The organism is Duganella alba (genome assembly GCF_009674495.1).
Classification (GTDB): domain Bacteria; phylum Pseudomonadota; class Gammaproteobacteria; order Burkholderiales; family Burkholderiaceae_D; genus Rugamonas; species Rugamonas alba.
This window is the reverse complement of sequence record NZ_WKJN01000001.1, coordinates 1-428,942: the sequence shown is the minus strand read 5'-3', so window position 1 is coordinate 428,942 and position 428,942 is coordinate 1. Positions and strand designations below refer to the sequence as shown.

The 428,942-nt window shown below is 64.1% G+C and carries 369 protein-coding genes, 4 tRNA genes and 2 pseudogenes; 189 read left to right on the top strand and 186 right to left on the bottom strand.

Features of this window, described 5'->3' with window-relative positions:
- Window positions 1-31 precede the first annotated feature (31 nt).
- The 8 genes from GJ695_RS01865 to GJ695_RS01830 form a co-directional block, all read right to left on the bottom strand.
- Complete coding sequence (locus GJ695_RS01865; protein WP_229260275.1) at window positions 32-772, bottom strand: Crp/Fnr family transcriptional regulator; 741 nt, start codon at window positions 770-772, stop codon at window positions 32-34.
- A 2-nt stretch (window positions 773-774) separates the two neighbouring features.
- Window positions 775-1,473: a Crp/Fnr family transcriptional regulator gene (locus tag GJ695_RS01860; protein ID WP_154361896.1), complete on the bottom strand. Its 699-nt coding sequence runs from the start codon at window positions 1,471-1,473 to the stop codon at window positions 775-777.
- 11 nt (window positions 1,474-1,484) lie between these two features.
- Window positions 1,485-2,327 (bottom strand): universal stress protein, encoded by an 843-nt coding sequence (locus GJ695_RS01855; protein ID WP_154361895.1) that lies wholly within the window; start codon window positions 2,325-2,327, stop codon window positions 1,485-1,487.
- A 112-nt stretch (window positions 2,328-2,439) separates the two neighbouring features.
- Complete coding sequence (locus GJ695_RS01850; protein WP_154361894.1) at window positions 2,440-3,753, bottom strand: Nramp family divalent metal transporter; 1,314 nt, start codon at window positions 3,751-3,753, stop codon at window positions 2,440-2,442.
- Window positions 3,754-3,865: 112 nt separating this feature from the next.
- Window positions 3,866-4,585 (bottom strand): glycosyltransferase family 2 protein, encoded by a 720-nt coding sequence (locus GJ695_RS01845; RefSeq protein WP_154361893.1) that lies wholly within the window; start codon window positions 4,583-4,585, stop codon window positions 3,866-3,868.
- Complete coding sequence (locus tag GJ695_RS01840; RefSeq protein ID WP_154361892.1) at window positions 4,582-5,184, bottom strand: class I SAM-dependent methyltransferase; 603 nt, start codon at window positions 5,182-5,184, stop codon at window positions 4,582-4,584. The genes GJ695_RS01845 and GJ695_RS01840 overlap by 4 nt, the downstream gene beginning before the upstream one ends.
- The gene (locus tag GJ695_RS01835; protein ID WP_229260274.1) at window positions 5,181-6,005 is read right to left on the bottom strand and encodes a PIG-L deacetylase family protein; all 825 of its coding nucleotides are present in this window, start codon (window positions 6,003-6,005) and stop codon (window positions 5,181-5,183) included. Before GJ695_RS01835 ends, GJ695_RS01840 begins: the two co-directional genes overlap by 4 nt.
- On the bottom strand, window positions 5,993-7,021 hold the full coding sequence (locus GJ695_RS01830) for an acyl-CoA dehydrogenase middle domain-containing protein (RefSeq protein ID WP_208023341.1): 1,029 nt from the start codon (window positions 7,019-7,021) through the stop codon (window positions 5,993-5,995). Before GJ695_RS01830 ends, GJ695_RS01835 begins: the two co-directional genes overlap by 13 nt.
- Before the next feature lie 160 nt (window positions 7,022-7,181).
- Here GJ695_RS01830 and GJ695_RS30340 point away from each other — a divergent pair, with 160 nt between their 5' ends.
- The 4 genes from GJ695_RS30340 (at window position 7,182) to GJ695_RS01815 (ending at window position 11,144) form a co-directional block, all read left to right on the top strand.
- On the top strand, window positions 7,182-7,316 hold the full coding sequence (locus tag GJ695_RS30340) for a hypothetical protein (RefSeq protein WP_267874234.1): 135 nt from the start codon (window positions 7,182-7,184) through the stop codon (window positions 7,314-7,316).
- Window positions 7,313-7,837 (top strand): (2Fe-2S)-binding protein, encoded by a 525-nt coding sequence (locus tag GJ695_RS01825; protein WP_154361891.1) that lies wholly within the window; start codon window positions 7,313-7,315, stop codon window positions 7,835-7,837. Before GJ695_RS30340 ends, GJ695_RS01825 begins: the two co-directional genes overlap by 4 nt.
- On the top strand, window positions 7,834-8,844 hold the full coding sequence (locus tag GJ695_RS01820) for an FAD binding domain-containing protein (RefSeq protein WP_154361890.1): 1,011 nt from the start codon (window positions 7,834-7,836) through the stop codon (window positions 8,842-8,844). The genes GJ695_RS01825 and GJ695_RS01820 overlap by 4 nt, the downstream gene beginning before the upstream one ends.
- A 65-nt stretch (window positions 8,845-8,909) precedes the next feature.
- A complete protein-coding gene (locus GJ695_RS01815; protein ID WP_208023350.1) occupies window positions 8,910-11,144 on the top strand; it encodes a xanthine dehydrogenase family protein molybdopterin-binding subunit in 2,235 nt (744 codons plus the stop codon).
- On the opposite strand, the gene GJ695_RS01810 is transcribed toward GJ695_RS01815, so the two are convergent.
- Complete coding sequence (locus tag GJ695_RS01810; RefSeq protein WP_166454992.1) at window positions 11,116-12,012, bottom strand: LysR substrate-binding domain-containing protein; 897 nt, start codon at window positions 12,010-12,012, stop codon at window positions 11,116-11,118. The two genes, GJ695_RS01815 and GJ695_RS01810, sit on opposite strands and share 29 nt — an antisense overlap.
- An 87-nt stretch (window positions 12,013-12,099) precedes the next feature.
- On the opposite strand from GJ695_RS01810, the gene GJ695_RS01805 reads away from it, so the two are divergent.
- A complete protein-coding gene (locus tag GJ695_RS01805) occupies window positions 12,100-13,161 on the top strand; it encodes a tartrate dehydrogenase (protein ID WP_154361889.1) in 1,062 nt (353 codons plus the stop codon).
- Here the strand turns inward: GJ695_RS01805 and GJ695_RS01800 are convergent.
- Both GJ695_RS01800 and GJ695_RS01795 read right to left on the bottom strand, forming a co-directional pair.
- A complete protein-coding gene (locus GJ695_RS01800) occupies window positions 13,154-14,449 on the bottom strand; it encodes a cation:proton antiporter (RefSeq protein ID WP_154361888.1) in 1,296 nt (431 codons plus the stop codon). The two genes, GJ695_RS01805 and GJ695_RS01800, sit on opposite strands and share 8 nt — an antisense overlap.
- A 27-nt stretch (window positions 14,450-14,476) precedes the next feature.
- Window positions 14,477-15,037 (bottom strand): flavin reductase family protein, encoded by a 561-nt coding sequence (locus tag GJ695_RS01795; protein WP_308491936.1) that lies wholly within the window; start codon window positions 15,035-15,037, stop codon window positions 14,477-14,479.
- 157 nt (window positions 15,038-15,194) lie between these two features.
- Here GJ695_RS01795 and GJ695_RS01790 point away from each other — a divergent pair, with 157 nt between their 5' ends.
- Together GJ695_RS01790 and GJ695_RS01785 are read left to right on the top strand one after the other, a co-directional pair.
- Complete coding sequence (locus tag GJ695_RS01790; protein ID WP_166454991.1) at window positions 15,195-15,548, top strand: nuclear transport factor 2 family protein; 354 nt, start codon at window positions 15,195-15,197, stop codon at window positions 15,546-15,548.
- Window positions 15,548-16,234 (top strand): pentapeptide repeat-containing protein, encoded by a 687-nt coding sequence (locus tag GJ695_RS01785; RefSeq protein ID WP_154361886.1) that lies wholly within the window; start codon window positions 15,548-15,550, stop codon window positions 16,232-16,234. Before GJ695_RS01790 ends, GJ695_RS01785 begins: the two co-directional genes overlap by 1 nt.
- Here GJ695_RS01785 and GJ695_RS01780 read toward each other — a convergent pair.
- Window positions 16,231-16,776, bottom strand: a complete 546-nt coding sequence (locus tag GJ695_RS01780) for a thioesterase family protein (RefSeq protein ID WP_154361885.1) — start codon at window positions 16,774-16,776, stop codon at window positions 16,231-16,233. The genes GJ695_RS01785 and GJ695_RS01780 overlap by 4 nt on opposite strands.
- A gap of 102 nt (window positions 16,777-16,878) precedes the next feature.
- Between GJ695_RS01780 and GJ695_RS01775 the strand changes: the two genes are divergently transcribed.
- Entirely contained in the window at window positions 16,879-17,838 is a 960-nt protein-coding gene (locus GJ695_RS01775; protein ID WP_154361884.1) for a GlxA family transcriptional regulator, read from the top strand.
- A gap of 5 nt (window positions 17,839-17,843) precedes the next feature.
- On the opposite strand, the gene bcaP is transcribed toward GJ695_RS01775, so the two are convergent.
- Both bcaP and GJ695_RS01765 read right to left on the bottom strand, forming a co-directional pair.
- Window positions 17,844-19,235 (bottom strand): branched-chain amino acid transporter BcaP, encoded by a 1,392-nt coding sequence (bcaP, locus tag GJ695_RS01770; protein ID WP_154361883.1) that lies wholly within the window; start codon window positions 19,233-19,235, stop codon window positions 17,844-17,846.
- Between the two features lie 144 nt (window positions 19,236-19,379).
- Entirely contained in the window at window positions 19,380-20,477 is a 1,098-nt protein-coding gene (locus tag GJ695_RS01765) for a sugar diacid recognition domain-containing protein (protein ID WP_154361882.1), read from the bottom strand.
- 129 nt (window positions 20,478-20,606) lie between these two features.
- Here GJ695_RS01765 and GJ695_RS01760 point away from each other — a divergent pair, with 129 nt between their 5' ends.
- Both GJ695_RS01760 and GJ695_RS01755 read left to right on the top strand, forming a co-directional pair.
- Window positions 20,607-21,932, top strand: a complete 1,326-nt coding sequence (locus tag GJ695_RS01760) for an MFS transporter (protein WP_154361881.1) — start codon at window positions 20,607-20,609, stop codon at window positions 21,930-21,932.
- 9 nt (window positions 21,933-21,941) lie between these two features.
- The gene (locus GJ695_RS01755) at window positions 21,942-23,087 is read left to right on the top strand and encodes a glycerate kinase (RefSeq protein WP_154361880.1); all 1,146 of its coding nucleotides are present in this window, start codon (window positions 21,942-21,944) and stop codon (window positions 23,085-23,087) included.
- On the opposite strand, the gene GJ695_RS01750 is transcribed toward GJ695_RS01755, so the two are convergent.
- The 4 genes from GJ695_RS01750 to GJ695_RS01735 all read right to left on the bottom strand — a co-directional run bounded on the left by GJ695_RS01750 (window position 23,058) and on the right by GJ695_RS01735 (window position 29,875).
- Window positions 23,058-24,005, bottom strand: coding sequence for a diguanylate cyclase (locus GJ695_RS01750; protein ID WP_154361879.1), 948 nt, complete (start codon window positions 24,003-24,005; stop codon window positions 23,058-23,060). The genes GJ695_RS01755 and GJ695_RS01750 overlap by 30 nt on opposite strands.
- Window positions 24,002-27,067 (bottom strand): hybrid sensor histidine kinase/response regulator, encoded by a 3,066-nt coding sequence (locus GJ695_RS01745; RefSeq protein WP_154361878.1) that lies wholly within the window; start codon window positions 27,065-27,067, stop codon window positions 24,002-24,004. Before GJ695_RS01745 ends, GJ695_RS01750 begins: the two co-directional genes overlap by 4 nt.
- A gap of 4 nt (window positions 27,068-27,071) precedes the next feature.
- Window positions 27,072-29,291 carry a TonB-dependent receptor gene (locus GJ695_RS01740; protein WP_154361877.1) on the bottom strand — a complete coding sequence of 740 codons (2,220 nt, stop codon included), beginning with the start codon at window positions 29,289-29,291 and terminating at the stop codon, window positions 27,072-27,074.
- Between the two features lie 83 nt (window positions 29,292-29,374).
- Window positions 29,375-29,875 (bottom strand): TspO/MBR family protein, encoded by a 501-nt coding sequence (locus tag GJ695_RS01735; RefSeq protein ID WP_154361876.1) that lies wholly within the window; start codon window positions 29,873-29,875, stop codon window positions 29,375-29,377.
- Between the two features lie 123 nt (window positions 29,876-29,998).
- On the opposite strand from GJ695_RS01735, the gene GJ695_RS01730 reads away from it, so the two are divergent.
- The 3 genes from GJ695_RS01730 to GJ695_RS01720 all read left to right on the top strand — a co-directional run bounded on the left by GJ695_RS01730 (window position 29,999) and on the right by GJ695_RS01720 (window position 32,013).
- Window positions 29,999-30,217 (top strand): hypothetical protein, encoded by a 219-nt coding sequence (locus GJ695_RS01730; RefSeq protein ID WP_154361875.1) that lies wholly within the window; start codon window positions 29,999-30,001, stop codon window positions 30,215-30,217.
- 105 nt (window positions 30,218-30,322) lie between these two features.
- Window positions 30,323-31,018 (top strand): SDR family oxidoreductase, encoded by a 696-nt coding sequence (locus tag GJ695_RS01725; RefSeq protein ID WP_166454990.1) that lies wholly within the window; start codon window positions 30,323-30,325, stop codon window positions 31,016-31,018.
- Window positions 31,015-32,013 carry a polysaccharide deacetylase family protein gene (locus GJ695_RS01720; protein ID WP_154361874.1) on the top strand — a complete coding sequence of 333 codons (999 nt, stop codon included), beginning with the start codon at window positions 31,015-31,017 and terminating at the stop codon, window positions 32,011-32,013. Before GJ695_RS01725 ends, GJ695_RS01720 begins: the two co-directional genes overlap by 4 nt.
- On the opposite strand, the gene GJ695_RS01715 is transcribed toward GJ695_RS01720, so the two are convergent.
- On the bottom strand, window positions 32,014-33,345 hold the full coding sequence (locus GJ695_RS01715) for an amino acid permease (RefSeq protein ID WP_154361873.1): 1,332 nt from the start codon (window positions 33,343-33,345) through the stop codon (window positions 32,014-32,016).
- 130 nt (window positions 33,346-33,475) lie between these two features.
- Between GJ695_RS01715 and GJ695_RS01710 the strand changes: the two genes are divergently transcribed.
- The 4 genes from GJ695_RS01710 (at window position 33,476) to GJ695_RS01695 (ending at window position 41,151) form a co-directional block, all read left to right on the top strand.
- A complete protein-coding gene (locus GJ695_RS01710; protein ID WP_229260273.1) occupies window positions 33,476-34,696 on the top strand; it encodes a cyanophycinase in 1,221 nt (406 codons plus the stop codon).
- 79 nt (window positions 34,697-34,775) lie between these two features.
- Window positions 34,776-35,675, top strand: a complete 900-nt coding sequence (locus GJ695_RS01705) for a MurR/RpiR family transcriptional regulator (protein WP_229260272.1) — start codon at window positions 34,776-34,778, stop codon at window positions 35,673-35,675.
- 96 nt (window positions 35,676-35,771) lie between these two features.
- Window positions 35,772-38,096: a GH92 family glycosyl hydrolase gene (locus GJ695_RS01700; RefSeq protein ID WP_154361872.1), complete on the top strand. Its 2,325-nt coding sequence runs from the start codon at window positions 35,772-35,774 to the stop codon at window positions 38,094-38,096.
- Window positions 38,097-38,205: 109 nt separating this feature from the next.
- Window positions 38,206-41,151: a sensor histidine kinase gene (locus tag GJ695_RS01695; RefSeq protein WP_166454989.1), complete on the top strand. Its 2,946-nt coding sequence runs from the start codon at window positions 38,206-38,208 to the stop codon at window positions 41,149-41,151.
- Window positions 41,152-41,157: 6 nt separating this feature from the next.
- On the opposite strand, the gene GJ695_RS01690 is transcribed toward GJ695_RS01695, so the two are convergent.
- The 7 genes from GJ695_RS01690 to GJ695_RS29945 all read right to left on the bottom strand — a co-directional run bounded on the left by GJ695_RS01690 (window position 41,158) and on the right by GJ695_RS29945 (window position 48,029).
- Window positions 41,158-41,634: a VOC family protein gene (locus GJ695_RS01690; protein ID WP_154361870.1), complete on the bottom strand. Its 477-nt coding sequence runs from the start codon at window positions 41,632-41,634 to the stop codon at window positions 41,158-41,160.
- A 287-nt stretch (window positions 41,635-41,921) separates the two neighbouring features.
- On the bottom strand, window positions 41,922-42,104 hold the full coding sequence (locus GJ695_RS01685; protein WP_154361869.1) for a hypothetical protein: 183 nt from the start codon (window positions 42,102-42,104) through the stop codon (window positions 41,922-41,924).
- Window positions 42,101-42,478, bottom strand: a complete 378-nt coding sequence (locus tag GJ695_RS01680) for a glyoxalase superfamily protein (protein ID WP_154361868.1) — start codon at window positions 42,476-42,478, stop codon at window positions 42,101-42,103. The genes GJ695_RS01685 and GJ695_RS01680 overlap by 4 nt, the downstream gene beginning before the upstream one ends.
- 15 nt (window positions 42,479-42,493) lie before the next feature.
- Window positions 42,494-43,153, bottom strand: coding sequence for a hypothetical protein (locus tag GJ695_RS01675; protein WP_154361867.1), 660 nt, complete (start codon window positions 43,151-43,153; stop codon window positions 42,494-42,496).
- Window positions 43,150-44,184 carry a DUF5700 domain-containing putative Zn-dependent protease gene (locus GJ695_RS01670; RefSeq protein WP_166455389.1) on the bottom strand — a complete coding sequence of 345 codons (1,035 nt, stop codon included), beginning with the start codon at window positions 44,182-44,184 and terminating at the stop codon, window positions 43,150-43,152. The genes GJ695_RS01675 and GJ695_RS01670 overlap by 4 nt, the downstream gene beginning before the upstream one ends.
- Before the next feature lie 73 nt (window positions 44,185-44,257).
- Window positions 44,258-45,103, bottom strand: a complete 846-nt coding sequence (gene ppk2 / locus GJ695_RS01665) for a polyphosphate kinase 2 (RefSeq protein ID WP_371866470.1) — start codon at window positions 45,101-45,103, stop codon at window positions 44,258-44,260.
- A 118-nt stretch (window positions 45,104-45,221) separates the two neighbouring features.
- The gene (locus GJ695_RS29945; protein ID WP_229260271.1) at window positions 45,222-48,029 is read right to left on the bottom strand and encodes an SDR family oxidoreductase; all 2,808 of its coding nucleotides are present in this window, start codon (window positions 48,027-48,029) and stop codon (window positions 45,222-45,224) included.
- 302 nt (window positions 48,030-48,331) lie between these two features.
- Here GJ695_RS29945 and GJ695_RS30440 point away from each other — a divergent pair, with 302 nt between their 5' ends.
- Entirely contained in the window at window positions 48,332-49,930 is a 1,599-nt protein-coding gene (locus GJ695_RS30440; protein WP_154361865.1) for a methyl-accepting chemotaxis protein, read from the top strand.
- A gap of 96 nt (window positions 49,931-50,026) precedes the next feature.
- Here GJ695_RS30440 and GJ695_RS01645 read toward each other — a convergent pair whose 3' ends face one another.
- Window positions 50,027-51,373: an MFS transporter gene (locus GJ695_RS01645; RefSeq protein WP_154361864.1), complete on the bottom strand. Its 1,347-nt coding sequence runs from the start codon at window positions 51,371-51,373 to the stop codon at window positions 50,027-50,029.
- 133 nt (window positions 51,374-51,506) lie between these two features.
- Here GJ695_RS01645 and cyoA point away from each other — a divergent pair, with 133 nt between their 5' ends.
- The 8 genes from cyoA to GJ695_RS01605 are packed head-to-tail and all read left to right on the top strand — an operon-like array spanning window position 51,507 to window position 58,817.
- Complete coding sequence (gene cyoA / locus GJ695_RS01640) at window positions 51,507-52,505, top strand: ubiquinol oxidase subunit II (RefSeq protein ID WP_154361863.1); 999 nt, start codon at window positions 51,507-51,509, stop codon at window positions 52,503-52,505.
- The gene (gene cyoB, locus GJ695_RS01635; protein ID WP_371866468.1) at window positions 52,502-54,508 is read left to right on the top strand and encodes a cytochrome o ubiquinol oxidase subunit I; all 2,007 of its coding nucleotides are present in this window, start codon (window positions 52,502-52,504) and stop codon (window positions 54,506-54,508) included. The genes cyoA and cyoB overlap by 4 nt, the downstream gene beginning before the upstream one ends.
- Entirely contained in the window at window positions 54,501-55,130 is a 630-nt protein-coding gene (gene cyoC / locus GJ695_RS01630; protein ID WP_154355833.1) for a cytochrome o ubiquinol oxidase subunit III, read from the top strand. Before cyoB ends, cyoC begins: the two co-directional genes overlap by 8 nt.
- Window positions 55,127-55,537 carry a cytochrome o ubiquinol oxidase subunit IV gene (gene cyoD / locus GJ695_RS01625; protein ID WP_154355834.1) on the top strand — a complete coding sequence of 137 codons (411 nt, stop codon included), beginning with the start codon at window positions 55,127-55,129 and terminating at the stop codon, window positions 55,535-55,537. Before cyoC ends, cyoD begins: the two co-directional genes overlap by 4 nt.
- Window positions 55,534-56,319, top strand: coding sequence for an SURF1 family protein (locus GJ695_RS01620; protein WP_154361861.1), 786 nt, complete (start codon window positions 55,534-55,536; stop codon window positions 56,317-56,319). The genes cyoD and GJ695_RS01620 overlap by 4 nt, the downstream gene beginning before the upstream one ends.
- Window positions 56,300-57,691, top strand: a complete 1,392-nt coding sequence (locus GJ695_RS01615; protein ID WP_154361860.1) for an ATP-binding protein — start codon at window positions 56,300-56,302, stop codon at window positions 57,689-57,691. The genes GJ695_RS01620 and GJ695_RS01615 overlap by 20 nt, the downstream gene beginning before the upstream one ends.
- Window positions 57,692-57,693: 2 nt before the next feature.
- Complete coding sequence (locus GJ695_RS01610) at window positions 57,694-58,227, top strand: response regulator transcription factor (RefSeq protein WP_154361859.1); 534 nt, start codon at window positions 57,694-57,696, stop codon at window positions 58,225-58,227.
- Window positions 58,224-58,817: a 2'-5' RNA ligase family protein gene (locus GJ695_RS01605; RefSeq protein WP_154361858.1), complete on the top strand. Its 594-nt coding sequence runs from the start codon at window positions 58,224-58,226 to the stop codon at window positions 58,815-58,817. The genes GJ695_RS01610 and GJ695_RS01605 overlap by 4 nt, the downstream gene beginning before the upstream one ends.
- Here the strand turns inward: GJ695_RS01605 and GJ695_RS01600 are convergent.
- Entirely contained in the window at window positions 58,798-59,286 is a 489-nt protein-coding gene (locus tag GJ695_RS01600; protein ID WP_154355839.1) for a hypothetical protein, read from the bottom strand. The genes GJ695_RS01605 and GJ695_RS01600 overlap by 20 nt on opposite strands.
- A gap of 56 nt (window positions 59,287-59,342) precedes the next feature.
- Here GJ695_RS01600 and GJ695_RS01595 point away from each other — a divergent pair, with 56 nt between their 5' ends.
- The 4 genes from GJ695_RS01595 to GJ695_RS01580 all read left to right on the top strand — a co-directional run bounded on the left by GJ695_RS01595 (window position 59,343) and on the right by GJ695_RS01580 (window position 65,627).
- The gene (locus tag GJ695_RS01595; RefSeq protein WP_154361857.1) at window positions 59,343-60,581 is read left to right on the top strand and encodes a hypothetical protein; all 1,239 of its coding nucleotides are present in this window, start codon (window positions 59,343-59,345) and stop codon (window positions 60,579-60,581) included.
- 166 nt (window positions 60,582-60,747) lie between these two features.
- Window positions 60,748-62,409: a methyl-accepting chemotaxis protein gene (locus GJ695_RS01590; RefSeq protein ID WP_154361856.1), complete on the top strand. Its 1,662-nt coding sequence runs from the start codon at window positions 60,748-60,750 to the stop codon at window positions 62,407-62,409.
- A gap of 2 nt (window positions 62,410-62,411) precedes the next feature.
- Window positions 62,412-64,202, top strand: a complete 1,791-nt coding sequence (locus tag GJ695_RS01585; RefSeq protein ID WP_154361855.1) for a sensor domain-containing phosphodiesterase — start codon at window positions 62,412-62,414, stop codon at window positions 64,200-64,202.
- 51 nt (window positions 64,203-64,253) lie between these two features.
- Window positions 64,254-65,627 carry a DUF2799 domain-containing protein gene (locus tag GJ695_RS01580; protein WP_154361854.1) on the top strand — a complete coding sequence of 458 codons (1,374 nt, stop codon included), beginning with the start codon at window positions 64,254-64,256 and terminating at the stop codon, window positions 65,625-65,627.
- Window positions 65,628-65,712: 85 nt separating this feature from the next.
- Here the strand turns inward: GJ695_RS01580 and GJ695_RS01575 are convergent, their stop codons facing one another.
- Window positions 65,713-67,914, bottom strand: a complete 2,202-nt coding sequence (locus GJ695_RS01575) for a TonB-dependent receptor (protein WP_154361853.1) — start codon at window positions 67,912-67,914, stop codon at window positions 65,713-65,715.
- Between the two features lie 122 nt (window positions 67,915-68,036).
- Here GJ695_RS01575 and GJ695_RS01570 point away from each other — a divergent pair, with 122 nt between their 5' ends.
- From GJ695_RS01570 to GJ695_RS01545, 6 genes are read left to right on the top strand one after another with little or no spacing between them, the layout of a single operon-like run.
- Entirely contained in the window at window positions 68,037-69,209 is a 1,173-nt protein-coding gene (locus GJ695_RS01570; protein WP_154361852.1) for a PepSY-associated TM helix domain-containing protein, read from the top strand.
- A complete protein-coding gene (locus GJ695_RS01565; protein ID WP_154361851.1) occupies window positions 69,206-69,388 on the top strand; it encodes a hypothetical protein in 183 nt (60 codons plus the stop codon). The genes GJ695_RS01570 and GJ695_RS01565 overlap by 4 nt, the downstream gene beginning before the upstream one ends.
- A 51-nt stretch (window positions 69,389-69,439) precedes the next feature.
- The gene (locus GJ695_RS01560; RefSeq protein WP_154361850.1) at window positions 69,440-70,381 is read left to right on the top strand and encodes a phosphate acetyltransferase; all 942 of its coding nucleotides are present in this window, start codon (window positions 69,440-69,442) and stop codon (window positions 70,379-70,381) included.
- A 4-nt stretch (window positions 70,382-70,385) separates the two neighbouring features.
- On the top strand, window positions 70,386-71,579 hold the full coding sequence (locus GJ695_RS01555) for an acetate/propionate family kinase (protein WP_154361849.1): 1,194 nt from the start codon (window positions 70,386-70,388) through the stop codon (window positions 71,577-71,579).
- The gene (fabI, locus tag GJ695_RS01550) at window positions 71,576-72,352 is read left to right on the top strand and encodes an enoyl-ACP reductase FabI (protein WP_154361848.1); all 777 of its coding nucleotides are present in this window, start codon (window positions 71,576-71,578) and stop codon (window positions 72,350-72,352) included. The genes GJ695_RS01555 and fabI overlap by 4 nt, the downstream gene beginning before the upstream one ends.
- A gap of 12 nt (window positions 72,353-72,364) precedes the next feature.
- Window positions 72,365-72,652, top strand: coding sequence for an RNA-binding protein (locus tag GJ695_RS01545; RefSeq protein ID WP_154355850.1), 288 nt, complete (start codon window positions 72,365-72,367; stop codon window positions 72,650-72,652).
- A 14-nt stretch (window positions 72,653-72,666) separates the two neighbouring features.
- On the opposite strand, the gene GJ695_RS01540 is transcribed toward GJ695_RS01545, so the two are convergent.
- A complete protein-coding gene (locus GJ695_RS01540) occupies window positions 72,667-74,331 on the bottom strand; it encodes an FAD-dependent oxidoreductase (protein WP_154361847.1) in 1,665 nt (554 codons plus the stop codon).
- A gap of 54 nt (window positions 74,332-74,385) precedes the next feature.
- Window positions 74,386-75,294: an alpha/beta hydrolase gene (locus GJ695_RS01535; RefSeq protein WP_154361846.1), complete on the bottom strand. Its 909-nt coding sequence runs from the start codon at window positions 75,292-75,294 to the stop codon at window positions 74,386-74,388.
- A 45-nt stretch (window positions 75,295-75,339) separates the two neighbouring features.
- Between GJ695_RS01535 and GJ695_RS01530 the strand changes: the two genes are divergently transcribed.
- Window positions 75,340-75,936 (top strand): 3-keto-disaccharide hydrolase, encoded by a 597-nt coding sequence (locus tag GJ695_RS01530; RefSeq protein ID WP_166454988.1) that lies wholly within the window; start codon window positions 75,340-75,342, stop codon window positions 75,934-75,936.
- A gap of 159 nt (window positions 75,937-76,095) precedes the next feature.
- Here GJ695_RS01530 and GJ695_RS01525 read toward each other — a convergent pair whose 3' ends face one another.
- A complete protein-coding gene (locus GJ695_RS01525) occupies window positions 76,096-79,290 on the bottom strand; it encodes a di-heme oxidoredictase family protein (RefSeq protein ID WP_154361844.1) in 3,195 nt (1,064 codons plus the stop codon).
- A gap of 314 nt (window positions 79,291-79,604) precedes the next feature.
- Window positions 79,605-81,575 (bottom strand): peptidase U32 family protein, encoded by a 1,971-nt coding sequence (locus GJ695_RS01520; protein ID WP_154361843.1) that lies wholly within the window; start codon window positions 81,573-81,575, stop codon window positions 79,605-79,607.
- 245 nt (window positions 81,576-81,820) lie between these two features.
- Between GJ695_RS01520 and GJ695_RS01515 the strand changes: the two genes are divergently transcribed.
- Genes GJ695_RS01515 through GJ695_RS01495 form a run of 5 tightly spaced genes read left to right on the top strand, consistent with a single transcriptional unit; the run spans window position 81,821 to window position 90,250 of the window.
- Entirely contained in the window at window positions 81,821-83,188 is a 1,368-nt protein-coding gene (locus GJ695_RS01515; protein WP_154361842.1) for a hypothetical protein, read from the top strand.
- The gene (locus GJ695_RS01510) at window positions 83,185-83,847 is read left to right on the top strand and encodes a chromosome partition protein MukE (RefSeq protein WP_154361841.1); all 663 of its coding nucleotides are present in this window, start codon (window positions 83,185-83,187) and stop codon (window positions 83,845-83,847) included. The genes GJ695_RS01515 and GJ695_RS01510 overlap by 4 nt, the downstream gene beginning before the upstream one ends.
- 1 nt (window position 83,848) lies before the next feature.
- A complete protein-coding gene (locus tag GJ695_RS01505) occupies window positions 83,849-88,252 on the top strand; it encodes an SbcC/MukB-like Walker B domain-containing protein (RefSeq protein ID WP_154361840.1) in 4,404 nt (1,467 codons plus the stop codon).
- Window positions 88,249-89,247, top strand: a complete 999-nt coding sequence (locus tag GJ695_RS01500) for a hypothetical protein (RefSeq protein ID WP_154361839.1) — start codon at window positions 88,249-88,251, stop codon at window positions 89,245-89,247. Before GJ695_RS01505 ends, GJ695_RS01500 begins: the two co-directional genes overlap by 4 nt.
- Before the next feature lie 4 nt (window positions 89,248-89,251).
- Complete coding sequence (locus GJ695_RS01495) at window positions 89,252-90,250, top strand: LacI family DNA-binding transcriptional regulator (protein WP_154361838.1); 999 nt, start codon at window positions 89,252-89,254, stop codon at window positions 90,248-90,250.
- Here the strand turns inward: GJ695_RS01495 and GJ695_RS01490 are convergent.
- The 7 genes from GJ695_RS01490 to GJ695_RS01460 all read right to left on the bottom strand — a co-directional run bounded on the left by GJ695_RS01490 (window position 90,240) and on the right by GJ695_RS01460 (window position 95,757).
- Window positions 90,240-91,025 carry a substrate-binding periplasmic protein gene (locus GJ695_RS01490; protein WP_154361837.1) on the bottom strand — a complete coding sequence of 262 codons (786 nt, stop codon included), beginning with the start codon at window positions 91,023-91,025 and terminating at the stop codon, window positions 90,240-90,242. The two genes, GJ695_RS01495 and GJ695_RS01490, sit on opposite strands and share 11 nt — an antisense overlap.
- Before the next feature lie 11 nt (window positions 91,026-91,036).
- Entirely contained in the window at window positions 91,037-91,963 is a 927-nt protein-coding gene (locus GJ695_RS01485) for a glycosylasparaginase (RefSeq protein WP_154361836.1), read from the bottom strand.
- Window positions 91,964-91,976: 13 nt separating this feature from the next.
- Entirely contained in the window at window positions 91,977-92,708 is a 732-nt protein-coding gene (locus GJ695_RS01480; RefSeq protein ID WP_154361835.1) for an amino acid ABC transporter ATP-binding protein, read from the bottom strand.
- Window position 92,709: 1 nt separating this feature from the next.
- Entirely contained in the window at window positions 92,710-93,381 is a 672-nt protein-coding gene (locus GJ695_RS01475) for an amino acid ABC transporter permease (protein WP_154361834.1), read from the bottom strand.
- On the bottom strand, window positions 93,381-94,040 hold the full coding sequence (locus GJ695_RS01470) for an amino acid ABC transporter permease (protein ID WP_154361833.1): 660 nt from the start codon (window positions 94,038-94,040) through the stop codon (window positions 93,381-93,383). The genes GJ695_RS01475 and GJ695_RS01470 overlap by 1 nt, the downstream gene beginning before the upstream one ends.
- A 75-nt stretch (window positions 94,041-94,115) precedes the next feature.
- Window positions 94,116-94,847: a copper homeostasis protein CutC gene (locus GJ695_RS01465; RefSeq protein ID WP_154361832.1), complete on the bottom strand. Its 732-nt coding sequence runs from the start codon at window positions 94,845-94,847 to the stop codon at window positions 94,116-94,118.
- A complete protein-coding gene (locus GJ695_RS01460) occupies window positions 94,840-95,757 on the bottom strand; it encodes an ROK family protein (RefSeq protein WP_154361831.1) in 918 nt (305 codons plus the stop codon). The genes GJ695_RS01465 and GJ695_RS01460 overlap by 8 nt, the downstream gene beginning before the upstream one ends.
- A gap of 138 nt (window positions 95,758-95,895) precedes the next feature.
- Between GJ695_RS01460 and GJ695_RS01455 the strand changes: the two genes are divergently transcribed.
- Both GJ695_RS01455 and GJ695_RS01450 read left to right on the top strand, forming a co-directional pair.
- Entirely contained in the window at window positions 95,896-97,071 is a 1,176-nt protein-coding gene (locus GJ695_RS01455; protein ID WP_166454987.1) for a tyrosine-type recombinase/integrase, read from the top strand.
- Window positions 97,072-97,785: 714 nt separating this feature from the next.
- Entirely contained in the window at window positions 97,786-98,367 is a 582-nt protein-coding gene (locus GJ695_RS01450; RefSeq protein ID WP_154361829.1) for a hypothetical protein, read from the top strand.
- A 28-nt stretch (window positions 98,368-98,395) separates the two neighbouring features.
- Here GJ695_RS01450 and GJ695_RS01445 read toward each other — a convergent pair whose 3' ends face one another.
- From GJ695_RS01445 to GJ695_RS01395, 11 genes are all read right to left on the bottom strand, one after another.
- Window positions 98,396-99,649, bottom strand: a complete 1,254-nt coding sequence (locus GJ695_RS01445; protein ID WP_154361828.1) for a type II secretion system protein GspD — start codon at window positions 99,647-99,649, stop codon at window positions 98,396-98,398.
- Window positions 99,646-100,794, bottom strand: a complete 1,149-nt coding sequence (locus GJ695_RS01440; RefSeq protein WP_154361827.1) for a zonular occludens toxin domain-containing protein — start codon at window positions 100,792-100,794, stop codon at window positions 99,646-99,648. The genes GJ695_RS01445 and GJ695_RS01440 overlap by 4 nt, the downstream gene beginning before the upstream one ends.
- A complete protein-coding gene (locus GJ695_RS01435) occupies window positions 100,769-100,948 on the bottom strand; it encodes a hypothetical protein (RefSeq protein WP_154361826.1) in 180 nt (59 codons plus the stop codon). Before GJ695_RS01435 ends, GJ695_RS01440 begins: the two co-directional genes overlap by 26 nt.
- Window positions 100,945-101,274: a DUF5455 family protein gene (locus tag GJ695_RS01430; protein ID WP_154361825.1), complete on the bottom strand. Its 330-nt coding sequence runs from the start codon at window positions 101,272-101,274 to the stop codon at window positions 100,945-100,947. The genes GJ695_RS01435 and GJ695_RS01430 overlap by 4 nt, the downstream gene beginning before the upstream one ends.
- Before the next feature lie 11 nt (window positions 101,275-101,285).
- Entirely contained in the window at window positions 101,286-101,564 is a 279-nt protein-coding gene (locus GJ695_RS01425; protein ID WP_154361824.1) for a hypothetical protein, read from the bottom strand.
- Window positions 101,564-101,818 (bottom strand): hypothetical protein, encoded by a 255-nt coding sequence (locus GJ695_RS01420; RefSeq protein ID WP_154361823.1) that lies wholly within the window; start codon window positions 101,816-101,818, stop codon window positions 101,564-101,566. The genes GJ695_RS01425 and GJ695_RS01420 overlap by 1 nt, the downstream gene beginning before the upstream one ends.
- Before the next feature lie 692 nt (window positions 101,819-102,510).
- Window positions 102,511-102,729, bottom strand: coding sequence for a major coat protein (locus tag GJ695_RS01415; protein WP_154361822.1), 219 nt, complete (start codon window positions 102,727-102,729; stop codon window positions 102,511-102,513).
- Window positions 102,730-103,294: 565 nt separating this feature from the next.
- Window positions 103,295-103,603 carry a hypothetical protein gene (locus GJ695_RS01410; RefSeq protein WP_154361821.1) on the bottom strand — a complete coding sequence of 103 codons (309 nt, stop codon included), beginning with the start codon at window positions 103,601-103,603 and terminating at the stop codon, window positions 103,295-103,297.
- Window positions 103,604-103,607: 4 nt separating this feature from the next.
- Window positions 103,608-104,501, bottom strand: coding sequence for a replication initiation factor domain-containing protein (locus GJ695_RS01405; protein WP_166454986.1), 894 nt, complete (start codon window positions 104,499-104,501; stop codon window positions 103,608-103,610).
- 253 nt (window positions 104,502-104,754) lie between these two features.
- Window positions 104,755-104,898 (bottom strand): hypothetical protein, encoded by a 144-nt coding sequence (locus tag GJ695_RS01400; protein WP_154361819.1) that lies wholly within the window; start codon window positions 104,896-104,898, stop codon window positions 104,755-104,757.
- The gene (locus GJ695_RS01395) at window positions 104,895-105,113 is read right to left on the bottom strand and encodes a hypothetical protein (protein WP_154361818.1); all 219 of its coding nucleotides are present in this window, start codon (window positions 105,111-105,113) and stop codon (window positions 104,895-104,897) included. The genes GJ695_RS01400 and GJ695_RS01395 overlap by 4 nt, the downstream gene beginning before the upstream one ends.
- On the opposite strand from GJ695_RS01395, the gene GJ695_RS01390 reads away from it, so the two are divergent.
- The 5 genes from GJ695_RS01390 (at window position 105,112) to mqo (ending at window position 110,196) form a co-directional block, all read left to right on the top strand.
- Window positions 105,112-105,303: a hypothetical protein gene (locus GJ695_RS01390; RefSeq protein ID WP_154361817.1), complete on the top strand. Its 192-nt coding sequence runs from the start codon at window positions 105,112-105,114 to the stop codon at window positions 105,301-105,303. The two genes, GJ695_RS01395 and GJ695_RS01390, sit on opposite strands and share 2 nt — an antisense overlap.
- A 126-nt stretch (window positions 105,304-105,429) precedes the next feature.
- Window positions 105,430-105,825 (top strand): Cro/Cl family transcriptional regulator, encoded by a 396-nt coding sequence (locus GJ695_RS01385; RefSeq protein ID WP_154361816.1) that lies wholly within the window; start codon window positions 105,430-105,432, stop codon window positions 105,823-105,825.
- A gap of 142 nt (window positions 105,826-105,967) precedes the next feature.
- Complete coding sequence (locus GJ695_RS01380; protein ID WP_154361815.1) at window positions 105,968-107,626, top strand: hypothetical protein; 1,659 nt, start codon at window positions 105,968-105,970, stop codon at window positions 107,624-107,626.
- Between the two features lie 282 nt (window positions 107,627-107,908).
- The gene (locus tag GJ695_RS01375; protein WP_154361814.1) at window positions 107,909-108,346 is read left to right on the top strand and encodes a MarR family winged helix-turn-helix transcriptional regulator; all 438 of its coding nucleotides are present in this window, start codon (window positions 107,909-107,911) and stop codon (window positions 108,344-108,346) included.
- A 137-nt stretch (window positions 108,347-108,483) separates the two neighbouring features.
- Window positions 108,484-110,196, top strand: a complete 1,713-nt coding sequence (mqo, locus tag GJ695_RS01370; protein WP_154361813.1) for a malate dehydrogenase (quinone) — start codon at window positions 108,484-108,486, stop codon at window positions 110,194-110,196.
- Between the two features lie 17 nt (window positions 110,197-110,213).
- On the opposite strand, the gene GJ695_RS01365 is transcribed toward mqo, so the two are convergent.
- The 3 genes from GJ695_RS01365 to GJ695_RS01355 form a co-directional block, all read right to left on the bottom strand.
- Window positions 110,214-111,047 carry an HpcH/HpaI aldolase/citrate lyase family protein gene (locus GJ695_RS01365; protein WP_154361812.1) on the bottom strand — a complete coding sequence of 278 codons (834 nt, stop codon included), beginning with the start codon at window positions 111,045-111,047 and terminating at the stop codon, window positions 110,214-110,216.
- Window positions 111,044-112,633 (bottom strand): methyl-accepting chemotaxis protein, encoded by a 1,590-nt coding sequence (locus GJ695_RS30435; RefSeq protein ID WP_154361811.1) that lies wholly within the window; start codon window positions 112,631-112,633, stop codon window positions 111,044-111,046. The genes GJ695_RS01365 and GJ695_RS30435 overlap by 4 nt, the downstream gene beginning before the upstream one ends.
- Window positions 112,634-112,822: 189 nt before the next feature.
- A complete protein-coding gene (locus GJ695_RS01355) occupies window positions 112,823-113,929 on the bottom strand; it encodes an S-(hydroxymethyl)glutathione dehydrogenase/class III alcohol dehydrogenase (RefSeq protein WP_154361810.1) in 1,107 nt (368 codons plus the stop codon).
- 139 nt (window positions 113,930-114,068) lie between these two features.
- On the opposite strand from GJ695_RS01355, the gene GJ695_RS01350 reads away from it, so the two are divergent.
- Together GJ695_RS01350 and GJ695_RS01345 are read left to right on the top strand one after the other, a co-directional pair.
- On the top strand, window positions 114,069-115,079 hold the full coding sequence (locus tag GJ695_RS01350; protein ID WP_154361809.1) for a GlxA family transcriptional regulator: 1,011 nt from the start codon (window positions 114,069-114,071) through the stop codon (window positions 115,077-115,079).
- A gap of 64 nt (window positions 115,080-115,143) precedes the next feature.
- Window positions 115,144-117,546, top strand: a complete 2,403-nt coding sequence (locus tag GJ695_RS01345) for an acyl-CoA dehydrogenase (protein ID WP_154361808.1) — start codon at window positions 115,144-115,146, stop codon at window positions 117,544-117,546.
- On the opposite strand, the gene GJ695_RS01340 is transcribed toward GJ695_RS01345, so the two are convergent.
- Entirely contained in the window at window positions 117,506-118,312 is an 807-nt protein-coding gene (locus tag GJ695_RS01340; RefSeq protein WP_154361807.1) for a ferritin-like domain-containing protein, read from the bottom strand. The genes GJ695_RS01345 and GJ695_RS01340 overlap by 41 nt on opposite strands.
- A 178-nt stretch (window positions 118,313-118,490) precedes the next feature.
- Between GJ695_RS01340 and GJ695_RS01335 the strand changes: the two genes are divergently transcribed.
- The 12 genes from GJ695_RS01335 to GJ695_RS01280 all read left to right on the top strand — a co-directional run bounded on the left by GJ695_RS01335 (window position 118,491) and on the right by GJ695_RS01280 (window position 130,777).
- Window positions 118,491-119,009 (top strand): PRC-barrel domain-containing protein, encoded by a 519-nt coding sequence (locus tag GJ695_RS01335; protein WP_154361806.1) that lies wholly within the window; start codon window positions 118,491-118,493, stop codon window positions 119,007-119,009.
- Window positions 119,010-119,109: 100 nt separating this feature from the next.
- A complete protein-coding gene (locus GJ695_RS01330) occupies window positions 119,110-119,853 on the top strand; it encodes a transporter substrate-binding domain-containing protein (protein WP_154361805.1) in 744 nt (247 codons plus the stop codon).
- Between the two features lie 61 nt (window positions 119,854-119,914).
- On the top strand, window positions 119,915-121,345 hold the full coding sequence (locus GJ695_RS01325; RefSeq protein WP_154361804.1) for a circularly permuted type 2 ATP-grasp protein: 1,431 nt from the start codon (window positions 119,915-119,917) through the stop codon (window positions 121,343-121,345).
- Window positions 121,346-121,354: 9 nt separating this feature from the next.
- Window positions 121,355-122,308, top strand: coding sequence for an alpha-E domain-containing protein (locus GJ695_RS01320; protein ID WP_154361803.1), 954 nt, complete (start codon window positions 121,355-121,357; stop codon window positions 122,306-122,308).
- Between the two features lie 14 nt (window positions 122,309-122,322).
- Window positions 122,323-123,126, top strand: coding sequence for a transglutaminase family protein (locus tag GJ695_RS01315; protein WP_154361802.1), 804 nt, complete (start codon window positions 122,323-122,325; stop codon window positions 123,124-123,126).
- A 41-nt stretch (window positions 123,127-123,167) separates the two neighbouring features.
- On the top strand, window positions 123,168-124,043 hold the full coding sequence (locus GJ695_RS01310; RefSeq protein ID WP_154361801.1) for a proteasome-type protease: 876 nt from the start codon (window positions 123,168-123,170) through the stop codon (window positions 124,041-124,043).
- Window positions 124,044-124,104: 61 nt separating this feature from the next.
- Entirely contained in the window at window positions 124,105-124,494 is a 390-nt protein-coding gene (locus tag GJ695_RS01305) for an Hpt domain-containing protein (RefSeq protein ID WP_154361800.1), read from the top strand.
- 487 nt (window positions 124,495-124,981) lie between these two features.
- On the top strand, window positions 124,982-125,284 hold the full coding sequence (locus tag GJ695_RS01300; RefSeq protein WP_229260270.1) for a hypothetical protein: 303 nt from the start codon (window positions 124,982-124,984) through the stop codon (window positions 125,282-125,284).
- Between the two features lie 69 nt (window positions 125,285-125,353).
- Window positions 125,354-126,265: a LysR family transcriptional regulator gene (locus GJ695_RS01295; protein WP_154361798.1), complete on the top strand. Its 912-nt coding sequence runs from the start codon at window positions 125,354-125,356 to the stop codon at window positions 126,263-126,265.
- 132 nt (window positions 126,266-126,397) lie between these two features.
- The gene (locus tag GJ695_RS01290; RefSeq protein ID WP_229260269.1) at window positions 126,398-128,275 is read left to right on the top strand and encodes a serine protein kinase; all 1,878 of its coding nucleotides are present in this window, start codon (window positions 126,398-126,400) and stop codon (window positions 128,273-128,275) included.
- 1 nt (window position 128,276) lies between these two features.
- Entirely contained in the window at window positions 128,277-129,398 is a 1,122-nt protein-coding gene (locus GJ695_RS01285) for a DUF444 family protein (protein ID WP_154361796.1), read from the top strand.
- A complete protein-coding gene (locus GJ695_RS01280) occupies window positions 129,395-130,777 on the top strand; it encodes a SpoVR family protein (protein ID WP_154361795.1) in 1,383 nt (460 codons plus the stop codon). Before GJ695_RS01285 ends, GJ695_RS01280 begins: the two co-directional genes overlap by 4 nt.
- Here the strand turns inward: GJ695_RS01280 and GJ695_RS01275 are convergent.
- The gene (locus tag GJ695_RS01275) at window positions 130,734-131,795 is read right to left on the bottom strand and encodes an SDR family oxidoreductase (RefSeq protein WP_154361924.1); all 1,062 of its coding nucleotides are present in this window, start codon (window positions 131,793-131,795) and stop codon (window positions 130,734-130,736) included. The genes GJ695_RS01280 and GJ695_RS01275 overlap by 44 nt on opposite strands.
- A complete protein-coding gene (locus tag GJ695_RS01270) occupies window positions 131,795-133,075 on the bottom strand; it encodes a nucleotide sugar dehydrogenase (protein WP_154361794.1) in 1,281 nt (426 codons plus the stop codon). The genes GJ695_RS01275 and GJ695_RS01270 overlap by 1 nt, the downstream gene beginning before the upstream one ends.
- Before the next feature lie 133 nt (window positions 133,076-133,208).
- Between GJ695_RS01270 and prsT the strand changes: the two genes are divergently transcribed.
- From prsT to GJ695_RS01255, 3 genes are read left to right on the top strand one after another with little or no spacing between them, the layout of a single operon-like run.
- The gene (prsT, locus tag GJ695_RS01265; protein WP_166454985.1) at window positions 133,209-135,758 is read left to right on the top strand and encodes an XrtA/PEP-CTERM system TPR-repeat protein PrsT; all 2,550 of its coding nucleotides are present in this window, start codon (window positions 133,209-133,211) and stop codon (window positions 135,756-135,758) included.
- Between the two features lie 5 nt (window positions 135,759-135,763).
- On the top strand, window positions 135,764-137,719 hold the full coding sequence (locus GJ695_RS01260) for a hypothetical protein (RefSeq protein WP_154361792.1): 1,956 nt from the start codon (window positions 135,764-135,766) through the stop codon (window positions 137,717-137,719).
- Window positions 137,716-138,477 (top strand): S1 family peptidase, encoded by a 762-nt coding sequence (locus tag GJ695_RS01255; protein WP_154361791.1) that lies wholly within the window; start codon window positions 137,716-137,718, stop codon window positions 138,475-138,477. The genes GJ695_RS01260 and GJ695_RS01255 overlap by 4 nt, the downstream gene beginning before the upstream one ends.
- Here the strand turns inward: GJ695_RS01255 and GJ695_RS01250 are convergent.
- Window positions 138,446-139,189, bottom strand: a complete 744-nt coding sequence (locus tag GJ695_RS01250; RefSeq protein WP_371866467.1) for an N-acyl amino acid synthase FeeM domain-containing protein — start codon at window positions 139,187-139,189, stop codon at window positions 138,446-138,448. The two genes, GJ695_RS01255 and GJ695_RS01250, sit on opposite strands and share 32 nt — an antisense overlap.
- Before the next feature lie 88 nt (window positions 139,190-139,277).
- Entirely contained in the window at window positions 139,278-139,874 is a 597-nt protein-coding gene (locus GJ695_RS01245) for an XrtA/PEP-CTERM system exopolysaccharide export protein (protein ID WP_154361790.1), read from the bottom strand.
- Window positions 139,875-140,000: 126 nt separating this feature from the next.
- Between GJ695_RS01245 and GJ695_RS01240 the strand changes: the two genes are divergently transcribed.
- From GJ695_RS01240 to GJ695_RS01180, 13 genes are read left to right on the top strand one after another with little or no spacing between them, the layout of a single operon-like run.
- A complete protein-coding gene (locus GJ695_RS01240) occupies window positions 140,001-141,524 on the top strand; it encodes an XrtA system polysaccharide chain length determinant (protein WP_154361789.1) in 1,524 nt (507 codons plus the stop codon).
- 10 nt (window positions 141,525-141,534) lie between these two features.
- The gene (locus GJ695_RS01235; RefSeq protein ID WP_154361788.1) at window positions 141,535-142,275 is read left to right on the top strand and encodes an XrtA-associated tyrosine autokinase; all 741 of its coding nucleotides are present in this window, start codon (window positions 141,535-141,537) and stop codon (window positions 142,273-142,275) included.
- Complete coding sequence (locus GJ695_RS01230; RefSeq protein WP_166454983.1) at window positions 142,259-143,788, top strand: TIGR03016 family PEP-CTERM system-associated outer membrane protein; 1,530 nt, start codon at window positions 142,259-142,261, stop codon at window positions 143,786-143,788. Before GJ695_RS01235 ends, GJ695_RS01230 begins: the two co-directional genes overlap by 17 nt.
- Before the next feature lie 12 nt (window positions 143,789-143,800).
- Window positions 143,801-144,946, top strand: coding sequence for a non-hydrolyzing UDP-N-acetylglucosamine 2-epimerase (wecB, locus tag GJ695_RS01225; protein WP_154361786.1), 1,146 nt, complete (start codon window positions 143,801-143,803; stop codon window positions 144,944-144,946).
- A complete protein-coding gene (locus GJ695_RS01220; RefSeq protein ID WP_154361785.1) occupies window positions 144,943-145,773 on the top strand; it encodes an XrtA system polysaccharide deacetylase in 831 nt (276 codons plus the stop codon). Before wecB ends, GJ695_RS01220 begins: the two co-directional genes overlap by 4 nt.
- On the top strand, window positions 145,770-146,807 hold the full coding sequence (locus tag GJ695_RS01215) for a FemAB family XrtA/PEP-CTERM system-associated protein (protein WP_154361784.1): 1,038 nt from the start codon (window positions 145,770-145,772) through the stop codon (window positions 146,805-146,807). Before GJ695_RS01220 ends, GJ695_RS01215 begins: the two co-directional genes overlap by 4 nt.
- A gap of 5 nt (window positions 146,808-146,812) precedes the next feature.
- Window positions 146,813-148,054: a TIGR03087 family PEP-CTERM/XrtA system glycosyltransferase gene (locus GJ695_RS01210; RefSeq protein WP_154361783.1), complete on the top strand. Its 1,242-nt coding sequence runs from the start codon at window positions 146,813-146,815 to the stop codon at window positions 148,052-148,054.
- Window positions 148,051-149,619 carry an exosortase A gene (gene xrtA, locus GJ695_RS01205; protein WP_154361782.1) on the top strand — a complete coding sequence of 523 codons (1,569 nt, stop codon included), beginning with the start codon at window positions 148,051-148,053 and terminating at the stop codon, window positions 149,617-149,619. Before GJ695_RS01210 ends, xrtA begins: the two co-directional genes overlap by 4 nt.
- Window positions 149,606-150,769: a TIGR03088 family PEP-CTERM/XrtA system glycosyltransferase gene (locus GJ695_RS01200; protein ID WP_154361781.1), complete on the top strand. Its 1,164-nt coding sequence runs from the start codon at window positions 149,606-149,608 to the stop codon at window positions 150,767-150,769. Before xrtA ends, GJ695_RS01200 begins: the two co-directional genes overlap by 14 nt.
- A 2-nt stretch (window positions 150,770-150,771) precedes the next feature.
- Complete coding sequence (locus GJ695_RS01195) at window positions 150,772-152,697, top strand: XrtA/PEP-CTERM system amidotransferase (protein WP_154361780.1); 1,926 nt, start codon at window positions 150,772-150,774, stop codon at window positions 152,695-152,697.
- Window positions 152,697-153,905, top strand: coding sequence for a TIGR04063 family PEP-CTERM/XrtA system glycosyltransferase (locus GJ695_RS01190; protein WP_154361779.1), 1,209 nt, complete (start codon window positions 152,697-152,699; stop codon window positions 153,903-153,905). Before GJ695_RS01195 ends, GJ695_RS01190 begins: the two co-directional genes overlap by 1 nt.
- Window positions 153,902-156,325, top strand: a complete 2,424-nt coding sequence (locus tag GJ695_RS01185) for a glycosyltransferase (protein WP_208023339.1) — start codon at window positions 153,902-153,904, stop codon at window positions 156,323-156,325. Before GJ695_RS01190 ends, GJ695_RS01185 begins: the two co-directional genes overlap by 4 nt.
- 12 nt (window positions 156,326-156,337) lie before the next feature.
- Window positions 156,338-157,078, top strand: coding sequence for a class I SAM-dependent methyltransferase (locus GJ695_RS01180; protein ID WP_154361778.1), 741 nt, complete (start codon window positions 156,338-156,340; stop codon window positions 157,076-157,078).
- Here the strand turns inward: GJ695_RS01180 and GJ695_RS01175 are convergent.
- The 5 genes from GJ695_RS01175 to GJ695_RS01155 are packed head-to-tail and all read right to left on the bottom strand — an operon-like array spanning window position 157,065 to window position 164,194.
- Complete coding sequence (locus GJ695_RS01175; protein WP_154361777.1) at window positions 157,065-158,225, bottom strand: hypothetical protein; 1,161 nt, start codon at window positions 158,223-158,225, stop codon at window positions 157,065-157,067. The two genes, GJ695_RS01180 and GJ695_RS01175, sit on opposite strands and share 14 nt — an antisense overlap.
- Before the next feature lie 2 nt (window positions 158,226-158,227).
- Window positions 158,228-159,619: an MBOAT family O-acyltransferase gene (locus GJ695_RS01170; RefSeq protein WP_154361776.1), complete on the bottom strand. Its 1,392-nt coding sequence runs from the start codon at window positions 159,617-159,619 to the stop codon at window positions 158,228-158,230.
- Window positions 159,609-160,676, bottom strand: a complete 1,068-nt coding sequence (locus tag GJ695_RS01165; RefSeq protein ID WP_166454982.1) for a glycosyltransferase family 4 protein — start codon at window positions 160,674-160,676, stop codon at window positions 159,609-159,611. Before GJ695_RS01165 ends, GJ695_RS01170 begins: the two co-directional genes overlap by 11 nt.
- A 9-nt stretch (window positions 160,677-160,685) precedes the next feature.
- Window positions 160,686-162,125, bottom strand: a complete 1,440-nt coding sequence (locus tag GJ695_RS01160) for a lipopolysaccharide biosynthesis protein (protein ID WP_154361775.1) — start codon at window positions 162,123-162,125, stop codon at window positions 160,686-160,688.
- Complete coding sequence (locus tag GJ695_RS01155) at window positions 162,122-164,194, bottom strand: glycosyltransferase (RefSeq protein WP_154361774.1); 2,073 nt, start codon at window positions 164,192-164,194, stop codon at window positions 162,122-162,124. The genes GJ695_RS01160 and GJ695_RS01155 overlap by 4 nt, the downstream gene beginning before the upstream one ends.
- A 106-nt stretch (window positions 164,195-164,300) precedes the next feature.
- On the opposite strand from GJ695_RS01155, the gene GJ695_RS01150 reads away from it, so the two are divergent.
- Both GJ695_RS01150 and GJ695_RS01145 read left to right on the top strand, forming a co-directional pair.
- The gene (locus tag GJ695_RS01150; protein ID WP_154361773.1) at window positions 164,301-165,560 is read left to right on the top strand and encodes a putative O-glycosylation ligase, exosortase A system-associated; all 1,260 of its coding nucleotides are present in this window, start codon (window positions 164,301-164,303) and stop codon (window positions 165,558-165,560) included.
- Entirely contained in the window at window positions 165,557-166,396 is an 840-nt protein-coding gene (locus GJ695_RS01145; RefSeq protein WP_154361772.1) for a polysaccharide deacetylase family protein, read from the top strand. Before GJ695_RS01150 ends, GJ695_RS01145 begins: the two co-directional genes overlap by 4 nt.
- On the opposite strand, the gene GJ695_RS01140 is transcribed toward GJ695_RS01145, so the two are convergent.
- Genes GJ695_RS01140 through GJ695_RS01130 form a run of 3 tightly spaced genes read right to left on the bottom strand, consistent with a single transcriptional unit; the run spans window position 166,326 to window position 170,970 of the window.
- Window positions 166,326-168,188: an asparagine synthetase B family protein gene (locus tag GJ695_RS01140; RefSeq protein WP_154361771.1), complete on the bottom strand. Its 1,863-nt coding sequence runs from the start codon at window positions 168,186-168,188 to the stop codon at window positions 166,326-166,328. The two genes, GJ695_RS01145 and GJ695_RS01140, sit on opposite strands and share 71 nt — an antisense overlap.
- Window positions 168,185-169,411, bottom strand: coding sequence for a pyridoxal-dependent decarboxylase, exosortase A system-associated (locus tag GJ695_RS01135; protein WP_154361770.1), 1,227 nt, complete (start codon window positions 169,409-169,411; stop codon window positions 168,185-168,187). Before GJ695_RS01135 ends, GJ695_RS01140 begins: the two co-directional genes overlap by 4 nt.
- Entirely contained in the window at window positions 169,408-170,970 is a 1,563-nt protein-coding gene (locus GJ695_RS01130; RefSeq protein ID WP_154361769.1) for an acyl-CoA ligase (AMP-forming), exosortase A system-associated, read from the bottom strand. The genes GJ695_RS01135 and GJ695_RS01130 overlap by 4 nt, the downstream gene beginning before the upstream one ends.
- Window positions 170,971-171,129: 159 nt before the next feature.
- On the opposite strand from GJ695_RS01130, the gene GJ695_RS01125 reads away from it, so the two are divergent.
- Genes GJ695_RS01125 through GJ695_RS01100 form a run of 6 tightly spaced genes read left to right on the top strand, consistent with a single transcriptional unit; the run spans window position 171,130 to window position 175,597 of the window.
- Window positions 171,130-171,873 (top strand): GNAT family N-acetyltransferase, encoded by a 744-nt coding sequence (locus GJ695_RS01125; protein ID WP_154361768.1) that lies wholly within the window; start codon window positions 171,130-171,132, stop codon window positions 171,871-171,873.
- Window positions 171,840-172,082 carry an acyl carrier protein gene (locus GJ695_RS01120; protein ID WP_154361767.1) on the top strand — a complete coding sequence of 81 codons (243 nt, stop codon included), beginning with the start codon at window positions 171,840-171,842 and terminating at the stop codon, window positions 172,080-172,082. The genes GJ695_RS01125 and GJ695_RS01120 overlap by 34 nt, the downstream gene beginning before the upstream one ends.
- 2 nt (window positions 172,083-172,084) lie before the next feature.
- Window positions 172,085-172,924, top strand: coding sequence for a hydrolase 2, exosortase A system-associated (locus GJ695_RS01115; protein WP_229260268.1), 840 nt, complete (start codon window positions 172,085-172,087; stop codon window positions 172,922-172,924).
- On the top strand, window positions 172,924-173,751 hold the full coding sequence (locus tag GJ695_RS01110) for a hydrolase 1, exosortase A system-associated (protein ID WP_154361766.1): 828 nt from the start codon (window positions 172,924-172,926) through the stop codon (window positions 173,749-173,751). Before GJ695_RS01115 ends, GJ695_RS01110 begins: the two co-directional genes overlap by 1 nt.
- Complete coding sequence (locus GJ695_RS01105; RefSeq protein ID WP_154361765.1) at window positions 173,745-174,992, top strand: glycosyltransferase; 1,248 nt, start codon at window positions 173,745-173,747, stop codon at window positions 174,990-174,992. The genes GJ695_RS01110 and GJ695_RS01105 overlap by 7 nt, the downstream gene beginning before the upstream one ends.
- Window positions 174,989-175,597 (top strand): tetratricopeptide repeat protein, encoded by a 609-nt coding sequence (locus GJ695_RS01100; RefSeq protein ID WP_154361764.1) that lies wholly within the window; start codon window positions 174,989-174,991, stop codon window positions 175,595-175,597. Before GJ695_RS01105 ends, GJ695_RS01100 begins: the two co-directional genes overlap by 4 nt.
- Here GJ695_RS01100 and prsR read toward each other — a convergent pair whose 3' ends face one another.
- Genes prsR through GJ695_RS01085 form a run of 3 tightly spaced genes read right to left on the bottom strand, consistent with a single transcriptional unit; the run spans window position 175,598 to window position 180,301 of the window.
- The gene (gene prsR, locus GJ695_RS01095) at window positions 175,598-176,938 is read right to left on the bottom strand and encodes a PEP-CTERM-box response regulator transcription factor (protein WP_154361763.1); all 1,341 of its coding nucleotides are present in this window, start codon (window positions 176,936-176,938) and stop codon (window positions 175,598-175,600) included.
- Window positions 176,925-178,970 carry an XrtA/PEP-CTERM system histidine kinase PrsK gene (gene prsK / locus GJ695_RS01090; protein WP_154361762.1) on the bottom strand — a complete coding sequence of 682 codons (2,046 nt, stop codon included), beginning with the start codon at window positions 178,968-178,970 and terminating at the stop codon, window positions 176,925-176,927. Before prsK ends, prsR begins: the two co-directional genes overlap by 14 nt.
- Window positions 178,970-180,301 (bottom strand): TIGR03013 family XrtA/PEP-CTERM system glycosyltransferase, encoded by a 1,332-nt coding sequence (locus GJ695_RS01085; protein WP_154361761.1) that lies wholly within the window; start codon window positions 180,299-180,301, stop codon window positions 178,970-178,972. The genes prsK and GJ695_RS01085 overlap by 1 nt, the downstream gene beginning before the upstream one ends.
- A gap of 208 nt (window positions 180,302-180,509) precedes the next feature.
- Here GJ695_RS01085 and nadB point away from each other — a divergent pair, with 208 nt between their 5' ends.
- Both nadB and GJ695_RS01075 read left to right on the top strand, forming a co-directional pair.
- The gene (gene nadB / locus GJ695_RS01080) at window positions 180,510-182,126 is read left to right on the top strand and encodes an L-aspartate oxidase (RefSeq protein WP_154361760.1); all 1,617 of its coding nucleotides are present in this window, start codon (window positions 180,510-180,512) and stop codon (window positions 182,124-182,126) included.
- Window positions 182,123-182,662: a GNAT family N-acetyltransferase gene (locus tag GJ695_RS01075; protein WP_154361759.1), complete on the top strand. Its 540-nt coding sequence runs from the start codon at window positions 182,123-182,125 to the stop codon at window positions 182,660-182,662. The genes nadB and GJ695_RS01075 overlap by 4 nt, the downstream gene beginning before the upstream one ends.
- Here the strand turns inward: GJ695_RS01075 and GJ695_RS01070 are convergent.
- The 4 genes from GJ695_RS01070 to GJ695_RS01055 form a co-directional block, all read right to left on the bottom strand.
- Window positions 182,649-183,404: a substrate-binding periplasmic protein gene (locus GJ695_RS01070; protein ID WP_154361758.1), complete on the bottom strand. Its 756-nt coding sequence runs from the start codon at window positions 183,402-183,404 to the stop codon at window positions 182,649-182,651. The genes GJ695_RS01075 and GJ695_RS01070 overlap by 14 nt on opposite strands.
- Window positions 183,405-183,482: 78 nt before the next feature.
- A complete protein-coding gene (gene nadC / locus GJ695_RS01065) occupies window positions 183,483-184,349 on the bottom strand; it encodes a carboxylating nicotinate-nucleotide diphosphorylase (protein WP_154361919.1) in 867 nt (288 codons plus the stop codon).
- Window positions 184,349-185,503 (bottom strand): quinolinate synthase NadA, encoded by a 1,155-nt coding sequence (gene nadA / locus GJ695_RS01060; RefSeq protein ID WP_154361757.1) that lies wholly within the window; start codon window positions 185,501-185,503, stop codon window positions 184,349-184,351. Before nadA ends, nadC begins: the two co-directional genes overlap by 1 nt.
- Before the next feature lie 5 nt (window positions 185,504-185,508).
- Window positions 185,509-187,110: an ABC-F family ATPase gene (locus GJ695_RS01055; RefSeq protein WP_154355994.1), complete on the bottom strand. Its 1,602-nt coding sequence runs from the start codon at window positions 187,108-187,110 to the stop codon at window positions 185,509-185,511.
- 169 nt (window positions 187,111-187,279) lie between these two features.
- On the opposite strand from GJ695_RS01055, the gene GJ695_RS01050 reads away from it, so the two are divergent.
- Window positions 187,280-187,639, top strand: a complete 360-nt coding sequence (locus tag GJ695_RS01050) for a CCDC90 family protein (protein ID WP_154361756.1) — start codon at window positions 187,280-187,282, stop codon at window positions 187,637-187,639.
- Here GJ695_RS01050 and ldcA read toward each other — a convergent pair.
- The 5 genes from ldcA to queE are packed head-to-tail and all read right to left on the bottom strand — an operon-like array spanning window position 187,614 to window position 191,091.
- Window positions 187,614-188,537, bottom strand: a complete 924-nt coding sequence (ldcA, locus tag GJ695_RS01045; RefSeq protein ID WP_154361755.1) for a muramoyltetrapeptide carboxypeptidase — start codon at window positions 188,535-188,537, stop codon at window positions 187,614-187,616. The genes GJ695_RS01050 and ldcA overlap by 26 nt on opposite strands.
- 10 nt (window positions 188,538-188,547) lie before the next feature.
- A complete protein-coding gene (locus GJ695_RS01040) occupies window positions 188,548-189,489 on the bottom strand; it encodes an alpha/beta fold hydrolase (RefSeq protein ID WP_154361754.1) in 942 nt (313 codons plus the stop codon).
- Window positions 189,490-189,530: 41 nt separating this feature from the next.
- Window positions 189,531-190,013: a tRNA adenosine(34) deaminase TadA gene (gene tadA, locus GJ695_RS01035; protein WP_229260267.1), complete on the bottom strand. Its 483-nt coding sequence runs from the start codon at window positions 190,011-190,013 to the stop codon at window positions 189,531-189,533.
- Window positions 190,003-190,452, bottom strand: coding sequence for a 6-carboxytetrahydropterin synthase QueD (gene queD, locus GJ695_RS01030; RefSeq protein ID WP_154361753.1), 450 nt, complete (start codon window positions 190,450-190,452; stop codon window positions 190,003-190,005). The genes tadA and queD overlap by 11 nt, the downstream gene beginning before the upstream one ends.
- 3 nt (window positions 190,453-190,455) lie before the next feature.
- A complete protein-coding gene (gene queE / locus GJ695_RS01025; RefSeq protein WP_166454980.1) occupies window positions 190,456-191,091 on the bottom strand; it encodes a 7-carboxy-7-deazaguanine synthase in 636 nt (211 codons plus the stop codon).
- 142 nt (window positions 191,092-191,233) lie between these two features.
- Between queE and GJ695_RS01020 the strand changes: the two genes are divergently transcribed.
- Window positions 191,234-192,007, top strand: coding sequence for a sensor histidine kinase (locus tag GJ695_RS01020; RefSeq protein WP_154361752.1), 774 nt, complete (start codon window positions 191,234-191,236; stop codon window positions 192,005-192,007).
- Window positions 192,008-192,022: 15 nt separating this feature from the next.
- Entirely contained in the window at window positions 192,023-193,021 is a 999-nt protein-coding gene (locus GJ695_RS01015; RefSeq protein WP_229260266.1) for a sensor domain-containing diguanylate cyclase, read from the top strand.
- Here the strand turns inward: GJ695_RS01015 and GJ695_RS01010 are convergent.
- The 3 genes from GJ695_RS01010 to GJ695_RS01000 all read right to left on the bottom strand — a co-directional run bounded on the left by GJ695_RS01010 (window position 193,009) and on the right by GJ695_RS01000 (window position 195,856).
- On the bottom strand, window positions 193,009-194,724 hold the full coding sequence (locus GJ695_RS01010) for a DUF4214 domain-containing protein (RefSeq protein WP_154361751.1): 1,716 nt from the start codon (window positions 194,722-194,724) through the stop codon (window positions 193,009-193,011). The two genes, GJ695_RS01015 and GJ695_RS01010, sit on opposite strands and share 13 nt — an antisense overlap.
- 98 nt (window positions 194,725-194,822) lie before the next feature.
- On the bottom strand, window positions 194,823-195,071 hold the full coding sequence (locus GJ695_RS01005) for a hypothetical protein (protein ID WP_154361750.1): 249 nt from the start codon (window positions 195,069-195,071) through the stop codon (window positions 194,823-194,825).
- Window positions 195,071-195,856, bottom strand: a complete 786-nt coding sequence (locus GJ695_RS01000; RefSeq protein ID WP_154361749.1) for a DNA/RNA non-specific endonuclease — start codon at window positions 195,854-195,856, stop codon at window positions 195,071-195,073. The genes GJ695_RS01005 and GJ695_RS01000 overlap by 1 nt, the downstream gene beginning before the upstream one ends.
- A gap of 292 nt (window positions 195,857-196,148) precedes the next feature.
- On the opposite strand from GJ695_RS01000, the gene GJ695_RS00995 reads away from it, so the two are divergent.
- Window positions 196,149-197,753 carry a methyl-accepting chemotaxis protein gene (locus tag GJ695_RS00995; protein ID WP_154361748.1) on the top strand — a complete coding sequence of 535 codons (1,605 nt, stop codon included), beginning with the start codon at window positions 196,149-196,151 and terminating at the stop codon, window positions 197,751-197,753.
- Here GJ695_RS00995 and GJ695_RS00990 read toward each other — a convergent pair.
- Together GJ695_RS00990 and GJ695_RS00985 are read right to left on the bottom strand one after the other, a co-directional pair.
- Entirely contained in the window at window positions 197,722-198,906 is a 1,185-nt protein-coding gene (locus GJ695_RS00990; RefSeq protein ID WP_154361747.1) for a glycosyltransferase, read from the bottom strand. The genes GJ695_RS00995 and GJ695_RS00990 overlap by 32 nt on opposite strands.
- 1 nt (window position 198,907) lies before the next feature.
- Window positions 198,908-199,561 (bottom strand): HAD family hydrolase, encoded by a 654-nt coding sequence (locus GJ695_RS00985; protein WP_154361746.1) that lies wholly within the window; start codon window positions 199,559-199,561, stop codon window positions 198,908-198,910.
- Window positions 199,562-199,684: 123 nt separating this feature from the next.
- Between GJ695_RS00985 and GJ695_RS00980 the strand changes: the two genes are divergently transcribed.
- A complete protein-coding gene (locus GJ695_RS00980) occupies window positions 199,685-202,033 on the top strand; it encodes a diguanylate cyclase domain-containing protein (protein ID WP_229260265.1) in 2,349 nt (782 codons plus the stop codon).
- Here the strand turns inward: GJ695_RS00980 and GJ695_RS00975 are convergent.
- Window positions 202,030-202,668, bottom strand: a complete 639-nt coding sequence (locus tag GJ695_RS00975) for an FABP family protein (RefSeq protein ID WP_154361745.1) — start codon at window positions 202,666-202,668, stop codon at window positions 202,030-202,032. The genes GJ695_RS00980 and GJ695_RS00975 overlap by 4 nt on opposite strands.
- A 50-nt stretch (window positions 202,669-202,718) precedes the next feature.
- Complete coding sequence (locus tag GJ695_RS00970) at window positions 202,719-203,687, bottom strand: MBL fold metallo-hydrolase (RefSeq protein ID WP_154361744.1); 969 nt, start codon at window positions 203,685-203,687, stop codon at window positions 202,719-202,721.
- Window positions 203,688-203,818: 131 nt separating this feature from the next.
- On the opposite strand from GJ695_RS00970, the gene GJ695_RS00965 reads away from it, so the two are divergent.
- Window positions 203,819-205,117 (top strand): NCS2 family permease, encoded by a 1,299-nt coding sequence (locus GJ695_RS00965; RefSeq protein WP_154361743.1) that lies wholly within the window; start codon window positions 203,819-203,821, stop codon window positions 205,115-205,117.
- Here the strand turns inward: GJ695_RS00965 and GJ695_RS00960 are convergent.
- Window positions 205,107-205,355, bottom strand: coding sequence for a hypothetical protein (locus tag GJ695_RS00960; RefSeq protein WP_154361742.1), 249 nt, complete (start codon window positions 205,353-205,355; stop codon window positions 205,107-205,109). The genes GJ695_RS00965 and GJ695_RS00960 overlap by 11 nt on opposite strands.
- Before the next feature lie 126 nt (window positions 205,356-205,481).
- On the opposite strand from GJ695_RS00960, the gene GJ695_RS00955 reads away from it, so the two are divergent.
- The 8 genes from GJ695_RS00955 to GJ695_RS00920 all read left to right on the top strand — a co-directional run bounded on the left by GJ695_RS00955 (window position 205,482) and on the right by GJ695_RS00920 (window position 213,094).
- Complete coding sequence (locus GJ695_RS00955) at window positions 205,482-205,940, top strand: Lrp/AsnC family transcriptional regulator (protein WP_154361741.1); 459 nt, start codon at window positions 205,482-205,484, stop codon at window positions 205,938-205,940.
- 73 nt (window positions 205,941-206,013) lie between these two features.
- Window positions 206,014-206,814, top strand: coding sequence for a beta/gamma crystallin-related protein (locus GJ695_RS30430; RefSeq protein ID WP_154361740.1), 801 nt, complete (start codon window positions 206,014-206,016; stop codon window positions 206,812-206,814).
- Between the two features lie 78 nt (window positions 206,815-206,892).
- Window positions 206,893-207,402, top strand: coding sequence for a sigma-70 family RNA polymerase sigma factor (locus GJ695_RS00945; protein WP_154361739.1), 510 nt, complete (start codon window positions 206,893-206,895; stop codon window positions 207,400-207,402).
- A complete protein-coding gene (locus GJ695_RS00940; protein ID WP_229260264.1) occupies window positions 207,399-208,352 on the top strand; it encodes a FecR domain-containing protein in 954 nt (317 codons plus the stop codon). Before GJ695_RS00945 ends, GJ695_RS00940 begins: the two co-directional genes overlap by 4 nt.
- 90 nt (window positions 208,353-208,442) lie before the next feature.
- Window positions 208,443-210,896 carry a TonB-dependent siderophore receptor gene (locus GJ695_RS00935; RefSeq protein WP_154361737.1) on the top strand — a complete coding sequence of 818 codons (2,454 nt, stop codon included), beginning with the start codon at window positions 208,443-208,445 and terminating at the stop codon, window positions 210,894-210,896.
- 13 nt (window positions 210,897-210,909) lie between these two features.
- Entirely contained in the window at window positions 210,910-211,158 is a 249-nt protein-coding gene (locus GJ695_RS00930; protein WP_154361736.1) for a DUF3649 domain-containing protein, read from the top strand.
- On the top strand, window positions 211,155-212,747 hold the full coding sequence (locus tag GJ695_RS00925) for a PepSY-associated TM helix domain-containing protein (RefSeq protein ID WP_154361735.1): 1,593 nt from the start codon (window positions 211,155-211,157) through the stop codon (window positions 212,745-212,747). The genes GJ695_RS00930 and GJ695_RS00925 overlap by 4 nt, the downstream gene beginning before the upstream one ends.
- Window positions 212,744-213,094 (top strand): DUF3325 domain-containing protein, encoded by a 351-nt coding sequence (locus GJ695_RS00920; RefSeq protein ID WP_154361734.1) that lies wholly within the window; start codon window positions 212,744-212,746, stop codon window positions 213,092-213,094. Before GJ695_RS00925 ends, GJ695_RS00920 begins: the two co-directional genes overlap by 4 nt.
- On the opposite strand, the gene GJ695_RS00915 is transcribed toward GJ695_RS00920, so the two are convergent.
- The gene (locus GJ695_RS00915) at window positions 213,091-214,068 is read right to left on the bottom strand and encodes an SDR family NAD(P)-dependent oxidoreductase (protein WP_154361733.1); all 978 of its coding nucleotides are present in this window, start codon (window positions 214,066-214,068) and stop codon (window positions 213,091-213,093) included. The genes GJ695_RS00920 and GJ695_RS00915 overlap by 4 nt on opposite strands.
- Window positions 214,069-214,160: 92 nt before the next feature.
- On the opposite strand from GJ695_RS00915, the gene GJ695_RS00910 reads away from it, so the two are divergent.
- Complete coding sequence (locus GJ695_RS00910; protein WP_154361732.1) at window positions 214,161-215,069, top strand: LysR family transcriptional regulator; 909 nt, start codon at window positions 214,161-214,163, stop codon at window positions 215,067-215,069.
- Here GJ695_RS00910 and GJ695_RS00905 read toward each other — a convergent pair.
- Window positions 215,056-215,388 (bottom strand): DUF4124 domain-containing protein, encoded by a 333-nt coding sequence (locus tag GJ695_RS00905; protein ID WP_229260263.1) that lies wholly within the window; start codon window positions 215,386-215,388, stop codon window positions 215,056-215,058. The genes GJ695_RS00910 and GJ695_RS00905 overlap by 14 nt on opposite strands.
- 237 nt (window positions 215,389-215,625) lie before the next feature.
- Here GJ695_RS00905 and GJ695_RS00900 point away from each other — a divergent pair, with 237 nt between their 5' ends.
- Together GJ695_RS00900 and purT are read left to right on the top strand one after the other, a co-directional pair.
- Window positions 215,626-216,315: a DUF481 domain-containing protein gene (locus GJ695_RS00900; protein WP_371866465.1), complete on the top strand. Its 690-nt coding sequence runs from the start codon at window positions 215,626-215,628 to the stop codon at window positions 216,313-216,315.
- 14 nt (window positions 216,316-216,329) lie between these two features.
- Window positions 216,330-217,538 carry a formate-dependent phosphoribosylglycinamide formyltransferase gene (gene purT / locus GJ695_RS00895; protein ID WP_154356023.1) on the top strand — a complete coding sequence of 403 codons (1,209 nt, stop codon included), beginning with the start codon at window positions 216,330-216,332 and terminating at the stop codon, window positions 217,536-217,538.
- On the opposite strand, the gene GJ695_RS00890 is transcribed toward purT, so the two are convergent.
- Genes GJ695_RS00890 through GJ695_RS00870 form a run of 5 tightly spaced genes read right to left on the bottom strand, consistent with a single transcriptional unit; the run spans window position 217,539 to window position 223,080 of the window.
- Window positions 217,539-218,291, bottom strand: coding sequence for a LytR/AlgR family response regulator transcription factor (locus GJ695_RS00890; RefSeq protein WP_229260283.1), 753 nt, complete (start codon window positions 218,289-218,291; stop codon window positions 217,539-217,541). It lies immediately after the preceding gene.
- Window positions 218,292-218,311: 20 nt separating this feature from the next.
- Entirely contained in the window at window positions 218,312-219,478 is a 1,167-nt protein-coding gene (locus GJ695_RS00885; RefSeq protein WP_154361729.1) for a sensor histidine kinase, read from the bottom strand.
- A complete protein-coding gene (locus GJ695_RS00880; RefSeq protein WP_154361728.1) occupies window positions 219,475-220,941 on the bottom strand; it encodes a carotenoid oxygenase family protein in 1,467 nt (488 codons plus the stop codon). The genes GJ695_RS00885 and GJ695_RS00880 overlap by 4 nt, the downstream gene beginning before the upstream one ends.
- A gap of 12 nt (window positions 220,942-220,953) precedes the next feature.
- Complete coding sequence (locus tag GJ695_RS00875; protein WP_154361727.1) at window positions 220,954-221,364, bottom strand: DUF2141 domain-containing protein; 411 nt, start codon at window positions 221,362-221,364, stop codon at window positions 220,954-220,956.
- A gap of 27 nt (window positions 221,365-221,391) precedes the next feature.
- On the bottom strand, window positions 221,392-223,080 hold the full coding sequence (locus tag GJ695_RS00870; RefSeq protein ID WP_154361726.1) for an ATP-binding protein: 1,689 nt from the start codon (window positions 223,078-223,080) through the stop codon (window positions 221,392-221,394).
- Window positions 223,081-223,197: 117 nt separating this feature from the next.
- On the opposite strand from GJ695_RS00870, the gene GJ695_RS00865 reads away from it, so the two are divergent.
- The 3 genes from GJ695_RS00865 to GJ695_RS00855 all read left to right on the top strand — a co-directional run bounded on the left by GJ695_RS00865 (window position 223,198) and on the right by GJ695_RS00855 (window position 227,518).
- Window positions 223,198-226,731 (top strand): CHASE domain-containing protein, encoded by a 3,534-nt coding sequence (locus GJ695_RS00865; RefSeq protein ID WP_154361725.1) that lies wholly within the window; start codon window positions 223,198-223,200, stop codon window positions 226,729-226,731.
- 75 nt (window positions 226,732-226,806) lie between these two features.
- Window positions 226,807-227,088: a TehB family protein gene (locus GJ695_RS00860; RefSeq protein WP_154361724.1), complete on the top strand. Its 282-nt coding sequence runs from the start codon at window positions 226,807-226,809 to the stop codon at window positions 227,086-227,088.
- Window positions 227,089-227,107: 19 nt separating this feature from the next.
- Window positions 227,108-227,518 (top strand): hemerythrin domain-containing protein, encoded by a 411-nt coding sequence (locus GJ695_RS00855; protein WP_154361723.1) that lies wholly within the window; start codon window positions 227,108-227,110, stop codon window positions 227,516-227,518.
- Here the strand turns inward: GJ695_RS00855 and GJ695_RS00850 are convergent.
- The 7 genes from GJ695_RS00850 to GJ695_RS00825 all read right to left on the bottom strand — a co-directional run bounded on the left by GJ695_RS00850 (window position 227,515) and on the right by GJ695_RS00825 (window position 233,499).
- The gene (locus GJ695_RS00850; protein WP_154361722.1) at window positions 227,515-228,897 is read right to left on the bottom strand and encodes an MATE family efflux transporter; all 1,383 of its coding nucleotides are present in this window, start codon (window positions 228,895-228,897) and stop codon (window positions 227,515-227,517) included. The genes GJ695_RS00855 and GJ695_RS00850 overlap by 4 nt on opposite strands.
- A 77-nt stretch (window positions 228,898-228,974) precedes the next feature.
- Window positions 228,975-229,127: a hypothetical protein gene (locus GJ695_RS29555; protein WP_166454979.1), complete on the bottom strand. Its 153-nt coding sequence runs from the start codon at window positions 229,125-229,127 to the stop codon at window positions 228,975-228,977.
- An 85-nt stretch (window positions 229,128-229,212) separates the two neighbouring features.
- Window positions 229,213-229,545, bottom strand: coding sequence for a hypothetical protein (locus GJ695_RS00845; protein WP_154361721.1), 333 nt, complete (start codon window positions 229,543-229,545; stop codon window positions 229,213-229,215).
- 144 nt (window positions 229,546-229,689) lie between these two features.
- A complete protein-coding gene (locus tag GJ695_RS00840) occupies window positions 229,690-230,055 on the bottom strand; it encodes a GNAT family N-acetyltransferase (RefSeq protein WP_154361720.1) in 366 nt (121 codons plus the stop codon).
- A gap of 2 nt (window positions 230,056-230,057) precedes the next feature.
- Entirely contained in the window at window positions 230,058-231,236 is a 1,179-nt protein-coding gene (locus GJ695_RS00835; RefSeq protein WP_154361719.1) for a hypothetical protein, read from the bottom strand.
- A 4-nt stretch (window positions 231,237-231,240) separates the two neighbouring features.
- Entirely contained in the window at window positions 231,241-231,819 is a 579-nt protein-coding gene (gene lptA, locus GJ695_RS00830) for a lipopolysaccharide transport periplasmic protein LptA (RefSeq protein WP_154361718.1), read from the bottom strand.
- Between the two features lie 54 nt (window positions 231,820-231,873).
- Complete coding sequence (locus tag GJ695_RS00825; protein ID WP_154361717.1) at window positions 231,874-233,499, bottom strand: methyl-accepting chemotaxis protein; 1,626 nt, start codon at window positions 233,497-233,499, stop codon at window positions 231,874-231,876.
- 204 nt (window positions 233,500-233,703) lie between these two features.
- Between GJ695_RS00825 and GJ695_RS00820 the strand changes: the two genes are divergently transcribed.
- The 4 genes from GJ695_RS00820 to GJ695_RS00805 are packed head-to-tail and all read left to right on the top strand — an operon-like array spanning window position 233,704 to window position 236,661.
- Window positions 233,704-234,906, top strand: a complete 1,203-nt coding sequence (locus GJ695_RS00820) for a SpoIIE family protein phosphatase (protein WP_154361716.1) — start codon at window positions 233,704-233,706, stop codon at window positions 234,904-234,906.
- 12 nt (window positions 234,907-234,918) lie between these two features.
- Window positions 234,919-235,476: a SiaB family protein kinase gene (locus GJ695_RS00815; protein ID WP_154361715.1), complete on the top strand. Its 558-nt coding sequence runs from the start codon at window positions 234,919-234,921 to the stop codon at window positions 235,474-235,476.
- A gap of 19 nt (window positions 235,477-235,495) precedes the next feature.
- Window positions 235,496-235,882 carry a DUF1987 domain-containing protein gene (locus tag GJ695_RS00810; protein WP_154361714.1) on the top strand — a complete coding sequence of 129 codons (387 nt, stop codon included), beginning with the start codon at window positions 235,496-235,498 and terminating at the stop codon, window positions 235,880-235,882.
- Window positions 235,882-236,661, top strand: coding sequence for a GGDEF domain-containing protein (locus tag GJ695_RS00805; RefSeq protein WP_154361713.1), 780 nt, complete (start codon window positions 235,882-235,884; stop codon window positions 236,659-236,661). Before GJ695_RS00810 ends, GJ695_RS00805 begins: the two co-directional genes overlap by 1 nt.
- Here the strand turns inward: GJ695_RS00805 and yjjJ are convergent.
- Window positions 236,618-237,991, bottom strand: a complete 1,374-nt coding sequence (gene yjjJ, locus GJ695_RS00800) for a type II toxin-antitoxin system HipA family toxin YjjJ (RefSeq protein WP_154361712.1) — start codon at window positions 237,989-237,991, stop codon at window positions 236,618-236,620. The genes GJ695_RS00805 and yjjJ overlap by 44 nt on opposite strands.
- 86 nt (window positions 237,992-238,077) lie before the next feature.
- Window positions 238,078-239,028, bottom strand: a complete 951-nt coding sequence (locus GJ695_RS00795) for a 2-hydroxyacid dehydrogenase (protein WP_154361711.1) — start codon at window positions 239,026-239,028, stop codon at window positions 238,078-238,080.
- 127 nt (window positions 239,029-239,155) lie between these two features.
- Here GJ695_RS00795 and GJ695_RS00790 point away from each other — a divergent pair, with 127 nt between their 5' ends.
- On the top strand, window positions 239,156-244,189 hold the full coding sequence (locus GJ695_RS00790; RefSeq protein WP_229260262.1) for a hybrid sensor histidine kinase/response regulator: 5,034 nt from the start codon (window positions 239,156-239,158) through the stop codon (window positions 244,187-244,189).
- Window positions 244,190-244,198: 9 nt separating this feature from the next.
- Here the strand turns inward: GJ695_RS00790 and fusA are convergent, their stop codons facing one another.
- Window positions 244,199-246,307 (bottom strand): elongation factor G, encoded by a 2,109-nt coding sequence (fusA, locus tag GJ695_RS00785; RefSeq protein ID WP_154357782.1) that lies wholly within the window; start codon window positions 246,305-246,307, stop codon window positions 244,199-244,201.
- Window positions 246,308-246,498: 191 nt separating this feature from the next.
- Between fusA and GJ695_RS00780 the strand changes: the two genes are divergently transcribed.
- On the top strand, window positions 246,499-247,578 hold the full coding sequence (locus tag GJ695_RS00780) for a phospholipase A (RefSeq protein ID WP_154361710.1): 1,080 nt from the start codon (window positions 246,499-246,501) through the stop codon (window positions 247,576-247,578).
- Here the strand turns inward: GJ695_RS00780 and GJ695_RS00775 are convergent.
- Complete coding sequence (locus tag GJ695_RS00775; protein WP_154361709.1) at window positions 247,575-247,772, bottom strand: hypothetical protein; 198 nt, start codon at window positions 247,770-247,772, stop codon at window positions 247,575-247,577. The genes GJ695_RS00780 and GJ695_RS00775 overlap by 4 nt on opposite strands.
- 173 nt (window positions 247,773-247,945) lie before the next feature.
- Between GJ695_RS00775 and GJ695_RS00770 the strand changes: the two genes are divergently transcribed.
- A complete protein-coding gene (locus GJ695_RS00770) occupies window positions 247,946-250,951 on the top strand; it encodes a sensor histidine kinase (RefSeq protein ID WP_154361708.1) in 3,006 nt (1,001 codons plus the stop codon).
- On the opposite strand, the gene GJ695_RS00765 is transcribed toward GJ695_RS00770, so the two are convergent.
- Window positions 250,926-251,555 carry a response regulator transcription factor gene (locus GJ695_RS00765; protein WP_154361707.1) on the bottom strand — a complete coding sequence of 210 codons (630 nt, stop codon included), beginning with the start codon at window positions 251,553-251,555 and terminating at the stop codon, window positions 250,926-250,928. The genes GJ695_RS00770 and GJ695_RS00765 overlap by 26 nt on opposite strands.
- A gap of 119 nt (window positions 251,556-251,674) precedes the next feature.
- Here GJ695_RS00765 and GJ695_RS00760 point away from each other — a divergent pair, with 119 nt between their 5' ends.
- Window positions 251,675-252,619, top strand: coding sequence for an alpha/beta fold hydrolase (locus GJ695_RS00760; protein ID WP_154361706.1), 945 nt, complete (start codon window positions 251,675-251,677; stop codon window positions 252,617-252,619).
- On the opposite strand, the gene GJ695_RS00755 is transcribed toward GJ695_RS00760, so the two are convergent.
- Window positions 252,620-252,868: a hypothetical protein gene (locus GJ695_RS00755; protein WP_154361705.1), complete on the bottom strand. Its 249-nt coding sequence runs from the start codon at window positions 252,866-252,868 to the stop codon at window positions 252,620-252,622.
- Window positions 252,869-252,927: 59 nt separating this feature from the next.
- Complete coding sequence (locus GJ695_RS00750) at window positions 252,928-253,851, bottom strand: class I SAM-dependent methyltransferase (RefSeq protein ID WP_154361704.1); 924 nt, start codon at window positions 253,849-253,851, stop codon at window positions 252,928-252,930.
- A gap of 163 nt (window positions 253,852-254,014) precedes the next feature.
- Between GJ695_RS00750 and GJ695_RS00745 the strand changes: the two genes are divergently transcribed.
- Window positions 254,015-254,818, top strand: coding sequence for an alpha/beta fold hydrolase (locus GJ695_RS00745; protein ID WP_154361703.1), 804 nt, complete (start codon window positions 254,015-254,017; stop codon window positions 254,816-254,818).
- Window positions 254,819-254,869: 51 nt separating this feature from the next.
- Window positions 254,870-255,271: a Fic/DOC family N-terminal domain-containing protein gene (locus GJ695_RS00740; protein WP_208023338.1), complete on the top strand. Its 402-nt coding sequence runs from the start codon at window positions 254,870-254,872 to the stop codon at window positions 255,269-255,271.
- A gap of 61 nt (window positions 255,272-255,332) precedes the next feature.
- Here the strand turns inward: GJ695_RS00740 and GJ695_RS00735 are convergent, their stop codons facing one another.
- Both GJ695_RS00735 and GJ695_RS00730 read right to left on the bottom strand, forming a co-directional pair.
- A complete protein-coding gene (locus GJ695_RS00735) occupies window positions 255,333-255,998 on the bottom strand; it encodes an ankyrin repeat domain-containing protein (RefSeq protein ID WP_154361702.1) in 666 nt (221 codons plus the stop codon).
- Entirely contained in the window at window positions 255,998-256,777 is a 780-nt protein-coding gene (locus tag GJ695_RS00730; RefSeq protein WP_154361701.1) for a TatD family hydrolase, read from the bottom strand. Before GJ695_RS00730 ends, GJ695_RS00735 begins: the two co-directional genes overlap by 1 nt.
- Before the next feature lie 145 nt (window positions 256,778-256,922).
- Between GJ695_RS00730 and GJ695_RS00725 the strand changes: the two genes are divergently transcribed.
- Both GJ695_RS00725 and GJ695_RS00720 read left to right on the top strand, forming a co-directional pair.
- Window positions 256,923-258,131, top strand: coding sequence for a cation:proton antiporter (locus GJ695_RS00725; protein WP_154361700.1), 1,209 nt, complete (start codon window positions 256,923-256,925; stop codon window positions 258,129-258,131).
- 9 nt (window positions 258,132-258,140) lie between these two features.
- Window positions 258,141-258,692 carry a DNA-binding protein gene (locus tag GJ695_RS00720; RefSeq protein WP_154361699.1) on the top strand — a complete coding sequence of 184 codons (552 nt, stop codon included), beginning with the start codon at window positions 258,141-258,143 and terminating at the stop codon, window positions 258,690-258,692.
- Here GJ695_RS00720 and GJ695_RS00715 read toward each other — a convergent pair.
- Genes GJ695_RS00715 through mltG form a run of 5 tightly spaced genes read right to left on the bottom strand, consistent with a single transcriptional unit; the run spans window position 258,667 to window position 262,225 of the window.
- Window positions 258,667-259,167, bottom strand: a complete 501-nt coding sequence (locus GJ695_RS00715; RefSeq protein ID WP_154361698.1) for a GNAT family N-acetyltransferase — start codon at window positions 259,165-259,167, stop codon at window positions 258,667-258,669. The genes GJ695_RS00720 and GJ695_RS00715 overlap by 26 nt on opposite strands.
- Before the next feature lie 17 nt (window positions 259,168-259,184).
- Window positions 259,185-259,568 (bottom strand): PilZ domain-containing protein, encoded by a 384-nt coding sequence (locus GJ695_RS00710; RefSeq protein ID WP_154357770.1) that lies wholly within the window; start codon window positions 259,566-259,568, stop codon window positions 259,185-259,187.
- A gap of 10 nt (window positions 259,569-259,578) precedes the next feature.
- On the bottom strand, window positions 259,579-260,607 hold the full coding sequence (locus tag GJ695_RS00705; protein WP_154361697.1) for a DNA polymerase III subunit delta': 1,029 nt from the start codon (window positions 260,605-260,607) through the stop codon (window positions 259,579-259,581).
- A gap of 16 nt (window positions 260,608-260,623) precedes the next feature.
- Window positions 260,624-261,229: a dTMP kinase gene (tmk, locus tag GJ695_RS00700; protein ID WP_154361696.1), complete on the bottom strand. Its 606-nt coding sequence runs from the start codon at window positions 261,227-261,229 to the stop codon at window positions 260,624-260,626.
- Window positions 261,230-261,235: 6 nt separating this feature from the next.
- A complete protein-coding gene (mltG, locus tag GJ695_RS00695) occupies window positions 261,236-262,225 on the bottom strand; it encodes an endolytic transglycosylase MltG (RefSeq protein ID WP_154361695.1) in 990 nt (329 codons plus the stop codon).
- 156 nt (window positions 262,226-262,381) lie between these two features.
- Here mltG and ygfZ point away from each other — a divergent pair, with 156 nt between their 5' ends.
- From ygfZ to GJ695_RS00680, 3 genes are read left to right on the top strand one after another with little or no spacing between them, the layout of a single operon-like run.
- Window positions 262,382-263,398, top strand: a complete 1,017-nt coding sequence (gene ygfZ, locus GJ695_RS00690; RefSeq protein ID WP_154361694.1) for a CAF17-like 4Fe-4S cluster assembly/insertion protein YgfZ — start codon at window positions 262,382-262,384, stop codon at window positions 263,396-263,398.
- Between the two features lies 1 nt (window position 263,399).
- A complete protein-coding gene (locus GJ695_RS00685; protein ID WP_154361693.1) occupies window positions 263,400-263,687 on the top strand; it encodes a DUF4936 family protein in 288 nt (95 codons plus the stop codon).
- The gene (locus GJ695_RS00680; RefSeq protein ID WP_154361692.1) at window positions 263,678-264,421 is read left to right on the top strand and encodes an NRDE family protein; all 744 of its coding nucleotides are present in this window, start codon (window positions 263,678-263,680) and stop codon (window positions 264,419-264,421) included. The genes GJ695_RS00685 and GJ695_RS00680 overlap by 10 nt, the downstream gene beginning before the upstream one ends.
- Here the strand turns inward: GJ695_RS00680 and GJ695_RS00675 are convergent.
- Window positions 264,418-265,647 carry an ATP-grasp domain-containing protein gene (locus GJ695_RS00675; RefSeq protein WP_154361691.1) on the bottom strand — a complete coding sequence of 410 codons (1,230 nt, stop codon included), beginning with the start codon at window positions 265,645-265,647 and terminating at the stop codon, window positions 264,418-264,420. The two genes, GJ695_RS00680 and GJ695_RS00675, sit on opposite strands and share 4 nt — an antisense overlap.
- The gene (locus tag GJ695_RS00670) at window positions 265,644-267,116 is read right to left on the bottom strand and encodes a pyridoxal phosphate-dependent decarboxylase family protein (RefSeq protein ID WP_229260261.1); all 1,473 of its coding nucleotides are present in this window, start codon (window positions 267,114-267,116) and stop codon (window positions 265,644-265,646) included. The genes GJ695_RS00675 and GJ695_RS00670 overlap by 4 nt, the downstream gene beginning before the upstream one ends.
- Before the next feature lie 95 nt (window positions 267,117-267,211).
- Here GJ695_RS00670 and GJ695_RS00665 point away from each other — a divergent pair, with 95 nt between their 5' ends.
- Together GJ695_RS00665 and GJ695_RS00660 are read left to right on the top strand one after the other, a co-directional pair.
- On the top strand, window positions 267,212-267,586 hold the full coding sequence (locus GJ695_RS00665) for a flagellar protein FlaG (protein WP_154357762.1): 375 nt from the start codon (window positions 267,212-267,214) through the stop codon (window positions 267,584-267,586).
- A gap of 9 nt (window positions 267,587-267,595) precedes the next feature.
- Window positions 267,596-268,909 carry a hypothetical protein gene (locus GJ695_RS00660; protein ID WP_154361690.1) on the top strand — a complete coding sequence of 438 codons (1,314 nt, stop codon included), beginning with the start codon at window positions 267,596-267,598 and terminating at the stop codon, window positions 268,907-268,909.
- Here the strand turns inward: GJ695_RS00660 and GJ695_RS00655 are convergent.
- From GJ695_RS00655 to GJ695_RS00630, 6 genes are all read right to left on the bottom strand, one after another.
- Window positions 268,902-269,330 (bottom strand): GNAT family N-acetyltransferase, encoded by a 429-nt coding sequence (locus GJ695_RS00655; RefSeq protein ID WP_371865252.1) that lies wholly within the window; start codon window positions 269,328-269,330, stop codon window positions 268,902-268,904. The two genes, GJ695_RS00660 and GJ695_RS00655, sit on opposite strands and share 8 nt — an antisense overlap.
- A 39-nt stretch (window positions 269,331-269,369) precedes the next feature.
- Complete coding sequence (locus GJ695_RS00650; protein WP_154361689.1) at window positions 269,370-270,290, bottom strand: SDR family oxidoreductase; 921 nt, start codon at window positions 270,288-270,290, stop codon at window positions 269,370-269,372.
- Window positions 270,291-270,292: 2 nt separating this feature from the next.
- Window positions 270,293-271,291, bottom strand: a complete 999-nt coding sequence (locus tag GJ695_RS00645; protein WP_503826178.1) for an NADP-dependent oxidoreductase — start codon at window positions 271,289-271,291, stop codon at window positions 270,293-270,295.
- 2 nt (window positions 271,292-271,293) lie between these two features.
- Window positions 271,294-272,073 (bottom strand): SDR family oxidoreductase, encoded by a 780-nt coding sequence (locus GJ695_RS00640; protein WP_154361687.1) that lies wholly within the window; start codon window positions 272,071-272,073, stop codon window positions 271,294-271,296.
- A 61-nt stretch (window positions 272,074-272,134) separates the two neighbouring features.
- Entirely contained in the window at window positions 272,135-273,976 is a 1,842-nt protein-coding gene (locus tag GJ695_RS00635; protein WP_154361686.1) for an acyl-CoA dehydrogenase, read from the bottom strand.
- A gap of 5 nt (window positions 273,977-273,981) precedes the next feature.
- Window positions 273,982-275,160, bottom strand: a complete 1,179-nt coding sequence (locus tag GJ695_RS00630; RefSeq protein WP_154361685.1) for an acetyl-CoA C-acyltransferase — start codon at window positions 275,158-275,160, stop codon at window positions 273,982-273,984.
- A gap of 212 nt (window positions 275,161-275,372) precedes the next feature.
- Here GJ695_RS00630 and GJ695_RS00625 point away from each other — a divergent pair, with 212 nt between their 5' ends.
- Window positions 275,373-277,070: an MFS transporter gene (locus GJ695_RS00625; RefSeq protein WP_154361684.1), complete on the top strand. Its 1,698-nt coding sequence runs from the start codon at window positions 275,373-275,375 to the stop codon at window positions 277,068-277,070.
- 41 nt (window positions 277,071-277,111) lie between these two features.
- On the opposite strand, the gene GJ695_RS00620 is transcribed toward GJ695_RS00625, so the two are convergent.
- The 4 genes from GJ695_RS00620 to GJ695_RS00605 all read right to left on the bottom strand — a co-directional run bounded on the left by GJ695_RS00620 (window position 277,112) and on the right by GJ695_RS00605 (window position 281,513).
- A complete protein-coding gene (locus GJ695_RS00620; RefSeq protein ID WP_154361683.1) occupies window positions 277,112-277,537 on the bottom strand; it encodes a helix-turn-helix domain-containing protein in 426 nt (141 codons plus the stop codon).
- A 245-nt stretch (window positions 277,538-277,782) separates the two neighbouring features.
- Window positions 277,783-278,448 carry an FxDxF family PEP-CTERM protein gene (locus tag GJ695_RS00615; RefSeq protein WP_154361682.1) on the bottom strand — a complete coding sequence of 222 codons (666 nt, stop codon included), beginning with the start codon at window positions 278,446-278,448 and terminating at the stop codon, window positions 277,783-277,785.
- Between the two features lie 186 nt (window positions 278,449-278,634).
- On the bottom strand, window positions 278,635-279,276 hold the full coding sequence (locus tag GJ695_RS00610; protein WP_154361681.1) for a PEP-CTERM sorting domain-containing protein: 642 nt from the start codon (window positions 279,274-279,276) through the stop codon (window positions 278,635-278,637).
- A 155-nt stretch (window positions 279,277-279,431) separates the two neighbouring features.
- Window positions 279,432-281,513, bottom strand: coding sequence for a 3-hydroxyacyl-CoA dehydrogenase NAD-binding domain-containing protein (locus GJ695_RS00605; RefSeq protein ID WP_154361680.1), 2,082 nt, complete (start codon window positions 281,511-281,513; stop codon window positions 279,432-279,434).
- Between the two features lie 347 nt (window positions 281,514-281,860).
- On the opposite strand from GJ695_RS00605, the gene GJ695_RS00600 reads away from it, so the two are divergent.
- From GJ695_RS00600 to GJ695_RS00565, 9 genes and pseudogenes are all read left to right on the top strand, one after another.
- Complete coding sequence (locus GJ695_RS00600; RefSeq protein ID WP_154361679.1) at window positions 281,861-283,558, top strand: methyl-accepting chemotaxis protein; 1,698 nt, start codon at window positions 281,861-281,863, stop codon at window positions 283,556-283,558.
- A 2-nt stretch (window positions 283,559-283,560) separates the two neighbouring features.
- Entirely contained in the window at window positions 283,561-284,376 is an 816-nt protein-coding gene (locus GJ695_RS00595) for a CheR family methyltransferase (protein ID WP_154361678.1), read from the top strand.
- 10 nt (window positions 284,377-284,386) lie between these two features.
- Window positions 284,387-284,959 carry a chemotaxis protein CheD gene (locus tag GJ695_RS00590; RefSeq protein WP_154361677.1) on the top strand — a complete coding sequence of 191 codons (573 nt, stop codon included), beginning with the start codon at window positions 284,387-284,389 and terminating at the stop codon, window positions 284,957-284,959.
- A pseudogene (locus tag GJ695_RS30585) lies at window positions 284,952-285,893 on the top strand (chemotaxis protein CheW); the annotation flags it as partial. The gene GJ695_RS00590 and the pseudogene GJ695_RS30585, both read left to right, overlap by 8 nt.
- Window positions 285,894-285,938: 45 nt before the next feature.
- Window positions 285,939-286,481 (top strand): chemotaxis protein CheW, encoded by a 543-nt coding sequence (locus tag GJ695_RS30580; protein WP_371866469.1) that lies wholly within the window; start codon window positions 285,939-285,941, stop codon window positions 286,479-286,481.
- A 55-nt stretch (window positions 286,482-286,536) separates the two neighbouring features.
- On the top strand, window positions 286,537-287,229 hold the full coding sequence (locus GJ695_RS00580; RefSeq protein WP_154361911.1) for a DUF4197 domain-containing protein: 693 nt from the start codon (window positions 286,537-286,539) through the stop codon (window positions 287,227-287,229).
- Between the two features lie 102 nt (window positions 287,230-287,331).
- Window positions 287,332-287,775: a MarR family winged helix-turn-helix transcriptional regulator gene (locus GJ695_RS00575; protein ID WP_154361675.1), complete on the top strand. Its 444-nt coding sequence runs from the start codon at window positions 287,332-287,334 to the stop codon at window positions 287,773-287,775.
- Window positions 287,772-289,178: an MDR family MFS transporter gene (locus tag GJ695_RS00570; RefSeq protein ID WP_154361674.1), complete on the top strand. Its 1,407-nt coding sequence runs from the start codon at window positions 287,772-287,774 to the stop codon at window positions 289,176-289,178. Before GJ695_RS00575 ends, GJ695_RS00570 begins: the two co-directional genes overlap by 4 nt.
- Before the next feature lie 9 nt (window positions 289,179-289,187).
- On the top strand, window positions 289,188-289,484 hold the full coding sequence (locus GJ695_RS00565) for a hypothetical protein (protein WP_154361673.1): 297 nt from the start codon (window positions 289,188-289,190) through the stop codon (window positions 289,482-289,484).
- Between the two features lie 18 nt (window positions 289,485-289,502).
- Here GJ695_RS00565 and GJ695_RS00560 read toward each other — a convergent pair whose 3' ends face one another.
- Window positions 289,503-291,113, bottom strand: coding sequence for a methyl-accepting chemotaxis protein (locus tag GJ695_RS00560; protein WP_154361672.1), 1,611 nt, complete (start codon window positions 291,111-291,113; stop codon window positions 289,503-289,505).
- A 245-nt stretch (window positions 291,114-291,358) separates the two neighbouring features.
- A complete protein-coding gene (locus GJ695_RS00555) occupies window positions 291,359-293,005 on the bottom strand; it encodes a 3-(methylthio)propionyl-CoA ligase (RefSeq protein WP_154361671.1) in 1,647 nt (548 codons plus the stop codon).
- Between GJ695_RS00555 and GJ695_RS00550 the strand changes: the two genes are divergently transcribed.
- The 7 genes from GJ695_RS00550 to GJ695_RS00520 all read left to right on the top strand — a co-directional run bounded on the left by GJ695_RS00550 (window position 293,004) and on the right by GJ695_RS00520 (window position 298,416).
- A complete protein-coding gene (locus GJ695_RS00550) occupies window positions 293,004-294,596 on the top strand; it encodes a protein adenylyltransferase SelO (RefSeq protein WP_208023337.1) in 1,593 nt (530 codons plus the stop codon). The two genes, GJ695_RS00555 and GJ695_RS00550, sit on opposite strands and share 2 nt — an antisense overlap.
- A 14-nt stretch (window positions 294,597-294,610) precedes the next feature.
- Window positions 294,611-295,009 carry a peptide-methionine (R)-S-oxide reductase MsrB gene (gene msrB, locus GJ695_RS00545; RefSeq protein ID WP_154357743.1) on the top strand — a complete coding sequence of 133 codons (399 nt, stop codon included), beginning with the start codon at window positions 294,611-294,613 and terminating at the stop codon, window positions 295,007-295,009.
- Window positions 295,010-295,018: 9 nt separating this feature from the next.
- The gene (locus tag GJ695_RS00540) at window positions 295,019-295,648 is read left to right on the top strand and encodes a septation protein A (protein ID WP_154361670.1); all 630 of its coding nucleotides are present in this window, start codon (window positions 295,019-295,021) and stop codon (window positions 295,646-295,648) included.
- Window positions 295,645-295,926 (top strand): BolA family protein, encoded by a 282-nt coding sequence (locus GJ695_RS00535; RefSeq protein WP_154357741.1) that lies wholly within the window; start codon window positions 295,645-295,647, stop codon window positions 295,924-295,926. The genes GJ695_RS00540 and GJ695_RS00535 overlap by 4 nt, the downstream gene beginning before the upstream one ends.
- Before the next feature lie 123 nt (window positions 295,927-296,049).
- Window positions 296,050-296,826 carry a peptidylprolyl isomerase gene (locus GJ695_RS00530; protein WP_154357740.1) on the top strand — a complete coding sequence of 259 codons (777 nt, stop codon included), beginning with the start codon at window positions 296,050-296,052 and terminating at the stop codon, window positions 296,824-296,826.
- 92 nt (window positions 296,827-296,918) lie between these two features.
- Window positions 296,919-297,695, top strand: coding sequence for a peptidylprolyl isomerase (locus GJ695_RS00525; RefSeq protein WP_154361669.1), 777 nt, complete (start codon window positions 296,919-296,921; stop codon window positions 297,693-297,695).
- Window positions 297,696-297,756: 61 nt separating this feature from the next.
- The gene (locus tag GJ695_RS00520) at window positions 297,757-298,416 is read left to right on the top strand and encodes a DNA alkylation repair protein (protein WP_154361909.1); all 660 of its coding nucleotides are present in this window, start codon (window positions 297,757-297,759) and stop codon (window positions 298,414-298,416) included.
- Window positions 298,417-298,419: 3 nt separating this feature from the next.
- Here GJ695_RS00520 and purL read toward each other — a convergent pair whose 3' ends face one another.
- Window positions 298,420-302,475, bottom strand: a complete 4,056-nt coding sequence (gene purL / locus GJ695_RS00515; protein WP_154361668.1) for a phosphoribosylformylglycinamidine synthase — start codon at window positions 302,473-302,475, stop codon at window positions 298,420-298,422.
- A gap of 228 nt (window positions 302,476-302,703) precedes the next feature.
- Between purL and GJ695_RS00510 the strand changes: the two genes are divergently transcribed.
- A complete protein-coding gene (locus GJ695_RS00510; RefSeq protein WP_154361667.1) occupies window positions 302,704-304,344 on the top strand; it encodes a response regulator in 1,641 nt (546 codons plus the stop codon).
- Between the two features lie 2 nt (window positions 304,345-304,346).
- Here GJ695_RS00510 and GJ695_RS00505 read toward each other — a convergent pair whose 3' ends face one another.
- Window positions 304,347-305,363, bottom strand: a complete 1,017-nt coding sequence (locus tag GJ695_RS00505) for a TraB/GumN family protein (RefSeq protein WP_154361666.1) — start codon at window positions 305,361-305,363, stop codon at window positions 304,347-304,349.
- Between the two features lie 263 nt (window positions 305,364-305,626).
- Window positions 305,627-309,232 (bottom strand): hydantoinase B/oxoprolinase family protein, encoded by a 3,606-nt coding sequence (locus GJ695_RS00500; protein WP_154361665.1) that lies wholly within the window; start codon window positions 309,230-309,232, stop codon window positions 305,627-305,629.
- A gap of 95 nt (window positions 309,233-309,327) precedes the next feature.
- On the opposite strand from GJ695_RS00500, the gene GJ695_RS00495 reads away from it, so the two are divergent.
- On the top strand, window positions 309,328-310,839 hold the full coding sequence (locus GJ695_RS00495; protein WP_154361664.1) for an NAD(P)H-hydrate dehydratase: 1,512 nt from the start codon (window positions 309,328-309,330) through the stop codon (window positions 310,837-310,839).
- An 83-nt stretch (window positions 310,840-310,922) separates the two neighbouring features.
- On the opposite strand, the gene GJ695_RS00490 is transcribed toward GJ695_RS00495, so the two are convergent.
- A complete protein-coding gene (locus tag GJ695_RS00490; protein WP_154361908.1) occupies window positions 310,923-311,639 on the bottom strand; it encodes an ABC transporter ATP-binding protein in 717 nt (238 codons plus the stop codon).
- A 40-nt stretch (window positions 311,640-311,679) separates the two neighbouring features.
- On the opposite strand from GJ695_RS00490, the gene GJ695_RS00485 reads away from it, so the two are divergent.
- The 3 genes from GJ695_RS00485 (at window position 311,680) to GJ695_RS00475 (ending at window position 316,096) form a co-directional block, all read left to right on the top strand.
- Entirely contained in the window at window positions 311,680-312,309 is a 630-nt protein-coding gene (locus GJ695_RS00485) for an arylesterase (protein WP_166455000.1), read from the top strand.
- The gene (gene mnmH, locus GJ695_RS00480; RefSeq protein ID WP_154361662.1) at window positions 312,306-313,367 is read left to right on the top strand and encodes a tRNA 2-selenouridine(34) synthase MnmH; all 1,062 of its coding nucleotides are present in this window, start codon (window positions 312,306-312,308) and stop codon (window positions 313,365-313,367) included. The genes GJ695_RS00485 and mnmH overlap by 4 nt, the downstream gene beginning before the upstream one ends.
- 260 nt (window positions 313,368-313,627) lie before the next feature.
- A complete protein-coding gene (locus GJ695_RS00475) occupies window positions 313,628-316,096 on the top strand; it encodes a TonB-dependent receptor plug domain-containing protein (RefSeq protein ID WP_229260258.1) in 2,469 nt (822 codons plus the stop codon).
- On the opposite strand, the gene yddG is transcribed toward GJ695_RS00475, so the two are convergent.
- From yddG to GJ695_RS00410, 13 genes are all read right to left on the bottom strand, one after another.
- Window positions 316,093-316,980 carry an aromatic amino acid DMT transporter YddG gene (gene yddG / locus GJ695_RS00470; protein WP_154361661.1) on the bottom strand — a complete coding sequence of 296 codons (888 nt, stop codon included), beginning with the start codon at window positions 316,978-316,980 and terminating at the stop codon, window positions 316,093-316,095. The two genes, GJ695_RS00475 and yddG, sit on opposite strands and share 4 nt — an antisense overlap.
- 35 nt (window positions 316,981-317,015) lie before the next feature.
- On the bottom strand, window positions 317,016-318,929 hold the full coding sequence (locus tag GJ695_RS00465) for a SurA N-terminal domain-containing protein (protein ID WP_154361660.1): 1,914 nt from the start codon (window positions 318,927-318,929) through the stop codon (window positions 317,016-317,018).
- A gap of 171 nt (window positions 318,930-319,100) precedes the next feature.
- Window positions 319,101-319,177: transfer RNA gene (locus GJ695_RS00460), tRNA-Asp, on the bottom strand.
- 27 nt (window positions 319,178-319,204) lie between these two features.
- A tRNA-Asp gene (locus GJ695_RS00455) sits at window positions 319,205-319,281 on the bottom strand.
- A 68-nt stretch (window positions 319,282-319,349) separates the two neighbouring features.
- A tRNA-Val gene (locus tag GJ695_RS00450) sits at window positions 319,350-319,425 on the bottom strand.
- Window positions 319,426-319,475: 50 nt separating this feature from the next.
- Complete coding sequence (gene hbs, locus GJ695_RS00445; RefSeq protein ID WP_154357728.1) at window positions 319,476-319,748, bottom strand: non-specific DNA-binding protein Hbs; 273 nt, start codon at window positions 319,746-319,748, stop codon at window positions 319,476-319,478.
- A gap of 183 nt (window positions 319,749-319,931) precedes the next feature.
- Window positions 319,932-322,343 carry an endopeptidase La gene (gene lon / locus GJ695_RS00440; RefSeq protein ID WP_154357727.1) on the bottom strand — a complete coding sequence of 804 codons (2,412 nt, stop codon included), beginning with the start codon at window positions 322,341-322,343 and terminating at the stop codon, window positions 319,932-319,934.
- Window positions 322,344-322,619: 276 nt separating this feature from the next.
- Entirely contained in the window at window positions 322,620-323,888 is a 1,269-nt protein-coding gene (gene clpX / locus GJ695_RS00435) for an ATP-dependent Clp protease ATP-binding subunit ClpX (RefSeq protein ID WP_154357726.1), read from the bottom strand.
- 160 nt (window positions 323,889-324,048) lie between these two features.
- Entirely contained in the window at window positions 324,049-324,666 is a 618-nt protein-coding gene (gene clpP, locus GJ695_RS00430; RefSeq protein ID WP_371866049.1) for an ATP-dependent Clp endopeptidase proteolytic subunit ClpP, read from the bottom strand.
- 78 nt (window positions 324,667-324,744) lie between these two features.
- Entirely contained in the window at window positions 324,745-326,085 is a 1,341-nt protein-coding gene (gene tig, locus GJ695_RS00425) for a trigger factor (RefSeq protein WP_154361659.1), read from the bottom strand.
- A gap of 32 nt (window positions 326,086-326,117) precedes the next feature.
- Window positions 326,118-326,204: transfer RNA gene (locus tag GJ695_RS00420), tRNA-Leu, on the bottom strand.
- Window positions 326,205-326,364: 160 nt separating this feature from the next.
- On the bottom strand, window positions 326,365-329,466 hold the full coding sequence (locus tag GJ695_RS00415; protein WP_154361658.1) for an efflux RND transporter permease subunit: 3,102 nt from the start codon (window positions 329,464-329,466) through the stop codon (window positions 326,365-326,367).
- Window positions 329,463-330,533 (bottom strand): efflux RND transporter periplasmic adaptor subunit, encoded by a 1,071-nt coding sequence (locus GJ695_RS00410; protein ID WP_154361906.1) that lies wholly within the window; start codon window positions 330,531-330,533, stop codon window positions 329,463-329,465. Before GJ695_RS00410 ends, GJ695_RS00415 begins: the two co-directional genes overlap by 4 nt.
- 187 nt (window positions 330,534-330,720) lie before the next feature.
- Between GJ695_RS00410 and hpnC the strand changes: the two genes are divergently transcribed.
- Window positions 330,721-331,563, top strand: a complete 843-nt coding sequence (gene hpnC, locus GJ695_RS00405) for a squalene synthase HpnC (RefSeq protein ID WP_154361657.1) — start codon at window positions 330,721-330,723, stop codon at window positions 331,561-331,563.
- 224 nt (window positions 331,564-331,787) lie between these two features.
- On the opposite strand, the gene GJ695_RS00400 is transcribed toward hpnC, so the two are convergent.
- A complete protein-coding gene (locus tag GJ695_RS00400) occupies window positions 331,788-332,114 on the bottom strand; it encodes a hypothetical protein (RefSeq protein WP_154361656.1) in 327 nt (108 codons plus the stop codon).
- Window positions 332,115-332,316: 202 nt separating this feature from the next.
- On the opposite strand from GJ695_RS00400, the gene hpnD reads away from it, so the two are divergent.
- The 4 genes from hpnD (at window position 332,317) to GJ695_RS00380 (ending at window position 336,317) form a co-directional block, all read left to right on the top strand.
- Window positions 332,317-333,150 (top strand): presqualene diphosphate synthase HpnD, encoded by an 834-nt coding sequence (hpnD, locus tag GJ695_RS00395; RefSeq protein WP_154361655.1) that lies wholly within the window; start codon window positions 332,317-332,319, stop codon window positions 333,148-333,150.
- Window positions 333,143-334,570, top strand: coding sequence for a hydroxysqualene dehydroxylase HpnE (gene hpnE / locus GJ695_RS00390; RefSeq protein WP_371866462.1), 1,428 nt, complete (start codon window positions 333,143-333,145; stop codon window positions 334,568-334,570). The genes hpnD and hpnE overlap by 8 nt, the downstream gene beginning before the upstream one ends.
- Before the next feature lie 138 nt (window positions 334,571-334,708).
- Window positions 334,709-335,503 (top strand): DUF1700 domain-containing protein, encoded by a 795-nt coding sequence (locus tag GJ695_RS00385; RefSeq protein ID WP_154361654.1) that lies wholly within the window; start codon window positions 334,709-334,711, stop codon window positions 335,501-335,503.
- Window positions 335,504-335,522: 19 nt separating this feature from the next.
- Window positions 335,523-336,317 (top strand): head GIN domain-containing protein, encoded by a 795-nt coding sequence (locus GJ695_RS00380; protein WP_229260256.1) that lies wholly within the window; start codon window positions 335,523-335,525, stop codon window positions 336,315-336,317.
- On the opposite strand, the gene GJ695_RS00375 is transcribed toward GJ695_RS00380, so the two are convergent.
- Window positions 336,304-337,545 carry a TIGR03862 family flavoprotein gene (locus GJ695_RS00375; protein ID WP_154361652.1) on the bottom strand — a complete coding sequence of 414 codons (1,242 nt, stop codon included), beginning with the start codon at window positions 337,543-337,545 and terminating at the stop codon, window positions 336,304-336,306. The two genes, GJ695_RS00380 and GJ695_RS00375, sit on opposite strands and share 14 nt — an antisense overlap.
- Before the next feature lie 33 nt (window positions 337,546-337,578).
- Here GJ695_RS00375 and GJ695_RS00370 point away from each other — a divergent pair, with 33 nt between their 5' ends.
- A complete protein-coding gene (locus GJ695_RS00370; protein WP_154357715.1) occupies window positions 337,579-337,821 on the top strand; it encodes a hypothetical protein in 243 nt (80 codons plus the stop codon).
- Here the strand turns inward: GJ695_RS00370 and moaD are convergent.
- The 3 genes from moaD to thrC are packed head-to-tail and all read right to left on the bottom strand — an operon-like array spanning window position 337,818 to window position 340,767.
- Window positions 337,818-338,072 (bottom strand): molybdopterin converting factor subunit 1, encoded by a 255-nt coding sequence (gene moaD / locus GJ695_RS00365; RefSeq protein ID WP_154361651.1) that lies wholly within the window; start codon window positions 338,070-338,072, stop codon window positions 337,818-337,820. The genes GJ695_RS00370 and moaD overlap by 4 nt on opposite strands.
- Before the next feature lie 8 nt (window positions 338,073-338,080).
- Window positions 338,081-339,292, bottom strand: a complete 1,212-nt coding sequence (locus tag GJ695_RS00360; protein WP_229260255.1) for a molybdopterin molybdotransferase MoeA — start codon at window positions 339,290-339,292, stop codon at window positions 338,081-338,083.
- On the bottom strand, window positions 339,292-340,767 hold the full coding sequence (gene thrC, locus GJ695_RS00355; protein ID WP_154361650.1) for a threonine synthase: 1,476 nt from the start codon (window positions 340,765-340,767) through the stop codon (window positions 339,292-339,294). Before thrC ends, GJ695_RS00360 begins: the two co-directional genes overlap by 1 nt.
- Window positions 340,768-340,918: 151 nt before the next feature.
- On the opposite strand from thrC, the gene GJ695_RS00350 reads away from it, so the two are divergent.
- A complete protein-coding gene (locus GJ695_RS00350) occupies window positions 340,919-343,678 on the top strand; it encodes a putative bifunctional diguanylate cyclase/phosphodiesterase (protein ID WP_371866460.1) in 2,760 nt (919 codons plus the stop codon).
- Here GJ695_RS00350 and GJ695_RS00345 read toward each other — a convergent pair.
- From GJ695_RS00345 to kbl, 4 genes are all read right to left on the bottom strand, one after another.
- Complete coding sequence (locus GJ695_RS00345; protein ID WP_154361649.1) at window positions 343,675-345,606, bottom strand: cytochrome c/FTR1 family iron permease; 1,932 nt, start codon at window positions 345,604-345,606, stop codon at window positions 343,675-343,677. The genes GJ695_RS00350 and GJ695_RS00345 overlap by 4 nt on opposite strands.
- 94 nt (window positions 345,607-345,700) lie before the next feature.
- A complete protein-coding gene (locus GJ695_RS00340; RefSeq protein ID WP_154361648.1) occupies window positions 345,701-347,071 on the bottom strand; it encodes an L-serine ammonia-lyase in 1,371 nt (456 codons plus the stop codon).
- Window positions 347,072-347,106: 35 nt separating this feature from the next.
- Entirely contained in the window at window positions 347,107-348,075 is a 969-nt protein-coding gene (locus GJ695_RS00335; RefSeq protein ID WP_154361647.1) for an NAD-dependent epimerase/dehydratase family protein, read from the bottom strand.
- Window positions 348,076-348,100: 25 nt separating this feature from the next.
- Window positions 348,101-349,306: a glycine C-acetyltransferase gene (gene kbl, locus GJ695_RS00330; protein WP_154361646.1), complete on the bottom strand. Its 1,206-nt coding sequence runs from the start codon at window positions 349,304-349,306 to the stop codon at window positions 348,101-348,103.
- A gap of 113 nt (window positions 349,307-349,419) precedes the next feature.
- Between kbl and GJ695_RS00325 the strand changes: the two genes are divergently transcribed.
- Window positions 349,420-349,995 (top strand): helix-turn-helix domain-containing protein, encoded by a 576-nt coding sequence (locus GJ695_RS00325; RefSeq protein ID WP_154357706.1) that lies wholly within the window; start codon window positions 349,420-349,422, stop codon window positions 349,993-349,995.
- Window positions 349,996-349,998: 3 nt separating this feature from the next.
- On the opposite strand, the gene GJ695_RS00320 is transcribed toward GJ695_RS00325, so the two are convergent.
- From GJ695_RS00320 to GJ695_RS00300, 5 genes are all read right to left on the bottom strand, one after another.
- Complete coding sequence (locus GJ695_RS00320) at window positions 349,999-351,201, bottom strand: ammonium transporter (protein ID WP_154361645.1); 1,203 nt, start codon at window positions 351,199-351,201, stop codon at window positions 349,999-350,001.
- A gap of 156 nt (window positions 351,202-351,357) precedes the next feature.
- Window positions 351,358-351,972 (bottom strand): PEP-CTERM sorting domain-containing protein, encoded by a 615-nt coding sequence (locus GJ695_RS29910; RefSeq protein ID WP_371866459.1) that lies wholly within the window; start codon window positions 351,970-351,972, stop codon window positions 351,358-351,360.
- 321 nt (window positions 351,973-352,293) lie between these two features.
- Window positions 352,294-354,429 carry a prolyl oligopeptidase family serine peptidase gene (locus tag GJ695_RS00310; RefSeq protein ID WP_208023336.1) on the bottom strand — a complete coding sequence of 712 codons (2,136 nt, stop codon included), beginning with the start codon at window positions 354,427-354,429 and terminating at the stop codon, window positions 352,294-352,296.
- 82 nt (window positions 354,430-354,511) lie between these two features.
- Window positions 354,512-356,941: a putative bifunctional diguanylate cyclase/phosphodiesterase gene (locus tag GJ695_RS00305; RefSeq protein WP_154361644.1), complete on the bottom strand. Its 2,430-nt coding sequence runs from the start codon at window positions 356,939-356,941 to the stop codon at window positions 354,512-354,514.
- Window positions 356,942-356,956: 15 nt separating this feature from the next.
- On the bottom strand, window positions 356,957-357,580 hold the full coding sequence (locus GJ695_RS00300; protein ID WP_154361643.1) for a methylamine utilization protein: 624 nt from the start codon (window positions 357,578-357,580) through the stop codon (window positions 356,957-356,959).
- Window positions 357,581-357,800: 220 nt separating this feature from the next.
- Between GJ695_RS00300 and GJ695_RS00295 the strand changes: the two are divergent.
- A pseudogene (locus GJ695_RS00295) lies at window positions 357,801-358,873 on the top strand (EAL domain-containing protein); the annotation flags it as partial.
- Between the two features lie 13 nt (window positions 358,874-358,886).
- Here GJ695_RS00295 and GJ695_RS00290 read toward each other — a convergent pair.
- The 3 genes from GJ695_RS00290 to GJ695_RS00280 form a co-directional block, all read right to left on the bottom strand.
- Window positions 358,887-360,290 carry a tetratricopeptide repeat protein gene (locus tag GJ695_RS00290; RefSeq protein ID WP_166454977.1) on the bottom strand — a complete coding sequence of 468 codons (1,404 nt, stop codon included), beginning with the start codon at window positions 360,288-360,290 and terminating at the stop codon, window positions 358,887-358,889.
- Window positions 360,291-360,365: 75 nt separating this feature from the next.
- Window positions 360,366-360,989 (bottom strand): 3'-5' exonuclease, encoded by a 624-nt coding sequence (locus GJ695_RS00285; protein ID WP_154361642.1) that lies wholly within the window; start codon window positions 360,987-360,989, stop codon window positions 360,366-360,368.
- A 4-nt stretch (window positions 360,990-360,993) separates the two neighbouring features.
- Complete coding sequence (locus GJ695_RS00280) at window positions 360,994-362,244, bottom strand: Hsp70 family protein (RefSeq protein ID WP_154361641.1); 1,251 nt, start codon at window positions 362,242-362,244, stop codon at window positions 360,994-360,996.
- A gap of 211 nt (window positions 362,245-362,455) precedes the next feature.
- Between GJ695_RS00280 and GJ695_RS00275 the strand changes: the two genes are divergently transcribed.
- The 7 genes from GJ695_RS00275 to GJ695_RS00245 all read left to right on the top strand — a co-directional run bounded on the left by GJ695_RS00275 (window position 362,456) and on the right by GJ695_RS00245 (window position 371,581).
- Window positions 362,456-363,580, top strand: a complete 1,125-nt coding sequence (locus GJ695_RS00275; RefSeq protein ID WP_154361640.1) for a LacI family DNA-binding transcriptional regulator — start codon at window positions 362,456-362,458, stop codon at window positions 363,578-363,580.
- 3 nt (window positions 363,581-363,583) lie between these two features.
- Window positions 363,584-365,758, top strand: coding sequence for a 3'-5' exonuclease (locus GJ695_RS00270; RefSeq protein ID WP_154361639.1), 2,175 nt, complete (start codon window positions 363,584-363,586; stop codon window positions 365,756-365,758).
- A 123-nt stretch (window positions 365,759-365,881) separates the two neighbouring features.
- Window positions 365,882-366,409 (top strand): OmpA family protein, encoded by a 528-nt coding sequence (locus GJ695_RS00265; protein ID WP_154361638.1) that lies wholly within the window; start codon window positions 365,882-365,884, stop codon window positions 366,407-366,409.
- Between the two features lie 131 nt (window positions 366,410-366,540).
- Window positions 366,541-367,980: a catalase gene (locus GJ695_RS00260; protein WP_154361637.1), complete on the top strand. Its 1,440-nt coding sequence runs from the start codon at window positions 366,541-366,543 to the stop codon at window positions 367,978-367,980.
- Window positions 367,981-368,021: 41 nt separating this feature from the next.
- Entirely contained in the window at window positions 368,022-368,735 is a 714-nt protein-coding gene (locus GJ695_RS00255) for a hypothetical protein (protein ID WP_154361636.1), read from the top strand.
- On the top strand, window positions 368,732-371,071 hold the full coding sequence (locus GJ695_RS00250; protein WP_154361635.1) for a hypothetical protein: 2,340 nt from the start codon (window positions 368,732-368,734) through the stop codon (window positions 371,069-371,071). Before GJ695_RS00255 ends, GJ695_RS00250 begins: the two co-directional genes overlap by 4 nt.
- A gap of 57 nt (window positions 371,072-371,128) precedes the next feature.
- A complete protein-coding gene (locus GJ695_RS00245; RefSeq protein ID WP_154361634.1) occupies window positions 371,129-371,581 on the top strand; it encodes a DUF29 domain-containing protein in 453 nt (150 codons plus the stop codon).
- Here the strand turns inward: GJ695_RS00245 and GJ695_RS00240 are convergent.
- Window positions 371,571-373,016: a SulP family inorganic anion transporter gene (locus GJ695_RS00240; RefSeq protein ID WP_154361633.1), complete on the bottom strand. Its 1,446-nt coding sequence runs from the start codon at window positions 373,014-373,016 to the stop codon at window positions 371,571-371,573. The genes GJ695_RS00245 and GJ695_RS00240 overlap by 11 nt on opposite strands.
- A 169-nt stretch (window positions 373,017-373,185) precedes the next feature.
- Here GJ695_RS00240 and GJ695_RS00235 point away from each other — a divergent pair, with 169 nt between their 5' ends.
- Entirely contained in the window at window positions 373,186-373,413 is a 228-nt protein-coding gene (locus GJ695_RS00235) for a hypothetical protein (RefSeq protein ID WP_154361632.1), read from the top strand.
- Between the two features lie 9 nt (window positions 373,414-373,422).
- Here the strand turns inward: GJ695_RS00235 and GJ695_RS00230 are convergent, their stop codons facing one another.
- Complete coding sequence (locus tag GJ695_RS00230; RefSeq protein WP_154361631.1) at window positions 373,423-374,172, bottom strand: Crp/Fnr family transcriptional regulator; 750 nt, start codon at window positions 374,170-374,172, stop codon at window positions 373,423-373,425.
- Between the two features lie 214 nt (window positions 374,173-374,386).
- On the opposite strand from GJ695_RS00230, the gene GJ695_RS00225 reads away from it, so the two are divergent.
- Window positions 374,387-375,220: a transposase gene (locus GJ695_RS00225; RefSeq protein ID WP_154361630.1), complete on the top strand. Its 834-nt coding sequence runs from the start codon at window positions 374,387-374,389 to the stop codon at window positions 375,218-375,220.
- A gap of 42 nt (window positions 375,221-375,262) precedes the next feature.
- On the opposite strand, the gene GJ695_RS00220 is transcribed toward GJ695_RS00225, so the two are convergent.
- Complete coding sequence (locus GJ695_RS00220) at window positions 375,263-377,341, bottom strand: TonB-dependent receptor family protein (RefSeq protein ID WP_154361629.1); 2,079 nt, start codon at window positions 377,339-377,341, stop codon at window positions 375,263-375,265.
- A 92-nt stretch (window positions 377,342-377,433) separates the two neighbouring features.
- Here GJ695_RS00220 and GJ695_RS00215 point away from each other — a divergent pair, with 92 nt between their 5' ends.
- The 6 genes from GJ695_RS00215 to GJ695_RS00190 all read left to right on the top strand — a co-directional run bounded on the left by GJ695_RS00215 (window position 377,434) and on the right by GJ695_RS00190 (window position 384,159).
- The gene (locus tag GJ695_RS00215; protein ID WP_154361628.1) at window positions 377,434-377,793 is read left to right on the top strand and encodes a DUF2946 domain-containing protein; all 360 of its coding nucleotides are present in this window, start codon (window positions 377,434-377,436) and stop codon (window positions 377,791-377,793) included.
- Between the two features lie 66 nt (window positions 377,794-377,859).
- A complete protein-coding gene (locus GJ695_RS00210) occupies window positions 377,860-380,136 on the top strand; it encodes a TonB-dependent receptor (RefSeq protein ID WP_154361627.1) in 2,277 nt (758 codons plus the stop codon).
- Between the two features lie 100 nt (window positions 380,137-380,236).
- Window positions 380,237-381,418 carry an NO-inducible flavohemoprotein gene (hmpA, locus tag GJ695_RS00205; protein ID WP_154361626.1) on the top strand — a complete coding sequence of 394 codons (1,182 nt, stop codon included), beginning with the start codon at window positions 380,237-380,239 and terminating at the stop codon, window positions 381,416-381,418.
- A 94-nt stretch (window positions 381,419-381,512) separates the two neighbouring features.
- On the top strand, window positions 381,513-382,499 hold the full coding sequence (locus GJ695_RS00200) for an aliphatic sulfonate ABC transporter substrate-binding protein (RefSeq protein ID WP_154361625.1): 987 nt from the start codon (window positions 381,513-381,515) through the stop codon (window positions 382,497-382,499).
- A gap of 11 nt (window positions 382,500-382,510) precedes the next feature.
- A complete protein-coding gene (locus GJ695_RS00195; protein ID WP_154361624.1) occupies window positions 382,511-383,455 on the top strand; it encodes an ABC transporter permease in 945 nt (314 codons plus the stop codon).
- The gene (locus GJ695_RS00190) at window positions 383,434-384,159 is read left to right on the top strand and encodes an ABC transporter ATP-binding protein (RefSeq protein ID WP_229260253.1); all 726 of its coding nucleotides are present in this window, start codon (window positions 383,434-383,436) and stop codon (window positions 384,157-384,159) included. Before GJ695_RS00195 ends, GJ695_RS00190 begins: the two co-directional genes overlap by 22 nt.
- Before the next feature lie 4 nt (window positions 384,160-384,163).
- Here GJ695_RS00190 and GJ695_RS00185 read toward each other — a convergent pair whose 3' ends face one another.
- Both GJ695_RS00185 and GJ695_RS00180 read right to left on the bottom strand, forming a co-directional pair.
- A complete protein-coding gene (locus GJ695_RS00185) occupies window positions 384,164-386,149 on the bottom strand; it encodes a TonB-dependent receptor (RefSeq protein ID WP_154361623.1) in 1,986 nt (661 codons plus the stop codon).
- A gap of 114 nt (window positions 386,150-386,263) precedes the next feature.
- Window positions 386,264-386,581 carry a hypothetical protein gene (locus GJ695_RS00180; RefSeq protein ID WP_154361622.1) on the bottom strand — a complete coding sequence of 106 codons (318 nt, stop codon included), beginning with the start codon at window positions 386,579-386,581 and terminating at the stop codon, window positions 386,264-386,266.
- Window positions 386,582-386,649: 68 nt separating this feature from the next.
- Between GJ695_RS00180 and GJ695_RS00175 the strand changes: the two genes are divergently transcribed.
- The 3 genes from GJ695_RS00175 to GJ695_RS00165 all read left to right on the top strand — a co-directional run bounded on the left by GJ695_RS00175 (window position 386,650) and on the right by GJ695_RS00165 (window position 389,460).
- Window positions 386,650-387,078, top strand: a complete 429-nt coding sequence (locus GJ695_RS00175; RefSeq protein ID WP_154361621.1) for a Fur family transcriptional regulator — start codon at window positions 386,650-386,652, stop codon at window positions 387,076-387,078.
- A gap of 85 nt (window positions 387,079-387,163) precedes the next feature.
- On the top strand, window positions 387,164-388,312 hold the full coding sequence (locus GJ695_RS00170; protein ID WP_154361620.1) for a GTP-binding protein: 1,149 nt from the start codon (window positions 387,164-387,166) through the stop codon (window positions 388,310-388,312).
- A gap of 17 nt (window positions 388,313-388,329) precedes the next feature.
- Window positions 388,330-389,460 (top strand): esterase-like activity of phytase family protein, encoded by a 1,131-nt coding sequence (locus GJ695_RS00165; RefSeq protein WP_154361619.1) that lies wholly within the window; start codon window positions 388,330-388,332, stop codon window positions 389,458-389,460.
- Here GJ695_RS00165 and GJ695_RS00160 read toward each other — a convergent pair.
- A complete protein-coding gene (locus tag GJ695_RS00160; RefSeq protein ID WP_154361618.1) occupies window positions 389,365-390,693 on the bottom strand; it encodes a RecQ family ATP-dependent DNA helicase in 1,329 nt (442 codons plus the stop codon). The genes GJ695_RS00165 and GJ695_RS00160 overlap by 96 nt on opposite strands.
- Before the next feature lie 112 nt (window positions 390,694-390,805).
- Between GJ695_RS00160 and GJ695_RS00155 the strand changes: the two genes are divergently transcribed.
- Window positions 390,806-391,138, top strand: a complete 333-nt coding sequence (locus GJ695_RS00155) for a PilZ domain-containing protein (protein WP_154361617.1) — start codon at window positions 390,806-390,808, stop codon at window positions 391,136-391,138.
- Window positions 391,139-391,142: 4 nt separating this feature from the next.
- On the opposite strand, the gene GJ695_RS00150 is transcribed toward GJ695_RS00155, so the two are convergent.
- The 3 genes from GJ695_RS00150 to GJ695_RS00140 all read right to left on the bottom strand — a co-directional run bounded on the left by GJ695_RS00150 (window position 391,143) and on the right by GJ695_RS00140 (window position 394,073).
- Window positions 391,143-392,546, bottom strand: a complete 1,404-nt coding sequence (locus tag GJ695_RS00150) for a PA domain-containing protein (protein WP_154361616.1) — start codon at window positions 392,544-392,546, stop codon at window positions 391,143-391,145.
- A complete protein-coding gene (locus tag GJ695_RS00145) occupies window positions 392,543-393,583 on the bottom strand; it encodes a choice-of-anchor J domain-containing protein (protein WP_154361615.1) in 1,041 nt (346 codons plus the stop codon). The genes GJ695_RS00150 and GJ695_RS00145 overlap by 4 nt, the downstream gene beginning before the upstream one ends.
- A 100-nt stretch (window positions 393,584-393,683) precedes the next feature.
- Window positions 393,684-394,073, bottom strand: a complete 390-nt coding sequence (locus tag GJ695_RS00140) for an OsmC family protein (protein ID WP_154361614.1) — start codon at window positions 394,071-394,073, stop codon at window positions 393,684-393,686.
- A 115-nt stretch (window positions 394,074-394,188) separates the two neighbouring features.
- Between GJ695_RS00140 and GJ695_RS00135 the strand changes: the two genes are divergently transcribed.
- Window positions 394,189-396,456: an outer membrane beta-barrel family protein gene (locus tag GJ695_RS00135; protein ID WP_154361613.1), complete on the top strand. Its 2,268-nt coding sequence runs from the start codon at window positions 394,189-394,191 to the stop codon at window positions 396,454-396,456.
- A 110-nt stretch (window positions 396,457-396,566) separates the two neighbouring features.
- Here the strand turns inward: GJ695_RS00135 and GJ695_RS00130 are convergent, their stop codons facing one another.
- From GJ695_RS00130 to GJ695_RS00120, 3 genes are read right to left on the bottom strand one after another with little or no spacing between them, the layout of a single operon-like run.
- Window positions 396,567-397,850, bottom strand: a complete 1,284-nt coding sequence (locus GJ695_RS00130) for an ATP-binding protein (RefSeq protein ID WP_154361612.1) — start codon at window positions 397,848-397,850, stop codon at window positions 396,567-396,569.
- Window positions 397,847-398,509 carry a response regulator transcription factor gene (locus GJ695_RS00125; RefSeq protein WP_166454976.1) on the bottom strand — a complete coding sequence of 221 codons (663 nt, stop codon included), beginning with the start codon at window positions 398,507-398,509 and terminating at the stop codon, window positions 397,847-397,849. The genes GJ695_RS00130 and GJ695_RS00125 overlap by 4 nt, the downstream gene beginning before the upstream one ends.
- A gap of 41 nt (window positions 398,510-398,550) precedes the next feature.
- The gene (locus tag GJ695_RS00120; RefSeq protein ID WP_166454975.1) at window positions 398,551-399,591 is read right to left on the bottom strand and encodes a bifunctional UDP-4-keto-pentose/UDP-xylose synthase; all 1,041 of its coding nucleotides are present in this window, start codon (window positions 399,589-399,591) and stop codon (window positions 398,551-398,553) included.
- A gap of 141 nt (window positions 399,592-399,732) precedes the next feature.
- On the opposite strand from GJ695_RS00120, the gene GJ695_RS00115 reads away from it, so the two are divergent.
- On the top strand, window positions 399,733-400,413 hold the full coding sequence (locus tag GJ695_RS00115; protein WP_154361611.1) for a Fe2+-dependent dioxygenase: 681 nt from the start codon (window positions 399,733-399,735) through the stop codon (window positions 400,411-400,413).
- Between the two features lie 4 nt (window positions 400,414-400,417).
- Here the strand turns inward: GJ695_RS00115 and GJ695_RS00110 are convergent, their stop codons facing one another.
- The 7 genes from GJ695_RS00110 to GJ695_RS00080 form a co-directional block, all read right to left on the bottom strand.
- Entirely contained in the window at window positions 400,418-400,828 is a 411-nt protein-coding gene (locus tag GJ695_RS00110; protein ID WP_166454974.1) for a Fur family transcriptional regulator, read from the bottom strand.
- A 117-nt stretch (window positions 400,829-400,945) separates the two neighbouring features.
- Window positions 400,946-402,571 carry a glycosyltransferase family 39 protein gene (locus tag GJ695_RS00105; protein WP_154361609.1) on the bottom strand — a complete coding sequence of 542 codons (1,626 nt, stop codon included), beginning with the start codon at window positions 402,569-402,571 and terminating at the stop codon, window positions 400,946-400,948.
- Window positions 402,572-402,695: 124 nt separating this feature from the next.
- Complete coding sequence (locus GJ695_RS00100; protein WP_154361608.1) at window positions 402,696-405,011, bottom strand: TonB-dependent receptor; 2,316 nt, start codon at window positions 405,009-405,011, stop codon at window positions 402,696-402,698.
- Between the two features lie 74 nt (window positions 405,012-405,085).
- Window positions 405,086-405,559, bottom strand: a complete 474-nt coding sequence (locus GJ695_RS00095; RefSeq protein ID WP_154361607.1) for a Fur family transcriptional regulator — start codon at window positions 405,557-405,559, stop codon at window positions 405,086-405,088.
- Window positions 405,560-405,658: 99 nt separating this feature from the next.
- Complete coding sequence (locus GJ695_RS00090) at window positions 405,659-407,998, bottom strand: TonB-dependent siderophore receptor (RefSeq protein ID WP_154361606.1); 2,340 nt, start codon at window positions 407,996-407,998, stop codon at window positions 405,659-405,661.
- Between the two features lie 2 nt (window positions 407,999-408,000).
- The gene (locus GJ695_RS00085; RefSeq protein WP_166454973.1) at window positions 408,001-408,960 is read right to left on the bottom strand and encodes a DUF4880 domain-containing protein; all 960 of its coding nucleotides are present in this window, start codon (window positions 408,958-408,960) and stop codon (window positions 408,001-408,003) included.
- Window positions 408,960-409,466, bottom strand: a complete 507-nt coding sequence (locus GJ695_RS00080) for a sigma-70 family RNA polymerase sigma factor (protein ID WP_371866457.1) — start codon at window positions 409,464-409,466, stop codon at window positions 408,960-408,962. Before GJ695_RS00080 ends, GJ695_RS00085 begins: the two co-directional genes overlap by 1 nt.
- A 122-nt stretch (window positions 409,467-409,588) precedes the next feature.
- On the opposite strand from GJ695_RS00080, the gene GJ695_RS00075 reads away from it, so the two are divergent.
- Window positions 409,589-409,843, top strand: a complete 255-nt coding sequence (locus GJ695_RS00075; RefSeq protein WP_154361603.1) for a hypothetical protein — start codon at window positions 409,589-409,591, stop codon at window positions 409,841-409,843.
- A 3-nt stretch (window positions 409,844-409,846) separates the two neighbouring features.
- Here the strand turns inward: GJ695_RS00075 and GJ695_RS00070 are convergent, their stop codons facing one another.
- Complete coding sequence (locus tag GJ695_RS00070; RefSeq protein ID WP_154361602.1) at window positions 409,847-411,010, bottom strand: branched-chain amino acid ABC transporter substrate-binding protein; 1,164 nt, start codon at window positions 411,008-411,010, stop codon at window positions 409,847-409,849.
- Window positions 411,011-411,128: 118 nt separating this feature from the next.
- On the opposite strand from GJ695_RS00070, the gene GJ695_RS00065 reads away from it, so the two are divergent.
- Genes GJ695_RS00065 through GJ695_RS00055 form a run of 3 tightly spaced genes read left to right on the top strand, consistent with a single transcriptional unit; the run spans window position 411,129 to window position 415,800 of the window.
- A complete protein-coding gene (locus GJ695_RS00065) occupies window positions 411,129-412,292 on the top strand; it encodes a pyridoxal phosphate-dependent aminotransferase (RefSeq protein ID WP_154361601.1) in 1,164 nt (387 codons plus the stop codon).
- 7 nt (window positions 412,293-412,299) lie between these two features.
- Complete coding sequence (locus GJ695_RS00060) at window positions 412,300-414,507, top strand: hybrid sensor histidine kinase/response regulator (RefSeq protein WP_154361600.1); 2,208 nt, start codon at window positions 412,300-412,302, stop codon at window positions 414,505-414,507.
- A 9-nt stretch (window positions 414,508-414,516) separates the two neighbouring features.
- A complete protein-coding gene (locus GJ695_RS00055) occupies window positions 414,517-415,800 on the top strand; it encodes a M20/M25/M40 family metallo-hydrolase (RefSeq protein WP_154361599.1) in 1,284 nt (427 codons plus the stop codon).
- On the opposite strand, the gene GJ695_RS00050 is transcribed toward GJ695_RS00055, so the two are convergent.
- Window positions 415,739-416,272, bottom strand: a complete 534-nt coding sequence (locus tag GJ695_RS00050) for an NAD(P)-binding protein (protein WP_154361598.1) — start codon at window positions 416,270-416,272, stop codon at window positions 415,739-415,741. The genes GJ695_RS00055 and GJ695_RS00050 overlap by 62 nt on opposite strands.
- A 93-nt stretch (window positions 416,273-416,365) precedes the next feature.
- Between GJ695_RS00050 and GJ695_RS00045 the strand changes: the two genes are divergently transcribed.
- Window positions 416,366-417,295 carry a MerR family transcriptional regulator gene (locus GJ695_RS00045; protein WP_154361597.1) on the top strand — a complete coding sequence of 310 codons (930 nt, stop codon included), beginning with the start codon at window positions 416,366-416,368 and terminating at the stop codon, window positions 417,293-417,295.
- Window positions 417,292-418,833, top strand: a complete 1,542-nt coding sequence (locus GJ695_RS00040; protein WP_154361596.1) for a cryptochrome/photolyase family protein — start codon at window positions 417,292-417,294, stop codon at window positions 418,831-418,833. Before GJ695_RS00045 ends, GJ695_RS00040 begins: the two co-directional genes overlap by 4 nt.
- On the opposite strand, the gene GJ695_RS00035 is transcribed toward GJ695_RS00040, so the two are convergent.
- A complete protein-coding gene (locus GJ695_RS00035) occupies window positions 418,830-419,834 on the bottom strand; it encodes a LacI family DNA-binding transcriptional regulator (protein ID WP_154361595.1) in 1,005 nt (334 codons plus the stop codon). The genes GJ695_RS00040 and GJ695_RS00035 overlap by 4 nt on opposite strands.
- Window positions 419,835-419,950: 116 nt before the next feature.
- Between GJ695_RS00035 and galB the strand changes: the two genes are divergently transcribed.
- Both galB and GJ695_RS00025 read left to right on the top strand, forming a co-directional pair.
- A complete protein-coding gene (gene galB / locus GJ695_RS00030) occupies window positions 419,951-422,620 on the top strand; it encodes a beta-galactosidase GalB (RefSeq protein ID WP_154361594.1) in 2,670 nt (889 codons plus the stop codon).
- Between the two features lie 15 nt (window positions 422,621-422,635).
- Window positions 422,636-424,666, top strand: coding sequence for a glycoside hydrolase family 43 protein (locus GJ695_RS00025; RefSeq protein WP_208023334.1), 2,031 nt, complete (start codon window positions 422,636-422,638; stop codon window positions 424,664-424,666).
- Here the strand turns inward: GJ695_RS00025 and GJ695_RS00020 are convergent.
- Window positions 424,659-426,797 carry a hybrid sensor histidine kinase/response regulator gene (locus tag GJ695_RS00020; protein ID WP_229260251.1) on the bottom strand — a complete coding sequence of 713 codons (2,139 nt, stop codon included), beginning with the start codon at window positions 426,795-426,797 and terminating at the stop codon, window positions 424,659-424,661. The genes GJ695_RS00025 and GJ695_RS00020 overlap by 8 nt on opposite strands.
- Before the next feature lie 201 nt (window positions 426,798-426,998).
- On the opposite strand from GJ695_RS00020, the gene GJ695_RS00015 reads away from it, so the two are divergent.
- The 3 genes from GJ695_RS00015 to GJ695_RS00005 form a co-directional block, all read left to right on the top strand.
- Window positions 426,999-427,268 carry a hypothetical protein gene (locus tag GJ695_RS00015; RefSeq protein ID WP_154361592.1) on the top strand — a complete coding sequence of 90 codons (270 nt, stop codon included), beginning with the start codon at window positions 426,999-427,001 and terminating at the stop codon, window positions 427,266-427,268.
- A 124-nt stretch (window positions 427,269-427,392) separates the two neighbouring features.
- On the top strand, window positions 427,393-427,854 hold the full coding sequence (locus GJ695_RS00010) for a TadE/TadG family type IV pilus assembly protein (protein WP_154361591.1): 462 nt from the start codon (window positions 427,393-427,395) through the stop codon (window positions 427,852-427,854).
- Between the two features lie 180 nt (window positions 427,855-428,034).
- On the top strand, window positions 428,035-428,942 hold a 908-nt coding region (locus GJ695_RS00005; protein ID WP_154361590.1), incomplete at its 3' end, for a serine/threonine-protein kinase.

Below are 428,942 nucleotides of genomic sequence, written 5' to 3'. Positions count from 1 at the left end.
GGCCGGCGCGCCGCCGTCCCGCCGTCGTCAACTAGCAGTCGAGCGCCAGCGGCGCGCCGGCCGCCACCATCTCGACATCCTGCAGGCCGGGCAGCGTGTAGGCGCGCTGGCCCATCGCCAGCCAGCCGCGCCGGCGCAGCGCGCTGAGGCAGCGGCTGACGGTGGAGGAGGTCAATCCCAGATAATCCGCGATATCCTGGCGCGACATCGGCAGCGTCGCCCGCACCGCGCCTTGCGCCTGTTCCAGCCGGTGCAGCAGGAACTGCGCCACGCGCTGCACCGCCGAGGTGCTGCGCAACATGGCGGCGTGCTGCTGGTGGCGGGCGATGGTGCCGCTCAACAGCTGGCCGAAGGCTTCGGCGCTGCGCGGGTGGCGGTCCAGCACCGCCGTCAGCAACGTGTACGGCACGGTGGCGATCTCGCAATCGGTCAGCGCCACCGCGCCGGCATGGCGTTCCTGCTCGTTCAGCGATTCCAGTCCCACCCACGCGCCGGGGCCGAGGAACTCGATGATGTGCTGGCCGCCATCGCGGCAGTGCTGGTACAGCTTGATGTCGCCGCTGCGGATGATGTGCAGGTGCTGGTCCACCGCGTCCGACACGCGGAACAGGTGGTCGCCGCAACGCAGCTGGATGCAGCGCTGCTCCATGCAGGCCTGCTCCTCGCGGTCGGGCGGGCCGTCGTCCAGGCACAGCACGTTGAGCGGGCAGCTCTGGCAGCGGCGGCCGCTGTCCGTTGCGGAAGGCGTTGACAGGCTAAGTCGAGTGGTCATGATCAGCTTTCCACGCCGGCCGCCGTGCGCTGCAGCGCGGCCGGATCGAGCAGGGTGAGGTCGCGCCGCTGCAGCTGCACCAGGCCCTGGCGGCGGAACTGGTCCAGCAGCCGGCTGACGCATTCGGCGCTGACGCCGATGTAGCTGGCGATATCGCAGCGCGACATCGGCAGCCGGAAGCGCACCGCCGAATAGCCGTTGCTGCGGTGCGCCTGCGACAGGTTCAGCATCAGGTCGGCCATGCGCTGGCGCGAATGGGTGTGGTGCAGCAGCAGCGTGGCCTGCTGGGCGCGGCGGATTTCGCCGGCCAGCAGGGCGTGCAGGCCCAGGCGCTGCATCGGCTGGCGGCGGCCGCGGAAGGCCTGGCGGTCCCAGTCGATGACGCACACTTCGCTGTCTTCCAGCGCCACGGCGCTGGCGACGTGGCCGGTGGCGCCCAGGGTGTTCAGGCCGAGGAACTCGGGCGCCATGGCGAAGCCGATCACCTGGTCTTCGCCGCCGGGACGCGCCATCACCATCTTGAAACTGCCGGAGCGGATGCAGTAAATGCGATTCCCCGGCGATTCGCCGGCACGGTACAGGCTGTCGTGCCGGCGCACGCGCAGGCGGTGACCGGCGATCTGGTCATTGTCCGCCGTTCCCTCGCACAGGGGAAAATGGACGCAACGTTCGCAATTGCTGCGGTAGGTATCAATACGCATTTCCACTCCGTTCAATGCGCCATCAGGACGGGCAGCGTCATCGACTGCAGCACGCGGCGCGTCACGCCGCCCAGCACGATCTCGCGCCAGCGTTGATGGCCGTAGGCGCCCATCACCAGCAGGTCGGCGCCGATGTCGGCGGCCAGCGACAGCAGGGCGTTGCCGATGTCGAGGCCGGGCGGCGTGGTTTGCTGCGTCACCTCGACCGTCACGCCGTGGCGCGCCAGGTACAGGGCGATGTCGGCGCCGGGCTGCTCGCCGTGGGCGCCGTACTGGGTGTGGGCGTTGAACACCGCCAGCGTCACGCGCCTGGTCTTGCGCAGCAGCGGCAGCGCGTCGGTGACGGCGCGGGTGGCGGCGCGGCCGCCGTCCCAGGCCACCAGCGCGTGCTGGTCGATGTGGGCGTAGCGGCCGGCGTAGGGCACCAGCAGCACCGGACGGCCGCTGTGCAGCGCCAGGTGTTCGGGCAGCTTGCGCAGCAGTTCGGGACCGGTCAGTTCGGGATCGCTCTGGCTGGCGATGAGCAGGTCGGTGTAGCGGGCCTGCATCACCAGGCCGGTTTCGGCGTCGTCGTCGCTGAGGCGGCGCTCGTAGCTGGCGCCGGAGATGGCGGCGATGTCGACAAAGGAGGTCAGCGCTTCCTCGGCGCTGTCGCGGATCGACTGGACGTCGGTCGCGGCCAGCATGCCGCCGTAGGCGAAGGCGGCGTTACGGTAGATTTCCACGTCCAGGCCGGTAAAGGCCGCGCCCACCAGGTGGGCTTCGTGGCTGAGGGCGACCTGGCTGGCCAGCGCATAGCGCGGGGCGGCGTGCACGGACAGGTCGGCATGAACCAGTATATTTTTGTACGACATGATGGGCTCCTTCGTGATTGCTGTTATCAGGCTATCAAAGCTCATCGACAAATTTTATGATCTGGATCAAATTTCCCCGGATAAATTATTGCGCTGACCGGTTGACACCCATTTAGAGCCGCGATAACAAAATGCCATTTAAAGCGACGATGGCGATCATCATGGTCCACGCCAGCCAGGCCACGGGGCGCGGTGTGGCGAAGCGGCCCATGATGCCGCGCGAGCTGGTGTAGCGGATCAGCGGCCACATGGCGAACGGCAGTTGCAGGCTGAGGATCACCTGGCTCAGGATCAGCAGGCTGGTGACGCCATGGTCGCCGTAGACGATGGTGACGAACAGCGCCGGCACGATGGCGACCGCGCGCGTGATCAGGCGCCGCGCCCACGGCGGCAGTTTCATGTTGATGAATCCTTCCATGACGATCTGCCCGGCCAGCGTGGCCGTGACCGAGGAACTGAGGCCGGCCGCCAGCAGCGCCACGCCGAACAGGATGCTGGCCAGCGCGGTGCCGGTCAGCGGGCCAAGCAGCTTGTAGGCCTCCTCCAGGTCGGCCACCTGGGCGTGGCCGCTGGTATGGAACACCGCCGCCGAGGTAATCAGGATGGCGGCATTGACCAGAAAGGCCAGGCCCAGCGCCACCACCACATCGGCCGCCGCGAACGTGAGCGCCTTGCGCGTGCCGTCGTCGCTGGTGCTGAAGCGGCGGCTTTGCACGGTGGACGAATGCAGGTAGAGGTTGTGCGGCATGACCGTGGCGCCGATGATGCCGATGGCCAGATACAGCATGCCGGGATCGGTCACCGTTTGCGAGGTCGGGATAAAGCCTGCCGCCACTGCGCGCCACTCGGGCTGCGCCAGCGCCAGGTTGACGGCGAAGCAAATGAAGATCACACCCAGCAGCGCCATGACGAAGGCTTCCAGGTAGCGGAAGCCGCGCTGCTGCAGCCACAGGATGGCCAGCACGTCGAGCGCGGTGAGGATCACGCCATAGGTCAGCGGTATGCCGAACAGCAGCTTGAGGGCGATGGCGGTGCCGATCACTTCGGCCAGGTCGCAGGCGCAGATGGCTACTTCGCACAGCAGCCACTGCGCGATTGCCGAGCGGCGCGAGGAATGGCGGCGGCACAGCTGCGCCAGGTCCGCCTGCGCCACGATGCCCAGCCGCGCGGACAGGATCTGCAACAGCATCGCCATGCAGCTCGACAGGCCGATGATCCAGAGCAGGGAATACCCGTAGGCGGCGCCGCCGCCAAGGTCGGTGGCCCAGTTGCCCGGGTCCATATAGCCGACCGCCACCAGGTAGCCGGGGCCGGCGAAGCTGAGGAAGCGCCGCCACCAGGGGCCGTGACCGCGCACGCTGACGCTGCGCTGGCCGTTGGCGCCGGCCGGCGCTTCCAGTGGTGCGGTGATGACAGGTGGCGTCATGAGGACTCCTTTGCGGCCGCCGTCGGCCTGTGATGCAAGCGGGGATTGCGTGGCGGCGGCTGGCTGGCTACGTCCTGAACTGCAATGGTACGATATTTTGTGGCGTGCGGTCTTAAATTCCCGTTGCCGTCGCCGCTGCAATGCGCGCGCTTTCGGCGTAGCGCAGCAGGGTGTCGCCGAAGCCGCCGCGCGCCTTGGCGTCGCAACGCGCGCTGGTGGTCACGCGCGGCGCGGCGCTCCAGGCGAAGCGGGCGCCGTTGCGCCGCAGCGCCTCGACCAGCGCCACGTCCTCGCTGCAGGCCAGCGGTTCGAAGCCGCCGGCGCGCAGGTAGGCGGCGGCCGAAACGCCCAGGTTGGCGCCGTGGATGTGGCGGTGCCCATCGGCGTCGGTATAGCTGTTGTGGAAATGGCGGCGCAGCAGTTCGGCGTTGTCGCGGTGCGGCGACCAGTCGTCGACCGCCACCGTGCCGCACACCACATCCACGTTCAGGCTCAATTGCTGCGCCAGCCAGTTGGGCGATACCTGGGTGTCGGCGTCGGTGAAAGCCAGCCAGCGCGCGCCGTATCCCAGCATGTGGCGGGCGCCGGCGGCGCGGGTGACGCCGACGTTGCGCGCGCCGACGCACAGGTAGTCGACGGTGCAGCCGTGGTCCGACTGCGCGGCGTGGCGCGCGACGATGGCCAGCGAGTCGTCGGTGCAGCTGTCCAGTGCGACGGTGATGCGCACCGCTTCGCCGTGCAGGGCCGGATCGGCGGCGGCCACGCGGGCGGCGCGCAGGCAGGCGTCCAGGTACAGTTCTTCGTTGTGGGCGGGGATGACGATACCGATCATGGCGATACTCCTTCTCGTTGCGCCACCGAGCGCGGGCTGCGCGACCAGACGTCGAGCAGGAAGTCGCTTTCGTCGTGGCGGGCGATGCGGTGCAGGTCCGGGCAGTCGTCGAAGACGCCGTGGATGGATTCCGTGGACTGCTGGCGGTCGGCGAACGGGTGGCGCCAGTGGCACAGCAGCAGTGCGCCGTCCATGGCCAGCGTATCGATGCAGCGCTGGCGCAGCTGCTCAAGTTCGGCGGCGTTCAGGTAATAGGCCATTTCGCTGATGACGATCAGGTCGAACAGCGCGTCTGCGGGCCACTGGTGCGGAATGCGCTGGCATGCGACCGAGACGCGGCCCGGTGCGGCGCCGGCCAGGCGGTCGCGGGTCAGCTGGACGGCGGCTGGCGAAAGGTCGGTGGCGGTGATGCGGTCGGCCTGGCGCGCCAGCGCGGCGGTCAGCTCGCCGTTGCCGCAGGCCGGTTCGAAAATGTGGCGCATGTGCGGCGCAGGCAGGGAGGCCAGCAGCACGGCGCGCTTGCGCTGTTCGTACCAGCGCTGGCGCACTTGCCATGGATCGTCGCTTTGTTCGTACAACTGCTGGAAGTGGTCGGTCATGTGAAGTAGATTTCGTATGGGTGGAGCAGGCGGGCCAGCACGTGCGGCGGCAGGATCGCTTGCTGCCCGGTGGAGGGGTCGTCGTTCAATTGGGTCTGGAAGCACTGGATGGCCTGCTGCTTGCGGTGCAGCTCTTCGGCGCCGAGGTCCAGCCGGCAGGCGCGGTGCCATGGCACACGGCGGTCGCCCGGCGCGGCCCAGTGCCAGCTCCATACCGGCATTTCGATCAGCGTGGCGCGGCAGGCGCGCGCGGCCAGCGAGGCGGCCAGGCCGCAGGCTTCGTGGTCGGGATGGCCGTCCTGGCGCCAGGTGACGAACACCACGTCGCCGGAGCGCAGCAGCTGGACCAGCAGTGTGTGCAGCTGGTCCATGCTGGCGCGGACCTGGCCGTCGATCAGGCGGGCGCGCAGAATTTGCGGCGCCAGCCCCAGTGTTTGCAGGGCCGCTGCGCTTTCCTGCGGGCGCAGGCGCGCCAGGTCCGATGGCGTCAGGTTGGCCGAGCCGGGATGGCTGGAAGTACCGTCGGTGGCTGCCACCAGCACCGTTTGCGTGCCTTGCGCGTGCAGTTGTTGCAGCAGGCCGCCGCAGGCCAGCACTTCGTCGTCCGGATGCGGCGCGACGATGATGGCGCGACGGTATGGCGGCACCAGTTCGGCGACGGTGACAGGCGGCAGGGCCGCCAAGCCGCCCCACGCCTGCCAGTCGGCGTCCGGCGTGCCGCGTCCGGCGATCAGACGGTCGGACGTCTGTGGCGCCGCCTGGGCTCGGGACGTCGACTGCATGCGCGCGGTGGGGGCCTGCGGTTCGATCATAATGCCCATGGCGCTTCCTCCTGTTGTGTGAGCAGACCGCCCAGCGTGGCCAGATCGCGCTCGGCGTGGCTCTGGCGCAGGAAGACCGGCAGGTCGGCCGCCAGCCGCGCAAAGCGGGCGTCGCGGCATAGCGGTCCGGCGCCAAGTGCGCGTGTGACGTGGGTGAGAACCGTGGTTGCCGCCGCTTCCGCCGCGAGCCGCGCACGCATCGCCATCCTGCCGGCATAGGCGCCGGGCGAACGGTCGATGGAGGCGGCGGTGGCGCGCAGCAAAGCAGCAGCGGCGCCCAAGGCCACGTCCACCTCGCCCAGATGCGCCAACCGATGCGGATCGGGCTGCACCTGACCGCGCGCAGCGGCATGCAGATAAGCGGCCAGTGCCTGCGCCGCACCATACCAGCACGCCGCGATGCCGGCGCCGCCGTACCAGAATCCAGGCCGGCTGAGGTAAGCGCCGGCGTCGCCCACCGGAATCGCCGGCGCCTCGTCAAAGACGACATCCACGCTGCCGCTGGCGGCCATGCCTACCGCATGCCAGCCTTCATCCGTGACGGTGACGCCGGGGCCGCGCAGCGCCACGGCCGCCAGATGGCGTTCGCCGTCGGCGTCCTTGCAACTGACCAGCGCATGGGTGAGCGCCGAAGCGCCCGAACACCATTGCTTGCGTCCGGAGATCACCTGTTCACCTGCGCCGTTATGGCGCAACACCACGGCCGCATCCGGCGACTCCGCGCACCACACCCCCCATGCGGCGCCCGGCCGCGACGGACCATCCAGCTCCGCCAGGATCGCCAGCGCGTCGGTGTGGCCTTCATACAGCTTGACCAGCGCCAGATCATGCTGCGCGGCCAGCGCCAGGCACTGCCAGCGTTGCAGCATGGCGCCGCGCGCGGGCAGGGGAAGCTGGTCCTGGCCGGAGGCGATCAGCTGCGCCAGCTGCTCGCCCGGCGACTGCTGCGGGTCCAGTTGCGCCAGCGCCTGGGCCAGCGTATGCGCCGATGCGTAAGGGAGACGGTCGATTTCCATGCGGTTTCCTGATTGTTTGGGCCATCATGGGCCGACGTGGCTGACGCTGTCTGTTAAGCCACGCACGCACTGGCGCGGCGGCCCGGTGGTGCAATGCCGCACATACGCTCTATGGGGCATGCGGCATGCTGGCATCTCACAACAGGAAGGATGTCCGCCCATGAGCGACTGGCTCGATTTGCTGCAATGGCCCGCCATGGTCATCACCGTACTGGCGGGACTGCTGGTGGGCTCCAGGTCGCCGCTGCGCGTGACCAATGTGCGGGGCATCCTGAAAAACGAACAAGGAGCATGATGAATTCCACCTACCCAGTGCGCCTGCAGCTCAACGGCGAATCCCGGCAATTTGAAGTTGAAGCGTGGGTCTCGCTGCTGGACCTGCTGCGCGAACGCGCCGGCCTGACCGGCACCAAGAAGGGCTGCGACCACGGCCAGTGCGGCGCCTGCACGGTGCTGGTCGGCGGCAAACGCATCAACGCCTGCCTGACGCTGGCGGTGATGCAGGACGGCCGCGAGGTCACCACCGTCGAAGGGCTGGCGGACGGCCAGCAGCTGCATCCGCTGCAGCAGGCCTTCATCACGCACGACGCCTTCCAGTGCGGCTACTGTACGCCGGGCCAGCTGTGTTCCGCCGTCGGCTTGATGAACGAAGGCCAGGCGCGGACGGTGGCCGAGGTACGCGAGCTAATGAGCGGGAATATCTGCCGCTGCGGCGCTTATCCGGGCATCGTCGCCGCCGTCACCGAGGTGATGGGCCTGGCGCAGCGCGAGGACGATCCGGATCGCCCCTATCAGCCTGGGACGGTGCCGGCATGAATCCGATCACCTATTTCCGCCCGGCCGACGCCAGCGAGGCCCTGGCCCACGCCGACGTCGGCGCCCGCTTCATCGCCGGCGGCACCAATCTTGTCGACCTGATGAAGGAATTCGTCATGCGGCCGGCCGCCCTGATCGACATCAACGGGCTGCCGCTGGATGCGATTGCGCCAGGCGCCAACGGCGGCCTGCTGCTGGGCGCCACGGCCCGCAACGCCGACACGGCCTACCATCCGCTGGTGCGTACCGGTTATCCGCTGCTGACCGCCGCCCTCCTGGCCGGCGCCTCGCCGCAGATACGCAACATGGCCAGCAACGGCGGCAACCTGCTGCAACGCACGCGCTGCCATTACTTCTACGACGTCGCCACACAGTGCAATAAACGCCAACCGGGCAGCGGCTGTTCGGCCATCGGCGGACTGACGCGCCAGCACGCCATCCTCGGCGCCAGCGAGCATTGTATCGCCGTGCATCCGTCGGACATGTGCGTGGCGCTGGCGGCGCTGGGCGCGATAGTCCACGTGCGCTCGGCTTCCGGCGAAAGGCAGATCGATTTCGCCGACTTCCACCGCCTGCCGGGCGACCAGCCGGAGCGTGACACCACGCTGGCTGCCGGCGAACTGATTACACACATCGAACTGCCGCCCGCCGCGCAATTCGCCGCACATTCGGCCTACCTGAAGATACGCGACCGCGCATCGTATGCGTTTGCGCTGGTGTCGGTGGCCGCGATGCTGGACATCGGCGACGACGGCGTCGTGCGCGATGCGCGTCTGGCATTGGGCGGCGTGGCGCACAAGCCGTGGCGCGTCCCAGCGGCCGAAGCGCTGCTGGTCGGCCATCCGGCGACCGCGGAGCACTTCGCCCGCGCCGCCGATGCCTTGCTGGCGGGCGCACAAGGACAGGGCGAGAACGATTTCAAGATAACGCTGGCGCACCGCGCCGTGGTGCGCGCGCTGGAGCAGGCCGCCGCCGGCACGCATGACAACACAGGGAGCAACACGTGACCGATCTGATTGAAGAACTCCGCACGCCGTCCGCGGACCTGGGAACTGGCGCGGTCAGCATCGGCATGGCCGTTTCGCGCGTGGATGGCCGCGATAAGGTGACCGGGCAGGCGCGCTACGCTGCCGAGTATCCGGCCGACGACCTGCTGTACGGCGTCGTTGTCAGCGGCACGATACCGAAAGGCCGCATCCGGTCCATCCGCACCGACGAGGCGCTGGCGGTGCCTGGCGTGGTGGAGGTCATCACGCACCTGAACCGGCCGCGCATCCGGTCGTTCGACATCTTCTACAAGGACATGACGGCGCCGGGCGGCTCGCCGTTCCGGCCGCTGTACGACGAGCAGATCGTCTACAGCGGCCAGCCGGTGGCGCTGGTGGTGGCGGAGTCGTTCGAGGCGGCGCGCTATGCGGCGCGGCTGGTGGCGGTGGACTACGCCGCCGAGCCGCATGCCACCTCGCTGACCGAGAATCGTGGCCGCGCCTACAAGCCCAGTCGCATGAAGGCCGGCTTCTCGCCGCCGCCGTCCCCCAAAGGCCATGCCGACGAGATGTGGGACAGGGCCGACATCAAGATCGAGGGCGAATATTACAGCGGCGTGGAACACCATAATCCGATGGAGCTGTTCGCCAGCACCGTGATCCGCGGCGCCGACGGCCACCTGACCATCTACGACAAGACGCAAAGCTCGCAGAACAGCCGCTGGTACGTGTCGCACGTGTTCGGACTGGCCAAGGACAAGGTCACGGTGCGCAATCCGTATGTGGGCGGCGCCTTCGGCTCCGGCCTGCGCCCGCAGTACCAGCTACCGCTGGCGGTGATGGCGGCCTTGCAGCTGGAACGCTCGGTGCGCGTGGTGCTGACGCGGCAGCAGATGTTTACCTTCGGGCACCGGCCCGAGACCTTGCAGCGCGTGCGCCTGGCCGCAGATCCTGATGGTACGCTGACATCCATCATCCATGAGGCGGTGGCGGAAACCTCGCGTATCGAAGATTACGTCGAGGTGGTGGTCAACTGGTCCGGCGAACTGTATAAGTGCGAGCATGTGCGGCTTGGCTATCAGCTGGTCGATCTCGATCACGCCAGCCCGATGGACATGCGGGCGCCCGGCGCCGCACACGGCGTGCATGCGCTGGAAGTGGCGATGGACGAATTGTCGTATGCGCTGAAAATGGACCCGCTGGCGCTGCGCCTGAAAAACTACGCGGAGATGGATCCGTCCCGTGGCCTGCCATATTCCACCAAGGAGCTGCGCGCCTGCTATGAACAGGGGGCGGCGCGCTTTGGCTGGGAAAAACGGCCGCTGGAACCCGGCACGATGCGTGAAGGCCGGGAGCTGATCGGCTGGGGCATGGCGACCGGCATGTGGGATGCGATGCAGATGTTCGCGCGCGCCAGCGCCGTGCTGCATGCGGACGGCACGCTGGTGGTCAGCAGCGCAGCCACCGACATCGGCACCGGGACCTATACGGCGATGAGCATCATCGCGGCCGACGCGATGGGGCTGCCGCTGGAGAATGTGCGCTTCCAGCTCGGCGATTCGACCTTGCCGGTGGCGCCGATCGAGGGCGGCTCGTCGCACGTGGCGACGGTGGGGTCGGCGGTGCAGGGCGTGTGCGAAAAGCTGCAGAAGAAGCTGTTCAAGCTGGCGCAAAAGCTGCCCGATTCGCCGCTGGCGAAAGCGCGCTTTGCCGACATCGAGTTTTCCGGCGGCGCGCTGCGGGTGTCGTCGCAGCCGGGAGTTGAGGTTGCACTGGCCGACATCATGGCTGGTAGCGGCAACCAGCGACTCGAAGAAAAGTACCTGATGCTGCCGAATATGCTCAAGCAGATGAAGTACCAGCGCTCCACCCACTCGGCGGTGTTCTGCGAAGTCCGCGTCGATCCGGAATTGGGCACGGTGCGCGTGACGCGCGTGGTCAGCGCCATCGCGGCCGGCCGCATCATCAACGCCAAGACGGCGCGCAGCCAGATCATCGGCGGCGTGGTGTGGGGCATCAGCCAGGCGCTGCACGAGGAGACGCATTGCGATCACAGGCTGGGGCGTTTCATGAACCACAACCTGGGCGAGTACCACGTCTCTGTCAATGCCGACGTCCACGATATCGATGTGCTGTTCGTGCAGGAGGATGACCGCATCGTCAGCCGCATCGGCGCCAAAGGCGTGGGCGAGATTGGCCTGGTCGGCGTATCGGCGGCCATCTGCAACGCGATTTACCACGCCACCGGCCGCAGGGTGCGCAGTACGCCGATCACGCCGGACAAGGTGATGGCTATCTCCGCGCCAGCTGCTGCTCCATGAACTCCACGCAGACGCGCACCTTGGCGGAACCGGCAAGCCGTTGCGGGTAGACCGCCCAGACATTGGCGCTCTGCGTGTACTGCGGCAGCACCTGCACCAGCTCTCCGCTGTCCAGGTGCGGCTGCGCGTCCCAGTGCGACCGCAGCACGATGCCGGCGCCGGCCACCGCCCATTGCAGCGCGATCTCGCCGTGGTTGGAGGACAGTGATCCGGTGACTTTCACGGTTTCCTCCGTGCTGCCGCTGCGCAGTGGCCAGACGCCGAAGGGCAGGTCGCGCTCCTTGATCGCCAAGCAGTTGTGGCCCGCAAGTTCCTGCAGGCTGCGCGGTATTCCGTGCCGCTTCAGATACGCCGGCGAGGCGCACAGGATGCGGTGGTTCGCCATCAGTTTGCGGGCGATCAGGTGCGGCGCGATCTCGTCGCCAACGCGGATGTCGAGGTCAAAGCCTTCGGCCACGATATCGACCAGGCGGTCGAACACTTCGAAGCGCACTTGCAGCGAGGGATGTTCTGCGACCAGCCGCGCCACCACCGGCGCCACCACGTTGCGGCCGAAGCCGAAGCTGCTGCTGATGCGCAGCAGGCCGCGCGGCACGTCGCGCCGTTCGGCCACTTCGTGCAGCAGGCTGTCGAGATTTTCCAGAATGGTCATCGCGTGGGCGTAGACACGTTCGCCGTCCTCGCTGACCACGACGCGGCGCGTGGTGCGGTGGAACAGGCGCACGCCCAGCATCTGTTCCAGGATGGCGATGCGCTTGCTGACGTAGGCCGGCGACATGCCCAGCTCCTCGGCCGCCGCCGCAAAGCTGGCCTTGCGCGCTGCGGTCGCAAACACGCGCAGGTCTTCGTTGTCGATATGATTATCCACGCTTCGTGTTCCATCGCTTTACATTTCAGGTGATTATAAACGACGTAAATCGGTTTATGCTGTGGTTTTCCAGGAAGGGGAGCGGACATGAAAGTACATAAAATCGCAGTGCTGGCAGGCGATGGCATCGGCAAGGAGGTCATGCCGGAGGGGATACGCGCAGTGGAGGCGGCGGCAAAGCGCTTCAATATCGGCATCGAATGGACCACATTCGAATGGCCGAGCTGCGAATATTATCTGGAGCACGGCAAGATGATGCCGGATGACTGGAAGGAGCAGCTGAATGGCTACGACGCTCTGTTCTTCGGCGCGGTCGGCTGGCCGGATACGGTGCCGGACCACGTGTCGCTGTGGGGATCGCTGCTGAAGTTCCGCCGCCAGTTCGATCAGTACATCAATCTGCGCCCGGTGCGCCTGCTGCCCGGCGTGCCTTGCCCGCTTGCGAACAAGAAGCCCGGCGACATCGATATGTACATCGTCCGCGAGAACACGGAAGGCGAATATTCCAGCGTCGGCGGCCGCATGTTCGAAGGCACGGACCGCGAGTTCGTGCTGCAGGAAGCCATCTTCACCCGCACCGGCGTGGACCGCGTGCTGAAGTTTGCGTTTGAACTGGCGCAGAAGCGGCCGAAGAAGCATCTGACCTCGGCCACCAAGTCCAACGGCATTTCGATCAGCATGCCGTACTGGGACGAGCGCGTCGATGCGATGGGGCTGAACTATCCGGAAATCAAACATGACAAGTACCACATCGATATCCTGGCCGCGCGCTTCGTGCTGTCGCCGGAGCGCTTCGATGTGGTGGTGGCGTCCAACCTGTTTGGCGACATCCTGTCCGACCTGGGACCGGCGTGTGCGGGCACCATCGGCATTGCGCCGTCGGCCAACCTGAATCCGGAGCGTCGCTTCCCGTCGCTGTTCGAACCGGTGCACGGCTCGGCGCCGGACATCTACGGCCAGAATATCGCCAATCCGATCGCCATGATCTGGTGCGGCGCGATGATGCTGGACTTCCTTGGCTATACCGAGGCGCACGATGCCATGGTGTCCGCCGTGGAGCGCTGCCTGGTCGACGGTCCGCGCACGCCGGACATGGGCGGCACGGCCAGCACCACGGAAGTGGGCATGGCCATCGCGGCGATCATTTAGTATCGATCAGCGGCTTGACGCTAAAGCCGTGCACCAGTATCGAGAGCATGATGACGCCCAGCGCGATGCCGGTCAGCTGCCTGGCGATGTTGGGCGGCAGGCCGGCTTCAATCGCATAGACCAGGTAGAAGATGGAGCCGATGCCGCGCACGCCGAACCAGCCGATCATCGCCCGCATGCGCTTGCCGACGCCGCTGCCCATCAGGCCAACGTAGACCGACAGCGGCCGCGCCACCACGAACAGGAAGGCGGCGACGCCAATGGTTTCGTAGGGCAGGTCGCGCAGCGAAATCATGCCGCCCAGGAGCAGCACCAGCGTCAGTTCGGACAGGCGTTCCAGGTGCTCCTTGAACACCAGCGACTCGTTACTGACCACCAGCGGCACGCCTTCGGTTTCGTCGGATTTTGCGGCCTCGGACTTGGCCATGTCCGGCTCGCGCAGGCCTTGCTTGTCTTTCGGTGCGCCGGCCAGTTTCAATTCCGTCTGGCGCAACGCCACGGCGGCGAAGAACACGGCCAGGAAGCCGGAAGCCTTCATCAGGCTGGCCAGGGCGAACACCACCGCGATCAGGCCCAGGGCCACCAGGTCGTCCATGATGTCGTGGCGGGGCGTCATCACGCGCAGGCGCCAGCTCAGGCGCGCCAGTCCCGCGCCGGCAGCCACGCCGACCAGCAGCGCGCCTGCCGTGGCCCACAGCACATCGACCAGCAGCCAATGGATCAGGTGTTCGTTGACGTTGCCGGCTTCGCTCATGTGCAGCATGGCGAGACCCAGCAGCACGAACGGGAAGGCGCTGCCGTCGTTCATGCCGGCCTCGCAGGTCAGGTTGAAGCGCAACTGGTCCTTGTCGCCGGCATGGCGCACCTGGACATCGGTGGCCAGCACCGGATCGGTCGGGGCGAGTATGCCGCCCAGCAGAACGGCGGCGCCGGCCGGCAGGTGCAGCACATAGTAGGCGAACAGCGCCACCAGTCCCACCGTCAGCGCCATCGACAGCCAGGCCAGGCGCAACGGCGCGCTCCAGCGTTCCAGCGTGAACGGCACCGGCATCTTGACGCCGGCGGAGAACAGGGAAATCAGCAGCGCCACCTGGGCCAGCATTTCCAGCGGTCCGGATTCCTTGGTCGGGTCGAAGCTGAACAGATTGAGCGCGCTTGGTCCCAGCAGCATGCCGACCGCCAGATAGACGATGGCGGAGGTGAACGGCGAGCGTGAAATCGTCGCCGCCGCCAGGCCGCGCGCCAGCATCAGTGCGCCGATCAGCAGGAACCATTCGTTGGTGTTCATGCTGTCTCCTCGGCCGCAGTGCGGGCTTTAGCGGCGCTGGTTGGGATAGCGCTCAAGCGTGGCGATTTCGCGGCCGGAAACCATGAATTCACCATCGCCCCGGTAGTGCAGCGTTTTCGGCAGCCTGGGCGTGGTGGCGACGTGGGCGCGCACCACTTCCCAGACGAACAGCGGGTGATTGGGGTTCGGCTTGGCGTCCGCCAGCCGGCATTCGAAGCTGGCGTAGCATTCGGCGATCAGCGGTGCGGCGACTTCTTCGCCCGGCAGGGCGGTCAGGCCGAACAGCGAGAATTTGTCGGTGTTGGCGCCGCTGCAGTTGCCAATGCCGATGACCTGTTCCAGCAGGTCGGCGGTGGGCAGGTTGATCACGCATTCGCCGCTGCTGACCACCATGTCGTAACTATGGTTGCTTTCGTCGATGTAGCAGCCGAACAGCGCCGGCGTAAAGCCGATCATCATGTGCCAGCCCATGGTCATGATGTTGGTCCTGCCCTGCCATGCTGAACTGACCAGCACCACCGGGCCTGGCTCCAGCAGGCGGCGGATGTTGGCCACGTCGTAAGGCTGCTTGCGATATTTTTTCATCATGCGGTTCAGAATAAGAGGATTTCTTCAAGAAGTCTGTGGGATAGGGCACGGTGGAGCGGTTATACTCTTCGGCACCATGAAAAAAATCCTGTTTCTCCTCTGCGGCGCGCTCCCATTACTGGCTTCGGCAGCGCCTCGCCTGCCCGCCGAGGCGCTGATGGCGCGTGACGCGCAGTACGAAGAAGCGCTGCGCGTCGGCGACCTGCCTTTCCTGCGCACGCTGCTGGCGGATGACTATGTGTGGGTGCATACCCTCGGCTCCGAAATCGAAACGCGCACCAGCCTGTTGGCACGGCTGGAAAAGCCGGTGATCTACAAGTCCCGCACCACCAGCGACGTGCATGCGCACGTGCAGGGCGACACGGTCGTGCTGCGCGGCGTGAGCACCACCGAGCAGTGGAACGCGGATGGCAAGACTTCGCGCAGCAACCGCTACCAGTTTATGCGCACCTATGTGAACGTGGCCGGCGAGTGCAAGCTGCTGTCGGTACAAACGATGAATCTGAAGTGATGGAACAATCGAATACGAACGCCGTCTCCGGCGTGGCGCTGTCGCGCGCCGAACTGGAAGAGCACCTGGCGCAGGGCGTGCGCCGCTTTGAGGGATGCGCCTTCGACGATGAGGATCTGTCGCGCCTCGACCTGCAAGGCTGCACTTTCGAGCGCTGCACCTTTGCCGGCGCCACGCTGTTCGCCTGCAAGCTGGCGCGCTCGCACTGGCTGCGTTGCCGCGCCGGCGGCATCGATCTGGAATCGGTTGATGCGGTCGATGCGCGCTTTGAGGGCTGCGACCTGAATAACGCCAAATGGCGCCGCGCCAAGCTGGCGTCCGCCGCTTTCCACGGCTGCAAACTGACCGGCGCATCGTTCGAGGAGGTGGCGCACCTGGGCATCCATTTCGAGGAATGTCTGCTGGTGGGCGCCGACATGCGCGGCTTCTCGTTCCGCAAGGCGACCTTGAAGGAGCTGGATTTTTCGGACGCCTATCTGTCCGGCTGCGATTTCCGCGATGCGGTGTTCGAAGGCGGCAGCCTGCGCAACGCGGTGCTCAAGCTGGCCAAGTTGCAGGGCGCGGATCTGCGCGGCGCCAACATCGAAGGCATCAAGTTGACCGAGGGCGGCCTGTTCAAGGGCGCCATCATCTCGCACGCGCAGGCGGCCAGCTTCCTGCGCGAACTGGATCTGGTGGTGGTTTAGTTTTTCGCTTCTTCCTCGCGCAGCTGCTGGCTCATGCCGTCGCAGCTGTCCGACCAGGTTGACAGCCAATCGGGCAGCGGCGGCGACTGCTCGGGCACGCCGAGGTCACGCACGATGTCGGCGGGCCGCACCGTGCCTTTGGATGAGCGGAACACGCCGCGCATCACCACCACGCCGGCCACGCGGCCATCCTTGACGAAGCGGTGTTCGAGGAAGCTCCATTTTTCATCCCATCCCAGCATGCGGGTGTGGAGTTCGAACGTTTCGAACACCTTCAGCTCGCGGCGGAACTTGCCCCAGGCGTCGCCGACGATGGGCACGGCCTTGTGGCGCAGCGCGGTGCGGAAGGCGCCGGTCTTCAGCACGTAGTCCATGCGGCCGATGTCGGCCAGCGTGAAGTAGCGGCCGTTGGTGACGTGGCGGTTCAGATCCAGGTCCAGCGGCCAGACGCGCATGCGCACCACGGTGGTGGAAAATGGATCGGCGCTTTTGCGCCACGGACGCTTCAACAGCATCCAGAACAGTCGAAACCAGAGATTCATAGTGTACAGGTGAGTAGATCGAGTAGAGGACAGCCACCACTATAGGGGATGCGGTTCTGGTAAGGTAGGTGCGGAAATGACTTTTTTCATGCGAAATCCGCCATGCACATCACCTTGCTGTTTGCCGACCAGTGTTCGGCCGCCAGCGCCACCACGGCGCTGGAATTGCTCACCGCCGCCAACCTGTTTGCCGCGGAGCCGGTGTTTGAGGTCCTCACGGCCTCGCTGGACGGCAGACCGGTCGCCACGCTGCGCGGCCAGACCTTGCAGGCTGAAGCCGCGCTGGACAACATCGATCACACCGATCTGGTGCTGATCCCCGGTTTTCTGTTCACGTTGCGCGAAGCTTTGCCCGGCTTCGCGCGCTATGCGGACTGGCTGCGCAAACAACATGCGCAAGGCGCGGTGCTGGCGACGATGTGCACCGCTACCTTCATGCTGGCCGAAACCGGGCTGCTGTCCGGCGCGCGCGCCACTACCCACTGGGCCTTCGCGGACCTGTTCCGCAAACGCTATCCCGATGTGCGCATGGACGAGCGCGAAACGCTGTGCGAAGACAACCGCTTCATCACCAGCGGCGGCGCCAGCGCGGCCATGGATCTGCTGCTGCATCTGATACGGCGTTACGGTTCATTGGATCTGGCGCAGAAGTGCAGCCGCTATCTGCTGATCGATAACGCGCGCAGCGCGCAGTCGGTGTATGTGTTGTGGTCCATGCCCAAGAGCCATGGCGATGCCGAGATCCTGCGGGTGCAGAACTGGCTGGAGGAGCATTACGATCAGCCGCTGTCTATTGATGAACTGGCGCCGCGTTTCGGTTTCGGCGTGCGCAATTTCACGCGGCGATTTAAGGAAGCCACCGGCTACACGCCGCTGGCCTACCTGCAGACGCTGCGCCTGGAGAAGGCCAAGCATCTGCTGGAGTCCACCCGCATGAGCCTTGACAGCATCACCTTCAAGGTGGGCTATGAGGACAGCAATTCATTCCGCCGCCTGTTCCAGCAGCGGGTGGGACTGCTGCCCGCGTCGTACCGGAAGAAATTCCAGCTGCGGGCAGCGTAGGGGACTTACTTGTTGAGCAGCGAGTGCTTGCGGGCGTAGCCGAAATAGACCGCCAGGCCGATCACCAGCCAGATGCCGAAGGCAACCCAGGTGACCCAGCTCAGGTAGCACATCAGCGTGACGCAGAAGATCACCGCCAGCGCAGGCACCACCGGCACGCCCGGGCAACGGAAGGCGCGTTTCAGGTCAGGGCGTTTCTTGCGCAGGATAACGACGGCGATCGACACCAGCGAGAAGGCCGCCAGCGTGCCGATGTTAACCAGTTCGCTCAACACGTTCAGCGGCACCACGGCGGCCATCAGGCCGAAGACGATACCGACGATCCAGGTGGCGAGGAACGGCGTCTGGAAGCGCGGGTGCACTTTCGACAGGCGTTTCGGCAGCAGGCCGTCGCGCGACATGGCGAAGATGATGCGGGTCTGGCCGTAGGCCATCACCAGGATCACGGTGGTCATGCCAAGGATCGCGCCCAGGTCGACGAAGCCGGCGAACCAGTTTTCACCCGCCTTTTGCAGCGCCAGCGTGACCGGGTGGTCGATGCCGAGGAACTCTTTATAGGGCACGATGCCGGTCATGATGGCCGAGACGATCACGTACAGAATCGTGCAGCCTGCCAGCGAACCGATGATGCCGATCGGCAGATCGCGTTCCGGACGTTTGACTTCTTCCGCCGCCGAGGTCACGGCGTCGAAGCCGATGAAGGCGAAGAACACCAGCGCCGAGGCGCCCAGCATGCCGTTGACGCCATACGGCATGAACGGGTGCCAGTTGGCCGGCGTGACGTGACGCGCGCCGACGAAGATAAACAGCAGCACCACGCTGATCTTGATGACCACCATGATGTTGTTGACGCGCGCCGATTCACGCACGCCGATGCTCAACATGGCGGTCAGCAGCAGCATGATGCACAACGCCGGCAGGTTGATCAGCGTATGCACGCCGGGCAGGGCGCCGGGCGCCGCGGTGAGTTCCACCGGCAGGTGGATGCCGAAACCGGAGATCAGCGACTGGAAGTAGCCCGACCAGCCGACCGACACGGCCGACGTGGCCAGGCCGTATTCCAGCAGCAGGTCCCAGCCGATCATCCACGCGGCCAGTTCGCCCAGCGTGGCATAGGAGTAGGTGTAGATGGAGCCGGCCACCGGAACGGTGGAGGCGAATTCCGCGTAGCACAGCGCGGCGAAACCACAGGCGATGGCGGCCACCACGAACGACAAGGTCAGCGCCGGGCCGGCGGTGACAGCGCCCGTACCGGTCAGCACGAAGATGCCAGTGCCGACGATGGCGCCGATGCCCATCAAGATCAGGTCGAAAGGACCCAGTACCTTTGCCAGGCCACCGGGCTTGCCGGCGTTGGCGATCATTTCATCCAGATTCTTCGTTCTAAAAATACTCAAAATAGCTCCAGTGCTTTTTGTGTTTTATCGTGTGGCCCAAGGCCGGCCTTGTGGGCTGCTATTTGGGCAAGCGGGAATAATACAGCAAGTTTTACGCATTTCCGAGCCTGTTGTTTTATGTGTATAAGATGGCTTCATTCAGTTTCATTGACTGGACAAGAGCACGGAAATGTAGAGCAGAAAACGGTCTTCCAGCCGCGCCAGATCGAGGCCCGTGATATCGCCGATGCGGCGCAGGCGGTAGTCCAGCGTGTTGCGGTGGATGTGCAGCGCTTCGGCGGTGGCGGCCGGGTGGCCGTCGTGGGCGAACCAGGCTTCCAGTGTGCGCTGCAACATATCCTTGTTCTTGCCGAGCTTTTCGATCGGCGCGCGCAGCTGCGCCGACTGCCATCCGGTGTTCAGGCCGGCGAGCAGCACAGGCAGCGAGTGGTCGTAGTAACTGTGCAGGCGGCGCTGCGGATGGCGGCTGCGACCGATGCGCGCCGCCGTCTTGGCGCTTTGGTAGGAAGTGGCCACGCCGCCGATGCCCTGCAGCGCGATGCCCATGGTGAGCGTGTGCGGCTGCGGGCAGATTTCGCGCAGGATGGCGGCCAGCGCGTGCAGCTGCCGGTCATGGCCGGCGCCGTCGAGAAAATCGAGGATCGCCAGTTCGTGCGGGCCTGCCGCCGCCGTCAGCGCCGACGGCACGCGGGTTTGCAGGCGCAGTTGCAGCGCCTGCAGGTCGGCCTCGTCGACTTCCAGCAGATAGACGGCGTGGCTGCGTTCGAAGTTGACGCCGAGGCGGTGCGCCCATGCGCCGAGGTCCGCCGTGCTGGCGTGTTCACCGTTGATCAGGTTGAGGACGAAGGCTTCGCGGTAGCGCGAATCGCGCTGCAGTTCGCCCGTTAACTGGGCCTGTTCGAGGATCATTTCGGCGGTCAAGCGTACCAGTTCGCCGAACTGGCGCACGTCGTCCGGTGCGCCACTGAGGCCTACCGCGCCGCACAATTGTCCGTGCACCGTCAGCGGCAAATTGATGCCCGGCTGGGCGCCGTGCAGGTTTTTGGCGCTGGCGTCGTCGATTTCCACCGTCAGTTTCTTGGCCAGCGCCAGCAGGGCGCCGGCATGCAGCTCGCCGATGCGGGCCGGATTGCCGCTGGCGATGATGCTGCCGTTGGCGTCCATGACGTTGACGTTATAGGGGATGATGCGCATGGTGCGGGTAACGATATCCTGCGCCAGCTCCGTGCTGAGTATGTCCATGGCGCCTATTTTAGTGCATCCGCCCAATAATTGAGGAGGCGATGCGGCCAGATTCGGGCGTTGGTCCAATGCTTTTTTGTGATCGATTCCAGATAATCGCGGTATCATTAAAATAGATCGGAGACCTGCATGAGCAATTCCAACACCTCGGCGCAAGCGTGGCCGGCGGCGTCCGTCCTGGACGGCGCCTATAAAAAGGCCAGCTGGCACCTGATTCCGTTCATCTTTGTCTGCTACCTGTTCAATTACCTGGACCGCGTCAACGTCGGCTTTGCGAAGCTGGAAATGCTGGACGCGCTCAAATTGAGCAATACTGTTTACGGCCTGGGCGCCGGCATCTTCTTCATCGGCTATGTGCTGAGCGGCGTGCCGAGTAACCTGATCCTGCATAAAATCGGCGCGCGGCGCTGGATTTCGGTGATGATGATCGCGTGGGGCGGCCTGTCCGCCTGCATGCTGTTCGTGCATTCGCCCACCTCGTTCTATGTGCTGCGCTTCTTCACCGGCGTCGCCGAAGCGGGCTTCTTCCCTGGCATGGTGCTGTACTTCACCCACTGGTTCCCGACGCAGAAGCGCGGCCAGGTGATGGCGCTGTTCATGTCGGCGATTCCGATTTCGGGCCTGATCGGCGGTCCGGTGTCCGGCTGGATGCTGTCGCACTTCTCCGCCGGCCAGGGCGGCATGGCCGGCTGGCAGTGGCTGTTCCTGCTGCAGGGCGTGCCGACCGTGCTGCTGGGTGTCGGCGTCTACCTGTACCTGAACGACGGCATCGCCCAGGCCAAGTGGTTGAGCGCCGAAGAAAAATCCGCCATGCAGGCCGCGCTTGCCGCCGATGAGCAGGAGCGCGCCGCCGCCAGCAACGTGGGCCAGACCTTTGGCGCGGTGATCGGCAACGGCAGCGTATGGATGCTGGGCGTGATCTACTTCTGCATCCAGATGGGCGTCTACGCGATTAACTTCTGGCTGCCGTCGATTATCAAGTCGCTCGGCTTCGAGAGCGCGGTGACGGTGGGCTGGCTGAGTGCCATCCCGTACCTGGCGGCTGCCGTGTTCATGGTGTGGAGCGGCCGTTCGGCCGACAAGCACCGCGAACGCCGCCTGCACGTGTCGCTGCCGATGGTCATGGGCCTGGTCGGCCTGCTGATGGCGGCCAACTTCTCCAGCAATGCGCTGATCGTCATGATCGGCTTAAGCATGGCGACCATGGGCGCACTGGCGGCGCTGGCGCAGTTCTGGTCCCTGCCGGCGGCCTTCCTGGGCAGCGCCGCGGCGGCGGGCGGCCTGGCGCTGATCAATTCGCTGGGCCAGATCGCCGGTTTCGTCAGCCCGTTCCTGGTGGGCTGGATCAAGGATGCGACCAACAGCACCGACTCGGCGCTGTATATTCTGTCGAGCGTGCTGCTGATCGGCGCGATACTGGTGCTGCGCGTGCCGGCAAAACTGGTCAACCGCTAAGAGTTTTACATGAAAATAGTGATAGCACCGGATTCGTTCAAGGAGAGCCTGACGGCGATGGCGGTGGCCAACGAGATCGAAGCCGGTTTCCGCGAAATCTTCCCCGACGCCGAATACCACAAGCTGCCCGTGGCGGACGGCGGCGAAGGCACGGTACAGGCCATGATCGACGCCAGCGGCGGCAAGCTGGTGGCCTTGCAGGTCACCGGGCCGCTGGGGCAGCCGGTATCGGCTTTCTATGGCTTGATGGGCGACGGCCAGACGGCGGTGATTGAAATGGCCGCCGCCAGCGGCCTGGAACTGGTGCTGCCGTCGCAGCGCAATCCGCTGCGCACCACCAGCTTCGGCACCGGTCAGCTGATATTGAACGCGCTGAACGCCGGCGCGCGCCGCTTCGTGCTGGGCATCGGCGGCAGCGCCACCAACGACGGCGGCGCCGGCATGCTGCAGGCGCTGGGTGGCCGGCTGCTCGACGGCTGCGGCGCCGACCTGGCGCCGGGCGGCGGCGCGCTGAATATGCTGGACCACATCGACTTGTCCGGCCTCGATGCGCGCATCAAGGAATGCGTGTTCGACGTCGCCTGCGATGTCAGCAACCCGCTGGTGGGGCCACAGGGCGCTTCCGCCATCTTCGGCCCGCAAAAGGGCGCGACGCTGGAAATGGTGGCGCGGCTGGACGACAACCTGCGTCATTATGCGGCAGTGATCGCGCGCGACCTGGGGCAGGACGTGGCCAACGTGCCGGGCGCCGGCGCCGGCGGCGGCATTGGCGCGGCCATGCTGGCGTTCCTGGGCGGCAGCCTGCGTCCCGGCAGCGAAATCGTTACCGATGCGGTGGGCCTGGATGCGGCGGTGGCCGATGCGGACCTTGTCATTACCGGCGAAGGCCGCATCGACGGCCAGACTATCCACGGCAAGACGCCGGTCGGCGTGGCGCGCGTGGCGCAGCGCCATGGCAAGCCGGTGATCGCGATTGCCGGCGGCCTGGGCGCCGGCGCGGCGGCGGTGCATGAACACGGCATCAACGCGGTGTTCGGCTCGGTCAGCCGTCCGTGCACGGTGGAGGAGGCGATGGCCGCCGCCGCCGCCAACGTGCGCAGCGCGGCGCGCAATATCGCCGAGACCTTACGGCTGGGCGCCGGACTGCGGCGGTAAATCGGCCGCCGCCGCGCGCCACAGCACGCGGTTGCGGCCTGCCTTCTTTGCCTGGTAGAGCAGGGTGTCGGCGGCGCAAAACAGGTCGCTGCAACTCTCCTCTGCCGTGCCATTCAGCGTGGCGCCGCCGGCGCTCACCGTCAGCATTGGCGCGACCGACGAGGCCTCGTGCTGGATCTGCAGGGCCGCGATCGCGGCGCAGATGGCGCTGACCACCTGCTGCGCCTGCGCCGCCTCGGTGTCCGGCATCAGCAGCACCACTTCCTCACCACCGTAGCGCGCCGCCAGGTCGGCCGGGCGGCGCAGGCCGGACGAGACGGCGCGGGCCACGGCGCGCAGGGCGCGGTCGCCGGCCGGATGGCCGTAATGGTCGTTGTACTGCTTGAAGGAGTCGATGTCGAGTAGCGCCAGCGACAGCGGCCGGCCGTTGCGGCGGCTGCGCTGCCACTCGGTTTCGTATACCTCGTCGAAGCGGCGGCGATTCGCCAGCTCGGTCAGCCCATCGACGTGGGCCAGGTGCTCCAGCATGCGGCGCTGGCGCACCATCTGCAACTGCATCGCCACGCGCGCCATCACCACGGTCTCGTTGAACGGCTTGGCGATGTAGTCGGCGGCGCCCATCTTCAGGCCGATGGCCTCGTCCTCCGGCCGGCCCAGGCCGGAAATGAAGATCACCGCGATGTTGGCGGTCTGCTCGTCGGCGCGCAGGCTGCGCAGCACCTGGTAGCCGTCCATGTCCGGCATCATCACGTCGAGCAGGATCAGGTCGGGCAGGTGGCGCGCGGCGCGTTCCAGCGCCTGTTCGCCGTTCTTCGCCAGCAGCACGGTATATTCCGGCTTGAGCAGCTCCGCCAATACCTGGCGATTCACCGTGTCGTCGTCCGCGACGAGTACCTTTTGCGTCCCCACCAGATTCATGCGTCTTCTTCCAGTTCGTTTTGCAGCGTTCGCGCCAACGCGTCGAGCGGCGCCAGTGCAGTGTGGTATTCGATGTCATCCACCGCGCGCCGGATCGCCGCCAGATGGTGCGTATGGCGTATGACCTGCGGCAGTGCGGCCAGTTCCCTCAACACGTCTTCGGCGCGGGCATCGTCGCCGCGCAGGCAGGCTTCCAGCCGCGCGATCAGCAGCGTCGCGTCGCCGTTGCGATAGCGCGGCGATGCGGGCGGCTCGCCCATCTGCAGCAGGCCCGCCAGCACCAGGTCCAGTCCATCGGCCAGTTCGGCCGCCAGCGCGGCCACGCCATCGCCGCGTTCACTGCGCAAGGCCTGTTCCAGCGCCTGCGCCTGCGCCGCCAGATGGAAGGCGCCAATGTAGGCCGCGGTCGATTTCAAATTGTGTGTGACGTCGTGCAGTTGCTCGTAGCGGCCGCCGGCGGCCGCCTCGCGCACCGTTTGCGCGGCGGCGTGGTATTCGTTGACGAAGCCGCGCAGGCGCTTGTCGAGGCGCTCGCGCTCGCGGTCCACGCTTTCCAGCGCAAGTTGCCAGTCTACGCCGGGAATGATCGGCAGCGGCGCACCGGTGGCCACGCCGGCGCGGCGGGCCGCGGCGACATGCTGGACGGCGGCGCTGGCCTGGGCACGGCGTTCAGCCAGTTGTTCCGCCGGCAGCCACTTGATCAGGGTACGGAACAGCTGTTCCGGCACGATAGGCTTGGTGACGTGGTCGTTCATGCCGGCGGCAAGGCTCTTGTCACGGTCGCCGGCCATGGCGTAGGCGGTCATGGCGACGATGGGCAGGTGCGCGTGGCGCGGCATGGCGCGGATCTGGCGCGTGGCGGTCAGGCCGTCCATCTCGCGCATCTGCACGTCCATCAGCACCAGGTCGTAGTCGGTGTGGTCCACCATGCGCAGCGCTTCGGCGCCGTGTTCGGCGACGTCGATCCGCATGCGGGCGGCGGACAGGAAGTCCAGCGCCACTTCGCGGTTGTTGGCGTTGTCCTCCACCAGCAGGATGCGCGCGCCGTCCAGCGCCGACAGGTCGCGCATGGCGAAGCCGGCGCCGGACTGGCGGTGCGGCGTGTGCGGCGGCTGTTGCGGCGCCAGCGGCCAGTCCACCGGCGCGGCCGCGTCGTCGGCAATGCCGAGGCGGATGATGAAGCTGAACTGGCTGCCGACGCCCGGCGCGCTGCTGACCTGGATGGCGCCGCCCATCAGCTCCACCAGCTGGCGCGAGATGCTCAGGCCAAGGCCGGTGCCGCCGTATTGGCGCGTGGTGGTCACGCCGGCCTGGTTGAACGACTGGAACAGGCCCGCCACCTGCGACGGCCGCATGCCGATGCCGGTATCCTTGACCGAGAAGCGCAGCGCCACGGTGTCGTCGGCCCGCTCCACCAGCTCTACGCCGACGTTGATCTCGCCGCGTTCAGTGAACTTGACGGCGTTGCTGGTCAGGTTGATCAGCACCTGGCTGAGTCGCAGCGGATCGCCGACCAGGCGCGGCGGCACGCTGTCGTCAACGCGCATTTTCAGTTCCACGCGCGCGGCGTCGGATTTGATGATGGTCAGGCTGGCCAGGTGGTCCAGCATTTCCTGCAATGCGAACGGCGCGGACTCCAGTCCCAGCTTGCCGGCTTCGATCTTGGAAAAGTCGAGGATATCGTTGATGACGGCCAGCAGATGTTCGCCGGCGCCGAGAATCTTACCGAGGTAGTTCTGCAGCTTGGCGTTCGGCTCGGTCATCAGCGCCAGACGGCTCATGCCGATGATGGCGTTCATCGGCGTGCGGATCTCGTGGCTCATGTGGGCCAGGAATTCCGACTTGGTGCGCGTGGCTTCCTCGGCGCGCAGCATGGCGGTCTGCATGGCCTTGGTGCGCAGGCCGAGGATGCGGGTGAACACCAGCATGTCGAACATATTCCCGAACTGTAGCGAATGCATGGTCCAGAAGTTGGCCTCGACCTTGCCGCCGATGACCTGGCTCAGTATCGCCGAGGCGGAAAAGCTGACGCCCCAGCCAACCAGGAAGTAGATGCCGACCGAGTCGCCGCGCCGCGCGCGGAAGTAGGCGCCCGGCAGGCCAAGCAGCATCGGCATCACGCCCAGCGTGCTGACGATGATGACCAGCGTCTCCACGCTCATGATGTCGGTGATGTAGGCGAGGGCGCTGAGCACGCACAGTGCGGCGCCGCCTTTCATCAGGCGGCTGAAGATGCGGTCCATGCCCTGCCGGGCCAGCGCCTGTTCGACGAACAGGTAGGCGCCGCAGGCGGCCATCAGCGCGAACAGGCCGCCCGAATGGATGTTCATCCAGACGTTGTCCTTCCACAGGTATTGATTCCCCAGTCCGAAGAATTCGATCGAAAACAGCGTGGTTCCCGCCACCAGCAGCGCGAACTTGCCGTACAGCGGTTCGCGCAGCGTGATCCATTGCGCAAGGCCGTACAGCAGCAGGCACAGACTCAGGCCGGTCAGCACGCCTTGCAGCATCTGCTCGCCCAGCGCGTCGCCGTGGAAGATGGCGGGACGCGACAGCGAGATGGGCAGAATCATGGTGCCGATGTTCTCGACGCGCAGCAGCAGCACCTGTTCGGCGCCCGGCGTCAGGTGCAGCACGACGGCCGGCACGCGGCTGCGCGGCGCGCCGGGCGGTTCCGGTTGCAGATTGCCGACCACCTGGTGGCCGGTGATGCGGCCGGCGCTGGCCACGTAGACATCGACGCGGTTGAGCACCGCGTAATCGATGCTGAGTACCCATTCGCTGTCGACGGCGGCCGGCGCCCATACCGGGATGCGCAGCCAGACCACGTCTTTTTGCACGCCCAGCGTGGCGTAGGCGGAATCCGGCGCGGCGTAGCCCTGTTCGGCGGCCAGCGCCTGCGCTGGCGTCAGCTTGCCGCCGGCGTCGGTCATCACCTTGACGAAGGGCCAGGCTTCCAGCTGGCTACGCTGCCCGTCCAGCACCAGCGCAGCTCCGGCCGCGCTGCTTGTCAGCGTCAGGGCAAAGATCAGGAACAGGTAGCGGGCCAGGGAGTTCAGCATGAGGTCAGAAGCGATAGTCGATCCGCACATCCACCGTGCGTGGATCGCTTGGCACGGTCATGCCGAAACTGTCGATGGCAAGCGGGCGGACTTTGTTTTCAAGGTTTTTCACACGCGCCAGCACGCTCCATTGCGCCCTGCGCGGGCGGTAGTGCAGCGTGGCGTCGCTTTCGGTGTAGGCGGGAATCCGGTATTGCAGCAGCTGCGTCGGCACGGCGATGATGGCAGAGGCGCTCCTGCGGGAATGGAGGCCGGCCGCCAGATCGCCATCCGGCAGCGCGAAGCTGTGCTCATAGCCCAGCGTCAGCGTATGCGCGGGGGAGCGGTCCAGTTTATTGCCGGCCCAGTCGTGCACGCTGTCGGGACTATAGCGGACATAGTGCGCATCCAGCAGCGCCAGCGCGTAGCTGACGCGGTCCTGCGCCGACAGCGCGACCTGGCCTTCGGCCTCCAGCCCCTTGACGCTGGCTTCGCCCGCATTGGCGGTGACGAAGCGCGGCGCGCCGGCGACGATGGCGACGCCGGACAGTTGCAGGTTGCGGTAATCGTAGTGGAAGGCCGACAGATTCAGGCTGGCGCGCCGGTCCCAGAAGCGGGTCTTGACGCCGCCTTCGTAGGAGCGCACGGTTTCCGGCTGGTAGATCAGCGTATTCGCCGGCACCGCCAGCGCCGCCGGGCAGCTCAGGCCCAGTTGCACCGCGCCGGCCAGGCAGCCGTCGTTAAAGCCGCCGGCCTTGTAGCCGGTGGCGACGGCTGCGTACAGCAGCGCGGCCGGCGCCAGATCGTAATCGGCGCCGAGCCGCCACGTGGTCTGGTGTGTGCCCATGCTGGCGGCGTTCAGCAACGCGAAGTCGGTGGCCGGATTGAATACCGCGCCTTGCTGGAAGTTGGTGGAACCGACGCGCGATTTCTTGTCGTCGGTATAGCGCGCGCCGGCGGTGGCGCGCAGCTTGCCGGTCAGGCGATACGTGGCCTGGCCGAATACGGCCTTGCTGGTGGCGATGGTCGGGCCGTGCGGGAAGACGTAATACGGCACCAGGCCAAGCAGCTCAAGATCGCGGAACACATAGGTCTGCGACGACTGTTCGCGGAAGTAGTAAAGGCCGGCCTGCGCGCTGAGCGGGCCGTCGCCATTGGTGGCGAGGCGCAGTTCGTGCGAATTCTGCGTGTATTCGCCGCTGAAGTTCTGGCGCACGCCCAGCGCCAGCGTCGGTGCCACGCGGTAGTAGAAATTGGCCAGCGCGTCGTGGTCGTAGCTGCGGTGCGAACCGGTGTAGTTCAGCGTCGCCGGGCCCAGATCCCAGGCCAGGTCGGCGCTGATGCCGGAGGTGGTCTTGTGGGCGTAGCCCTGTTCCGGCACGGCGTTGGGCGGCACGAAGCCGTTGGTCAGTTGTGCGCCGGCGCTGCCGCCATGCCAGGTCGGCTTGCCGCCGGCCACACCGGCGTAGAAATTGGTGTCGGGGACAAAGCTGTCGTTGTTGTCGTCCACCCGGCTGTGGTCATAGCGCAGCAGCAGCGTGGCGTCGCGGTTGATCTTGAGCTTTGCGGAGAGGCGCGCCGACAGGTCGTCGCGGTCCTTGCCCAGCGTGTGCGTGGTGTGCTGGCCGTTGGTCAGGTAGCTGTCGTGCCGGTTCCAGGCCATGGCGGCGCGCAGCGACAACATGTCGCTGACCGGCACATTGAGCATGGCGCTGATTTTGCGGCTGTCGTAGTTGCCGATTTCCGTGGCGAGCCAGGCTTCAAACCGGTTGACCGGCGCCTTCGAGATGACATTGACCACGCCCGCCGTGCTGTTACGGCCGTACAGCGTGCCTTGCGGGCCGCGCAGCACCTCCACGCGTTCCAGGTCATAGAAGCTGAGATTCTGGATTTGCGGGCGTGCGATGTAGATCCCGTCGAGCAGGAAGGCGGCCGAGGGATCGCCTTTTTCCGTGGTGTCGGCGTTGGAGACGCCGCGCATCGTGATGCGCAGGCCGTCGGCAAGGTTATCCAGCTCCACATTCGGCAGGCGCGCGCCGATGCCGGACGGACTATCGATGCCGGCTTCGGTCAACTGGTCGGCCGACAGGGTGCTCATCGCCACCGGTGTTTTCGATTCCAGCGCTGGCGCGCGCTGCGCCGTGACGCTGACTTCCGGAATTTGCGCGCGCGCTGCTACCGCCAACATGATCGACAGGGACAGTATCAGGAGTTTAGGCGCGGCCGGCCCTTGTACATTCGTCATTGCTATTGCGTTTGAGCTGCAAAGCCTGAGAGTGTAGCAGGTTGGCTTGCCATTTCGTAGTCACTAATGCAACTATATTTATTTTAGAGCACGACTAAATTGCGTTGCCAGATGCTGTAGCAGAGGCAGGTGGCGAAACTGACCCAGGCAATGTAGGGAATCAACAACAATCCCGCCCAGCGGTCGCGGCGGCCGAAGGCGACGATGGTGGCGGCGATCAGCACCCACAGCAGCAAAATCTCGACAAATGCCCACGCGCCCTTGTGCCACGCGAAGAACAGCCAGGTCCACAAGGCGTTGGCGGCCAGCTGCACCATGTACAGCGTGAACTCGGGACGGGCGCCGCCAGGGGCGCTGGCACGCTGCACGCGCCAGGCGGCGATTGCCATCAGCAGGTAAAGGGCGCTCCACGCGGGGCCGAACAGCCAGGCCGGCGGCGCCCAGCCGGGGCGGTCCAGCTGCAGGTAAAAGTCCGCCGCTTGCGCCGATGCGTAGGCGCCGACGGCGGCAAATGCAAACGTCAGGACCAGCCAGCCGGCCAGCGCGGGCAGCTGCAATGGTCGATGTTGGGCGAAAGTGGACATGGCGTATCCTCCAGAACAGGTTTGCCGACATGGTGGCGGGAGAGGGCGGCAGGGTCTGTGCGCGTGCCAACCGATAAACCATTTACCTGCCATACTATTGAGACTCAACAGAAGGAGATTGCTATGCCGTTTTACAAAGTCTGGTACAAGGATAACGAAGAACCGCTGGAGTTTTCAACCGCTGGCCGCTACAGCGAAGAGCAGATCGTCGAGCACCTTTTCGCCCATGAACAGATTGCGGCGCCAGCGCCGGGGTCGACCTTGAAGGAGCGTATCGCCGGCAGCGGCCTGGCGCCGGTGCGCTACACCGAGGACGAGAGCGAGATCAGCATCATCGGCTAGCCGCCATCTTCAAGCTGGCGTTGAAGGTCATTCAAGAGCCGGACCAATTATCGGCACGCTGAAGAGCGCGCAGAATGGATGCACTACTTTTAACAGGAGTGCATCGTGAAGAATCAGCTTGTGGTGGTAATTGGAGGCTTGTCCGGCATCGGGCAGGCAGTGGCGGAGCAGGCCGCGGCGGCCGGCGCACGCGTGATCGCAGCTGGCCGCCGCAAGGCGCCTGCCGGCCTGTCGCCGCAGGTTCAGTCGGCGCAGCTGGATCTGACCGATGACGCGGCCGTCCGCCGCTTCTTCGAGGAAGTTGGCGCGTTCGACCATCTGGTGGTGACGTCCGGCCCCGTGATCTCGTCCAGCCGTCTGGCGGATCTGGACCCGGAAGCTGCGATGGCGGCTTTCAACGTCAAGGTGTTTGGCCAGCTGCGCGCCGTCAAGCACGCGGCGCGTTATCTGAAGGCGGGCGGCTCGGTCACCCTGACTTCCGGCCTGCTGGCGCGCAAGGCCGTGCCGGGCGCGCTGGTGAAAGCGGCGATGAACGCCGCCGTTGAATCCATAGGCAAGACGCTGGCCAAGGAACTGGCGCCGCTGCGCGTCAACGTGGTCAGCCCGGGCATGGTGGAAACCGGCATGTGGGGCGAGATGAGCGACGCCGAGCGCGGCGCGATGGCGCAGCGTGTCGGCGCCGGCCTGCCGGTGGGGCGCGTCGGCCAGCCGGACGATCTGGCGCAAGCCTACCTGATGCTGATGCAGAACGGCTTCGTGACCGGCGCCGTGCTGGACGTCGACGGCGGAGGTCTGTTATGAGCGCCGATCTGACGCCACGCCGGCGTTTCCTGGCGCAGGCTGCCACCGGTGCGGTTGCCGGTGCGGCGGCCCTGGCGGTCGGTGCCGCCGGTGCGGCCGATGCTTTGGCCGGTGCGCAGGCGCAGACTGCCACGGCGCCCGGCGCCTTCTGGCCGGATGGCGCGCGCATGGTGATTTCCATCTCGATGCAGTTCGAAGCCGGCGGCCAGCCGCCCAAAGGCGCGGATTCGCCTTTCCCTAAAATCGATTTCCCGGCCAGCATAAAATCCGATCCGGTGGCCAATACCTGGTTCGCCTACGGCTACCGTGAAGGCGTGCCGCGCATGCTGGATTTGTGGGACAAGCACGGCGTCAAGGTCACCTCGCACATGATCGGCGAAGCGGCGCAGCGCCATCCCGAACTGGCGCGCGAGATCGTGAAACGCGGCCATGAAGCGTCCGGCCACGGCCCGCGCTGGAGCTCGCAGTACGCGATGAACCGCAACGACGAACGCGCCTTCCTGATCGCCGGCCGCGACATGGTGCAGGCGGCTACCGGCGAACGCACGGTCGGCTACAACTGCAACTGGCTGCGGCGTGGCCCGAATACGCTGTCGCTGCTGCAGGAGTTGGGCTTCGCCTACCACATCGATGACGTCAGCCGCGACGAACCGTTCATCGAACAGGTGAACGGCAAGGATTTCGTGGTGGTGCCGTACACGCTGCGTAACAACGACATCGTGCTGATCGAAGGCCGCAACTATTCGCCGCAGCAGTTCCTCGACCAGATCAAGGGCGAGTTCGACCAGCTGTACGAGGAGGCGGGCAAGCGCCGCCGCATGATGTCGATCAGCGCCCACGATCGCATCAGCGGCACGCCGCAGATGGTGCGCGTGTGGGATGAATTCCTCACCTACGCCCGCAGCAAGGCCGGCGTGGCCTTCATGCGCAAGGACGACATCGCCCGCTACGCGCTGGCCAGTCCGCTGACCTTGCGCGAGCAGGAAACCATCTGATCAGCCCTGGCGGCGCAGCTTGTAGCCGATGGCCAGCGCCGCCAGCCAGGCCGGAATCAGATAGACGGACAGTCGCAGGTCCGGTGTCATATACATCACCACCAGGATCGCGGCCAGGAAGGCCAGGCACAGGTAGTTGGTGAACGGGTAGCCAAGGCTCTGGAACTGCGTCAGCTGGCCGGCGGCCTTTTTCTGTGCGCGGAAGCGCAGGTGGATCCAGCTGATCAGGCCCCAGTTGATGATCAGCGCCGACACCACAAGCCCCATCAGGAAGCCGAAGGCCTTGGCCGGCATGAAGTAGTTGACCGCCACGCACACGCCGGTGGCCAGCGCCGACACGCCCAGCGCCGTCAGCGGCACGCCGCGTGGACTGACCTTCAGCAACGCCTTTGGCGCGTTGCCCTGTCTGGCCAGGCCGTACAGCATGCGGGTGTTGGCGTAGACGCCGCTGTTATACACCGACAGCGCGGCCGTCAGCACCACCACGTTCAGTACATGGGCCACGGCGTTGCTGTTCAAGGCATGGAAGATCAGCACGAACGGGCTGCCGCTGCTGACCACCTTCTGCCACGGGTATAGCGACAGCAGGATCGCCAGCGCGCCGATGTAGAAGATCAGGATGCGGTAGATGGCCTGGTTGGTGGCCTTGGGGATGGTGTGCGATGGATTGTCCGCTTCGGCGGCGGTGATGCCGATCAGTTCCAGCCCGCCGAAGGAGAACATGATGACCGCCATGGCCATCACCAGGCCGCCGATCCCGTTGGGGAAGAAGCCGCCGTGCTGCCACAGGTTGGCCACCGTCGCCTGCGGGCCGGCGTCACCGGAGATCAGCAGGTAGGCGCCGAAGCCGATCATGCCGACGATCGCCAGCACCTTGATGATGGCGAACCAGAATTCCATCTCGCCGAACGCCTTCACGTTGAACAGGCTGATGGCGTTGATGATGACGAAGAAGGCCAGCGCCGACACCCAGGTTGGCAGCTCCGGCCACCAGTATTGAACGTAGATGCCGACCGCCGACAGCTCGGCCATGCTGACCAGTACATACAATACCCAGTAGTTCCAGCCCGCCATGAAGCCGGCCCAGTGGCCGCAGTATTTGTCGGCGAAGTAGCTGAAGGAGCCGGCGACCGGCTCGTCGACCACCATTTCGCCCAGCTGGCGCATGATGAAGAAGGCGATCAGACCGGCCACGCCGTAGCCCAGCAATACGGACGGACCGGCCATCTGGATGGTCTGCGCAATGCCGAGGAACAGGCCGGTGCCGATGGCGCCGCCCAGCGCGATCAACTGAATATGCCGGCTTTTCAGGCCGCGCTTAAGTTCACTCATCTGCTTTCCTGTGCGAAATTAAAGGTTGATTCTCGCACAAGCCGGCTCTCCTGGACGTAATTCGCCTTTCAGCACGACAGATTATAATTGCGTGGTATACCAAGACGAATACCAAGACGAGGAATATCGTATGACGAGTTTTGTGAAGGCGGTACGCGTGATGTGCGTGTCGTTGCTGGCGCTGTGCGTGCAGGTGTCCCATGCGGCCGATGCGGCGCCCAAGGGCAATCTGCTGATCGCCGGCGGCGCGGTGCGCGGCGATAACGGCGAGGTCTGGACCCGCCTGGTGGAACTGGCGGGCGGCAAGGGCGCGCGCATCGCGGTGATGCCCAGCGCCGCCGGCAATCCGCTGCGCTCCGGCACCAACCTGGTCGCCACGCTGAATAAATACGGCGCCTCGGCCTTCGCGGTGCCGGTGGGCGTGCGCTTCAAGGATCGTGACTATACGAAGGACGCCGAAGACCCGGCGCTGGCCAACGCCATCCGCGAGGCGGGCGGCGTCTACTTCGCCGGCGGCGACCAGGGGCTGATCACCAAGGCGCTGGTGCGTCCGGACGGCAGCCGCACCGCCGTGCTGCAGGCGATCTGGGACGTCTACCAAAAGGGAGGGGTGATCGGCGGCAGCAGCGCCGGCGCGGCCATCATGAGCGCCACCATGTACTACGAAGCCCGGACCGTGCTGGGCACCCTGAGCGTGGGCGTCAACGACGGCCAGGAGCTGGCGCCGGGCCTGGGCTTCGTCGGCAAGGACTTGTTCGTCGACCAGCACCTGCTGGCGCGTGGCCGCTTTGCCCGCATGCTGCCGGCGATGCTGAAAAAGGGCTACAAGCAGGGCCTGGGCATCGATGAAAACACGGCCGTCATCATCAATAGCAAGCGCGAAGTGGAAGTGATCGGCTACCAGGGCGCACTGCTGCTGGACCTGGCGCAGGCCACCACCAACGGCGGCGAGAAGGATTTCAACCTGTCGAACGCCCGCATCAGCTACCTGGATCGCGGCGACCGCTACAACCTGCTGACGCGCGAATACACGCCGTCGACCGACAAAAAGGACGGCAAGCTCGATCCGGCCAATCCGTACCTGGACGAGCAGGTGTATTCGGCCGATATGCTCGGTCATAACACCGTGCTGGTGATGATGGAAAAACTGATCAACAATTCGCGCAGCGAAGCGATCGGCATCGCCACGGCGGCGCCGGGCGATCCGCGCCAGGACCTGGGCTTCGAGTTCAAGCTGACGAAGGAGGCCGGCAGCGTCGGCTATGAGTCGGCCACGTCGGACGCCTACACCATCCTGAATCTGCGCATGGACGTGCGTCCGCTGAAGATTACGCAGCCCTGGTATCGGTAATTCGCTTACGGGTAATTACTAAGTTCACAGCGGTGGGAAATGTACGTATGCTTGCGTTTTCTAAAAATACGAGACATGCATGACATCAGGTGATTCGGTTTCGGCCGACATGGCGTTCGTCCAATCGGCGCTGGGACGCGTCTTGGCCGGGGTGCTGGCCGAAGGTTCCGCTTCCCACCGCAGCATCGCGGACTACCTGATGCGCAACCCCATGCGCGGCACCGCGCTCAAGATCGAGGAGATGGCCGAAGGCTGCCAGGTCTCCACCGCCACCATCAGCCGTTTCGCCCGCGACATCGGCTTCGCCAGCTATGGCGCCATGCGCAGCGCGCTGGCCGAAACGCTGCATTCGGCCATGCAGCCGGTCGAAAAACTCCGTTCCTCCATCGCCCGCCGCAACAGCGCTTTGTCGCCGGGCCAGGCGAGCATGGAATACGCCGGCGCCAACCTGGCCACCACGCATGGCGGCCTGACGCAACAGGCGCTGGACGATGTGGCCCGCAGGATCAGCGGCGCGCGCACCGTGTACGTGCTGGGGCTGGGCATGTCGTCGTGCTTCGCCTCGATGCTGGCGCTGCACCTGCAGCCGTTTTGCCAGCATGTGGTGGAAATGGCCGGGCCGGGCGGCACCGAGATCGCCGCCGGCCACCTGGTGCATATCGGCCCCGGCGACGTGCTGCTGGCGTTTTCCTTCCCGCGCTATGCCGCCGATGTGATGCGGCTGGCGCAGTTCGCGCGCAAGCACAAGGCCGGCGTGGTGGCGATTACCGACACGCCGTCGGCGCCGATGGTGGCGCTGTCCGACCACGTGCTGTACGCCAGCGCCGCCCATGGCGTGCTGCCCAGCAGCGGCGTGGCCACGGTGGCGGTGATCGAGGCGCTGGTGGTGTCGCTGATGGTGTCCAACAAGGCCAACGTCAAGAAGGCGGCGCGGCTCAGCGAGGCGCTCGCCGGCTATCTGCTTGGCTCGACTGTTTAGCTGATTTACTAAACATTTGCCCCTTGAGCGGTCTGGCGATTGACCGCCGCGTGGGCAAGCGCTATAAAGTCGGATCGTCTTTAGAGCGGATGCTGAATGAACACGACCAAACTCCTTCTTCCTGCCGGCGCCCTGGCGCTGGTTCTTGCCCTTCCTGCGGTTTCCTTTGCCCAGACCACGCCAGCGGCGGCGGTCGATGTCTTCATCGGCACCGGCGGCGACGGCCATACCTTCCCCGGCGCCACCCGGCCGTTCGGCATGATCCAGTTGAGCCCCGACACCCAGGTGCGGCCGTTCCGCCAGAGCTACCCTTGGGCGGCCGGCTATCGCTACGAGGACGACAGCATCCTCGGCTTCTCGCACACGCACTTCTCCGGCGCCGGCCACTCCGACCTGGGCGACGTGCTGCTGATGCCATACAGCGCCGAGACCAAATGGGAGCCGGGCTATCCGGAGCGGCCGTTCAGCGGCTACCGTTCGCGCTTCAGCCACAAGGACGAGCAGGCGTCGCCGGGCTATTACGCCGTCAAGCTGCTGGATAACGACGTCGACGTCGAACTGACCGCCAGCGAGCGCGTGGGCCTGCACCGCTATCGTTACCAGAAGGGCGCGGAAGCCAAGGTGATGCTCGATCTGCGCAACAGCATCTACGATTACGCCGGCAAGAATTTGTGGTCGCGCATCCGCGTGCGCGGCGACAATATGATCACCGGCATGCGCGAAACGCGCGGCTGGGCGCCGGGCCGCCAGCTGTACTTCGCGATCCAGTTCTCGCATCCGCTGGTGTCGCGCGACATCCGCAATTTTGAGCGCGACGTCGAATACAAGGGCTTTGCCGGCCCGGGCAAGGGCACCGGCGACAAGGCCGTGACCGAGGGTAAAGCTCTGGCGGCCGCGCTGGATTTCGGCGTGCCGGCCGACGGCCAGCTTGAAGTCAAGGTGGCGATTTCCGCCGTCAGCGAGGACGGCGCCGTCGCCAATCTGAACGAGATGAAGGGCTGGGACTTCGACGCCGAACGCGCCAAGGCCACCGCCGCCTGGAACGAGGCACTGGGCACGGTCAGCATCGAGGCCGAGCCGGACACCCGCAAGATGGTGTACACCGCGCTGTACCACTCGATGCTGGCGCCCAGCCTGTTCATGGACAGCGACGGCCAGTATCGCGGCCCGGACAACGCCGTGCATCAGGCCAAGGGCTTCCGCTTCCATTCCACCTTCTCGCTGTGGGACACCTACCGCGCGCTGCATCCGCTGATGACCATCCTGCAGCCGGAGCGCGATGTCGACTTCGTGCGCTCGCTGATCGAGTCGCAGAAGGTCAGCCCGTATGGCATCCTGCCGGTATGGCAGTTCGCCGGGCAGGAAACCTGGTGCATGATCGGCTACCACGCGGTGCCGGTGATCGCCGACGCCTACATGAAGGGCCTGAAGGGCTTTGACGCCGAAGAAGCGCTGAAAGCCATGACCAGCAGCGCCGAATATGGTCCTTACGGCGGCCTGCAGCACTACATGAAGTACGGTTACGTGCCGATCGACCTGGAGCCGGAAGCGGCGTCCAAGACCGTGGAATATGCGTTCGACGACTGGACCATCGCCCGCATGGCCGAGAAGATGGGCAAGAAGGACATCGCCGCCAAGTACTACCAGCGTGCCCAGAACTACCGCAATTCCTTCGACGTGAAGACCGGCTTCCTGCGCGCCCGCAAGTCCGACGGCCAGTTCCGCGAGCCGTTCAATCCGGTGCAGTCCAACTTCGGCAGCGATTACACCGAAGGCAGCGCGTGGCAGTATTCGTGGTACATGCCGCACGATAACGCCGGCCTGATCAAGTTGCTGGGCGGCGACGTCGCCCTGCAGAACAAGATCGACATGGAGTTCGACGCCAAGGTGGACGACACCGTGTACTCGCACATGGAGGATATCTCCGGCCTGATCGGCCACTACGCGCACGGCAACGAGCCGTCGCACCACGTGGCTTACCTGTACAACTACGCCGGCGCGCCGTGGAAGACGCAGCAGCGCCTGACACAGGTGGTGGCATCGCAGTACAACACCACGCCGCAAGGCCTTTCGGGCAACGACGACCTGGGGCAGATGTCGGCCTGGCTGGCGTTCACCGCGTTCGGTTTCTATCCGGTGGCGCCGGGCAGCAATGAGTACGTCATCGGTCGTCCGTTCCTCGACAAGGCGGTGCTGAATCTGCCGGGCGGCAAGCACTTCACGGTGCGCGCGATTGGCCTGAGCAAGGAGAATGCCTACGTCGCCAGCGTCACGCTGAACGGCAAGCCGCTGGCGCAGAGCTTCATCCGCCACGACCAGATCACGGCGGGCGGCGAGCTGGTATTCACCATGTCCAGCACCCCGAACAAGGAGTGGGGCACGGCGAAAAACGTCCGGCCGTACACGCAGACCGCGTACTGATCTTCTTTCCTGCCGGATGAAACGGGCTGCTTTGGCAGCCCGTTTTTACTTTAGAATAAGCCCTTCCTTGCCAACCGGGCTTTACCTTATGTCTTGTCGCAGATTCTTCATGGCGGTTGGCCTGGTCATTGCGCTGGCGTGCAACCAGGCCCTGGCGCTGAACCCGTCCATCCGGCTGGGGGATCTCAACCATGCCTCCTGGAGCGAGAAAGATGGCGTCCCCGCCGACATCAACGGCATGGCGCAGACTCGCGACGGCTGGCTTTGGCTGGCAACCACCGACGGCCTGTATCGTTTCGATGGCGTGCGTTTCGAACGGTTTCCTTTGCCGCATAGCCGGGTGTATAACCTGCACGCGCTCGGCAACGGCGATTTGTTGATCAGCTATCGGCTGGGAGGCATGTCATCGCTGCACCCTGACGGCACGGTCACGGAACTGCTGGCGCCGGACACCCATAACATCGAATATATCGCCTCGATGGGGATGGACCATGAAGGCGCGATCTGGGCGGCAGGCGGCGCGGGACTGTACCGCTACGCACATGAAAAGTGGGAGGTCATGGCCGACGGCCAGGAATGGAATGGCCGCACGTACAGCGTGCTGGTCGACCAGTACGGCAGGGTATGGGCGTCGAACGATCACGCGCTGTATCTGTACGACCGCAGTGTCGGCAAGCTGCAACGGATCGAGGGCAAGGATTTGCACGGCAGCTTGATCCAGTCTCCCGACGGCCGCGTATGGGTAGGCAGCCTCGACTCGGTACGTCCGGTTCCCGCACCACCCATGAGCCAGCAATTGCCGCGCGCGCCGGACGCCAATCAGGCCGAGTCGCGCTGGGCTGGTCAGTTCGACCGCGACGGCAACCTGTGGGCGCTCAAGTGTCCTTATGGTATCTGCCGCGTCACCGGCGCAGGCAATTTGAGCAGTATGCCCATCGTGCCGTCCGTGCAAGCAAAGGAAAAACTGGATCAGCACTGGCAACTGAGCGCCTTGTCGACCAATGTGCTGCTGGAGGACAGGGAAGGGAATATCTGGGTTTCCACCCAGTCCGGACTGGACCGCTTCCGCGAAAACAAGCTGATACCGGCCCGGATTCCCGGCCCGAACGGCATCTACAGCGTCGCCAGCGATAGCGATGGCATCCTGTGGGTGGTCGAGACGACGAATGGCGCCATATGGCGGATCGGCGCCGACGGCATACCGGCCCCGGTCCTGCATCGCAGCGCCAGCCTGGTGACCAACGACAGGGATGGCGCGATTCTGTGGGCGGGAAAGCGGGACATCGAACGCATTTATCAGGGGCAATCGAGCAAGATCCCCCTGCCGCCGCCGGCCGGAAAGGACATGACCGATCTGGATGTACTGGGCCTGCTCGATGACGGTAAAGTGCTGTGGATGTTCTCGGTGAAGACCGGGCTGATGGGATTGCTGGATGGCCGCTGGATACCGTATACCCAGTTCAATCTGCCGAAGCGGATTTTCATGATGGCGCCGGGCGACCGCGGCCAGATGTGGCTGAGTAACAATGATGGCAAGCTCAGATTCTATGACAATGACAGGCTGACGGAGTACGACATCGGCATGATCGGCGTCGAGTCCGGTATTTTCCCGGGTCCGCAACTCATCATCGGCGGCGAGCGCGGCTTGGCGGTATTAAAAGGGCAGCAATTCGTCGCCCTCGCACCGCAAAATTCCGATGCGTTGCGCAATGTGACGGGGATGGCCACCACGCCCGATGGTGACCGCTGGCTGAACGGCAGCAAGGGCGTGGTGCATATCCGCCGCGACGACTGGGAGGCGTCGATTCGCCAACCGGAGACGCCGCTGGTCTACGAAGTGATCAACGTGCTGGAAGGCTACCCCGGGCGCGCGGCCATCGACAACAAGCGGCAGACCGTACACAATCTGGGCAACGGCTTGCTGTGGTTCCGCGCGACAGGCGGACTGGTGCGGCTCGATACAACAACGTTGCGTCCGAATACCGTCAAGCCGGCGATACAGCTGCTCACTGTCAATGCGGGCAGCGACAGCTATCCCGCCGGCTATCTGCTCAAGCTGCCGCCGGACTCCCGCAGCTTCAATATTCAATACACGGCGCCAGGCTTGCGCAAGCCGGAAGGCATGCGTTTTCAATATCGGCTCGATGGCGTTGATGCGAGCTGGCAGGATGCGGGGACGCGCCGGGCGGCCTACTACACCAACGTCGGCCCGGGCCGGTACACTTTCAATGTGCGTGCGGTCAACGAGGATGGCATCGCCAGCGACGCCGTCGCCAGCATGCGGATCGAGGTGGCGCCGACCATCACGCAGACGTGGTGGTTCCGTTTGCTGTGCGCGCTGGCCACTCTGCTGGCTGTCTACGGCCTGTATCAGCTCCGCCTACGAGCGGCGACCCGCAAAATCGCCCATCAATTGCAGGTGCGGACCGATGAACGGGAACGCATCGCGCGCACGCTGCACGACACTTTCCTGCAAAGTGTGCAGGCGCTGACCTTGCGCGTGTTTTCCGTGCTGACGAAAATGCCGGAGGGGAGCGAGCAACGCATCAAGCTCGAAGCCATTCTCGATGACGCTGACCGCACGCTGGTGGAAGGGCGAGACCAGGTGCACCAGCTCAGGACCGGTCACGATGTGGAGCAGAGCCTGAACAGCATGGGCGAGTCGCTGGCGCTGACGCACACCGGCGTTTCGTTCGAGTTTCATGTCGAGGGGACGCGCCGGCCATTGCTGCCGCTGGTGCAAGAGGAGTTGACACAGATTGGACACGAGGCATTACGAAATGCCTTCCAACATGCGCGGGCCAGCGTGATCAAGCTGGAGATTGAGTACGGCTCCATGGCTTACCTCGTGCGTGTCAGCGACAACGGGCGCGGCCTGGACGAGGCGGAAGTGCAAAGCCGTCTCAAGGAGAAGCACTGGGGCATGGCGGGAATGCGCGAACGCGCCCAGCGCGTGGGCGGCGTTTTTGCGATGCACAGCACGGTCAATCAGGGCACCACGGTGGAGGTCCGGACGCCGGCTGCGCTGGCTTACGACAGTCGTGCCAAAACCTGATACCGTTTAGCCGCGAACGGCGGCCTCGATTTTCGCGACGTCTATTTTCCCCATTTGCATCATGGCCTGGAAGGCGCGCTGGGCGACCTCGCCGCCCTGGGCCATGGCGTCAGTCAGCACGCGCGGCGTGATCTGCCACGACAAGCCCCATTTGTCCTTGCACCAGCCGCAGGCGCTTTCCGTTCCGCCGTTGTTGACGATGGCGTTCCAGTAGCGGTCCGTTTCCTCCTGGTCGTCGGTGGCGATCTGGAACGAGAACGCTTCGCTTTGTTTGAAGGCGGTGCCGCCGTTGAGGCCCAGGCATGGAATGCCGCAGACGGTGAATTCAACCGTCAGGACCGCATCGGCCTTACCGCCGGGGAAGTCGGACGGCGCGCGATGGACGGCGCCGACCGCGCTGTCCGGAAAAACACTGGCGTAAAAATGCGCTGCGGCCTCGGCGTCATGTTCATACCAGAGGCAGATGGTGTTCTTGCTCTTCATGGTTGTCTCCTCCAAAAAATGTACATCAGCAGGGAGAAGCTTGCCATTTTTCCGTCGGCTTGTGCAATCGTGCTCGCGTCAGTTGGCCAAATTTGCCTTCTCCGTCCGGGCCTTCTCGAAAAATTTGATCATGTCGGCCTCCTTCAGCTTGGCCTCGGCGAGCGTCGGGACGTCCAGTTCCTTGCGCAGGGCGTCGGAGACGGTCGGGTCGATGGGCGCCAGGCGCGGCGGGCGGGTGCTTGTCCCTCTGAATTGCGTGCCGTATCGTTGCGGGCGCGCGATGCTGATCAGGTAGCGGTCCAGACTGGCGGCGGCCAGTCGATCTTTGCGCCTGGGCCGCCGTTCCTGTCGGCCCGGTCCTCGGTATAGAGCCTGGCCAGTTCCTCGCTGCTGGTCAGCGGCACGCTGTCGGCGGCGAATGCGCTGGCGCAGCCGAGCAAAATTACGGCGGCGACGTGGCGCGGTTTCATGACGAAATTTCCGGCGAGTTGCTGAAGAAGGTGAGGCGGTTGCCGGATGGATCCTTGATCGACATTTCGCGGCTGCCCCACGGCATGTCTTCGACGCCAGGCCGGGAGTGTTTGTACTGCTTGGCGATCAGTTCGGCCTGGTAGGCATCGACGTCGCTGGCGACGATGCGGACCGCGGCGCCGGGCGAGCAATCGCCGAAGTGCTCGGTGATGTGCAGCACGCAGCCATCCTTGGAGACCTGCATGTATAGCGGCGTGCCTTCTTCGAAGCGGTGCTCCCAGTCGACCTTGAAGCCGAGGAAGCCGACATAGAACTCGCGCGTCTTGGCTTCGTCAAAACTGCGCGGGATAGGGGTGATGGTGCCGAGGCTCATGGCGTCTCCTTCTCGTCAGTGGGGCAGTATTGCATACAGCGCACCGGACGCACCCAGTATGATCGCGTAAAAGACGGCGGGCAAGATCATGAACCAGATTCTGGCCTGGGTTTTCTTCAGCGTGTAGACCGTGGTGGCGGCGCAGTAGCCGGTCCAGCAGGACCAGAAGATGAAGATCATGATCAGCACCGAGGAGGTGGTTGATTCCCGCCATGCTTCGATATAGTTGGGATAGCTGAAGGTCTGCACCAGCGCCATCGCCATCATGGGCAGCACCCAGACCAGGTCCTGCAGCACGCTGAGGCTGCGCGCGTCGTCCGGCGCGACCTGGCCGGCGCCCGACCATTCCAGGCGCTTGCGGAAAAACCAGCCGCTGATGTACCAGCTGACCACTGCGCTCAACAGCCCGATGAGCAGCACCATGATCCAGTAATGCCACCACGATGAGGTGGACCAGCTGGTGAATCCATCTGCTGCCTGCTGTTGACGCAGGTCGGCCTTGCTGAGATTCTGGTCGAGCCGTCCCATCGCGTTGCTGACGCCGACCAGCGCCGCCGCGATGATGATGCCCAGCCTGTCGCGCATCAGGTCCGCATGCGAGAAGAAAGCGCGCGGCGTGAGCAGCAGCGACACCAGCCGGTGCGGTCCGAAGACCAGCGAAGCGCGCGGCTTCATGGCAGCGCCTCGACTGCCTTGACGAAGTCCGCGCTGAACAGCGGCAGCTTGCCTTGCTTCTGCGCGATGGCCTGGTAGCGCAGCACGAACTGTTTCGGCGGCTGCTTGAGCAGCCCGGCCACGGCCGCCTTGCCATCCTGTGCGACGATGGTGGAGATCATCAGCCATCCCAGGTCGTAGGCCGTTTCGTCGAAGTCGGTGTAGAACATGATGCCGTAGATCTGGTCATAGGCGTCCTCGTTCTCGGGCGGCACCAGCAGCATGCGCCAGCCCAGCGTTTCGAACAGCGTGCGGATGCCGCCGATGCGCTTGGCGTTGCGCTCAATGCCCAGCTTCTTGCTGGCGGAGAAGGGCGTGGATGGACGGTCGGCGATGGGATGCGTGAACAGTTCGGCCGTCCCCTCGCGCACCAGTTGGTCCAGCAGGTGATTCAGCCACAGAGGACCGGTGATTTCCTTCGCGCCGGCCGCCGTGGGCAAGGTCTCGGGACGCATCAGGTGATTCTGCACCGCGTGGAACAGTTCATGCGCCACCGTTTCGGCCAGTTCCTGCGTGGTGGCGTCGGTGAAGCGCATCATGTCGACGTAGACGTCGTCCGGCACGTCGTCGAACGCAAAGCCGCCCGACTGGCTGCCGAAGATGAAGTGCACCTTGAGTTGCGCGCGCAGGTCGGGCGGGACGTATTCCTTCAATTGGCGCGATACTTCGGCCGCCAGCGGCGCATATTTGCCGAAGCCGGGCCGGGACAGTTCGGGCGCCAGCACGGTGGCCGCTTCCAGCCACTGCTTGTTCTCGCGCAGGGCCTTGAAGCGTGCGATCAGCGCTTCGCAGTCCTTGAAACGCATCTTCCGGATCAGCGCCCTGGCGTCGGCGCCGGCGCAGAAACCGGCCGGGAGATTGAAATCGCCCGTGCTGACGGCGGCGCTGACTATCCTTGCCGTCTCAAAATCGAAGTCGAAGCGCAATTGGTCGGCGCGGGCGCCGCAGGAAAACAGCCACAACAGAACCAGCAAGGGACGGCACCAGCGCATTCATCCTCCACGATGCGGATCGCGCAGCGACGCCCGAAATCCGCCGAAATATAAAAACCGCAACTTTAGCAGCTTAATATACTTCTGGCACGATAATTTCGGTCGGCACAGGGCGGCGCACGTAGTCGTCGTGGTATTCGCGCTCCGGCAGCTGGATTTCCGGATGGGTCACTTCTTCATACGGCATCTGCGACAGCAGGTGATGGATGCAGTTCAGGCGCGCCTTCTTCTTGTCGACGCCTTGTACTACCCACCATGGCGCCTCCGGGATGTGGGTACGCTCCAGCATCACTTCCTTGGCGCGCGTGTATTCCTCCCAGCGGCGGCGCGATTCCAGGTCCATCGGGCTGAGTTTCCACTGCTTGAGCGGATCATGGATGCGGCCGAGGAAGCGGGCGTTCTGCTCTTCGTCGGAAATCGAGAACCAGTATTTGATCAGCTGAATGCCGGAACGGGCCAGCATGCGTTCGAACTCCGGCACGGTCTGGAAGAATTCCTCGTACTGGTCGTCGGTGCAGAAGCCCATCACGCGTTCGACGCCGGCGCGGTTGTACCAGCTGCGGTCGAACAGCACGATCTCGCCGGCGGCCGGCAGGTGCGACACATAGCGCTGGAAGTACCACTGCGTGCGTTCGCGGTTGTTCGGCGCCGGCAGCGCGGCCACGCGGCACACGCGCGGATTCAGGCGCTGGACGATGCGCTTGATGACGCCGCCCTTGCCGGCGGCGTCGCGGCCTTCGAACAGGATCACGACCTTGTGGCCGGTGTGGACCACCCAGTCCTGCAGCTTGACCAGTTCCGCCTGAAGACGGAACAACTCGCGGAAGTAGACGCGGCGCGCTTCCTTGGCTTCGGCGCTGCGCTCATGCTCGACGACCTGCTTGGTGACCGGATCGATCTCGCGGTCTTCCAGTTCCATTTCCAGCTCTTCGTCGTAGCTGTCGGTCAGTTCGCGGCTGACGCGATCCAGCAGTTCCTGCTCGTTCAAGTTCACGCAATACTCCTCATTGTGGAATGGGGAGCAGCATACGCGCCGATTATGACGTTGTGATGACCATGCCCGGCAGCGCCGGTTCGGCGGCGGGCTGCGGCGCCGTTTCGCCCTGCGTGGCCAGTTCCAGCTCTTCGAAGGCGCCATAGGTCAGCTGCATCAGGCGGTCCGGATCGGGCACCAGGTCGGTGTCCACGAACAGCGCCAGCTGGATCTGGCCCGCGTAGGAGATGAAGGCCAGGCCCACGCCCAGCCTGCCGGCCTGCGGCACCCAGCAGATCAGGTCCGTCAGGCGCGAGCCGGCCAGGTAGCGGCGGCTGGCCGGTCCCTCGATATTGGTCAGCACCACCGAGCCCTTGGAGGTGAACAGGTTCAGCGCGAAGTGCTGCAAGGCGGTTGGCAGGCAGCCGGCGATGGACAGGAAGGCCATGGTGGCGCGCGGCTGGTGCGAACGCTTGATGGCGGTCATGCGGTGGCTGGACTGGCGCAGCCGCACGCAGGGATCGTCCACATTGGTCGGCAGGTCGACGGCGACCAGGCCGAATTCATTCCCGAGCTGGAAGGCGTTGGCCTTTTCGCGCAGGTTGAAGGTGACGGCGGCGCGCAGGGCGCGGCCATCCAGGCTTTGTCCGCGCTCGCCCAGGTACTGGCGCAGCGCGCCGGAGACGGCAGCCACCCAGACGTCGTTGAGCGTGACGCCCATGCGCTTGGACATGGCGCGCACGCGCTCCATTTGCAGCGGCGGCAACCAGACCAGCTGCTTGGCGCCGGTCATCGGCGCCTTGAACTGCGTCGGCGCATCGGGCCACAGCACCGACAGGCGCGCCACGTGGGCGGCAATCTTCAGCCACGACAGGCCGCGCACCACGGCCGAACACACGGGATTGTGCGCCACGGCGCGGTGCGGATGGCCGACCGGGGAGGGCGTCTTGCCGTGCAGGCCGTTGTCGTCGGTCAGGTGGTTCAGCACGTGCACCAGTCCCAGGCCGTCGGTGATGCAGTGGTGGACGCGGAATACGATCGCATGGCCGCCGTTGACGCGGTCCAGCACCGTCATGTGCCAGCGCGGCCGGTCGGCGGGCAGCGGCAGGTGGGCCAGGCGCGTCAGGTGCGCTTGCAGTTCCTCGCGCGGCACGTCGTGCGCCATCTGTTCCAGCTCGATGTGGCGGGTGATGTCGAACTGCTCGTCCTCCACCCAGCGCCGGCGCACCACCTTCTGCGTGAAGCGCGGGTAGTTGGGCAGGCGGTAGGCGATGGTGGAAATCAGCCGTTCCATGTCCACCGCGCCTTCGAACAGCAGGATGCTGTTGATGACCATCAGGTTCTTGTCGGTGTCCATCCGGTGCCAGGCATAGTCGCGGCGCGTCATGGCGGCCGGCGCGGGCGGCGTGGCGCTGCGCGGACGCAGGGCGTAGCGGTTCAGCCCGGCCATGTGCACGCGGCACAGGTAGTCCTGCCAGTCGATGGCGCGGGTGTCGACGCTGTAGCGCGCCTGGTCTTCGCTGCCGAAGCGCTGCGCCAGCGCTTGCAGGCGGTCGCTGTGGAACACGTAGCGCGGCGCGGTGTAGAACGAGAAGGTCAGGGCCAGCAGCTGCGTGGTGCGCAGCGCTTCCAGTTTCGGCGATTCGCTCGCGCCGAGCAGCTTGCGCACGCCGCTCCAGCCGGCGGCGGCGATGCGCATGGCGCGCAGCATCAGCAGGAAGACCGGGCGGCCAACCACGCGGAATTCATGCCTGGGCTGCTGGTAGAACAGGCGCTCGTACTGGCGCCAGTTGCGCTGCGACTCGGCCTGTATCAGTTCAATGACGCGGCCGACGGTGACGGGATTGGTGGCGCCGGTGCAGGCCTGGTAAATGCGCGTGGCCGGCGCCGTTTGCAGCGCTTCGGCGGCGGCCAGGATGATGCTGTTGGCCACCAGGTCGGCCGGCACGATGTCGACCACCGCTTCCGGCCGCGCCGGGAACAGGTTGGTCTTGCCGCGCGCGTAGGCGAGGATGATGGCATCGGCCACCTTGACGCCTTCGATCCAGCCGGGCGCCGGCTCCTGCAAGGTGCTTTCGATGATGGACGGGCGCACGATGGTCAGCGCGCGGCCGCGCATGGCGGCCATGGCCAGTTGCTCGCCTATCCATTTGGTGAAGGTGTAGGTGTCGTTCCAGCCGTGGTAATTGGCTTCGGCGATGCCCAGCGCCGTCAGGCGGCGCGCCAGTTCGTCGGCATCGCTGACTTCCGCGCGCAGCAGGGCGATGCGGTGTTGCAGGTGCTGGAGCAGACCGTATAAATCGTAATGGCCGTCGGCGTGGCGCGGAATGGCGGCGCGCGCGGGCGATACCGTTTCCTCGTGCATGGCGCCGCGATGGTAGCCGTTGACGTAGCAGGTCGATACCTGGATCAGCGGCGCGTGGCCAGCGCGCGCCAGCTCGGCGATGTGCCGCACGCTGAGGGCGTTGATCGACAGCGCCTCGTCCAGCGCCTCGCGGAAGTTGACGCTGGCGGCGGCGTTGATCACCAGGTCGATGCGGCGCGCCAGTGCGTTGAAGGCGGCGATGGGCAGGCCGAAGCAGGGCGCCGTGACCTCGCCGCTGATGCATTCGATTTTCTCGGCGAAAAAGCCGGGCAGGAAATCCGGACGCTCGGCGCGCAGGCGGTCGAAGATGGAGGATGTGGCGATTTCGCGCTCGAAGCGTTCGCGGGCGTCGCCGCGGATCAGCAGCACGATGCGGCCGATGTCCGGCACCGAGCGGATCAGCTTTTCCAGCACCACCTTGGCGAGGAAGCCGGTGCTGCCGGTGATCAGTACACGCTTGCCGGCAAGCGCCGTGTGGACATTCAATGCTGGTGTCGCTGTTGTCATAGGTTGCTCTGAAACGATGTCATAGCTGCAATGGGCCGATCTTAGAGCGAATCGGCAGCGTCGCTAGCGACTTTGCACTGGCTTGGGAAGCCAAACGCATGGCGCGGCGAGTCAGCGCCCATGGCGGGCCGCGCCGCCGCTGCGGCATTTGCGCAACGATGGCATTACTTGCCAAAAAGAAATATTTAAACTACACTGACGCACGTTGTGCATGCCCCAACCTCCGCGCCATGCATCCGATCGCCAGATCGCCTCTTCGGCCCAGCCCCGCCGGATTTTCCCGTCCCCTCCGAGAACTGACTATGAATAATCTGAAAATCGGCGCGCGCCTGAACCTGGCGTTCGGCGCCGTGCTGGTGCTGTTGCTATTGATCGCCTACATCGGCTGGTCGGCGCTGTCCGACACCAAGGCGCGCATGGACATTGTGGTCAATGAGAACAACACCAAGATCGCGCTGTCGAACAGTATGCTGACCGAGCTGAACCTGATCGCCCGTTCGGCGCGCAACTACATCCTCTACACCGACGATGCCATGCACACCAAGATGCAGGGTCGCATCGACGGTGCGCAGAAGACCTTCTCCGCCAGTTTTGAACGCCTGGGCACGCTGGTGCGCGGCGAGCGCGGCAAGAAGGTGTATGCCGAACTCCAGACGCAGGCGCCGGAGACGCTGCGCCTGCTGGCGCAGGTGGTCAGGATCGTCAACGACGGCAAGGCGGCCGAGGCGCCGGCTTTCCTGCTGAATTCGGTGCAGCAGCACCAGGACAAAACCTTCGCGTTGATCAACGAGATGATCGGTTTCCAGGAAAAGCAGAACCAGGAGTTGATCGACGAGATCCACAGCGAATACCTGTTTGCGGTGCGCTTCCTGATCGGCGCGACGTCGCTGGCGTTTATCGCGGCGGTGGCGCTGGCGGTATCGATCACGCGTTCGATCACGCAGCCGATCAACAGGGCGGTGCACGCGGCGCAGACTGTCGCGGCGGGCGATCTGACCCACAGCATTCAGATCCAGGGCCGCGACGAAGTCAGCCAGCTGCTGACTGCCTTGCAGGCGATGACCGGCAGCCTGGCCAGCATCGTCGGCGAAGTGCGCGCCGGCACCGAGACCATCAGCACGGCCTCGCGCCAGATCGCCACCGGCAATCAGGATCTGTCGTCGCGCACCGAGGAGCAGGCCAGTTCGCTGGAAGAGACCGCATCGTCGATGGAAGAGCTGACTTCGACCGTCAGGCAGAGCGCGGACAATGCGCGCCAGGCCAATCTGCTGGCGAATTCAGCGTCGGAAGTGGCGGTGCGCGGCGGGCAGGTGGTGTCGCAGGTGGTCGACACCATGGGCTCGATCAATGCATCGTCGCGCCGGATTGTCGACATTATCGGTGTCATCGACGGGATTGCGTTCCAGACCAATATCCTGGCGTTGAACGCGGCCGTGGAAGCGGCACGCGCAGGCGAGCAGGGACGTGGCTTTGCCGTGGTGGCGTCGGAAGTGCGCACGCTGGCGCAGCGCTCGGCGGCGGCGGCCAAGGAAATCAAGGCGCTGATCGATGATTCGGTCGGCAAGGTGGATGCCGGCGCGCGGCTGGTGGATCAGGCCGGCGCGACCATGGACGAGATTGTCAGCAGCGTCAGGCGCGTGACCGACATCATGGCCGACATCGCCCTGGCCAGCCAGGAGCAGAACGTCGGCATCGACCAGATCAACCAGGCGATTACGCAGATGGACCAGGTGACGCAGCAGAATGCGGCGCTGGTGGAGGAAGCCGCGGCAGCGGCGGAGTCCATGCAGGAGCAGGCCGTGCATCTGGCGCAGGCCGTGGACGTGTTCAAACTGGCCGCAGGGCAGGTTGCCAGACCGAAACTGGCCCTGGTCGCGCGGCCCCGTTTGCCGGCTGGCTGACAAAAAAATGATGCACCTGCACAATGTTTAATGCAGGTGCATCGGGTGCCCGTCAAGCCCTGTTGTCACCATGCTACAAGTGACAACAATAATGGCTTAATTGTCGCGGATGCTCCAGGCGCGGTTGATGCTCAGCGCGGCCAGCGAGCTGACGGCGCCCGACAGCAGGTAGACGCCGGCGTACGCCAGACCGAAATGCGAGGACAGGCCCAGGGCCACCAGCGGCGCGAAGCCCGCGCCGACCAGCCAGGCCAGATCGCTGGTCAGCGCCGCGCCGGTATAGCGGAAGCGCTGCGGGAAGTTGGACGTCACCGCACCGGAAGCCTGGCCATAAGACAGACCCAGCAGCGAGAAACCGATCAGGATGAAGGCGTCCTGCCCGGTTTCGCCGCTGCCGATCAGGAACGGCACGAACAGGCTGAAGATACCGATCATGGTGGCCAGCGTGCCCAGCGTGCGGCGGCGGCCGACGCGGTCGGCGATGAAGCCGGAGATGATGATGCCCACCGCCATCAGCGCCACGCCGAACATCTGCACCTGCAGGAAGCCGGCAATCGAGCGCTGCGAGGTCAGCGAGATCCATGACAGCGGGAACACCGTCACCAGGTGGAACAGCGCGTAGCTGGCCAGCGCGGCCAGCGCGCCGATGATGACGTTGCGTGACTGCGAGCTCAACAGCTCACCGACCGGCACCGGATCGAGCTGGTGTTCGTCCAGCAGATGCGAGTATTCATGCGTGGTCACCAGGCGCAGGCGGGCGAACAGCGCCACCACGTTGATGGCAAACGCCACATAGAAGGGATAGCGCCAGCCGAATTCGAGGAAGTCCAGCGAACTGAGGTTGGACATCAGGTAGGAGAACAGGCCGGCCGCGATGACGAAGCCGATCGGCGCGCCCAGCTGGCCCAGCATGGCGTACCAGCCGCGCTTGTGCTCGGGCGCGTTGAGCGCCAGCAGCGAGGGCAAACCGTCCCACGAGCCGCCCTGAGCGATGCCCTGGCCGATGCGCAACAGCGCCAGGAAGACCAGGGAGGTGGTCCCCAAACTGGCATAGTCCGGAAGGAAGGCGATACCGGCCGTGGAAACCCCCATAATCAATAGCGCCAGGGTAAGTTTGGTTTCACGGGTGAAGTGATGTTGAACTGCCATAAAAGCGACAGTTCCTATCGGCCGGGCAATAAATGCAAGCGCGAAAATCGCAAAAGCGTATAGTGTCCCGTCAAGCCTGCTGTCATACGGAAAGAACACCGACGGAAACACCAGCGCTGATGCGATGGCGTAGACGAAGAAGTCGAAATATTCGGATGCGCGCCCGATGACCACGCCGATCGCAATTTCCCCGGGAGAGATATGTCCGTCCCTGGCGTTGATACTGCGTGCTCCAGGGCTGGTTTGATGATGGACGTCAGCCTGGACGTCACTGATAGAAGTCGTAGTAGCCATAGTCTCTTTGTCTCGTGTTAAGTAATTGTTATCACGGCGAGCCCGAGCATGTAGGACAAAGTGTCCAATTGCAAGAACAACCCGTCGTGAGTACAGTAGCATGATCCCAACCATCTGTAATCTAAATTACCGCATGATTCCTCCTATCGTTCGTCGTGGATTGCTCCTCGCACCGTTATTGTGGCTCGCTGGCTGCGATACGGTCGTGCTGAATCCGTCCGGGGATATCGCAGCGCAGCAGGCACACCTTGTAGTTGTGTCAACCTTGCTGATGCTGTTGATCATCGTACCTGTCATGTTTCTCATCTGTCTGTTCGCTTGGCGCTATAGGAAGTCAAATACTTCCGCCGAGTACAAGCCGGACTGGGACCACTCCACCAAGCTCGAACTGCTGATCTGGGGCGCTCCGCTGCTGATCATCATCGTGCTGGGCCTGATCACGTGGATCTACACCCACTTGCTCGATCCGTATCGTCCGCTGAGCCGTCTGGATGAAAACCGCCCGATCGCCGCCGGCGTCAAGCCGCTGGAAGTGCAGGTGGTGGCCATGGACTGGAAATGGATGTTCATTTACCCAGAGCAAGGCATCGCCACGGTCAACGAGCTGGTCACGCCGATCGACGTGCCGGTACGTTTCCACATGACCTCGACGTCGGTGATGAACGCGTTCTACATTCCTGCGCTGGCCGGTATGGTCTACACCATGCCTGGCATGGAAACGCAGCTGAATGCGGTGATGAACAAGGCAGGCGTGTACGACGGCTTCTCGGCCAACTACAGCGGCGCCGGCTTCTCCGACATGCGCTTCAAGTACCACGGCGTATCGCAGGCTGACTTCGACGCCTGGGTAGAGAAAACTAAGGCCAGCAGCACCGCGCTGAACCGCGCCGAAGTCGTGGCCCTGGACAAGCCGACCATCAAGCATCCGATCATGCACTTCGGTACCGTGGACAAGGGTATTTACGACCTGATCCTGAACCGTTGCGTGACCGAAGGCTCGGTCTGCATCAATACCCAGATGCACCAGGATGCGACGCGCATCAAGGCAGCGGCCGTGGTCAAGAACCTGCCGAAAGACGTGTGCGAACCTGCCACCGTCGCCGCCACTGCTCAACCTACCCGTAAAGAATGACCATGTCTGATCTCAACCTGACCAATCTGATCTTTGGGCGGCTGTCGCTGGAAGCAATTCCATACCACGAGCCCATCCTGATCGGCACCTTCGCCATGGTGGCAATCGGCGGTCTCGCCTTCCTTGCCGCGATGTTCAAATTCCGTTTGTGGGGCCCGTTCTGGCGTGACTGGATCACCTCGATCGACCACAAACGCATCGGCATCATGTACATGGTGCTCGGTATCATCATGCTGCTGCGCGGCTTTGCCGATGCACTGATGATGCGCGCCCAGCAGGCCATGGCCTTCGGGGACAACCCGGGCTTCCTGCCGCCGCACCACTTCGACCAGGTGTTCACCGCCCACGGCACGATCATGATTTTCTTCGTCGCCATGCCGCTGGTTACCGGTCTGATGAACTACGTGGTGCCGCTGCAGATCGGCGCGCGCGACGTGTCGTTCCCGTTCCTGAACAACTTCTCGTTCTGGATGACCACCTTCGGCGCCATGCTGACCATGGTGTCGCTGTTCGTCGGTGAATTCGGCAAGACCGGCTGGCTGGCGTTCCCGCCGCTGTCGGGCATTGCCGCCTCGCCGGACGTCGGGGTCGACTACTACATCTGGTCATTGCAGGTGGCCGGTGTCGGCACCACGCTGTCCGGGGTCAACCTGATCGCCACCATCGTCAAGATGCGCGCGCCAGGCATGTCGATGATGAAAATGCCGGTCTTCACCTGGACCGCGCTGTGCACCAATGCGCTGATCGTCGCCACCTTCCCGATCCTGACCATCACCCTGGCCATGCTCTCGCTGGACCGTATCGCCGGCTTCAACTTCTTCACCAACGAATTGGGTGGTAACCCAATGCTGTACGTGAACCTGATCTGGATCTGGGGTCACCCGGAGGTCTACATCCTGATCCTGCCGGTGTTCGGCGTGTTCTCGGAAATCGTCTCGACCTTCTCCGGCAAGCGTCTGTTCGGCTACACCTCGATGGTGTATGCCACCGTCGTGATCACCGTGCTGTCCTACCTGGTATGGCTGCACCACTTCTTCACCATGGGTTCCGGCGCCAGCGTCAACTCGTTCTTCGGCATCACCACGATGATTATCTCGATCCCGACGGGCGCGAAGATCTTCAACTGGCTGTTCACCATGTACAAGGGCCGTATCCGCTTCACCGTGCCGATGATGTGGACCGTGGGCTTCATGCTGACCTTCGTCATCGGCGGTATGACCGGCGTGATGCTGGCCGTGCCACCAGCCGACTTCGTGCTGCACAACTCGCTGTTCCTGATCGCCCACTTCCACAACGTGATTATCGGCGGCGTGGTGTTCGGTCTGTTCGCCGGCATCAACTACTGGTTCCCGAAAGCCTTCGGCTTCACGCTGGACGAGTTCTGGGGCAAGGTATCGTTCTGGTGCTGGCTGGTCGGCTTCTGGGTCGCCTTCACGCCGCTGTACATCATGGGCTTCATGGGCGTTACCCGCCGCATGAATCACTTCGATGATCCATCGCTGCAGATCTACTTCATCGTTGCCGCCATCGGCGCGCTGATCATCGCTGCCGGCATCGGCGCCTTCCTGGTGCAGATCGGCGTCAGTGTCCTGAACCGCAAGAAACTGCGCGACGTGACCGGCGACCCATGGAATGGCCGTACCCTGGAGTGGGCGACCTCGTCGCCACCGCCGGACTACAACTTCGCCTTCACGCCCGTGGTGCATGACAGCGACAGCTGGTCCGACATGAAAGCCAACCAGTATCAGCGTCCGCTGAAGGGCTTCGTCGACATCCACATGCCGAAAAACACCGGCGCCGGCTTCATCATCTCGGCACTGGCGTTCGCCTTCGGCTTCGCCATGGTCTGGTCGATGTGGTTGCCTGCGGTAGCGGCCTTCGTGGCCATGCTGGCGGCGATCGTCATCCACACCTTTAACTACAAGCGCGATTACTACATCAAAGCCGATGAAGTGAATCGTACCGAAGAAGCGCATACTCGTCTGCTGGAAAGCCATGTCTGAAATTAACGCTAACGGCGCCCTGAGCGCAGATCCAAGCGCGCGTTACTACGTGCGTGACCACCATCCTGAGAACGGCACGCTGCTGGGCTTCTGGATTTACCTGATGAGCGACTGCCTGCTGTTCGCCGGCCTGTTCGCGGCTTACGCAGTGCTGGGCCGCAACTACGCCGGCGGCCCGAGCGGCGCCGAACTGTTCGACCTGCCGACCGTGGCGCTGAACACCGCGTTCCTGCTGCTGTCGTCGATCACCTATGGCTTCGCCATGATCGCCTCGCAGCGCAAGAACCTGAAGGCGACCATCGTCTGGCTGCTGATCACCGGCGCCTTCGGCCTGTGCTTCCTGTACCTGGAGCTGGACGAGTTCCTGCACCTGATCCATGAAGGCGCGGGTCCGCAGCGCAGCGCGTTCCTGAGCTCGTTCTTCGCGCTGGTCGGCACCCACGGCCTGCACGTGACCTTCGGTTCGATCTGGCTGGTGACCCTGTGCTTCCAGCTGGCCAAGCACGGCCTGACGCCGGAAAACAACCGTCGCCTGATGTGCCTGTCGATGTTCTGGCACTTCCTGGACGTGATCTGGATCGGCGTCTTTACCTTTGTCTATCTGATGGGAGTTCTGCCATGAGCGCACCACACAACCACTCTGAGCACAACCACCACGGCCACGATGACCACGGTCACGGCGGCGACGGCCACCACGGCAGCCTGAAGGACTACGCGATCGGTTTCATCCTGTCGGTGATCCTGACCGCGATTCCGTTCTACCTGGTGATGACCAAGGCGTTCGACAAGTCGAGCACCACCGCCATCGTGATTCTGGCGTTCGCCGCGATCCAGGTGGTGGTCCACATGGTCTACTTCCTGCACATGAGCGGCAAGGCGGAAGGCGGCTGGTCGATGCTGGCCACCATCTTCACGCTGGTGCTGCTGGTGATCGTGCTGGCTGGCTCGATCTGGGTCATGTACCACATGAACATCAACATGATGCCTTCGATGGGTAACGACGTTCACAACATGCAAGACATGCAATGATGGCGGGCGCATCCAAGCGCCAACGTTCCCGCGCCCTGCGCGTCATCCTGGTCCTCGCGGCCGGGGTGATGTTTGCAGGGTTTTTTGCTTTAGGGACGTGGCAGGTATTCAGGCTTCAATGGAAACTGGCGCTGATCGAGCGCGTCGACCAGCGCGTGCACGCCGCGCCGGCGCCGGCGCCTTCGATGGCGCAATGGCCGCGACTGAACGCCGAGGCGGACGACTATCGCCGCGTGCGGCTCAGCGGCGTGCTGCTGGACGGCGCCACCACCCAGGTGCTGGCGTCGCTGGAGCGCGGCATCGGCTACTGGGCGCTGACGCCGCTGTGCACGGCGGACGGCGGCATCGTCATGGTCAACCGCGGCTTCATTCCGGCTGGCGTCGGCGGTTGGAAACCTCAGCCGGCGCCGCCGATGGCGACCGCCGATGCGTGCAAGGCGGCGCAAGGCCCGGTGGTATCGTTCAGCGGCCTGCTGCGCCTGACCGAGGTGGCGGGGCGCCTGCGCCAGAATGAGCCGGCGCGCAACTACTGGTACACTCGCGACGTGCAGGCGATTGCGCAGGCACGCGGACTGCCGGCCGTGGCGCCGTACTTTGTCGATGCCGATGCGGCGTCGGCCAGGGCGGCCGGCGCGGTGGCGGGCGAACAGCCTGTCGGCGGTCTGACAGTTATTTCCTTCGTCAACAACCACTTGGTTTATGCTATCACCTGGTACGCACTGGCCCTGATGGTGGCTGCGGCGACGGTATGGGTAATCCGAGATGCGCGCAAACAAAAATAGAAATCCTTACGACGGCGGTCCGCGCCGGCCATGGCATGGGTCCCGTCTTCCCGTCGTAGAGCCGCTGGCGTCGGCCAACGCTTCCGCCAGCACCATCACCCACGCGGCCGGCCACAAGAACATGCAGCAGCTGATCCAGTTGCGCTGGATCGCCGTGATCGGCCAGATCACCACCATCACCACCGCCTCGATCCTGCTGGGCGTGCAGCTGCCGATGCCGGCCATGCTGAATGTGCTGGCCTGCCTGATCGCCTTCAACGTCGCCAGCATCTTGCGCTGGCAGGAAAACCAGGTGGTCTCCAACAGCGAACTGCTGCTGGCGCTGACCGTGGACGTGGCCAGCCTGACGGCGCAGCTGTACCTGAGCGGCGGCGCCACCAATCCCTTCGTGTTCCTGTACCTGCTGCACGTGATCCTGGGCGCGGTGCTGCTGGAGACGTGGTCGACCTGGACCATCGTTATCGTCACCGGCGCCTGCATCGCCGGACTGGCGCTGTTCTCCGAACCGCTGCCGCTGCCGCAGGACCACGCGCTGGGCATCTTCAGCCTGTACGTGCAGGGCATGCTGCTGTGCTTCATCCTGGATGCGGCGCTGCTGGTGATCTTCATCACGCGCATCATGCAGAACATGCGCAGCAGCGCGGCGGACGTGTCGGACCTGCGCCAGCGCGCGGCCGAGGAAGAGCACATCGTGCGTATGGGCCTGCTGGCGTCCGGCGCCGCGCATGAACTGGGCACGCCGCTGGCGACGCTGGCGGTGATCCTAGGCGACTGGAAGCATATGCCGGAATTCAAAGGCAATCCTGTGCTGCAGGAAGAGATCAGCGAGATGCAGACGCAGCTCAAGCGCTGCAAGTCCATCGTCAGCGGCATCCTGATGTCGGCCGGCGAGGCGCGCGGCGAGTCGTCGGCCGCCACCACCATCAATACCTTCCTCGACGAAGTGGTGGCCGAGTGGCGCATCGGCCGTCCGGTGAGCGAATTCGTGTTCGAGAACCGCATCGAGCTGGACCTGCCGGTGGTGTCCGACTCCACCCTCAAGCAAATGATCTGCAATGTGCTGGATAATGCGCTGGAGGCCTCGCCGCAGTGGCTGCGCATGGAAGCCAGCATCGAAGGCGGCGTACTGGTGCTGCTGGTGACCGATAACGGTCCGGGCTTCGCACCGTCCATACTGGCGCAGTTCGGCAAGCCGTACAATTCCAGCAAGGGCCGTCCCGGCGGCGGGCTGGGACTGTTCCTGGTGCTGAACGTGGCGCGTACGCTGGGCGGCGAGGTGACGGCGACCAACCGCGAGCAGGGCGGGGCGATGGTGCGCCTGACGCTGCCCTTGTCCGCCATTGAAATCAAATCGGAACAACAAACGACATGACTATGGAAGATCGCGTACTGCTGCTGGTGGAAGATGATGCGGCGTTCGCCCGTACCTTGGGCCGTTCCTTCGAGCGGCGCGGCTACACCGTGCTGCTGGCGGAAAACGTCGACGAGGCCAGCGCGCTGCTGGTCGAGAACTCGCCCGGCTACGCGGTGGTGGACCTGAAATTGAAGGGCAATTCCTCCGGCCTGGCCTGCGTGCAGATGCTGCACGAGCATGACGAGGAAATGCTGATCGTGGTGCTGACCGGCTTTGCCAGCATCAACACGGCGGTGGAAGCGATCAAGCTTGGCGCCTGCCAGTACCTGGCCAAGCCGTCCAACACCGACGATATCGAAGCCGCCTTCGAGCACGTGGCCGGCACGGCGGAGCTGGAACTGAGCACGCGCACCACCTCGGTCAAGACGCTGGAGTGGGAGCACATCCACACGGTGCTGGCGGAGACCGACTTCAATATCTCCGAAGCGGCGCGCCGCCTTGGCATGCACCGGCGCACGCTGGCGCGCAAACTTGAAAAGCAGCGGGTCAAATGAGCCAGCAAGCCTCCCTGTTCGACTTTGAGCCGCCGCCGAAACTGACGGACCGGATCTTCTTCGCCATCGCGCCGGACGCGGAAGCCATCGCCAGCATCGGCGCACTGACGGCTGAGCTGAAGACGCACCACGGCATGCAGGGCCGCCCGATCGCCGACGCCAAGCTGCACTGCACCTTGTGCAATCTGGGCGACTTCGCCGGCATTCCGGAGGCGCTGATCGCGCGTGCCTCGGCGGCCGCGTCGCAGGTGGCTGCCGCCACGCCGCCGTTCACGGTCAGCTTCAATGCCGCGAAAACCTTCATCAACGGCGCCCGCAATCGTCCTTTCGTGCTGACCGGCGACGATGGCGTGGTGGGCGTGACGGCGCTGTACCGCAACCTGGCCAGCGCGCTGCTGAAGGCCGGCATCGCAGGCAATCCGCACAGCTACACGCCGCACGTGACCATGCTTTATGACGATGTGACGGCGGCGCCGCAGGACGTGCGGCCGGTGGAATGGACTGTGCGCGAGCTGGTGCTGCTGCACAGTCACATCGGCCAGGCACGTCCTTACAACGTGCTGGCCAGCTTCAGAATGCCTTCAGCTTGAGCTGAATCGACAGCGCGCCGTACAGGCGGTCCTTGTACGACGGCACGATGGCGACGTTGACGCCAACGCGTTCGTATTCGTAGCTGAGGGTAGGGATGGCGGCGGGGAACCAGCCGCCATCGCGCATTTTAGGATAGCCGCTAAAGCCGCCGACCACCGCGCCGATGCGTACCGGGCCGATCTTCCACGGCTGGTAATACACGCCGGCGTAGTTCGAGTACGCGCGGTCGCTGTTGTAGAAGCGACCGACGGTGGCCGAGGCCACGGTGGAAAAACGCCATTCGGCGCCCAGGCCGGGATTGCTGTCGTTGAGGCCCTTGTCGCGCTGGAAGTGGTAGGAGTAGAAACCGCCGTTGATCCAGACTTCCTTCAGCGGCGCCGATTCGATGGTCTCGAAACCGTCGGCCATGGCCGCGCCGGACACGCAGGCCAGCAACGCCAGTCCGGCAATACGCAAACTTTTAATCATCCGAAGCTTTCTTCGTCACGTTGAGGACTAGGATTATAGCCGTGTATCATGCAGCCATGACATTCCCATCGCGCTCTTTCCATCCCGCCGGCTGGCTGGCCCTGGCCCTCGCCGCCGGCAGCGCGCAAGCGGTGGAGTGGCGCGGCCTGCTCGACGTGCGCGCCGTCGATTCCGACGCCAGCCGCAGCTTTCTCGACAGCGGCATGGGCAAGACCCGCTACGATGCCGGCTCGCCGCGCCTGAGCATCGGCCAGGCCGTGCTGCGCGGCGATGCCGACATCAGCGACAGCATCGGCGCCACCCTCGAACTGAGCGCCGATCAGCAGCACCGCGGCGTGGTCGATGTGCGCGAAGCCTTCCTGGCGTGGAGTCCCGTGCCGTCCGGGGCCTGGAAGATGCGCGTCAAGGCCGGTTTCTTCTTCCCGCCGACCAGCGTGGAAATCGATTATGACAGCGTCGGCTGGGTGCCGAAGCACACCATCTCCAGCTCCGCCATCAACAGCTGGATCGGCGAGGAGCTGCGCACCAACGGCGTCGAATGGAGCGCGCGCCGGCTGGGGCGCTACATCGACGCGCCCTATGATGTGGGCGTGGTGGCCGCCGTCTTCAACGGTAATGATCCCACCGGCACCTTGCTGGCCTGGCGCGGCTGGTCGATCAGCGACCGCATCGCCGGCCGCTTCGACACCGTGAAGCTGCCCGACCTGCCGGTGTACCGCGCCGATGGGCCGATTCCGAGGCAATGGCGCGACATCCATCCCTACCGCGAAGTCGACGGCAAGCCGGGTTACTACGCCGGCGCCAACCTGAACCTCGGCACGCGGCTGGAACTGGCGGCGCTGCATTACGATAACCTGGGCGATCCGCTGACGGTGAAGGACTGGCAGTACAGCTGGCGCACGCGCTTCGACCATGTCAGCGCCGTCTGGCGGCCGCAGGGCCGGTGGGAGCTGGCGATGCAGGCCATGCGCGGCGATACGCTGATGGGACCTAACGCGGTGGCGCTGGATTTCCAGTCGTGGTACGCGCTGGCCAGCCATCCGCTCGGTCCCGGCACGGCGGCGCTGCGCTACGACCGCTTCCGCACCCGCGAGCACGACATTCTGCCCGCCGATCCCAACAACGAAAACGGCTACGGCGTCGCGCTGGCCTATGACTGGCCCCTGTCCGACAGCCTGTCGCTGATGACCGAAGCGCTGCTGGTGCGCAGCGACCGCCCGGCGCGGCGGCTGATCGCCGAGCAGCCATCGCAGACCGAGCGCAGCCTGACCATGTCGCTGCGCTGGCGGTTCTGATCCTATCTCGTTCGGGAGGTGTTTTCCCTGCCCGGGAGTAGTAAAGTTGTTATCGAATCATTGTAAATAGGAAATATCTATTGAGTTCATTTAATCAATGAATTTAACTTTATTTCCAGAATAAAATATGATGCGACTGTCTCGTATGCGATCTAAGGAACTAGCAATGGAAACCAATAAAAACGAAATCAGTGTGTCCGCCCGCCTGAGCATCGGCTTCGGCATCGTCCTTGCCATGATGCTGGCGCTGTCGGTGCTCAGTGTCCTCAAAGTCAACGCCATCGACAACAGTCTGCAGCACATCAGCGAAGTCAATAACGTCAAGCAGCGTTACGCCATCAACTTCCGTGGCAGCGTCCATGACCGCGCGATCGCACTGCGCGACGTGACGCTGGTCGGCGACGGCGAAATGTCGGCGGTGACCGCGCAGATCGAGAAACTGGACGCCGACTATCAGCACGCCGCGCTGCCGATGGACGCCTTGTTCACCGACGCCAAAGCCAAGGTCACGGCCGACGAGCGCGAATGGCTGAACAAGATCAAGCAGAGCGAGGCCCGCGCCACGCCGCTGATCAAGAAAATCATCGACACCCGCCGCGCCGGCGATATCGATGGCGCGCGCAAGATCATGCTGGAGCAGGGCAAGCCTGCCTTCACCGACTGGCTGGCCAGCATCAACGGCTTTATCGATCAGGAAGAGAAAATGACCGAGGCCGAATCGGACCTGGCGCGCAAAGGCGCGCACAACTTCCAGTCGCTGGCCCTGCTGGCCGCGGCGATTGCCATCGCCATCGGCGTGGTGGTGGCCTGGCGCGTGACGCAGTACCTGATGCGCGCCCTCGGCGCCGAACCGGCCGAAGTGAAGGCGCTGGCCAATGCGGTCGATCGCGGCGAGCTGTATCACGACGTCGAATTGCGCGGCCAGGACAAGGACAGCATCATGGCCGTGCTGGTGAAAATGAGCCGCAACCTGCGCGCCACCGTCACCGAAGTACATGAAGCGTCGGTTGCGGTCAGCAGCATCAGCGAGCAGATCTCCGAACAGAACCAGCACCTGTCGGGCCGTACCGAAGACCAGGCCAGCTCGCTGGAGGAAACCGCTTCGGCGATGGAAGAACTGACCGCCACCGTCAAGCAGAACGCCGACAGCGCCCGCGACGCCAACAGTCTGGCGCAAAACGCCTCCGACATCGCCAGCAAGGGCGGCGAAATCGTCGACGAAGTGGTGCAGACCATGAACGCCATCGACGTCTCGTCGCGCAAGATCGAAGAGATCATCAGCGTCATCGACGGCATCGCCTTCCAGACCAATATCCTGGCGCTGAACGCCGCCGTGGAAGCGGCGCGCGCCGGTGAACAGGGCCGCGGCTTTGCCGTGGTGGCGACCGAAGTGCGCAACCTGGCGCAGCGCAGCTCCACCGCCGCGCGTGAAGTGAAAACGCTGATCGACGAATCGGTGGCCAAGATCCACGCCGGCACGGAGCTGGTGGAGCATGCCGGCAGCACCATGCGCGACATCGTCCACAGCGTCAAGCAGGTGAGCGACATGGTCGGCGCGATTACCCTGGCCAGCAACGAGCAAAGCGTGGGCATCGAGGAAGTCAACCGCGCCATCTCGCAGATGGACCAGGTGACGCAGCAGAACGCCGCGCTGGTGGAACACGCCGCCGGCGAGGTGGAAGTGCTGCAGGAGCAGGCGGCGCATCTGAACCATGCCGTCGGCGTCTTCAAGACCCAGCGCGAAGGCGCGCGCAGCCAGCCGCCGCGCGCCCAGGCCAGGGCGGACGCGACGTCGCGCAGCCTGCTGCCGTCGCCAGTGGGAGCGTAAGGATGCAGGAGATCCTGCTCAAGCACTCCGAGCCGGAGCGCCTCGCGGCGCTCCACCAGTTGGGCATCCTGAACACCAACACCAGCGAGTATTTCGATTCCATCACCAGGCTGGCGATGGAGATGTACGGCGTCGGCGGCGCCTATATCTCGCTGCTGGACAGCGACCGCCAGTGGCTCAAGTCCACGGTCGGCTTCTGCCCGCCGGATTCGCAGCGTGACCAGACCTTCTGCAACTACACGATCCAGAAGGCCAGCGTGCTGGTGATCGAAGACACGCTGCTGGATGCGCGGTTCGCGGAAAATCCGATGGTGACGGGGCCGCTGTCGGTACGTTTCTACGCCGGCGCGCCGCTGATCACGCCGGAAGGCTATGCCATCGGCGCGCTGTGCATCATCGACACCAGGCCGCGCAGCCTGACCGCCGCCGAAAAGGACACGCTGGCCAACCTGGCTTCGCTGGTGATGTCGCACATCACGCTGGGCCGGGCGGTGGGCCACGTCGACGCGGTGAGCGGCATCCCGAACAAGTACCAGATGTTCGAAGACCTGACCACGCAGGCGCGCTTGTATCCCGGCCAGTACCGCGTGCTGGCCGATATCGCCATGCCGGATGCGGCCAAGTCCTTCGAGATCATCCGCGTGCTGGGCGCGACGGTGTACGACGCGCTGGTGCGCGAAGTCGGCGCGCGCCTGATGCGGCTGTTCGAGGGCAGGGCGCAGGTCTATCACCTGAACGACGCGCGCTTCGCCATCCTGTCGCGCGACGAGGACACCGACGGTTTCACCGCCTACCTGCATAGCCTGGACGAGGAACTGGAAGCGCCGCTGAACGGCCTGAATATCCCCATGACGCTGGCCAGCTTCGGCGGCATCGTGGTGTTCGACCTGTGCGGCAATTCCGCCAAGGATGCGCCGCGCAAGGCCGCCGCCGCCATCAACCAGGCCATGGTGCGGCAGCAGCGCTGGAGCCACTACAGCAATGCCGAAGACGAGCAGCAGCAGCGCGCCTTCCGCCTGCTGAACGACGTGCGCCACGCCATCGCCGAAAACCAGTTCGAATTGTTCTATCAGCCCAAGCATGAATTGAGCAACGGCGCCTGCCTGGCCGCTGAAGCCCTGCTGCGCTGGAACCATGCGGAACTGGGTCCGGTGTCGCCGGCCGAATTCATTCCGCTGATCGAGAAAACCGCGCTGATCGGCCCCTTGAGCCATTGGGTGATCCGCACCGCCATCAAGCAGATGGGCGAGTGGCATGCGGCCGGCAATCCGATCAGGGTGGCGATCAACCTGTCGGCCTACAACTTCGAAGAGCCGGACATCGTCGAGCGCCTGGCCGCGACCTGCCGCGAATTCAACGTCGATCCGCGCCATGTGGAAATCGAATGCACCGAGGGCATCTGGATGGAAAGCCCCGGCATCCTGGACGCGCTGCACGGCATCCGCGACCTGGGCATGACCCTGGCGCTGGACGATTTCGGCACCGGCTACAGCAACTTCGCGTATCTGCAGAAGGTGCCGGCCACCGTGGTCAAGGTCGACCAGTCGCTGATCCGCAATGTGCATACCAATCCGCGCGACCAGCGCATCGTGCGGTCGCTGATCGCGCTGGCGCGCGAGCTTGACTACAAGGTGGTGGCGGAGGGCGTGGAGACCGAGCACTCGCTGCACCTGATCCGCGAATGGGGCGCGGACATCGCCCAGGGCTACCATTTCTCGCGGCCGCTCAACGCCACGGCCTTCCTCAGCCACGCCATCCAGCATCGGGACAGCCACATGGCGATCGCCGCCTGACGCCCTGCAAATACTGGCCCGGATTATCAAGTTGGCATTATAATCCGGGCCATGAAAATCACCCTCGGCCTCATCTCACTGCTGCTTCTGCTGGCTGGCTGCCAGTCCACCCAACAACGCATCGCCGACTGCAAGGCCGGCGACTGGCAGGCCATCGGTCATAAGGACGGCCTGGCGGGCGAGCCGGCCAGCTATGCCGACCGCAAGGACTTCTGCGACGATCACGCCGACAAGCCTGCCGCCGCCGATGCCGCCGCGCGCTACACCGCCGGCTGGACGCAGGGCAACCGGGACGCCTGGTACGCGCTGGGCAGCAATGACGGCGTGCAGGGACAGCCGCCGCAATTCGAACTGCGCGCCAACAACGAGGAAGTCCGCAAACATAAAACGCCGCTGAACCGTCCGGCGTATGACGATGGCTGGGTCGCCGGCAATTCCACCTACTGGCGCAATCTCGGCCAGCGCGAAGGCGCGGCCGGCCAGCCGCTGACGCAAAAGGACGGCAACCGCGCCAACGCCGCCGTCGCGCAGCTGCGTTTCGACGATGCCGCCTACACCGACGGCTGGCGCGCCGGCAACCGCACCTTCTGGTCGGACGCCGGCTATTCCGACGCGCGCAGCGGCATCCCGGACAGCGAATTCCGCAACCGCGCCGCGGCCGCGCGCCGCGCCGGCGTCGATGTGCAGGAGGATTCGTACCGCGCCGCCTGGAACGGGGAGATCGTCAACTACTGGCGCAATCTTGGCACGCAGGACGCCACCAGCGGCAAGGAATTCGGCACGCGTGGACGCGAGGCCAGGGCCAAAGGCTTGAAGGTGTATGAACAGGAATATCGCGAGGCGTGGGAAACCCGGCTGATGGCCTACTGGCGCGACACCGGCGCCGCCGACGGCTATGGTCAGCCCTTCCTGCTGGAAGACCGCATCGCCAACGCCGGCCGCAACGGCGTGTTCGCCATTCCCGGCACGCGCGACGCCTACACCAACGCCTGGCGCCAGGAGAATGCGCGCTACTGCGTGCCGGACAACGCCTTTGTACGCGGCCGCGCCAGCACCGGCATGGCGGTGGAAGTGTGCGCGCCGGCGCTGCAGAACCAGTTGAAGCACGCCTATGTCAGCGGACAGGATTACGAAATCACCGGCGCCAAGTATCGTCAAGCGGTGGCGGAAGCGAATGATGTGGGGAACCGCTTGCGCGATGCGCGCGGCAGGCTCGGGAAACTGGAGCGCGAGATCCGCGCCAATCAGGAAGCGAAGGACCGTCCCGTCAACGACGACACGGCCAAGCAGGATCGCCGCCGCGAACAGGAGCGACGCGAGTTAAGCGACTACGTGCAGCGGCTGGAGCGTCAGCTGGACGATGCCCGACGTTGGGTCGAGCGTCATGACCAGCAGATGCAGCGCCTGCGCCGCGAGATTTACTAACGTATGCGGCACCCGCGAGACCCGCACACCGCTGCGGCCAGGGTCTGACCCCGTACGGGGTCAGACCCTTTCGGTCGGGTGGAATTTAGAAGCCGACCGTCGCCGAGATTGATACGGTGCGCGGCGCGCCCAGGATCAGGTAGCCCGAACCTGGGTAGCCGCCGGCCGAAGCCCAGTAGCTCTTGTCGGTGACATTGTCCACGCGCGCACGGAAGGTGACGTTGCGGTCCAGGATATGGGTGGCGTAGCTGGCGCCCAGATCGAGGCGGGTCCACGACGGCAGCTCCTGGGTGTTGGCGCCGTCAGCGTATTGCGACGAGGTGTAGACCGTGCGCGCATTCACGCTCAGGCCATGCACGCCCGGCACATCCCAGTCGGCGCCGATGTTCAGCTGCGTGCCCGGCACGCCGATCACGTCCTTGCCCTGGTTTTTGCCGTCCTGCGTGGTGCGCTGCGTCGCGTCCAGCAGGGTCAGGCCGCCGAGCAGGCGCAGGCCGCGCATCGGCATGCCGTACACGGTCATTTCCAGACCCTGGTTGCGCTGCTCGCCGAACACGCCGAAGTGGCCGTTCTCCACGTATGCGGAAGGCTGGTTGGTGCGGAACAGCGCGGCGGTCGCGCCCAGCGTGCCGACTTCGTACTTCACGCCCACTTCCTTCTGCTTCGAGACATAGGGCGCGAAGATCGCGGTCGGGTTGTCGATGTTGGCGCCGGAAGCGGACGGACCCTGCTGCAGGCCTTCGACATAGTTGGCGTACAGCGACACGGCTTTCACCGGACGGTAGACGATGGCGGCCATCGGCGTGACCTTGCTCTCGTTGTAGTGCGCGTTGCTGATGCCGGTGTTGTAGTCGTAGCCGTCGGTCTTGATGGTCTGGTCACGGGCGCCGATGGTCAGCAGCACTTTATCGTCCAGCATCGACAGCGTATCGGCCAGCGCATAGCTGCTGAAGATGGTCTTGGCGGTCAGGCCCGGATTGCTCAACACGCCGCCGGTGAAGAAGGTGGCGGCCGGCGCGCTGACGTCGATCGGCGTGTAGATATTGGTGGCGATGCCGCCGAAGGTGCTGAAGGCGTAGGCGTTCTTCGATTCCAGCCAGTAGCTCGACGCGCTGGCGCTGATGCTGTGGCCAATGCTGCCGGTGCGCAGCTTGGTGCGCACGCCGATTTCACCGGTGCGCACGTTGTCGTGGCGGGTGTTGTCGAAGCGGTAGGCGTTGGCGGTGCCGTTGGTGGCGGTCACGGTCGGTTCGGACAGGCTGTTGTTCTCGTCGCCGCTGCGCGCGCCGAAGGCGGCCCAGGCCACCGAGTCGGTGCCCAGGTCCCATTCGCCACGCACGGTGCCGAAGGTGTCGCGTTCATTCGAGTGGGTCCAGTTCTGCGCCCAGTTGCTGCCGCTATCCGGCGCGGTAGGCAGTGCAATGCCGCCGGCGACGGTGACGGCTGGACGTGGGGCGGTCAGCTTGTTGTCCTGGTAGCCCAGGTCGGCCGACAGGCGGAAGCCACGGCCCTGGTAGTCCAGGCCGACCGAGGCGACGTTCAGTTCGCGGTGTTCTTTATCGACGCCGGTATCGCCGTCGCGGCGGGCAACGTTGACGCGGATGCCGGCGCGGTCCTCGGGGCCGAAGCGGCGGCCGATGTCGGCGGCGGCATAGCCCTGGCCGCCGGTTTCGACGCCGACCGTCACTTCGGTCAGCGGCGCGTTGCCGGCACGTTTAGGCAGCAGGTTGATCGAACCGCCGATGCCGCCGCCGCCCGGCGCGGCGCCGTTCAGGAAGGAGTTCGCGCCACGGAAGACTTCCACGCGCTCCAGCAGTTCGGAAGCGACGAACTGGCGCGGCAGCACGCCGTACAAGCCGTTGTAGGCCAGGTCGTCCGAGCTGACCGCGAAGCCGCGGATCACATACAGTTCCTGGAAATTGCCGAAGCCGCGCGCCACACGCACCGATGGATCGTTCTGCAGCACGTCCGCGACGCTGCGCGCCTGCTGGTCCTGGATCAGGGCGGAGGTGTAGTTCAGCGAGTTGAACGGCGTGTCCATCATGTCGACATTGCCCAGCAGGCCGACGCGGCCGCCGCGTGCGATCTGGCCGCCGGCGAAATTCTTCGTCAGGCCGGCCGCCGATGCGTCAGCCGAAGCGCTGATCACGACCGACGGCACTTTTTCATCACCGCCGGTGGCGGCGGCAGTGGCGGCGTCGGTTTGCGTCTGCGCGTGCGCGGTCGCGGCGACCAGCAGCATGGCGGCAAGGGCGAATGGGGACAATTTCAGATTCAGGGTTTGCATGGCGTTTTTTATAAGTAAATGAGATTGATTCTCAATTATAAACCTTGCCGGGATTTTTTGCTCCTAAATGAGATTAGTTTGCATTATCATTGCGGTTTGGAAGAGCAACCTGGAATGACAAGATGACACCGATCGCCGTCCGCCGCTGGGCATGGATACACAAATGGAGCAGCCTGGTCTGCACCGTGTTCATGCTGCTGCTTTGCCTGACCGGCCTGCCGCTGATCTATCACCACGAAATCGACCACGCGCTGGGCAACGCCATCGAGGCGCCGGCCATGGCCGCCAACACGCCCAAGGCCAGCCTGGACGACGTGATCGCCGCCGGCAAGGCGCTGTATCCGGGCAAGGTCGCGATGTATCTGTCGCAGGAGGCGGACGACCCGAGCATCTGGTTCCTGACCATGGGCGACAATCCGACCGACGAGAAGTTCAAGTCGATCGCGGTCGATGCGCGCACCGCCAAAGTGCTGGGCGAACCCAGTTTCGAAGGCTCCTTCCTCGGCGTGATGTTCCACCTGCACGTGGACCTGTACGCCGGCCTGTGGGGCAAGCTGTTCCTCGGTTTCATGGGCCTGCTGCTGGTGATCGCCATCATTTCCGGCGTGGTGCTGTACGCGCCGTTCATGCGCAAGCTGGAATTCGGCGAAGTGCGGCGCGAGCGCGGCCCGCGCGTCAAGTGGCTGGACCTGCACAATATGCTGGGCATCGTCACGCTGACCTGGGCGCTGGTGGTGGGCGCGACCGGCATGATCAACACCTGGGCCGACCTGCTGCTGAAATACTGGCAGGCGACCGAGATGGCGGAAATGATCGCGCCCTACAAAGGCCTGCCGCCGCCGACGCAACTGGGTTCGATGCAGACATCGCTGGAGCACGCGGTGGCCGCGGAGCCAGGCATGAAGATCGGCTTTGTCGCCTTCCCCGGCACGCCGTTCACCAGTCCTCACCACTACGGCATCTTCATGCGCGGCGACGAGGCGCTGACCTCGCGCCTGTACAAGCCGGTGCTGATCGATGCGCAAACGACCGAGATCACCGACCGCCGCAACCTGCCGTGGTATCTGACCGGCCTGCTGATTTCGCAGCCGCTGCACTTCGGCGACTACGGCGGCGCATGGATGCAGTTCCTGTGGGCGGCGCTGGATGTGATCACCATCTTTGTGCTGGGTAGCGGCCTGTATCTGTGGCTGAAGCGTGGTGCGCCGGCGCCGGCGCGCGCGGCGTCCGCTCCGGCGGCCAAACAGGAGGAGCAGGGCATGCCGGCCCTGGCCACCGAAGGAGAGGCGCGATGAAACGTCCTTTCCTGCGCATGTGGGGCGCGCCGATCGCATTGGCGCTGCTGACCATCATCGGCTTGATTTCAGCACTGGTCGGCGACGGCGTGTGGGACCATGTGTCCGCCGTGGCGCTGGGCATGCCGGTGCTGCTGTGCCTCTGGTTTGGTTTGCGGCGTCGCACAAAAACCACTTGATTAATTTGCACTTGTTGTATCATCTCCATGCAGCCTTACAGAGGAGATGGCATGGAAAGACCGCACCCGCACTACGATAGACTGATTGCCGCAGCGCGTCATGCCGGGCCGGCGACAGTGGCTGTCGCTCACCCGTGTGACCGCAATTCGCTGGAAGGCGCGCTGGACGCCGCCCGCATGGGATTGATCAATCCGATCCTGGTCGGCCCCGCCGCGCGCATCCGCGAGGTGGCCGATGAAGCCCGGCTGGACATCTCGGCGCTGCCGATTGTCGATACCGAACACAGTCACGCTTCCGCCGCGCGCGCGGTGCAACTGGTGCACGAAGGCCAGGCCAGCGCGCTGATGAAGGGCAGCCTGCATACCGATGAACTGATGGGCGCCGTGGTGGCCACCGCCACCGGCCTGCGCACCGCGCGCCGCCTCAGTCACTGCTTCGTGATGGACGTGCCGGACCGCGCCGAGCCGCTGATCATCACCGACGCCGCCGTCAACATCGTTCCCACGCTGGCCGACAAGGTCGACATCGTGCAGAACGCCATCGACCTGGCCCATGTACTGCGCTTTAACCCGGTCAAGGTGGCGATCCTGGCGGCCGTGGAAACGGTCAGCTCCAAGATGCCGTCCACCATCGACGCCGCCGCGCTGTGCAAGATGGCCGACCGCGGCCAGATCACCGGTGCGCTGCTCGACGGTCCGCTGGCGATGGACAACGCCATCGATCCGGAAGCGGCAGCCATCAAGCATCTGGTGTCGCCGGTCGCCGGCCAGGCCAATGTGCTGCTGGCGCCGGACCTGGAAGCCGGCAACATGCTGGCCAAGAGCCTGACCTTCATGGCCGGCGCCAGTGCGGCCGGCATCGTGCTCGGCGCGCGTGTGCCGGTGATTCTCACCAGCCGGGCCGATACTGTGCAGGCACGGCTGGCGTCGTGTGCGGTGGCTGTGCTGGTGGCGCACAGCAAACTGTCCGGCGCGCGTATCCTGGGGAGCTGACGCCATGCTGGCCAACGATAGCGTGATTGTCATCAACGCTGGCTCGTCCAGCATCAAATTCTCGATGTACAGCGGTCCCGCGCTGGACCTGACCATGCGCGGCAAGATCGAAAACCTGTACAGCGGCGTGGCCCATTTCATCGCGCAGGATGCGGGCGACAGCGTGGTCGGCGAACGCCATTGGCGCGACGGCCCGCTGGACCACGAAGGCGGCATGCGCTTCCTGATCGATTTCGCGCAGACGCACCTGGACGGGCATCGGGTGGTGGCGGTCGGCCACCGTATCGTGCACGGCGGCGTGAAGCACAGCCGGCCGCAGTTGCTGAACGCGGCGGTGCTCGACGAACTGGAAAAACTGATCCCGCTAGCGCCGCTGCACTTGCCGCACAACCTGGCGCCGGTGCGCTCGGTGCTGGCGATGGCGCCGCATGTGCCGCAGATCGGCTGCTTCGACACCGCCTTCCACGTCGGCCAGCCGGCCGAGGCGCAGGAGTTCGCGCTGCCGTCGCATATCACCGACCTGGGCGTGCGCCGCTACGGCTTCCACGGCCTCTCCTACGAATACATCGCCAGCGTGCTGCCGCAGGCCGAGCCGGGCCTGGCGCATGCGCGCGTGGTGGCGGCGCACCTGGGCAATGGCGCCAGCATGTGCGCCATGGATGCGGGCCGCAGCATGGCCAGCACCATGGGCTTCACCGCCGTCGACGGCCTGCCGATGGGCACCCGCTGCGGCGCGCTCGATCCGGGCGTGGTGCTGTACCTGATGCAGGAACTGGACATGGACGTGGCGGCGGTGCAGAAGCTGATGTACCAGCAATCCGGCCTGCTGGGCGTGTCCGGCATTTCGTCCGACATGCGCACGCTGGAGCAGAGCGACGATCCGCGCGCCAGAACCGCCATCGACCTGATGGTGTACCGTATCGGCCGCGAACTGGGTTCGCTGGCGGCGGCCCTGGGCGGACTGGATGCGCTGGTGTTCTCCGGCGGGATCGGCGAGAACAGCGTGGCCCTGCGCGCCGCCGTTTGCCAGGACGCGGCGTGGCTCGGCGTGCAGCTGGACGCGGACGCCAACGCCGCCAACCCGCGCGGCATCGCCCGCATCAGCAAGGCGGACAGCAAGGTCGCCGTGTGGGTGGTGCCGGCCAACGAGGAACTGATGATCGCGCGTCACGCGCTGGAAGTCGTGGAGGCTGCATGAACACGGAAACCGTCTATCCCATCCTGACCGGCAAGCGCGCGCTGGTGGTCGGCGTGGCCAACGAGCAGTCGATCGCGTGGGGCTGCGCGCTGGCCTTCCGCAAGCTGGGCGCCGAGGTGGTGCTCACCTATCTGAACGAGAAGGCGCTGCCGCATGTGGCGCCGCTGGCGCGGCAGATCGACGCGCAGCTGCTGCCGCTGGACGTGACGCAGGCGGGCCAGCTGGAGGCGGTGTTCGCCACGCTGGCGCAGCAGGGCAAGCTCGATATCGTGGTGCATTCGATCGCCTTCGCGCCGAAAGCGGATTTGCAGGGCGGCCTGCTCGATTGTTCGCTGGACGGTTTTTTGCAGGCGATGGACGTGTCCTGCCATTCCTTCGTGCGGATGGCGAAACTTGCGGTTCCCTTGATGTCGGAGGGGGGCAGCCTGTTTGCCATGAGCTATCATGGCGCGGATAAGGTGGTCCCCAACTACAACGTCATGGGACCGGTGAAGGCGGCGCTGGAGGCGGCTTGCCGCTATCTGGCCTACGAACTGGGACCGCGCGACATCCGCGTCCACGCCATTTCGCCCGGACCGCTGCAAACGCGCGCCGCTTCGGGCCTGAAGGATTTCGATCATCTGCTCAGTGAGGCCGTGGCGCGGGCGCCGCTCGGTGAGCTGGTCGACATCGTCGATGTCGGCAACACCTGCGCCTATCTGGCGTCGCCATTTGCGAAACGGCTGACCGGCAGCACGGTCTATGTCGATGGCGGCTTGAATATCATCGCTTGAGAGGAGCGCGAGATGCAAATCATCTTATCCGGCTTGCACTGCGACGCTTGCGAGGAAAGCGTCGCGGAAGGACTGAAGCAGTTTTTTCACGTGAAGCACGTCACCATGGTGCGGCAGGGGATCGAGGACAATCCGTGGGCGCTGATCGAGGTGCACGACTCGTATGAGCGCGTGTGGAATGTGTGCAACCAGCTGCGCGGTGTTTTCCATCGCGGCAAAAAGCTGCACTTCTATATTCCGCTGCACCAGGAGGACGTGTTCCACGACCTGGAGCCGCACCAGCGCATCAATATCGTCTAGCGGGTGTAGTTGATCTAGCGGCTGCGGCTGGCCAGGAAGCCGTGGATCTGCGACACCACGGCGGCGCCTTCGCCGACGGCGGCGGCCACGCGCTTGGTCGATTTGGCACGCACGTCGCCGATGGCGAACACGCCCGGCACGCTGGTTTCCAGCCCCGCGCGTGCACTGGCCGGCGCGCCGGGCACGTCGAAGCCGGTCAGGATGAAGCCCTTGTCGTCCACCTGTACACCGCAGTCGCTCAGCCAGCCGGTGTTCGGGTCGGCGCCGATGAACAGGAACACGTGGCGGATGTTGTAGGTGGTTTCTTCCTGGTTGCGCTGGTTGCGCACCACGACTTTTTCCAGGCCTTCCTCATCGCAGCCTTCCAGCGCAACGATTTCCGATTCCGTGTGCAGCGCGATATTCGGCGTGGCGGCGATGCGGTCGATCAGGTAGCTGGACATGGTCGACGCCAGGCTGTCCTTGCGGATCAGGACATGCACCTTGGCGGCATGGCCGGACAGGTACACGGCCGCCTGGCCCGCCGAATTGCCGCCGCCGACCAGGATCACTTCATCATTGGCGCACAGCCCGGCCTCCAGCGGCGAGGCCCAGTAGTATACACCCTTGCTTTCGAACTGCTTGAGATTGGCCAGCGAAGGGCGGCGATAGCGCGCGCCGCAGGACAGGACCACGGTGCGGCCCTGCAGGTGCGTGAGGCTGCCGCACATCTCCACCTGCAGCGGATAGGTGTCGCACAGCAGGCGGCCGGCCGGCGCCGGGATCGCCATCTTGACGCCGAACTTCTGCGACTGCACGAAGGCGCGGCCGGCCAGGGCGCCGCCCGATATGCCGGTGGGGAAGCCGAGATAGTTCTCGATGCGCGCGCTGTTGGCGGCCTGGCCGCCGTAGGCGCGGGTTTCCAGCACCAGCACCGACAGGCCTTCGGACGCCGCATACACCGCCGTGGCCAGGCCTGCGGGGCCGGCGCCGACGACGATCACGTCCCAGATATCGTCGGGATTCAGCGGCGGCAGGGTGCCAAGGCAGCGGCCCAGATCGACCACGCTCGGGTTTTTCTTGACGCCGCCGTCCGGGCACACGGCCAGCGGCCAGTCCTCGGCTTGCGGCTGATAGCGCTCGACCAGCGCGCGCGCCTGCGCATCGCTGCGCGGATCGAGCACGCGGTGCGGCAGGCCGTTGCTGTTCAACCAGCCCTGCAGCGCATGCATGCGCGCGTGGCCGGGTGTGGCGACCAGCACCACGCCGCCGTCCTTGTTGTCCAGTTGTTCGACGCGGCGCAGGATGAAGGCGCGCACGATGCGTTCGCCCAGTTCCGCTTCGGCGATCAGCAGGGCGCGCAGCGATTCGGTGGTCAGCGCCAGCACTTCGACGTCGTCCACCGCGTGGCCGTTGACCAGCGACGGCGCGCCGGCCAGCTGGCTGATTTCGCCGGCGAATTCGCCCACGCCGTGTTCCGTGATGACCGAGCTATTGCCCAGGCCATCGTAACGGCTGATGCGGATCGCGCCCTTCAGCACCACGTACATGCCGAAGCTGGTGCGTCCGGCTTCGAACATGCATTCGCCGTCGCGGAAGCAGATCAGGGTGCCGAAGCGCTGGATGCGGCGGATTTCGGCCGGCGCCAGTTTCGGGAGCGCCTGCGCGGAACGGGTTTTGAAGGTGTCGTAGATGGCCATGGGCGTAGTCTAGCGCGGTTTTCCGGTTTGTCGCCAGATTCTAAAGGCAGACATTTATTGCACCGGGACAGGTGTCAGCAGGCCGCGCTCGCGCAGCCATTCCTCGGCGCGGCGCGGCCACAGCGACGAGGTGCCCAGGCCCGCGCGCATGCCCATGCCATGGCCGCCATGCTCCAGCAGGTACATCTCGGCCGGGACATGGGCTTTGGTCAGCGCCTGATAGAACAGGATGCTGTTTTCGACCGGGACCGAGGCGTCGGCCTGGGTGTGGATCAGCAGTGTTGGCGGGGTGGCGGCGGTGACCTGTTTTTCCAGTGACATCAGGGTCAGGTTTTCCGGCGACGGCGTCTTGCCCAGCAGCGCCTTGCGCGAGCCGGCGTGCGCGGACGGGGCCTGCATGGTGATCACCGGGTACATCAGCATCAGAAAGTCCGGCCTGGCGCTGACGGCGTCCAGCGGTGCGCCGGTACGGCCCAGCGGGTTGTCGAACAGTGTACCGGCGCTGGCCGCCAGGTGGCCGCCGGCCGAGCTGCCCATGACGCCGATGCGGTCGGGGCGGATGCCGAATTCGGCGGCGCGGGAACGCAGCAGGCGCACGGCGCGCAGCACGTCCTGCAAAGGCGCTGGATGTCCAAACTCCTGCATGCGATACTTCAGGATAAAGCTGGTCACGCCCAGGGTGCTGAGCCACGTCGCATACTGATCGCCTTCGCGGGCGGTGGCCATGCGCACGTAGCCGCCGCCAGGGCAGATGATGATGGCGGTGCCGCTGGGGTGGTCGACCGCCGGTCCGATCATGGTCAGGGTTGGCACGCTGACGTTGGCGGTGTAGCCGTCGCCGGTTTTCTCCGGGCCGATGTCACGCTGGCCCGGCACGCCTTCAGGCCACAGCGGGATGTCGGTGGGGGCGGCGCTGGTCATTCCCGCAGCGGCGAGCAGCAATATAAAAAGAATTTTTTTCATGGAGGAGACACAGTGAGCAAGTTGTTGAGTGCTGCAATCATAGCCTTGTCCGCGCAGACTGCGGGCGCGGTTGATCTGTTTAATGGCCGCGATTTCAGCGGCTGGACCTTGCAAACCACGCCGGCGGCGTCGATCGCCGATACCTTCCACATGCTGCCCGATGGCGTGATCGCGTCGGCCGGCAAGCCTGCCGGCTTCTTCGCCACCACCGAGAGTTACCGCAACTACAAGCTGCACGTGGAGTGGCGCTGGACCGGCAAGCCTGGCAACGGCGGCGTGCTGCTGCACATCAGCCCGGGGACGTTCGACCGCGTGTGGCCGGTCAGCCTGCAGGTGCAGACCAAGAACGGCAGCGCCGGCGACCTGCTGCCGATGGCGGCGGGCAGCTTCGCCGAGCCGCTCACCAGCAAGCCGGGCGCGGAAACGCGCATCAAGGCGCATACGGCTGCGGATAGCGAAAAACCGGTGGGGGAATGGAACGAGTGCGACATCGTCAGCCGCGATGGCACGGTGGAGGTGACGCTGAACGGCGTGCTGCAAAACCGCGTGACGCAGGTATCGCCGGCATCCGGGCAGATCGGCTTCCAGCTGGAAGGCACACCATACGAACTGCGCCACGTTTCGCTGACGCCGCTGGATTAAACGAGAAAGCCCTACCGGCGGCGGAGACGAGGAAGGCGCCGCCGGCAGGGAAGGAGTGCAGGCCTAGTATCGTGAATTGGTGACATCGTGTCAACTGTGCGAAAAAAAATGCCGGGCACCTTGCGGCGCCCGGCATGAAAAGAACTACTAAGGATTAGCTTACAGCGACTTGAGGAACGCCAGCAGGGCGTCGCGGTCGGCCGCGGTCAGGTTCTCGAAGCGCTGACGCGATTTGGTCGCCTCGCCGCCGTGCCACATGATCGCTTCCGTCAGGTTGCGTGCGCGGCCATCGTGCAGGTAGCCAGCCTTGCCGGCGGTGCCCATGACGGTGTCCGAGTAGCCGATACCCCACAGCGGAGCGGTACGCCACATATTGCCCTTGGCTTGGCCTTCGACGAACTTGTCGGCCAGGCCGTCGCCCATGTCGTGCAGCAGCAGGTCGGTGTACGGCTTGATGCTCTGGTTACGCAGTTCGGCGTACAGGCTGCCGGCGCCGGTCTTCTGGTCCACCGTGTGGCAGGCCGCGCAGCGCATGCCCTGGAACACCGTGCCGCCCTTGGCGATCTTGGCCGGATCAACATCCAGATCCTTCAGCGGCGAGACGCCTTTCGGGAAACCGCTGGTCAGTGCGCGCTGGGCCGGCACCGCCACCAGCGACAGGTACTGGGTGATCAGCGTCAGTTCGGCTTCGCTCACGCCGTTCTGCGCCGGCGCCGACTTGCAGTTGGCCGGATCGGTCAGGCAGCTGCGGTTCGGGTACAGCGACGAGGTCACCGACATATCCTGCACCAGCGCGGCGGCGGCCTGATGACGCAACGTGGCCTTGGCGGCCTTCCAGCCGAAGCGGCCCAGACGCACGGCGCCGGTTTCCGGATCGTAGACGTAGTTGGCCACGCCCTTGACGCCGTCGTCGTCCGCCGTGGTCCGCACGCGGGCCAGGATGTCCGCTTCCGGAATCGCTTCAAGCAGGCCGACGCCCAGCATCGGCTGCGCCATGCGCAGCGAGACGGTGTCCGGGGTCGGACCTTCGAAGGCGATGGTCGGCTTGCGCAGTTCGACCGAGGTGCCGTCGACCAGCTTGGCGATGCGCGACTCGAAGCCGGCGACGCGCACACCCATGCCCCAGTTCTGCGCCGCGCCGTTGGCCGCGACCGCGTTCATCTGCACGGCGGTGCCGTACTGCGGATGCGGCGCCTGCTTGCCGGTGGCGTCGGTCACCGCGACGCGCACGGTCATGTTGTCCAGACGCTGGTTGGCGGCGATCGGCGCCGGGCTGCGGCCGTTGTTCACGTGGCAGCCGATACAGGCGGACTGGCCGTAATGCTGGCCCTGCAAGCCCACTGCCGGATCGTAGCGGTCGTTGCCCGGCTCGTTGTGCATGCCGGTGGTGAAGTTGGTGTGCACCAGGCGGCGGCCTTCAACAAAGCGCTGCATGTTCTGCATGCCGATGTTGTTCTGCGGCTGCTGGAACATGTGGTCGCCGTTGTCGGCGTAGTCGTACGAGACCGAACCGGTGCCGCCCTGCAGGTACTGGTCGGGAATCGGCGTCGAGTTCAGGCGCGGCTGGATGCCGTACCATGGACGCAGGCCCTGGCCCACCACGTAGGTCCATTCGTTGGCGTAGTAGCGGAAGCCGCCGTTGTCGCCCTTGGCCTTCATGGCGGCCTCGACCGCGAACATCGACGGACCGGCTTCGATCACGTCGCCAACCTTCAGCGGACGCGCGTCGGCGGTGGTGCCGTCAGGGAAACCTGCGGAGTTCAGGTTGCCGTGGCGCGGGTACTCCTTGATCAGCAGCGTGCAACCGTTGTTGATGCCGGTGGCGTTGTTGAGCTTGAAGTTGGCCGGGTAGGCGACCGGATCGCACGGCTGGTTGTTGTCCTGCACGATCTCGCGGCCCACCATCCAGCCATAGCCGGTGCTGCCCGGATCGTCGAAGCGGCGGAAGAACACGGTGTTGCCGCGCAGGCCCTGGGTCTGGTGGTACTCGTTGAAGATCAGGGTCGGCTTGGTGACGCCCGCCACGCGGCTGTTGTCGATCATCTCCAGGCCCCAGGTGCGGTTCTTGAAGTAGTTGGCGACGAAGATCAGGTAAGCGCCCGGTCCCTTGTCGACCGGCGCGCCGGTGACCGGGTCGACGGTGTCGTTCGGGCCGTAGCCGATTTCGTTCCAGTCCTCGCCGCGCTCGCGGCCGTGACGGCCGACGCCGCGCGCGCCCCAGCGGGTGACGATGGTGCCGTCCGCCAGCGTGAACGAGGTCGACTCCAGCGGCTGCGCATAGCTCGGCAGCGGCGTCAGGCCGGAACCGCTGGCCGGGAACGGCAGGGCCGAGGTCACGGTGCTGGTCGACAGGCTGTTGTCGCTGCCCGGCGTCTTGAACTCGACTTCGAACAGTGAGTAGCCGTACTGGGTGGCGCGCTGCACGCCTTGCAGCTGGATGTAGCGGGCGTTGACGCCGAGGTTGAAGAATTCCTCGGTGCCGCCCTGGCCGTTGCTGACCGCGCGGATCTGGGTCCAGGTCTGGCCGTCATCCGACACCAGCAGGTTGTACTGCTTGCCGTAGGCGTTTTCCCAGGTCAGCTTCATGTAGCCGACCTGCGTCTTGGCGCCGAAGTCGAACTGAATCCAGGCGCCGTTGTCGGCCAGGCTGCTCCAGCGGGTGTTGAGCTTGCCGTCGATGGTCAGGTCGGCCGTGTTGCCGCCTTCCACCGCCGACGAGGTCACCTTGACCGGCTTGATCGCCACGCCCGGCTTGGTGATGTCGACCGGCTGCTGCGGCTGGGTCGGTTGGGTTGGATCTTCCGGTGGCGGCGTCGCCACGTCGCCGCCGGTGTAGGCGACGATCTCGAAGATCGAGTAGCCGTAGCCGGTCGAGCGCTTGATGCCCTGCATGCGCAGGTAGCGGCCCTGGCCGTTCAGGCCGGTCAGATCCTCGACGCCGCCGGCGCTGCCGGTGACGTGCTTGAGCGCGGTCCAGGTCTTGTTGTCGTCCGAGACTTGCAACTCGTATTCGGTGGCGTGGGCGTTTTCCCACTTGATATTGACGCGGTTGATGGTTTGCGACTGGCCGAAGTCCAGCGTCAACCATTCGTTGTCGCTGAAACCGCTGCCCCAACGGGTGTTGTCGTTGGCATCGATGGCGGCCGCCGCGTTCAGGTCGCCGCGTTCGGACGAACTGGCGGTGGCGCCGACCGGCGTCAGCGCGACCTGCGAGAGCGCGCCGCCTTGCTTCAGCATGCCCATGGTGCGCGCGCTGCTGGCCGGCGATGAATCACTGCCGCCGCCACACGCGGCAAGCGCCAGACTCAGCGCGATTGGCAGAGCTGTCCTTGTAAACTTGTGAAAGCTTTCCATAGATCGCTTTCTTTGTGGCTGGTTTGTCATAATATCCCCTTGGCTTTCGGCTGAAATGGAAAGATTGCCAACGGCACATCGCCGAGGCGACGCGCATTTTGCTACAGAAAAAGTTTTCACCGCGCACGAATGGTTCAAGTACATGAACTTGTGAAAACTTGCCGCATGGCAACGAGCGTGAAGATAGCTTTCGTTTTGTTGGCTGTCAAGCTAGATGTACAACAAATTAAAGTATCTTTAGGGGTATATGAAAAACAAATATAAAAAGCCCGGCATAAAACCGGGCTTAATATAACGAACTGCCTGAAAAATACTCAGGCGCGCGGGCGCTGGCGGTGGAAGACCAGCGGGCTGTACGGAATGGCCGATGGCGGCGCGGATTTCAGGATGCCCGGCTTCATGGCGCCCACCACGTGCATTTCGCACGGTTTGCAGTCGAATTTCAGCGTGTAGGTCTCGTCGCCGCTGACCAGGGTCATCGGCTCGGCCTTCACCTGGCCCTGGACGCCTTGCACGCCCTTGGCCTGTTTCGGGCACAGGTTGAACGAGAAGCGCAGGCAGTGCTTGGTGATCATCAACGGCACTTCGCCGGCTTCCTCGTGCGCCTCGTAGGCGGCGGCGATCAGCTGCACGCCGTGCTTGTGATAGAAGGCGCGGGCTTTTTCGTTGTAGACATTGGCCAGGTAGCTCAGCTGGGTGTCCGGGTAGATCGCCGGCGGCTCGGCGGCGGCCTTGCGCAGCGGACGGTCCCAGGCCGCCAGGCGCACGGCTTCATGCGCTTCGATGGCATCGCGGCGCAGGGCGTTGATGGCGGCCGACGGCACGAACCAGGGCTGCGACAGCTTCAGGTCGACGCTGTCGGCGCGGAACATGGTCGCGCCCAGCTTGCCGAGACTGGCGCGCAGCGCCGCGTCGGCCTGCTCGGCCTGGGTGGCCGGCTGCAGGGCGATGGCGGCGTCGGTGACGCTGAGGTAGCCGTCCTCGTCGCGCAGCGACAGGCGCAGGCCGCCGTCCTGTTCGCTCAACGTCAGGTGCAGGCCGACCTTGCGGTCCGACGATTTCTTGTTCAGCGCCGACTCCCACTGGCGATCGCCGTTGCGGTTGACCGACAGGCCGACTTTCAGGCCCACCAGGCTGCTGACGGTCTCGTTGGGGAATACGCGCCACAGCTGGCCGTCGTCGCTTTCGCTGAGCTTTTTCGCGGTGTTGGCCTGGATGCCGAAGGTCTCGCGCTTGTGCATGTAGTTCAGGCCGTCGCCGTTGGACATCGGCGCGTTGGTCAGCAGGTCGAAGTGGTCGGTGGCGATGCGGGTGATCGTGCCCAGCTCGACGCCGACGTATTTCGGACTGTCGAAGGCGCCGATTTCATCCTGGCGGCCGTTGGCGAAGTAATCCGTGTGGCCGCGGTGGAAGTTCTTGTCGATGTCCGGCGTGAACAGGATGCTGGTCTGGCCGCTGGCGGCGCGGGTGAACTCGGTGCGGCGCTCCAGGATGTCGTCCAGCAGCAGGCGGTAGTGGGCGGTGATGTTCTTCACATACCCCATGTCCTTGTAGCGGCCTTCGATCTTGAAGGAGCGGATGCCGGCGTCGACCAATGCTTCCAGGTTGCGGCTCTGGTCGTTGTCCTTCATCGACAGCAGGTGTTTTTCATAGGCCACCACGCGCCCCTTGTTGTCGCTCAGCGTGTACGGCAGGCGGCAGGCCTGCGAGCAGTCGCCGCGGTTGGCGCTGCGGCCGGTGTCGGCGTGCGAAATGTAGCACTGGCCGGAATAGGCCACGCACAGCGCGCCGTGGATGAAGTATTCCAGCGGCGTGTCGACGTCGGCGTGGATTTTTTTAATTTGTTCAATCGTCAGCTCGCGTGCCAGCACCAGCTGCGAGAAGCCGACGTCGCCGAGGAACCTGGCCTTTTCCATGGTGCGGATGTCGCACTGGGTGCTGGCGTGCAGCTGGATCGGCGGCAGGTCCATTTCCAGCAGGCCCATGTCCTGCACGATCAGTGCATCGACGCCGGCCTCGTACAGTTGCCAGATCTGCTTGCGGGCCGCGTCCAGTTCGGCGTCATGCAGAATCGTGTTGAGCGTGACGAAAATGCGCGAGCGGTAGCGGTGCGCGAACTCCACCAGGCTGGAGATTTCCTCGATCGAATTGCTGGCGTTATGGCGCGCGCCGAACGCCGGGCCGCCGATGTAGACGGCGTCGGCGCCATGCAGGATCGCTTCACGGCCGATTTCGGCGGTCTTGGCGGGCGACAGCAGTTCAAGCTGGTGGGCTAGCAGAGTCATGACTTGATTCCTTACGGTGAAGGCGGGAATTATAGCGAAATCAAGGCCTTAATACGACAATTAGCTATCTCATCATGCTATATTCGACCATTCCTTGCGGTCGTGATTTTCCAGTAACGAATAGTTTGTTGCAACCCCGACATCCTGAGCCCGTTTGCGTTGCATCAAACTGGCGTTCAATGACTGAGCAGAGACTTTAGCTTGGTGCAAAGTAGTGCAAGCGTTTTGGCATATCGGAGATATGTATGGAACAGCATGGCGAGCAGCCATCGGTCGCCGGCGTGGTCGCCGAAGTCTGGTTCAGCGGCTTGGCGTTGCAATTGGGCCGGGAAGAGACTGCGTTTATCGCGGGGATACACGCCTACTTGCAACATACTACCATCCTCAGCCTCGATGAACAGGTGCTGCGCCAGATCTATGCATTGGTATTTGAGCTGGCCAACGCCGGCACAGACACCGAAACGCAGCGCGCCACATTCATCATCGCCCGTCTTCATACGCAAGGCATGCTGCTGCGCATCGACTCCGGCGGCTGGTCCTACGAAGGCGAGTATGCGCTTTCACCGCTGGGGATGGCGCTGGCGGAAGGCATGCAGAATGAACGTACGCTGACGCGGCGCAGCCTGGAATTCATGCTGATGCGCATGCGCACTGAACTAGCCCAGGTGCTGGCCGCAGCTGCCGAAGGCGGCACGCCTGCGCACTGGGAAATGAAGGTCATCTTTCCGATGCGCGACGTGATGCTGGAAATGATGGCCGCTGTTGAGAAGCGGCAACTGGGATTGGACGCCGCCCATAAACATCTGCGTCAGCAGATTACCGCGTTATTCGACCGGGAATGGCTGGCGGCGGCAGACAGTTGTAAGGAAATGGTGGGCAGCGTCGACCGCACGCTGACTGAGCTGAATGCGGTATTGTGCGAGCATGTGGAGTCGCTGCAACGGCAACTGTTGAGTTTGTCCGAGCTCGCGGTAGAGCGTCCTGAGCTGGCGGTGGTGGTGGAGCGAGCGCAGAACCAGTTGCTGCGACTGGCCGCCTGGGGCGCGCGGCGCCACGAAGACTGGGCCCAATATTATGTCAACGTCCAGATCTACATCCGTTATTTTGTCCAGACTGATCCGGATAACCGGCTGCGCGGACGGCTGGTGGAGCAAATTCGCCAGTTCCAGGGGCGCCCCTTCGGCTTGGTGCTGGTGGAGCCAGAACCGTTCCGTCACCTGCGCGAAGTATTAAAGCCGGAACCCGCCGTCGCGCTGGCGGTGCCGCACGAGATCCTGCTTGCCCAGGGCCTGCTGGAAGGGGCCGAAGCGGAACCAGATCGCGTGGAATTGGCGGTGACAGCGTTGGTGCAGCGGCTGTGCAGCGAAGGCGAGATCGACATCGTGGCGGCGGTCCGGGACATCGCTCCCGACTACACCGACGAAGAGTGCTTCACGTTGCTGGCGCATGCCACGTCCGAGTTGTTGAAGCACGGCATTGCACCGGAGGACCGCGCGCTGCAACCTTGGATCGTGCTGTCGCCGCGATTGCAGGCGCAGACGCTGAAGCTGCAGTTGCTGGTTCAGCGCCTGACACAGGGCGCGCCACCATTCACCATCAAGGAGCCCAAATGATCTATCACACCCTGGAGGAAGTGATCGAGGACCCGATGTTCGCCCGCGCCGACCTTGCCTTGCGCCGCGGGCGGCATATCGGCCCCGACTACGACACCGGCCTGTTTGATTTTCTAACCAGCACGAGCAAGCTGATGGAGCGATTTTATGGCCGATTCAGCGTCGCGCTGCTGCAGGGCAGCGAAGGATATTTCTATCTGCTGCCGGACCGGCTGGCTGTGCCGCCACCGCTGGGCTTGCGCAAATTATCCGTCATGGAAATGCTGACCGGACAAACCTTGGCCCTGATGCGGCTGGATCACAAGTGGTTGGAAACCAATTACCGAATACCCGATCTCGCCATCTTCGGCCTGATGGAGCAATTGCTGGGCGAGCCCGGCCTGACAAGGCTGGCAGGCCGGCGGCGTGGCAAGGACGCTGGCCAGGATGCCCGCAAATTGCGCGAAACATTTGCCGTCGCGCTGCGGACGCTGGAGCGCTTGGGATTTGTGCGGCGCGAAGGCCGGGGCGAACTTGGCGTGGTGATCCCGCTCGCCGCCGTGATGCGCTTTGCCGACCCGGTACGTGGCGCCGAAGCGCTCGATCTGGCGCTGGAACGCCTGATCGCCGAGGGACAAATCAAGGAAGACGACGAAGACGCCGACCCTGACGGAGGTTGAAATGAAATTGTATCGCACGTATGCAAGACGGCTCGTCATTGCCAACTGGAAGGGCATCGTGTTCCATTGTTTTGATCTGGACCGCCACGTGACCGGTCTCGAAGGCCAGAATGGCTCAGGCAAGACCACGGTCATGGCGGCGTTTGTTACCGCCATTTTGCCAAACCTGGGCCTGCTGGAGTTCAAGAATATCAACGGCGCAGCCGCCCCCACGCGCGGCGACCGCGGCCTGTGGGGGCGGCTGGGCGAGCAAGGCATCAGCTATGCCGTGATCGAGTGGATCACGCCGCGCGGCAAGAGCATATGGGCTGGCGTAGCGCTGCTGCGGGGCGCCATGCCATCGATCGACATCAGGAGTTTCATCATTGAAGATGCGCCGGCGGAGGCCAGTCCGTACGAATTATTGCTGGTGCGGGATGGCGAACGCAGCGTGATCCCGCAGTTGAACGCATTGCGCGATCACGTCAACTTTCGGGGCGGACGAATGACTGTGTGCAAGACTCTCAACGAGTACATGAAATCGCTGTTCGATCTCGGCATCACGCCTTTGCCGATGGCCACGCATGAGGAGCAGGAACGCTATTACCGCGTGTTGTCGACATCCATGCAGGGCTCGGCGCTGGCCAGCCTGATCCAGACCGGCTTGCGCGACTATCTGCTGCTGGAAGACGCCACGCTTGAACGTCGTACCGTGTTGATGCGGGATGCGCTGCAACAATGCCGCATCACCCGTGGGCAACTGGACGAGGCCGAGAAAGCGCATGGCGAAATCAGTGGATTGTTCGATGCTGCCTGGAAAATGACATCGTTTGCGCTGTTCGGTGCACTGGGCCGGTACGAACAGGAGCTGGGCAATTGGCGTCAGCAGGCAACGCTTGCCAAGACATTGCGCAGCCGCCATGCCCGCGATGTCCAGGCGGTTGCCGGATTGCAGGAGTTGGTGGCTTCGCTAACCCAGCAGCTCAGCACGGCGCAGGAACAGGGGGAGATGGCAAATGCCGACCTGCGCGACAAGGAACAGGCGCATGACTTACGCAGGCAACTGGAGGCTGCCACCGAGGACCACGCCGAACTGACGAAGTCTGCCGAGAAGGCGCAACTTGAATGCGAACAGTATGAACATGCGGAGCGGCAGGCCATGGCTGTGCAACAGCATGCGGAGGATGAGCACACACGGTTGGCCGAAGAGCTGGGCAATACCCAGCAAGCCTATGAAGGGCTGATACGGCGTGTAACGGCATTGCGGATCGCACGCGACCGCTGGGCTGAAGCGCAGGCAGTAATGGTGCCGTTGCGCGTAGACCGCCACACCGCGGCGGCCATCAAGCTCGGGGTGGATGCGCAGTATGAGGCAGCGACCGTGAGCCAGACCGATGCCCAGGCCCGCTTCGATGCGTTCGACCGGCAACGCGTGCGATTCGAGAGTTTGCACAGCCAAATCGGGATGCTGGCGCGCGCGCAATCGCAAACCCCTCCCGCCGCGCATCGCGCCCATGCCTATGCAGTAGCGCTGGAGGTAAAACTGCGCAACCAGCAGGCCGCCGCCGAGGCCATCGCCACGCTGGAGCATGATCTGGCGTTCGCCCGTCATGCGGCCACCGAACAACGCGCGGTCCGCGCACAAGCGGAAGAACTGGGCATACAAAATGGCGCAGAACTGAGCAGCGCACAGGATGTGGTGCACGCGGAACTGGCCCAATACGAAGCGGAGCAGAATACGCTGGGCATTGAACTGGCGGCGCGCCAACAACGGTTGCTGGAAGCGCAAGGCAAGCTGCCCGCGCTGCAGGAAGCGCTGCGTTGCTATCAGCTGGCATGCAACTTCCACGCGGAGCTGGCAGCACTTGAACCAGTCTGGTCGGCCCTGGCATCAGCCGACGACGTCCAGCGCATGGCGGAGCTCAAGCGGCATGAGCAGACCGCCGTGCAGGAACACCGCGCTGCGGCAGAGAGGGATTTGCAACTGCTGCGTAAGCGGCTAGGTCAGCTGGAAAGTAACACTGGCGCACTGGACCCGCGCATCGCCACGGTAGCCGCCCACGTCGATGGCGCATTGCTGGCGCAGCGCTACGATGATCTGGCCGCAGCGGAGGCGGCCACGACGGAAGCGCGGCTTGGCATCTTGGCGGATGCCATTGTGGTTGACCAGCCCGCACATGCGGCACGTCTGGCGTCCGAGCTGGGTGACCGTCCGGATACCCTGCTTTTCATATCAGAGCAATTGGCCAGGCAAGCTGCGGATGCCGTCAGCCTGGATGACAGCGAGCTGGTCACCGAAGGCAGGGCGACGCAGCTCCTTGCCCGGCTGACGCGCCGGCCGGAGCGGCCGGTACTGGGGCGCCGCGCGCGTCAACTGGAGATTGCGCGGCTGACCAATGAGGTTGCTACGCTCGAAGTGGCATTGGCGGGACTGCATGGGCAGGCCAGGATGCTACAGCGAAGCCTCGGCCTCGCATCGGACTGGATGGCGCTAGGCAACTCCGCCTGGGAGGCTGACCCCGAGCCGGCGTATCACGCTTTGCAGGTAGAGGTGCGGGCGCAGGGCCAGGCCATCGCCGGGTTGCAGGCGCGGGGGGACAGTTTGCGTGAGCGGGCCGCCCGCGCCAATCACCGGCGTGGACGCCTGGGCGAGCTGGCATCGCGACGGAACCTGCTGGATCCGCCGCTGTTTGCGCAGACGGTGGTGCAACTTGAACGCGAGCTACAGACAGCCCAGAGCGCGCGCGTCTGGCTGCGGCAGCATGGCGCTGCGGTACAGCTGATCCTGGCGGAATTGCCGCTTCTGGCGGTCGTGCCGGAGCCCGGCCAGCAGCAGGTTCTGGCGCAGCAGATGGCGCGCCTCATGTCCAGCCGTGCTTATCTCGCGCGGCAACGTGATGCGCTGCAGGGTTTATTGAGTGTGATCGACCATTTGGACCGGGACGAGGATGAACGGCAGTACCATCAACAGGGCAGTGTGATTGAGGCCCTCAAACGCCAACTGGCGCCGGCAAAGGCACAACTGGACGCCAGCCGGAAGCAACTGAAAGAGGCGCAGGACCTTGCGCGTGCAGCCCAACAAGCCCAGCTGCTTCAGCAAGCAGATCTGCGGCAGAAACAGACGCAATGCCAGTCGCTGCAGTTAAGCCTGGCTGCCACCGGCGCCACCGGTACCGACGAGGAGCTGGCCTTGGCCCGCAGCAGTCTGGAACGCATCCGTGAACAGCAGGCGCGGTTGGCGCCGGCCCGCGAAGCCGCCAACAAACGGCATATCGAGGCGGCCACCTTGCTCGGCAGGCTGGGCGGCGAGATGGCGGAACAGAACAAGGCGGCAAGCCAGCAATTATCGGTGTTGCGTGGTGAGCGGCAGGCCAGGCGCGAGTTGCGGCACGCTGTGGCCGAATTGGGACTGCATGGAAAAATTGACACGCCGGCCAATCGCCAGAAGTATTTGCCGCCAGGAAGTCCGATCAACGCCTTTCACGCATCGCAGGAACAGCAGGGGGTGTTGCTGGAGCGTCTGAAGCCGTACCCTGAGGTACTGGAGAAAGTCAAACGCATCGAGGGATTTTCCGAAGATGCCGGCAAGCGGAGGGCGATCCAGACGCTGCATGCCTGGGAGCGCGTAAGACTGCATATCGAGCAGCGGATACCGCGCACCATCGCCACCGCTGACGATCCTCAACTGGCGCTGGCGCAGATGACCGAGAAGCTGGGCGAGTTGCGCCGCACCTTGCTGACCCAGGAGCAGGACATGCGCAATCGTTCGTCGGGACTGGCGGACGGCATCAGCGTACGGCTGCGTTCGGCCAGGGCGCTGGTCAACCGGCTGAGCCATGAGCTGGAACAGGTCAGTTTCGGATCAATCCAGGGACTGAGTATCAAATCCAGCCAGCCGGAAGACATGGAAAGCATGCTGAATTGCCTGAGGCAGCATAATCAGCTGTCGCTGTTCGATTCCGGCTTGCCGCTGGAAGAAACCCTGGCGCACATGTACCACCGCGAAACGGGCGGGACGATCAAGGGCACGAAGCTGCTCGATTATCGCAACTACCTGCGCCTTCATCTGGAAGTGCGGCGCCTGAACGGCAGATGGGAAGCGACTGACGGCTTGTCGACTGGGGAGGCAATCGGCGTTGGCGCAGCGGTACTGATCATGATACTGCGCACGTGGAATGATGAAGCGAACCGCCTGTCGGGCGCTGCCGGCTACGCCATGCAGCAGATTTTGCTGGACGAAGCCAACCGGCTGGACCAGGCCGCGCTGGACACGCTGACGGAATTTTGCCAACGCATGGATGTGCAGGCGCTGGTGGCCGCTCCCGGCCTGGACAAGCCTCGGCGATCGACTGTGTTCCAGCTGCAGCGCAGTCTGCGGGGCAAGGAAGAATATGTCACTATCCGCGGCACCCGCATGAGCGCATGAACTGGTTCAACGATCCTCTGCGTGCGGCGGCCTTACGGCTGTTGCTTACACGCCGGTTGAAGATCAGCAAGGCGTCCGCGCCATGGCTGCTGCAATTGGAGCAGCTTGGCCTGATCGGGCCAACGCGCCATGTCGGGGAGTATCAGCTCTACGCAGAGAAGGTGGACGCCCTGCGTGCGTATCTTCTGGAGCGATGGCCGCAGCTGCCGGAAGCGGAAGAGGCGTTTCTGGCTCGCCCCGAGGCTGTCACGGTGGCAGCGTTGCGCGGGTTGCGCCGGTCGCCGCTGGTCCTGCCGGCGCGCGTGAGCCTGCTGAATCGCAAGACCTGGTCGGCTTGGGCCGGCGCGCACTCCAAATCGGGTCTGCGAGCACCGCCAGAGGGCGTCTTGCTAACGACCGATGAGGTGCTGCGCTTGCGTACCAATCCAGGCCTCGAGATGGTGGACGAGAAAGGAACCCGGCTCGCGCTGGATGGCTATATGGCGCTGCTGGGAGAAGTCCCGATACCGGAGCGTGCGCTAGCGGGGGGCTGGCAATTGGCCGGCATCATGCCGCGATTAATCCTGACAGTGGAAAACATCGGCGCCTTTGTGGACTTTCCGATGTTGCCATCCGTACTGATATTGCATGCACCGGGCTGGAACACGCTGCTGGCAACGCAGTTCATCGGCCGCCTGCCCGACCATATCCCGTGGTTGCACTTCGCCGATCTCGACCCGAATGGCTTGCGCATCGGCTTGTCCTTGCGTTGCGCTGCCAACGGGAAGCAAGCTATGCCGTGGATTCCGCGCGCAGCAAGTGTGTTGATTGAAACCCACGCATTACCGCTACCACAGCCATGGCCAATGCTGGATTTACCGACGCAATTGCTGTCCGAGCCGGTATTGCATGAACTAATCCGGACGCAGCGGTGGATGGAACATGAACCGCTGGTGTTACTTTCCGACTTTGCGCAAGAGCTATCCGAGCGAGCAAACATAGGTGGGTATAATTGATGGCATGAACGACGCCTTGAAACCCGCTCCGGAACCAACGCTGTCTGATGTTGCCGCGCTGGCGGGCGTGTCGCGGGCGATCGCGTCGCGGGCCTTGTCGGCGCAGCCGCGGCCCGTATCCGCCGACAAGCGCGAACGCGTGCTGCGCGCGGCCGAGACGCTCGGCTTCCGGCCCAACTCGCTGGCGCGCGGACTGGCCAACAAGACCGTCAACCTGGTCGCCATCCTGGTCAACCACATCCACGACCTGTCGGACCTCGACCTGTTCGACCTGCTGCTGGCGGAGATCCAGGCCATCGGCAAGCAGGTCATTTTCATCCGTGTCGGCGCCGGCCAGCACGCCGAATCCTTCCTGCGCGACGGCGTGGCCTATCACGTCGACGCGGCGCTGGTGTTTTCCGATTTCGCCGATGCCGCCACGGTGCGCCGCATGTTCCGCAACAATGCGGTGCTGATGCTGAACGGCCATCACGATGCGGGCGTGCCGTCGGTGACGATGGATGAAGATCAGGGCATCGGCGAATGCGTGGCCGATGCGGCGGGCAAGGGCGTGCGCAGCGCGCTGCTGCTGACCGGGCGCACCATGTCGCTGGTGGAGCAGGCGCGCATCGCTTCCTACCGCGCGGCGCTGGCGCGGCACGGCGTCACGCTGCTGGGGGAATTGGCGGGGGATTATTCCTACGCCAGCGGCCGCGCGCTGGCGCAGCAGATCGATGTCGACGCCACCGGCGCGGTGTTCTGCACCTCCGATGCGATGGCGATGGGGGTGCTCGACGCGCATCGCCAGCATTTTCCGCGGCATGTGCCGACGCGCTTCCGGTTGTACGGCTTCGACAACATCTCGCTGACGCAGTTCGACGCCTATCCGATTTCATCCATCGGTTCGGACAGGCGCGAATACGTGGCGCAGATTGTCCGCATCTTGAGCCAGCCGGCGGACCTGGCGCAGAACGGCGGCCAGGTGCTGGTCGCCACCCGTTTCGTTCCCCGCCTTACGGGGTAAGCGTCGGCGGCACGGCTTTGCCGCCCCACCATTTCTTGTAGTTGGCCGCGTAGGCGCCGGACTTGATGTAGTCCGATACGAAGCCGTTCACAAACGTCAGCAGCGCCGGATCGCCCTTGGCCATGGCGATGCCGATGGGCGTGTTGCCGTACATCGTAGGCAGGGTCTCCAGCTGCTCGTTCTTGCTGGCCAGGTAGTCCAGCAGCGACGAATCCTCGATGCCGGCGTCGGCGCGCTTTTGCTGCAGCAGCAGGACGCCGTCCGGCGCAAAATTGTCGGTGTAGATGAAGATCGCCTGCGGCGCCGACTGGCGCAGGAAGGTGTCCGCCGTGGTGCCGCGGCCAACCACGACGCGCTTGCCGTTCAGGTCAGCCAGCGTCTTGATATGCACGCTCTTCTGCGCGATCACGCGCAGGCCGGCCAGGTTGTAGGGAATCGAGAAGTCCACCACGCGCGCGCGTTGCGGCGTGATCGAGACGTTGGCCACCACCAGATCGAGCTGCTTCGACATCAGCATCGAGATGCGGGCATCGCTGGAGACGTCGGAAAAGCGCACCGGCACGCCGAGCTTCGCCGCCAGCTGCCGCGCCACATCGACGTCATAGCCGACCGGCTCATTGCTGGCGTTGCGAAAGCCAACCGGCTCACCGCCCAGCGAAACGCCGATGCGCACATAGCCGCGCGCCTTGATTTCCTCGATGCGGCCGGCCAGCGCCGACGTTGCCGCCAGCATCAATGCCACGACGGCGGCGGTGCGTTTGAAACGATGCTGCATGCTGAACCCTTTCAAAGTTTGACGGCGGCGGCGATGCGCAATTCCGGCGCGGCCATGCGTTCGTCCCAGTACCAGTAACGTATCTCTTCGTCGCAGCGGTAGTTGACCACCTGATGGTTGCCCTTGGCGTCGATGGCGTGGATCACCACGCCGGCCAGGAAGCCGGTCTTCAATTCCGACAGTTCTTCCACCGCGAGCTGGATCGCATCCTCCAGTGTATAGCCAAGCCGCATCGCCAGCACGATGCTGCGCGACGTCCCGCAGCGCATGGTCATCTCGCCGGTGTGGGTGCAGGCGGCCGCGCCGTAGCGGCTGTCCGCGTAGAAGCCGGCGCCGGGAATCGGCGAATCTCCAAGACGGCCCGGATACTTCCAGGCCCAGCCCGAGGTCGAGGTGACCACGCCGATGTTGTCGCCGGTGTCCCGGCCCAGGAACACCGTGGTGTCGCGCACGCGTTCGGGATCGGTGATGGTGTTGCTGAGCGGCGCCAGCGCGATATCGGGGAAGGCCGCCTGCTGCGCCGGCGACATCTCCTGCTGCAGCCGCTCCCACCAGACCCGCTTGCTGTCCGGGTGCAGCACGTCGTCCACGGCGAAACCGCGCTCGGTGGCGAAGCGGCGCGCACCGGCGCCGGTCAGCATGACGTGCGGCAGGTGCTTCATCACTTCGTGCGCCAGTGCGGAGACGGGCAGGGTGGCCGGCACCGCGCCGACCGCGCCGACGTCGCGCGAGGTGCCGTCCATGACGCCGGCGTCGAACTCCATCTCGCCCAGCATGTTCGGCCAGCCGCCGTAGCCGACGCTGCGCACCTTGGCCTCGCGTTCGACCTTGGCGATGCCGCTGACCATGGCGTCGATACTGGCGCCGCCCTGTTTCAGCAGGTCGACCGTGGTTTCAAAGCCGGGCCATGCCTCGGCGTTCGCAAGCAGCATTTTCATGAGAGGTCTTTCATTACTTCGTCATCTTCGAGAGGAATTGGGCGATGCGCGGCTGCGCCAGGCCGCCGTCGGCGGCGAAAAACTGCGCGGTCGGCAAATCGGCCAGCAGACGGCCCTGGTCGAGAAACACCACACGGTTGGAAATCTGGCGGGCGAATGCGATTTCGTGCGTCACGAACAGCATGGTGGTGCCGCTTGCCGCCAGCCTGGCCAGAATATCCAGCACTTCGGACGTCATTTCAGGATCGAGCGCGCTGGTGACTTCGTCCAGCAGCAGGTAGCGCGGCTTCATCGCCAGTGCGCGACAGATGCCGACGCGCTGGCGCTGGCCACCTGACAGCTGGGCGGGATAGGCGTCCGCCCGGTCTGCCAGGCCCACTGAGGCCAGCAATTCACGCGCCTCGTCTTCGGCCTGGCGGCGCGGCGCGTTCAGCACCTCGACGGGCGCCAGTGTCACGTTTTGCAGCGCCGTCAGGTGCGGATACAGATTAAACAGCTGGAACACGGTGCCGGAACAGCGGCGCGCCAGTTGCAGCTGCTTCGGATCGTCGACGCGATGCCCGTCGACGGAAATCGTGCCGCCGTCGAGCTTTTCCAGGCCGTTGATGCAGCGGATCAGCGTCGATTTGCCGGAGCCGCTGGCGCCAAGGATGGACACCACTTCGCCCGGCGCGATGCGCAGGTTGACGCCATCGAGCACCGTGTTGGCGCCGAAGCGTTTGACCACGCCTTCGATATCTATCATGCTACAAACCTTTCCATTGACTATGCGCGCGCAAGCGCGTCTCGGCGCGGGCGCAGACCCTGGCGATCAGCCGGGCCATCAGGTAATACAGCACGCCGATCACGGTCCAGACGATGAAGGGCTTGAGCGTGCGCAGGTTCAGGATCGCGCCAACCTTGGTCAGGTCGACCACGCCGATCACGGAAATGAGCGAGGTCACCTGCAACTGGTTGACCAGCAGCCCGGCCAGCGGCCCGAGGCCGAAAGCCGCCGCCTGCGGCGCGACGATGCGGCGCAGCGTTTGCCAGCGGCTCAAGCCAAACACGCGCGCCGTTTCCAGTTGGTCGCGGCCGACCGACTCGATGGCCGACACCGCAATCACATAAATGAAGGCCGCTGTATTGCCGGACAGTGTGATCAGCGCCGCCTGTACCGGCGTCAGATCTGTCTCCAACAGTACCGGCAAGCCGAAAAACACCAGGAACAACTGTACCAGTACAGGGGAATTCTTCAGCAGCTCGGCCAGCGCCGCGGCCAATGGCGCCAGCAGCGGCGTGCGGTAGTAGCGCAGCAGCGCCCAGGCCAGCCCGATCAGCAGGCCGATGGCGGTGGTGGCGGCGAACAGGGCGACGGAAACGCCCAGCCCTTGCAGCAGCAGAAGCAGGTCATGCGGCGTGAAATCGGTATAGCGCATCAGCCGTGATCCCGGTTCAAACGACGGTGCAGGGCGCCGGCCGACAGCGACACCAGCCAGGTCATCACGGCATACAGCAGCAGGAGCAGGACATACACTTCGAACGGCTGGAAGGTGTCGGCGGCAACGATCTTGGCGCTGCCGGTCAATTCATTGAGCGTGATCGCCGACAGGATGGACGACGTCAGGATCAGGTTGACGAACACCGATCCCAGCGGCCGCACGGAACTGCGCAACGCCATCGGCAGCACGATGTGGCGATAGATGGCGAACCGCGACAGGCCGCTGACCTGGGCCGCCTCCAGCACACCCGGTTCCACTGCCAGGATGCCGGAACGGATCACGTCGGATGTGAAGGCGCCGCCGGCCAGCGACAAGGCCAGCACGCCGGTGCCGAAGGCGCTTAACTCCACGCCGATTTCAGGCAGTCCGTAAAACAGGAAGAACAGCTGGACGATGAAAGGGACGTTGCGGAAGATGTCGACATAGATTTCCGCCACACGGCGGGCCAGCGGCGACGCGGCGGTGCGCATCAGCGCCGCCACGATGCCCAGCACCAGGCCGCCGGCCAGGGCCAGCGCGCAGGCGAGGGCGGTCAGCCGCGCACCGGCTGCCAGGTCGCCGAAATACGGTGCAAGGGTGGTCGGATCGAACGTCAAACAGGCTGCTCCCGCGAAAAGTGAAACCGGTTTCACTGCTATTTCAAACGAGTGTCACACAAACGGCGGTGAATTTCAAGACAGCAGCGCGGCTTTCACGGCGGCCACTTTGTCGCGGCTGGTCCGGCGGCGGCCGCCGGCATCGAAACCGAAGGCCAGCACCTGCGGCGATGCCGGCGTCACCGGCTCCGAGCAGGACGCGTGGACATCGGTCAGCGGCAGCCGCGCGCGCAACAAGTGAACATTGTCGGCGTTGATGCCGGCGCCGGGCATGATGGCGATGCGTCCGGCGCCAGCGCCAAAGCAGCGCCGCAAGCCGGCCAGCCCCTCGGGCGCGCCCTTGGCGCCGCCGGAAGTCAGGATGCGTTCGAAACCAAGGTCCACGGCTTGGGCGGTGGCCTGCGCCAGATCCGGGCACAAATCGACGGCCCGGTGCAGCGTGCAGCGCAGCCCGTGGCCGCCGGCGCGGCGCACCAGTCGTTCCAGCGTGCGTTGATCCAGCTGGCCGTCCGGCAGCGAGGCGCCAAGCACCACGCCTTGCAGGCCGGCGGCGGCAACGGCGTCGATTTCATGCAGCATCAACTGCGTTTCCGCCTCGTCAAAACAGAAGTCGCCGCCGCGCGGACGTATCATGGCCACCACGGGCGCCGGGCTGGCCGTGGCCAGACGCAGCAGACCGGACGTCGGCGTCAGGCCGCCGATTTCCAGCGCGCTACACAGTTCGATGCGGTCGGCGCCGCCGGCCAGCGCAGCGGCCAGTCCATCGGCGCTGTCGACGCAAACTTCCAGCGTGATCGTTTCAGCCATGCCTGTTTTCCAATTTTTGCAGGCCCAGCCACGCCGCGCCGATCAGACCCGGCTCGGCGCCGGACTGGCCGGGCACGATGATGGGCGCGTCCGTCTTGCGCAAGATGGACTCGCGCACCGCCTGGTCAAGCCGCGCGATCAGCGCCGCGCTGTTGGCCAGGCCGCCGCCGACCGGCAGGATGGACGCCCCCAGCGTGTTGACCAGCATGGCCAGCGGCCCGCTCAACAGATCGATAAAGCAGGAGATGGTCTGCGCGGCATCCGCATCGCCCGCTTGCCAGGCCGCGATGATGGCCCGGCTATCCAGCGCCGTCTGATGCAACGTCAGATGCAGCCGCTCCAGGCCACGCGCGCCGCCGACCGTATCCAGGCAACCGGTCTGGCCGCAGCCGCAGCGGAAGCGGGGGATGGCTTGTGGCGGCGTGCCGGCAAACTGCGCGGCCACAGGTCCGTGGCCCCATTCGCCAGCAAAGCCGCCAGGTCCGCCGATCAGCCGGCCGCCAATGACCAGGCCGCCGCCAACGCCGGTGCCCAGGATCAGGCCGAACACATTGGCATGACCGCGCGCCGCACCGGCCTGGGCCTCGGCGAGGGCGAAGCTGTCAGCGTCGTTGATGATCCAGACGGGGAGGCCGAAGACCTCAGCCAGATCGGCGGCCAGCACACGGCCATCGATGCAGGGGATGTTGGCGCACTTGATGCGGCCATCGGCCGGATCGATCACGCCGGCGATCGAGATGGCGACGCCGCGCGCAGGGCCGCCGGCAACGATCAGCGCCTGCATGGCGGCGGTGAAGGCGGCGAAGTCATGGGCGGGTGTCGGCACGCGTTGGAGGTCGCCGATCTGGCCGTCGGCCGTGGCGACGGCACATTTGATGGCGCTGCCACCGATATCGAAACAGGTAATCATGGCGCAAATCATAAGGGCAAAAGCGACGAAATGCCAATTTGATTAACTCGACATTACTACCTATATTGTCGATTAAAATAACTGTATGAAATACTGTATAATCGACCAGCTATCCATACAGTATTTTTGCCCGCACCAATGCCAGAAAAGAAATTCGACGTCATCAATCTGGACCCATTTCCCGCCCACAGCGGCGGCGCGGCCGAACGCCGGCAGCGCGATGCAGACGCCCTGCGCACCATTGCCGAAGACGCCATCACCGACGCCCGCACCGATAGTGAAATTGCAAGGGAGTTCATCAGCCACGGCGAATTGGGCGAAAAATCGATCGCCAACACCCAAAAAGAGCTGTTCCGGTTCTTGACCTGGTGCCGGGAAGAGGCGGGCAAAACCCTGCGCCAGCTGACCGTGGCGGACCTCAACGGCTACAAGGAATTCCTCAAGGCGCCGCCGCAGGACTGGATTTCGACCACCAAATGGCCGCGCAGCGACCCGCGTTATCGGCCGTTCAGCGGGCCGTTGTCGGACGCCAGCCGGCGCCAGGCCATGATCGCCGTCAAAGGCCTGTTCGCATACGCCACCCAGACCGGTTATCTGCGGCGCGATCCGGCGGCGCTGGTCAAGCACGTCAAAACCGCCAGCGCCAGCCGCATCACGCGCTACCTGACGCCGGACGCGCTGGAACTGGCGCTCACCGTGGTCGCCACGCGCGAGGCCTTGACGCCGGCGTCCATCCGCCGGCGCGAACGCGATCGCTTCCTGTTGACGACCTACATCCACACCGGCGCGCGGCTGAGCGAAATCGTCGGCGCCAACATGGGCGCTTTCTACACCGAAGGCAACGGCCGCTGGTGGCTGGACGTGCTCGGCAAAGGCAACAAGCCGCGTCGTTTGCCGGTGCCGCCGGAAATGCTGGCCGCATTCCGCCAATACCGCGCCGCATTCGATTTGCTGCCGCACACCGCGCGCAGCGACGACACGCCGCTGGTCTTGTCGAGCCGTGGCGAATCCCTGGTGCGCATCACGGACGAAGCCGCATCCGACGCGCTGAAAGCCATCTTTGCCGCCGCAGCGGTGGCCGCGGATCGATTGGGCGACGCCGACATGGCCGCGACATTCCGGCAGGCGTCCGCGCACTGGCTGCGCCACAGCATGCTGACCAACCACGCCAACAACGGCGTCCAGCTCAAAACGCTGCAGGAGACCGCCGGCCACGCCAGCATCGCCACCACGGCAGCGTATCTTCACAAGACGGACAACGAACGGCATGACGAGATTCTTGCGTCTGCCAGCCTCGGCAAGGAATTTCCGTAATTTCGCATAATTTACGTTATGTCAAATTGCCGTCGTCGTCGGCACGCCCTACGTCGGGCAATATCGGCATGGTTTGAACGGGTGTTTGGTACGGCTGCACTGCCCGCGACAGCAAGCTAGCAAGTCCAGTATTTCACGCTTTGACACGCCTGCCATGCGCAGGCGTTTTTTTTGGATGGCCACAATTCGATACTCTTTGCGCGCCCTTGCCTGACCCCATTTCGCAGCCCGGGCGTTGCGGATGTGCCAGTAGTGATTACGGATGAACCGGACTATCGCGCCAAGCTCGGAGTCGCTTAGCCGGTCAAAGGGAAAAAGCTCCAATTGCATTTCAGCAATATAGCAATTTGTGCTGGACAGTGCCAACTTACGAACGGCAGTCTTCAGGATGGTGCCTGTGGCCGACGTGCACCAGCTGGGCCTTCACACAGCCAACGGACTGCCCGCTAAAACTTCGGAACCTTGTCGCTCCTCGCTCCGCCACGCACAGGCCCCAGCTGGTGCGACTTCAAAAGCCACAGCCGATTCCTGGAACCCCCGAAGATTTTGCCCTTCGGGCCGCTTGTGCTCAGCAAGGATATTTGCGTTACGCGTAACACTATTGCCGATCGGTCTGCGATCGCAAAATACAATTACCGTTACGCATAACGAGTATCAGATTACCGTAACGCGTAACGTATAATACTAATTATCGTAACGCATAACGGAAACGACATGAAACAGCCAGCCGACACCCTCACCATAGAACTGCCCTTGCCAGGTGCAAAACGAAAACCTGGTCGCCCAGCCACCGGAAGCGCTATGACGAACGCAGAGCGCCAAAAGGCATTCAGGGACCGCCAGCGTGCAAACGGCGCGCCAAGGGCCGCTAGAACAGCTCACGAAGCCAAGTTTGAAATGGACTACACCAGGCCGACATGGGAGGAAATGGAGAAGGTGCAAGATGCCTTGGTAGAGATGCAGAACAAGCTCGAGGCAGCCAACAAGACGATCAGCCACCTAGAAAAGGAAAACGCGCTGATGATCCAAGAACGAGCCAACGCGTTCAAAGCGGCAGACCAGGCCAAAGCAGATCTGGAGCGCGTGAAGCACGCTACCACCAACAACGGCAAGCTGGCCAGCGAAGTACTGAGACTGGAAAACGTGCTGCACCAGGTGAACGCCGACAACAGGCGGCTAGAAGTCGACGCAGAGAACTTGGAAAAGAAAGTATATGAGTACCAAGCTCTGATAGACGACCTACAAGCGAAGCTGAATAAACGTAACGCGTCACGAAAATCACCCAAAGCAGATTAACGTAACGCGTAACAAGAAACACAAAGCGTCATTCAGTCTTAACGACCTTAGCGCTCAATACCAGCACGAGATCAGTACGCGAACTGGACGAGGACTTAGCTGCCCAGGAAGGCAAAAACGAGAACGCGGAGGAGTTATTCGACGCGGTATTGTCGTTCAACCCACCAATCAACAGCACCTCACCATCCGGCACCGTGACCTTGGTCTTGACCTGGCGCTTGATCAGCGTAGGCGAATTGGTAACGCCGGTCGACGTGGCTTTAAAATTACTGATCTGGCCGTCTACAACCAGCTGAATGCGACCACTGCCAAGTACCTTCGGCAACACGTCCACGATGACACCAGACGGCCTATAAACGATGTTCTGGACGGTGTTACCGGAATTATCCTTGCCGGTGCTGGAAATGGTGGGCGTCTCGTCACCGACCGTCAGCACGAGCTTTTCATACTCGTCACCAACCACCCTACTATTCGAAACCTGCTTAAATCGGCCATCCGTCTTAAGGGCATCCACGACCAGCTCAAACCGCGAACCCTTCAAACTGATCGCAGAACCAGAACTGACGGCACCAAGAGACACACCCAGCTTCGCGCCGAGAACAGTAGCCAGGACCGAAATACCACGCCCGTCCGACTCGTTGCCAGTCACCTCGATCCAGGAGGCCGAGACATCGACCAGCCGCGGAATGGAATCGACCGAGTCCAGCACCTTGCGCATCTTGTCGACATCGTCCTGGCTGCCAGTAAGCAGCAGATCAGCACCGGCAGCCACGGCCGCACGTGGCCCAAATGACGCGCCAACCAAAGCGACCAGAAAATCGCTCGGACGATTCTTAGGCGTGTACAGCTCGGAAACATCGTCTTTCTGGCGTCGCCCTACCATCGCATCCAGGGCCCCAGCGTGATCCGAACCATCGGCAGAGACAGCAGAAGGGACCAGCACAGGCTTTGCCGCCGCGACGATGCCCTCAGTATCGCCAACAGCCTTCACAAGCGGCACGAGGTAGTACACGCCGTCACGTACATCCACGCCGACGCCCTGCTGCTTCAAAATGCCCTGGACGAAGTCCAGCGTCTTACCCTCATCGATGCCAGCGACGCTCAACGTTATCTTGCGATCCATCGCCAGCACTTCAGGCGACACAACGTAGTCCACGTGCAGCAAGTTCTTGAACACGGACTGACTAAACGACACCAGCGGCACCGCGTTGAAATTGAACGACACGGGAGCGCCAAACGCCATCAAAGGTGCCAACAACACCACGATCAAAAGCCGCTTCATAACACCCCCTTGACCCACTCGCCTGGCGATACCTCAGCCTCCCAAGCACCACCACCAAGCATCACCATATTCACTGGCTCGACTACGCGTCCATCAGACAACGTCACAAGAAAATGCCGGTTCGGCAGCCGAACATACCCGACACCTTTCACCTTATCGGACACAACACGTTCGACCTTAGCAGCACCAGCCACCACAACCGGAGGCGCAAACACCCGAACGGCGAAGCCGCCCAACACGACACCAAGCAGCATCGAGAACATGAGAAATTTGGTCATATGCTTATGAGGAGGTTTAGGTGGAGGCGTGCGCCCCCGAAGAAGATCTACACCAGCTGGGCCAGCAAGACGGGGACCGACGAAAGAAGGATCTACGCCAACGCGAGCAGACAAATGCCAGGACGACAGCAGACAATGCGTGCCGTGAGGATATGACTCTGAAAACACCTGCGTCGTGTTGTAAGCGTCATTGAGGTCATCGCCCCTAAACACCCACCGGTCAGCTACCAGGCCGTCAGGCTGCGACCCAAGCCGAACCACCCCGATATGCACGCGAGGGAGGTTACCTTCAGTGGCACCAGCTGTAAGCGCCTTCAGCAAGCCGCTGACGACCGGCACCTTCATGCGGTCAAGCCGGTTTAGTCGGACAACATACTCAAGCAAGCTATCACGAAGCTGCTTATCTACCTGCGCGATATTCTGCATGATGAAGAAAATATCCCAGCCATACTTACGGCCATGAATCGCCCACTCCAGCAGCTCAGCACGCCCCTTGTCCTGAAAGTTGCGAGTGTTCAGCCAAGACCCGCACTCATCCAAAACCAACGCGCCATTATGAGATTCATCGAACCCGGCCAACAACTTCGGCGTAGGAGCCAAAGCCTCCAGGCCATTTTTACCAGACGTGATGATCGGCTCAAAATCCACAAACCTGTTACCGCTGCCGATCATGTACAAGTCAACAGAAGAAGGCTTATCAGGAATGCGGGTGACAACGGACTTATTCGTATCAGCCATCAGATGTTCAAGGAACACATCGCAGTTTGTAGCAACGCGCTTACCGGCACGAAGATAGCGCCGGATCTGGTCAATACCGGCCTTCCCCTTACCGCTGCCGAGCTTACCTGTTATCGCGTACACCGCCATGCTCGGCCTCCTCCAGCTTTTTCTGTTTAACGCGCTTGTAAGCCTGCGACAACACGTCATCAGGAAGGTCAGCAACAACGTGCTTAACGACAAACCACACGATGGCAAAAAACACCGCGATCAGGACCAGATGGTCAACGAGAAATCGCATCATATAGTCCTCGACCACAGCTGCATGATTGTGAACTTCCACTTGTACAACTCGCACAACGACCACATAGCAATGTAACCCGTAATGCACTGCTGCGTAGCAGGTGAAATCACCATCGCCAGCCCAGCGGCAAACATCGGGTGGACGGAACCCAAGCCGGCGATAGCCGAGCTCATAGCCACACGCACAGCCGCATACAAGGCCAGCAGCAGCGCACTGATAACGGCGACAATCGCAATGGTCACAGCGGTCTTCTGCGTGAGATATTTCGCCAGCCAGGCCACCAAGCTGGTGATGATGGTGACGATCAAATTTCCAAGTAAAGGCATAAACCCTCCTATCAGCTTTTAGACGTGGTACGCGCAATCAGCGAGATGACGGCGAATACAAAGGCGAACCCAAAAAACGCGGTGAACAGCGGCCGTAACGTATCGAGGTAAGTGCACACCGGCACAACGAAAGTGCGAGCTATGAAGGGAAACTCCACGACAGGGTCACTGCAAGAACCAGCAGGCAAATCAATGCCGCTGAACGGAATCGAAGTGTCTTTCCCATCGTTGGCCTTGCCATCATCAAGGCCCTTTTGACGATCAGTGCCGATCCCGTCGACCAGCTTCATCAATTCATCAAACAAGCCAGACCCAGTGGGCGTACCGGTTTCATCGATCTTGCATGCAGGCTGCCCAGGTGCACCGCAATTCTGCTGCGTATCACCCGTACCACCTCCACCTGTTCCGTCACCCCCAGTACCATCGCCGCCAGTACCGCCCCCACCTGTTCCACCACCGCCTGTACCGCCACCACCGGTGCCACCGCCGCCTGTCCCGCCAGAACCGTCGCCACCAGTTCCGCCGCCACCTGTGCCAGTACCATCACCTCCTGTACCACCGCCACCCGAGCCACCAGTGCCGGAATACGCAGGAGCGTCAGAAGGCGGCGGATTATCAGCACCACCGATGGCTCCCGTCTCTTTGAAATAAATCGTGCACTCCTTCAATCGAGCGCCGTTAGCGGGCTCATGGATAAAGCAGCCACCCTGCTCGGAAAATGCGACGACACAACCCTTGATAGTCGCAGTAATCGAACCAGCATCGCGAATTTTCTGAAGTACTAGGTCGGGATTGTCTGGACTAACGTAAGACAATGGAATGAAGTCAACAGAACCAGCGTCGGTCCCCGCTTTGCAAGAGCCAAGAGAATGCACATACGACGTAAAAGGCCCGTTGTGAGCGTTTAACGTAAACTCAGCAGGCGCACTCGGATCCGCAGCCTTCACAGCTTCATCAAGTCCTAAGCACTCAGGTGTAGGAGTTTGAGCTGGACCCAACCACTTGATAATAGTGGCACACGAAGCCGGAGCGAACTCAGGAAGAGTACCGATGCGACGCACTTCAACCGACAGAGAACGAGCGGCATTAACACTAAGTGACACAAGTGACAGAACCAACGACAAGCAAAGCCAGACAAACACACGATTAGCCATTGAACCACCTGCAAGCCGCCACATGCGGCAACAATAAAAAAGGGGCGCACTAGTCGCCCCTACAACCGGACACTGCCAGGGCTTAACCAGCGCGGGAGAAGGCCTTCTTCATGAAGGAGATGCCCCAGAAGCCACCGGCAACAACGACGGCCACGGCAGCGGCAGCGGTAATGTACGAGGTGGCGCGAGCGGTCAGGCCGTTGATAGCGTCCAGACCAGGATCGGCATCAGCAGCCATCGCAACACCGCTCAGAATCAGCGCACCAACAGCAACCAGACCACGTTGAATATTTTTGTTCATAACAAACTCCAAAAAGTTAGGCCTACTTAGGAGAGCTGTGCGGCCAGCGCAGCTCAACACAACGAAATTAATCTAACGTCTCGACAGCACGCCGAGCAATGCGAACCAACGATCCGCCGCCGTAGCCAACACCGAACGCAGTGAAGCACAGCGCAATAATCTGCAAGTAGGTAAAAGAGCTCATTTGCCCCCCAAGAAGCGACGCAAGATATACCGCACTAAATACATGCCGCACACGAACAGGACGGCCAGAAACACGACAGGCCACAATGCACTGAACAGATGGCTCACCGCTGGCCTCCTGCGATCCAACCGAGCGCGAAGCACAGCACAAGCAAAGCTCCAATGAAAATATCTGCGCTGACGTTCACGGCCGTACTACCTCCTGAAGAACTGCCGCCACTACTGACGACAATAGGCTGGTCCGACAAGTAGACATCCCTGTAGGTAATGATTCCCTGTGTACCATCAGGTGCAGAACAACGAACATTGGTACTCCCGACATACAGACCACCACCACTGCCAGGAACACACACTAGAACCCTCGTAAGCACCTGGGCCACAATTAGGCCTTCGCAGCAGCCTTGATTGCTTGCATAGGACGCACAGCCAGGACGACCTGTTCCATGCCCTTGGAGCCGCTCACCACATCGATGTCCAGTTCAGCAATGAACGGGAAAGTCGTATGCTTGATCGACTCAACCACCGACGAGTCTTTGCACTTCATCGCTTCGGTGCACATCCCGAACGCGTTATCGCTTTCCTTCAACACCATTTCGACAAACAGTTTGCCGCTGTCGATCTTCTTGCCGTCATCCATCTGACCTTTGAACATTTTTGCGCCGCGAACGGTCGCTTCAGCTTTTACCAACATGAGACTACTCCTCAGAATGGGCAGGATCGTGCGCCCGGTTCACGCCGTCGGCCACAACGGATTTTTCTAAACGGGCAGGTACACCAGGTACTCTCAGCAGCTCGTAAAGGGCCTTGTAATCCATCTTCAGCTCGTGCGCGAGCTGGTATAAAGTCTTGCCATAGGAAGCGGTCAGATAATGCGTCAGGCGCTTCAGCACAATGGTCCGCTCCTCGCTGACGATGTCGCGCTGTTCGGTCTTGATCTTGGTCTTGATCGTGTCCACCAGCGTCTCCAGGGCAATGAAGCCACCAGCGAAGTACGTTGTCGGATCGAGTACGATGTCATGAGGAATAACACGGTCACGATTGCCGAAGCGAATCTCTACACGCAGCCATTCGCTGGTGGAGTCTCCCAACTGCTTGCCCTTCTCATAGATGCAAAGCTCTTTACCGTTGGCCTTCTTCCCGAGGTACATCGTCCGACCATTGGCGTGCAAATCACCGCTGTGACCGCCCTCCATGTAACGCCGAGTCGGAATGCGACCACCGCAGTTGAACTCCCCTGCCCTGTACAGATCGTCGAACTGATCGAGCGTGAAGCCCTCCATGAGATCGAGCGCGGTGTCAGCACGGGTGATACGCGCATCGAGATCCTGCATGGTGGCGTAGACGGCCTGCCAGTCACTCACCAACGAACAGCCCTTGCCGGACAGGTCCACCATCATCGTGTTGCCGGTACTGGTCCCGCCCATGCCGACGATGGCCACGCGAATCAGTTGCGCATCCTTCCAGACCATCACGTCATAGGTTTGCTTGTAGCCGTACAGCCCCTTCTCAGCAGGGATGAAATTCACCGGCAGCGGAAACCAGAGCGCGAAGTACCGCTTGAGCTGCTCCATCGTATCGAGCGCGGACATCGAAGGCAGGAAGGTAAAACGGAGCCAGTCGATGATCGCCAGCCGCTGACTGTGGTCACTTTCCCCCCGTATTACAGTACGGGGGGAGCCTGCGGCACTACCCGCGCGCGCGGCTGCGCCGCACGCACGTGCAGCACCTCCGGCCCTCATTTATCACCTCGGTTCTGGATCGCCCAAACCAGCGACAAAAACACAACGCAGCAAGTACGAACCACGTCACACACCGAACCAATACGCTCAAGCTGTTCAGCACTCACACGACACCCCGCAAGCGCAGTTGTTCTTCAGCCCAGGCAATCTGACGATTGACGTAGTGGATGCCCAGCTGGGCCACCTTGGAGGCGACGAGTACCATGTACTCTTCCAGCTGCAAATCGGTCATGTTCGGAGTGGTCATGCTCCGGCCCTCACCAGGGCGGAGCGGTAGACGGTCGAGGAATCGCTGGAGTTCAAGCGCTTCACATCGGCGGCATTTTCGGAAGCCGGCGCCGGCACCGAGCTGAAGGAATACCAATCCTGGGAGCCAACGGCACGCGCCTCAATGACGTACAGGTCGGCGTCAGCCGCCCCTGTGGCATACTGCGACTGATCTTTTCCAACGGGCAATTTCATGGATATTTTCTTCATCAAGGCGCACATGCTGGCTGCGATGGACATGCTGATGACCAACATGCTGATAGATTTTTTGGTAACACTATTTATTGCTGTGTTAGCGTTCAACGCGGGCCGCAAATACGAGCGAAGCAAACGCATCGAAGCCGAGCACGAAAACGACTGGGAACCCAAAGAACCAACACTGTGACAATTCGAGAGAATTGGCTGTTGACCAACACTGGGTAAACCAATAGGATTCGTCATAGCTTTACACCTGAAAACTTTACAGGCGTAAAGTACTTTACGGATGTAAAGATTGTCAAGGAGCCAGAACATGAAAAGCGTGAAATATTTAGAAGCTGTGCGCGAAAAATACGGTCTGAAGACCAACGCAGCACTGGCACTGAAGCTCGGCAAGAGCGAACCTGCGGTGCACCAGTACCTGAAAGGTGGGCGCGTCATGGACAACGAAACCTGCTTGGCCGTGTCGATGGCGCTGGAATTCGACGAGCATCAAACGATGCAAGTGATCATGGCTGCGGACATTGACCGCGCTGAGAAAGCCGGTCAGGAATCGCTATGGACGGTTTTTTCGAAACGGATGGCCGCGACGGCGGCTAGCGCCCTGCTGGTGGCCGGTGTCAGTTTATTTTTGACACCTGAAAATGCGGAAGCCCGTACCTACAGTCCTACTTCGACGGTAGCGTCACAAGCAATTTACGTTATGTAAAATTGAATTTGGCATCATCCTCTTTTTTACACGCCCGTTTTCATCCTGTGCCACTGCAAACCGGTGCATCTGCCCTGTTATTATCATTGCCGCACAATGCAACATGCAACGCATCGTCCAAAACGCACCTCGGCCAACACACATGAATGCAACCGAAAAAAATATACTGCAAGTTTTTGAAGGCGCATTCGACGCCGCGATACAGAACTTGAAAATCAAGTCGCTCCCAGTGAAGATTCCATTTCTCCATTTGTGTGGATTACTCAATGCAGCGTGTAGTAAGGTTGACGCCGCCCCGCACGGGAACGTTGGGCCTTCTTTGGTTTCGCGCTTTTCCTATCTGTTGAAGACCTTTTCCAACTGCCCATCTGACGATACTACAAATGATCAGGTCGACATCGGCGAGGATCACCAGATGATGATGCACGAAATAAAACTGCTATTAGACTACGCGCATTTTTGCGAAATTGCTCCCTTTGCTTGGCGAGGCTTTTATAGCATTCAAAAGGATAACGATTCAATCACGTTGCTGTGGAAAACGGTGACCATTCAGCAGGCGGAGCAAAAAGACATCATCATCAGTCGCCTGGCGCTGCCGATCACAATCGACATTCAGCATCCCTATTGCGCGTTTTATGACCAGTGCGTAGCCACTGGACAAGAACCTTCACTCGATGTCGTAAGGCAGATGACGTATAAATGTGCGGAGTCGTTCGTCCGTTTAGCGCTGGAGTGTTCGCCATTGTCCGATGCCGCAATGTTGCTTGCACTGGGTGTCAGCACCGAGCAATTCCGGCGTTTTCGCGCTTTTTGGCACGGCTTCGCGTCGGTTCATATTGGCATGTCCAACGCCATTAGGCGGCATCTTGAAAAATTTCCAGAGAGGGAGGACCAGATGCAGATCAACCCTTATGATTGGGTCGCGCCTTATCTTGAAGAGGATGCCTTGGCACGCTCCGTGATGGAGTACGCGGACCTCAATACTGATCAGTACGGCGCCCTGATGGACGTGTATGCCATTTCACCGCCCAACATCGACAATGGTGGCGAAGGATTTTTCCCACCCATTTGCCGTGTCGGCACGCGACTGCTGGTCAACCCGTGGGCTTTGCGTGGAATGATGTCGTCTCGGAACATTCTGTACGCAGTACTGAACACCGATCAACGAAAATTCGACGAGCACGTTTCGCCTTTGCTGGAACCGCAACTGACGGAGATGGCAGTCCGGATATTTAACCATTTAACCGACGTGCAAGTTGTTCAAAATTATTCTTGGGGAAAAGGCGAGTTCGACTTATTGGTCTACCGGCAGTCAGAGAACTGTATTTTACACGTCCAGATCAAGGCCGCCATTGCGCCGGATGGCGCCCGCATGACAACGCGCGTTGAAGTGCGTGTCAAAGAAGGACTCAAGCAACTGCAAAACTTCAGGAAACTCGACAAGGAACAGCAGAACAGTATCTTGGCCGCCGCATTGGGGCATTTTGTCGAGGATGTTCAAGTGGTGGACGTCGTGCTTTGCTGGGCCGGATTTGGCACGGACAACATCTGGCCGTCATTGTCCGCCGTAGCACCGCTCAACCTCGCCCTCCTCGCCCATCTGGTGCAAGAAAATTCGACACGGGCGCTACGAACATTCGCTTCCGACAGCCACGCGCTGATAGACCGTATCGTCACCGAGGCCAAACCACAATGGGGACAGGTGACGCTACAGCTTGGCTCCGAAACCATCAGTTTCCCAAACATGGATTGCGACTGGGGCAGTCTGGTCAAGTACCAGTTGGCGGTACACAGCATGTAACAAGATGGACTTCAACTGGATGACACGCCCGCAGGCTTGTTGTAGATTACTTTACAGTTCGTGATCACTCTTTCTGGGAAGTGCCGAATAAATCAGATGCTGCAATCCCCTCCCCCTTCCAAATTTCCGTTGAAATGACGGGCGCAAGTGAGATTGATTGATCCATCATCGTCATTATTGCCAACCTTGACTAGGGAAAACACGTAGGGGAAAACACTTGTGAACTATTGCCTAGGTAAATATAATTCAGACTGATCATCGCATCGAGTGTCGCTTGAACTTATGCAAACAGTTGAAGAATTGCAAAATGGGCAGTTTGGCTTTCTGATCAGCCAGGCCCGCAATGCGGTCTTCGCCGCGCTCGATAAAGAAATGCTCCCGTTGGGCCTGACAGCGTCGCAGTTTGTCGTGGTCGTCGGTGCGATGCGTGACCGGGCACGAACGGTCAATGAATTTTGCCAGCTGGCCGGGATCGAACCCGGTCCGATGTCGCGCTTGCTGGACCGGATGGAGCTCAAAGGCATCGTCCGCAGGGAGCGCGACAGCGACGACCGGCGCCAGGTCAATATTACCCTGACCGAAAAAGGCGCCGCGCTTTACCCACAGATCAACGCCGCGATCCACAAGGTCTACGGCCAGTTGCTGAAGGGGTTCAGCGAACCGGAGGCGCTGGCCTTCAAAAGTGCGCTGGAAAAAATTCTGCTCAACGCGAGACAGTAGTCTGCAAGAACACGGCATACAACCAGCGCTATGCCGCTTGCAGCAAAGTAAATTCTCGAATTCACCCGTTTGCGCCCGCGCTACCGTTTGCTTGACGGCGGCCGCCGCATGCAATCTTTACTAGAGGGGTCTCTCCCATGAGCGAAGCACATAACAACAATACAGCAGCGCCTGCCAGCGGCACGCGTTTCTCCCGTCGCAAATTCATTGGGGCCGCTGTCGGCGCCGCCGCCGTCTGGGGCGGTTACTCGGTGTTCTTCGGCGGCCAGTTCCGCGCCGACAAGGCAGACCGCTCGGTCGACGTGCTGCTGATCGGCGGCGGCATCATGAGCGCCACGCTCGGCGTCTATCTGACCGAGCTGGAACCAGGCTGGACCTTCGAAGTGTTCGAGCGCCTCGACAAGGTGGCGGAAGAAAGCTCCAACGGCTGGAACAACGCCGGCACCGGCCACTCCGCGCTGTGCGAATTGAACTACACGCCGATGGACGACAAGGGCGTCGTGCACATCACCCAAGCCATCGGCATCAACGAGAATTTCCAGATTTCGCGCCAGTTCTGGTCGCACCAGGTGCGCAAGGGCGTGCTGGGCAATCCGCGCGAATTCATCAACTCGACGCCGCACATGAATCTGGTGTTCGGTCCGGAGAACCGCGAGTTCATCCGCAAGCGCGTCGCCGCCCTGAAGGCCTCGCCGCTGTTCGCCGGCATGGAAATGACCACCGATCCGGCCAAGATCAAGGAATGGGTGCCGATCATGATGGAAGGCCGCAAGCCGGACGAAATGGTCACCGCCACCCGTTCGCCGCTCGGCACCGACGTCAACCTGGGTTCGATCACCCGCCAGTTCTACCAGCATCTGAGCCAGAAGAGCAAGATTTCGACCGGCCATGAAGTGCGCTCGATCACCCGCAACAACGATGGCTCGTGGCGCGTCTCGGCCTTCGACATCAAGGACAAATCCAAGGTCCAGACCATCGATGCGCGCCACATCTTCATCGGCGCAGGCGGCGCCGCCCTGCCGCTGCTGCAGTTGTCGGGCATTCCTGAAGCGAAGCAATACGGCGGCTTCCCGGTCGGCGGCGAATTCCTGGTGACCGACAATCCGGCCATCACCTCGCGCCACCTGGCCAAGGTCTACGGCCTGGCCGATACCGGTTCGCCGCCGATGTCGGTGCCGCACCTGGATACCCGCGTGCTGGATGGTAAAACCGTGCTGCTGTTCGGACCGTTCGCCACCTGGTCGACCAAGTTCCTCAAGAACGGCTCGTATTTCGATATCGCCAAGGCCACCACGCCGTCCAATATCATTCCGCAGTTGCAGGTCGGCGCCCACGAGTTCGCACTGGTCAAATATCTGGCGCAGCAGCTGGAACTGTCGCGCGAAGACAAGATGGCGGCGCTGCGCCACTACATGCCTGAAGCCAAGGACGAAGATTGGCGCCTGTGGCAAGCGGGCCAGCGCGTGCAGATCATCAAGAACATGCCTGACAAAGGCGGCGTCCTGAAGCTGGGCACCGAAGTCGTGGTGTCCGAAGACCGCTCGGTGTCGGCATTGCTGGGCGCCTCGCCAGGTGGCTCGACTTCGCCGGCGATCATGCTGTCGCTGCTGGAGAAAGTCTTCCCGGATCGGATGAAGACCGATGCGTGGCAGGCGAAAATCCACGAGATCGTGCCATCGTACGGCAAAAAGCTGAACGAGAACCCGCAGTTGCTGGCGACCACCTGGGCCGCCACCGCTGAAACGCTGCAGCTGACGATCGCCTCGCCAAGCCTGGACAGCTTCGTCCCGGGCCTGACGCCTGTCGAGCAGCCTGGCCAGGTGAAAAAAGTGCCGGATATCGCGCTGTAAGACGCGACGGTCAAACGCTACATCGGCCCGCGACGCCGGGAGTCCTCGATGATGCGTTTGGCCGTCAGCACCATCGGCCGGTCAATCAGCCGGCCATCGAGCGCCACTGCGCCGCCGCGCGATGCTTCCGCGGCGGCCAGGATGCGGTTCGCCCATTTCAGCTCGTCGGCGGACGGCACGAAGGTGCGGTTGACGATCGGCACCTGGTTCGGGTGGATGCACAACTTGCCGCCGAAACCCAGGCGCTTGGTGTACGCCGCGTCGTCCGCGATTTTCTCCAGGTCGTCGATCTCGGTGGTGACGCCGTCCACCGGACTCAGTATGCCGGCGATCTTGGAGGCGAGCACGACCTGCGAACGGAAGAACAGCAGCTCATCGCGATCCCCATCAATTCCCATGTCGTGCTTGAAGTCGATCGCGCCGAACAACAGGCGCTGTACGCGCGGCGCCCGTGCCAGGTCGTTGACGCGCGAGAACCCCAGCGCCGTCTCGACCAGCGGATAGACGGGAGCGCCCGCCGACGCGCTGGCGATATCATCGACCCGCTCGGCCTTCGGCAGCACCAGGCCGGCGACGTCGGGCCGGCGGCAGGCCCGCAGGTCCTCGCCAAAACACCCGGAGTTGACACAGTTCACCTTGACCAGGATCGGCACGGCGCTTTCGCGCGCCTCGGCGCTGTCCAGCCAGTTGGTCAGGCTGTTGCGGCCTTCGGACTTGTCCTGGGCGCCGACCGAGTCTTCCAGGTCGATGATGACGGCATTGGCGCCAGACTGGATAGCTTTGGAAAAACGCTCCGGCCGGTTGGCGGGAACAAACAGGTAGGAATGTACAAAGGGCGACGCTGTGGTCATGACACGCTCCTGAGGGTTAAGGCTTGAGTTATTCTACTCCCTTCGCTCAAACGGAAGACGCCAACAGCTTCCGACAGGCAAGTTGCCTGCTCGCGCATGCTTTGCGCCGCTGCCGCCGCCTGCTCGACCAGCGCCGCGTTTTGCTGGGTGACGTCGTCCATCTGGATAATCGCTTCGTTGATCTGGGCGATGCCGTGGTTTTGCTCCGCGCTGGCATGGCCGATATCGCCGAGGATGCTTGCCACGCGCTGCACGCTCTCGACCACCTCGTCCATCGTACTGCCGGCTTGGGCCACAAGTTGAGCGCCGTTCGCCACCTGTTCCACGGAGTTGCCAATCAATTCCTTGATTTCCCTGGCTGCGGCCGCCGAACGCTGGGCCAGATTGCGGACCTCGGAGGCCACCACGGCGAAGCCGCGCCCCTGTTCGCCGGCCCGCGCCGCTTCGACGGCGGCGTTCAGCGCCAGAATATTGGTCTGAAACGCAATGCCGTCGATCACGCCGATAATGTCGACGATCTTGCGCGATGCGGCGTTGATGCCGCCCATCGTGTCCACCACCTGGCCGACCACCCTCTTCCCCTTGACGGCCACCTCGGCCGCATTCTGCGCCAGCTGGATGCTGTGCTGGGCGTTGTGCGAGTTTTGCTGCACCGTGCTGGTCAGCTCTTCCATCGACGAGGCGGTTTCTTCCAGCGCGCTGGCCTGGCGCTCGGTGCGCGCCGACAGGTCGAGATTGCCGGTGGCGATTTGCACCGAGGCCGTCACCATGGTGTCGGTGCCGCTGCGCACCTGGCTGACGATTCTGGTCAGGCTGTCGGTCATCTCCTGCAGCGCGCGCATCAACTGCCCGGTTTCATTGGCCGACCTGACTTCGATACGGGCCGACAAATCGCCTTCGGCGACGCGGCGCGCCATGCCGACCGCTTCCGTCAGCGGCACGGTGATGCTGCGGCTGGCGCGCCAGGCGATCAGCAGCGTCAGGATAACGGTCAGCGCGGCGATGCCCAGCATGACGCCGCGTGCCTGGCCAAAGCTTTCGCGCGTGAGATGCGCCTCGGCGTTCATGCGCTCCAGTTGCAGGTTGGTCATTTGATTCAGCAGTTCGACGTAGCGCTTTTCGGAGGCGGCGATATCGCCGGCCAGCAGTGCCCGTGCCTGTTCCGGCTGCTGTTCAGCCAGCAGTTTGAGCAGCGCCCGCTGATTTTCCAGGTCGCGTCCGCGCGCCGTCATAATGGAGGTGAAAAGTTCCCGCGCCTGCGGCACGTTGATGACCTTGTCGAATTTGTCGAGCAGATCCTTGTTGGCGGCACGCAACGCGTTCATCGCCGCCGTTTCGCTCTGCACCGCGGCCGGTCCAGTGGCGATCGCCGCATTGCGCATATGCTTGTGGATGACGGCAACATTGTATTTGACCGTCGTGGCCAGCTCGATCTTGTAGTAGCGGTCATCGATCATGTTGCGCATGCGCTGCTCGGCCATCGCCATGCGTTCCAGCGCGACCGCCACAACCAGCAGCAACAGCACCACCACCAGCCCAAACGCCAGACCGAGCCTGGCGCCAATTTTCAGGTTTGCGAAGTTCATGAAGTTCCCTTTGACGACGTGGCGGAGGAGAACGGAGGTGAAACTGGTGGAATGCTTGATGGAAAATATACTGGAGTTTCGGCTAAAAATCGACCAAGACTCATGTCTCTTGAAAATTTGCCCTGGCTATTGTAGGGATTTCAACAAAACCTGCGCCGGCCGCGTTGCACGGCCGGCGCAGTTCACTGATTAATACAGTACAACCGAGCGGATCGACTCGCCGCTCTTCATCAGGTCGAAACCTTCGTTGATGCGTTCTAGCGGCAGGCGGTGGGTGATCAGGTCGTCGATGTTCAGCTTGCCTTCCATGTACCAGTCGACGATCTTCGGCACGTCCGTACGGCCGCGCGCGCCGCCGAAGGCCGAGCCTTTCCATTCGCGGCCGGTCACCAGCTGGAACGGACGGGTGGAGATTTCCTGGCCGGCCGCCGCCACGCCGATGATGAACGACTGGCCCCAGCCTTTGTGCGTGCATTCCAGCGCCTGGCGCATCAGCGTGGTGTTGCCAACGCATTCAAAGCTGTAGTCGGCGCCGCCGTCGGTCAGCTGGACGATCTGGTCGACCACGTTTTCGACCTGGTTCGGATTGATGAAGTGGGTCATGCCAAACTTGCGCGCCATGTCTTCGCGCGCCGGGTTGATATCGACGCCGATGATCTTGTCCGCGCCCACCATTTTCGCCGCCTGGATCACGTTCAGGCCGATGCCGCCCAGACCGAACACCACCACATTGGCGCCCGCCTCGACCTTGGCCGAGAACAGCACCGCGCCAACGCCGGTGGTAACGCCGCAACCGATGTAGCACACCTTGTCGAACGGCGCATCTTCGCGGATCTTGGCCAGCGCGATCTCCGGCACCACGATGTAATTCGAGAAGGTGGACGTGCCCATGTAGTGGAACAGCGGTTTGCCGTCCAGCGAGAAGCGGCTGGTGGCGTCCGGCATCAGACCGCGGCCCTGGGTCGAACGGATCGCCTGGCACAGGTTGGTCTTGCGCGACAGGCAGAATTTGCACTGGCGGCATTCCGGCGTGTACAGCGGAATGACGTGGTCGTCCTTCTTCAGCGTGGTGACGCCCGGTCCCACGTCCACCACCACGCCGGCGCCCTCGTGGCCCAGGATGGCCGGGAACAGGCCTTCCGGATCGGCGCCGGACAGGGTGTAGTAATCGGTATGGCAGATGCCGGTGGCTTTCAGCTCCACCAGCACTTCGCCGGCGCGCGGGCCTTGCAGGTCGACTTCTTCGATGGTCAGTGGCGCTCCGGCGCGCCATGCAACGGCTGCTTTGGTTTTCATGAATCTACTCTCATATGGTTGGAAATCTGGCGGGAGGATTGTGCCGGCCGCCACGCCGCAAGAACAGGCAGGCGCATGAAAATGGCAGGAATTGGTGCAATAATGACCGGATTTTCCATGCAGCCTCCAGCAACAACTTATGAATGACTCCCCAACGAAGCTGGCGATCACGGTCGATATCGTGGTCTATCCCGGCTTTAAGGCGATGGAAGCGATCGGCCCCATGTCCGTGTTCGAATACGCCAACCTGCATTTGCAGCGGCGCGGCAAGGGGCCGGGATACGATGTCCGCGTCGCCTCGCACCAGCCCGGCCCGGTGCGCTCCGATACGCTGATGTCGCTCGACGCCACCAAAACGCTCAGTCCGCTGGCCTTGCCGGACAACGCCATCATCGTCGGTTCCCGCCACATCCAGGAGGCGCTGGTGAACAGCGCCGCCATCACCGACTGGATCGCCGCCGTCGCACCGCGCATCCAGCGCCTGACGGCCTTGTGCTCGGGCGCCTTCTTCCTGGCCGCCGCCGGTGTGTTGAACGGCAAGCGCGCCACCACCCACTGGAGCGTGGCCGATCGGCTGAAGGCGGAATATCCGGCGATCGAAGTCGATGCCGACGCCATTTTCATCCGCTCCGACAATGTCTGGACCTCGGCCGGCGTCACGGCCGGCATCGACCTGGCGCTGGCGCTGGTGGAGGAAGACTACGGTCGCGACCTGGCGCTGGAAGTGGCGACCGAGATGGTGGTGTACCTGAAGCGTCCCGGCGGCCAGTCGCAGTTCAGCTCGCATTTGCTGAGCGAACGCACCACGCGGCCCAATATCCGCGCGCTGCAGAACTGGATACTCGATAACCTGCACGAACGCCTGTCGGTCTCGCAGCTGGCGCAGAAGGCCATGATGAGCGAGCGCCATTTCGCCCGCGTATTCCAGCAGGAAGTCGGCCTGAGCACGCAGGAATTCATCGAGATGTGCCGCTTCGAGCGCGCCACGCAGCTGCTGGCCGAACTGGCGCTGCCGCTGAAGACCGTCGCCGCCCGCGCCTGCTTCAGCGACGAGGCCCACATGCGTCGCGTGTTCATGAAAAAGCTTGGCATCACGCCCAAGGTCTACCGCGAGCGCTTCGCCACCACCGGCATCGATACGCTTTTATGAGCGCTAGCGTACAGTAGCGGGGCAAGGCAGGGGTTATCTTCCGGCTAACTGGAAGGAGATCATCATGATCCTATGGATAGCCTTGGCCTTGCTGGCCGCAATCGTTGTCGTTCTCGCCTATGCGCCGCTGCGCCGCAGCCTGATTACGCCTCATATTTATGCGCTATTCAAGCGCATCCTGCCGCCGATGTCCGACACCGAGCGCGATGCGCTGGAAGCCGGCACCACCTGGTGGGACGCCGACCTGTTCTCCGGCCGCCCGGACTGGAACAAGTTCATGCAGATCCGCCGCCCCACGCTGACCGACGAGGAACAATCCTTCCTCGACAATGAGGTACGCCAGCTGTGCGAGATGGTCGACGACTGGGAAGCCACGCAGGTGTGGCAAGGCCTGCCGGCCGCCGCCTGGCAGTTCGCCCGCGACAAGGGCTTCCTCGGCATGATCATCCCCAAGCTTTACGGTGGCAAGGCTTTCTCCGCCTACATGCACTCGCAGGTGGTGATGCAACTGTCGACGCGCTGCTCGGCGCTGGCGGTGCAGGTGATGGTGCCCAATTCGCTGGGCCCGGCCGAACTGCTGCTGCATTACGGCACCGATCAGCAGAAAGATTATTACCTGCCGCGCCTGGCCAGGGGCGAGGAAATCCCCTGCTTCGCGCTGACTAGCCCGTATGCCGGCTCGGACGCCGCCGCCATCCCCGACACCGGCGTGGTCTGCATGGGCCAGCACGACGGCCGCGAGACGCTGGGCCTGCGCATCACCTGGAACAAGCGCTACATCACGCTGGGGCCGATCGCCACCCTGCTGGGCCTGGCCTTCCGCGTCACCGATCCGGACAAGCTGCTGCCGCCGGACGCCACGCCCGGCATCACCTGCGCGCTGATCCCGACCGATCATCCGGGCGTGGTGATCGGCCGCCGCCACTGGCCGCTGAACGCCGTGTTCCAGAACGGCCCGACCAGCGGCAAGGACGTGTTCATTCCGATGGAATGGATCATCGGCGGCCCGCGGCAGATCGGCAAAGGCTGGCGCATGCTGATGGAATGCCTGGCGGCCGGCCGCGCGATTTCGCTGCCGTCGGCCAGCGTCGGCACGGCCAAGCTGGCGGTGCGCGGCACCAGCGCCTATTGCGCGATCCGCCGCCAGTTCAATACCGCCATCGGCAAGTTCGAGGGCGTGCAGGAAGCGCTGGCGCGCATGGGCGCCAATCTGTACATGATGGATGCGGCGCGCAAGCTGTCGGCGCTGGCGGTGGATCTGGGCGAGAAGCCGGCGGTGATTTCCGCCATCGCCAAATACCATGTAACCGAGCGCGGCCGCGCGGTGGTGAATGACGGCATGGATATTTTGGGCGGCAAAGGCATTTGCATGGGCCCGTCCAACTTCCTGGCGCGCGCCTACCAGCAGATTCCGATCGCCATCACGGTGGAAGGCGCCAACATCCTGACGCGCTGCCTGATCATCTTCGGCCAGGGCGCGATCCGGGCCCATCCCTACGTGCTGAAGGAAATGCGCTCGACCGCCGATGCCGACCAGCGCAAGGGGCTGGTGGACTTCGACGCCGCCTTCTTCGGCCACATGCGCTTTACCTGCGCCAACGCCTTCCGCTCGCTGTGGTACAGCCTGACCGGCGGCCTGACGGCGCCGGTGCCGGAGCGCGCCGACGAAGACATGGCGCCGTACTACCGCGCAGTTGGCCGCCTGTCGACCGTGTTTGCGCTGATGACCGACCTGTCGATGTTCACGCTCGGCGGCGACCTGAAACGCCGTGAACGCATTTCGTCGCGCCTGGGTGATGCGCTGTCGATGATGTACCTGATCAGCGCGACGCTGAAACGCTACGAGGACGACGGCCGCCACGAAGAAGATGCGCCCTACGTCCACTGGTCGGTGCAGGATGCGCTGCACAAGGCGCAGACCGCATTGGACGGTGTGCTGGAAAACTTCCCGAGCCGCCCCGCCGCCTGGCTGGCGCGTCTGCTGGCCTTCCCGTTCGGCCTGCCGTATGCGCCGCCGTCGGACAAGATCGGCGCCCAGGTCGCAGTCGCCCTGCAAACCCACGGCGACGCCCGCGAACGCCTGCTGGCCGACAGCTTCCTGGCCGACGACCTGCGCGATCCGGTGGCCTGCGGCGAGCTCGCCTTCGGCTTGCTGTACATGGTGGACGGCATCGAGCACCGCCTCAAGCCTGCCATCAAATCCGGTGAACTGGCGCCGATTCCGCAGAGCCTGCCGGAGATGGAACACTGGATCGCCCGCGCCGCCGCGCAAGGCCTGATGACGCCGGAGGAACGCCGCGCCATGTCCGATTTCGCCCGCTACACCGACCTGTCGGTGCATGTTGACGACTTCCCGCAGGATCTGAACGCGGCCGTGGATGCGGACAAGCGCCGCCGCATGGCCGCGCGCGATTCCGGCGAAACGGCTAGCCCTGCTGTGTCAACGCCAGCAGTTCCGCTTCGCTGAAGCCGGCCTGCCGTCGGGCCTCCAGATTGAACGGTCCGCGCGGCGTTGGCGCGTTGTACTGGCGCGCCAGGTCGGCGTAGGCTGGAATCAGCTCCAGCCCGCGCTGGCGGCACAGGTAGCCGTACCAGCGGTTGCCGATCTCCACGTGACCGATTTCGTCACGCAAGATGATGTCCAGGATGGCGGCGGCTTCCTTGTCGCCGGCCTGGGCCAGCTTGGCGCGCAGAGGCGGATTGGCATCCAGGCCGCGCGCCTCCAGCGTGCGCGGCACCAGCGCCATGCGCGCCAGCACGTCGTCGCTGGTTTTGGCCACCATCTCCCATAAGCTGTCATGCGCCAGATAGTCGCCATAACCGTGGCCGAGACGCTGCAAATGCTCTTCCAGCAATGAAAAATGGTAAGCCTCTTCGCGCGCCACCTGCAGCCAGTCGGTGTAGTACTCGGGCGGCATGCCGGCGAAACGCCAGATGGCGTCCAGGGCGAGGTTGATCGCGTTGAATTCGATATGCGCCAGCGCGTGGATCAACATGGCGCGGCCCTCCGGCGTATTCATGGCGCGGCGGCCGACTTGCAGCGGCGGCACCAGTTCCGGCCGCTGCGGGCGGCCCGGAATCTCGGCCGACGACGTCATCTCCGTATGCGGATCGGGCACGCACATGCCCTGCTGCGCCGCGTCAGCCAATGCGTACACCGCCGCCACCTTGGCCATCGGATCAGGTTCGATCAGGCAATGCAGCGCGCCGGCGCGAAGTTTGGGAGCGGTCATTCGTAGCCTTCCATTTTTGCAAGGGCGATAGTTTAGCACTTTGGTTCTTGAAGAACTAATCTCTGTCCTACATCCACACTGCGCGCGCACCGATAGCTCAACTGTCGCCGGAGCCGCATGATGGTGCATGTCACTGCGTCGCTCGACGCGGGACCTTACCAACCATCTGGAGACCACCATGAGCTACCTAGACCGCGACACCTATGGCATTTACCGCAGCGATGACGAAGCAGGCCCAGGCCCGCGTCTGATGGGCGCCGACACGCTGATCGGTGAAGATGTCTACAATCGCCAGGACGAAGACCTGGGCGACATCAAGGAAATCATGCTCGACATGCGCAGTGGCCAGGTCGCCTACGCCGTGCTGTCCTTCGGCGGCTGGCTGGGCATGGGCGACAAGCTGTTCGCCGTGCCGTGGCAAGCGCTGCAACTGGACACCGACAACAAGCGCTTCCTGCTGGACGTATCCAAGGAACACCTGAAAAACGCCCCAGGCTTTGACAAGGACGATTGGCCGGACATGGCCAGCGCCGATTTCAATACCCAGATGCACAGCTTCTACGGCACCCAGCAGAACATCGCCGGCGGCGTCACCTCGACCGGCAGCGTGATGGGCACCGGTACCGGCAGCCTGCAAAGCGATCCGGGCTACAGCCGCAGCAGCAGCACGCCGGGTTCGGGCAGCGGCAACATCTAAGTCATCCGGATTTCGTCGTAGTCAGGGCCTGTCGCCATCCGGGGACAGGCCCTTGCTGTTTGCTATACTCGGGTCCTTATCGATTCGCACGGGAGCCGCGATGCGGCGCAGGGCTTTTGTCACCGGCATCACTGTCTCGGCGCTGGCTGGCCCGCAGGCATGGGGCGCTGAGGCGCACCATCTCATCATGGCCAGCGTGGTCACCGATAACGATGGCTTTGCCGCACGCTGGCTCGCATTGATCTATCACGACGCCTTTGGCCAACTGGGCGTGACGCTGGAAATCCGCGGCTTCCCCGCCGCCCGCGCCGCCGCGGAAGCCGCCGCCGGCAATGTCGACGGCGAACTGGCGCGCAGTTACGACTACGCTGCTGTCCAGCCAACCCTGATCCGCGTAACCGAACCGACACTCTTTGCGGACACCGTGGCCTACGTCAAGCGCGCGGATGTGCGCCTGGCGCCCGGCTGGGAAGGCCTGCGCGACACCCGCTACCGCGTCGAGTACCGGCTTGGCTATCCCGTCATGGCCAGAAAACTGGCGCTGGTGGTGCCGGCGGGCGGCCTGACCGACGTGCGCAACGCGGAAACCGGGCTGCGCAAGCTGGTGCGCGGGCGCTCCGACATCTACGTGGATGTGGCCTACACCGTCGATTCCCTGCTGGAACGGAGCGAATTCCGCGGCGTCGGCATCCGCCGCGCGGCGGTGCTGGAACACGGCACCATTCACGCCTTCCTCAACCGGCGGCATGCCAATCTGGCGCGCCGCCTGTCCGCCGTACTGAAAAAGATGCACGACAGCGGCCAGATCGAACGCTATCGCCAGCAGGCCTTGCACCAAAATTGAGCATTCCCACTGGCACGTTTCTTGATAGAAGAATAAACGTGCTCAACTGGGAACGTTCAATATGGCAAAATTCTTCAACGAAATGACTGCTGATGGCCTGGCGCACAACGCCAGCGCCGAGGTCCGTGAACATTACCGCGAGTTCTGCGGCTGGCTGCAGCGCCAGTCGGCGGAAACCATCGAACGCAAGCGCGCCGAGGCGGATCTGACCTTCCGCCGCGTCGGCATCACGTTTGCCGTGTATGGCGACGACGCCGGCACCGAGCGGCTGATTCCCTTCGATACCATCCCGCGCATCATTCCGGCGGCCGAATGGAAGCAGCTGCAGACCGGGCTGGTCCAGCGCGTCAAGGCGCTCAACATGTTCGTTCACGATATCTATCACGATCAGAACATCATCAAGGCCGGCATTATTCCTGCCGAGCAAATCTACAAGAACGCGCAGTACCGGCCGGAGATGCAGGGCATCAACGTCGCCTCCGACATCTACGCCCACATCGCCGGCGTCGACATCGTGCGCGCCGGCCAGGGCGAATTCTACGTGCTGGAAGATAACCTGCGCGTGCCGTCCGGCGTCTCCTACATGCTGGAAGACCGCAAGATGATGATGCGGCTGTTCCCGGAACTGTTCGCCCGCAACAAGATCGCCCCGGTCGACCATTACCCGGACATGCTGCTGGATAACCTGCGCTCGGTGGCGCCGATGGGTATCAACGACCCGACCGTGGTGGTGATGACGCCCGGCATGTACAACTCCGCCTACTTCGAGCACGCCTTCCTGGCCCAGCAAATGGGCGTGGAACTGGTCGAGGGCAAGGATTTGTTCGTCAGCGACAACACGGTGTTCATGCGCACCACGCGCGGACCGAAACGGGTGGACGTGATCTACCGCCGCCTGGACGACGATTTCCTCGATCCGCTGGCCTTCCGTCCGGATTCCTCGCTCGGCGTGCCGGGCCTGCTGTCGGTCTACCGCGCCGGCCGCGTAACGCTGGCCAACGCCATCGGCACCGGCGTGGCCGACGACAAGTCCATCTATCCCTATGTGCCGGACATGATCAAGTTCTACCTGTCGGAAGAGCCGGTGCTCAACAACGTGCCGACATATCAATGCCGGAAAAAGGAAGATCTGGCCTACACGCTGGCCAACCTGGCGGAACTGGTGGTCAAGGAAGTGCACGGCGCCGGCGGCTACGGCATGCTGGTCGGTCCGGCCTCGACCAAGGCGCAGATCGAAGACTTCCGCCAGCGCCTGCTGGCCAAGCCGGACGGCTACATCGCCCAGCCGACGCTGGCGCTGTCCGCCTGCCCGACCTATGTGGAAAGCGGCATCGCGCCGCGCCACATCGATTTGCGGCCGTTTGTCCTGTCCGGCAAGACGATTTCCATGGTGCCGGGCGGCCTGACCCGCGTGGCGCTGCAGGAAGGCTCGCTGGTGGTGAACTCGTCGCAAGGCGGCGGCACCAAGGACACCTGGATACTGGAACGATAAGGAGACATCATGCTGAGCCGTACCGCCGATCACCTGTTCTGGATGGCCCGCTATACCGAGCGCGCCGAGAACACCGCGCGCATGCTGGACGTCAATGTGCAAACGTCGATGCTGCCGCAGTCCGACGAGGAAAACACCAAGGGCTGGCGCGCCCTGCTCGGCATCTCCGAGCTGCAACACGCGTTCAACCAGAAATACCAGTCGCTCGAGGGGCGCGAAGTCATCGACTTCATGGTGCGCGATCCCGGCAATTCGTCGTCGATCGTGGCCTGCCTGACGGCGGCGCGCGAAAACGCCCGCGCCGTGCGCGGCACGCTGACCACCGAGGTGTGGGAAATCCAGAACCAGACCTGGCTCGACATGCAGTTCCGCCTGAAAAGCGATCTGCTGGAAACCGATCCCAGCAAGTTCTTCGAATGGGTCAAGTACCGCTCCCACCTGTCGCGCGGCGTCACGCTGGGCACCATGCTGCGCGACGAGGCGGTGCACTTCATCCGCCTCGGCACCTTCCTGGAGCGGGCCGACAACACCGCGCGCATCCTGGACGTCAAATACCATGGCGGCGGCGTCGAAACCGGCAATGGCGAAGGCATGAGCCAGCGCGATTTCTATTACTGGGCGGCCATGCTGCGCTCGGTGTCCGGCTTCGAGATCTACCGCAAGGTGTACCGCGACGTCATCACGCCGGCGCGCATCGCCGAGCTGCTGATCCTGCGTGGCGACATGCCGCGCTCGCTGCTGGCCTGCATGGACGAGGTGGTGCAGAACCTGCACGAAGTGCGCAACGACGTTTCGGCCGACACCGAACGCTTCGCCGGCCGCCTGCGTGCCCAGCTGCAATTCGGCAAAATCGACGACATCCTGGCCGATGGCCTGCACGACACGCTGACCCGCTTCCTGGCGGACATCTACGAACTGGGCAATCGCGTCAGCCGCGATTTCCTGGTGCCGCTGGCGGCATAAGCGAAAGGTACCCCATGCAACTGACCATCCGGCACGAAACGCGCTACACCTACACCCTGCCGCTGGCCTACACCATCCAGCAGCTGCACCTGACGCCGCGCGCGGAACCGCAGCAGCACGTGCTGTCGTGGAGCCTGTCCACGCCGGGCCATGTGCACGCCTACACGGATGCCTACGGCAACCTGTCGCACATGATGACCATGGACGCGCCGCACAACGCCCTGTGCATCGTCGCCAGCGGTTCGATCGCCACCACGGCGCCGGACCGCGGCCGGGTGCCGAACGGCGACCACCTGTCGCCGCTGATTTTCACCGTGCCGACGCGGCTGACGGCGGCCACGCCCGGCATCCTGGAGCTGGCCGCCTCGTGCTTGCCGGATGGCAAGGCGCAGTCGAAGGACCTGATGTGCCTGGCGGAGCACATCTTTGGTGCGGTCCGGTATCAAAGCGGTGCGACGGCGGTGTCCACCACCGCCAGCGATGCATTGGCCCTTGGCCAGGGCGTGTGCCAGGACCATGCCCACCTGTTCCTGGCCTGCTGCCATGCGCACGGCATTCCGGCGCGCTACGTGTCCGGCTACATCGATCCCGGCAACACCGGCCATGCGGCCAGCCACGCCTGGGTCGATGCCTGGGTCGACGACAAGGATTACAGCGGCTGGATCAGCATCGACGTCACCCACGCCCGGCTGATGACGGACGCCTATTGCCGCCTCGCCATCGGCCGCGATTATGACGGTGCGGCGCCGGTGCGCGGCGTGCGGCGCGGCGGCGGCACCGAGTCTTTGAGCGTCGACGTACAGATCGTGCCGCAATGAGCGGTGTAAAATAACGATACTTTCAATCAATACTTTCTACGATGACTTATTGTGTGGGCATGCGCCTCGATGCCGGGCTGGTGTTTTTGTCGGATTCGCGGACCAACGCGGGCGTGGATCAGGTCGGCACGTTCCGCAAGATGAGCGTGTTCGAAATCCCCGGCGACCGCATGATGGTCATGATGACGGCCGGGAACTTGTCGATCTCGCAATCGATCCGCCAGCTGGTGTCGGAACTCAAGACCGAGGACGGCCACAGCATCTGGAACGCGCCGACCATGTACGAGGCGGCGCGCCTGCTGGGCGAGGCGGTGCGCCAGGTGCATGAGCGGGACGCCAAGTCGCTGTCCGACTTCGGCATCGAATTCAACGTCAGCATGATTTTCGGCGGCCAGATCAAGGGCGAGCGTTGCCGTTTGTTCCAGATCTACTCGGCCGGCAATTTCATCGAATCGCACGACGAAAACACCTATTTCCAGATCGGCGAAGCCAAGTATGGCAAGCCCATCATCGACCGCGTGGTGACGCCGGCCACCTCGCTGGACGACGCCGCCAAGTGCGCGCTGATTTCCATGGATTCCACGCTGCGCTCCAACGTCTCGGTCGGCCTGCCGCTGGACATGCTGGTGTACGAGAGCGGCAAGCTGGCCGTGACGCACTTTGTAACAATTGATGAACGCAACGAGTATTTCCAGATGATCCGCAACACCTGGGGCGACCAGCTCAAGAGCGTGTTCGAAGGCCTGGAAGCGCCGGTGTGGAACGCCGCCCCGGAAACGCCCGGCAAAGTGTTGCATGCGGCCAACGCCATCGGCAAGCCGGTGCGGATCGCGCCGCCGGCCGGCGTGGTGGCGCCGTCCGTCTCCAGCGCGCCGCTGCAGACGCTGTCCCAGCAATTTTACGACGGGCAGCAGTAATGAAGCTGGCCTCCACGGCGGCGTATGATAGGATAAAAACAACCTATCCCGGAGCACCCGCATGACTGAAGCCATGAACCCCGAACTGAGCATTTTCTCGGTCGATACGTTGTTGAAGTACATGGGGAATGACGACAAAGCGCTGACCATCGTCTCCAAGATCGTCCGCGACGCCTGCGCCCCCGGCATGGCGCCGTTCGAACAGGCCGGCGCCGCCCTGCGCGAGGAGCGCCTGACCGACGCCAACAAGATCTTCCACAGCCTGCGCGGCTCGATCGGCGCGCTGGGCGCCAAGCGGCTGGTGGCGGCTTCGCTGGCGCTGGAAAAATCGATCGCCGAACGCCAGCACGACGCCATTCCGGCCCTGTTTGCCGCGCTGGAATCCGAATACCAGCTGGTGCTGCGCGACGCCGACGCGTGGCTCAAAGGCAACGCCTTGCCGGGTATCTGAGCACCACCATCGTTCACGATTTATGAATTCCGGGTCATGCTGCACTGCACAGCAGATCCGTGCTCGGCTGTAACATTTTAGCCATTAACGAATGGTTACAATTGTTACCCGTGTTTGTCATGTGCAGTCGGGTTGTGCAAATTCTTCATGCTAATATCCCCAGCACTTGCACTTCGGATGCTTGCGCAAATGCGAATGCCGAGCGTGCGCCATGATTTACGACAACTTTGTAGAATCTGGGTACGATTATTTCATTTTGCAAGTTATTGCGTAAGAGACAATTTGCTCAAACGCAAGTATAATGGTGCGGCGCATCGAGTTTTCTTTGAGACGCACGCGACAGCTTTAAACAAGGGTTTAATTTATGGAATTATTCAACAAGTCTGGTGTATTGATATCTGCAGTGCTGCTGCTCGTTGGCGCTTTGATAGCCTGCCAGGCTCAGGAGGATGCGATTCCATCATCGACTGTGATTGAAGCTGCCGCCATGCAAATCGGCCCTGCGGGTCAGCCCGCCGCCGAACGCCGGCTGCAGGAGTGGGCGGACCAGGGTTCCCCGGTCGCCCAGCGCGAACTGGCGCTGCGCTACCTGTCCAACCCGGACAAGCGCCACGAAGCCATGCAACTGTTTGAACGCGCCGCCAGCGCCGGCGACGCCCAGGCCGCGGTCGGCCTGGTGGGCATGGCCCATGAAGCCAGCGCGGGTTCCCGCGGCGGCAGTGCCGGCGCCGCGCTGAACGCCAGCCGCGTCATCAAGGAAGCGGCCACCACCAATTACCTCGCGCATTAAATCGAGCCTGGCGCAAGCGACATAGCCGCCCACCTTCCGGTGCCGCGGCTTTTTTTTCGGGAGTGATGCATGGACCGCTTGCGAGCGCTGGAAGTTTTTGTCGAAGTCGTCAAGCGCGACGGCTTTGCCCGTGCGGCCGAGGCGCTCGATACCTCCCCTGCCAATGTCACCCGTTACATCAGCGACCTGGAAGCCCATCTGCAGACCCGGCTGCTGAACCGCAGCTCGCGCAAGATGTCGCTGACGTCCAGCGGCGAAGCGCTGTTCGAGCGCGCCAAGTCGATTCTGGATGATGTGGCCGAGGCCGAGGCGATCGTCTCGTCGGCCGCGCTGCAGCCGCATGGCGTGCTGCGCATCAATGCCCCGCTCAGCTTCGGCGTGCTGCACCTGGCGCCGCTGTGGGCCAGATTCATGCGGCTGTATCCGGAGGTGCAACTGGACGTGGCCCTGATCGACCGCGTGGTCGATATCGTCGAGGAAGGCTACGACATGGCGGTGCGCATCTCGCGCGCCGGTTCCGCCTCGAACGTGGCGCGCAAGCTGGCGACGTCGCAGAACGTGCTGTGCGCGTCGCCGGAATACATCGAGCAGCGCGGCATGCCGCGGACGCCGGCCGAGCTGTTGCAGCACGACGGCATCGGCTACAGCTACGCCGCCACCGCCGACGAATGGCATATGCTGGACGCCGCCGGCCAGCCGCACAGCGTCAAGATGCCGTGCGTGATGCACACCAATAACGGCGACACCGCGCGCGCCGCCGCCCTCGGCGGTCTCGGCGTGATCTGGCAGCCGACCTTCCTGGTGGGCGCCGACCTGCGCGCAGGTCGCCTGCAACGGGTGCTGCCGGACTATCACATGCCGGACATGGACGTGCTGGCGGTCTATCCCAGCCGCCGCCACCTGAGCGCCAAGGTGCGCGTGATGATCGATTTCCTGGTCCAGGAGTTGTCCGGCACGCCGCCGTGGGACCGTACCGCCTGAAAGTTCCCTTTTTCCGTTTGAGGCAGATCATCCGGGATGCCGCCCCCAGCGCCGATACTCCAAGCTTGCGGAGGAAAGGCGGCGATGGACAAAGCGGAGCATCAACAATCCCGGCAACAGTTTCGCGACCAGTTGCGGGCATTCACACAGCAGCATCGCGCCGGCCACTGGAGCGGCAGCCTTGCCGATTTCATGGAGCACGTGCTGCCGGCTGCGCCGTCGCAGTTGGCGCGCACTTCGCATCAATACATCTGGGACATGCTGCGCTGGAGCGGCAAGGAGCGCTGCGCCCTGTTCGCCGACGAACTGTTCGGCATTGACGACGCGCTGAACCGCGTGGCCGACTATTTCAAGGCGGCCGCCGCCGGCTCCGAAGTCGGCCGGCGCCTGCTCTTGCTGCTGGGACCGCCATCGGGCGGCAAGTCGACGCTGGTGATACGCCTCAAGCGCGGATTGGAGGAGTACAGCTACACCGAGGCCGGCGCCCTGTACGGCATCGCCGGCTGCCCGGTGCACGAATCGCCGCTGCATCTGGTGCCGCACACCTTGCGCGGCGGTTTCCGCGACAGCTACGGCGTCGATGTCAGCGGCGAACTGTGCCCGCATTGCCGCGTGCGCCTGGAGCACGAGCTGGGCGGCGACTTCCTGCGCATGCCGGTGGAACGCATCTTCATTTCCGAGGCTGGCCGCAGCGCCATCGGCACCTATGCGCCGCACGATCCGAATACCGCCGATATCGCCGACCTGGTCGGCTCGGTTGACCTGTCGCGCGTGGCGGAATACGGCGACGAGGGCGATCCGCGCGCTTGGTCATGGTCCGGCACGGTGTACGCGGCCAGCCGCGGCCTGCTGGAAATGATCGAGATCCTGAAGGTGAAGCGCGAGTTTCTCTACCTGCTGCTGACGCTGACGCAGGAGAAAAACGTCAAGGTCGCGCGCTTCCCGCTGATTTACCTGGACGAGACCATCCTGGCCCACACCAACCTGGCCGAATTCCGCAAGTTTTTGCAGGAAAGCGAGAATGAAGGCCTGCTCGACCGCATGGTCATCGTGCAAGTGCCCTACACCCTCAACTACCGCGAGGAGGCGCGGATTTATCGCAAGCTGATCCTGTCGGCGCCGGCGTTCCGCGACGTCCACATGGACCCGCATGTGCTGCACGCCGCAGCCGTGTTCGCCGTTCTGAGCCGGCTGCACGAAGGCGAGGAGCGCGACGCCGACCTCGCCAAGCGCGTGCGCATCCACGCGGGCGAGGACGTGGACGGCGTGCATCACAACGAAGCGCTGCGCGTGCGCAACAAGGAAAAATCGCCGGAGGAAGGCTTGTCCGGCGTATCGCCGCGCTTTGTCATCAACGGCCTGTCGCACGCCATCATCCAGTCCGAGCGCCACAGCATCAGCACCATGGACCTGCTGCTGGCGCTGAAGGACGCCATCGAAAGCGACGCCCGCATCGAATCCGCGCGCAAGCGGCGCTGGGTCGATTATCTGGTGTTGACGCGCAAGGAGTTCTACAACCGCTGGGTCAAGGAAGACGTGCACAAGGCCCTGTTCGTGTCGTTCGAGCAGGAGGTTGCCGACCTGCTCGACAAATACCTGGACGAGGTCGAGGCGATGCTGGACAACCGCCAGGTCAAGGACCCCATCACCAACGAGGAGCGGCGCCCGGACGAGCGTTTCCTGCGCGCGGTGGAGGAAAAAATCCATATTTCCGACTCCGGCAAGCAATCGTTCCGGCAGGAGGTGGTGCGCAAGGCCATGGGCGCCTACAAGCGCGGCGAACGGTTCGGCCTGACCAGCCATGCGCCGTTGCGCGACGCCTTGCAGCAATACCTGTTCGAACAGCGGCGCGACGTGCTGCGGCTGGTCAGTTCCTCCAAGCGCCCGGACGACGAGGTGCGCGCCAAGATTTCCGCCGTCGAGCAGCGGCTGGTGGACGAGTACGGCTACGACAGCCACTGCGCGCGTGAAGCGCTGAACTACGTCACCACGCTGCTGGCACAGGAGTGATATGCGCAACGACTGGTACGACCTCTTTTCACGCGGCGCACGCGACTGGCTGCGGCACAACGACAAGGTGCGCGAGGCGGTGCGGCAGCATCTGCCCGAAGCCATCGCGGGCGCCGACCTGATGACAGGCAGCGGCGACCACGGCGTGCAGGTGCCGCTCAAGCTGCTGGAGCACGCGCGCTTCCGCTTGTCCGGCGAATACAGCACCACCGGCGCCGGCCAGGGGCCGGGCCAGCCGGGCGATGTTCTGCGCTCGCCCTACTTCGATGACGACGACAACGGCGCCGGCAACGAGGGCGGCGACATCACGCTGCTGATGGAATTCTCCATCGATGACATCATGGACTGGCTGTGGGAGGACTTGCAGCTGCCGCAGCTGGAACCACGCGGCAACGCCACGCTCGACGACGCCGACGTGGTGCGCGAAGGCTGGGACAAGCGCGGCGCCCGCTCACGCCTGGATCGTCGCCGTACCGTCAAGGAGGCCGTGAAACGCCGCGCCGTGCAGACCGACCCGCCGCCGTTCAGCAATGACGACCTGCGCTTTCGCCAGCTTGTGCCGCATCCACGCCCCACGTCCAGCGCCGTGCTGTTCTTCATGCTCGACGTGTCGAGCAGCATGACGGTGGCCGAGCGGCGTCTGGCCAAGACTTTCTTCTTCCTTGCGCTGCAAGGACTGCGCCGCAAGTATCACAAGATCGAAACGCGCTTCCTGGCCCACGCGGCGCAGGCATGGGAATTCAACGAGGCCGATTTCTTCGAGGCCAGCGGCATGGGCGGCACCATGGCGTCCACCGGTTTCAGGCTGGCGCGGGAGCTGCTTCAGCGTCGCTACGACAAGGCCGGCTGGAACAGCTACCTGTTCTACGCCTCGGACGGCGACAATTTCGCCGAAGACCGCGCCGCCGCCAGCGTCGCCTTGGCCGCGCTGGCCAGGCAGATGAATTACATGGCTTACGTGGAAACGCTGCCCGGCATGCCGCGCATGCAGGACACCGAAATCGGACGTCTCTGGAAGGAATGCGAGCGGCGCGGCTTGCCGCTGTCCAGCGCCATGCTATCCAGTCCCGACGACGTGTTCACGGCCATCCGCCAGTTCCTGGTCCAGCAGGCGGCGACATGAAGCTCGACGATTACAACACCAGGCTGCAAGCGCTTGCCGCCGAACTCGGCCTGGATTACTACCCGGTTGATTTCGAGCTGGTGCCGCAGAACTTCATGCTGGAAATCGCCGTCTATGGCGTGCCGGTGCGCATGCATCACTGGTCGTTCGGCTTGCGCTACATTCACCAGCTGCTGCACCAGCACATGGGTCATTCGCGCATTTTCGAAGTGATGTTCCCTGGCGACCCCTGCCGGGCCTACATGATGGACCGCAATTCGCTGGCGGAAAACACGCTGGTGACGGCGCACGTCATCGGCCACGCCGATTTCGTCAAGCGCAACGCCCTGTTCACCCGTTTCATGAGCATGGCGGGTGGCCACATCCTTGAGCAGAGCGCCGCCCGCGCCCACAATCTGGAAGATGCGCTGCTGCGCCATGGCCAGCAGGCGGTGGAGTCGGTGCTGGACGCCGCGCTGGCGCTGGAGCCGCATATCGACATCAACCAGCCGCTGTACCGGCAGCCTTACGCCGAGCCGGCCATCGACGCTGCGGCGCCGGACGCCTTCCGCCAGCGCTTCCAGGCCCTGCCCGGCGAATCCCGCCCGGCGCCGGCGCCGCCGGGCCGCCCCAAAATACCGCCGCATCCGGAACAGGATCTGTTGTGGTTCATTGCCCGCCACGCGCCGGAGCTGAAGGATTGGGAACGCGATATCTTCCTGGCGGTGCGCGAGGAAGCGTTCTATTTCTTTCCCGTCCACGCCTGCCAGATCATGAACGAAGGCTGGGCCTCCTACTGGCACGCGCGCCTGCTGCGCGAAGCGGACTTCCTGCCCCACGACCTGTACCTGCAGGCGCTGCGCGCGCATTCGGACGTGGTCCGGCCCTACGGCAACGAGCAGCAACTGGCGCTGGCCATCAATCCCTACCACCTGGGATTCGCCCTCTGGGAAGACATCATCGACCGCGAAGGCATCGACGCCGCACGCCGCATCTGCGCCGAAGAAGACGATTCCGGCTTCATCCGCCACCACCTGCATGCGAAACTGGCCGAAAAGCTGGACCTGTTCAGCTACCAGGCCCGCAGCGACGGCGAAGCGCGCGTGGTCAGCCGCGATATTCACGACGTCCACGAAGCCATCCTCGGCCCGAAGTACAACTATGGCGCCCCGTTCATCCAGGTCGAGCGCATGAACGACGATTTCAGCCTGGTCCTGCGCCACGACCACACGCGCGACGGCCGCGGCCTCGACCTGGCGCAGGCCGAGCAGGTGATGCAATACGTGGTCCGCGTCTGGCGGCGGCCGCTGACCTTGCACACGGTCGACTTTCGCGGCACGCCGCGCACCGTGCAGGTCACGCCGCCAGATTCTGCTCGTACCAGCGCAAGGCTTGTCTGAGGCCGCGCCGCAGGTCGTGGGTGGGCGCGTAGCCCAGCAGGCTGGCAGCCTTGGTGATGTCGGCCTGCGAATGGCGCACGTCGCCGGCGCGGAACGGCGCATACTGCGGCTGGTAGTCGCGCAGATGGGCATGCCGCTCCACCAGCAGTTCGTGCAACAGCAGATACAGCTCGTTCAAGCTGGTACGCGCGTTCAGCGCCACGTTGTAGACCTGATTGACGGCCGCCCGGTTGTCCGTCAGCGCCGCCAGCAGATTGGCCTGTACGGCGTTGGCCACGTAGCAGAAATCGCGGCTGCTTTCGCCGTCGCCGTTGATGATGAGCTGGCGCTTGCCTATCATCGCCGCCACCCACTGCGGAATCACGGCCGCGTAGGCGCCCGCCGCATCCTGGCGCGGGCCGAACACGTTGAAATAGCGCAGGCCGATGGTTTCCAGCCCGTAGCAGCGGGCATAGACGCCGGCATACAGTTCGTTGACATACTTGGTCAGCGCATACGGCGACAAGGCGCTGCCGATATGCTGTTCCACTTTCGGCAGGCCCGGATGATCGCCATAGCTGGCGCTGGAAGCGGCATACACCACGCGCTTGACGCCGGCATGGCGTGCGGCATCAAGGATATTCAGCTGCCCGGTGATATTGATATCGTTACACAGCAACGGGTCGGCCAGCGAACGGCCGACCGAACCGAGCGCCGCCTGGTGCAGCAGGTAGTCCGCGCGATCGCAGGCCTGGCGGCAGACGGCCAGATCCCGCACGTCGCCTTCAATCAACTCAAAGCAGCGCCAGGCGACCGGCCCCACCAGCTCCCGCACCTGGTCCAGATTGTGGCGATAGCCGGTCAGGAAATTATCCACGCCGACCACGCGCTGGCCGAGCTCCAGCAGCGATTGCAGCAGGTTGGAGCCGATGAAGCCGGCAACGCCGGTGACCACCCAGCGGTATTGCCCGCCCTGCAGGCGCTCGCGCGCGCTCTGATAGGCCGTGGTGGCTGGCGTACCATTTTCGTAGTCGCTCATCATAGCCTCCATACGCTGAGACCGCTGCTGCGCAGCGGATCGGGATCGAATTGGGACTTGAGGTCGATGAAGCAGCCGCTGGGTGCGATCTTGTCCAGCATCTGGCGCAGCGGTCGCGCGGCCAGCTCGCGATGGGCGACCGCGCTGATGACGGCCTCGGCGGCCGGCAAGTCGTCCCACGCTTCCAGCCGCACGCCGTATTCATGCATGGCTTCCTCGGCATCCGCCACCGGATCGTGCACATGGACGTGCAGGCCATAGGATTGCAGCTCGCGGATCAGATCGGCGACCTTGGAGTTGCGCAGATCCGGGCAATTCTCCTTGAACGTCAGGCCCAGTACGTTGACATGACAGCCCTTGAGCTTGAAGCCGGCGCGCACCATTTCCTTGACCGTTTTCTCGGCCACAAACTTGGCCATGCTGTCGTTGATGCGGCGCCCGGCCAGGATCACGTCCGGGTGATAGCCCAGCATCACCGCCTTGTGCGTCAGATAGTAGGGATCGACGCCGATGCAGTGTCCGCCCACCAGTCCGGGCCGGAACGGCAGGAAATTCCACTTGGTGCCGGCCGCCTGCAACACCTCCAGCGTATCGATATTGAGCCGGTCGAAGATGATGGCCAGCTCATTCATCAGTGCGATGTTGAGGTCGCGCTGGGTGTTCTCGATGACCTTGGCCGCCTCCGCCACCTTGATGCTCGATGCGCGATGAACGCCGGCCTCGACCACGTCCTCGTACAGCGCCGCCACGCGTTCCAGCGTGACGGCGTCATCGCCGGACACCACTTTGCGGATGGTCGCCAGCCGGTGCTCCTGGTCGCCGGGATTGATGCGCTCCGGCGAAAAGCCGACATGAAAATCGCGTTGCCAGCGCAGCCCCGAGCACTGCTCCAGTATCGGGATGCACACTTCCTCGGTGGCGCCGGGATAGACGGTGGACTCGTAAATCACCACCGCGCCCGCCTTCATATGCCGCCCGACCATCTGACTGGCGCCGGACAGGGCGGTAAAATCCGGATTGTGCGCGTCATCAACCGGTGTCGGCACCGCCACCACGATGTAGTCGGCCTGCGCCAGCGCGGCCGGATCGCAGCCCATTTCCAGCCAGCGCGCATCGGCAAATTGCGCCGCGCTCACCTCGCCTGCCGGATCGACGCCGCGCCGGTAGCTCGCCACCTTGCGCGCCGACAGATCCACACCGATGGTGCGGCGGCGCGCGCCGAACGCCACCGCCAGCGACAAGCCCACATATCCCAGCCCCACCACGGCGACCACTTCCATATCTGCACCTCTTCAAAGAGCGTTGAATGCCTGCGTCAGCCGATTCTACGAGCGCCTTTTGCTCTGCCATTTGAGGGCGATCAACGAGTGCCGCGCCGATCGTTCCTACTCTAGGGTTTTCTGGGAGATCGTCATGGCGCTGTTGCGTGTCTTGTGGATATTGCTTGTGCTGGCCGGCTGCAGCCGCACGCACAGCGAAACCGATCTGATGGCGGAGGCGGCGAAATACACGGCGCGTGGCGAGGCCAAGGCCGCCATCATCCAGTTGAAGAACGTCTTGCAGCAGGCGCCGTCCAACGGCCAGGCGCGCCTGATGCTGGGCCAGCTTTATCTGGACACCGGCGACGTGCAGTCGGCCGACAAGGAACTGCGCCGCGCGCTGGAGCTCGGCGTCAATCCCGGCGACGTGCTGCCATCGCTGGGCAAAGCGCTGTTGCAGCAGGGCCAATATCAAAAGGTGCTGGATGAAATTCCGGCAAACGAACAGCAGCCGCAGTTGCAGGCGTTGCGCGGCCACGCGCTGCTGGGCCTGAACCGCGTTGAGGAAGGCCGCGCCGCCTTCGCGCAAATCATGTTGCGCCATCCGGACAGTCCGCCGGCACTGCTGGGCCAGGCCCGGCTTGCGCTGATGGACGGCAATCAGAACGATGCGCTGGCCCTGGTGCACAACGCGCTGGCGCAGCAGGCGGACAATCTGGAAGCCTTACGCCTCAAGGGCGACGTCCTGCGCCTGCTCAACCAGAACGACGAGGCGCTGGCCGCCTACCGGCGCATGCTGCAACTGCGTCCGGTGCTGTTGCAGCCGCACGTCGACATGGCCAATTTGTACATCCAGTCCGGCAAGCTGGCCGAGGCGCGCAAGGAGCTGGTGATCGCCCGCCAGGCCGCGCCCAACAGCCTGCTGCTGATCTACACGCTGGCCCTGCTGGAATATCGCGAAGACAAAATCCCGGCCGCGCAGGATCATCTGGCGATGGTGCTGCGCGCGGCGCCGGAACATCTGCCCAGCAATCTTCTGATGGGCGCGGTGTTGCGCAAGAAAGGAGACTACACGCAAGCCGAGCAACATCTGCGCAAATTCCTCGAAGCCAATCCGGGCAATCCCTACGCCAGCAAGCTCCTCGCCTCGACACTGATGAGCAGCGGTTCGCCCGAGCAGGCCCTGGCGATTGTCGAGCCGCTGTTCGACAGCCAGCAGCAGGATCTGGAAATGATGTCGCTGGCCGGCGAACTCTATATGCGCCTGCGCGAGTACGGCAAATCCACCGCGTATTTCGAACGCGCCAGCAAGCTGGCGCCGCGGACGCCGATGCTGCACGCGGCGCTGGCCATGAGCCACATGGGCCAGGGCGACAATGACCGCGCGGTGGCGGAGATGGAAAACGCCGCCGGCCTGGACACCAAATCGTCGCGCGTGGCGACCTTGCTGGTGCTGACGCAACTGCGCAACCGCCAGTACGACAAAGCGCTCGCATCCGCCCGACGGCTGGAAGCCCAGTCGCCGCAGAACCCCATGGTGCAAAACCTGAAAGGCGGCGTGTTGCTGATGAAAGGCGATGTGGCGGCGGCCCGCGCCGCATTCGAACGCGCGCTGGCGATCGATCCGCTATACGTCCCGGCCATGGACAACCTGACCAGGCTGGATGTGACAGACAACAAGCCCGAGGCGGCGCGCAAGCGCATGGAAGCCGCGCTTGCCAAAGACAGCAACAACGTCGATATCATGACGGAGCTGGCCAATCTGGCGATCAACCAGGGCCAGTTGAAACCGGCAGCCGCCTGGCTGGAGCGCGCGGTGCAGGCGAAGCCCGACCTGCTGGAGCCGTCGCTGCGGCTGGCGCACTTCTACTCGCGTAACAACGAGGCGCCGAAAGCGCTGCTGCTGGCGCAGAAGATGCTCGCCACCAATCCGTCCAATCCGCAGGTGGTGGCGCTGGTGGCCGCGTTGCAGTCGCGCATAGGCCAGGACGATGCCGCGCTGGACAACTGGAGCAAGCTGGCGGCGCTGCAGCCGAATTCCGCCGTGATCCAGCACCAGTTGGCCGGCGCGCGCGCCGAGGCCAACGACAAGGAAGGCGCCACGCAAGCACTCGGCAAGGCCCTCACGCTGTACCAGGAAGCCTTTGACAGGCAGCCGTCCGGTCCCGCCTTGCTGGCACTGTACGGCGCCCTGATTCAGGCAGGTAAGGTCAGCGAAGCCCGCGCGCGCGCGCAGCAGTGGCTGGCCACGCACAGCAGCGATGTGAATACGCGCGTCTATTTTGCCAGCAGCCTGCTGGCGCAAAAGGACTATCCCGCCGCCACCGCGCAGTTCGAACTGGTCATCAAGCAGGCGCCGACCCAGGTGATCGCATTGAATAACCTGGCGTGGCTGTACCAGCAGCAGCGCGATCCACGCGCGCTCGACTATGCTGAAAAGGCACACAAGCTGGCGCCCGGCAGCGCAACCGTCACCGACACGCTGGCCTGGGTGCTGGTGGAACAGGGCAAACTAGAACGTGCGCTGCCGTTGCTCAAGCAAGCGGCGACACAAGTCCCTGCAAACAATGAGATCCGCTATCACTACGGCGTCGCCTTGTCCAAGTCCGGCGACAAGCCCGGCGCCCGCGCGCAGCTGGAGCCGCTGCTGGCAGCCAAGGGCTTCGACCGCCGCGACGCCGTCCAGGCGCTGTTGGCGCAATAACGCCCATGCCGATGCGCGCGACCTGGCCGAAACTGGTGGCGGTAGCGTTTTTCGCCGGCCTGGGCTGGTCGCTCATGGTCTATCCGCTGGCCGGCAATTGGCTGGGGTTCATCTTGGCGGCCTATGCGGCACTGCTCTGGTGGCGTCCTGACTTGTGGCTATTCGCCCTGCCGGCGCTGCTGCCGGTGCTGGACCTGGCGCCACGCACCGGCTGGTTTTTTCTTGAAGAACTCGATCTGCTGCTGATGCTGACGGCCGGCATGGTCTACTGGCGCTGGCCGCAGGCGGCGACGGACCTGCCGCAATGGCCGCGGCTGTTTCGCCTCGGACTGTTGGTTATGGCGCTCGCCGTCGTCATCGGACTGTGGCGCGGCTTGCGGCCCTTGCAGACCATCGACGTCAACACCTTCAACAATTATCTGAGTCCCGCCAACGCGCTGCGGATCGCCAAAGGCTGGCTCTGGACGCTGGTGCTGCTGCCGCCGTTAAGGCACGCCGCCGGACCGCAATTGCAGGGGCTGCGTCAATATCTGCTGCCCGGAATGATGCTGGGTCTGCTGCTGGTCACCGCAGCCGCGATCCGGGAGCGCATGCAATTTCCCGGCCTGCTCAATTTTTCCAGCGACTACCGCATCAGCGCGCCGTTCTCGGCGATGCACACCGGTGGCGCGGCGCTGGATGGCTATCTGGCGCTGGCCACGCCGCTGCTTGCGCTCTGGCTGTTCGACCGCCACTCGCCGCTGCGCAACATTGCAGCCGTCCTGTTGCTGCCGATCGCATGCTATGCCGGCCTGGCGACGTTTTCACGGGGCCTGTACCTTGGCCTGGCAATCGCCGTCACCACCGTCGCCGCGGCAACCGTGCTGCGCCGCCCGGCGGTGCTGGCCACAGGACTGGGCGTCCTTGCCGCGCTGGACATCTGCTTTCGCATCGGCGGCTATCGCGCTTACGGCGCCGCCTTGCTCGGGCTTGGCGTACTGGCGGTGGCCATGAACCGGCGCCACGCCGTGCCGGCCCTGGCCGGTGTGCTGGTGCTGAGCGCCGCGGTGCCGATTTATCACGGCTACTACGTCAACGAGCGCTTCAGTACTGTCGGCAGCGACTGGTCGGCACGTGTGCGCCACTGGCGCCAGGCGCTCGGCATGATGGACGATGGCGCCGTCACCGCCTTCCTCGGCATGGGAACAGGCGCTTTCCCGGCAACCTACTACTGGCGCAACCCGCTGCGCGAGGTTCCTCCCAGCTACCAGTTCGTGGACCAGGGTGGCAACCGCCATTTGCGGCTGGCCGCCGGCGAATACGCGGCCGGCTACGGCGAACTGCTGCGCATCCTGCAAGCGGTCGATGTTGCGCCACACCGTCAATATGTGCTGGGCGTCGATGTCTGGAATGGCGGCAGGCCGGGCTTCCTGCACCTGAATCTGTGCCAGCGCCAGTTGCTCTACCCGCAAACCTGCGTGGCGGCGCCGCTGCGTCAGATTCCCGCCGGCCAGGCTAGTCAGCATTATCTGTACACCATCGATTCCGGCCTGCTCGGCAGCGACGGCTTGCCGGTCAAGCTGGAAATCGCCGCGGAGGGCCAGCAGGTGGTGCTTGACGTCGACAACGTCAGCCTGCGCACGGTGCCGGACGGGCGCGAGCTGCTGCACAACGGCAGTTTTTCGGCGGCCAACGATTACTGGTTCTTCAGCAGCGACCGCAGCCACCTGCCCTGGCACATCAAGAATCTCGGCCTGAATCTGTATTTCGACATGGGCTGGCTGGGTCTGTGCGGCTACGCACTTCTCATCCTGGGCGCGGCGACGGCGCTGCTGCGGCGCGGTGACACCGCCTGGCTCGCCGCGCTGCTCGCCTTCCAGGCGGTCGGCCTGTTCGACAGCCTGATCGACGTGCCCCGCATTACCTTGCTGTCCACCCTGCTGATGTGCGCGGCAGCCTTGCAAACGAGGAATTCACTATGAACATACTGTTGCGCATTGCCCTGCTCTGTTGCCTCCTGCAATCCGCCCGGGCACAGGAGCTGATGCAGGTGATCGAGGAGGTCAAACCTTCCGTGGTCGGCGTCGGCAGCCTGCAACAGACACGCGGCCCTGCCGTCAGCTTCATCGGCACCGGTTTTGTCATCGGCGACGGCTTGACTGTCGTCACCGCCGCGCACGTCGTCAACGATCTGGTCAACAAGGGCCAGACCGCCACGCTCGGCGTGCTGGTGCGCGCCGGCGAAAGCACCCATTTCCGCGCCGCCACGCTGATTGGCATGGACAAGGACCACGACCTGGCCCGCCTGCGCATCAGCAAAGGCAGCGCCCTGCCCGCACTGCGCCTCGGCGATTCCAGCAAGGTACGCGAAGGCAAGGCGTTGGCCTTCATGGGCTTCCCGCTCGGCATGGTGCTGGGGCTGAACCACGTGACGCACCGCTGCATCGTTTCCGCCATCACGCCATTGGCAACGCCCGCTGTCACCGCCCGTCAACTGGACGGCAAGACCGCGCGCCAACTGCAAAAGCCGGCGTACTCGGTGTTCCAGCTCGACGGCACCGCCTATCCGGGCAGCAGCGGCAGCCCGCTGTTCGATCCCGCCACCGGCGAGGTGGTCGGCGTCGTCAACATGGTGTTCGTCAAGGGCGTCAAGGAATCAGCGATCACCGCGCCCAGCGGCATTACCTACGCGATTCCGGCCAACTATCTCAAGTCGCCCCCGTCAACAGACGGCCAGTGATACCGGGTTCATCCCAGGTCGGGAAGAAATACGGATAGAAGGAGCGCTCATTGCCATGCTGTTCCATCAAGCCGCCGAACTTGCGGATCTGCTCGCCCATGTATTCCAGGTCCAGCCTGAGCAGAACCGCCGGCGCGCCCACGCGGGTACAGTTGCGCTCCGCGCCAAAGTCCCGAAATCCCAGCATGCGCTTGTAGAACATCACATGGCGCGGATTGACCTCGATCACATAATCGGTGTACCCGTGGATATTGCGGGCGTAAATGTAGGAAATATGGATCAATGCCGCGAATACCCGCTTGGCGACGCCTTTGTCGATGGCCAGCCGGGATGGTTCGCACAGGCGGCGGTGCTGGGCGCGCAGTTCGTCCAGCTTGTCGCGGAAGTTTTCGTCGGCCGGCAGGCCGATTTCGTCGTTATCCAGACACAGCGACATGGTGCCGACGACTTCGCCGCCGGTTTCGGCAAACAGCGTGATCTTGTTGGGGGAATGCACAACGCTGGGATCGACTGAATAGCCGCGCCAACCGTACATTTTCCTTAACAGCAGACTGGCTGCCTCGCGTCGCCCCTGGGAATTGGCCATACGGATATGAAAAATCTGCTGATCCAGGGGGTGGTCCAACGCGGCTTCGGCCTTGCCTTCGCCGACAACGAGGTCGCGCATATCGCTGTCGACCTCGAAAGAAACAATAGCATCGTCATGGTGCACGGTTGGCTTCCTATCAGGTGTACATATTCATGAGACACACGGCTCAGATAGAAAGTTCCAACAAAATTGAAAAATAATTCTCCCACGACTAGAACCAGCCTTCCGGTATCACCAGGATATCGCCCGGAAGTACCGCCACGTTGGCTGAAATATCGCCATCGCGCAACAAATCCTGCAGCCGCACGGGCACCATTTGCCGCTGACCGTCGACCGTGCGGATGATGTTGGCTTTGTTGCCGGCGGCAAAATCAGTGATGCCGCCCACGGCGATCAGCACGTCCATCAGCGACATGCCCTGCCGGTACGCCAGCGCCTGCGGCCGCGCCGCCTGGCCGATCACCCGGATCTGCTGGCCGTAGGGGCCGACGAAGCTGGTCACGATCACCGTCACCAGCGGCTGCTGGATGTATTTGCTCAACGCCTTTTCAATGTCGCGCGCCAGCTCGGTGGAGGTCTTGCCGGCCGCCTGCAGATCCTCCACCAGCGGCGTGGTGATCTTGCCGTCCGGCCGCACCGGCACGCTGAGCGAGACCTCGGGATTGCGCCACACATTGATGTTGACGACGTCGCCCGCGCCGATCTGGTAATCGCCTTGCAAGGGCGCGGCCGGCGTGTCCGACAGGCTGACGCGGTGGGCACAGCCCCCCAGCAGCGCCATCAGGATGAAGCAGATGAATGCACGCATGATGTTTCCTCCTCGATGCAATGATTCAGAAAACTCGCCAGTCTCTGCTTGATATGCCTCAACGACTGCCCAGTTGAGAAAAATATAATCGGAATCTCCTGCCGCCAGCCCTTGGAGATAAACAACATGGAGGAGCTCATCAGTCAGCTGATATCCAGCCTGAAAGGGATATGGAAATATCGCTGGCCCGCCGTCTCCGTCGCCTGGCTGGTGGCCGTGCTGGGCTGGACCAAGGTCGCCCTGCTGCCGGACGACTACCAGACCACGGCGCGCGTGTTCGTCGACACGCAGAGCATCCTCAAGCCGCTGCTGGCGGGCATGACCAGCATGCCGAACATCGAACAGCAGGTGTCCATCATGAGCCGCACCCTGCTGAGCCGGCCCAATGTCGAGCGCGTCATGCGCATGGTCGACCTCGACATCGGCGCCCGCACGCCGCGCGAACAGCAGCAGCAATTGGACGAGCTGATGAACAAGATCCGCATCAACGGCACCGGCAACCTCGACATCTACACCATCACCTACAACAACAGCAATCCGCGCATCGTCCGCGACGTCGTGCAATCGCTGCTGACCATCTTTGTCGAAGGCAGTTTCAAGGGCAAGAGCGGCGAGACGCGCAAGGCGGTGCAATTCATCGACGAGCAGATCAAGGCTTACGAGGACAAATTGACGGCCGCCGAAAACAACGTCAAGGATTTCCGGCTGAAAAACACCGGCCTGCTGCCGCGCCAGGGCGGCGACTACAGCAGCCAGCTGATGCAATCGTCCGACGCGCTCAATGCCGCCCGCCTCGAACTGGCCGAAGCCGAGCAGGCGCGCAACGCGATCGCCAACCAGATCACTGGAGACGAACCCATCCTTGGCGCCGACATGAACCCGGCCGTCATCGACAATCCCGAACTCGACGGGCGTATTTCCGCGCTGAACAAAAGCCTGGATGCGCTGCGCATGCAATACACCGAGCTGCATCCCGACATCATCGCCGCCAAGCGCCTGGTGGCGCAACTGGAGCAGCGCAAGGTCGAGGAAAGCAAGCTCAAGCAGACCAGCGATCCCGGCAAGAACTACAGCCCCATGCTGCAGCAACTGAAAGTCGCGCAGACCGAGGCGGAGGCCCGCGTTGCCGCCATCACCGCCCGCGTGCAGGAATACACCTTGCGCCACCAGCGTCTGCTGGCCCAGGCCGGCGCCGTGCCCGAGGTCGAGATGGAACTGGCCCAGCTTAACCGCGACTATCAGGTCAACAAGGACAACTACGAAAAGCTGATCAGCCGGCGCGAAGCCGCCCGCCTGTCGGGCGACCTCAGCTCTACGACGGAAATGATGTCGTTCAAGATCATCGACCCGCCCACCGTGCCGCTGACGCCGATCGGTCCCAACCGGGTGCTGCTGTACTCCATCACGCTGGGCGGCGCGCTGCTGACCGGCGTGGCGGCGGCGTTGCTGATCAGCCAGGTCCGGCCCACCTTTCTGAGTCCGCAGGAATTGCGCGACCGCACCGGCCTGCCGGTGCTCGGCACCATCGCCATGAACTGGACGCCGACCGAGAAAGCCAAGCGCCGGCGCGGCAAATACCTGTTCGGCATCGCGCTGTCCGGCCTGATGCTGGCGTATGGCGGCGTGCTGGCCTCCACCATCCTGCGCTGAGGAAATCACGATGCCCACCGCCATCGCCCCGCGTCATATCGACATCAACCTGGCCCGCCTGCACCAGCTCGGCATGGTGACGCAGGAAGGCGGCCGCACCACCGTGGCCGAAGACTTCCGCACCATCAAGCGGCCGCTGCTGCGCAACGCGCGCGGCGACGGCGACGTGCCCGCCATCCGTCATGGCAACCTGATCGTGGTCACCAGCGCCGTACCGGGCGAAGGCAAGACTTATTGCGCGGTCAACCTGGCGATGAGCATCGCCATGGAAATGGACATCACGGTGCTGCTGGTGGACGCCGACGTCGCCCGGCCGTCGGTGCTCAAGGTGTTGGGCCTGCCGCCCGAGCCCGGCCTGATGGACATCCTGCTGCGCGACAAGACCAGCCTGGCCGACGTCATCCTGAAAACCAATGTGCCGACACTGAGCATCCTGCCCGCCGGCCGCGCCAACAAGCACGCCACCGAACTGCTGGCCAGCCGCAGCATGAGCCGCCTGCTGACGGAAATCGCCGAACGCTACGCCGACCGCATCGTGATCTTCGATTCGCCGCCCCTGCTGATGACCACCGAAGCCAGCGTGCTGGCCTCGCAGATGGGCCAGGTGCTGCTGGTGGTGGAGTCGGAGCGCACCACCCAGCACGCCGTCAAGGAAGCGCTGCGGCATATCGAGCAATGTCCCAATGTCAACCTGGTCTACAACAAGAGCACCGCCTTTCCCGGCAGCGAATACTATGGTTATTATGATTAGCGTGACGCAGCGTGGTGCGCCCGGCGGCTGGACGGTGCTGGTATTGCTGATGCTGCCAGCCATGGCCAGGCCGGCCGACTGGACCGTGACGCCCACCGTGCGCCTGCGTGAAAGCTACACCGACAATATGAACCTGGCGCCGCCGGAACAGGCGCGCGGGCAGTTCATCACCGAAGTGTCGCCCGGCGTGCTGGTCTCGACCGACGGACCGCGATTGCAACTGGCGCTGTCCTACACCTTGCAGAAAGTGGCGTACACGCGCCAGCCGGACCGCACCGCCCAGCAACTGGACGCCAACGGCCACGCCGAACTGCTGCCAGACTGGCTGTTTCTGGACGCCCGCGCCGGCATCAGCGAGCGCAACGTGTCGGCCTTCGGCCCGCAACTGATCGATCCCGCCCTCACCAACAGCAACAGCACCACCGTGCGCACCCAGGCCTTCAGCCCGTACCTGCGGCATTACTTCCGCGGCTTCGCCACCGCCCTGCTGCGCTACGACTACCAGCACGCCGGCAGCGGCGGCCTGCTGGACGTGCGCAGCACCGGCGAAACGCTGCAACTGACCGGCGACAACGGCGGACGCGGCTGGAACTGGGACTTGAGCCTGCAACGCACGCAACTGGACGATGCCGCGCTGGCCCCGGTCACCATGAGCAACGCGGCGCTGACGCTGAGCTATCCGGTCAACAGCAACATCTCGGTGTTCGGCACCGCCGGCTACGAGAAGCAGGATTACCACTCCGCCAGCGCCCAGCCGCAAGGCAGGTTTGGCACCATCGGCGGGGTCTGGACGCCCTCGCCGCACACGCGCCTGTCGGCCAGCATCGGCCACCGCTTTTTCGGCAAGACTTACAGCCTGGACGCCAGCTACCGTCTGCGCAGCATGTTCTGGACGCTCACCTACAACGAAGACATCACCACCACCCACGGCGAATTCTTCAGCGTCCGGCCCGAGGGCCTGACCGATTTCCTGTGGGATCTGTGGGCCACCCGCATTCCCGATCCACAACTGCGCATGCAGACCATCAAAGTTTTCCTGGCCATTTCGCAGATGCTGGGCACGGACGGCAACGTCAACTTCTTCAGCCATCGCTACTATCTGCAGAAACAAGGGCGGCTGTCGGGCGTCTACAGCACGCCGCGCAGCGCGCTGGCCGTGCACCTGGCCACCACCGGCCGCAGCGGCCAGACCAGCAACGCCATCGACAGCGTCATCCTCGGCCCGGACGAACTGACGCTCACCGACCGCACGCGCCAGACGAGCCTTCAGGCCGGCTGGAACTGGCGCATGTCCGCGCGCGGCAGCCTGACCCTGGGCGCCAGCCACAGCCGCGCCAAGTCCCTCACCACCGGCCGCGAAGACCACAACAGCGCGCTGACCCTGAGCCTGACGCGCCAGCTGTCGTCCCGCATCAGCGCCAGCGCCGACCTGCGCCACGTCCGCCACACCAGCAACAAGGGCGGCAACTACCGTGAGAACGGCGTCGGCGCGACCGTGATCGTGGCGTTTTAACGGAGCCCTGCCATGTCCCGTCCCTATCGCCTCGCCTGCGTGGTTGCCGCCCGGCCCAATCTGATGAAGATGGCGCCGCTGCTGCGCGCCTTCAGTCCGTCCGAAACCCAGGTCGAAACCGTGCTGGTCCACACCGGCCAGCACTACGACGCCGACATGGACGCGCAATTTTTCAACACGCTGGAAATGACGCCGCCGGATTTCCGCCTGGACGTGGGCTCGGCCAGCCACGCCGTCCAGACCGCCGAAGTGATGCGCCGCTTCGAGCCGGTGCTCGAACATGTCGCGCCGACGGCGGTGCTGGTGGTCGGCGACGTCAACTCCACGCTCGGCTGCGCGCTGACGGCGGCCAAGAAAAACATCCCGGTGCTGCACGTGGAAGCCGGCCTGCGCAGCTTCGACCGCGCCATGCCGGAAGAAGTCAACCGCGTGCTGACCGACCAGATCTCGGAGTTGCTGTTCACCAGCGAAGCCAGCGGCACCAGCAACCTGCTGCGCGAAGGCATTTCCCCGCACCGCATCCATTTCGTCGGCAACGTGATGATCGATACGCTGCTGCGCCAGCAAGGCAAGGCGCCCAGCGCCGCCGAGGTGCTGCGCCAGGCCAATCTGGCCGGCTTTGTGCGCGACGGCGGTCCGTATGCGCTGCTGACGCTGCATCGTCCGTCCAACGTCGACGATCCGCAGCGGCTGCGCGCGCTGATGACCGCCATGGTCAGGCTCAGCGACGACCTGCCGGTGCTGTTCCCGCTGCACCCGCGCACGCGCGCCATGCTGCAGCGCTACGAACTGAGCGCGATGCTGGACGCGCCACACATCGCCTGCCTGCCGCCGCTATCCTATCTCCACATGCTCGGCCTGATGAAACACGCCTGCGTGGTGCTGACCGATTCCGGCGGCGTACAGGAAGAAACCACCGCCCTGCGCGTCCCCTGCCTGACCTTGCGCGACAACACCGAGCGCCCGATCACCGTCTCCGAGGGCAGCAACGCCATCGCCGGCCGCGACCCGGCGGTGATCCTGGCCTTGTGCCGCGACATCCTGCGCTACGGCGGCAAATCCGGCCGCGTGCCGCAATACTGGGACGGCCGCGCCGCCGAACGCGTGGCGACCGCCACCGTCAACTGGCTGCAAAGCCGGCGGGAGCGGCGGCCATGAACGCGCTGACGGTGGACGTTGAAGACTATTTCCAGGTCTCCGCCTTCGCGCCCCACATCGACCGCGCGGACTGGCCAAGGCTGCCGTGCCGGGTGGAGCGCAATGTCGACCTCATCCTCGGCCTGCTGGACGCACACCAGGCCCAGGCCACCTTCTTCACGCTGGGCTGGATCGCCGAACGGTATCCGGCGCTGGTGCGCCGCATCGTCGATGCAGGCCACGAACTGGCCAGCCACGGCTACGCCCACCTGCGCGCCAGCGAGCAGACGCCGGACGAATTCCGCCACGACATCACATTGAGCAAAAACCTGCTGGAACAACTGGGCGGCCAGGCCGTGCGCGGCTACCGGGCCCCGAGCTTCTCGATCGGCCAGGCCAACCTCTGGGCGCTGGATTGTTTACAGCAGGCGGGCTACCGCTACAGTTCCAGCATCTACCCGATCCGCCACGACCACTACGGCATGCCGGATGCGCCACGCTTCGCCTGGCGCCCGCTGGGCAGCGACGGCCTGCTGGAATTGCCCGTCAGCACCGTGCGTGTGCTGGGCCACAACCTGCCGGCCGGCGGCGGCGGTTATTTCCGCCTGCTGCCCTATGCCACTTCGCGCTGGGCTTTGCGACGCATCAACTCGCAAGATGGGCAAGCTGGCATATTTTACTTTCACCCTTGGGAACTTGACCCCGGCCAGCCTGTGCTGCCCGGCATCGGTTTGAAGACCCGGATGCGCCACTACCTCAATCTGCACCGCATGGAGGCGCGCATCCACCGGCTGCTGACCGATTTCCGCTGGGGCCGCGTCGATGACATTTTTCTGGGAAGCGCATGATGTCGCACTACACCGTCGGGCTGATGGCATCGCAGGACCGCGCACGCTGGGACGATTTCGTGCTGCGCTGCCCGAACGCGACCTTCTTCCACCGCGCCGGCTGGCAGCGCATCATGGAAGAAAGCCTTGGCCACCGCACCTGGTTCATGTACGCGGCCGACGACGGCGGCGAACTGCATGCCGTGCTGCCGCTGGCGCAGGTCAACAGCCGGCTGTTCGGCAACACGTTGTGCTCGCTGCCGTTCTGCGTCTATGGCGGCATCGCGGCCACCGACGCTCACGCGGCCCAGGCCGTTGACGCCGCCGCGCAACAGCTGGCGGCCCGGCTCCAGGTCGATCACCTGGAATACCGCCATCGGCAGCCGCACCACGCCGACTGGCTGCACCAGGATACCTACGCGACCTTTCGCAAACGCCTGCACGCCGATCCCCAGGAAAACATGCTGGCGATTCCGCGCAAGCAGCGCGCCATGGTGCGCAAAGGCATAACGGCCGAACTCGCCAGCACGGTGGAAACCGATACCGGCCGCTTCTTCGACTGCTACGCCCGCAGCATGCATCACCTCGGCACGCCGATGTTCAGCCGCCGCCACTTCCAACTGCTGCGGGAAGTCTTCGCCGAGGACTGCCAAGTGCTGTGCGTCCAGCAGGCGTCGCGCCCGGTGTGCGCCGTCATGAGCTTCCGCTTCCGCGACCAGATCCTGCCGTACTACGGCGGCGGCGGCGCGCAGGCGCGCGTCCTTGCCGGAAACGACTTCATGTACTGGGAGGTGATGCGCCGCGCCTGCCTGGCCGGCTGCACGCTGTTTGACTTTGGCCGCAGCAAATACGGCACCGGCTCATTCGCGTTCAAGAAAAACTGGGGCTTCGAGCCGGAACCGCTGCATTACGACTACCAACTGCACCGCAGCAAGCAGTTGAAGCAGGTCCAGCCGCTCAATCCGCGCTACCAGATGCTGATCAAGGCGTGGCGCCTGCTGCCGCTGTCCGTGGCCAACCTGATCGGGCCGCACATCGTGCGCCAACTGGGATAGCGGCCATGCGCGATCTGCTCTTTTTATGCCACCGACTGCCCTATCCGCCCAACAAGGGGGAGAAGATCCGTTCCTATCACGCCTTGCAATATCTGCGGCAGCACTTCCGCATCCATCTCGGCACCTTCCTGGACAGCGACGACGACGACGCCTACGCGCAACACCTGGCCGGACTGTGCGCCAGCAGCTGCTTCGTGCGCATGCCGCCGCATTGGGCACGGCTGTCCGGCTTGTCCGCCTTGCTGCGCGATGAAGCGCTCAGCCTGCCGTATTTCCGTCACGCCGTCCTGCAACGCTGGGTCGACAAAACGCTGGAGGAGCGCCATATCAGCACTTGCCTGGCCTACTCCGGGCCGATGGCGCAATACCTGCCGTGCGGCACCTCGCACGGCCCGCTGTGGCGCGTGCTGGACCTGGTCGACGTCGATTCCGAAAAGTGGCATAGCTACGCGGACAACAAGCCCTGGCCGCTTTCCGGCCTGTACCGGCGCGAAGGCCGGCTGCTGCTGGAGTTCGAACGCAAGGCCGCCGCCGAATTCGACCGCGTGCTGCTGGTATCCCCCGCCGAAGCCGAACTGTTCAAGCGCCGCGCGCCCGAATCGGCGGACAAGGTGGATTATTACTGCAACGGCGTGGACAGCGGCTACTTCTCGCCCCAGCAGCTGCATCCGTCACCGTTTGGCGCCGCGCGCGCCATCGTCTTCACCGGCGCCATGGACTACGAACCGAATATCGACGCCGTCAGCTGGTTTGCCGAGCGCGTGATGCCCACGCTGCTATCCCAGCACAAGGACCTGGAATTCCACATCGTCGGCTCACGCCCGGCGACGCAGGTACGCGACTTGCTGCGGCTGCCCGGCATCCAGGTCAGCGGCACCGTGCCGGATGTGCGGCCCTATCTCCAGCACGCCGCGCTGGTGGTCGCGCCGCTGCGCGTCGCCCGGGGCGTCCAGAACAAGGTGCTGGAGGCCATGGCGATGCAGAAAATTGTGATCGCCTCGCCGCAAGCGCTGGAAGGCATCTCCGTCACGCCAGCCACCGAAGTCATTTGCGCCGACGGCGGCGCCGAATTCATCAGTGCCGCCTGCCGCCAGTTGCACGCGCCGGATACGCGCATGGGCGCCGCCGCGCGCCAGCGCATCCTCGCCGACTACCGCTGGGAACACAACCTGCAACGGCTGGGCCGCATGCTGGGCGTTGAAACGCATCTGCTCGACACCCTGGCCGAAATGGAGCGTGCGCCATGAAAACCGGCCGCGCCGCCCTGCTGTCGCCACCGCATGCCACGCCCGTGCAGCCCGGCGCCTCGCTGCAGCCGGCACACATCTGCCTGGCGTTGACGCTGGCTGCCGTGCTCATCATCCACCTGCCCACGGTCAGCGCCATCGTGACCCTGTGGATACGCTCGGCCACCTTCACCCACGGATTCCTGATCCTGCCGGTCGCGGGCTGGCTGATCTGGCGCCGCCGCGCGCAGCTGGCAACCGTCGCGCGGCGTCCATGGCCGCCCGGCCTGCCGCTGATCGCCGCCCTGGGCGCGGTCTGGATGCTGTCCGCCGTCGCCAGCGTGCAGGTGCTGCAACAATATTGCCTGGTACTGACCGGTATTGCCGCTGTCGCCACCGTGCTGGGACGCGCGCTGGCGACAGCGATCGCCTTTCCCTTGGCCTACACCCTGCTGACGGTGCCGTTTGGCGAAGTGCTGATGCCGGCGCTGATCGACTTTACCGCCCGCTTCACCGTGGCCTTGCTACAACTGATTGGCATCCCGGTCTTCCATGACAATAATTTCATCGCCCTGCCCACAGGCAACTGGGCCGTGGCCGACGCCTGCAGCGGCCTGCGCTACCTGATCGCGTCGCTCGCGCTGGGCATGCTGTATGCGGGCGTCAACTACCACAGCGCTGGCAAGCGGCTGATATTCATCACCATTTCGCTGCTGCTGCCCATCCTGGCAAACGGCCTGCGCGCCTGCATGGTCGTGCTGATTGGCCACTGGAGCAATATGAAACTGGCCTCCGGCGTCGATCACCTGATCTATGGCTGGGTGTTTTTTGGCGTGGTGATGGCCATGCTGTTCTGGTTCGGCGCCTACTGGCGCGATGCCGAACCAGCAGCGCAGGCGTCGGCCACCGGCGTGGCACCGCCGCAGGTCGCCCCGACCGCGCAATTCATCCGTGTCGCCGTCGCCATCGTTGCCTTGAGCGCCATCTGGCCGCTGCTCGCCGCGCTGGTGCTGCGCGCGCCGTCGGACGCCACGGCGGAACCGCCGTTGACGCTGGCCGCGCCGCCCGCGCCGTGGCGCGCCAGCCCGATGCGCGCCGGCGACTGGCACATGCTGCACAAAGGCCGGCCACAACGCGTCTCGCAACGTTACAGCGACGGCCAGCGCACCGTTACGCTGCAACTGACCTGGTATCGCCATCAATCCGAAGGCGCGGAACTGCTGGCGCAGGTGCAGCGCACGGTGGTTTCCGGCGCGCCGCAATGGGAGGAAGTCAGCGCCGCGCAACGCACCGTCAGCGTGGCGGGCCGTCGCCTGGCGATCCGCCAATCGGTCCAGCAGGCCGCCAACTACAAGCTGCTGGTCTGGCGCTGGTACAGGCAGGGCGGCGTCGAAACCGCCAGCCCGCAGCTGCTCAAGCTGCTGCTGGCCAAAGCCAAGCTGTCCGGCGGCAACGACGGCGGCGCCGAAATCGTCGTTGCCGCCGCCTACGACGACCAGCCCGCCAACGCCGAAGCCGCCATGCGCGATCTGCTGGCCGCCATGCTGCCCGCCATCGACCAGGGACTGCGCCATGTCGACCGCTGAAGCCGCGCCGCTGATCGTCCACCTGATCCACCGCCTCGACGTCGGCGGGCTGGAAAACGGCCTGGTCAACCTGATCAACCACCTGCCGCCGGAGCGCTACCGCCATGCCATCGTCTGCCTGGAGGATGCCAGCGACTTCCGCCTGCGCATCCAGCGGCCGGGTGTCGAGATCGTCAGCATCAACAAGCGCCACGGCAAGGACTGGTCGCACTATCTGCGCCTGTTCCATACCCTCAAGCGCCTACAGCCGCAGCTGATCCACACGCGCAACCTGGCCGGCATCGAAGCCCAGCTGCTGGCCGCCGCCGCCGGCGTGCGGCTGCGCGTGCACGGCGAACACGGCCGTGACATCAACGATCTCGACGGCAGCAAGCGCCGCTACCGCCTGCTGCGGCAAATGCTGCGGCCGCTGATCGGCCATTTCATCGCCGTCAGCAAGGATCTGGAAGACTGGCTGGTCGACACCATTGGCGCCCGGCCGCAGCGCGTCACCCACATCAGCAACGGCGTCGACAGCGTGCAGTTCCATCCCCGGCTGGGACCGCCGGCCGCCATCGGCCCGGAGGGTTTCATGACCGAACAGGCCTTCGTCATCGGCAGCGTGGGCCGCATGGCCGAAGTCAAGGACCACATCACGCTGGTGCATGCCTTCCTGACGCTGCTGGCGCAAGGCGGCCTGGCCGCCAGCCGCATGCGCCTGGTGATCATCGGCGACGGGCCATGCCGCCAACCGTGCCTCGACGTGCTGCGCGCTTCCGGCACCTCGGCCCTGGCCTGGCTGCCCGGCGCGCGCGACGACATCGCCCGCCTGATGCGCGCCTTCACCGTCTTCGTGCAGCCGTCGCTGGCCGAAGGCGCCTCCAATACCGTGCTCGAAGCCATGGCCAGCGGCCTGCCGGTGGTGGCGACGGCGGTTGGCGGCAATCCCGAACTGGTGCAGCCGGGCTGGACCGGAAAACTGGTGGCGCCGCGCGATCCCGGCCAGCTGGCCGCCGCCATCGCCGACTACTACTGCGCGCCCGGTCTGGCCGCCCAGCACGGCGCCCGCGCCCGCCGCCGCGTGCTGACCGAGTTCAGCCTGAGCGCCATGGCCGCCGCCTATTTGGCCGTCTACGACCGCCTTACCCACCAGCCATCGACGAAAGGATAGCCATGTGCGCGATCGCCGGAATCTTTGACCTCTACCAGCAGGCCGACATCGACATTGGCCTGCTGCAACGCATGACCGATATCCAGCGCCACCGCGGCCCGGACCAGGGCGGCCTGCACCGCGAGCCGGGCCTGGGACTGGGCCATCGACGGTTGTCGATCATCGACGTGGCCAGCGGCCAGCAGCCGCTGTTCAACGAAGACGACAGCGTGGCGGTCGTCTACAACGGCGAAATCTACAACTTTCCCGCGCTGATGCGCGAATTGCAGCAATTCGGCCACACCTTCCGCACCCATTGCGACACCGAAGTCATCGTCCACGCCTGGGAGCAATGGGGCGCGCGCTGCGTCGAGCACTTTCGCGGCATGTTCGCGTTTGCGCTGTGGGACCGCCGCCAGCGCAGCCTGTTCCTGGCGCGCGACCGGCTCGGCGTCAAGCCGCTGCACTACGCCGTGCTGGACCACGGACAGCTGATCTTCGCCTCGGAAATCAAGGCGCTGCTGGCGCACGACCAACTGCGCCGCGATCTCGATCCGCTCGCCATCGAAGACTATTTCGCCTACGGCTACATTCCCGAACCGCGCACCGTGTTCCGCCAGATCCGCAAGCTGGAACCCGGCCACACGCTGCTGCTGCGCCACGGTAGCGCGCCGGGCCAGCCGCGCCGCTACTGGGATGCGCCGTTCAAGCGCCAGAACCTCGTCAGCCAGCCGCAGCTCGAAGACGAACTGATCGCCCGCCTGCAGGAAGCGGTGCGCATCCGCATGGTGGCCGAGGTGCCGCTGGGCGCCTTCCTGTCCGGCGGCGTCGATTCCAGCGCGGTGGTGGCGATGATGGCGCAGCAGTCGGCCGCGCCGGTCAACACCTGCTCCATCGCCTTCGCCGACGCGCAGTTCGACGAATCGCACTACGCCAGCATGGTGGCCGAGCGCTACCAGACCCGCCACCACAGCCAGCAGGTGCAACAACACGACGCCGCACTCATCGATCAGCTCGCCACGCTGTACGACGAACCCTTTGCCGACAGCTCCGCCCTGCCCACCTACCGCGTCTGCCAGCTGGCGCGCCAGCGCGTGACGGTCGCCCTGTCCGGCGACGGCGGCGACGAGAATCTGGCCGGCTACCGCCGCTACCGCTGGCACCTGCACGAAGAGCGCTGGCGCGCGCTGCTGCCGCTGGGCCTGCGCAAGCCCGTGTTCGGCGCCCTCGGCCGGCTGTATCCCAAGGCCGATTGGGCGCCGCGTCCACTTCGCGCCAAGAGCACGCTGCAAGCCCTGGCGCGGGACTCCGTCGCCGCCTACTTCCATGGCGTCAGCATCATGAAAGACGACATGCGCGCACAACTTTTCAGTCCGGCGCTGAAGCGCGACCTGGGCCACTATCACGCCGTCGACGCCCTGCGCCGCCACGCTGAACATTGTCCCGCCAACGACGCGCTGTCATTGGTGCAATACCTGGACCTGAAAACCTACCTGCCGGGCGACATTCTCACCAAGGTCGACCGCGCCAGCATGGCGCACGGCCTGGAAGTGCGCGTGCCGCTGCTCGATCACCCGCTGGTCGAATGGATCTCCGGCCTGCCGCCGGCGTTGAAGCTGCATGGCGGCACCGGCAAATACCTGTTCAAGCAGGCGCTGGCGCCCTACCTGCCCGATGAACTGCTGCATCGGCGGAAAATGGGCTTCTCCGTGCCGCTGGCCGACTGGTTCCGAGGCCCATTGCGCACGCGCCTGCAACGCAGCCTGAGCAGCCCTGTCCTGTCCGGCTGCGACATGTTCAACATGGATTATGTGCAGCTGTTGATGCAGCAGCACCAGTCCGGCCTGCGCGACCACAGCGCGCCGCTGTGGTCGTTGCTGATGTTCGAATCCTTCCTGCGCCAGATGCTGGAAACGCCAGGCCGGCACCTCGAACGGCAGGCCGCATAATGCGCATCCTGCACATCCTCGACCACTCCGCGCCGCTGCACAGCGGCTACACCTTTCGCACCCTGGCCATCCTCGGCCAGCAGCGCAGGATGGGCTGGGACACCATCCACCTGACCAGCGCCAAGCAGGGCGAGACCCCGGCCGAGCAGGAGGTCGATGGCTGGCACTTCTTCCGCACGCCGCCGGCACGCCGCTGGTGGGCGCGGCTGCCGCTCCTGGCACAGATCGCGGTGGTCACCGGCCTGGCGCGCCGCCTGCGCCAGGTCGCCTCGGCGGCGCGGCCGCACGTGCTGCACGCCCACTCGCCCTCGCTGAACGCCATCGCCGCCTTGCACGTGGGCCGCGCGCTGGATATTCCCGTGGTCTACGAAATCCGCGCCTTCTGGGAAGACGCCGCGGCCGACCACGGGACCAGCCGTCCCGGCGGCCTGCGCTACCGGCTCACGCGCGCGCTGGAAACCTACGCCTTGCGCCGGGTGGACGCCATCACCACCATTTGCGAAGGCCTGCGCGACGACATCATTCAACGCGGCATCCCGGCGCCGCGCATCACCGTCATCCCCAACGCGGTCGACAGCAGTCGCTTTCGCGCCGCGCCGCCGCCCAACCGCATGCTGGCGCGGCGCCTGGGATTGAGCGGAAAACTGGTGATCGGCTTCATCGGCTCCTTCTACGCCTATGAAGGGCTGGCCTTGCTGCTGCAGGCCCTGCCACGGCTGCTGACGACCACGCCGGCGCTGCAACTGCTGCTGGTCGGCGGCGGCCCCCAGGAGCAGGCACTGCGCGCGCTGACGGACCAGCTCGGCCTGCAACACCAGGTCATTTTCGCCGGCCGCGCGGCGCACGACCAGATCGCCGAGTATTACAGCCTGATCGACATCCTGATCTACCCGCGCCTGCCGATGCGGCTGACCGAGCTGGTCACGCCGCTCAAGCCGCTGGAAGCCATGGCGCAAGGCCGGCTGATCGTCGCCTCCGACGTCGGCGGCCACCGGGAAATGATCGAGCACGGCAAAACCGGCCTGCTGTTCAAAGCCGGCGACGCCGAAGCGCTTGCCGGCCAGGTCCGGCATCTGATCCGTCACATGGAACTCTGGCCCGTGCTCCGCAGCCAGGCCCGCGCCTACGTCGAAAGCGAACGCAGCTGGAAATCCAGCGTCGCCCGCTACGGCGACATCTACCAGCGCCTGCTGGCGCCCGCGCCATGAACGGCCTGCGCATCGCCCTGATCGGGCCGCTGCCACCGCCGGCCGGCGGCATGGCCAATCAGACCGTGCAATTGGCCGCCTTGCTGCGCGAGGCCGGCGCGCACGTGGAACTGGTCCAGGTCAACCCGCCGTGGCGGCCCGTCTGGGCGGCACGGATACGCGGCCTGCGCGCTGCGCTGCGCTTGCCGCCCTACCTCTGGCATCTGTGGCGCGCCAGCGGCCGCGCGCAACTGCTGCATGTGATGGCCAACTCGGGCTGGTCCTGGCATTTGCATGCGGCCCCGGCGATCTGGATCGGCCGCCTGCGCGGCAAAGGCGTGGTGCTCAACTATCGCGGCGGCGAAGCGCCGGCCTTTCTGGCGCGCAGCGCGGCAAGCGTCTGCTTCAGCCTGCGCCGCGCCCACGCCGTCATCGTGCCGTCCGCCTATCTCGCACGGGTATTTCGACAACACGGCATCGCCACGCACATTGTGCCCAACATCGTCAATCTGCAGCGCTTTATCCCCGCGCCGCAACGTCCGGGCCGCGCCGGCATTCTCATCGCCCGCCATCTGGAACCGCTGTACGACCATGCCACGGCGCTGCGCGCATTCGCCTTGGTGCGCAAGCAACTGCCGCACGCCAGCCTGACGATCTGTGGCGAAGGACCGGAGCTGCCGCGCCTGCAAATGCTGGCCGAGGCCTTGCAGCTCCAGACCACCGTCCACTTCGCCGGCAAAACCGACAACGCCGCCATGCCGGACTATTACCGCCAGGCCGATCTGGCGCTCAATCCCAGTCTGGCCGACAACATGCCGATCTCGGTACTGGAAGCCTGGGCCAGCGCCGTGCCGGTGGTCAGCACCAACGTCGGCGGCGTGCCGGACCTGATCCGCGACGATGTCGATGGTTTGCTGATACCGCCCGGCGATCCGCACGCCATGGCCCGCGCCATCCTCGCCATCCTGACCGATGCGCCGACGGCGCGCCGCTTGGCGGCGGCCGGCCAGGCTGCGGCGCGTCGCTTCAGCTGGCCTGGCGTCGCGCCGCTGTTGTTTGCGCAATACCGCCGCGTTCTGATCCGGCCGCGCCGGCTGGGCTACACAGCATTGGTGTCGGGCGCGCTGTTCCCGCTGCACGAATGGTTCAAACGCCACCGCAGTCCGATGCTGCGACGGCGGATGGAAGCCAGTCAATGGTGGCCGCGCGAACAGATCGAAACACTGCAACTCCAGCGCCTGCGCGCGCTGCTGTTGCACGCGTCCGAACACGTTCCCTACTACCGCCAGCTCTATGCGCGCACCGGCTTCGACGCCACGCGCGTGCACGACCTACGCGACCTGCGCCTGCTGCCCATTCTGCGCAAGCCCCACATCAACGACCATCGCGACGATTTTTGCGCCGATGACGCCGGCGACATGAAACGCTTCACCACCGGCGGCTCCAGCGGCGAACCGTTGATCTTCTATCTCGGCAAGCAGCGCATCAGCCACGATGTGGCCGCAAAATGGCGCGCCACGCGCTGGTGGGGCGTCGACATCGGCGACCGCGAGGCGGTGATGTGGGGCTCGCCGATCGAACTGCACGCCCAGGACCTGTGGCGCGCCCGGCGCGACCGCGTGATGCGCAGTGACCTGCTGCCGGCCTTCGACCTGTCGCCGGCCCGGCTCGACGAATACCTGGCCCGCCTGCGGAAGCAGCGACCGGCCATGCTGTTCGGCTATCCCTCGGTGATGTGTCTGCTGGTGCAGCATGCCCAGTCGCGCGGCGTCGCGCTGGACAGGCTCGGTGTGCGCGTTGTCTTCGTCACCGCCGAACGGCTGTACGAGGACCAGCGCGCCTTGCTGAGCGCCGCCTTCGCCGCGCCGGTCGCCAACGGCTACGGCGGCCGCGACGCCGGTTTCATCGCCCACGAATGCCCGGAAGGCGGCCTGCACATCACGGCCGAAGACGTCATCGTCGAGATCCTTGACGCCAGCGGCCAGCCGGTGCCGGCGGGCGAAAGCGGCGCCATCGTCATCACCCATCTTGCCAGCTACGACTTTCCCTTCATCCGCTACGCCACCGGCGACGTCGGCGCGCTCGATCCATCGCCCTGCCCTTGCGGACGCGGTTTGCCATTGCTGCAACGGGTGGAAGGCCGTGTCACCGATTTTGTCGTCGCGCGCGACGGCACGGTCATGCACGGTCTGGCGCTGATCTACATCCTGCGCGACCTGCCGCAGGTGCGCGCCTTCAAGATCATCCAGGAAACGCTGGATTGCACGCGCGTGCTGCTGGTCAGCGTCGATGGCCTGCCGCCTTCGCTGCGGCTGAGCATCGTCACGCAATTCCGCGCCCGGCTGGGCGAAACGGTGGACATCGTGATTGAGGAAGTGACGGCGATTCCGGCCGAAGCATCCGGCAAGCATCGCTACGTCATCAGCAAAGTCAGTCGCTAAGGAAATATCGCCATGCCCTTGCTCCTCAATTCCTTGACGTTCCTGCTGTTGCTGTATAGCCTGTACAAACTGCGCAATGCCCACCTGCTGCTGTTCGACATGCGCGATCAGGCACGATCGGACAACGCCAGCCTGTTCCGTCAGCTCGAAGCGCTGCAAGGCCTGTATGCCGAACTCGACCTCAAATCCAGCCTGCCGCCCACGCGCGACTGGGCCGCGTCGCCGGATTTTCTGCTGGAAGTGGCGCGACACGCCCGCAGCGCGCGGCCGGCATGCGTGGTCGAATGCAGCAGCGGCGTCTCCACGCTGGTGCTGGCGCGGTGCATGCAGTTGAACGGCGCGGGCAGCGTCATCAGCCTGGAACATGATCCGCACTACGCCGAGAAAACGCGGCTACAGCTAAGGCTCCACGGCCTGCAGGATTGGGCGCAGGTGCTCGACGCGCCCTTGCGGCCGCACACCTTGTCGGGTGAAAGCTGGCCGTGGTACACGATTGCCGCGCTGCCGGCCGAGCTGTCCATCGACCTGCTGGTGATCGACGGCCCACCACAGGCAACCCGCGCCCAGGCGCGCTATCCCGCAGGGCCGCTGCTGTTCCCGCGCCTGGCGCCGGAAGCCCGGATCTTCCTCGACGACGCGGCACGCAGCGACGAACTGGCCATCGTGCAACGCTGGCAGCAGGAATTTCCAGCGCTACAACTGTCATCGCGCGTGTGCGAGAAAGGCTGTGCGGTGCTGCTCAACGCTTCCTGATCAGTGCGGTTTCCACTGGATGCCCGGTATGGTAACGATCCCGTGCCAGCCGCTGCGCCGCCTGATGCTGCGCCATGGTCGCCGGAGTCAGTTCAACGCCGAAATCGCCGCCGGCCTGCCCGAACATGCGTGCCAGCACCATGGCGCCGACACGCTCGCGGTAGTGCGAGGTCTCCCAATAATTCCGCATTTCCCGTAGGCCGCTGACCTGCGGCGGCGCCTCGCTCGTCACGCTGTTGAAGCCGGAAAAGTCGAACACGCGCACATCGCAGCCATGCCGGCGATGGCGGTCCGCCAATTCGGCCAGCTGCGCCTGCCAGGCCTCCATTGCCGGCCATTTGCCGGCCCAGTACAGCGCATCGCTGGTCATCGCATGCGTGGGATTGACATAAAGCCGCAACCGCGTGCCCTGCAGGCAAAGACTGGCGACACTCACGTTCAGCTCCTGCATCGCATCCGCCGTCGGCCCGGCGCCACGCTCGAAATCCCGCACGCGCGGCAAGATGGCGGCGCTGGCGCCGCCCAGACTATCGATACGGTCCCGCACGCAACGCCCGTCACGTTGCCCATACAAGGCAAGGCTGGACTGGCAGATCTGGCCAAACGTGCCGCGCAGCACGCGAATCGAATCCAGCGTCATATCGATGCTGATGGCCCGCTTCAGGTTAATCAAGCCGCGCCGCAGAAAATAATGGCGATCGGCCGCCACCAGCGCACGGTCGAAGTCCGTATTGCCAATTTCCATGGAAAACGATGGCGCATCGATGCCCCACACCACGGTCTCCACCCTGCTGACCGCTGCGGCATGCCGCACCATCGCCGCCGCATCGCCCAGCGACGCGCCAGACAGGGCCGCATTGAACACGCGCCGCTCGCCGAACAGCGCGGTCCGTACCGGCAGGCCCAGCTCGGTGCGCGAATTGCCGACATACAGCACCTGCGGCTGGAACCGCGCCAGCGCGTAGGTCTTGCCCCAGGGGCTAAGTTTTTCCCGCCCCGGCAGCAGGCGCTGGAGGTGCGGCGTATCCCACTGGTGAGTCAGATACGGATCGACCCGGTAATTCAGCGTGGCCACCGCGCCGGTCACCAGCAGGCCAATGCCGCAGAACACGGTGACGTAGCGGCGCCATTCAGCTTGTGTGTACATGGTCAGAACTGAAAATAGAGAAATTCGCTCACCCGGTTCATATTGAACAGGCAGCCCAGGAACACCGTCGCCATCAGCGCACTGCGCCACAAGGCAGGCGTCCACCGCATGGAGCCGTCGAACCACTCCTGCGTATTCGGCGCATACAAGGCCAGCGCCATCGCCAGCAGCAGCGCGGGAAGCGCCGGCCCGCTCACGTCTATCCAGCGGATGCCGTCAAATGCCGGATGCCAGCCCAGCGCACCCAGCGGCGCCATCCCGCGCGGCAACGAAACCCCGTTGAGGCCGGCCAGTCCCCGCAGCACATCGCCGGCCGTCGCCATGTCCGGCGCGCGAAACAGCACCCACGCCACCATCACCGCCAGCAGCGTCAGCCAGCGCCCCCACCAGCGCGGCGTTGACCAACCCGACAGCGCCTGCCAGCCATGATGGATGACCAGGTACACGCCGTGCAGCGCGCCCCACGCCACGAAGGTCCAGCCGGCGCCATGCCACAGTCCGCCCAGGAGCATGGTCGCCATCAGATTACGATAGCGGCTCACGCTTCCATGCCGGTTTCCGCCCAACGGCACGTACAGATAATCCCGCAAAAAGCGCGACAACGTCATATGCCAGCGCCGCCAGAACTCGCTGATGTTGACCGCCTTGTATGGCGAATTGAAATTCAGCGGCAAGCGCACGCCAAACAGCCGCGACAAGCCAATCGCCATGTCCGAGTATCCCGAAAAATCGAAATACAGCTGGAACGTGTACGCCAGCGTGCCGATCCAGGCCTCCACCAGCTGCGGCTGGGCATGCGGCGCAAACACCGGCGCCACCAGCACCGATATCGGGTCGGCCAGCAACACCTTCTTGGCCAGCCCCACGACGAATATCGACAGGCCGATCGCAATATTCGCCATATCGAACCGCGCCGGCCGGTCGAACTGCGGCATCATCTCCTTGTGATGCAGGACCGGCCCGGCGATCAAATGCGGAAAATAGCTGACGAACAGCGTGTAATGCACCAACCGGTATTCGCCCGTGCCACCGCGATGGCAGTCCACCAGATAGGCAATCTGCGTAAAAGTGAAAAACGAAATCCCCACGGGCAGAATGATGTCCCAGCCCTGCCCCGGCAGGAAGAAGTTCGCGTATTTGTAGTACGCCAGCAAGGCCAGGTTTGCCACCACGCCAAATCCCAGCAGCCGCCGATGCTGCGCGCACCAGTAATTGAAGACGATGGAACCTATGAGCAACGGCAGATACCGCGCGTCCCAGTATCCATAGAAAAACAGCGAAGCCAGGGCCAGCCAGCCTGCGATCCACGCCGGCCGCCAGCGCAACAGCAGGAAGTATCCCGCCAAGACCACCGGCAGATACAGGAACAGGAAGCTGAAGGAATTAAACAGCATCAGGCTTCCCCCGCGTGCCGCGCTCGTGCAGCATGTGATAGCAGTTGACGATCTTCTGCGCCACGCGTTGCCAGGTAAAGGCTTGCACCAGCGCGCTGACGTCCGCGCGCGGCGGCGGTGCGGCCACAAACGCCTGGATTGCGCGACACAGCGCCTGCGTATCATCCCAGCGCAGTTGCTTCAGCGCGAAGCCGCTGTGGGGCAGACTAAGTGCGCTTTCATCGGTCATGACCACGGGCGTGCCGGCCGCGAGGGCTTCCAGCACCGCCAGCGGAAACACCTCGCCCTGGCTGGGCAAGGCCAGCACCGAGGCTGCCGCATAGGCACTGGCCAGCAACGCATCGTGATGCTCCAGCTGACCTAGCCAGCGTACCTTGGGCGAATCCAGCAGCTGCTGCAAATACGCTTGATGCTGATGCTGCGCGCGGCCGATCAGCACCACCGGCAAATCCAGTTGCGCCAGCGCGCGCACCAGCCCATGCTGATTCTTGTACGGCGAAATCGCCCCGACCATCAGCACAAACGGCCCCTCCAGACCGGTCTGGCGGCGAAAGATGGCGCTGTCCGCATGAAAGAACTGTTCGCCTATGCCATTGGGCAGCACCTGGATGCGTGCCGGTTCCAGCTTGAAGCCCTCGATCAGCGCCTGCTTCTCGGCCGCGCCGAGCGCCACGACCATCTGCGCCAGTTGCAGCGCCCGCTTGATCTGCGCATAGCTGGTCTGCACCTGCCACTTTGTGAGACGTCCGGTCAGGCGGTCGGCGATGTCGGCTCGCCACGTCGCCTGGCGGCTCCATCCCGGCGACAGCACCGCCGACAACAGCACCGGCACGCCCATTTCGGTCGCCACCTCCAGCACGCGGTAGTTGCCGTTAATGGCGGAAAAAACGTGGATCACATCATAATGATCCAGGCGCTGATGATTGGGATCGACCAGCTCAATCTCCAGGCCGGGCGCCGCCAGTTGGCGCAAGGCTTCGATGGTCGACCGCACCTGCACCTGCAAGCCGCCGTCGCGCTGGAACAGCATGGGATAGGACAGGACGCCAACGCGCATGGGAACTCCTTATCGTTGCAGCAACGCCAGTGCCTTGCGGGCGGCCAGCGTGCATTCGTTCGCCAACGCGTGACGGACGTAATGGATGGCCGCAAACCAAAGCAGCGCGCAAACCACCGCTGCCACGGCCAGTTGCGGCAACGCCTGCGCGGCCGGCTGCCAGATTCGCACCGCCGCCACGCCGCACAGACATAGCCCGGCAACCGCACCACTGCGCCGCGATGCCGCCAGCAACTGCCTCCAACGCATGCCGACCAGGCGACGCAGGTAGAAGAACGTCAGGCCGCTGCGGAAGACAGCGCCCAGCAGCACCGCCCAGCCCACCCATTCCAGTCCGAACGGCGCCGCCGCCAGCACCGCGATCACGCGCACCGGCACCGCCATCACATCCAGCCGCGCCTGCGCCTGGACCTCGCCCATCGCCACGAACAGATAGCGCGCCATGCTGAACATGCTATACAGCGCCGAAGCGATGCAGATGATGCGTATCAACGGCACGGCGGCATCCCACTGATCGCCATACAGCACCCGCACCAGCGCCGGCGCCATCAGCGCGACAAAACCGAAGAACGGCCAGGCCAGCGCCGTCATGTAGCTCACCGTCGTTAGATAGGCCTGGCGCAGATCATGTCCTTCGCGCGCCTGCAGGGAAAACAGGGGAAAGATCACCGGCGACACCGCCGCAGTCACCAACTGGTTGAAGACGTTGATGACGCCCATGGCCTTGCTGTAAATACCGACTTCCGCCAGCCCGGTCATCTTGCCGATAATCAGATCGGGCGCCGCCACGCCGGCCTCGTCAATCAGGGTTCCGGCCGTCGAGACGCTGCCGAACGACAGAATCTTGCGGATGCCCTGCCGTCCAGGCAGCCACGGCAGTCCGGATGGGCGCCACCACATCGTCGCCAGCAACGTCCCCACCGCGCCGGCCACCGCACCCCACGCCAGGCTCAGGTAGCCCCACCCCAGCTTGGCCAGCACAATCGAACACAACATCTGCGCCGCGCATTGGCTGGTATTGATGGCAAAAATGGCCGAAAACCGCATTTGCCGGCGCAGATACGGCAAGGCCACGGCGCTGAACGGGATCAGCGCAAAGTTAATCGCCAGCAACTGCAACACCGTCCGCAGCCGGCCATCCTGATAAAACCACGCCGCCGGCACGCTGATCGCCAGCACCAGCAGCGCCAGCGTCCACGCAACCAGGATGCTGACGCCCAGCGCCGCCCGCAACTGCTGCCGGTCCAGTTCCCTGGCGTGGATGACATAGGCGCCGACGCCGAAATCGCGCAACGCCTGCACCATCCCGATCATCACCGCGCCGACCGCGTAGACGCCGACGTCGGCCGGCGTCAGCAAGCGCGCCAGCACCATGGCGCCGATGGTGTTCAGCACCAGCAGCGTGTATTTCTCGGAAAACGAGAACAGAAAGGACCGATGCGGTTTCATAGCAAACCGTCGTAGAACGCCCGCACCTGCTTGCCCACCACGACGCTGCTGTAGCGCGCCACCGCTTCCGCCCGCCCATGACGGCCCATTGCCGTCCGCCGCGCCGGATCGGCCAGCAGATCGCCGACCGCCGCAGCCGCCGCGGCCAGATCATTGGCCGGGATCAGCATGCCGCCCCGGCTGCCACGCAGGATATCGGCGCTGCCGGGAACATCGGTGGCCACAGCCGGTACGCCGCATGCCATCGCCTCGATGGTGGCGATGCCAAACCCTTCGTTGCGGCTCATCAGCAAATGCATATCCAGCGCCGGCATCAGCTCCTGCACATGTTCAACGAAGCCGGTAAAAATCACCCACGGCAACAGGCCGAGCCGGGCGACTTGCGCGCGCAACGCCCCTTCCAGCGGTCCGCCGCCGGCCAGGACCAGATACAGATCAGGGAACCGCCCACGCAGCACCGCCAGCATGTCGACCGCCATATCCGGCCGCTTCTGCTCGGACAGCCGCGCCACCACGCCCATCAACAATGCCTGTTGCGGCACCTGCAGCCGCTTGCGCGCTTGCAACTGCACCGCCGGCGAGGGGCGGAACAACGCGATATCCACGGGATTCGGAATCACCGCCAACCGCGCGGACGGGGGGATAAACGGCCGGTAAATTTCCAGAAAATGCGCCAGCGCCGAGTCCGACACTGCATAAATACCGCGCACATTGCTGAAAGCCTGCCGTAACAGCCGCGCGTGCCAGGACGTGAAGCGGATGGCCGGGAATGCGTTGTGCACACTGATCACCGTCGGCAACCGGCAACGCTGCGCCAGCCACAGCAGGGACGCACCGTAAGTGGTCCAGCAGAACGCCACGTGCACCAGACTGGCCTTGAACGCCAGCAACCGCCCGGCGGCAAACCACTGCGCGCGCCAGCGCCGCAGATTGCGCCAACGCCATGTACCCTCGAAGAATGCCGGCGGACTGAATTCCGCCACCGTAATCTGCTCCCTGGCCAGCCGCTGCCTCCAGCCGGTGACGCCGTCGAACTGCGGCACCGCCAGCATGCCGGCATAGCCCGCCGCTTGCAGATAGCGCACTTCCTGCGCCATGCGCAGTTCCATGCCGCCAAGCTCGCCGGAATAGCTGCTGACCAGCACCGTTTTCTGGCGGCGCGGCGCGCCATGCCAGGCCTCATGAAAATAGCCGCGCAAATACGCCAGTTCCCAGCGATGGCTGAACTTTCGGCCGGCGTCGCCAGCCAGCATCGCCCTTCCCAACGCCGCCACTTCCAGCAGATAGCGCAACCACATCCAGCGCGGCACGTCCAGTAGTTCCACAAACCGGCCCGGCGGCTCTTGCCGGTACTTTCCCCGCCCAAAACGCCACGCCTTCCGCAGGATGTAATCGATTCCCGCCTGGTGCGGGCGAATATGATGCGCCACCCGCGCCGCGCCGCAGAACCAGGCGCGGTGGCCGGTCATCGCCAGCCTGCGCGTGAACTCCGTCTCGCTGCCCATGGCGTACTCGGCGCCGTTCGGCCCGACGCCCACGTCGAAGCGATGCCCGGCTGCGAACACCGCGCGCCGCACCGCCATGTTGGCGCCCCACACCAGGCCGGGAAACACGGGCCCGTCCGCCAGGTCGGGCGATGTCAGGCCATACGTCAATCCCGTGGGAATCAGCGGCAGCAGCCACGCCGGCGGCGGCGCGGCCCAGTCCGGCAAGATGGCGCCGCCAAACACGCTGTGATCCGGATGCGCGCTGGCGCACGCCTGCCATTGCAGCAACCAGTCGGCATCCGGCGTTGCATCGTCGTCGGTGAAGATGCAGAGCGCATCGTCGGCATCCGGCTGCGCCAGCACATCGTCCAGCGCACGGTTCAGCGCGCGGTTCTTGCCGGCGACCGCTTCATGCAGGCGACGCATCGGCAGGCGATCGGCGTAACTGGCCAGCAGCGCCGCCGTGTCGTCCTTGCTGCCGTTGTCGACGATGAGCAGGCGCCAGCCATCCGGCGGCGCGGCCAGGCGACAGTAGGCGTCGAGCACTTGCGGCAAAGTCGCGGCGCCATCGCGGGTTGCCATGAGTACGGTCAACAAGGCCCGATCTCCCCTGTCCTATGATTGCTAGAGCAAAAAGCCAGTGTACCGACCGCCTCAATCGCATCGTTGAGCCACATCAATAACTGCCATGCGCGACATACTCGTCACCCTCATTGTGTTTGCCAGCCTGCCCTGGATAATCAGGAATCCCGTCAACGGCGTGCTGATGTGGATCTGGATCAGCGTGATGAATCCGCACACGCAAAGCTGGGGCTTCGCCACCACGTTCCCGTTCGCCCAGATCATCGCCGTCATCACCCTGTTCAGCCTGTCCACCTCGCGCGCGCCGAAGACGCTGCCGGCCAGCGGCATCACCTTCGCCCTGCTGGCCATGCTGCTGTGGATGAACGTGACGACCTTGTTCGCCATCTTCCCGGCGGCATCCCAGGTGCAGTTGGCCAAGGTGATGAAGATCATGCTGATGAGTCTGGTCACCATGGTGGTCATCCGCAGCCGCCAGGATGTGCACCGGATGATCTGGGTGCTGGCGTTTTCGCTGGGCTACTACGGCGTCAAGGGCGGCATCTTCACGGTGCGCGAGGGCGGCAACTTCCGTGTCTGGGGACCGATCGGCACCTTCATCGGCGGCAACAACGAAATCGCGCTGGCCCTGATCATCGTCATACCGCTGATGCGCTATTTGCAGCTCAGTACGGACAAGCGCTGGATCAAGCACGGCCTGACGGCCGCTATGCTGCTATCCGGCATGGCCGCGCTGGGAACCTATTCGCGCGGCGCCCTGCTGGCCATCGCCGCCATGATCGCGCTGATGTGGCTGAAAAGCCAAAAGAAACTGCTGGGCGGAATGCTGATCCTGATGTGCGTGCCGCCCGCGCTGTTGTTCATGCCGGCGCGCTGGGCCGAGCGCATGGACAGCATCGGCGATTATCAGGCGGACACCTCCGCCATGGGCCGCATCAACGCCTGGCACATGGCCTACAACCTGGCCAAGGACCGTTTTTTCGGCGGCGGCTTCGAGATTGCCGAGCCGTCCGTGTTCTATCTGTACGCGCCGAATCCTGCCGCCGTGCACGCGGCGCACAGCATCTACTTCCAGGCGCTCGGCGAACACGGCTTTATCGGCCTGGCCCTGTATCTGCTGCTGGGAGCATTGACCTGGCGCTCCGCCGCCTGGGTCGTGCGCCACAGCCGCGATGAGACGGAGTTGCAATGGGCCGGCGACCTCGCCAGGATGATCCAGGCCAGCCTGATCGGCTTCGCCGTCGGCGGCGCCTTCCTGAGCCTGCTGTATTTCGACGTGCCCTATTATCTGATGGCCGCCATTGTCGCCCTGCGCGCGTTGACGGAGCAACATCTGGCGGCCAGAAAAGCGGAGGTGATCCGATGACTTCCCAACGCCTGTCCATCCTGATCTATCACCGGGTGCTGGCCCGGCGCGATCCCCTGCTGCCCAGTCTGCCCGATATCCGGCGTTTCGACGGACAGATGGCGATGCTCAAGCGCGCCTTCAACGTCCTGCCGCTGGGTCTTGCCGTGCGTTTGCTGCAACGGCAGGCCCTGCCGCCGCGCGCGGCCTGCATCACCTTCGACGACGGCTATGCCGACAACGCCGAATACGCGCTGCCGATTTTGCAGCGGCACGGCTTGAAAGCGACATTTTTCATCGCCAGCGGCTATCTCAACGGCGGGCAGATGTGGAATGACGATGTCATCGAGCACGCGCGCCAGGTCGGGCTGCGGCCGCACGAACTCGATCAGTTGCTGCAACGGCTCAAATACCTTCCCTTCGACGAGCGCGAGCGCGCGGCAAGCGCCCTGGCGCCGCCGCGCAGCCATGCCTTGATGATGCGCGCCGACCAGGTACAGGCGCTGCACGCCGCCGGCATGGACATCGGCGCGCACACGCACCGCCATCCGATTCTCGCCAATCTGCCGGATGCGGAGGCGCTGGCCGACATCCGCCTCGGCAAAGCCGCACTGGAAAACATCACGCAAGCGCCGGTCACGCTGTTTGCCTATCCCAACGGCAAGCCGGGCGTGGATTACAACCAGCGGCATGTGCAAATGGTGCTGGAGCTGGGCTTTGAAGCGGCATGCAGCACCGTCGCCGGCGTCGCCTACGACGGCAGCGACATGCTGCAACTGCCGCGCTTCACGCCCTGGGAGCCGGATCGGCTGCGGTTTTTTCTGCGTCTGCTGGCACAGCGGCGCATCGCGGTGTAGCGTGCTGTTGCAACCATTGTTCCAGCATCATCAACACCCAGACCATCGTGCCGTGGTAGGCCGGATGTTCGTGCACCAGCGTGCGCGTCAGGCGATCAATAAAATCGGTACGGACGATGCGGCGCGGCTTCAGGTCATGCAGGCTGTCGAAGGCCAGCTCGCGCAGACGCGCATCGCTCAACAGCCACTGCCCGAACGGCATGCCGAAGCCGTGTTTTTTCTTGCGCAGGATGTCACGCGGCAAATGCTCGCGCAGCGCATGCTTGAAAAAGTAGCGCAGCCTGACGCCATTCAGCTTATCCCGGGGCGGCAAGCGCGCCGAGAACGCCAGCATCTGGTCGTCAAGGAAGGGAAACGCCGCTTCCACGCCAGCCAGCTCGCATGCCAGGCTGACCTTGCGCAGATCGTTGTCGGCCAGCGTATAGCGCAGGTCCAGCGCCTGCATGCGATTGATCTGGCTGAGTCCGTGCGATTCCCAGTAGCAGGCGTTCAGCTGATCCAGCGGTGCGCCCGCATCCACGGCGGCCAGAAAATCGGCGTGCAGCACTTCGCCAGGCCCATAGCGTTGCAGCAGATTGTAGGTTTCCAGCCGCGCCGGCATCGGCACCAGCGCCTGATCGATGTAGCTGCGCGCCTTGCGCGGCAGTGGCGCCTGCCAGCGGCCCAGCAGGCCGAACAGTAGCGGCTCCAGCAGCAATTGGCGCAGCGCCGACGGCAATTGCTCATAGCGGGCAAACACCGCCTGACGCGCATACCGCTCGTTGCCGCCGAACAGCTCGTCGCCGCCGTCGCCGCCGATCAGCCGCGTTACGCCGTCGGCCCGCGCCATTTGCGCGCAGAAATACGCCGGCACGATCGAGGAATTGCCGAACGGCTGCGGACTGGCTGCCGCAATGCGCGGAATCGCGTCCGCCACGTCGCCGGCGGTCAGGTAGTATTCGTGGTGATCGGTCTGGAAGTGTTTGGCGGCGATGCGGGCGTAGGCCATTTCATCGTAGCCATCGACATCGAAGCCGATGGAATACGTGCGTGCCGGCTTTTCCAGCAGCCCGGCCAGCGTGGAACTGTCGGTGCCGCCGCTGAGGAAGGCGCCGATCCTGTCCGCGCCCTCGGTCGCCTGCCGTACCGAATCCTGCAACACACCAAGAAACTGCCGTTTCATCACGACAAACGGCGCCGCCTGTTTTTCCCGAAAGCGCATGCGCCAGTAAGCGCCGCGCTCCATGCGGCCCTGGCGATACAGAAGATACTCTCCCGGCTGCAACCGCTGCTGGTTGCGATACACGCTGCGCGGCGCCGGAATCATGTGAAAGTACAGGTAATTGAACAGCGACTGGGCATCCAGCTCACCGGCGGGCATGGCGGCAACCGAGGTTGCAAACAGCAATCCCTGCGGTCCGCCCTGGTAATGCATGGTGTGCTCGCCGCTGCGGCCAACCGCCAGCAGCACATGCCCCGTGTTGCCGTCCATGATGCAGGCGGCAAACGGGCCGGCCAGTTCCGCGCAAGCCTGCGGGCCGCGCGTGCGCCACAGCGTGACCAGCCGTTGGGCCAGCTGCGCCTTGCCGGCATCCAGGCTGGCGCGGCCCCACACCGCCGCCAGCAGCCCCGGTTCCTGATGCACGCTGACACTGTCCGCGCATGCCGCGATGCCCAGCCCGCACGGCTCGTCCGTCAATATCCTGACCGGGACGGCATCGAAACGTGCCAGGCTTGCGGTACTGGCCGCCAGCGGCAGCGGCCCGCACCGCGCGTCGCGCCCCAGGTTCAGATAGCCGCACAGTCCGCTCATACCAGCACCTCCAGCGGCGGCGGATGGCCAAGAAACGCGGTCGGACTGGCGGTCAAACCATATGCGCCGGACTGGAACACCACCACATAATCGCCCGGTTCCGCGCGCGCGAGTTCCATGCTGTCTGCCAGCAGATCGAGCGGCGTGCACAACGGACCGACCACGGTGGCCACTTCGCGCGGCCCCGCCTGCATGCGGTTGCCGATCGCCACCGGGTAATTCTTGCGGATCACCTGGCCGAAATTGCCAGAGGCCGCCAGGTGGTGATGCAGCCCGCCGTCCGTGATCACAAAAACCTGCCCATGCGACAACTTGCGTTCCAGCACGCGGCAAACGTAGATGCCGCCTTCGGCCACCAGATAGCGTCCAAGCTCCAGCACCAGCTGTGTTTCCGGCGCAGCGGCGCACAGCGTTTGCATGGTCGCGCGCAGTCCGTCGGCCACCGCGCGCAGGTCCAGCGCCCGCTCGCCGGGAAAGTACGGCACGCCGAAGCCGCCGCCGATGTTCAGCAGCCGCAGCGGCGCCGGTGCATGGTGCGCCAGCCGCAGTCCGAGCTCCACGCATAGCCGCTGCGCTTCGCCAATCGCCTTGGCGGACAGATTCTGCGCACCGCAAAACAGGTGGAAGCCGAAAAAGTCCAGCTCCAGCCGGCCCAGCTTGCGCAACATGGCCGGCACCCGCTCGGCATCAACGCCGAATTGGCGCGCGCCGCCGGCCATCTTCATGCCGGCGTATTTCAGTTCGAATTCCGGGTTCACGCGCACCGCGACGCGCGGCGCAATGCCCAGCAGCTCGCCGACGCGTGCCGCGCGCTCCATTTCGTCTTCCGATTCGAGGTGCAGCACCACGCCGGCCGCCACCGCGCTGCGCAACTCCGCATTGCTCTTGCCCGGCCCGGCGAAACTGATCCGCGCAGGCGGCATGCCGGTATCGAGCGCCGTTTTCAGCTCGCCTCCGGAGGCCACGTCAAAGCCATCCACCATCGGCGCCATCATCTGCACCAGCGCCGGCATCGGATTGGCCTTGATGGCGTAGTGCAGATGCAGCCCTGGCGGCAATAGCTCGCGCAGCAGCGCAATCCTGGACTGGATATGCTGCCGTTCATAGGCATAAAACGGCGTGCGGCCGACGCGCTCCGCCAGCCTGGTCAGCGTGATGCCGCCTAGCTGCAGGCAATCATCCAGCACCGGAAACTGCCGCAACTCGGCGTGAGATGGCGTCATGACCGCGCCTCCAGTTCCTGCGCCAGCAATCGCCGGTCGATCTTGCCGTTGGGATTGCGCGGCAGCGGCTGGCCACGGACATCGATGCGCGCCGGCACCATGTAAGCTGGCAGCGAACGCTTGCAGGCCGCCAGCAGCGCAGGGCTGTTCAGTTCGTCGCCAACGGCGACCAGGGCGATCACCTGCCCCAGCATCGGATGGGCGACGCCGAAGGCGGCGGCTTCGGAGACCAGCCCGGTGGCATACACCACCTCCTCCACCTCCGCCGGGCTGACGCGGTAGCCGGAAGTCTTGATCATGTCGTCGCCGCGCCCGATGAAGTACAGATAACCCTCCTCGTCCGCCCACACCGTGTCGCCCGACCACACCGCCAGCTCCGGTATCGGCCGGCCGCCGCTGCGGTCCGGCACCGGGCGGAAACGCTCGGCGGTGCGCGCCGCATCGTTCCAGTAACCCATCGACACCAGCGCGCCGCGATGCACCAGTTCGCCCGGCTCATTCGGGCCGCATGGCGAGCCATCGCCGCGCAGCACCAGGATTTCCGCGTTGGGGATGGCCTTGCCGATGGAATCGGGCCGCAGATCCAGTTGCTCCGGCGCCAGATAGGTCGACCGGAACGCTTCGGTCAGGCCGTACATCAGATACATCTGCACATGCGGCAGCGCCTTGCGCAGCGCCTTGATGGTGTGCTGCGGCATGACGCCGCCGGAATTGGTGATGTAGCGCATGCGCCGCGCGTGATGCCAGCTCAACTCCGACAACTGTATCCACAACGGCGGCACGCCCGCCAGACCGGTGATGCGGTCGCGGTCGATGGCATCGATCACGTCGCGCAGCAACAGATGATTGAGCAGCACCGCGCAGGCGCCGACGGCAAAGGCGGTGGTCAGCTGGCTCAGGCCATAGTCAAAACTCAACGGCAGCACGCACAGGATGCGGTCCTCCGCCGTATTGTTCAGGTAGCTGGACACACTGAGCGCGCCGGCGACCAGGTTGCGGTGCGACAGGATCACGCCCTTGGGCTTGCCGGTGCTGCCCGACGTGTACAGAATCGCCGCCATGTCGCAATCGATGCAGGGATGCGGCGGCCGGGCCTGCGCCGACAACATGCTTTCGCGCCAAGAATGCAGCCGCACGCCCGGCGGCGGCTGCAATCCTTCCATCGAACCGATCACGATCACCGTCTGCAAATCGGGACAAGCGCCCAACACGTCGCAGAGCTGACTGAAGCGCTCGCGCGAGGTTACCAGAATGCGCACATTGCAATCCGCGAGAATGTACGCCACCTGCTCTGCCTTCAGCACCGGATTCACCGGCACGAACACCGCGCCGGCCGCCGCCGCGCCAAACATCGCCACGACATTTTCCTCGCGCTTTTCCAGGTAGACAGCCAGACGCTCGCCGCGCCCCAGGCCGTGATGCAGCCAGGCGTGCGCCGCCACCGTGACCATCTGCGCCAGCGCGCCATAGTTCAGGCCCACGCCCTGGTACGACAGGGCCTGGCGTTCCGGCATCTGCCGCGCCGACTGGAAAATGAATTCGTGGATGAGCTGCGGCATGACGGTCAGCCTTCGCGATGGAGGGTTCTCCATGATCCGGACAAACAGCTCTGCCGTTCTTGATGCGCATCAAACGCCGCGCGCGCTTGTTCTGGCGCAAACCGCGCGCGGCGCGGCCATAGTCTAATCAGAACCCCGCTCTCCATCGGATGCACCGCCATGAGCACACGCCTGCGTCACACCCTTGCACAACTGGGCTGGCTGAATACCGCCCTGTATCTGCTGGCGCGCGTGCTGCAATCGGCCAGCGGCGGACGCTGGGCCCTGTTCCGCTACCTGTTCGTGGCGCAGTACGTCGGCGATACGCCGCTCACGCCGATGCGCGGCGCCGACATTCAACTCCACGCGCCCACCGTCCGCGATCCGCTGCCGCCGGGCTATCCGCGTCCCGCCCACGTCGTGCACGGCCGCTACGCGCAAGGCGCGCAAACGCTGACGGCGTGGCGCAACGGCCGGCTGGCGGGATTTGTGTGGCTGATACTCGACGCCTACCAGGAAGACGAGGTGCGCGCCCGCTACCGCCTGGCGTCATCGCGCGCCAGCTGGGATTTCGACGTCTGGGTGCATCCGGAAGAACGCCTGGGCTGGGTGTTCCGCCGCCTGTGGGAGTCGGCCCGCGTGCAGTTGCGCCGGCACGGCGTGCGCTGGACGTGCAGCCGCATCTCCGCCTTCAACGCCGCCTCGCTGCGCGCGCACGCGCAGATCGGCGTCGTGCGCCTGGGTCATGCCGTGTTCCTGCGCTGCGGCGGCTGGCAGTGGATGTTCGCCAGCCTGCATCCCTACATTCACCTGTCGCGCAATCCTGCGTGCTTTCCCCAACTGATGTTCGACACCAGCACGCTGGCCGACATCGCCGCCAAGGAACCGCCATGCCCCACTTTTCGCAAGTCTGCCAGATCCTGAGAACCACGCTGGGCCTGGGCCGTATGCCGCTGACCGAGGACACGCAACTGCTCGGCAGCCTGCCGGAACTGGATTCGATGGCGGTGGCGAATCTGATCCTGGCGCTGGAACAGCAATTCGGCATCGAGGTGCGGGACGACGAAATCAGCGCCCGCCACTTCGCCACGGTCGGCTCGCTGGCGGGCTTCGTCGAATCCAAACTGGCCTGATCATGCATATGCCGCCGTTCGCCGCTCTGCCGTTCTTCCTCAACGCCGACGAGGGCGAGCGCTTCTGCCTGTATCACGAGCCGGAAGCCGGGATGCCGCCGCGCGGCGCCATCCTTCACGTCCACCCGTTTGCCGAGGAGTTGAACAAGAGCCGGCGCATGGTGGCCTTGCAGGCGCGCGCCTATGCGCAAGCCGGCTTCGGCGTGCTGCAGATCGACTTGTTCGGCTGTGGCGATAGCAGCGGAGAGTTTGCGCAGGCGCGCTGGGATATCTGGCTGAACGACCTGGCGCGCGCGTGGCAATGGATGAGGAAGCGGCACACCGGTCCTGGCTATCTCTGGGGCCTGCGTCTGGGCGCCTTGCTGGCGCTGGACTTTGCCACGCGCGCGCAGCCGGACGGCCTGATACTGTGGCAGCCTGCCTTGAGCGGCCGCGCCTATCTGAACCAGTTCGCGCGCCTGCAAAGCGCGGCGCGCCTGTTTTCCGGCGCGCCCGCGGTCGAGCAGGATAACGAGATCGCCGGCTATGCGATGTCGCCTGCGCTGGCGGACACCATCGGCCAGCTGGACGTGCAGGCGCTGGCGCCGCGCTGTCCCGTGCAGTGGCTGGAACTGAGCTCGCCGCCACAGGACGCCGCCGCTGAATACGCGGCCGCCGCCGGCAATGTCCGCGCGGCCCTGCAGCCTGCCTCCGCGCTGGTGATCGATCGTTGGCGCCAGTCCGGCGCACGGGTCCAGGCCATTCCGGTCCACGGCCAGGCCTTCTGGGCCAGCAACGAAATCGGCATCGTGCCCGAACTGCTGGCCGCCACCACGGCCGCCGCGCCGGGAGGGGCGACATAATGCCCAGCCAACGCGTCCTCCATTTCACCTGCCACGACTGCTGGCTGTTCGGCATCCTGCATGTGCCGGACGAGCCGTTGACGCGCGGTGTGCTGATCGTCACCGGCGGACCGCAATACCGCATCGGCAGCCATCGCCAGTTTGTGCTGCTGGCGCGGCATCTGGCCGAGCATAGCGTGCCGGTGATGCGCTTCGACTATCGCGGCATGGGCGACAGCGAAGGCGAGATGCGCGATTTCGAATCGATACAGGACGACCTGGAAGCGGCCATCTGCGAATTCTTCAGCGCCATGCCGTCGTTGAAGGAACTGGTACTGTGGGGACTGTGCGACGGCGCCACCGCGGCCGCCTTCCACGCGCCGGCCGATCCGCGCGTCGCCGGACTGGTGATGCTCAATCCCTGGGTGCGCACCACGCAAGGCGAGGCGCGCACCACCTTGCGGCACTACTATCTGCAACGCATGCGCGACCGCGAGTTCTGGCGCAAGCTGGCACATGGCCGATTTGGATGGCGGCGCGCATTGACGTCGTTTGGCCAGGTGGCGCTGGCCGCGCGCCAGCCGTCGGCCCAGGTGCAGCCGCTGCCGGAGCGGCTCTACCAGTCGTTGCAACGTTTCCGTGGCCAGGTCCTCATCATCCTGAGCGGTGCGGATCTCGGCGCGCGCGAATTCATGGCGCTGGCGCGACAACATGCGCACTGGCGCGGCCTGCTGGCGTCACCACGCGTGCGCCAGGCCGTCATCCCCCACGCCAACCATACCTTCGCCCGCAAAGCCTGGCGCGACGAGGTGGCGGAGATCTGCACCCGGTGGATACAAGCATGGTAAAGCGCGTGCTCATGATCGCCTACCACTATCCGCCGCTGCGTGGCGGCAGCGGCATTCATCGCACGCTGTCGTTCACCGAATACCTGCCGCAACTGGGCTGGGAGCCGACGGTGCTGTCGGTCAGCCACAACGCCTATCCGGACTGCGGCCTCGCCGAGGCGGCGCCGCAGGTGCCGGTGCATCGCAGCTTCGCGCTGGACGCGGCGCGCCAGTTGGCCATCCATGGCCGCTATCCCGCGCTGCTGGCGCAGCCGGACCGCTGGATCTCCTGGTGGCTGAGCGCCGTGCCGGCGGGACTGCGCCTGATACGTGCGCATGAACCGCAATTCATCTGGTCCAGCTACCCGATCGCCACCGCCCATCTGATCGCGCTCACGCTGCATCGCCTGACCGGCATTCCCTGGATCGCCGATCAGCGCGACCCCATGATCGACACCGGCTATCCGCCCGATCCGCGCCGCCGCCGCATTCATGGCTGGATCGAACGGCAGGCCGTGACGCGCGGCGCGGCCATCGTTTGCACCACGCCCGGCGCGGTGCGCGACCTGAACCAGCGCTTTCCGCAAGCCGACACCAGCCGCATCGCACTGATCGAGAACGGCTACGACGAGGTGAGCTTCATCGGCGCCGAAATCGCCCCGCCGGCGCCGCGCGCGGACGCGCCGTTCCGGCTGCTGCACAGTGGCGTCATCTATCCGTCCGAGCGCGATCCTACCGCGTTGTTCGCCGCGCTGGCGCGCCTGCTCGCGGCGGGAACCATCACTCCGGCCAACTTCCGCCTGGTGCTGCGCGCCACCGGGCACGATCAGTATCTGCGGAATCTGATCGCACGACACCAGGGGCTATCGCACATCATCGAACTCGCGCCGCCGCTGACCTACCGCGAAGCGCTCGGCGAAATGCTGAACGCCGATGGCCTGCTGCTGCTGCAAGCCGCCAATTGCAACGGCCAGATCCCGGCAAAACTGTATGAATACCTGCGCGCCCGCCGCCCGCTGCTGGCCCTGACCCATCCGGACGGCGATTCCGCCGGCCTGCTGCGCCGCGCCGGCATCGACACCATGGCGCGCCTCGATTCCGCCGACGATATCGCCGGCGCGCTGCCGCACTTCCTGCGCCTCTGCCGCGACCAGCAAGCGCCAATCGCACCGCCGGCCCTGATCGCCCGCCACTCACGCGCCGCAAGGGCGCGCGAGCTGGCCGCGCTGCTGGAACGCATCCACTGCAAGGAGCAACCATGAAAAGCCGCGCCATCGCCCTGTTGTTCGCCTGCGCGAGCGCCGCGGCCGCGGACGACTGCCCGGACTACATCAAGCACGATCCCGGCGGCGACTATGTCAATGCCGACGACCGCAAGGGTCTGAGCGTGGTGGAGAATTACCACTTCACACCGAATGTCGAACGGCTGGTGCGCGGCGCCAGCGGCTCGCTCGGCGCGGACATCGGCTACACGCTGGAACACTTTCCCAATCACCACCGCGCACTGGCGGCGATGTCGCGTCTGGCGCTGCGCGACAGGAACCGCAAGCCGCCCGGCGCGCACTACACGGTCGAATGCTATTTCGAGCGCGCCTTGCGCTATCGCCCGCAGGATGCGCGCGTGCATTCGCTATACGGCAGCTATCTGCTGGCAATCGGCCAGACCGACGCCGCGCTGGAAAAGCTGGAGGAATCCGCGCGGCTGGAGCCGGCCAACGCCACAGCGCACTACAATCTCGGCCTGCTGTACGTGAAGAAGAAGGACTACGACAAGGCCCGCGCAAGCGCGCAAAAAGCCTATGCCATGGGCTTCCCCTTGCCAGGCCTGAAGAACAAGCTGGCCGCCGCCGGCGAGTGGCGCGAGTGACTATTTCAGGCCGTGGTGATTCATCAAGTCGTACAAGGTGGGCCGACTTACGCCCAGCAGCTCCGCCGCCTTGACGATATTGCCATCCACCCGTGCCAGCGCCTTGACCATCACGCCATATTCCGCCGCCTCCCGCACCTGGCGCAAATTCAGCGTTTCCTCCTGCCCGTCCGGCAGTCCCAGATCGGCCGGCGTAAGCTGCGGACCGTCGGCCATGATCACCGCGCGGCGTATGCAGTTCTCCATTTCCCTGACGTTGCCTGGCCATGCGTGGGCCTCGATCGCTGCCAGCGCTTCGGCGCTGAACGCCAGCATCGAGCGCGATTCACTGGCGCAGAACTTGTTGCGGAAGTGATGCGCCAATAGCGCGCGATCGCCGGCGCGCTCGCGCAGCGGCGGAATGGTCAGCACGATCTCGCTCAGGCGATAGTAGAGGTCTTCGCGGAAGCCGCCTTGCGCCGCCAGTGTTTTCAGGTTGCGATGGGTGGCGCAGACCACGCGCACATCGACGCTGATTTCGCTGCGCCCACCGACACGCTCGATCACCCGCTCCTGCAGGAAGCGCAGCAGCTTGGCCTGCAACGCCGGCGCCATATCGCCGATTTCGTCGAGGAAGAAAGTCCCGCCGTGCGCCAGTTCCAGCTTGCCGGGCGTTTGCCGCTGCGCGCCGGTAAAAGCACCTTTTTCGTAGCCGAACAATTCGCTCTCCAGCAGTTGTTCAGGAATCGCCGCACAATTGATCGCCACGAAACGCTTGTCATGCCGCGTGCTCAATTGGTGCAAACCGCGCGCAAGCAGCTCCTTGCCGCTGCCGGAGTCGCCGAGCAGCATCACGCTCGCCGATGATGGCGCGACCTTCTCCACGCTTCGGCACACTTTCAGCATGGCCGGATCGCGGCTGATGATGCCCGCCAGCGGAGAATCGCTCTGGATCTGCAGCATGCGTCGGTTTTCCTGCTGCATGGCGTGCAGGTAAAAGGCGCGCGCGATCACCAGCGACAGCGTGTCGGCATCCAGCGGTTTCTGGTGAAAATCGTAGGCGCCCATGGCGATGGCTTTCAGCGCATACGCGCGCTCCTGGTTGCCGGACAGGATAATCACCTTGGTGTCCGGCGCCGCATCGAGAATGTGCGACAGCAGCGCCAGTCCCTCGCTGGCGCCGTCCGGATCGGGCGGCAGGCCGAGATCCATCGTCACCACGGCCGGCTGGTGGCGGCGCAGTTGCGCCAGCGCGGTTTCCCGGTCGTCGGCGGCCACGACATCGTAGGCGTCCAGGCTCCAGCGCAGTTGCTTTTGCAGGCCGGCGTCGTCTTCCACCACCAGCAGCTTATTTTTTCCCATGGTCGAACTCCTTGTGTAGCGGCAGCGTCACGCGGAACGTGGTGCCTTGGGATGGCGCGCTGGTGACCTGCAACTGTCCGCCCAGCTCGCGCAGATATTCCCGGCTTTCGAACACGCCGATGCCCATGCCGGCGGTCTTGGTTGAGACGAATGGCTGAAACAGGTGTTCGCGCACGAACTGTTCGCTCATGCCGTGGCCTGTGTCGGATAGTTCAATCACGGCGGAATCACCGCTTTCCTGCATGCGCACGGCGACATGGCCGGAACGCGGCGTCGCCTCAACGGCATTCTGTATCAGGTGACCAATGACGCGTTCCAGGCGCTGGCCGTTCGCCAGCACCGTCAGGCCGGCGGCGCGCAGTTCCAGTGACGGCCTTGGCTCGCTGCCGACGTGGGCCTGCACCGCGCGCGCCAGCAGCTCGTCCAGTTGCAGCGGCGCGGCGGCGTCCGGTGCGTCGTCGCGGCGCAGTTTGAGCAGCAGGTGCTTCATTTTCCCGAGCGAGTGCGAGAGAGTGTCCAGCATGTCGTCCTGAAAGGCGGGATTGGCTTTGTGTTTTTCGGCGTTCACCAGCAGCAGCGACAGTTGCGAGACCAGGTTTTTCAGGTCATGCACGATGAAGGTCGACATGCGGTTGAAGGATTCGAACTGGCGTGCCACCGCGAGGCTCTCCGCGGAGGCGCGATGTGCAAGGTAGCTGGCGGCCTGGCTGCCGGCGATCTTGAGCACATCGCGCACTTCCCAGTTCAGCTGCAACGCGGTGCGCGGCGGCGCCAGGCAGATGAAGCCGAACAGGCTGCGGTCCAGCATCAGTGGCACGATCAGCCAGAGTTGCGCAGCCCACAAGGGCGGAACATGGCCGTCGTAGCGCGCTGGCTGCGCGCGCCATTCCGGCAGTTCAATAACCCAGCCGCGCGCGGACAGCAGATGACATAGCGGGCCATCGGCGCCCTCTGTCGCCGCCGGCAGCGGCAGGTTCCAGCGGGTCGCAGGCTGATAGGCGCCGTCGGCGCCGCGCAGCCACAGCATGCCTGCCGGGCTTTCCACCAGCGCGGCCACGGCCTGGATCGCCCGTTCCGGCAGGCCGCCCGCGTCGTCCGCCAGCGCACGCGTAAAGCGTTGCCACTCCTCGCGGTAATCGTAGCGGCCCTGATAAAAATGCTTGCTGATGAAAAGCTTGAGCCGCGCGCGCATCGCGCCGGAGAACAGCACGGCGGTCAGCAACAGCGCCGCGCCGCACAGGCATGCCAGCTGCATCAGCGCACCCCAGGCGCCGCCGACATAGCGCAGATACCAGGCGCTGGCCGCCATCGCCAGCAGATACATGGCCGCGCCCAGCAGCGCGGCGGAGTGAAACATGATCTGGCGCGACAGCTGCAAGCCTGGCGTCCACGCCGGGCCACGCGCCATGGCTGTCGCCAGCAGCGGCGCGCTCATCGCATTGACCATGCCGCGCGCGGCCCAGATATCCGGATTCACACGCCGCAGCAGCATGGCGTCGCTGTACAGATAAAAGTCGAAGGCGAACAAGGCGCCCATGCCGAGACAGGCGAACTTGATTCCCCACCGCTTATTCAGCGGCGCGCTGCGGTACAGATGCTCCACCAGCAGCATGCCCAGCACCGACGACGCCAGCGGCAATCCGGCGCGCAGCAAGGGCGAAGCGTCGGCCTGCATCGACACCGTGAGCGCGGCAGCCGGCAATAGCGGCGCACAGACCAGCAGGCGCGGTGCGGCGCCGGATAACGCGAGCAGCAGCGCAAGCCAGCAGGCGGTGCGCAACGCTTCGGCAGCCTCCACCAGTACCGGCGCCGCGATCACCACGCCATCCGGCGGCGGCCAGGCGTCGGCAACCACCACCGCCATGCAACTGGCAGCCCAGAGTGCGGTCGCCGCAGCGGTCCAGGCCATCGCGCGCGCGTGTGGCCGCTGGCGCCAGGTGCGGCGCAACAGCAGGCAAGCCAGCACGACAAACGCCAGCAGCGCCATGCCGTGGCTGAACGCCGCAACGGCCGGAGCACCATCCCACTGCATCAGCGCCCGCCTTTGCCGAACAGGACCACCTGCACCGTATCCACCAGTATCAGCAGGTCCAGAAACAGGCTGTTATTTTTCACATAATACAAATCGTATTGCAGCTTACGCAGCGCATCCTCCACCGAGGCGCCGTAGCGGTAGCGCACCTGCGCCAGACCGGTGATGCCAGGCTTGATCCCGTGCCGCACGTTGTAATACGCGATGCGCTCGCACAGCTGGTCGACAAAGTAGGCGCGCTCCGGACGCGGGCCGACAAAACTCATCTCGCCCTTGAAGACATTCAGCATCTGCGGCAGTTCGTCGATGCGCAGCTTGCGTATCCAGCGCCCCACCATCGTCACGCGCGGATCGTCCTGCTCCGCCCACTGCGGCTGGCCGTTGCGCTCCGCATCCTCACGCATGCTGCGGAATTTCAGCACCTGGAACAGCCGGTTGTTGCGCCCCACCCGCTCCTGCCTGTAGAAGACCGGCCCGCCATCCTCGATCTTGATCGCCAGCGCGGTCGCCAGCATCACAGGCATTGCCAGCAGGCCGATGGCGGCGCTGGCCAGCAGATCGAATATGCGCTTGACCGTGGCCCGCATCAGACTCTGGTCAAAGCCGCCGCCGAAAATCAGATAGCTGGGTTGCAGCGAATCGACGCGGATCTGGCACGCCTCGCGCTCGAAAAAGGTGGCGGCGTCGGTCACCGGCACGCCGCCCAGCGCGCACTCCAGCAGCTGGCGCACAGGATAGGCGCCGGTGCGCCGGTCGCCCACCGTCACCACGATTTCGTCGGCGGCGTAGCGGCGCGCCAGCGTCAGCAACGGCAGATCGCCCGGCAGCAGCATCGCCGGCGGCACCGCGCGCATCTCGCCCTGCACCGGCACAAATCCCACCACGCGAAACGGATGAAAGCCGATGCTGCTGGCCGCCAGTTCCAGGCATTCGCGCGCGATGGCGCCGTCGCCGACGATGATCAGGCGCTGCTCCAGCATGCGCGATTGCGCCGACGTGAACACCACCAGCCGCGCCAGCAGCACCGCACCGCCGCCAAGCAGGAACACCATGCTGCCCAGCCGCCCCAATTGCATCTGCGGCAACAACACCGCCAGCAAATGCATCAGCCCGAAGCCGAGCACGAACGACGGCGTGATCCGCAGCAAGGTGCTCTTGATGTCCTCGCGCGACTGGTCGTGCTGGTACATGCCCAGCGTGCCCATGCTGAACACCATCACCACCGCAAACGCCAGCGCCGCCATGTACAGCTGGCCTGGATCGGACAGCCACAGCGGCGCGCTGGCAACCGCCGCCGCCAGCAGTATCGACAACTCCAGGAACAGCAGCATGAAGGCTATCCTGGACACATAATGGTGAAAGATCCTGATCACGATAGGCCTCCCAAAACGGAGCTTTCATGATGCAGACCAGTTAACCCAGCCGTTTTGAGCGCCCACAACCGAGATGCAATCCCGGAGTCAAAAAGGCCATTTATGACGCGGTTATGACAAATGGTCTATAGTCATGGTTCTCTAGTGCATTCAAACCCACTTAATCATGAAATTTGATGTTGCAATTGTCGGCAGCGGACTGGCCGGCCTGTCGGTCGCCCTGCATCTGGCCGAGACCCGTACCGTAGCGATTATTTCCAAACGTGCCCTGAGGGATGGCGCCAGCAACTGGGCCCAGGGCGGCATTGCCGCCGTGCTGGACTCCGGCGACAGCCACACCCAGCACATCGACGACACTCTGATCGCCGGCGGCGGCCTGTGCGACGAAGGCGCCACGCGCTACATCGTCGAGCACGGCCGCGAAGCGATCGAGTGGCTGATCGAACAGGGCGTGCCCTTCACCAAGGACGATTCGGCCGAACTGGGCTTCCACCTGACGCGCGAAGGCGGCCACAGCCAGCGCCGCATCATCCACGCCGCCGACGCCACCGGCAACGCGGTGCAGATGACGCTGGAAGAAAAAGTCCGCGCCCACCCGAACATCACGCTGTTCGAGCACCACTGCGCGATCGACCTGATTACCTCGGACAAAGTTCACCCAGGCAAAAAAGGCAATGCACAGCCGAAATGCTACGGCCTGTACGTGCAGGACGAGCATACCGGTCAGGTCCACACTTTTGCGGCGGAACACACGGTGATGTGTACCGGTGGCGCCGGCAAGGTGTACCTGTACACCACCAATCCGGACACCGCCAGCGGCGACGGCATCGCCATGGCCTGGCGCGCCGGCTGCCGCGTGTCGAACATGGAATTCATCCAGTTCCATCCGACCTGCCTGTACCACCCCTACGCCAAGTCGTTCCTGATCACCGAAGCGATTCGCGGCGAAGGCGGCCTGCTCAAGCTGCCGCCGGAAGCCGGCGCCGCCGCCGGCACGCGCTTCATGCTGGCCCACGACGAACGCGCCGAACTGGCGCCGCGCGACGTGGTCGCCCGCGCCATCGACTTCGAAATCAAAAAGCGCGGCCTGGACTACGTCCACCTGGACATCAGCCACAAGCCGGCCGAATTCCTGATCGAGCACTTCCCCACCATCTATGCGCGCTGCATGGAGCTGGGCATCGACATCACCAAGGAACCGATCCCGATCGTGCCGGCCGCGCACTACACCTGCGGCGGCATCGTCACCGACCTGCACGGCCGCACCGACTTGCCAGGCTTGTACGCCGTCGGCGAAACCGCCTGCACCGGCCTGCACGGCGCCAACCGCCTGGCCAGCAACTCGCTGCTGGAATGCGTGGTGATCGGCCGCGCCTGCGCGCTCGACATCACCGCCAAGGAAAAAGGCGAAGTGCCCTACCTGCCGGATTGGGATGAAAGCCGTGTCACCGACGCCGACGAAGAAGTGGTCATCTCGCACAACTGGGACGAGCTGCGCCGCTTCATGTGGAACTACGTCGGCATCGTGCGCACCACCAAGCGCCTGGAACGCGCGCAGCACCGCCTGGCGCTGATGACGGAAGAAATCGACGAGTACTACCAGAACTTCCGCGTGTCGCATGACCTGCTGGAACTGCGTAATCTGGTGGAGGTGGCGACCCTGATCGTCAACAGCGCACTGCTGCGTCGTGAAAGCCGTGGCCTGCACTTCAGCCGCGACTATCCGGAGACCTTGGCCAAAGCGCTGCCGACCATCCTGACGCCGCCGCGCCGCAAGCAATGATCGCCGTCCGCCACGCCACGCAGGCCGACATCCCGGCCATGGAGGCGCTGATCGCGCGTTCCGGCATTGAGCTCAGCGAAGGCTTCTACACGCCCGAGCAGGCGCAGGCCGTTACGCGCTATGTGTTCGGCGTGGACACGCAGCTGGTGGCGGATCAGACCTACTTCATCATCGAGAAGGACGGCCAGCTGGCGGCCTGCGGAGGATGGAGCAAGCGCAGCACGCTGTTCGGCGCCGACCGCACCAAGACCGGCGCCGATCCCCTGCTGGACCCGGCCAGCGAGCCGGCCCGCATCCGCGCGTTCTTTGTCGATCCGTCGGCGGCGCGCCAGGGCCTGGGCCGCATGCTGCTCCAGCACTGCACCGACGCGGCGGCGGCCGGCGGCTTCCACACGCTGGAACTGGCGGCCACCATGCCGGGCGTGCCGCTGTACACCGCCTGCGGCTTCAGCATCGTTGAACCAATCGAGATCACCTTGCCAGGCGACGTGCTGGTGCCGCTGGCGAAAATGCGCAAGTCGATCAGGGAATCGTAACGCCATAGCGGCGCGCCAGCTTTTGCAGCGCGCCATTTCTCTTCATCTCCACCAGCAGTTGATCGAAATGCGCCGGCACGTCGCGCAGGCGCGACGACAAGGGATAGGCGAAGTAGCCATCCTGCACATCGATCAGCGGCGCCAGCGCCATCAGCCTGTCCTGCAAGCCCAATGCCGCCAGCACCGGATCGGTATCGCGCCGGTTGGTCGCAAACAGCTCGACGTGGCCATGCGCCAGCATCTGCAATCCATTTTCCACGCTATTGGTGACGCTGGCGCGCAGCTGCGGCAGCGCCTTGTCGAACGCTTGTCCATACAGCCAGCCATTGATGACCGCCACGCGCCGGCCCTTGAGCAAGGAATAATCGCCATCCCACACCGGCATGCTGTCGGCGCGCACGTAGAACGCCAGCTCGTCCTGCAAAAAGGCCTGTTCGCCGAAGCGGAGAATGCGCTGCCGTTCGACAGACTTGTAGGCGCCAACCAGGATGTCGGCCTTGCCGCCGCTGACCACCTCCATCGCGCGCCGCCACGGATAGATTTCAAAGCGCGCCTGGTAACCATGGCGATGCGCCAGCAGCCGCACCAGCTCCACGCCCAGGCCGGAAAACTCGCCGTTGGGGCGCCGCTCGAAAATACCGACATTGTGGGTGCCGACGGCCACCAGTTCACGCGAAACCGGTGCGCGGGCAAAAGAAGATAGCGGCAAAGCGCCCAGCGCCATGCCGCACAAGACAGTCAAGCAACGTCGCCGTGATGACAGCCGCAAGTGGGTCTCCCCTGCCGGGAATCCGGCATCTTGCGGTTTATTCTACGCGGATTAGCCGACGATGCGCAAAGAATAGTCGGTGGCCCGGATATCCTTGGTCAGGCTGCCGATCGAGATGCGGTCCACGCCCGTTTCGGCGATGGCGCGCACGGTGTCGAAGTTGATGCCGCCCGACGCTTCCAGCAGCGCACGGCCGGCGTTGATCGTCACCGCATCGCGCATCATGTCGGTGCTGAAGTTATCCAGCAGGATCGACAAGGCGCCCGCTTCCAGCGCTTCCTTCAGCTCTTCCAGCGACTCCACTTCCACCTGGATGCTGACGCCCTTGTCCAGGCGCTTGGCCGCCAGCACCGCGTTGGTGATGCCGCCTGCCGCCGCGATGTGGTTTTCCTTGATCAGGATGCCGTCGTACAGCGCCAGGCGCTGATTCTGGCCACCACCGACGCGCACCGCGTACTTCTGCGCCAGGCGCAGGCCCGGCAAAGTCTTGCGCGTGTCGAGAATCGCTGCACGGGTGCCGGCGATCACGTCGACGTACTTGCGGGTGGCGGTCGCCACGCCGGACAGCAGTTGCATGAAGTTGAGCGCGCCGCGTTCGGCGGTCAGCAGCGCGCGCGCCGGGCCTTCGATGGTGCAGACCACGCTGTCGGCCTTCATCAAATCGCCTTCCGCGTACTTCCAGTCGATTTCAATCCCGGCCTGCATGCAGTTCATGATGCCTTCGAACCAGGGCGCGCCGCACAGCACCGCGTCTTCGCGCACGATCACGCGCGCCTTGGCGCGGCAGCCTTCCGGCACCAGCAGGCCAGTCAGGTCGCCGCCGCCCACGTCTTCCAGCAGCGCCGACAGCAGGTTCGCTTCAAATGCGGTTTTCAACGCGTCGTCGAACGGCGCGAACTTGTTCACCAGAGTGCTCATCATGCAGGACCGATTCCCGAAAACAGTTGTGCTTCTTTTGCCAGATCCGGGCCCGGCTGCACCTTGGCCTTCTTGGCCGCCGCGAAGTCCAGCATGCGGGTGATCGAGACCACGGCCTGCTTGCCGATTTCCGCATCGACGAAGATTTCATTGTTGGCGCTGACCGCCGGATTGTCCATATTCTCCAGCACGTCGGCCAGATTTTGCAGACCGTTCATGGCCATCCATGGGCAGTGCGCGCAGCTCTTGCAGGTGGCGCTGTTGCCGGCGGTTGGCGCTTCGATGAAGCGCTTGCCCGGCGCCGCGGCGCGCATCTTGTGCAGGATGCCATTGTCGGTGGCGACGATGAAGGTGTCGCAATCCGATTCCACGGCGGCGTTGATGATCTGCGTGGTCGAGCCGACGACATCGGCCAGCGCCACCACATTTGCCGGCGATTCCGGATGCACCAGGATCTTCGCCTCAGGATATTGGGCCTTCAGCAGCTCCAGCTCCACGCCCTTGAATTCATCGTGCACCAAGCAGGAACCCTGCCACAGCAGCATGTCGGCGCCGGTCTGCTTCTGGATGTAGGAACCCAGATGCTTGTCCGGCGCCCACAAAATCTTCTTGCCCTGCTCGTGCAGGTGCTTGACGATATCCAGGCCGATCGACGAGGTCACCATCCAGTCCGCGCGCGCCTTGACGGCGGCGCTGGTGTTGGCGTACACCACCACCGTGCGGTCCGGATGCGCATCGCAGTAAGCGGCGAATTCGTCGGCCGGACAGCCCAGGTCCAGCGAGCAGGTCGCGTCCAGGTCCGGCATCAGGATGCGTTTTTCCGGGCTGAGGATCTTGGCGGTTTCACCCATGAAGCGCACGCCCGCCACCACCAGCGTCTTGGCCGCATGATCGCGGCCGAAGCGCGCCATTTCCAGCGAATCGGAGACGCAGCCGCCGGTTTCCTCGGCCAGATCCTGCAGGTCGGCGTCCACATAATAATGGGACACCAGGACTGCCTGCTTCTCCTTCAGCAGGCGCTTGATGCGTTCTTTGAGTTCGATGCGCTGTTCAGCGCTAGGAGTCGCTGGCGTGCGCGCCCAGGCGTGGGCGGTGCAGCTGGCTCCGTCTTGTGGATGCTCGTACTCGACGGGTTTGATCTCAATGGCTTGCATAGTCTTTAGGCGATACCCTGGCTGGTCAGATACTCTTCGTAATTGCCGCGGAAGTCGACGACTTCATTGTCCTTGATCTCGATAATGCGATTGGCCAGCGACGAAACGAATTCGCGGTCGTGCGAGACGAAGATCAGGGTGCCGGCGTATTTATCAAGCGCGATGTTCAGCGACTCGATCGATTCCATGTCCATGTGGTTGGTCGGTTCATCGAGCAGCAGCACGTTGTGACGGCCCAGCATCAGCTTACCGTACATCATGCGGCCCTTCTCACCACCGGACAGCACGCGCACCGACTTCTTCACCTCGTCGCCGCCGAACAGCAGGCGGCCCAGGATCGAGCGCACGGCCTGGTCGTCGTCGCCTTCCTTGGTCCATTTGCCCATCCAGTCGGTCAGCGAGATATCGGTGGCGAAATCTTCGGTCGGGTCCTGCGGCATGTAGCCGACGTTGGCGTTTTCCGCCCACTTGACGGTGCCGTGATCGGCGTGCAGGCCGGCGATGTCGTCACCGCCGATGCAGCGCAGCAGCGTGGTCTTACCGGCGCCGTTGGCGCCGATGATGGCGATGCGTTCGCCCGCTTCAACCATGATGCTGAAGTTGTTGAACAGCGTGCGGTCGTATTTTTTGCTGATGCTGTCGGTTTCGACGGCCAGGCGGTGCAGCTTCTTCTCGCCTTCGAAGCGCACGAACGGATAGGCGCGCGACGATGGTTTGATGTCTTCCACCTTGATCTTGTCGATCATCTTGGCGCGCGAGGTGGCCTGGCGGGCCTTGGACTTGTTGGCCGAGAAGCGGCGCACGAAGTCCTGCAGTTCGGCGACCTTCTCTTTCGCCTTGGCGTTGTTGGCCAACTGCTGGTTGCGCGCTTGAGTCGAGGCCAGCATGTAGTCGTCGTAATTGCCCGGGTAGATCTTCAGCGTACCGTAATCCATGTCCGCCACGTGGGTGCACACCTGGTTCAGGAAGTGGCGATCGTGGGAAATGATGATCATGGTGGAGTTGCGCTCGTTGAGCACATCTTCCAGCCAGCGGATGGTGTTGATGTCCAGGTTATTGGTTGGTTCGTCGAGCAGCAGGATGTCCGGGTTCGAGAACAGGGCCTGCGCCAGCAGTACGCGCAGCTTCCAGCCTGGCGACACGGCGCTCATCGGGCCCTGGTGCAGGTCGATGCTGATGCCTACGCCCAGCAGCAGTTCGCCGGCGCGCGATTCGGCGGTGTAGCCGTCGTATTCGGAGACTTTGCCTTCCAGGTCGGCGGCCTTCATGTAGTCGTCGTCGGTGGCGTCCGGGTTGGCGTAGATCGCGTCGCGTTCGGCGATGGCGGCCCACATCTCGGTGTGGCCCATCATGACCACGTCCAGCACGCGCATGTCTTCGTAGGCAAACTGATCCTGACGCAGCTTACCAAGGCGTTCGTTCACGTCCAGCATCACGTTGCCTGCCGACGGATCGAGATCGCCGCCGAGGATTTTCATGAAGGTGGACTTGCCGCAGCCGTTGGCGCCGATCAGGCCATAACGGTTGCCATCGCCGAACTTGACGGAGATGTTTTCAAACAGCGGCTTGGCGCCGAATTGCATCGTGATGTTTGCGGTACTGAGCATTTGGAGTTGGACTTTGCAGAATAGATAGAGCGAAAGGAGAAATTATACAGCAAGCAGGCCAGATCGCGTGTAAGCCCATATAAAACAAGCACTTACACTAGCTTGATACACCTCAAGTCACTGCCGGACGCGGATTGACAGTGTACTGGGCCGGGCGCACGATGTATCGATGGATACTCCGTCAATCAAAGACTATATCGACGCCAAGGACCAGGCCATCCTTTCCGGCGTCCGCGAATACTACGCCATGACCGAAGCCCGGCTGGCGGAAATGGACGCGCGCGTCGTCAATCGTCTTGCCGAGATGGAAACTCGGCTATTGCGCGGCCAAGCCGAGGTACTCAAATGGTGCATCGGCATCATGCTCACCGGCCTGGCGATCATCATGACCGTCACCACCTCGATATCCGTCTATCTTTACACTTCCACCCAGGGCCAGATTCAGTCCCTCGCGCAGAATGTCGATGCACTGGGGCGCGAAGTGCGCGCCTTGCGGCCGGCCATCAACCCAACGTCGGATAATCACTGATCTTCAAGTCGAATGCGCGTTCGGTGGAAACCAAGTGCGCGGCGCCGCCGTATGGCAACGTGGCGCGTTCCTTGATGTGGCCGAACGGCAGGCCGGTCAGCACCGGGATCGGCAAGCGCTCGCGCAGGTAGGCCAGCATGGCGTCGAAGTCGTAACCGTTGTCCAGCGGCGCCAGCTTGTAGCCGGAGAAATCGCCCAGCACCAGCGCCCGCTGGGCGTCCAGCGCGCCGGCATAGAACAGCTGCAGCACCATGCGCTCGACGCGGTACGGATGCTCGCTGATGTCCTCGATGAAGCAAATCCCCCCCTCCAGCGCCTGGAAATACGGCGTGCCGAGCAGGCTGACCATCATCGCCAGATTCCCGCCCCACAGCTTGCCGCTGACATCCACCACCGGATTATCCGCCACGCCCTCGGCAACCACGCCGCGCACCGCATGTACCGGTCCGCGCAGGCAATCCCAGAATTGGTTCAGCGTGTAGGCCACCGGCTCGTCGCGGATAAAGTCGTCGCAGATCATCGGCCCGCCAAAGCTGATGCGGCCGGTCTGCTTCAACAGCGGCATCTGGAACGCCGTGAAATCGCTGTAGCCGACAAACAGCTTGCCGCTGTCCGCCATCTTGTGAAAATCGATCATCGGCAGCAGGCGCGACATGCCGTAGGAGCCGCGCAGCGCGATCACCACCTGCACCTGCGGGTCGGCCGCCGCCGCATTCAGCTGCGCCAGCCGCCATTCGTCGGTGCCGCCGAAGCGCTGGAAGCGCTTGTCGTCATCGTAGTAGTTATGGACCAGGAAGCCTTGCTGCTCAAGGCGCCGCACGCCGCGCTGGAGGGCGTCGTTATCCGGCGCGCGGCCGCTGGGTGCGGCAATCGCGATGCCGATTTGTGGAGTGCTCAAAGTATCTCTGTCAGTGATGGGTGCCGCTGCCCGCCCGATGCGGAGCCAGCGGAGGAAGTTCCGCCGCCATATTACCGCGCAGGTGTTGGTCGAGCAAGGCAAGCAGGCGTTCGTTCAGCTGCTGCGGCAAGTCGTGCCCCATGCCTTCGATGATGTGCAGGCGCGCGCCCAGTATGGCTTCCGCCGTGTCGACGCCGCAGGCCACCGGCAGCAGCGGATCGGCGGCGCCATGGATCACCATCGCCGGACAGCGTATCTTGCGCAGCAGCGCCGTGCGGTCGCCGGCGGCCACAATCGCCACCATCTGGCGCGCCACGCCGTCCGGATTGGCGCCACGGTCGATCGCCCGCTCGATATTGGCGCGCATCACGCGCTCCGGCGTCGGGAACGACGGGCTGCCGATCACCTTGTACACATTGACGACGCGGTCCACCGTCGCCTTGCGGTCGCTCGGATCGCTGGAACGCATCATCGCATTGCGCGCGGACGCGGTCGGCCCCGGCAAGCCGCGCCGGCCGCTGGTGGACATGATGGAAGTGAGACTCAGCGTGCGGTCGGGGAAGCGCGCCGCCATAATCTGCGCAATCATGCCGCCCATGGAAACGCCGACCAGGTGCGCGCGCGCCAGGCCCAGCGCGTCGAGCAAGGCAACGGCGTCGTCGGCCATATCGTAAAGGGTGTAGGGAGCGGACTGTTTCAGTCCAAGCAGCGACTTGAGATAAACCCAGACCAGGCTGGGCTTCTTATGCTGGCGCATTTTGGTGGACAGACCGATATCGCGGTTGTCGAATCGGATCACGTAATAACCCTGCTCCACCAGCCCATCGACCAGATCCTTCGGCCAGGCGATCAGCTGCATGCCCAGCCCCATGATCAACAACACCGGCGGATCGAGCGGATCACCACTGGTTTCGTAGGCAATCGTGATGCCGTTTGCTTGTACGCTGGCCAAGGCTATCTCCCAAATCACACTTGGGATTTAGCATACCATTTTTATTCCTGCGTGGCGCGTCTGGCTGCTGTCGCGGCGGCGCGACGGGCGGCGAAGAAGTTCTTCAGCATGGCGCCGCACTCCTCCGCCATCACGCCGCCGACGATTTCGGTGTGGTGATTCAGCTGTTCCTGCTCGAACAGGTTGACCACCGAGCCGCAGGCGCCGGTCTTCGGATCGGAGGCGCCGTACACCACCCTGGCCAGGCGCGCATGCATCATCGCGCCCGAGCACATCACGCACGGTTCCAGCGTCACATACATCTCGCAGCCCGGCAGGCGGTAATTGCCCAGCTTTTCGGCAGCGGCGCGCAGGGCCACGATTTCCGCATGCGCGGTCGGATCGTGCCTGCCGATCGGCTGGTTGCAGCCGACGGCGATCACCTCGCCGTCCTTGACGACGACGGCGCCAACCGGCACCTCGCCCAGGTCCCACGCTTGCTGCGCCTGTTCAAGCGCCAGCTGCATGTAGCTGTCAGGCACCATCGGTGATCTCGGCCCAGCAGTTCGGGGTTTCGTGCAGCACCAGCTTGTGCAGGTGCAGGCCGGTGCCGTAGCGGTCCTTGTAGGCCGCCTTCAGGATGCCGAACGCCACGTGCGCCAGGTTTTCCACGGTCGGGATACGGTCGATCACCACGGTCTTGTGGTCCGGCAGCGAGGCCAGGAAATCACGCACCGATGCGTCTTTTTCATAGACGATGAAGGCGTGGTCCCAGACGTCGACCAGGTGTTCCTTGGCCAGCGCCTTGATGTCCGAGAAGTCCATGATCATGCCGTTGTCGGAATTGCCTTCGACGTCGATGATGTTGCCGGTCAGGGTGATTTCCAGCGTGTAGCGGTGGCCGTGCAGGTTGCGGCACTGGCTCTTGTGGTCGGGAATACGGTGGCCGGCGTCGAATTCCAGCTTGCGGGTAATGGTCAGCATGAGTTAGGGTATCTGTAAAAGTTTATGGGTTTGCAAGCTCAGCTTCCACTTCGGGTTGCGCTTGCAGGTCTCGATCGCCAGGCGGGTGTTGAACTCGGCCAGCGGGCCATCCATGGCCTGCACGAAGAAATTCTCGAAGTCCAGCTGCTCGTAGACCGACAGATCCTGGTTGGTCTGCGGGATCACGACCTTGATTTCGCTGCCCTTTTTGACCACCAGTTCCGAACCCATTTTCGGGCTGACGCAGATCCAGTCCACGCCTTCCGGCACCGGCAGGGTGCCGTTGGTTTCAATCGCAATGGTAAAGCCGACCGCATGCATCGCGTCGATCAGCGGCTTATCCAGTTGCAGCAGCGGCTCGCCGCCGGTGAACACCACATACTTGCTGGCGGTATAAGTTTCCGGCCACAGCGCGTTGATGGTCGCGGCCAGTTCTTGCGGCGTCTTGAACTTGCCGCCGCCTTCGCCGTCGGTGCCGACAAAGTCGGTGTCGCAGAACTGGCAAATGGCGCTGGCGCGGTCGCTTTCGCGGCCGGTCCACAGGTTGCAGCCGGAAAAGCGGCAGAACACCGCCGGACGGCCGGCATGGGCGCCCTCACCCTGCAACGTGTAGAAAATCTCTTTGATGCTGTAAGTCACGATAGTTCCTGATAGGACAACCCTCGATTATATCCCACGCCACGGATTTCCGGATAGCAGCACCTAAAGTTGACATTTCACAATGCTTCCGCCGGACAAGCACGCTAAGGTCATCGATGGGTCCACCCTGGGACGATACATCATGAGCTATGCGCCTCCCCTGATCGAAATCGACGTCGTCTGCGCCAGTTTCTGCGCGGCGGCCTGTGCCGCCTGCCTGTGGCTGTGGTGGCGTCAGCATCGCCAGACGCTGCGCGCCCTGGCCGATGCCCGCCGCCAAGTGGCGCGGTTGAGCGCGACCCAGCAATCGCTGCGCGACGCCGACCGCCGCCGCATCGCGCGCGACCTGCACGATGACCTGGGCCAGCACCTGATGGCTCTCAGCATAGACGCCGCCGCCCTGGCGCGCCAGTATCCCGCGCTGAAAACGCCGCTGGCCGGGCTGGAGCAACGCATCCAGCACGCCACCCGCGCCATGCGCGCCATCGTGCGCGACTTGCCGGACCAGGCGCTGGAGTCCGGGCTGGAAGGCGCGGTGCAGCAGCAGATCGACCAGTTCTCGCGCCTGAGCGGCATCCGCTGCCGGCTGGACGCCGCGCCCGAAGTCTTCGCCGCCACGCCCGAAAACGGCGTCGGCCACGTGGTCTACCGCGTGCTGCAGGAATCGTTGAGCAACATCGTGCGCCACGCGCAGGCGTCGGAAGTCTGCGTCGGCCTGTGCCGCCAGGAGCACAGCCTGAACCTCACCGTGCGCGACAACGGTGTCGGCCTGCCGCAGCAGCTTGCCGGCGCCGGGCGCCGCGGCCACGGCCTGCGCGGCATCGCCCAGCGCGTGGCGGAGGCCGGCGGCCGCTTCGACATCGCCAGCACGCCCGGCGCCGGTACGGCGCTGACCATGTCCTTCCCTCTTCCCTAAAAACCAAGGCGCGCCATGACCGGAACACAAAAAATCCAGCACGTGATGGAGTTTTCGCAGGCAGACCAGCAGCACGGCTTTGCCCTCAAGCTGATGGAACTGCTGGTGATCCCCACCTTTGTCATCGACACCCAATGCCGGGTCATCATCTGGAACCGCGCCTGCGAACGCCTGACCGGCGTGCCGGCGTGGGAAGTGCTGGGCACCACCGATCACTGGAAGAGTTTTTACGAGGAAAAGCGGCCTACGCTGGCCGACCTGGTGATCCAGGGCCGCAGCGCCGAGCTGCACCGGTTGTACCGCCAGCACGCGCGCCGCCACGAGGCCGACAACAACCTGTGCGCGGAAAACTGGTGCGACATGCCGCGCGTCGGCCGGCGGCGCTACCTGGCGGCCGACGCCAGCCCGATCTTCGACAGCGAAGGCAAGCTGGTGGCGGTGGTGGAAACGCTGCGCGACGTCACCGACGAAAAGCGCGCGCAGGTGGCGCTGGAACAACTGGCCACGCGCGACGGCCTGACCGGCCTGGCCAACCGCCGCTGCTTCGACGACACCCTGAACGCCGAGTGGCAGCGCGCGCTGCGCAACCAGCAGCCGCTGTCGCTGCTGATGGTCGATGTCGACAATTTCAAGCAGTACAACGACGCCTACGGCCACCTGGGCGGCGACGAATGCCTGCAGCGCATCGCCAGCGCCGTTTCCAGCGAAATGCGGGCCAACGACCTGGTGGCGCGCTACGGCGGCGAGGAATTCGCCGTCATCCTGCCGAATCAATCGCTGAAGGGAGCGGCCATCGTGGCCGAGCGCATCCGCTGCCGGGTCGAGCAGCTGCGCCTGCCCAACCTGGGCAGCAAGCAGCATGTGGTGACGGTGAGCATAGGCGCGGCGACCGCGCTGGCCGCGGCCGAGAACGATCCCAGCCAGCTGGTGGCCACGGCCGACTCGGCGCTCTACCGCGCCAAGCACATGGGCCGCAACCGCATCAGCCTGCCGGGCGCGGATCAGGCGACGTAAGGCGTGTAGGGAATGCCGACCGGGATGATCTCGCTCATCGTGTGGATATTTTCGACCGAATCCGAGAAGCCCAGCAGCACATCGGCGCGCGTGCCGCTGGTGGCCAGCACCTGCACCCAGTAGTCCACGCCGGCAGCATCCGGCGTCCGGTGCAGCACGTTGTTATACAGCGCCGTGACGAAGGTCGCGTTGGTCGCGTTGGGGCCATACAGGTCGGTAAATTCCTTGCTGTTGACGAAGCTGTTCGCAACGATCAAGGTTGGCGCGCCCTTGTCGATCGCGTTGAGCCAGTAGCCGAGTCCGGCATCATCGGGGGCGCGGGCGAATACCGCGCTGTACAGCCGGTAGACGGTGCCGGCGGAACCCAGCGTATCGAGCGCGAGCGAACCGTCGGCGAAATTCAGGCGTTCCACGCCACTCAGCAGGTCGGTGACGCCGCTGCCGCTCAAATCCTTCAGCGTCACCGTCGAACCGCTGACCGACAGCGAATAGTTGCTCACGCTGCCGCTGAGTTTCAGCGTATCCACCCCTGCGCCGCCGACGACCAGCTGGTTGCCGGCGCCGGCGGTCAGCACATCGTTGCCGGCCGTGCCGGCCACCAGCGCGCTGTAGTTCGACAGCAGGATGCTGGTGTCGCTGAATTGCAGCTTGGCGATGCCCTGCAAGGTATCGACGCCGTCGCCGCTGACGCTCAACGTACCGAGGTCGCCTGCCAGCGTGTAGGACGCCAGCGCCTTGCCGAACACCACCGTGTCGCTGCCGCCGTTGCCGGTGATCTGGTCGTTGCCGGCGCCTTCGTAAATCACGTCATTGCCGGCGCCGCCGGTGATGACGTTGCCCGCCGCATTGGCGTAGATGGTCGAGCCGCCGCTGCCGGCAATGGCGCGCTCGATCGTCACGTTGTAGGCGATGGAAATGTTGTTGTAGCCCGGCGCGGTGGAGCTGAACGTGCCGGCGTTCAGGTTGATGATCGTGGCGTCGCGGCAGGCGGAAAAGTCGAAGGTGTCGGTGCCGCCCGCATCCCAGATGCATTGCAGCGCCGCGTCCTTGCTGAAGCTGTAGGTGTCGGCGCCGGTGTGGTACGTCATGTTCGCGCCATACAGGTACTGCATGGCCTGGATGTCGTACAGCATCGGCGTGATGCCGTAATTGCCGTTCAGCTTGAACCCCGAGCCGACGATGTACGACATCTGCGAGTAATCGATATTGTCGGTGGCGGCCGGCAGGAACGGGCCGTCGATACTGCCGCCCGTGGAATTGTAATCGCCCGGATGCTTTAAACCCAGCGTATGGCCGAGCTCGTGGATCAGCACCGCAATGCCGAAATCGCCGGCGGCAAAACTGAAATTGAAGGCGTCCCGGTTGTTGGTGTACAGCTGGACCGAGCCAATACCCGTCTCCGGCAAATACGCATAGCCGCTGCTGCCGTTGCCCTGGTCGTTGGTGCCCAGCTGAATCTCGCCGTTGGACGATACTTCGCGGAAGGTGATGTTGGCCACCGCCGCCCAGGCCGCCATTGCCGTGCGCACGCCCTGCTGCTGCGTCGCGTCCATCGCCGCAAAGCCGTTGGCGTCATCGGCCGTCGCGTCTTTCGGCACGCTGGTCAAAAAGCTGTAGGTCAAGGTAACCGCCTGACCCGCGTTGGCGTTCCAGCTGCTGGAGACCAGCGAATCGATCGAATTATTTCCGGTTGTGAGGCTCATGACACAGTCTTCAGGCAGTTAAACAAGTCTTTGGAGAATAACATTTCCTGCGATTCATTAGCGATCGATCGCACAAAAGGATGCTTTCACGCAACAAGCTAGTCAAAAGGGTTGGCCACGATGGTCGTCGCCGCCGGCGGCAGCCTGGCCGGCAGCGACTGCGCTTCCAGCTTGGCGACCACATCGGCCAGCAACCGTTGCAGCGCGCGGGCGTCGGCCAGGCCGGCCTGGTCGGCGGTCAGGTCGATATCGCCGCTGATGGTGATGCGGTCCAGGCGGTTTTCCACCGTCAGGCCGCCGACATGCAGCACATCCGACTCATTTTGATACGGAACGAATTTGCTCATTACTTGCTCCCGTCTTTACGTTGACGCACTTTGGGCACCCGCAGCAGCACCGCTTTCTGCGCCGGCGTCAGCGACGGCAGCAGATTGATGCCCACCCGCTCTTCCAGTTGGGCGATGCTCAGCATCTCGTATTGCGCGCCGTCGCTGTTTGCGATGAAGAACGCGGCGCCGGCCTGCTGGCGTGGACTGTACACCAGTTTATACACATGGCTCGGCACCAGCACATTGCCGACCTTGCGCAGATTGCCGCCGATGAAGGCCGGGCCGGTGATCACGTACAGGTCGCCCTCCTTCTGCGCCATCTTGCGCACCACGCCTTCGATGCCGGCCCAGATGTGGCGGTTCACATCGCCGTCCTGCGGCACCATGTTGGCGAGCGTGAAGCTTTCGTGCTGCGTCTCGCGGTCCGGCATGTCGCCGTTTGGCGCCATGTGGCCACGGTCGTAGCCGCTGCGGGCGTAATCGGACAGCTCGGCGCGGTAATTGGCCGGCAGACGGGCTTCGGGATGGAAGGAATTCTCGCGCGACAGGGTCTTGGCGGCATCGACGTTGTGCGCCGTCAGATGCTCGGCCGACCACAGCGGCGTGCGGGTGATACCGGAATGCATGACGCCGAACACGCCGTAGCACAGCTCGGTGGTGGCGGCCGCCATCTTGGTGTTGCGGATTTCCGGCAAACGGCCGTCGACGTAAAAAGCCGGGCATTCGCCGGCGCCAGCCAGGCCGGCGGCCAGCAGGCCGCACACCAGCGTGGCGGCGGCCACGGAACGCTGTATCAGTTGCATGGTTTCCTAGTGTTGATGAGGTCGGCGGCATTCTAGCGGAGCACTCAGGAAACAAAAAGGGCCGGCGTTCAATCGAACGCCGGCCCTCTCAAAAACATCCAGCCCTACCAAGGCAATGTTTTCATTTCAAATGCGGCAACACTACTTGTAATTATACATCTGGACAGCGGTGCATTACAAGCTGTTGCGCGCCATGGAACTATATTAATTCTATTAAGGAATATTACTAGGCTGGCATTTATTTTCCGACTAAACTTTACATTCTCACTGGCAACTATAAATATAACGAATCATGAATATCTCCAATCTGAAGATCGGTCACCGGCTGACAATCGCGTTCTCGCTGTCCACGCTGCTGATGGCGATTGTGGTGGTGGTCGGCGCGCTCGGGCTGCGCGCCACCAGCAATGAAGTCAATCTGACGATCAATGACCGCTACATGAAGATCGGCCTGCTCAACGACGTGAAAGACCACGTTTCGCAGCAATCGCGCGGCTTGCGCGACCTGCTGCTGGTTGACGCCGCCGAAGCCGGTGCGGAATACGCCGCCATCGCCCAGCGCAGCCAGGAAATCGGTACGCTGCTCGACAAGCTGGGCGGCGTGCTGCACCAGCCGCAGGGACTGGCGCTGTTCAAGCAGCTCGGCGAGGCCCGCGCCGCCTATTCGCCGCTGCGCGACCAGATGGTCAACGCCGTCAAGGCGGGCGACAAGCAGGCCGCCGCCGTCCTGCTGCTGCAAAAAGTGCGTCCGGCGCAAGCGGCCTACATCGCCGCGCTGGACAAGCTGATTGAATTCCAGGTGCAGCTGATGCGTGATTCCAGCGACGGCGCGCAGCACACCGCCAGCTTCTCCAGCGCGCTGATGATCGCGCTGGGCGTGGCCGGCGCCGCGCTGGGCGTGTTCGCCGGCTGGTACGTCACGCGCAGCATCGTGCGGCCGATCAGCTACGCGGTGCGCGTGGCGCGCACCGTGGCCGGCGGCGACCTCAGTTCGGACATCCAGGTACGCACCCGCGATGAAGTCGGCCAGCTGTCGGCCGCGCTGCGCGAGATGAACGCCAGCTTGATCGGCATCGTGTCCGAAGTGCGCAAGGGCACGGATTCGATCGGCACCGCGTCGGCGGAAATCGCCGCCGGCAATCTGGACCTGTCGGAGCGCACCGAACGCCAGGCCGGCTCGCTGGAAGAAACCGCATCGTCGATGGAGGAACTGACGTCCACCGTCAAGCTGAACGCCTCCAACGCCAACCAGGCCAACCAACTGGCGCAGTCGGCGTCCGACGTCGCGGGCAAAGGCGGCGCGGTGGTGGCGCAGGTGGTGGACACCATGGCGTCGATCAACGCCTCGTCGCGCAAGATCGTCGACATCATCGGCGTGATCGACGGTATCGCCTTCCAGACCAACATCCTGGCGCTGAACGCGGCGGTGGAAGCGGCGCGCGCCGGCGAACAAGGCCGCGGCTTCGCCGTGGTGGCCACCGAAGTGCGCAACCTGGCGCAGCGCTCGGCCGCCGCCGCCAGGGAGATCAAGGAACTGATCGGCGACTCGGTCGACAAGGTGGATGCGGGCGCGCGCCTGGTGGACCAAGCCGGCGCCACGATGGAGGAGATCGTCGCCAGCGTGCGCCGCGTCACGGACATCATGGGCGAAATCGCCTCCGCCAGCCAGGAGCAGCTATCCGGTATTGAACACATCAACGGCGCCATCACCGAGATGGATCAGACCACGCAGCAAAACGCCGCGCTGGTGGAACAGGCGTCCGCCGCCGCCGTGACCATGCAGGAACAGGCCTCGCATCTGGTGAACGCGGTCAGCGTCTTCAAGCTCGATGGCGAAGGCCGTAGCGCGCTCACCACCCGCCGCGCTAAACCAAATGCCGCTCTAGCAGCACCCTAAGCTGCTGGTTCATGCGCCGCTGGTCAAAGCCCTGGCGGCGCGCGGCGAAGGCCTGCGCCGCCGCGCCATAGCGCGCCTCGTCCAGCACACCGCGCACCGCCGCGCGCCAGTCGGCGGCAGGCGCCAGCAAGGCCGCGTTATAGCCGGCGCCGGACATGGCGACGCGGCGCGCAGTGAGGAATTGTTCGGCATGCGACGGCAGCATCAGCAACGGCACGCCGGCCAGCAGCGCCTGCGCCAGCGTGGCTTCTCCCGCGTGGCAGACGCACAGGTCGGCCGCCGCCAGGGTCGGCGCCAGCGCCAGCGGCGCATCGGCGTACAGCAAACGCTCGCTGACCACCGGCGGCGGCGCGCCGGCCGCCACTTCCGGCACATAAGCCAGCACGCGGCAGCCCTCTTCCACCAGTGCCTTCAGCACCGCGCCGTGCGCCGGATGCGATGCTTTCAGATAGGCGTACACCTTTGCGCCCTCGCCTTCCGGCCAGTACGGCGCGAGGCCGCCCTCGTCGACGAAGTTCGGTCCCAGCCACTGCTCGCCGGCCGCGTCGCGCGCATAGTGGTCCAGCTCCGGCCAGGTGCACAGCAGCGGCAAGCCGCCAAGGAAGGCGTCCGCCGCCTGCGTGTAAGGCTCGGCGCCAAACGCCGCCAGCACCGCGTTGGCGGTCGCCAGCATGCGCGCTTCCGACGCCGCCAGCCGTTCGGCCGGCGCCTGCCGCAAGGCCGGCAGCGGTTGTCCGCGCGGCGGCGTGTTGAAGCCATTGCCAACCGACGCAGTGCGCAAGCCCATGCTGCGCGCGGCCAGCAAGGCGGTCGGCGCAAAGTCGGCCACCACCAGATCCGGCTGCAGCAGCGCGAACATCGCGCGCCAGCCGCCCACCACGCCATGCAGCGCGGCGGGTTCCAGGTAGCCGCAGCGGAACAGGATCTCCGCCAGATTGCCGGGTGACGGCAGCCCAACCGCGTCATGCAGCCACACCGGCGCTTGCAGCTTCGGCACATCCAGGTCGGCCAGCAGCGCATGCGTGTGCATCAGATCGCGCAAACTCATGGTCACGCGATGGCCGCGCGCCAGCAAGGCTTGCGCCAGCATTTTCAGACGGCCGGCGTGTCCCAGTCCGCCGCCCAGTTCCCAGCAGAGGTGGATGTGCGCCATGTCAGGCCTCGGCCATCAGTGCTTCCACCTCGGCCCGCACCTGCGCCATGGTGTCGACCACGCGCCAGGCGCCGGGAAAGTCATGGTGCCGCGTCAGCGCATTGCGCAGGATGATGCAGCGGATGCCGGCCGCCGTCGCCGCCTGCAGGCCGCGCGGCGAATCCTCGACCACCAGCGCCTCGTCGGCGCCCACGCCCAGGCGCTGCAATCCCAGCAGATATGGCTCCGGCGACGGTTTGCTGTGCGTGTACGACTCATGCGTCAGCACGAATTCAAAATACCGGCGCAGGTCCAGGCGCTGGTGGATGATCTCGAAGTGATCGCTGTTGGAACTGGTGACCACGCCCATGCGCACACGCGGCGCCAGCGCGGCCAGCACCTCGGCCACGCCGTCGATGGCGGGAATATGTTCGGACGCCAGCCGCGCCGCATAGCGCACATTGCGGCCGCTGCGTTCCGCGTCCATTTGCTCGGCCGTCAGTTGCGGCTCCAGCAGATGCCACGCGCCGCAGTTATCGGCCAGATACCAGTCGAAGAAATGCTGCGCGCTGAGTTCCAGGCCGAAGGGGCGGAACAACTCCTGGTTGGCCTCGTAAAACAGCTGCTCGGTATCAACCAGCACCCCATCGTTATCCCACAAAATCGCCCGCAGCATAATCCGCATCCCTTGTAAAGAACGGCACGCCGACTGTGGCGCGGCCGCAGCGCGCATTGTACCTGCTGGTTTTGCCCATCAGGGTATGACATACTGAATTCACCGCAGACCACCATCCGCAACATGGCCGTTTTTGCAACGCTACCGCGCAGCCTCAAATTCCGCATGACCGTGGTGGTGGTCATGCTGGTGCTGGCGGCCACGCTGATCGTCACGCTGGTGGCGCTGCTGCTGGCGGAACGCGACATGAAAAGCGTGATCGGCAACCAGCAGTTCGCGCTGCTGTCGTCCGCCGCCGCGCAGGTCGACGCGCAGATCGCCGCCCGCAAAGTGCTGCTGGCTACATTGGCCGACACCATTCCGCTGGCAGCCGGCAACGATCCCGCCGCCATGCAGGTCTTTGTCGACCGCAATCCGGTGGCGCGCAAGGAATTCCTCAACCTGCACATCTTCACCCGCCAGGGCGCGCTGCTGCATACCGAAGGCGATCATGTCGAAGCCACGCCGGCGCTCAATCCGCGTGCCCGCGCCTATCTGGAAAATGCGCTGGCCGGCGGCAAGACAGTGATTTCGCCACCCTACAAAAGCGTGCTGACCGGCCTGCCCTCGATCATGATTCTGCAACCCGTGCGCGATGCGCAGGGCCGCACCGTGATGCTGCTGGGCGGGAGCATCGACCTGACCAACTCCGTGTTCCTGGAGCAGATCGCCGAACAAAAGCCCGGCGAGACGGGCTTCATGTTCATCATGACCACCGACGGCATCCTGCTGCATCATCCCGACCACAAGCGCCTGCTGGAACACATCAATGCGCGACCCGGCTACAACCGCGCCACCGAAATGGCGCTGCGCGGCTTCGAAGGCTGGACCGAAGCCGTCAACAAGGAAGGCAGCGAGGGCATCTACGCGTACAAGCACCTGCAATCGACCAACTGGATCATCGGCGTCCGTTTTCCGGTGAATGAAGCCTTCGCGCCGATGATCCAGATGCGCCGGCACGCGATGCTGGCGGCGGCCGTTTTCGCCGCCATGGCCGGCGTGGTGGCGTGGCTGGCGATCCAGACCCTGTTCAAGCCGCTCGGCAGCCTGCATCGCAACATCAGCGACATACGCAGCGGCGTGGCCGGCATCGGCGTGCTGCAACGCCAGCGCGACGACGAAATCGGCGAGTTGAGCGCGGCCTTCCACGAGCTGATGGCCGAGCGCCAGCGGTACGAACAGCAGATCGCCGCCAGCGAAAAGCGCCTGCGCACCATCGCCGACAGCCTGCCCGCCATTGTCGCCTACATCGACAGCGACCTGCGCTACCGCTTCACCAACGAGCATTTCCGCCGCATGATGGGCCTCGACCCGCGCAGCATGCTGGGCAAAACCATCGAGGAAGTGATGGGCAAGGAGTTTGCGGCCGGCGTGGCCTGCTTCAACGAAGCGGCGCTGCGCGGCCAGCGCGTGCACTACGAACGCGAGGGCTACCATAACGGCTGCCTGCGCCAGGTGATGGGCGACATGGTGCCGGACATCGCCGCCGACGGCGCCGTGTCCGGTTTCTACCTGATGGCGCTCGACATCACCGAGCGCAAAACCGCCGAGTTGCAGCAGGCCGCCAGCGAAAAGCGCCTCAAGCTGTTGACCGACAACCTGCCGGTGCTGATCGCCTACCTGGACGACGAGCGCAAGTTCCAGTTCCTGAACGCGACCTTCCAGCACTGGTTCGGCATCGACCCGCAAACGCTGATCGGCCGCCATCTGGCCGAAGGCATAGGCAGCGACCAGTACGACGTCGCCGAACCGCACCTGGACCAGGCCTACCGGGGCCAGGCCGCCACCTATGAGCTGAAGGCGCGCATCGGCGACGAGCTGCACACCCTGGAGACGACTTTCCTGCCCGAGCTGGGAGCGAACGGCAAGGTGCTCGGCATCTATTCCCTGACGCACGACACCACGCGCATGAAGGAAATCGAAGAGCGCCTGACGCAGCTGGCGCGGATCGACAGCCTGACCTGCATCGCCAACCGCCTGATGTTCGAAGAACTGCTGCCGCTGGCGATTGCCCGCGCGCGGCGCAACCGCAAGCCGCTGGCGCTGGCCTACCTGGACATCGACTACTTCAAGGAGATCAACGATACGCTGGGCCACGGCGCCGGCGACCAGGTGCTGAAGGAGTTCGCCGACCGCCTGATCGCCAGCGTGCGCGCATCGGACACGGTGGCGCGCCTGGCCGGCGACGAATTCGTCATCGTCTTCGAGCAGGTGGCGAATGTGGGGGAAGCGGCGCGGCTGGCCGGCAAGATCGTCGACGCCATGCACGCGCCATTCACGCTGCACGGCGCGCCGCACCACGTCACCACCAGCATCGGGCTGGCCCTGCATGAAGGCGATGACGAAACGCCGGCGGCGCTGCTGGCGCGCGCCGACAGCGCGCTGTACACGGCCAAACGCGATGGCCGCGACCGATATACCGTCGCCGATTAAGCCGGCACGCCGCTGGCCAGCGGATTGGGCAGCGGATCGGCCACGCGGTGCAGCAGATTGCGGTCCGTGTGGTGGAACTCTTCCTCGCCGCGCAGCAGCATCACGGTATCTTCCTCGTAACCCCAGGTGCCGTCGTCGTTGATGGTGACCTTGATGCGGTACTCGGTGGTCTTGAAGCCGTATTCCAGGAACGGGTTGGAACGGATGCCGTAGGTATCGGATTCCAGCCGCGCCACCAGTTCGAACTGCCTGGCGTCCGGTTCCACCACCGCCGACGCCATGGCGATCTGGCCGCGCGGGATGCCCAGCGTCTGGATCACGGTCTTGGTCTTCGGTTCCCACAGCCAGTAGCCCACCTGCTCGTGGTAGGTCTTGACGTTGTCCGGCTTGTTGATGATGATCAGGTAGCGCAGGCCGTAGAACAACTGCGGACCGTTGGTGACCGGGTCGATCGGATACAGCTCGATGCGCTCGACATACGCCTGCTTGCGCGCGCCGTCGGCCTTCGGCTTGGTATCCAGGCCGCGCTCACCTTTCCAGATGCCGGCCATCGGCGTCAGCGGCCCGAGGTTGTTCAAGGTGTTGACGTCGACCGGCGACGGTTCAGTGTAGATATCGGTGGAAAACTCGGTCATGCGTGGTCCTGTGATGTGATGGAGATGATGCAACCGCTATTGTAAGGCGGTTACAGCGTGATTTCCATGCCGTCGTAGGCCGACACGATCTCCAGCGGCGCCTCGCAGGTCACTTCGGCATAGCGCCGTGTTTCGGCCAGCACCCGTGAAATACGCGCATCGTCGTAGATGGGCTCATGATGGAACAGGCAAAGCTGGCGCACACCTGCCAATTGGCAGAGCTCCACGCCTACCACACTGCTGGAATGACCCCAGTCGGCCTTGGCGGAGATCGAATCCTCCAGCGTGTACATGGCGTCGAAGATCACCAGGTCGGCATCGCGGAAGAAGTCGACGAAGGTCGCGAGCTCGCTGGCGTTATCCAGCTTGTGCTCGGAGTCGGTGCTGTAGACCATCGCCTTGCCGCCCTGCTCCAGCCGGTAGCCGTAGGAGTCGCCGGCATGCAGCTGCAGCTTGGCGGTCACCGTCACATCGCGCAATTGCAGTGGCACGCCGGGCGTCATCTGCACAAACTCGATGGTCGCCGGCAGTTCGTCGAACGGCACCGGAAAGCTGATCGGCTCCTGCTGGCGGCGGAACGCCGTCTCCAGTTCCCGGTGGCAGCCGTAGATGATGATGCGGTTGCCCGGAATATAAGCCGGCGTAAAGAACGGGAAGCCCATGATGTGGTCCCAGTGCAGGTGCGACATGAACACATGGTAGGTCTGCGGCTGGCCCGGGCCGTAGTGCGCCAGCTTGGCGCCGGCCAGCGGCCGCACGCCCGATCCCAGGTCGAGGATGATGTGTTCATGCACCGCATCGGCGTCCCACGCCGCCACCTCCACGCAGCTGGAATTGCCGCCGTAGGTGCCGCGCACGTCGAAGCTCAACTCATGGTCGACGTAATCGGCCACTTTTTCCGGCGTATCCAGGTCGCGGCCGATCGCGCCCTCGAGCGCCGTCACCAGCTTGGCGCGGATTTGTTTGTGATTGAGCGCGACCGGCAGCGAACCGCGCGCGCCCCAGATGCGTGCCTTCATGCGGCGTCCAGGTCAAGGTATGTAAGACAACTAATTTTGCATTATTACATCTTTTTACGCATTTGGCACCTACGGTTGCGTGCGTCATCCGTGCTATTCTTCGCCCTCGATGTCTTAGCAGGAGCGCGCGCATGCCGTCACTTCAACAATTTTTCAAGCTCGCTGAACACGGCAGCAACGTCCGGACCGAGGTTGTGGCCGGGGTCACCACCTTCCTGACGATGGCCTACATCATCTTCGTCAATCCCGCGATCCTGGGCGACGCCGGCGTGCCGAAGGACGCCGTATTCGTCGCCACCTGCCTGGCCGCCGCGCTGGGCACCCTCATCATGGGGCTGTACGCCAACTACCCGATCGGCATGGCGCCGGGCATGGGACTGAACGCCTATTTCGCCTACGCCGTGGTGCTGGGCATGGGCGTGCCGTGGCAGTCGGCGCTGGGCGCAGTGTTCATTTCCGGCTGCCTGTTCATCATCGTCAGCCTGTTCAAGGTGCGCGAGCATATCGTCAACGGCATACCGCATTCGCTGCGGGTGGCGATCACGGTCGGCCTGGGACTCTTCCTGGCGCTGATCGCGATGAAGAGCGCCGGCCTGGTGGTGGCCAATCCCGAAACGCTGGTGCGCGTGGGCGACATGCACAATCCGCACACCATCATGGCCATCTTCGGCTTCCTGCTGATCGTCACGCTGGACCGCCTGAAGGTGCCGGGCGCGCTGTTGATCGGCATCGTCGCCGTCACGGTGTTGAGCTTCTTCTTTGGCGGGAATACCTTCCACGGCTTCGTCTCGCTGCCGCCATCGATTGCGCCGACGCTGCTGCACCTGGACCTGCAGGGCGCGCTGAATCTGGGCCTGTTCAACGTGGTGCTGGTGTTCTTCCTGGTTGAATTGTTCGACGCCACCGGCACGTTGATGGGCGTCGCCTCGCGCGCCGGCCTGCTGGTGAATGGCCGCATGCAGCGCCTGAACAAGGCGCTGCTGGCCGACAGTTGCGCCATCGTCGCCGGCTCCATGCTGGGCACCTCCAGCACCACGGCCTACCTGGAAAGCGCGGCCGGCGTGCAGGCCGGCGGCCGTACCGGCCTGACTGCGGTGACCGTGGCGGTGCTGTTCCTGGCCGCGCTGTTCTTCGCGCCGATCGCCGGCGTGGTGCCGGCCTACGCCACGGCGCCGGCGCTGCTGTTCGTCGCCTGCCTGATGCTGCGCGACCTGGTCGACGTGGACTGGAGCGACACCACCGAAAGCGTGCCGGCCGCGATCACCGCACTGGTGATCCCGTTCACCTACTCCATCGCGCACGGCATCGCCTTCGGCTTCATCACCTACGCAGGCCTGAAACTGCTGACCGGCCAGGCGCGCCAGGTCAAGCCGGTGGTGTGGATCATCGCCATCGTGTTCCTGGTTAAGTACACCTACGTCACTGCCTGAATTCCCGGATCGGCAGCACGCCCATGAGGTTGTGCAGCCGCATCCGGCACAAGGTCAGAATATCCTCCTCCTGCGCCGCCAGGTGCATGCGCACCTCCATGCCGCCCGGCGTGGCGGTGGTGCGCAGCCCGCGCAGTTCAATATCCAGCCGCCGCACCACCTGTAGCGCCGCTTCCAGCGTGGCGATGGGGGCATCAGGTTCGATGCGGAAGCGGTAGCTTTTTTGTGTCGTATCCATGCTCACAGAATAGCCAGGAACGCGAAAAATAGGCTTCCTTAATTTATAGAGAATTTCCACATTCGCAGCAGATTATCCTGCACAAGATAAAATATATGGAATATTCATCTCCACAGATAACATTTCATGGAAATCGACGATATCGACCGCCGCATCCTGCGCGAATTGCGCCTGGATGGCCGACTCAGTAACACCAAGCTGGCCGAAAAGGTCGGCCTGTCCACCACGCCGTGCTGGAACCGCGTGCGCGCGCTGGAGGAAGGCGGCATGATCGAAGGCTATGCCGCGCTGCTCAGCCAGACCGCGCTGGGCTACCCGGACACCGTCATCATCGAAGTGACGCTGGACCGCCACGACGACGACATCTTCGAGAAATTCGGCCAGGCCCTGGCCACGCTGCCGGAAGTGATGGAGGCCTATCTGCTGACCGGCGACTACGACTATCTGATCAAGGTGGCCGTGGCCGGCACCGCGGGCTACGAGGAATTCCTGCGCAAGAAGCTGTACAAGCTCCCCGGCCTGAAACACAGCCGCTCCACCTTCGTGCTACGGTGCCTGAAACGCGCCCATTCGGTCGAACCGTGACATGGTGCGCTTGCGTACAGAGCACTGCGCGGAAACAGTTCATGCTTAAACTTCATCCAATAAGGAGAAGACAATGAACAAAACCATGAAGATCGCCGTGGCCGCCGCCGCAATGGGCCTGGCCTCGCAAGCGTTCGCACAAATCACTTTCTATGAAGGCGAAGGCTGGCGCGGCCGCGCCTACAGCGCCAATACGACGGTGCGCGACCTGTCGCGCAATGGCTTCAATGACCGCGCCTCGTCGGTGGTGATCGACCGCGGCCAGTGGGAAGTCTGCTCGGACGCCAACTTCCGTGGCCAATGCATGGTGCTGCGCAAAGGCAGCTACGAGTCGCTGCGCGGCATGGGGATGAATGACCGCATCTCGTCGGTGCGCCCGGTGAAACCGCGCGACCGTTATGAAAACGAAGCGCCGCCTCCCGTCGCCCAGCCCAGCTACGAATGGCGCCGCCGCCCGAGCGAACGCATTGTCGACGTGCCGGTCAGCGACGTGCACGCGGTGGTCGGCTCGCCGGAACAGCGCTGCTGGGTCGAACGCCAGCAGGTCAGCGAACCGTCGCGTCCTAACGCGGGCGGCGTGATCGCCGGCGCTTTGATCGGCGGCATCCTGGGTCACCAGGTTGGCGGCGGCACCGGCCGTCAGGTGGCCACCGCCGGCGGCGCGATTGCCGGCGCGGCCATCGGCAACAACGTCGCCAATCAGAACAACGTCTCGACGCGCGACGTGCGCCGCTGCGAAAACGTCAGCAACCAGAAACCGGAATACTGGGACGTGACCTATAACTACCGCGGCGTGCAGCACCGTGTGCAGATGAGCGCCCCTCCGGGCAACACCATCGCCGTCAACAGCCAGACCGGCGAACCACGCATGTAGTTCGGCCAGCGGCGAATCCGGCTTGCGGCGGCTGTCCGCCTCATGTAGAATGAATGAGAATAATTCCTATTCTCACAAATGACAGCCGCCGTTCCTCATTCGCACTTCACCGCCCTGTACAGCAGCCACCACTCGTGGCTGCACCGCTGGCTGTGTGTCAAGCTGGGCAACGCCAGTGATGCGGACGACCTGGCGCAAGACACCTTCACCCGCATTCTCGGCCGCGCCGACCTGGCCGCGCTGAACGAGCCGCGCGCCTTCCTGACCACGGTCGCCAAGGGCATTCTGATCAACTGGTATCAGCGCCAGGCGCTGGAGCGCGCTTATCTGGAAGCGCTGGCCGCTCTGCCCGAACCGACGGCCATCTCGCCGGAACAGCGTTTGCTGATCCTCGAAACGCTGCACGAAATCGACGCCATGCTGGATGCGCTGCCGCCCAAGGTCAAGCAAGCCTTCCTGATGGCGCAACTGGACGGCATGGGCTACGCCGACATCGCCGCACAACTCGGCATGTCCCTCGTCACCATCAAGCGCTATATGAAGCAGGCCTTCCTGCAATGCCTGCTGGCGATGGAGGACACGGTTTGAACGCGCGCGTCTCGCCCGCGGCGCTGGAACAGGCGGCCGACTGGCTGGTGCGCCTCCAGGACGGCGCCACCAGCGAAGACCGCGACGCCTGCGCCCAATGGCGCGCCAGCGATCCGCAGCACGCGCTGGCCTGGGAACGCGCCGAACACCTGCTGAATAAATTTGGCACGCTGCCACCGGAACTGGCGATGCCGGTGTTGAACCGCGCGCCGGGCGCCTCGCGCCGGGCCGCGATGACGCGCATCGTCGCCCTGATGCTGACCGCGCCCATAGCCTGGGGCGGCTGGCGTTACGCGCAATCGCAACCGTGGGCGGCCGATATCCACACCGCCATCGGCGAACGCCGCACGGTGACGCTGGCCGACGGCACCAGCGTCACGCTCAACACCGCCAGCGCCATCGACGTCCGCTACACCGCCACCGAACGCCTGATCACGCTGCGCAACGGTGAAATCCTGGTCCGCAGCAGCCACCAGCCGGACGCGCGCGCGCTGCGGGTCAGCACGCCGGAAGGCATGATGCAGCCGCTGGGCACCCTGTTCAACGTGCGCCGCCACGAATGCAGCACCAGCCTGGCCGTGCTGGAAGGCGCGGTGCGCGTCACGCCGGCCTGCGCCGCCGACGAGGCGCTGGTGATCGACGCCGGCAGCCAGACCCGCTTCAACAAGCGCCATATCGCGCCGATCCAGTCCACCGACCCGGCCATGACCGCCTGGACCAGCGGCATGCTGCTGGCCGACCAGATGCGCCTTGACGAACTGGTGGCCGAACTGTCGCGCTACCGCCATGGCCTGGTGCGCGTGGAGCCGGCGGTGGCGGCGCTGCGCGTTTCCGGCGCCTTCCCCATCGGCGACAGCGAGCGCACGCTGGACATGCTGGTGTCCACCTATCCGGTCGACGCCGTCCAGCGCCTGCAAGGCTACTGGATTACGCTGATCGCGCGGGCCTGAAAAATATTTTGCATCGGGCTGATACTTTTTCCCCGGTCGGCTGGCATAGAGACAGAAACCTCTATCCGCCATCGAAAGGAAGTCACCGCAATGCCAGCCCATCGTTTTAGCCTGTCCGAACGCCGTCTCACGCGCGCCATCCGCATTGCCCTGTTCAGCATGACGCTGGCCGCCGGCCACACCGCCATCGCCGCCGATGCGCCGGCCGCCGCGCAGCAAAGCTACCAGTTGGCCGCCGGCCCGCTGGGCCGTACGCTGTCCGGCGTGGCCATCGGCGCCGGCATGTCGCTGTCGTTCGATCCGGCGCTGACCACTGGCCTGAACAGCCCTGCCCTGCAAGGCAGCTACACGCCGCGCGCCGCGCTGGAACGTCTGCTGGCAGGCAGCGGCCTGGCGCTGGTCGCCCGCACCGACGGCACGCTGACGCTGCAAAAACAGGCGGCGCCCCCACCGGAAAGCGCGGCATCCACCGCCAGCGGCGCGGCTGCCGCCACGCTGGCGCAGGTCGAAGTCCACGGCATGACCGACGGCGCACCGGGCCAGGCGCGCAGCACCGGCGCCACCGGCCTGGAACTGTCGATCCGCGAAACGCCGCAAGCCGTCAGCGTCATGACCTCGCAGCGCATCGCCGATCAGAACCTGGAAACCCTGCAGGACGTGGTCGGCCAGACCACCGGCATCACGCTGGAACACGCCTCCTCCAGCCGCGAAAACGACCAGTTGTTTTCGCGCGGCTTCGCCATCGACACCTATATGTTCGACGGCATCCCGACCACCAAGCTGGTGGAACCGGCCGGCTTCGATGCCGCCATCTATGAGCGCATCGAAGTCGTGCGCGGCGCGGCAGGCCTGATGGGCGGTAACGGCAGCCCGGCCGCCGCCATCAATCTGGTGCGCAAGCGCCCTACGCGCGAACTGCAGGCGGAAGCCGAAATCCAGGGCGGCAGCTGGGACAAGTACCGCGTCCAGGCCGACATCTCGGCCCCGCTGAGCGACGACAAGCATGTGCGCGGCCGCGTGGTGGTGGCGCAGCAGAACGCCGATTCCTTCGTCGACCGCTACCACCAGGACAAGGAACTGTTCTACAGCATCGTTGAAGCGGACCTCGATCCATCCACGCTGCTCAGCGCAGGCTTCAGCTACCAGAACGAAAAGCTCGATAGTGCCAGCCGTGGCTTCGCCGCCTTCTACAGCGATGGCACCAAGACCGATTTCCCGCGTTCGGTCAACAGCGCCTCCAGCTCCAGCTACTACATCCGCAAACAGGGTCTGGCCTTCGCCACCCTGGAACACTACTTCGCCAACGACTGGACGGCGAAGATCGCGCTGAACTACGCCGCCAACAAATACGATGCGGTGCAAGGCTACGCGGGACGCGGCACGCTCGATAAACAAACCGGCGCCGGCCTGTCGCTGTGGCAGACCAAATGGAACAGCAAGCCGGAACAGTACAGCATCGACGCCGCCGTCAACGGCCCGTTCGAGGCTTTCGGCCGCAAGCACGAAGTGGTGGTTGGCCTGAGCGCGTCGGACATGAAGAACACCGGCCCAAGCTACCCGGCCTGGATTTTGCCCGGCTACGATGCCACCGTGCCGAATTTCTTCACCTGGAACGGCAACTCGCCAACGCCGAACTACGTCGGCACCATCAGCGGCAGCTACACCGAAAAGGAAAAGACGCTGGCCGGCTATGCGTCGATCCGCCTGCGCCCGACGGACGACCTGTCGGTGATCCTCGGCGCGCGCGTCTCCAACTGGAAGCGCGACACCGAGAGCCTGACCTGGGGTTCGCCGGCAGTGACCGACGAATTTGAAAAGAACGGCAAGATCACGCCATACGCCGGCGTGGTCTACACCCTGAATCCGCAGTGGTCGGCCTACGCCAGCTATACCGGCATCTTCTCGCCGCAGACCTACCGCGACCGCAACAACCGCGTCATCAATCCGCTGGAAGGCAACAACGCGGAAGTCGGCATCAAGGGCGACCTGATTGATGGCTTGTTAAGCGCCAGCCTGTCCGTCTTCCATATGCGCCAGGATAACCTGGCCGAAATGGACGCCGATCAGCTGGTGCTGCCCGATGGCTCCAACGCCTACCACACCGTCAAGGGCGCCACCGCCAAGGGCTTCGAGCTGGAAGTATCGGGCCAGTTGCAGCGCGGCTGGCAACTGACCGCCGGCTACGCGCATTCGCGCATCGCCGATGCGCAGGGCAATCGCCTGCAAACCAGCCAGCCGCTGAACAACTTCAAGCTGTGGACCACTTACGACCTGGCCAGCGTCGGCAACGGCCTGACCGTCGGCGGTGGCGTCAACTGGCAGGCGGATATCTATCAGGATGGCGCAGGTCCGAACGGTGAACGCTTCACGCAAAACAGCTATGCGCTCGTGGCGCTGATGGCGCGCTACCGCATCAGCAAGCAGTTGTCGGCCACGGTCAACCTCAACAACGTGCTGGACAAGACCTACTATTCGTCCGGCTGGGGCAATTACTACGGCGATCCGCGCAATGTCACGGTATCGCTGAACTACCGCTTCCGCTGATCCGGGGATAGCCATGAACCGCATCGCCGCCGCCATCATTGGGGGCTACCTGTTTGCCTCCACCGCCGGCGCGCTGCTGTCGGCGCTGAATGGTCCCGGCAGCGACGCCATGCTGGGCGGCGCGCTGCTTGGGCTGGCGCTGTACGCGCCGGCCATCATCTGGGCGTTCGCCACGCACAGCGCACGCCGCGCCTGGGCCGGATTGCTGGGCGCGAGCTTCAGCTTCGCCGTGCTGGCCGCCGTGGCGGGAGCGTCATCATGACCGGCGGCCTGCGCCAGCGCATGGCGTGGCTGCACACCTGGACCGGCTTGTGGGTCTGCTGGCTGGCCTTCGCCATTTTCCTGACCGGCACCCTGAGCGTGTTCGTCGATCCGATTTCCGACTGGATGCGGCCGGAGCAGGTGCATGGGCACGTGGAGCCGCCGTTTGCCGGCCCGCTGGATCACACGCAGCAGCTCAGGCACGGCCTGGACTACCTTGCGCGGCATGCCGCCAACAGCAAGATGTGGGAACTGTGGCCGCGCGCCGGCGAAGAGGAGTTCCAGGTGTTCTGGCTGAACGAGCATGGCTACTATCAGGACGCCCATCTCTCTTCCGCCACCGGCGCGGCGCTGCCGGCGCAAGCCGGCGCCGTGCGCGACACGCTGGGCGGCATGCACTTCGTCGAGTTCCATCATGCGCTGCACGCAGGCACGACCGGCCTGTGGATCGTCGGCGCGGCATCGGCGGCGATGCTGGTGGCGCTGATCTCCGGCGTTATCACGCACAAGCGCATCTTCAAGGATTTCTTCACCTTCCGTCCCGCCAGGGGCCAGCGCTCATGGCTCGATGCGCACAACCTGGCCGGCGTGCTGACCTTGCCCTTCCTGTTCATGATTGTCTACAGCGGGCTGGCGATCAGCTGGAGCACGTATATGCCGGCCATCCCATTGGCCCAGCAACTGCGCACCGGTGAAGCCGCAAACGTGCGCGAGTACGGCCCGGAAAGCAGGCCGTCCGGCCGGCCCGGCGTGCTGACGTCGCTGGAACCGCTGGTCCACATCGCGGAGGCCACCTTCCACAGCCCGGCCTACGCGGTGGTCGTCAACCATCCCGGCGATGCGGCGATGACGGTGCAGGTGTACAGCACCACCTCGTCGGACACGCAGGAAGGCAATCTCCTGAGCAAGCGCGGCGTGATGAAGTTTGATGGCGTCAGCGGCGCGCTGCTGGAAACCGAAATGCCGCACCGCGCGCCGCCCAACGGCGCCCGCGCCACCATGGCGACGCTGGACGAACTGCATCGCCTGCACTTCGCCGGCGCGGTGATCCGCTGGATCTACTTCGTGGCCGGCATGGCGGGAACGGCAATGATGGCCACCGGCGCGGTCCTGTTCATGGTCAAGCGGCGCCAGAAATCGTTGAACGAGTTCGGCGCCGCCACGCAGCGCGTGTATCGCGTGATCGATGTGCTGAATGTGGCGGCCATCGCCGGCCTGTCGCTGGCGTGTATCGGCTTCCTGTGGTCCAACCGGCTGCTGCCGCTGGAACTGGCCGGGCGCCACGACCGCGAAGTGATGGCGTTCTTCGGCGTGTGGCTGGCGGCATTGCTGCATGCCGCGCTTCGGCCCACGGCGAAGGCATGGCGCGAACAGTTGTGGGCCGGCGCCGCGCTCTGCGGGCTGCTGCCGCTGCTGAACGTGCTCACCACCGGCCAGCACGTGCTGGGCTACCTGGCGCAGCGCGACATCGAACGCGCCGCCGTCGAATTGACCGCCATCGCTTGCGGCGTCCTGCTCGCCACCGCCGCGCTGCGGATAGGACAACGCCGGCCGGCCGCCGCAACCGCCCTGAGAAAGGCCGCGTCATGAGTTACACCGCTATCGTTCTGACCGCGTTCGCCCTGTGCTTCGCCGGCATGGCGGCGTTTTCGCTGGCGATCGACCGCCATCACCGGCAGGTCTACGGCGACGATGCGCCAGCCCGCAAGCGCTACCTGCTGCGCGTCGCGGGCACGCTGCTGCTCGTGGCGGCCATTGTGCCATGCGTGCTGCTGTGGGGCGGCGGCGCCGGCTTTGTCGCCTGGATAGGCATGCTGACCATCGGCGCGCTGCTGGCCGCCAGCATGCTGCCTTACTGGCCACGTCGCATCGCACCGCTGGCCGCAGCCGCCGGCGCAATGGGTCTCGCCGGCCTGGCAGGCATCGCGTTGACCTAGGCGGCGCGGATGGTGCGCACGGGTGCGTCGGCGGACAAGCAGCCTTGCCCCTGCAAGGTCCGGCGCACCGCCTCGTCCAGCGGCGTATGCGGCTCGCTGCCCAGCGTTGCGCGCAGGCGGGCATTGGACATGCGCACCGGCTGCCGCCACAGGTAGCGCATCTCGCGCAGTTCCCGGAACACCGTCACGAACGGCGCAGCCACCGTCACCAGCCACCATGGAAACGCACCGGCCTTCATCGCCGGCTTGCCGACGGCATGGGCGATGGCCGCCACCATTTGCGTGCCGTCCGCGTCCCAGTGGCCTTGCATGTGATAGCAGGCGAACAGCGGCAGCGCATCGCCACGCTCCAGCAGCCGCATCATGGTCTCCGCCACATCCGGCAGATACGCCCATTGGTGGCCGACGCCCGGCGCGGCCGGATTGCTGATCGACGTCACCGGCTTGCCCGGCTTGACCAGGCCTTGCGCGAACCAGTTGTTGCCGGCGTCCGGACCGAAGAAATCGCCCGCCCGCACGATCAGCACCGGCAAGCCGCAGTCCTTCAGGCGCCGCTCCATCTCCGCGCGGATCGTGCCCTTGCGCGTCAGCGGCCGTTGCGGTGCGTCCTCGGTGATGTGCAGATACGCATCCGGTCCGTAGTTGTAGACCGTCCCCGGCAGCAGGATGCGCGCGCCGGCGGCACGGGCTGCGGCGATCGTGTTGTCCAGCATCGGCAGCACCAGCTCGCCCCAGTTGCGATAGCCAGGCGGATTCACGGCATGCACGATCAGCTGCACGCCCTGCGCGGCACTGACGACGTCCTCGCGGTGCATGGCGTCGCCGGCCACCCATTGCAGGCCATCGCCGCTCTTCGCCGCGCGATCCGGCGAACGATGCAAGGCCTTCACCTTCCAGCCACGCGCCAGCAACACGCGCGCCACTTCGCCGCCGATACCGCCCGTTGCGCCCAATACCAATGCCACTTTGTCCATGTCGTTCTCCGGTTGAGTTGATGAACGTAGTGTGGCTTCGCGCGAGCTAAAAGAAAATTACCGAAATCCGCATGGTCGCTATACAATTTCGTATGACTACCGCCGAACCAAACTGGGATTTATACCGTTCCTTCCTGGCCGTGCTGCAGGAAGGTTCACTTTCCGGCGCCGCACGGGCGCTGGGACTGACCCAGCCAACAGTCGGCCGCCACGTCGACGCGCTGGAACAGGCGCTCGGCCTGTCGCTGTTCACGCGCTCGCAGGCGGGCTTCATCGCCACCGACGCCGCCTACGCGCTGCAACCCTACGCCGAGACGCTGTCCTCCGCCTCCGCCGCCCTGCTGCGCGCCGCTTCCGGCATGGGCCGTGGCGGTGACGCGCACATCACAGGCACGGTGCGCGTCACCGCCAGCGAAGTAGTCAGCGTGGAAGTGCTGCCGCCGATACTGGCGCGGCTGCGCGACAGCCATCCGGGCGTCACCATCGAGCTGGCGGTATCGAACCGCATCGAGAACCTGCTGCGGCGCGACGCCGATATCGCCGTGCGCATGCAGCGCCCGGAGCAGGATGTGCTGGTGGCGCGGCGCGTCGGCAATATTGAACTGGGCTTTCACGCGCGTCGCAGCTATCTGGAACGCCACGGCACGCCGCAAAGCTGGGAAGAGATGGCCAGGCACACCTTGATCGGCATCGACACGGAAACGGCTTTTACGCGCAAGCTACAACCCTTGTTGGGCGGACTGGCAAACAACGCCTACGCATTGCGCAGCGATAGTGACCTGGTCCATCTGGCCTCCATCCGCGCGGGACTGGGTATCGGCATCTGCCAGGTACGGCTGGCGGCGCGCGATCCCAACCTGGTGCGCGTCGTGCCCGACCTGCTGAACATCGTCATGGATACCTGGCTCGCCATGCACGAAAACCTGCGCAGCAACCCGGCCTGCGCGGCGGTCTACACCGCACTGGCGGCAGGACTGCAAGACTATATCAACGGGAACTGAGAAGACGGCGCTGCTTGTGCAGCTCGTCCTGCATCTGCAGGCTTTGACGTGCAGCCTGCAGGGTGGCGACGTCCGTGCTCACCGTCTTGCGCGCCAGTGGGCGCGGCAGATCGGCCCAGCGGCTGCGCGGCGTCTGCACCGCCGGCACGGAGGACGTTACCGCAACAGGTACGCGCTCCATGAAATCCTCGCTGCGGTTGCCTTCGGGGCAATCGGTATCGGTCAACAGGACATGCCCCTCGGCGTCCACACAGCGGTTGACGGCGGCGCCGGCCACGCCGGTCATCACGGCCAATGCCGCGCACAAGATGAGTTTCATGATCGATGCCCCTTTGACAAGAGCTTTCATCATCGTCCCGCGCGCGCCCTGCGTCTGTACGGCCTCGCACATCCCGTCTGGAATGCGACAGGCGCCCTCCATGTCGGGTACAATACCGCCTTCTTCCGTATCACAAAGCTGTGATGCCGTCGCGCGGCATCCCTCTCTATGCCTATGAAATCTCTCCTGATTATTTCTGCGCTTGCGCTGGCCCACGGCTATGCCGCCGCAGACTCGATGGACCCTGTCAACGCTCATGGCTGGAATACCTCCGCTGAACTGGGCGCCATTTCCACCTCCGGTAACACGGTCGGCACTTCGGTGACCGGCAAGATCGACGCCAAGCAGGAACTGCCCAAGTGGAGCAACGAGTACATCCTGTCCGGATACTTCAAGGATGAAGAAGTCACCAACGACGATGGCGAAAAGGTCCGCGAGCGTTCGGCGCAGCGCTACTCGCTGTCGGCCAAAGCCGGCTACAAGCTGCTGCACGACGACCACGGCAAGCTGTATGCGCTGGCCACCCACGTCGATGACCGTTTCGGCGCCTACACCCGCTACTCGACCATCGGCGTCGGCTACGGCACCCAGACCTACCAGTCGGACACCCACACGCTGGACGTGGAAGTCGGTCCCGGCTACTTCCGCGGCGTGCGCTCGGAAGGCGAAACCGAAAACGGCCCGACCGTGCGCGGCGCGGCGCTGCTGAAATGGAAACTGAGCGACAGCGCGCAGTTCAGCCAGAACGTCATCGTCGAACGCGGCACCTCCAACATCCACTCGATGGCGGAAACGGCGCTGCGCACCAAGATCAACAGCACCATGCAGATGAAGGCCGCCTTCAACATCCGCAACGACACCAGCGTCCCGGCTGACAAGAAAAACACCGATACGCAAACGTCGGTCACTCTGGTTTATTCCTTCTAACTTCCATTCGAACCATGAACACTCCACGCACTCTCGGCACGCCCCTGTCCCCTACCGCCACCAAAGTCATGCTGCTCGGCTCCGGTGAACTCGGCAAGGAAGTCATCATTGCGCTACAGCGCCTGGGCGTGGAAGTGATCGCAGTCGACCGTTATCCGAATGCGCCGGGCCACCAGGTGGCGCACCGCGCCCACGTCATCAACATGACCGACGGCGACGCGCTGGCCGCGCTGATCGAACAGGAAAAGCCTGATCTGGTGGTGCCGGAGATCGAAGCCATCGCCACCGACAAACTGGCGGAGCTGGAAAAAGCCGGGAAGATCACCTGCATCCCGACCGCGCGCGCCGCGCAGCTGACCATGAACCGCGAAGGCATCCGCCGCCTGGCCGCTGAAACCCTGGGCCTGGCGACGTCGCCGTACCGCTTCGCCAGCAGCCTGGAAGAATTGCAGGCCGGCGCGGAAGCCGTCGGTTTCCCATGCGTGATCAAGCCGGTGATGTCGTCGTCGGGCAAAGGCCAGTCGAAGATCGACAGCGCCGCCGAAGTAAAAGCGGCATGGGACTACGCCGCCGCCGGCAGCCGCGTGGACTCGGGCCGCGTAATCGTTGAAGGCTTCATCGACTTCGACTACGAAATCACGCTGCTGACCGTGCGCTCGCTGGGCGCGGACGGCCAGGTGGTCACGCAGTTCTGCGATCCGATCGGCCACGTGCAGGTGCAAGGCGATTACGTGGAATCGTGGCAGCCATGCCGCATGGACCCGGTGGCGCTGGAACGCGCGCGCGACATCGCCGGCAAGGTGACCTCGGACCTGGGCGGTCTGGGCCTGTTCGGCGTCGAACTATTCGTCAAGGAAGACATGGTGTGGTTCTCGGAAGTGAGCCCACGTCCGCACGACACCGGCATGGTCACCATGGCGACCCAGGTACAGAGCGAGTTCGAACTGCACGCCAAGGCCATTCTCGGCCTGCCGGTCAACGTCGCGCTGAAGGCGCCGGGCGCTTCGGCTGTGATCTACGGCCAGCACGAGGCGGCAGGCATCGCCTTTGAAGGCGTGGCGGAAGCGCTGCGCGTGCCGAACAGCGATATCCGCCTGTTCGGCAAGCCGGAATCGTTCGCGCGCCGCCGCATGGGCGTGGCGCTGGCCACCGCCGACGACGTGGAAACCGCGCGCGTCAACGCCAAGCTGGCCGCCTCCAAGGTCAAACCAGTCGTCAAGTAATCACATTCCCCGGAACAGATCCACGTAGTTGCGGCTCACGACCAGCTGTTCCGGGCGTCCCTTCAGCTGCACCATGAGGCGGCCGCGGAAGTCCTGCCGCGTGCCCGCCACATGGCGCGCGGCGACGATCACGCTGCGGTGGATCTGCCAGAACTGCTGTTCGTCGAGCTGCTCGCGCAGTTTGCTGATCGGCGTGCGTATCAGGCTCTCCCCATCCGCCACGAACACGCTGGTGTACTTGTCATTGCTCTGGAAGTAGATCACGTCGTCGATCGGGATCAGGCGCGTTTCCTCGCCGTGCGAGGCGCGTATCCATTGAAGTGGCGCCGCGACCGGCGCCGGCGCGGCCACGCCGCCCGTCGTCAACTGCGCCAGCAAGGCCTGCAAGGCCGCCGCCGGCACCGCCGCCTCGCCCGATGACGGCTTGAGACGCGCCTTCAGTTTGCCGACCGTCTTTTCCAGCCGTTCGATATTCGCAGGCTTCAGCAGGTAGTCCACCGCCGAATGCTCGAACGCTTCCACCGCATACTGGTCGTAGGCGGTGACGAACACGATGTGCGGCGGCTTCGGGCTCTCCACCAGTTTGGCGGCGACATCCAGCCCGGTCAGGCCCGGCATGCGGATATCGAGGAACACCACGTCCGGCGCCTCCTCGTCAATCATGCGCAGCGCCTCGATGCCGTTGGCGGCGCGGGCGACCACACGCAATTCGGGCCAGACGGTTTTCAGCTGGCCTTCCAGGTATTCGCGCAGATGGGATTCATCATCGGCGATCAGGGCACGGATGGTTTCGATGTCGGACTCGCATTCAAAGGCAGCATGAGGCGCACCGTCATGCCGCAGGGTTGATTTTCCAATAATTCTACCTTGGCGGCGCTGCCGTACAAACTGCCCAGGCGCTCGCGCAGGTTACTCAACCCGACACCGCCGCCCGGCTTGCGCGGCGCCGACTCGTTCAGGCCAGCGCCCGTATCACTGATGCGCACGCAGACATGCTCGTTCTCGGCGTGAGCGCTGACGACGATTTCGCCGCCCTCCACCTTCGGCTCCAGGCCATGCGCGATGGCGTTTTCCACCACCGGCTGCAGCAGCATGGGCGCGATCCTGAACTGCCGCAGCTCGTCCGGCAGTTCGATACGGTAGCGCAGGCGATCGCCCATGCGCACCTTCAGCACGTCCAGGTACGCAGCAATCAGCACGGCCTCGGATGCCAGCGTGGCTTCGTCGCTGCGGCTGGCGCCAAGGCTGGCGCGCAGGTAGTCGATGAAGCGCTCCAGCATGTGCTGCGCCTCGGCCGGACGCGGGCCGATCAGGCTCACCACGTTGGCCAGCGTGTTGTACAGGAAGTGCGGCTCGATCTGCGCCTGCAAGGCGCGCAGCCGCGCCTCGGCCAGCATGCGCGCGCTGGCGGCGACAAACTCCTTCTGCTGCGCTTCCGCCACCGCGCGCGCGGCCCGTCGTTCGGCGGCGATGCGCACCAGGTACAGCAGGAAGCCGACAATCGCCGCCACGATCAGTATCTGCAGCCACATGCCGCGCTTGAACAGCAGCAGGAAGGGATCGGTGCCGTTCAGGATCATGTTACCGAGGGCGACGCCGAAGAATACGCTGACCGCCATCAACGTCATGCTGAACAGGACGCGCGGCAGGCCACGCGCGCGGCGCGGCCAGCCATGCAGCAGGCGGTTGGACAGCGTCGAACTGAAATGAATCATGGCGCCGATCAGGTTCGACATGAGCAGCATCGGCCATATGGCCTGGGAGAAGCTGGCCTTGTCAGGCCAGAACACCAGCTCCACCGTGGTGAACAGGAGCGCCATGCCGCAGCTCCAGACAACGGTGTACAGCATATTGCGGCCTGCGGAAGGCTGCCAGCGGCGAAACAGCGGGATCAGCTCCAGGGGATGCGCCAGCGCCGGCACGGTTTTTTGTTCAGTCATGCTTGAAAGTTACCATGAAAGCAAACCGGCGCGCGATATGGCAGCCGCGCCAGCGCCATCGGACCGGCCTTGATGTTGTGCGCATCAAACACCGTCAGCACGCTCTGGCCGTGGCGCGTATCCTGCGCCACGCCGACCACGTAGCCATCGGTTTCCGAGCGCGCGCCGCGGCGCGGCACCAGAACGTGCTCCTCGACCTGCCACCCAGGGCCGAAGGCATAGCCGTCCACCTTGCCGCTGTCGGTATCCAGCAGGTTGACGCTGTCGAGTATCAGTTCGCGGCCGCTGGCGCCCAGCACCAGCAGCTTGCGGTGGCGCGCCGACACCACCTGCGGCATCACGCGCGGGAATTCGCTGACGCCGAACAACCGTGCCTCGCGCGCCTGGCCGCTGGCGTAATCCAGCGTGATCTGCACCGTGCTGGCGGGGTTGTCCGCCACCATGCGCATCTGGCCGCGCATCGGCAGGCCAGTCTTGCGCAAGGCGTCACCTTCGTGCAGCACCGCGTCCAGGCGGGTGCAGGCGCCATCCTCGTAGGCGTTCCCGAAATGGAAAATGGAGCGTGCCGGCAGTTCGAACACCTGGCGCAGCGCCAGCGTGTCTTTGGAAACCACCACCGCACGCAGCGGACGTTGCGGGTTCCAGTGCATGCGGTCGGCCAGGCTCGCTTCGGCATCGTCGATCCAGTCGTATGGCGCAATCAGGAAAATCAGGTGGCTGCCACTGACCACAAAGTCGTGCACCATATTCAGCTGCGGCACCTTGATCAGCGCGTTGCGCGTGACCTCGCCGGCGGCGTTCAGGCGGTAAATCGCCAGTTGGTTGGCGCCTGGCGCGGTGCCGAAGTTCCACAGCCCGCCGTCCGGGTCCATTTTCGGATGGGCGGAAAACGGCATGGCCTTCAAGTCGCTGCGCCAGGTCTTGACGCCGCGCGTGGCCAGCGTTTGCGGATCGACCTCGGTGGCGGAGCCGCCTTCCCACAGCGCATACACGCGGCCATTGAACGGCAGCAGATTGGTATTGGCGACATTGGTCGTGTCGTTGTTCTTCACGCGCTTGCGGTCGACGTAGGTGCCGAAGGCCGGATACAGGAAGCGCCCCGCCTTGCTCTCCTCTTCAAACTTCTGCGTGGCGACGAAGCGGCCGATATGACTGACCTTGCCGTCGCCGATCTGCCAGCGCTGCGCAAAGCCGTCGCCGTCGAACCAGTGGTGATAGCGTTCGCCACCCAGTTCAAAGCGTCCCGGCCCGTTGCGGTAAAAGACGCCGTTCAGGTCCGCCGGCAGGCGGCCGAGCACCGTGGCCTCGCCGGACACGTCGCCGGTGTGGTCGGCGTAGGCGTTCAGCTGCGCATTGCGGTCCAGCGCCTGGTGGAAGCGCTGGTAGGTCAGACTGTCGGCCAGCGCGGACGAGGAAGCCAGGCCCAGTGCGGCGAAGCTGAGGAATTGGCGGCGGTTGGTCATGTCAGCCTCCTTTCAGCGCAGGTTGACGGTGGCCGTGGCGCCGCTTTCCGGCAGCACGATGCGGGCGTCCTCGAAGCGTGGCGCGCCTTTTTTGCCCATCGCGTTGTTGCTGAAGGCGTAGTCCTCGGTCGGCATGCCGACCATATTGCGGTCCATCTTGTCGTTGCCATTGGCGTCGTGGTAGACGGCGAAGGCATACTCGCCGGCCGGCAGGCCGGTCACCTTCAGCTCGACGGCGCCGGCCTGCGCAGGCGCGGCCACGCCGCGCAGCGGCTTGCCGAGGAAGGTGCCGGCCGAGTTGTAGATGGCGACCTTGACGTCGCCTTCGGCGCTGGCGACGCCGTCAACGTGGATGATCAGGTCGGCGGCGTAGGCTGGCAAGGCGGCGGCAAACAGCACTGCAAGGATCAATTTGGACATCATGGACTCCTGGGTGAATAAAGTGTGAGGTCACTTTATCGGCAGCCCCAGGTCGTCGTGCGGCGGTGCGACGAAATGCGCCTGGCGGGAGCGAATTGCATCCCAATGGCGCGAAATGATGTCCAGCATCTGCTCCACATCCACCGGCTTGGCGATGAAATCGTTCATGCCGGCGGCGATGCACTGGTCCTGTTCCTCTTTCATCACGCCCGCCGTCATGGCCAGCACCGGCAGTTTCAGGTGCAGGCCGCGCCGGATCTGGCGCGTGGCTTCGTAGCCGTCCATCACCGGCATCTGCACGTCCATCAGCACGATGTCGTAGTCGGCGGCGCGCTCGCGCAGGCAGTCCACCGCCAGCTGGCCATTTTCGGCGATGTCCACGTGGGCGCCCGCGTGTTCCAGCATGCCGCGCGCCACCAGCTGGTTCAGCGGATGATCTTCCACCAGCAGCAGGCGCAGTCCCTGCAGACGCGGATGCAAAGCCGGCGGCACGGCGGGTTCGGGCTGCTGCGGTGCCGCTTCCTCGGCGACGTCGAACGGCAGCGTCACCACAAACTCGCTGCCGGCGCCGGGCGTGCTGTGCACCGAGATGTCGCCGCCCATCAGTTCCGCCAGCCGGCGGCAGATGGTCAGTCCCAGTCCCGTGCCGCCGAAGCGTCGCGTGGTCGAGGCGTCGGCCTGGTTAAACGCCGAGAACAGACGGCTTTGCTGTTCCAGGTCCATGCCGATGCCGGTATCGCGCACCGCAAAGCGCAGGCGCGCGCGGTCGGCATCCCGCGCCACCCGCACCGAGACGCCGCCGCGTTCCGTGAACTTGACCGCATTGCCAACCAGGTTAATCAGGATCTGCTGCAAGCGCATGGCGTCGCCCACCAGCACCGCCGGCACGTCATCGTCGGCGCCGATATCCAGGCTGATGCCACGCGCGTTGGCCGGCAGCGTCATCACGTTGGCTAGCGACTCAAGCACCTCGCGCAGCAGGAAAGGCTGGGGCGCCAGTTCCATGCGCCCTGCTTCGATCTTCGAAAAATCCAGCACGTCGTTCAGAATGCCCAGCAGGACCTGGCCCGACGAGCGTATCATGCCCACGTATTCCTTCTGCTTCTGGCTCAACGGCGTGTTCTCCAGCAGGTAGGCCACGCCCAGCACCGCGTTCATCGGCGTGCGGATCTCGTGACTCATGTTCGCCACGAATTCGCTCTTGGCGCGGCTGGCCGCTTCGGCGCGCTGTTCGCTGTTCTTGCGGTCCGTGATGTTCATCGCGGTCAGGTAGAAGCCGGCCGCCTTGCCGTCCGGTCCCATGTCCGGCACCAGGTCGACCAGGAAGTGGCGCACGCCATCGACGCCCTGGAAGTCGCGTTCGTAATGCAAGCGACGTCCCGCCAGCGCCATGTTCAAATCGTCCAGCCACGGCTCGGCCGCGTCGCCGAATACTTCGGTGACGGTCTTGCCCAGCATGGATTGCGGCTCCAGTCCCCACTGCGTGTGGTAATGGGCGTTGGCGAAACGGTAGCGCAGGTCGCGGTCCAGGTAGGCGATCAGCAACGGCAGCGTATCGGCCAGCACGCGCGTGCGCCGTTCGCTTTCCAGGCTGCGGCGCTGCGCCGCCTCGCGCCGGGCGTTCTGCCGCGCGTTGTTCACCAGGGACAGCAGGCCGACCAGCGCGGCAAACACCACCGACGCAGCCACGATCAGGGCATCGTTGGAAGGCAGAGACAAGGTTAACTCGCTATAAACAGGATGACAAAATATAACCCGCTACGGGTCCGAATGCCAAACCATTATGACAATATTTACGCTATAGTGGCTCATCGTTGACAACCACAGAACCTCGCCATGCGCGCGCTCGTGCTGCTCACGCTGTGCTACGCCCTGATCGCCCGCGCCAGCCTGCTGCTGGCGTTCGCGCATACGAATGTGACGCCGGTCTGGCCGCCTTCCGGCATCGCCTTTGCCGCCTTGCTGCTGATGGGTTACCGCGCCTGGCCGGCTATCTTTCTGGGAGCCTTGGCCGCCAATATCGCCACCTTTTACGCCAACGGCCTGTCGCTGCACGGTGGCGTACTGCTGGCTTCCATCCTGATCGCCGGCGGCAATACGCTGGAGGCCCTGTCCGGCGTCTGGCTGGTGCGGCGCCATTTCGACATCAAGCAACCCATCGGCCAGCAGCAGAACGTCTACAAATTCGCGCTGGTGGCCATGGGCATGAGCGCGGTCAGCGCCGGCATCGGCAGCACCACGCTGGTGTACAGCGGTCTGGCGCCGGCCGCCGCCCACGGCGCCATCGCGCTGACCTGGTGGGTGGGCGATACCGCCGGCGTCCTGCTGGTCGGTCCGGCCATCCTGGTCTGGTGCGTGCGGCGGCGGCCGCGCTGGAGCTGGCGCGGCGCACTGGAGATCGGCGTGTCGCTGGTGCTGCTGGCGGCGCTGTCGTACATGGTGTTCGGCCGCCGCTATTCCTACGATGATGGACTGGGATGGCTGCCCTATCTGTTCGTGCCGGCCATCGCCTGGTCGTCGTTCCGCCATGGCCTGCGCGGCGCCAGCACCATCTGCATGGTGGCGGCGGGCAGCGCGGTGACGGGCACCATCCACGGACTGGGACCGTTCGCGGTCGGCACACTGAACGACGCGCTGATCGCGCTGGTCAGCTTCATCATGCTGTGCAGCCTGATCGCCATGGTGCTGTGCGCCGACGCCAGTGAGCGCAAGCGTGTCGGCGACCACGCGATGCAGTTCATCGGCGCGCAATGGGGCACGCTGCTGATCGGTGTCGGCCTGACGGTGGCGGTGTGGCATCTGCTGGCCGCCAGCACCGAGCGCCGTGCACAGGAACAGTTCGAGGCCGAATGCGCGGACATCGCCAAGCGCATCTCGCGCCGCATGACGCTCTACGAATCAGGCCTGCGCGGCGCGCAGGCGCTGTTCAAGGCGCAGCAGCAGCCCACGCGCGACCAGTGGCGCGACTTCGCCGAAGGCATGGACCTGGAACACAACTTCCCCGGCGTGATGGGACTGGGCTACGGCGTCTACCTGCGCGCCGACCAGCGCGCAACGATGCAGGCGGATATCCGCAACCAGGGCTACGAAGACTTCACCATCTGGAACAACAACCATGGCGCCGATCCCGGCATGTCGGTGGTGGTGCTGTACATCGAGCCGTTCGCCGGCCGCAACCTGCGCGCCTTTGGCTACGACATGATGTCCGAGCCGACCCGCCGCACCGCGCTGCTGGATGCGGCGCGCAGCGGCTCACCGGCGGTAACGGCCAAGGTGGTGCTGGTGCAGGAGGAGCAGAACGCCGGTCTGCCGGGCTTTCTGATGTATTTCCCGGTCTACCGCAAGGACGTGCTGCTGGGGCCACAATCCAGCCCCGAGCAGCGCATGGCGGCCTTGCAGGGTTTCGCCTACAGCCCGATCCGCGCGGACGAGTTGATGCACGATCTGCTGGCGCCCGCCGACAGCACGGTGCGGGTGGAAGTCTTCGACGGCGCGCGGCCCGATCCCGCCGCGCTGCTGTTCGCCAGCGAGCGCGAGCCGGCCGATCCGCAGCAGTATCCGAATCCCTACCTGCGCAGCATGTCGCTCGACCTGCTGCATCACCAGTGGACGCTGCGCTTCGCCTCGCAGCCGGCCTTCGAGGATTCCATCGACCGCCAGAAATCGCACATCGTGCTGCTGGCCGGCGTGATTATCAGCCTGCTGTTCTTTGCCGTGGTGCGCGCGCTGACGGCGCGCCAGGCCTACGCCACCGCGCTGGCGCGGCAGATGACGGGCGCGCTGCGGCAGTCGGAAAGCTCGCTGATCGCCGCACGCGACCAGGCCGAGGCGGCCAGCCGCGCCAAGAGCGAGTTTGTCGCCAACATGAGCCACGAGATCCGCACGCCGCTCAACGCGGTGCTGGGCATGGCGCATTTGCTCGGCAATACCTCGCTGTCGGCCGAGCAGCTGAAGTACGTGGAGATGATACGGTCGTCCGGAAACTCGCTGCTCAGCATCCTGAACGACGTGCTGGACTTCTCCAAGATCGAGGCCGGGCGCATGGAGCTGGCGCCGGCGCCGTTCCAGCTGTCCGCCATGCTGGAGGCGATCGCCACCATCATGACCGTCAACGCCGGCGAGAAGGATCTGGAACTGGCGATCGGCGTCGAACCGGGCGTGCCGCAGACGCTGGTGGGCGACGGCCACCGCCTGCAGCAGGTGCTGATCAACCTGGTGGGCAACGCCATCAAGTTCACGGAAAAGGGATCGGTGGCGGTGCTGGTGGAACTGGCGCAGGCACCGGCCACGCTGCGCTTCACGGTGCGCGACAGCGGCATCGGCATACCCGCCGACCGCGTGACGCAGCTGTTCGCGCCCTTTTCCCAGGCCGATGCATCGATGACGCGCCGCTTCGGCGGCACCGGCCTGGGGCTGGCCATCTCGCGCCGTATCGCGGCGCTGATGGACGGCGCCATCGACGTGCGCAGCACACCCGGCGTCGGCAGCGAATTCATACTCACGGTGCCGTTGCAGATCGGCGCCGACGCATCGCACGAGCGACTCGGCAGCGTGCAGCATCTGCTGGTGGTGGACGACGACAGCATCAGCGCCGATTACCTGTGCCGCTCGATCCGCGCGCGCGGCTGGAGCGCCGACAGCGCCAGCACCGGCGAACAGGCGCTGACGCTGCTGCGCGGCCACGGCGCCCGCTACGACGGCATCCTGGTCGACTGGGACATGCCCGGCATGTGCGGCCTGTCCACCATGCAGGCCATCCGCGCCGACCCCACCATTCCGAAAACGCCGGTAATCCTGATGATCAGCGCCTTCGGCCAGGGCAAGCTGCTGCACACGGACGGCGCGCAGACGGCGGACGCGGTGCTGCTCAAGCCCGTCACCGGCGCGCGGCTGGCGGAGACGCTGCAGCAGGCACAAGCCGGCGCCAGGGACGCCGCGCCGCTGTCCGAAGCCGACAGCGCCGTGCAGCGGCTGGACGGCGTGCGCATCCTGCTGGTCGAGGACAATCCGGTCAACCAGCTGGTGGCCAGCACCATGCTGGGACACGCGGGCGCGGTGATCGCGACCGCCGACAATGGCCGCGCCGCCGTCGACCATCTACGTACCGAGGCGCACCGCTACGACCTGGTGCTGATGGATGTGCAGATGCCGGAGATGGACGGCTTCGAAGCCACCACCCGCATACGCGATGAACTGAAGCTGCATCTCCCGGTGCTGGCGATGACGGCCGGCGTGATGGCGTCCGAGCGCGAGCAGTGCATCGCCTGCGGCATGAACGACTTCATCGCCAAGCCCATCGACGTCGAGGAAATGCTGCGCGTGATCGCCCGCAACCTGCCCGCCTCGCTCAAAGCCGCCTCCAGCCGCTAATTCACCGCACGCCAGGCAGACTTTTTTATTTTAATGTAGTATTTCACATATATCTTTATGCCTGCATTGACCGCCATGAAAACACTACCCGCCACAGTCACACACTACAAAAGCACCGCCGTCTTCACCGAAGACACCGTTCCCGCCGCCATCCAGCGCGGCCATACCACCGCCGGCGACGTCTGGGCGCGCATTCGCATCCTTGAAGGCTGCCTGCTCTACCGCATCACCGATCCGCGCGTGCAGCCGGAAGAAGTGCTGCTGACGCCCGAACTGCCCGGCGTGGTCGAGCCGCGGATTGAACATGAAGTCCAGGTGATTGGGCCGGTGCGCTTCCAATTGGACTTCCACCGCTAATCAACCAAGGACCCGCATCATGAATATCGACAAATTCAAACACCAGCACATCGACATCCTCAGCGCCATCGCCGACTTGCGCAAGCTGGTCCAAAGCGGCATTACCGATCATGCGGACGACATCGCCCAACGCATCATCGCCATGAGCGGCATCATCAAACTGCACCTTGCCGTGGAAGACCGCGTGCTGTATCCGACCCTGGAAGCCAGCGGCAACAAGCGGCTGGCCGGCATGAGCCAGCAATATCACCGCGAGATGGATGGCATCGCCGGCAGCTACCTCGGCTTCGCGGCCAAATGGAATACGCCGCGCCAGTTGGCGGCGGAACCGGAATCCTTCCGCACCGAGGCCAATCAGGTGCTGAAGGCGCTGTACGAACGCATGCAGCGCGAAGACCGCGAGTTCTATCCCGCCATCGAAGCGGTTTAACCTTCGATGACGATGGGCGACCGCAGGCGCTTGCGCGAAGTGCGCGCGTGCGGCACCCAGGCGTGGGTTTGCCAGCGGCGCCACATGATCAGGCCGCGTATCCATTCGTCGGCGGCGTAGGCGATCCACACGCCGGGCAGGCCCCAGCCGAGCACCACGCCCAGCAGCCAGCTGCCGCCGGCCAGCACGAACAGCATCGAGAAGGCGCCGGCCATCACCGGGAAGCGCGCGTCGCCAGCCGCGCGCAGCGCGTTGATCACCACCAGGTTGAAGGTGCGGCCCGGTTCCAGCACCACGGTAATCCACAGCAGCGTGGCGCCGGCGGCGAGGATCTCGTGGTCCTGCGTAAACCAGCCGAGCAGCCACTGGCCCAGCAGCGCCGCGCAGGCCGCGATCAGCACGCACACCACCAGCCCGCGCGCCAGCGCGCGCTTGACCACGCGGTGCGCTTCACGCAGTTGTCCGGCGCCGATCAGGTAGCCGACGACGATTTCCACCGCCAGTCCGGTGGCGATGCTGAACATCATGACGCCGCCCATCAGTTGCAGCACATAGGCCTGCGTCGCCAGCGCCTTGGCGCCGAGTTCCGCGGCCGTCGCCACGCTGACCATGAAGGCCAGGCGCCAGGCGATATTCTCGGCCGCGCCGGGCAAGCCGATGTGCAGCACCGCCGACAGTTCGGTGCGCGGCAAACGCCACCAGTCGTCGCGCGCCACCGTGATGCCGAGGTGGACGCGCCACATCAGCAGGTGCAGCGCCAGGCCGATCATGCGGCTGGCGGTCAACGCCAGCGCGTAGCCCGGCAGGCCGAGCGCCGGAAATGGTCCCCAGCCATACATCAGCGGCAGCGCCAGCAGCAGGTGGCTGAGGTGCATGATGATCAGCACCACCAGCGTGTCGCGCGTGCGCAGGTGGGCGCGCATCACGCCCGCCATCGACGCGTTCCAGGCATCGAACAGCATGGCCGGCCCCAGCGCGATCAGGAACGGCGCGGCAATCGGCAGCACCTCGGCCGGCGTATTCAACAGGTGCAGCAGGCCATGCGCGCCGAGCATGGCGATCAGACCGGTGACCGCACCCAGCCAGGTGCTGGCGCCGACCACCGCGCGGGCGACCTTGTTGGCGGCGGCGCGCTGGCCGCCGCCCAGATTCTGGGTGACCACCACGCTGACGCCGGCGCCGATGATGCGGAACAAAATGAACAGCGCCGCCGAGACCTGGCTGGCGATGGCGAACGCGCCGCCCGCTTCGTCCGAAATGCGCGAGGCCAGCGCCGTGCCGATGACGCTGGAAGCGATCGCCAGTCCCAGTTCAACCAGCAATGGCCACGCAAGGTTGAACATGGGCGGCGTGCGGATCGGCGTTCTGGCGTTGGACATGGCTGGCGATAAAGTATTGCTGAATAGCTTGACTTTATACCATGTGGAAGCGGTTTCAGTGCATCGATTTGAAAAATCTATCGAGAAGCTGGCTTGTCGTCGGTCAGCAGTCGCCAGCCCAGCTGTTCGCGGATGCGTTCGGGCGTCGGCGGTGGTGTGTGATCGGCGCGGCGCTGCTGCAGCAGGCGGCGCACGGCTTCCTTGCTGGGATGGGTGGTTTGCGTTTCCATGATGGCCTCTGAATCCGGATGTGACCAGACCATCATGCGCCGCAGGGCGCGGCGTCCATGCTGCAAACAGCGCCCTGTTTTGTGTTTATTTCTGGAAGAAGAACCAGACGCCCAGCAGCGCCAGGATGTACGGCCAGATCTTGAGCGGGATGAAGAACAGATCGTGGCGCGGCTTGACGATGATCTCTTCGCCCGTGGCCTTGTCGACAAAGGCGCGCGGCGCCTGCCGTGCCTCGATCAGGCGGTGCAGGCCGTAGACGATGGCGGCGGCCAGCAGCATGCCGGCCAGTTCGGCGCCCTGGCGATAATTCGGCGCCAAGGGCGTCCCCCAAATCTGCTCGGCGCCCACTTTCCCCAAGGCGTAACCAATGACGGTAAACACCAGCACCAGAATTCCATACCCGCGCCAAACAATCATTTTTTCCTCTTTGAAGAGTCATAAAGAATTTTCGCTCGCAGACTATACAACCTTTACAGACGCACAATGTTCACGCTTTGTCACGTTAAAGGTTTCTGATGCGCGCAACAGTTGTGCGCTGATTCTTTTTCTCTGGAATGACTTTCACCGGCAGCGGGCGTACATGAATGCGGCCCGTGGCTCGGCGCTCAGGCTGGGGATGACGGTGTGCCGCTCCAGCCGGCCTTCGCGGAGGAAGGCGGATTTTTCCAGGGTGCGGGCGGAGGCTACATTGTCAACGTCGCAGGTGGCCTGGATGCGGAAGTATTCGGGCCGCGACAGCGCCAACTCGCTGAAGGTGATGATCGCTTCCGGCATCAGGCCTTCGCCCCAGTATGTGCGCTGCAAGACGTAGCCGAGGTCGATGGTATGCGGTTGCAGGCGCGCTTCCAGCATGCCGATCGGGATGTCGTCGTTGTCCAACGTCAGTCGTTGCGTGCGGATTTCATCTGGAAGCGATATGGTCGCCATCTTCACGGCCTCTCGACGAAGCGGTAGTCGCCCTGCGGCAGCATGAATTTCGGTGTTGGCTTGTCTGGCTCAATCCGTACAACGTCGGCAGGAACGGCATGGTCCGGCTGACCTGCCGGGTAAGCGTAGACGAAATGCGGCGCGGACTGCGTGGCTGCCGGCACATCGACCGCTTCGAAGCCGGCCAAAGTGCGCAGCCACGCGGGCCGGCCGCTGGCCGCGTCGTCGCCATATCTTGGATGCACAACTTGCATGTCCATGGCATTGCGGTAGTGGCCGAACACTTCGTAGCCGCCGCCCGGCGCGCGCAGCACGAATGGCGAGGTGCGCTGCGCGCGATTGACCGCCGCAGCATACACAGGATGCTCCGCCGTCGGCACGCTGTGCGCCATCATGTCGGTCTGGTCGATGGTCAGCGGGTCCAGACCGGTCAGATGGCGCAGTTGCGCCGCCATCCAGACGTTACCCTTGTCACCGAAGCGCGGCACTTCCATGGCGTGACTGTAGCCGACATAGATAAACACCTTGGCATCCGGATGGCCGGCAAAAATACGCTTCACCAGATTGCGCGCCTCGCCGCTCTCACGCCGCTCGATCCGCTCCTCGAAGGTGCCGGCCTGCGTATCATCCAGCGGCTCGTACTGCACCATTTGCCAGCCGCTCGCCGCCGCTTCGCGCAGGAAATTGCCGAATACCGGCTCGCCCGAATAATAGCCATCCGCAGCCGCTAGGTAGCCCTGCTTGAACGGCGCAGTCTGGAAAGTCTCGCAGGCGAGCCAGGTATAGCCGCTGCGATGCAGTTCGCGCGCCAGCCGCATGGCGAAAGCGCGGTGCAGCGGCACGTGATGCGCTTCGTTCAGGATCACGATCTGGTGCTTGCCGGCCTCGCGCACGATAGCCTCGATGGCGTCTTCTTCCTTTGCGGCCGTCAGCCGTTCGACATCATCGGCATCGGCGCTTGGCGTGCGTCCTGGTTGCTCGTCGAAGGCGGCAATGGCGCCGTTGGCGTCGCCCATGAAGGCACGCTGCGCCGCAAGCATCTGCAAATGGCGCGACAATTCATTGGAGTTGGTGGCGCGGGCCTGCTGCAAGGCCTGCTCTGCCTTGCGCAGTTCGGCCTCGTCCGCCGAGGCGGCGTGACAAACGCCGGCCAGCAAGGCGGCGACAACATGGCGCCGCATCCTGTTATTGATGGGTCGACGCGGTGGCCGATGCCGGCGAGATCAGCGGATCTTTCCTGACCGGCTGCAAGACCATCACGCCACGCCGGTCGGCCACCGGGCTGCCGCCTGGCAGCTGGGTGACAAAATACTTTTCCTCGCGCGATTTATAAATGATGTGCTCGCCCGTCACTTCGTCGGTGACCACCGCGTCGGCCGTCCGGCGGACCTTGGCATCGCTACTCAGATCCACCAGCTCCGCCTTCTCGTCATATTCGACTTGCAGCGCCTCGCCTTCCATCCACAGGTTCTCGCCGCCGTCGCGTTTCTGGCGGAAGAACACCGGTTTCTCGCCCGGCAAGGTGCTGAGCACGATGTGCTGGTAGCCTTGCGCATCCTCCGTCAATATGCCGTGCTCGGCCTGGATCAGCAGCGTGCCACGGCGGACTTCGATCTTGCCGGTCAGCGTGGTCACCTTGTGCACCAGATCGCCTGCGCCGTCACGCGCACGAATGACGGTCTTTTGAAAGCTGTCATTCCGCTCCGCCTGCGCGGCGGATACACAGGCCAGGAGACCGCAAAGAAGGAGAAATGTCTTTTTCATACAATCCACTATACAACATTTGCAGAAGCGCAATCTCACTTTTTGTCACGCCGATCAGGCCGCCCGGCGCAGCGCATGATCGTCCGGCGCCGGCAGCGCGGCACGCGGCGGCAGATGCTGGACGCCGGCCTGCTGCGGCTCCAGCTTGAACGAACCCACCAGTTCCGCCAGCTCGCGCGCCTGATCCTGCATCGCCGCGGCTGCAGCGGCGGCCTCCTCCACCAGCGCGGCGTTCTGCTGCGTCACATCGTCCATGTCGGTGATGGCGGTGTTGACCTGCTGGATGCCATGTTCCTGTTCGGCGCTGGCCGCGCTGATGTCGCCGATAATCGCCGTCACCTTGTGCACGCTGGCGACGATTTCCGTCATCGTTGTCCCGGCCGTTTCGGCCAGCGCGGCGCCGCTGGCCACCCGCTCGGCGGAGTCGTTGATCAGCTTCTTGATTTCCTTGGCCGCCTCGGCCGCGCGATGCGCCAGGTTGCGCACCTCGCCCGCCACCACGGCGAAACCGCGGCCTTGCTCGCCGGCGCGGGCCGCCTCCACCGCCGCATTCAGCGCCAGGATGTTGGTCTGGAACGCGATGCCGTCAATGACGCCGGTGATATCGACGATCTTGTGCGCGTACTCGTTGATGCTGGCCATGGTCTGCACCACCTCCGCCACCACCGCCCCGCCCTTGCCCGCCACTTCGGAGGCCGAACGCGCCAGCTGGTTGGCCTGGCGCGCGTTGCCGCTGTTCTGCTTGACCGCCGAGGTCAGTTCCTCCATCGCCGACGCCGTTTCCTCCAGCGCGCCGGCCTGATGCTCGGTGCGGCGCGACAGATCCATATTGCCGTTGGCGATTTCGCGCGACGCCGAATCGATCGCCACCGCGCCGTCGCGCACGCGGCCGACGGTATCGGCCAGCCGGCCCGTCATGTGACTCAACGCGTCGAACAGCTTGCCGATCTCGTCGCTGCGGCCGTGCGCGATCGCCACCCGCAACTCGCCGCCGGCCACCTGCTCGGCCAGCGCCACGGCTTGCGTCAGCGGCCGCACGATGCTACGCGTCAGCAGCAAGGCCAGCACCGCGCCCAGCGCCAGCGTCGCCACGCCCAGGCCGATCAGCAGCGCGCGGCTCTGCTCGAACTGGCCGGCGGAGGCCTCGGCCAGCGCCTTCGCCTGCTGCGTCTGATAGGCCAGCAGCTTTTCCAGCGCGCCGGTGTAGGCCAGGAATACGCCGGGCCACCTGTTATCCAGCAGGTCGCCGACTTCCTGCACCCGGCCGCTGTCCTTGAACTTGAACAGTTCGGCGCGCAGGGCCATGAACGCGGCTTTCTTGCCGGCCGCCGCGCGCAGCAGCGCGGCCTCGTCGCCCACCGCCGGCGCCGCCGTCAGCTTGCGCTCCATTTCAGCGGCCACCTTGTCGCCGGCCGTCAGCTGGGCCTGGAAGATGTCCGACACCTCCAGGCTGTCGCTGCGGCCGATGGACATGGCGCGCAGGCCGTTCAGCTCGGTCACGCCCAGCAATTCCGAGGTCATCTGCTGGCGCGCCAGCTTTTCGTGGACCAGGTTGGACGCCGTATCGTTGGCCGCCTGCAGCCGCCACAACGACACCATCGACATGCACGCCATCACAAACAACAGCACGGCAAACGACGCCACGACTCGCATGCCGGTATTCAATTGGGGAAATTTCATAGCGTTTCATCACAAGGAATGCGCCTTCAGCGCGAATTCTCACCAATTTACACACCCAATATGACGCCATCGTTACCGTGCGGCAATATGTGCAACATTGTTTTCTTTTAGTCAATATGTAATGAGGGTGTAACAATTGCCCACTAGCATGTAGGAACTCAGTGTTGATAAAGGTTCCCGGCCGTGGAGTTCAATGCCTCTCGTTTGCATCTTCCCCGTTTTCGTCTGTCCGTCGCCGCCGACCTGTGCGTGGAAACGATCTCGGTCCTGTCCGACACCACCAATTTTTCCGTGCTGGAGTTGTTCACCGAACGCCGCGACCTGATGAGCCTGCCCGTCATCGAGGGCGGCCGCCCTATCGGCCTCATCAGCCGCAACATCTTCATGTCGCAGATGTCCAAGCCCTTCTACCACGAGCTGTATGGCAAGAAGAGCTGCATCGCCTTCATGGACAAGGAGCCGCTGATCGTCGATGCCGCCATGAGCATCGAGGCGCTGACCTTCCGCGCCGTCGAATCGGGCGAAAAGGCGCTGGCCGACGGCTTCATCGTCACCAAGGACGGCGCGCTGGCCGGTGTCGGCTTCGGTTTGCAGCTGATGAACGTGGTGGCCAATATGCAGGCCGAGAAAAACCGCCAGATCATGCACAGCATCGACTACGCCAGCGTGATCCAGCGTTCGCTGCTGCGTCCTTCCAACCTGGCGCTGTCCGATGCGCTGGACGACGCCCACCTCGAATGGCAGCCGCGCGACGTGGTCGGCGGCGACTTCTATCATTTCGCCCGCTACGAGGACGGCTGGTTCGCCGCCATCGCCGACTGCACCGGCCACGGCGTGCCGGGCGCGTTCATGACGCTGATTTCGTCGTCGACGCTGACCCAGGCCTTGCAGCAACTGGGGCCGCGCGATCCGGCGGCGCTGATCGGCGAAGTCAATCGCGGCGTCAAGGGCATGCTGGGCCAGGTCGAAGGCCACGGCCAGGCCGAATCCAACGACGGCATGGACGCCGCTTTTCTCTGGTTCGACAACGCCACGCGCCAGCTGCACTTCGCCGGCGCCAAGCTGTCGCTGTTCCAGCTCGACCCGGACCAGCAGGCGGTGCAGACCGTGGACGGCGAGCGCATGGGCGTCGGCTACGTCGATTCGCCGCTGGACTACGCCTGGACCAACAAGGTCATCGTCATCCCGGAAGGCAGCCTGCTGTTCCTCACCACCGATGGCCTGATCGACCAGATCGGCGGCGCCAAGGACATCGCCTACGGCAAGCGCCGCATGCGCGACGTGCTGCTGGCGCAGCGCACCGAATGCGCGCGCCACGTGTCGCAGGCCATGCTGGACGACTACCAGGCGTGGCAAGGCGAACAGCCGCGCCGCGACGACCTCACCTTTTTCTGCTTACGCCCCTAAGAGGAGCTTCACTTGTTGTACAAAGAATTCAGCGATTTCTATGAAGTGGCCCGCAAGCGCCACATCATCTTCTTCTACGTGGGCTATTTCTCTCAGCACGTGGTGGCGGCCATTTCCGAGACCATCAAGGCGCGGCTGGACACGGCCGGCGCCGCCGGGCCGACGCGCCGCCGCATCTTCTCGTCGTTTGTGGAAATGTCGCAGAACATCATGCACTACTCGTCCGACACGCTGACGCCGCACGAAGCCACCGAAAACCAGATGCGGCGCGGCTCGTTCTGCATCGGCATGAAGGACGACAGCTTCTTCCTGCTGTGCGCCAATCCGGTCGACAGCGCCAACGCGGAAAACATCCGCAGCCGCCTGGAGCCGCTGCACACCATGAGCATGGAAGAGATCAAGTCCGCCTACAAGAAGGCCCTGCGCGACGAAACGCCGGCCGACAGCAAGGGCGCCGGCCTGGGCTTCCTGACCATGGCGCGCGACGCCAGCGAACCGCTGGAATTCGAGTTCGTGCAGGATGAGCACAACCCGGACGCCACGGTCTTCTGCATCAAAGCGATTATCTGAACACACTGAGAACTATAAAATGGACCCACTTTTCATCGCCGCCTCGCCGACTTCGCCGGAAGTCGATTTCCGTTTCGACCAGCATACGCTGTCGATCAAGGGCGAATCCTATCCGGAAAACGCCGCCGCCTTCTACGGCCCGGTGATCGCGCGCGTGCAGGCCTACCTGGACAGCTGCAACGATGCCGAGATCACCGTGAACGTGTCGCTGGCCTACTTCAACAGCTCCAGCACCAAGATGCTGTTCACCTTCTTCGAAGCGCTGAACAACGCGGCCATCGCCGGCAACCAGGTGCGCCTGAACTGGTATCACGATGAAGACGACGACACCATCCTCGAATTCGGCCAGGAGCTGCAGGACGATTTCGGCGCGCTGGACTTCCACGATCACGCTGTGAGCAACTGATGAAGCCCCCGGCCGACGCGGACCTGTTTGCGCTGGAAAGCGCCGCCCTGGCCAATGCCAAGGCGGCACACGCCGATCCGTGCGCCGACGCCCGCGCCGCGCTGGCTGAAATGATCGTCCACTACGAGCGCCTGATGCGCGAGAGCCGCCGCCTGATCCGCCGCAGCGACCGCGCCGAATTCGACATGAACCAGATGAACCGCCAGCTGCACGAGCTGGCGCAGCAGCTTGAGTACCGCGCCACCCACGATCCGCTGAGCGGCGCCTTGAACCGCGCGGCCGTCATCGAGCAGGCGTCGGGCTGCCTGGCCGACGGCGACATGGCGCTGATCGTGCTCGACATCGATCACTTCAAGTGGATCAACGACGACTTCGGCCACCCGGCCGGCGACACCGTGATCAAGACCGTGGTCGATTGCCTGAAGGAGCTGTTCGGACCGACCGTGGCCATCGGCCGCGTCGGCGGCGAAGAGTTCTCGGTGGTGTGGCCCACATCATCGCAGGAAGAAGCCAAGGAAGTGGCGGCGCGCATCTGCGACACCATCGCCGACCAGGTCTTCGGCGCGCCGATCAACCGCCAGGTCACGGCCAGCGTCGGCGTCAGCTGGAACGCCCAGGGCACCAGCTTCGAACTGGCCTACAGCCGCGCGGACGAGGCGCTGTACGCCGCCAAGCGCGCGGGCCGCAACTGCATCCGCAGCTATTCCCAGCTGCCGCTGCCCGTCACCACCCCGCCTACGCCGCCAGCGCCCGCAGACGCTTCAACTCCCTGCCATTAGCCTTGCAGGTGGCGCGGAAGGCGGCGCTGATGCGTTCATCCGCGCCGGCCGCGCGCCAGAAGGCGATGGCCGCGTCGGCCGCCGCCAGCCAGTCTTCGCGCTCGGGCGGCAGTGGCAGCGCGGGCGCGAATTCGCGTAGCGGCAGTTCGACGCCGCGCGCCGGCGCATACAGCATCGGTAGCATGTCGTAGGCCGGCGCCAGCGCCAATGGCGGCTGCCCCTCTTCGCCCGGCACAAACGCCAGGTTCCCCTCGTGCATATCGCTGTTGGCGATCAGCCGGCCGAAATGCCACAGACGGTTGATGCCTGCATGCGTGGCCGCGTTGATGTAGCGGCCGGCGAGCATGCGCGCCGCCACCCTGCTCCAGTTTTCTCCCGCCATGCCGAACAGGGCGGCGTCCAGCGCCGCCCAGCTGCATACGGCGGAGCGGCCGAATTCACCGTGGCGGTCGAAGCGCTCCACTTCCAGGAAGGTGCGGTTGTCGGCGCGGTGGACGCGGCTGCGCGCGGCGGCCAGTCCCAGTTCGCCGCCCACGGCCTCCAATGCCAGGTGCTCGCACACCAGCAGGTCCGACCAGCGCTGCACGCCCGGCGTGTGGTCGTTGCCGGAAAATTTGACTATGACGTGGGCGCGCTCGCCGCCATGCTCGCGGAACGCGGTAAATTTCGGGAACTCGCCGCCGGCCGAGGAACCGGCGTCGCCGGCTTGCATGGCGCTTGCCGCCAGCTGCGGGTAGCTCTGCTCGATTAGCAGCGCGTGACCTTGCTGCATGGTCTCCAGGTGGCGGCGGTAGGCGGCGTCGCCGATGATGTAGTTGCCGGCGCTGTCCGCGCCCAGGTTGGACAGCACATAGAGGATGTCGTCCTCCGGCCATTTCTGCGGATCGGCGCCCACTTGCAGCAGGCTGGCGTAGTTGCGGGCGAAGTTACGGCCCAGGAAGCCCTGCGGCCGCATGTCGTCCAGCGGGTATGGCAGGCCGGGGAACCAGCCGTCGCGCATCTCCGGCGCCAGCGGCCATTCGAATTGCTGCTCGTAGCGCAGCGCGCAGCCGGCCGGGTAGATCGGATCGAGCAAGGCGATCTGCTCGCCGCGTCCGGTGCGGTCGATGCGGTAGACGGGGATCGGCGCCGTGCTGCCGCGCAGCGGACGGCGCGCCGCATAGCTGGTGCGGCGGGCGGCGCCGCGCACCACCACCTGGTCGCCCAGTTCGCGCACCATGCGCATCATGGTGGCGCGGCTGAGCGTCGGGCGGTCTTTTTGCAGCCGCGCCAGAAGGTCGGCGCCGGAGAGCACGCGCGCCAGTCGCAGAATATGTAATATGTCAGCCATGTGAAACGTTCCATGAAACGATTCTATTAGCATTAATATAGCATATTCAATGACTTGGACGCACAATCGTCATTAATATGAAACGATTACCTCACAGGTGTCAGCAGCGGTTTTCCGTCGAAATGCGCGCGCAGATTGTCGACCACCAGCTGGCCCATGGCGTGCCGGGTTTCCACCGTCAGGCTGCCGACGTGCGGCGTCAACACCACATTTTCCAGCTCGCGCAGCGCGGCAGGCACGCGCGGCTCGTCGGCGAAGACGTCCAGCGCCGCCATGCCCAGCGCGCGCTCGCGCAGCGCGGCAATCATCGCCTCTTCGTCCACCAGCGAGCCACGGGCGATATTCACCAGCGTTCCCTGCGGGCCGAGCGCGGCCAGCACCGCCGCATTCACCGTGTGGTGGGTCGCCGGACTGCCTGGCGCCGCCACCACCAGATAGTCGCTGGCCTCGGCCAGGGCCAGCAGCGACTCGGCGCGCGGCACCGCCGTGCCTTCGATGGCGCGCGGCTGGAAGTATTGCAGCGCCATGCCGAAAGCCTGCGCGCGCGCGCCGATCGCCTGGCCGATGCGGCCGAATCCGTAGATGCCGCACACTTTGCCGCGCAAGGCGCGCGTGGTGGCGATCGGTTTGCCGGCTTCCCACGCGCCGTTGCGCACGAAAGTGTCCAGCGCCGGCAAGCGGCGCGCGGCCGCCAGCAGCAGCGTCAGTGCCAGGTCGGCCACGTCGTCGGTCAGCACACCCGGCGTATTGGTGACAACAACGCCGCGCGCGCGCATCGCCGCCAGGTCCACCGCGTCGGTGCCGATGCCGTTGACGGCGAGGATTTCCAGCTTCGGCAACTGTGCCAGCAGCTCGGCTTTCATCCCGATAGCGCCGGTGGTCAGCACGCCCCGCACATTCGGGGCCACGCCGGCCAGCCAGGCGGCCTGCTGTTCGCGCGGCTGCTGCCACAGGTGGTGGCATTCAAAATGCTGCGCCAGTTGCGCCATCACGTCGGCCGATGGACTGGCCGCCAATACCAAGAGTTCAGGTTTCATATCAATACCTAGTCGGGTTAGCTTGTGGCGATTGTACAAGCGCAGGCAAATTCGCGTTGGCAGTCGTGGACTTTCGGTCGGCATTTCCGTATGCTTGGACTACTACACAGAGGAGCGCGCCCCGATTTTGAACGATCACGCCCCCATCACGCACGTTCTGGCGGCTGCCCGGCGTTGGCTGCGTGCGGTCATGTTTGCGCTGGCGGCCTGTCTGGTCGTCTGCGGTGGCGCCAGCGCCAGTCAGGAGCGTTGGGCCGCGCTGTCCACGCCCCTGTTCGAGCATCTGGGCCTGGACCAGGGACTGCCGCACGCGGTGGGCATGGCGCTGGCGCAGGACGGCGACGGCTATATCTGGATCGGCACGCAGAGCGGCCTGGCGCGCTGGGACGGCTACCGCGTGCGCACCTTCCACCACGACGCCGCCGACCCGGCCAGCCTGCCGGGCGACTTTATCCAGGTGCTGCACACCGATGTCGGCGGCCGCCTGTGGATCGGCAGCGCCGCCTCCGGCCTGGTCATGTACGACAAACACACCGAGCACTTCGTGCGCCTCAACGATGAATTGAGCCGCGGCCCGGTCAGCGCCATCACCAGCGACAGCAAGGGCAATCTGTGGATCGGCACCCCGGCCGGCCTGAAATACTACGACATCGTCCAGAAGACCATCCGCCGCTACAGCCACGACGACACGCCCGGCCTGCCGGACAACCAGATCCGCTCACTGCTGATGGACCGCGCCGGCAACCTGTGGATCGGCACCGCCAGCGGCCTGTCGCGCATGAAGCCCGGCGGCACCATCGTCGGCATCGCCGTCAGCGGCGAAGGCGCCGGCGCCTGGAGCGACGCGGTGCTGGCGCTGGGCGAGAACATCCGCGGCCAGATCGCCTTCGGCACGCTGAAGAGCGGCATCGGCATCGTCGAGCCGCACGCCGACGCCGGCCGCATCGTCGCGCTGCGCGGCGTCAAGGACGTCGAGGCCAACATGGTGCTGGCGGTGACCGAGACGGTGCCGGGCACCTGGTGGGCCAGCACCTATGGCGGCGGCCTGATCGAATACCGCACCGACGTCAATCTGAGCACGCGCATCCTGCACCAGCCGGCGGTGTCGTTCAGCATCAGCCATGACCGCACCGCCGCCCTGCTGCGCGACCGCAGCGGCATGATCTGGCTGACCACGGAGCGCGGCGTCGACATCCACGATCCGCACAGCGAGGCCATCGATTCGGTGTTCGGCGCGGTGGACGCGCTGGAAGCCAGCGTCTCCGCGCTGATGACCGACAGCCGCGGCGATGTCTGGATCGGTCTGGCCGACCACGGCATCGACATCGTACCGCGCGTCGGTCCGCGCCGCGCCGCCTTGCGCCCCGATCCGCACAAGCCGGAAACCGCGCTGCCCACCCGCATGGTGCTGTCGATGGCCGAAGCGGAACCGGGCGAGGCCTGGGTCGGTACCCAGCTTGGCCTGTACCGCACCAGCAACCATGGCAGCGCCGTGCGGCGCGTGCCGCTGCCGATGCAGAATCCCTATCCGCGCGTCGGCACCCTGCTGGTGCGCAAGGGCGAGCTGTGGGTCGGCACCTTCGACGGCCTGTTCCGCTACAACCCGAACAGCGGCGCCATCCAACGCTACGAACAGGGCGCCCAGGAAAGCGGCGGCCTGACCGACAACCGCATCCACGCCGTGGTGCCGGACGCCGACGGCAGCCTGTGGGTCGCCACCCGCAACGGCTTGAACCGGCTCGATCCGGAGAGCGGCAAGGTGGAACAGATCAAGGCCAATTCCAGCAAGCCGGGCGCCTTGTCCGAAGCAGTGATCAGTTCCCTGGTGATCGACCGGCGCGGCCGGCTGTGGGTCGGCACCTTCGGCGGCGGCATCGGCGTGATGACCGGCCGCGATGCGCTGGGCGATCCGGTGTTCGAGCGGATCGGCCCTTCGTCCGGCCTGGACACTGGCACCATCATGGGGCTGCAATCCGATCCGGCCGGCCGCATCTGGGCCGCGACGCCCGACAGCATCGCCGTCATCGATTCCTCCACGCTGCACGCACGCGCCCTGAGCCGCGCCGACGGCCTGGCCTTCCGCACCTTCTTCATCGGCGCCAGCACGGTGACGGCGGACCGCGACCTGATCTTCGGCGCCACCGCCGGCATGGCGGTGGTCTATCCGGGCCGGCTGATCGACTGGGCCTACCGCCCGCCGCTGGTGGTCAGCGCCGTGCGGCTGGACCAGCGCACGGTGTCGCCGGCCGAACTGGCGGCCAAGGACGGTCCGACGCTGGTGCTCCAGCCGGACAACCAGAGCTTCGAGGTGGAACTGGCGGCGCTGGACTACTCGGCGCCGCAGCGCAACCGCTATTCCTATCTGCTGGAAGGCTTCGACCAGCACTGGAGCGAGGTGGACGCCAGCCGCCGCATCGTCAGCTACAGCCACCTGCCGCCCGGCTCCTACATCCTGCGCATGCGCGGCAGCAACCGCGAAGGCTTGTGGAACGCCGAGGAAATGACGCTGCGGGTGGTGGTGCTACCGGCCTGGCATGACACCTGGTGGGCGTGGCTGGCCTACTTCCTGGTCATCTGCGGGCTGGCGTGGGCGCTGGTGCGCTGGCGCGTGCACCACCTGCACCGCAAGCAGGAAGCCTTGCAGGCGCTGGTCTACTCGCGCACCCAGCACCTGGAGAAGCTGAACGCCATCGTCAAAACCATCAACGAGCAGATGGACTTCGACGCGCTGCTGCACACCATCCTGCACGAATCGACCATCATCAAGGGCATCGATTCGGCGCTGGCCCTGGTGCGCGAACAAGGCAGCGACACCCTGAGCCTGCGCGCCGCGTGGGGCCGCATCGACGCCACCGCCGACGCCTACCGCATCGACCTGCGCCAGGCCGAACTGCGCTACGCGCCGGCCGACTGCATGATCGCGCCGGACATCTTCGAGGTGCACCATCCGCATTCGCTGCCGGGCGACGTCTGCGCGCTGCTGTCGGTGCGGGTGGTGATCGACGGCCAGGTCGAGGGCTATCTCATCTTCGAAAACTACCAGTACCAGGCCAGCTTCGCCGCCAGCGATCTCGATCTGCTGAAGGCGCTCAAGGAGCCGTTCACCTCGGCCTACCTGAAGGCGCGCGCCATGCGCATGATCGAAAAGGCGCGCGCCAACGCCGAAGCGGCCACGCGCGCCAAGAGCGACTTCCTGGCCAATATCAGCCACGAGATCCGCACCCCGATGAACGCCATCCTCGGCTTCGCGGGACTGGGCACGCACCTGGACCTGCCGGCGCAGCCGCTCGACTACTTCCGCAAGATCAGCCGCGCGGGCCAGAGCCTGCTGCAGATTATTAACGACGTGCTGGACTTCTCCAAGATCGAATCCGGCAAGCTGGAACTGGAGGCGCTGCCGTTCGACCTGTCCGACACGCTGAACCAGATCGCCGACCTGTTCGCGTGGCGCGCCGCCGAGCGCGGGCTGGAACTGGTGATCGGCGCCGCCCCCGAGGTGCCGAACAACCTGCTGGGCGATCCGCTGCGGCTGGGCCAGATCCTGGTCAACCTGGTCGGCAACGCGCTCAAGTTCACCGCCAGCGGCCATATCGAACTGCGGGTGGAGCTGGACGGCGGCCAGCACAGCGCCATGCCGGGCGCGCCGCTGGTGCTGCGCTTCACGGTGGAAGACACGGGCCTCGGCATCAGCGAAGAGCAGCAGGCGCGCCTGTTCCGCGCCTTCGCCCAGGCCGACGCCAGCACCACGCGGCTGTACGGCGGCACCGGCCTGGGCCTGGCGATCTCGCAGCAGCTGGTGCGCAAGATGGGCGGCGATATCAAGGTCGACAGCGAGCCGGGCGTCGGCAGCAGCTTCAGTTTCACCGTGCATCTGCAAGCGGCGGTGGACCAGTCGCCGCGCGTGCAGCCGGTGCCGGCCTCGGTGCAGGGCAAGCGGGTGCTGGTGGTGGACGACAGCGAAGCGGCGCGCCACATGCTGAAGATCCAGCTTGGCCTGCTGGGACTGAAGGCGCGCGCGGTCGGTTCGGGCGCGGCGGCGGTGGGCGCCATGCAGCTCGATCCCTACGACGTGCTGCTGATCGACGCCGACATGCCGGACCTCGATGGCCTCGACACGCTGCGGCGCATCGCCGAAGACTCCGAACTGTCGGCGGTGCCGGCGGTGCTGATGGTGACGGCCTATGCGCGCGAGCACAACAAGGACGTCATCGAGCGGACGCGCAGCATGCCCTTCCTCGACAAGCCGGCCAATCCGCAGCAGCTGCGCAACGCCATCCTGGCGGCGTTGGGACTGGAAGCCAGCCAGCAGATGGCGGCGACCAGCGCCCCGCCGTCGCTGGCGATCCAGCGCATCCGCGGCGCGCGCGTGCTGGTGGTGGACGACAACGCCATCAACCAGCAGGTGGCCAGCGAGATCCTGCAACGCGCCGGCGTCAAGGCCGACCTGGCCGGCAGCGGCGAGGAAGCCGCGCGCATGGTCAACGCCACCACCTACGACGCGGTGCTGATGGACATCCAGATGCCGGACATGGACGGCTACCAGGCCACGGCGCTGATCCGCCGCGACGAGCGCCATGCCGCGCTGCCGATCATCGCCATGACGGCGCATGCGGTGGCTGGCTACCGCGAGCGCTGCCTGAACATGGACATGAACGACTACGTCACCAAGCCGATCGACCCGGACACGCTGTATGCGGTGCTGGCGACCTGGGTGAAACCGGATATGGACAGGGAAGCGGCGGCCGACGTCGCCGATGCGGAGAAAGCCGCGCGCGTGACGGCGGCAGCGGTGGCGCCGCGCGCCGGCATCGATATGCAGGCGGCGCTGGAACGGCTGGGCGGCCACAGCGCGCTGCTGTCGCAGCTGCTGGGCCTGTTCGCCCATGATTTCGAACCGACCTTACAGCAGATTCACGACGCCATCCACGCCGGCGACATGGCGCAGGCGGCCGACCTGGTGCACCGCATCCGCGGCGCGGCCGGCAACCTGTCGGCCAACGACCTGTTCCGGGCCGCCACGGCGCTGGAAGACCGGCTCAGGGCGGAGCCGCAAGCCCTGGCCGATCTGCTGCGCTCCTTCGTGCAGGATTTCAACATCGTGATGGCCAGCGCCCGCACCGCCGTGGCCGCGCCCGAAGACGAAGCCACGCCGGCCTCCTGACAAGGAGGTTTAAGCGCGGGCCTTGGTGACCGCGATCTGGTCGAGGATGTGTTTCGGCACTTCAGCGTAGTGCTTGAACTCCATCGTGTAGGTCGCGCGGCCTTGCGTGAGCGAACGCAGCGTGGTCGAGTAGCCGAACATCTCGGCCAGCGGCACCGAGGCGCGGATGATCTTGCCACCGCCGCCAGGGATCTCGTCCATGCCCTGCACCATGCCGCGCCGCGCCGTCAAATCGCCCATGGCATTGCCCATGAACTCCTCCGGCGTTTCCACCTCGACCTGCATCACCGGCTCCAGCAGCACCGGCCCCGCACGCTTCATGCCGTCCTTGAAGGCCATCGAGCCGGCCATGCGGAAGGCGTTTTCGTTCGAGTCGACATCGTGGTACGAACCGAACGTCAGCGTGGCGCGCACGTCGACCACCGGATAGCCGGCCAGCACGCCCTGCTTCAGCGTTTCCTGGATGCCCTTGTCGACCGCCGGGATGAACTCGCGCGGCACCACGCCGCCCTTGATGGCGTCGACGAACTCGTAGCCCTTGCCTGGTTCCAGCGGTTCGACCGTCAGCACCACGTGGCCATACTGACCGCGTCCGCCGGACTGCTTGACGAACTTGCCTTCGACGTCGCTGGCGGTCTTGGTGATGGTTTCACGGTACGCCACCTGCGGCTTGCCGACCGTCGCCTCGACGCTGAATTCGCGCCGCATGCGGTCCACCAGGATCTCCAGGTGCAGCTCGCCCATGCCGGACATGATGGTCTGGCCCGACTCCTCGTCGGTGTGCACGCGGAACGACGGGTCTTCCTGCGCCAGGCGGTTCAGGGCGATGCCCATCTTTTCCTGGTCGGCCTTGGTCTTCGGTTCCACCGCCTGCGAAATCACCGGCTCGGGGAAGATCATCTTCTCCAGCACGATCACATGCTCCGGCGAGCTCAAGGTGTCGCCGGTGGTCACGCCCTTCAGGCCCACCGCCGCCGCGATGTCGCCGGCGTAGACTTCCTTGATCTCCTTGCGCTCGTTGGCGTGCATCTGCAGGATGCGGCCCAGGCGTTCCTTCTGCGACTTGGTCGGGTTGTAGACCGTGTCGCCGGAATTCACCACGCCCGAATACACGCGGAAGAAGGTCAACTGGCCGACGAACGGGTCGGTCATGATCTTGAACGCCAGCGCCGCGAACGGATCGCTGTCGGTCGGATGGCGCTCGATCGGCTGATCGTCCTCGTCCGTACCGGCGATCGCCGGCACATCGACCGGCGACGGCAGATATTCGATCACGGCGTCCAGCATGGCCTGCACGCCCCGGTTCTTGAAGGCGCTGCCGGCCAGCATCGGCACGATCTCGTTGCGGATGGTGCGCAGGCGCAGGCCCTGCTTGATTTCTTCCTCGGTCAGCACGCCGCCTTCCAGGTATTTTTCCAGCAGTTCGGGCGTGCCTTCGGCGGCCGCCTCGACCATCTTGTCGCGCCACTCCTGGGCCACCGCTTGCAGGTCGGCCGGGATGTCTTCATAGGTGAACTTGACGCCCAGCGTCTCGTCGTCCCAGTTAATCGCGCGCATCTTGACCAGGTCGATCACGCCATGGAAGTTGTCCTCGGCGCCCAGCGGCACCTGGATCGGCACGGCCACGCCCTTCAGGCGGTTGGCGATCTGTTCGCGCACGCGGAAGAAGTCCGCACCGACGCGGTCCATCTTGTTGATGAACGCGATACGCGGCACTTTGTACTTGTTCGCCTGGCGCCACACGGTTTCCGACTGCGGCTGCACGCCGCCGACGGCGTCGTACACCATCACGGCGCCGTCCAGCACGCGCATGGAACGCTCCACTTCGATGGTAAAGTCGACGTGACCGGGGGTGTCGATGATGTTGATGCGGTGCTCGGCGAAATTGCCGGCCATGCCTTTCCAGAAGGCGGTGGTCGCAGCCGAGGTGATGGTGATCCCGCGTTCCTGCTCCTGTTCCATCCAGTCCATCGTTGCCGCACCGTTATGTACCTCACCAATTTTATGGTTGACTCCGGTATAAAACAGGATGCGCTCCGTCGTCGTCGTTTTGCCAGCGTCGATGTGCGCGCTGATGCCGATGTTGCGGTAACGCTCGATGGGGGTCTTGCGGGTCATTACAATCTCCTTGGGTGTACTGCTTGGGAAGTCTCAAGTGCGGCGTTCCTTGCCGAATTCAAGACCTCGTTAGCGTGCGACATGATTAATGGCAATTAATGTAGTCTGTAACATAATCCGTTAGCTTACCTCTCACCTGGACAATCTGCATGCGAGTACGCCCCAAAACCACCCTGCTCCTGACCTTAGGCATGGCTCCGGCTCTGGCTTTAGCCCAGGCTTCCGACCTTGAACTGCGACTGGAGCGCTGCTCGGTCCTCGGCGACGCCAGCGCGCGCCTGGCTTGCTACGACGGCCTGTCGAAGGCCGCGCCCACCGTGCAAGCCGCCGGCGCCAACGCCATCGTCGCGCCCGCCGCCGACGCCAACAACGGCACGGTGGCTTCGGCCGATGCGCCGGCGCGCACCCAGCCAGCCGGCCCGCCACCGGAGCCGAAGGTGTCGCCCAAGGTCGCCGAGCTGACCACCATTCCGCCCGAGGACACGGTGTCGCGCATGGTGCAGGAATGGGAACTGGACCGCTCGTCCAAACGCGGCGTGTTCAATTTCCGCCCCCATCGTCCCACGTATTTATTGCTGGCCAATTACAGCACCAGCTCCAACGATACGCCTTTTCAGGAGTTTACGCCCGGCGGCATCAAATCCAAGCACGTGGAGCTGACCTACCAGATCAGTTTCAAGATGAAGATGATCGAACAGCTGCTCAGTACGCCCGTGGACCTGTGGTTCGGCTACACCCAGAACAGCTTCTGGCAAGCCTACAACCGCGCCGCCTCCAGTCCGTTCCGTGAGACCAATTACCAGCCGGAGCTGATGCTGACCACGCCGCTGAACCTGGACCTGGGCATCCTCGACGTGCGCTACGCCACACTGGCGCTGAACCACCAGTCCAACGGCCAGACGTCGACGCTGTCGCGCAGCTGGAACCGGATTTATGCGGAGGTGGGCGCGGAGAAAGGCAAGTTCGGCGTCTCGTTCCGCCTGTGGAAGCGGCTCGACAACGCCCGCTCGGACAACGACAACATCGACATCACCGATTTCATGGGCCATGGCGACGTGCGCGCCACCTACCGCTTCGACGGCCACGAGCTGTCGCTGCTGGCGCGCCGGAATATTTCGACCGGCCACGGCGCCTTGCAGGCCGGCTGGGCCTTCCCGGTGGCGGCCAACCTGAACGGTTATGTGCAGGCGTTCAGCGGCTACGGTCAGAGCCTGATCGATTACAACTATTCGCAGAAATCGATCGGCGCCGGCTTCCTGGTCAAGTTTTAACGGGGATTGCCACCCAGGATGCGCGCCGGCAGCATGACCACGGCGCGCAGCAGTTCGAACACGCCTTCGACGCCGATGCCGATCAGGCGGAACGGCAAGGTGATCAGCCACAGCACCGGATAGAGCACCAGCGCCAGCAAGGCCAGCGGCCAGCACAGGAACAGCAGCACCAGCCACAATACAAAACTCAGCATGAGAAGCTCCCGATTCGGTTAATGTTGTCTATGCTGTTACATTAACGGCGCGGCGTCTTGCGGACAATCGCCGTGCGACCAACTGCAAAAATACAGCGCCCAAGGGGTGCTTTTGGCCGATAAACGGCGCCGCGGCTTGGGATAGAATCATAAAAACAACAACATTTCCTGTTATGGCGGCTGCGTGGAACGGCAATCCCGGTATCTTCAGACGGCCCCTTGGCCGGCTGCTGCTATGGTGCGCGGTGTGGCTGCTGCCGGCGCAGGCCGCCACACCCGATCCGATCGACCTTCACCACGCCGGCTGGACCGCGCGCGATGGTGCGCCGGCCATGGTGCTGACCATGGCGCAGACCAGCGACGGCTGGCTGTGGTTTGGCGGTCCCAACGGCCTGTTCCGCTTCGACGGCGTGCGCTTCGAGCGCTATGCCGACCTGACGCTGCCGGCCAACTCGATCAGCATCCTCAGCGCCCAGCCGGCTGGCGATTTATGGATAGGCTACCGCTTCGGCGGCCTGAGCCGGCTCACCCAGGGCGGCTTGCGCAGCTATGACGAGCGCGACGGCTTGCCGCGCAGCGTTTCGGTCTGGGGCATCGAGCCGGACGCCGACGGCCGCGTATGGGCCGCCACTCCGCGCGGCATGTTCCACCTCGACGGCGAACGCTGGCATGCCGCCGAGGCGGACTGGGGACTCACCCGCTCCACCTACAAAACCCTGATGCGCGACCGCCACGGCGTGCTGTGGGCCCAGGGCGATGACGGCATCTACACGCTGGCGCCCGGCGCCAGGCGATTTATCCGCTTGCCGCGCGATAGCGGCGTGGGCGTCGTGACGGAGGTGTCCGACGGCAGCGTGTGGAGCTGGGATGGCCAGAATAACCGGCTCAACCGGCTCACCGCGCCGGCCAACGGCGTCGCGCCGCGCCGCTGGCGGCTGCACGGCGAGGTCGGCGCCGTGTTGTTCGACCGCGCGGGCAATCTGTGGGCCGGCCGGCAGGACGGGGTCGAATACCACACGGCGCGCGGAACCGCCGTCGCCGGCCCGCAACAGGGCCTGACCGGCGGCGCCGTGACCGCGCTGCTGGAAGACCGCGAAGGCAATGTCTGGGTGAGCACCGCGAACGGCGTCGACCGCTTCCGCGCCAAGCGCCTGGCGCGCATCCCGATCACGGAACACCCTGGCCGGCTGCCGATCGCCGCCGACAGCCAGGGCGGCATGTGGGCCGGGCGCTCGCACCTGGAGCGGCAGGAGCATGGCAACTTTGCCGCCAGCCCCCTGTGGCCGGCCGCCGCCAGCTACTGGACCGACCAGATCCATTGCGCCTACCTCGATGCCGATGGCGTGCTGTGGCTTGGCGGCTTCGGCGGCCTGTGGCGCAAGGATGGCGAGCGCGTCAGCCGTGTCGCCCTGCCCAACGGCCTCAATGCCGTGCAATTCAGCGCCATCGCGCGGGACCGCCAGGGACGGCTGTGGATTTCGCTGCTGTTGTTCGGCATCTTCAGGCAGGAAGACAATGGAAGCTGGACCAGGATGGATGGCGTTGACGGGCTGCCGGAGGCGCCCGCGCGCGCGCTGGCGCCCGGTCCGGGCGGCGAGCTGTGGCTGGCCTATCCGCGCAACCGCGTGGTGCGGCAGACCGGCCAGGGCTGGCGCGTCTACGGTCCGGCGGACGGCGTGCAGCTTGGCGCGGTGCTTTCCATTCATGCGCACGGCGAGCACGTGTGGGCCGGCGGCGAAAACGGCCTGGCGCGGCGCCACGGCGACCGCTTTATCAACGTGCTGGGCAACGACGGCCAGACCTTCAGCGGCGTCAACACCATGCTGGAACTGGACAACGGCGACCTGTGGATCAACGCCGTGTCCGGGCTGTTCCGCCTGCCGGCGGCGGAAATCGCCACGCTGCTGAACACGCCGGGATACCGGCTGCGCTACGAACGGATCGACGGCCTGGACGGCCTGGAAGGCACGGCGCCCTTCCTCGCGCCCACGCCCACCTTGGCGCGGGCCACGGACGGCTACCTCTGGGCCACGACCACGACCGGCCTGTTCCGCTTCGATCCCGCCAGCCATGCCGCCGCCAGGCCCGCGCCGCCGGTCATCATCCGCAGGATCGGCGTGGCCGGACAAATGCATCCCGCCGTGGCGGGCACACATATGCCGCCCGGCAGCAGCGCGCTCCAGATCGACTACACGGCGATGGTGCTGGGGATGCCGGAGCGCGTGCGTTTCCGCTACCGGATGGAGGGCGTCGACACGCGCTGGCAGGAGGCGGGCCGCCGCCGTACCGCCTACTACAACAACCTGGACGCCGGCAGCTACCATTTCCAGGTGCAGGCTTCCAATGAAGCGGGCGAATGGGACAACGGCGTCTCGACGCTGGATTTCGAGATCGAACCGACCGTCACGCAGACCTGGTGGTTCAAATGCCTGGGCGTGCTGGCGCTGCTGGCCGCCTGCTGGCTGGCCTACCGTCTGCGGCTGCGGCGGATGACGGCGCAACTGACCGCAAGGATGCAGGAACGGCTGGACGAACGGGAACGCATCGCGCGCGAACTGCACGACACGCTGCTGCAATCGGTGCAGGGCCTGATCCTCCACGTGCACGCCGCCGCCATGCGCCTGCCCGAGCCGGAGCCGGCGCGCGACCTGATCGAGCAAGCGCTGCAACGGGCGGATGATATCCTGCACGAAGGCCGCGACCGCGTGCGCGACCTGCGCAGCAACGATCACGGCGACCAGAGCCTGGCCGCGGCGCTGACCGAAGCCGCCTGCCGTGCCCAGCCGCCGGGCGCCATGCCGATGCGCCTGCTGGTGGATGGCACGGAGCGCCGCTTGCATCCCGGCGTGCAGGAAGAAGTGCTGGCGATCGCCCGCGAAGCGATCGTCAACGCTTATCGCCACGCCCAGGCGACGCTGATCGAGACCCAGGTCCTCTACAGTGCGAGGGAGCTGCGCCTGACCGTGCGCGACAACGGTAAGGGAATACCTGCGGAGGTGCTGAACAGCGGCGAACGCGAGGATCACTGGGGCATGCCCGGCATCCGCGAACGCGCCAAGCGCCTGAAGGCCAGGCTGCTGGTGCGCAGCGAACCCGGCGCGGGCACCGAATGGGTACTGACCCTGCCCGGCCGCGTCGCCTACGCCGACCAGCTCAAACCCCGAAAATCCCCCGGTTAATGGCGATCATCACCGCATGCGTGCGGTCGTTGGCGGCCAGCTTGGACAGGATGCTCTTCATGTGCCCCTTGATGGTGTCCTCGGTCACGCCCAGCAACAGCGAAGCGCGGCGGTTGGAATTGCCCTTGGCGACCAGGCGCAACACCTCCACTTCGCGCGCGCTCAAGGCGTCGCAGGCCGGCCGCGCCGCCAGTTTCACCGCCACCTCGGCCGACAACGGCCGCCCGCCGGCGTGCACCGTCGTCAGGCAGCTGAACAGTTCTGTCCTTACCGTGTTCTTGAGCAGATAGGACACCGCGCCCAGCCGCAGTGCGCGCGCGACCTGGGCGTCGCCGCCGTAGGTGGTCAGCGCCACGATGCGGGCCTCGGGATGCAGCGCCAGGATCGCCGTGATGGCTTCCACGCCGCTCATGACCGGCATCTGCAGGTCCATCAAGACGATATCGGGCCGGTGCAGCTGATACAGATCGATCGCCTGCCGGCCGTCTCCCGCTTCGGCCACCAGCACAAAGTTATCGTTTGACGAAAATACCGCAGCCAGACCTTCACGTATCAACGGATGGTCGTCGGCAACCAAAACGCGGATCGGCGAGGCTGAAGCCATGTCAAATCTCCATGTGGGCGATTGCGTGACTATACTTCAATGCAGCTACTCTTTCGAGTATAGGAGATGGTCGGAACCGGACTTACATTGATCGCCACCACTTCACCCGGGAGAAAAACATGCTTTCCACCTTTAGTTCTGTCCGCCGCCTTGGGCTGCACTGCATCGCGGCATCCGTCCTGTCGGTCGCGGCGTTTGGCGCCAACGCGGCGGCGCCCATCGATGTCAAGGTCGACGGTTTTACCGATAAATACGCGCAGGTCAACGGCGTTCGCCTGCACTACAAGGTTGGCGGCAAAGGCTCGCCGGTGTTGCTGCTGCACGGCTACGGCCAGACCGGCCACATGTGGATTCCGGCCATGAAGGAGCTGGTCAAGAACCACACCGTCATCGTGCCGGACCTGCGCGGCGCCGGCGGTTCGGAGAAGCCGGAAAAGGGCTACGACAAGAAAACCCTGGCGGTCGACGTCCACGAACTGGTCAAGACCATCAGCAGCGAACCGGCCGCCGTGGTCGGCCACGACATCGGCATGATGGTGGCCTACGGCTACGCCGCCCAGTTCCCGGCCGACACCAGCAAGCTGGTCGTCATGGACGCTTTCGTGCCCGGCATCGGCGACTGGAAAAACGCTTTCCCGCGCGCGGCTGTCTGGCACTTCTACTTTTATGGCGACACGCCGCTGGCGCTGGTGAAGGGACGCGAACGCATCTACTTTGAACACTTCTGGAATGACTTCTCGGCCGACAAGGGCAAGTCGATCAAGGAAGCGGACCGCCAGCTGTACACGGCGGCGTACTCGCAGCCGGGCGGCATGCGCGCGGGCTTTTCCTACTTCAGCGACTTTGACCGCGATGCGGCTGATTTCGAGCCGATGAGCAAAACCAAGCTGACCATGCCGGTGCTGACCATCGCCGGCGAAAAATCGGCGGGTGATTTCCTCGGCAAACAGGCGCAACTGTATGCGACCAACGTCAAGAGCATCATCGTGAAAGGATCGGGACACTGGCTGATCGACGAAGCGCCGGATCAGGTGGTGCCGGCGCTGGTCAGCTTCATCCAGTAATTACTGGCCGACGCAGATAATCCTGGTGACGTATTCCTTGGCGTTCGGCTTCTTCCTGGTGGCCCAGGCGACCGCCTCGTTGGCTTCGTCGATGGTCAGCACCGAGGCCTTTTCCTTCGACTTGATGAAGGACACGCCTTCGAATACGCCTTCCTTGCTGCGCATGACTTTGGCAAACACGGGCGGTTTGGTTTCGCCGTCGGCGATCTTGTTTTGCTGGATCAGGTAGCGTTGGTCGTTCTCGGTCATACATTTCTCTTTCGTAAAAGACGAAATATACGCTCCGGAACGACCGTCGTGGGGACTTTTTACGCGAAGGCAGGCATGTGCTGCGCGGGCTGCAACACGGCTTCGTACAGCACTTCGGCCTGCAGCGAGGCCTGCAGCGAGGCGATCGAACCGCCGGCGCGGTACTGGAAACTCACTTGCAGCACGTCGCCCTCGCGCGCCTTGACCGGCGCGTTCAGCGGCACCGTCATGTAGGGATTGAGCCAGTCGATGGTGCTGGAACGCTCCTGCACCACGGCCAGGATGTTCTTGGTGACGAAACGCATGGCGTTGACTTCGCCGTTGCGCTCGACCACGAACTTGCCCTGCCACGAATAGATCAGCTCGTTCGGCTGGTTGAAATCGATGATGCTGTACACCGCCGGCTGGGCCAGCTCCACCGTGCCCGGATAGATGGCGGCGGTTTCCTGGAACTGCACGATCGGCGCGCAGAAGCCTTCGAAGTCGTATTCCTGTTGCAGCGGCTGCACCGCCATGATCACCGCTTCCGGCAGGAACAGCGGCAGCGGGCCGCCGAAGCGCTCCAGATAGCGGCGCTTGAACGATTCGATCACTTCCACCTGCTTTTCGCGCAGCATGCCGACGTGGATCATCTCGCAGATGACGACGTCGACCGGCTCCGGCGGCATGTATTCGAAGGCGTCGGCGTGGATCACCTCGACTTTTTCGCCGTTTGGATTCATCGCCAGGAATTTACGCGCCTCCTTGACCATGTCCGGGTTAAACTCGACGCAATAGACCTTGGACGCGTTGGCGGCCGCGAACCATGACAGCACGCCCGTACCGCCGCCCAGTTCCAGCACTTTCGCGCCCGGCTTGACGCCGTAGGCGATGGCCGACTTGAAGCCATGCATGCGGTTTTGGTCCATCAGCATGTTGTGATGATAGTGGACCGGAATAAACTGCCCCAGATAGCAGCTTTCGATTTCGCGTTCGTTCAGCATTGGTCGTCCTTGGTAGATGCGCTGGGGACATTATGGTCAAGATTGTTGCCGCACTATGCCGGGAACTGGCCGGCAAATACCCTCCAATTCATTTGCGCTGCTCATCGTTGAGCAAAAATCACTATTGCGATTTATACTAGCGGCGATTAATCACGGAGATGTCATGTCTGTACAGTTTCGCAACAACGTTCATTGCCATGGAGATGGCCCGGCCACCATCATGTTTGTGCACGGTTACGGCTGCGACCAGCAGATGTGGCGCTTCATCTATCCCTCGTTTTTGGGACGCTACCGGGTGGTGCTGATGGACCTGACCGGCAGCGGCGGCTCCGACCTGGGCGCCTACGACCGCGAGAAGTACAGCACGCTGCACGGCCATGCGGAGGATGTGTTGGACGTGATCGGCCTGTATGCGAAGGCGCCGGTGGTGTTTGTCGGGCACTCGGTGGCCGCGATGATCGGCATGCTGGCGTCCATCATGGCGCCGGAAAAGTTTGTGGCGCAGATCATGGTGGGGCCGTCGCCGTCGTTCATCAACGATGGCGATTACGTCGGCGGCTTCAACGCGGAGGACATCGACGGCCTGCTGCAGATGATGGAAATCGACTACGACAGCTGGATCAAGCGCATGGCGCCGGTGATCATGGGCGCGCCCAGGCAGCCGGTTTTGCAGCAGGAGCTGCTGACGCGTTTCCAGAAGAACGATCCGGAAATCTCGCGCCACTTCGCCCGCGTCACCTTCACCGCAGATCATCGCGCGGACGTGGAAAAATCCACCGTCCCGGCGCTGATCCTGCAATGCAGCGACGACATGATCGCGCCGCGCGAAGTGGGCGACTGGCTGCACCAGCACCTGCCCCACAGCGAACTGGCCGTCATCACCAACATCGGCCACTGCCCTCACCTGAGCTCGCCATCGGCCAGCTCCGACATCATCAACGACTACCTGCTGCAAATCCAGGCTTGACGATATGAAGGCCTGCTTTAATATGAATTGGCATATTAAAGAAAACTTTACATGTCTCGCGTCGCAGGAACCAGTATCAGCAGCATCATGCAAGGCGAAGTTGTACGCGCCTTCGTTCCTCATCGCCTGCCACCAGCCGAGCCGGATCTCGCGCCACAAAGTTATGACATACCGAATCGCGCAGCAGAGCTCGCGCTGGCGCGGCTGGCCGCCGTCTCAGGGCTGGTGCCATCGGTTGACTGGCTGCTTTACAGCGCGATACGAAAAGAAGCCCTGCTGACCTCGCAAATTGAAGGTACACAAGCCACGCTGACCGACTTGTTCGCCCAACAAGCAGGCATCGAGCTAAGCAATCGCGATGATGTGGAGGAGGTCACCAACTACATTAAGGCATTCCGCATGGTAGCAAGGCCGTTGAATTGCTGGTCGAATCAGGCATCCTCACTGAAATGAGCGGCCAGCGCAAGAACCGCAGCTTTGGCTATCAGCGCTACATTGAGCTGCTGTCGCATGGCTAGCGTGGTTTTTTGTTGGCCAGAAAGGTGTTGATGGTTTTGGCGATCCAGGGCTTGTCGGCCTTGAGGGCGAACTCGGCGGCGGTGAGGTGGAAGCCGCCGTCTTTCAGCGTGGCGTCGGCGCCCTGGTTGAGCAGCAGTTCGACCACTTTTTCCTGGCCTTCCCGGGCGGCGATCATCAGGGGCGTCATGCCGGATGGCGTTTCGGCGTCGATATAGGCGTATTTGTCGAGCAGAATAGTGGTGATCTCCACGCTGCCGGCGGCGGCCGCGTAATGCAGCGCGGTCCAGCCTTTCTGGTTCACCTGCGCGCCGCGCTGCAACAGCTCCAGCACCGCGGTCTTGTTGTTGCGGAAGGCCGCCATCATCAGCGCGGTGTTGCCGTTCGGCGCTTTCGCTTCGATGTCGGTGCCCTTCTGGTCCAGCAGCACGCGCGCCACGTTGAGCGCTTCGTAGCGCATGGCGACGATCAGGCCGGTCTCGCCGTTGACGTCCCGGATGTTGGGATTGACGCCGCGCGCCAGCATTTTCCGGACGCGGTCGGCGCCATCCAGCTGGGCGGCGCGGAAGAACTCGACTTCGTCATCGCTCTGCTCGGCCGCGAAGACCGGCGCGGCCACCGCAGCGGCCAGTCCCAGCAAGATCAACCGCCGCGTGCGCCGCATCAGGCCGCCACGTTGAACAGTTTGCGGAAGTTGGCGGTGGTCTGCGCCGCCACTTCCTCCACCGACACGCCCTTGAGCTGGGCCAGGTACTCGGCCACATGCGCCACATAGCCCGGCTCGTTCATGCGGCCGCGATACGGCACCGGCGCCAGATACGGCGAATCGGTCTCGATCAGGATGCGTTCCAGCGGCAGTTCCAGCGCCACCGCCTGCAAGTCCTTGGCGCTCTTGAAGGTCACGATGCCGGAAAACGAGATATAGAAGCCCATCTCGATCGCCGCACGCGCCACTTCCAGCGACTCGGTAAAGCAGTGCATCACGCCCGCCACGCCGCCCGCCTCCGTGCCGGCGCCCTCCTCGCGCATGATGCGGATGGTGTCTTCACTGGCGCTGCGGGTATGAATGATCAGCGGCTTGCGAGTGATGCGCGACGCCTTGATGTGGGTGCGGAAGCGCTCGCGCTGCCATTCCAAGTCGCCTTCCAGGCGGTAGTAGTCCAGCCCGGTCTCGCCGATGGCGAGGATTTTCGGGTCATCCGCCAGCTGCACCAGTTGCTCGACCGTCGGTTCCGGCGTGTCTTCATAATCCGGATGCACGCCAACCGAGGCGTAGATGTGCGGATACTGATGCGCCAGCGCCAGCACCTGCGGGAAATCCGGCAGATCGACCGATACGCACAAGGCATGGGTCACCTTGTTGTCAGCCATCTTGGCGAGGATTTCAGGCATGCGAGCGGCCAGCTCAGGGAAATTGATATGGCAATGGGAGTCGATATACATGCAGCGATTGTACCTGATACCGCCTACCACCCGTTTTGTGGAAACGATACCACCCCAGATCAAGAAAACGCTTTCAATTTTAATGTTGTCGGGATAGTATCGTCATGCGGTATGTAATTACATTACACAAAAATATAGGGGACATATGAGTACTACTGAAATCTTCCTGCTGGCGATGTTGCTGATCTTCGTCGTGCCTTTCCTGGTGTGGCGCCTTGGCCGCACCGACTATTTCGCTCCGCTGGTGATCGTGCAGATCATCATGGGCATCATCCTCGGACCTGGCGTGATGGGCGCCCTGTTCCCGGATTACCATAAATTTGTCTTCAACCCGGACGTGGTCAAGACCCTCAACGGCGTCGCCCAATGGGGCGTGATGCTGTTCGTGATGCTGGCCGGCGTTGAACTGGATCTGAAAAAAGTCTGGCAACACCGCCGCGAAAGCGTCACCACCGCCGGCCTGTCTTTGGGCGTGCCACTGATTTTCGGCTGCGCCGCCGCCCTGCTGCTGATGAACTACCAGGGCTGGATGGGCGCCAAGGCCGCCAATTGGCAATTCATGCTGGGCACCGGCATGGCCTGCGCCGTCACCGCGCTGCCGGTGTTGGTGCTGCTGCTGGAAAAACTGGAAATTCTGCGCCAGCCGATGGGTCAGCGCATCCTGCGTTATGCCAGCCTGGATGACGTCGCCATCTGGGGCGTGCTGGCGCTGATCATGCTGGACTGGGAACGCGTCGGCCGCCAGCTGGGCTTCCTGGTCGCGTTCGCCCTGCTGACCTTCGCCTTCCGCCGCCTGATGAACCGCCTGCAAACCAGCGACCGCTGGTACGTCGCCATGATCTGGCTGATCGCCTGCTCCTTCGGCGCCGACTGGGCCGGCCTGCACTTCATGGTCGGCGCCTTCCTGGCCGGCGTGGTGATGGACGCGGACTGGTTCGGCCAGGAGCAACTGGACGCGCTGTTCAAGAACGTGCTGCTGGTGCTGATGCCGGTATTCTTCCTGAGCACCGGCCTGCGCACCAAGTGGGATCTGGGCGGCTACTCGGTGTTCTTCGTCGGCGGCCTGCTGTTGCTGGCATCGGTGGGCGGCAAGCTGGCGGGTGCGCACATCGCCGGCAAGCTGCTGAAATGGAAAAGCGGCGAAGCGTCGATCATCGGCTGGCTGCTGCAATCGAAAGGCCTGATCGAGATCATCTTCGCCAACATCCTGCTGGACAAGCAGATCATCACCAGCGAGACCTTCACCGCGCTGTTGCTGATGGCCGTTGGCAGCACCATGCTGACCATTCCTATCGTGTATCCTAAGCTGAACCGCGCACAACACCGTGGCCTGGTCAGCCAGGCCAGCTCTTGAGGAAGTAACATGGCACGCACCGGATTAACAAAATCGGAAGTCAAGGCCAGCCGCGACCAGCTGCTGGCCGAGGGACGCTACCCGTCCGTCGATGCGGTGCGCCATGTGCTGGGCACCGGCTCCAAGTCGACCATCCACCGGTATCTGAAAGAACTCAGCGACGACGACAGCAATCCCGGCATCAAGCGCGACGATACCGCGCGCAGCCTGCAAACCATGGTCGAGCAGCTGGCCAGCCAGTTGCACGACGACGCCGAACGCCGCTACCGCGCGCTGTACGCCGAGCACCAGCAGGCGCTGCGGGAAAAGGAAGAGGAGCTGGACGCCCTGCGCGCCACCATCGAGCGGCTGACGGCGCGCGTGGAGGAACTGGAAATCGACGCCTACGCCGCCCAGCCGCACGACCACGGCTTCGGCGACTTCAGCCACCTGCAAGCCAGCTCGCGCGGCGGGCTGAACGACAGCACGCCGTTCAGCATGGTGCTGTCCGGCGGCCGCTCGTCAGTGTTTGATGTGGACAGCCGGCAGATCCAGCTTACGCCACGCGCTTACCCAGGATAATCAGGTCGCGCTCGATGCCGTCCAGGTTCGCCACCTTCGGCAGGTGCGCCCAGGTTTCAAAGCCGAACTTGGCGAACAGGCCGAGGCTCGGCTTGTTGTGGCCGAAGATGAAGCCCAGCAGCGTGTGCACCTTGATCTGCGGCGCGTAGGCAATCGCCTGCTCGATGCAGTAGCGGCCCACGCCCTGGCCGCGCGCGGCTTCGGCGATGTAGATCGAAATCTCCGACGTGCCCGAATAGGCCGGGCGGCCGTAGAAATTCGAGTACGACATCCAGCCCAGCGTTTCGCCGCTCTCCGATTCGATGATCCACAGCGGACGCTTGTCCGGCGTATGGTCGTGATACCACTGCAAACGGGATTCCACCGACACCGGCTCGGTATCGGCCGTGACTTCGCGCGAGGCGATGGTGGTGTTGTAGATGGCTACGATGGTCGGCAAATCTTCAAGCGTGGCTAAGCGATGGCGGAAAGTCATGTGATAAAGAAGCGAAGTTACAGGGTATGGGTGGCGCGCGAAGACCGCAACGCGGCGCCGAGGATTTCTTCAATGCGCAGGCGGGCGCGCTGGCCGCTTTCGTCGTCCGGAAAATGCACGCCGATGCCCTGCGCCTTGTTGTTGTGCGCGCCGGGCGGCGTGATCCAGGCAACCTTGCCGGCGATCGGGTATTTGTTGGGATCGTCCATCAGCGCCAGGATCAGGTAGATCTCGTCACCGAGCTTGTACGGCTTTTGGGTCGGCACGAACATGCCGCCGTTTTTCAGGAACGGCATGTAGGCGGCATACAGCGCAGCCTTTTCCTTGATTGCCAGCGACAGCACCGTCGGCCGTGGCGTCAACGGCACGGTGTTCGGGTCGAGTGGGCTGGCAGCGGACATTCCTTACCTTTCAGGCGCAGCAGTTGGCGTAATCAAGCAGCATATCCTCCAGGAACAGCTTGGGCGACAGCGGATGATCGGCGGTCGCGCGGCGTTCGTTGGCGCCCTTGATCGCAGCCATCAATCGGCTGACGTGGATCTTGTCGGCCACGCCGGCCAGCTCTTTCTGGTAGCGAGGATAATACCGGATGTTACCTGCCAGTTTGTAGGAAAACACATCGTAAAGCCAGCGCTGCAGCCAGGACACCGGCCCGCTCAATGGCACTTTCTGCAACTTGTCCGCGACTTTCAAGGCGCCCTCCACGCTCGGATGAGCCAGCAGTTGCAGCAGCGTTTCCAGATCCTCGCGGCTGCCGGATTCGGCCTGCGCCATGGCGGCCAGCGGCGCGCCGCCCTGCTCGCGCAGCCAGCTGTCGGCATCCGGCACGCCCTGTTCCTTGAGCCAGGCCAGCGCTTCGGCGTGGCTTGGCATCGGCAAGGCGAACTTGCGGCAGCGCGACAGGATGGTCGGCAGCAGGCGGTCCAGGCTGTTGGAAGCCAGCAGGAACACGGTGCCCGGCGGCGGCTCCTCCAGCGTCTTCAGCAAGGCGTTCGACGCCGGCATGTTCAGCGCTTCGGCCGGATACAGCACCACCACCCGCAAGCCCTGGCGGTGGGTCGAGATGTTCATGAAGTCCGCCAGGTTACGGATCTGCTCGATCTTGATTTCCTTGGATGGCGTCTTGGTCTTGGCGGCCTTCTTGGTCTCGCCTTCGCCCTCCTCGCCGTCGACCGGCTCGTCCTCCATCGATTCCGGCCGCACGCGGCGGTAGTCCGGATGGTTCTGCTGCGAGAACCAGCCGCAGGACGCACACACGCCGCAGGCATGGCCGTCCGGCAGCACCGCCTCGCACAGCAGACCCTGGGCGAAGGTTTCGATAAAGTCGGATTTGCCTATCCCGGCGGCGCCATGGAACAGGATGGCGTGCGGCATGCGCTGGCGCAGCGTTTGCAGCTGCTGCCACGACGATTCCTGCCACGGGTAGATGGAATTACTCATTATTCAGTATTCTATGTCAAAAGCAGGCGTCGAGGATGGCCGCAATCTGCTGCTGGATCGCGGCGATGCTCTGCGTCGAATCGATGACGCGGAAGCGCTGCGGAAACTGCGCCGCGCGGCGCAGGTATTCGGTGCGGGTGGCGGCGAAGAAATCGGCCTTCTCCTGCTCGAACTTGTCGAGGTCGCGGGTGGCGTCCAGCCGCGCGCGCGCCACTTCCAGCGGCACGTCGAACAGCAGCGTCAGGTCCGGTTGCAGCGCCGGATGCACCCACTGCTCCAGCGCCTCCAGCTTGGCCAGGCTCATGCCGCGGCCGCCGCCCTGGTAGGCAAAGGTGGAATCGGTAAAGCGGTCGGAAATGACCCAGGCGCCGCGCTTCAGCGCCGGCTCGATGACCTGCGCCAGATGCTCGCGGCGGCTGGCGAACACCAGCAAGGCCTCGGTTTCCAGGTCCATTGTTTCGTGCAGCACGATTTCGCGCAGCTTTTCGCCCAGCGGCGTGCCGCCCGGTTCGCGCGAGCTGACCAGCTCGACGCCGCGCTGCTTGATGTAATCGGCGACGAAGGCGATGTGCGTCGACTTGCCGGCGCCATCGATGCCTTCAAAGGTGATGAATTTACCCATTTATTCTTATCGTTGATACTGATTGACTGCCCGATTGTGATCGTTCAGGTTGTCGGAGAACTGGCTGGTGCCGTTGCCCTTGGAGACGAAATACAGCGCCGCCGTCCTGGCCGGCGACAGCGCCGCCATCAGCGACTGCACGCCCGGCAGCGCGATCGGCGTCGGCGGCAGGCCGGCGCGCGTGTAGGTATTGTACGGGGTGTCGGTTTCCAGATCCTTTTTGCGGATCTTGCCGTCGTATTTGAGGCCCATGCCGTAGATCACGGTCGGATCGGTTTGCAGCAGCATGCCCAGTTTCAGGCGGTTGACGAACACGCCAGCGATCATCGAGCGCTCGGACTTCTGCCCGGTTTCCTTCTCGACGATGGAAGCCATGGTCAGCGCCTCATACGGACTCTTGTACGGCAACGCCGGATCACGCTTGGCCCAGGCGTCGGCCAGGCGGGTCAGCATCATCACATGCGCCTGCTTGTAGATCTGCAGGTCGCTGGCGCCCTTGGCGAACAGATAGGTATCCGGGAAGAACAGGCCCTCCGGCTCCTTGTAGTCGGAGGCGATGGCGCCCAGCACTTCCTTGTCGGTCAGCGCCACGGTGTCATGCTTGAGGCCCTTGTGGGCGGCGATGGCGGCCCGCATCTGGCGGAAGGTCCAGCCTTCGATGATGGTCAGCTGCTCTTGGGCGAACTCGCCGCGCGCCAGCTGGTCGATCAGGCGCAATGGCGTCGAACCCGGTTTCAGTTCGTAGGAGCCGGCCTTCAGCTTGCTGCTCTTGCCGGTGGCGCGCGCCAGCAGGTTGAACAGCAGCGGCTGGATCGGCACGCCTGCTTCGGCGATCTGCTGGCCGGCGGCATGGGCGCCACTGCCCGGCGTGATGACGAAATCAATGGCCTCGGCATCCCCCGGGATGATGGGATTTTGCGACCAGTACATGAAATAGCCGCCGCCGGCGATGGCCAGCAAGATACACAAACCGATTATTTTTTTGATAAAAGCCATTGTTAAAGCCATCTGATTGGATCAAGTCGCACAGCTTGCCAGTTCTTGGCAGTGTCCGCCAGTGCCGTGTTTTGCGCGCCATCCGACGCGATCTGCGCGACATCACTATAATGAGCCCGTAATGATAATGCTTTAACCGTCAAAAGATTGAAAATTATGTCTTCATGGAATGAACTTTTAGCACAGCAGGGCACTCCGCTGAGCACCACGCAACTGGCCGCCGGCTTTGTCGCGCCCATCACCGACCTTGGCCTGATCGCCCTGGACGGCGAGGAGTCGGCCAGTTTCCTGCACACGCAGCTGACCAACGATGTCGAGCACCTGGGCTTGGGCGAAGCGCGCCTGGCCGGTTACTGCTCGCCGAAGGGCCGCCTGCTGGCCTCGTTCCTGATGTGGCGCAGCGCGTCCACTATCTTCCTGCAACTGGCGCGCGACATCCAGCCGGCGGTGCAAAAGCGTCTCGCCATGTTCGTACTGCGCGCCAAGACCAAGCTCAGCGACGCGACCGAATTGCCGGGCAATGCGGTGGTGCTGGGCGTCGGCGGCAGCCAGGCCGATGCCGTGCTGCACAAGTGGTTTGACAGCCTGCCGGCCAAGCCGTTCGCAAAGCTGGACCATCCGCTGGGCACGCTGATCCGCGTGGCCGACGTGTTCGGCGCGCCGCGCTACCAGTGGCTGATGTCGGCGGACACCGCGCAGACCGTGGCGCCGGAGCTGGCGGCCCAGCTCAACGTGGGCGGCAGCGACGCCTGGCAACTGACGGAAATCCATGCCGGCATCGCGCACATCAGCAAGGCCACGCAGGAACAGTTCGTGCCGCAGATGATCAACTACGAACTGCTGGGCGGCGTCAATTTTAAGAAAGGCTGCTATCCGGGCCAGGAAATCGTCGCGCGCAGCCAGTATCTCGGCAAGCTGAAGCGCCGCACCACCCTGGTCAGCATTCCTGACCTGACGGCGGCGGCCGGCATGGAAGTGTTTGCCACGGCCGATCCGGAACAACCATGCGGCATGATCGTCAACGCCGCCGCCAACGGCCAGGGCGGCATCGACGCGCTGGTGGAAATGAAGCTGGCGGCCATCGAGGCGGCCTCGGTGCGCCTGGGCTCGGCCCAGGGCACGGCGCTGAATTTCCTCGCCATGCCTTACGTGCTGGAACCGCTCGATCTCTAGCATGGATCTCTACATCTACTACAAGGTCAAGGACGCCGACGCGGCATCCTTGCAGGCGGCTGTCGTCCCGATGCAGGCGACGCTGGCGCAGCGTCATGGCGTTGCGGGCCAACTCAAGCGCCGTCCGGAAGCCAGGGATGGCGTGCAGACGTGGATGGAAGTCTATCCATCCGCGCCGGAAGGATTTGCGACGGCGCTCGATGAAGCCGTCGCCGCGGCCGGCTTGTCCGCATGGACCAGCGGCCCGCGTCACACCGAAGTGTTTGGGGATGTCGTCTCATGTGCCTGATTGTCTTTGCCTGGCAAGTGGTGCCGGCCGTGCCCCTGATCGCCGCCGCCAACCGCGATGAATACTATCAGCGCGCCACCGCGCCGGCCGCGCCGTGGCCGGAACATCCGCAGATTTACGCCGGCCGCGACCTGCAGGCCGGCGGCAGCTGGATGGGCATCACCCACCCGGCCGGAGACGGCGCGCCATCGCGCTTTGCCGCCATCACCAACATCCGCGCGCCGTCCGAGCACAAGGACGATGCGCCGTCGCGCGGCCATCTGGTGGCCGACTACCTGGCCGGCAATATGACGCCGCAGGAATACGTGGCGCAGATCCGCGCCACCGCCGACCAGTACAACGGCTTCAACCTGGTACTGGGCGACCGCGACACCCTGATCTGGTATTCCAACAAGGGCGACAGCGACCCGCGCAACGGCCAGCCGCTGGCGCCCGGCGTCTACGGTTTATCGAACGCGCTGCTGGACGCACCGTGGCCGAAAGTGCTGAAAACCAAGGCGCAGTTCGCCAGCCTGCTGTGCCTGGGTGCGCCGGAAGAAGCCTTCTTCGAGATGCTGTCCGACACCACCCCGGCGTCCGACCAGCGCCTGCCGGAAACCGGCGTGCCGCTGGAACTGGAGCGCGTGCTGTCCGCGGTGCGCATCGAAAGTCCCGGCTACGGCACCCGCACCTCCACCGTGGTCAAACTCTACACCGACGCTCCCGCCACACTGCATGAGATGCTGATTCACTAGGCGCTGCGGCCTGCTTTCCGCTCCAGCAGCGCGCGGAAGGCGGTGAACACCTTGCGCATCGCCGGGGCCTTGTAGGGGAACATGTCTTCCGGGTCCATGGCGTGCACGATCATGGCGTTGTCGGCTTCGAAGATCAGCAGGTCGCCGTTCGGCATTTCGGCGCAGTCAATGCCCAGGTATTGCAGGCCCATGCGCTCGTTGATCGCCTGCAGCGCGGCCTGGTGGCGCACGGCGAAGCCCTGGTCGAAGCGCGCCATTTCGGCCGCTTCCTCGGCGCGCTTGTCGGCGCTTTCGGTCATGCCGGCGTTCAGGTAGTGGATCATCCAGTTCTGCGAAATCGCGTAGTGGCAGATGTAAGGCTTGCCTTCGATCAGCACCACACGGTATTTGCGGAACATGCCGTCGGCGCCACGGTAGTCGACAAAACGTGAGACGTAGAATTGCGGCCCCGCCACTTCCTGAAGATACTTGCCCAGCGCGGCGGGCGTATCGATCTTTTGCAGATTGGTGCCGGCGTGCGAACCCAGCGGCCGCACGATGACCGGGAAGCCGCCGTCCGGCAGCAGGCTTTCGATCGTCTGCGTGCCGGCGGCGATCGCATTCAGCGTGCTCAGACCAGTACGCACCGACACCGGCATCTCCACGCCGGCCAGGCCGCGCAAGGCGGCGCTCAAGCCGTCGCGCGAGGTCGCGCGCAGCTGTTCCGGACGGTTGATGACGGGACGTGGCCAGTCGCTCGTGTATTCAATCAGGCGTTCCAGCAGCGGCTGGTTGGCTTCCGATTCGGCCACCGCCACCAGCATCACATCGTGGTCCGGCACTTCTTCTGGAAAGTCTTCATCGGCGCGCAGGTACAGCAGCTCCAGCGTGACGTCGCTGTTCTCCACCAGGAATTCCACCGGCGTGTTGGACATCAGGTCGCCCGGTCCCATCAGCACCAGCAGCGTCAGTCCCGGCTCCGGCTGCACGGCGGGAATGGTGTAATGCGGTTGCAGCATGATCGCTTCAGCCTGCACCGCCAGCGCGTCGTCGCGGTTGCCGGTCAGTTGCAGCACGGTGGAAAAATCCATGTAGGCATGGGCATCGTTCGGATAAGCCTGGGCGCGTTCCAGCAGAACCTGGCCGAGCGGCGCCAGGTCTTCGCCGGCAAAGGCGCGGCGCATCAGAGGGGCGACGCCGATCAGGGGTGCATTGTGCTGGCCGATTATGCTTGCATCAAAAGTCATGCGGACTCCGTAGTAATGAATTGCGGGCGCGCGGCGCCCAGTTTCAGCACTGCATCCAGCAGCGCGTCGATATCCTGTTGACCGGTGCGGTGATTGACGATGGCTACGCGGATCGCCAGTTTTCCCCGGACGGTTGTAGCGGAGGGGGCGGCAATGCCGGACTCCTGCACGTCCGCCACCAGCGCGGCGTTGAACGCGTCGATATCACCGGCAGCGCGGTAGCGGAAGCAGACGATGTTCAAGGCCACCGGCGCCAGCAGTTCCAACTCCGGCCGGGCGGCGATGTGTTCTTCCAGATAGCGCGCCAGCAAGCAGGTTTCATTGATGACCTGGCCGATGCGCTCGGCGCCGAAGACCTGGAAGGTGAACCAGGTCTTCAAGGCGCGGAAGCCGCGCGACAGGTCCGGGCCGAAATCGCACGGCCACGGCGAGTTGGCCGCCATGCCGCGCGCATCGCGGCGCAGATAGGTGTCGCGGCTGGCGAAGGTGTCCAGGTGCATGGCGCCGTCGCGCACGAGGATGAAACCGGCATCGTAGGGAACCTGGCCCCACTTGTGGAAATCGCAGGCGACCGAGTCGGCCAGCTCGATCCCGTCCAGCAGCGGACGCAGCGCCGGCGACAGCGCCGCCAGCGCGCCATACGCGCCATCGACGTGGAACCACAGGCCGTTGCGCTCGCACAGCGCGGCCAGCAGCGGCAGCTCGTCGATCGCGCCGACATCGACCGTGCCGGCGGTGCCGGCCACAAAGAACGGCTGCAGGCCGGCTTGGCGGTCGGCGGTGATGGCGGTTTCCAGCGCCACCACGTCCATCTGGAATTGCGCGTTCATCGGAATCTTGCGCAGGTTGGCGCTGCCGAGGCCGGCCAGGTCCATCGCCTGCGCGATGCAGCCGTGCGCGCCGGCCGAGGCATAGGCCACCAGCTGCCGTTTCGGCGGAATGCCGTGGCTGCGCACCTCGCGGCCCAGCGCGCGGAAACGCGCCACCAGCAAGGCGATCATATTGGCCATGGAACTGCCGGTGACAAACAGCCCGGAGGCGGACGCCGGGAAGCCGAACAGGTCGGCCATCCAGCGCACGATCTGCCGTTCGACTTCAATCGGGATGTGGTCGCGGCCGCCGCAGTTGGCGTTGAGGCCGGCCGCCAGCATCTCGGCCAGCATGCCCACCGGCGTGCCACCGCCGTGCACCCAGCCGAAAAAGCCCGGATGGGTATTGCCGATCGCATTCGGCAGGATGTGCTGCATGAACTGCTGGTGCACCTCGGCCAAATCGCTGCCCTGCGCCGGCATGCCGCTGCGGAAAGCGGCGCGGGCGTCGTCGGGAATCGGCTGCCAGACCGGGCGCTGCCGAATGTCTTGCAGATAGTCAATCATATCGTCCAGCATGCGGTGGCCCTGCGCACGGAACTGTTGCCAATCGGCCGGGTCCAGGGGGCCGGCGAAATTTTCTTGCGTTTTCTTTGCCATGTGACTCAATTTTTCTTCAGACCTGCCGTTATCACCAGTAGCGGGGCAATTTATCCAAGGCCGGCGCCCCACTTACACGAAGGAAACCGTTCAACATGGACACGAGCAGCATCAACCGTTCGGATTTGCTACCCGTTGCTACCGCCCCGGTGGCGGCGGTGTCCGTGCCTGCCTCAGGGAAAAATGCAGATACAGCTACCGCACAGTCTATTGTCGCCGGTAAAGACGATCCTGCGTCCAGAATTCCTGGTAAAACTGAGTTAAGAAAGTCGGTTGACGCGATAAATCGTTTCCTCGAAAACAATAGTGAGGTAAAGTTCAGTATAGACGACGCCAGCGGCCTGTCGGTGGTGAAGGTCATTGATACTGAAACAAAGAAGGTTATACGCCAATTTCCGTCAGAGCAATCGCTGGAAATAAGCAAGAATCTCCACAGTTTGAAAGGCTTGCTCATCGACAGCAAGGCATAGTAGCGCAACTTGATCAACCACGAAGCCGACCTGCTCCCCTCCACCGCCGAGCTGCTGATTGCCGGCGGCGACGACAGGTTGACGCTGGACGCAGGCACCGGACGTTCCCGCTATGCCTGCCGGCCCACGCCGGATCCTGACCTGGTCTCCCTGGGATCGGTCACCGCCTCCCATATTTCCCCAAACGCTAATCAGGCTGCAACGGCGCTGCGGGACCGCTGCGCCCACGATTTGCGCTCGGAACCGGAGTTGGTCGTCTACCGGCGCGGACTGGCCAGCGCGCGCCAGCGTCTGCTGGCATATTGCGGCTGCGACCCGCAGGATAGCCCGATGGCGCTGTTGGCGCCGTCCGGCACCGACCTGTTCATGCTGGCAGTCAACCTGCGCCAGCCGCAGTGCACGGTCCTGATCGACGGCGCCGAAACCGGCAGCGGCGTGCCACTGGCCCTGCTCGGCCCGCGCCAGGGCGCGCCGCATCATGTCGCCGTGCGCCATGCGGACGGCAGCCTGCGCGACGCCGCCGAGGTCGACGCCGAATACGCCGCCATCGTCAACGCGGCGGCGCAGCGCGGCCAGCGCGTACTGTTGGTGCTCACGGATATCAGCAAGACCGGCTTGATTTCGCCGTCCATCGGCTCGGTGCTGACGCTGCGGGCGCGCTGGCCAGGGCTGCTGGATGTGATGGTGGACGCCTGCCAGTTCCGTCTCGACCCATCGACGCTGCGGACCTATCTGGCGCACGGCTTCATGCTGGCGCTGACCGGCTCCAAGTTCATGACCGGCCCGACCTTCAGCGGCGCCCTGCTGCTGCCGCGCGCGATGGCTGCCAACACGGTCGATGCCTACACCGACCGCGCCAACTTCGGCCTGCTGCTACGCTGGGAAGCAGCGCTGTTCGAGATGGAGCGCTTTGCCGCCGTGCCGCAGGACGTGCGCCTGCAATGCGTCAACCGCTTTGCCGACGCCGTGCGGCAAGGGCTGGCCGGCCATGCTGCCTTCACGCCATTGCCGGTCAGCGCCATCGACCGCTCGGCGCTGGGCGTGGCGACAGGCTGGGATCATGTGCAGACGGTATTCCCTTTCACGCTGCGCGGCGCCGGTGGCAAGCTGCTGAACGGCGACGAGGCGCGCCGGCTCTATCTGCAACTCCAGTTGCCGGCCATCGGCGCCCGCCGCTATCAGCTGGGCCAGCCTGCGGCGGCCGCTGCGCTGCGCCTGTGCCTGAGCGCGCGCATGATCGCCGACGTACATGAGGGACTGCGGCAGGATGTCGCCGCCGAGGTGCCGGCGGCGCTGGAACGCATTGCGCAGCTGATTAGCTGAAGTTACGCTGCATATTGATGTGGGCGATGCCTGCTTCGTAGAACTCCTCACCTTCGATAGCGAAGCCGTGACGCTCGTAGAACGGTGCCGCGTGCGTCTGAGCGCTCAGGGCCACGTACTGGTCGCCACGCGCACGCGCCTGCGCCATCAGTGCCTGCAGCAATTCGCCGCCGACGCCGCTGCCGCGCGCGATCTTGCGCACCGCCATGCGGCCGATGTGGCCGTCCGGCAGCAGGCGGCCGGTGCCGATCGGCGTGCCGTCGGCATCGTAGGCCACCGCGTGCAGGCAGACGGCGTCCATCTGGTCCATCTCCAGCTCGGCCGGAACGTTCTGCTCCTCAACGAAGACTTCAAAGCGGATCAGCTTCGCATCCGCGTTGAGGGTGCCCCAGTCTCCCAACTTGATTTCGTGCTTGCTCATTATTGCCATCCTGTTTTGCAAAAGCACGATTGTAGTACGTCAGCCCTGCGGCTTGGAAGCGCCCTGGATTTTGGCGCGCAGCGCTTCGCGGATCTGCGGCGCGGCGGCGTAGGGATCGGGCGGATTGGTGCCGGCCACGATGTGTTCCATGCGCTCGCGCACGCCGGCCAGCGCGTCCGGATGCGAATAGATGTAGAACTGGCCGTCGGCGATGGCCTTGAAGGTGATCTCCGCCACATCCTCGGCCGACACCTTGCCCGACGATACCGCCTTGTCGGTCATGACCTGCGCCGCGATCTGGCTGGCGGTTGGCCGGTCGGTCATGCGCACGTCTTCCGGGCGGTTGCGGTGCGACTGGCTGATGCCGGTCGGCACAAAGTACGGGCACAGCACCGAAGCGCCGATGGGCGCGCCGACCAGCTGCAAATCCTGGTACAGCGTTTCCGACAGCGACACCACCGCATGCTTGGAGACGTTGTAGACGCCCATCGCAGGCGCATTCAGCAGGCCAGCCATCGACGCCGTGTTGACGATGTGGCCTTCAAACGAAGGATCTTTCGCGGCCGCATCCAGCATCAGCCTGGTGAAGATGCGCACGCCATGGATCACACCCCAGACGTTGACGCCCATCACCCACTCCCAATCCGCCTCGGTGTTTTCCCAGATCAGACCGCCGGAACCGACGCCGGCGTTGTTGAACACCAGGTGCACCGTGCCGAACTCGGCCACCGCAGCATCGGCCAGCGCCTGCACCTGCTCCGAATTGCGCACGTCGCAAATCTTGCCGATGACGCTGGCGCCCTGCGCCCGCAGTTCTTCCAGTGCGCGTTCCAGCGCATCGCTTTGCACGTCCGCCAGCGCCAGCTTCATGCCTTCGCGCGCCGCGACGCTGGCGAATTGACGACCCAAACCACTTGCACCGCCGGTGATGACGGCGACTTTGTCTCGGAATGTTTTCATTTTTAGATGAGCTTCACCAGTTGTTTGCCAAAATTACGCCCTTGCAGCAGGCCCATGAACGCTTCCGGTGCGGCGGCCAGGCCGTCCGCCACCGATTCGCGGAACTTGATTTGACGATTGGCGACCAGCACGGCCAGTTCCTGCAAGCCCTGCTGCCAATACTCCATGTGCTCGGTAATAATGAAGCCGCGCACGGTCAGGCGATTAATCAACAGCAATCGCGAATTCTTGATCGGCATATCGGCGCCGTTGTAGCCGGCGATCAGCCCGCACAGCGCAATGCGGGCGAAGGCGTTGGTGCGCGCCAGCGAGGCATCGAGGCAGGCGCCGCCGACGTTTTCAAAAATGGCGTCGACACCGTCCGGCGTGGCGGCGGCCAGGTCGGCCTCCAGGTTGCCGGCCTTGTAATCGACGCAGGCGTCGAAGCCCAGTTCTTCCACCACGTAAGCACACTTCTCCGCGCCACCAGCGATGCCGACCACGCGGCAGCCGCGCAGGCGCGCCAGTTGGCCAACCACGCTGCCAACCGCGCCGCTGGCGGCCGAAATCACCACCGTCTCACCGGACGCCGCTTCCATGATGTGGTTGAAGCCGTACCACGCCGCCATGCCCGGCATGCCGACCACGCTGAGGAAGGCGGACAGCGGAATGCGCGTGGTGTCGAGCTTGCGCAGCAGCACGCCGTCCGACACGCCCATCTCGGACCAGCCCAGCATGCCGTTGACGTATTCGCCCACCTTGTAGAACTCGTTGCGCGAGGCGATCACCTGGCCGACGGTGCCGCCGATCATGGTGTCGTCGAGTTGCTGCGAAGTGGCGTAGCTTTTGGCTGCGCTCATGCGGCCGCGCATGTACGGGTCCAGCGACAGGTAGTGATTGCGGATCAGCACCTGGCCGTCGGCCAGTTGCGGCACCGGCAAGGTCTCCAGCCGGAAGTTTTCGGCCGTGACGGCGCCGCGCGGACGGGCCGCCAGCACGATGCGCTGATAAGTCTCTGGAATACTCATACCGCCGACACGCCTCCGTCCACCGCCAGGATCTGTCCGGTGATGTGCTTGCCCGCGTCGGAGGCGAACAGTACGGCTGCGCCTTTCAGGTCTTCGTCGTCGCCGAGGCGGTTCAGCGGCGCGTGACCGGTCAGCTGGTCGCCCATGGCGGACAGCAGGCCCTTGGTCATCTTCGACGGGAAGAAGCCTGGCGCCAGCGCGTTGACGGTGATGCCGTAGCGGCCCCACTCGCCCGCCAGCGTGCGCGTGAAGTTGACCAGCGCGCCTTTCGAGGTGTTGTAGGCGATGGTCTGCATGGTGCCCGGCGGATTGCCGGCCAGGCCGGCGATCGAGGCGATATTGATGATGCGGCCGGACTGGCGCGGAATCATCGAGCGTTTACCCACCAATTGCGACACCACGAAGATGCTGCGGATGTTCAGGTCCATGACCTTGTCCCAGGCTTCGACCGGATGGTCCTCGGCCGGCGCGCCCCAGCTGGCGCCGGCGTTGTTGATCAGGATATCGATGTGGCCGAGGTGGGCGATGGCGGCGTCGACCAGCGCTTCGGCCTGCGCGTCCTGCGACAGGTCGGCGGCGATCGAATGCGCGCTGATGCCGCGCTGGGTCAGGAAGGCGACGGCTTCGTCAAGCTCGACCTGCTTGCGGGCCGAGACGACGACGCGGGCGCCCTGTTCGCCCAGCGCCAGCGCCATCTGCAAGCCCAGGCCGCGCGAGCCGCCGGTAACCAGCGCGGTTTTGCCGGCCAGTGAAAACAGTTCTTGTGTGGTACGCATGTTGTGTCTCCTTTTATCGCCCAGCGTCGTCAGCGCGACGCTTGAGCATTGCTAATTCCTGTTAAAACCAGGCATCCTGCATATCAAGCGTGGTGGTGTCGATGCTGGCCAGCAGCGCCAGTTGCGGCCCCACCTTGGGCAGCTCCCACTGGAAGAAGTACCGGCAGGCCTGTAATTTACCGCGATAGAAATCCACATCGCCGCCGACCAGCGATGCCGCCGCCAGCAATGCCTGCTGCAACCAGATCCACGCCACCACCACGTGGCCCACTGCTTCCAGATAGGTGCTGGCGTTGGCCAGCGTCTTGTTCAAATCGCCGACAGCATACAACTTCTGCGTGACTTCTTCCACGGCCTGCCAGGCTTGCTCTAGCGCATCCGCATGGGCCAGCAGTTCGACGCTGATGGTGGCCAGGCCAGGGCCGACCGCGTCCGGCGCACCAACGCTGCCGCGCACCTTGCGCACCGTCTTGCGCAGTTCGGCGCCGAAGCCACGGAACAAGGCGCCATCCTGCAACGTGACCTTGCGGCCCAGCAGATCCAGGCCATGGATGCCGTGCGTGCCTTCGTGAATCGCGTTCAAGCGGTTATCGCGGTAGAACTGCTCGACGTTGTATTCACGCGTATAGCCGTAACCGCCGTGAACCTGGATCGCCAGGCTGTTGGCCTCCACGCACCACTGCGACGGCCAGGATTTGGTGATCGGCGTCAGGAAATCCAGCAGCCGCGCCGCATGTTCGCGGGCTTCCGGCGTTTCCGCGCTGTTCTGTTCATCGACCAGCCTGGCGCTGTACAGCACCAGGCCGAGGCCGCCTTCGACATAGGCCTTCTGCGCCAGCAGCATGCGCCGCACATCGGTGTGCTGGATGATCGGCAGTTGCGGCTGCGAGGCGTCCTTCTGCGCCGGATGACGGCCTTGCGGGCGGTTGCGCGCATAGTCGAGCGCATGCAGGTAGCCGGTGTAGCCCAGCACCGCCGCGCCGAGGCCGACGCCGATGCGCGCTTCGTTCATCATGTGGAACATATTGGCCAGGCCGTGGTGCGGCTTGCCGACCAGGTAGCCGATGGCGCCGCCCTGCTCGCCAAAGTTGAGCAGACAGTTGGTGGTGCCGCGGTTGCCCATCTTGTGGTTCAGGCCGGCCAGCGAGATGTCGTTGCGCTCGCCCAGCGAGCCGTCGTCGTTGACCAGGAATTTCGGCACGATGAACAGCGAGATGCCTTTGACGCCGGGGATCAGCTTGCCGTCCTCGCCGGGAATCTTGGCCAGCACCAGGTGGATGATGTTTTCAGAGAGCTCATGCTCACCGGCCGAGATCCACATCTTGTTGCCGGTCAGGCGGTACTGGCCTTCGCCATCGGGCACGGCGCGCGTCGTGATGTCCGACAGGCTGGAGCCGGCCTGCGGCTCGGACAGGCACATGGTGCCGAAATAGCGGCCTTCCAGCATCGGGTTGACGAAGCGGGTGATCTGCTCCGGCGTGGCGCATTTGAGCAAGGTGTTGGCGTTGCTCATCGTCAGGAAGGTGTAGGCCGAGGTGCTGACGTTGGCCGCAGTCAGATACGCCGCCAGCGCCTTCTCGACCACCACCGGCAGCTGCATGCCGCCGCGTTCGTAGTCCTGCCCGGCCGCCATCAGGCCGGCCAGCGAAAAGGCATCCAGCGCCGTCTTCACCTCGGGGATGATCCGCACCTTGCCGTCCACGAGATGCGGCTCGTTGCTGTCGGCCTTCTTGTTATGCGTGGCAAACAGTTCGGTGGCGAGACGCTCGGCGGTATCGAGCGCCGCGTCGAAGGTTTCGCGGTTGTGGTCCTGGAAGCGGTCGCGCCGGGTCAGCGCCTCCGCATCCAGCCATTCGTACAGCATGAAGGACAGGTCGCGGCGCGACAGGATGGTCGAGCGCATGCTGCTTACACCACTTCGAACAGGCCGGCCGCTCCCTGGCCACCACCGATACACATGGTGACCACCACATATTTGACGCCGCGCCGCTTGCCTTCGATCAGCGCATGGCCGACCAGGCGTGCGCCGGACACGCCGTAAGGATGGCCCACCGCGATCGCGCCGCCGTTGACGTTCAGGCGATCCATCGGAATGCCGAGCGTGTCGGCGCAGTACAGCACCTGCACGGCGAAGGCTTCATTCAGCTCCCACAGGCCGATGTCCTCGACCTTGAGACCGGCTTTCTTCAGCAGCTTGGGCACGGCGAACACCGGGCCGATGCCCATCTCATCCGGCTCGCAACCGGCGACCGCGAAGCCACGGAACACGCCCAGCGGCTGCAGGCCCTTGGCGGCGGCGGTCTGCGCGTTCATCACGATGGCCATCGAGGCGCCATCGGAGAACTGGCTGGCGTTGCCGGCGCTGATCACGCCGCCGGGAATCGCGGTGCGGATCTTGGACACGCCTTCGTACGTCGTATCGGCACGGATGCCCTCGTCGGCCGAGATGGTCACTTCGCGCGACAGCAGCATGCCGGACGCCTTGTCGGCCACGCCCATGACGGTGGTCATCGGCACGATCTCGGCGTTGAACAGACCGGCGGCCTGCGCGGCGGCGGCGCGCTGCTGGCTCTGCACGCCGTATTCATCCTGACGCTCGCGGCTGATGTTGTAGCGCTTGGCGACGGTTTCGGCCGTTTGCAGCATCGGCCAGTAGATTTCCGGCTTGTTCTGCGACAGCCAGACTTCCTTATACATATGCATGTTCATTTCCTGCTGCACGCAGGAGATCGACTCGACGCCGCCGGCCGCATAGATATCGCCCTCGCCGGCGATGATGCGCTGGGCGGCGCTGGCGATGGTCTGCAGGCCGGACGAGCAGAAACGGTTGATGGTCATGCCGGCGGTGGTGACCGGGCAGCCGCCGCGCAGGGCGATCTGGCGCGCGATGTTGCCGCCGGTGGCGCCTTCGGGATTGGCGCAGCCGGCCAGCACGTCCTCCACTTCCCCCGCCTCAATGCCGGCGCGCTGGATGGCGGCCTGCAACACATGGCCGCCCAGGGTGGCGCCGTGCGTCATGTTGAACGCGCCTTTCCAGGATTTGGCAAGACCCGTGCGGGCGGTAGAAACAATGACGGCATCGATCATGAGAGTCTCCTATAGTGAAGGTGTTGTTTGAGCCAGAATAGCATGTTTTTAGTACGGTCGTTCGTAAATATTATTGTAAGTTTCGCGTAAGCTTCAAGCAAGCATCGCGTAAGGTTTCGCGCCCACACTGCAATTAAGCTGACGAAGTAATAACTTGCTTATCGCTATCTCAGCTGGGGAAAAATATCCTAAAAAATCAAAGGAGACACATCATGGCAAATCCAGGTACCGCTGATCCGCGCAACCTATCCGGCAAGGCCACGCCGATCACCGCCGAAGAGCGCAAGGTGATCTTTGCGTCCTCGCTCGGCACCGTGTTCGAATGGTACGACTTCTACCTGTACGGCTCGCTCGCGCCGATCATCGCCAAGCAGTTCTTCATTGGCGAACCGACCACCACCTTCATCTTTGCGCTGCTGGCGTTCGCGGCCGGCTTCATCGTGCGTCCGTTCGGCGCCATCGTGTTCGGCCGCCTGGGCGATATGGTCGGCCGCAAGTACACCTTCCTGATCACCATCCTGATCATGGGCGCCTCCACCTTCATTGTCGGGCTGTTGCCCGGCTATGCGGCGATCGGCATCGCGGCGCCCATTGTGCTGGTCGGGCTACGGATACTGCAAGGTCTGGCGCTGGGCGGCGAGTATGGCGGCGCGGCCACCTACGTGGCCGAGCATGCGCCGGCCGGCAAGCGCGGCTCGTTCACGGCATGGATTCAAACCACCGCGACGCTGGGCCTGTTCCTGTCGCTGCTGGTGATCCTGGGCACCCGTACCGCCATCGGCGAGGAAGCGTTCAATGCCTGGGGCTGGCGCGTGCCGTTCCTGGTGTCGGTGCTGCTGCTGGGCATTTCGGTGTGGATCCGCATGTCGATGAATGAATCGCCGGCCTTCGCCAAGATGAAATCCGAAGGCAAGACCTCGAAGGCGCCGCTGAGCGAAGCCTTCGGCCAATGGCGCAACCTGAAAGTCGTGATCCTGGCGCTGATCGGCCTGACCATGGGCCAGGCGGTGGTGTGGTACACCGGCCAGTTCTACGCGCTGTTCTTCATGACCCAAGTGCTGAAGATCGATGGCGCCAGCGCCAACATCATGACCGCCCTGGCGCTCGCGCTGGCAACGCCGTTCTTCATCTTCTTCGGCATGCTGTCGGACAAGATCGGCCGCAAGTGGATCATTCTGGGCGGCTGCGTGATTGCGGCGGCCACCTACTTCCCGCTGTTCGGCGCGCTGACCCACTACGGCAACCCGCAACTGGAAGCGGCGCTGAAAAATTCGCCAGTGGTGGTGTACGCTGATCCGGCATCGTGCCACTTCCAGTTCAACCCGACCAACACCAAGAAATTCCCATCGTCGTGCGATATCGCCACCGGCATGCTGTCCAATGCCTCGGTGAACTACACGACGCAGGATGCGCCAGCCGGCAGCGTGGCCAAGATCAAGGTCGGCGAGAAGGAAATCACCTCGTTCAACGCGATCATGACCCCTGACGGCCTGAACTTCGACAAACCGTCGAAAGACAGCGAAGCGGCGCTGAAGAAAGAAGTCGGCGGCGCGATCAAGGCGGCCGGCTATCCAGCGAAAGCCGACGAAATGCAGATGAACAAACCGATGGTGGTCTTGATCCTGTTCATCCTGGTGCTGTACGTGACCATGGTGTACGGCCCGATCGCCGCCATGCTGGTGGAAATGTTCCCGACCCGCATCCGCTACACCTCGATGTCGCTGCCTTACCACATCGGTAATGGCTGGTTCGGCGGCCTGCTGCCGACCATCTCGTTCGCGCTGGTGGCGTTCAAGGGCGACATCTACTACGGCCTGTGGTATCCGATCATCGTCGCCCTGATCACTGCCGTGATCGGTGCGCTGTTCGTCGGCGAAACCAAGGACAACAACATCTACGCGGCCGACTAACTCTCACCGCACAGCACAAAGCCGCCTCCGGGCGGCTTTTTTCATTCGGGGTCAGTTCCGCCAATCGCACACGAGCGCGACTGTAGATGCTCCATTTTGTGCACTATGCGACTGACGGTGCGGTAGGAAATGTGGAAGTGCGCGGCGATCTGCGTCATGGTGTAGGCGGTGGAGAGACATGCCTGGGCGATCGCCTCATCGCGGTCCGCAAACTTGGCCTGGCACTCCGCAAGCGACAGCGCGAGTGCACGCCGATGCTCGCGCGGTACTTCGTTGAGCAAGTCCACAGAGCGAGCGGAGCGGTAAGTGGTGACGAAGGCGTCGTCCCCTAACAAAAGCTGATGGCGTATATTCTTGATGGGACTATCAGCGCCGACGCCCACCGCGACAAATCGTTTATAGGCACCGATGGCTTCTGTCCTGTTGGCGCCGAAGTACCCAAGCAGCCAATCGATTTGCAGCCACATTGGCGGCGGTGCATCCTGCATGGTCAGGGCGTAGCTGCTCCACGGCCACTCGTCTAAAAAGCTGTACACAGGGCGCCGGCAAATTCCAATCGTAGAGGGCGGCTCATTCAGCCACCCTACACCGCTCCGCCGCAGCGGAATATGACGCAGATCAGCAGAACCCCGCGTCAATCCGCATCCGGAGCGCTTACAGCCGCGCTCGTGTGCGATTGGCAGAACTGCCCCCGGTTTGGAAACGTACCCGGTTACGCGGCTTTGCGGCGGCGGGCGATGAAGCCCATCAGGCCCAGGCCGCCCAGCAGCATGGCGTAGGTTTCTGGTTCCGGCACCGCGGTGATATTCGACGAGGCGAATTCCACACGCAGGCCGGTCGGGTTGCCGCCGTTCTGCTGCCAGTTGGTGACCACGAAGTCCAGCTTGTTCAGGCCGGCGACGAAGCCGCTGTTGGCGCTGAACGAGGTCCAGTCGGTAAAGCCGGCGGCGGTGCTGATGACGCTGTTGTTCAGCTTGACCGTGACGGCGTTGTCGGCGGCCAGGCGGCCCACGAACGAGGCGGTCGAGGCGTTGTAGCCGGTCAGGTCGAACGACAGCGTGTAAGTGTAGGTGCCGGCGCTCCAGGCGTCAAAGCTCTGGCCCTGGCTGCTGGTCGGCGTGATCCACTTGGAGTCGGTGCTGTTGGCCAGCCACGGGTTGATCGGCCATTGGCTGTCGTTGGTGATGACCGGGACGGTGCTGGCGATCGTGGTGTCGCTGCTGGCCGCGCTCAGGGTGTAGTGGGTGTCGCCACTGCCTGCGGCGCCAACGACGCCAGTGGACACAACGCCAGTATTTTGCAGGCCGGCGATGCTGGCTGCGTGGGCGGAACCAATTGCTGCGATTGCCAGTGCGGCAGAGATGACGATGCGTTTCATGAGAACCCCTAAAAAGTGATTGGTGAAGTTGCCAGCATCGATAGGCATGCCGGTTTTTCATCATCGAACCATTTTTTGGGGTTGCGAAGAAGTAACTCCTGTTGCTGTAAATTATATCGGAGTTTTTGTAGAAATGCTCACAAGCCATTAATATTTCTTTAAGGCACGTGAGCATTTGTTCACACTTTATTTAGAGCGGCGACGGCGTGCCACCACGCCCATCAGCGCCAGGCCGCTCAGCAGCATGGCGTAGGTTTCCGCTTCCGGCACGGCTGTCACGTTGGATTCCCGAAATTCCACGCGCAAGCCCGTCGGATTGCCGCCACTAAGTGCCTCGTTGGTAACAACAAATTGCAGCGTGTTGAGTCCGGAGATGAAGCCGCTGGACGCGCCAAAAGTGGTCCAGTTGCCGTAACTGTTCGCGCTGCCGATATTGTGAGAATTCAGCAGGACCTGGACAGTATTGTCGGAGGCAAGGCGTCCGCTGAACCATGCGGTGGCCGGGTTGTAGCCGCTCAGGTTAAAAGTCAGCGTGTAGGTGTAAATCCCATCGGCGCTGGCGTCGAAAGATTGCGCCTGGTTTGAGGTCGGCGTGATCCACTTGGAATCGCCGCTGTTCGGTACCCATGTGCCCACCGGATAACCGCTGTCCGTGATGTACGGCAGTATGTTGGAGATGGGAGTGTCGCTGCTGGCGGCGAGCAGCGAGTAATGGCTATCCTGCGAGCCACTGGCGCCAATGCCGGTGTTGTACAGGCCGTTGATATCGGCATGCGCTGCGGACATGCTGGCCGCAGCCAGTGCTGCTGCAAAAATAATGTGCTTCATGTGAACCCCTGTTATTAGTATCGTTTTTCGGAATGCCCGCTGACTGCCAGCCGTTTTCCGGGCAGGGAAAACACAACGGCCGGGATCGATTATAACGATCCCGACCGCAAATTGTGATCAAACTAATAATTGATATGTCGTATTTGCAATAGAAATTAGCTATTAAAGTTCTTTCCTGTAGCCGCAAGTTTTTGCAACAACGGCGCCGGTTGCCAGGCTTTGCCCTCATGGCCCTTGGCGTATTTGTTGATCGCCGCCAGCACATTCGGCAGCCCCACCGTGTCGGCGTAGAACATCGGACCGCCACGATACAGCGGGAAGCCGTAGCCGGTCAGATACACCATGTCGATGTCGGATGCGCGCAACGCGATGCCCTCCTCCAGGATCAGCGCGCCTTCGTTGACCAGCGCGTACACCAGCCGCTCGACGATTTCCTGGTCGCTGATCTTGCGGCGCGTGATGCCCAGGTCGGCCGAGTGCTTGACGATCATGGCGTTCACTTCGTCGTTTGGATAGGCCTTGCGGTCGCCGGCCTTGTAGTCGTACCAGCCGGCGCCGGTTTTCTGGCCGTAACGCCCCATCTCGCACAGCAGGTCGGCGGTTCTGGAATAGCTGATCTCCGGCTTTTCGACGTAGCGGCGCTTGCGGATGGCCCAGCCGATGTCGTTGCCGGCCAGGTCGCCCATGCGGAACGGCCCCATGGCAAAGCCGAACTTTTCAGCCGCCTTGTCGATCTGTTCCGGCAGCGCGCCCTCCTCCAGCAGGAAACCGGCCTGGCGGCTGTACTGCTCGATCATGCGGTTGCCGATGAAGCCGTCGCACACGCCCGACACCACGCCGGTTTTCTTGAGCTTCTTGGACAGGGCCAGCGCGGTGGCCAGCACGTCCTTGGCGGTTTCCTTGCCGCGCACGATTTCCAGCAGCTTCATCACGTTGGCCGGCGAGAAGAAGTGCGTGCCGATCACGTCCTGCGGACGCCTGGTGAAGCTGGCGATCTTGTCGACGTCCAGCGTCGAGGTGTTGGTGGCCAGGATGGCGCCCGGCTTCATCACCTCGTCGAGCTTGCGGAACACCGCTTCCTTGACGCCGATTTCCTCGAACACCGCTTCCACCACGATGTCGGCCTGGCCGATCTCGTCATAGGACAGCGTGCTGCTCAACAGGCCCATGCGCTGGTCCAGTTTTTCCTGGGTCAGCTTGCCCTTCTTCAGCGTGTTCTCGTAGTTCTTGCGGATGGTGGCGATGCCCTTGTCCAGCGCTTCCTGCCTGGTTTCCAGCAGCTTGACCGGAATGCCGGCGTTCAGGAAGTTCATGGCGATGCCGCCGCCCATGGTGCCGGCGCCGATGATGGCGGCCGACTTGATCGGGCGCACCGGCGTATCGGCCGGCACATCCGGCACCTTGCTGGCGATGCGTTCGGCAAAGAAGGCGTGGCGCAGCGCTTTCGACTCGGTGGTCTGGATCAGGTGCAGGAAGCGCTCGCGCTCGAACTTCATGCCATCGTCAAATTTCATGGTGACCGAGGCGGCCACGGTTTCCACGCATTCCAGCGGCGCCGGGAACGGGCCGGACATGGCCTTGACGGTGTTGCGCGAGAATTGCAGGAAAGCTTCGTGGTTCGGGTAATCCACCTTGCGGTCGCGCACTTTCGGCAGCGGACGCACGTCGGCGATTTTCTCGGCGAAGGCCACGGCCGATGGCAGCAGGTCGGCATCGGCGGCAAAAATTTCATCGAACAGCGCCGGCAGTTTTTCCGACAGCACCGGATTGCCGGAGACAATCATGTTCAGCGCCGGCTCCAGGCCCAGCACGCGCGGCAGGCGCTGCGTGCCGCCCGCGCCCGGCAGCAGGCCGAGTTTGACTTCGGGCAGCGCGATCTGCGCGCCCGGCATGGTGACGCGGTAATGACAGCCCAGCGACAGCTCCAGCCCGCCGCCCATGCAGACGGTGTGAATGGCGGCGACGACCGGCTTGGTCGAACCTTCGGCGGTGGCGATGAAAGTATGCAGGCTCGGTTCGGCCAGCGCTTGCGGGGTGTTGAATTCCTTGATGTCCGCGCCGCCCGAGAACGCCTTGCCGGCGCCGGTGATGACGATGGCCTTGACCGCGTCGTCGGCCAGCGCGCGCTGGATGCCGTTGACGGCGGCGGTGCGCGTCGCCAGTCCCATGCCGTTGACCGGCGGATTGTTCAGCGTAATGACGGCTACGGCGCCGTGCACTTGGTATTCAGCAGTCATGTCTCTTCCTTATCTTTTTTGGTGGGAGGGCTACCTGTCAACTATACCGCATAAAAGAACGACCGTCTTTTTATTTGATTGCGACAACCGTCGCACGGGCTGCACTTTTGGCGGAGGAGACGTCGCTTTGCAACGCGGAGAACGCGCGAAAAATTTGTTGCTTCATGCTCACAATATACTGAATTCTTATTGTGATCGGCTTGCTTCGGTTTTAAATAAACGAAATAATAAAAACTACTCGCATATATTCCCCGCCCCCGAATATCAAAATAATTCTCTCCAAATATCACAGTTATTAAACGGATTACGATATTTGGCATTTCTTCATATTTGATAGGGATTCTCCAATGAATGCTCCAAGCCAGGTAATTCAAACGCAGGACGTCGAACTGCAAGCCATCCACGCCGCATTGAACCGCGTGCAGGCGGTCATTGAATTTGACCTGGAAGGAAAAATTCTGCACGCCAATGAGAACTTCCTGCGCGTACTCGGCTACTCGCTGTCGGAAGTCCAGGGCCGCCATCACTCCATGTTCTGCGAACCGGAATTTGCCGCCAGCCCCGCCTACAAGCAGTTCTGGTCACGCCTGGCCGTCGGCGAATACGAGCACGGCGAATACAAGCGCCTGGCCAAGGGCGGCCGTGAAATCTGGATCAACGCCTCATACAATCCGATCATGGATGCCGACGGCAAGCCGTACAAGGTGATCAAGTTCGCCACCGACATCACCGACACCCGCATGCGCAACGCCGAGTATGAAGGCAAGGTCAGCGCCATCGCCAAGGCCCAGGCCGTCATCGAATTCGACATGAGCGGCAACGTCCTGACCGCCAACGACAACTTCCTCGACGTCATGGGTTACTACCTTGATGATATTAAAGGCGAACACCACCGCATGTTTGTCGATCCTGATTTTGCCGCCAGTGCAGACTATAAACGTTTCTGGCAAAAATTGAATCGTGGCGAATTCGATAGCGGCCGTTATAAACGTGTAGGTAATAATAAGAAAACTGTATGGATACAGGCGACTTATAATCCGATCATGGATTTGAACGGCAATCCGTATAAAATCGTCAAGTTTGCGACTGATATTACCGCCCAGGTCGAACTGGAACACTCGGTGGCCGCCAAGGCCAAGTCCGACGGCGAAAAAATCGCCCGCCTGCTGGACTCGGTCGAACACGCCGCCAACGGCGACCTGACCAGCAAAGTGCTGGTCGAAGGCGACGAACCGCTGGATCAGCTGGCCGAAGGCATCAGCAAGATGATCGACGACCTGCGCAAGGTGATCAGCAACGTGGTGATGTCCGCCAGCGGCCTGGCCGACGCGTCGACCACCATTTCCGAGCGCTGCAACGGCGTGGCGGTCGGCACCCAGGCGCTGGGCGCCACCGTGGAAGAGATGAACGCCTCGATCGACGGCCTGACCAGCTCGATCAACACCATCGCCGGCAACACCTCGGACGCCGACGCCATGGCCAAGTCGACCCAGAACGAAGCGGAAATCGGCGCCAAGGCGGTGGCCAAGTCGATCGAAGCGATGGACCTGATCAACCGCTCGTCGGAAGACATCGGTGAAATCGTCAAGGTGATTTCCGACATCGCCAACCAGACCAATATGCTGGCCTTCAACGCCGCCATCGAGGCAGCGCGCGCCGGCGAGCACGGCCTGGGCTTCTCGGTGGTCGCCGACGAGGTGCGCAAGCTGGCCGAGCGCTCGTCGCAGGCCACCAAGGAGATTTCCAAGCTGATCAACGAGTCGGTCAAGCGCGTGTCCGCCGGCAGCGAGATTTCGCGCCAGGCCAGCGACGCCTTCGACAAGATCCTGGCCGGCGTGGTCAAGACCACCGAGGCGATTTCCGACATTTCCAAGGCCACCAACGAGCAGCTGCTGACGGCGCGCGAAGTCAGCACCGCGGTGCAGTACATCGCCGAGGAGGCCGAGAAATCGGCCGCCGCCTGCGACAGCATCGCCCGCTCGACCGAAGGCTTGAACCAGCGCGCAGGCGATCTGAACAAAACCGTATCCGGCTTCACGGTGTAATCATGGAAGCCACCGGCTTTAGCCCGGCGACGCTGAGCGCGCTGATCGCGCTGGTGCGTAAGCACACCGGCATCGCCATGACGGAACGTAAAAGTGTGCTGCTGGAACGCCGCCTGCGCCCGCGCGTGCAGGCGCTGAACCTGGCCAGCTACCAGGCGTACCTGGACAAGGTGGAGCAGGACCGGGCCGAGATTCCGCATTTTATCGACCTGGTGACCACCAACGACACGCTGTTCTTCCGCACGCCGCAGGTGTGGGATTACGTCGAGAAGGAATTCCTGCCGCAGTGGTGGGCCGCGCATCCGGGCCAGCGCCTGAAAGTGTGGTCGGCGGCCTCCTCCAGCGGCGAGGAACTGTATTCGATGGCCATGCTGTGCGAGGAATTCGCCGCCGCCAACGCCGGCTTCAGCTACCAGATCCATGCGACCGATATTTCGCAGCAGATTCTGGCGCTGGCGCGCGATGGCCAGTACACCGGCCGCTCGGTTGAACGCATCCAGTCCACGCATCCGGACTGGGTCAAGAAATATTTCCGTCCCAGCGCCAATGGCCTGCGGGTGGTGGATGCACTGAAAAAAAACGTCGAGTTGGCCCAGCATAATTTGCTGACTCCCCTAAAGCCGGCCAAACAGTTTGACCTGGTATTTCTGCGCAACGTACTGATCTACTTTGATCAGGAACAGCAGCAGACCATCCTGCAGCAAGCCCGTTTGAGCATGGCATCCCACGCGATCATGATCGTGGGCGAATCCGAATCGATCACTGGCCTAAACACCGCCTACCAGTTCGACCGGCCGATGATATATAGAATGGAATAGGCGGTGTACCATGCAAGCGATCTTCAATCTCCCGTTACAGCAGCCGGTCCCGGTCGCGCCTCCGCATTGGGCGGATTTCAGCGAGCGCACCGACAATGGCCCGCGCGCGCCATTGCAAGTGGCGATGGGCCAGCTCAAGCTTGGCATCCGCACTGAGCAGCTGCAAGCGCTGCTGGGTTCCTGCGTCGGCATCGGCCTGATCTGGAAGAAACGCGGCCGCTGCGCGCTGGCCCACTGCCTGCTGCCGGAATGCCCGCAGATGGCCGATGAATTCGGCGCGCGCTATGTCAATCAGGCCGTGCCGTCGCTGCTGCGCCTGATCGGTGCGACCGAGGCGGACTATGCGGACATCGAGGTGGTTGTCGCCGGCGGCGCCACCATGCTCAACAGCTGCTCCAGCCGCCTGCAGATCGGCCAGCAAAACGCCGAAGCCGCGCGCAAGCACCTGCGCAAGCACGGCCTGAACGTCACCTATTGCCGCATCGGCGGCAAGTGCGGCCGCACCATGACCATTGATTGCGCCACTTGCACTTACTCGGTGCAGGAAATCGTCACCACTACCCAGGGAGCCGCATATGCCTGATGCCTCGGCGACGTCCGGCACCGAACTGTTCGGCTCTTTCGTACTGGGCGAAGATGAATTCGCCCTGCCCGCCAGCTGCTTTCGCGAAGTGGTCAATTATCCGGCCAAGGTAACGGCGCTGCCGCTGTCGCCCCGCTTCCTGGAAGGCGTGTTCACGCTGCGTGGCAGCGTGATCCCGGTGGTCAATCTGGCGCGTGTGTTCGACGCCGGCGCCCGCGCGGCGCAGCCCACCGACAAGATCGCGATTCTCGATTATGAAGGCGTACTGGTCGGCATCCTGTTCGACGCCACCGGCGAAATCCTGCGCGTGCGGCCGGAGCAGCGCAGCACGCTGACCTACACCGACGGCGAAAAGCGCGGCGTGGTGGCCGGCACCATCATGCTCGACCATGGCGCGCGGCTGGTGCAGATCCTCGATCCCGATGCGCTGGTACGCATCGAGAACGTGCCGCAGGTGCTGGCGTTGCAATCGGCCGCCGACAAGGCAACGCGCCGCCATCAGGGCGAGCGGCGCCAGTGCGTCAGCTTCCATGTCGGCATTTCCTCGTTTGCCTTCGAGATGGGCGCGATCCAGGAGATTATCCGCGTGCCGGAATTGCAGGCCTCGGTGCTCAACAGCGCCCTCTGCCTGGGACGCATCAACTTCCGCGGCGCGCCGGTGGCGGTGGTGGACTTTGCCACGCTGCTGAATGCGGCAACGGGCGATGCGCCGGCTGGCGAACGGACCTTCGGCCCAGACCAGCGCATCATCGTGGCGCGCATCGACGACGCCACCATCGGCTTCCTGGTCGACTCGGTCGACAACATCGTCAATTTCTACCGTGAAGAGATCATGCCGATTCCGCTATTGAGCAAGGCGCGCGCCGGCATGTTCGGCGGCTGCCTGTCGAAGCCGGACCTGGGCGACATCTTCTTCCTCGATCACCAGCAGATTTTCTCCAGCAGCGAAATCAAGGAAATGCGCACCGGCCACGCCAACCTGTATCCCAAGGACGAGGCCATCATCGCCAGCAACGAGCGGCGCGATGCGCGGCGCAGCCAGCGCCAGGTCTACATCACCTTCGCGCTGGAAAACAGCTATGCGGTGGAGATCAAGCAGGTGCGCGAGATCATCGACCTGTCGGTCGGCGAGATCACCCGTCCACCCGGCCTGCCCGCCTTCATGCGCGGCATGATGAACCTGCGCCAGCAGATGGTGACGGTGATCGACCTGCGCAGTCTGTACCAGATGGCGCCGCTGGCCGACACCTCGCAGTCGAAGATCCTGGTGGTGGAACGCGGCGAAGAATGCTTCGGGCTGATGGTGGACGCGGTGGAAAACATCATGACCATCGAGGACAGCCGCCGCTACGGCGCGCCGAAGATGATGCGCAATCCAAACTCGCAGGGCGATCCGCGCAGCGAAATGGATGAGGTCATCAATATCGACGGCGCGGACGGCGCGCAGAAGACCCTCAGCGTGTTCCAGTGCGACCGCCTGCTGGAACGGCTGGCCAGGGAGATTCCGGCGCTGGCGGCATGAGGCCTGGTGGAGTACAGTAGCAGTATTGCTAATCTGGAGTTTCCCCACCATGCCGATGCCGATATCCCGCCGTTCGATTGCCCTGTTGATTCCGATGAGCCTGCTGGCCGCCAGCGCCTATGCGATTTCGCTGTCCGACCTCAGCAACCAGGATGCGTCCGGCGGCCTGAAGGCGGCGCTGGAAACCGGCTCGAACGCCGCCGTGGCCAAGCTGGGCGCCGATGGCGGCTTCCTCAACAACGACAAGGTGCGCATTCCGCTGCCCAAGATCCTGGAGCAGGCGCGTCCGATCCTGAAAATGACCGGCAAGGGCCAGCAGCTCGATGACCTGGTGGTACAGATGAACCACGCCGCCGAGTCCGCCGTGCCGATGGCCAAGCCGCTGCTGATCGACGCCGTCAAGTCGATGAGCATCACCGATGCCAAGAATATCCTGACCGGCGGCGACACCTCGGTCACCGATTTCTTCCGCGCCAAGACGCAGGACAAGCTGGCGGTGCAGTTCCTGCCGGTGGTGAAGAAAGTCACCGACAAGTCGGGCCTGGCCACCAAGTACAACACGGCCATGGGCCTGGCGCCGAAGATGGGCATGCTGGCCAAGGACCAGGCCACGGTGGAAGGCTACGTCACCCAGCGCGCGCTGGACGGCCTGTACACCATGATCGCCGAGGAAGAAAAAGCCATCCGCGCCGACCCGCTGGGCACCGGCAGCAAGCTGATCGGAAAAGTCTTCGGCGCGCTCAAATAACTTGGTTTTCTCCTAAGCCCGGTTCGCCGGGCTTTTTTTTCGCCTTGAATTTGTGGCCAAGCGGTATTAAGATAGATAGGTAGCCTACCTATCATCCTAACCATGACCACCGATATTTCACCACAGGCGATCGCACTGGCAGACGAGTTGCGCACCGCCCTGCACCACATCTTCCGGCGCTTGCGCCAGGAAAGCGACAACGATCCTGCCGGCCTGACGCTGCAGCAGAAAATGCTGCTGTCAACCATCAGCCAGCAACCCGGCATCGGCGTGGCCGACCTGGCGCGGCAGGAAAAGCTGCGCGGGCCGACCATGAGCGGCCATATCAAGGCGCTGGAAGCGCTCAACCTGGTCAAGCGCGACGCGCCCGATCCCGAGGACCGCCGCCGCAGCGGCCTGCTGCTGACCGAGCACGGCGACACGGTGCTGCAAGAGCTGCGCGCGCGCCGCCGCGACTGGCTGGCGCGCAAGCTGGCACAGCTGCCGCCGGAAGGCGCGGCCGCGCTGCGCAACGCACTTGTCTACCTGAATGAGATCGGCGAATGAAGACTTCCATCCGTAACATCTATATCGGCCTGGTCATCATGATCGGCCTGGCGGCGCTCGACCAGAGCATCGTCGCCACCGCGCTGCCGCGCATCGTCTCCGACCTGGGCGGCATGTCGCACCTGTCCTGGGTGGTGACGGCATATGTGCTGGCCTCCACCGCCACCATGCCGCTGTACGGCAAGCTCAGTGACCAGTACGGACGCAAGTTGCTGCTGTACGCGGCCATCATCATTTTCCTGCTCGGCTCCATCCTGTGCGGGCTGGCGCAGAACATGGTCGAGCTGATCGCCTTCCGCGCGATCCAGGGGCTGGGTGCGGGCGGCTTCATGCCGCTGGCGCAAATCGTCATCGGCGACCTGGTGCCGCCGGCCGAACGCGGCAAGCGCCAGGGCAGCATCGCCGCCGTGTACGCGCTGACCAGCGTGCTGGGCCCGGTGCTGGGCGGCCTGCTGACCGACTGGCTGTCGTGGCACTGGATTTTCTACGTCAACCTGCCGGTCGGCGCGGTGGCCCTGTACGTGATCGCCAAGTCGATGCCGCACGATAAGCCGCACCACGCGCACAAGATCGACTACCTCGGCTCGGCGCTGCTGACCGGCGCGGTGACGGCGGCGCTGCTGGTACTGGCGCTGGGCGGCACCGAATGGGCCTGGAATTCGCACGAAATCCTCTACACCGCCGTGCTGGCCGTGGTGTTGACGGTGGCGTTGCTGTTCCATGTGCGCCGCGTACCGGAGCCGGTGCTGCCGCCGGACCTGTTTGACAACCGCGTGTTCAACGTCGCCAGCGTCGTGCTGGCGCTGACCTTCGTCGGCATGATGGGTTCGAGCGTGTTCTTCCCGCTGCTGTTCCAGATGGTGATGGGGGCCAGTCCGGCCAACTCGGGCCTGCTGACCATGCCGATGATGGTGGGACTGGTGATTTCGTCGGCGCTGAACGGCCGTGTCCTGGGCAAGTCCGGCCGTTACAAGCCGGCGCAGGTGGTGGGCCTGGCGCTGGCGACGCTGTCCTTCGGCGCGCTGGCCTGGGGCATTCTCAACAACGCCGGCTACCTGGTGCTGGAACCTGCCATCTTCGTGCTGGGCGCCGGCCTCGGCCTGGTGATGCCCAACATGACGATGGCGGTGCAGAACGCCCTGCCCGCCACGCGGCGCGGCGTCGGCACGGCCATGCTGGGCTTCTTCCGTTCGCTGGGCGGCCTGGTCGGCGTGACCGGCTCGGGCGCCATCCTGGCGCAGCAGCTGCACGGCCAGGCGGCGAGTGCCGCCAATGCCATGCTGTACCGCCATGCCATCGGCCAAATTTTTGGCGTCGGCACGGTGATGGTCGGGCTCGGACTGCTGATGCTGTTCTGGCTGCCCGAGCTACCGCTGGCCCATCATACAAGCACGCAGAAATAAGGAGGCACCATGCACGCATTCGCACATTTCTTCACCGGCGCCTTGCTGTGCAACGCCCTGCCCCACCTGGCGGCGGGCTTGCAGGGCCAGGCCTTCCCGACGCCGTTTGCGAAACCGCGCGGCGTCGGCCTGTCCAGCGCGCTGATCAATGTACTGTGGGGATTCGCCAATCTGCTGGCCGGATTCTCGCTGCTTGCGGCCTATCCGGTACAGGTCTCGCTGTCGCCGGAATTCGGCCTGACCATCGCCGGAGCGCTGCTGCTCGGCATCTACCTGGCGGTGCATTTCAGCAAAGCCCGGCGGTAACCGGGCGCGGCGCGATACTTATTGGCCCAGGGCCAGCGCCGGACGACGCAGGGCCGGACGGTTGTTGCCATGACGGCTGGTCGCAACGCTCTCGACCTTGAAGGTGCTGACCATTTCTTCCAGCTGGGCAGCCTGCTCCTGCATGGCGTTGGCGGCGGCGGCCGCTTCTTCCACCAGCGCGGCATTCTGCTGGGTCACTTCGTCCATCGACACGATGGCCTGGTTGATCTGGTTGATGCCTTCGCTCTGCTCTTCGCCGGCGACCATGATTTCGGTCATGATGCTGGTGACGCGCTCGACGCTGCTGACGATGTCATTCATCGTCGCGCCGGCCTTGTCGACCAGCTGGTTGCCGGCGTCGACCTGTTCCACCGATTCGGTAATCAGTTCCTTGATTTCCTTGGCGGCGGCAGCCGAACGTTGCGCCAGGTTGCGCACTTCGGTGGCGACCACGGCGAAGCCGCGGCCCTGCTCGCCGGCACGGGCGGCTTCCACGGCGGCGTTCAGCGCCAGAATGTTGGTCTGGAAGGCGATACCATCGATCACGCCGATGATGTCAGCGATCTTGCGCGACGAGGTGTTGATGTTGCCCATGGTGTCCACCACCTGCGACACCAGCTGACCACCCTTGCCGGCCACGTCCTGCGCACTCAACGCCAGTTGATTGGCCTGGCGGGCGTTGTCGGCGTTCTGGCGCACGGTCGAGGTCAGCTCTTCCAGCGACGACGCGGTTTCTTCCAGCGCGGCGGCCTGGTTTTCGGTGCGGCGCGACAGGTCCAGGTTGCCGGAGGCGATCTCGGCGCTGGCGGTGGCGATGGCGCTGCTGCCACTGCGGATGCTGCTGACGGTGCTGGACATCTGGTCCTGCATCTTCTGCAGGCCTTGCATCAGCTTGCCCATTTCATCGTTGCGCGAAATGTCGATCTGGTTGGCCAGGTTGCCGGTGGCGATCTGGTCGAAGTGGCCCAGCGCGTGTTGCAGCGGACGCAGGATGGCGCGCAGCAGGCGCACGGCCGAGAAGATGATCAGCGCGGCACCCAGCACCAGCGCCACGGTGTAGCTCTTGGTGAAGGTGGAGAAGAACGACTGGCTCTGCTCGTAGTGGTCCTTGGCCGAGGTCAGCTGGTAGTCTTCCAGCTTGACCGAGGCGGCGTCGAAAATGCCGAACTGCGCCGACAGGGTTTTCATCGACAGGTTTTCGATCTTGTCCTGATCCTGCGCGCGCAGCGCGGAGATCAGCGAGCGCAGTTCGCCCACGTAGGTGGCGCGCTTGCCTTCCAGATCCTTGGCCAGCAGCTTTTCATCGTCGCCCAGCGGCAGGGCCAGGTATTCTTTCCAGGCCTTGTCGGAATCCTGGATGAACCCTTCGGCGCGGCCCAGGGTTTTCTCCAGGTCCGGCGCTTCCGGATGGAACACGCCGCGGTCGATCACGAAGCGCGAACGGTTCAGGAAGTTCTTGGCGTTGCCCAGGGCGATGGTCGACGCCATCTGGTTGGAGTACACGTCTTTCAATGCGAAGTTAACGGTATTCATGCCGAAGATGCTCAGGCCGCCGAGGACCAGCATCAGGATGCCGATGACGGACATGGTGGCGATCAGGCGCGTGCGGATGGTTATGCTATTGAACATAGTTTTTCTCGTCTTATTGGATTGGCCGGGAGCGTGCCGAATAGATAACTATCGCCGGGCTGGTGCTTGCCGGGATACGCGCCTGGATTGGCCGAGGTGGCCATTAAAAAGTGCTGTAGGGCAATAATGTAATGGCAAAGCCGTTTGAGGTCAAACCATTTGTTTCTGAAATAATTCCGATATTGATAGTTAGAAACAATAATCCCGGCGCGCGGCCGGGATGATTTCAGGCCGTCAACGGCTGTTCATGCGGTCGGCAGGCGGTACTCGCGGTACTGCTCGCGCAGCTTGTTTTTCTGGATTTTGCCCGTGCCGCCCACTGGCAAGGTTTGCGCAAACACCACATCATCGGGCAGCCACCACTTCGCCACCTTGCCGTCGAAATGGGCCAGCAACTCCTCGCGGCCAAGCTCGTGGCCGGCGCGGAGAACCACCAGCAGCAGCGGCCGCTCATCCCATTTGGGATGGAAAACACCTATGCATGCGGCCTGCATGACGGCCGGGTGCGACATGGCGATATTCTCCAGATCGATGGTGCCGATCCACTCGCCGCCGGATTTGATGACATCCTTGGCGCGGTCGGTGATCTGCATGAAGCCGTCCGCATCGATGGTGGCGACGTCGCCGGTCGGGAACCAGCCGTTCTCCAGCACGTCGCCGCCCTCGTGGCGGAAGTAGCTGGCAATGATCCACGGCCCCTTGACCAGCAGGTTGCCGGCGCTGACGCCGTCCCAGGGCAATTCCTCGCCTAGCTCGTCGACGATTTTCATGTCGACGCCGTAGATGGCGTGGCCCTGCTTCTGCAGGATCTTGCGCTGCTCTTGCTTTGGCAAGTCCATGTGCTTGGCCAGCAGGCCGCCGGTGGTGCCCAGCGGCGACATCTCGGTCATGCCCCAGCCGTGGATCACCTCGACGCCAAAATCGTCGATCAGCGTGTTCATCATGGCTGGCGGGCAGGCCGAGCCGCCGATCACCGTGCGGCGGAAGGTCGAGAACTTCAGATTGTTTTGCAGGCAGTAATTGATCAGGCCCAGCCACACCGTCGGCACGCCGGCCGAGAACGTCACTTTTTCCTTCTCCATCAACTCGTAGACGGATTTGCCGTCCAGCGCCGGGCCGGGAAACACCATTTTCGCACCGGACAGCGGCACCGAATACGGCAAGCCCCAGGCGTTGACGTGGAACATCGGCACCACCGGCATGACGGCGTCGCGCGAGGACACGTTCAGCACGTTCGGCAAGGCCGATGCGTAGGCGTGCAGCACCGTCGAGCGGTGGGAATACAGCGCGCCTTTCGGGTTGCCGGTCGTGCCGGACGTATAACACAGTGTGGCAGCGGCGTTTTCGTCGAACACCGGCCAGGTGTAGTCGCCATCCTGCGCGGCCAGCAGATCTTCGTAGCACAGCAGATTGGGCATGCTGGCGGCGGCCGGCATGGCGCCGGCGTCGCCCAGCAATATCCAGCCCTTGACGGTCCGGCAGTGCGGCGCGATGGCTTGAACCAGCGGCAGGAAACACGCATCAAACAGCAGGTACTGGTCTTCGGCGTGATTGCAGATGTAGGCCAGTTGCTCCGGATGCAGGCGCGGATTGATGGTGTGCAGCACCGCGCCGCTGCCGGACACGGCATAATAAGCTTCCAGGTGACGGTAACCGTTCCAGGCCAGTGTGGCGACGCGCTCGCCCATTTCCACGCCAAGCTGACGCAGCGCCTGTGCCAGCTGTTTGGCGCGGCGGTGGCAGTCGCGGAAGGTATAGCGGTGCAGGTCGCCCTCGACGCGCTGGGAAACGATCTCGCTGCTGCCGTAGTGGCGCGCGGCGAAATCGAGGATGGTCGAGATCAGCAGCGGCTGATCCATCATCTGGCCCATCAGTGGCGCTGGGGATGGCATGGTCGTCTCCGATTGTTTTATAGGCAAAGTTTCGTGCGCTGGCCGCTCCAGCGTCAATGGTTTTCGATGCTGCACTGCCGCATTCGCGCACTGCGGTAAAATCCAAGGCTCAGTCAACCTGGAGTACATCATTACAGTCGCCAATCTGCCGCTGGACAATTCTTTCGCGTCCCTGCCGCCTGCCTTTTACACCCGGTTGATGCCGACACCGCTGCCCTCGCCTTATCTGGTGAGCATCAGCACGCCGGCAGCGCAGTTGCTCGGGCTGTCGCCGGCCGAGGTGGCCGAGAGCCTCGACATCCTGATCGGCAACGCCGTGCCTGACCGCGCACAGCCGCTGGCGGCCGTGTATTCCGGCCACCAGTTCGGCGTCTGGGCCGGCCAGCTCGGCGACGGCCGCGCCATCCTGTTCGGCGACGTGCCGACCGCGCAAGGTCCGCTGGAGCTGCAATGGAAAGGCGCCGGCCTGACGCCTTACTCCCGCATGGGCGACGGCCGCGCCGTGCTGCGCTCGTCGATCCGCGAATTCCTGTGCTCGGAAGCGATGCATGCGCTGGGCGTGCCGACCTCGCGCGCGCTGTCGGTGGCCGGTTCGGACCAGGGCGTGATGCGCGAAACCGTGGAAACCTCGGCGGTGGTGGTGCGCATGGCGCCCAGCTTCGTGCGCTTCGGCTCCTTCGAGCACTGGTACTACCGCCAGAAAAACGACGAGCTGAAACTGCTGGCCGACTACGTCATCGACCGCTTCTATCCGGCGCTGCGCCAGGCCGAGAATCCGTACCGCGCGCTGCTGGAGGAAGTCACGCGCCGCACCGCGCACATGATCGCGCACTGGCAGGCGGTCGGCTTCATGCATGGCGTGATGAACACCGACAATATGTCCATCCTCGGCCTGACGCTCGATTACGGCCCTTACGGCTTCATGGAAGCGTTCGACGCCAACCACATCTGCAACCACACCGACCAGCAGGGCCGCTATTCCTACGCCAACCAGCCGCAGGTAGGCCACTGGAATTGCTACGCACTGGCGCAGGCGCTGCTGCCGCTGATCGGTGAAGTCGAGGAAACGCAAGCCGCGCTGGATGTCTACCAGCCGGAATTCGCCGCCAAGCTGGACGAGCTGCTGCACGCCAAGCTGGGCCTGCAAGTGCTGGACCAGCATTTCGACACCGACCGCGCGTTGCTGGACGATATGTTCGCCATGCTGTCGGGCGTGGATTTCACGCTGTTCTTCCGCCGCCTGAGCGGTCTGCGCGCGGCCGACGCCAGCGGCGATGAAGCGCTGCGCGACCTGTTCATCGACCGCGCCGCTTTCGACGCCTGGGCCGAACGCTACCGTGCGCGCCTGCAAGCGGAGCAAAGCGATGACGCCGCGCGCGCGCTTGCGATGAATCAAGTCAACCCCAAATACGTGCTGCGAAACTATCTGGCCCAAGTGGCCATCGAAAAGGCGCAAAATAAGGACTTTTCCGAAGTGGAGCGCCTGCTGACAGTGTTGCAGCGCCCCTACGACGAACAGCCCGAACACGAGCACTATGCCGCCCTGCCCCCTGATTGGGCCAGCCATCTTGAAGTCAGTTGTTCTTCTTAAGCGAGAAATAAGCCATGAGCAATAAAGTTGTCAAATCCGACGCCGAATGGCGCGCCGAACTGGACCCGATGGAATACGAAGTCACGCGCCATGCCGCTACCGAACGTGCTTTTACCGGCAAATTCTGGGATCATCATGAGCACGGCATCTACACCTGCGTCTGCTGCAATACGCCGTTGTTCCGGTCCGACGCCAAGTTTGATTCCGGCTGCGGCTGGCCGAGCTATTTCGAACCGCTCGATCCGGCCAATGTGATCGAAAAGGTCGACCGTAGCCATGGTATGCTGCGCACCGAAATCATTTGCGCCGTCTGCGATGCGCACCTTGGCCACGTATTTCCGGACGGTCCGCCGCCGACCGGACTGCGTTATTGCATTAACTCGGCGTCCCTGCGCTTTGACCCACAAGACTAATAAGACACCATGAAATTCCTGTTCGACCTGATCCCGGTACTGCTGTTCTTCGGCTCCTACAAGCTGGCCGGCTGGAACGCCGAAGCGGCGCAGCACTTCATCAACACCTACCTGAGCGGCATGATTTCCGGTGGCTCGGTGACGGCCGAGCAGGCGCCCATCGTGATCGCCACGCTGGTCGGCATCCTGGCCACGATGGCGCAGATCGGCTGGATCAAGCTGCGCGGACGCAAGGTCGACGGGATTTTGTGGCTGTCGCTGGGCATGTTCGTCGTGTTCGGCGGCCTCACCATTTACCTGCACGACGAGGATTTCATTAAATGGAAACTGAGCATCGTGTACTGGCTGTTTGCCGCCGCGCTGCTGGTGAGCGACCTGGTGTTTAAAAAGAACCTGATGCGCAAATCGATGGGCGAGATGATCGAATTGCCGGACCAGATCTGGACCCGCCTGAATGTGGCCTGGATCGCCTTCTTTGCCTTTATGGGCGTATTGAACTGGTATCTGGCGTTTGTGCTTTTCAAGGGCAATACCGACGCCTGGGTCAGCTTTAAGGCATTCGGCGCCACCGCCATCATGTTTGTGTTTATCGTCGCGCAAACCATTTACCTGTCGCGTCACATGAAGGACCAGGCATGAATCAGATTCAAGATACCCGCATGGAACGCATGCGCGCCGCTTTCGAAGCCAAACTGGCGCCGGTCGAACTGGTGCTCGATGACGACTCGGCGGCCCATGCCGGACATGCCGGCGCCGCCTCTGGTGGCGGGCATTACAACGTCAGAATTGTTTCGTTACAATTCGAAGGCCTTAAACTCGTCACAAGACATCGACTCGTGTATGATTCCGTGCACGATATGATGCATAAAGAAATTCATGCATTGGCCATTACCGCATTGGCTCCGTCCGAAGTATGATGTCGTGCTTGGGTCTGGAAGTGGCTGCTATCGCCTTTTAAAATAATTGAAGACAAAGAACGATAGTTAGTCCAGGTCCATCCAGGCAACTCGCTAAAACTTTTTCCAAAACAGGAATTAATAATGACTTTCAAGCCAGCTAAGTTGCTGATTGCACTTCTCGTTGTCGCCGTACCAGCTTTTGCGCAGAACGTTGCCGTTGTTAATGGTAAAGCTATCCCGACCTCGCGCGTGGAAGCTGTTGTCAAGCAAGTCGTGGCCCAGGGCCAGCAGCCAGATTCGCCGCAACTGCGCGAACTGATCAAGAAAGACCTGATCGGCCGCGAAGTGATGATGCAAGAAGCTGAAAAGCAGGGTTTTGGTAAAAACGCCGATGTGAAGACCGCCATCGAAAACGCCCGCCAGGCCATCATCATCAACGCCATGGTTGCTGATTACCTGAAAAAAAATCCGGTATCGGACGCGGAAATCAAGGCCGAGTACGATCGTTTCGTCGCTCAAGCCGGCGACAAGGAATACCACGTGCGCCACATCCTGCTGGCCACCGAAGCGGAAGCCAACGACGTGATCGCCAAGATCAAGGGCGGCGCCAAGTTTGAAGACCTGGCCAAGCAGTCGAAAGACACCGGCTCGGCAGCCAATGGCGGCGATCTGGACTGGGCCTCGCCTTCGTCCTTCCCGCCAGTATTCTCGCAAGCTTTCGTAGCACTGGGCAAAGGCCAAGTGACCGAGAAGCCAGTGCAGACTCCGAACGGTTTCCACGTGATCAAGGTGGACGACATCCGCGCCGCAAAACTGCCGACTCTGGAAGAAGTGAAGCCACAAGTGGCTGAAGCGCTGACCCAGAAGAAACTGCAAGCGTACCAAGAAGAACTGGTAAAGAAAGCAAAAGTGCAGTAATGTAATGAAAGGCGGCGCCCTGCGGGGCGCCGTTTTTAATTCTGCGTAGGTATGATGCACCTTCAGAGTGTAATTTTTAAAGGATTTAGATAATGATGTTGAAGCCAGCCCGTCTGATGTTAGCCCTGATCGCTGTCGTTGCAGCACCAGCATTCGCGCAGAACGCCGCGACCGTCAATGGCAAGGCTATTCCTGCCTCCCGCGTTGATCAAATGGTCAAGCAGGTTGTGGCCCAAGGCCAGCAGCCTGATTCGCCGCAGCTGCGCGAGATGGTCAAGAAAGAACTGATCGGCCGCGAAGTACTGCTGCAGGAAGCCGATAAACAGGGTTACGGCAAAAAGCCTGATGTGACCGCTGCTATCGATAACGCCCGTCAAAGCATTATCATCAATGCGATGCTGGCGGATTATGTGAAAAAGAATCCGGTGTCGGACGCTGAAATCAAAGCGGAATACGACAAATACAAAGCTGCCATGGGCGGCACCGAATATCACTCGCGTCATATTCTGGTGGCCACCGAACAGGAAGCCAAGGATATTATCGCCAAGCTGAAAGCCGGCGGTAAATTCGAAGAGCTGGCCAAGGTATCGAAAGACGGTTCGGCCAATAACGGCGGCGACCTGGGCTGGATGACTCCAGGCAAACTGGTCAAGCCATTCGCTGACGCCATGGTGGCACTGAAAAACGGTGAAATCACCCAGACGCCAGTGAAAACCGAATTCGGCTACCACGTCATCAAACTGGAAGAATCGCGTCCAGTCAAACTGCCGTCGCTGGAAGAAGTCAAACCGCAGGTGGCTGAAGCCCTGCAACAGCGCAAGATCGTCGCTTACCGCGAAGAGCTGGTGAAAAAAGCCAAAGTCCAGTAAGCTGGATCGCTGAACAAAAAGCGCCTGCATGCAGGCGCTTTTTTTACGCCTGAAGAATAGTATGACAGCTGAATTCCTCAACGGCATCGAAGCCGCCCTCGCCTCCGCCGCCGACCACGCCCGTGCGCCGGCCATGCGCGCCTATATGCGCGACCAGTTCGATTTCCTCGGTGTCGGCACACCGCAGCGCCGCGCGGCCGCCAAACCGCTGCTGCGGGCGTTAAAAGGCGCCGGCGCCGACCGGCTGCTCGCGCACGCCCGCGCGCTGTGGCGGCTGCCGCAACGGGAATATCACTATGTGGCGCTGGATCTGCTGGCGCTGCATTGGAAGGAACTGGCGGTATCGGATATTCCGGCGCTGCTGGAACTGGTGCGGGATAAATCGTGGTGGGACAGCGTCGATACGCTGGCCGGCATAATCGGCGACGTCCTGCGCGGCCAGCACGATTATATGGACGCCGCGCTGCAGGACAAGAATATGTGGGTGCGGCGCATCGCCCTGTTGCACCAACTGGGCTGGCGCGATAAAACCGACGCGCAGCGGCTATTCAGTTATTCCCTGGCGCTGGCACATGAAAAAGAATTCTTCATTCAAAAAGCCATCGGCTGGGCATTAAGGGATTATGCCCGTCACGCACCGGACGCGGTGCGCTTATTCACCCACAAAGAAAAAGAGCGGCTCGCGCCGCTCAGTTTCCGTGAGGCGAATAAGCACCTCTAAGCATTACCCGACGAACTGGCGGGCGTTGCGGAACATGCGCATCCACGGCGATTCCTCGCCCCACGCTTCCGGCGCCCACGAATGCTGGACGGTGCGGAATACGCGCTCGGCGTGCGGCATCATCACCGTGAAGCGACCGTCCGCCGTGGTCACCGAAGTCAGGCCTTGCGGCGAGCCGTTCGGGTTGTACGGATAGGCCTCGGTGGCGGCGCCACGGTTGTCGACGAAGCGCATGGCGGCCACCGCTTCGCTGATGCTGCCGGTCTGCGAGAAGTCCGCATAACCTTCGCCGTGGGCGATGGCGATCGGCGTCTGCGTGCCGGCCATGCCTTTGAAGAAGATCGACGGCGAATCCAGCACTTCCACCATGGCGAAGCGGGCTTCGAATTTCTCCGACTTGTTGGTCGTGAACTTCGGCCATGCGTGCGCGCCAGGAATCAGCGGCTTCAGGTTGCTCATCATCTGGCAGCCATTGCAGACACCGAGGCCGAAGCTGTCGCTGCGGGCGAAGAACTTGGCGAACTGGTCCGACAGCGCGCTGTTGAACAGGATGGTCTTGGCCCAGCCCTCGCCGGCGCCCAGCACGTCGCCGTACGAGAAACCGCCGACGGCGATGATGCCCTGGAAGTCGTCCAGCTTGGCGCGGCCGGCGATCAGGTCGCTCATGTGGACGTCGACCGCGGTAAAGCCGGCCTGGTGCATCACATACGCGGTCTCGATGTGCGAGTTGACGCCCTGCTCGCGCAGGATGGCGACGCGCGGACGCACGCCGGTGGCCAGGAACGGCGCGGCCACGTTGTCGCTCAGGTCGAAGGTGACTTTCGGCGTGATGCCTGGGTCTTGTTCGTCCAGCAGGCGGTCGTATTCAGCATCGGCGCAAGCAGGATTGTCGCGCAGGCGGGCGATGCGCCAGCTGGTTTCGCTCCACAGGCGGTGCAGTTCGGCACGCGGCTTGTTGTAGATGACCTTGGCGTCGCGGGTGAATTCGATCACGCCACGGTCGTTCGGCTTGCCGATGATGTGGCTGCAAGCGCCCAGGTTGAACGAGCGCAGCACGTCCATGACCAGCGACTTTTCGTCGGCGCGCACCTGGATCACGGCGCCCAGCTCTTCCGAGAACAGCGCGCGCAGCGTCTGCTCGTTGCGGCGCTCGGCGATTTGCTGCGCCCAGTTCTTGGCGTCGCCCTGGTCTGCGCCGTGGCCCTCTTCCAGCGTCAGGATGTCGAGGTTGATCGACAGGCCGGCGCGGCCGGCAAAGGCCATCTCGGTCAGCGTGCCGTACAGGCCGCCGTCCGAACGGTCGTGGTAGGCCAGCAGCTTGCCGTCCGCGTTCAGTTGCTGGATGGCGGAGAAGAAGCCTTTGATGTCTTCCGGATTGTCGACGTCCGGCACGGCATTGCCCAGCTGGCCCATGACCTGCGCCAGCGACGAGGCGCCCAGGCGGTTCTTGCCGCGGCCCAGGTCGATCAGGATGATGGCGGTATCGCCGGCATCGGTGCGGATCTGCGGCGTCAGCGATTTGCGCACGTCGTACACCGGCGCGAACGACGACACGATCAGCGACACCGGCGACAGCACGGCCTTGGCTTCATCACCGTCTTTCCAGGTGGTGCGCATCGACAGCGAATCCTTGCCGACCGGGATGGAGATACCCAGCGCCGGGCACAGCTCCATGCCGACCGCCTTGACGGTGTCGTACAGCGCGGCGTCCTGGCCAGGCTGGCCGCAGGCCGCCATCCAGTTGGCCGACAGCTTGATGTCTTCGATCGAACGGATCGGCGCGGCGGCGATGTTCAGCACCGCTTCCGCCACGGCCATGCGGCCCGAGGCGGCGGCGTCGATCACGGCCAGCGGCGTGCGTTCGCCCATGGCCATCGCTTCGCCCTTGTAGCCTTCGAAGCTCATCGCGGTGACGGCGCAATCGCCGACCGGCACCTGCCATGGACCGACCATCTGGTCGCGCACGGACATGCCGCCCACGGTACGGTCGCCGATGGTGATCAGGAACGATTTGTCGCCAACGGTCGGCAGCAGCAGCACGCGCTGGGCGGCTTCTTCCAGGTCCATGCCGGTCAGGTCGATGGCCGGGAAATCGTTTTGCACGTGGTGCACGTCGCGCTGCATTTTTGGCGGTTTGCCCAGCAGCACGTCCATCGGCATGTCGACCGGATCGTTGCCCAGTTCCGGATCGATCAGCTTCAGCTGGCGCTCTTCGGTGGCGGTGCCGACCACAGCGAACAGGCTGCGCTCGCGCTCGCAGATCGACTGGAACAGCGGCAGGTCGGCCGGTGCGATCGCCAGCACATAGCGTTCCTGCGATTCGTTGGACCAGATTTCTTTCGGCGCCATGCCGCTCTCTTCCAGCGGAATCTTGCGCAGGTCGAAGATCGCGCCGCGCTTGGCGTCGTTGGTGATTTCCGGGAAAGCGTTCGACAGGCCGCCGGCGCCCACGTCGTGGATCGAGATGATCGGATTCTTCGCGCCCAGCTGCCAGCAGGCGTTGATGACTTCCTGTGCACGGCGTTCCATTTCCGGATTGCCGCGCTGGACCGAGTCGAAGTCCAGGTCGGCGGTGTTGGTGCCGGTCGCCATCGACGAGGCGGCCGAGCCGCCCATGCCGATGCGCATGCCGGGACCGCCCAGCTGCACCAGCAGGCTGCCAACCGGGATGTCGTTCTTGTGCGTGTGCTGCGACGAGATGTTGCCGATACCACCGGCAATCATGATCGGCTTGTGATAGCCGAACACGGTGTCGTGCGCGCCGGCGAACTGCTTGCCGATGTTCTGTTCATAGGTACGGAAGTAACCGCCCAGCACCGGACGGCCGAATTCATTGCTGAACGCGGCGCCGCCCAGCGGGCCGTCGATCATGATTTGCAGCGGCGACGCGATGCGTTCCGGCTTGCCGTATGGATTGCCGGTGTCGCGGTAGTCGCCATCCTTGATCGGCGCGGTGACGACGGCGTCGCTTTCCCACGCACGCACGGCGCCCGGCAGCAGCAGGTTGGACACGGTGAAGCCGGTCAGGCCCGCCTTCGGCTTGGCGCCGCGGCCGGTGGCGCCTTCGTCGCGGATTTCACCGCCGGCGCCGGTCGAGGCGCCTGGGAATGGCGAGATCGCGGTCGGGTGATTGTGGGTTTCCACTTTCATCAGCGTGTGGGTCAGCTCGGTGATCGGCGCGTACTGCTGGCCTTCGCCTTGCGGGAAGAAACGCATCACTTCCGCGCCTTCCATGATCGACGAGTTGTCGCTGTAGGCAACCACGGTGCCTTTCGGCTGCAGCTGGTGGGTGTTCTTGATCATGCCGAACAGCGACTTCGGCTGGGCGACGCCGTCGATGGTCCAGTCGGCGTTGAAGATCTTGTGACGGCAATGCTCCGAGTTCGCCTGCGCGAACATCATCAGCTCGACGTCGGTCGGATTGCGGCCGGCCTTGGTGAAGGCGGCGTCCAGGTATTCCACTTCATCTTCCGACATGGCCAGGCCGAGGTCGGTATTTGCCTTGTCCAGCGCGGCCTTGCCGCTGCCGATCACATCCACCGATTCCAGCGGACGCGCCTGCAGTTCGCGGAACAGGCCGGCAGCGTCGTCCGGCGAGCGCAGCACCGATTCCGTCATGCGGTCGTGCAGCAAGGCGGCCACCGCCTGCAGTTCCTCGTCGCTCAGCTTCTTGGCGGCGCCGATGCTGCTGCCCAGGATGCCGGTCTTCAGGTTGATCCGGTACGCCACGCCGCGCTCGACGCGCTTGATGTGCACCATGCCGCAGTTGTGGACGATGTCGGTGGCCTTCGAAGCCCACGGCGAAATCGTGCCGAAGCGCGGGATCACGAAGAACTCTTCGGCGTGGCCTTCGGTGTTGTCGGCGTGGGCCGGCTCGCCGTAGGTCAGCAGGCCTTGCAGGCGGCTGGTGTCGTCGGCCGACAGCGGCGCGCCGGCGTCGATGAAGTGGACATAGCGCGCCTGGACGGCGGCAACGGACGGCAGCACCGCTTGCAATTGGTTCAACAGGCGTTGGCTACGGAATGCGGACAGGGCGTTAGAGCCCGGCAGAATCAGCATGGTTGGAAGATAGTTGATGCAGCTGGGCTGCGGTTTAAAGGGAGATGGGGCACTAGATACTGGTCTTGCGAGATTTTCCTTTGCGCGCATTATACCCGCTATCAGCGTTGCCATATAGTGCCACTCGCGGACAAAAGCTGCCACAGAAGCAACATTTGACGCCAAAAAACAGGTATTTTCACTTGCCTTGGGGTATGCTGATCGAAACTTATCCTGGATGTAGAAACAATGGCTGAATATAGCGACTTGTCGGTGCTGATCGTTGACCCCAATCCGGGGATGCGCGGCAACCTGCACAATATGCTGAGCCAGTCGTCGATCACCAAGATCGATTATGCGGTAAGTTCGGGCACGGCGATTCGCCAGCTGACCAAGAAACCGTTCGACATCATCTTGTGCGAGTACGACCTGGGCAACGGCAGCGGCGAAGCGAACGGCCAGGACGGCCAGCAGCTGCTGGAAGACCTGCGCCTGCACAAGCTGATTTCGCCGTGGACCATTTTCATCATGCTGACCTCCGAGGGCGAGTACGGCAAGGTGATCGGCGCCGCCGAGCTGACGCCGACCGATTACGTGCTCAAGCCGTTCACCGTCGACGCCCTGCTCCAGCGCATCCGCCGCGCGGTGGACCGGCGTACCGTGTTTTTGCCGATTTATCAACTGGTTGAATACGGCGACGTGCGCAAGGCGATTGCCGACGCCAAGGTCGCCGAAGAAAAGAATCCCCGCTACGCCGTCGATTTCGCCCGTTTGCGCGCGGAATTGCTGTTTTCGCTCGACGAGCTGGGCGAGGCGGAAATGGTCTACCAGTGGATCCTGATGACCCGTCCGGTGGCCTGGGCGCATCTGGGGCTGGCGCGCTGCCGCTTCGGCTTGCAGAAATACATCGAAGCGCAGGAGACCCTGTCGCAGCTGCTGGAACAGAATCCGCGCTACATGGCCGCCTACGACCTGCTGGCGCGCACCCACGAGGCGCTGGGCCAGCAGGAAGCGGCCAAGCGCATCCTGGAAGACGCCGTGGCGATCTCGCCGCACATGGTGCGCCGGCTACGGCATCTGGGCGAAGTGGCGTTCGAGACCGGCGATGTCGGCGTTGCCGAAAAAGCCTTCAAGCAGGTGGTGGCCAAGGCCAAGTATTCGGAATTCCGCGATCCCGAGGACCACGTCAAGCTGGTCAAGACGCTGGTGAAAAAAGGCGATGCCCACCAGGTCAGCGGCGTGATCCGCGACATGGAGCGTTCGCTGCGCGCCGGGCCGAACGTCGACGTGTGCAAGGCGATCGCCGCCGGCCTGTTGCAGGAAATGAGCGGCAATATGACGGCGGCGGCCACCGAGCTGACCAACGCGGTGAACGCGGTGGCGGGCAGCCGTGGCCTGTCGACCGGCCTGAAGATCGGGCTGGTGCACAGCTGCCTCGGCGTCAAGCTGGACCAGCAGGCCTCGGACCTGATGCTGAACCTGATGAACGATACCGAGAGCGGCGTTTCCATGGACGACGCGGTGCAGGTGTTTGAAAAAGCCGGCCGCCACGACCTGGCGCAAGGCATGGGTGAGCAGATCAAGATTCAGGTGGACGAGCTCATCGCACACGCCAGCGAACAGCGCCTGCATGGCGACCTGCGCGCGGCGGTGGATACCCTCAACGCCGGCCTGCGCAAGGCGCCCGGCAATATGTCGCTGCTGCCGGCGGCCACCTCGGCCATTCTCAAGCAGCTGGACGATCTGGGCTGGGAGGCGCCGCTGGCCGAGCAGTGCATGTTCCTGATCGAGCGCATGCGTCGCCTGGACCCGGCCCATCCGTCACTGGAAGCGCTGACGGCGCAATATCACCATACCCAGCGCAAGTACGGTATTTCCGCCGTGGCTTGAAATCAGTCGGGGCTGACCACCTGGTAGCCCTTGGCTTTCAACGCATCCAGATAATGCTCCGGACCGACAATGTCCGACAGGCGCAGCATGGCAAAGCTGGTGACGTTGGTGGACAGCGCCTTCTCGGCGGCGCTCACCCAGGCTTCCTGCACCCGTTCCTTCACGTTCTGCCAGTTCTTCTGGTTCTTGACAAAGTCCGCGTTGCGCATGGCGTCGCGGCATTCGGTTTCCTGGTCGGCATAACTGAGCTTGCGGATCGCCTCCAGATCACCCTTGGCCCAGGCGTTGGCGCGCACGCGCATGGCGTCGAGGTCGCTTTCGAGGCGCGTCAGCGTCTTGTCGAAACAGGCGGTGTCGGCCAGCGATGATTTTTTGAAGTCCTTGACCATCTGCGACGCATCGTCCATCTCCAGCGCGATGCTGGTGTCGGTCTTCTTGATCTTGCGTTCCTTGACGATGGCGTTGATTTTATTGGTGACGTCGTAGCCGTAACCGAGGCCCGACTGCTTCAGCGCCGCGCCGTACAGCGCGTCCGCGACGAAGATCGGCCGTTCGCGTTCGATGCCGTCGTCCTTGCCGAGATATTTGGCCTTGAGCGGCTGCCAGCGAGCGTAGACGTCGGCCGGCAGCACATCCTTCAAGGTGGCGCCGTCGGGATTCTTCTTGATGCCGATCAGACTGGGCAGAAGCGTCAGGCCGCGAAAAAAGCCCACATGGCCATGCGCACCGGGCAAGGTGAGATATTCCTGCGATTGCGCCAGCACGGATTCCACTTGCTGCGAGCGCCACTCCATCTTCTCCGGCAGCGGCGCGTAGGTGGCGAACACCCACAGCACATGGTCGTCCTTGCTGATCTTCCACATGCCCGGCCCCGGACGCTGGCCCACGAGCAAAATGGTCTCCGGCGGCGCCTCGGCGTCCGCTTCCTGCACAGGCGGCGCCGCCGCCGGTTCGGTTTGCGCCAGCGCGGCGCTCAAGGGCAACAGCAGGCAAACTACGGGCAGCAGGCGTTTCAGCATCGGAATCCTTGTCAGAAAGCGATCAAACCGTGGTTAAGGCAATGGTTGATGATGAAGCAGGAGGCAAAGTACAAACCGCAAAGCAGAAAGGCGGAAACAATCGCGGCACGCGGCGAGCCGGTGGATCGGAAGATCCTGTGTAATGTGCGCATGCCGTGCTCCCTTGCCTGTCTAAAACCTGACTGTACGTCGTCGCTCGTTTGATAGACAAGCAAGGATTCGCGGGTAGCGGATTGTGATGCCGAGGGTATCGTCTGGCGCGACTAGCCTTGTTTTGGACCGAAGCCGCCGCCGCCCGGCGTCTCGATGATGAACACGTCGCCGGGCTGCATGTCGGTCTTGCCGATGTGGCCGAGCACATCCACGCTGCCATCCGCGCGCTGCACGCTGTTGCGTCCCAACGCGCCCGGTTCGCCGCCAGCCATGCCGAACGGCGGGTGGATGCGGTTGTTCGACAGGATGGCGGCCGTCATCGGTTCCAGGAAACGCACCTTGCGCACACCGCCGTTGCCGCCATGCCAACGCCCCGCTCCGCCGCTGCCGGCGCGGATTTCGTAGCTCTCCAGCCGCACCGGGAAGCGGAATTCCAGGATTTCCGGATCGGTCAGGCGCGAGTTGGTCATATTGGTCTGCACGACGGAGGTGCCGTCGAAGCCGTCGCCCGCGCCGGAGCCGCCGCTGATGGTTTCGTAATACTGGTACTTGGCATTCCCGAAGGTGAAGTTGTTCATCGTGCCCTGCGCGGCCGCCATCACGCCCAGCGCGCCGTACAGCGCGTTGGTGATGCAGGTCGACGTCTCCACATTGCCCGAGACGACCGATGCCGGATAGTGCGGATTCAGCATCGAACCGGGCGGAATCAGCACCTTCAGCGGCTTGAGGCAGCCGGCGTTCAGCGGAATCTCGTCGTCCACCAGCGTGCGGAACACGTACAGCACGGCCGCCATGCAGACTGCGGACGGCGCGTTGAAATTGTTCTCAAGCTGCGGCGACGTGCCGGTGAAATCGATCTCCGCGCTGCGTGACGCCTGATCCACGCGCACCGCCACCTGTATCTGCGCGCCGTTATCCAGCGGCAGCGTGAACGCGCCGTCCTTCAAGGCGCTGATGACGCGGCGCACCGCCTCTTCGGCGTTATCCTGCACATGGCCCATGTAAGCCTGCACCACATCCAGTCCAAAATGCGCGACCATGCGGTGCAGCTCTTCGACGCCTTTCTGATTGGCGGCGATCTGCGCGCGCAAATCGGCCAGGTTCTGATCGGGATTGCGCGCCGGGTACTGCGCGCCGGCCAGCAAGGCGCGCGTTTCGGCTTCGCGCAGGTGGCCGCCGTCGACCAGCTTGAAATTATTGATTAATACGCCCTCTTCCTCGATCACGCGCGAATCCGGCGGCATGGAGCCCGGCGTGGTGCCGCCAATGTCCGCATGGTGGCCGCGCGAGCCGACGTAGAACAGGATGCGCGCGCCGGCGGCGTCGAACACCGGCGTTATCACCGTCACATCCGGCAGGTGCGTGCCGCCGTTGTAGGGATCGTTAAGCATGAAGACATCGCCCGCGCGCATGCGGCCGGCGTTCTCGCGCATCACGGTCTTGATGCTCTCGCCCATGGAGCCGAGGTGCACCGGCATGTGTGGCGCGTTGGCGATCAAGTTGCCGTCGGCGTCGAAGATGGCGCAGCTAAAGTCCAGCCGCTCCTTGATGTTGACCGAATACGCCGTGTTCTGCAGCCGTAGCCCCATCTGCTCGGCAATCGACATGAAGAGGTTGTTGAATATCTCCAGCATCACCGGATCGGCCGTGGTGCCGATGGCGCGCCGCTCGGGCAACGCCGCCACGCGTTTCAGCACCAGATGGTCGTTCAGCGTGACTTCCGCCTGCCAGCCGGCTTCGACGATGGTGGTGGCGTTGGCTTCGGCGATGATGGCCGGACCTTTGACGATATCGCCGATGCGCGTGGCCGTGCGCTGGTACAAGCTGGTTTGCCGCCATTTGCCGCCGGTGTACATCGGCACCACCGCATGCGGCATCAGGCTGGTGACGCGGCGCGGCGCCGGCTCCACGGCTTCAGACGGCGCGTCGGATTTGCCGATGGCTTCCACCGACACCGCCTCGACGATCAGCGCGCGCGACTGCATCAGGAAGGAATAGCGCTTGCGGTAGGCGGCTTCAAACTGCTGGCGCATGCTGTCCGCCGTATCGAACAGCACGATCAGCGCGGTGTCCGTGCCTTCGTAACGCAGGTGCACGCGGCGGATCAGCGTGATGCGCGCATCCTCCACCTGCTGGTGATGCAGGTCGGCACGCGCCTGGCGGCCGAGCGCGTGCAGGCGCGCCGCCAGTTCTTCGTGCGTGGTTGCGTCGTCGTTCAGGCGCGTTTCGACCGCCGCCTCGCGCATGGCCGTCTGGTCGGCCAGGCCCATGCCGTAGGCCGACATCACGCCGGCCAGCGAATGCACGAACACCGTTTTCATGCCCAGCGCATCGGCCACCAGGCAGGCGTGCTGGCCGCCGGCGCCGCCGAAGCTGGTCAGCGCATATTCGGTCACGTCGTGGCCGCGCTGCACCGAGATCTGCTTGATGGCGTTGGCCATATTGCCGACCGCGATATCGAGGAAGCCTTCGGCCACCTGCTCCGGCGTGGTGTCCGCACCGGTGGCGTGGGCGATCTGCGCCGCCATGTCGGCGAAACGCTGGCGCACGGTGGCAGCGTCCAGCGCCTGCTTGCCGTCCGCGCCGAACAGCTGCGGGAAGTGATGCGGCTGGATCTTGCCCAGCATGACGTTGCAGTCGGTGACCGCCAGCGGCCCGCCGCGCCGGTAGCTGGCCGGGCCGGGATTGGCGCCGGCGCTGTCCGGGCCGACGCGATAGCGGCTGCCATCGAAATGCAGGATCGAACCGCCGCCCGCCGCCACCGTGTGGATGCTCATCATCGGCGCGCGCATGCGCACGCCGGCCACCTGCGTCTCAAACACACGTTCGAACTCGCCCGAGAAGTGCGACACATCGGTCGAAGTGCCGCCCATGTCGAAGCCGATCACCCTATCGAAGCCGGCCAGCTTGCTGGCGCGGACCATGCCGACGATGCCGCCTGCCGGGCCGCTGAGGATCGAATCCTTGCCCTGGAAAGCGCGCGCGTCGGTCAGGCCGCCGTTCGATTGCATGAATTGCAGGTTCACGCCCGGCAGTTCGTTGGCCACCTGGTCGACGTAGCGGCGCAGGATGGGCGACAGATAGGCGTCGACCACCGTGGTGTCGCCGCGCGCCACCAGCTTCATCATCGGGCTGATGTCGTGCGAAACCGAGACCTGCGTGAAACCCATGTCGCGCGCCATGTCGGCCACCCTGGCCTCGTGCGCGTGGTAGCGGTAGCCGTGCATGAACACCACCGCCAGCGAGCGCACGCCCATTTCGTAAGCCTGCGCCAGACCGGCGCGCGCCGTTTCCAGATCCAGCTTGGCGACCATTTCGCCGTGCGCGCCGATGCGTTCATCGATTTCGATCACGTGGCTGTACAACAGTTCCGGCAGCAGGATACGGCGGTCGAACAGGCGCGGACGGTTCTGGTAAGCGATACGCAGCGCATCGCGGAAGCCGCGCGTGATGGCCAGCGCGGTCGGCTCGCCCTTGCGCTCCAGCAGCGCGTTGGTGGCCACCGTGGTGCCCATCTTCACCGCGCCGATCTGCGCCACGGGAATCGGTTTGCCCTTGGCCACGCCCATCAGTTGGCGAATGCCGGCGATGGCGGCGTCGGCATAGTGTTCCGGATTTTCGGACAACAGCTTGAGCGTGCGCAGCCGGCCATCGGGCGGACGCGCCACGATGTCGGTGAACGTGCCGCCGCGGTCGATCCAGAATTGCCAATCCATGCCTGCCTCGCTATGCTGTGAAGCGCCTATTGTAGTGCCGCCGGCACGCCGGCTACCAGACGGCTCGACAGAAATTTAGATGTTAAGATGGCACCATGAATCCACTTTACACCGTTGCTGAAATCCGCGCCGTCGAGTACGCGGCGGCCGCCACGCTGCCGCCGGGTGCATTGATGCAGCGCGCCGGGCAGGCGGCGGCCAACGCGGCGCTGGATCTGCTGCCGCTGTCGACCGCGCAGGCCAGGGTGCTGGTGCTGGCCGGCCCCGGCGACAACGGCGGCGATGCGCTGGAAGCGGCGGCGCATTTGTCCTACACCGGCGCGCAGGTGACGCTGATTCACTTCGCCCCGGCCGAGGGCCGCGTGTCCTCAGACGAGCGCCAGGCCGCGCTGCAACGCGCCAAAGTCAGCGACGCCCGTTTCCGCGAGGTGGCAGACGCCAGTATCGCGGCCACCGAGTGGAACCTGGTGATCGATGGCCTGTTCGGCATCGGCCTGAAACGGCCGCTCGATGGCGCGGTGCGCGCGCTGGTGGAAACGGTGAATCAGCTGCGCTGCAACGTGCTGGCGCTGGATGTTCCCAGCGGCCTTGATGCCGACAGCGGCTGCGTGGTCGGGCCGGACGGCGTCGCCGTACACGCCACGCACACCATCACTTTCATCGGCAACAAGCCTGGCTTACATACCTGTGATGGCCGCGATTACGCCGGTCTGGTCGATGTCGCGCGGCTGGAAATCGATGCCAGCCATTTCGCGCCGGCGTCTCTGCACCTGAACGACGTCAAATTCTTCTCGCGTCATTTGCAGGCGCGGCGCCACAACTCGCACAAAGGCAGCTACGGCAATGTGGCGGTGATTGGCGGCGCGCGCGGCATGAGCGGCGCGCCGATCCTGGCTGCGCGCACGGCGATCAACAGCGGCGTCGGCCGCGTCTACGCGCTGTTTGTGGAAGATGCGCTGCCCTGCGATCCGGGCCAGCCGGAGCTGATGTGCCGCAGCGCCGGCGATTTTGAGCTCAATACCGCCACGCTGGTCATCGGTCCGGGCCTGGGCGATTCGTCCGCCGCGCATGCGCTGCTGGACCAGGCCATCGCCAGCGACAGCGTGCTGCTGGCCGACGCCGACGCCATCAACCTGCTGGCCGGCGACGCCGCACTGCAAACCAGGCTGGCCCAGCGCCAAGCCGCCGTGGTTTTGACGCCGCATCCGCTGGAAGCCGCCAGGCTGCTGGGCAGCAGCATCGGCGCGGTTCAGGCGGACCGTCTGGCGGCCGCGCGCACGCTGGCGGCCCGGCTGCAAGCGATCGTCGTGCTGAAGGGATCGGGCACCGTGATTGCGGCGCCGGACGGCAAGGCCGTCATCAACACCACCGGCAATCCGGCGTTGGCCACCGCCGGCACGGGCGACGTGCTGGCCGGCCTGTGCGGCGCGCTGCTGGCGCAGGGCTGGCCGCAATGGGAGGCGGCGCTGGCGGCGGTCTGGCTGCACGGCATGGCCGCCGACGTGCTGGTCACCGAAGGCTGCGGCCCGATCGGCCTGACCGCCGCCGAACTGATCCCGGCCATCCGCACCGCCCTCAACCGCATGGTCCAGCATCACGCCCGCTGATAAAACCGGGGTCAGTGCCGACATTCGGACATTCGGTCGCTCACGACCGAATGTCCGAATGTCGGCACTGACCCCGGTTTGGGTTAGACGAGGCGTCCGGCGGCAATGGTGATGGTGCGGCCGCAGCGGGCCGCCATGGCCTGGTCGTGGGTGACCAGGACCAGCGTCGAGCCGTGCTGGCGATTCAGTTCGAACATCAGCTGGATCACGGCTTCGCCGGTGGCGGCGTCGAGGCTGCCGGTCGGTTCGTCGGCAAACAGCAGCGGCGGTTCGGTGACGAAGGCGCGAGCGAGCGCCACGCGCTGCTGCTCGCCGCCGGACAGGTATTTCGGATAATGCTTCAGGCGGCTGCCCAGGCCGACGCGCGCCAGCATCGCTTCGGCGCGCTCGCGGGCGCCCGAGATGCCGGCCAGTTCCAGCGGCAGCATGACGTTTTCCACCGCCGTCAAATGCGCCAGCAGCTGGAAGGACTGGAACACAAAGCCCAGCTTTTCCTTGCGCAGCGCGGCGCGGCCGTCTTCGTCCAGTGCGTAAATGTCGACCCCGTCCAGCACCACTTTGCCGGCGCTGGGCGTGTCCAGACCGGCCAGCAAACCTAGCAGCGTGGACTTGCCGGAACCGGAAGCGCCGACGATTGCCAGCGTCTCAGCCTTTTGCACGGTAAAATCCACCTCGTGCAGGATCGTCAGCTCGCCGCTGGCGTCGGCGACACGCTTGGCCAGGCCGCTGACGGCAATGGCCGGCTGCACATCCGCCGCCGCCTTCACGGGCGACGTTGCCAGGGCCGGACCATCCGGCATGAAATGAGTTGACGCATTAGGGAAATCGGGCATGCTGAATATGTTTAAACGTTTATCTGGAAAATCACTGGCCGCCCTGCTCTTGCTGTCGGCAGCGGCGAGCGCCTATTCTGCACCAAAAACCGTGCTTGTGCTCGGAGATAGTTTGTCTGCCGAGTACGGCTTGTCGCGCGGCACCGGCTGGGTCGCGCTGGCGGAACAGAAACTGAAGCAAAATAACATCGACGCGGTGGTGGTCAACGCCAGCGTCAGCGGCGAAACCACCAGCGGCGGCCGCTCGCGCCTGCCCGCGCTGCTGACCAAGTACAAGCCGGACCTGGTGGTCATCGAACTGGGCGCCAACGACGGCCTGCGCGGCCTGCCGGTGGCCGCCGCCCTGGCCAATCTGCGCGCCATGAACGAGGAAGCAGCCAAGGCCGACGCCAAGGTGATGTTGATCGGCATGCGCATGCCGCCCAACTACGGCCGCGACTACGCCGACAAATTCTTCGCCATGTACGGCACGTTGAGCAAGGACATCAAGGCGCCGCTGGTGCCGTTCATGCTAGATGGCGTGGCCGACAAGCCGCAGCTGTTCCAGGCCGACCGCCTGCATCCGCTGGCCGAGGCGCATCCGATCATCCTGGCCAATATCTGGCCGACCCTGCAAAAAACCATCAAGGCAAAATGAAGTATCCAGAAGTATTGGGCATCGACCAGGTGCTGGCCCAGCTCCACACCTTCGACGCCATCATCGACGCCCGCAGTCCGGTCGAATTCGCGCAGGACCACCTGCCCGGCGCCATCAACGCGCCGGTGCTGGACGACGAGGAGCGCATCCGCATCGGCACCATGTACAAGCAGGTGAGCGCGTTCGACGCCAAGAAGGTCGGCGCGGCGCTGGTCGCCAGGAACATCGCCAAACACATCGAGGAACTGTGGATCGACAAGCCGCGCGAGTGGCGTCCGCTGGTCTATTGCTGGCGCGGCGGCAACCGCAGCGGCGCGATGGCGCACATCCTGGCCAAGATCGGCTGGCCGGTGGTGCAGCTGGAAGGCGGCTACAAGGCGTTTCGCCAGGAAGTGAACACGGCGCTGGAACAGCCGCCGGCGCTGAATTTCAAGGTGGTCTGCGGCACCACCGGCAGCGGCAAGAGCCGACTGCTGGAGACGCTGCATGCGCAGGGCGCGCAGGTGCTGGACCTGGAACAGCTGGCCGCGCACCGCGGCTCGGTGCTGGGCCACCTGCCCAGCCAGCCGCAACCGAGCCAGAAGGCGTTCGAGAGCCATATCTGGGACGTGCTGCGCCGCTTCGATCCGGCGCGGCCGGTGTTTGTCGAGGCCGAGAGCAAGAAGGTCGGCAACCTGCGCGTGCCCGCCGCGCTGATGGACGCCATGCGCGCCGCCGACTGCATCGCCCTGACGCTGTCGCGCGCTGACCGCGTGCGCCTGCTGATGCAGGATTACCAGCACTTCCTCGGCGATCCGGCCCTGCTGAACGGCCAGTTGGAGCACCTGACGCAGCTGCACGGCCGCGAGAAGATCGCCCGCTGGCACGCCATGTCCGACGCCGGCCAGATGGCGCCGCTGGTGGAGGAACTGCTGGCCGACCACTACGATCCGGCCTACCTGCGCTCGATCGACCGCAATTTCACCCGCTACGGCCAGGCCGTGCCGCTGGCGCTGGACGAGATCGACAGCGCCGCGTTCAACGCCGCTGCCCTACAATTGATCGCCACTACGCGTTAACCACAACGCCCACAACAGTGCATCACCCAAAATAGTGCATGCGGGCCTCCAGGCCCGTAAACACTTTGTTACAAAGCGCCGTCCGTAGTGCTGCTTAGGGGTTCTACGTAGCCTCCCCAGGTAATCAGCGGCGCCGTCCTCCCTCCTTGCCGCAAAAGTATTTACATGGCTTTCACCATGAAATCCATGGCATGCCTTTTGCGAAGAGTTAAGAGAAATTGCTTTAGTTTCATTTCTCAAACCTTGAAGGAGCGGTATCAATGAAGCACCCCAAGCACATCAAGCGCCGTCTGTTGACCCAAGCCGTTCTGCTGGCCATGCAAGCTGCGGCAGCCTCCGCCGCCTTCGCGGCCGATGACACCGCCGTCGCCACGCCCGCCGCACCGGTCGTGACCGACAACGTGGAAGCCGTCATCGTCACCGGCACCCGCCGCAGTGGCCTCAAAGCTGTCGACAGCGCCTCGCCGATCCAGGTGCTTGACTCCGGTTCGCTGGAGCGTACCGGCCAGCCCGACCTGATCCAGGCGCTGGCGCAGAATCTGCCCTCCTTCACCGCCCAGGCCTTCGGCGGCGACACCGCCAACCTGACGCTGTCGGCCCGCCTGCGCGGCCTCAGCCCGAATGACACGCTGGTGCTGGTCAACGGCAAGCGCCGCCACACCACCGCCAACCTGGCCGTGCTGTCAGGTCCGTTCCAGGGTGGCGCCGCGACCGACCTGAACTTCATCCCGGTCGCCGCCATCGACCACATCGAGGTGCTGCAGGACGGCGCCGCCGCCCAGTACGGCACCGACGCGATCGCCGGCGTGATCAACATCATCCTCAAGAAAGACAGCTCGGGCGGTTCGCTCACCACCACCGGCGGCGCTTATATCGACCAAGGCGGCAAGACCGGCGACGTTTCGTTCAACCAGGGCTTCGAGCCTAGCGCCAACAGCTACATCAACATCACCGGCGAACACAAATACCACGGCCACAGCGACCGCTCGGACATCGATCCGCGCGTGGTCAGCGCCGCCAACATGGCGTCCATGCCGACCCTGACCAAGGCCGACGGCTACCCGTATGCCAACAAGATCTCCGGCGACGCCGCCTACCACATCTCGCTGCTGTCGCTGAACGCCGGCATCGACCTTGGCGGCGTCGAGCTGTACAGCCTCGCCACCTACGGCAAGAAGACCGCGCAGTCATATGAAAACTACCGCCTGCCGAACCGCCTGCCGAAGATCTATCCGAACGGCTTCAACCCGCTGGAAGCGATGGACGAGAAGGACTATGCGTTCACCGGCGGCGCGCGCGGCACGGCGGCCGGCTGGAACTGGGACTTGAGTTCCACCTACGGCCAGGACAAGGCCGACATCGGCGTGGTCAACTCGGCCAACATCGCGCTATACAACGACACCGGTTCGACGCCGACCAATTTCCACGCCGGCGCCTTCACCGCCAGCCAATGGACCACCTCGCTGGACATCAGCAATGAATACGCGGTTGGCTGGGCCACGCCGCTGTCGGTGGCCGCCGGCCTGGAATATCGCCGCGACACCTATGAAATCGGCGCCGGCGACGCCGCGTCGCGCTACAAGGAAGGCTCGCAATCGTATCCGGGTTTCTCGCTGACCGACGCCGGCAGCCATAACCGCAACAACAAATCGGTGTACATCGACCTGGCCGGCTCGCCGATCGCCAACCTGAAGCTGGACGTGGCCGCGCGCTACGAGAACTACAGCGACTTCGGCAGCGCACGCGTGGGCAAGGTCACCGGCCGCTACGACTTCACGCCGGAATTCGCGCTGCGCGGCACGGTCAGCAACGGCTTCCGCGCGCCGACCATGGCCGAGCAGTACTACTCGGCCACCAACGTGTCGCCGACCCAGGCGTCGGTGCAGCTGGCGCCTAACTCGCCGGCGGCGGCGCTGGTCGGCATCAACGGCCTGAAGCCGGAGAAGTCGCAGAACTACAGCGTCGGCTTCGTGCTGCATCCGATTCCGAAAGCCACGCTGACGGTGGACGCCTACAGCATCAACATCCACGACCGCATTATCGGCAGCGGCACGGTGTTCGGTTCGGGCAATGCGGTGAATGCGCCGGCGGTGGTGGCCGCCATCAAGGCCAACGGCAATATCCTGGACCCGACCGTCACCAAAACCGGCATCAGCATCTTCTCCAACGCCGCCAACACCAAGGACCAGGGCATCGAAGCGGTGTTCTCGTATGGCAGCAGCTTTGGCGACGCCGGCAAGGTCGACTGGTCGGCCGCCGCCAACTACAACAAGGTGGAGGTGACCAAGGTCAACCAGGCGCCGTCGCAACTGCTGCCGCAGAAGCTGCTGGACCAGGCCGCGATCGCCTCGCTGGAGAAGTCGTCGCCGAAGGTGCGCGTCAACCTGGGTGCGTTGTGGAAGAAAGGCGACTGGAGCGTCAATCTGCGGGAATCGATCTACGGCCCGTCGTCCAACTATAACTCGCTGGACAACGTGACCTACTACGAGACCAAGATCAAGACGCTGGCGACCACCGACCTGGAAGTATCGTACCGCCTGACCAAGGCATTGACCGCATCGGTCGGCGCCAACAACCTGTTCAACAAGTATCCGGACAAGGTGAACCAGGCCTACATCGCGGCGGCGCGTGCTGCGCTGAACACGGCGGCGGTGACGCAGTATCCGTCGTTCTCGCCGATCGGCATCAACGGCGGCTACTACTACGCGCGTTTGAACTACTCGTACTAAGCAGTCCGGCGGGTGGCCCACCAGCAGCACAGGGAGCCCGCCGTCACCATCGCCGCGCCTTGCCAGAAACTGGCCGGCAAGGCGGTACGCAGAATGGCGGCGCTGAATGCTGACGACAGCACCGGCGCCGCGTACGACACCGCAGCCAGCAGCGCCAGATTGCCATGCGCCAGCGCGCGATTCCAGCTGGCATAGCCCAGCGCCATCACCGCCGCCGCGCACAGCAGCGCCAGGACCGTGCCGCCGCCCCCCAACGCAGGCAGCGCCGCGCCGCCCAGCGCGAGCTTCAGCCACAACACCACACTGGTCAGCACAAAGAACGGCACGATGGCATCCGTGCCCTGCGCCAGCGGCTTGGCTGCGGTGCAGTAGACCGCCCACAGCACCGCGCCGGCGAGGGCCAGTCCGTAACTCAGGGGATTGTGGGCCGCATTGGCCGCGAGGTGCGCCGCCGACCAGCCTTCGCCGCCGCCCAGTATCCACGCCACGCCGAGCAGCGACAGCAGCAGGCCCGGCGCCAGCCACAGGTTGGCGCGCTGGCGCCCGCCCAGCACCATCAGCGCGACGGTCAGGCAAGGCCACAAATAGTTGATCAGGCCGACTTCGATCGCCTGGGTGCGGTCCTGCGCGAAACCCAGCGCCAGGGCCAGCGCCACTTCGTAGCCGGCGAACAGCGCGCCGCCGATCAGCAGGTAGCGGCGCGGATACCGCCGCAGCGGTGTCCAGCCACGCAGCAGCACCAGCATCAGCGAGGCCAGCGTGTAGATCATCGCCGCCCCGGCCACCGCGCCGGCGCGCTCGCTGAACAAGCGTAGCAGCGACGGCGCGGTGCTCCACAACAAAATGGCCGCGAGGCCGAGCAGGGTTCCCCTGGTTTGCGTCATATGTAAAAAGGGCCGCTAATGCGGCCCTTGCTGGATTACTTCACTTCAGTCACGGTGGTTGTCGTCGCAACCGGCTTGAGGATTTTGACCTTGGCCTTTTGCTTCAGCAGCTCGATGTACTGCGCCATCTCCTGCTGCGCCAGCATGTTGCCGATCTGTTCGGCTTCCGACTTGCGCTGCGCCTCATCGGCGGCGGCAGGCTGCTGCACCTTGCCGATGCGGTACACGCCGTAGCCCATGCCTGGCACATCGACGCCAACGTAGGCTGGCAGCTTGGTGGTGTCGGCCTTCATGATCGACTGCATGGCCAGGCCGTTGATGCCTTCAGGCTTGGCGCGCGACACCAGTTTGGCGGCGCCGAAACCGGTCGCATCGCCGGACTTCTTGAAGGCAGCCAGTTTCTCTTCGCCGGTTTTGGCGGCCAGCTTGGCGGCTTCTTCCATGGTCACGCGCTGACGGATCTGCGCATCGACTTCGGCCAGTGGACGCTTACTGGCAGGCTTGAACTCGACGATACGGCCCGACACCAGGGTGTTCGGCGCCGTTTCCACCGCTTCGGTATTGCGCTTGCTGCTCAACGAATCGTTGGAGAACAGCGCGCTCAGGAACTTGGCGTTGTTGAACGCGGCGGCGCCGGCGGCCGGCGATGCGGTGCGCGAGACGTTGGCGGCGGTTTCGATCTTCAGGCCCAGCTTGTCGGCAACCGGTTTCAGGCTGTCGGCTTGCTCGTAGACGGTGTTGGTGAAGGCTTCAGCCATTTCCGAATACTTCTTCGCGGCTTTCTGTTTCTTCAGCAGATCGGTGATGTCGGCTTTTACCAGTTCCAGCGGTTTGACCACGGCTGGTTTCAGCTCGGTCACGGTCAGCACGTGGAAACCGAATTCCGACTGCACCACGTCGCTGATCTCGCCCTGCTTCAGCTTGCCGATGGCCGCTTCGACCGGCGCAACCATCACGCCTTTTTCGATCACGCCCAGATCGCCGCCCTGCTCGGCCGAACCTGGATCTTCCGATTTGGCTTTGGCCACTTTGGCGAAGTCGCCAGGGGTCTTGCGCAGTTCGGCCACGATGGCTTCGGCCTTGGCCTTGGCGGCGGTGGTGTCGGCGGCGCTGGCGCCCTTCTTCACGGCGATCAGGATGTGGCTGGCGCGGCGGGTTTCCGGCGTGGTGAACTGGGCCGAATTCTTGGCATAGTAGTCCGACACTTCGGTGTCGGTCACGCTGACCTGGCTCATCACGGCGTCGTTGTTCAGCACCACGTATTCGATCTTTGCCTGTTCAGGCACTTCGAAGAACTTGCTGTTCTTGTCGTAGAAGGCCTTGACCATCTCGTCGGTCACTTTGACCTGCGGCACGAAGTCGGCCACCGGCAGCAGCAGTTCCTGCACTTCGCGCTCTTGCGCGGCGATGTCGGACACGGTCTTGGCGACGGTGCGCGGCGCGAAGCCGGTGCCTTCGATCGACGCGGCCAGCTGCTGCAGCGCCATGTCGCGGCGCATGCGGGCGTCGTTGTCTTCCGGACGAATGCCTTGCGCGGTCAGGATGGCGATGTAGCGTTCCTTGTCGAACGAGCCAGGGCCGCCGAACATGTCCATGATGGCTTTTTGCAGCTGCGCGTCGGACACGCTCAGGTTGTTATGGATGACTTCAGCGGCGATGGCGCGTTGCGCGATCAACTGGTCAAGGATGTTCTGCTTGAACTCCGGCGTGTCGAACATTTTCTGGTCGAACTGCGCGCCAAGGCGCTGGCGGTAGGTATCCAGCTGATTGCGCACGGCGTTGTCGAACTCCTGCTGGCTCAAAGGCTTGCCATCGATCTTGGCGATGGTGCTGGCGTCGTCGCCAAAGCTTTTGTAACTGCCGATGCCGACAAATGCAAACGATGGCACGATGATGATCGCCAGGAAGATTTGCATCAAACGTTGATGGGTACGAATAAATTCAAACATGGTCTGCCAATTCGGATTGAGTGGGACTTGCACATACAAAAAAGGCGAACTCGCGTTCGCCAATTCCGGTTGCTGGATTTTACAAGGAATATATCGGATATTCAATGTTGAATTATAGGCCCGAAAAAGAAAAACCCCGCAGCTCATATAAGCTGCGGGGTATCTTGTTCTTGGCGGAGCGGACGGGACTCGAACCCGCGACCCCCGGCGTGACAGGCCGGTATTCTAACCAACTGAACTACCGCTCCTTTGGGTACTACTCGATTTGTATTTGCTGGCGGAGCGGACGGGACTCGAACCCGCGACCCCCGGCGTGACAGGCCGGTATTCTAACCAACTGAACTACCGCTCCAGCAAACTACAAGGTGCTACATACTACTTTAAAACTTACGTTTTGGCAAACTTGTTTTTTCAAACATCTGGTGGGCGGTGAGAGGCTCGAACTCCCGACCTAAGCCTTGTAAGGGCTCCGCTCTACCAACTGAGCTAACCGCCCGCTTGCCTGTGGTGAACAGCTTTACAGCCTGTGCTGCTCACCGAAGTCCGTTAGTTTACAGCATCTTTCAAAGCTTTACCAGCTTTAAATTTAGGAACTTTAGCTGCGTCGATGGTGATCTCTTCTTTGGTGCGCGGATTGCGGCCGGTGCGGGCAGCGCGTTCGCTCACGGAGAAGGTACCAAAGCCAACCAGGGTCACGCTGTCGTTCTTTTGCAGGGTGGTGGTAACACCGTCAATCACTGCGTCCAGTGCGCGAGCAGCAGCCGCTTTCGAAATATCAGCGGTGGTAGCGATATGGTCGATCAATTCAGTCTTATTCAAAGCAATTCCCCGTCACATAGGTTATATCTGTTGCCGCCTTAAAATGCGGCAACGCGAAAATTTCAGGCCGTATTAAACAAGCCAGCCCACCCGTGTGTCAAGGCTGCACAATAGAAAAATAAGTAAAAATAATAAAACAGGCGCTATATAAGCGCCTGTTTTATTGATATTACAGCTACAACGTTAGTGTTTTACCACCTCGGTCTGGCCATCCGGCTTGGCGGCGGCCGCCGCGACGGCTTCCACCGGCGCGGTTTCCACCAGCGGTTCCGGCTGGCGTTCCAGGGCGATTTCCAGCACTTTGTCGATCCAACGCACCGGCACGATCTCCAGCTTGTTTTTGACATTGTCCGGAATGTCGGCCAGATCCTTGACGTTCTGCTCCGGGATCAGCACGGTCTTGATGCCACCGCGCTGGGCCGCCAGCAGTTTTTCCTTCAAGCCGCCGATCGGCAATACCTCGCCGCGCAGCGTGATCTCGCCGGTCATCGCCACGTCGGCGCGCACCGGAATCCCGGTGAAGACCGACACCATCGCCACCGTCATGGCGGCGCCGGCGGACGGACCGTCCTTCGGCGTCGCGCCTTCCGGCACGTGGATGTGGATGTCCGACTTCTCAAACACTTCGTTCTTGATGCCGAGACGATTGGCGCGGCTGCGCACCACGGTGCGGGCTGCTTCGATCGACTCTTTCATCACGTCGCCCAGGGTGCCGGTGCGGATCACACCGCCCTTGCCCGGCATCTGCACGGCTTCGATGGTCAGCAGGTCGCCGCCCACCTCGGTCCATGCCAGGCCGACCACCTGGCCGATCTGGTTTTCCTTCTCGGCCACGCCGAAGTCGTAGCGGCGCACGCCCAGGAACTTGTCCAGGTTTTTCGGCGTGATCGTCACTTTCTTGTCCGACTTCTTCAGCAGCAGCATCTTGACCACCTTGCGGCAGATCTTCGACACTTCGCGCTCCAGCGAACGCACACCGGCTTCACGGGTGTAGTAGCGCACGATGTCGCGTACCGTCGCTTCGCTGATCGAGATCTCGTCCTCTTTCAGGCCATTGTTCTTGACCTGTTTCGGCAGCAGATAACGCTGGGCGATGCTGGTTTTCTCGTCCTCGGTGTAGCCCGACAGGCGGATCACTTCCATACGGTCCAGCAGCGCCGGCGGAATGTTGTACGAGTTCGAGGTCGCCACGAACATCACATCCGACAGGTCGAAATCGACCTCGATGTAGTGGTCCGAGAAGGTGTGGTTCTGTTCAGGATCCAGTACCTCCAGCAGCGCCGACGATGGATCGCCGCGGAAGTCCGCGCCCATCTTGTCGATCTCGTCCAGCAGGAACAGCGGGTTGCGCACGCCGACCTTCGCCAGCGATTGCAGCACCTTGCCCGGCATCGAGCCGATGTAGGTACGACGGTGACCACGGATCTCGGCCTCGTCGCGCACACCGCCGAGCGCCATGCGCACGAACTTGCGGTTCGTGGCGCGGGCGATCGACTGGCCCAGCGAGGTTTTACCCACGCCTGGAGGACCGACGAAGCACAGGATCGGCGCTTTCAGCTTGTCGACGCGCTGTTGGACTGCAAGATATTCCAGGATGCGTTCTTTGACTTTTTCCAGGCCGTAGTGATCGCCTTCCAGCACTTTTTCAGCGTTGGTCAGATCGTTGTTGACCTTGGATTTTTTCTTCCACGGCAGGCTGACCAGGGTGTCGATGTAGTTGCGCACCACGGTGGCTTCGGCCGACATCGGCGACATCAGCTTCAGCTTTTTCAGCTCGGCGGTGGCCTTGTCCAGCGCCTCTTTCGGCATCTTGGCCAGGGCGACCTTCTTCTCCAGCTCGTCCAGGTCGGCGCCGTCTTCGCCCTCGCCCAGTTCCTTCTGGATCGCCTTGACCTGTTCGTTCAAGTAGTACTCGCGCTGCGACTTCTCCATCTGGCGCTTGACGCGGCCACGGATACGCTTCTCGACCTGCAGGATGTCCAGTTCGCCTTCCAGCTGGCCCAACAGATGCTCCAGGCGCTTGGCGACGCTGAAGATCTCCAGGATCACCTGTTTCTGTTCCAGCTTCAGCGGCAAGTGCGCGGCGACGGTGTCGGCCAGGCGGCCGGCGTCGTCGATGCCCGACAGCGATGCCAGGATCTCAGGCGGAATTTTCTTGTTCAGTTTGACGTACTGGTCGAACTGCTGAACGATGGCGCGGCGCATGGCTTCGATTTCCGAATCGTCGCCCAGCTCGGAGTCGAGCGGCGTCAGATCGGCGACGAAGTGCGTCGGCGCGTCGGTGATTTTATTGATGCGCGCACGCTGAGCGCCTTCGACCAGCACCTTGACGGTGCCGTCCGGCAATTTCAGCATTTGCAGAATATTGGCCACGCAGCCGATTTCGTAGATATCGGAGGCAGAAGGTTCGTCCTTGGCAGCGGCTTTTTGCGCGGCAAGCATGATGCTCTTGCCCTGCTCCATAGCGGCTTCCAGCGCCTTGATCGATTTTGGGCGCCCTACGAACAGCGGTATCACCATATGCGGAAATACGACGACGTCCCGCAGTGGCAATAACGGCAGTTGAGTTTGCTCAGTTAATTTGGAAGTTGTCATGGCGTACCTTATGTGAAAGCGTGATTATGATGTGGGCGCTGTTATGCCAAATCACAAGACCGACCTGCAAGAAATATTCCTCATATAAAAGAATGTTTTCCAATTATGCCAAGTCGCTCTAAAAGAATGCCAAATAAAAAAGCCACGCGCGACAGGCCGTCACGAGTGGCTTTCCGAATGAAGCCTGCATTCTTTTATTGATTTTTATTGTACCGCCTTGCCCCACGGATGCGAAATGAATTTTGCTGTCGAGCGGGGCAAGTGTGCACAAGTTATTTAATTCTCACCAGAAGCCTTGGCCTGCTCCTGATAAATCAACAAAGGTTTTGCGCCACTGGTAATGGTATTCTCGTCGATCACCACTTTAGTAACGTTGGTTTCATTTGGCAGCTCATACATGGTATCGAGCAGCGCGTGTTCCAGGATCGAACGCAGGCCGCGGGCGCCGGTTTTGCGCGCCAGCGCTTTCTTGGCGATCGCGTGCAGGCCGGCCGGGCGGATTTCCAGTTCCGCGCCTTCCATTTCCAGCAGCTTCGAATACTGCTTGATCAGCGCGTTTTTCGGCTCGACCAGGATCTGGATCAGCGCCTCTTCGGTCAGCTCGTTGAGCGTCGCCACCACCGGCAGACGGCCCACCAGTTCAGGGATCAGGCCGAACTTGATCAGGTCTTCCGGTTCCGCTTCCAGCAGCACTTCGCTGACGTTGCGCTCGGACTTGCTCTTCACCGAGGCGCCGAAACCGATGCCGGATTTCTCCGAACGGTTCTCGATCACCTTGGCCAGGCCGTCAAACGCGCCGCCGCAGATGAACATGATGTTGGTGGTGTCGATCTGCACGAAGTCCTGGTTCGGGTGCTTGCGGCCGCCTTGTGGCGGCACCGAGGCCATGGTGCCCTCGATCAGCTTCAGCAGCGCCTGCTGCACGCCCTCGCCCGACACGTCGCGGGTGATCGACGGGTTGTCCGACTTGCGCGAGATCTTGTCGATCTCATCGATGTAGACGATGCCGCGTTGCGCCTTGTCCACGTCGTAGTTGCAGCTTTGCAACAGTTTTTGGATGATATTCTCGACGTCCTCGCCCACATAGCCGGCTTCGGTCAGCGTGGTGGCGTCGGCGATGACGAACGGCACGTTCAGCATGCGCGCCAGGGTCTGCGCCAGCAGCGTCTTGCCCGAGCCGGTCGGACCGACCAGCAGGATGTTCGACTTGGCCAGCTCGACGTCGTCTTTCTTGCCCAGGTGCTTGAGGCGCTTGTAGTGGTTGTACACCGCCACCGACAGGATGCGCTTGGCGGTCTGCTGGCCGATCACGTACTGATCCAGCAGGTCCTTGATTTCGTGCGGGGTCGGCAGGTCCGACTTGGCGCCCGAGACCGACTCGATGGCCGAGGTCTCGTCGCGGATGATGTCATTGCACAGGTCGATGCACTCATCGCAGATGAATACCGACGGGCCGGCGATGAGCTTCTTCACCTCGTGCTGGCTTTTGCCGCAGAACGAGCAATACAGAAGTTTTTCGCCGCTGGAGGATTTTTTGTCTGACATGGGCAGTTTTCTTTGGTTACAGAATGGCGTGGCCATTGCCGGTTAGCAAGTTTGAAGACTGGAAAAAATCCGCCTACACCACATGCTACCCGAAATAAAAACGAAACGCCCGAACGATTAATCGTCCGGGCGTCTTTTTAGCAATGCTGCGGGGGAAGCATTAAGCCCGGTTGGTCAACATTTTGTCGATCAGACCGTACTCTACCGCTTCTTCCGCCGACATGAAGCGATCACGATCGGTGTCTTTGGCGATCTGCTCGACGGTCTGGCCACTGCGTTCAGCCATGATCGAGTTCAGACGGTGGCGCAGGTACAGGATTTCCTTGGCCTGGATTTCGATATCCGAAGCCATGCCCTGCGAACCGCCCGACGGCTGGTGAATCATGATGCGCGAGTTCGGCAGCGAGAAACGCTTGCCCTTGGCGCCGGCGGCCAGCAGGAACGCGCCCATCGAGGCGGCGATGCCGGTGCACAGTGTCGACACGTCTGGCTTGATGAACTGCATCGTGTCGTAGATCGCCAGGCCGGCCGAGACCGAACCGCCAGGAGAGTTGATATACAGCGAGATGTCCTTGTCTGGATTTTCGCTTTCCAGGAACAGCAGCTGGGCGACCACCAGATTGGCCATCTGGTCGTTGACCGGACCGACCATGAAGATAATACGTTCCTTCAGCAGACGCGAGTAGATGTCGTAAGAGCGCTCGCCGCGACCGCTTTGTTCCACCACCATCGGCACCAGGCCGAGCATTTCGGTGTCCAGCGCCGGATTTCGGTTCATACCAGTCATTCCATTTCCTTGTGAAGCAGCTATAAAGGCCGGGTGTATCAAATAATACATCATCCGGCCCAAACTGAATTACGCTTGTGCGTTGCTTCCCATCAGTTCGTCAAAGGCGATTGCCTTGGACGACGTCTTCGACAGGCCCAGGACGTAGTTGACGACGTTTTCTTCCAATACAAGGGCTTCGACTTCGGCCAGACGACGACGATCGCTGTAGTAGTACTTCAGCACTTCGCGTGGGTCTTCGTAGCTCTGTGCGAAGTCTTCGATCTGCGCTTTCACCTGTTCAGGCTGGGCTTGCAGGTTGTTTTCGCCGACCAGTTGCGACAGGATCAGGCCCAGGCGTACACGACGCTCGGCTTTTTCCGCGAACAGTTCTGGCGGGAATGGCACGTCCTTGACGTTCATGCCGCGCTGCGCCATGTCCTGGCGGGTCATTTCGGCCAGACGCTCGGTGTCCTGAGCGATCAGCGATTGTGGCACGTCCAGGGTCGCGGTTTTCACCAGCGCGTCCATCACGGCTTCCTTGTTGCGTGCTTTCACGCGGCCAGCCACTTCACGCTCCAGGTTGACTTTGATGTCGTCGCGCATTTTGGCAACGTCGCCGTCGGCCACGCCCAGCGACTTGGCGAATTCGCCGTCGACTTCCGGCAGGTGCGCCCATTCCAGTTTTTTCAGGGTGATGGTGAACGAGGCGGTTTTGCCGGCCACGTCTTTACCATGGTAGTCCTCTGGGAATGCCAGTGGGAAGGTCTTGGCTTCGCCGACTTTCAGGCCGACGGTGGCGGCTTCGAATTCCGGCAGCATGCGGCCTTCGCCCAGCACGAACGGGTAGTCTTCAGCTTTGCCGCCTGGGAACTCAACGCCGTCGATCGAGCCGACGAAGTCGACGGTCACGCGGTCGCCGTTGGCGGCAACAGCTTCGCCGCCGTCGCCGTGTTCACCGGCTTCGCCCTTGGTGTGGAAGTGCACGCGCTGTTTGCGCAGGATTTCGATGGTCTTGTCGATTTCAGCATCGCTGACGTCGGCTTTGACGGTTTCGATTTCCACGGTGGTCAGGTCGCCGATGACGACTTCCGGGTAGATTTCGAAGGTCGCGTCGAAGCTCAGAACGCCGGCTGGCGATTCTTGCTTAGGCTCGATGTTCGGGAAGCCAGCGACGCGCAGCTGGGCTTCGTTTGCGGCGTCGTTGAAAGCGCGGCCAACTTTATCATTCAGCACTTCGGTCTCGATCTGATAACCGTATTGTGCTGCGACCATTTTCAGAGGAACTTTGCCCGGACGGAAGCCTGGTGCCTTAGCCGTTTTGGCTTGCACTTTCAGGCGCTTCTCAACTTCAGCGCGGACTTCGGTCAGCGGGAAGGAGATCGTGATACGACGTTCGAGTTTGCCCAAGGTTTCGACTGCAGTTGCCATGTAAAAATCGTCCAAAAAATAAAAAGTACAGTTGGTGCGAGGAGGGGGACTCGAACCCCCACACCATTGCTGGCGTCAGGACCTAAACCTGGTGCGTCTACCAATTTCGCCATCCTCGCGGCATGTGTGCACAAAAGCAAAGGGCGACCCGTAAGTGAAAACGGTCGCCCTATTCCCGCTCTTTGATGCAGGAGCTTTCAACTTCAACGCGGTATTTTAACGGGTTTTTCGCGGAATGGTGGCGTTTTTTAGTATGTCGCCAACATTCCGCGCAAATTTCTAATTATTTGCCTGTTTTAGCGGCTTTTTCACTCTAAACCAGGCCGCATACAACGCCGGCAGGAACAATAAAGTCAGCGCCGTGGCCAAAATAAGCCCGCCCATAATCGCCACCGCCATCGGTCCCCAGAATACCGAGCGCGAAAGAGGAATCATCGCCAGCGCCGCCGCGGCGGCCGTCAGGATAATCGGACGGCAACGGCGCACCGCCGATTCCACAATCGCGGTCCACGGATCGTGACCGGCCTTGATGTCCTGCTCGATCTGGTCGACCAGGATCACCGAGTTACGGATGATCATGCCGAACAGCGCGATGATGCCGAGGTTGGCCACGAAGCCCAGCGGCCGGCCCAGCAACAGCAGCGCCATCGCCGCCCCTGCCACGCCCAGCGGGCCGGTCAGGAACACCAGCAGCGCGCGGGAGAAGCTGTGCAACTGCAGCATCAGCAGCGTGAAGATCAGGAAGATCGCCAGCGGCAGATTGGCCGCGATCGACGCTTCCGCCGCGCCGCTGTCCGAGGCCGCGCCCTTGACCGTGATCGCATAGCCGGCCGGCAGCGCGTCGCGCAGCGCCTTCAGCTTCGGCTCGATCTGGCCCGACACCGTCGGCCCCTGGATATGGTCGCCGACGTCCGACTGCACGGTGATGGCCCAGTCGCGCCCTTCCCGCCACACCACGCCCGGCTCCCACACGAAGTGCGCGCGGGCCAGCTGGCTGATCGGCACCGACTTGCCGCTGGCGGTCGGGATATTGGTATCGTTCAGCACCGAAATCGTCGCCCGTTCTTCGACCGGCTGGCGGATCTGGATGTCGATCAGCTTGATGCCTTCGCGGAACTGGCCGATGGTGGTGCCGGACAGGATGGTGTTGGCGGCGCGCATCACCGTTTGCGAAGTCACGCCCAGCGCGCGCATCTTGTCTTGGTCCAGGTCCAGGCGTAGCACCTTGACCGACTCATTCCAGTTGTCGTTGACGCCGATGGTGTTCGGATTGGCGCGCATGATGTCTTTCACCTGGTCGGCGATGGCGCGCACCTTGTCGACCTCGGTGCCGGTCACGCGGAACTGCACCGGATACGGCACCGGCGGCCCGTTCGGCAGCAGCTTGACGCGGCCGCGCACTTCCGGGAAGTCATGCTTGAAGACGTCGACGATCTTGTCGCGCAAGGCGGCGCGCGCCTTCAGGTCCTTCGGCAGCACGACGATCTGCGACACGTTGGTCTGCGGGAAAATCTGGTCGAGCGGCAGGTAGAAACGCGGCGAACCGGTGCCGACGTAGCTGGTGACGCTAATTACGCCTTCCTGCTTGCGGATGAAGGCTTCGAACTTCTTCACCTGCGCTTCGTTGGCGACAAAGGTCGTGCCTTCCGGCGTCCACATCTCGACCATCAGTTCGGGACGGCTGGAATCCGGGAAGAACTGCTTCTCGATGAACTTGAAGCCGTACACGCCCAGCGCAAACACGGCCAGCGTGGCGCCGATCGTGATCCAGCGGTACTCGACGCACCAGTTGACCAGCGCCCGGAATTTGCGGAAGCCCGGCGTATCGAACAGGTCGTGCTCGCTGCCACCATCGGCATGCGGCTTGACCTTCAGCAGCACGTAGCCGAGGTAAGGCGTGAACGTCACCGCCACCACCCACGAAATCACCAGGGCCAGGGCGTTGACCGAGAACAGCGAGAAGGTGTACTCGCCCGCCGCCGACTTGGCCAGGCCGATCGGCAGGAAGCCCGCCACCGTGATCAGCGTACCGGTCAGCATCGGGATCGCGGTGGATTTGTAGGCGAAGGTGGCGGCGTCAAAGCGCGACATGCCCTCCTCCATTTTGCGCACCATCATTTCGACGGCGATGATGGCGTCATCCACCAGCAGGCCGAGCGCGATGATCAGCGCCCCCAGCGAGATCTTGTGCAGGTCGATTTCCAGCACGCGCATGAACAGGAAGGTGACCGACAGCACCAGCGGAATACTCAGCGCCACCACCAGGCCCGGACGCACGTCCAGGCGCAGCTTGGGCTTGCTGTGCAGGCCCAGCGCGACAAAGCTCACCGCCAGTACAATCAGCACCGCCTCGATCAGCGTGTGCACGAACTCGCCCACCGAATCCTTGACCGCCTCCGGCTGGTCCGACACGCGCTCCAGCTCGATACCGACCGGCAGCTTGGCCTTCAGCTCGGACACGGTTTTCTCCATGTGCTTGCCAAGCATGATGATGTTGCCGCCCTTCTCCATCGATACGCCCAGGCCGATCACTTCCTTGCCGTTGAAGCGCATCTTGTTGCCCGGAGGATCTTGATACTGGCGCTTGATGGTGGCGAAATCGCCCAGGCGGAAGGTGGTGCCGTTGGCGCGCAGCTCCAGGTCTTCCAGATCCTTGACCGTCTTCAGCGCGCCGGTGACGCGCACCTGCAGGTTGTCGCTCGGCGTCACCAGCACGCCGGTGGCTTCCACCGTGTTCTGGGTAGCGATCTGGTTGACGATGGCCTCGAACGGAATGCCCAGCTGGGCGAATTTCTGGTGCGAGAACTCGATATTGATTTTCTCATCCTGTACGCCGAACAGTTCGACCTTGGACACCAGCGGCACGCCCAGCAGTTGCTGGCGCACGAAATCGGCGTAATCCTTCATCTCGGCATAGGTAAAGCCGTCGCCGGACAGCGCGAAGATGGAACCATAGGTATCGCCGAACTCATCGTTGAAGAACGGCCCCTGCACGCCGGAAGGCAGCGTCAGCTGGATATCGCTGATTTTCTTGCGCACCTGATACCAGGCTTGCGACACGTCCTTGGGCGGCGTCGATTCGCGCAGCTTGAGGATGATGGTGGTTTCGCCCGGCTTGGAATAGCTGGAAATCTCGTCGATGCCCGGCGTTTCCTGGAGCTTTTTCTCCAGCTTGTCGGTGACCTGCTCGGCCATTTGCAGCGAGGTCGCGCCCGGCCAGTTGGCCCGCACCACCATCGCGCGGAAGGTGAATGGCGGATCTTCATCCTGGCCCAGGTTGGAATAGCTGAGTGCGCCGCCAATCAGCAGCACCGCGATCAGGTAGCGGGTCAGTGGAATGTGTTCCAGCGCCCAGCGTGAGAGGTTGAATCCTTCCTTCATTTGGCGGCCTTCGGCAAGTCATCACCCAGGATCTTGACCTTCTGGCCCGGTTTCAGCAGGTTGACGCCGGCCGTCACCACGGTCTGGCCCTGCTTGACGCCGCCTGCCAGCACGATGTCGTTGCCGGCCACGCCGCCGATGGTCACCGGCACCAGCTTGACGGCGCCCTGCTCCACCACCCACACCGAGGTGGCGGATTTTTCATAGAACAGCGCGGTCAAAGGCACCTTGATCTGCGGCACCGGCGTTTTCGACGCGAACTGCACCAGCGCGGTCATGCCCAGCTTGGCTTCGGCCCACGAATCCGGAATCGATACCTTGACGGTGTAGGTACGGGTGGACGGGTCGGCCACCGGCGAAATTTCGCGGATCTTGCCCGCCACCGTGTTCTTCGGATCGGCCCACAGGCGCACCTGCACGTCCTGCACACGGCGCAGCGTCTCGACCTTGTCTTCCGGCAGGCCGATGACAATTTCCTTCTCGCCGGACTTGGCGACGTGCACCACCGGCGTGCCGGCGGTCACCACCTGGCCGATTTCGGCGTCCACTTCGGTCACCACGCCGTCCACGTCCGCCACCAGCGCGGCGTAGCCGGCCTGGTTGGACTGGCCGCGATACCCCGCCTGCGCGGCGTCGACACTGGCCTGCGCAGCCTTGAAGGTGGAATCCTTGGCGTCCAGCACCGACTGGCTGACGAAGCTCTTGCTGACCAGTTCCTGGTAGCGCTTCAGATCGGCCTTGGCCAGGTCGCGGTTGGTTTCGGCGGCGCGCAGGTTTGCCAGCGCCTGGGCTTGCGACAATTGCAAGTCCTGCGGATCGAGCTGCATCAGCACCTGGCCTTTCCTGACCAGCGTGCCGACGTCGACCTTGCGGCTGACGATCTTGCCGCCGACGCGGAAGCCGAGGCGCGATTCGACGCGCGCCCGCACTTCGCCGGAAAACTCGGCATTCACGTCAACATCGCTGCCGACCAGCTGAATGGCGCGCACGGGACGGATATCCTCGGTTTTCTCTTCCGGTTTGGAGCAAGCGCCAAGCAGGGCCAGCGCCGAGGCGGCGACCAGCATATTCTTGAGAGTGGACACAGCGGCTTCCTTTTTTAATGACTGACAGGTTATTTATAAATTATAAGCCGAATAACTTGGTTTGCAAATGACTGGCGCGTCATTAATTTTGACCTTGCTCTTATTTCATGATGGCACTACCATTACGCGCTGGAAACCTCACCCCGGCACCTGCCGCTTGCCCTGTTCTATGCCGGTCGATCACTACGAAAACTTCCCTGTCGCTTCGATTTTGCTGCCCAAGCGCTTGCGCCCGGCGGTGGAAGCCATCTATGCCTTCGCCCGCAGCGCCGACGATCTGGCCGATGAGGGAGATGCCGCGCCGGAAGAACGTCTGGCCGCGCTGAACGCCTACGAGGCGGCACTGGCCCGCATCGAAGCCGGCGCGACCGATCACCAGCCGATGTTCGAGCGACTGGCGCAGGTGGTACGGGAATACGATATGCCGCTCAAGCCGCTGTACGAGCTGTTGTCGGCCTTTAAGCAGGATGTGATGGTGACGCGCTACGCCACCTATGACGCGCTGCTGGACTATTGCGCCCGCTCGGCCAATCCGGTCGGCTTCATGATGTTGCACCTGTATGGCGCGGCCGACGAGGAAAATGTGCGCGATTCGGACGCCATCTGCACGGCGCTGCAGCTAATTAACTTCCTGCAGGATGTGGCGGTGGATCTGCACAAGGAGCGTATTTATATCCCGCTGGAGGATCTGAACCGCTATGCGATCTCGCCGGCGGCGCTGGATCACGCGAGCGCGCGTCCGCGCTGGCGTTCGCTGATGCGGTTTGAGGTCGACCGCGCGCGCAAACTGATGCTGAGCGGCGCGCCGCTGGCCTTGCGCCTGCCGGGCCGGATCGGCTTTGAGCTGCGCATGGTGGTCCAGGGCGGCCTGCGCATCCTCGACGCCATCGAAGCGGCCGAATACGACGTCTTCCTGCACCGTCCGCAGCTGACCCGCCGCGACTGGGTTGGCATCTTCTGGGCCGCCGTCCGCATGAAAAAGCGCCTGAAAGCCGAACTCCGCACCGCTTGAGTCGCCTCAATTGACGCCACCACCCGCAAGCCTATACTGGGAAACCAGTAGCCGGAGCGGCGACCATGGCAGACATGGCCAGAGAGGAAGTTGACGCGATGCTTGTCGCCAACGAGGCGCGCAGCGATGTCAAACTGAACTCAAGCGACAGACGGAGGCCAGCGATCAGAAATCTGTCGACATGGACAAGAAATTAGGTGAGACGCAAGCCTTGCTTGACTCCATCAAACAGGAGCGAGAGTCCGGGAGGCGCTGAGTTTCTGGTCGCTGCGCTCGCGCACGGAGGGCGCGGCGGATGACGGCGGGGCCGAGACTTTGGGCAAGGCGACCGGCGTTGAGGGCTTGGACTGCTTCAGCACCAGCTCGCGCATCGACGCCGCCTCCGACACCGACAAGGCCGTCTGGCAATTCACACCCTCATTGGAAATCTGCCATTCCTGGTAATCCCCCGCGCTGAGGGTGTGTTGTTTGTGCGCATCCAGCAGCTTGCAGCGGCCCGCCACCTCATGCGCTTCCTGTAAATTCTGCGTGTAATACGTGGCCGTTTTCATCGGCGACGTATCCTCCGCAGACGAGCCCTGACATCCAGCAAACACTGGAATAACAAGCAAGGCTATGACAATCTGAAGATTCATACGTAAGCAACTCCGACAAAGGTAACATATTGTATCCGCAAAACGCCTCAAGTAGCAGACCACTACGTTCCCCCTTCCTATAGAATAGCGGCTTCGAATAGCCTATTGCTTTTTATTCATGTCTCCCGACGACTACTGCCAGCAAAAGACCGCCCAAAGCGGCTCCAGTTTTTACTACAGCTTTTTGTTCCTGCCGCCGGAGCGTCGCCGTGCCATTACCGCCCTGTACGCGTTTTGCCGCGAAGTGGACGACACCGTGGATGAATGCACGGACGAATCGATCGCCCGCATCAAGCTGGCCTGGTGGCGCACGGAGATAAGCAAGATGTACGCCGGCGGCCAGACCCACCCGGTCACGCAGGCGCTGCAACCGCACCTGCAAGCCTACGATCTGAAGGAAGAACATTTCCAGGCCATCATCGACGGCATGGAAATGGACCTGAACCAGACCCGCTACCTCGACTATCCTGCGCTGAATAAATACTGCTGGCATGTGGCCAGCGTGGTCGGCATCCTGTCGGCCAGCATCTTCGGCGTGACCAATCCGCAAACGCTGCAATTCGCCGAGAAACTGGGCCTGGCCTTCCAGCTGACCAACATCATCCGCGACGTCGGCGAAGACGCGCGCAAAGGCCGCATCTACCTGCCGATCAACGAGTTGCAACAGTTCAACGTCACCGCCGCCGAGATCCTCAACGCCAAGCACACCGACAAGTTCGAAAAGCTGATGGCGTTCCAGATCGCCCGCGCCCAGACCGTCTACGACGAAGCCTTCGCGCTGCTGCCGAAGGAAGACCGCCGCGCCCAGCGTCCCGGCCTGATGATGTCGGCCATCTACCGCACCCTGCTGACCGAGGTGGAAGCCGACGGCTACCACGTGCTGCAACACCGCATTTCCCTGACGCCGCTGCGCAAGCTGTGGCTGGCCTGGAAGACTTATATTCGTGGCTGATCCGGAGATCGCCGGCACGCCGGCCGACAAACGCGGCAACGCGGAGCGCGGCCTGACCTACCGTTCGGTGGCGGTGATCGGCGCCGGCTGGGCCGGCTGCGCGGCGGCGGTCGAACTGGCCCAGGCCGGCTACAGGGTCACGCTGCTGGAAGCCGCGCGCACCCTGGGCGGCCGCGCGCGCCGCGTGGAAACCGACCGCGCCCACCTCGACAACGGCCAGCACATCCTGCTTGGCGCCTACAGCGAATCGCTGCGCCTGATGAAGCTGGCCGGCATCGACCGCGAGCAGGCGCTGCTGACGCTGCCGCTGCAAATGCGCTACCCGCCCAACACCGGCGGCATGGACTTCGCGGCGCCGTCGCTGCCGCTGCCGGCGCCGCTGCACCTGGCAACAGCCCTGTTCCGCGCCCGGGGCCTGACGCGTGAAGACAAACTCAGCCTGGCCCGCTTCTCGACCACCGCCCGCTGGATGGGCTGGCAACTGCACCAGGATTGCAGCGTCAGCGAACTGCTGGCCCGCTTCGACCAGACGCCGCGCCTGATCCAGCTGATGTGGCGCCCGCTGTGCCTGGCCGCGCTGAACACGCCGCCGGAACGGGCCTCGGCCCAAGTATTCCTCAATGTGCTGCGCGACAGCCTGGGCGCCAGGCGCCGCGCCTCCGACATGCTGCTGCCGCGCGCCGACCTCAGCGCGCTGTTCCCGGAAGCCGCCAGCGCTTACGTCGAGGCGCACGGCGGCAACGTCCGCAGCGGCGCCAAGGTGCAGGCCATCCACTCGATCGAAGGGCGCCTGTGGCAACTGGACATCAGCGGTTCGGCGGTCGGCGGCACCTGGAGCACCTATTTCAGCGGCGTGGTGCTGGCCACCGGCGCCAGCCAGGCCGCCGCCCTGCTGCACGATATTTCCGAATGCGACACCGCCGCCCTGTGCAGCCAGCTGACCGCCTTCGAGCCGGAAGCCATCACCACCGTCTACCTGCAATACGCCGCCTCGGTCAAACTCGACCTGCCGTTCTACGCGCTGCTGGACGATCCGTACAACCACCACTACGGCCAGTTCGTGTTCGACCGCGGCCAGCTGGACGCCAGCCAGCCCGGCCTGCTGGCGGTGGTCATCAGCGCCTCCGCCCAGTCGGCCGACCAGCCGCAGGAACTGCTGGCCGAGGCCGTGGCGGTGCAGCTGGCGGTGGATTTCCAGCGCCCGGAGCTGGGCCGGCCGGACTGGTTCAAGGTCATCACCGAAAAGCGCGCCACCTACGCCAGCACGCCCGGCCTGCAGCGGCCGTCCAACGACAGCGGCCTGCCCGGCCTGGTGCTGGCCGGCGATTACACGGCCGGCGACTATCCGGCCACGCTGGAATCGGCGGTCCGCAGCGGCGTCGCCGCCGCCGCCCTGCTGAAGAGGAGCGCCGCCCAGTAGCCCTTTTCGGTCGCCTGTCGGTCATTTATGCAGCCTGTCACATGCCGCTGGCATCTGGACGGGCGGCTGCGTACAGTCGCATCATCGGCAAAGCCTTATATTGCGATGAACTTAGAGAAACATTGGGAAGCTGACATCATGACCAAGCAGGACTACCTCGACGCGCTCACCAAGGCCATGCAGGGTCTGCCGCCGGAAACGGTGGCCAAGACCCTGGCCTACTACGAGCAGCGCTTCATCGACGGCCTGGTGGCCGGCCGGAGCGAGGCCGAGGTGTACCAGGAGCTGGACGAACCGCGCAAGATCGCCATGACCCTGCGCGCCAACGCCCACATGAGCGCCTTCGAGCAAAAGAAAACGCCGTTCAACCTGGCGCGGGCCATGGTGTCCTTCATCGGCCTGGCCATCTTCAACCTGTTCATGGTGATTCCGGCCATGGTCTACGCCAGCCTGCTGGGCGCGATCTACATTTCGGCGTTTGCCTTTTACATCGGCGGCGTGGCGCTGACCGCCAGCGGCCTGTCGGGCCAGAACGAACTGGCGCTCGAAGGCCCGCTGCGCCAGATCATGGAATTCACCAATTCCCACTTCGACACCCAGGCCGAGGAAGAAGACACCCAGGGCTGGCGCGTCTCGATCAACAACATGGGCGTCGAAGTCGGCAAGGAAGACCCGGACAGCCCGTCGGCCGACAGCGAGAATCTGAGCCGCAGCGGCCGTTTGCTGAACCGCGCCGAATCGGTCGCCGCCGGCGACGTCCACATCACCACCGATTTCGACAGCGGCGCCCGCACCACCCAGTCCCTGATCGGCCTGGGACTGATCCTCGGCGGCATCGGCCTGTGCCTGATCAGCGTGGTGCTGACCCGTTACACCGTGATAGGCCTGAAACGCTATGCGGCGATGAATGTCTCGCTGCTGCGCGGACGATGAGGACAATATGCGCGCTTTAATGAAAATCGGAGCCGGCCTGCTGGTACTGGCCTTTGTGCTGATCGGCGTCAGCTACAGCATGCTGAAAGCCTACGGCAGCAGCAGTCCCAGCAGCACCGCCGGCCGCTCGCTGGGCAGCGAGGCCCGCAAGATCGACGCCATGGCCACCTCGGTGGAACTGAGCGGTCCGATCGACCTGATCCTGATGCAGGGGCCGGCCGCCTCGCTGCGGGTGCGCGGCGAACAGCGTTCGCTGGCGAATATCGAGACGGTGCAGGATGGCCGCGAACTGCACATCGGCACCAAGGGCATGCTGCTCAATCCGCGCCACCGCCTGCAAGTGGAACTGGTGCTGCCGTCGCTGGAGGAACTGGTGGTGAGCAGCAGCGGCGACACCAAGGTGTCCGGCTTCAATGGCGAACAACTGGAACTGCAGTTGCATGGTTCGGGCAATGTGACCTTCAGCGGCCGCTATCGCTCGCTGACCGCCGGCGCCCACGGCAGCGGCAATCTGAATCTGAACGCCGGCAGCACGGAGAACGTGGAACTGGAGATGGTCGGTTCGGGCCAGATCACCGCGTCCGGCAGTTGCAAGGTGCTGAACGCGGAGCTGACCGGCTCCGGCGACCTCGATGCGCGCCACCTGGCGGCTGAAAAAGTGACGGTGAACCTGAAAGGCTCGGGCACCAGCCACGTTTTCGCCAAGCAGTCGGCCGACCTGACGCTGCGCGGCAGCGGCGATATCCGCGTGCTCGGCAATCCTGACCAGCGCAACGTCAGCCGCACCGGATCGGGCGACGTCAGCTGGGAGTGAGCTGGCGCCACGCCAGCGCGTCGCGCGCCGCCGCCACGCCGCCGGCGAAGCAGCCGGTGAGCAGATAGCCGCCGGTCGGCGCCTCCCAGTCGATCATCTCGCCGGCGACGAACACGCCCGGCGCCGCCTTCAGCATGGTTCCCTGTAACGCTTCCCAGCGCACGCCGCCGGCGCTGCTGATCGCCTCATCGATCGGGCGCGGACGCACCAGGCGCACCGGCAGCCGCTTGATCGCCGCCGCCAGTTGCCCCTCATCGCTGTACTGCTCCTTGCCCAGGCACTCGCGCAGCAGCCCGGCCTTCACCCCCTTGATCCCAAGGCGGCTCTGCAGGTGGCTGGCCATGGAGCGCGCGCCGCGCGGCCGCGACACTTCGTCCAGCACCCGCTGTTCGCTCCAGTCGGGCATCAGGTCCAGCCAGATGGTGGTGTGGCCCTCGGCCGCGATCTGGTCGCGCAGCGGCGCGGACAAGGCGTAAATCAGGCTGCCCTCCACACCGCCCTGCGTCACCACGAACTGCCCCTGCTTGCGCATTTCAACGCCCTGCGCATCGCGCGCGATCACCACCACCGTCATCAACGGCTCGCCGGCATGGCGGCTGCTGAAAAACGCGCTCCAGTCCACATCGAAGCCGCAATTGGCCGGCGCCAGCGGCGCCACCTCGACGCCGCGCGCCGCCAGCAGCGGCAGCCAGGCGCCATCCGAACCAAGCCGCGCCCAGCTGCCACCGCCCAGGGCCAGGATCACCGCGTCGGCGCGCACGGCCAGTTCGCCGTCCGGCGTTGCGAACAGCAGCGCATCGTCGCGCCAGCCCTGCCAGCGGTGGCGCATGTGGAACTGCACGCCGCTTTCGCGCAGGCGGTGCACCCAGGCGCGCAGCAGCAGCGCCGCCTTCATATCGGTCGGGAACACGCGGCCCGAGGTGCCGACAAAGGTCTCCAGGCCCAGGCCGTGCACAAAGTCGCGCACCGCCTGCGGGCCGAAGGCGTCCAGCATGGGCTTGAGCGGCTGTGCGCTGGCGCCGTAGCGGGTGACGAAATCGGGATAAGCCTCGGCATGCGTGATGTTCATGCCACTGCGCCCGGCCAGCAAAAACTTGCGGCCCACCGAGGCCATGGCATCATAGACGTCCACCTGCGCCCCGCCCTGCGCCAGCGTCTGCGCTGCCATCAGTCCGGCGGGACCGCCGCCGATGACGGCGACGCGAAAAGGTGTCAAACTAGACTGCATGCATTCGGTCCAATAAAAAACGAGGGAGATACAATGGGTGCGATATTCTGGATGAAACGCTTCCTGCTGGCCGGCGTGCCGCTGTTCGCGATCCTGGCCGCAGTGGAGTGGCTCAAAGGCTCAACCGCGAAAGAAGACTACCTGAGCGCCGGCGCATGGGCGCTGATCGCCGCTGCGATATTCACCTACGCGAGCTGGCGCCGCTACCGGCACGCCAAGGCCTGCGGCATGTGCGACGACCTGGCCGCCGCCCGCAAGCGCAAAAAGACCACCTAGCCGCCGGTCACCGGCGGGAAGAACGCCACTTCGGCGCCGTCGGCAATCGCCGTGTCGGCGCCGCACATCACCTGATTGCAAGCCATGCGCAGCGCCGGATGACCCAGCGCCTCGCGCCACTGCTCGCCGCGCGCGGCCAGATGCTCTCGCAACGCGCCCACCGTGGCGACACCGGCCGGCAGCGCCATCGACTCCGACGACGCACCCACCGCCTCGCGCACGCTGGCGAAAAATTTTACGTTAATAACCATCGGTACAATCAGTACAATAACTCGTTAAACGGTATAAATCGAACCAGGTCGCCGCTGGCGATGGCCTGGCCCGGCGGATTGTCGATCACGCCGTCGCCCCACACCGTCGACGTCAGCACGCCGGAACTCTGGTTGCGGAACAGCTCCACGCCGCCCGCCTCGTTGATGCGCACGCGCAGGAATTCATTGCGCTTGTCGGCCTTGGGCCAGTCGAAATCGGCGCGCATGGTAAAGGCGCGCGGCGCAATCGCCCCCTCCACGCCTTGCAGGCGCAGCACGAACGGCCGTACGAACAGCATGAAGGTGATGAAGCTGGACACCGGATTGCCCGGCAGGCCGACGAAGAACGCCTGCTGCACTTCGCCAAACGCCAGCGGCTTGCCCGGCTTGACGGCGATCTGCCACATATTCAGCTTGCCTTCGGCTTCCACCGCCGGCTTGATGTGATCTTCCTCGCCGACCGACACGCCGCCGGAAGTGATGATCAGGTCATGCCCCTGCGCCGATTCGCGCAGCACCGAGCGCGTGGCGTCCAGCGAATCCGGCACGATGCCGAAATCGGTGATCTCGCAGCCCAGGTTTTCCAGCAGCGCACGCAGCGTGAAGCGGTTGGAGTTGTAGATGGCGCCCGGCGCCAGTGGTTCGCCCGGCATGGTCAGCTCGTCGCCGGTGAAGAACACAGCCACGCGCAGCTTGCGCCGCACCGGCAGTTGCGCCAGACCGACCGACGCGGCCAGGCCCAGCTCCTGGCTGCGCAGGCGCACGCCGGCCGGCAGCACCACACTGCCGGAGGTGATGTCTTCGCCGGCGCGGCGTATCCATTCGCCGGACTTCGGCGCATGCTTGACGGTGACCACATTGCCGGTCAGTTCACACTGCTCCTGCATGACGACGGCGTCCGCGCCCTCCGGGATCATCGCCCCGGTGAAGATGCGCGCCGCAGTCCCCGGCAGCAAAGGCTGGCCGACGTGGCCGGCCGGAATGCGCTGCGATACCGTCAGCGACGCCTGGCCGCTGGCGCAGTCGGCGGCGCGCACGGCGTAGCCGTCCATCTGCGTGTTGTCGGCGCCCGGCACGTTCATGCCGGAGACCTGCGCGCTGGCCAGCACGCGGCCGTTTGCGGCCAGCGTGGAGATGACGTCGACTTCCTGCACCGGCCGCGCGGCGGCCAGCATCAGGTCCAGCGCTTCACGGACGGCCAGCATCGGCTTGCGTTCCATTACAGCCCCGTATTGGCAGCGATGTACGCCTTCATGGCGGCGACATCCGGTTTCATGACCACGAACTTCTGCGGCAGGTCTTCGATGTTCTCGAAGCCTTCCGGACGCTCGGCGTCTTCGCCCAGCGCTTCCAGGATGGTTTCGTTGAACTTGGCGGCCAGCGCGGTTTCCAGCACGATCATGGTCACGCCGGGTTCCAGGTTTTCCTTGGCCACCTTGATGCCATCGGCGGTGTGGGTGTCGATCACGATGCCGTAATCGTCGGCCACGTCGCGGATGGTGTTGACGCGGTCGTCGTGGGTGGACTTGCCGGACTTGAAGCCGTATTGCGCCACCAGCTTGAATTCGTCGCCGTCGCTGCCCGGTTTGCCGGACAGGTCGAAGCCGCCCTGCGTTTCCACTTTCTGGAACAGCGCGCGGGTGCGGTCGCCGTCGCGGCCCACCAGTTCATACACGAAGCGCTCGAAGTTGGACGCCTTGGAGATGTCCATCGACGGGCTGCTGGTGTGGTAGGTCTCGGCCGATTTGCGCACGCGGTACACGCCGGTGCGGAAGAATTCATCCAGCACGTCGTTCTCGTTGGTAGCGGCCACCAGCTTGTCGATCGGCAGGCCCATCATGCGCGCGATGTGGCCGGCGCAGATATTGCCGAAGTTACCCGATGGGACGGTGAACGAGACCTTCTGGTCGTTCGAGGTGGTCGCGGCCAGGTAGCCGCGGAAGTAGTACACCACCTGCGCCACCACGCGCGCCCAGTTGATCGAGTTGACGGTGCCGATCTTGTACTTGGCCTTGAATTCCAGATCGTTGGACACCGCTTTGACCATGTCCTGCGCATCATCGAACACGCCTTCGATGGCGATGTTGTAGATGTTGGGGTCCTGCAGGCTGAACATCTGCGCGGTCTGGAAGGCGCTCATCTTCTTGTGCGGCGACAGCATGAAGACACGGATGCCCTGCTTGCCGCGCATCGCGTATTCTGCCGCGCTGCCGGTATCGCCGGAGGTGGCGCCGAAAATATTCAGTTCCGCATTCTGCCTGGCCAGCGCGTACTCGAACAGGTTGCCCAGCAACTGCATGGCCATGTCCTTGAACGCCAGCGTCGGGCCGTTGGACAGCGCTTGCAGCACCAGCCTGGTGCCGTTCTCTTCTTCCAGCACGCGCAGCGGCGTGATCTGGCTGGCTTTCTCGCCCTGGCGGGCGTTCTTGTACACTTCCTTGGTATAGGTCTTGGCGGTCAGCGCGCGCAGGTCGGCTTCGGGAATATCGGTCGCGAACTTCTTCAGAATTTCAAACGCCAGGTCGGCATACGACAGCTGGCGCCATGCATCCAGCTCGGCGCCAGTCACCTGCGGGTATTCGGCCGGCAGGAACAGGCCGCCGTCAGCGGCAAGGCCGCCCAGCAGAATATCGGAAAATTGTTGGGAGGACGAAGCGGCGGCCGACGCGGCGGCGCGGGTAGACACGTATTGCATAAATGAGAAAGAATCCAGTTGAGCTGCAGAACGGTACAAAGGCGAGGGGTTATTATAGTGCCCCTCGGGCCTTTCCGTAAAAATTCACGTTGTTTTATGGTCATCCCTCCATTCTGCGGTGCTGGGCGGGGCGCGACCCAGGCCCTATACTGTGACACTTCAGCATCTTGCCGTCATCGACATGAAGTCCCACGCCAGTTCATCTCAACCCCAGTTCATCAGCTATCTGTGGGCCTGCTTCGGCACCCTGCTGCTGGTGGCGGCGGCGTTCATGTTCTACGTGTGGACCGAAAAACGCATCGACCAGGCCAATGAACTGCGCTACGCCTCGCACAACCTGGTCGAGGAACTGCGCCAGTCTTCCGACGATCTGACGCGCATGGCGCGCACCTACGTGGCCACCGGCGATGCGCAATACCGCAGGAACTACAACGAAATCGTCGACATCCGCGACGGCCGCCTGCCGCGCCCGCGCAACTACGAAAACGTCTACTGGGATCTGGTGCTGGCCAACGGCCAGCGGCCGCGCGAAGGCGACGCCCCCATGCCGCTGATGCAGATGATGCGCGAAGCGCGCTTCGCGCCGGAGGAACTGGCGCTGCTGGCGGCCGCCAAGAACGAATCGGACAAGCTGGTGGGCCTGGAGATCGCCGCCATGGACCTGCGGGCGGCCGGCGGCGACAACGCCCAGGCCACCGCCATGCTGCACAACACCGCCTACCACCGCGCCAAGGCCGACATCATGCGCCCGATCGGCGCCGTCAACGACAGCGTCGACCACCGCACGCGCCTGCTGGTGGAGGAGACCGCGCTCGACGCCAACATGGCCAGGGCGGCCTTCATGTTCAGCGCCGTGGTGCTGGTGATTTTAGTGTGGCGCGCCAAGCGCCGGCTGGACGCCTCGCTAGGCTGCTCGGTCGACCAGCTGCAGGCCGGCATGGAAAAGCTGGGACGCGGCGACTTTTCCGATCCGCTCACCGTCTCCGAAAAAGCGCGCGACAGCGTGTGGGGCTGGCTGGCGCATACGCAGCAAAGCCTGGCGCGGCTCGATGCCGAGCGCAATGAGGCCGTCGAGCGCATCCAGCGCATCAGCCGCCTGTACTCCGCCCTCAGCCAATGCAACCAGGCGATTGTGCGCAGCCACAGCGAGGCCGAACTGTTCGAGCGCATCTGCCGCGACGTGGTCAGCTACGGCGGCATGGCGATGGCGTGGATCGGCATGATCGACAAGGAGCACGGCCGCATCGTGGTGGCCGCGTCCTACGGCGGCGGCGTCGAATACCTGGACCAGCTGGAAGTGTCGCTGGACCCGAACACGCCGGAGGGCCGCGGACCAATCGGCCTGTCCTACCACAGCGGCCAGCCCTACTGGTGCCAGGACTACCAGCACGCACCGGAGACGGCCTACTGGCACGCGCACGGCGCGCGCTACGGCTGGGCGTCGTCGGCCGCGATTCCGTTGCGGCGCGACGGTGAGATCATCGGCTTCTTCGCGCCCTACTCCAGCGCCGTGAACGCGTTCGATCACGATGTGCGCGAACTGCTGCTGGAAATGACGCTCGATATCGAATTCGCGCTGAAGAACTTCGACCGCGAGGCGGTACGCCAGCAGACCGACCAGCGCGTGCAGTACCTGGCGCATTACGACGTGCTGACCGGCCTGCCGAACCGCTCGCAGCTGCACGAACGCGCACGCCACCTGCTGGAACAGGCCCGCACCAGCCGCTGCTCGATGGCGCTGATGATGCTGGACCTGGACCACTTCAAGGACATCAACGACTCGCTGGGCCATACCGTAGGCGATTCGCTGCTGTCCGAACTGGCGTTGCGCCTGACCAGCTGCATCCGCGAAGGCGACATGGTGGCGCGCCTGGGCGGCGATGAATTCATCTTCGTGCTGCGCAATGTCGGCAGCAGCGAGGCAAGCGATGTGGCGCGCAAGCTGCTGGACATGACCGGCCAGTCCTACACCGTCGGTGTGCACGACCTGAAAGTCACCGCCTCGATCGGCATCGCCATGTACCCGGACGACGGGCTGGATGTGGAAACGCTGCTGCAACGCGCCGACGCCGCCATGTATCAGGTCAAGCGCGCCGGCCGCCACGACTTCCGCTTCTTCACCGCCGCCATGCAGCAGCGCGCGGCGCGCCATTTGCAGGTGGTGAACGCGCTACGCTACGCACTGGAGCGTGAACAGATGCACGTGGTGTATCAGCCGCAGGTATCGTTGAAGACGGGCCGCATCGTCGGCGCCGAAGCGCTGCTGCGCTGGAGCACGCCGGAGCTGGGCGTGGTGTCGCCGGCGGAATTCATTCCGGCGGCCGAGGAAAGCGGCTTGATTGTGGCGATTGGTGACTGGGTGCTGCGCCAGGCCGTGCGCCAGGCGCGCGGCTGGCTGGACGCCGGCTTCCCGCCGATGGTGATGGCGGTGAACCTGTCGGCCATTCAGTTCCGCACCGCCGACCTGCCCTCGCATGTGGCGCAGGTGCTGTATGAGGAAGGCCTGCCGCCGGAATACCTGGAGCTGGAACTGACGGAAGGCGTGGCGGTGCAGGACCCGCAAGGCGCCATCGCCACCATGAACCAGCTGCACGATCGCGGCATCCGCATGTCGATCGACGACTTCGGCACCGGCTTCTCTTCCCTCAGTCACCTGAAGAAGTTCAAGGTGTACAAGCTGAAGATCGACCAGTCCTTCGTGCGCGACATCAGCACCGACAGCGAGGACAAGGCCATCGTCAGCGCCATCATCAACATGGCGCGCAGCCTGGGGCTGACCACCATTGCGGAGGGCGTGGAGACGGTGGAACAGCTGGAGTTCCTGCGCGAGCAGGACTGCGACGAGATGCAGGGCTACCACTTCAGCAAGCCATTGACGCCGGACGCCTTCCGCGCCCTGCTGGAACGTTAAGCCTTCACGCCCCGCGCCGCCGAGATGCGGTTGAAGCCGAAGCCGGCGACCAGAATCGCCAGCACCAGCGCCTGCGCGCCCAGCGTTTCAGCGGTCGGCAGCACGCCGAGAATATCGATGCGCGGGAAGCTGACCGGCGTCACGCCCACCCAACCGGCTTCCTGCAACGCCGCCATGCCCTTGCCGATCAGGATCACCGCCAGCACCGCGACAAAGCCCGACGTGAAGGAGAAGAACTTCCCGATCGGCATGCGCGCGCTGGAGCGCAGCAGCACCCAGGCAATGATCGCCAGCAGCACCACCGCTGCGACAAAGCCGCCCAGCAGCGCGCCGCCGTTGCCGTCCGCCGCCAGTGCGGAGTAGAACAGCACAGTCTCGAACACTTCGCGATAGACCGCGATGAAGGACAGCGCGAACAGGCTCCAGGCGGTCTTGCGGCTCATGGCGGCCGACAGCTTCTCGCTCAGGTATTCCTGCCAGCGTCCGGCGCTGCTCTTCTGGTGCATCCACAGGCCGACGCTCAACAGCACCAGCGCCGCGAACACCGAACCGACACCCTCGCTCACTTCGCGGCTGGCGCCGCTGATCGTCACCAGGTAGGTCGCCGCCACCCAGGTCAGGATGCCGGCCACCAGCGCGCCGACCCAGCCCGTGTGCACATACGGCAGCACGTCCTTGCGCTGCGCCTTGCGCAGGAAGGCGACGATGCCGATCACGATCAGCAGCGCCTCGACGCCTTCGCGCAGCAGGATGGTGAGCGCGCCGACAAAGGTGGTCATCGGGTCGGCCTTGGCGTCACCCAGTTCGGTTTCCACCAATGTGAACAGCTGCGTCAGTTCCTTGCCGACGGCGTCGGCCTTCACGACATTGCCGTCGGCGACTGCGGAACGGTATGCCAGCATGGCGCTTTCGACGGCGGCCAGCAGCGATTTGTTGCGGGCGCCGACCATCGGCTCGATCGGTTCGAAGCCGTCCAGATAGGCGGACAGGCCCAGTTTCGTCGCCGCCGCGCGGTCGCCGGCATGCAGGGCGGCCAGGCTTTCGGCCAGGCGCGCGCGCGACAGCGCCAGGCCGGATGGCTTGAGCGCATCGGCTTCGGATGGCTTGCTGCGGATGTAGGCGGTCAGGTCGTGCGCCGTCTGCGCGCTGGTTCTGGCGGCGACGGCTTCCGGCGTCAGCGTGGTGACGGCGGCCAGGTCGGGGAAATGCGCCCGCAGCGCCGGATTGCCCTTCCACAGCTTCTCGCCGCGTGACCGTGCGGCGGCGTCGTAGGACAGGCCGCCGATAAAGAAGGCCAGATCCCAGCGGTCCGCTTCTGGCAGCGCCGCAAAACTGGCCATCGAGGTGCCGGCCACGCCTTGCGATACGACCTGGTACAGCGCCATCAGGCTGCGCGAGCGGGCACGTTCGGCGTCGGAAAATGCGATGGGCTTGGGGTCGAGCGAGGCCGCCAGCGGGCCATCGCCATGACCGTCCGCGCCGTGGCAGGCGGCGCACTGCGCGGCATACAGCGATGCGCCGCGCGCCAGATTCGGCATGGCTTTCGGCGCCACGGGAATCGGATAGGCGGCGATCAGCAATTCGTTGGCGTGGTGCGCCAGGCGCTTTACTTCGGCCGCATCGGCCTTGCGTATGACGGCGGCGCGCAGGTCCGCCACCGCAGCCAGTACGCCCGCCTTGGAGGCATGCGGCGGCAGGCTGGCGGCCTGCCTGGACGAGTTGTCGGTAAAGTCCAGCATCTCCGCATATTCGGAGTCGCTGGTCGCCACGCCGTTTGCGACTGCGCCACCGTAATCGACTGCGACATAGTCAATCAGCTGCCACAACTGCTTTGCGCCGGCGTTTGGATCGCTGGCCTGCGCATGCACGGTCCCGCCCAGGCAAAAGGCCAGCAGCACTATCGACCAGATTCTTGTCGCAATCAACATGATTCTTATTCTCATTGTTTAATCAAGTTGGCGACTATATGTCAATTTTGGAGTTTCTGCAGGAGGAGGCCCAAGTTGGTGAAAAAACCTGCTGTCAGCAAGCGGCGTGATTGACGGTGATGACGTGAATCGCCAGGCCGCCCAGGGAGGTTTCCTTGTACTTGGCCTGCATGTCGGCGCCCGTCTGGCGCATGGTCTCGATCACTTCGTCGAGGCTGACGAAGTGGGTGCCGTCGCCCTTCAGCGCAAGCGAGGCGGCCGTGATGGCCTTGACCGCACCCATGCCGTTACGCTCGATGCACGGAATCTGCACCAGGCCACCGATCGGATCGCAGGTCATGCCCAGATGGTGCTCGATGCCGATTTCGGCGGCGTTCTCGATCTGGCCATTGCTGCCGCCCAGTGCGGCGACCAGACCCGCGGCGGCCATGGCGCAGGCCACGCCCACTTCGCCCTGACAGCCGATTTCCGCGCCGGAGATCGACGCGTTGCGCTTGCACAGCATGCCGATGGCCGCAGCCGTCAGCATGAAGTCGCGCACGCCGCTGACAGGATCGCTCGGTTTGCAGTCTTCCGCGTAGTAGCGCAGTACGGCCGGGATGATGCCGGCAGCGCCGTTGGTCGGCGCCGTGACCACGCGGCCGCCGGCGGCGTTTTCTTCGTTGACCGCCATCGCGTACAGGCTGACCTGGTGCATGGCGTCGTGAGGCAGGCTATCGGTCTTCGGCGTGCGCGCCTGCGACCACAGGCCGGCGGCGCGCCGCTTGACGTTCAAGCCGCCCGGCAGCTGGCCCGGCGTTTCCAGGCCATGGGCGATACAGTCGCGCATGACGCGCCAGATCTTATCCAGGCCGGCATCCAGTTCATCGTCGCTGATGCGCACGCGCTCATTGGCCCGCAGCATTTGCGGGATGGTCAGGCCGCTGCGCACGCCGTGCGCCAGCAGTTCGTCCATGGTGGCGAATGGGTAAGGCACGCTCACCGAGGCTACCGCCGCGGCTTCCTCGCCCTCTTCCCGGATAAAGCCGCCGCCCACCGAGTAGTAGACTTTGGAGACGGCGCCGCCATCCTTGCGGGTCAGCGTGAAGCGCATGCCGTTCGGATGCTCCGGCAGCGATTCGGCCATGTGGAATATCAGATGCGTGCCGCGCTTGAACGGCACGGCGTGGCGCCCCAGCAGGTTCAGTTGACCGGACGTTTCAGCCTCCGCCAGCTGCGCATCGATGCGCGTGGGCGCCACGTCTTGCGGCGTTTCGCCCATCAGGCCCAGAAGAATGGCTTTATCGGTGGCGTGGCCGATGCCGGTCAGGGCCAGCGAGCCGTATAGCTCGGCCTTGACTTCGGTCACGTCATCCAGTGGAGCGTTATCCTGCAAGAACCGGCGCGCGGCAACCATCGGACCCACGGTGTGGGAACTCGACGGGCCGACGCCGATCTTAAATAAATCAAAAACGCTCATGTCCATCAGGTGTCTCTCTCTTTCTCGTTGCAGGCGCGCTCTCAGGCGGCCTTGCTTAGGCTGACGTCGATATTCGCCAGCATACTGTCTACCATTTCATCCACGCCGATGCGCGCTTTCCAGCCCCAGTCGGCGGTGGCGGTGGCGTCGTCCAGGCTTTGCGGCCAGCTGTCGGCGATGGCCTGGCGGCTGTCCGGCTTGTAGGCGATCTTGAAGTCCGGCAGTTTGCGGGTGATCGCCGCAGCCAGCTGCTCAGGATTGAACGACACGCCGGCCACGTTGTACGACGAACGCACCTTGACCTGCTCCGCCGGCGCATCCATCAGTTCGATGGTGGCGCGGATGGCGTCGGGCATGTAGATCATCGGCAACGTGGTTTGCGGGCCGAGGAAGCATTCATAACGCTCGCCGCGCAGCGCCGAGTGGAAGATCGCAATCGCGTAATCGGTGGTGCCGCCGCCCGGAGGCGATTTGTAGCTGATGATGCCTGGGTAGCGGATCGAACGCACATCCACGCCGTATTTCAGGAAGTAGTACTCGCACAGGCGTTCGCCGGCCAGCTTGCTGATGCCGTAGATGGTGGTCGGATCCATCACCGTCAGCTGCGGCGTGTCGGCAGCCGGCGTGTTCGGGCCGAAGGCCGCGATCGACGATGGCCAGAACACTTTCAGCGGCTTGCCGATGGCGCCGCGCTCGCGCGCCACTTCCAGGATGTTCAGCAGGCCGTCCATGTTCAGCGTCCACGCCTTCAGCGGCGCCGCCTCGCCGGTGGCCGACAGCATCGCCGCCAGCTGGTACACCTGGGTGATGCCTTCGTCGGTGATCAACGCGGCCAGCGCCACCTTATCCAGCACGTTCAGCGTGGTGTAGCGCGCTGCGTTGTACAGGTTGGTCGGGCTGACATCGCTGGCGATGACGTTCTGCGCGCCGTGCTGCGCGGCCAGTGCTTCCACCAGTTCGCTGCCGATCTGGCCATTGGCGCCGATGACGAGGATTTTTTGTTGTTCCATTTCTGTGTTCCTGACGATTTTCATATTAGTTCTTCAGCAGGCCAAGTTCGCGGCCGGCCTGTTCGAATGCTTTGAGCACGGTGTCCAGCTGTTCGCGGGTATGCGCGGCAGACAGTTGGACACGCACGCGCGCCTGGCCCATCGGGACCACCGGGTAGAAGAAGCCGCTGAGCAGCACGCCCAGTTCATACATTCGTGCGGCGAACTTCTGCGCCACCGGCGCATCGAACAGCATCACAGGAACCACAGGGTGGGTGCCCGGCTTGATGGTGAAGCCGAGCGCTTCGATCTCTTTACGGAAGTAGGCGGTGTTCTCGTGCAGGCGGTCGCGCAGCTCGGTCGACCGCGACAGGCGCTCCAGCACGGCCAGCGAGGCGCCGGCGATCGACGGCGCCAGCGTGTTCGAGAACAGGTAAGGGCGCGATTTCTGGCGCAGCATCTCGATCACTTCCTTGCGGCCGGAGGTGAAGCCGCCCATGGCGCCGCCCAGGGCCTTGCCCAGCGTACCGGTGATGATGTCGATCTTGCCGACCACGTTGTGGTGCTCGTGCGTGCCGCGGCCGGTCTTGCCCATGAAGCCGGAGGCGTGGCACTCGTCGATCATCACCAGCGCGCCGTATTTGTCGGCCAGCTCAACGATCTTGTCCAGCTGGGCGATGGTGCCGTCCATCGAGAACACGCCGTCGGTGACGATGACTTTGTGGCGCTTGTCGGCGGCCGCCTGCAGCTGCTTTTCCAGGTCGGCCATGTCGTTGTGGGCGTAGCGGAAGCGCGCGGCCTTGCACAGGCGGATGCCGTCGATGATCGATGCGTGGTTCAGCGCGTCGGAGATGATGGCGTCGCTCTCGTCGAACAGCGGCTCGAACACGCCGCCGTTGGCGTCGAAGGCGGCCGCGTACAGAATGGTGTCTTCGGTGCCGAGGAATGTCGAGATCGCCTGTTCCAGCTGCTTGTGCACGGTCTGGGTGCCGCAGATGAAACGCACCGACGACAGGCCGTAGCCGAACTTTTCGGTCGCATCGATGGAGGCTTGCGCCACCCACTCCTGGCCGGACAGGCCCAGGTAGTTGTTGGCGCACATATTAATCAGCATTCGACCATCTTCGCTCATCACTTCCGAACCCTGGCGGGACGCCAGGACGCGTTCCGGCTTGTACAGGCCCTGTTCGCGCAGTTGATCCAGGTTTTGCTGGAGGCCGCTGTAGAAGGTGTTTTTTGCTTGATTGCTCATGATGGTCCTTGTCTGTGATACGATTTCGCCATCTTATGCGAAATTCGTTATTTCGAATTCAAATTCGATATATTGAATTTTATCGAGAACCAGTGAACTCCGCAACCCAAACAATGAAAACAACTGTATCAACCAATGCGCCGCCGGAAGTTGGCGCCGCCTTGCAGCGCCTGCGCCTGGCGCGCGGCCTGACCCTGGAAGACCTGTCGCGCATCGCCGGTGTGTCCAAATCAATGTTGTCGCAAATAGAACGCGAGAAGGCCAACCCCACCATCGCCATCACCTGGCGCCTGGCCAATGCGCTGGGCGTGCAGATCGGTGAACTGCTGGCCACCGCCGAGCGCGAGACCGAAACCATCCGCGTGGTCGACGCCCACGAGACGCCTACCCTGCCCGGCCTGCATGCCGGCTATGTGCTGCGCATCCTGGGGCCGCTGGAACTGGCGAGCAAATATGAGTGGTATGAACTGACGCTGTCGCCGGGCGGCGAGCTGGCCTCGCAAGGCCACGATCCGGGCGCGCAGGAACACCTGACGCTGCTGCATGGATCGGTTGAAGTGGAAGTCGGCAACGACAAGAAGAAGGTCAAGCTGGGCAGCACCGCGCGCTACCCAGGCGACCAGCAGCACATCATCCGCAACGCCGGCAAGACCGAGGCGAAGGCGCTGCTGGTGGTGATCCACCGCTAAGCATTACCAGTTGGCTTCACGCTCCGGCGTGGAGCTGATGCGGTGGATCGACAGGTCGGCGCCCTGGAACTCCTCCTCCGGATCGAGGCGCAGGCCCAGCGTGGCCTTCAGCAGGCCGTACACCGCGTAGCCGCCGATCAGCGCCACCGCCACCCCCATCACCGTACCGGCCAGCTGCGACAGCAGCGACACGCCGCCCATTCCCCCCAACTCTTTATGGCCGAAGATGCCGGCCGCGATACCGCCCCAGGCGCCGCACAGGCCGTGCAGCGGCCACACCCCCAGCACGTCGTCGATCTTCCACTTGTTCTGCGCCAGCGTGAACATCCAGACGAACACCGCGCCGGCGATGCCGCCGGTGATCAGCGCGCCCAGCGGATGCATCAGGTCCGAACCGGCGCACACCGCCACCAGGCCGGCCAGCGGGCCGTTGTAGGCGAAGCCGGGATCGTTCTTGCCCATCATGAGTGCGACCAGCGTGCCGCCGACCATGGCCATCAGCGAATTGACCGCCACCAGGCCGTTCATCTTGTCCAGCGACTGCGCGCTCATGACATTGAAGCCGAACCAGCCGACCGTCAGTATCCACGCGCCCAGCGCCAAGAAAGGAATCGACGACGGCGGATGGGCGGCGATGGCGCCGTTTTTCATATAGCGTCCACGGCGCGCACCCAGCAGCAGCACCGCCGGCAGCGCGATCCAACCGCCCACCGCGTGCACCACCACCGAACCGGCGAAGTCATGAAACGCCGCGCCAAAAGTCTGCGCCAGCCAGTCCTGCACGCCAAAGCGGTTGTTCCAGGCGATGCCTTCAAAGAATGGGTAGACCAGCCCGACCAGCAAGGCGGTGGCGATGGTCTGCGGATGAAAGCGCGCGCGTTCGGCGATGCCGCCCGAAATAATCGCCGGAATGGCGGCCGCAAACGTCAGCAGGAAGAAGAATTTGACCAGCTCGTAGCCGTTCTTGGCGGCCAGCACCTCGGCCGAGGAGAAGAAATTGATGCCGTAGGCGATGCTGTAGCCGACGAAGAAATACGCGATGGTCGATACAGCAAAATCGACCAGGATTTTCACCAGCGCGTTGACCTGGTTTTTCTTGCGCACCGTGCCCAGCTCCAGAAAAGCGAAGCCGGCGTGCATGGCCAGAATCATGATGGCGCCTAGCAATATGAATAATGCGTTAGCGCCGTCTTTATGTGCATCCATCAACAATCACTCCCCAAAACAATGCATAAATTAAAAAGGTTTCATGCTAGAAGCAATAACCGTTCCAATTTGGTGCAAATTTTAAGTGACTGATTTCAATGGATTTTCAAATGGTGCAAATATGCGCACCGACCCGGTGCGCACTAAAACAAGGCGTTATTTTGGTGCACCCCTGCGACGGCGCGCCACCATGCCCAACAGACCAAGACCTCCCAGCAGCATGCCATAGCTTGCCGGTTCAGGCACCGCAGCCACCGGCGTCGCCTGGAAGGCATAGCCAAACGAGGTCAACGCCACAGAGCTGGTGCCGCTGCTGCCGACCGACAGCGAGGTAGACAGGCGCAGGCTTGCCTGCAACGCCTCGTAAGAGCCGTTCGCCGGCAGGGTGTCGCCCTGGCCGATACTGCCGGAGGCGCCATCGTACAGCGATATCCCGCCGCCATACGAGGCCTTGCTGCCTTCACCGGTGAATACGCCGTTGGCGTAGCTGCCGCCACTCAGCACGCCGTTGCCCAGCACGCCGACGCTATTGCCGCCGGCGCCATTGGCAACCTGAAAGTTGCCCGTGTAGGTCGTCGCCACGCCGAAATCGACCCCGTAGCCGGATTTGGCGATCACCGTCAGCGCCGAATCGGAGCTTCTGGCATACGCCGCCGCCGCACCACCCGCCGCCACCGTCCGCGACAGGCTGAACGCCGGATCGACGGCAAAGGTGATGGAATCACCGCTCACCACCGCCGTGCCGGCACCCCAGAAGTCCGTGTTGTACACAAACTTAACGTGAGCACCTTCCACTTCCACCACATTTGCATGGGCTGACGCCATCGCGCCAACCGCTGCCAGTGCCCCCACCAGCAGATAAGATAGTTTCACGGTCATGTACACTCTATCAATTAAAAGAGAGATGGCAGTATGCCAATTTCTTTAAATTTGTGATTTACTTGAAGCCTCAAATGTACACAACAGGAAATCTATTTAAATCATTTACTTTCAACAGCTTATAGAATGAAAATGTTTTCGGAAACTCTTGTTTTCGCCCAGTAATTGTAGTGCTGCGAGACGATACTCCTGTTTCCCATGTAACAATTCAAACTACTGGCCGTCCATGTGCAAGGCGCGGCTCAGGAAGCCCCAGCGGTCCGCCACTTCCTCGATCTGCTTGGTGGTTGGCTTGCCGGCGCCGTGGCCCGCTTTGCTCTCGATGCGGATCAGAATCGGCGCGCCGCCGGGCGCCTGATCGGCCTGCGCGGTGGCGGCAAACTTGAAGCTGTGGGCCGGCACCACGCGGTCGTCATGGTCGGCGGTGGTGATCATGGTGGCCGGGTAGCAGGTGCCCTTCTTCAGGTTATGCAGCGGCGAATATTTGACCAGCGCCTTGAATTCGTCCGCGTTGTCGGACGAACCATAGTCCGAGGTCCACGCCCAGCCGATGGTGAATTTGTGGAAGCGCAGCATGTCCATCACCCCCACCTGTGGAATCGCCGCCGCGAACAGGTCGGGACGCTGCGTCATCGCCGCGCCCACCAGCAGGCCGCCGTTGCTGCCGCCGCCGATCGACAGCTTGGCCGGCGACGTCACCTTGTGCGCCACCAGCCATTCGGCCGCGCCGATGAAATCGTCGAACACGTTCTGCTTTTGCAGCTTGGTGCCGGCCGCATGCCACGATTCGCCGTACTCGCCGCCGCCGCGCAGGTTGGCCATCACGTAGACGCCGCCCATTTCCAGCCACGCCAGGTTGGCCACCGAAAAGCTCGGCGTCAGGGAGATATTGAAGCCGCCGTAGCCATACAGGTAGGTCGGATTGCCGCCGTCCAGCTTCAGCCCTTTTTTCGAGACAATGAACATCGGCACCTTGGTGCCGTCGCGCGAGGTGAAGAACTCCTGGCGGGTTTCAAACGCGGCCGGATCGAAGTCCACTTTCGGCTCGCGGTACACGCTGCTCTTGTTGGCCTTCAGGTCGTAGCGGTAAATGGTGCTCGGCGTGGTGAAGCTGGTGTACGAGTAGAAGGTCTCGGTGTCCGCGCGCTTGCCGCCAAAGCCGCCGGCCGTGCCGAGGCCCGGCAGTTCGATGTCGTGCAGCGCCTTGCCTTTCAGGTCGTAGACCTTGACCAGGCTATGGGCGTCGCTCAGGTAGTCCACTAGCAGCTGGTTGTTGACCACCGATGCCGACACCATGGTGTTGCCGCCTTCGGGAACGATCTGCTTCCAGTTCAGCACACCCGGTTTGCGGGTGTCGATGCTGACGATGCGGCCGCGCGGCGCATTGCGCTCGGTGCGGAACAGGAACACGGCGCCGTCGTTGCCGATGAAATCGTAGGCGGCGTCGAAGTCCTCCAGCAGGCCGACCACCGGCGCATCCTTCCTGCTCAAGTCCCTGTAGTAGACGCGGTTCTTGTTCTCCGTGCCTTGCGAGGCGCTGATGATCAGGAAGCGGCCGTCCTCGGTGACCTCGGCGCCGAAGCCCCAGTCCTTGTGGTCGGGACGCTCGTACACCAGCGTGTCCGCGCTTTGCGGCGTGCCCAGTTTGTGGAAGTACAGTTTCTGGAAGTAGTTCACGTCGGCCAGCTTGGTGGCTTCCTTCGGCTCGTCGTAGCGGCTGTAGAAGAAGCCGGAACCGTCGTGCAGCCATGCGGTGCGCGAGAACTTGACCCACTTGATGTGGTCCTCGACATCCTGGCCGCTGTCGATGTCGCGCACCTTGATTTCGTTCCAGTCGGAGCCGGAAGCAGCCGTGCTGTAGGCCAGGTATTTGCCATTCGGGCTGACCGCCAGACCGGCCAGCGCCACGGTGCCGTCGGCGGCCAGCGTGTTCGGGTCGAGCAGCAAACGCGGGACGTCGGCCAGCGTCTTCATGGTGTATAGCACCGACTGGTTTTGCAGGCCGTCGTTACGGCTGTAGAAATAACGGCCGCCTTCCTTGAACGGCACGGTAAAGCGCTCGAAGTTCCACAGTCTGGTCAGGCGCGCCTTGATCGCCTCGCGGTTCGGAATCTGCGCCAGATAGCTTTGGGTCAGCTGGTTCTGCGCCACCACCCAGTCCCGGGTCTCGGCGCTGTTGGCGTCTTCCAGCCAGCGATACGGATCGGCGATGACGGTGCCGTGGTAATTGTCCTGCTGGTCCACGGTGCGCGTCACCGGGTAGGTGATGGCCGGGCCGGAGACCGGACAGGTTTGCGCCATGGCGGCCTGGGAGATGATCAATGAAGCCAGAAGTGCTTTTCGTTGCATGTGTGATCCGTATCCAAGTAAGGTTCATCAGGAACACAGATCATAACTGGAAGCGGCCATCTTAGCAAAACGGCAAAGTCCTTTATTTGGCGTAGCTGACATCCGCCTCGTCGGCCGGCGCCGCGACCGATACCGGCGGCCGCCATTTCTCCAGCCACGCGATCATCTGGTCGGCCGGAATCGGACGGCTCATGAAGTAGCCCTGGCCCTGGTCGCAGCCCAGTTCCGCCAGCAGGCGCCACACCGCTTCGCTCTCGATGCCCTCCGCCACCACGCGCAGGCCCATGTTGTGGCCAAGGTCGATGGTGGAGCGCACGATCTTGGTGTCGCCTTCATCCTTTTCCATATTCAGCACGAAGGATTTGTCGATCTTCAGTTCATCCACCGGCAGGCGCTTCAAATAGGCCAGCGACGAATAGCCGGTGCCGAAATCGTCGATCGACAGGTCGAGGCCCATGGCGCTCAGGCGCTCCAGCGTGTGCTGCGCGCGCACCGGATCGTCCATGATGGCGCTCTCGGTGATCTCCAGGCAGAACGAGCCCGGCGTCAGCTTGTGGCGCGCCAGCAGGTCGGCGAATTTGGCCGGCAGGTCCTGGTCCAGCAGGTCGCGCGTGGACAGGTTGACCGACACCTTCAGGTGATGGCCCTTGCTGGCCAGCTCGCGGCACAACTCGGCCGACTTTTCCATCACCCAGCGCGTCAGGATGCGGATAAAGCCGGTCTGCTCGGCGAAGGGAATGAACTCGTCGGGGAACACATTGCCGCGCTCCGGATGCACCCAGCGCACCAGCGACTCCATGCCCACCACCTTGCCGGTGTCGAGCGAAATCTTCGGCTGCACGTGCAGGCGGAACTCGTGGCGCTCGATGGCGTTGCGCAGCTCCGTCAGCAGCGACAGGCTCTTGGCGCTGGACTTGTCCATCGCCGGGTCGTACACCACGGCGCCGTCGTTGCGCTGCTTGGCGGCGTACATCGCCACCTCGGCCATGCTCAACAAGGTCTCGCCGTCGTCGGCGTGCGCCGGATAACCGGCGATGCCGAGGCCCGCGCCGATGTCGACCATCTGGTCTTCCAGCGACAGCGGCGTCTCCAGCGCCTGCAGAATTTCGGCGGCCATCTGCTGCGCCGCGTCCATGTCGGCGGCCGGCAGCAGCACGGCGAATTCGTCGCCGCCCAGGCGCGCCACCTGCGCCGACGACTGGCGGCGGTTCGCCAGCAGCAGCTGCAGGCGGCCCGCCACCTGGCGCAGCAGCGCGTCGCCGAAGCTGTGGCCCATGACGTCGTTGACGTGCTTGAAGCGGTCCAGGTCCATCATCAGCACGAACAGCGCCTCCTCGCGGCCGCGCGCGTTGAGCAGCGCGTCGTTCAGCAGCAGCACGAACTGCGCGCGGTTCGGCAGGTTGGTCAGCGTGTCCCAGTATGCCAGGCGGCGGATTTCCTGCTCGCGCTTGGCGATCCCTTCGCGCATGGCGTCGAAGGCGTGCGCCAGCTGGCCGATTTCGTCGTCGCGCCGGCTGTCGATCGACACCTTGTAGTCACCCTGCTCCAGCCGCCGGGCGGTGACCGCCAGCTCGCTGATCGGCTGGGCGATGCGCTTGGCGGTGAACACGATGGCCAGCGCCGAGGCGAAGATGCCGCCCAGCGTCAGGCCGATCAGCCAGCGCTCCAGGCGGCGGTATTCGGCGGTGGCCTCGTCGATGGAGCGCGCCAGCAGCACGCTGGCGGTCTGGCCGTTGTCCTCGCCGATCGACATCAGGCGCGCACTGTACTGCGAAGTTTCCACCGTGAGGTCGAACGGGCCGTCCGGCGCCTTGGCGCCGCGCGCCTGCAACTGGTCGACCACTTCCTGCGCCGACGGGCCGACAAAGGTGGAGCCGGCCGACAGCCACTTGCCCTGCGTGTCGCGGGTCAGCACCGAGGTATGCAGCGAGCTCACTTCGCGCATGTCGCTGGCCAGCTGGCGGTCGATCGGGAAGGTCATCACGATCCAGCCGATGGTGATCGGCGCCTTGACCGGCATGGCGACGATCTGGAACGGCCGGTGGTCGACGATGGCGATGCCGATGGCGCCGTCGGCCGCCTCGGCCGCGTCCAGCATCGACAGCGACATTTTCTCCAGCCCGGCCGCCTGCGCCGGATTGGTCGAGACGCTGATCTTGCGGTCGTCGCCGATCAGCATGGTCAGCGAGGCCTTGATGCGGCGGCCGCTGTTGGCCAGCGCCGACTCGATGGTGGCGCGGTCGCTTTCATCGTTGTTGCCGATGGCGGCGACAAAGGCCGTATCGCGCGCCAGCAGGCGCGCGCCGAAGCGCAGATTCTGCGCATTCTGGTCCAGCAGGCGGCGGAAAATCTTGGAGCCGTTGGCCAGCTCGCTGCTGATGGCAAGCCGCGCGTTGTTGTCGATGCCGCGCTGGATCACCAGCAGGCCGACCACCTGGACCGCCACGATCAACGCCAGGAACAGCGTGACGATACGGGTTTCGAGGCTGCGGAAGCGGAAGCGAAAACGCATGCTCAGGCCAGTCCTTTAAAGCGCGGCGTCGTCGGCCGCGATGGGTTTCATCGGCAGTTTGAAGACGGCCGTCGCCAGGTCGCCCGCCTTCACCGTCAGCGTCTGCTCCGGCGTGGCGCCGCCCACGGTGTTGTAGTGCCAGGCCTTGACCACGTACTTGCCGGCCGCCGGCAGTTCGATGCGGGCGGCGCCGGAACCGTCGGTCTTGGCGAAATACGGCGTGTCGACCACCTTCACGTAGGCGATCATTTTGTCATGAATATTACAACCGAGTACAACCGTGCCGGCCTTGTCGAACACCTGCGGCGAGGCCGCCTGGCCGGAATACAGTTTCTGGTCGAACTTGTGCGCCGGCGAGAACGAATAGATGTGGTGGCGCACCTTGTCGTTGTTGGGGAAGTTGATGGTGGCGCCAGTCTGCACCACGGTCACCAGCGGCATGAACTTCAGGCCCTTCTGCTCGATCTGCGCGGTGGCCGGCTTGCCGGCCGGCGAGGCGCCGCCTTCAAGTTCGACGTAGATCACGGTATCGGGCAGCACCTTGCCAGCCGCGTCCTGCACCTGCACTGCGATGCCGCTGGCGCCGGCGCTGGCCGCGGCAAGCAAACTCAAGCTAAAAACGAGGGAACGACAATGCATAAATACCTGCTCTCTTTAACGACTGGCTGACCGTAATTGTAGCGCGCGTCCTGGACAATTTGTTTCCTAAATTCATCACCCGGTAACAAAGTGCTTCTATGATCGTACAGTTAAACCCATATTTGGCAAACGATTCATCGTGAATTCCGCACTCCAGCCGTCTGCCGGCGCCACAATCACCTACCTGACGCCTCGCAACGAGGATGGGGAGGAAGCGGCGCTGCGCGGGCATTTGTACGACATCCTGGCGCGCAGGCAGCTCAGTGCGGTGTTCCAGCCGATTGTACACATGCGCAGCGGTGAAATCATCGCTTATGAAGGTTTGGTGCGCGGGCCGTCCGACAGTGCGTTGCATTCGCCGCTGAATCTGTTCGCGACGCGCGCCACGGCGAGACGCTGGACGTCGTGCGCCAGATCGGCATCAACCCCGCTCGGGTGATCATCGAGCTGACCGAAAGCCAGCCCACCTGCGACTACGCCCAGATGCGCGAAGCGGTGCTGCGTTACCGCCAGATGGGCTTTCAGATCGCTATCGACGACCTCGGCGAAGGCTTCTCCAGCCTGCGGCTGTGGTCGGAATTGCGGCCGGAATATGTCAAGATCGACATGCATTTCATCCAGGGCATCAACCACGACCCGGTGAAGCTGCAATTCGTGCGTTCGATCCAGGAGATCGCCGAGAAATCCAACACGCTGGTGATCGCCGAAGGCATCGAGACCCGGCCCGAGCTGCTGGCGCTGCGCGATATCGGCGTCGCCTGCGGCCAGGGCTACCACCTGGGCCGTCCGCAGCCGGCGCCGCTGCGCACCGCGCCGGGCGAGGTGGTCCAGGCGCTGGCGCGCCGCCACGACCAGCATGCGGTCAGCATCCACAAGCTGCTGCGCGAAGTGCCGGCGGTGCCGTCGAGCATGAGCAATGACGAGGTGTACGAGATCTTCCAGCGCGACCCGCAGCTGATGAGCATCCCGGTGGCGGACCACGGCCAGCCGCAGGGCCTGATCAACCGCTGCAACATGACCGAACGCTTCGCCCGCCCCGGCGAGCGCGAGCTGTACGGCAGGAAGGCATGCGCGCACTTCATGGACCGCACGCCGCTGGTGGCCGACCGCAACACCAGCCTGCGGGAACTGAGCCACCGCATCGCCAAGGCCGAGGCGCACCATCTGCTCAACGGCTTCATCATCACCGAACAGGGGCGCTACCTGGGCATGGGCACCGGCCACGACCTGATGCGCGAGATCTCCGAGATGCACATCCACGCCGCGAACATGGCGGCCCCCTCGGCGCGGATCACCAGCGCCTGAATCAGTCCGACGCCCGGTTGTGCGGCACGTAGCAGGCGCGCGCGTGGGTGTCGCGCCACTGGCGCACCAGCGCCTGCGCCGCCGCGATCGCCTGCGGCGTCATCACCAGCGCCATCTTGCGGCGGTTGCTGACAGCCGCCACGTCGCCCGCCTGCGCCGCCAGCGTCAGCCACATGAAGGCGCGCGCCGGATCGCGCTCGACGCCGCGTCCGCAGCCATACATGCCGCCCAGGTTGAACTGCGCCAGCGCATGCCCCTGCTCGGCCGCCTTGGCGTACCAGTCCACCGCCTGCACATCGTCGCGCCCGACGCCGACGCCGTTGGCGTACATCACGCCCAGGTTGTTTTGCGCGCTGGCGTCGCCCTGCTCGGCGGCGCTGCGATACCAGACCGCGGCCAGCGCCTCGTCACGCGTCACGCCGTGGCCGTTGGCGTACATGACGGCGACGTTGAACTGCGCATGCGGCGTGCCCTGCTCGGCCGCGCGCCGATACCACTCCAGCGCCCTGCGCTCGTCGCGTTCGACGCCGCGCCCGCGCGCGTACAGGCCGCCGAGGTTGTACTGCGCCAGCGCGTGGCCGGCCTGCGCCGCCCGGCGATACCAGGTGAAGGCCTGCTCGTCGTCCTGTTCCACGCCCTTGCCGTTGGCCAGCATCACGCCCAGGTTGAACTGGGCGTCGCCGTCCTCCTGCTCGGCCGCGCGCAGCAGCCAGGCGAAGCCGCGGCGGGCGTCGCGCGACACGCCCAGCCCTTCGGCATAGGCCACGCCGACCAGCCGCTGGGCCACCGCGTCGCCCTGCGCCGCCGCCTGCCGGAACCAGGCCACTGCCTGCGTCTCGTTGCGCGGCACGCCGCGCGCATGCTTGTACATCAGCCCCAGCTGCAACTGGGCGTTGGCGTCGTTTTGCAGGGCGGCCTTGCGGAACCAGGCCAGGGCCAGCGGATAGTTGCGCGTCACGCCATAGCCGTTGCAGTAGGCTTCGCCCACCAGCGCCTGCGCGCTGGCCAGGCCCTGCTCGGCGGCGCGGCAAAAACACGCCAGCGCCACCTCTTCGCTCTGCGGCACGCCGCGCCCCTTCTTGTACATCAGGCCGAGATTTTGCTGGGCCGACGCCTCGCCCTGGCGGGCGGCGCAGCGGAACCAGTGGGCGGCGAGGTCGTCGTTGCTATCGACGCCGCGGCCGTAGTAGTACATCGCGCCCAGCTGGTTCTGGGCATAGGCCAGCCCCTGGGCGGCGGCCTGGCGCATCCAGTGGAACGCCTGCGCCTCGTCGCGCACCACGCCCTCGCCTTTTTTGTACATGCGGCCGAGGTTGAACTGCGCATAGGCGTTGCCACGCTCGGCGGCGTCGAGGAACCACAGGTAGACGTCATGACCTTCTTTGGCCGTGCACTGTTTTTTCACGATACACCTCTGACCAACATGACAACACAGTTGATCAAAGTGTAAAACGCGGTCCCGGACGGGATTTGACAACGCTCAAACGGGCTGGCCGCGCTTTTGCAGGAATTGCGGCACCTTGGCGGCCGCCAGCTTGTTGACCGACACCAGCAGTTCGCTGTCGACGTGGCGGATGCCGTAAGTTGAACGAAGATGGCCGCCAATGTGCACCAGCAGCTTGGCCGCCACTTCGGCATCGGCCTCGGCCCGGTGGGCCGCGCTGTTGAAGCGGATGCCGAGCGCGCCCGACAGATGGCCCAGCTTGTAGCTGCCCAGCTCGGGGAACACGCGGCGCGACAGTTTCAGCGAGCACACCAGCGAGGGGTAGCGCGGCGTCAGCTCCAGCCGCTCGGCTTCGGCGCGCAGGAACTTGTCGTCGAAGCTGGCGTTGTGGGCGGACAGCGGATCGCTGCCGATGAAGTCCAGCAGTTGCGGCACCACTTCGGCCACCGGCGGCGCGTTGTCCACCATGGCCTGGCTGATGCCGGTCAGGCCGGTGATGAAGGATGGAATGCGCACGCCGCAATTAATCAGCGACACAAAGCGCTCGACCACCACGCCGTCGACGATGCGCAGCGCCGCCACTTCGGTGATGCGGTCGCCCATCGCGGGCGACAGGCCGGTGGTCTCGAAGTCGAGCATGACGATGGGTTGGTCGAGCATGGGCTTATCCGAACTTTCTGACGGCGTCGAGCGCCAGGCCGGCGCCGATGCTGCCGAACAAGTCGCCTTCCACCTTGCGCGCGGCCGGCACCAGCGCGCCGATGCGTTCGCGCAGCTTGCGCACGCCGCTGGAACCGCCGGTGAAGAACACGGTGTCGACGTGTTCCGGTTTGACACCGGCGTCGCGCAGCAGGTTCAACACGGTCGACTCCACCGAACCGACCAGGTGGTCGATGGCGCCGTCGAACTGGTCGCGGTTCAGCTCCAGCGTCACCGGCGGCGCCAGGCGGTCCAGCTCCAGCTGCACCTGGGCGGCGTCGGACAGGGCGATCTTGCCCTCTTCCGCCTTCATCGCCAGCCAGTGGCCGGCGCGCTCGTCGATCAGGCGCTGCAGGCGGCCCAGTTTTTCCTGCTCGGCCGAATCGCGGATCAGGTCGGACAGCTGGGTCCACATCTTCTTGGTGTAGACCTGGTTGATGGTATGCCAGGTGGCCAGGTTGAAGAAGTAGCTCGACGGCACTTCGCTGTTGTTGCGCAGGCGGCTGCCGTAGCCCAGCAGCGGCATGATGGACGACAGGCTCAGGTATTTATCGAAATCGGTGCCGCCGATGTGGACGCCGCCGTTGGCCAGGATGTCGTCGCGCCGCTCGGCTTTTTTGGCGCGTTCGGGCGACAGGCGCACCAGCGAAAAGTCGGACGTACCGCCGCCGATGTCGGCGATCAGCACCAGCTCCTCGCGGTCGATCTGCGACTCGTAGTCGAACGCCGCCGCGATCGGCTCGAACTGGAAGGCGATGTCCTTGAAGCCCACCGAGCGCGCCACTTCGGCCAGCGTGGTTTCGGCCAGCTGGTCGTTGTCCTGGCTGTCGTCGATGAAGTGGACCGGGCGGCCGAACACCGCCGACGAGAATTCGCGGCCGGCCGAGCGCTCGGCGCGCTTCTTCAGCTCGCCGATGAACTGCGCCAGCAGCATGCGGAACGGCAGCGCGCGGCCGCCGACCTCGGTCTGGCCGTCGATCAGGCTGGTGCCGAGCAAGCTCTTCATGGAGCGCATCAAACGCCCTTCGTAGCCGGCCAGGTATTCGGCCAGCGCAGCGCGCCCGTAGGTGACTTCATCGTCATCCGCATTAAAGAAGACGACGGACGGCAGGGTGACCTTGCCATCCTCGAGTCCCAGCATCACCGGGTGGCCGGGACGCACCCAGCCGACGGTGGAATTGGAGGTGCCGAAATCGACGCCGCAAGCTATGGCCATCTTGCCCTTTCCTCAGTTACATCAGTTCAGCTAAAGGGGCGATATGCTATCAGAAAAAACCTCCCAACAGGATAAATTGCGTCATAGCCACATGGGAGAAGATATTTCTTTGCAGAAATGCGATATTTATTGCCAGCCGGTAAGTTTTTAATTATGCTCGCCTTACTGATAAAAATGCAAACAAAACGGCTTCAGTCCCAGACACCCGACGATGACCAAAACCAAGCTGACAGTTGAGCATTGCGCAACAGAGGTAAAAACCGTGATCGCCCGCGAGAATCGCCGCGTGACGTCGTATGACGTGGCGCTGGTGGCCGGCGTGTCGCAATCGGCCGTGTCGCGCTGCTTCAAGCCCGGCGCCAGCGTCTCCAAGGCCACCTATGCGCTGGTGATGAAGGCTGCCGCCCTGCTCGACTATATCCCCAATGCCGCCGCGCGCAGCCTGATCACCCGCCGCTCCAACATGGTGGCGCTGATTATCACCAACCAGGCCAACCTGTATTACCCGGAGCTGCTGGCCGAACTGAGCCAGCAATTCACCGCGCAGGGCAAGCGCCTGCTGCTGTTCACGCTGCAGCGCGAGGCCGATGTCGACCGCGTGCTGGCCGACGTCTGGCAGTTCCAGGTCGACGGCGTGGTGGCGGCCGCCCGCCTGAGCGCGGCGCACATCGCCGAATTCGAGCGCCGGCGCATGCCGCTGGTGCTGTTCAACCGCAAGCTGCGCGACGCCTCGGTCAACACCGTCACCTGCGACCACCTGGAATCGGGCCGCATGCTGGCCTCGCGGCTGGCCGCCGCCGGCCATCGCCAGTTCGGCATCATCGCCGGCAGCGAGGACTACAGCGTGGCCAGCGAACGCCAGCGCGGCGCCTGCGAGCGCATCGCCGAACTGGGACTGCCAACGCCGGTGGTGGTGCCCGGCGCCTATGATTACCGCAGCGGCGCGCTGGGCCTGAAAGCCATCATCGCCCAGCTGGGCGGCGTGCCGGACGCCGTCATCTGCGGCAGCGACGTCATGGCCATCGGCTGCCTGGACTGCGCGCGCCACGAGCTGGGGCTGGACGTGCCGGGCCAGCTGTCGGTGGCCGGCTTCGACGCCGTCGAGCCGTCCAACTGGATCAGCTACAACCTGACCACGCTGCGCCAGCCGATGCCGAAAATGGCCGCCGCCGCCGCCGACCTGCTGTGCGCGCGCATCGACCACCACGAAACCGACACCGAACGGCGCGTCTTCAACGCCCAGTTCATCGAAGGCGCCACCGCGCGCCTGACGCCCGCCGGCGCGCCGCCGGCGCTGGCCGCTACCGGCCTGCGGCTGCCGGTCGCTATAATGTAGCGGATGAACCAGCCCAAACCGCCCAACTCTCCCCGTTTCACTCCGCAAGGCCTGATCCCGACCGCTGAACAGAACACCATCCAGCTGGCGCAAAACAAGGTGGTGCTGGTCGACGCCAACGCCGGCGCGGCCAAGACCACCACGCTGGCGCTGCGCATCGGCGAGGCGCTGGCGCGGCAACTGGCGCCGGAACAGATCCTGGCGCTGACCTTCACGCCGGAGGCGCGCGACGTGCTGCGCCGCCGGCTGGTGGAAGTGGGCGTGCCGCCAACGCTGGCGGACCGCGTGGCGGTGCTGAGTTTCGAGGATTTCTCGGCCTGGATGATGGACCTGGCCGACAACGACGATGTGCGCCAGTGCCGCGACATCCGCGCGCTGAAAGATGACGCCTTGCAGGCCATGGACCGCACCGGCGAGCGCTACGCCGGCCGCGTCGACGGCCTGGAGCTGCACACCCACAGCCTGGCCTTGAGCCAGTTCCTCGACGTCCAGCTGGGCCTGAAAGCCACCATGGCGCTCGACAGCGACGTCGAATTCATGGGCCACGACGAAGCCGCCGAGCAGCTGGGCATCACGCTGACCGACTATCTGGTCACGCTGGAATACGAGGCGCTGCGGCTCGACGGCGGCGCCGGCGCGGTGTTCCGCGGCCCGTTCGACGCCACCTACGACCTGGCCTGCAACCTGCACGCCGGCGCGCGCCTGGCCGAGCAGTTCCCGGACTACCGGCTGGTGCTGTGCGACGAACTCCACGACCTGAACGAAGCCGCCTTCCGCATCCTGGAAGCGCTGATCGACCGGCCGCAGTGCTTCTTCGTCGGCGCCGGCGACCAGGACCAGGTGATCCACGCCAAACTGGGCGCCAGCGAGGAATACCTGAACCGCCGCTTCGCCGAGCGCTTTCCCAAGCTGGTGCGCTATCCGCTGACGCAGACCTGGCGCCACGGCCCGCACCTGGCCTACGCCATGGCCGAGTTGAAGCACAAGGCGGTGGAATCGGGCCTGCCGCTGCGCACCGAAATCCTGCACGCCCACTACGACAGCGCCGCCGACTGCGCGCAGCGCGTCGTCGCCGCCGTGCGCCAGTGGAAGGCCGACGGCCATGCCTACGACGGCTGCGCCATCCTGATCCGCGACCGCCATCAATCGATGGCCATCGAAAACGCGCTGATCGAAGCCGATATCGACTACCGCACGCCGCCGATGGCCGGCTACCTGCAACGTGATGAAATCCTGTTCCTGCGCGGGCTGCTGGCGATCGCGCTGCGCGATTTCGGCGCCGTCAAGTCCGAGCAGGTGCGCGTGGCCATCGTCGATGCGCTGGTGGCCTTCAGCGAAATGAAGTTCTCCACGCGCAGCATGGACAACTTCAAGCAGCAGATCCTGAAGAGTCCCGACCTGCTGGGCGAATTGTTCCTGATCGAGGACGAGCGCCGCGACGGCGTCGAGCCGGGCTACCGCGACATCGCCAGCCAGGCCACCAAGCGCGCCGTGATCGATGCGCTGGCGTGGCTGTCGACGGTCGATGCCGATGCGCCGGCCGCCGCCGTGCTGACCGAACTGTGCGAGCGCGTCAAGCTGGCCGCCACCGCGCGCCGCATCTTCGTGCGCGCCTACGACGCCAGCGTCATCACGCGGTCGATCGCCAGCCTGCTCGACGCGGCGGCCGCTTCCGGCCAGAGCCTGCGCGAATTCTGGAGCGCGGTGAACGCGCGCGAAGCCTTCATCCGCCGCAAGCGCGACCGCAAGTCGGTGCTCATCGAATGTGCAGCCAACGCCAAGGGCAAGGAGTTCGAGCACGTCCTGCTCCCCTATCTGGAGGAGGGTGAGTTCCCCCATCCGGCCCATCCACGACGGCAGGAGGAAAACCTGTTCTATGTGGCGGCGACACGCGCCCGCGCGCGCCTGACTTTGCTGTCGCCGGCCGATGCGAACGCGCGCAGCAGCTTCATCGCGCAGATGCGCTTGCCTAAATCTTCAGCAGCCGCCGAGGGCGCGCTAGAGCGAAACCAGCGGGCGCCAGCCCCTGCGCCGGCCTCGCGCCACTATCTGACCGCCGGTTTCCACGACAAGGACCAGGTCAAAGCGCTGGGCGCCAGATTCGACATCGCGCGGCGCGCCTGGTATGTCGAAAGCGGGACAGATCTGACGCCATTTTTAACTTGGATGAAAAAATAATGCAAGGGACCAATATTTCCAAGGGAAACCCTTATATAATACTGGTCGCGGGCTGCGGAACAGCCTCACACCTAGCGTGTACACACCATGTCCCCCAAACAAAATCAATTCGGGAGTATTTCGATGAAAGCTAAAACCAATATCCTGCTGGCAGCCTGCACCATCGCTCTGTTGAGCGCTTGCTCGACCCCAGCACCAGCCCCTGCACCAGCACCGGCGCCAGCACCAGTTGTTGCGCCAGCACCAGCGCCAGTGGCCGCACCAGTGCCAGCACCAGTTGCCGCACCGCTGCCAGCCTACCTGGACCCAAACAGCTCGATCTACAAAAACCGTAGCGTCTACTTCGACTTCGACAAGTACACCGTCAAGCCAGAATTCGATGCACTGGTTGCTGATCACGCCAAATTCCTGGCCGCCAACCCGAACGTGGCGATCAAAGTCGAAGGCAACACCGATGACCGCGGCGGCGCGGAATACAATCTGGCCCTGGGTCAGAAGCGCGCTCAAGCCCTGATCACCGCCCTGAAAGTACAAGGCGTGAAAGAAGGCCAGATGGAAGCCGTCAGCTACGGTAAAGAAAAAACCACCGGCACCGACGACGCAGCACGCGCCCACGACCGTCGCGACGACATCATCTACCCAAGCAAGTAATTCAGCTTGATCAAGCGCCCGGCACTGCCGGGCGTTTTTCATTGTGACTCTCTCTTTTGAGAGCGGCGAAAAGCAGTTGTAGTCGTTATGCTGGAAGTTTCCATTCATCCCATTCAGGCGAAGGAAGTTTCATGAAGAACCTCACTACTGCGGCCGGCGCACCGGTCGTCGATAATCAAAACACCCAGACCGCCGGTCCGCGCGGTCCGGTCCTGCTGCAAGACGTGTGGCACCTGGAAAAGCTGGCGCACTTCGCGCGCGAAGTCATCCCCGAGCGCCGCATGCACGCCAAGGGCTCCGGCGCCTACGGCACCTTCACCGTCACCCACGACATCACCAAATACACGCGCGCGGCGCTGTTCTCCGAAGTCGGCAAGAAAACCGATATCTTTATGCGCTTTTCGACCGTTGCCGGCGAACGCGGCGCCGCCGATGCGGAACGCGATATCCGCGGCTTCGCCGTCAAGTTCTACACCGAACAAGGCAACTGGGACGTGGTCGGCAACAATACGCCGGTGTTCTTCTTCCGCGATCCGCTGAAATTCCCGGACCTCAACCACGTGGTCAAGCGCGATCCGAAGACCAACCTGCGCAGCGCCGAAAACAACTGGGACTTCTGGACCCTGCTGCCGGAAGCCCTGCACCAGGTCACCATCGTCATGAGTGATCGCGGTATTCCGAAAGGCTACCGCCACATGCACGGTTTCGGCAGCCACACCTACAGCTTTATCAGCCCGGCCAATGAGCGCTTCTGGGTCAAGTTCCACTTCGTTTCGCAGCAAGGCATCGAGAACCTGAGCGATGCGGAAGCCACCGCGCTGGTCGGCGTCGACCGCGAAAGCTCGCAGCGCGACCTGTTCGACGCCATCGAAAGCAAGGATTTCCCGCGCTGGAAACTGGCGGTGCAGATCATGCCGGAAGCCGATGCGTCCAAAGTGCCGTATCACCCGTTCGACCTGACCAAGGTCTGGCCAAAAGGCGACTACCCGCTGATCGACGTCGGCGTGCTGGAATTGAACCGCAACGCGGAAAACTACTTCGCCGAAGTCGAGCAGTCGGCCTTCTCGCCGGCCAACGTGGTGCCGGGCGTGAGCTTCTCGCCGGACAAGATGCTGCAATCGCGCCTGTTCTCGTATGGCGACGCGGCGCGCTACCGCCTGGGCGTCAACCATCACCAGATTCCGGTGAACGCGCCCAAGTGCCCGTTCCACAGCTACCACCGCGACGGCGCCATGCGCATCACGCCGAACGGCGGCGAGCAGACGCCGTATGAGCCGAACAGCCGCGGCGAGTGGCAGGAAAGCCCGCAGTTCAAGGAACCGCCGCTGTCGCTGGAAGGCGCGGCCGATCACTGGAACCATCGTGTCGACACCGACTACTACTCGCAGCCGGGCAATCTGTTCCGCCTGCTGACCGCCGAGAAGCAGCAGCTGCTGTTCGAGAACACGGCGCGTGCGATTCACGGCGTATCGAAGCCGGTGCAGGAACGTCACATCTACAACTGCACCCAGGCCGATCCAGCCTACGGCGCAGGCGTGGCCGCCGCCATCGCGGCACTCGAAGGCAAATAAAGTCGGTACAATGAGGCGGCCATCAACCGCCTCATTTGCCGATGCCTTTAATCTTCCTGATTCTTGCGCTGCTTGCCTGCGCTGCCGGCAGCGGCGTCGCCAATGCAGCGGATGCGCAGCGCATCGCATGGCTGTGGGATGGCGCCGCGCTGCCGGCGTGGTCGCAGCCGGAAGCGGCAGTCCTCCAGCGTCATATTCTCCTGAGCGGCGACACCGCCCTCACCCGCCCGCGTGCGCGCTGGCCGAATGCATCACGCATCACGCCCGTCGTCCACGTGGAGGTCAGCACCGTCAATTCTCCCGTCGATATCGAAAGCCGTCGCGCCATGATCGTGCGCGCGATGCACGAAGCGGCCGACGCCAGCACCTCCGGCTGGGTGCAGCTGGACATGGAAGCCAAACCCTCGCAGCGCGTTTTCTACCGCTCGCTGGTGCGCCAGCTGCGCGGCGAACTGCCGCCACAGATCAAACTGAGTGTGACCGCGCTGGCCTGGTGGTGCCGCTCGCCCGCCTGGCTGGACGACCTTGGCGCCGACGAAGTGGTGCCGATGTTCTTCCGCATGGGTAAAGACAGCGCGCGCCTGCGCGACATCATCCAGCATTCTCCGTCCACGCTGCACGCCAGTTGCCGCAACGTGGCAGGCTTTTCGCCGCAGGAAGCGTTTCCGTCCGACGTGACGGCGCGCTATCCTAAAACCTACTGGTTCGACCGCCACGCGTGGAAGCGTGGCACTGACATTGAGAGCACTCCATGACGCGTTTCCATCAAATCGGCGCACTGGCCGCCGCACTGCTCACCGTTGCCAACGCGGGCGCCAGCGGCGATGTGCCCTACGACCGCTACGCCGGCCGCTACGCGCCGGACATTGCGCTGGAACGCTATCAGGCGGGCCAATTGGGTGTCGTGCTGCCGACCTATGCACGCATGTATCTCTACACCGCCTGGCGCGACGTCATGCTCGGCGCGCGCGACCTGAAAGCGTCGCCTGGCGTCGAACACGGCCTGACCGTGTCGGTGCATGGCCGGCCCGGAGGCTACGGCGACTGGCGCCGGAACGCGCCGGATGACGTCTACGCCGGCTGGCGCAAGGCGGTAAGCGCTGCAGCGAAACGCGAGCTGCTGCCACCAGCGGACAAGGACAACGTCGCCACCACCTACCGCGCCTGCCCGGACAGCAGCTACGCCTTCGCCGCGCAGACACTGACCGACCTCGCCCGGCGCAGCGACGCCACGCCGGCGCGGCTGGAAGCGTGGATCGCCACCCAGCGGCAGGTGTTCCGCATTTGCGGCGATGATCCCGAAGTGCGCCGTCCCGGCTACGGCCAGCCCAAGCTGGCGGCGGCGCAGCCGGCGGCGCTGCCCGCGTCCGAAGCGCTGTACTGGCGGCAGATGCAGGAGTATCAACTGGCATCGGCCGCGTTTTATGCTGAAGATTACGCCGCCAGCGGCAAGCTGTTTACCCGCATTGGCGCAACCGACCAGCATCCGCTGCGCCACTGGGGCGCCTATCTGAGCCTGCGCACACAGGCGCGCGCAGCGACCTATGTTCCGCCATCGGTATCGCAAGAAGAGCGCTGGAAACAGCAGCGGGCGATCGCCCAGGAAGGCCCGGAGGCCGCCGCCGCGCGCGCGGCATCGCAACAAAGGAAAGTTGACGCGATCCAGGAAGCCATCGACCGCATTCTGGCGGATGCGTCGCTGAAGGATCTGCACGAAGATGCCCGCGCTATCGGACGCAGCATGCGCTCGCAGTTGACGCCCAAGACACGCTTCGCTGAACTGAGCAAGGTACTCGACGACCCGCGCGCCGATCCCTATGCCGATGACCATCTGGGCGACTGGCGCCTGCTGGCGAACCAGCTGCTGCCCTTGTCCCCGCTGCGCAAATCGGCAGGCTTCATCGACTGGATACAAACCATTCAGCAATGCTATGGCTACAAACCGGAATACACCTGCGCGCAAGAGCACGAACACGCGCTGGAGCAATGGCGGCGCTACGCCAGGGAGGGCAACAAGCCGCAGGCGCGCGTGTGGCTGATGGCCGCCGCCTTGAGCGGCGACGCGATGCCGGCGGATCTGGAGCAAGCCAGCCTGCAAGTCGCTGCCGACGCGCCGGAATACCTGACCGTGCGCTATGCGCTGGCGCGTCACTATCGGACCGGCAAACAGGCCGACAAGGCGCGCGCGCTGGAAGACGCGGTGCTGGCAAGCCCGCAACTGGCTGCCGCGGCTTCGCCAAGCGCGCGCAATCTGTTCCGCCAGGAGCGTCTGGCCATCGCCGCCACTCCGGCGGAAGCCGTGCCATACCTGCTGCGCACGCCGACCGAATCGCGCGATGCCGACAGCGGCGAAAAAGCCTCCGCCAAGCCAACCGGAGAAGAGCTGGCCTCCGATGGCCAGCGCTGGCTGAACAGCGGCCTGGCGACCGCCGACCTGTACGCGCTGAGCGCCGACAAGCGCCTGCCGGCGGCACTGCGCGCGCGCATCGCCATCGCCGCATGGATGCGCTTCGACTTGCTGGGGCAAGAGCCGCAAGCCATCGCCGCCGCGCAGCGCATCGAACAAAGCGTGCCGGCGCTGGCTGCGGACATGCACAAATATCAGACATCCAATACGCAGGAGCGCCGCCACCTGATGCTGCTCAGCGCCATGAAGTGGCAACTGACGCCCACGCTCACCTGGTACAACGCGACGCGCGACGAATTCGCGCAGGCGAATCCGGACGATGTCACCGCCAGCATGTGGTGCAAGCTGCCGGCCAGGCCAGGCGTCACCGTGGAAGAAGACACCGCCATCGAGGTCGCCCCGCCCGCGCCGGAGACCGGCAACGGCGCGGTGCGCGACAAGGAACTGGCGCAACTCGGCGCGCTGAAGACCGCCACCGGCTTCGTCGGCGATCACGTCCTGCGGCGCGTGACGGCGGTGCCGAAAGATCCCGATCTGCCATGGCTGCTCTACGTGGTGGTGCAATCGACGCGCGGCGGCTGCCTTGATGCCGATGCCAAGGCGCTGTCGAAGAACGCCTTCACCGTGCTGGGCAAGCGCTACGGCAACACCGAGTGGAGCCGCAAGACGCCCTACTACTATTGATCCGTCTCAAACGCGGGGCATGGCGCCGGCCTAAGCTGAAGCTTTTGGAGGCGCATCATGCAAACACTGGCCCAGCCCCGCGCAATCTCATGCTACGACAACGATTGGGTACTGTGGATAGACGCGCAGGTCCGCTTACTGTCGGAAAGAAGGTTCTCGGACCTGGATATCGAGAACCTGGTCGAGGAGCTCGACGGCATGAAAAAACAATATGCGCATGAACTGGATAGCCGGCTGACCGTGCTCATCATGCATCTGCTCAAATGCGAGTATCAGACCGACCATGCGCGCAACAAATGGCACTCGACATTAATCGAACAGCGCCGCCGCATATCGCTCTTGCTTGCCAGCAGCCCGAGCATGCGCCAGCGCGTCCTTCCTTTTGCGCTGGATTGCTATGCGGATGCACGTCGCCGAGCGGCTGTCGAGACGCGGCTGAATCTGGAAGTCTTTCCCGCGCAGTTGCCGTATTCAACCCAGCAATTACTTGATCCGGATTTTATGCCGTGACCGCCACGCCCGAGCGTTGCAGCAGCGCTTCGCAACGCTTGGACAGGTGCTGCACCTGCAGCGTTTTGCCGGCCTTGGCATAGCGCTCGCTGAGCGCGGCCACCGCCACCACGGCCGAATGATCGACCAGCCGCAGGTAACGGCAATCGAGCACCACCTGCTGCGGATCGTCCTGCAAGTCAAACAACTCGTTGAAATGCGCCACCGACGCGAAGAACAACGTGCCATGCGGCGTATAGGTTTTGACGCCGGCGCCGTGCTCCACATCGGTACGGATATCGCGCGCATGACGCCACGCGAAACTCAGCGCCGCAATCACAATCCCGCACAATACCGCCGTGGCCAGATCGGTGGCCACCGTAATCGCCGTCACCGCGACAATCAAGAGCGCATCATGACGCGGCACTTTGCCCAGCACCTGCAACGAACTCCAGGCAAAAGTCTGCTGCGCCACCACGAACATCACCCCCACCAGCGCGGCCAGCGGAATGCGTTCGATCAGCGGCGACAAAAACAGTATAAACAATAAAATCATGATGCCGCTGACCGCGCCCGACACGCGCGTGCGGCCGCCGGAACTCAGGTTGATCATGGTTTGCCCGATCATCGCGCAGCCGCCCATGCCGCCGAACAGGCCGGACGCCACATTGGCCGCGCCCAGCGCCACGCATTCGCGATTCGGCAAACCGCGCGTCTCGGTGATTTCATCGGTCAGATTAAAGGTCAGCAGCGTTTCGAGCAGGCCGACCACCGCCATCAGCAGCGCATACGGGAAAACGATGCGCAAGGTCTCCAGAGTCAACGGCACATCCGGCAGCGCGAACACCGGCAGGCCGCCGGCGATATGCGCCATGTCGCCGAGCGTGCGCACCGGCAGCGCCAGCGTTGCCGACAATACGCCGACGCCGACAATCGCCACCAACGCCGGCGGCAAGGCTTTGGTCAGGCGCGGCAGCAGGTAAACGATCAGCATGGTCAGCAGCACCAGGCCGCACATCCACACCAGCGAAGTCCTCTGCAACCAGGCGCCATCCGCCTTAAAATGTTGCAATTGCGACCATGCGATGACGATCGCCAGGCCATTGACGAAGCCCAGCATCACCGGATGCGGCACCATCGTCACCAGTTTGCCGAGTCGCAGCACGCCAAACAACAGCATGATCAGTCCGCTCAACACCACCGTTGCCAGGAAATATTGCAGCCCCTGCTGGGCCACCAGCGCGACAATCACCACCGCCATCGATCCGGCGGCGCCGGAAATCATGCCAGGACGGCCACCGAAGATGGCCGTGATCGTGCAAATGAAGAACGCGCCGTACAAGCCGGTGAGCGGATTGAGATGCGCCACCAGCGCAAAGGCGATGCATTCAGGAACTAAGGCGAAGGACGTGGTCAGACCCGCCAGCGCGTTTTTAGAGAAATTGGAAGACCACATGGGGGAATAAACCGCAAAGAATCGATGCAAAATAGCAACAGCACGTGCATTTTACACGTGCCGGGCTGTTTACTCATCGTCTTGGGTGAAGTGGCGCACATTCAGAATCGGGGCAAGACGGGCACAATGGCAACGCATCTCCGAATAACCCAGCCCGGTCAACTACGCCATGACTACCTTGATATCCGCCAGCTACGCCCTGCAACGCCAGAAAATCGCCGTCGAAAGAACGCTGTACGCGCGTTCGGCTGAAGAATCCCAGCTGGCTGCCCGCTGGGCCAGTGCCTGGCACAAGCTGGTGCAGCGCAAGCTGGATCAGGATCTGGCGGCACGCATGCCTACGCGGATGGATTTCGGCGGTTTCCTTATTGCTCCGCCGTCCCGCGTCCTGCACTAACTGTCCTTCTTACGCTGCGTAGCGTTGCTGTGCCGGAGCCGCGTTGATGATGCGGCCCTGGTAGCAGCTGCCTGCGCGGCGTTCCATCGCCTCACGGTCCAGTACCGTAACCAGGCCGCGACGGTAGATAATCAGTCCTTCCTGTGCCAGCTTGCCTGCCGCGCCGGTGATGCTTTCGCGGCGCACGCCCAGCATGTTGGCGATCATTTCCTGGGTCACTTTCAGCTCGTTGGACAGAGAACGGTCCAGGCGTTCCAGCAGCCAGCGGCACAGCTTCTGCTCGATGCTGGTGTGACGGCTGCCGGCCACGCTTTGCGCCAGCTGGGCGAACATCATGCTGGTGTAGCGCATCAGCTGCTGGGCCAGAGGGCCGCCGCTGTAGAAGACTTCGCGCAGCATCGCGGTTTTCAGGCGGTAGCCGTAGCCGGCGGTTTGCACCACGGCGGCGTAGCTGGCGCGTTCGGTTGGATGCAGGGCCACGCCGACGACGCCTTCGCGGCCGACAACGGCGATTTCGGTCGTGGCGCCGTCTTCCATCACATACTGCAAAGAAATAATGGCGTTGGTCGGGAAGTAGGTGTACTCGACTGCATCGCCATAATCGAACAGATGCTTACCTTCCGGCAACGTGACCAATTCCAGGCTGGCGAACAGGGCCAGCAGATCGTCGCGTGACAGCGCGCGCAGCAGGTCGTTCTGTTGAGCGCCGATCAGGCTGATTTGTGGCGCTGCGGCTGGAGTGGTGTGAAGTGCGTTCATGGTAAGCCTCGTAAGTGTCTGTCTGGTTGATGTAGACACTATATCGATCAGCCCACCCCGCCGGTATAGGACCACCTTGTCGTCCTATGTAGGCTGCGAACATTGCAGAATGTCATCTTAGTCCTACGCCCCCACTCCGGGGTCAGGTCCCCCATTTCTACACGAGCTGATCCATGCCAAGGCTTTGGGCGGCTAAACCGGCTATTGTCGGGCGATGACCAGACCTCTTCGATTGGAATTCCCGGGCGCGCTGTACCACGTCACCAGTCGCGGTGACCGGAAGGCGCTCATCTATATTGATGACACGGACCGCTCAGTATGGCTGCAGACTTTGGGCGAGGTCTGTGCGCGGTTTCGCTTCGCCGTACATTCGTTCTGTCAGATGGGTAATCACTATCACCTGCTGGTGGAGACCTTGGATGGCAATCTGGCGCTGGGGATGCGGCAACTGAACGGCGTCTATTCACAGTATTTCAATCGCCGCCATAATCTGGTCGGACATGTTTTTCAAGGGCGCTACAAGGCGATCTTGGTCGATCGGGAAAGCTATTTGCTTGAGTTGGCCCGGTATATCGTACTCAACCCTGTGCGGGCAAAGCTGGTCACGCAGCCTGGAGATTGGCTCTGGAGCAGCTATAACCTGATGTTGGCGGAGGCACCGTCGCCCGTCTGGCTGCATACGAATTGGCTGCTGTCACGATTCAGCGATCAGATTCGTAACGCCAAAGACGCCTATCGTCAATTTGTCCTGGATGGCGTTGGTGTGGCCAGCCCTTTGGCAAACACATTCCAACAAACAGTACTCGGAAGCGAGCAATTCATTGCAGAACTTCAATCTACAACGAACGCAGACGCGCTAGCCGGCATATCCAGGGTACAGCGCCGCACACTGGCGCCCTCGCTCAACGAATGCCAGTTGAAATATCCCGATCGTGACGACGCCATGGCCGTCGCCTACAGCACCCACGCCTACACGCTCACCGAAATCGCCCGCCACTTCGGCGTATCCCACTCAACAGCCAGCCGCGCCGTCAGAAAGCGCGGCTGACTGTTGAGCTCGTGTAGAAATGGGGGACCTGACCCCGGAGTTTTAGTAGGTGACGCGGAGTTGGACGTAGCCGGTGCGCGGGGCGCCTGCCATGCGGCCGGCGTTGCCGTCGACGTTGCGGGTGTAGTAGCGCTTGTCGGCGATGTTGTTGACGCCGGCCGCCACTTCGTAGCCGCGCTGCTTCCACGAGAGGTTGGCGTTCAGCAGGCGGAAGCCGGGGATCAGGCCGGCGGCGCCGTTGGCCGTTTCCGCAACCGTGTTGGCGGTGTCGGAGTATTGCTTGGTCTGGTGCGTGGTCGACAGGTTCGCAGTCCACGCGCCGACGCGGTAGCGCGCGCCGATGGTGTCGGTGGTGCGCGAGTAGAACGGCACGTCCAGCCCCGCCGTCGCGCCCGATTCCTGGATCGCCTTGGTGTAGGTGTAGTTGGCATACACGTTCAGCCCTGCCAGCGCGCTGGCTTCGTCGAAGGTGTAGTCGGCCGCCGTTTCGATGCCGTCGTGGTTGGTCGCGCCGATGTTCTGGAACGTCGCCGGCGTGATGCCCGGCACTTGCACGATCTGGTTGTCGAACTTGAGCTTGAAGGCGGTCACTTCGGCGCTTACCGAGCTACTCTTCCAGCGCGCACCCAGCTCGGCCGTCTTGGCCAGTTCCGGCTTCAGCGGGTTGGCCGGCGTTTGCGAGTTCAGCTGCGTGTTCTGCACCGGACCAAACGAGGTGGTGTAGTTGACGAACACGGTCAGCGCCGGATTCAGCAGGTAAGCCACGTTCAGCGACGGCAGCGCCTTGGTGTTGTCGGTCTCGAAGGTGGATTTGGCGGCGACGTCGTTGCGCGTCGACGAGATCTGCTCGTAACGCACGCCCGGCGTGATGCGCCAGGCGCCCAGCGCGATGCGGTCGTCGATGTAGGCCGCGTGCGCGTCGGTGCTGTTGACGAAGCGGGTGATGGCGCCATTCGTGCCGGTCGACACGGTCTGGATGTAGTTGTTGTCGTCGCCGCGCTCGCGCAGGTAGCGGTAGCCGACGGTGACGTCATGCAGCATGCCGCCGCCGTTGAAGCGCTGCGTGTAGCGCGGTTCGATGCCCAGCACTTCGTAGTTACGCGGCTGCCAGGTGATCTGCGTCTTGGCAGCGTTGATCAGCGCGCTCTGGCGGAAGCTTTCGTTGTAATACGCCTTGATTTCGAATTCCTGCGCGGCCGAAAGGGTGTTCAGGTAGCCCACGTCGACGCCATGGCGGTCGCCGCTCCAGAAGTCGGTCGGACGGGTGTTCTGGAACGGGTCGGCGTTGTACTGGGCCACCGTCAGGCCACCCGGCGTGCGCGACAACACGTCGTAGTAGGAAACCTTGCCGTACACCTCGCTATGATTATTCAGCGGATAGCGGAACTTCAACGCCACGTCGTTGACGCGCTCGTCGCTGCCCTTGCGCCATTCCGAGCCTTCCATGCCCGAATACATCAGCGCCACGCCGAGGCCGTTGCTGGCGGTGCCGCCGACGAAGGCGCTGTACTGGCGGTTTTCGCCGCCTTCGCTGAAGTGGTTGTAGCGCACGTTGGCGTCGCCACTGATGCCCTCGCCTTCCGGAATCGCGCGGCTGCGGAAGTTGATGATGCCGCCGACGTTTTGCGGGCCATAGCGCACCGCGCCGCCGCCGCGCACCACGTCGATCGATTCAATATTGTTCAGGCTGACCGGCGCGAACGACAGTTGCGGCTGGCCATATGGCGCCACCGCCAGCGGAATGCCGTCCAGCAGCACGGTCGAGCGCGGCGAGTAACGGCCGGTCAGGCCACGGATGCCGATGTTGAGCGAAATCGCGCTGCCGGCCGTGCCCGAGTTGTCGGTCGATTGCACGCCGGGAATGCGGCGCAGCACGTCGCCGATGTTGGCCGCGCCGGTCTCGTCGATTTCTTCCTTGTTGACCACGGTGCGCGCGCCGGCGAAGTTCTTCACGCTGTTTTGCAGGCCGGAGCCGAGCCAGCTGCCCGACACCTGGATCGATTCCATCGGCGCGTCTTCAGTCTGTTGGGCGTGCAGCGCGAGCGGCGCCATCAGCAGGGACACCGCGGCGGCCAGGGCGGTCAGTTTGAAAGGCGCGACATTCAGTTGCAGTTCAGACATGTGAAGAATAGTTGTTGTGTGATAATAAGTTGAATGATAACAGTTCTCATTAACAATTACCAGACTCGCAAGCTGTCAGTTATAATTTGCGGATGCTCTATTTCGTCAAACGTCAAACGCTGCACATCTGGATCGCCATACTCGGCGTTCTGTTTGCCGCGCTGGCGCCGACGGTATCGCATGCCCTGGCTTCCACCACGACCGCCGCCCTGGCGGAAATGTGTACGGTGGACAGCGGCGCCAAGAAGGCGCCCACCAATATCATGCACGGCATGGAGCATTGCGCTTATTGCGTGATGCACGGCGGCGCGCCGGCCCTGCCGCCGTCGGCCCTGGGTGGTTTCGCCGTCATCGGCGGCCATGACTTTTATCCGCCGCTGTTCTACACCGCGCCGCAGCCGCTGCACACGTGGCGCGCCGCCAGCCCTCGCGGACCTCCCGCCCTTTCCTGATCGTTAGTTCGTGCCCCGCCATCGTTGCGACGACGGCGGCTATCTATCCGTATCATCAGGAATACCATGAAAACCACCATGTCTCCCCTGGCATTGGCGCTGCTTGCCGCCTTTGCCTCCCACGTCCACGCAGATGAAGACGTCCCGCTGCATCAACTAGGCACGGTCACCGTCACCGGCAACCGCCCTACTTCACTGCCGACGCAGATCCCGACCACCATCGAAGGCATCACGCGCGAAGAAATCGAGCGCGATATCAACGCCACCGATGCCGAAGATGCGCTGAAATACCTGCCCAGCCTTCTGGTCCGCAAGCGCTATATCGGCGACTACAATCACGCCGTGCTGTCGACACGCGCTTCCGGCACCGGCAACAGCGCGCGCTCGATGGTGTATGCCGACGGCATCCTGCTGTCCAATTACCTCGGCAACGGCGCCACCTTCGCGCCGCGCTGGGGCATGGTCAGCCCGGAGGAAATCGAGCGTGTCGATGTGCTGTATGGCCCCTTCTCCGCAGCCTACGGCGGCAACTCGGTCGGCGCGGTAGTCGATTACGTCACGCGCATGCCGACCAGATTCGAGGCGCACGCCAAGCTGACGCTGACGCATCAGCCATTTAAACTCTACGGCACCAAGGACAATTACGATGGCAAGCAAGGCAGCTTCTCGCTTGGCGACCGCCAGGGGGCGTGGTCCTGGTGGCTGGCCCTGAGTCGCACCGACAGCGAAGGCCAGCCGCTGACCTTCCCGACGCGCGCGGTGTCCGCTGGCGCCATCGGCAACGCCGGCACGCCGGTCACCGGCGCCGTCGCCGGCCTGGATCGCACCAACACGCCATGGTATCTGTTCGGCACCGCCACGCAGTACCACACGACGCAGGATCAGTTGAAGGCCAAGCTGGCCTATGATTTTTCTCCGACCATGCGCGCCACCTATACCTTCGGGCTGTGGCGCAACGATTCGGAAGGTCGCCCATCCAGTTATCTGCGCGATGCGGCGGGCCAGCCGGTCTACAGTGGCGTCGTCAATGTCAATGGTCGCAGCTACACGCTGGCGCCGACCGATTTCAATCTGTCCAACGAAGACCTTCAGCACTATATGCATGGCCTGACGCTCAAGACCAACACCAAGGGCGTATTCGATTGGGAAGTCGCGGCCAGCCTGTATGACTACAACAAGGACCAGCTACGCGCAGCGACCGTCGCCATGCCAACCGCGTTGTCCGGCGGCGCCGGACGCCTGGTGAATCAGGGCGGCACTGGCTGGAATACCTTTGCCGCCAAGGGCGTATGGCGTCCGGACGTGGAGCACGTGGCGGAATTCGGCTATCAGCGCGAAGCCTACAAGTTAAGCAGCACCGAGTCGCCCACCACTGACTGGATCAACGGCGCGCCAAGTGGCGTTGCGACCTCTCGCTTTGCCGGCAAGACCGAAATCAATAGCCTGTACGCCCAGGACACCTGGAAGTTTTCGCCGCAGTGGAAGACGGTGCTGGGCGCGCGCTTCGAGCAATGGCATGCGCATGACGGCGTGACGGCCAATGCACTCAAAGCCGTGTCGCACGTCGAGCGTACCGAGAACTATGTGTCGCCCAAGGCCGCACTGGCGTACCAGGCCAGCGAAGACTGGGTGTTGAAAGCCTCGCTGGGCCGCGCGGTGCGCATGCCAACCGTGTCGGAGCTGTACCAGGGCGGCGTCAACGCGGCCGGCCAGCTGACCAACAACGATCCGAACCTGAAACCGGAAAAGTCCTGGACCACGGAACTGAGCGGAGAACGCAAGCTGGCCGCCGGCTACCTGCGCCTGACGGCGTTCGGCGAACGCACCACGGACGCGTTGTACTCGCAGACCAATGTGCTGGTCACGCCCAACGTCACCAATATCCAGAACGTGGACCTGATCCGCACCAAGGGCCTGGAAGTGTCGTATGGCGCCAACGATGTCGGCCTGCGCGGACTGGATCTGAGTTCCAGCCTGACGTGGACCGATTCGAAGATCATCCGCAACGACAAGGCCCCGAGCAGTGTGGGCAAATGGCAGCCGCGCATTCCTGAATGGCGCGCCACCGGCGTGGCCACCTACACCGTCAACGACAAGCTGTCGGCGACGCTGGCGGCGCGCTACAGCGGCAAGCAGTATTCGACGCTGGATAATTCGGATGTCAACGGCTTTGCCTATCAGGGCTCGAGCAAGTACTTCACCGCCGATGCGCGCGTGCGCTATCGCTTCAACGCGCAATGGAGCATGGCGGTGGGCGTCGACAATCTCAATAACTACCAGTACTGGAACTTCCATCCGTATCCGCAACGTACCTACGTCGCTGAACTGAAGTTCGATATCTAAGTCCAAGGGCGCCGCCGGAATTCCGGTGGCGCCTGGTGCACGCTTAAACATTCATATGATATACTTGTTTACGTCGTAACCTCATAAAGACGAAAACATCATGCTTAGCACCGAACACAAAGCCATCATCACCGCCACCGTCCCAATCCTGGAGGAAGGCGGCGAAGCGCTGACCCGCCATTTCTATAAATCGCTGTTTCGCGACTACCCGCACGTCAAGCCGCTGTTCAATCAGGCCAACCAGCACGAGGGCCATCAGCAGCGCGCGCTGGCCAACGCGGTGCTGATGTATGCGAAGAATATCGAGAAGCTGGAGAAGCTTGGTCCGCTGGTCGGCACCATCGTCAACAAGCACGTATCGCTGCAGATCCAGCCGGAGCACTACCCTATCGTCGGCGCCGCGCTGCTGAAGGCGATCCGCGAAGTGCTCGGGGACCAAGTGGCCACCGATGCGGTGATCGAAGCCTGGGGCGCGGCTTATGGCCAGCTGGCGGATATCCTGATCGGCGCCGAGGAAAAGGCCTATACGGAGAACGAGCAGGCCGAGGGCGGCTGGCGCGGCGCACGCGCCTTTAGTGTGATTTCCAAGACGATGGAAAGCGACGAGATCACTTCCTTCATATTGGCTCCGGTCGATGGCGGCAAGGTTGTACTGCACAAGCCTGGCCAGTATGTCGGCGTGCTGGTGGACGTGAACGGCGAAGAACAGCGGCGCCAGTATTCGCTGTCCGCCACGGCCAATGGCGCGAATTACCGCATCAGCGTCAAGCGCGCGCCTGGCGGCATGGTGTCCAACTTCCTGCACGATCATGTGCAAGTGGGCGACAGCGTCAATCTGTTCCCGCCATCGGGTGACTTTGTGCTGGCCGACAGCGACAAGCCGCTGGTGCTGATCAGCGGCGGCGTCGGCATCACACCTACGCTGGCGATGCTGACTGCGGCGCTGACCAGCAACCGTCCTATCCATTTCATCCACGCGGCGCGCCACGCCAGCGTCCATGCCTTCCGCGATCATATCGATGCGCTGGCGGCACAACATCCGCAGTTGCAGCGTTTTTACTGCTATGAATCCGTGGATACGCACTCGCCGCAGCCACACGCCACCGGGTATTTGAATCCGCGACAGTTGGCAGAGTGGCTGCCGGAGACGCGCGATCTGGATGCCTACTTCCTCGGCCCTACGCCGTTCATGAGGGCGATCAAGGCGCATCTGGCCGAATTGGGCGTGCCGCCGGCGCAGACTTATTACGAGTTCTTCGGCCCTGCGCAGGCGCTGGCTTGATGCGATTTTCAACTATGTAAAGCTGGTTTTCTTCGTGTACCCGGACGGGCGTGGATGTAATACTTTATGCATCCACTCCTCATATTGGGAACACATGAAGCGCAGAACTCTGTTGAAGCTGGCGGCCGGTAGTGCCGCCCTATCCGGCTTGTCTCCTGTATCGCTGGTTGTCGCCGCGCCACTGAAGGAGCTGCGGCTGGACTATGCCTATTATTCGCCTGTCAGCCTGGTGCTGCGGCGTTTCGGCTGGCTCGAAGAGGAGTTCAAGGCGGATGGCGTGCAGGTGCGCTGGGTGCTGAGCGCCGGCAGCAATCGCGCGCTTGAATATCTGAATGCGAACAGTATCGATATCGGCTCCTCGGCGGGCCTGGCTGCGTTGCTGGCCAAGGCGAATGGCAATCCGATCAAGACGCCGTATATCTTCTCACGTCCGGAGTGGACGGCGCTGGTGGTGCGCAAGGATTCGCCTATCCGCACCGTGGCGGATTTGAAGGGCAAGAAGGTGGCGGCTACCAAGGGAACCGATCCTTATCTGTTTCTGCTGCGTTCCTTGCAGACGGCGGGCTTGAAACGCGGCGATATCGAGCATGTGGGTTTGCAGCATGCGGATGGCCGTGCGGCGCTGGAGCAAGGCAAGGTGGATGCGTGGGCCGGCCTCGATCCTCACATGGCGGCCAGCGAGCTGGAAAGCGGCTCTAAACTGATTTATCGGAATGTCGCGTTCAATACCTATGGATTCCTGAACGTGCGCGAGGATTTTCTGGCGACGCGGCCGGCGGAGGTGGCGCGCGTGATCAAGGCCTATGAGCGCGCTCGGACCTGGGTGCGGGCGAATCCGAGCGAGGCGGCCAGGATCTTGTCTGAAGAGGCGAAGGTTTCGCTGCCGGTGGCGCTGTTGCAGGTAAAGCTGCGCAGTGATTTCAGTAATCCGCAGCCGGGTAGCGAGCATGTGAAGGCTTTGCAGGTGGCGGCGCCGATATTGAAGGAAGAGGCGCTGGTCAAGGCGGATACGGATTTGAACCGCGCCATCGCGGAGCTGGTCGATACCCGCTTCGCGCAGCCTTACATCACGCGGGCATAGGAGCGTAAAGCATGAGCAGCCAAGCGGCCGCGCAATCGCCAGGCATTCTGCCCGCAGCACAACGCCCGGCGTCCGAGAATGTGCCTGCGCAAACTGCTGCCGTCGTCGCGCCATCAGTGTCGGCGGGCGCATCATCGCCTGCGGTTGCGGTGGGCTCAACATCGGCCGGGCGCGGCCCTTCGGCGCTCGGGGCTTCGGGACAGCGCGTGCGACGGACTTTGCTTGGTTTGCTGTTGCCGGTGACTACACTGGTGGCTATCGAACTTTCTGTTCGCGGCGGGCTGATTCCGGCCAATATGCTGCCGGCGCCGTCGCAAATCGTTGAGACGCTGCGCGATCTCGGTGCGCAGGGACTGCTCGGCCATATCGTCGCCAGCACGTTGCGCGTGTTCGCTGGCTTCGTGGCCGGTGCGTTGCTGGCGGTCCTGCTGGGCGCCGCTGTTGGACTGAGCCGCCACGCGGAAGCGATTCTCGATCCGACCTTCCAGGCACTGCGCGCGATTCCGTCGCTGGCATGGGTGCCGCTGCTACTGCTATGGCTTGGTATTGATGAAGCGCCGAAGATCGTCCTGATCGCCATCGGCGCCTTCTTCCCGGTCTATATGGGCGTGGCTTCCGGTATACGCGGCGCGGACCGCAAACTGATCGAAGTCGCCCGGCTATACCAGCTCTCGAACATCGCCCTCACCCGCCGCGTGCTGCTGCCAGCCGCGCTGCCGGCGATCCTCACCGGCCTGCGCAACGGCCTCAGTCTGGCCTGGATGTTCATGGTGGCCGCCGAACTGATCGCCGCCAGCAAAGGCCTCGGCTACCTGCTGTCGGACGGCCGCGAAACCAGCCGCGCCGACATCGTCCTCGCGGCCATCGCCCTGCTGGCCATCCTCGGCAAAATCAGCGACAGCCTGATGGCTGTCATAGAAAAGCGCAGCCTTGCATGGCGCGACAGCTACGCATGACCATCGCCCTCGACATCCACATCAACGAAAAGCGCTACGGCGCACGCACCGTGCTGCGCGACGTCAGCCTGCAACTGCAGGAAGGCGAAGTGGTCGGCCTGATCGGCGCCAGCGGTTGCGGCAAAAGCAGTTTGCTCTCCATCGCCTCGGGCCTGGACCGCGATTTCGACGGCGAGATTAAACTGGACCGCAAACCGCTGCACGGCGTCAGCCGCGACATAGGCTTTATTTTCCAGGAGCCGCGCCTGTTCCCGTGGTTGACCGTGTCAGAAAACGTCGCCTTCGACAGCAACAACGCGCCGTCATCGCAACGGCTGGTCACGCGTCTGCTGGCCGAAGTGGGCCTGCAAGACCACGCCCAAGCGCTGCCGAAACAACTGTCCGGCGGCCAGGCGCAACGCGCCGCCATCGCGCGCGGCCTGTTCACGCAACCGCGCGTGCTGCTGCTCGACGAACCGTTTTCCGCCGTCGATGCCTTCACGCGCATGAAACTGCAAGACCTGCTGTTGAAGGTCGCCTACCAGCACAAGCTCACCGTGCTGCTGGTCACGCACGACATCGACGAGGCGCTCTACCTGAGCGACCGCATCGTCCTGCTGGACGGCGGTCTGACCGAATTCCATCCCGGCCCTGCGCCACGCAAACGCGGCGACATCGATGGCGCCAAACTGAAGGCCGCCATTCTCGACAGCCTTCACGTCTGATCCATCAGAACTTGGCGCGCACACCGAACACCACATTACGGCCTGGTAGCGGCGAGATGTCCTTCAATACCGACGTCGATACGCGGATCTCATCGTTGGTCAGGTTTTTACCAAGCAGGAACCAGGTCAGGTCGTAGCCGTCGACCTTCTGCGTGTACGACAGATTGGCGTTGACCTGGTTGTAGCTTGGCGTATCGCTGGTTTCAAACGACGCCAGTCGATCCTGCGACTGCGCGTGTACCAGCGACAAACCGGCGCGCCATGCGCCCATCTTGTACGCGGCGCTGACGCCGATGCGGTTGGCCGGTTGCAGCGGCAGGCTGCCGCCGCGATCCAGTTTGCCGTGCGAGGTGTCGCCGAACAGACGGCCAGACCAGCCGGCGCCGGTCGGGTTGTATTCCAGCTCGGCTTCCACGCCCTGGATGGTGGCGTCGGCCTGCTCGAAGATACGCTCGCGCAGTTCGCTGCCCGGATTGCCTTCCGCGTCCACCAGGTTGCCGGTGACGTGGCCGTAGATGAAATCACTGACCTTGTTGCGGAACACGTTGGCCTTCCAGCGCACCAGGCCCGTGGTCTTCTGCACATTCAGCTCGACATTGCGCGAGGTCTCCTTCTTGAAATCGGCATCGCCGATGTCGAAGGTAACGGTAGCGTCGTGCGGACCGGCCGAATACAACTCCTCGGTCGACGGCGCGCGCTGCGCATACGACAGCGTTGCGCCGACAGCGTAACCTGGAACGAACGGCCACATGGCGCCGACCGAGCCCGATTGCAGGTTGAACGAGCGGTTCACGCCCGTCACCGGCTCGCGCTTGACGCGCTCCACGCGGCCGCCGGCATTGAACTTGACCGGACCGAGGTCGGTTTCTTCCACCAGGAAGGCGGCATTCGAGGTCGAATGCGTGACCGGCACCGTGTCCGGGCCGCCCTCCGCGCTCAGTGCGGAGAAGTTGGTGTTCTCGGTCTGCACGCCAAAGGTGCCGCGCCAGCCGGCCAACGGCTTGTGCGTCAGCTCGAAGCGCGTTTCGGTCGAGTGGTTCTTGAACAGCACTTCCGGTGCGCCGTCTTCGCCGATTTCGGCGTGCTTGTAATCGGTGTAGCCGGCCTTGAACTTGAAGGTCTCAAAGCCTTCAAACGGCGCTTTCACCAGGCTGTCGATATCGTAGCGGGTCTGCTTCTGATCGATTTTCGAACCTTCGTCGCTTGGAATGCCGTAGACGTTGGACAGGCGCGAGACCGAAGCGCCGATGAAGCCCCAGCTATCCACCCACGAACCGCCAATGCCGCCGGTGCGCTCGCGCGTGTCGGAATGCGGCAGGCGGCCGGACGCTGAATCAGGATCGCCCAGCACGCGGTTGCCGGGAATCTTGTAGTCATCCGCATTGCGGAAATTACCGTCGATATGCCAGGCCATCTTGTCGACCGAGCCGTCGATGGTGCCGGACAGATTGCGGCCGCTGTCGACCGTGCTGGCGCGTGCTTCCATCTGGCCGGTCAGTTTCGGCTCCAGCGCGGTGGGAATGCGTTCATTGACCACATTGACCAGGCCACCGATGGCGCCCGAGCCGTACAGCAGTGCCGCCGGGCCGCGCAGGATTTCGATCTGCTGCGCCACCGCGCCCTCCGCCGCCACCGCGTGGTCGTTGGACAGGCCGGAGACGTCGGAGACGGCCATGCCGTTTTCCAGCATCTTGACGCGCGCACCTTCCAGGCCGCGAATGATGGGACGCGAAGCGCCGGCGCCGAACGCCGATGCGGATACGCCCAGTTCCTGCGACAGCGTTTCGCCCAGCGAGCTGCCGGCCTTGTCGCGCAATTCGTCGCCGGCCAGCACCTTGGCCGGAGCCAAGATCTGGTCATTGGCGGTTTTGCCGAACGGATTGGCGGTGACTACCACCTGCGGCACAACAGGTTCGCCGGCCTGGCCAAGAGCCAGCGTGGAATAGGCGGACAGGATCGCGCCGGCCAGCAGCGTGCGTTGAATCTTCATGTAAAACCTCTAGCAATGTAAGTGACAGCCGCGCGAACGCGCATGACAACGCGAGGCAAAGCCTTGCGGCCCGCAGCGGCAAAAAATCTCAATATTCAGAATGGATTTCGGGTGTCAGGCCAGAGGAGGTGCGCGCGACTGGAAAACGCAGGTGGTGCGTTCGCAAGCCGGCAGCGTGGTCGGCACGGTGACTGGGCCGGTGCTGAGGGTGGAGATAGCGAGCGTCAGCGGCGAACTGGTGATGGCCGCGGCCATCTGCGCCACCGACACGCATTCCGCGCAGACCTTGTGGACGGCCACGCGCTTGCGATGCTCGGCGTGGTCTTCTTCGGTCAGCTGGATGTTTTGCGGCTGCTCGATGCCGCTCCAGTGCGAATAAACGTGCGTTACCCCGACCTGCTGCGTCAGGAGCAGCAGGAGCGCGAGGAACACATGTGTGAAGGAGCGGCGAATCATGGGCGGTATTCTAACCGCAATACGGGGCGTGTTACCATACCAGGATGCACACAGATATCGCCGAATCCCAGATCCGAGCCACCGGCGCCCGCGTCACCCGCCAGCGCGTGCTGGTTCTCGACTTTTTGCTGGGCCAGAATAAATCGCTGACCCATCACGAAATCCAGGCCCGTCTTGCCAGGACCGCGCACGAAGCGCTGGACTCCGTTACGCTCTACCGCGTGCTGGAATGGCTGACCGAAAATGAACTGATCCACCGCATTGCCGGCGCCGACCAGGTGTGGCGCTTCAGCGCTGGCGCCGGCCACCACGCGCACGAGCACGCGCACTTCCAGTGCACCAAGTGCGAACAGGTGACCTGCGTCACCGAAGTGGCGCTGCCGCGCAAGATCAAGCTGCCGGACGGCTTCCAGACGCAGGAAATCGACTTCCTCATCAAGGGCACCTGCCCGAACTGCTCGCGTAAAAACTGAGAAATTAATTAACGCAAGCTAGTTGCGTTTGTATTTGAATCAGCTTAATATGCAACTCGATTGCATTTATTAAGCGAGATTCAGCATGTCCAATCCAGACCCACGCCTGCCCGTCACCGTCCTTTCCGGCTTCCTTGGCGCCGGCAAAACCACCCTGCTCAACCACATCCTGGCCAACCGCGACGGCCTGCGCGTGGCCGTCATCGTCAACGACATGAGCGAAGTAAATATCGACGCCAGCCTGCTGCGCGACGGCAGCGAGAGCGCCGGCGCCGCCCTGTCGCGCACCGAAGAACGCATGGTCGAAATGAGCAACGGCTGCATCTGCTGCACGCTGCGCGAAGACCTGCTGCTGGAAGTGCGCAAGCTGGCCGCCGAAGGACGCTTCGATTATCTGTTGATCGAGTCGACCGGCGTCGGCGAACCGATGCCGGTCGCAGCCACCTTCGACTTCGAGGATGAACACGGCCGTTCGCTGAACCAGGTGGCGCGCATCGACACCATGGTCACCGTGGTCGACGCCCTCAACCTGCTGGCCGACTACAACAGCACCGACTTCCTGGCCCAGCGCGGCGAAACCGCCGGCGAAGGCGACGACCGCACGCTGGCCAGCCTGCTGTGCGAGCAGATCGAATTTGCCGACGTGGTCGTAGTGAGCAAGACCGACCTGGTGTCGATGGAGCATCTGGGCGAAGTACGTGCGGTAATCAAGGCACTGAATCCCGGCGCCGTCATCACCTACGCCGAGCGTGGCCAGGTGCCGCTGCATAAAATTCTCGGCACCGGCAAGTTCGATCTGGAGAAAGCCAGCGAAATGGCCGGCTGGGCGCGCGAACTGGCCGGCGAGCACACGCCGGAAACCGAGGAATACGGCATCTCCAGCTTCGTGCTGCGCGAGGAGCGCGCCATTCATCCGCAGCGCTTCAACCACTTTCTCGATCAAGCCTTCCCTGGCCTGCTGCGCGCCAAGGGCTATTTGTGGCTGGCCACGCGGCCGGAATGGGCGGTGGCGTATTCGCGCGCCGGCCGCATCGCCTCGGTGGAACCGGTCGGCCGCTGGGCCGAGCCATACGATGAGCGCTTCAACGAGGTGGTGTTCATCGGCCAGAACCTGGACCGCGCGGCGATCGAAGAAGCGTTCTCCTACTGCGTGCTGACCGACGCCGAGCAGGCGGCCGGCGAAGCCGCGTGGCAGCGCTATGCGGACCCGTTCCCTGAATGGGTTATCGAGTGATGATATGATGCGCGTCCATGAAAAAGACCATCATCACTCTTATCAGCGCGCTCGCATTGGGCGCCTGCGCGCAGCTTCCTGTCCAGCAGCCGAACACAGTTTCCAGCCTGCGCTTCATCGGGGAGCAGCGCCTGCCCTATCGCATGCAATTCCAGGGCACCATGGTCGGCGGCCTGTCCGGCATCGACTACGACGCCGCCAACGATGAATGGGTGATGATCAGCGACGACCGCTCGCAGCACAATCCGGCGCGCTACTACCGCGCCAGGCTGGCGTTCGACGAACACGCGTTCCAGCCGGTACAGCTGACCGGCGTGACCATGCTGCTGCAACCGGACGGCAGCGTTTATCCGCCGAAGGAAGGCTACAAGGCCGGCCATGGCGTGGTGCCGGATCTGGAAACCATGCGTGTCGATCCGCGCGACGCCAGCATCTGGTATGCCAGCGAGGGCGACGTCAAGCTGGGCCTTGATCCGTTTGTGCGCCACGCCACGCGCGATGGCCGTTTCATTTCCGAGCTGCCGCTGCCGCCGCTTTTCACGGTGTCGAAGGAACGCAAGTCCGGGCCGCGCGACAACCAGGCATTCGAAGGGTTGAGCTTTGCGCCGGATGGCCGCACGCTCTGGGTATCGCTGGAAGGCCCGATGTACCAGGATGGACCGGAGCCTGATCCTGCGCATGGCGCAATCAACCGCATCACCCACTTCACGCGGGACGGCAAGGTGCTGGGCCAATACGCGTATCCGCTGGACGCGATTCCAGCCACGCCGGGCAAAGGCAAGGCGGCAGATAACGGCATCTCGGAGATGCTGTCGCTCAGCGAGACGCGCCTGCTGACGCTGGAGCGATCCGGCGTGCAGGCCGATGACGACAGCTACAGGACCTATGTGCGCATTTACGAAGTCGACGCCGCCGGCGCCAGCGACATCCAGAACCTGCCGACGCTGAAAGGCGCGCAGTTCACGCAAATGAAAAAGCGCCTGGTGCTGGATCTGGCCAGCGTCGGCCTGCCGATCATCGACAACCTGGAAGGCATCGCCTTCGGCCCGCGCCTAGCCAACGGCCACGCCAGCCTGATGCTGATCTCGGACGACAACTTCAGCAAGTCCCAGGTGACCCAGTTCCTGCTGTTCGAAGTGATCCCCTGAGATGACCGGCGGCGACTCGCAGTTATCGCAGCGGCAGCATTTCTCGAAGCCGGGCACCGGGTCGCCGAAGTAATCCAGCAGCAGCTTCCAGCGGCAAAAACCGCTCTGCGCATAGTTGATCATGCGTTCCAGTTTTTCGCGGTCGAGTTCATGCTTCTCGTCCGGCGCCTTGCTCTTCATGAGGAAGAATTTCTGCAGCCGCGTGTCGTCGTGGTAGTACAGCAGCGTGCATTCGGCATCCTCGCCATCGCGGCCGGCGCGGCCGGATTCCTGATAGTAGGCTTCCAGATTGCCCGGCACTTGCAGGTGAATGACGAAGCGCGTATCGGTCTTGTCGATGCCCATGCCGAAGGCGTTGGTCGCCACCATCACGCGGCGCTCGCCGTTCATGAACAGGTTCTGGTTCTCGCTGCGCTCCGCCGCCTTCAGGCGGCCATGGTATAGCGTGACGCTTTCGCCAGCCTCCGCCAGCAAGGCATGGGTCTCCTTCACCGCCTTGACGGTGGCGGCGTAGATGATGCCGACGCCGCGCGTGTTGCGCACCAGCTCCAGCAGCACATCGTTCTTTTCATCGGGATTGGTCACCTGGCGCACGCGGTACTGCAGGTTGGGCCGGTAGATCCCCGTGTTCACCACGCGCATGCGCGGCCGCGCCAGCTGCGCGCGGATATCGGCGATCACGTCGTCGGTGGCGGTGGCGGTCAAGGCCAGCACCTGCGGCTTGCCCAGCGCTTCCAGCGCGGCGCCGATTGCCAGGAAGGCGGGACGGAAGTCGTGCCCCCATTGCGAAATGCAGTGGGCCTCGTCGATGACCACCAGCGCGATCTCCTGCTGTTGCAGCAGCGCCTGGAATTCGGCCGTGGCCAGCCGCTCCGGCGTGCAGAACACCACGTCCTTGCCGGCGTTTTCAATCGCCTCCAGCGCTTCCAGTTCGTCGGCGCGCGACAGGCTGCTGTTGACCTGCGTGGCGCTGGCGATGCCGCCCTCCTCCAGCCGCTCGGCCTGGTCCTTCATCAGCGAAATCAGGGGCGAGACAACCAGCGTCATCCCCTTCATCAGCTGCGCGGGCAGCTGGTAGCACAGCGATTTGCCGCTGCCGGTCGGCATCACCGCCAGCGTGTCGCGGCCAGCCAGGACGCTGTCGATGACGCGGCGCTGGCCGTCGCGCAGCGCGTCGATGCCGAAGACCTTGCGCAGCAGCCGGTCCACCTGTTTGTCGAGTTGTGTAGTCATGCTGCCAACGTAGCAAGAAACACAGTGCCCGTATGTGCGGCAGCACACGGCGCTGGCCGAGGGGTGGGCGGATCTGTCATACTACTGCTTTTAGTGGCTATCCCAAAAAACGATGGACCCGAGACGAGAGCATGTCAGGCGCCTGCTGCAGGTGGACGCCTACATCACTGACCCCCATGGCAAGACCACGACGCCGACGCAGATCATCGATATCTCGCGCATGGGCGTCGCCTTCGTCAGCGACCATGCCATGCCCACTGATGAACAATTGCTACTGAATTTCTGCTTCCCCGGCAGCTCGATCCGCAACGAGATCACGCTGACGGTAGTCCATAGCAGCACCGTAGGCACGCATGGGCGCTTCCGCAACGGCGCCCGCTTCATCGCCATCTCCGAGGCCTGCGCCGACCGCATCGTCGACTACGTCACCACCGCGCCGGCCTGACGCCCTACCACCCGATATCCCTGAGCAGCGGATAGGTCAAGTCAAACGGCGGCTTCACCTCGTGTGTCAGATCGGCATTGATCGCCGGTTCCATCAACAGGTTGGGCGTGGCGCTGGTGTCGTAATGCGAGACCGACGACCCGGGCTGATTGGGCCGCGGCGCGTACATCAGCACGCGCCCCAGCGGATCGGCGCCGGCGCGCACGCCAAGATTCACGCCGAGATTGGCGAACATGCCCGAATGTGCGCGCGTGCGCTTCGCCAGCGCCTGCTTCAGCACCTGGCCATCTTCCTGCGTGATGCGCACGGCCGGAATGACAATCGACGGATCGCTGCCGCCCAGGCCCGGCGGCGGCGCGCCGGCCACATTGTCGGCCACAATCGCGCCGATGGCGCCGGCATCCTGCACGTTGCGGATCTTGACCACGAAGGTGCACACGCCGCGGTCGACCAGCGCGATCTTGCCCTTGACCGCCAGCAGGTTGATCGGCGACAGCGGCGCGCACGCCAGGCCCAGGTCCGGCGGCGTGTCGAGCACCGGCATCACCTCCCCGGTCAGGCCGGGACTGGACAGCGGCGGACCGAAACCGGCGGTGCCGACCTGGTACACGCCGGCCACTTCCGGCGGCGTCAGCACCGTCAGGATCGGCGTGCCGCGCTGAAGCACGCTTTGCGCGGCGGCTGTCACCAGTACGCCATTCCACACCAGCTTGCCGGATTTGACGGCGGACGCCACGCGCTCGGCGTCGGTCATGTCCTTCCACACCTTGCCGGTGCTGGTGTCGAGCAGGAAGTAGTCCCAGATGCTGGGGATGCCTGCCAGCAGTTCGCCGGTCTGGTCGTCGGTGTAGGTCTGGAAGCCGAGGCCGTGCGCGAACTCGTGCAGCAGCACGGTGACCAGGTCGGTGTATGGGCCGTGCTGGTTATCCAGCCCCAGGTAGAACGGCGAACCGGTGAAGCAGCCGGGCTGGCCGAGGTTGACGTTGAAGCGGGCGCGGATGTCCGGCGTGTCCGGGTCGGCGTCGAAACCGATCAGCTTGTTGGTTTCGGCCTTGCCGAACCAGGCGTTCGGCTGCGGCGCGCCGGGGAAGTCGGAAAACACCTCCAGCGCGCCGGCGCTGCCCAGCACGGCGGCGGTGTCGGTGCACGGCAAGGCGTCCCAGGTCGCCAGTACGCGGATGGGCACGGTGCTGTTCAAGGTCTCGCCCCACTTGCTGGCGGCGGCCTGGAAGGCGTTCAGACGCTGCGCGCCAAGCGTGATGCCGGTGTTGCCGCCCACCGGCGTGACCGGCGTGGGATCGTTGAAGCCGATGCCGGGCGGATCGCCGTTGACGATGGTGATGGTGGCCGCGGCCCAGCTGGTGGAGCACATCAGCAGTGCAATCAAGAAGGTCAGCAGCTTGTTCATTGCTGTTCTCCCGGCTTCGGTTCGCAGGTTTCGGTGATGCTGCCGTCGGCGGCCTTGCGCGCGATGGCGTAGCGGGCCTGGCGATCGTCCAGCTTCAGGCTGACGCCGCCGTGCCGGGCGCGCGCCACTTGCGGCGGCGCCTGCCTGGCGATGGGCGCGACCGTGCGGGCCGATGCCGTCAGCAAGGCGGCCTGCTCGGCATTGGGATTGGTCAGTTGGCCGGTGACCGGGTCTTTGTAGGCCATGAAGCCACCCTGCTGTGGCGACGCGGCCGGCGCCGGCTGCCGCACGACCTGCACGTGCGGAAAAGTCATGATGCCGTCGTTTTGCGGCGCGGCCTGCGCAGCGAACGCCAGGCTGCCCAGGCCGGCGGCGGCCAGCCAGTGGCGGCGGATGCGTTTGCGCTGACGCAGCGCCAGCGCGCCGAGGCAGACCAGCGCGATCGTGGCCGGCTCGGGCAGCGCGTTGATGCTGACGCTGTCGATACCGATGTAGTTGCCGTTGAGGCTGGTGTCATCGACCACGTAACGGAAACCGAAGCGGCCGCTGGCCGGCGCGGTCAGGCCGCTGATCAGCAGCGTCTGGTCTTGCCAGCCCGTATCCACGTCCGATGCGAACGAAGCCAGGAACGAGAAATCCCCGCTGACGTCGGTACTCGCGCCGCTGTCGCTGAAATAGACTTCAACGCGGTCCAGCAAGCCTTCGCCGAGCAGGCGCAGCGAAAAGTTCAGCGATTCGCCATTGACCAGCACCACCTGCGGCGTCAACAGCCAGTTGCTCACCTCGCCGCCGAACGCGGCGTTGTTGAAGTTGGCCGCGATGTAGGAATCGGCCGGCCCGGCCGCTGCCGGGAAGAAAGCCGGCTGCCCCTGGAACCATCCCGTGCTGCCGGGCGGCGCACTGTTGTTGAGGAATACCCAGCCATTGGCGGGGAGCGCCGCGACATTGTTGAAGCCCTCCGTCAACAGAGGCGCGCCTACGGCGGAGCAACTGGCGGCGGCCACGAGCAGCCCCGCCAGACATTTAGTCAGGTCCATATCATCTCCCGGAAGTGGTTATACGGCTCAACTTGCTGTGGTTAGACCACGCGCCGGCTGTGCCAGTTCCCGGAAAATGCTAAAAATGCATGGGCGGACTTTAGGTCAGCGTCGTATCGATGCGCAGGCCGGCTTTGAGGGTCAGCGTGACAGGCGTCTTCTCGGCGATTTCCGCCATGCGGGCTTTTTGTGCGGCGTCCACGTCGCCCTGGATGGAGAGCGTGCGGCGGACCAACATGGCGCCGTCTTCCGCGTGGGTCAGGTGCAGCTGGACGTCGACCGCTGTCACCGGCCACTGCTTGCGGTCGGCGTACATGCGCAGCGTGATGGCGGTGCAGGCGCCGAGCCCTGCCAACAGGAAATCATACGGCGCCGGACCGGCGTCGTGGCCGCCGTTGCGGGCCGGCTCGTCGGCCGTCAGGGCGTGGCCGCCGACCTCGATTTTGGTGGTGTAACTGTCCTTGCCGATAGATGCCGTTCCGCGCGCCATAGCCTGTCCTTGTAATGTAAAGCCCCGGTAAAGAAGAGTAAATGCCGTCAATTCACGAATATTCAACTGGTATAATGGCAACTCTACCGTACAGAGACGGTGTCCCGTCCGAATCATGCAAAAGATACTGCTTACTTGCTGCCTTACGGGCAGCGCAATTCTGCCAGCTTACGCTCAAACCACCGTCCCCGAAAAGCCAGCCGCCAAGCCAGCCACCGCGACCACCAAGGCCAAAGACGCCAAGGAAGCCGCACCGGTTGTGCCGGAAGTAACCGTATCCGCAGAACGCCCAACCAACCGCATCGACCGCCAGGTGTATGACGTCAAGTCCGACATCTCCAGTACCAACGGCACCGCTGCCGATGCCCTCAACAACGTGCCGTCGGTCAACGTCGACCCGGACGGCACGGTCACGCTGCGCGGCAGCACCAACGTCCAGATCATGGTGGACGGCAAGCCGTCGGCCATGCTGCAAGGCGACAACCGCGGCCCGGCGCTGCAGGCGATGGCGGCCGACGACATCGAATCGGTCGAGGTCATCAACAACCCCGGCGCGCAGTTCGGCAACGAAGCCGGCGGCGGCCCGATCCTGAACCTGGTGATGCGCCGCAACCGCAAGCCGGGCGGCATGGCCACCGTCAACGGCAACGCCGGCACCGCCGGCCGCTACAACAGCGCCGTCAACGGCAGCTACAACGAAGGCGCCTGGGGCTTCCAGGGCAGCGCCAACGTGCGCCACGACGGCCGCAACTCGACCGGCGAAACGGTGCGCGACACGCTCGACACCCGCACCGGTCAGTTCGTGCACAACACCCAGGATTCGGTCGGCCGCGGCCTGAACGACATGGCCGGCCTGAACGGCACGGTCAGCTACAACCTGAACCAGAACGATACCCTGACCGGCAGCCTCTCCTACAACAGCCGCACCAACGACCAGCGCTCCAGCGACCACTACGTCAACGGCGCCACCAGCCTGATCCCGGCGGCCGACTACGTGCGCACCACCGCCCGCAACGGCGACAGCAACAACTTCGGCTGGGGCGCGCGCTACGACCACAAGGGCGAGCTGCCGGGCGAAACGCTGAAGATCGACCTGCGCGTATCGGCCTCGGAAAACGACAACACCAACCGCTACACCAACGATTACGCCACGCCGGGCTGGATCGACACCATGGCGCGCCAGCACAACCACAACGACACCCGCATCGTCGACTTCACCGGCGACTACGAGCGTCCGCTGTGGGGCGGCACGGCGAAAGCCGGCTACAAGGTGGCGACCAACGACAACAGCGTCGACACGCTGTACACCGACATCGATCCGATCAGCGGCGTGGCCACCGTCAACAACGGCCGCACCAACGCCTACGAGCTGGATGAAACGGTGTATGCGCTGTACGGCACCTACCAGATGCGCCTGAACGACCGCTGGGGCGCGCTGGCCGGCCTGCGCGCCGAGTACACCGACATGGACATCAACCAGATCACCGGCAGTGTCGAGGCGAAGAACCATTACATCAACTACATCCCGAGCGCCTACGCGACGTACAAGGTGAGCGACAACGCCAACCTGCGCTTCGCCTACGCGCGCCGGATTCGCCGTCCGAACGCCAACGACCTGAATCCGTATGTGACCTACCGCGACGAGTTCAACGTGTTCTCGGGCAATCCGAACCTGAAGCCGACCAAGACCGATTCCTTCGAGGTGGGTTACGAGACCAAGATCGGCGGCCTGGAAACCAATCTGCGTGGCTACTACCGCAAGGACACCGATTCCATTGTCGACTACCGCTACTTCGTCGCACCGAACGTGCTGCTGACCACCCGCGCCAACGGCGAAGGCAGTCATTCGAGCGGCCTGGAATTCACGGTGAGCGGCAAGCTGACGCCGTCGCTGACGCTGAACACCAGCGGCAACCTGGCGCGCTCGCAGCAGAGCTTCTACGACGACAGCGGCAATCTGATTACCCGCACCGCCAACTCGCTGAGCGGCCGCGCGCGGTTGAACTATTCGTATGATGCCGCCAATCAGATTCAGATGGCCTTGCAGATGATGGGCAAGACCCTGTCGGGCCAGGGCTATCGTTCGGCCAACCACACCTTCAACATGAGCTGGCGCCACACGTTGACGCCGCAGCTGACGCTGGTGGCGAATGTGACGGATCTGTTCAATACCAACAAGATGCAGACCATTATCGACAGCGATACCTTGCGCGAGACCAGTACCCGTCGCTTCGACGGCCGGGTGTTCTATGTGGGCTTGTCGTACCGCTTTGGCGGTACGGCGTCGAATGCCGAGAAGCGTGAAGAAGGCTGGGGTCCGCGTCCGGGTGGCCCTGGCGGTCCTGGCGGCCCAGGTGCTGGCGGACCACCGCCGGGTGCGTAGTAAGCGTATGCAGCACCCCTGACGAAAGGGTCTGACCCCGTACGGGGTCAGACCCTGGCCGCAGCGAAGTGCGGGTTTCAGGGGTGCCGCATGCTGCTACTGCCTTCTACTCATGCTACCGGAAACACCACCGTCACGCATAACCCTCGCCCCGCCTCCGCATCACTGAGCCGAATCTCCGCCCGATGGTGATCGGCGATATTGCGAACAATCGACAGCCCCAGCCCACACCCCCAGGCATCATTACCATCCGGCCGGAAGAAGCGATCAAACAACCTTGCCCGATACTGCTCCGGCACCCCCGGCCCATTGTCCCGCACCCGCAGCAACGGCCGGCCATTCTCATAAGCCGACTGCAAATCCACCCTGCCGCCCTGCTGGGTATACCGCAACGCATTGTCCACCAGATTATTCAGCAGCACGCGCAAGCCGTCCGGGTCCGCCGCCACCACCACCTGCGCCGGCGTCTCCACGCCAAGATCAATCGCCCGACTATCCGCCAGCGCGGAATGATCCGCCACCGCCGATTCCAGTAGCAGCCCCAGATCAACCGGCCGCAACGCCGCCACCTGCGCATTCTCATGCCGCGCAAGACTCAACAGCTGCTGCACCAGATGCGTCCCGCGATCCAGCCGTTCATGCAGCTTGCCCAGCGCCGCACGGCGCGCCTCGTCGCTACCCGCGCGCTCCACCAGCTGCAATTGCAGCTTCAACGCCGTCAACGGCGAACGCAATTCATGCGCGGCGTCGGCGACGAAAGTCCGCTGCGCCGTCAACGCCTCTTCAAATTTCTGCATCAGGCTATTCAGCGCCTCCACCACCGGCCGCATTTCCGGCGGCACCTGGTCCGCAGCCAGCGGCGTCAATGTATCGGCCGAACGCCCCGCCACCGCCTGCGCCAGACGATTCAACGGCCGCAGCGCACGTCCCACCACGGCCACCATCAGCACCGCCAGCAGCAGCGCAAACACCAGCAGCGGCGCACCGGCGCGCAAAGCCATCTGCGCCGCCAGGTGATAGCGCGCCGACGTCGGCTGCGCGACCTGCACATAGCGACCATGCCGCGTCTCGCCGTACAGCCGCCAGTGCTGGCCGTAAGCCGAAACCTTCGAATAGCCCTGCACCGCATAACGCGGCAGCGGCGTGGCCACCGGCATCAGCGGCAGCGGCTTGCCCGCTTCGTCCCAGGCCTGCAACACGAATTCTTCTTCAGGATCTTCGGCGGCCGGCGCAAATTCATGCGGCAGCGTGGCGGCCAGCTGGCGCAGCTGCAAATCGGCCAGTTCGTTGGTCTCGCTGAGCAGCGAGCGATAAAGTGAGGCGCCCGCGCCCACGGTGCAGAACAATGTCGCACCCAGCAGGCCAAGCAGCAGTTGGCGGCGGATGGTGCTCATGGCGCCGCCGGAATTTTGTAGCCGACGCCGCGCACATTCTTGATAAAGTCGGCGCCGAATTTCTTGCGCAGGCGGTGGACATAAACATCGACGGTATTGCTTTCGACTTCGGTGTTCCAGCCGTACAGCTTTTCTTCCAGCTGACTCTTGGACACCACGCTGCCGGGATTGTCCAGCAAGGCGCGCAGCACGGAAAACTCGCGTGCCGACAGCTTGACCTGTTCGCCGGCGAAGCTGACCTCGTGGCTGGCCAGGTCCAGCGTCAGCCCGCCATGTTCGACCACGGAACGGGTACGGTTGACCCGGCGCCGCAGCAGCGCGCGGATGCGCGCCAGCAGCTCGTCCAGATCGAAAGGCTTGACCAGGTAATCATCGGCGCCGGCGTCCAGTCCTTCAACGCGGGCCGGCGTACCGTCGCGCGCCGTGATGATGAGCACCGGCAGATCGTCGCCGCGCGTGCGCGCCGAGCGCAGCACCTCCATGCCCTGCTTGCCCGGCAGGCCCAGGTCCAGCAGCATCAGGTCGTAGGCGACGCCGCCCAGCGCCAGTTCCGCATCGCGGCCGTCGCGTACCCAGTCCACGGCGTAGTTCTCGCCGCGCAAGCCATCCACGATACTTTCGCCGATCATCGGATCGTCTTCCACCAGAAGCAGGCGCACGCCGCTACCCCCATGCCATTGAACAACCGGTATTTTACTCCCTAGTTCATCAGCGCCCTGGCATCGGCCACCTGGCCACGGTAGGCATCGAAAATCTTCTTCAGCGCGTCGGCCATGCTGGTGGTGGGCTGCCAATCCAGCTCCTCGCAGGTGTTGGTGATTTTCGGCACGCGGTTCTGCACGTCCTGGTAGCCGGCGCCGTAATACGCGCCGGAGGTGGTCTCGACGATGCCGACCTGGCTGGCGGCGGCGGCGTACTCCGGATACTTGTCGGCCAGCTCCAGCATCATGCGCGCCAGTTCGCGGATCGAATAGTTGTTGACCGGGTTGCCGATGTTGTAGATCTTGCCGCTGGCGGCGCCGTTCTTGTTCTCGATGATTTTCATCAGCGCGTCGATGCCGTCGTCGATGTCGGTGAAGGCGCGCTTCTGATGGCCACCGTCGACCAGCGAGATGTTCTCGCCGCGAACGATATGGCCGAAGAATTGCGTCACCACGCGCGAAGAACCTTCCTTCGGCGTGTGGATCGAATCCAGGCCGGCGCCGATCCAGTTAAATGGACGGAACAGGGTGAAGTTCAGGCCTTCCATGCCATAACCCCAGATCACGCGGTCCATCAGCTGCTTGGCGTTGGAATAGATCCAGCGCGGCTTGTTGATCGGGCCGCAGATCAGCTCCGAGTTCTCCGGATCGAATTCCTCGTCATGGCACATGCCATACACTTCCGAAGTCGACGGAAACACCAAGTGCTTGCCGTACTTGGCGGCGGCGCGCACGATCGGCAGATTGGCTTCGAAATCCAGTTCGAACACGCGCAGCGGCGCCTTCACATAGGTCGATGGCGTGGCAATCGCGACCAGCGGCAAAATCACGTCGCACTTCTTGACGTGATAGTCCACCCACTCCTTGTTGATGGTGATGTCGCCTTCAAAGAAGTGCATGCGCGGATGCGCCAGCAGATCGGGAATGCGGTCGGTGTTCATGTCCATGCCGTACACCTCCCAGTCGGTGGTTTCCAGAATGCGTTTCGACAGGTGGTGGCCGATAAAGCCGTTGACGCCGAGGATAAGAACTTTTTTCACTGCTGCACCATCAGGGTTAATCTTGAGAACTCGCCATTTTGCATGAGACATCATGAACAGAACATTAAAGGTCCATGGCTAACAAGACGTACTTCGATTATGCTAGGCGTATCAGTGCCTATCAACCGGAGTAGATTCACCATGATGCTGCATATCCCCGAAGTCCTCACCCGCGACCAGGTTGCCTTCATCCGGCGCCGCCTCGACGAAGCCGATTGGATCGATGGCCGCGCCACCGTCGGCACGCAAGGCGCCAAGGTCAAGCAGAACCGCCAACTGCCGGAAACCTCGCCGGTGACGCGAGAACTGGGCCAGATCGTGCTGGATGCACTGGCCAACAGCCCGCTGTTCTTCTCGGCCGCGCTGCCGCTGCGCACCTGCCCGCCGCTGTTCAACAGCTACGCCGGCGGCGAGCATTACGGCAATCACATCGACGGTTCCATGCGCCGCATCCCGGAGACCAACCAGTGGCTGCGTACCGATGTCTCCACCACGCTGTTCCTGTGCGATCCGGAAGAATATGACGGCGGTGAGCTGATCGTTGAAGACGCCTATGGCGTGCATGAAGTGAAGCTGCCGGCGGGCGACTTGATCCTGTATCCGTCCACCAGCGTGCATCGCGTCGAACCGGTGACGCGCGGCGCGCGCGTCTGCTCCTTCTTCTGGACCCAGAGCATGGTGCGCGACGATGGCCGCCGTGCATTGCTGCTGGAGTTGGACCGCAACATCCAGGCGCTGCGCGCGCGCCTGGGCGACTGCGACGAGATGGTCGGCCTGACCGGCCATTATCACAACCTGCTGCGCCAGTGGAGCGAAGTCTAGACCTTCAGTTCTTGCTACACGCCGCGCAGCGCGACACGACCACAAGTTCCTGCTGCGTGTTGTAGCCCTCGTGTTCGGCGGCGGCGGCTAGTTGCGTCGCCAGCGCCGGTTCGGCCACCTTGCGCCGCCGGCCGCAGACATCACATTGAAAACAGCAGACACGCTTGTGCTGCGGTCCGAGCTTGACCGCGTAGCATGAGCGGGTGCCCAGCGAATTGTGATGCCATTCGCGTTCCACCAGCGCGTGCTGTTCCAGTTCCTTGAGAATGCGGTAGACAGTGGCCAGGCTGGTCGGGCTGCCCTGCCCCACCAGCCCGCGCAGCACCGCTTCGGCGTCCACCGGCGTCTGGGCCTGCACCAGCACCTTGACCACCGCCATGCGGCCTATTGTCAGGCGCAGCGGTGTTTTACGCATCCACTCCCGCACGCGCTGGCCGACTGGATCGTTGTCCCATTCGGGTGGTATTGCACATGGTAAGAGCATCGGTTGCATCCTTTCCCTCCTTTGCCAAGCGAGAAGCAAAAAGGGGAACTACTTCAGCGGCGACGCCACCACAACCACGCCATCGCCACGTGCACGCTCGATCATCGGCAAGCCGCGCAGGCGCATCACGCCATACAGGTCTTCGCGGACGATGGCGTATTGCGGCACGCCACGGCCGGCGCTCAGCAGCCAGCGGCCATAGAATTCATCCATCGATGCGACGCCGCGCCAGGACTCCTGCTGCAGGCCGAAATCCAGCTCGCCGGTGTAATGCACCGGGATCACGATGTGGCGCATGTAGAACGTCATCGACTGCTCGTAGGTGCCGACCGAATAGACCGGCGTATCCGGCTTCAGCTCCGCGCGGATGCTGAGCGCCGCGTCACGCCCGGCCTGATGGCGGCCTGCCGGCTCGTAGGACGCCATGCTGAATTGCGTCAGCATCCAGCCGCCCAGCGCCGCCAGCAGCACCATGCCGGCGCGCTGCCCGCGCCATTCGGCCAGCCACGCCGCCGCGCCGCAGATGATGGCGGCGGCAAAGCCGGCGCCCAGCCACAGCTTGTCGACCACGGTGATCAACGGCATGCACGCCAGGCCGGCGACGCCGACGACGATCAATAGCAACGCCGGGGCCAGCGCGGCCCTGCGCGAGGCCCGTTCCAGATAAAGGCCCGCCAACAGCGCCATGGCCGGGAACACCGGCAGCATATAGCCCGGCAGCTTGGAACTGGAGTAGCTGAAGAACAGCAGAATGAAAGCGGTCCACACCAGCAGCAGCAACGGCGCCTGGAAGCGTCCTGTCACGCGCGTCCGCGCGGCGGCCAGGCTGGCTGGCAGCGTAAGCAACCACGGCATGGTGGCCGGCACCAGCAGCACCAGGAAGTAGTACCACGGCCCTTCGCGGTGGTGCGTCTTCAGGAAGAACCGGTCCCAGTGCTCATGGATGAAGAAGAACTGCGGCTGCTCGGGATTGCGCGCCGCCACCAGCAGGAACCACGGCAGCGACAATAGCAGGAACAGCGCCAGTCCGGCCACGGGATGCAGGCGGCGCCAGATGCCACGGTCGCCGCTCGCCAGCGCGTATACCAGCAGCACGCCGCCCGGCAGCACGATGCCGATCAGCCCCTTGGCCAGCAGCGACAGCGCCATGGCGGCCCAGCACAGCAGCATCCAGCGGCGGCGCTGCGCCACGTCGGCGCCGTCCTGCTGCGCGATCAGCAGCGCACACAGGGCCAGCGTCATGGTGGTGGCCACCGGCAGGTCCAGCGAGTTGAATTGCGACGCCGCCGCCCAGAACAGCATGGAACCCAGCACCATGGCGCCATACAGGCCGGCGCGGCCGCCGAACACGCGCTGGCCGGTGTAGGCGACCATCAGCACGCCGCCGATGCCGCACACGCCGTTCCACAGGCGCGCCTGCCATTCGCCGAGACCGAACAGTCCGAAGGCGATGGCGCTCATCCAGGTGTGCAGCGGTGGCTTCTCAAAGTACTTGATGCCGTTCAGGCGCGTGGTGACCCAGTCGCCACTAAGCAGCATCTCGCGCGCCATTTCGGCATAGCGGCCCTCGTCCGGCGGAACCAGGGTACGCACGTTCAGCACCAGCAGGGAAAAGAGAATGAAGAAGGCGGCAAGCAGGTACAGCGCGTTCCTGGATCGGAGAAAAGCAGGCATTGAGCAGCATGAAAGTAGGTTAATTACACTCAGTTTATTCGATAAACAATTAACCGCGTGTTAAAAGCACGCCGCACACGCAAAAAAAAGCCCGCTTGACGCGGGCTCTGGAAGGATATACCGATTAGTACTTGAAGTTGGCGGTCAGCGTCGCGCTGCGGCCAGGGCCAACACCGGCGTAGTGCGGCGACGAGACTTTATCGAAGTAGAACTTGTCGTTCAGATTCTGGATATTCAACTGCAGCGAGATGTGCTTGTTGATGTCGTAGCTGGCCATCGCGTCGAAACGGCTGTAACCCGGCGCGTACTTGGTGTTGTTGATGTTGGCATAGACCTTGGATACGTAGTTGACGCCGCCGCCGATCACAACACCTGGCAGCACCGCATACGACGTCCACAGCGAAGCGCTGTTCTTCGGCGTGGTCGGGAACACATTACCGTTGTACGGCGACGGCTGCCAGTTCGGCGCCGCAGTGGTGCCGACGTTGACCGAACCATTGTCATCCACCTTACCATCCAGGTAGGTGTAGCCGCCGAAGACCTGCCATTCCTTGGTGATGTTGCCGCTGACGCCCAACTCGACGCCCTTCATGGTTTTCTTGCCGACGTTTTGCGTGGTGCCGTCCGGTGCGGTGACGCGGGCGTTGTTCATCTCGCTCTGGAACACGGCGCCGCTGAGCGACAGGCGGCCGCCCGGCAGCACTTCCCACTTGGTGCCCAGCTCATAGTTCTTGCTGTCCTGTGGCTTCAGGTTCTGGATGGTGGTGCTCAGCGCATCCAGGCCGTCGCCACCGTCATTGCCCGGCGGGGTCGACGACGTACCGTAGGACACGTAGATGCTGCTGTTGGTCGATGGCTTGTACACCAGGCCCGCCTGGTAGTTGGTGAAGTTGGACTTCACTTCGGCATGCGAGGCGGCGGTGGTGACGCCGCTCAGCGTGTACATCGGCACGTCCAGCACGCTGCGGTAGTCGTCCCAGCGCAGGCCCACGTTCAGCAGCCACTGCGGCGTGAACTCGACGGTGTCGAACAGGTAGGCCGAACGGGTGTTGGTCACCACATTGGTACGCGCCGGCGAGACGCTGCGGGTGTAGACCCACGGATCGTTCGGATTCGGGTTGATGGTGGTGGTGCAGTTGTACAGCGTGGCCGCACCGGAGGTCGGGCAAGTGGTGGTGCCGGTCAGCGGATTGTTGGTGCCCGGTGCAAACAGGTAGCTGCTGCGGTCCGTGTCCTCGCGGCTGATCTCCACGCCACCGGTGTAGCTATGCTTGATGCCGGCGGCGGTGAAGCTGCCGGTCAGGCTGGTGGCGTTGGCCAGCGATTCGGTGCTGGTGACGCGGGTATTGGCGCGGCGCCATACGGTGCCGTACAACATGGTGTTGCCCTTCGAGTCGTCCGGCTGGGTCCAGATGTAGTCGTTGTCGCTTTTGCCGTAGCGGCTCACGTTGCGCAGCACCATGCCATCGGCGAATTCGTGGCGCAGGTCGATGGTGCCGATGTCGCTCTGGGTCTTGCGGAAGTCGCGGTCGACCAGGCCGTAGAAGGTCTCGCGCGGCACGCTGATCGGCGTGCCGTTGCCGTTCTTGGCGACGTTGGCGCCGCTGGTGAACGGGTTGTTGAACGGGATGCCGGTGTCCGGCAGCTCGTCCGACTGCATGTGGTAGTAGCTCAGTGTGGCCTTGGTGTTGGAATGCATGCCGAAGGTGACGCTCGGCGCGATGCCCCAGCGGTTGCCATTGACTTCATTGCGGCCGGCCACGTGGGCGTCGTGGCCCATCAGGTTCAGGCGCACCGCCACGTCGTCGTTGATCACGCGGTTGATGTCGGCGGTGGCGCGGCGGTATTCGGCCGAACCCAGGCCCACGCTGGCGTTGCTGAAGTTTTCGGCTTTCGGCGATTTGCTCACCAGGTTGATGCCGCCGCCGGCCGACGAACGGCCGCCGTAGGCGGAGTTAGGGCCTTTGACCACTTCGATCTGTTCCAGGTCGAAGATTTCGCGCGACTGCGAACCGGTGTCGCGAATGCCGTCGATATAGGTGTCGGTCTGCGCGTTGTAGCCACGGATGAACAGATTGTCGCCGACAGGATTGCCGCCCTCGCCCGCGCCGATGGTAATGCCTGGCACGGTGCGCAGCGCGTCGGTCAGCGATACGGCGCCGGTTTGCGAGATCACTTCCGAGGTGATGACGGTGACCGATTTCGGCGTATCCAGCAGCGGCGCGGTGAACTTGTCGCTGGCCGATTTGGTGGTCTGGAAGTCGCTGGTGCGGGTGGCGTCCACGATCACTTCCGGCAGCTTCTGCGGCTCCGGCAGGGTTTCAGCATGCAGCGCCAGCGGCACGGCCAGCGTGGCCAGGGCGGCGACGTGGAGGCGGCTCAGTTTCGGAGTCTCGTGCTTGCGGCTCTTGATGCCGGCGCTTTTTTCTGTCGATTTCATAATCTTCCGTAGGTCAGTTTTGGTTGTTGGCTGGCGAAGGAGCACGGCTCCCGGCTGGCTGTATAGGTAAAAATTCAGGATTGCCCGGCGGCCGGTACGCAGTCGCGGCAACGTGCCGGAATGACGATTTCCGTCCCCAGCGCGTAGCCTTCAAGCGCCGCGACATTTGCCAGCTGCACCGCCAGCACCGCGTCCGCGATGCGCTGCTGACGGTGACAAACGTCGCAGCGGAACACGTAGGCGCGGCTGGGCGCCGTGGCGCTGGCGATGGCGTACACCGCCTTCACGCCGACCGAACCGACATGGCGGTCGCGCAGCACCAGGCCGTCTTCCTCCATCTGCTTGAGAATGCGGTACACCGATCCCAGGCTGACGTCCTCGCCGATATCCAGCAGCCGGCGGAACAGCAGTTCAGCGGTGATCGGTTCGGTCTGTTGCAGCAACACCGCCGCCACGCTGGAGCGGGCGCGCGTGATCCGCAATGGCGACTTGCGCATCCATTCCTGGACGCGCTGCTGCTGCGTGGCTATGTGGTGTGACGGCTGCATGGGATCTCCCTCTATCGCTGTGCAATGGTCCTGTACCTACCATGCCAAGCGAGTTTCAAAAAAGGGAACCACGAATGAGAATTATTTTTATTATTCTTCTTAGAATCGACTGTGCAAGCCGATACGCAGCGCGCGGGGCGTGCCAGGGGAGATATTATTATCGTTGTAAGACGAAGCGTAGTAGCCCCGGTCGAACAGGTTTTCGACGCTGATTTGCAGGCGGTTGCGTGGATTGAGCTGGTAATACAGACTGGCGTCCAACCGCGCGTAACCGGGCAGCTGCACCAGATTGCTGGTGGAACTGAACATGCTGCTGCGTGCGATGACGCCCAGCGCGCCGTCCAGGCCCGGCGCCAGCGTGTGCGTGCTCCACAGGGAAAGCGACTGGCGCGGCACATACGGCATCTGCGCGCCCGCCTGCGACGTCGCCGACTGGGTGGCGGTCAGGCGCGAGCGCTGCCACGCATAGCCGGCGCTGAGTTTCCAGTCGCGCGTGATGCGGCTGGCCAGTTCCAGTTCCGCGCCCTGCCCGCGCTGGCCCTCGGCCAGCTGGTTCTCGCCTGCGTTGACCGCATCGGCGACCAGCACATTGGCGCGCCGCAGCTGGTAGACCGCGAGACTGGCCGACAGACGCTCGCCATCATCCCAGCGCGCGCCAATCTCCTGGTTGCGCACCACCTCCGGCGCCAGATCCTGATTGGCCACCGTCAGCGACGCCATCTGCTCGCCCACGCGCAGCGAGTAGGCCTTGCTGTAACTGGCGTAAAGCGACAACCGTTCCAGCGGACGATAGATGACGCCGAGGCGCGGCGACAGCGGACGGTCATGGCTGGCCAGTTGCAGGTTGTTGCGCAGGTCGCGGAAGGCGACATCCAGCCTTTCCGCGCGCAGTCCTGCCACCACCTGCCATTGCGGCGACAGCGTCACTTGATCCTGTAAATAAAGCCCGGCGTTTTCGGCCGTGCTGGCCGCCGCCATGTCGGTGGCCGACGGGCGGAAGCTGACCGGCAGGGTGAAGGTCGGCTGCGATACGGGCACCGAGACAAAGCGCACGTCCGTGCCCAGCGTGTCGAAATAGCCGGTGGTGCGGGCGCTGTCGGCGCGCTGGCGGCCCAGTTCCAGCCCGGCGCTCAGACGGTGCCGCACGCTGCCGGTGTTGACCGTGGCGTCCAGGCTGGCCTGGTAAAACAGGTTGCTGCGGTGGGTGGCGGTGCCGTAGCCCAGCATGCGCACGGTGGCGCTGTCGTCCATGCCGCCGGGGAAAACGTTCTGATAGTACTTGTCGTAGACGGCGTAATGCAGCTGGCTGCTGAATTGCAGCGCCGGCGCCAGTTGATGTTCCAGCCGCAGCGTCAGGCTGTCGATGTCTACGCCATTGTGGCTGTCCGCCGGATCACCGAAAAAGATCGATGGATCGCTGGCCACCGGCCGGCCGCCAAACGACGGCGCGCCACGATCGGTGCTGCGGCGATCGCGGAAATGCTCGTAGCTGGCTTGCACCAGGGTGCTCGCGCCGTCGCGCCATGCCAGCGCCGGACTGACGCCGTAGCGTTTCAGCCAGGCGCCGTTACGAAAGGAACCGGAATCCTCGTCGACGGCGTTGAGCCGCCATGCCAGTTGCGGATTCAGCGGCGCGCCAACGTCCACGCTGGCGCGCCGCTGCCGCCATGATCCCAGCAATACGTCGGCATCGCCGATGTCCCGCCATTGCGCCTGCTTGCTGACGCGATTGACGGCGCCGCCGGAACCGCCGCGTCCCAGCGCCATCGCGTTCGGGCCTTTCAGCACTTCGACCGTTTCGATGTTGTAGAAGTCGCGGAAGTACTGGACGTCGTCGCGCATGCCATTCAGGTAAAAGTCGGCGCTGGAGTTATAGCCGCGGAAGACGGCGTTGTCGCGATTGCCCTCGCCCAGGCTGGGACGCACGCCGGGCACGTAGGCCAGCAGGTCGTCCATGCTGAGCAGGTTGCGGTCGCGGATCTGGCTGGCCTCGACGATGGTCAGCGCCTGCGGCGTGTCGCGCAGCGCGGCGCCGCCCTTGACGGCAAAGCGGCTGACGGCGTCGTAAGGCGCTGCCGGTTCCGCACGGGCGACGATTTCGGGCAGGCGATCCAGCGCCTGCACTTCGGCTTCGCTCATCGGTGGCGCCGGCGTGGCGGATGCAACAGGTACGGCGGCGCGCAGCAGGTAGCTGCCGTCCGGCTGGCGCACGGCTTCCAGGCCGGTGCCGGCCAGTATGCGCGCCAGGTCGCGCTCCGGCGCCGACAGTTCGGCCAGGCCGGGGCTGTCGACGCCATGGGTCAGGCGGCCGTCGGCGGTCAGCAGCGCGCCGCTGGCCAGCGTCCAGGCGCGCAGTACCTGGTCCAGCGAACCGGCGGGAATGGTCGGCGCGGCCACCGCCAGCGATGGCAACAACGCCAGCAAAAACAGCTTCTTCATGGTCAGCGCGGCGTGACGGTCACCCACCACGACAGCGTGCGCTTGATGCGCACCGGCAGCGCGGCCTGCAGCATGTCCAGCGCCTGGTCGGTGTCGCCCAGCGGATAGCTGCCCACCAGCCGCAGGTCGGCCAGCGACGGATCGCAGGACAGGTGGCCATGGCGATAGCGCGACAGCTCGCCGAGGAAATCCTCCAGCCGCATCTGCGTGGCGATCAGCAGCTTGTGGGACCACGCGGTGCTGTCCTCGGAAGCCGGCATCATGGCGCCGGCCTGGCCATCCACGATGTCGACCTGCGCGCCGGCCGGCACCACGGCGCCGGCGCCGACTTCCACCGCGCCGTCGTACACGGCCAGGCGCGTGCCCTGCTCCATCATGCGCACCGAGAAGCGCGTGCCCAGCGCGCGCAGCCGCGCGCCGCGCGCCTCCACCACCAGCGGACGCGCCGGCACATGGTTGTCGGCGCCGCTGTGCAGCAGGATCTCGCCCCGGCGCAGCACGATCAGGCGCTGGCTGTCGTCGTAGGCCAGGTCGGCGGCGCTGTCGGTATTCAGCCAGGCCTGGGTACGGTCGGGCAGCGGCAGCAGCGCCACTGCGCCGACGGCGGTACGGTGCTGCGCGCCCAGCGCCGCCAGATAGCCGCCCTGCTCCTCGCGACGAACAACCAGTGCGCCCACGCCGCCGACGGCGCACAGCAGCAGCAAGGTTTTCAGCGCGCGGCGGCGGTTGCGCGGAGCGGCGGACAGCGCGGCGCGCAACGGGCCGCCGGGCAAGGCGTGGAGCTGGGTGTGGATGTGTTCAACGCGGCGCCAGGCTTCGCGGTGTTCGGGCGCGGCGTCCAGCCAGCGCTGCCAGGCCTGGCGCTCGGCGGGTTTGACGTCCGGCGCGCTGAGGGTGGCGAACCACTCCGCAGCCTGTTCCAGCACGTCGAAAGCGAGTGCGTTCGATTCAGGCGTCGCCATTACTGATTGCTGATCAACAGGCATTGCAGCATTGCCTGCGCCATGTATTTTTTCACCATGCGCTCGGATACCTGCAAGTGCTCGGCGATGGCGGCGTAGGTCAGGCCGTCGATCTGCGACAGCAGGAAGGCTTCACGCGCCTTGGACGACAGCTTGGCCAGCATGGCGTCCACCTGCATCAACGCTTCGAGGGTCAGCGCGCGTTCTTCCGGCGACGGCTCCAGCGCCGCATCCTGCAAGGCCAGCGCTTCCAGGTAGGCGCGTTCCAGCGTCAGGCGGCGCCAGTGATTGACCAGCAGGCCGCTGGCGATGGTGCTCAGGTAGGCGCGCGGTTCGCGCAGGGTTTCGACGGTGCCGGCGTCCAGCAGGCGCACGAACGTGTCGTGGGCGATGTCGGCGGCGCCATCACGGCAGCCCAGCTTGCGCCACAGCCAGTTGTGCAGCCAGCCGTGGTGGCTGCTGTACAGCGAGCCGACATCATCGGTGGTAGACGCAAGTGTGGTCACGGTGGGCACAATCGGTGGACAAGAAATGAGAATGATTCCCATTATTGCATAACTAAAGCTGCCTGCCAATCGCCTGCTTATGCTATTGATACCGTTTTAATAACTTTTAAATCGTATATCACATGCGTCTGGCGTTCGGCATCGCCATGCTCATGCTGTCCCTGTCCGCCCTGGCGGCGGCCGATTTCGACTTGAAGCTGGAACGCGGTCCGCACGCCGTCTACATGAACTGGAATCTGGTCGACAGCCTGGCGGAGATGTACGAGGCGGCGGGCGACAAGCCGCGCGCCGTCAAGAACTACCGGCGCTCGCTGGAACTAAACGCCGGCAACCAGAACGCGACCGAGCACCTGAAAGTGCTGGAGCCGCAGTCCTGAGTTTTACTTCATCACAGCCAGCTTCTGGCGCTTGGCGCCCTTGAAGGTGTAGATGGTCAGCACGCCGTCCTGCACGTCGCCACGGGCATCGAAGGAGATATTGCCGGTCACGCCCTTGTGCTTGATCTTGGCCAGCACCGGCAGATACTTCGCAGGGTCCGGCGAGCCGGCCTTCTGCATCGCGTCCACCATCGTCATCAGCGCGTCGTAGGCATACGGCGCGTAGGTCTGCACCTCGATGCCGTAGCGCTTCTTGTAGGCGGCGCGGAAGTCTTCCATGCCTTTTTCCTGCGCCGGTTCGACGCCGCCCGCTTCGGCGCAGATCACCTGGCCGTCGCTCATGCCGTCACCGGCCAGACGCGGCACCGAGTCCGAGCACATGCCGTCGCCGCCCATGAACTTGACCGGGAAGCCCAGTTGCTTCATCTGGCGCAGCATCGGCGCGGCCACCGCGTCCATGCCGCCGAAGAAGATCATGTCCGGCTTGCTGGCCTTGATGGCGGTCAGGATCGCCATCATGTCGGTGGCCTTGTCGTTGGTGTACTGCGTGGCGACGATGGTGGTGCCGCTGGCGGCGCCGGTGCGCTTGACGGTCTTGCTGAATTCATCGGCCAGGCCCTTGCCGTAGGACGTGCGGTCGTCCACCACGGCGATGCGCTTGACCTGCATGTTCTGCATCGCGTAACGCGCCAGGGCCGGGCCCAGTTGCTCGTCGTTGGCGATGTTGCGGAAGGTGGTGTTGTAGCGCTGGCGGGTGTACTGCGGCGAGCTGGCCGACGGCGTAATCTGCGGAATGCCGGCGTCGTAGTACATGCGCGAGGCCGGAATCGCCGTGCCCGAGGTCTCGTGACCGATCACGCCCTGCACCTTGGCGTCCACCAGCTTTTGCGCCACGGTGGTGGCCTGCTTCGGATCGCCGGCGTCGTCTTCCGCCTGCAGCACGATCTTGTATTTTTTACCACCGATGACGACGCCCTTGGCGTTCAGTTCATCGACCGCCATGCGCGCGCCGTTTTCATTGTCCTTGCCCAGGTGGGCGATCGGGCCGGAGGTGGCGGCCACGTGGCCGATCTTGATGATGTCTTCCGCCTGCGCGGAGGCGGCGCCCAGAGCGCCGACAAAGGCCAGGGCAAGCGCCTGGCAAACTGTTTTTGTTGTGAACTGCATAAAAATCCTCGTTGGTTAACAGCATTAGGATACCAGACCCATGCGCACGATTGCCAATACCCCCTTGCGCAAAGGGCTGATTAACGTAAGAATAAATCTTTCCTAAAGATAATCAAATATGGACATTTCCCGCCGCATCGCACGTTCCCGCCCATTGGCCACCACCGCCATGCATGGTCGTGTCGACGCCATGAAAGCGCGTGGCGAGGACGTCATCGATTTCTCCATCGCCATCTCGCACTTCCAGGCGCCGCCTGCGGTGCTGGACGCGGTGCGCGCGGGTCTTGAGTTGCCATCACTGCCCTACACCGCTGTCGGCGGCGACGCCGGCATCCGCGCCCGCCTCGCCGCCAAGGTGGTGAACGAGAACCGCATTCCCGCCACCCCGGCCGAGATCCTGGTCACCAACGGCTGCAAGCAGGCGTTGTACCAGGCGCTGTACGTGATGGCCGATCCGGGCGACGCGGTCATCATCTTCAAGCCGCATTGGCCGGCCTACGTGGCCACCTGCAAGCTGCTGGAACTGGAACCGGTGCTGGTCGACCTGCCGGCAGAAATCACCGAGGCGCTGCTGGACAACCTGCCGCCGGCGCGCATCCTGATCATCAACAATCCGCACAACCCGACCGGCGCGGTGTTGAGCGATGTAGAACTTGACCGCATCGCCGCCTGGCTGAAACGCACGGGCACCCTGGCCATCGTCGACGAAAGCTACGAGAAGCTGATCTTCGATGGCGTGCATGCCAGCCTGGCCGCGCGGCCGGACTGGCAGGACATCGGCATCGTTACCCTGTTCTCGGCGTCGCAAAGCTACGCCATGATGGGCTGGCGCGCCGGCTTCGCGGTGGCGCCGGCGCACGTGGTCGCCGCCATGGAAACCCTGCAAGGTCCGATCACCGCCGCCGCGCCGATGCTGATGCAGCTGGCCATGGCCGCCGCCTTCGAAAGCGGCGATGCGCACATCATGCTGGCCGACTACCGCCAGCGCCGCGACCTGGTGCTGGACCTGGTGCACGGCCTGCCGTGGCTGACCATGCAGAGGCCCGCCTCCGGTCCCTACCTGTGGGCCGACATCTCGCGCCTCACCATGGAAACGGTGAATTTCAGCGAACGACTGCTGGCCGACTGCGCGGTGGCCGTGATGCCGGGCGACGCGCTGGGCGTGCCCGGCCATATCCGCATCGGCTATATTTCAGACGGCGTGGCGACCTTGCGTCGCGGCGTGCAAGCCATCATCGGCTACGGCAACGCGCTTTACCGCGCCAACCGCAGCGCCGCCTGAGCGCCGCATGGCTTTCCTGCTCTTCCAGCTGAATAGTCTGCGCAGCCGTTTGATACTGCTGGTGATGCTGTCGATCGCACCCAGCGCCATCATGACCATCATTAACGGCGTGCGCGAACGCGCCCACGCAGTCGAGGTGGCGGAAGACAATCTGCAACGCCTGACCAACCTCGCCGCCGCCAACGAAGCGCAGTCGATCGCCGGCGCGCGCCAGCTGCTGCGCGACCTCGCCAGCGTGCCGGACCTGATGGGCGACGAGGAAGACTGCACCCGCCTGCTGGCCAACGTCCGCCGCCAGAATCCGGATTACGTCAACCTAGGTGTGATCCAGCTGAACGGCGACGTCACCTGCAACGCGGTACAGGCCAAAAACACCGTCAACCTGGCGGACCGCTCGCACTTCCGCCGCGCCGTGCACCTGAAGCGCTTTGTCGCCGGCGGCTACGTTTTCGGCCGCGTGATCCAGAGACACACCGTCAACCTCACCTATCCGGTGCTGGACGACGACGGCAAGGTCAAGGCGGTGGTGTTCGCCGCGCTCGACCTGGTCAACCTGGACCGCTTCGTGGCAGATATCCAGCTGCCGCCAGGTTCGCTGCTGCTGACGGCCGATTCCGAAGGCCTGATCATCTCGCGCAAGCCGAATCCTGAATCCTGGTTCGGCAAGCCGGTGTCACCGGAGATGCGCACAGCCATGGCGGGCGAACCGGGCAAGCCGGTGCTGCTGACCGGCCCCGATGGCGTCGAGCGCCTGCACCGCTTCGCCCGCGTCGGCAACAATGGCCTGTCCGACTACACCGTCACCATCGGCATTCCGGCCGACGCCATCACCGCCAGCGCGCGCCATGACCAGATGCTGGACTTCCTGGCGCTGTCCGCCACCATCGGCCTGGCGCTGCTGGCAGCGTGGTTCGTCGGCGACGTGCTGGTGCTGCGCCGCGTGAAGCGGCTGGCCACCACCGCCAACCGCATCGCCTCCGGCACGCTGGAGGCGCGCAGCGGCATCAGCTACGGCAAGGAGGAGATCAGCGAACTGGCGCGCGCGCTGGACGCCATGGCCGAATCATTGCAGGACAAGGAGCTTCAGCACCTGAAGGCCGAGAGCCAACTGCGCGAGGCGGACCGCCGCAAGGACGAATTCCTCGCCATGCTGGCGCACGAGCTGCGCAACCCGCTGGCGCCGATCAGCGCCGGCGCGCAACTGCTGCAAAGCGGCCATGCCAACGAAGCGGCTGTTCAGCGCACCGCCGGCATCATCGTGCGCCAGGTGCATCACATGACGCGGCTGGTCGACGACCTGCTGGACGTTTCGCGCGTCACGCGCGGGCTGGTGACGCTGACGCGCGTGCCGCTGGATGTGGCCCGCATCGTGGCAGACGCGGTGGAACAGGCGGAACCGCTGATCAGATCGCGCCAGCACCGCTTTGAGGTGGTGCTGCCGCCAGCGCCGCTGGTGGTGACGGGCGACCATAAGCGGCTGGTGCAGGTGCTGGTGAATGTGCTCAACAACGCCGCCAAGTACACACCGGCCGGCGGCGCCGTCAAGCTGACCGCGCGCGGCGAAGGCGGCAACGTCAAGCTGATTGTCAGCGACAACGGTATCGGCATGTCGCCGGAACTGCGCAGCCGCGTGTTCGAACTGTTTGCCCAGGCCGATCGCAACCCGGACCGCTCGCAGGGCGGCCTCGGACTCGGGCTGGCGCTGGTCAAGTCGTTGGTCGAGCTGCATGGCGGCGCGGTCGAAGTACAGAGCGCGGGAGAACAGCAAGGCAGCACCTTCACCATCGTCCTGCCACGCAACCAGCAACAGCAGCCGGTCGCGCAGGCGCCAGGCCATCCCACCTCGCCGGGCCGCAAGCTGCGCGTGCTGGTGGTGGACGACAACGTCGACGCCGCGCAGACGCTGCAACTGCTGCTGGAAGCAGGCGGCCACCAGGTGAGCGTCGCCCACACCGCCATCGACGCGCTGGAAATGGCGCAGGCCACCTCGCCGGAACTGTGCCTGCTCGACATCGGCCTGCCGGACATCAGCGGCTATGACCTGGCGCGCGGCCTGCGCTCGCTGCCGGCGACCGCGCAAGCGACGCTGGTGGCGGTGACCGGCTACGGCCGCCGCGAGGACCGCGAGCAGGCCGACAGCGCAGGATTCGATCACTACTTCGTCAAGCCGGTGGATGTGGACGCGCTGCTGGCGCTGATCGCCAGCCTACCCTAATGGAGCTTCATGAAACACCTGCTACTCAGCCTCGCCATCGCCGCCGCCCTGCCCGCCCATGCGCAGGAACAGGAACTGGAACTGGCGCGCATCGCCGCACAGCCGGCCGTCAAACAGGCGCTGGCCTACATCGAAAAGAACGAGCCGGCCACGCAGAAGACCATGTTGGCCATCAATGCCATCCCGGCGCCGACGTTTGCCGAAGCAGCGCGCGCCAGGGACTACGTTGAACGCCTGAAGTCCGCCGGCCTGGCCGACGTGCACATCGATGATGCAGGCAATGTACTTGGCCTCCATCGCGGCAGCGGCAAAGGCCCGTTGATCGTGCTGGCCGCGCACCTGGACACCGTCTATCCCGCCGCCACCGATCTCACCGTGCACGAGAAAGACGACCGCCTGTACGCGCCGGGCATCGCCGACAACGGCCGTTCGCTGGCCGCCATGCTGACCATCGCCCACGCCATGCGCGAGGCCAGGGTACAGACCGAAGGCGACGTCCTGTTCGTCGCCAACGTCGGTGAGGAAGGCCTGGGCGACCTGAAAGGCGTGAAATATCTGTTCAGCCAGCGCAAGGACATCAAGGCCTTCGTCGGCCTGGAGCCGGCGCTGGGCACGGATGGCGATCCGGTGACGTACATGGGCGCAGGCAGCCGCCGCTTCAAGGTCACCATCCATGGTCCCGGCGGCCATAGCTACGAAGGCTTCGGCCTGCCTTCGGCGGTCCACGCCGCCGGCCGCGTGATCGCGCGCATCGACGATGTGCGTGTGCCGTCGCAACCCAAGGTGACGTTCAATGTCGGCGTGATACAAGGCGGGCAATCGGTGAACAGCATCTCCGCCGAAGCCTCGATGCTGATCGATATCCGCTCGGCCGACGCGGCGCTGTTGACCAAGGTCGAGCAGCAGATCAAGGACGCCATCCAGCAAGGCGTGTCCGAGACCAACCAGCGCTGGAACAGCAAGGCCATCACCGCCGATATAGCGCTGATCGGCGACCGCCCGGCGGGCCAGATGCAGAAGGACGCGGTCATCGTCAAGACCGCGCTGGCGGCGGCCAAGGTGCAAGGCCGCCCGGCGCTGCTGGACGGTCCGCATTCGACCGACGCCAACCTGCCGATGAGCCTCGGCATTCCGGCCATCACCATGTCCGGTGGCGGCGACTCAGGCGGCTATCACTCTGAAAAGCTGGAGTGGTGGTCGGCGCGCAATGCGCATACCGGCCCACAGAATGTCATGCTGACCATCCTGGGCCTGGCTGGCGTTCAAGGGCTCGCCGCGCCGCTGGCAAGGTAGGAGCGTGGCCGCCGGCGTGGTGGCTGAGAACCAGCGCCGCGAGCGCCCGGCCACTGAGCCACGCGTCGCCCTCCTGCCCGCCGCACAGCCAGTCGCCGCATACGCCGGTCCGCACGGCGGGCAGCCACACGCATCCCTTCTCAGCTGGCGTCATGGCCGCTACTTGTTGCGCTGTCGCCGGCAGCAACGGCTCAAGCAAGGCAGCTGACTGCAACGCCGGCAATGCGAGTACCAAGACTGCATACTCATCAACGTCAACGCCCTCCTCCAGCGATGCCAGTCGCCAGTTTTCCTCGTACCAGATATCGCATACGGTAACGCCGCGCCGGACCGCGATGGCGCCGCCGCGCGCAAGGTCCGGGACGGGGTCGAACACCGTCACGCGGCAATGGTCGTTTTGCAGATGCCTGGCGCACGACAAGGCAGCAGCACCGCCGCCAATTACCGCCACTTTGAAAGGAATAACGTTCATGCACCAAGTATATCGGTGCTCTCGCCCGCATAACGCGTCAATGCCGGTTCAATTCCGGTTCATGCTAGCATGCTGGAATGGAGGATCGTTAAAATGGATCAGAAGCTCGTCAAGGGATATCGCAGCGGTGTCGCAGCGCGCCTTGCAGGACTGCCGGTGGAGACGCTGCGCGTGTGGGAACGGCGCTATGGCGTGTCCGATACCGGACGCTCGCCGCAGGGTCAACGGCTGTATTCGGCCGAACAGGTGCATCGCCTGGGGTTGCTGAAACGCGTGGTGGACCAGGGACATGCCATCGGCACTGTGGCGACCATGGGTGTTGAGGAACTGGCGGCGCTGGCCGGTGTACTGCCATCCGCAGGCATGCAGCCGTTGAAGCTGGCGGTGGTCGGTTCGGCGCTGGCGCAGCGGCTCAACGCAGCGCGCACTACGCCACTGCTCGACATCATCCGCGTCAGCCCGCAACTGAGCGACGCGGCAACGACGCTCAACGGCATCCATGCCGATGTGCTGCTGATCGAAGCGCCCGAGATGACCGCCGACGCCCTGCCGCAGATACAGGCTTTGCGGCGCGCGGTGACGGCCAAGGCGGCGGTGGTGCTGTACCGCTTCTGCGACAGCGCCACCGTGCGGCGACTGCGCGAACACGGCTGCCTGGTGGCGCGCGCGCCGTCGGACGCGGCGGAAGTGGCGGTACTGTGCAACACCGCGCTGACCGGCGCCGCGCTGCCGCCGGCGCCGCCGTCCGAGCCCGCAACACCGCGCCGCCTGAGCGACGAGGAACTGGCGACGCTGGCCGCCGCTTCGACCAGCATCAACTGCGAATGCCCGCGCCATCTGGCGGACATCCTGATGATGCTGTCGAGCTTTGAGCGCTACAGCGCCCAATGCGCCAACCGCAACGCGACCGACGCCGCCATGCACGAAGACCTGGCCCGCAGCGCAGGCCACGCCCGCATGCTGATGGAAGATGCACTTGAACGACTGGCCTACGCGGAGGGATTGCCCATGCCGGCCAGATGACCTGGGAAGCAATGAGACTGAAACTGATACTGGGCGACCAGCTGAATCATCAACACAGCTGGTTCGCCCGCCCGAGCGCCGACGAACTGTTCGTCATGATGGAAGTGCGGCAGGAAACCGACTACGTGCTGCATCACGCGCAAAAGATCATCGCCATCTTCGCCGCCATGCGCGACTTTGCCCGCCGCCTGCGCCAGGCCGGCCACCGCGTGCATTACCTTGCCATCGACGATGCGGACAACCGCCAGTCGATCACCGCCAATCTGGACTACCTGCTTGCCCACCATGCGGCCACGGAACTTCGCTGGCAGGCGCCGGACGAATGGCGGCTGGACCGGCAGTTGGCCGACTACGCCGCCGCCCTGCCGATCGCCGCCGCGATGGACGACACCGAGCATTTCTACACCGCGCGCGACGAAGCGGCCCACATCTTCGAAGGCCGCGACCACTGGCTGATGGAGCACTTCTACCGCCGCATGCGCAGCAAGCACGGCGTGCTGGTCTCGGACACCGGCAAGCCGGCCGGCGGCCAGTGGAACTTCGATCACGACAACCGCGAGGCCTGGCAAGGCATTCCGTGGGAGCCGGCCGACCTGCGCGGACGCCACGACCACAGCGTACTGTGGCAGACCATCCAGGCCTCGGGCGCAAAAAGCTTTGGCGAGCCGAATGCCGGCGACTTCGCCTGGCCGCTGAACCACGAGGAAGCGCTGGAACAGCTGGAACGCTTTGTTGAACTGGCTTTGCCCCATTTCGGCCGCTTCCAGGATGCGATGAGCGTCAAGGCCTGGCGGCTGTTCCACTCGCTGTTGTCGTTCGCGATGAACGTCAAGCTGCTGTCGCCACGCACGGTGATCGACCGCGTGCAAAACGCGTGGCGCGACGGCGCCGTGCCGGTGGCGTCGGCCGAAGGCTACATCCGCCAGATCCTCGGCTGGCGCGAATATGTGCGCGGCGTGTACTGGCATCGCATGCCAGGCTACGACAAGCTGAACGCCTTCGGCCACGACACGCCGCTGCCGTGGTGGTTCTGGGACGGCAAGACGCGCATGCGCTGCGTGGCTGCCGCCATCGGCCAGTCACTGGAGCACGCGCACTCGCACCACATCAACCGCCTGATGGTGATCGGGAACTTCGCCCTGCTGGCCGGGCTGTCGCCGGAAGAGCTGCATCGCTGGTATCTGGGGATTTACATCGACGCCTTCGAATGGGTGGAGCTGCCCAACACGCTGGGCATGAGCCAGTTTGCGGACGGCGGCCTGCTCGCCACCAAGCCTTATGTCTCCAGCGCGGCCTATATCGACCGCATGAGCGATTACTGCAAGGGCTGTCATTACGATAAAAAAGCGCGGCTCGGCGAGCGCGCCTGTCCATACAACGCCTTGTACTGGGATTTTTTCGACCGCAATCGGGACAAGCTGGCTGGGAACCAGCGGCTCGGCATGGTCTACCAGCAGCTGCGCCGCATGGATGACGGCGCGCTGGCCGCGTTGCGCGAACGCGCGGCCGACCTGCGCGCCAGGGTGGCGGAGCTTTAGGTGCTGCCGCGCTGAATCAGCTCGAAGCCGGTGTTGACGACGCGCTCCGCAGGCGCCGATGTCGCACCGGCGGACAAACGGTCCAGCAAGGCCTGCGCCGACAACGCGCCGATGCGGGCGCCGTCCACCTTGACGGTGGACAGCGGCGGATTGGTATACTCGGAAAAATTCAGATCGCCGAAGCCCATGATCGCCAGATCCTGCGGCACGCGCAGGCCACGGCTTTGCGCTTCAATCAGCACACCGTGCGCCAGCGTGTCCGAGCTGCAGAAGATCGCATCCAGTTCCGGATGCTCATCCAGCAGCTTGACCGCGCCTAATCGCCCTTGCGGCAAGGCGCCCGGCGCCTGCACCACGTGCGACGCGATCACGCTCACCCCATGCTTGGCCAGCGACACCTGGAAGCCCTGTGTGCGCTGGCCCGCGCGCGGGTCGTTCGCGGTCAGCATGGCGAAGCGCCGATAGCCCTGCTTCAGCAGATGCTGGGCGCAGGTGTGGCCCACTTCTTCGTGCGAAAAACCGATCGCCATGTCGATCGGATGCGGCGTCAGATCCCACGCCTCTACCACCGGCGTGCCGATTTGCCGCAGGCGCTGGCGCGTGCTGTCGGTGTGCAGCGCGCCGGTCAGGATTACGCCGTCCGGACGGCGGCTCAGGATCGTCTCGACCAGGATCTCTTCGCGCCAGGTTTCGTAGCCGACAATCCCCAGCAACAGCTGATAGCCGGCCGCCGTCAGACGGTCGGTTGCGCCCTGCACCATGTCGGCAAACGTTTGCGTCGAGATGGTCGGCAACACCAGCGCCACCAGCTTGCTGCGGCTGGAGGCGAGCCCTCCGGCCAGCATGTTTTTCACATAGCCGGTGCGCTTGACGGCCTCCTGCACCTTGGCCAAGGTCGCCGGCTTCACCAGGTGCGGCTCGTTCAATGCGCGCGATACCGTGATCGGCGAGACGCCCGCCGCCTTGGCGACATCGATCAATGTGACGGGGGTGGCAGGCATCGTTTCTTTCGTAATGTTGATAGCGTAATCATTCTATCCAATTGACATCCCGCTCACAACTACCTACACTCCAAAATGATTGCGCAACCATAAGCCATAAAAACGAAGGAGACACCTTGAATACGCATCGTTACCGCGGCGCCGGTTTGACCCTGGCCGCCCTGCTGCCGCTCTTCGCGCTCGCCGCCGAACGCCAGTCCATCAACGACGGCTGGCGTTTCCAGCGCGGCGATCCGCAAGGCTACGCAGCCCGGTTGCAATACGATGTGCGGCCAGAAATCAAGCAAAGCGCCGACGGCAAGGTGGCCGACGCCCGTCCCGACGAGGCGGAAAAAGTCCAGCGCTCGGCCGAGGGACTGCTCAAGCCATGGATACTCCCGAGCGGTAACCCCTTGGTGGCGAATCCGGCCCAGCGCGCGCAACGCCCCGCCGCCGATCCCACCGTCTCCCCGCCGCTGCTGCGCGCCGACTTCGACGAACACGATTGGCGCGCGGTGACGCTGCCGCACGACTGGGCCATCGAAGGGCCCTTCCTCGCCACCGGTCCATACGGCGGCATGGGACGGCTGCAAACCTGGGGGGCGGCCTGGTATCGCAAGAAGCTGGACATTCCGGCGCGCGACAAGGGCAAGTCCATCTTCCTCGACATCGACGGCGCCATGTCGCACGCCAGCGTATGGCTCAACGGCCGCCTGGTGGGCGGCTGGCCTTACGGCTACAACTCCTTTCGCCTCGACCTGACGCCATACGCCACGCCGGGCAGCGTGAACCAGTTGGCGATCCGCCTCGATAATCCGGCCGAATCCGCACGCTGGTATCCGGGCGCGGGCCTGTACCGCAATGTGTGGCTGACGGTCGCAGATCCTGTGCATGTGGCGCATTGGGGAACGGTGGTGCGCACGCCGCAGGTGTCGCGCGAAGCGGCGCAGGTGGCACTGGCGGTCACCGTCGACAACGATGGCAAGGACGCGGCCACGCTGGACGTCAGCACGCAGCTGTACGCATTGGACGACAACGGCAAGCGCACCGGCGCCGCAGTCGCCACCCTGCCGGCACAGCGCGTGAGCGTGGATGCGCGCGGCAGCGCCACCGTCAACGCATCCGCGCGCGTCGCACAACCGCGCCTGTGGGGACCGCTGCCGCAACAACGGCCGAACCGCTACCTCGCCGTCACCACTGTCAGCCGCAACGGCAAGGTGGTGGACAGCCAGGAGACGCCGTTCGGCATCCGCTCGCTGCGCTTCGATGCGAACGAAGGCCTGTTCGTCAACGGCGAGAAGATCATGATCAATGGCGTCAACAACCACCACGACCTGGGCGCGCTGGGCGCCGCCTTCAACGTGCGCGCCGCCGAACGCCAGTTGCAGATCCTGCAGGAGATGGGGGCCAACGCCGTACGCATGAGTCACAACCCGCCCTCGCCGGAACTGCTGGAACTGACCGACCGCATGGGCATCCTGGTGATGGACGAGGTGTTCGACTCGTGGGAACGCAAGAAGACGCCGCTGGACTTCCATCTGATTTTTCCCGACTGGCACGAGCAGGACTTGCGCGCCATGCTGCGGCGCGACCGCAACCACCCGTCGATCATCATGTGGAGCGTGGGGAACGAGGTCGGCGAGCAGTACACCGGCGACGCCGGCGCGGCCATCGGCCGCAAGCTGGTGAGCATCGCCCACGAAGAAGATCCCACGCGGCCGGTCACCGGCGCCATGAACTACGCCAAGGCCGACATGCCCTTGCCAGCCACGGTCGACGTCATCAGCCTGAATTACCAGGGTGCCGGCATCCGCAGCCTGCCCGGCCAGTTCCCCAATTTCCACCAGCGGTTCCCGGACAAGATGATCCTGTCGACCGAAAGCGCGTCGGCGTTGAGCAGCCGTGGCGAATACCAGTTCCCGGTGCCGGGCGTGATCAGCGCGCCGGTGCGGCCTGGCGCGGGCGGCGATCCGAAACGCCAGCAGGTGAGCGCCTATGAATTGTTCGCCGCCGATTTCGGCAGCTCGGCCGACCGTTCGTGGGCGGCGCAGGACCAGAACCCTTATGTGGCTGGCGAATTTGTGTGGACCGGCTTCGACTACCTTGGCGAGCCAACGCCCTACTACGGCGCGCGCAGTTCCTACTCCGGCATCGTCGACCTGGCCGGCTTCCCGAAAGACCGCTACTACCTGTACCAGTCGCGCTGGCGTCCTGACCTGCCGATCGCACATCTGCTGCCGCATTGGACCTGGCCGGAACGCGTCGGCGAAGTCACGCCGGTGCACCTGTTCACTTCCGGCGACGAGGCCGAGCTGTTCGTCAACGGCAAGTCGCAGGGACGGCGCAAGAAGGCGCCGTATGAATACCGCCTGCGCTGGGACTACGTGGTCTACGAGCCGGGAGAAATCAGCGTGGTCGCCTACAAGGACGGCAAGGAGTGGGCGCGCTCCTCGGTGAAAACCGCGCAGGCGCCGGCCGTACTGGAAGCGAAGGCCGACCGCAGCACCATCGCCGCCGACGGCCAGGATCTGTCCTTCATCACCGTGCGCGTGACCGACGCCGGCGGCACCACCGCGCCACGCGCCGACCAGCGCATCCGCTTCACGGTCGAAGGTCCGGGCGAGCTGGTAGCGACCGACAACGGTGATCCGACCAATCTCGAATCCTTCAAATCACCGGAGCGCGCGGCGTTCAATGGCCTGGTGCTGGCCATCGTCCGCGCCAGGCCGGGACAACGCGGCGCCATCACGGTGCGCGCCAGTGCGGAAGGTCTGCGCGGCACGGAGGTACAATTGCGCAGCAAATAAAAAACAGGGGAATCGATGAAGAATGCCATGTTTGCCGCGTCAACGCTGACGGTACTGATCATGCTGGCCGCACCCGTACCGCCGGCCGGCGCGCAACCGGAACCGCGCACCGAGCTGTCACGCCGGACCTGGACGCCGGACAACGGCAACGGCACCTTCACCAATCCCCTGTTCTACGACGAATTCTCCGATCCCGACATCATCCGGGTGAACGACTGGTTCTACCTCACCGGCACCACCATGCACGCGATGCCCGGCCTGCCTGTGCTGCGCTCCAGGGACCTGGTCAACTGGGAGTTCCTCGGCTACGCCGCCGAACGGCTGGACTTCGGCCCGGCCTACCGGCTGGAGGACGGCAAGAACATCTACGGCCAGGGCATCTGGGCGCCGAGCCTGCGCTTCCGCAACGGGGTGTTCTACATCTTCAGCAATGTGAATGGACGCGGCACGCAGATCTACTCCGCCATCAATCCGCGCGGCCCCTGGACGCATTGGGAGATGAAGCGCAGCCTGCACGACCTGTCGGTGCTGTTCGATGACGACGGCAAGGCTTACGCGGTGTGGGGCCATCAGGACATGCACATCGCCCAGCTCACCGACGACCTGCTCGACATCGTGCCGGACACGGAGCATGTGCTGTTCTCAAAAATCGACGGCATGGGCGAAGGTGCGCATATTTACAAAATCGGCGGCCGTTACTACATCCTGAGCGCGAATTACGCCGGCGGCTTCCGCATGCCGGCGGCGCGCGCCAGTTCCATCTTCGGGCCGTATGAAGTCAACCAGGCGATCAGCAAGGACGAAGGCTTCGGCATGGTGGGCGGCTACCGGCTGAAGAACAAGCAGTATCCGTTCGAGGTGACGCCGCCGAATCCCGCCTCGCCCGACGCCACCGCCATGCACCAGGGCGGCATCGTGCTGACCGAGGCAGGCGAATGGTGGGGCTTCTCTATGATGGACTATAACTCGGTCGGCCGCCTGCTCAGTCTTGCGCCGGTGACGTGGCAGGACGGCTGGCCGTATTTCGGCCTGCCCGGCAACCTGGGACGCAATCCGCGCACCTGGGTCAAACCGCGCGCCGCCGAAGCGCAGCAGGTCAAAACGCCGTTCGTACGCAGCGACGACTTTGCCGAGCCTGTGCTGAAGCCGATCTGGCAGTGGAACCATGCGCCGGTGGACGATAAGTGGTCCTTGACGGAGCGGCCCGGCTTCCTGCGCCTGCACGCCTTGTCGGCAGCCTCGTTCTGGGAGGCGCGCAACACGCTGACCCAGCGCGCCATCGGGCCGGCATCGACGCCGACCGTGGCGCTGGACGCATCGCGCCTGCTGGAGAATGATGTCGCCGGCCTGGGGCTGCTCAACCTGCCCTACGCCACGCTGGGCGTCGAGAAGCAAGGCGGCAAGCTGTCGCTGGTGTTGTTCGATCAGGCGCGCAATCAAGCAACGCGCGTCGCCATTGATACCGCCAAAGTGTGGCTGCGTGCCGACTGCGACTTCCTGACCGAGAAGGCGCGCTTCAGCTATTCGCTTGACGGCCAGCGCTTCCAGGGCATCGGCGACGAGTTCACCATGATCTTCCAGCTGACCACCTTCCAGGGCGTGCGCTACGCACTGTTCGCCTACAACACCGGCAACCAGAATGGCGGCATGGCGGATTTCGCCAGCATCGACATCGTCCAGCCCAATCCGCGCGGCCTGATGCGGCCCATTCCTTACGGCCAGCAGATCCGCCTCGGCGCCAGCGCCGGCCTGCAGACGCCGACCACCGTGCTCGATATGGGCTACGGCCGCATCGCCCTGCAAGCCGGCCCGAGTTACGTGACCGTGGCGCCGGACGGCAGCGTCTCGTTCCAGCAGGTGCGCCCCGGCGTCGCCCAAAACTTCCAGTGGATGGAGACGCCGACCGGCGAACTGCTGTTGATGTCCCTGGCGACCAACCGCTTCCTGCGCATCGATCCGCAAAGCGGCGCCGTCAAGGCCGACAGTCCCGGCCCGGCGCCGGATGGCAAGGACGGCGTGCGCTTCACCTGGACGCTGGTTAAATAGCCGCCGGCTCCAGCGGTGCGGTGGCAAGCTGCAGATCGGCCAGCGTGGCCGGCTTGGTCAGGTGCAGATTGAAGTCGGCCGCGTAGGCGCGCTCCACGTCTTCTTTCTGGCCGTAGCCGGTCAGCGCCACCAGCCGCAGCGGCGTGCCCGCCAGTTGGCGGCGCATGGCGCCAGCCAGCGTGTAGCCGTCCATGTCCGGCAGACCGATATCGAGAATGGCGACGTCGGGCGTCTGCTGGCGCAAGGCTTCCAGCGCGGCGGCGCCGGTGTGGGCGACGCGGACCTGGTGGCCCATCAGCTCCAGCAGCGCCGAGCCGGTGGCGGCGGCGTCGATATTGTCGTCCACCAGCAGCACGCGCAGACCGCCCGCACCGGCGTGTCCCGGCAGCGATGGCGCGACGGCGGGTGGCGTCACCAGCGGCAGCGTCACGGTGAAGTGGCTGCCCTGCCCCGCGCCGGCGCTGGCGGCCGTGACCTGGCCGCCGTGCAGTTCAACGATCTTGCGCACGATCGCCAGGCCCAGTCCAAGGCCGCCGGTGCGCCGCGCCAGCGATTGCGGCGCCTGCTGGAAAGGTTCAAACACGCGCGCCAGCAGCTCTTCGCTCATGCCGATGCCGTTGTCGATGACTTCCAGCCGCGCGTGGGTAGCGTCCTTGGACAGCCGCACCTCGGTGGCGCTACTGCCGAAACGCGCGGCGTTGGACAGCAGGTTGTTGAGCACCTGCGTCAGGCGGCTGTCGTCGCCGTCCACCCATACCGCCTCCGGCGCCGACAAGGTCAGCGGCTGATCGGGCTCCGCGGCCACGGCATGCCGCACCACCTCGGCCAGATTGACCGCTTGCGCGTCGATGCGGAATTTTCCGGACGTGATGCGCGAGACATCCAGCAAATCATCCACCAGCCGGCGCAGATGGTTGACCTGACGCCGCATCATGGTGCGTTCCTTGCGGCTGGCCTGCTCGTCGCGGCGGTCCAGCAGGTCCAGCGAGGTGACGATGGGACTGAGGGGATTGCGCAATTCGTGCCCCAGCACCGCCAGGAATTCATCCTTGGCGCGGCCGGCCTGGTTGGCTTCGTCCAGCGCCTGGTTGAGCGAATCGAGCAGCAGCTTGCGCTCGCGCTCCTGCGCGGCGCGCTGGCGGTCGGCCTGCTCCAGGCCCTTGCCGATGTCGGCGATTTCGCGGATGGACGATGGCGCCAGCACCAGCGGCGCGCCGGTGCCCAGCGCGGCGGCGCCCTGCTGCAGGGCCTTGATCGCCGCCACCAGGCGCCGCGACAGCAGCGACGCCAGGCCAATACACAGCAGCAGCGACACCAGGATGCCGGCGCCGTACACGCCCAGGCTCTGGAACACGGCGTGATGCTGCTCGGCCGGCCGCCCGACCACCGCCGCCCAGCCGTAATGCGACAAGGTGGTGTAGGCGGTGGCCATGTCCTGCCCTTCGCGCGTGCGCGCCAGGCCGGTGCCTTCGGCGCCGGTGGCGCGCATCAGCTCCGCCAGCGACGGGCTCGGCGGCAGGCCCACGGTGCGGTCCTGGTTTTGCGAGCGGGCCACCACGGCCAGCGCGCTGTCGCGGATGGTGGTCACCGAGCCGCCCGGCACTTGCTGACGCTCGATCAGCCGCAGCATGCGGTCCGGGCGGATCACCGCCGTCAGCGTGTACAGTTTGCCGTCCGCCGCCATCACCGGCACGCGTACCGGGAAGGCGGAACGCCCGCCGGCGCCACGGGCGATGCGTCCGGCGATGGGGCGGCGTGTGGTCAACGCTTCCTGCAGGCTGGCGGGATCGGCGACCGGCGCGGGCGGCGCGCCGTATGCATCCATTGTGCGCAGCAGGATTTTGCCGGTGTGGTCGGTCAGGATCACGCCCAGCCAGTCCGGCTGGGCCTTGGCCAAGGCGCGGGCGGCATCGTAAAAGCCGCGCAGGTCGCCGTCATCCAGGGCCGGCGCATGGCCAAGGCTGGTCAGGGTGGAGACGACCCCATCCAGTTCGGCATCGGCGGCGCTGGCAACCGCGCGCGCCAGATCCAGCATCAGGCGCTCCTGGTCGCGCTGCTGGTAGTCGCTGACGGTGTGGATGCTCCACGCGCCCAGCAGCGCCAGCGGCAGCAATCCGATCGCGGTCAGCATGATCAGCAAGTACCGCAGAGAAAACATAAACCGGGGCCGAGTGGGCATAGATTCCAATAAATAAAAAGAGCCTGCGGTTTTTCGCAAGGCTCTGATTATATTGTCATTCTTGCTGAGTGACAGGAAAAACAATGCGGCCGGGGCCTTTCGCGCGTCGCCGAAAGACGACCCCGTCTACAATGGACCGCACAGGAGGAAACCATGAACGAACATTTGACCGCCCGCTACATCCCGCTTGCCACCGAACGCACCAAGGATGCGGTGAAAGACCTGATCCCGGGCGAACGCCGCAAGATCGACCTGATCAACCCGCTGGATGCCACCGATCGGCTGATTGCCGACATCTGGGTGGTGGAAGACAGCGACGGCGCGCATTTCACCTATCAGGACGGCCCGGTCGGCGGCGACGCTTACCTGGGCCCGGCCGATCAGGTGCGCATCGCCATCGAGGAAGCGCCCACCGAGGAGTAATTCTCCAGCGGCCGGACGCGCGCCGGCGGCGCCTCCCGGTCCTGCGCACCACGCCTTGCGCCATCGCAACGTCACAAATCGCGGATGACGTACAGTGGGTCGCCTGACATGGGAAACCTCCAACATGAATCCGGCGAATCTCTCCGGCCAGACGCGCGGCTCCGTCACCATCGAACTGGCGCTCACCCTGGCGTTCTTGTTCACCTTATTGACGTGCCTGGTGTTTGTCGGCGTGCTGCTCTACGACTATGAAATAGGGAAGAACGCCAGCGCCGATGCAGCACGCTATCTGTCTTCGGCCGAGGCCCGGGACATGCAAAACAGCGAAAAGGTCGGCCAGCATCTTGCCATCGCGCAGAAAATCGTCGACGACAAACTCAAGGAGCTGGTACTCGGCACGGTGGCGCCGTCGACCAGCATCGCCTGCAACGGCGCATCCTGCAGCGGCTTCTGGCTGCCGCAAACTGTCACCGTTACGGTACAGATATCGCTCCCCACCTCGTCCTTCCTGCCGATGACCAATGAGATGTTCGGCCCCCGCGTCGGCATGGTGGCCACGACCACATTGCCCTACGTCGGGATCTAATCTCGCTTGCCACGCGTTTGGGCTTCGAGAGGTTTTACAACAGGAACAATTTATTGCCTAAATAAATACTTGTATCAACCATATTGCTTTCATGCTACTCTTTCCTCAATAGTAATTTTCAGACAACTCGTCGCCCGGCGACACCGGCCGCAGACCGGTACTCGAAAAGCATGCAGCGATATGGATATCATTCCCCCCACACGGCCGGAAGCACCTGCAGCGCCCGGCGATGTCCAATACCAGATACGACGCCTGCTGGGCGAAGGCGGCTATGGCCAAGTCTATGAGGCGTGGGACAGCAAGCTGCAGCGCAGCGTCGCCCTGAAGCGCCTGCGCGCGCAAACCCCGTCCAACAGCCGCGATCGCCTACTGGACGAGGCGCGCGCCGCCGCCTCGCTCAAGCACACCGCCTTCGTCAAGATCTACGCCCTCGACGGCGACCAGCACACTCCCGCCATCATCATGGAACTGATCGAGGGCCGCAGTCTGGCGCAGCTGGGACCGCTGGCCGTCGACGACGCTCTCGACATCGCGCGCCAAATCGCCGAGGCGATGCTGGAGGCCCACCGCGCCCGACTCGTGCATGGCGATCTCAAGCCATCAAACTTGATGCTGGAGCCATCCGGCCAGGTACGGATACTGGACTTCGGCCTGGCGCGCCACATCGATCCGCTGGCCACGCAAAGCACGCTGTCGGACGAGTTGCAAGGCACGATCGCCTACCTGGCGCCGGAACGGCTGGCGGGAAACCCGGCCGCGCCGCCCAGCGACGTCTACGCGCTGGGCGTAGTGCTCTACCAGTTGCTGACGGGCCAGCGGCCATTCGCCGAACTGAACGGCATGGCGCTGGCAGCCGCCCACCTGCAGACCAGCTCGGAGCAGTGGCCCTACCCGCCGCACCTGCCAGCCGCCGTGACGGCGCTGGTGCAAGCGATGACGGCCACCAGCCTGGCCATGCGCCTGCCCAGCATGAACGCCGTCAGCGCCACCATCCGTACGCTGGGCGCCGACAGCAGCCTCACGGGCCGGCTCGGCGGCTGGGCCCTGCGCCTGCGCCGGCGGCTGCACCGCCAGCGCCGCGCATGGGC

What these genes read in the sequence shown, in the direction of transcription:
- GJ695_RS01865 (WP_229260275.1), bottom strand. Translation starts at nt 772, where the DNA reads ATGACCACTCGACTTAGCCTGTCAACGCCTTCCGCAACGGACAGCGGC.
- GJ695_RS01860 (WP_154361896.1), bottom strand. Translation starts at nt 1,473, where the DNA reads ATGCGTATTGATACCTACCGCAGCAATTGCGAACGTTGCGTCCATTTT.
- GJ695_RS01855 (WP_154361895.1), bottom strand. Translation starts at nt 2,327, where the DNA reads ATGTCGTACAAAAATATACTGGTTCATGCCGACCTGTCCGTGCACGCC.
- GJ695_RS01850 (WP_154361894.1), bottom strand. Translation starts at nt 3,753, where the DNA reads ATGACGCCACCTGTCATCACCGCACCACTGGAAGCGCCGGCCGGCGCC.
- GJ695_RS01845 (WP_154361893.1), bottom strand. Translation starts at nt 4,585, where the DNA reads ATGATCGGTATCGTCATCCCCGCCCACAACGAAGAACTGTACCTGGAC.
- GJ695_RS01840 (WP_154361892.1), bottom strand. Translation starts at nt 5,184, where the DNA reads ATGACCGACCACTTCCAGCAGTTGTACGAACAAAGCGACGATCCATGG.
- GJ695_RS01835 (WP_229260274.1), bottom strand. Translation starts at nt 6,005, where the DNA reads ATGGGCATTATGATCGAACCGCAGGCCCCCACCGCGCGCATGCAGTCG.
- GJ695_RS01830 (WP_208023341.1), bottom strand. Translation starts at nt 7,021, where the DNA reads ATGGAAATCGACCGTCTCCCTTACGCATCGGCGCATACGCTGGCCCAG.
- GJ695_RS30340 (WP_267874234.1), top strand. Translation starts at nt 7,182, where the DNA reads ATGAGCGACTGGCTCGATTTGCTGCAATGGCCCGCCATGGTCATCACC.
- GJ695_RS01825 (WP_154361891.1), top strand. Translation starts at nt 7,313, where the DNA reads ATGATGAATTCCACCTACCCAGTGCGCCTGCAGCTCAACGGCGAATCC.
- GJ695_RS01820 (WP_154361890.1), top strand. Translation starts at nt 7,834, where the DNA reads ATGAATCCGATCACCTATTTCCGCCCGGCCGACGCCAGCGAGGCCCTG.
- GJ695_RS01815 (WP_208023350.1), top strand. Translation starts at nt 8,910, where the DNA reads ATGGCCGTTTCGCGCGTGGATGGCCGCGATAAGGTGACCGGGCAGGCG.
- GJ695_RS01805 (WP_154361889.1), top strand. Translation starts at nt 12,100, where the DNA reads ATGAAAGTACATAAAATCGCAGTGCTGGCAGGCGATGGCATCGGCAAG.
- GJ695_RS01800 (WP_154361888.1), bottom strand. Translation starts at nt 14,449, where the DNA reads ATGAACACCAACGAATGGTTCCTGCTGATCGGCGCACTGATGCTGGCG.
- GJ695_RS01795 (WP_308491936.1), bottom strand. Translation starts at nt 15,037, where the DNA reads ATGATGAAAAAATATCGCAAGCAGCCTTACGACGTGGCCAACATCCGC.
- GJ695_RS01790 (WP_166454991.1), top strand. Translation starts at nt 15,195, where the DNA reads ATGGCGCGTGACGCGCAGTACGAAGAAGCGCTGCGCGTCGGCGACCTG.
- GJ695_RS01785 (WP_154361886.1), top strand. Translation starts at nt 15,548, where the DNA reads ATGGAACAATCGAATACGAACGCCGTCTCCGGCGTGGCGCTGTCGCGC.
- GJ695_RS01780 (WP_154361885.1), bottom strand. Translation starts at nt 16,776, where the DNA reads ATGAATCTCTGGTTTCGACTGTTCTGGATGCTGTTGAAGCGTCCGTGG.
- GJ695_RS01775 (WP_154361884.1), top strand. Translation starts at nt 16,879, where the DNA reads ATGCACATCACCTTGCTGTTTGCCGACCAGTGTTCGGCCGCCAGCGCC.
- GJ695_RS01765 (WP_154361882.1), bottom strand. Translation starts at nt 20,477, where the DNA reads ATGGACATACTCAGCACGGAGCTGGCGCAGGATATCGTTACCCGCACC.
- GJ695_RS01760 (WP_154361881.1), top strand. Translation starts at nt 20,607, where the DNA reads ATGAGCAATTCCAACACCTCGGCGCAAGCGTGGCCGGCGGCGTCCGTC.
- GJ695_RS01755 (WP_154361880.1), top strand. Translation starts at nt 21,942, where the DNA reads ATGAAAATAGTGATAGCACCGGATTCGTTCAAGGAGAGCCTGACGGCG.
- GJ695_RS01750 (WP_154361879.1), bottom strand. Translation starts at nt 24,005, where the DNA reads ATGAATCTGGTGGGGACGCAAAAGGTACTCGTCGCGGACGACGACACG.
- GJ695_RS01745 (WP_154361878.1), bottom strand. Translation starts at nt 27,067, where the DNA reads ATGCTGAACTCCCTGGCCCGCTACCTGTTCCTGATCTTTGCCCTGACG.
- GJ695_RS01740 (WP_154361877.1), bottom strand. Translation starts at nt 29,291, where the DNA reads ATGACGAATGTACAAGGGCCGGCCGCGCCTAAACTCCTGATACTGTCC.
- GJ695_RS01735 (WP_154361876.1), bottom strand. Translation starts at nt 29,875, where the DNA reads ATGTCCACTTTCGCCCAACATCGACCATTGCAGCTGCCCGCGCTGGCC.
- GJ695_RS01730 (WP_154361875.1), top strand. Translation starts at nt 29,999, where the DNA reads ATGCCGTTTTACAAAGTCTGGTACAAGGATAACGAAGAACCGCTGGAG.
- GJ695_RS01720 (WP_154361874.1), top strand. Translation starts at nt 31,015, where the DNA reads ATGAGCGCCGATCTGACGCCACGCCGGCGTTTCCTGGCGCAGGCTGCC.
- GJ695_RS01715 (WP_154361873.1), bottom strand. Translation starts at nt 33,345, where the DNA reads ATGAGTGAACTTAAGCGCGGCCTGAAAAGCCGGCATATTCAGTTGATC.
- GJ695_RS01710 (WP_229260273.1), top strand. Translation starts at nt 33,476, where the DNA reads ATGACGAGTTTTGTGAAGGCGGTACGCGTGATGTGCGTGTCGTTGCTG.
- GJ695_RS01705 (WP_229260272.1), top strand. Translation starts at nt 34,776, where the DNA reads ATGACATCAGGTGATTCGGTTTCGGCCGACATGGCGTTCGTCCAATCG.
- GJ695_RS01700 (WP_154361872.1), top strand. Translation starts at nt 35,772, where the DNA reads ATGAACACGACCAAACTCCTTCTTCCTGCCGGCGCCCTGGCGCTGGTT.
- GJ695_RS01695 (WP_166454989.1), top strand. Translation starts at nt 38,206, where the DNA reads ATGGCGGTTGGCCTGGTCATTGCGCTGGCGTGCAACCAGGCCCTGGCG.
- GJ695_RS01690 (WP_154361870.1), bottom strand. Translation starts at nt 41,634, where the DNA reads ATGAAGAGCAAGAACACCATCTGCCTCTGGTATGAACATGACGCCGAG.
- GJ695_RS01685 (WP_154361869.1), bottom strand. Translation starts at nt 42,104, where the DNA reads ATGAAACCGCGCCACGTCGCCGCCGTAATTTTGCTCGGCTGCGCCAGC.
- GJ695_RS01680 (WP_154361868.1), bottom strand. Translation starts at nt 42,478, where the DNA reads ATGAGCCTCGGCACCATCACCCCTATCCCGCGCAGTTTTGACGAAGCC.
- GJ695_RS01675 (WP_154361867.1), bottom strand. Translation starts at nt 43,153, where the DNA reads ATGAAGCCGCGCGCTTCGCTGGTCTTCGGACCGCACCGGCTGGTGTCG.
- GJ695_RS01670 (WP_166455389.1), bottom strand. Translation starts at nt 44,184, where the DNA reads ATGCGCTGGTGCCGTCCCTTGCTGGTTCTGTTGTGGCTGTTTTCCTGC.
- ppk2 (WP_371866470.1), bottom strand. Translation starts at nt 45,103, where the DNA reads ATGGAACTGGAAGACCGCGAGATCGATCCGGTCACCAAGCAGGTCGTC.
- GJ695_RS29945 (WP_229260271.1), bottom strand. Translation starts at nt 48,029, where the DNA reads ATGACAACAGCGACACCAGCATTGAATGTCCACACGGCGCTTGCCGGC.
- GJ695_RS30440 (WP_154361865.1), top strand. Translation starts at nt 48,332, where the DNA reads ATGAATAATCTGAAAATCGGCGCGCGCCTGAACCTGGCGTTCGGCGCC.
- GJ695_RS01645 (WP_154361864.1), bottom strand. Translation starts at nt 51,373, where the DNA reads ATGGCTACTACGACTTCTATCAGTGACGTCCAGGCTGACGTCCATCAT.
- cyoA (WP_154361863.1), top strand. Translation starts at nt 51,507, where the DNA reads ATGATTCCTCCTATCGTTCGTCGTGGATTGCTCCTCGCACCGTTATTG.
- cyoB (WP_371866468.1), top strand. Translation starts at nt 52,502, where the DNA reads ATGACCATGTCTGATCTCAACCTGACCAATCTGATCTTTGGGCGGCTG.
- cyoC (WP_154355833.1), top strand. Translation starts at nt 54,501, where the DNA reads ATGTCTGAAATTAACGCTAACGGCGCCCTGAGCGCAGATCCAAGCGCG.
- cyoD (WP_154355834.1), top strand. Translation starts at nt 55,127, where the DNA reads ATGAGCGCACCACACAACCACTCTGAGCACAACCACCACGGCCACGAT.
- GJ695_RS01620 (WP_154361861.1), top strand. Translation starts at nt 55,534, where the DNA reads ATGATGGCGGGCGCATCCAAGCGCCAACGTTCCCGCGCCCTGCGCGTC.
- GJ695_RS01615 (WP_154361860.1), top strand. Translation starts at nt 56,300, where the DNA reads ATGCGCGCAAACAAAAATAGAAATCCTTACGACGGCGGTCCGCGCCGG.
- GJ695_RS01610 (WP_154361859.1), top strand. Translation starts at nt 57,694, where the DNA reads ATGGAAGATCGCGTACTGCTGCTGGTGGAAGATGATGCGGCGTTCGCC.
- GJ695_RS01605 (WP_154361858.1), top strand. Translation starts at nt 58,224, where the DNA reads ATGAGCCAGCAAGCCTCCCTGTTCGACTTTGAGCCGCCGCCGAAACTG.
- GJ695_RS01600 (WP_154355839.1), bottom strand. Translation starts at nt 59,286, where the DNA reads ATGATTAAAAGTTTGCGTATTGCCGGACTGGCGTTGCTGGCCTGCGTG.
- GJ695_RS01595 (WP_154361857.1), top strand. Translation starts at nt 59,343, where the DNA reads ATGACATTCCCATCGCGCTCTTTCCATCCCGCCGGCTGGCTGGCCCTG.
- GJ695_RS01590 (WP_154361856.1), top strand. Translation starts at nt 60,748, where the DNA reads ATGGAAACCAATAAAAACGAAATCAGTGTGTCCGCCCGCCTGAGCATC.
- GJ695_RS01585 (WP_154361855.1), top strand. Translation starts at nt 62,412, where the DNA reads ATGCAGGAGATCCTGCTCAAGCACTCCGAGCCGGAGCGCCTCGCGGCG.
- GJ695_RS01580 (WP_154361854.1), top strand. Translation starts at nt 64,254, where the DNA reads ATGAAAATCACCCTCGGCCTCATCTCACTGCTGCTTCTGCTGGCTGGC.
- GJ695_RS01575 (WP_154361853.1), bottom strand. Translation starts at nt 67,914, where the DNA reads ATGCAAACCCTGAATCTGAAATTGTCCCCATTCGCCCTTGCCGCCATG.
- GJ695_RS01570 (WP_154361852.1), top strand. Translation starts at nt 68,037, where the DNA reads ATGACACCGATCGCCGTCCGCCGCTGGGCATGGATACACAAATGGAGC.
- GJ695_RS01565 (WP_154361851.1), top strand. Translation starts at nt 69,206, where the DNA reads ATGAAACGTCCTTTCCTGCGCATGTGGGGCGCGCCGATCGCATTGGCG.
- GJ695_RS01560 (WP_154361850.1), top strand. Translation starts at nt 69,440, where the DNA reads ATGGAAAGACCGCACCCGCACTACGATAGACTGATTGCCGCAGCGCGT.
- GJ695_RS01555 (WP_154361849.1), top strand. Translation starts at nt 70,386, where the DNA reads ATGCTGGCCAACGATAGCGTGATTGTCATCAACGCTGGCTCGTCCAGC.
- fabI (WP_154361848.1), top strand. Translation starts at nt 71,576, where the DNA reads ATGAACACGGAAACCGTCTATCCCATCCTGACCGGCAAGCGCGCGCTG.
- GJ695_RS01545 (WP_154355850.1), top strand. Translation starts at nt 72,365, where the DNA reads ATGCAAATCATCTTATCCGGCTTGCACTGCGACGCTTGCGAGGAAAGC.
- GJ695_RS01540 (WP_154361847.1), bottom strand. Translation starts at nt 74,331, where the DNA reads ATGGCCATCTACGACACCTTCAAAACCCGTTCCGCGCAGGCGCTCCCG.
- GJ695_RS01535 (WP_154361846.1), bottom strand. Translation starts at nt 75,294, where the DNA reads ATGAAAAAAATTCTTTTTATATTGCTGCTCGCCGCTGCGGGAATGACC.
- GJ695_RS01525 (WP_154361844.1), bottom strand. Translation starts at nt 79,290, where the DNA reads ATGGAAAGCTTTCACAAGTTTACAAGGACAGCTCTGCCAATCGCGCTG.
- GJ695_RS01520 (WP_154361843.1), bottom strand. Translation starts at nt 81,575, where the DNA reads ATGACTCTGCTAGCCCACCAGCTTGAACTGCTGTCGCCCGCCAAGACC.
- GJ695_RS01515 (WP_154361842.1), top strand. Translation starts at nt 81,821, where the DNA reads ATGGAACAGCATGGCGAGCAGCCATCGGTCGCCGGCGTGGTCGCCGAA.
- GJ695_RS01510 (WP_154361841.1), top strand. Translation starts at nt 83,185, where the DNA reads ATGATCTATCACACCCTGGAGGAAGTGATCGAGGACCCGATGTTCGCC.
- GJ695_RS01505 (WP_154361840.1), top strand. Translation starts at nt 83,849, where the DNA reads ATGAAATTGTATCGCACGTATGCAAGACGGCTCGTCATTGCCAACTGG.
- GJ695_RS01500 (WP_154361839.1), top strand. Translation starts at nt 88,249, where the DNA reads ATGAACTGGTTCAACGATCCTCTGCGTGCGGCGGCCTTACGGCTGTTG.
- GJ695_RS01495 (WP_154361838.1), top strand. Translation starts at nt 89,252, where the DNA reads ATGAACGACGCCTTGAAACCCGCTCCGGAACCAACGCTGTCTGATGTT.
- GJ695_RS01490 (WP_154361837.1), bottom strand. Translation starts at nt 91,025, where the DNA reads ATGCAGCATCGTTTCAAACGCACCGCCGCCGTCGTGGCATTGATGCTG.
- GJ695_RS01485 (WP_154361836.1), bottom strand. Translation starts at nt 91,963, where the DNA reads ATGAAAATGCTGCTTGCGAACGCCGAGGCATGGCCCGGCTTTGAAACC.
- GJ695_RS01480 (WP_154361835.1), bottom strand. Translation starts at nt 92,708, where the DNA reads ATGATAGATATCGAAGGCGTGGTCAAACGCTTCGGCGCCAACACGGTG.
- GJ695_RS01475 (WP_154361834.1), bottom strand. Translation starts at nt 93,381, where the DNA reads ATGCGCTATACCGATTTCACGCCGCATGACCTGCTTCTGCTGCTGCAA.
- GJ695_RS01465 (WP_154361832.1), bottom strand. Translation starts at nt 94,847, where the DNA reads ATGGCTGAAACGATCACGCTGGAAGTTTGCGTCGACAGCGCCGATGGA.
- GJ695_RS01460 (WP_154361831.1), bottom strand. Translation starts at nt 95,757, where the DNA reads ATGATTACCTGTTTCGATATCGGTGGCAGCGCCATCAAATGTGCCGTC.
- GJ695_RS01455 (WP_166454987.1), top strand. Translation starts at nt 95,896, where the DNA reads ATGCCAGAAAAGAAATTCGACGTCATCAATCTGGACCCATTTCCCGCC.
- GJ695_RS01450 (WP_154361829.1), top strand. Translation starts at nt 97,786, where the DNA reads ATGAAACAGCCAGCCGACACCCTCACCATAGAACTGCCCTTGCCAGGT.
- GJ695_RS01445 (WP_154361828.1), bottom strand. Translation starts at nt 99,649, where the DNA reads ATGAAGCGGCTTTTGATCGTGGTGTTGTTGGCACCTTTGATGGCGTTT.
- GJ695_RS01440 (WP_154361827.1), bottom strand. Translation starts at nt 100,794, where the DNA reads ATGGCGGTGTACGCGATAACAGGTAAGCTCGGCAGCGGTAAGGGGAAG.
- GJ695_RS01435 (WP_154361826.1), bottom strand. Translation starts at nt 100,948, where the DNA reads ATGATGCGATTTCTCGTTGACCATCTGGTCCTGATCGCGGTGTTTTTT.
- GJ695_RS01430 (WP_154361825.1), bottom strand. Translation starts at nt 101,274, where the DNA reads ATGCCTTTACTTGGAAATTTGATCGTCACCATCATCACCAGCTTGGTG.
- GJ695_RS01425 (WP_154361824.1), bottom strand. Translation starts at nt 101,564, where the DNA reads ATGAAGCTGGTCGACGGGATCGGCACTGATCGTCAAAAGGGCCTTGAT.
- GJ695_RS01420 (WP_154361823.1), bottom strand. Translation starts at nt 101,818, where the DNA reads ATGGTACTGGCACAGGTGGCGGCGGAACTGGTGGCGACGGTTCTGGCG.
- GJ695_RS01415 (WP_154361822.1), bottom strand. Translation starts at nt 102,729, where the DNA reads ATGAACAAAAATATTCAACGTGGTCTGGTTGCTGTTGGTGCGCTGATT.
- GJ695_RS01410 (WP_154361821.1), bottom strand. Translation starts at nt 103,603, where the DNA reads ATGTTGGTAAAAGCTGAAGCGACCGTTCGCGGCGCAAAAATGTTCAAA.
- GJ695_RS01405 (WP_166454986.1), bottom strand. Translation starts at nt 104,501, where the DNA reads ATGTCCGCGCTCGATACGATGGAGCAGCTCAAGCGGTACTTCGCGCTC.
- GJ695_RS01400 (WP_154361819.1), bottom strand. Translation starts at nt 104,898, where the DNA reads ATGACCACTCCGAACATGACCGATTTGCAGCTGGAAGAGTACATGGTA.
- GJ695_RS01390 (WP_154361817.1), top strand. Translation starts at nt 105,112, where the DNA reads ATGGATATTTTCTTCATCAAGGCGCACATGCTGGCTGCGATGGACATG.
- GJ695_RS01395 (WP_154361818.1), bottom strand. Translation starts at nt 105,113, where the DNA reads ATGAAATTGCCCGTTGGAAAAGATCAGTCGCAGTATGCCACAGGGGCG.
- GJ695_RS01385 (WP_154361816.1), top strand. Translation starts at nt 105,430, where the DNA reads ATGAAAAGCGTGAAATATTTAGAAGCTGTGCGCGAAAAATACGGTCTG.
- GJ695_RS01380 (WP_154361815.1), top strand. Translation starts at nt 105,968, where the DNA reads ATGAATGCAACCGAAAAAAATATACTGCAAGTTTTTGAAGGCGCATTC.
- GJ695_RS01375 (WP_154361814.1), top strand. Translation starts at nt 107,909, where the DNA reads ATGCAAACAGTTGAAGAATTGCAAAATGGGCAGTTTGGCTTTCTGATC.
- mqo (WP_154361813.1), top strand. Translation starts at nt 108,484, where the DNA reads ATGAGCGAAGCACATAACAACAATACAGCAGCGCCTGCCAGCGGCACG.
- GJ695_RS01365 (WP_154361812.1), bottom strand. Translation starts at nt 111,047, where the DNA reads ATGACCACAGCGTCGCCCTTTGTACATTCCTACCTGTTTGTTCCCGCC.
- GJ695_RS30435 (WP_154361811.1), bottom strand. Translation starts at nt 112,633, where the DNA reads ATGAACTTCGCAAACCTGAAAATTGGCGCCAGGCTCGGTCTGGCGTTT.
- GJ695_RS01355 (WP_154361810.1), bottom strand. Translation starts at nt 113,929, where the DNA reads ATGAAAACCAAAGCAGCCGTTGCATGGCGCGCCGGAGCGCCACTGACC.
- GJ695_RS01350 (WP_154361809.1), top strand. Translation starts at nt 114,069, where the DNA reads ATGAATGACTCCCCAACGAAGCTGGCGATCACGGTCGATATCGTGGTC.
- GJ695_RS01345 (WP_154361808.1), top strand. Translation starts at nt 115,144, where the DNA reads ATGATCCTATGGATAGCCTTGGCCTTGCTGGCCGCAATCGTTGTCGTT.
- GJ695_RS01340 (WP_154361807.1), bottom strand. Translation starts at nt 118,312, where the DNA reads ATGACCGCTCCCAAACTTCGCGCCGGCGCGCTGCATTGCCTGATCGAA.
- GJ695_RS01335 (WP_154361806.1), top strand. Translation starts at nt 118,491, where the DNA reads ATGAGCTACCTAGACCGCGACACCTATGGCATTTACCGCAGCGATGAC.
- GJ695_RS01330 (WP_154361805.1), top strand. Translation starts at nt 119,110, where the DNA reads ATGCGGCGCAGGGCTTTTGTCACCGGCATCACTGTCTCGGCGCTGGCT.
- GJ695_RS01325 (WP_154361804.1), top strand. Translation starts at nt 119,915, where the DNA reads ATGGCAAAATTCTTCAACGAAATGACTGCTGATGGCCTGGCGCACAAC.
- GJ695_RS01320 (WP_154361803.1), top strand. Translation starts at nt 121,355, where the DNA reads ATGCTGAGCCGTACCGCCGATCACCTGTTCTGGATGGCCCGCTATACC.
- GJ695_RS01315 (WP_154361802.1), top strand. Translation starts at nt 122,323, where the DNA reads ATGCAACTGACCATCCGGCACGAAACGCGCTACACCTACACCCTGCCG.
- GJ695_RS01310 (WP_154361801.1), top strand. Translation starts at nt 123,168, where the DNA reads ATGACTTATTGTGTGGGCATGCGCCTCGATGCCGGGCTGGTGTTTTTG.
- GJ695_RS01305 (WP_154361800.1), top strand. Translation starts at nt 124,105, where the DNA reads ATGACTGAAGCCATGAACCCCGAACTGAGCATTTTCTCGGTCGATACG.
- GJ695_RS01300 (WP_229260270.1), top strand. Translation starts at nt 124,982, where the DNA reads ATGCAAATCGGCCCTGCGGGTCAGCCCGCCGCCGAACGCCGGCTGCAG.
- GJ695_RS01295 (WP_154361798.1), top strand. Translation starts at nt 125,354, where the DNA reads ATGGACCGCTTGCGAGCGCTGGAAGTTTTTGTCGAAGTCGTCAAGCGC.
- GJ695_RS01285 (WP_154361796.1), top strand. Translation starts at nt 128,277, where the DNA reads ATGCGCAACGACTGGTACGACCTCTTTTCACGCGGCGCACGCGACTGG.
- GJ695_RS01280 (WP_154361795.1), top strand. Translation starts at nt 129,395, where the DNA reads ATGAAGCTCGACGATTACAACACCAGGCTGCAAGCGCTTGCCGCCGAA.
- GJ695_RS01275 (WP_154361924.1), bottom strand. Translation starts at nt 131,795, where the DNA reads ATGAGCGACTACGAAAATGGTACGCCAGCCACCACGGCCTATCAGAGC.
- GJ695_RS01270 (WP_154361794.1), bottom strand. Translation starts at nt 133,075, where the DNA reads ATGGAAGTGGTCGCCGTGGTGGGGCTGGGATATGTGGGCTTGTCGCTG.
- prsT (WP_166454985.1), top strand. Translation starts at nt 133,209, where the DNA reads ATGGCGCTGTTGCGTGTCTTGTGGATATTGCTTGTGCTGGCCGGCTGC.
- GJ695_RS01260 (WP_154361792.1), top strand. Translation starts at nt 135,764, where the DNA reads ATGCCGATGCGCGCGACCTGGCCGAAACTGGTGGCGGTAGCGTTTTTC.
- GJ695_RS01255 (WP_154361791.1), top strand. Translation starts at nt 137,716, where the DNA reads ATGAACATACTGTTGCGCATTGCCCTGCTCTGTTGCCTCCTGCAATCC.
- GJ695_RS01245 (WP_154361790.1), bottom strand. Translation starts at nt 139,874, where the DNA reads ATGCGTGCATTCATCTGCTTCATCCTGATGGCGCTGCTGGGGGGCTGT.
- GJ695_RS01240 (WP_154361789.1), top strand. Translation starts at nt 140,001, where the DNA reads ATGGAGGAGCTCATCAGTCAGCTGATATCCAGCCTGAAAGGGATATGG.
- GJ695_RS01235 (WP_154361788.1), top strand. Translation starts at nt 141,535, where the DNA reads ATGCCCACCGCCATCGCCCCGCGTCATATCGACATCAACCTGGCCCGC.
- GJ695_RS01230 (WP_166454983.1), top strand. Translation starts at nt 142,259, where the DNA reads ATGGTTATTATGATTAGCGTGACGCAGCGTGGTGCGCCCGGCGGCTGG.
- wecB (WP_154361786.1), top strand. Translation starts at nt 143,801, where the DNA reads ATGTCCCGTCCCTATCGCCTCGCCTGCGTGGTTGCCGCCCGGCCCAAT.
- GJ695_RS01220 (WP_154361785.1), top strand. Translation starts at nt 144,943, where the DNA reads ATGAACGCGCTGACGGTGGACGTTGAAGACTATTTCCAGGTCTCCGCC.
- GJ695_RS01215 (WP_154361784.1), top strand. Translation starts at nt 145,770, where the DNA reads ATGATGTCGCACTACACCGTCGGGCTGATGGCATCGCAGGACCGCGCA.
- GJ695_RS01210 (WP_154361783.1), top strand. Translation starts at nt 146,813, where the DNA reads ATGCGCGATCTGCTCTTTTTATGCCACCGACTGCCCTATCCGCCCAAC.
- xrtA (WP_154361782.1), top strand. Translation starts at nt 148,051, where the DNA reads ATGAAAACCGGCCGCGCCGCCCTGCTGTCGCCACCGCATGCCACGCCC.
- GJ695_RS01200 (WP_154361781.1), top strand. Translation starts at nt 149,606, where the DNA reads ATGTCGACCGCTGAAGCCGCGCCGCTGATCGTCCACCTGATCCACCGC.
- GJ695_RS01195 (WP_154361780.1), top strand. Translation starts at nt 150,772, where the DNA reads ATGTGCGCGATCGCCGGAATCTTTGACCTCTACCAGCAGGCCGACATC.
- GJ695_RS01190 (WP_154361779.1), top strand. Translation starts at nt 152,697, where the DNA reads ATGCGCATCCTGCACATCCTCGACCACTCCGCGCCGCTGCACAGCGGC.
- GJ695_RS01185 (WP_208023339.1), top strand. Translation starts at nt 153,902, where the DNA reads ATGAACGGCCTGCGCATCGCCCTGATCGGGCCGCTGCCACCGCCGGCC.
- GJ695_RS01180 (WP_154361778.1), top strand. Translation starts at nt 156,338, where the DNA reads ATGCCCTTGCTCCTCAATTCCTTGACGTTCCTGCTGTTGCTGTATAGC.
- GJ695_RS01175 (WP_154361777.1), bottom strand. Translation starts at nt 158,225, where the DNA reads ATGTACACACAAGCTGAATGGCGCCGCTACGTCACCGTGTTCTGCGGC.
- GJ695_RS01170 (WP_154361776.1), bottom strand. Translation starts at nt 159,619, where the DNA reads ATGCTGTTTAATTCCTTCAGCTTCCTGTTCCTGTATCTGCCGGTGGTC.
- GJ695_RS01165 (WP_166454982.1), bottom strand. Translation starts at nt 160,676, where the DNA reads ATGCGCGTTGGCGTCCTGTCCTATCCCATGCTGTTCCAGCGCGACGGC.
- GJ695_RS01160 (WP_154361775.1), bottom strand. Translation starts at nt 162,125, where the DNA reads ATGAAACCGCATCGGTCCTTTCTGTTCTCGTTTTCCGAGAAATACACG.
- GJ695_RS01155 (WP_154361774.1), bottom strand. Translation starts at nt 164,194, where the DNA reads ATGGCAACCCGCGATGGCGCCGCGACTTTGCCGCAAGTGCTCGACGCC.
- GJ695_RS01150 (WP_154361773.1), top strand. Translation starts at nt 164,301, where the DNA reads ATGCGCGACATACTCGTCACCCTCATTGTGTTTGCCAGCCTGCCCTGG.
- GJ695_RS01145 (WP_154361772.1), top strand. Translation starts at nt 165,557, where the DNA reads ATGACTTCCCAACGCCTGTCCATCCTGATCTATCACCGGGTGCTGGCC.
- GJ695_RS01140 (WP_154361771.1), bottom strand. Translation starts at nt 168,188, where the DNA reads ATGAGCGGACTGTGCGGCTATCTGAACCTGGGGCGCGACGCGCGGTGC.
- GJ695_RS01135 (WP_154361770.1), bottom strand. Translation starts at nt 169,411, where the DNA reads ATGACGCCATCTCACGCCGAGTTGCGGCAGTTTCCGGTGCTGGATGAT.
- GJ695_RS01130 (WP_154361769.1), bottom strand. Translation starts at nt 170,970, where the DNA reads ATGCCGCAGCTCATCCACGAATTCATTTTCCAGTCGGCGCGGCAGATG.
- GJ695_RS01125 (WP_154361768.1), top strand. Translation starts at nt 171,130, where the DNA reads ATGAGCACACGCCTGCGTCACACCCTTGCACAACTGGGCTGGCTGAAT.
- GJ695_RS01120 (WP_154361767.1), top strand. Translation starts at nt 171,840, where the DNA reads ATGCCCCACTTTTCGCAAGTCTGCCAGATCCTGAGAACCACGCTGGGC.
- GJ695_RS01115 (WP_229260268.1), top strand. Translation starts at nt 172,085, where the DNA reads ATGCATATGCCGCCGTTCGCCGCTCTGCCGTTCTTCCTCAACGCCGAC.
- GJ695_RS01110 (WP_154361766.1), top strand. Translation starts at nt 172,924, where the DNA reads ATGCCCAGCCAACGCGTCCTCCATTTCACCTGCCACGACTGCTGGCTG.
- GJ695_RS01105 (WP_154361765.1), top strand. Translation starts at nt 173,745, where the DNA reads ATGGTAAAGCGCGTGCTCATGATCGCCTACCACTATCCGCCGCTGCGT.
- GJ695_RS01100 (WP_154361764.1), top strand. Translation starts at nt 174,989, where the DNA reads ATGAAAAGCCGCGCCATCGCCCTGTTGTTCGCCTGCGCGAGCGCCGCG.
- prsR (WP_154361763.1), bottom strand. Translation starts at nt 176,938, where the DNA reads ATGGGAAAAAATAAGCTGCTGGTGGTGGAAGACGACGCCGGCCTGCAA.
- prsK (WP_154361762.1), bottom strand. Translation starts at nt 178,970, where the DNA reads ATGCAGTGGGATGGTGCTCCGGCCGTTGCGGCGTTCAGCCACGGCATG.
- GJ695_RS01085 (WP_154361761.1), bottom strand. Translation starts at nt 180,301, where the DNA reads ATGCTGCTGTTCCTGGAGTTGTCGATACTGCTGGCGGCGGCGGTTGCC.
- nadB (WP_154361760.1), top strand. Translation starts at nt 180,510, where the DNA reads ATGAAATTTGATGTTGCAATTGTCGGCAGCGGACTGGCCGGCCTGTCG.
- GJ695_RS01075 (WP_154361759.1), top strand. Translation starts at nt 182,123, where the DNA reads ATGATCGCCGTCCGCCACGCCACGCAGGCCGACATCCCGGCCATGGAG.
- nadC (WP_154361919.1), bottom strand. Translation starts at nt 184,349, where the DNA reads ATGAGCACTCTGGTGAACAAGTTCGCGCCGTTCGACGACGCGTTGAAA.
- nadA (WP_154361757.1), bottom strand. Translation starts at nt 185,503, where the DNA reads ATGCAAGCCATTGAGATCAAACCCGTCGAGTACGAGCATCCACAAGAC.
- GJ695_RS01055 (WP_154355994.1), bottom strand. Translation starts at nt 187,110, where the DNA reads ATGCTCAGTACCGCAAACATCACGATGCAATTCGGCGCCAAGCCGCTG.
- GJ695_RS01050 (WP_154361756.1), top strand. Translation starts at nt 187,280, where the DNA reads ATGGATACTCCGTCAATCAAAGACTATATCGACGCCAAGGACCAGGCC.
- tadA (WP_229260267.1), bottom strand. Translation starts at nt 190,013, where the DNA reads ATGGTGCCTGACAGCTACATGCAGCTGGCGCTTGAACAGGCGCAGCAA.
- queD (WP_154361753.1), bottom strand. Translation starts at nt 190,452, where the DNA reads ATGCTGACCATTACCCGCAAGCTGGAATTCGACGCCGGCCACCGTATT.
- GJ695_RS01020 (WP_154361752.1), top strand. Translation starts at nt 191,234, where the DNA reads ATGAGCTATGCGCCTCCCCTGATCGAAATCGACGTCGTCTGCGCCAGT.
- GJ695_RS01015 (WP_229260266.1), top strand. Translation starts at nt 192,023, where the DNA reads ATGACCGGAACACAAAAAATCCAGCACGTGATGGAGTTTTCGCAGGCA.
- GJ695_RS01010 (WP_154361751.1), bottom strand. Translation starts at nt 194,724, where the DNA reads ATGAGCCTCACAACCGGAAATAATTCGATCGATTCGCTGGTCTCCAGC.
- GJ695_RS01005 (WP_154361750.1), bottom strand. Translation starts at nt 195,071, where the DNA reads ATGAGCAAATTCGTTCCGTATCAAAATGAGTCGGATGTGCTGCATGTC.
- GJ695_RS01000 (WP_154361749.1), bottom strand. Translation starts at nt 195,856, where the DNA reads ATGCAACTGATACAGCGTTCCGTGGCCGCCGCCACGCTGGTGTGCGGC.
- GJ695_RS00995 (WP_154361748.1), top strand. Translation starts at nt 196,149, where the DNA reads ATGAATATCTCCAATCTGAAGATCGGTCACCGGCTGACAATCGCGTTC.
- GJ695_RS00990 (WP_154361747.1), bottom strand. Translation starts at nt 198,906, where the DNA reads ATGGCGCACATCCACCTCTGCTGGGAACTGGGCGGCGGACTGGGACAC.
- GJ695_RS00985 (WP_154361746.1), bottom strand. Translation starts at nt 199,561, where the DNA reads ATGCTGCGGGCGATTTTGTGGGATAACGATGGGGTGCTGGTTGATACC.
- GJ695_RS00980 (WP_229260265.1), top strand. Translation starts at nt 199,685, where the DNA reads ATGGCCGTTTTTGCAACGCTACCGCGCAGCCTCAAATTCCGCATGACC.
- GJ695_RS00975 (WP_154361745.1), bottom strand. Translation starts at nt 202,668, where the DNA reads ATGACCGAGTTTTCCACCGATATCTACACTGAACCGTCGCCGGTCGAC.
- GJ695_RS00970 (WP_154361744.1), bottom strand. Translation starts at nt 203,687, where the DNA reads ATGAAGGCACGCATCTGGGGCGCGCGCGGTTCGCTGCCGGTCGCGCTC.
- GJ695_RS00965 (WP_154361743.1), top strand. Translation starts at nt 203,819, where the DNA reads ATGCCGTCACTTCAACAATTTTTCAAGCTCGCTGAACACGGCAGCAAC.
- GJ695_RS00960 (WP_154361742.1), bottom strand. Translation starts at nt 205,355, where the DNA reads ATGGATACGACACAAAAAAGCTACCGCTTCCGCATCGAACCTGATGCC.
- GJ695_RS00955 (WP_154361741.1), top strand. Translation starts at nt 205,482, where the DNA reads ATGGAAATCGACGATATCGACCGCCGCATCCTGCGCGAATTGCGCCTG.
- GJ695_RS30430 (WP_154361740.1), top strand. Translation starts at nt 206,014, where the DNA reads ATGAACAAAACCATGAAGATCGCCGTGGCCGCCGCCGCAATGGGCCTG.
- GJ695_RS00945 (WP_154361739.1), top strand. Translation starts at nt 206,893, where the DNA reads ATGACAGCCGCCGTTCCTCATTCGCACTTCACCGCCCTGTACAGCAGC.
- GJ695_RS00935 (WP_154361737.1), top strand. Translation starts at nt 208,443, where the DNA reads ATGCCAGCCCATCGTTTTAGCCTGTCCGAACGCCGTCTCACGCGCGCC.
- GJ695_RS00930 (WP_154361736.1), top strand. Translation starts at nt 210,910, where the DNA reads ATGAACCGCATCGCCGCCGCCATCATTGGGGGCTACCTGTTTGCCTCC.
- GJ695_RS00925 (WP_154361735.1), top strand. Translation starts at nt 211,155, where the DNA reads ATGACCGGCGGCCTGCGCCAGCGCATGGCGTGGCTGCACACCTGGACC.
- GJ695_RS00920 (WP_154361734.1), top strand. Translation starts at nt 212,744, where the DNA reads ATGAGTTACACCGCTATCGTTCTGACCGCGTTCGCCCTGTGCTTCGCC.
- GJ695_RS00915 (WP_154361733.1), bottom strand. Translation starts at nt 214,068, where the DNA reads ATGGACAAAGTGGCATTGGTATTGGGCGCAACGGGCGGTATCGGCGGC.
- GJ695_RS00910 (WP_154361732.1), top strand. Translation starts at nt 214,161, where the DNA reads ATGACTACCGCCGAACCAAACTGGGATTTATACCGTTCCTTCCTGGCC.
- GJ695_RS00905 (WP_229260263.1), bottom strand. Translation starts at nt 215,388, where the DNA reads ATGAAACTCATCTTGTGCGCGGCATTGGCCGTGATGACCGGCGTGGCC.
- GJ695_RS00900 (WP_371866465.1), top strand. Translation starts at nt 215,626, where the DNA reads ATGGACCCTGTCAACGCTCATGGCTGGAATACCTCCGCTGAACTGGGC.
- purT (WP_154356023.1), top strand. Translation starts at nt 216,330, where the DNA reads ATGAACACTCCACGCACTCTCGGCACGCCCCTGTCCCCTACCGCCACC.
- GJ695_RS00885 (WP_154361729.1), bottom strand. Translation starts at nt 219,478, where the DNA reads ATGACTGAACAAAAAACCGTGCCGGCGCTGGCGCATCCCCTGGAGCTG.
- GJ695_RS00880 (WP_154361728.1), bottom strand. Translation starts at nt 220,941, where the DNA reads ATGACCAACCGCCGCCAATTCCTCAGCTTCGCCGCACTGGGCCTGGCT.
- GJ695_RS00875 (WP_154361727.1), bottom strand. Translation starts at nt 221,364, where the DNA reads ATGATGTCCAAATTGATCCTTGCAGTGCTGTTTGCCGCCGCCTTGCCA.
- GJ695_RS00865 (WP_154361725.1), top strand. Translation starts at nt 223,198, where the DNA reads ATGCGCGCGCTCGTGCTGCTCACGCTGTGCTACGCCCTGATCGCCCGC.
- GJ695_RS00860 (WP_154361724.1), top strand. Translation starts at nt 226,807, where the DNA reads ATGAAAACACTACCCGCCACAGTCACACACTACAAAAGCACCGCCGTC.
- GJ695_RS00855 (WP_154361723.1), top strand. Translation starts at nt 227,108, where the DNA reads ATGAATATCGACAAATTCAAACACCAGCACATCGACATCCTCAGCGCC.
- GJ695_RS00850 (WP_154361722.1), bottom strand. Translation starts at nt 228,897, where the DNA reads ATGTCCAACGCCAGAACGCCGATCCGCACGCCGCCCATGTTCAACCTT.
- GJ695_RS29555 (WP_166454979.1), bottom strand. Translation starts at nt 229,127, where the DNA reads ATGGAAACGCAAACCACCCATCCCAGCAAGGAAGCCGTGCGCCGCCTG.
- GJ695_RS00845 (WP_154361721.1), bottom strand. Translation starts at nt 229,545, where the DNA reads ATGATTGTTTGGCGCGGGTATGGAATTCTGGTGCTGGTGTTTACCGTC.
- GJ695_RS00840 (WP_154361720.1), bottom strand. Translation starts at nt 230,055, where the DNA reads ATGGCGACCATATCGCTTCCAGATGAAATCCGCACGCAACGACTGACG.
- GJ695_RS00835 (WP_154361719.1), bottom strand. Translation starts at nt 231,236, where the DNA reads ATGCGGCGCCATGTTGTCGCCGCCTTGCTGGCCGGCGTTTGTCACGCC.
- lptA (WP_154361718.1), bottom strand. Translation starts at nt 231,819, where the DNA reads ATGAAAAAGACATTTCTCCTTCTTTGCGGTCTCCTGGCCTGTGTATCC.
- GJ695_RS00825 (WP_154361717.1), bottom strand. Translation starts at nt 233,499, where the DNA reads ATGAAATTTCCCCAATTGAATACCGGCATGCGAGTCGTGGCGTCGTTT.
- GJ695_RS00810 (WP_154361714.1), top strand. Translation starts at nt 235,496, where the DNA reads ATGGACCCACTTTTCATCGCCGCCTCGCCGACTTCGCCGGAAGTCGAT.
- GJ695_RS00805 (WP_154361713.1), top strand. Translation starts at nt 235,882, where the DNA reads ATGAAGCCCCCGGCCGACGCGGACCTGTTTGCGCTGGAAAGCGCCGCC.
- yjjJ (WP_154361712.1), bottom strand. Translation starts at nt 237,991, where the DNA reads ATGGCTGACATATTACATATTCTGCGACTGGCGCGCGTGCTCTCCGGC.
- GJ695_RS00795 (WP_154361711.1), bottom strand. Translation starts at nt 239,028, where the DNA reads ATGAAACCTGAACTCTTGGTATTGGCGGCCAGTCCATCGGCCGACGTG.
- fusA (WP_154357782.1), bottom strand. Translation starts at nt 246,307, where the DNA reads ATGACCCGCAAGACCCCCATCGAGCGTTACCGCAACATCGGCATCAGC.
- GJ695_RS00780 (WP_154361710.1), top strand. Translation starts at nt 246,499, where the DNA reads ATGGCTCCGGCTCTGGCTTTAGCCCAGGCTTCCGACCTTGAACTGCGA.
- GJ695_RS00775 (WP_154361709.1), bottom strand. Translation starts at nt 247,772, where the DNA reads ATGCTGAGTTTTGTATTGTGGCTGGTGCTGCTGTTCCTGTGCTGGCCG.
- GJ695_RS00770 (WP_154361708.1), top strand. Translation starts at nt 247,946, where the DNA reads ATGGCGGCTGCGTGGAACGGCAATCCCGGTATCTTCAGACGGCCCCTT.
- GJ695_RS00765 (WP_154361707.1), bottom strand. Translation starts at nt 251,555, where the DNA reads ATGGCTTCAGCCTCGCCGATCCGCGTTTTGGTTGCCGACGACCATCCG.
- GJ695_RS00760 (WP_154361706.1), top strand. Translation starts at nt 251,675, where the DNA reads ATGCTTTCCACCTTTAGTTCTGTCCGCCGCCTTGGGCTGCACTGCATC.
- GJ695_RS00755 (WP_154361705.1), bottom strand. Translation starts at nt 252,868, where the DNA reads ATGACCGAGAACGACCAACGCTACCTGATCCAGCAAAACAAGATCGCC.
- GJ695_RS00750 (WP_154361704.1), bottom strand. Translation starts at nt 253,851, where the DNA reads ATGCTGAACGAACGCGAAATCGAAAGCTGCTATCTGGGGCAGTTTATT.
- GJ695_RS00745 (WP_154361703.1), top strand. Translation starts at nt 254,015, where the DNA reads ATGTCTGTACAGTTTCGCAACAACGTTCATTGCCATGGAGATGGCCCG.
- GJ695_RS00740 (WP_208023338.1), top strand. Translation starts at nt 254,870, where the DNA reads ATGTCTCGCGTCGCAGGAACCAGTATCAGCAGCATCATGCAAGGCGAA.
- GJ695_RS00735 (WP_154361702.1), bottom strand. Translation starts at nt 255,998, where the DNA reads ATGCGGCGCACGCGGCGGTTGATCTTGCTGGGACTGGCCGCTGCGGTG.
- GJ695_RS00730 (WP_154361701.1), bottom strand. Translation starts at nt 256,777, where the DNA reads ATGTATATCGACTCCCATTGCCATATCAATTTCCCTGAGCTGGCCGCT.
- GJ695_RS00725 (WP_154361700.1), top strand. Translation starts at nt 256,923, where the DNA reads ATGAGTACTACTGAAATCTTCCTGCTGGCGATGTTGCTGATCTTCGTC.
- GJ695_RS00720 (WP_154361699.1), top strand. Translation starts at nt 258,141, where the DNA reads ATGGCACGCACCGGATTAACAAAATCGGAAGTCAAGGCCAGCCGCGAC.
- GJ695_RS00715 (WP_154361698.1), bottom strand. Translation starts at nt 259,167, where the DNA reads ATGACTTTCCGCCATCGCTTAGCCACGCTTGAAGATTTGCCGACCATC.
- GJ695_RS00710 (WP_154357770.1), bottom strand. Translation starts at nt 259,568, where the DNA reads ATGTCCGCTGCCAGCCCACTCGACCCGAACACCGTGCCGTTGACGCCA.
- GJ695_RS00705 (WP_154361697.1), bottom strand. Translation starts at nt 260,607, where the DNA reads ATGAGTAATTCCATCTACCCGTGGCAGGAATCGTCGTGGCAGCAGCTG.
- tmk (WP_154361696.1), bottom strand. Translation starts at nt 261,229, where the DNA reads ATGGGTAAATTCATCACCTTTGAAGGCATCGATGGCGCCGGCAAGTCG.
- mltG (WP_154361695.1), bottom strand. Translation starts at nt 262,225, where the DNA reads ATGGCTTTTATCAAAAAAATAATCGGTTTGTGTATCTTGCTGGCCATC.
- ygfZ (WP_154361694.1), top strand. Translation starts at nt 262,382, where the DNA reads ATGTCTTCATGGAATGAACTTTTAGCACAGCAGGGCACTCCGCTGAGC.
- GJ695_RS00685 (WP_154361693.1), top strand. Translation starts at nt 263,400, where the DNA reads ATGGATCTCTACATCTACTACAAGGTCAAGGACGCCGACGCGGCATCC.
- GJ695_RS00680 (WP_154361692.1), top strand. Translation starts at nt 263,678, where the DNA reads ATGTGCCTGATTGTCTTTGCCTGGCAAGTGGTGCCGGCCGTGCCCCTG.
- GJ695_RS00675 (WP_154361691.1), bottom strand. Translation starts at nt 265,647, where the DNA reads ATGACTTTTGATGCAAGCATAATCGGCCAGCACAATGCACCCCTGATC.
- GJ695_RS00670 (WP_229260261.1), bottom strand. Translation starts at nt 267,116, where the DNA reads ATGGCAAAGAAAACGCAAGAAAATTTCGCCGGCCCCCTGGACCCGGCC.
- GJ695_RS00665 (WP_154357762.1), top strand. Translation starts at nt 267,212, where the DNA reads ATGGACACGAGCAGCATCAACCGTTCGGATTTGCTACCCGTTGCTACC.
- GJ695_RS00655 (WP_371865252.1), bottom strand. Translation starts at nt 269,330, where the DNA reads ATGAGCAAGCACGAAATCAAGTTGGGAGACTGGGGCACCCTCAACGCG.
- GJ695_RS00650 (WP_154361689.1), bottom strand. Translation starts at nt 270,290, where the DNA reads ATGAAAACATTCCGAGACAAAGTCGCCGTCATCACCGGCGGTGCAAGT.
- GJ695_RS00640 (WP_154361687.1), bottom strand. Translation starts at nt 272,073, where the DNA reads ATGCGTACCACACAAGAACTGTTTTCACTGGCCGGCAAAACCGCGCTG.
- GJ695_RS00635 (WP_154361686.1), bottom strand. Translation starts at nt 273,976, where the DNA reads ATGCGCTCGACCATCCTGTCGCGCCGCGACCTGTCCTTCATGCTGTAC.
- GJ695_RS00630 (WP_154361685.1), bottom strand. Translation starts at nt 275,160, where the DNA reads ATGATCGATGCCGTCATTGTTTCTACCGCCCGCACGGGTCTTGCCAAA.
- GJ695_RS00625 (WP_154361684.1), top strand. Translation starts at nt 275,373, where the DNA reads ATGGCAAATCCAGGTACCGCTGATCCGCGCAACCTATCCGGCAAGGCC.
- GJ695_RS00620 (WP_154361683.1), bottom strand. Translation starts at nt 277,537, where the DNA reads ATGTGGCTGCAAATCGATTGGCTGCTTGGGTACTTCGGCGCCAACAGG.
- GJ695_RS00615 (WP_154361682.1), bottom strand. Translation starts at nt 278,448, where the DNA reads ATGAAACGCATCGTCATCTCTGCCGCACTGGCAATCGCAGCAATTGGT.
- GJ695_RS00610 (WP_154361681.1), bottom strand. Translation starts at nt 279,276, where the DNA reads ATGAAGCACATTATTTTTGCAGCAGCACTGGCTGCGGCCAGCATGTCC.
- GJ695_RS00605 (WP_154361680.1), bottom strand. Translation starts at nt 281,513, where the DNA reads ATGACTGCTGAATACCAAGTGCACGGCGCCGTAGCCGTCATTACGCTG.
- GJ695_RS00600 (WP_154361679.1), top strand. Translation starts at nt 281,861, where the DNA reads ATGAATGCTCCAAGCCAGGTAATTCAAACGCAGGACGTCGAACTGCAA.
- GJ695_RS00595 (WP_154361678.1), top strand. Translation starts at nt 283,561, where the DNA reads ATGGAAGCCACCGGCTTTAGCCCGGCGACGCTGAGCGCGCTGATCGCG.
- GJ695_RS00590 (WP_154361677.1), top strand. Translation starts at nt 284,387, where the DNA reads ATGCAAGCGATCTTCAATCTCCCGTTACAGCAGCCGGTCCCGGTCGCG.
- GJ695_RS00580 (WP_154361911.1), top strand. Translation starts at nt 286,537, where the DNA reads ATGCCGATATCCCGCCGTTCGATTGCCCTGTTGATTCCGATGAGCCTG.
- GJ695_RS00575 (WP_154361675.1), top strand. Translation starts at nt 287,332, where the DNA reads ATGACCACCGATATTTCACCACAGGCGATCGCACTGGCAGACGAGTTG.
- GJ695_RS00570 (WP_154361674.1), top strand. Translation starts at nt 287,772, where the DNA reads ATGAAGACTTCCATCCGTAACATCTATATCGGCCTGGTCATCATGATC.
- GJ695_RS00565 (WP_154361673.1), top strand. Translation starts at nt 289,188, where the DNA reads ATGCACGCATTCGCACATTTCTTCACCGGCGCCTTGCTGTGCAACGCC.
- GJ695_RS00560 (WP_154361672.1), bottom strand. Translation starts at nt 291,113, where the DNA reads ATGTTCAATAGCATAACCATCCGCACGCGCCTGATCGCCACCATGTCC.
- GJ695_RS00550 (WP_208023337.1), top strand. Translation starts at nt 293,004, where the DNA reads ATGGTCGTCTCCGATTGTTTTATAGGCAAAGTTTCGTGCGCTGGCCGC.
- GJ695_RS00555 (WP_154361671.1), bottom strand. Translation starts at nt 293,005, where the DNA reads ATGCCATCCCCAGCGCCACTGATGGGCCAGATGATGGATCAGCCGCTG.
- msrB (WP_154357743.1), top strand. Translation starts at nt 294,611, where the DNA reads ATGAGCAATAAAGTTGTCAAATCCGACGCCGAATGGCGCGCCGAACTG.
- GJ695_RS00540 (WP_154361670.1), top strand. Translation starts at nt 295,019, where the DNA reads ATGAAATTCCTGTTCGACCTGATCCCGGTACTGCTGTTCTTCGGCTCC.
- GJ695_RS00535 (WP_154357741.1), top strand. Translation starts at nt 295,645, where the DNA reads ATGAATCAGATTCAAGATACCCGCATGGAACGCATGCGCGCCGCTTTC.
- GJ695_RS00530 (WP_154357740.1), top strand. Translation starts at nt 296,050, where the DNA reads ATGACTTTCAAGCCAGCTAAGTTGCTGATTGCACTTCTCGTTGTCGCC.
- GJ695_RS00525 (WP_154361669.1), top strand. Translation starts at nt 296,919, where the DNA reads ATGATGTTGAAGCCAGCCCGTCTGATGTTAGCCCTGATCGCTGTCGTT.
- GJ695_RS00520 (WP_154361909.1), top strand. Translation starts at nt 297,757, where the DNA reads ATGACAGCTGAATTCCTCAACGGCATCGAAGCCGCCCTCGCCTCCGCC.
- purL (WP_154361668.1), bottom strand. Translation starts at nt 302,475, where the DNA reads ATGCTGATTCTGCCGGGCTCTAACGCCCTGTCCGCATTCCGTAGCCAA.
- GJ695_RS00510 (WP_154361667.1), top strand. Translation starts at nt 302,704, where the DNA reads ATGGCTGAATATAGCGACTTGTCGGTGCTGATCGTTGACCCCAATCCG.
- GJ695_RS00505 (WP_154361666.1), bottom strand. Translation starts at nt 305,363, where the DNA reads ATGCTGAAACGCCTGCTGCCCGTAGTTTGCCTGCTGTTGCCCTTGAGC.
- GJ695_RS00500 (WP_154361665.1), bottom strand. Translation starts at nt 309,232, where the DNA reads ATGGATTGGCAATTCTGGATCGACCGCGGCGGCACGTTCACCGACATC.
- GJ695_RS00495 (WP_154361664.1), top strand. Translation starts at nt 309,328, where the DNA reads ATGAATCCACTTTACACCGTTGCTGAAATCCGCGCCGTCGAGTACGCG.
- GJ695_RS00490 (WP_154361908.1), bottom strand. Translation starts at nt 311,639, where the DNA reads ATGCCGGATGGTCCGGCCCTGGCAACGTCGCCCGTGAAGGCGGCGGCG.
- GJ695_RS00485 (WP_166455000.1), top strand. Translation starts at nt 311,680, where the DNA reads ATGTTTAAACGTTTATCTGGAAAATCACTGGCCGCCCTGCTCTTGCTG.
- mnmH (WP_154361662.1), top strand. Translation starts at nt 312,306, where the DNA reads ATGAAGTATCCAGAAGTATTGGGCATCGACCAGGTGCTGGCCCAGCTC.
- GJ695_RS00475 (WP_229260258.1), top strand. Translation starts at nt 313,628, where the DNA reads ATGAAGCACCCCAAGCACATCAAGCGCCGTCTGTTGACCCAAGCCGTT.
- yddG (WP_154361661.1), bottom strand. Translation starts at nt 316,980, where the DNA reads ATGACGCAAACCAGGGGAACCCTGCTCGGCCTCGCGGCCATTTTGTTG.
- GJ695_RS00465 (WP_154361660.1), bottom strand. Translation starts at nt 318,929, where the DNA reads ATGTTTGAATTTATTCGTACCCATCAACGTTTGATGCAAATCTTCCTG.
- lon (WP_154357727.1), bottom strand. Translation starts at nt 322,343, where the DNA reads ATGACAACTTCCAAATTAACTGAGCAAACTCAACTGCCGTTATTGCCA.
- clpX (WP_154357726.1), bottom strand. Translation starts at nt 323,888, where the DNA reads ATGTCAGACAAAAAATCCTCCAGCGGCGAAAAACTTCTGTATTGCTCG.
- clpP (WP_371866049.1), bottom strand. Translation starts at nt 324,666, where the DNA reads ATGAACCGAAATCCGGCGCTGGACACCGAAATGCTCGGCCTGGTGCCG.
- tig (WP_154361659.1), bottom strand. Translation starts at nt 326,085, where the DNA reads ATGGCAACTGCAGTCGAAACCTTGGGCAAACTCGAACGTCGTATCACG.
- GJ695_RS00415 (WP_154361658.1), bottom strand. Translation starts at nt 329,466, where the DNA reads ATGAAGGAAGGATTCAACCTCTCACGCTGGGCGCTGGAACACATTCCA.
- GJ695_RS00410 (WP_154361906.1), bottom strand. Translation starts at nt 330,533, where the DNA reads ATGCTGGTCGCCGCCTCGGCGCTGGCCCTGCTTGGCGCTTGCTCCAAA.
- hpnC (WP_154361657.1), top strand. Translation starts at nt 330,721, where the DNA reads ATGCCGGTCGATCACTACGAAAACTTCCCTGTCGCTTCGATTTTGCTG.
- GJ695_RS00400 (WP_154361656.1), bottom strand. Translation starts at nt 332,114, where the DNA reads ATGAAAACGGCCACGTATTACACGCAGAATTTACAGGAAGCGCATGAG.
- hpnD (WP_154361655.1), top strand. Translation starts at nt 332,317, where the DNA reads ATGTCTCCCGACGACTACTGCCAGCAAAAGACCGCCCAAAGCGGCTCC.
- GJ695_RS00385 (WP_154361654.1), top strand. Translation starts at nt 334,709, where the DNA reads ATGACCAAGCAGGACTACCTCGACGCGCTCACCAAGGCCATGCAGGGT.
- GJ695_RS00380 (WP_229260256.1), top strand. Translation starts at nt 335,523, where the DNA reads ATGAAAATCGGAGCCGGCCTGCTGGTACTGGCCTTTGTGCTGATCGGC.
- GJ695_RS00375 (WP_154361652.1), bottom strand. Translation starts at nt 337,545, where the DNA reads ATGCAGTCTAGTTTGACACCTTTTCGCGTCGCCGTCATCGGCGGCGGT.
- GJ695_RS00370 (WP_154357715.1), top strand. Translation starts at nt 337,579, where the DNA reads ATGGGTGCGATATTCTGGATGAAACGCTTCCTGCTGGCCGGCGTGCCG.
- moaD (WP_154361651.1), bottom strand. Translation starts at nt 338,072, where the DNA reads ATGGTTATTAACGTAAAATTTTTCGCCAGCGTGCGCGAGGCGGTGGGT.
- GJ695_RS00360 (WP_229260255.1), bottom strand. Translation starts at nt 339,292, where the DNA reads ATGGAACGCAAGCCGATGCTGGCCGTCCGTGAAGCGCTGGACCTGATG.
- thrC (WP_154361650.1), bottom strand. Translation starts at nt 340,767, where the DNA reads ATGCAATACGTGTCTACCCGCGCCGCCGCGTCGGCCGCCGCTTCGTCC.
- GJ695_RS00345 (WP_154361649.1), bottom strand. Translation starts at nt 345,606, where the DNA reads ATGTTGATTGCGACAAGAATCTGGTCGATAGTGCTGCTGGCCTTTTGC.
- GJ695_RS00340 (WP_154361648.1), bottom strand. Translation starts at nt 347,071, where the DNA reads ATGGACATGAGCGTTTTTGATTTATTTAAGATCGGCGTCGGCCCGTCG.
- GJ695_RS00335 (WP_154361647.1), bottom strand. Translation starts at nt 348,075, where the DNA reads ATGGAACAACAAAAAATCCTCGTCATCGGCGCCAATGGCCAGATCGGC.
- kbl (WP_154361646.1), bottom strand. Translation starts at nt 349,306, where the DNA reads ATGAGCAATCAAGCAAAAAACACCTTCTACAGCGGCCTCCAGCAAAAC.
- GJ695_RS00325 (WP_154357706.1), top strand. Translation starts at nt 349,420, where the DNA reads ATGAAAACAACTGTATCAACCAATGCGCCGCCGGAAGTTGGCGCCGCC.
- GJ695_RS00320 (WP_154361645.1), bottom strand. Translation starts at nt 351,201, where the DNA reads ATGGATGCACATAAAGACGGCGCTAACGCATTATTCATATTGCTAGGC.
- GJ695_RS00310 (WP_208023336.1), bottom strand. Translation starts at nt 354,429, where the DNA reads ATGCAACGAAAAGCACTTCTGGCTTCATTGATCATCTCCCAGGCCGCC.
- GJ695_RS00305 (WP_154361644.1), bottom strand. Translation starts at nt 356,941, where the DNA reads ATGCGTTTTCGCTTCCGCTTCCGCAGCCTCGAAACCCGTATCGTCACG.
- GJ695_RS00300 (WP_154361643.1), bottom strand. Translation starts at nt 357,580, where the DNA reads ATGCATTGTCGTTCCCTCGTTTTTAGCTTGAGTTTGCTTGCCGCGGCC.
- GJ695_RS00285 (WP_154361642.1), bottom strand. Translation starts at nt 360,989, where the DNA reads ATGCTCGACCAACCCATCGTCATGCTCGACTTCGAGACCACCGGCCTG.
- GJ695_RS00280 (WP_154361641.1), bottom strand. Translation starts at nt 362,244, where the DNA reads ATGGCCATAGCTTGCGGCGTCGATTTCGGCACCTCCAATTCCACCGTC.
- GJ695_RS00275 (WP_154361640.1), top strand. Translation starts at nt 362,456, where the DNA reads ATGACCAAAACCAAGCTGACAGTTGAGCATTGCGCAACAGAGGTAAAA.
- GJ695_RS00270 (WP_154361639.1), top strand. Translation starts at nt 363,584, where the DNA reads ATGAACCAGCCCAAACCGCCCAACTCTCCCCGTTTCACTCCGCAAGGC.
- GJ695_RS00265 (WP_154361638.1), top strand. Translation starts at nt 365,882, where the DNA reads ATGAAAGCTAAAACCAATATCCTGCTGGCAGCCTGCACCATCGCTCTG.
- GJ695_RS00260 (WP_154361637.1), top strand. Translation starts at nt 366,541, where the DNA reads ATGAAGAACCTCACTACTGCGGCCGGCGCACCGGTCGTCGATAATCAA.
- GJ695_RS00255 (WP_154361636.1), top strand. Translation starts at nt 368,022, where the DNA reads ATGCCTTTAATCTTCCTGATTCTTGCGCTGCTTGCCTGCGCTGCCGGC.
- GJ695_RS00250 (WP_154361635.1), top strand. Translation starts at nt 368,732, where the DNA reads ATGACGCGTTTCCATCAAATCGGCGCACTGGCCGCCGCACTGCTCACC.
- GJ695_RS00245 (WP_154361634.1), top strand. Translation starts at nt 371,129, where the DNA reads ATGCAAACACTGGCCCAGCCCCGCGCAATCTCATGCTACGACAACGAT.
- GJ695_RS00240 (WP_154361633.1), bottom strand. Translation starts at nt 373,016, where the DNA reads ATGTGGTCTTCCAATTTCTCTAAAAACGCGCTGGCGGGTCTGACCACG.
- GJ695_RS00235 (WP_154361632.1), top strand. Translation starts at nt 373,186, where the DNA reads ATGACTACCTTGATATCCGCCAGCTACGCCCTGCAACGCCAGAAAATC.
- GJ695_RS00230 (WP_154361631.1), bottom strand. Translation starts at nt 374,172, where the DNA reads ATGAACGCACTTCACACCACTCCAGCCGCAGCGCCACAAATCAGCCTG.
- GJ695_RS00225 (WP_154361630.1), top strand. Translation starts at nt 374,387, where the DNA reads ATGACCAGACCTCTTCGATTGGAATTCCCGGGCGCGCTGTACCACGTC.
- GJ695_RS00220 (WP_154361629.1), bottom strand. Translation starts at nt 377,341, where the DNA reads ATGTCTGAACTGCAACTGAATGTCGCGCCTTTCAAACTGACCGCCCTG.
- GJ695_RS00215 (WP_154361628.1), top strand. Translation starts at nt 377,434, where the DNA reads ATGCTCTATTTCGTCAAACGTCAAACGCTGCACATCTGGATCGCCATA.
- GJ695_RS00210 (WP_154361627.1), top strand. Translation starts at nt 377,860, where the DNA reads ATGAAAACCACCATGTCTCCCCTGGCATTGGCGCTGCTTGCCGCCTTT.
- hmpA (WP_154361626.1), top strand. Translation starts at nt 380,237, where the DNA reads ATGCTTAGCACCGAACACAAAGCCATCATCACCGCCACCGTCCCAATC.
- GJ695_RS00200 (WP_154361625.1), top strand. Translation starts at nt 381,513, where the DNA reads ATGAAGCGCAGAACTCTGTTGAAGCTGGCGGCCGGTAGTGCCGCCCTA.
- GJ695_RS00195 (WP_154361624.1), top strand. Translation starts at nt 382,511, where the DNA reads ATGAGCAGCCAAGCGGCCGCGCAATCGCCAGGCATTCTGCCCGCAGCA.
- GJ695_RS00190 (WP_229260253.1), top strand. Translation starts at nt 383,434, where the DNA reads ATGGCGCGACAGCTACGCATGACCATCGCCCTCGACATCCACATCAAC.
- GJ695_RS00185 (WP_154361623.1), bottom strand. Translation starts at nt 386,149, where the DNA reads ATGAAGATTCAACGCACGCTGCTGGCCGGCGCGATCCTGTCCGCCTAT.
- GJ695_RS00175 (WP_154361621.1), top strand. Translation starts at nt 386,650, where the DNA reads ATGCACACAGATATCGCCGAATCCCAGATCCGAGCCACCGGCGCCCGC.
- GJ695_RS00170 (WP_154361620.1), top strand. Translation starts at nt 387,164, where the DNA reads ATGTCCAATCCAGACCCACGCCTGCCCGTCACCGTCCTTTCCGGCTTC.
- GJ695_RS00165 (WP_154361619.1), top strand. Translation starts at nt 388,330, where the DNA reads ATGAAAAAGACCATCATCACTCTTATCAGCGCGCTCGCATTGGGCGCC.
- GJ695_RS00160 (WP_154361618.1), bottom strand. Translation starts at nt 390,693, where the DNA reads ATGACTACACAACTCGACAAACAGGTGGACCGGCTGCTGCGCAAGGTC.
- GJ695_RS00155 (WP_154361617.1), top strand. Translation starts at nt 390,806, where the DNA reads ATGGACCCGAGACGAGAGCATGTCAGGCGCCTGCTGCAGGTGGACGCC.
- GJ695_RS00150 (WP_154361616.1), bottom strand. Translation starts at nt 392,546, where the DNA reads ATGAACAAGCTGCTGACCTTCTTGATTGCACTGCTGATGTGCTCCACC.
- GJ695_RS00145 (WP_154361615.1), bottom strand. Translation starts at nt 393,583, where the DNA reads ATGGACCTGACTAAATGTCTGGCGGGGCTGCTCGTGGCCGCCGCCAGT.
- GJ695_RS00140 (WP_154361614.1), bottom strand. Translation starts at nt 394,073, where the DNA reads ATGGCGCGCGGAACGGCATCTATCGGCAAGGACAGTTACACCACCAAA.
- GJ695_RS00135 (WP_154361613.1), top strand. Translation starts at nt 394,189, where the DNA reads ATGCAAAAGATACTGCTTACTTGCTGCCTTACGGGCAGCGCAATTCTG.
- GJ695_RS00130 (WP_154361612.1), bottom strand. Translation starts at nt 397,850, where the DNA reads ATGAGCACCATCCGCCGCCAACTGCTGCTTGGCCTGCTGGGTGCGACA.
- GJ695_RS00115 (WP_154361611.1), top strand. Translation starts at nt 399,733, where the DNA reads ATGATGCTGCATATCCCCGAAGTCCTCACCCGCGACCAGGTTGCCTTC.
- GJ695_RS00110 (WP_166454974.1), bottom strand. Translation starts at nt 400,828, where the DNA reads ATGCGTAAAACACCGCTGCGCCTGACAATAGGCCGCATGGCGGTGGTC.
- GJ695_RS00105 (WP_154361609.1), bottom strand. Translation starts at nt 402,571, where the DNA reads ATGCCTGCTTTTCTCCGATCCAGGAACGCGCTGTACCTGCTTGCCGCC.
- GJ695_RS00100 (WP_154361608.1), bottom strand. Translation starts at nt 405,011, where the DNA reads ATGAAATCGACAGAAAAAAGCGCCGGCATCAAGAGCCGCAAGCACGAG.
- GJ695_RS00095 (WP_154361607.1), bottom strand. Translation starts at nt 405,559, where the DNA reads ATGCAGCCGTCACACCACATAGCCACGCAGCAGCAGCGCGTCCAGGAA.
- GJ695_RS00090 (WP_154361606.1), bottom strand. Translation starts at nt 407,998, where the DNA reads ATGAAGAAGCTGTTTTTGCTGGCGTTGTTGCCATCGCTGGCGGTGGCC.
- GJ695_RS00085 (WP_166454973.1), bottom strand. Translation starts at nt 408,960, where the DNA reads ATGGCGACGCCTGAATCGAACGCACTCGCTTTCGACGTGCTGGAACAG.
- GJ695_RS00075 (WP_154361603.1), top strand. Translation starts at nt 409,589, where the DNA reads ATGCGTCTGGCGTTCGGCATCGCCATGCTCATGCTGTCCCTGTCCGCC.
- GJ695_RS00070 (WP_154361602.1), bottom strand. Translation starts at nt 411,010, where the DNA reads ATGCAGTTCACAACAAAAACAGTTTGCCAGGCGCTTGCCCTGGCCTTT.
- GJ695_RS00065 (WP_154361601.1), top strand. Translation starts at nt 411,129, where the DNA reads ATGGACATTTCCCGCCGCATCGCACGTTCCCGCCCATTGGCCACCACC.
- GJ695_RS00060 (WP_154361600.1), top strand. Translation starts at nt 412,300, where the DNA reads ATGGCTTTCCTGCTCTTCCAGCTGAATAGTCTGCGCAGCCGTTTGATA.
- GJ695_RS00055 (WP_154361599.1), top strand. Translation starts at nt 414,517, where the DNA reads ATGAAACACCTGCTACTCAGCCTCGCCATCGCCGCCGCCCTGCCCGCC.
- GJ695_RS00050 (WP_154361598.1), bottom strand. Translation starts at nt 416,272, where the DNA reads ATGAACGTTATTCCTTTCAAAGTGGCGGTAATTGGCGGCGGTGCTGCT.
- GJ695_RS00045 (WP_154361597.1), top strand. Translation starts at nt 416,366, where the DNA reads ATGGATCAGAAGCTCGTCAAGGGATATCGCAGCGGTGTCGCAGCGCGC.
- GJ695_RS00040 (WP_154361596.1), top strand. Translation starts at nt 417,292, where the DNA reads ATGACCTGGGAAGCAATGAGACTGAAACTGATACTGGGCGACCAGCTG.
- GJ695_RS00035 (WP_154361595.1), bottom strand. Translation starts at nt 419,834, where the DNA reads ATGCCTGCCACCCCCGTCACATTGATCGATGTCGCCAAGGCGGCGGGC.
- GJ695_RS00025 (WP_208023334.1), top strand. Translation starts at nt 422,636, where the DNA reads ATGAAGAATGCCATGTTTGCCGCGTCAACGCTGACGGTACTGATCATG.
- GJ695_RS00020 (WP_229260251.1), bottom strand. Translation starts at nt 426,797, where the DNA reads ATGCTGACCGCGATCGGATTGCTGCCGCTGGCGCTGCTGGGCGCGTGG.
- GJ695_RS00015 (WP_154361592.1), top strand. Translation starts at nt 426,999, where the DNA reads ATGAACGAACATTTGACCGCCCGCTACATCCCGCTTGCCACCGAACGC.
- GJ695_RS00010 (WP_154361591.1), top strand. Translation starts at nt 427,393, where the DNA reads ATGAATCCGGCGAATCTCTCCGGCCAGACGCGCGGCTCCGTCACCATC.